This is a genomic window from gamma proteobacterium symbiont of Scutellera amethystina (assembly GCF_059730845.1).
Window position 1 is genome coordinate 2058856 of the sequence record NZ_AP035935.1, and the last position, 457738, is coordinate 2516593.

438 protein-coding genes, 3 tRNA genes, 1 other RNA gene, 7 pseudogenes and 1 other annotated feature (1 of these 450 cut by a window edge) are annotated in these 457738 nt (G+C 58.2%); of the genes and pseudogenes, 237 read left to right on the forward strand and 212 right to left on the reverse strand.

The window, feature by feature from the left end:
- Positions 1-129: 129 nt before the first annotated feature.
- From AC6I79_RS09525 to pqqF, 8 genes are all read left to right on the forward strand, one after another.
- On the forward strand, positions 130-1059 hold the full coding sequence (locus tag AC6I79_RS09525; RefSeq protein ID WP_275028859.1) for an ABC transporter substrate-binding protein: 930 nt from the start codon (positions 130-132) through the stop codon (positions 1057-1059).
- Positions 1060-1142: 83 nt separating this feature from the next.
- Entirely contained in the window at positions 1143-2162 is a 1020-nt protein-coding gene (locus AC6I79_RS09530) for a dipeptidase (protein WP_227746481.1), read from the forward strand.
- A 149-nt stretch (positions 2163-2311) separates the two neighbouring features.
- Positions 2312-2383, forward strand: coding sequence for a pyrroloquinoline quinone precursor peptide PqqA (pqqA, locus tag AC6I79_RS09535; protein WP_010617686.1), 72 nt, complete (start codon positions 2312-2314; stop codon positions 2381-2383).
- A 55-nt stretch (positions 2384-2438) separates the two neighbouring features.
- Positions 2439-3365, forward strand: a complete 927-nt coding sequence (gene pqqB, locus AC6I79_RS09540) for a pyrroloquinoline quinone biosynthesis protein PqqB (RefSeq protein ID WP_021505973.1) — start codon at positions 2439-2441, stop codon at positions 3363-3365.
- Complete coding sequence (gene pqqC / locus AC6I79_RS09545; RefSeq protein ID WP_498027717.1) at positions 3362-4117, forward strand: pyrroloquinoline-quinone synthase PqqC; 756 nt, start codon at positions 3362-3364, stop codon at positions 4115-4117. Before pqqB ends, pqqC begins: the two co-directional genes overlap by 4 nt.
- Before the next feature lie 4 nt (positions 4118-4121).
- Entirely contained in the window at positions 4122-4400 is a 279-nt protein-coding gene (pqqD, locus tag AC6I79_RS09550) for a pyrroloquinoline quinone biosynthesis peptide chaperone PqqD (protein ID WP_498027718.1), read from the forward strand.
- Positions 4387-5529 carry a pyrroloquinoline quinone biosynthesis protein PqqE gene (gene pqqE, locus AC6I79_RS09555; protein ID WP_021505976.1) on the forward strand — a complete coding sequence of 381 codons (1143 nt, stop codon included), beginning with the start codon at positions 4387-4389 and terminating at the stop codon, positions 5527-5529. The genes pqqD and pqqE overlap by 14 nt, the downstream gene beginning before the upstream one ends.
- Complete coding sequence (pqqF, locus tag AC6I79_RS09560) at positions 5529-7850, forward strand: pyrroloquinoline quinone biosynthesis protein PqqF (protein ID WP_159378139.1); 2322 nt, start codon at positions 5529-5531, stop codon at positions 7848-7850. Before pqqE ends, pqqF begins: the two co-directional genes overlap by 1 nt.
- Here the strand turns inward: pqqF and AC6I79_RS09565 are convergent.
- Together AC6I79_RS09565 and AC6I79_RS09570 are read right to left on the reverse strand one after the other, a co-directional pair.
- Entirely contained in the window at positions 7841-8140 is a 300-nt protein-coding gene (locus AC6I79_RS09565; RefSeq protein WP_021505978.1) for a helix-turn-helix domain-containing protein, read from the reverse strand. The two genes, pqqF and AC6I79_RS09565, sit on opposite strands and share 10 nt — an antisense overlap.
- A complete protein-coding gene (locus AC6I79_RS09570; RefSeq protein ID WP_021505979.1) occupies positions 8140-8490 on the reverse strand; it encodes a type II toxin-antitoxin system RelE/ParE family toxin in 351 nt (116 codons plus the stop codon). The genes AC6I79_RS09565 and AC6I79_RS09570 overlap by 1 nt, the downstream gene beginning before the upstream one ends.
- A 209-nt stretch (positions 8491-8699) precedes the next feature.
- Between AC6I79_RS09570 and AC6I79_RS09575 the strand changes: the two genes are divergently transcribed.
- The 7 genes from AC6I79_RS09575 to AC6I79_RS09605 all read left to right on the forward strand — a co-directional run bounded on the left by AC6I79_RS09575 (position 8700) and on the right by AC6I79_RS09605 (position 15253).
- On the forward strand, positions 8700-9050 hold the full coding sequence (locus tag AC6I79_RS09575) for a hypothetical protein (protein ID WP_058758599.1): 351 nt from the start codon (positions 8700-8702) through the stop codon (positions 9048-9050).
- 49 nt (positions 9051-9099) lie between these two features.
- A complete protein-coding gene (locus AC6I79_RS09580) occupies positions 9100-11103 on the forward strand; it encodes a protein-disulfide reductase DsbD family protein (RefSeq protein WP_498027719.1) in 2004 nt (667 codons plus the stop codon).
- Positions 11103-11825 carry a DsbA family protein gene (locus AC6I79_RS09585; protein WP_498027737.1) on the forward strand — a complete coding sequence of 241 codons (723 nt, stop codon included), beginning with the start codon at positions 11103-11105 and terminating at the stop codon, positions 11823-11825. The genes AC6I79_RS09580 and AC6I79_RS09585 overlap by 1 nt, the downstream gene beginning before the upstream one ends.
- Entirely contained in the window at positions 11822-12325 is a 504-nt protein-coding gene (locus AC6I79_RS09590) for a thioredoxin domain-containing protein (RefSeq protein ID WP_058780533.1), read from the forward strand. The genes AC6I79_RS09585 and AC6I79_RS09590 overlap by 4 nt, the downstream gene beginning before the upstream one ends.
- A 261-nt stretch (positions 12326-12586) precedes the next feature.
- The gene (locus tag AC6I79_RS09595; protein WP_498027720.1) at positions 12587-13423 is read left to right on the forward strand and encodes an MBL fold metallo-hydrolase; all 837 of its coding nucleotides are present in this window, start codon (positions 12587-12589) and stop codon (positions 13421-13423) included.
- Between the two features lie 115 nt (positions 13424-13538).
- On the forward strand, positions 13539-13961 hold the full coding sequence (locus AC6I79_RS09600; protein WP_021505986.1) for a DUF2231 domain-containing protein: 423 nt from the start codon (positions 13539-13541) through the stop codon (positions 13959-13961).
- Positions 13958-15253, forward strand: coding sequence for a PQQ-dependent sugar dehydrogenase (locus AC6I79_RS09605; protein WP_058769839.1), 1296 nt, complete (start codon positions 13958-13960; stop codon positions 15251-15253). The genes AC6I79_RS09600 and AC6I79_RS09605 overlap by 4 nt, the downstream gene beginning before the upstream one ends.
- A 528-nt stretch (positions 15254-15781) precedes the next feature.
- On the opposite strand, the gene AC6I79_RS09610 is transcribed toward AC6I79_RS09605, so the two are convergent.
- On the reverse strand, positions 15782-16675 hold the full coding sequence (locus tag AC6I79_RS09610; RefSeq protein WP_346303131.1) for a LysR family transcriptional regulator: 894 nt from the start codon (positions 16673-16675) through the stop codon (positions 15782-15784).
- 102 nt (positions 16676-16777) lie between these two features.
- Between AC6I79_RS09610 and AC6I79_RS09615 the strand changes: the two genes are divergently transcribed.
- On the forward strand, positions 16778-17872 hold the full coding sequence (locus AC6I79_RS09615) for an oxidoreductase (RefSeq protein ID WP_498027721.1): 1095 nt from the start codon (positions 16778-16780) through the stop codon (positions 17870-17872).
- 187 nt (positions 17873-18059) lie between these two features.
- On the opposite strand, the gene AC6I79_RS09620 is transcribed toward AC6I79_RS09615, so the two are convergent.
- Positions 18060-18962 carry a ParB/Srx family N-terminal domain-containing protein gene (locus AC6I79_RS09620; RefSeq protein ID WP_498027722.1) on the reverse strand — a complete coding sequence of 301 codons (903 nt, stop codon included), beginning with the start codon at positions 18960-18962 and terminating at the stop codon, positions 18060-18062.
- Between the two features lie 137 nt (positions 18963-19099).
- Here AC6I79_RS09620 and AC6I79_RS09625 point away from each other — a divergent pair, with 137 nt between their 5' ends.
- The gene (locus tag AC6I79_RS09625) at positions 19100-19732 is read left to right on the forward strand and encodes a DapH/DapD/GlmU-related protein (protein ID WP_127834112.1); all 633 of its coding nucleotides are present in this window, start codon (positions 19100-19102) and stop codon (positions 19730-19732) included.
- Between the two features lie 3 nt (positions 19733-19735).
- On the opposite strand, the gene AC6I79_RS09630 is transcribed toward AC6I79_RS09625, so the two are convergent.
- Both AC6I79_RS09630 and AC6I79_RS09635 read right to left on the reverse strand, forming a co-directional pair.
- Positions 19736-21055 carry an MFS transporter gene (locus AC6I79_RS09630; RefSeq protein ID WP_498027738.1) on the reverse strand — a complete coding sequence of 440 codons (1320 nt, stop codon included), beginning with the start codon at positions 21053-21055 and terminating at the stop codon, positions 19736-19738.
- A 202-nt stretch (positions 21056-21257) separates the two neighbouring features.
- A complete protein-coding gene (locus tag AC6I79_RS09635) occupies positions 21258-22226 on the reverse strand; it encodes a GT-D fold domain-containing glycosyltransferase (RefSeq protein ID WP_104092967.1) in 969 nt (322 codons plus the stop codon).
- Between the two features lie 571 nt (positions 22227-22797).
- On the opposite strand from AC6I79_RS09635, the gene AC6I79_RS09640 reads away from it, so the two are divergent.
- Positions 22798-25158, forward strand: coding sequence for a membrane-bound PQQ-dependent dehydrogenase, glucose/quinate/shikimate family (locus AC6I79_RS09640; protein WP_264443484.1), 2361 nt, complete (start codon positions 22798-22800; stop codon positions 25156-25158).
- A 59-nt stretch (positions 25159-25217) separates the two neighbouring features.
- On the opposite strand, the gene AC6I79_RS09645 is transcribed toward AC6I79_RS09640, so the two are convergent.
- Positions 25218-26684, reverse strand: coding sequence for a catalase (locus AC6I79_RS09645; protein WP_059008879.1), 1467 nt, complete (start codon positions 26682-26684; stop codon positions 25218-25220).
- A 477-nt stretch (positions 26685-27161) separates the two neighbouring features.
- On the opposite strand from AC6I79_RS09645, the gene AC6I79_RS09650 reads away from it, so the two are divergent.
- The 3 genes from AC6I79_RS09650 to AC6I79_RS09660 all read left to right on the forward strand — a co-directional run bounded on the left by AC6I79_RS09650 (position 27162) and on the right by AC6I79_RS09660 (position 30212).
- Positions 27162-28583 (forward strand): carbohydrate porin, encoded by a 1422-nt coding sequence (locus tag AC6I79_RS09650; protein ID WP_498027739.1) that lies wholly within the window; start codon positions 27162-27164, stop codon positions 28581-28583.
- Between the two features lie 166 nt (positions 28584-28749).
- A complete protein-coding gene (locus AC6I79_RS09655) occupies positions 28750-29427 on the forward strand; it encodes a glutamate racemase (RefSeq protein WP_125308629.1) in 678 nt (225 codons plus the stop codon).
- An 80-nt stretch (positions 29428-29507) separates the two neighbouring features.
- On the forward strand, positions 29508-30212 hold the full coding sequence (locus AC6I79_RS09660; protein ID WP_125308632.1) for a pirin family protein: 705 nt from the start codon (positions 29508-29510) through the stop codon (positions 30210-30212).
- A gap of 116 nt (positions 30213-30328) precedes the next feature.
- Here AC6I79_RS09660 and AC6I79_RS09665 read toward each other — a convergent pair whose 3' ends face one another.
- The gene (locus AC6I79_RS09665; protein ID WP_498027723.1) at positions 30329-30787 is read right to left on the reverse strand and encodes an RpiB/LacA/LacB family sugar-phosphate isomerase; all 459 of its coding nucleotides are present in this window, start codon (positions 30785-30787) and stop codon (positions 30329-30331) included.
- A 433-nt stretch (positions 30788-31220) separates the two neighbouring features.
- Between AC6I79_RS09665 and AC6I79_RS09670 the strand changes: the two genes are divergently transcribed.
- From AC6I79_RS09670 to AC6I79_RS09720, 11 genes are all read left to right on the forward strand, one after another.
- Positions 31221-32555, forward strand: coding sequence for an MFS transporter (locus AC6I79_RS09670; protein WP_152390992.1), 1335 nt, complete (start codon positions 31221-31223; stop codon positions 32553-32555).
- 1 nt (position 32556) lies between these two features.
- On the forward strand, positions 32557-34302 hold the full coding sequence (locus tag AC6I79_RS09675; protein ID WP_104186622.1) for a dihydroxyacetone kinase family protein: 1746 nt from the start codon (positions 32557-32559) through the stop codon (positions 34300-34302).
- A 2-nt stretch (positions 34303-34304) separates the two neighbouring features.
- The gene (locus AC6I79_RS09680) at positions 34305-35081 is read left to right on the forward strand and encodes a triose-phosphate isomerase family protein (protein WP_058769827.1); all 777 of its coding nucleotides are present in this window, start codon (positions 34305-34307) and stop codon (positions 35079-35081) included.
- Positions 35078-35896 carry a sugar phosphate isomerase/epimerase family protein gene (locus tag AC6I79_RS09685; protein ID WP_059008866.1) on the forward strand — a complete coding sequence of 273 codons (819 nt, stop codon included), beginning with the start codon at positions 35078-35080 and terminating at the stop codon, positions 35894-35896. Before AC6I79_RS09680 ends, AC6I79_RS09685 begins: the two co-directional genes overlap by 4 nt.
- Positions 35893-36750 (forward strand): phosphogluconate dehydrogenase C-terminal domain-containing protein, encoded by an 858-nt coding sequence (locus AC6I79_RS09690; protein ID WP_021506006.1) that lies wholly within the window; start codon positions 35893-35895, stop codon positions 36748-36750. The genes AC6I79_RS09685 and AC6I79_RS09690 overlap by 4 nt, the downstream gene beginning before the upstream one ends.
- Positions 36751-36858: 108 nt before the next feature.
- On the forward strand, positions 36859-37824 hold the full coding sequence (locus AC6I79_RS09695) for a sugar-binding transcriptional regulator (protein ID WP_021506007.1): 966 nt from the start codon (positions 36859-36861) through the stop codon (positions 37822-37824).
- Positions 37825-37980: 156 nt separating this feature from the next.
- The gene (locus AC6I79_RS09700; protein ID WP_058758581.1) at positions 37981-39084 is read left to right on the forward strand and encodes an ABC transporter ATP-binding protein; all 1104 of its coding nucleotides are present in this window, start codon (positions 37981-37983) and stop codon (positions 39082-39084) included.
- A 27-nt stretch (positions 39085-39111) separates the two neighbouring features.
- A complete protein-coding gene (locus AC6I79_RS09705) occupies positions 39112-40389 on the forward strand; it encodes an ABC transporter substrate-binding protein (RefSeq protein ID WP_104092961.1) in 1278 nt (425 codons plus the stop codon).
- 10 nt (positions 40390-40399) lie between these two features.
- Positions 40400-41311: a carbohydrate ABC transporter permease gene (locus AC6I79_RS09710; RefSeq protein WP_021506010.1), complete on the forward strand. Its 912-nt coding sequence runs from the start codon at positions 40400-40402 to the stop codon at positions 41309-41311.
- The gene (locus AC6I79_RS09715; protein ID WP_059008856.1) at positions 41308-42126 is read left to right on the forward strand and encodes a carbohydrate ABC transporter permease; all 819 of its coding nucleotides are present in this window, start codon (positions 41308-41310) and stop codon (positions 42124-42126) included. Before AC6I79_RS09710 ends, AC6I79_RS09715 begins: the two co-directional genes overlap by 4 nt.
- 12 nt (positions 42127-42138) lie before the next feature.
- Positions 42139-43083 carry a metallophosphoesterase gene (locus tag AC6I79_RS09720; protein WP_498027724.1) on the forward strand — a complete coding sequence of 315 codons (945 nt, stop codon included), beginning with the start codon at positions 42139-42141 and terminating at the stop codon, positions 43081-43083.
- On the opposite strand, the gene AC6I79_RS09725 is transcribed toward AC6I79_RS09720, so the two are convergent.
- Positions 43067-43699, reverse strand: a complete 633-nt coding sequence (locus AC6I79_RS09725; RefSeq protein WP_498027740.1) for an MmcQ/YjbR family DNA-binding protein — start codon at positions 43697-43699, stop codon at positions 43067-43069. The genes AC6I79_RS09720 and AC6I79_RS09725 overlap by 17 nt on opposite strands.
- 264 nt (positions 43700-43963) lie before the next feature.
- On the opposite strand from AC6I79_RS09725, the gene rluF reads away from it, so the two are divergent.
- The 6 genes from rluF (at position 43964) to AC6I79_RS09755 (ending at position 50964) form a co-directional block, all read left to right on the forward strand.
- Positions 43964-44845, forward strand: a complete 882-nt coding sequence (rluF, locus tag AC6I79_RS09730; RefSeq protein ID WP_021506014.1) for a 23S rRNA pseudouridine(2604) synthase RluF — start codon at positions 43964-43966, stop codon at positions 44843-44845.
- A gap of 265 nt (positions 44846-45110) precedes the next feature.
- Positions 45111-46097, forward strand: coding sequence for a sugar ABC transporter substrate-binding protein (locus AC6I79_RS09735; protein ID WP_058774665.1), 987 nt, complete (start codon positions 45111-45113; stop codon positions 46095-46097).
- Positions 46087-47610 (forward strand): sugar ABC transporter ATP-binding protein, encoded by a 1524-nt coding sequence (locus AC6I79_RS09740; protein WP_125308652.1) that lies wholly within the window; start codon positions 46087-46089, stop codon positions 47608-47610. Before AC6I79_RS09735 ends, AC6I79_RS09740 begins: the two co-directional genes overlap by 11 nt.
- On the forward strand, positions 47607-48620 hold the full coding sequence (locus AC6I79_RS09745) for an ABC transporter permease (protein ID WP_125308654.1): 1014 nt from the start codon (positions 47607-47609) through the stop codon (positions 48618-48620). The genes AC6I79_RS09740 and AC6I79_RS09745 overlap by 4 nt, the downstream gene beginning before the upstream one ends.
- A gap of 46 nt (positions 48621-48666) precedes the next feature.
- A complete protein-coding gene (locus tag AC6I79_RS09750) occupies positions 48667-49587 on the forward strand; it encodes an ABC transporter permease (protein ID WP_498027741.1) in 921 nt (306 codons plus the stop codon).
- 12 nt (positions 49588-49599) lie between these two features.
- Positions 49600-50964: an LLM class flavin-dependent oxidoreductase gene (locus AC6I79_RS09755; RefSeq protein WP_104186636.1), complete on the forward strand. Its 1365-nt coding sequence runs from the start codon at positions 49600-49602 to the stop codon at positions 50962-50964.
- Here AC6I79_RS09755 and AC6I79_RS09760 read toward each other — a convergent pair.
- The 4 genes from AC6I79_RS09760 to AC6I79_RS09775 all read right to left on the reverse strand — a co-directional run bounded on the left by AC6I79_RS09760 (position 50961) and on the right by AC6I79_RS09775 (position 54158).
- Positions 50961-52226 (reverse strand): SfnB family sulfur acquisition oxidoreductase, encoded by a 1266-nt coding sequence (locus tag AC6I79_RS09760; RefSeq protein ID WP_058780555.1) that lies wholly within the window; start codon positions 52224-52226, stop codon positions 50961-50963. The two genes, AC6I79_RS09755 and AC6I79_RS09760, sit on opposite strands and share 4 nt — an antisense overlap.
- 150 nt (positions 52227-52376) lie before the next feature.
- A complete protein-coding gene (curA, locus tag AC6I79_RS09765) occupies positions 52377-53402 on the reverse strand; it encodes an NADPH-dependent curcumin/dihydrocurcumin reductase (RefSeq protein WP_058758571.1) in 1026 nt (341 codons plus the stop codon).
- An 83-nt stretch (positions 53403-53485) separates the two neighbouring features.
- Positions 53486-53836, reverse strand: a complete 351-nt coding sequence (locus tag AC6I79_RS09770) for a DUF3147 family protein (protein WP_021506022.1) — start codon at positions 53834-53836, stop codon at positions 53486-53488.
- A 46-nt stretch (positions 53837-53882) separates the two neighbouring features.
- Entirely contained in the window at positions 53883-54158 is a 276-nt protein-coding gene (locus AC6I79_RS09775; protein WP_058769814.1) for a metal/formaldehyde-sensitive transcriptional repressor, read from the reverse strand.
- Positions 54159-54279: 121 nt separating this feature from the next.
- Here AC6I79_RS09775 and AC6I79_RS09780 point away from each other — a divergent pair, with 121 nt between their 5' ends.
- The 5 genes from AC6I79_RS09780 to AC6I79_RS09800 all read left to right on the forward strand — a co-directional run bounded on the left by AC6I79_RS09780 (position 54280) and on the right by AC6I79_RS09800 (position 60905).
- Positions 54280-54462: a DUF1289 domain-containing protein gene (locus tag AC6I79_RS09780; RefSeq protein ID WP_021506023.1), complete on the forward strand. Its 183-nt coding sequence runs from the start codon at positions 54280-54282 to the stop codon at positions 54460-54462.
- Positions 54463-54729: 267 nt separating this feature from the next.
- On the forward strand, positions 54730-55800 hold the full coding sequence (locus tag AC6I79_RS09785; RefSeq protein WP_498027725.1) for an amidohydrolase family protein: 1071 nt from the start codon (positions 54730-54732) through the stop codon (positions 55798-55800).
- Positions 55775-57049: an MFS transporter gene (locus AC6I79_RS09790; RefSeq protein ID WP_498027726.1), complete on the forward strand. Its 1275-nt coding sequence runs from the start codon at positions 55775-55777 to the stop codon at positions 57047-57049. Before AC6I79_RS09785 ends, AC6I79_RS09790 begins: the two co-directional genes overlap by 26 nt.
- Positions 57050-57370: 321 nt before the next feature.
- Entirely contained in the window at positions 57371-58486 is a 1116-nt protein-coding gene (locus AC6I79_RS09795; RefSeq protein ID WP_498027727.1) for a lactonase family protein, read from the forward strand.
- A gap of 322 nt (positions 58487-58808) precedes the next feature.
- A complete protein-coding gene (locus AC6I79_RS09800; RefSeq protein WP_058774673.1) occupies positions 58809-60905 on the forward strand; it encodes an FUSC family protein in 2097 nt (698 codons plus the stop codon).
- On the opposite strand, the gene AC6I79_RS09805 is transcribed toward AC6I79_RS09800, so the two are convergent.
- Both AC6I79_RS09805 and AC6I79_RS09810 read right to left on the reverse strand, forming a co-directional pair.
- Positions 60902-65485 (reverse strand): ATP-dependent helicase, encoded by a 4584-nt coding sequence (locus AC6I79_RS09805; RefSeq protein WP_498027728.1) that lies wholly within the window; start codon positions 65483-65485, stop codon positions 60902-60904. The two genes, AC6I79_RS09800 and AC6I79_RS09805, sit on opposite strands and share 4 nt — an antisense overlap.
- A 127-nt stretch (positions 65486-65612) precedes the next feature.
- On the reverse strand, positions 65613-67040 hold the full coding sequence (locus AC6I79_RS09810; protein WP_498027729.1) for a purine-cytosine permease family protein: 1428 nt from the start codon (positions 67038-67040) through the stop codon (positions 65613-65615).
- 275 nt (positions 67041-67315) lie between these two features.
- Here AC6I79_RS09810 and AC6I79_RS09815 point away from each other — a divergent pair, with 275 nt between their 5' ends.
- Positions 67316-67846: a GNAT family N-acetyltransferase gene (locus AC6I79_RS09815; protein ID WP_498027259.1), complete on the forward strand. Its 531-nt coding sequence runs from the start codon at positions 67316-67318 to the stop codon at positions 67844-67846.
- A gap of 85 nt (positions 67847-67931) precedes the next feature.
- On the opposite strand, the gene AC6I79_RS09820 is transcribed toward AC6I79_RS09815, so the two are convergent.
- Positions 67932-68711 carry an alpha/beta hydrolase gene (locus tag AC6I79_RS09820; protein WP_498027260.1) on the reverse strand — a complete coding sequence of 260 codons (780 nt, stop codon included), beginning with the start codon at positions 68709-68711 and terminating at the stop codon, positions 67932-67934.
- Positions 68712-68939: 228 nt separating this feature from the next.
- Between AC6I79_RS09820 and AC6I79_RS09825 the strand changes: the two genes are divergently transcribed.
- The 3 genes from AC6I79_RS09825 (at position 68940) to AC6I79_RS09835 (ending at position 71377) form a co-directional block, all read left to right on the forward strand.
- Positions 68940-69671, forward strand: coding sequence for a YoaK family protein (locus tag AC6I79_RS09825; protein WP_411671980.1), 732 nt, complete (start codon positions 68940-68942; stop codon positions 69669-69671).
- A gap of 281 nt (positions 69672-69952) precedes the next feature.
- Positions 69953-70468: a phenolic acid decarboxylase gene (locus AC6I79_RS09830; RefSeq protein ID WP_058758650.1), complete on the forward strand. Its 516-nt coding sequence runs from the start codon at positions 69953-69955 to the stop codon at positions 70466-70468.
- 660 nt (positions 70469-71128) lie between these two features.
- Complete coding sequence (locus tag AC6I79_RS09835) at positions 71129-71377, forward strand: YxzC family protein (protein WP_159378161.1); 249 nt, start codon at positions 71129-71131, stop codon at positions 71375-71377.
- Between the two features lie 39 nt (positions 71378-71416).
- Here AC6I79_RS09835 and AC6I79_RS09840 read toward each other — a convergent pair whose 3' ends face one another.
- Positions 71417-71569: a SymE family type I addiction module toxin gene (locus tag AC6I79_RS09840; protein WP_072208518.1), complete on the reverse strand. Its 153-nt coding sequence runs from the start codon at positions 71567-71569 to the stop codon at positions 71417-71419.
- Between the two features lie 17 nt (positions 71570-71586).
- Between AC6I79_RS09840 and AC6I79_RS09845 the strand changes: the two are divergent.
- The 5 genes and pseudogenes from AC6I79_RS09845 to AC6I79_RS09865 all read left to right on the forward strand — a co-directional run.
- Positions 71587-71898, forward strand: a pseudogene (locus AC6I79_RS09845) (SMI1/KNR4 family protein); the annotation flags it as partial.
- 418 nt (positions 71899-72316) lie between these two features.
- Positions 72317-72550: pseudogene (locus AC6I79_RS09850) on the forward strand (ISNCY family transposase); the annotation flags it as partial.
- A gap of 6 nt (positions 72551-72556) precedes the next feature.
- A pseudogene (locus AC6I79_RS09855) lies at positions 72557-73220 on the forward strand (hypothetical protein); the annotation flags it as partial.
- Between the two features lie 10 nt (positions 73221-73230).
- Entirely contained in the window at positions 73231-73746 is a 516-nt protein-coding gene (locus AC6I79_RS09860) for a GNAT family N-acetyltransferase (RefSeq protein WP_159378162.1), read from the forward strand.
- Positions 73747-74043: 297 nt separating this feature from the next.
- Positions 74044-74799: an SDR family oxidoreductase gene (locus AC6I79_RS09865; RefSeq protein ID WP_159378163.1), complete on the forward strand. Its 756-nt coding sequence runs from the start codon at positions 74044-74046 to the stop codon at positions 74797-74799.
- 40 nt (positions 74800-74839) lie between these two features.
- Here the strand turns inward: AC6I79_RS09865 and AC6I79_RS09870 are convergent, their stop codons facing one another.
- Positions 74840-75673 carry a LysR family transcriptional regulator gene (locus AC6I79_RS09870; RefSeq protein ID WP_159378164.1) on the reverse strand — a complete coding sequence of 278 codons (834 nt, stop codon included), beginning with the start codon at positions 75671-75673 and terminating at the stop codon, positions 74840-74842.
- 109 nt (positions 75674-75782) lie between these two features.
- Here AC6I79_RS09870 and AC6I79_RS09875 point away from each other — a divergent pair, with 109 nt between their 5' ends.
- Complete coding sequence (locus tag AC6I79_RS09875; protein ID WP_159378165.1) at positions 75783-76517, forward strand: SDR family oxidoreductase; 735 nt, start codon at positions 75783-75785, stop codon at positions 76515-76517.
- 3 nt (positions 76518-76520) lie between these two features.
- Here AC6I79_RS09875 and yeiL read toward each other — a convergent pair whose 3' ends face one another.
- On the reverse strand, positions 76521-77213 hold the full coding sequence (yeiL, locus tag AC6I79_RS09880; protein ID WP_159378418.1) for a transcriptional regulator YeiL: 693 nt from the start codon (positions 77211-77213) through the stop codon (positions 76521-76523).
- A gap of 136 nt (positions 77214-77349) precedes the next feature.
- On the opposite strand from yeiL, the gene rihB reads away from it, so the two are divergent.
- Both rihB and AC6I79_RS09890 read left to right on the forward strand, forming a co-directional pair.
- Positions 77350-78282, forward strand: a complete 933-nt coding sequence (gene rihB / locus AC6I79_RS09885) for a ribosylpyrimidine nucleosidase (RefSeq protein ID WP_058758552.1) — start codon at positions 77350-77352, stop codon at positions 78280-78282.
- A gap of 83 nt (positions 78283-78365) precedes the next feature.
- The gene (locus tag AC6I79_RS09890; RefSeq protein WP_498027742.1) at positions 78366-79607 is read left to right on the forward strand and encodes a NupC/NupG family nucleoside CNT transporter; all 1242 of its coding nucleotides are present in this window, start codon (positions 78366-78368) and stop codon (positions 79605-79607) included.
- 15 nt (positions 79608-79622) lie between these two features.
- Here the strand turns inward: AC6I79_RS09890 and AC6I79_RS09895 are convergent, their stop codons facing one another.
- The 5 genes from AC6I79_RS09895 to AC6I79_RS09915 all read right to left on the reverse strand — a co-directional run bounded on the left by AC6I79_RS09895 (position 79623) and on the right by AC6I79_RS09915 (position 84903).
- Positions 79623-80486 (reverse strand): DeoR/GlpR family DNA-binding transcription regulator, encoded by an 864-nt coding sequence (locus tag AC6I79_RS09895; protein WP_021506045.1) that lies wholly within the window; start codon positions 80484-80486, stop codon positions 79623-79625.
- A gap of 128 nt (positions 80487-80614) precedes the next feature.
- Complete coding sequence (locus AC6I79_RS09900; RefSeq protein WP_058758551.1) at positions 80615-81562, reverse strand: D-ribose ABC transporter substrate-binding protein; 948 nt, start codon at positions 81560-81562, stop codon at positions 80615-80617.
- Between the two features lie 74 nt (positions 81563-81636).
- Positions 81637-82692 (reverse strand): ABC transporter permease, encoded by a 1056-nt coding sequence (locus AC6I79_RS09905; RefSeq protein WP_058758647.1) that lies wholly within the window; start codon positions 82690-82692, stop codon positions 81637-81639.
- A gap of 22 nt (positions 82693-82714) precedes the next feature.
- Positions 82715-84253 carry a sugar ABC transporter ATP-binding protein gene (locus AC6I79_RS09910; protein ID WP_058780568.1) on the reverse strand — a complete coding sequence of 513 codons (1539 nt, stop codon included), beginning with the start codon at positions 84251-84253 and terminating at the stop codon, positions 82715-82717.
- Complete coding sequence (locus AC6I79_RS09915) at positions 84250-84903, reverse strand: DUF2291 domain-containing protein (RefSeq protein ID WP_498027261.1); 654 nt, start codon at positions 84901-84903, stop codon at positions 84250-84252. The genes AC6I79_RS09910 and AC6I79_RS09915 overlap by 4 nt, the downstream gene beginning before the upstream one ends.
- A 432-nt stretch (positions 84904-85335) precedes the next feature.
- Between AC6I79_RS09915 and AC6I79_RS09920 the strand changes: the two genes are divergently transcribed.
- The 4 genes from AC6I79_RS09920 (at position 85336) to AC6I79_RS09935 (ending at position 90390) form a co-directional block, all read left to right on the forward strand.
- A complete protein-coding gene (locus tag AC6I79_RS09920; protein ID WP_498027262.1) occupies positions 85336-86892 on the forward strand; it encodes an FGGY-family carbohydrate kinase in 1557 nt (518 codons plus the stop codon).
- A gap of 3 nt (positions 86893-86895) precedes the next feature.
- A complete protein-coding gene (locus AC6I79_RS09925) occupies positions 86896-88425 on the forward strand; it encodes a glycerol-3-phosphate dehydrogenase (protein WP_498027263.1) in 1530 nt (509 codons plus the stop codon).
- A gap of 10 nt (positions 88426-88435) precedes the next feature.
- The gene (locus tag AC6I79_RS09930; RefSeq protein WP_058769794.1) at positions 88436-89371 is read left to right on the forward strand and encodes a sugar phosphate isomerase/epimerase family protein; all 936 of its coding nucleotides are present in this window, start codon (positions 88436-88438) and stop codon (positions 89369-89371) included.
- Positions 89372-89433: 62 nt separating this feature from the next.
- Positions 89434-90390, forward strand: coding sequence for a sugar-binding transcriptional regulator (locus tag AC6I79_RS09935; RefSeq protein WP_058780571.1), 957 nt, complete (start codon positions 89434-89436; stop codon positions 90388-90390).
- A 31-nt stretch (positions 90391-90421) separates the two neighbouring features.
- On the opposite strand, the gene AC6I79_RS09940 is transcribed toward AC6I79_RS09935, so the two are convergent.
- The 5 genes from AC6I79_RS09940 to ampC form a co-directional block, all read right to left on the reverse strand.
- Positions 90422-91117 carry a class I SAM-dependent methyltransferase gene (locus AC6I79_RS09940; RefSeq protein WP_236569483.1) on the reverse strand — a complete coding sequence of 232 codons (696 nt, stop codon included), beginning with the start codon at positions 91115-91117 and terminating at the stop codon, positions 90422-90424.
- A 110-nt stretch (positions 91118-91227) separates the two neighbouring features.
- A complete protein-coding gene (locus tag AC6I79_RS09945; RefSeq protein WP_159378169.1) occupies positions 91228-91968 on the reverse strand; it encodes a DeoR/GlpR family DNA-binding transcription regulator in 741 nt (246 codons plus the stop codon).
- A 41-nt stretch (positions 91969-92009) separates the two neighbouring features.
- Entirely contained in the window at positions 92010-93272 is a 1263-nt protein-coding gene (locus AC6I79_RS09950) for a DUF1479 domain-containing protein (RefSeq protein ID WP_498027264.1), read from the reverse strand.
- Between the two features lie 234 nt (positions 93273-93506).
- Positions 93507-93956 (reverse strand): GNAT family N-acetyltransferase, encoded by a 450-nt coding sequence (locus tag AC6I79_RS09955; RefSeq protein ID WP_236569484.1) that lies wholly within the window; start codon positions 93954-93956, stop codon positions 93507-93509.
- Complete coding sequence (gene ampC, locus AC6I79_RS09960) at positions 93953-95083, reverse strand: class C beta-lactamase (RefSeq protein WP_058774688.1); 1131 nt, start codon at positions 95081-95083, stop codon at positions 93953-93955. The genes AC6I79_RS09955 and ampC overlap by 4 nt, the downstream gene beginning before the upstream one ends.
- Before the next feature lie 184 nt (positions 95084-95267).
- Between ampC and AC6I79_RS09965 the strand changes: the two genes are divergently transcribed.
- The 5 genes from AC6I79_RS09965 to AC6I79_RS09985 all read left to right on the forward strand — a co-directional run bounded on the left by AC6I79_RS09965 (position 95268) and on the right by AC6I79_RS09985 (position 100475).
- A complete protein-coding gene (locus AC6I79_RS09965; RefSeq protein ID WP_159378171.1) occupies positions 95268-97022 on the forward strand; it encodes a glycerol-3-phosphate dehydrogenase/oxidase in 1755 nt (584 codons plus the stop codon).
- A complete protein-coding gene (locus AC6I79_RS09970) occupies positions 97006-97845 on the forward strand; it encodes a class I fructose-bisphosphate aldolase (protein ID WP_058758540.1) in 840 nt (279 codons plus the stop codon). The genes AC6I79_RS09965 and AC6I79_RS09970 overlap by 17 nt, the downstream gene beginning before the upstream one ends.
- 58 nt (positions 97846-97903) lie before the next feature.
- Positions 97904-99391, forward strand: coding sequence for an FGGY-family carbohydrate kinase (locus AC6I79_RS09975; RefSeq protein ID WP_498027265.1), 1488 nt, complete (start codon positions 97904-97906; stop codon positions 99389-99391).
- Between the two features lie 95 nt (positions 99392-99486).
- Positions 99487-99969 (forward strand): Xre family toxin-antitoxin system antitoxin, encoded by a 483-nt coding sequence (locus tag AC6I79_RS09980; protein WP_021506062.1) that lies wholly within the window; start codon positions 99487-99489, stop codon positions 99967-99969.
- Complete coding sequence (locus AC6I79_RS09985) at positions 99969-100475, forward strand: RES family NAD+ phosphorylase (protein ID WP_031279110.1); 507 nt, start codon at positions 99969-99971, stop codon at positions 100473-100475. Before AC6I79_RS09980 ends, AC6I79_RS09985 begins: the two co-directional genes overlap by 1 nt.
- 5 nt (positions 100476-100480) lie before the next feature.
- Here the strand turns inward: AC6I79_RS09985 and AC6I79_RS09990 are convergent, their stop codons facing one another.
- On the reverse strand, positions 100481-100708 hold the full coding sequence (locus tag AC6I79_RS09990) for a hypothetical protein (RefSeq protein ID WP_021506064.1): 228 nt from the start codon (positions 100706-100708) through the stop codon (positions 100481-100483).
- A gap of 263 nt (positions 100709-100971) precedes the next feature.
- Between AC6I79_RS09990 and hpxO the strand changes: the two genes are divergently transcribed.
- Entirely contained in the window at positions 100972-102129 is a 1158-nt protein-coding gene (gene hpxO, locus AC6I79_RS09995) for an FAD-dependent urate hydroxylase HpxO (RefSeq protein ID WP_058774691.1), read from the forward strand.
- A gap of 51 nt (positions 102130-102180) precedes the next feature.
- Here the strand turns inward: hpxO and dcp are convergent, their stop codons facing one another.
- Entirely contained in the window at positions 102181-104232 is a 2052-nt protein-coding gene (gene dcp / locus AC6I79_RS10000; protein ID WP_058774692.1) for a peptidyl-dipeptidase Dcp, read from the reverse strand.
- 50 nt (positions 104233-104282) lie between these two features.
- Positions 104283-105641 carry a guanine deaminase gene (gene guaD / locus AC6I79_RS10005; protein ID WP_058774693.1) on the reverse strand — a complete coding sequence of 453 codons (1359 nt, stop codon included), beginning with the start codon at positions 105639-105641 and terminating at the stop codon, positions 104283-104285.
- Positions 105642-106015: 374 nt separating this feature from the next.
- On the opposite strand from guaD, the gene ydfG reads away from it, so the two are divergent.
- Entirely contained in the window at positions 106016-106762 is a 747-nt protein-coding gene (gene ydfG / locus AC6I79_RS10010; RefSeq protein WP_058774694.1) for a bifunctional NADP-dependent 3-hydroxy acid dehydrogenase/3-hydroxypropionate dehydrogenase YdfG, read from the forward strand.
- 45 nt (positions 106763-106807) lie between these two features.
- Here ydfG and AC6I79_RS10015 read toward each other — a convergent pair whose 3' ends face one another.
- Positions 106808-107134: a YnfA family protein gene (locus AC6I79_RS10015; protein ID WP_031279118.1), complete on the reverse strand. Its 327-nt coding sequence runs from the start codon at positions 107132-107134 to the stop codon at positions 106808-106810.
- Positions 107135-107267: 133 nt separating this feature from the next.
- Here AC6I79_RS10015 and AC6I79_RS10020 point away from each other — a divergent pair, with 133 nt between their 5' ends.
- Positions 107268-107603: a DUF1283 family protein gene (locus tag AC6I79_RS10020; RefSeq protein ID WP_058758533.1), complete on the forward strand. Its 336-nt coding sequence runs from the start codon at positions 107268-107270 to the stop codon at positions 107601-107603.
- A gap of 52 nt (positions 107604-107655) precedes the next feature.
- Positions 107656-107952, forward strand: coding sequence for a DUF1161 domain-containing protein (locus tag AC6I79_RS10025; RefSeq protein ID WP_058769782.1), 297 nt, complete (start codon positions 107656-107658; stop codon positions 107950-107952).
- Positions 107953-107983: 31 nt separating this feature from the next.
- On the opposite strand, the gene AC6I79_RS10030 is transcribed toward AC6I79_RS10025, so the two are convergent.
- Together AC6I79_RS10030 and AC6I79_RS10035 are read right to left on the reverse strand one after the other, a co-directional pair.
- Positions 107984-109444, reverse strand: a complete 1461-nt coding sequence (locus AC6I79_RS10030) for an MDR family MFS transporter (RefSeq protein ID WP_058774695.1) — start codon at positions 109442-109444, stop codon at positions 107984-107986.
- 119 nt (positions 109445-109563) lie between these two features.
- Complete coding sequence (locus tag AC6I79_RS10035; RefSeq protein WP_125308735.1) at positions 109564-109809, reverse strand: hypothetical protein; 246 nt, start codon at positions 109807-109809, stop codon at positions 109564-109566.
- A 17-nt stretch (positions 109810-109826) separates the two neighbouring features.
- On the opposite strand from AC6I79_RS10035, the gene AC6I79_RS10040 reads away from it, so the two are divergent.
- Genes AC6I79_RS10040 through osmV form a run of 4 tightly spaced genes read left to right on the forward strand, consistent with a single transcriptional unit; the run spans position 109827 to position 113279 of the window.
- Positions 109827-110543: an ABC transporter permease gene (locus tag AC6I79_RS10040; protein ID WP_021506071.1), complete on the forward strand. Its 717-nt coding sequence runs from the start codon at positions 109827-109829 to the stop codon at positions 110541-110543.
- Between the two features lie 16 nt (positions 110544-110559).
- Positions 110560-111486 carry a glycine betaine ABC transporter substrate-binding protein gene (locus AC6I79_RS10045; RefSeq protein WP_058774696.1) on the forward strand — a complete coding sequence of 309 codons (927 nt, stop codon included), beginning with the start codon at positions 110560-110562 and terminating at the stop codon, positions 111484-111486.
- 9 nt (positions 111487-111495) lie between these two features.
- On the forward strand, positions 111496-112143 hold the full coding sequence (osmW, locus tag AC6I79_RS10050; protein ID WP_021506073.1) for an osmoprotectant ABC transporter permease OsmW: 648 nt from the start codon (positions 111496-111498) through the stop codon (positions 112141-112143).
- Positions 112143-113279 carry an osmoprotectant ABC transporter ATP-binding protein OsmV gene (gene osmV / locus AC6I79_RS10055; protein ID WP_021506074.1) on the forward strand — a complete coding sequence of 379 codons (1137 nt, stop codon included), beginning with the start codon at positions 112143-112145 and terminating at the stop codon, positions 113277-113279. The genes osmW and osmV overlap by 1 nt, the downstream gene beginning before the upstream one ends.
- A gap of 51 nt (positions 113280-113330) precedes the next feature.
- Here the strand turns inward: osmV and AC6I79_RS10060 are convergent, their stop codons facing one another.
- The 4 genes from AC6I79_RS10060 to AC6I79_RS10075 form a co-directional block, all read right to left on the reverse strand.
- Positions 113331-114707 carry a nucleobase:cation symporter-2 family protein gene (locus tag AC6I79_RS10060; RefSeq protein ID WP_104092929.1) on the reverse strand — a complete coding sequence of 459 codons (1377 nt, stop codon included), beginning with the start codon at positions 114705-114707 and terminating at the stop codon, positions 113331-113333.
- A 179-nt stretch (positions 114708-114886) separates the two neighbouring features.
- Positions 114887-115588 carry a dethiobiotin synthase gene (gene bioD, locus AC6I79_RS10065; RefSeq protein ID WP_021506076.1) on the reverse strand — a complete coding sequence of 234 codons (702 nt, stop codon included), beginning with the start codon at positions 115586-115588 and terminating at the stop codon, positions 114887-114889.
- 105 nt (positions 115589-115693) lie between these two features.
- A complete protein-coding gene (gene mlc / locus AC6I79_RS10070; protein WP_021506077.1) occupies positions 115694-116911 on the reverse strand; it encodes a sugar metabolism global transcriptional regulator Mlc in 1218 nt (405 codons plus the stop codon).
- A gap of 135 nt (positions 116912-117046) precedes the next feature.
- Positions 117047-117943, reverse strand: coding sequence for a LysR family transcriptional regulator (locus AC6I79_RS10075; protein WP_127834072.1), 897 nt, complete (start codon positions 117941-117943; stop codon positions 117047-117049).
- Between the two features lie 94 nt (positions 117944-118037).
- Here AC6I79_RS10075 and ynfM point away from each other — a divergent pair, with 94 nt between their 5' ends.
- From ynfM to AC6I79_RS10090, 3 genes are all read left to right on the forward strand, one after another.
- Positions 118038-119294 (forward strand): multidrug efflux MFS transporter YnfM/SxtP(Kp), encoded by a 1257-nt coding sequence (gene ynfM, locus AC6I79_RS10080; protein WP_260641919.1) that lies wholly within the window; start codon positions 118038-118040, stop codon positions 119292-119294.
- A gap of 168 nt (positions 119295-119462) precedes the next feature.
- Positions 119463-119714 (forward strand): hypothetical protein, encoded by a 252-nt coding sequence (locus AC6I79_RS10085; RefSeq protein ID WP_021506080.1) that lies wholly within the window; start codon positions 119463-119465, stop codon positions 119712-119714.
- A gap of 325 nt (positions 119715-120039) precedes the next feature.
- Positions 120040-121224, forward strand: a complete 1185-nt coding sequence (locus AC6I79_RS10090; protein ID WP_498027266.1) for a sugar transporter — start codon at positions 120040-120042, stop codon at positions 121222-121224.
- A 52-nt stretch (positions 121225-121276) separates the two neighbouring features.
- Here the strand turns inward: AC6I79_RS10090 and rhaM are convergent, their stop codons facing one another.
- The 4 genes from rhaM to rhaB are packed head-to-tail and all read right to left on the reverse strand — an operon-like array spanning position 121277 to position 125156.
- Positions 121277-121591, reverse strand: a complete 315-nt coding sequence (gene rhaM, locus AC6I79_RS10095; RefSeq protein WP_159378421.1) for an L-rhamnose mutarotase — start codon at positions 121589-121591, stop codon at positions 121277-121279.
- On the reverse strand, positions 121581-122423 hold the full coding sequence (gene rhaD / locus AC6I79_RS10100) for a rhamnulose-1-phosphate aldolase (protein WP_088515799.1): 843 nt from the start codon (positions 122421-122423) through the stop codon (positions 121581-121583). Before rhaD ends, rhaM begins: the two co-directional genes overlap by 11 nt.
- An 11-nt stretch (positions 122424-122434) precedes the next feature.
- Positions 122435-123691, reverse strand: coding sequence for an L-rhamnose isomerase (locus tag AC6I79_RS10105; protein WP_498027267.1), 1257 nt, complete (start codon positions 123689-123691; stop codon positions 122435-122437).
- Positions 123675-125156, reverse strand: coding sequence for a rhamnulokinase (gene rhaB, locus AC6I79_RS10110; protein WP_127834069.1), 1482 nt, complete (start codon positions 125154-125156; stop codon positions 123675-123677). Before rhaB ends, AC6I79_RS10105 begins: the two co-directional genes overlap by 17 nt.
- A 288-nt stretch (positions 125157-125444) precedes the next feature.
- On the opposite strand from rhaB, the gene rhaS reads away from it, so the two are divergent.
- Both rhaS and rhaR read left to right on the forward strand, forming a co-directional pair.
- Positions 125445-126266 carry an HTH-type transcriptional activator RhaS gene (gene rhaS, locus AC6I79_RS10115; protein ID WP_481658074.1) on the forward strand — a complete coding sequence of 274 codons (822 nt, stop codon included), beginning with the start codon at positions 125445-125447 and terminating at the stop codon, positions 126264-126266.
- 13 nt (positions 126267-126279) lie between these two features.
- Positions 126280-127146 carry an HTH-type transcriptional activator RhaR gene (rhaR, locus tag AC6I79_RS10120; protein WP_058758520.1) on the forward strand — a complete coding sequence of 289 codons (867 nt, stop codon included), beginning with the start codon at positions 126280-126282 and terminating at the stop codon, positions 127144-127146.
- Positions 127147-127187: 41 nt separating this feature from the next.
- On the opposite strand, the gene rhaT is transcribed toward rhaR, so the two are convergent.
- On the reverse strand, positions 127188-128222 hold the full coding sequence (rhaT, locus tag AC6I79_RS10125; protein WP_282954113.1) for an L-rhamnose/proton symporter RhaT: 1035 nt from the start codon (positions 128220-128222) through the stop codon (positions 127188-127190).
- Positions 128223-128589: 367 nt separating this feature from the next.
- Here rhaT and AC6I79_RS10130 point away from each other — a divergent pair, with 367 nt between their 5' ends.
- The 3 genes from AC6I79_RS10130 (at position 128590) to aldA (ending at position 130622) form a co-directional block, all read left to right on the forward strand.
- Entirely contained in the window at positions 128590-128913 is a 324-nt protein-coding gene (locus AC6I79_RS10130) for a hypothetical protein (RefSeq protein WP_058780589.1), read from the forward strand.
- Positions 128914-128927: 14 nt separating this feature from the next.
- Positions 128928-129026, forward strand: coding sequence for a YoaK family small membrane protein (locus AC6I79_RS10135; protein WP_021313714.1), 99 nt, complete (start codon positions 128928-128930; stop codon positions 129024-129026).
- A 159-nt stretch (positions 129027-129185) separates the two neighbouring features.
- A complete protein-coding gene (gene aldA / locus AC6I79_RS10140) occupies positions 129186-130622 on the forward strand; it encodes an aldehyde dehydrogenase (protein WP_215480298.1) in 1437 nt (478 codons plus the stop codon).
- 38 nt (positions 130623-130660) lie between these two features.
- Here aldA and AC6I79_RS10145 read toward each other — a convergent pair whose 3' ends face one another.
- Both AC6I79_RS10145 and AC6I79_RS10150 read right to left on the reverse strand, forming a co-directional pair.
- Positions 130661-131935 (reverse strand): MFS transporter, encoded by a 1275-nt coding sequence (locus tag AC6I79_RS10145; protein ID WP_215785969.1) that lies wholly within the window; start codon positions 131933-131935, stop codon positions 130661-130663.
- Positions 131932-133353, reverse strand: a complete 1422-nt coding sequence (locus AC6I79_RS10150) for a M20 family metallopeptidase (RefSeq protein ID WP_498027268.1) — start codon at positions 133351-133353, stop codon at positions 131932-131934. Before AC6I79_RS10150 ends, AC6I79_RS10145 begins: the two co-directional genes overlap by 4 nt.
- A 147-nt stretch (positions 133354-133500) precedes the next feature.
- Between AC6I79_RS10150 and AC6I79_RS10155 the strand changes: the two genes are divergently transcribed.
- Complete coding sequence (locus AC6I79_RS10155) at positions 133501-134415, forward strand: LysR family transcriptional regulator (RefSeq protein ID WP_262255702.1); 915 nt, start codon at positions 133501-133503, stop codon at positions 134413-134415.
- Here the strand turns inward: AC6I79_RS10155 and AC6I79_RS10160 are convergent.
- Positions 134405-136000, reverse strand: a complete 1596-nt coding sequence (locus AC6I79_RS10160) for an ABC transporter substrate-binding protein (protein WP_498027269.1) — start codon at positions 135998-136000, stop codon at positions 134405-134407. The genes AC6I79_RS10155 and AC6I79_RS10160 overlap by 11 nt on opposite strands.
- A 114-nt stretch (positions 136001-136114) precedes the next feature.
- Between AC6I79_RS10160 and pepT (AC6I79_RS10165) the strand changes: the two genes are divergently transcribed.
- Positions 136115-137341, forward strand: coding sequence for a peptidase T (gene pepT, locus AC6I79_RS10165; protein ID WP_481657652.1), 1227 nt, complete (start codon positions 136115-136117; stop codon positions 137339-137341).
- Positions 137342-137404: 63 nt separating this feature from the next.
- Here the strand turns inward: pepT (AC6I79_RS10165) and AC6I79_RS10170 are convergent, their stop codons facing one another.
- Together AC6I79_RS10170 and AC6I79_RS10175 are read right to left on the reverse strand one after the other, a co-directional pair.
- Positions 137405-138184 carry a transporter substrate-binding domain-containing protein gene (locus AC6I79_RS10170; RefSeq protein ID WP_021506096.1) on the reverse strand — a complete coding sequence of 260 codons (780 nt, stop codon included), beginning with the start codon at positions 138182-138184 and terminating at the stop codon, positions 137405-137407.
- A gap of 13 nt (positions 138185-138197) precedes the next feature.
- Positions 138198-139364, reverse strand: a complete 1167-nt coding sequence (locus AC6I79_RS10175; RefSeq protein ID WP_309787472.1) for a methionine aminotransferase — start codon at positions 139362-139364, stop codon at positions 138198-138200.
- A 125-nt stretch (positions 139365-139489) separates the two neighbouring features.
- Here AC6I79_RS10175 and AC6I79_RS10180 point away from each other — a divergent pair, with 125 nt between their 5' ends.
- A complete protein-coding gene (locus AC6I79_RS10180; protein ID WP_498027270.1) occupies positions 139490-140371 on the forward strand; it encodes a LysR substrate-binding domain-containing protein in 882 nt (293 codons plus the stop codon).
- Here the strand turns inward: AC6I79_RS10180 and AC6I79_RS10185 are convergent.
- Together AC6I79_RS10185 and AC6I79_RS10190 are read right to left on the reverse strand one after the other, a co-directional pair.
- On the reverse strand, positions 140329-142005 hold the full coding sequence (locus AC6I79_RS10185; RefSeq protein ID WP_309787134.1) for a methyl-accepting chemotaxis protein: 1677 nt from the start codon (positions 142003-142005) through the stop codon (positions 140329-140331). The two genes, AC6I79_RS10180 and AC6I79_RS10185, sit on opposite strands and share 43 nt — an antisense overlap.
- Before the next feature lie 212 nt (positions 142006-142217).
- Positions 142218-143741 (reverse strand): carboxylesterase/lipase family protein, encoded by a 1524-nt coding sequence (locus tag AC6I79_RS10190; RefSeq protein ID WP_104092915.1) that lies wholly within the window; start codon positions 143739-143741, stop codon positions 142218-142220.
- A 191-nt stretch (positions 143742-143932) separates the two neighbouring features.
- Between AC6I79_RS10190 and AC6I79_RS10195 the strand changes: the two genes are divergently transcribed.
- A complete protein-coding gene (locus AC6I79_RS10195) occupies positions 143933-144367 on the forward strand; it encodes a DoxX family protein (RefSeq protein WP_058769762.1) in 435 nt (144 codons plus the stop codon).
- Between the two features lie 68 nt (positions 144368-144435).
- Here AC6I79_RS10195 and hglS read toward each other — a convergent pair whose 3' ends face one another.
- Both hglS and AC6I79_RS10205 read right to left on the reverse strand, forming a co-directional pair.
- On the reverse strand, positions 144436-145776 hold the full coding sequence (hglS, locus tag AC6I79_RS10200) for a 2-oxoadipate dioxygenase/decarboxylase HglS (protein WP_021506102.1): 1341 nt from the start codon (positions 145774-145776) through the stop codon (positions 144436-144438).
- Positions 145777-145864: 88 nt separating this feature from the next.
- Positions 145865-147199 (reverse strand): MFS transporter, encoded by a 1335-nt coding sequence (locus AC6I79_RS10205; RefSeq protein ID WP_104092913.1) that lies wholly within the window; start codon positions 147197-147199, stop codon positions 145865-145867.
- Positions 147200-147522: 323 nt separating this feature from the next.
- Here AC6I79_RS10205 and AC6I79_RS10210 point away from each other — a divergent pair, with 323 nt between their 5' ends.
- Entirely contained in the window at positions 147523-148443 is a 921-nt protein-coding gene (locus AC6I79_RS10210; protein ID WP_159378190.1) for a LysR substrate-binding domain-containing protein, read from the forward strand.
- Here the strand turns inward: AC6I79_RS10210 and smrA are convergent.
- A complete protein-coding gene (gene smrA / locus AC6I79_RS10215; protein ID WP_159378191.1) occupies positions 148440-149006 on the reverse strand; it encodes a DNA endonuclease SmrA in 567 nt (188 codons plus the stop codon). The genes AC6I79_RS10210 and smrA overlap by 4 nt on opposite strands.
- Before the next feature lie 297 nt (positions 149007-149303).
- Here smrA and fnr point away from each other — a divergent pair, with 297 nt between their 5' ends.
- Both fnr and uspE read left to right on the forward strand, forming a co-directional pair.
- Complete coding sequence (gene fnr, locus AC6I79_RS10220) at positions 149304-150056, forward strand: fumarate/nitrate reduction transcriptional regulator Fnr (RefSeq protein WP_031279133.1); 753 nt, start codon at positions 149304-149306, stop codon at positions 150054-150056.
- A 119-nt stretch (positions 150057-150175) separates the two neighbouring features.
- Positions 150176-151132: a universal stress protein UspE gene (uspE, locus tag AC6I79_RS10225; protein WP_058758505.1), complete on the forward strand. Its 957-nt coding sequence runs from the start codon at positions 150176-150178 to the stop codon at positions 151130-151132.
- A 76-nt stretch (positions 151133-151208) separates the two neighbouring features.
- Here uspE and pntB read toward each other — a convergent pair whose 3' ends face one another.
- The gene (pntB, locus tag AC6I79_RS10230) at positions 151209-152597 is read right to left on the reverse strand and encodes a Re/Si-specific NAD(P)(+) transhydrogenase subunit beta (protein WP_058774715.1); all 1389 of its coding nucleotides are present in this window, start codon (positions 152595-152597) and stop codon (positions 151209-151211) included.
- Between the two features lie 11 nt (positions 152598-152608).
- A complete protein-coding gene (gene pntA, locus AC6I79_RS10235; protein WP_159378192.1) occupies positions 152609-154141 on the reverse strand; it encodes a Re/Si-specific NAD(P)(+) transhydrogenase subunit alpha in 1533 nt (510 codons plus the stop codon).
- A gap of 538 nt (positions 154142-154679) precedes the next feature.
- On the opposite strand from pntA, the gene ydgH reads away from it, so the two are divergent.
- Both ydgH and AC6I79_RS10245 read left to right on the forward strand, forming a co-directional pair.
- Positions 154680-155636, forward strand: a complete 957-nt coding sequence (ydgH, locus tag AC6I79_RS10240) for a DUF1471 family protein YdgH (RefSeq protein ID WP_021506110.1) — start codon at positions 154680-154682, stop codon at positions 155634-155636.
- 206 nt (positions 155637-155842) lie between these two features.
- Entirely contained in the window at positions 155843-157234 is a 1392-nt protein-coding gene (locus tag AC6I79_RS10245) for a basic amino acid/polyamine antiporter (RefSeq protein WP_159378193.1), read from the forward strand.
- Here AC6I79_RS10245 and AC6I79_RS10250 read toward each other — a convergent pair whose 3' ends face one another.
- The gene (locus AC6I79_RS10250) at positions 157235-157648 is read right to left on the reverse strand and encodes a hypothetical protein (RefSeq protein ID WP_021506112.1); all 414 of its coding nucleotides are present in this window, start codon (positions 157646-157648) and stop codon (positions 157235-157237) included.
- Between the two features lie 175 nt (positions 157649-157823).
- Here AC6I79_RS10250 and rstA point away from each other — a divergent pair, with 175 nt between their 5' ends.
- The 6 genes from rstA to AC6I79_RS10280 all read left to right on the forward strand — a co-directional run bounded on the left by rstA (position 157824) and on the right by AC6I79_RS10280 (position 163121).
- Entirely contained in the window at positions 157824-158546 is a 723-nt protein-coding gene (rstA, locus tag AC6I79_RS10255; protein ID WP_021506113.1) for a two-component system response regulator RstA, read from the forward strand.
- Entirely contained in the window at positions 158546-159856 is a 1311-nt protein-coding gene (gene rstB, locus AC6I79_RS10260; RefSeq protein ID WP_021506114.1) for a two-component system sensor histidine kinase RstB, read from the forward strand. Before rstA ends, rstB begins: the two co-directional genes overlap by 1 nt.
- A gap of 12 nt (positions 159857-159868) precedes the next feature.
- Positions 159869-161356, forward strand: a complete 1488-nt coding sequence (locus AC6I79_RS10265; protein ID WP_159378194.1) for a carboxypeptidase M32 — start codon at positions 159869-159871, stop codon at positions 161354-161356.
- Between the two features lie 203 nt (positions 161357-161559).
- The gene (gene asr, locus AC6I79_RS10270; protein ID WP_071813568.1) at positions 161560-162036 is read left to right on the forward strand and encodes an acid resistance repetitive basic protein Asr; all 477 of its coding nucleotides are present in this window, start codon (positions 161560-161562) and stop codon (positions 162034-162036) included.
- A gap of 81 nt (positions 162037-162117) precedes the next feature.
- Positions 162118-162198, forward strand: a complete 81-nt coding sequence (ydgU, locus tag AC6I79_RS10275; protein ID WP_021506117.1) for a small membrane protein YdgU — start codon at positions 162118-162120, stop codon at positions 162196-162198.
- A 116-nt stretch (positions 162199-162314) separates the two neighbouring features.
- Positions 162315-163121, forward strand: coding sequence for a trypsin-like serine peptidase (locus tag AC6I79_RS10280; RefSeq protein WP_021506118.1), 807 nt, complete (start codon positions 162315-162317; stop codon positions 163119-163121).
- A 1-nt stretch (position 163122) separates the two neighbouring features.
- Here the strand turns inward: AC6I79_RS10280 and hrpA are convergent, their stop codons facing one another.
- Positions 163123-167019: an ATP-dependent RNA helicase HrpA gene (gene hrpA / locus AC6I79_RS10285; RefSeq protein WP_159378195.1), complete on the reverse strand. Its 3897-nt coding sequence runs from the start codon at positions 167017-167019 to the stop codon at positions 163123-163125.
- Positions 167020-167273: 254 nt separating this feature from the next.
- Here hrpA and azoR point away from each other — a divergent pair, with 254 nt between their 5' ends.
- A complete protein-coding gene (gene azoR, locus AC6I79_RS10290) occupies positions 167274-167873 on the forward strand; it encodes an FMN-dependent NADH-azoreductase (protein ID WP_058769755.1) in 600 nt (199 codons plus the stop codon).
- Positions 167874-167951: 78 nt separating this feature from the next.
- Here the strand turns inward: azoR and AC6I79_RS10295 are convergent, their stop codons facing one another.
- Genes AC6I79_RS10295 through AC6I79_RS10305 form a run of 3 tightly spaced genes read right to left on the reverse strand, consistent with a single transcriptional unit; the run spans position 167952 to position 171087 of the window.
- Complete coding sequence (locus tag AC6I79_RS10295) at positions 167952-168272, reverse strand: YdbL family probable chaperone protein (RefSeq protein WP_021506121.1); 321 nt, start codon at positions 168270-168272, stop codon at positions 167952-167954.
- A gap of 11 nt (positions 168273-168283) precedes the next feature.
- On the reverse strand, positions 168284-168472 hold the full coding sequence (locus AC6I79_RS10300) for a YnbE family lipoprotein (RefSeq protein ID WP_010618431.1): 189 nt from the start codon (positions 168470-168472) through the stop codon (positions 168284-168286).
- Complete coding sequence (locus AC6I79_RS10305) at positions 168469-171087, reverse strand: YdbH family protein (protein ID WP_159378196.1); 2619 nt, start codon at positions 171085-171087, stop codon at positions 168469-168471. Before AC6I79_RS10305 ends, AC6I79_RS10300 begins: the two co-directional genes overlap by 4 nt.
- Before the next feature lie 165 nt (positions 171088-171252).
- On the opposite strand from AC6I79_RS10305, the gene AC6I79_RS10310 reads away from it, so the two are divergent.
- Positions 171253-172245: a 2-hydroxyacid dehydrogenase gene (locus AC6I79_RS10310; protein ID WP_159378197.1), complete on the forward strand. Its 993-nt coding sequence runs from the start codon at positions 171253-171255 to the stop codon at positions 172243-172245.
- Positions 172246-172260: 15 nt separating this feature from the next.
- Here the strand turns inward: AC6I79_RS10310 and AC6I79_RS10315 are convergent, their stop codons facing one another.
- Positions 172261-172533: a putative hemolysin gene (locus AC6I79_RS10315; RefSeq protein WP_021506124.1), complete on the reverse strand. Its 273-nt coding sequence runs from the start codon at positions 172531-172533 to the stop codon at positions 172261-172263.
- Positions 172534-172722: 189 nt separating this feature from the next.
- Here AC6I79_RS10315 and AC6I79_RS10320 point away from each other — a divergent pair, with 189 nt between their 5' ends.
- Positions 172723-173379 carry an MgtC/SapB family protein gene (locus tag AC6I79_RS10320; RefSeq protein ID WP_021506125.1) on the forward strand — a complete coding sequence of 219 codons (657 nt, stop codon included), beginning with the start codon at positions 172723-172725 and terminating at the stop codon, positions 173377-173379.
- A 78-nt stretch (positions 173380-173457) separates the two neighbouring features.
- On the opposite strand, the gene AC6I79_RS10325 is transcribed toward AC6I79_RS10320, so the two are convergent.
- Both AC6I79_RS10325 and iraP read right to left on the reverse strand, forming a co-directional pair.
- Positions 173458-173658 carry a DUF2767 family protein gene (locus tag AC6I79_RS10325; RefSeq protein WP_010618426.1) on the reverse strand — a complete coding sequence of 67 codons (201 nt, stop codon included), beginning with the start codon at positions 173656-173658 and terminating at the stop codon, positions 173458-173460.
- A gap of 146 nt (positions 173659-173804) precedes the next feature.
- Positions 173805-174170 carry an anti-adapter protein IraP gene (gene iraP / locus AC6I79_RS10330; RefSeq protein ID WP_058774721.1) on the reverse strand — a complete coding sequence of 122 codons (366 nt, stop codon included), beginning with the start codon at positions 174168-174170 and terminating at the stop codon, positions 173805-173807.
- Between the two features lie 325 nt (positions 174171-174495).
- On the opposite strand from iraP, the gene ttcA reads away from it, so the two are divergent.
- Entirely contained in the window at positions 174496-175431 is a 936-nt protein-coding gene (gene ttcA / locus AC6I79_RS10335; protein ID WP_021506126.1) for a tRNA 2-thiocytidine(32) synthetase TtcA, read from the forward strand.
- Positions 175432-175484: 53 nt separating this feature from the next.
- Here the strand turns inward: ttcA and AC6I79_RS10340 are convergent, their stop codons facing one another.
- The 3 genes from AC6I79_RS10340 to AC6I79_RS10350 all read right to left on the reverse strand — a co-directional run bounded on the left by AC6I79_RS10340 (position 175485) and on the right by AC6I79_RS10350 (position 178670).
- Positions 175485-175631 carry a hypothetical protein gene (locus AC6I79_RS10340; RefSeq protein WP_021506127.1) on the reverse strand — a complete coding sequence of 49 codons (147 nt, stop codon included), beginning with the start codon at positions 175629-175631 and terminating at the stop codon, positions 175485-175487.
- Between the two features lie 307 nt (positions 175632-175938).
- Positions 175939-176922: a zinc transporter ZntB gene (zntB, locus tag AC6I79_RS10345; protein WP_021506128.1), complete on the reverse strand. Its 984-nt coding sequence runs from the start codon at positions 176920-176922 to the stop codon at positions 175939-175941.
- Between the two features lie 128 nt (positions 176923-177050).
- Positions 177051-178670: a peptide ABC transporter substrate-binding protein gene (locus tag AC6I79_RS10350; RefSeq protein ID WP_125308790.1), complete on the reverse strand. Its 1620-nt coding sequence runs from the start codon at positions 178668-178670 to the stop codon at positions 177051-177053.
- A gap of 188 nt (positions 178671-178858) precedes the next feature.
- Between AC6I79_RS10350 and mpaA the strand changes: the two genes are divergently transcribed.
- On the forward strand, positions 178859-179572 hold the full coding sequence (gene mpaA, locus AC6I79_RS10355) for a murein tripeptide amidase MpaA (protein WP_159378199.1): 714 nt from the start codon (positions 178859-178861) through the stop codon (positions 179570-179572).
- Here mpaA and ycjG read toward each other — a convergent pair.
- Positions 179541-180527 carry an L-Ala-D/L-Glu epimerase gene (gene ycjG, locus AC6I79_RS10360; RefSeq protein ID WP_159378200.1) on the reverse strand — a complete coding sequence of 329 codons (987 nt, stop codon included), beginning with the start codon at positions 180525-180527 and terminating at the stop codon, positions 179541-179543. The two genes, mpaA and ycjG, sit on opposite strands and share 32 nt — an antisense overlap.
- Before the next feature lie 151 nt (positions 180528-180678).
- Between ycjG and tpx the strand changes: the two genes are divergently transcribed.
- Positions 180679-181182, forward strand: a complete 504-nt coding sequence (gene tpx, locus AC6I79_RS10365; RefSeq protein ID WP_058780606.1) for a thiol peroxidase — start codon at positions 180679-180681, stop codon at positions 181180-181182.
- A gap of 58 nt (positions 181183-181240) precedes the next feature.
- Here the strand turns inward: tpx and tyrR are convergent, their stop codons facing one another.
- The 7 genes from tyrR to pspA form a co-directional block, all read right to left on the reverse strand.
- The gene (tyrR, locus tag AC6I79_RS10370; protein WP_021506133.1) at positions 181241-182806 is read right to left on the reverse strand and encodes a transcriptional regulator TyrR; all 1566 of its coding nucleotides are present in this window, start codon (positions 182804-182806) and stop codon (positions 181241-181243) included.
- A gap of 213 nt (positions 182807-183019) precedes the next feature.
- On the reverse strand, positions 183020-184093 hold the full coding sequence (locus AC6I79_RS10375) for a YcjF family protein (RefSeq protein WP_159378201.1): 1074 nt from the start codon (positions 184091-184093) through the stop codon (positions 183020-183022).
- The gene (locus AC6I79_RS10380) at positions 184090-185487 is read right to left on the reverse strand and encodes a YcjX family GTP-binding protein (RefSeq protein WP_058780608.1); all 1398 of its coding nucleotides are present in this window, start codon (positions 185485-185487) and stop codon (positions 184090-184092) included. The genes AC6I79_RS10375 and AC6I79_RS10380 overlap by 4 nt, the downstream gene beginning before the upstream one ends.
- Positions 185468-185716 carry a phage shock protein PspD gene (gene pspD, locus AC6I79_RS10385; RefSeq protein ID WP_058769747.1) on the reverse strand — a complete coding sequence of 83 codons (249 nt, stop codon included), beginning with the start codon at positions 185714-185716 and terminating at the stop codon, positions 185468-185470. The genes AC6I79_RS10380 and pspD overlap by 20 nt, the downstream gene beginning before the upstream one ends.
- Positions 185717-185764: 48 nt before the next feature.
- Positions 185765-186112 (reverse strand): envelope stress response membrane protein PspC, encoded by a 348-nt coding sequence (pspC, locus tag AC6I79_RS10390; protein WP_058758492.1) that lies wholly within the window; start codon positions 186110-186112, stop codon positions 185765-185767.
- Positions 186109-186333, reverse strand: a complete 225-nt coding sequence (gene pspB, locus AC6I79_RS10395; RefSeq protein WP_152391036.1) for an envelope stress response membrane protein PspB — start codon at positions 186331-186333, stop codon at positions 186109-186111. Before pspB ends, pspC begins: the two co-directional genes overlap by 4 nt.
- Positions 186334-186390: 57 nt before the next feature.
- Positions 186391-187056: a phage shock protein PspA gene (pspA, locus tag AC6I79_RS10400; RefSeq protein ID WP_058758491.1), complete on the reverse strand. Its 666-nt coding sequence runs from the start codon at positions 187054-187056 to the stop codon at positions 186391-186393.
- A 156-nt stretch (positions 187057-187212) separates the two neighbouring features.
- On the opposite strand from pspA, the gene pspF reads away from it, so the two are divergent.
- Entirely contained in the window at positions 187213-188208 is a 996-nt protein-coding gene (gene pspF / locus AC6I79_RS10405) for a phage shock protein operon transcriptional activator (protein WP_021506140.1), read from the forward strand.
- Positions 188209-188327: 119 nt separating this feature from the next.
- Positions 188328-190013: a 2-isopropylmalate synthase gene (gene leuA / locus AC6I79_RS10410; RefSeq protein WP_159378202.1), complete on the forward strand. Its 1686-nt coding sequence runs from the start codon at positions 188328-188330 to the stop codon at positions 190011-190013.
- Here leuA and AC6I79_RS10415 read toward each other — a convergent pair.
- Complete coding sequence (locus tag AC6I79_RS10415) at positions 189964-190746, reverse strand: AraC family transcriptional regulator (RefSeq protein ID WP_159378203.1); 783 nt, start codon at positions 190744-190746, stop codon at positions 189964-189966. The two genes, leuA and AC6I79_RS10415, sit on opposite strands and share 50 nt — an antisense overlap.
- Positions 190747-191610: an NAD(P)-dependent oxidoreductase gene (locus tag AC6I79_RS10420; protein WP_021506143.1), complete on the reverse strand. Its 864-nt coding sequence runs from the start codon at positions 191608-191610 to the stop codon at positions 190747-190749. It lies immediately after the preceding gene.
- A gap of 215 nt (positions 191611-191825) precedes the next feature.
- On the opposite strand from AC6I79_RS10420, the gene pqqU reads away from it, so the two are divergent.
- The gene (pqqU, locus tag AC6I79_RS10425; RefSeq protein WP_201449173.1) at positions 191826-193949 is read left to right on the forward strand and encodes a TonB-dependent receptor PqqU; all 2124 of its coding nucleotides are present in this window, start codon (positions 191826-191828) and stop codon (positions 193947-193949) included.
- Positions 193950-193984: 35 nt separating this feature from the next.
- Here the strand turns inward: pqqU and AC6I79_RS10430 are convergent, their stop codons facing one another.
- Entirely contained in the window at positions 193985-194464 is a 480-nt protein-coding gene (locus tag AC6I79_RS10430) for a DM13 domain-containing protein (protein WP_021506145.1), read from the reverse strand.
- A 415-nt stretch (positions 194465-194879) separates the two neighbouring features.
- Between AC6I79_RS10430 and AC6I79_RS10435 the strand changes: the two genes are divergently transcribed.
- Positions 194880-195890, forward strand: coding sequence for a hypothetical protein (locus tag AC6I79_RS10435; protein WP_059008728.1), 1011 nt, complete (start codon positions 194880-194882; stop codon positions 195888-195890).
- Complete coding sequence (locus AC6I79_RS10440; RefSeq protein WP_059008726.1) at positions 195891-196289, forward strand: hypothetical protein; 399 nt, start codon at positions 195891-195893, stop codon at positions 196287-196289.
- A 146-nt stretch (positions 196290-196435) separates the two neighbouring features.
- On the opposite strand, the pseudogene AC6I79_RS10445 reads toward AC6I79_RS10440, so the two are convergent.
- A pseudogene (locus AC6I79_RS10445) lies at positions 196436-196654 on the reverse strand (isochorismatase family protein); the annotation flags it as partial.
- A gap of 416 nt (positions 196655-197070) precedes the next feature.
- Positions 197071-197481, reverse strand: coding sequence for a putative periplasmic lipoprotein (locus tag AC6I79_RS10450; RefSeq protein WP_059008725.1), 411 nt, complete (start codon positions 197479-197481; stop codon positions 197071-197073).
- A gap of 302 nt (positions 197482-197783) precedes the next feature.
- Between AC6I79_RS10450 and AC6I79_RS10455 the strand changes: the two genes are divergently transcribed.
- Together AC6I79_RS10455 and AC6I79_RS10460 are read left to right on the forward strand one after the other, a co-directional pair.
- On the forward strand, positions 197784-198035 hold the full coding sequence (locus tag AC6I79_RS10455) for a hypothetical protein (RefSeq protein WP_230201011.1): 252 nt from the start codon (positions 197784-197786) through the stop codon (positions 198033-198035).
- Between the two features lies 1 nt (position 198036).
- Positions 198037-198441, forward strand: coding sequence for a hypothetical protein (locus AC6I79_RS10460; protein ID WP_159378205.1), 405 nt, complete (start codon positions 198037-198039; stop codon positions 198439-198441).
- A 119-nt stretch (positions 198442-198560) separates the two neighbouring features.
- Here the strand turns inward: AC6I79_RS10460 and AC6I79_RS10465 are convergent, their stop codons facing one another.
- The 3 genes from AC6I79_RS10465 to AC6I79_RS10475 form a co-directional block, all read right to left on the reverse strand.
- Entirely contained in the window at positions 198561-199115 is a 555-nt protein-coding gene (locus AC6I79_RS10465) for an isochorismatase family protein (protein ID WP_058758482.1), read from the reverse strand.
- 16 nt (positions 199116-199131) lie between these two features.
- On the reverse strand, positions 199132-199557 hold the full coding sequence (locus tag AC6I79_RS10470) for a MarR family winged helix-turn-helix transcriptional regulator (RefSeq protein ID WP_021506146.1): 426 nt from the start codon (positions 199555-199557) through the stop codon (positions 199132-199134).
- A gap of 97 nt (positions 199558-199654) precedes the next feature.
- Positions 199655-200200: a helix-turn-helix domain-containing protein gene (locus AC6I79_RS10475; RefSeq protein WP_159378206.1), complete on the reverse strand. Its 546-nt coding sequence runs from the start codon at positions 200198-200200 to the stop codon at positions 199655-199657.
- Positions 200201-200297: 97 nt separating this feature from the next.
- Here AC6I79_RS10475 and AC6I79_RS10480 point away from each other — a divergent pair, with 97 nt between their 5' ends.
- The 4 genes from AC6I79_RS10480 (at position 200298) to AC6I79_RS10495 (ending at position 208290) form a co-directional block, all read left to right on the forward strand.
- The gene (locus tag AC6I79_RS10480; RefSeq protein WP_159378207.1) at positions 200298-201476 is read left to right on the forward strand and encodes a benzoate/H(+) symporter BenE family transporter; all 1179 of its coding nucleotides are present in this window, start codon (positions 200298-200300) and stop codon (positions 201474-201476) included.
- 153 nt (positions 201477-201629) lie between these two features.
- Positions 201630-202946 carry an SrfA family protein gene (locus AC6I79_RS10485; RefSeq protein WP_325923672.1) on the forward strand — a complete coding sequence of 439 codons (1317 nt, stop codon included), beginning with the start codon at positions 201630-201632 and terminating at the stop codon, positions 202944-202946.
- A gap of 2 nt (positions 202947-202948) precedes the next feature.
- Positions 202949-205921 (forward strand): virulence factor SrfB, encoded by a 2973-nt coding sequence (locus AC6I79_RS10490; protein WP_278427012.1) that lies wholly within the window; start codon positions 202949-202951, stop codon positions 205919-205921.
- The gene (locus AC6I79_RS10495) at positions 205918-208290 is read left to right on the forward strand and encodes a virulence factor SrfC family protein (RefSeq protein ID WP_159378210.1); all 2373 of its coding nucleotides are present in this window, start codon (positions 205918-205920) and stop codon (positions 208288-208290) included. The genes AC6I79_RS10490 and AC6I79_RS10495 overlap by 4 nt, the downstream gene beginning before the upstream one ends.
- Here AC6I79_RS10495 and AC6I79_RS10500 read toward each other — a convergent pair whose 3' ends face one another.
- From AC6I79_RS10500 to AC6I79_RS10510, 3 genes are all read right to left on the reverse strand, one after another.
- A complete protein-coding gene (locus AC6I79_RS10500; protein WP_159378211.1) occupies positions 208291-208560 on the reverse strand; it encodes a barstar family protein in 270 nt (89 codons plus the stop codon).
- 2 nt (positions 208561-208562) lie between these two features.
- A complete protein-coding gene (locus tag AC6I79_RS10505) occupies positions 208563-208997 on the reverse strand; it encodes a ribonuclease domain-containing protein (RefSeq protein ID WP_021506153.1) in 435 nt (144 codons plus the stop codon).
- Positions 208998-209084: 87 nt separating this feature from the next.
- Positions 209085-209435 carry a helix-turn-helix domain-containing protein gene (locus tag AC6I79_RS10510; protein ID WP_021506154.1) on the reverse strand — a complete coding sequence of 117 codons (351 nt, stop codon included), beginning with the start codon at positions 209433-209435 and terminating at the stop codon, positions 209085-209087.
- A 292-nt stretch (positions 209436-209727) separates the two neighbouring features.
- Between AC6I79_RS10510 and AC6I79_RS10515 the strand changes: the two genes are divergently transcribed.
- Positions 209728-210882 carry an efflux RND transporter periplasmic adaptor subunit gene (locus AC6I79_RS10515; RefSeq protein ID WP_031279145.1) on the forward strand — a complete coding sequence of 385 codons (1155 nt, stop codon included), beginning with the start codon at positions 209728-209730 and terminating at the stop codon, positions 210880-210882.
- An 18-nt stretch (positions 210883-210900) separates the two neighbouring features.
- Entirely contained in the window at positions 210901-214056 is a 3156-nt protein-coding gene (oqxB, locus tag AC6I79_RS10520) for a multidrug efflux RND transporter permease subunit OqxB (RefSeq protein WP_058758475.1), read from the forward strand.
- Positions 214057-214247: 191 nt separating this feature from the next.
- Here oqxB and AC6I79_RS10525 read toward each other — a convergent pair whose 3' ends face one another.
- Positions 214248-214733, reverse strand: coding sequence for an RrF2 family transcriptional regulator (locus AC6I79_RS10525; RefSeq protein WP_262263864.1), 486 nt, complete (start codon positions 214731-214733; stop codon positions 214248-214250).
- A gap of 338 nt (positions 214734-215071) precedes the next feature.
- Here AC6I79_RS10525 and AC6I79_RS10530 point away from each other — a divergent pair, with 338 nt between their 5' ends.
- Positions 215072-215467, forward strand: a complete 396-nt coding sequence (locus AC6I79_RS10530) for a hypothetical protein (protein WP_394520834.1) — start codon at positions 215072-215074, stop codon at positions 215465-215467.
- Positions 215468-215513: 46 nt separating this feature from the next.
- On the opposite strand, the gene AC6I79_RS10535 is transcribed toward AC6I79_RS10530, so the two are convergent.
- Positions 215514-216701: an MFS transporter gene (locus AC6I79_RS10535; protein WP_459745407.1), complete on the reverse strand. Its 1188-nt coding sequence runs from the start codon at positions 216699-216701 to the stop codon at positions 215514-215516.
- Between the two features lie 210 nt (positions 216702-216911).
- Here AC6I79_RS10535 and tus point away from each other — a divergent pair, with 210 nt between their 5' ends.
- On the forward strand, positions 216912-217838 hold the full coding sequence (gene tus, locus AC6I79_RS10540) for a DNA replication terminus site-binding protein (RefSeq protein WP_498027271.1): 927 nt from the start codon (positions 216912-216914) through the stop codon (positions 217836-217838).
- 48 nt (positions 217839-217886) lie between these two features.
- Here the strand turns inward: tus and fumC are convergent, their stop codons facing one another.
- Positions 217887-219284: a class II fumarate hydratase gene (fumC, locus tag AC6I79_RS10545; protein WP_058758471.1), complete on the reverse strand. Its 1398-nt coding sequence runs from the start codon at positions 219282-219284 to the stop codon at positions 217887-217889.
- 197 nt (positions 219285-219481) lie between these two features.
- Here fumC and manA point away from each other — a divergent pair, with 197 nt between their 5' ends.
- The 7 genes from manA to AC6I79_RS10580 all read left to right on the forward strand — a co-directional run bounded on the left by manA (position 219482) and on the right by AC6I79_RS10580 (position 226359).
- Positions 219482-220657 (forward strand): mannose-6-phosphate isomerase, encoded by a 1176-nt coding sequence (gene manA / locus AC6I79_RS10550; RefSeq protein ID WP_498027272.1) that lies wholly within the window; start codon positions 219482-219484, stop codon positions 220655-220657.
- 129 nt (positions 220658-220786) lie between these two features.
- Positions 220787-222286: a YdgA family protein gene (locus tag AC6I79_RS10555; RefSeq protein WP_498027273.1), complete on the forward strand. Its 1500-nt coding sequence runs from the start codon at positions 220787-220789 to the stop codon at positions 222284-222286.
- 133 nt (positions 222287-222419) lie between these two features.
- The gene (locus AC6I79_RS10560) at positions 222420-222983 is read left to right on the forward strand and encodes a fasciclin domain-containing protein (RefSeq protein ID WP_031279149.1); all 564 of its coding nucleotides are present in this window, start codon (positions 222420-222422) and stop codon (positions 222981-222983) included.
- A gap of 43 nt (positions 222984-223026) precedes the next feature.
- Positions 223027-223581, forward strand: a complete 555-nt coding sequence (locus tag AC6I79_RS10565; RefSeq protein ID WP_058780621.1) for a sigma-70 family RNA polymerase sigma factor — start codon at positions 223027-223029, stop codon at positions 223579-223581.
- Positions 223578-224225: an anti-sigma factor gene (locus AC6I79_RS10570; protein WP_498027274.1), complete on the forward strand. Its 648-nt coding sequence runs from the start codon at positions 223578-223580 to the stop codon at positions 224223-224225. Before AC6I79_RS10565 ends, AC6I79_RS10570 begins: the two co-directional genes overlap by 4 nt.
- Before the next feature lie 392 nt (positions 224226-224617).
- The gene (locus AC6I79_RS10575; protein ID WP_498027275.1) at positions 224618-226060 is read left to right on the forward strand and encodes a methyl-accepting chemotaxis protein; all 1443 of its coding nucleotides are present in this window, start codon (positions 224618-224620) and stop codon (positions 226058-226060) included.
- 62 nt (positions 226061-226122) lie between these two features.
- On the forward strand, positions 226123-226359 hold the full coding sequence (locus AC6I79_RS10580) for a hypothetical protein (RefSeq protein ID WP_058769724.1): 237 nt from the start codon (positions 226123-226125) through the stop codon (positions 226357-226359).
- A gap of 73 nt (positions 226360-226432) precedes the next feature.
- Here AC6I79_RS10580 and AC6I79_RS10585 read toward each other — a convergent pair whose 3' ends face one another.
- Positions 226433-227758: a glycosyltransferase gene (locus AC6I79_RS10585; RefSeq protein ID WP_498027276.1), complete on the reverse strand. Its 1326-nt coding sequence runs from the start codon at positions 227756-227758 to the stop codon at positions 226433-226435.
- Positions 227759-228034: 276 nt separating this feature from the next.
- Complete coding sequence (malI, locus tag AC6I79_RS10590) at positions 228035-229060, reverse strand: Mal regulon transcriptional regulator MalI (protein WP_498027277.1); 1026 nt, start codon at positions 229058-229060, stop codon at positions 228035-228037.
- 177 nt (positions 229061-229237) lie between these two features.
- Here malI and malX point away from each other — a divergent pair, with 177 nt between their 5' ends.
- The 3 genes from malX to add all read left to right on the forward strand — a co-directional run bounded on the left by malX (position 229238) and on the right by add (position 233119).
- Complete coding sequence (gene malX / locus AC6I79_RS10595; protein WP_031279154.1) at positions 229238-230824, forward strand: maltose/glucose-specific PTS transporter subunit IIBC; 1587 nt, start codon at positions 229238-229240, stop codon at positions 230822-230824.
- A gap of 2 nt (positions 230825-230826) precedes the next feature.
- Complete coding sequence (locus tag AC6I79_RS10600) at positions 230827-232002, forward strand: MalY/PatB family protein (RefSeq protein WP_275025007.1); 1176 nt, start codon at positions 230827-230829, stop codon at positions 232000-232002.
- A gap of 118 nt (positions 232003-232120) precedes the next feature.
- A complete protein-coding gene (gene add / locus AC6I79_RS10605) occupies positions 232121-233119 on the forward strand; it encodes an adenosine deaminase (protein ID WP_132462733.1) in 999 nt (332 codons plus the stop codon).
- Between the two features lie 62 nt (positions 233120-233181).
- Here the strand turns inward: add and AC6I79_RS10610 are convergent, their stop codons facing one another.
- The 5 genes from AC6I79_RS10610 to AC6I79_RS10630 form a co-directional block, all read right to left on the reverse strand.
- Positions 233182-234222 (reverse strand): oxidoreductase, encoded by a 1041-nt coding sequence (locus AC6I79_RS10610; protein WP_498027278.1) that lies wholly within the window; start codon positions 234220-234222, stop codon positions 233182-233184.
- Positions 234223-234299: 77 nt separating this feature from the next.
- Entirely contained in the window at positions 234300-235217 is a 918-nt protein-coding gene (gene araC / locus AC6I79_RS10615) for an arabinose operon transcriptional regulator AraC (protein WP_021506176.1), read from the reverse strand.
- A gap of 57 nt (positions 235218-235274) precedes the next feature.
- Positions 235275-236261, reverse strand: coding sequence for an L-arabinose ABC transporter permease AraH (gene araH / locus AC6I79_RS10620; RefSeq protein ID WP_021506177.1), 987 nt, complete (start codon positions 236259-236261; stop codon positions 235275-235277).
- Positions 236262-236278: 17 nt separating this feature from the next.
- Positions 236279-237799, reverse strand: a complete 1521-nt coding sequence (gene araG, locus AC6I79_RS10625; protein WP_021506178.1) for an L-arabinose ABC transporter ATP-binding protein AraG — start codon at positions 237797-237799, stop codon at positions 236279-236281.
- A 174-nt stretch (positions 237800-237973) separates the two neighbouring features.
- Positions 237974-238957: an arabinose ABC transporter substrate-binding protein gene (locus tag AC6I79_RS10630; RefSeq protein WP_021506179.1), complete on the reverse strand. Its 984-nt coding sequence runs from the start codon at positions 238955-238957 to the stop codon at positions 237974-237976.
- A 366-nt stretch (positions 238958-239323) separates the two neighbouring features.
- Here AC6I79_RS10630 and AC6I79_RS10635 point away from each other — a divergent pair, with 366 nt between their 5' ends.
- The gene (locus AC6I79_RS10635) at positions 239324-241009 is read left to right on the forward strand and encodes a ribulokinase (protein ID WP_238560936.1); all 1686 of its coding nucleotides are present in this window, start codon (positions 239324-239326) and stop codon (positions 241007-241009) included.
- Positions 241010-241020: 11 nt separating this feature from the next.
- The gene (araA, locus tag AC6I79_RS10640) at positions 241021-242511 is read left to right on the forward strand and encodes an L-arabinose isomerase (RefSeq protein ID WP_021506181.1); all 1491 of its coding nucleotides are present in this window, start codon (positions 241021-241023) and stop codon (positions 242509-242511) included.
- A 498-nt stretch (positions 242512-243009) separates the two neighbouring features.
- Here the strand turns inward: araA and yjfF are convergent, their stop codons facing one another.
- The 4 genes from yjfF to ytfQ are packed head-to-tail and all read right to left on the reverse strand — an operon-like array spanning position 243010 to position 247533.
- Complete coding sequence (gene yjfF / locus AC6I79_RS10645) at positions 243010-243996, reverse strand: galactofuranose ABC transporter, permease protein YjfF (RefSeq protein WP_021506182.1); 987 nt, start codon at positions 243994-243996, stop codon at positions 243010-243012.
- Positions 243993-245009 (reverse strand): galactofuranose ABC transporter, ATP-binding protein YtfT, encoded by a 1017-nt coding sequence (gene ytfT, locus AC6I79_RS10650; RefSeq protein WP_498027279.1) that lies wholly within the window; start codon positions 245007-245009, stop codon positions 243993-243995. Before ytfT ends, yjfF begins: the two co-directional genes overlap by 4 nt.
- Positions 245002-246522 (reverse strand): sugar ABC transporter ATP-binding protein, encoded by a 1521-nt coding sequence (locus AC6I79_RS10655; protein WP_021506184.1) that lies wholly within the window; start codon positions 246520-246522, stop codon positions 245002-245004. The genes ytfT and AC6I79_RS10655 overlap by 8 nt, the downstream gene beginning before the upstream one ends.
- A 54-nt stretch (positions 246523-246576) precedes the next feature.
- Positions 246577-247533 carry a galactofuranose ABC transporter, galactofuranose-binding protein YtfQ gene (gene ytfQ, locus AC6I79_RS10660; protein ID WP_021506185.1) on the reverse strand — a complete coding sequence of 319 codons (957 nt, stop codon included), beginning with the start codon at positions 247531-247533 and terminating at the stop codon, positions 246577-246579.
- A 675-nt stretch (positions 247534-248208) separates the two neighbouring features.
- Between ytfQ and ydgT the strand changes: the two genes are divergently transcribed.
- From ydgT to nth, 9 genes are all read left to right on the forward strand, one after another.
- Complete coding sequence (gene ydgT, locus AC6I79_RS10665) at positions 248209-248424, forward strand: transcription modulator YdgT (protein WP_010618950.1); 216 nt, start codon at positions 248209-248211, stop codon at positions 248422-248424.
- A 108-nt stretch (positions 248425-248532) separates the two neighbouring features.
- Entirely contained in the window at positions 248533-248976 is a 444-nt protein-coding gene (locus AC6I79_RS10670) for a DUF2569 domain-containing protein (protein WP_498027280.1), read from the forward strand.
- A gap of 123 nt (positions 248977-249099) precedes the next feature.
- Positions 249100-249681 (forward strand): electron transport complex subunit RsxA, encoded by a 582-nt coding sequence (gene rsxA, locus AC6I79_RS10675; protein WP_021506188.1) that lies wholly within the window; start codon positions 249100-249102, stop codon positions 249679-249681.
- Between the two features lies 1 nt (position 249682).
- Positions 249683-250261, forward strand: coding sequence for an electron transport complex subunit RsxB (gene rsxB / locus AC6I79_RS10680; RefSeq protein ID WP_021506189.1), 579 nt, complete (start codon positions 249683-249685; stop codon positions 250259-250261).
- Complete coding sequence (rsxC, locus tag AC6I79_RS10685) at positions 250254-252668, forward strand: electron transport complex subunit RsxC (protein ID WP_498027281.1); 2415 nt, start codon at positions 250254-250256, stop codon at positions 252666-252668. Before rsxB ends, rsxC begins: the two co-directional genes overlap by 8 nt.
- A complete protein-coding gene (gene rsxD / locus AC6I79_RS10690) occupies positions 252669-253727 on the forward strand; it encodes an electron transport complex subunit RsxD (RefSeq protein WP_152391059.1) in 1059 nt (352 codons plus the stop codon).
- Between the two features lie 2 nt (positions 253728-253729).
- Positions 253730-254362, forward strand: coding sequence for an electron transport complex subunit RsxG (gene rsxG / locus AC6I79_RS10695; protein ID WP_031279157.1), 633 nt, complete (start codon positions 253730-253732; stop codon positions 254360-254362).
- Complete coding sequence (locus tag AC6I79_RS10700) at positions 254359-255060, forward strand: electron transport complex subunit E (RefSeq protein ID WP_152391060.1); 702 nt, start codon at positions 254359-254361, stop codon at positions 255058-255060. Before rsxG ends, AC6I79_RS10700 begins: the two co-directional genes overlap by 4 nt.
- Complete coding sequence (gene nth / locus AC6I79_RS10705; RefSeq protein ID WP_159378222.1) at positions 255057-255689, forward strand: endonuclease III; 633 nt, start codon at positions 255057-255059, stop codon at positions 255687-255689. The genes AC6I79_RS10700 and nth overlap by 4 nt, the downstream gene beginning before the upstream one ends.
- Before the next feature lie 45 nt (positions 255690-255734).
- On the opposite strand, the gene AC6I79_RS10710 is transcribed toward nth, so the two are convergent.
- A complete protein-coding gene (locus AC6I79_RS10710; RefSeq protein WP_058776277.1) occupies positions 255735-256421 on the reverse strand; it encodes a CTP synthase C-terminal region-related (seleno)protein in 687 nt (228 codons plus the stop codon).
- 664 nt (positions 256422-257085) lie between these two features.
- On the opposite strand from AC6I79_RS10710, the gene dtpA reads away from it, so the two are divergent.
- The 3 genes from dtpA (at position 257086) to gstA (ending at position 260300) form a co-directional block, all read left to right on the forward strand.
- On the forward strand, positions 257086-258591 hold the full coding sequence (dtpA, locus tag AC6I79_RS10715) for a dipeptide/tripeptide permease DtpA (protein WP_058757699.1): 1506 nt from the start codon (positions 257086-257088) through the stop codon (positions 258589-258591).
- A gap of 121 nt (positions 258592-258712) precedes the next feature.
- A complete protein-coding gene (locus tag AC6I79_RS10720; protein ID WP_348878838.1) occupies positions 258713-259621 on the forward strand; it encodes a LysR family transcriptional regulator in 909 nt (302 codons plus the stop codon).
- A 73-nt stretch (positions 259622-259694) separates the two neighbouring features.
- Positions 259695-260300, forward strand: a complete 606-nt coding sequence (gene gstA, locus AC6I79_RS10725; RefSeq protein ID WP_031279159.1) for a glutathione transferase GstA — start codon at positions 259695-259697, stop codon at positions 260298-260300.
- A 43-nt stretch (positions 260301-260343) separates the two neighbouring features.
- Here gstA and pdxY read toward each other — a convergent pair whose 3' ends face one another.
- The 5 genes from pdxY to anmK form a co-directional block, all read right to left on the reverse strand.
- The gene (pdxY, locus tag AC6I79_RS10730) at positions 260344-261204 is read right to left on the reverse strand and encodes a pyridoxal kinase PdxY (protein WP_498027282.1); all 861 of its coding nucleotides are present in this window, start codon (positions 261202-261204) and stop codon (positions 260344-260346) included.
- Between the two features lie 53 nt (positions 261205-261257).
- Positions 261258-262532: a tyrosine--tRNA ligase gene (gene tyrS, locus AC6I79_RS10735; protein ID WP_059011053.1), complete on the reverse strand. Its 1275-nt coding sequence runs from the start codon at positions 262530-262532 to the stop codon at positions 261258-261260.
- Positions 262533-262671: 139 nt separating this feature from the next.
- Positions 262672-263328: a pyridoxamine 5'-phosphate oxidase gene (gene pdxH / locus AC6I79_RS10740; RefSeq protein ID WP_021506201.1), complete on the reverse strand. Its 657-nt coding sequence runs from the start codon at positions 263326-263328 to the stop codon at positions 262672-262674.
- Between the two features lie 20 nt (positions 263329-263348).
- Entirely contained in the window at positions 263349-263678 is a 330-nt protein-coding gene (locus AC6I79_RS10745; protein WP_021506202.1) for an MliC family protein, read from the reverse strand.
- A gap of 9 nt (positions 263679-263687) precedes the next feature.
- Positions 263688-264809: an anhydro-N-acetylmuramic acid kinase gene (gene anmK / locus AC6I79_RS10750; RefSeq protein WP_127834029.1), complete on the reverse strand. Its 1122-nt coding sequence runs from the start codon at positions 264807-264809 to the stop codon at positions 263688-263690.
- A 285-nt stretch (positions 264810-265094) separates the two neighbouring features.
- Between anmK and slyB the strand changes: the two genes are divergently transcribed.
- Complete coding sequence (slyB, locus tag AC6I79_RS10755; protein WP_021506204.1) at positions 265095-265562, forward strand: outer membrane lipoprotein SlyB; 468 nt, start codon at positions 265095-265097, stop codon at positions 265560-265562.
- 41 nt (positions 265563-265603) lie between these two features.
- Here slyB and slyA read toward each other — a convergent pair whose 3' ends face one another.
- Positions 265604-266041 carry a transcriptional regulator SlyA gene (gene slyA / locus AC6I79_RS10760; RefSeq protein ID WP_010618966.1) on the reverse strand — a complete coding sequence of 146 codons (438 nt, stop codon included), beginning with the start codon at positions 266039-266041 and terminating at the stop codon, positions 265604-265606.
- Positions 266042-266191: 150 nt separating this feature from the next.
- Between slyA and AC6I79_RS10765 the strand changes: the two genes are divergently transcribed.
- The 3 genes from AC6I79_RS10765 to AC6I79_RS10775 are packed head-to-tail and all read left to right on the forward strand — an operon-like array spanning position 266192 to position 269300.
- Positions 266192-266428, forward strand: coding sequence for a DUF1656 domain-containing protein (locus AC6I79_RS10765; RefSeq protein ID WP_021506205.1), 237 nt, complete (start codon positions 266192-266194; stop codon positions 266426-266428).
- Between the two features lie 6 nt (positions 266429-266434).
- A complete protein-coding gene (locus AC6I79_RS10770; RefSeq protein ID WP_498027283.1) occupies positions 266435-267292 on the forward strand; it encodes an efflux RND transporter periplasmic adaptor subunit in 858 nt (285 codons plus the stop codon).
- Between the two features lie 7 nt (positions 267293-267299).
- Positions 267300-269300 carry an FUSC family protein gene (locus AC6I79_RS10775; protein ID WP_498027284.1) on the forward strand — a complete coding sequence of 667 codons (2001 nt, stop codon included), beginning with the start codon at positions 267300-267302 and terminating at the stop codon, positions 269298-269300.
- Here the strand turns inward: AC6I79_RS10775 and AC6I79_RS10780 are convergent, their stop codons facing one another.
- The 4 genes from AC6I79_RS10780 to AC6I79_RS10795 all read right to left on the reverse strand — a co-directional run bounded on the left by AC6I79_RS10780 (position 269301) and on the right by AC6I79_RS10795 (position 271698).
- Positions 269301-269768, reverse strand: a complete 468-nt coding sequence (locus tag AC6I79_RS10780) for a hypothetical protein (protein ID WP_021506208.1) — start codon at positions 269766-269768, stop codon at positions 269301-269303.
- A 128-nt stretch (positions 269769-269896) separates the two neighbouring features.
- Positions 269897-270415 carry a superoxide dismutase family protein gene (gene sodC / locus AC6I79_RS10785; protein WP_159378224.1) on the reverse strand — a complete coding sequence of 173 codons (519 nt, stop codon included), beginning with the start codon at positions 270413-270415 and terminating at the stop codon, positions 269897-269899.
- Positions 270416-270496: 81 nt separating this feature from the next.
- Positions 270497-271393 (reverse strand): aldo/keto reductase, encoded by an 897-nt coding sequence (locus AC6I79_RS10790; protein ID WP_498027285.1) that lies wholly within the window; start codon positions 271391-271393, stop codon positions 270497-270499.
- A gap of 65 nt (positions 271394-271458) precedes the next feature.
- Positions 271459-271698 (reverse strand): DUF1289 domain-containing protein, encoded by a 240-nt coding sequence (locus AC6I79_RS10795; RefSeq protein WP_159378226.1) that lies wholly within the window; start codon positions 271696-271698, stop codon positions 271459-271461.
- Positions 271699-271918: 220 nt separating this feature from the next.
- Between AC6I79_RS10795 and eptA the strand changes: the two genes are divergently transcribed.
- The 5 genes from eptA (at position 271919) to rnt (ending at position 276625) form a co-directional block, all read left to right on the forward strand.
- Positions 271919-273556: a phosphoethanolamine transferase EptA gene (gene eptA / locus AC6I79_RS10800; RefSeq protein ID WP_159378227.1), complete on the forward strand. Its 1638-nt coding sequence runs from the start codon at positions 271919-271921 to the stop codon at positions 273554-273556.
- A 39-nt stretch (positions 273557-273595) separates the two neighbouring features.
- Positions 273596-274192 (forward strand): TetR/AcrR family transcriptional regulator, encoded by a 597-nt coding sequence (locus AC6I79_RS10805; RefSeq protein WP_031279165.1) that lies wholly within the window; start codon positions 273596-273598, stop codon positions 274190-274192.
- A gap of 49 nt (positions 274193-274241) precedes the next feature.
- Positions 274242-275339 carry an alkene reductase gene (locus tag AC6I79_RS10810; protein ID WP_058776267.1) on the forward strand — a complete coding sequence of 366 codons (1098 nt, stop codon included), beginning with the start codon at positions 274242-274244 and terminating at the stop codon, positions 275337-275339.
- Between the two features lie 101 nt (positions 275340-275440).
- Positions 275441-275848 carry a lactoylglutathione lyase gene (gloA, locus tag AC6I79_RS10815; RefSeq protein ID WP_021314698.1) on the forward strand — a complete coding sequence of 136 codons (408 nt, stop codon included), beginning with the start codon at positions 275441-275443 and terminating at the stop codon, positions 275846-275848.
- A gap of 108 nt (positions 275849-275956) precedes the next feature.
- The gene (gene rnt / locus AC6I79_RS10820) at positions 275957-276625 is read left to right on the forward strand and encodes a ribonuclease T (RefSeq protein WP_021506216.1); all 669 of its coding nucleotides are present in this window, start codon (positions 275957-275959) and stop codon (positions 276623-276625) included.
- Positions 276626-276678: 53 nt separating this feature from the next.
- On the opposite strand, the gene AC6I79_RS10825 is transcribed toward rnt, so the two are convergent.
- Positions 276679-277011, reverse strand: a complete 333-nt coding sequence (locus AC6I79_RS10825) for a Grx4 family monothiol glutaredoxin (protein WP_021506217.1) — start codon at positions 277009-277011, stop codon at positions 276679-276681.
- 366 nt (positions 277012-277377) lie between these two features.
- On the opposite strand from AC6I79_RS10825, the gene AC6I79_RS10830 reads away from it, so the two are divergent.
- The gene (locus tag AC6I79_RS10830) at positions 277378-278169 is read left to right on the forward strand and encodes a C40 family peptidase (protein ID WP_159378228.1); all 792 of its coding nucleotides are present in this window, start codon (positions 277378-277380) and stop codon (positions 278167-278169) included.
- Positions 278170-278225: 56 nt separating this feature from the next.
- Here the strand turns inward: AC6I79_RS10830 and cydH are convergent, their stop codons facing one another.
- Entirely contained in the window at positions 278226-278315 is a 90-nt protein-coding gene (cydH, locus tag AC6I79_RS10835) for a cytochrome bd-I oxidase subunit CydH (RefSeq protein ID WP_021506219.1), read from the reverse strand.
- A gap of 273 nt (positions 278316-278588) precedes the next feature.
- On the opposite strand from cydH, the gene purR reads away from it, so the two are divergent.
- Positions 278589-279614, forward strand: a complete 1026-nt coding sequence (purR, locus tag AC6I79_RS10840; protein WP_159378229.1) for an HTH-type transcriptional repressor PurR — start codon at positions 278589-278591, stop codon at positions 279612-279614.
- Here the strand turns inward: purR and punR are convergent.
- Positions 279611-280522, reverse strand: coding sequence for a DNA-binding transcriptional activator PunR (gene punR, locus AC6I79_RS10845; protein WP_021506221.1), 912 nt, complete (start codon positions 280520-280522; stop codon positions 279611-279613). The two genes, purR and punR, sit on opposite strands and share 4 nt — an antisense overlap.
- 109 nt (positions 280523-280631) lie before the next feature.
- Here punR and punC point away from each other — a divergent pair, with 109 nt between their 5' ends.
- Both punC and cfa read left to right on the forward strand, forming a co-directional pair.
- Complete coding sequence (gene punC / locus AC6I79_RS10850) at positions 280632-281834, forward strand: purine nucleoside transporter PunC (RefSeq protein ID WP_159378230.1); 1203 nt, start codon at positions 280632-280634, stop codon at positions 281832-281834.
- Between the two features lie 310 nt (positions 281835-282144).
- Entirely contained in the window at positions 282145-283293 is a 1149-nt protein-coding gene (gene cfa / locus AC6I79_RS10855) for a cyclopropane fatty acyl phospholipid synthase (RefSeq protein WP_021506223.1), read from the forward strand.
- Positions 283294-283341: 48 nt separating this feature from the next.
- Here cfa and AC6I79_RS10860 read toward each other — a convergent pair whose 3' ends face one another.
- On the reverse strand, positions 283342-283995 hold the full coding sequence (locus AC6I79_RS10860; protein WP_127833971.1) for a riboflavin synthase subunit alpha: 654 nt from the start codon (positions 283993-283995) through the stop codon (positions 283342-283344).
- A gap of 198 nt (positions 283996-284193) precedes the next feature.
- On the opposite strand from AC6I79_RS10860, the gene AC6I79_RS10865 reads away from it, so the two are divergent.
- From AC6I79_RS10865 to AC6I79_RS10890, 6 genes are all read left to right on the forward strand, one after another.
- Complete coding sequence (locus AC6I79_RS10865) at positions 284194-285567, forward strand: MATE family efflux transporter (RefSeq protein WP_058769700.1); 1374 nt, start codon at positions 284194-284196, stop codon at positions 285565-285567.
- A 153-nt stretch (positions 285568-285720) separates the two neighbouring features.
- A tRNA-Val gene (locus AC6I79_RS10870) sits at positions 285721-285797 on the forward strand.
- Positions 285798-285800: 3 nt separating this feature from the next.
- Positions 285801-285877, forward strand: a tRNA-Val gene (locus tag AC6I79_RS10875).
- Between the two features lie 12 nt (positions 285878-285889).
- Positions 285890-285966: transfer RNA gene (locus tag AC6I79_RS10880), tRNA-Val, on the forward strand.
- 344 nt (positions 285967-286310) lie between these two features.
- Positions 286311-287723: a pyruvate kinase PykF gene (gene pykF / locus AC6I79_RS10885; protein WP_021506226.1), complete on the forward strand. Its 1413-nt coding sequence runs from the start codon at positions 286311-286313 to the stop codon at positions 287721-287723.
- A 305-nt stretch (positions 287724-288028) separates the two neighbouring features.
- Positions 288029-288265 carry a major outer membrane lipoprotein gene (locus AC6I79_RS10890; protein WP_007374746.1) on the forward strand — a complete coding sequence of 79 codons (237 nt, stop codon included), beginning with the start codon at positions 288029-288031 and terminating at the stop codon, positions 288263-288265.
- 75 nt (positions 288266-288340) lie between these two features.
- Here AC6I79_RS10890 and AC6I79_RS10895 read toward each other — a convergent pair whose 3' ends face one another.
- From AC6I79_RS10895 to sufA, 7 genes are all read right to left on the reverse strand, one after another.
- Entirely contained in the window at positions 288341-289378 is a 1038-nt protein-coding gene (locus AC6I79_RS10895) for a L,D-transpeptidase family protein (RefSeq protein WP_498027286.1), read from the reverse strand.
- A gap of 62 nt (positions 289379-289440) precedes the next feature.
- Positions 289441-289857 (reverse strand): cysteine desulfuration protein SufE, encoded by a 417-nt coding sequence (gene sufE, locus AC6I79_RS10900; protein WP_159378232.1) that lies wholly within the window; start codon positions 289855-289857, stop codon positions 289441-289443.
- Between the two features lie 20 nt (positions 289858-289877).
- Positions 289878-291101 (reverse strand): cysteine desulfurase SufS, encoded by a 1224-nt coding sequence (sufS, locus tag AC6I79_RS10905; protein WP_021506229.1) that lies wholly within the window; start codon positions 291099-291101, stop codon positions 289878-289880.
- Positions 291098-292375 (reverse strand): Fe-S cluster assembly protein SufD, encoded by a 1278-nt coding sequence (sufD, locus tag AC6I79_RS10910; protein WP_059012320.1) that lies wholly within the window; start codon positions 292373-292375, stop codon positions 291098-291100. Before sufD ends, sufS begins: the two co-directional genes overlap by 4 nt.
- Positions 292350-293096, reverse strand: coding sequence for a Fe-S cluster assembly ATPase SufC (gene sufC, locus AC6I79_RS10915; RefSeq protein WP_136548587.1), 747 nt, complete (start codon positions 293094-293096; stop codon positions 292350-292352). Before sufC ends, sufD begins: the two co-directional genes overlap by 26 nt.
- Before the next feature lie 39 nt (positions 293097-293135).
- Positions 293136-294629: a Fe-S cluster assembly protein SufB gene (gene sufB, locus AC6I79_RS10920; protein WP_021506232.1), complete on the reverse strand. Its 1494-nt coding sequence runs from the start codon at positions 294627-294629 to the stop codon at positions 293136-293138.
- Between the two features lie 7 nt (positions 294630-294636).
- Positions 294637-295011, reverse strand: coding sequence for a Fe-S cluster assembly scaffold SufA (gene sufA / locus AC6I79_RS10925; RefSeq protein WP_010616252.1), 375 nt, complete (start codon positions 295009-295011; stop codon positions 294637-294639).
- 390 nt (positions 295012-295401) lie between these two features.
- Between sufA and AC6I79_RS10930 the strand changes: the two genes are divergently transcribed.
- Positions 295402-295806 (forward strand): hypothetical protein, encoded by a 405-nt coding sequence (locus AC6I79_RS10930; protein ID WP_021506233.1) that lies wholly within the window; start codon positions 295402-295404, stop codon positions 295804-295806.
- A gap of 30 nt (positions 295807-295836) precedes the next feature.
- Here the strand turns inward: AC6I79_RS10930 and ydiJ are convergent, their stop codons facing one another.
- Positions 295837-298890 (reverse strand): D-2-hydroxyglutarate dehydrogenase YdiJ, encoded by a 3054-nt coding sequence (gene ydiJ / locus AC6I79_RS10935; protein ID WP_159378233.1) that lies wholly within the window; start codon positions 298888-298890, stop codon positions 295837-295839.
- A 204-nt stretch (positions 298891-299094) separates the two neighbouring features.
- Here ydiJ and ydiK point away from each other — a divergent pair, with 204 nt between their 5' ends.
- A complete protein-coding gene (gene ydiK / locus AC6I79_RS10940) occupies positions 299095-300207 on the forward strand; it encodes an AI-2E family transporter YdiK (protein ID WP_021506235.1) in 1113 nt (370 codons plus the stop codon).
- Between the two features lie 330 nt (positions 300208-300537).
- Positions 300538-300645: antisense sRNA RprA (gene rprA, locus AC6I79_RS10945), an RNA gene on the forward strand.
- Positions 300646-300785: 140 nt separating this feature from the next.
- On the opposite strand, the gene ppsA is transcribed toward rprA, so the two are convergent.
- On the reverse strand, positions 300786-303173 hold the full coding sequence (ppsA, locus tag AC6I79_RS10950; RefSeq protein ID WP_031279179.1) for a phosphoenolpyruvate synthase: 2388 nt from the start codon (positions 303171-303173) through the stop codon (positions 300786-300788).
- Positions 303174-303621: 448 nt separating this feature from the next.
- On the opposite strand from ppsA, the gene ppsR reads away from it, so the two are divergent.
- Both ppsR and AC6I79_RS10960 read left to right on the forward strand, forming a co-directional pair.
- Entirely contained in the window at positions 303622-304449 is an 828-nt protein-coding gene (gene ppsR, locus AC6I79_RS10955) for a posphoenolpyruvate synthetase regulatory kinase/phosphorylase PpsR (RefSeq protein ID WP_021506237.1), read from the forward strand.
- A gap of 150 nt (positions 304450-304599) precedes the next feature.
- Positions 304600-305646, forward strand: coding sequence for a 3-deoxy-7-phosphoheptulonate synthase (locus AC6I79_RS10960; protein ID WP_021506238.1), 1047 nt, complete (start codon positions 304600-304602; stop codon positions 305644-305646).
- A 6-nt stretch (positions 305647-305652) separates the two neighbouring features.
- Here the strand turns inward: AC6I79_RS10960 and AC6I79_RS10965 are convergent, their stop codons facing one another.
- The 15 genes from AC6I79_RS10965 to AC6I79_RS11035 all read right to left on the reverse strand — a co-directional run bounded on the left by AC6I79_RS10965 (position 305653) and on the right by AC6I79_RS11035 (position 319531).
- A complete protein-coding gene (locus tag AC6I79_RS10965; RefSeq protein WP_125309700.1) occupies positions 305653-307092 on the reverse strand; it encodes a protein adenylyltransferase SelO in 1440 nt (479 codons plus the stop codon).
- 97 nt (positions 307093-307189) lie between these two features.
- On the reverse strand, positions 307190-307933 hold the full coding sequence (locus AC6I79_RS10970) for an EAL domain-containing protein (protein ID WP_021506240.1): 744 nt from the start codon (positions 307931-307933) through the stop codon (positions 307190-307192).
- Positions 307934-308249: 316 nt separating this feature from the next.
- A complete protein-coding gene (locus AC6I79_RS10975) occupies positions 308250-308708 on the reverse strand; it encodes an NlpC/P60 family protein (protein ID WP_021506241.1) in 459 nt (152 codons plus the stop codon).
- A 64-nt stretch (positions 308709-308772) separates the two neighbouring features.
- Positions 308773-309516 (reverse strand): vitamin B12 ABC transporter ATP-binding protein BtuD, encoded by a 744-nt coding sequence (btuD, locus tag AC6I79_RS10980; protein WP_413230769.1) that lies wholly within the window; start codon positions 309514-309516, stop codon positions 308773-308775.
- 2 nt (positions 309517-309518) lie between these two features.
- Complete coding sequence (locus AC6I79_RS10985; RefSeq protein WP_021506243.1) at positions 309519-310064, reverse strand: glutathione peroxidase; 546 nt, start codon at positions 310062-310064, stop codon at positions 309519-309521.
- Between the two features lie 39 nt (positions 310065-310103).
- On the reverse strand, positions 310104-311087 hold the full coding sequence (gene btuC / locus AC6I79_RS10990) for a vitamin B12 ABC transporter permease BtuC (RefSeq protein ID WP_021506244.1): 984 nt from the start codon (positions 311085-311087) through the stop codon (positions 310104-310106).
- A 133-nt stretch (positions 311088-311220) separates the two neighbouring features.
- Entirely contained in the window at positions 311221-311523 is a 303-nt protein-coding gene (gene ihfA, locus AC6I79_RS10995; RefSeq protein WP_021506246.1) for an integration host factor subunit alpha, read from the reverse strand.
- 4 nt (positions 311524-311527) lie between these two features.
- The gene (pheT, locus tag AC6I79_RS11000; RefSeq protein WP_159378235.1) at positions 311528-313915 is read right to left on the reverse strand and encodes a phenylalanine--tRNA ligase subunit beta; all 2388 of its coding nucleotides are present in this window, start codon (positions 313913-313915) and stop codon (positions 311528-311530) included.
- Between the two features lie 14 nt (positions 313916-313929).
- On the reverse strand, positions 313930-314913 hold the full coding sequence (gene pheS, locus AC6I79_RS11005; RefSeq protein WP_498027287.1) for a phenylalanine--tRNA ligase subunit alpha: 984 nt from the start codon (positions 314911-314913) through the stop codon (positions 313930-313932).
- Between the two features lie 71 nt (positions 314914-314984).
- Positions 314985-315110 (reverse strand) — a sequence feature (Phe leader region).
- Positions 315061-315105 (reverse strand): pheST operon leader peptide PheM, encoded by a 45-nt coding sequence (gene pheM, locus AC6I79_RS11010; RefSeq protein WP_121626058.1) that lies wholly within the window; start codon positions 315103-315105, stop codon positions 315061-315063. It overlaps the preceding feature by 45 nt.
- A gap of 115 nt (positions 315111-315225) precedes the next feature.
- Positions 315226-315582 (reverse strand): 50S ribosomal protein L20, encoded by a 357-nt coding sequence (gene rplT, locus AC6I79_RS11015; RefSeq protein ID WP_010616241.1) that lies wholly within the window; start codon positions 315580-315582, stop codon positions 315226-315228.
- A 168-nt stretch (positions 315583-315750) separates the two neighbouring features.
- Positions 315751-315948, reverse strand: a complete 198-nt coding sequence (rpmI, locus tag AC6I79_RS11020; RefSeq protein ID WP_006118955.1) for a 50S ribosomal protein L35 — start codon at positions 315946-315948, stop codon at positions 315751-315753.
- A 99-nt stretch (positions 315949-316047) separates the two neighbouring features.
- A complete protein-coding gene (infC, locus tag AC6I79_RS11025; protein WP_058757673.1) occupies positions 316048-316590 on the reverse strand; it encodes a translation initiation factor IF-3 in 543 nt (180 codons plus the stop codon).
- Positions 316591-316594: 4 nt separating this feature from the next.
- Complete coding sequence (gene thrS / locus AC6I79_RS11030; protein WP_021506250.1) at positions 316595-318523, reverse strand: threonine--tRNA ligase; 1929 nt, start codon at positions 318521-318523, stop codon at positions 316595-316597.
- Between the two features lie 246 nt (positions 318524-318769).
- Complete coding sequence (locus tag AC6I79_RS11035; protein ID WP_260641362.1) at positions 318770-319531, reverse strand: DUF481 domain-containing protein; 762 nt, start codon at positions 319529-319531, stop codon at positions 318770-318772.
- Positions 319532-319863: 332 nt separating this feature from the next.
- On the opposite strand from AC6I79_RS11035, the gene ghoS reads away from it, so the two are divergent.
- Together ghoS and AC6I79_RS11045 are read left to right on the forward strand one after the other, a co-directional pair.
- A complete protein-coding gene (ghoS, locus tag AC6I79_RS11040) occupies positions 319864-320154 on the forward strand; it encodes a type V toxin-antitoxin system endoribonuclease antitoxin GhoS (RefSeq protein WP_058757672.1) in 291 nt (96 codons plus the stop codon).
- Positions 320155-320244: 90 nt separating this feature from the next.
- Entirely contained in the window at positions 320245-321138 is an 894-nt protein-coding gene (locus AC6I79_RS11045; protein ID WP_498027288.1) for a fructosamine kinase family protein, read from the forward strand.
- Between the two features lie 4 nt (positions 321139-321142).
- On the opposite strand, the gene AC6I79_RS11050 is transcribed toward AC6I79_RS11045, so the two are convergent.
- Positions 321143-321679: a YniB family protein gene (locus AC6I79_RS11050; RefSeq protein ID WP_021506254.1), complete on the reverse strand. Its 537-nt coding sequence runs from the start codon at positions 321677-321679 to the stop codon at positions 321143-321145.
- Between the two features lie 144 nt (positions 321680-321823).
- Here AC6I79_RS11050 and hxpB point away from each other — a divergent pair, with 144 nt between their 5' ends.
- The 4 genes from hxpB to AC6I79_RS11070 all read left to right on the forward strand — a co-directional run bounded on the left by hxpB (position 321824) and on the right by AC6I79_RS11070 (position 325442).
- Positions 321824-322492 carry a hexitol phosphatase HxpB gene (gene hxpB / locus AC6I79_RS11055; RefSeq protein ID WP_498027289.1) on the forward strand — a complete coding sequence of 223 codons (669 nt, stop codon included), beginning with the start codon at positions 321824-321826 and terminating at the stop codon, positions 322490-322492.
- A gap of 201 nt (positions 322493-322693) precedes the next feature.
- Positions 322694-323281 carry a metal-dependent hydrolase gene (locus AC6I79_RS11060; protein WP_498027290.1) on the forward strand — a complete coding sequence of 196 codons (588 nt, stop codon included), beginning with the start codon at positions 322694-322696 and terminating at the stop codon, positions 323279-323281.
- Positions 323282-323467: 186 nt separating this feature from the next.
- Positions 323468-324859: an L-cystine transporter gene (locus AC6I79_RS11065; RefSeq protein WP_021506257.1), complete on the forward strand. Its 1392-nt coding sequence runs from the start codon at positions 323468-323470 to the stop codon at positions 324857-324859.
- 196 nt (positions 324860-325055) lie between these two features.
- Entirely contained in the window at positions 325056-325442 is a 387-nt protein-coding gene (locus AC6I79_RS11070; RefSeq protein ID WP_031279187.1) for a DUF6515 family protein, read from the forward strand.
- A 54-nt stretch (positions 325443-325496) separates the two neighbouring features.
- On the opposite strand, the gene osmE is transcribed toward AC6I79_RS11070, so the two are convergent.
- Positions 325497-325832 (reverse strand): osmotically-inducible lipoprotein OsmE, encoded by a 336-nt coding sequence (osmE, locus tag AC6I79_RS11075; RefSeq protein WP_021506259.1) that lies wholly within the window; start codon positions 325830-325832, stop codon positions 325497-325499.
- A 192-nt stretch (positions 325833-326024) separates the two neighbouring features.
- Between osmE and AC6I79_RS11080 the strand changes: the two genes are divergently transcribed.
- The 3 genes from AC6I79_RS11080 (at position 326025) to cho (ending at position 329133) form a co-directional block, all read left to right on the forward strand.
- Positions 326025-327215, forward strand: coding sequence for a multidrug effflux MFS transporter (locus tag AC6I79_RS11080; protein ID WP_058785642.1), 1191 nt, complete (start codon positions 326025-326027; stop codon positions 327213-327215).
- Between the two features lie 117 nt (positions 327216-327332).
- Entirely contained in the window at positions 327333-328160 is an 828-nt protein-coding gene (gene nadE, locus AC6I79_RS11085) for an NAD(+) synthase (protein ID WP_021506261.1), read from the forward strand.
- 112 nt (positions 328161-328272) lie between these two features.
- Positions 328273-329133 carry an excinuclease Cho gene (cho, locus tag AC6I79_RS11090; protein WP_058757668.1) on the forward strand — a complete coding sequence of 287 codons (861 nt, stop codon included), beginning with the start codon at positions 328273-328275 and terminating at the stop codon, positions 329131-329133.
- A gap of 78 nt (positions 329134-329211) precedes the next feature.
- On the opposite strand, the gene spy is transcribed toward cho, so the two are convergent.
- The 6 genes from spy to AC6I79_RS11120 form a co-directional block, all read right to left on the reverse strand.
- Positions 329212-329706, reverse strand: a complete 495-nt coding sequence (gene spy, locus AC6I79_RS11095; RefSeq protein WP_021506263.1) for an ATP-independent periplasmic protein-refolding chaperone Spy — start codon at positions 329704-329706, stop codon at positions 329212-329214.
- A 334-nt stretch (positions 329707-330040) separates the two neighbouring features.
- A complete protein-coding gene (gene astE, locus AC6I79_RS11100; protein ID WP_058757667.1) occupies positions 330041-331036 on the reverse strand; it encodes a succinylglutamate desuccinylase in 996 nt (331 codons plus the stop codon).
- Between the two features lie 45 nt (positions 331037-331081).
- Positions 331082-332410 carry an N-succinylarginine dihydrolase gene (gene astB / locus AC6I79_RS11105; protein ID WP_159378241.1) on the reverse strand — a complete coding sequence of 443 codons (1329 nt, stop codon included), beginning with the start codon at positions 332408-332410 and terminating at the stop codon, positions 331082-331084.
- Complete coding sequence (astD, locus tag AC6I79_RS11110) at positions 332407-333876, reverse strand: succinylglutamate-semialdehyde dehydrogenase (RefSeq protein WP_058769682.1); 1470 nt, start codon at positions 333874-333876, stop codon at positions 332407-332409. The genes astB and astD overlap by 4 nt, the downstream gene beginning before the upstream one ends.
- Positions 333873-334904, reverse strand: coding sequence for an arginine N-succinyltransferase (astA, locus tag AC6I79_RS11115; protein ID WP_021506267.1), 1032 nt, complete (start codon positions 334902-334904; stop codon positions 333873-333875). The genes astD and astA overlap by 4 nt, the downstream gene beginning before the upstream one ends.
- Positions 334901-336121, reverse strand: coding sequence for an aspartate aminotransferase family protein (locus AC6I79_RS11120; protein ID WP_159378243.1), 1221 nt, complete (start codon positions 336119-336121; stop codon positions 334901-334903). The genes astA and AC6I79_RS11120 overlap by 4 nt, the downstream gene beginning before the upstream one ends.
- A gap of 870 nt (positions 336122-336991) precedes the next feature.
- Here AC6I79_RS11120 and AC6I79_RS11125 point away from each other — a divergent pair.
- Positions 336992-338080, forward strand: a complete 1089-nt coding sequence (locus tag AC6I79_RS11125; RefSeq protein WP_159378244.1) for a porin — start codon at positions 336992-336994, stop codon at positions 338078-338080.
- 93 nt (positions 338081-338173) lie between these two features.
- Here AC6I79_RS11125 and AC6I79_RS11130 read toward each other — a convergent pair whose 3' ends face one another.
- The 16 genes from AC6I79_RS11130 to otsB all read right to left on the reverse strand — a co-directional run bounded on the left by AC6I79_RS11130 (position 338174) and on the right by otsB (position 357210).
- Positions 338174-339613 (reverse strand): YchO/YchP family invasin, encoded by a 1440-nt coding sequence (locus tag AC6I79_RS11130; protein WP_141495522.1) that lies wholly within the window; start codon positions 339611-339613, stop codon positions 338174-338176.
- 226 nt (positions 339614-339839) lie between these two features.
- Entirely contained in the window at positions 339840-340481 is a 642-nt protein-coding gene (cheZ, locus tag AC6I79_RS11135; RefSeq protein ID WP_058757663.1) for a protein phosphatase CheZ, read from the reverse strand.
- 9 nt (positions 340482-340490) lie between these two features.
- On the reverse strand, positions 340491-340880 hold the full coding sequence (gene cheY, locus AC6I79_RS11140) for a chemotaxis response regulator CheY (RefSeq protein ID WP_021506272.1): 390 nt from the start codon (positions 340878-340880) through the stop codon (positions 340491-340493).
- A 39-nt stretch (positions 340881-340919) separates the two neighbouring features.
- Complete coding sequence (locus tag AC6I79_RS11145) at positions 340920-341969, reverse strand: protein-glutamate methylesterase/protein-glutamine glutaminase (RefSeq protein WP_021506273.1); 1050 nt, start codon at positions 341967-341969, stop codon at positions 340920-340922.
- Positions 341966-342841, reverse strand: coding sequence for a protein-glutamate O-methyltransferase CheR (gene cheR / locus AC6I79_RS11150; protein WP_031279190.1), 876 nt, complete (start codon positions 342839-342841; stop codon positions 341966-341968). The genes AC6I79_RS11145 and cheR overlap by 4 nt, the downstream gene beginning before the upstream one ends.
- A 104-nt stretch (positions 342842-342945) precedes the next feature.
- On the reverse strand, positions 342946-344625 hold the full coding sequence (locus AC6I79_RS11155; protein WP_159378245.1) for a methyl-accepting chemotaxis protein: 1680 nt from the start codon (positions 344623-344625) through the stop codon (positions 342946-342948).
- Between the two features lie 153 nt (positions 344626-344778).
- Positions 344779-346440, reverse strand: a complete 1662-nt coding sequence (locus AC6I79_RS11160) for a methyl-accepting chemotaxis protein (RefSeq protein ID WP_058757660.1) — start codon at positions 346438-346440, stop codon at positions 344779-344781.
- 173 nt (positions 346441-346613) lie between these two features.
- Entirely contained in the window at positions 346614-348287 is a 1674-nt protein-coding gene (locus tag AC6I79_RS11165; RefSeq protein ID WP_127833954.1) for a methyl-accepting chemotaxis protein, read from the reverse strand.
- A gap of 173 nt (positions 348288-348460) precedes the next feature.
- Positions 348461-348958, reverse strand: coding sequence for a chemotaxis protein CheW (gene cheW / locus AC6I79_RS11170; RefSeq protein WP_021506278.1), 498 nt, complete (start codon positions 348956-348958; stop codon positions 348461-348463).
- A gap of 22 nt (positions 348959-348980) precedes the next feature.
- The gene (gene cheA, locus AC6I79_RS11175) at positions 348981-350972 is read right to left on the reverse strand and encodes a chemotaxis protein CheA (protein WP_181444757.1); all 1992 of its coding nucleotides are present in this window, start codon (positions 350970-350972) and stop codon (positions 348981-348983) included.
- Between the two features lie 10 nt (positions 350973-350982).
- Positions 350983-352014, reverse strand: a complete 1032-nt coding sequence (gene motB / locus AC6I79_RS11180) for a flagellar motor protein MotB (RefSeq protein WP_021506280.1) — start codon at positions 352012-352014, stop codon at positions 350983-350985.
- Positions 352011-352898, reverse strand: coding sequence for a flagellar motor stator protein MotA (motA, locus tag AC6I79_RS11185; protein WP_021506281.1), 888 nt, complete (start codon positions 352896-352898; stop codon positions 352011-352013). The genes motB and motA overlap by 4 nt, the downstream gene beginning before the upstream one ends.
- 133 nt (positions 352899-353031) lie before the next feature.
- Positions 353032-353610 carry a flagellar transcriptional regulator FlhC gene (gene flhC / locus AC6I79_RS11190; protein WP_021506282.1) on the reverse strand — a complete coding sequence of 193 codons (579 nt, stop codon included), beginning with the start codon at positions 353608-353610 and terminating at the stop codon, positions 353032-353034.
- Positions 353610-353960, reverse strand: coding sequence for a flagellar transcriptional regulator FlhD (gene flhD / locus AC6I79_RS11195; protein ID WP_058769677.1), 351 nt, complete (start codon positions 353958-353960; stop codon positions 353610-353612). The genes flhC and flhD overlap by 1 nt, the downstream gene beginning before the upstream one ends.
- A 1028-nt stretch (positions 353961-354988) precedes the next feature.
- A complete protein-coding gene (gene otsA, locus AC6I79_RS11200) occupies positions 354989-356425 on the reverse strand; it encodes an alpha,alpha-trehalose-phosphate synthase (RefSeq protein WP_058785634.1) in 1437 nt (478 codons plus the stop codon).
- Positions 356422-357210 carry a trehalose-phosphatase gene (gene otsB, locus AC6I79_RS11205; protein ID WP_021506285.1) on the reverse strand — a complete coding sequence of 263 codons (789 nt, stop codon included), beginning with the start codon at positions 357208-357210 and terminating at the stop codon, positions 356422-356424. Before otsB ends, otsA begins: the two co-directional genes overlap by 4 nt.
- A gap of 358 nt (positions 357211-357568) precedes the next feature.
- On the opposite strand from otsB, the gene umuD reads away from it, so the two are divergent.
- Positions 357569-358000, forward strand: coding sequence for a translesion error-prone DNA polymerase V autoproteolytic subunit (gene umuD, locus AC6I79_RS11210; protein WP_021506286.1), 432 nt, complete (start codon positions 357569-357571; stop codon positions 357998-358000).
- On the opposite strand, the gene AC6I79_RS11215 is transcribed toward umuD, so the two are convergent.
- On the reverse strand, positions 357997-358902 hold the full coding sequence (locus AC6I79_RS11215) for a LysR family transcriptional regulator (RefSeq protein WP_159378246.1): 906 nt from the start codon (positions 358900-358902) through the stop codon (positions 357997-357999). The genes umuD and AC6I79_RS11215 overlap by 4 nt on opposite strands.
- A gap of 132 nt (positions 358903-359034) precedes the next feature.
- On the opposite strand from AC6I79_RS11215, the gene AC6I79_RS11220 reads away from it, so the two are divergent.
- A complete protein-coding gene (locus AC6I79_RS11220; RefSeq protein WP_236569487.1) occupies positions 359035-359811 on the forward strand; it encodes a DeoR/GlpR family DNA-binding transcription regulator in 777 nt (258 codons plus the stop codon).
- 105 nt (positions 359812-359916) lie between these two features.
- Here AC6I79_RS11220 and AC6I79_RS11225 read toward each other — a convergent pair whose 3' ends face one another.
- A complete protein-coding gene (locus tag AC6I79_RS11225) occupies positions 359917-360570 on the reverse strand; it encodes a cupin domain-containing protein (protein WP_498027291.1) in 654 nt (217 codons plus the stop codon).
- Between the two features lie 374 nt (positions 360571-360944).
- Between AC6I79_RS11225 and AC6I79_RS11230 the strand changes: the two genes are divergently transcribed.
- The 3 genes from AC6I79_RS11230 to blaOXA all read left to right on the forward strand — a co-directional run bounded on the left by AC6I79_RS11230 (position 360945) and on the right by blaOXA (position 362760).
- A complete protein-coding gene (locus tag AC6I79_RS11230) occupies positions 360945-361235 on the forward strand; it encodes a hypothetical protein (protein WP_031279201.1) in 291 nt (96 codons plus the stop codon).
- Positions 361236-361626: 391 nt separating this feature from the next.
- Complete coding sequence (locus AC6I79_RS11235; RefSeq protein WP_159378247.1) at positions 361627-361938, forward strand: hypothetical protein; 312 nt, start codon at positions 361627-361629, stop codon at positions 361936-361938.
- Between the two features lie 18 nt (positions 361939-361956).
- Entirely contained in the window at positions 361957-362760 is an 804-nt protein-coding gene (gene blaOXA, locus AC6I79_RS11240; RefSeq protein ID WP_058782087.1) for a class D beta-lactamase, read from the forward strand.
- 130 nt (positions 362761-362890) lie between these two features.
- On the opposite strand, the pseudogene AC6I79_RS11245 reads toward blaOXA, so the two are convergent.
- A pseudogene (locus AC6I79_RS11245) lies at positions 362891-362989 on the reverse strand (LysR family transcriptional regulator); the annotation flags it as partial.
- Between AC6I79_RS11245 and AC6I79_RS11250 the strand changes: the two are divergent.
- Positions 362975-363070: pseudogene (locus AC6I79_RS11250) on the forward strand (glutathione transferase GstA); the annotation flags it as partial. The pseudogenes AC6I79_RS11245 and AC6I79_RS11250 overlap by 15 nt on opposite strands.
- Before the next feature lie 176 nt (positions 363071-363246).
- Entirely contained in the window at positions 363247-363723 is a 477-nt protein-coding gene (locus AC6I79_RS11255; protein WP_159378426.1) for a glutathione peroxidase, read from the forward strand.
- Positions 363724-363810: 87 nt separating this feature from the next.
- On the opposite strand, the gene AC6I79_RS11260 is transcribed toward AC6I79_RS11255, so the two are convergent.
- Positions 363811-364341, reverse strand: coding sequence for a GNAT family N-acetyltransferase (locus tag AC6I79_RS11260; RefSeq protein WP_136547191.1), 531 nt, complete (start codon positions 364339-364341; stop codon positions 363811-363813).
- Positions 364342-364533: 192 nt separating this feature from the next.
- Positions 364534-364860 carry a winged helix-turn-helix transcriptional regulator gene (locus AC6I79_RS11265; RefSeq protein ID WP_150361716.1) on the reverse strand — a complete coding sequence of 109 codons (327 nt, stop codon included), beginning with the start codon at positions 364858-364860 and terminating at the stop codon, positions 364534-364536.
- 205 nt (positions 364861-365065) lie between these two features.
- On the opposite strand from AC6I79_RS11265, the gene AC6I79_RS11270 reads away from it, so the two are divergent.
- Positions 365066-365845: an SDR family oxidoreductase gene (locus AC6I79_RS11270; RefSeq protein WP_058757650.1), complete on the forward strand. Its 780-nt coding sequence runs from the start codon at positions 365066-365068 to the stop codon at positions 365843-365845.
- A gap of 265 nt (positions 365846-366110) precedes the next feature.
- Here the strand turns inward: AC6I79_RS11270 and AC6I79_RS11275 are convergent, their stop codons facing one another.
- Positions 366111-366713: a helix-turn-helix domain-containing protein gene (locus AC6I79_RS11275; RefSeq protein ID WP_159378248.1), complete on the reverse strand. Its 603-nt coding sequence runs from the start codon at positions 366711-366713 to the stop codon at positions 366111-366113.
- Between the two features lie 43 nt (positions 366714-366756).
- On the opposite strand from AC6I79_RS11275, the gene AC6I79_RS11280 reads away from it, so the two are divergent.
- Both AC6I79_RS11280 and AC6I79_RS11285 read left to right on the forward strand, forming a co-directional pair.
- Complete coding sequence (locus AC6I79_RS11280; protein WP_159378427.1) at positions 366757-367443, forward strand: B3/B4 domain-containing protein; 687 nt, start codon at positions 366757-366759, stop codon at positions 367441-367443.
- Between the two features lie 29 nt (positions 367444-367472).
- The gene (locus tag AC6I79_RS11285) at positions 367473-368366 is read left to right on the forward strand and encodes a dihydrodipicolinate synthase family protein (RefSeq protein WP_150361703.1); all 894 of its coding nucleotides are present in this window, start codon (positions 367473-367475) and stop codon (positions 368364-368366) included.
- Between the two features lie 141 nt (positions 368367-368507).
- On the opposite strand, the gene AC6I79_RS11290 is transcribed toward AC6I79_RS11285, so the two are convergent.
- A complete protein-coding gene (locus tag AC6I79_RS11290) occupies positions 368508-369227 on the reverse strand; it encodes a type 1 glutamine amidotransferase (RefSeq protein ID WP_088515888.1) in 720 nt (239 codons plus the stop codon).
- Between the two features lie 118 nt (positions 369228-369345).
- Here AC6I79_RS11290 and AC6I79_RS11295 point away from each other — a divergent pair, with 118 nt between their 5' ends.
- Positions 369346-370119: an AraC family transcriptional regulator gene (locus AC6I79_RS11295; RefSeq protein ID WP_058769667.1), complete on the forward strand. Its 774-nt coding sequence runs from the start codon at positions 369346-369348 to the stop codon at positions 370117-370119.
- A gap of 288 nt (positions 370120-370407) precedes the next feature.
- Here the strand turns inward: AC6I79_RS11295 and AC6I79_RS11300 are convergent, their stop codons facing one another.
- Positions 370408-371769, reverse strand: coding sequence for an esterase-like activity of phytase family protein (locus tag AC6I79_RS11300; protein ID WP_159378249.1), 1362 nt, complete (start codon positions 371767-371769; stop codon positions 370408-370410).
- A 287-nt stretch (positions 371770-372056) separates the two neighbouring features.
- Here AC6I79_RS11300 and AC6I79_RS11305 point away from each other — a divergent pair, with 287 nt between their 5' ends.
- The 6 genes from AC6I79_RS11305 to AC6I79_RS11330 all read left to right on the forward strand — a co-directional run bounded on the left by AC6I79_RS11305 (position 372057) and on the right by AC6I79_RS11330 (position 375192).
- The gene (locus AC6I79_RS11305) at positions 372057-372638 is read left to right on the forward strand and encodes a response regulator transcription factor (RefSeq protein ID WP_159378250.1); all 582 of its coding nucleotides are present in this window, start codon (positions 372057-372059) and stop codon (positions 372636-372638) included.
- Between the two features lie 228 nt (positions 372639-372866).
- Positions 372867-373379, forward strand: a complete 513-nt coding sequence (locus AC6I79_RS11310) for a GNAT family N-acetyltransferase (RefSeq protein ID WP_021506315.1) — start codon at positions 372867-372869, stop codon at positions 373377-373379.
- Positions 373380-373655: 276 nt separating this feature from the next.
- Positions 373656-373823 carry a con-10 family general stress protein gene (locus AC6I79_RS11315; RefSeq protein WP_021506316.1) on the forward strand — a complete coding sequence of 56 codons (168 nt, stop codon included), beginning with the start codon at positions 373656-373658 and terminating at the stop codon, positions 373821-373823.
- Between the two features lie 186 nt (positions 373824-374009).
- Complete coding sequence (locus AC6I79_RS11320) at positions 374010-374207, forward strand: hypothetical protein (RefSeq protein WP_031279223.1); 198 nt, start codon at positions 374010-374012, stop codon at positions 374205-374207.
- Entirely contained in the window at positions 374207-374992 is a 786-nt protein-coding gene (locus AC6I79_RS11325) for a hypothetical protein (RefSeq protein ID WP_058776510.1), read from the forward strand. Before AC6I79_RS11320 ends, AC6I79_RS11325 begins: the two co-directional genes overlap by 1 nt.
- Positions 374993-375069: 77 nt before the next feature.
- The gene (locus AC6I79_RS11330) at positions 375070-375192 is read left to right on the forward strand and encodes a hypothetical protein (protein ID WP_255412066.1); all 123 of its coding nucleotides are present in this window, start codon (positions 375070-375072) and stop codon (positions 375190-375192) included.
- 47 nt (positions 375193-375239) lie between these two features.
- Here the strand turns inward: AC6I79_RS11330 and AC6I79_RS11335 are convergent, their stop codons facing one another.
- Positions 375240-377591 (reverse strand): phosphoketolase family protein, encoded by a 2352-nt coding sequence (locus tag AC6I79_RS11335; RefSeq protein ID WP_159378251.1) that lies wholly within the window; start codon positions 377589-377591, stop codon positions 375240-375242.
- 282 nt (positions 377592-377873) lie between these two features.
- On the opposite strand from AC6I79_RS11335, the gene AC6I79_RS11340 reads away from it, so the two are divergent.
- Both AC6I79_RS11340 and AC6I79_RS11345 read left to right on the forward strand, forming a co-directional pair.
- The gene (locus AC6I79_RS11340; RefSeq protein WP_021506321.1) at positions 377874-378173 is read left to right on the forward strand and encodes a hypothetical protein; all 300 of its coding nucleotides are present in this window, start codon (positions 377874-377876) and stop codon (positions 378171-378173) included.
- 193 nt (positions 378174-378366) lie between these two features.
- Positions 378367-378567 carry a hypothetical protein gene (locus tag AC6I79_RS11345; protein ID WP_058769662.1) on the forward strand — a complete coding sequence of 67 codons (201 nt, stop codon included), beginning with the start codon at positions 378367-378369 and terminating at the stop codon, positions 378565-378567.
- A 31-nt stretch (positions 378568-378598) separates the two neighbouring features.
- Here the strand turns inward: AC6I79_RS11345 and AC6I79_RS11350 are convergent, their stop codons facing one another.
- From AC6I79_RS11350 to AC6I79_RS11375, 6 genes are all read right to left on the reverse strand, one after another.
- Complete coding sequence (locus AC6I79_RS11350) at positions 378599-378865, reverse strand: biofilm development regulator YmgB/AriR family protein (protein WP_021506323.1); 267 nt, start codon at positions 378863-378865, stop codon at positions 378599-378601.
- 53 nt (positions 378866-378918) lie between these two features.
- Complete coding sequence (locus AC6I79_RS11355) at positions 378919-379209, reverse strand: hypothetical protein (protein ID WP_058769661.1); 291 nt, start codon at positions 379207-379209, stop codon at positions 378919-378921.
- Between the two features lie 164 nt (positions 379210-379373).
- The gene (ycgZ, locus tag AC6I79_RS11360; protein ID WP_021506325.1) at positions 379374-379619 is read right to left on the reverse strand and encodes a regulatory protein YcgZ; all 246 of its coding nucleotides are present in this window, start codon (positions 379617-379619) and stop codon (positions 379374-379376) included.
- A 473-nt stretch (positions 379620-380092) separates the two neighbouring features.
- Complete coding sequence (locus AC6I79_RS11365) at positions 380093-380278, reverse strand: con-10 family general stress protein (RefSeq protein ID WP_071813571.1); 186 nt, start codon at positions 380276-380278, stop codon at positions 380093-380095.
- A gap of 275 nt (positions 380279-380553) precedes the next feature.
- Positions 380554-381015: a DUF421 domain-containing protein gene (locus tag AC6I79_RS11370; RefSeq protein ID WP_021506327.1), complete on the reverse strand. Its 462-nt coding sequence runs from the start codon at positions 381013-381015 to the stop codon at positions 380554-380556.
- A gap of 12 nt (positions 381016-381027) precedes the next feature.
- Positions 381028-381534: a hypothetical protein gene (locus AC6I79_RS11375; protein WP_021506328.1), complete on the reverse strand. Its 507-nt coding sequence runs from the start codon at positions 381532-381534 to the stop codon at positions 381028-381030.
- Positions 381535-381766: 232 nt separating this feature from the next.
- On the opposite strand from AC6I79_RS11375, the gene AC6I79_RS11380 reads away from it, so the two are divergent.
- The 10 genes from AC6I79_RS11380 to dcuR all read left to right on the forward strand — a co-directional run bounded on the left by AC6I79_RS11380 (position 381767) and on the right by dcuR (position 390462).
- A complete protein-coding gene (locus AC6I79_RS11380; protein WP_058769659.1) occupies positions 381767-382258 on the forward strand; it encodes a nicotinamide-nucleotide amidohydrolase family protein in 492 nt (163 codons plus the stop codon).
- A gap of 317 nt (positions 382259-382575) precedes the next feature.
- Positions 382576-382743, forward strand: coding sequence for a con-10 family general stress protein (locus AC6I79_RS11385; RefSeq protein WP_021506330.1), 168 nt, complete (start codon positions 382576-382578; stop codon positions 382741-382743).
- 157 nt (positions 382744-382900) lie between these two features.
- Positions 382901-383374 (forward strand): YciE/YciF ferroxidase family protein, encoded by a 474-nt coding sequence (locus AC6I79_RS11390; protein WP_021506331.1) that lies wholly within the window; start codon positions 382901-382903, stop codon positions 383372-383374.
- 27 nt (positions 383375-383401) lie between these two features.
- Entirely contained in the window at positions 383402-383917 is a 516-nt protein-coding gene (locus AC6I79_RS11395; RefSeq protein ID WP_021506332.1) for a ferritin-like domain-containing protein, read from the forward strand.
- Positions 383918-383953: 36 nt separating this feature from the next.
- A complete protein-coding gene (locus AC6I79_RS11400; RefSeq protein ID WP_058757631.1) occupies positions 383954-384823 on the forward strand; it encodes a manganese catalase family protein in 870 nt (289 codons plus the stop codon).
- A 225-nt stretch (positions 384824-385048) separates the two neighbouring features.
- On the forward strand, positions 385049-386317 hold the full coding sequence (umuC, locus tag AC6I79_RS11405) for a translesion error-prone DNA polymerase V subunit UmuC (protein WP_159378428.1): 1269 nt from the start codon (positions 385049-385051) through the stop codon (positions 386315-386317).
- 388 nt (positions 386318-386705) lie between these two features.
- Positions 386706-387131: a hypothetical protein gene (locus tag AC6I79_RS11410; protein ID WP_223815622.1), complete on the forward strand. Its 426-nt coding sequence runs from the start codon at positions 386706-386708 to the stop codon at positions 387129-387131.
- 333 nt (positions 387132-387464) lie between these two features.
- The gene (gene msrA, locus AC6I79_RS11415) at positions 387465-388001 is read left to right on the forward strand and encodes a peptide-methionine (S)-S-oxide reductase MsrA (RefSeq protein WP_059010355.1); all 537 of its coding nucleotides are present in this window, start codon (positions 387465-387467) and stop codon (positions 387999-388001) included.
- Between the two features lie 114 nt (positions 388002-388115).
- On the forward strand, positions 388116-389750 hold the full coding sequence (locus AC6I79_RS11420) for a sensor histidine kinase (protein ID WP_058769658.1): 1635 nt from the start codon (positions 388116-388118) through the stop codon (positions 389748-389750).
- Positions 389743-390462 (forward strand): two-component system response regulator DcuR, encoded by a 720-nt coding sequence (gene dcuR / locus AC6I79_RS11425; RefSeq protein ID WP_021506339.1) that lies wholly within the window; start codon positions 389743-389745, stop codon positions 390460-390462. The genes AC6I79_RS11420 and dcuR overlap by 8 nt, the downstream gene beginning before the upstream one ends.
- Here dcuR and AC6I79_RS11430 read toward each other — a convergent pair.
- Both AC6I79_RS11430 and AC6I79_RS11435 read right to left on the reverse strand, forming a co-directional pair.
- Positions 390456-391421: an FAD:protein FMN transferase gene (locus AC6I79_RS11430; RefSeq protein ID WP_498027292.1), complete on the reverse strand. Its 966-nt coding sequence runs from the start codon at positions 391419-391421 to the stop codon at positions 390456-390458. The genes dcuR and AC6I79_RS11430 overlap by 7 nt on opposite strands.
- A gap of 50 nt (positions 391422-391471) precedes the next feature.
- Positions 391472-394252 (reverse strand): flavocytochrome c, encoded by a 2781-nt coding sequence (locus AC6I79_RS11435; protein WP_498027293.1) that lies wholly within the window; start codon positions 394250-394252, stop codon positions 391472-391474.
- Positions 394253-394856: 604 nt separating this feature from the next.
- On the opposite strand from AC6I79_RS11435, the gene AC6I79_RS11440 reads away from it, so the two are divergent.
- Positions 394857-396368 carry an anion permease gene (locus tag AC6I79_RS11440; RefSeq protein WP_058769656.1) on the forward strand — a complete coding sequence of 504 codons (1512 nt, stop codon included), beginning with the start codon at positions 394857-394859 and terminating at the stop codon, positions 396366-396368.
- Between the two features lie 164 nt (positions 396369-396532).
- A complete protein-coding gene (gene fumA / locus AC6I79_RS11445; RefSeq protein ID WP_058769655.1) occupies positions 396533-398176 on the forward strand; it encodes a class I fumarate hydratase FumA in 1644 nt (547 codons plus the stop codon).
- A 71-nt stretch (positions 398177-398247) separates the two neighbouring features.
- Here the strand turns inward: fumA and AC6I79_RS11450 are convergent, their stop codons facing one another.
- Positions 398248-398412 (reverse strand): hypothetical protein, encoded by a 165-nt coding sequence (locus tag AC6I79_RS11450; protein WP_021506344.1) that lies wholly within the window; start codon positions 398410-398412, stop codon positions 398248-398250.
- 167 nt (positions 398413-398579) lie between these two features.
- Positions 398580-400100, reverse strand: a complete 1521-nt coding sequence (gene exaC, locus AC6I79_RS11455) for an acetaldehyde dehydrogenase ExaC (RefSeq protein ID WP_278707953.1) — start codon at positions 400098-400100, stop codon at positions 398580-398582.
- Positions 400101-400372: 272 nt separating this feature from the next.
- On the opposite strand from exaC, the gene AC6I79_RS11460 reads away from it, so the two are divergent.
- Positions 400373-400936 (forward strand): class I SAM-dependent methyltransferase, encoded by a 564-nt coding sequence (locus AC6I79_RS11460; protein WP_058776501.1) that lies wholly within the window; start codon positions 400373-400375, stop codon positions 400934-400936.
- On the opposite strand, the gene AC6I79_RS11465 is transcribed toward AC6I79_RS11460, so the two are convergent.
- On the reverse strand, positions 400924-401637 hold the full coding sequence (locus tag AC6I79_RS11465; protein WP_058769654.1) for a glutamine amidotransferase: 714 nt from the start codon (positions 401635-401637) through the stop codon (positions 400924-400926). The two genes, AC6I79_RS11460 and AC6I79_RS11465, sit on opposite strands and share 13 nt — an antisense overlap.
- A 186-nt stretch (positions 401638-401823) precedes the next feature.
- On the opposite strand from AC6I79_RS11465, the gene AC6I79_RS11470 reads away from it, so the two are divergent.
- Together AC6I79_RS11470 and AC6I79_RS11475 are read left to right on the forward strand one after the other, a co-directional pair.
- A complete protein-coding gene (locus AC6I79_RS11470; RefSeq protein WP_125309416.1) occupies positions 401824-402708 on the forward strand; it encodes a DMT family transporter in 885 nt (294 codons plus the stop codon).
- Between the two features lie 46 nt (positions 402709-402754).
- A complete protein-coding gene (locus tag AC6I79_RS11475; protein ID WP_498027294.1) occupies positions 402755-404116 on the forward strand; it encodes a CoA transferase in 1362 nt (453 codons plus the stop codon).
- Positions 404117-404120: 4 nt separating this feature from the next.
- On the opposite strand, the gene AC6I79_RS11480 is transcribed toward AC6I79_RS11475, so the two are convergent.
- From AC6I79_RS11480 to ghrA, 3 genes are read right to left on the reverse strand one after another with little or no spacing between them, the layout of a single operon-like run.
- Positions 404121-404678 carry a TorD/DmsD family molecular chaperone gene (locus AC6I79_RS11480; protein WP_498027295.1) on the reverse strand — a complete coding sequence of 186 codons (558 nt, stop codon included), beginning with the start codon at positions 404676-404678 and terminating at the stop codon, positions 404121-404123.
- 27 nt (positions 404679-404705) lie between these two features.
- A complete protein-coding gene (locus AC6I79_RS11485; RefSeq protein WP_021506351.1) occupies positions 404706-405443 on the reverse strand; it encodes a phosphatase in 738 nt (245 codons plus the stop codon).
- A 19-nt stretch (positions 405444-405462) separates the two neighbouring features.
- Complete coding sequence (gene ghrA, locus AC6I79_RS11490) at positions 405463-406401, reverse strand: glyoxylate/hydroxypyruvate reductase GhrA (RefSeq protein ID WP_498027296.1); 939 nt, start codon at positions 406399-406401, stop codon at positions 405463-405465.
- A gap of 206 nt (positions 406402-406607) precedes the next feature.
- On the opposite strand from ghrA, the gene treA reads away from it, so the two are divergent.
- A complete protein-coding gene (treA, locus tag AC6I79_RS11495; protein ID WP_166709976.1) occupies positions 406608-408284 on the forward strand; it encodes an alpha,alpha-trehalase TreA in 1677 nt (558 codons plus the stop codon).
- Positions 408285-408529: 245 nt separating this feature from the next.
- Positions 408530-410626, forward strand: coding sequence for a TonB-dependent siderophore receptor (locus AC6I79_RS11500; RefSeq protein ID WP_260641334.1), 2097 nt, complete (start codon positions 408530-408532; stop codon positions 410624-410626).
- Between the two features lie 62 nt (positions 410627-410688).
- On the opposite strand, the gene AC6I79_RS11505 is transcribed toward AC6I79_RS11500, so the two are convergent.
- Entirely contained in the window at positions 410689-410937 is a 249-nt protein-coding gene (locus tag AC6I79_RS11505) for a GlsB/YeaQ/YmgE family stress response membrane protein (RefSeq protein WP_021506355.1), read from the reverse strand.
- 184 nt (positions 410938-411121) lie between these two features.
- Here AC6I79_RS11505 and AC6I79_RS11510 point away from each other — a divergent pair, with 184 nt between their 5' ends.
- Together AC6I79_RS11510 and AC6I79_RS11515 are read left to right on the forward strand one after the other, a co-directional pair.
- Positions 411122-411856 carry a flagellar brake protein gene (locus tag AC6I79_RS11510; protein WP_058757616.1) on the forward strand — a complete coding sequence of 245 codons (735 nt, stop codon included), beginning with the start codon at positions 411122-411124 and terminating at the stop codon, positions 411854-411856.
- 89 nt (positions 411857-411945) lie between these two features.
- Complete coding sequence (locus AC6I79_RS11515; protein ID WP_088517699.1) at positions 411946-413073, forward strand: mechanosensitive ion channel family protein; 1128 nt, start codon at positions 411946-411948, stop codon at positions 413071-413073.
- Between the two features lie 15 nt (positions 413074-413088).
- On the opposite strand, the gene emtA is transcribed toward AC6I79_RS11515, so the two are convergent.
- Positions 413089-413718: a membrane-bound lytic murein transglycosylase EmtA gene (emtA, locus tag AC6I79_RS11520; protein WP_072208977.1), complete on the reverse strand. Its 630-nt coding sequence runs from the start codon at positions 413716-413718 to the stop codon at positions 413089-413091.
- A gap of 163 nt (positions 413719-413881) precedes the next feature.
- Here emtA and ldcA point away from each other — a divergent pair, with 163 nt between their 5' ends.
- Complete coding sequence (gene ldcA / locus AC6I79_RS11525) at positions 413882-414805, forward strand: muramoyltetrapeptide carboxypeptidase (protein ID WP_260641333.1); 924 nt, start codon at positions 413882-413884, stop codon at positions 414803-414805.
- Between the two features lie 23 nt (positions 414806-414828).
- Complete coding sequence (locus AC6I79_RS11530) at positions 414829-415491, forward strand: MBL fold metallo-hydrolase (RefSeq protein ID WP_260641332.1); 663 nt, start codon at positions 414829-414831, stop codon at positions 415489-415491.
- On the opposite strand, the gene AC6I79_RS11535 is transcribed toward AC6I79_RS11530, so the two are convergent.
- Entirely contained in the window at positions 415492-415905 is a 414-nt protein-coding gene (locus AC6I79_RS11535) for a GNAT family N-acetyltransferase (RefSeq protein WP_058757613.1), read from the reverse strand. It abuts the gene before it with no gap.
- Between the two features lie 21 nt (positions 415906-415926).
- Positions 415927-416310: a hypothetical protein gene (locus tag AC6I79_RS11540; RefSeq protein ID WP_260641331.1), complete on the reverse strand. Its 384-nt coding sequence runs from the start codon at positions 416308-416310 to the stop codon at positions 415927-415929.
- Between the two features lie 218 nt (positions 416311-416528).
- On the opposite strand from AC6I79_RS11540, the gene AC6I79_RS11545 reads away from it, so the two are divergent.
- Positions 416529-416885 (forward strand): DUF4186 domain-containing protein, encoded by a 357-nt coding sequence (locus AC6I79_RS11545; protein ID WP_010617204.1) that lies wholly within the window; start codon positions 416529-416531, stop codon positions 416883-416885.
- Between the two features lie 18 nt (positions 416886-416903).
- Here AC6I79_RS11545 and AC6I79_RS11550 read toward each other — a convergent pair whose 3' ends face one another.
- Positions 416904-417083, reverse strand: coding sequence for a hypothetical protein (locus AC6I79_RS11550; RefSeq protein WP_031279245.1), 180 nt, complete (start codon positions 417081-417083; stop codon positions 416904-416906).
- 203 nt (positions 417084-417286) lie between these two features.
- Between AC6I79_RS11550 and AC6I79_RS11555 the strand changes: the two genes are divergently transcribed.
- Positions 417287-417616: a hypothetical protein gene (locus AC6I79_RS11555; protein ID WP_021506365.1), complete on the forward strand. Its 330-nt coding sequence runs from the start codon at positions 417287-417289 to the stop codon at positions 417614-417616.
- Positions 417617-417677: 61 nt separating this feature from the next.
- Positions 417678-418226: a hypothetical protein gene (locus AC6I79_RS11560; protein WP_058757703.1), complete on the forward strand. Its 549-nt coding sequence runs from the start codon at positions 417678-417680 to the stop codon at positions 418224-418226.
- A gap of 24 nt (positions 418227-418250) precedes the next feature.
- Here AC6I79_RS11560 and AC6I79_RS11565 read toward each other — a convergent pair whose 3' ends face one another.
- Positions 418251-418457, reverse strand: a complete 207-nt coding sequence (locus tag AC6I79_RS11565) for a DUF2767 family protein (RefSeq protein ID WP_021506367.1) — start codon at positions 418455-418457, stop codon at positions 418251-418253.
- A gap of 180 nt (positions 418458-418637) precedes the next feature.
- On the opposite strand from AC6I79_RS11565, the gene AC6I79_RS11570 reads away from it, so the two are divergent.
- A complete protein-coding gene (locus AC6I79_RS11570) occupies positions 418638-418886 on the forward strand; it encodes a CsbD family protein (RefSeq protein WP_498027297.1) in 249 nt (82 codons plus the stop codon).
- 332 nt (positions 418887-419218) lie between these two features.
- Here AC6I79_RS11570 and AC6I79_RS11575 read toward each other — a convergent pair whose 3' ends face one another.
- Positions 419219-419416, reverse strand: a complete 198-nt coding sequence (locus AC6I79_RS11575) for a DUF6404 family protein (RefSeq protein ID WP_021506369.1) — start codon at positions 419414-419416, stop codon at positions 419219-419221.
- 268 nt (positions 419417-419684) lie between these two features.
- Here AC6I79_RS11575 and AC6I79_RS11580 point away from each other — a divergent pair, with 268 nt between their 5' ends.
- From AC6I79_RS11580 to AC6I79_RS11590, 3 genes are all read left to right on the forward strand, one after another.
- Positions 419685-419867, forward strand: a complete 183-nt coding sequence (locus AC6I79_RS11580) for a type II toxin-antitoxin system HicA family toxin (RefSeq protein WP_058757609.1) — start codon at positions 419685-419687, stop codon at positions 419865-419867.
- Positions 419868-419906: 39 nt separating this feature from the next.
- A complete protein-coding gene (locus tag AC6I79_RS11585) occupies positions 419907-420299 on the forward strand; it encodes a type II toxin-antitoxin system HicB family antitoxin (protein WP_022548759.1) in 393 nt (130 codons plus the stop codon).
- An 84-nt stretch (positions 420300-420383) separates the two neighbouring features.
- Complete coding sequence (locus tag AC6I79_RS11590; protein WP_021506372.1) at positions 420384-421640, forward strand: mechanosensitive ion channel family protein; 1257 nt, start codon at positions 420384-420386, stop codon at positions 421638-421640.
- Positions 421641-421761: 121 nt separating this feature from the next.
- Here AC6I79_RS11590 and icd read toward each other — a convergent pair whose 3' ends face one another.
- Positions 421762-423012, reverse strand: a complete 1251-nt coding sequence (icd, locus tag AC6I79_RS11595) for an NADP-dependent isocitrate dehydrogenase (RefSeq protein WP_010617214.1) — start codon at positions 423010-423012, stop codon at positions 421762-421764.
- Positions 423013-423113: 101 nt separating this feature from the next.
- Between icd and rluE the strand changes: the two genes are divergently transcribed.
- The 8 genes from rluE (at position 423114) to AC6I79_RS11635 (ending at position 431030) form a co-directional block, all read left to right on the forward strand.
- On the forward strand, positions 423114-423782 hold the full coding sequence (rluE, locus tag AC6I79_RS11600; protein ID WP_072208614.1) for a 23S rRNA pseudouridine(2457) synthase RluE: 669 nt from the start codon (positions 423114-423116) through the stop codon (positions 423780-423782).
- Between the two features lie 44 nt (positions 423783-423826).
- Entirely contained in the window at positions 423827-424300 is a 474-nt protein-coding gene (locus AC6I79_RS11605; RefSeq protein ID WP_498027298.1) for an NUDIX domain-containing protein, read from the forward strand.
- 41 nt (positions 424301-424341) lie between these two features.
- Complete coding sequence (gene mnmA / locus AC6I79_RS11610) at positions 424342-425454, forward strand: tRNA 2-thiouridine(34) synthase MnmA (RefSeq protein ID WP_159378258.1); 1113 nt, start codon at positions 424342-424344, stop codon at positions 425452-425454.
- A 34-nt stretch (positions 425455-425488) separates the two neighbouring features.
- Complete coding sequence (hflD, locus tag AC6I79_RS11615) at positions 425489-426130, forward strand: high frequency lysogenization protein HflD (protein ID WP_159378259.1); 642 nt, start codon at positions 425489-425491, stop codon at positions 426128-426130.
- 44 nt (positions 426131-426174) lie between these two features.
- The gene (gene purB, locus AC6I79_RS11620; RefSeq protein WP_088517708.1) at positions 426175-427545 is read left to right on the forward strand and encodes an adenylosuccinate lyase; all 1371 of its coding nucleotides are present in this window, start codon (positions 426175-426177) and stop codon (positions 427543-427545) included.
- A 173-nt stretch (positions 427546-427718) separates the two neighbouring features.
- On the forward strand, positions 427719-428387 hold the full coding sequence (gene phoP / locus AC6I79_RS11625; protein ID WP_010617222.1) for a two-component system response regulator PhoP: 669 nt from the start codon (positions 427719-427721) through the stop codon (positions 428385-428387).
- A gap of 3 nt (positions 428388-428390) precedes the next feature.
- Positions 428391-429851: a two-component system sensor histidine kinase PhoQ gene (phoQ, locus tag AC6I79_RS11630; RefSeq protein WP_021506378.1), complete on the forward strand. Its 1461-nt coding sequence runs from the start codon at positions 428391-428393 to the stop codon at positions 429849-429851.
- A gap of 57 nt (positions 429852-429908) precedes the next feature.
- Positions 429909-431030 carry a ribosomal protein uL16 3-hydroxylase gene (locus AC6I79_RS11635; protein ID WP_498027299.1) on the forward strand — a complete coding sequence of 374 codons (1122 nt, stop codon included), beginning with the start codon at positions 429909-429911 and terminating at the stop codon, positions 431028-431030.
- A gap of 225 nt (positions 431031-431255) precedes the next feature.
- Here AC6I79_RS11635 and pepT (AC6I79_RS11640) read toward each other — a convergent pair whose 3' ends face one another.
- Positions 431256-432482, reverse strand: coding sequence for a peptidase T (pepT, locus tag AC6I79_RS11640; RefSeq protein ID WP_021506380.1), 1227 nt, complete (start codon positions 432480-432482; stop codon positions 431256-431258).
- A 300-nt stretch (positions 432483-432782) separates the two neighbouring features.
- Between pepT (AC6I79_RS11640) and potA the strand changes: the two genes are divergently transcribed.
- Genes potA through potD form a run of 4 tightly spaced genes read left to right on the forward strand, consistent with a single transcriptional unit; the run spans position 432783 to position 436566 of the window.
- On the forward strand, positions 432783-433898 hold the full coding sequence (gene potA, locus AC6I79_RS11645) for a spermidine/putrescine ABC transporter ATP-binding protein PotA (RefSeq protein ID WP_159378261.1): 1116 nt from the start codon (positions 432783-432785) through the stop codon (positions 433896-433898).
- On the forward strand, positions 433891-434742 hold the full coding sequence (potB, locus tag AC6I79_RS11650) for a spermidine/putrescine ABC transporter permease PotB (protein WP_153010212.1): 852 nt from the start codon (positions 433891-433893) through the stop codon (positions 434740-434742). The genes potA and potB overlap by 8 nt, the downstream gene beginning before the upstream one ends.
- The gene (gene potC, locus AC6I79_RS11655) at positions 434739-435512 is read left to right on the forward strand and encodes a spermidine/putrescine ABC transporter permease PotC (RefSeq protein ID WP_159378262.1); all 774 of its coding nucleotides are present in this window, start codon (positions 434739-434741) and stop codon (positions 435510-435512) included. The genes potB and potC overlap by 4 nt, the downstream gene beginning before the upstream one ends.
- Positions 435513-435522: 10 nt before the next feature.
- Positions 435523-436566 carry a spermidine/putrescine ABC transporter substrate-binding protein PotD gene (gene potD / locus AC6I79_RS11660; protein ID WP_159378263.1) on the forward strand — a complete coding sequence of 348 codons (1044 nt, stop codon included), beginning with the start codon at positions 435523-435525 and terminating at the stop codon, positions 436564-436566.
- A gap of 161 nt (positions 436567-436727) precedes the next feature.
- On the opposite strand, the gene cobB is transcribed toward potD, so the two are convergent.
- From cobB to lolC, 4 genes are all read right to left on the reverse strand, one after another.
- Positions 436728-437561 carry a Sir2 family NAD+-dependent deacetylase gene (gene cobB, locus AC6I79_RS11665; RefSeq protein ID WP_159378264.1) on the reverse strand — a complete coding sequence of 278 codons (834 nt, stop codon included), beginning with the start codon at positions 437559-437561 and terminating at the stop codon, positions 436728-436730.
- Between the two features lie 147 nt (positions 437562-437708).
- On the reverse strand, positions 437709-438953 hold the full coding sequence (gene lolE / locus AC6I79_RS11670) for a lipoprotein-releasing ABC transporter permease subunit LolE (protein ID WP_059010426.1): 1245 nt from the start codon (positions 438951-438953) through the stop codon (positions 437709-437711).
- Positions 438953-439654, reverse strand: a complete 702-nt coding sequence (lolD, locus tag AC6I79_RS11675) for a lipoprotein-releasing ABC transporter ATP-binding protein LolD (RefSeq protein ID WP_021506386.1) — start codon at positions 439652-439654, stop codon at positions 438953-438955. Before lolD ends, lolE begins: the two co-directional genes overlap by 1 nt.
- Complete coding sequence (gene lolC / locus AC6I79_RS11680; protein ID WP_021506387.1) at positions 439647-440846, reverse strand: lipoprotein-releasing ABC transporter permease subunit LolC; 1200 nt, start codon at positions 440844-440846, stop codon at positions 439647-439649. The genes lolD and lolC overlap by 8 nt, the downstream gene beginning before the upstream one ends.
- 248 nt (positions 440847-441094) lie before the next feature.
- Between lolC and AC6I79_RS11685 the strand changes: the two genes are divergently transcribed.
- The 4 genes and pseudogenes from AC6I79_RS11685 (at position 441095) to AC6I79_RS11700 (ending at position 446162) form a co-directional block, all read left to right on the forward strand.
- Entirely contained in the window at positions 441095-441304 is a 210-nt protein-coding gene (locus tag AC6I79_RS11685; RefSeq protein WP_021506388.1) for a hypothetical protein, read from the forward strand.
- A 186-nt stretch (positions 441305-441490) separates the two neighbouring features.
- Positions 441491-444934, forward strand: coding sequence for a transcription-repair coupling factor (mfd, locus tag AC6I79_RS11690; RefSeq protein WP_021506389.1), 3444 nt, complete (start codon positions 441491-441493; stop codon positions 444932-444934).
- 102 nt (positions 444935-445036) lie between these two features.
- Positions 445037-445737: pseudogene (locus AC6I79_RS11695) on the forward strand (hypothetical protein).
- Positions 445734-446162 (forward strand): hypothetical protein, encoded by a 429-nt coding sequence (locus AC6I79_RS11700; RefSeq protein ID WP_498027300.1) that lies wholly within the window; start codon positions 445734-445736, stop codon positions 446160-446162. The pseudogene AC6I79_RS11695 and the gene AC6I79_RS11700 overlap by 4 nt, the downstream one beginning before the upstream one ends.
- Positions 446163-446340: 178 nt before the next feature.
- Here the strand turns inward: AC6I79_RS11700 and AC6I79_RS11705 are convergent, their stop codons facing one another.
- The 13 genes from AC6I79_RS11705 to mltG all read right to left on the reverse strand — a co-directional run.
- Positions 446341-446883: a glycine zipper 2TM domain-containing protein gene (locus tag AC6I79_RS11705; RefSeq protein WP_031279257.1), complete on the reverse strand. Its 543-nt coding sequence runs from the start codon at positions 446881-446883 to the stop codon at positions 446341-446343.
- A 294-nt stretch (positions 446884-447177) separates the two neighbouring features.
- Positions 447178-448482 (reverse strand): NAD(P)/FAD-dependent oxidoreductase, encoded by a 1305-nt coding sequence (locus AC6I79_RS11710; RefSeq protein ID WP_498027301.1) that lies wholly within the window; start codon positions 448480-448482, stop codon positions 447178-447180.
- A 211-nt stretch (positions 448483-448693) separates the two neighbouring features.
- Positions 448694-449236, reverse strand: coding sequence for an alpha/beta hydrolase YcfP (gene ycfP / locus AC6I79_RS11715; protein ID WP_021506392.1), 543 nt, complete (start codon positions 449234-449236; stop codon positions 448694-448696).
- 39 nt (positions 449237-449275) lie between these two features.
- A complete protein-coding gene (gene nagZ, locus AC6I79_RS11720; protein ID WP_498027302.1) occupies positions 449276-450319 on the reverse strand; it encodes a beta-N-acetylhexosaminidase in 1044 nt (347 codons plus the stop codon).
- Between the two features lie 15 nt (positions 450320-450334).
- Positions 450335-451150: a thiamine kinase gene (gene thiK, locus AC6I79_RS11725; protein ID WP_498027303.1), complete on the reverse strand. Its 816-nt coding sequence runs from the start codon at positions 451148-451150 to the stop codon at positions 450335-450337.
- Positions 451137-451733, reverse strand: coding sequence for a penicillin-binding protein activator LpoB (gene lpoB / locus AC6I79_RS11730; protein WP_498027304.1), 597 nt, complete (start codon positions 451731-451733; stop codon positions 451137-451139). The genes thiK and lpoB overlap by 14 nt, the downstream gene beginning before the upstream one ends.
- Positions 451734-451743: 10 nt before the next feature.
- Positions 451744-452109 carry a YcfL family putative periplasmic lipoprotein gene (locus tag AC6I79_RS11735; RefSeq protein ID WP_021506396.1) on the reverse strand — a complete coding sequence of 122 codons (366 nt, stop codon included), beginning with the start codon at positions 452107-452109 and terminating at the stop codon, positions 451744-451746.
- Positions 452110-452127: 18 nt separating this feature from the next.
- Positions 452128-452478 carry a purine nucleoside phosphoramidase gene (gene hinT, locus AC6I79_RS11740; protein WP_021506397.1) on the reverse strand — a complete coding sequence of 117 codons (351 nt, stop codon included), beginning with the start codon at positions 452476-452478 and terminating at the stop codon, positions 452128-452130.
- Between the two features lie 333 nt (positions 452479-452811).
- The gene (ptsG, locus tag AC6I79_RS11745) at positions 452812-454245 is read right to left on the reverse strand and encodes a PTS glucose transporter subunit IIBC (protein WP_021506398.1); all 1434 of its coding nucleotides are present in this window, start codon (positions 454243-454245) and stop codon (positions 452812-452814) included.
- Between the two features lie 286 nt (positions 454246-454531).
- Positions 454532-455323, reverse strand: a complete 792-nt coding sequence (locus AC6I79_RS11750; RefSeq protein ID WP_021506399.1) for a metal-dependent hydrolase — start codon at positions 455321-455323, stop codon at positions 454532-454534.
- Positions 455324-455340: 17 nt separating this feature from the next.
- Positions 455341-456330 carry a DNA polymerase III subunit delta' gene (gene holB / locus AC6I79_RS11755; protein ID WP_159378270.1) on the reverse strand — a complete coding sequence of 330 codons (990 nt, stop codon included), beginning with the start codon at positions 456328-456330 and terminating at the stop codon, positions 455341-455343.
- Positions 456327-456962 (reverse strand): dTMP kinase, encoded by a 636-nt coding sequence (tmk, locus tag AC6I79_RS11760; protein ID WP_159378271.1) that lies wholly within the window; start codon positions 456960-456962, stop codon positions 456327-456329. The genes holB and tmk overlap by 4 nt, the downstream gene beginning before the upstream one ends.
- Positions 456952-457738: the 3' portion of an endolytic transglycosylase MltG gene (gene mltG, locus AC6I79_RS11765; RefSeq protein ID WP_159378272.1), read on the reverse strand. Its footprint extends 233 nt past the window's final position; the window shows 787 of its 1020 coding nt (coding positions 234-1020); its start codon lies beyond the right edge, outside the window; the stop codon is at positions 456952-456954. The genes tmk and mltG overlap by 11 nt, the downstream gene beginning before the upstream one ends.

Sequence of the window (457738 nt, forward strand, 5' to 3'; positions counted from 1 at the left end):
CGGGCTTTTTTTTGCGCCATCGTCAGCCGCGCATCGTTATGTTCCTTCCGGCAATCCTCATGCGAAATCGGCATCGGTCATTTGTTACGCGCAGGGTAGTCTGAGCTTTTCATCTGCAGAGAAATGATAATGAAAAGAGTGACTTTAACGATGCTGTTACTGGCCAGCGGCAGCGTCGCGGCGCACGGCGTTACCCTGCGCATTGCCGATCAAAAGGGCAACATGCGCGCCGAGCTGGAAGCAGCGCAGCAGCTCAACGATCTCTCCTACCGTATCGAATGGGCGGAATTTCCGGCCGCCGCTCCGCTGGCCGAAGCCCTGAATGCCGGGGCAGTTGATGCCGGAATTATTGGTGATGCGCCGCTGCTGTTCTCGCTGGCCGCGGGTTCGCAGGTTAAAGCGGTGGCCGTCAGCAAATCCACCCCGGCCGGGCTGGCGGTGCTGGTTGCGCCGGACTCACCCATCAAAACGCCGCGGGATCTGCACGCTAAACGCATCGCCACCGGGCGCGGGTCGATCGGTCATTTTATCGCGCTGAAAGCGCTGGAAAGTGCCGGGCTGAGTGATAAAGCCGTCAGCTGGCGCTTTCTCACGCCTGCCGATGCGCGCATTGCGCTGGCGAGTGGTTCCGTCGATGCGTGGGCAACCTGGGATCCTTACACTGCGCTGGCGGAAGTGACGCATACCGGCCGCGTGCTGATCAACGGCGTGGGGCTCTCCAGCGGCAACAGCTTCCTCGCCGCCACCGATGCGGCACTGAGTGACGCCAGTAAACGTGCGGCGCTGCAGGATTATATTAACCGGCTGGCGGCCGCTGACCGCTGGGCCAATCGCCACGTTGAGGCGTATTCCGCCAGGCTGGCGAAGATCATCGGCTTTCCTCAGGAGGCTGCTGGCAAATCTTTTGCCCGACGTCAGTCACACTGGCAGAGCATTGACGACCACACCGTACAACAGCAGCAGGAAACCGCCGACTTTTATCAAAAGTACGGCCTGATTGCTCAGCCACTCGATGTCAAGCCGACCTTTTATCGCGGTCTGCAGGTGGCACAGCAGTAACCCTTTGTGCGCCGGTATTTGGCGAACAGGCGGGATGCGCGTAGCATGGCGGCATCAAATCCGTGGCGGATAACCCAATGTTAATCAAAACCTTTGATGGTCATAATGACCTGTTGCTCAACCTGTGGTTGCATCATCGCGACGATCCGGCCGCTGCCTTCTTTACCGGTATCGAAAAAGGACACCTCGATTTTCCGCGCATGCAGCAGGGCGGCTTTGCCGGTGGATTGTTTGCGCTGTTTGTGCCGCCGCAGCGCTACGTCAGCGAAAAGGCGCCGCAGCTGGCCAGTGAAGCCTGGCAGCCGCTGGAGATCCTGTGGCAGCAGCTGGAGATTCTGAAAACGCTGGTTGCCCGTTCTGACGGCCGGGCGCGCCTCTGCCTCAGCACCGCCGATATCGCCGCCTGCCGGCGCGATGGCATACTGGCAATGGTGGCGCACATTGAGGGCGCGGACGGTTTTGACGGCGACGGCGCCGATCTTGCCGCCTTCTGGCAGGCGGGCGTGCGTAGCATCGGTCCGTTCTGGAATCTGGAAAATCGCTTTGGCGCTGGCGTCACCGGCGCATTTCCCGGTTCGCCGGATAGCGGTCCGGGGCTGACTGCCGACGGCGAGCGGCTGATCGCGCTGGCGAATCAGCAGCGCATGATGATCGACGTGTCGCACATGAATGAAAAAGCGTTCTGGGACACGGCCCGGCTCTCATCCGCGCCGCTGGTCGCCAGCCACTCGAATGCGCACGCGCTGTGCGCGCAGCCGCGCAACCTTACCGACGACCAACTGCGGGCGATTCGCGATAGCGGTGGCGTGGTCGGCATTAATTTCGGCAACGCCTTTCTGCGCGCCGACGGTAAGCGCGACGATGATGGCGGCTTGATCGAAATTGTTAAACACTGTGAGCATCTGATGACTATTATGGGAAGCGATCACGTCGCGCTGGGGTCGGATTTTGACGGCATCAGCGTGCCCGCAGAGCTTAAAGATGTCACCGGTTTGCCGCGGCTCTATGCGCTGATGCGCAGTCTCAACTATGATCAGGCATTGCTGGAACAACTTGCCTGGGGCAACTGGCAGCGGGTATTGCACCAAATCTGGCAGGCGTAAGTGTATTTCCTTACGCAATCAGGGTTGATCTGCTCGCTACATTGGCGCAACATCGCCCCGCGTTATCCATTGCTGGCGGAAGCTTTGTTTCTGTCGCAATGTTTTTAGCAGAGCCTGCTCTGCGTTTTAAGACTATGAGGAAGAATATTATGTGGAAAAAACCTGAGTTTGTTGACCTGCGTCTGGGCCTGGAAGTAACGCTGTACATCTCCAACCGCTAAGACGTCCTGCCCGCCGTTCGTGCGGGCATTTTCTTTTCCTGCTTCGGTCCTTCACATGTTTATTAAAGTCCTCGGTTCGGCGGCTGGCGGTGGCTTTCCGCAGTGGAACTGTAACTGCGCCAACTGCAGCGGGCTGCGTAACGGCACGCTCCAGGCGCAGGCGCGCACCCAATCCTCAATCATTGTCAGCGATAACGGTACCGACTGGGTGCTGTGCAACGCTTCGCCGGACATCAGCCAGCAAATCGCCCGGACACCGGAACTGGTGAAACACGGCGTGCTGCGCGGAACGGCGATTGGCAGCATTATTTTGACCGACAGCCAGATCGATCACACCACCGGTCTGCTGAGCCTGCGTGAGGGCTGCCCGCATCAGGTATGGTGCACGCCGGAAGTGCATGCCGACCTCACCAGCGGTTTCCCGATTTTTACCATGCTGCAGCACTGGAACGGCGGCCTGCAGCATCGTGCGCTTACGCCGCTTGAGCCGTTTCGCGTTGACGTCTGCGCCAGTCTGCAATTCACCGCCATTCCGATTCTCAGCAATGCGCCACCGTATTCGCCGTATCGCGATCGCCCGCTGCCGGGACATAACGTGGCGCTGTTTATCGAAAACACTGCCAGCGGGCAGACGCTGCTGTATGCGCCAGGCCTCGGCGAACCGGATGCGGTGATTATGCCGTGGCTGCAAAAAGCCGACTGCCTGCTGATCGACGGCACCGTGTGGCAGGATGATGAGCTGCTGACCACCGGCGTCGGCAAAAATACCGGCAAAGCCATGGGCCATCTGGCGCTGGCGGAAGAGCAGGGGCTGATGGCGCTGCTGGCCGCGCTGCCGGCCAGACGCAAAATTCTGATTCACATTAACAATACCAATCCGATTCTCAACGAGCATTCGCCGCAGCGCCAGTTCCTGACGCAGCAGGGCATTGAAGTGAGCTGGGACGGCATGGCGATCCATTTGCAGGAGTCCGCATCGTGATCATTACCGAGGCGTTGTCACCCGAAGCCTTTGAACAGGCGCTGCGTGCCAAAGGCGCGTATTACCATATTCATCATCCTTACCATATCGCGATGCACAACGGTACCGCGACGCGCGAGCAGATTCAGGGCTGGGTGGCGAACCGTTTTTACTATCAGACCAATATTCCGATGAAAGATGCGGCGATCATGGCCAACTGTCCGGATCCGGCAACGCGCCGTAAATGGGTACAGCGTATCCTCGATCACGACGGTCGTAACGGTGAGGAAGGCGGCATTGAAGCCTGGCTGCAGCTGGGGGAAGCGGTTGGTCTCGATCGCAAAGTCTTGCTGTCAGAGAAGCTGGTGTTGCCGGGCGTACGGTTTGCCGTTGATGCCTATCTCAACTTTGCGCGTCGCGCCAACTGGCAGGAAGCGGCGTGCAGCTCACTCACCGAGCTGTTTGCCCCGCAGATTCATCAGTCGCGCCTCGATAGCTGGCCGCAGCACTATCCGTGGATCAAAGAGGAAGGCTATTTCTACTTCCGCAGCCGCCTGAGCCAGGCGAACCGCGATGTGGAACACGGCCTGGCGCTGGCGCTGGAAGTCTTTACCAGCGCTGAGCAGCAGAACCGTATGCTGGAGATCCTGCAGTTTAAACTCGACATTCTCTGGACCATGCTGGATGCCATGACCATGGCATACGCACTGCAGCGTCCGCCGTACCACACGGTGACCGATCAGGTCGCCTGGCACAGTACAAGACTGGTGTAATCACATGAAAGAGACTCTGATTCCGGCGTTTCGCCGCGGCTATCGTCTGCAGTGGGAAGCCGCGCAGGACAGCCACGTGGTGCTTTACCCGGAAGGGATGGCGAAGCTGAATGAAACCGCTGCCGCCATTCTGGAACTGGTGACTGGCAAGCAGGATGTGGCGGTCATTATCGCCACGCTCAATGCGCGTTTTCCGGAGGCGGGCGGCGTCGATGATGACGTCAAAGACTTCCTGCAATCGGCCATTGAACAGAAGTGGATCCAGTGTCGTGAACCCGAATAAACCTGGCGTGAATGCGCCGCTGTGGCTGCTGGCGGAGCTGACTTATCGCTGCCCGCTGCAGTGTCCTTACTGCTCGAACCCGCTGGATTTTTCGCAGCAGGAACAAGAGCTGAGCACCGAACAGTGGATCGAGGTCTTCCGTCAGGCTCGCGCCATGGGCAGCGTGCAGCTGGGCTTTTCCGGTGGTGAACCGCTGACGCGCAAAGATCTGCCGGAGCTGATTCGCGCCGCGCGCGATCTGGGTTTTTACACCAACCTGATCACCTCCGGCATTGGCCTGACGGAGAAAAAGCTCGATGCCTTCGCCGACGCCGGGCTGGATCACATCCAGATCAGTTTCCAGGCGAGTGATGAAACGCTGAACGCCGCACTGGCCGGTTCGCAGAAGGCGTTTCAGCAGAAGCTGGCGATGGCAAAAGCGGTGAAAAAGCACGGCTACCCGATGGTGCTGAACTTCGTGCTGCATCGTCATAACATCGACCAGATCGATAAAATCATCGATCTGTGTATTGAACTGGAGGCGGATGATGTCGAACTGGCCACCTGTCAGTTCTACGGCTGGGCGCATCTTAACCGTCAGGGATTACTGCCAACGCGCGAGCAGATTGCCCGCGCCGAAGCGGTGGTTGCGCGCTACCGTGAGCGCATGGGCAGCAGCGGTAATCTCACCAATCTGCTGTTCGTCACGCCGGATTACTACGAAGAGCGGCCAAAACCCTGTATGGGCGGCTGGGGATCGATATTTCTCAGCGTGACGCCGGAAGGTACGGCGTTACCCTGTCACAGCGCGCGCCAGCTGCCGGTGCAGTTCCCCTCAGTGCTGGAGCAGAGCCTGGAGGATATCTGGTACAACTCGTTTGGCTTCAATCGCTATCGCGGCTTCGACTGGATGCCGGAACCGTGCCGCTCATGCGATGAGAAAGAGAAAGATTTCGGCGGTTGCCGCTGCCAGGCATACATGCTGACCGGCAATGCCGACAACACCGACCCGGTTTGCAGCAAGTCGCCGCATCACGGAAAAATTCTTGAGGCACGCCGCGAAGCCAGCTGCAGCGATATCAAAATCGCCCAGCTGCAGTTCCGCAACCGCAGCAACTCTGAGCTGATTTTCAAACAGCGGGTCACCTGATGTGCGAACGCAGCCTGACGCTGGCTAACGGTCTGCGCTGTCATCTGTCGCACCAGCCCGACGCGCGGGAAAGCGCAGCGCTGGTGCGCGTCGGCGCGGGCAGCCTGCACGAACCCGATCGCTGGCCCGGCCTGGCGCATCTGCTGGAACATCTGCTGTTTTGCGGCAGCGCTGGCTTTACCGGCGATGAGCGCCTGATGCCGTGGCTGCAGCAACAGGGTGGTCAGGTGAATGCCACCACGCAACTCAGCCGCAGTGCCTGGTTCTTCCAGCTGCCGGCGCAGGCGCTGGCGGCGGGCGTGGCAAGGCTGGCAGATATGCTGGCTGCGCCACTGCTAACCGGTACGGCGATTACGCAGGAAGCGGCGGTCATTGAGGCAGAATATCAACTGCTGCGGCATCATGCCGAAACGCTGAGTGAAGCAGCGCTGCTCGACGCGGCCGGTGGCGCACTGCGCCGCTTTCGCGTCGGGAGTGCAGCGTGTTTTGGTGACAACGTAACGGAACTGCAGCAGGCGCTGAGGCTGTTTCATCAGCAGCATTTTGTCGCCGCCAACCAGCAGCTGTGGCTGAGCGGACCGCAATCGCTGGATGAATTACAGCAGCTGGCCGAGGCGTTTGCTGTTCGCCAGTCAGGCGGTGCGGCGCACTCCTTATTGCCAGCCATTTCCGCGCCGGAGCCAGTTGAAACGCTCATCCAGCTTGCCGATGAAGAGTCATTCTGGCTAAGCCTGTTTATCAACGGCGAAGAAAGCGCTTTGCGTGACAACGTCACATTGCTGGAGGCTTTCTGGCAGGATGAAGCCCCTGGCAGCCTGATGGCGCAGCTGCGCAGCGAGCAACTGTGCGCATCGCTGCAGTGTGAATGGCTGTGGCAGAGCGCCGATCATAGCTGGCTGGCGTTGCGCTTCAGTGCGCCAGCGCTGTCAGCGTCGGCGGCAAGACGCATTGAACAGCTCTTCTGGCAGCATCTGCGTGCGGTGCGCGCCGCCACGCCAGCGCAACATCGCCACTATTTGCAACTGGCACAGCAGGATTTCGCTGCGCTGTCGCCGCTGACGCAGCTGCGCGGACGGGCGCTGGGATCGGCGCCATCAGCTGACGTTCCCGCAGATTTCACCGGTTTTATCGCCGCACTGCCACAGGCCTCGTGTACGCGGCTGCTGACGCAGCGACAGCTGTCCGCCGCGCCTTATACCACGCAGGGATTCTGTCTGCAGCGCGCGCCATGGCCACAGACTGCGGCTGGCCCGGTCACGCCGGTTAACTGGTCATTTTATCCGTGCGCTGACGCCCTGCATTTGCCGGAACTCCCGGCAAATTGCGCGCCGTTACTGCGCGCAAATCCGGTGCAGCCGCGGGAAACGCTGCTGGTGCGCCCGGCGTTTTATCACACCCTGAGTGACGAGGCGGCGTTAAGCTGGCAGCAGCAACTGCGCCCACGGCTGGCCGCACTGCGCCATGCCGGTGGCAGCGGACGCTGGCAACAGCAGCAGGGCGTCTGGCAACTGGTGATTGATCTGCCTGACAATGCAAAGCCCGCGCTGCAACAGCTGCCTGGCGTGCTGGCGGCGCTGAATGCGCCGGTGCAGCCGCAACCGCACCGTGCTGCACAAAGTATTGTGATTCGTCAGTTGCTGGAAGCACTACCGCAGCAGCTGCTGGCCCCGGCTGCGCATCCTGCATGGCAGGCCGCCTGGTGCGGCCACAGCGAAAGCGTCAGTCAGCACGCCGCGCACGGGCTGAGCGAGGTGGTTCAGACGCAGCCTGCGCCGGCGTGCGCGGCGGCGCTGCAGCACGGCGTCAGCGCGCTGCGCTGTGCGGCGAACGATCAGGCCTTGTTGCTGTTTATTCCGCTGCCCGCTGCCGATGATGCCAGCCTCGCGGCGCTGCGTGCGCTGGCGCTGATGTTTGAACCACGCTTCTTTCAGCGCCTGCGGGTTGAGCAACAGATTGGCTACGTGGTGTCAGCGCGCTACCAGCGCGTGGCGGATGTGGATGGACTGCAGCTGGCGCTGCAATCCCCGTCCATTGGCTGGCGCACGCTGCTGCAGCACTGCAAAACGTTTTTGCGCGACATGGTGAGTGAACTCGCCGCCATCAACGATGAAACGCTGCAGGGCTGGCAGGCAACGCTGCTGGCGCAGTGCCAGCCACACCAGAACGCCGACGCCGCCAGTGAGGCACTGCGAAAACAGCAGGGACTGCCGGTGCTTACGCCAGAAGCGGTCGCTGCACTCACGTTACCCCAGCTGCAGCGGCTGCATCAGCGCCTGCTGCGCGAACGCCGCCGCTGGCGTTTACTGATTAATCACAGCTGAAAAGCAAAATGTTTGCCGTTTGGCAGTTTAACATCAATACGAAGTTCCCCACCAAGCGCGGCGACGTAGCGTTTTAGCGTTGACAGGCGCGGATCGTTTTCCGGATTTTCCATCTTTGCCAGCGTTGGTTGTGATACACCGATGGTGCGCGCCAGTTCAGTTTGCGAAAGGTTTAGCTCTTCACGCAATTGGCTCAGGGCTATTTCCTGACGCAGCTTTTCCACCTTTTCAGCGATGCGCTGCTGACTTTCAGGTGATTGTTTTGCCAGTAGTTGCTTGTAGGTCCCCATTATCCCTCCATATGCACTAAATGCTTGCGGTATTCCGCTTCAGCCAGGCGAATCATTGTGCGGTAAAATTGTTTCTGCTGACAGCCAGCCTTATTTCCTGCGCAAAGTACAATCGCACGGCGCACCGGATCGAAGGCGAAAAAGGCTCTGACAGGCATGCCTGCATGTTGTACACGCAGTTCTTTTAGATTGGGAAACTGACACCCCTTCAAGGTATCAACGTAGGGACGACCTAGTTTTGGTCCCATCTCCGCCAGGATTTGCATCACTGCTAACATGTCCTCACGTAAACCTTCATTTTGCGCAAGAAACCAGTCATCAAAAACATCCGTTGTTAATATTTCCCACATAGCGCTTTCCCATAGCTTTTTTGCTATAAATGAGTTTATAGCCTTTAGGCTATGACCACAAGGGCGGAGAGGTTAATCAACGTGAATAATTTCTCCCTCTCTGCAGTCAGCCTGCTCCCGCTGGCATAAAGACAAAAGTTTACACAGCAGGGGTTGGTGTTTCTGCTGCTTTTGCATAAACTGGCGGCACTTTTCTCTGAGGCTGTGGCATGACGATATCGCCCCAACGCGCAAAATGGATTCTGGCACTGGTTTGTCTGGTGCTGGCATTTTGTCTCGTCCAGCGCAGCTTCAATCTCCCGACTCAGCCTGTCGTTAGCATTACTGCTCACAGCGCCGCCGTTGATGACGGTGCCAGCAGTGATAAACCCTGTGCGCTGGGCGCTAAGTCACTCAGCGGCAGCGCGCCGCTGCTCGATACCGCGCTGCCATTCCTCGTACTGCTGCTGGCGTTGATCGCCACGCTCTTCCAGACCTCGTCTGCCACTGTCTGGCGGCGTGAACCGCTGTTTGTGCCGCTGCGACGGCGCCATCTCACGCTCTGCGTCTTCCGGGAATAACACTACGCGATACACCGCGTAAACCCTGTTATTCACCGGAGAAACGATTATGACATTCCTGATCAGGAGCCTGCTGCTCCTCGTGGCGAGCTGCGCGCTGAGCGTGCAAGCCGCCGATACCGGCTGGCTGCGCAATGCGCAAAACAGCCACGCCGAAGTGCGCCTGCGCGCCGCGCCGCAGGGCGATCACCTGCAACTGCTGCTGGATATTCGCCTGCAGCCGGGCTGGAAAACCTACTGGCGCTCGCCGGGCGAAGGCGGCGTCGCGCCGGAAATCCGCTGGCAAACGCCGGATGTCAACGCCCGCTGGTCGTGGCCAGTGCCAGCGCGCTTTGACGTCAGCGGCCTCACCACGCAGGGCTACAAAGGCAACGTTACGCTGCCCATCGTGCTCGATTCTGCCCCGCAGGGCACGCTGGCCGGCACGCTGACGCTGTCCACCTGTAGCGACGTCTGCATCCTGACGGATTTTCCGTTCCAGCTCGATCTCTCGCAGCCCGCCAGTCCGGATTTTGCACGTGATTTCGCCCAGGCGATGGGGAAGATCCCGGCTGACAGCGGGCTGACCGATCAGCTTGATGCCAGCTTCGTTGATGGCACGCTGCAAATCCGGGCGCAGCGTCAGCAGGGCTGGCAGCAGCCGGAACTGTTCTTTGATTATCCGCAGGGCAGCATGCTGGCGGCGCCGCAAATCAGCGTGCAGGGCGAGATGCTGACCGCCCGCGTGGCAGTAACCGATGAATGGGGCGAGGCCGCGCCGGACCTGCGCGGTAAAGCGCTGTCGCTGGTTATCGCTGACGCCGGTATCGCTCAGCAAAGCCAGCTGACCCTTGGTCATCAGCCGCTGTTTTCTCCCTCTGCCGGAAACGCCACGCTGTGGTCGGTAGTGCTGCTGGCGCTGCTCGGCGGGCTGATTCTCAACCTGATGCCCTGCGTGCTGCCGGTGCTGGCGATCAAACTGAGCAGTCTGGTGCAGCAGCAGGGACAGACGCAACGCCAGACGCGTCAGCAGTTTCTCGCGTCCAGCGCCGGCATTCTGTTCTCTTTCCTGCTGCTGGCGCTGCTGATGACCGTGCTACGGCTCAGCGGTCAGGCGCTGGGCTGGGGCATTCAGTTTCAGAGCAGCGGCTTTCTGCTGGTGATGGTGTTGGTGATGTTCCTGTTCAGCGCCAGTCTGTTCGATCTGCTGCATTTCCGCCTGCCTTCCGGCCTGACTACCCGGCTGGCGACGCATGGCGGTGCCGGTGTGGCAGGGCATTTTGGCCAGGGGGCCTTTGCCACGCTGCTGGCGACACCGTGCAGCGCACCGTTTCTTGGCACCGCCGTCGCCTATGCGCTGACCGCGCCGCTGCCGCAGCTGTGGCTGCTGTTTGTCGCGCTCGGCGTCGGCATGAGTCTGCCGTGGCTGCTGGTTGCGGCGCTGCCGGGCATGGCGCGCTGCCTGCCGCGTCCGGGGCGCTGGATGCTACATCTGCGCACGCTGCTGGGGCTGCTGATGCTGCTGGCAACGCTGTGGCTGGTGACGCTGCTGATTCCCCACTGGGGCAGCACCGTCGCCATTCTGCTGGCGGCCATCCTGCTGCTGGCGCTGACGGGCTGGCTAATCGCACGCCGCGCGCTGCCGCAGGCAGGTCTGGTGTTCATTACCGTGACGCTGGCGGGCGCGCTGTTACTGCTGACGCGCCTCTCCCCGGAAGAAGAATCGCTGGTGTGGCAACCGCTGACCGAAGCCGCCATCAATCAGGCGCTGGAGCAGGATAAGCGCGTCTTTGTCGATGTCACCGCTGACTGGTGCATCACCTGCAAAGTGAATAAATCGCGGGTGCTGAATCAGCCTGACGTGCGTGCCGCCCTCGGCGCAGAGGATGTGGTGCTGCTGCGCGGTGACTGGACACAACCGGATCCGGCCATCGGCGAGTTCCTGCGCCGCCGCGATCGCGTAGCGATCCCCTTTAACCAGATTTATGGCCCGGCACTGCCGCACGGCCAGATTTTATCGCCGTTATTAAGTCGTGATGCGGTGATTTCAACACTCTCTGAGGCAAAAAAATGATGAAAAAATCCCTGTTACTTTCGCTGATGTTACTGGCAGCACCCGCCCTGGCCGCCGCGCCATTTACCCCTGAGCAGGAGGCGCGCATCAAACAGCTGATTCGCGAAACCCTGGTGCAAAATCCGGCGATTCTGGCAGAAGCCGCCGACGCATTTGATAAAGAAGCCGCGCGCCAGCAGCAAAACGTGGTTGCGCAGATGGTAGAGAAAAACCGCGCGGCGCTGTTTAACGATGCCGGCTCACCGCGCATCGGTGCCAAAAAACCGGCACTGACGCTGGTCTATTTCACCGACTACAACTGCGTCTTTTGCAAAAAGTTTGAGGCGGATATCGAAAAACTGCTGCACAACTATCCGCAGGTGGCGGTGGTGCTGAAGCCGCTGCCGTACCGCGCTGAAAGCTCGCTCAGTTCGGCGCGTCTGGCGCTGACGGTGTGGGAGCAGCAGCCGAATAACTTTCTTAAGCTGCATGAACGGCTGATGGCAAAGAAAGGCAACCATGATGAAGCCAGCATCGCCGCCGCGCTCGACAAAAGTGGCATCAACTTATCGGCGCCGAGCACCGCCAGCCTCGACACCATCAACCTCAACCTGACGCTGGCGCAGCAGCTGGGTGTGCAGGGTACGCCCGCCACGCTGGTGGGCAATCAGCTGATCAGCGGGGCAGTGCCTTATGCACAGCTGGAAGCCGCGGTGAAAGGTGCGCTGCAGGCTCAGCCATGAGCCGGGTAACGCGCTGGCTGCGTGAAGGCGTGCTATTGGTGCTGATGGCAGCGGCGCTGCTGCTGGCCATGGACTGGCTGCGTGCACCGCAACTGCCCGCGGATGTGGCCCGGCAGCCGCTCAGCGCGCTGCAGGGCGAGGTGAACCTGGCGACGCTGAGCCAGCAGCGGCCGGTGCTGGTTTACGTCTGGGCCAGCTGGTGTGGCGTGTGCAAACTCACCACACCGACGGTGGCCGCGCTCAGTCAGCACGGCACGCAGGTGGTCAGTGTGGCTCTGCGATCCGGCAGCGATGCGCGCGTTGCCACCTGGCTGGATAAAAAAGGAGTACGGGGATTCGCCGTCAATGATGAAAGCGGGGCGCTGGGACAGCGCTGGCAAATCAGCGCCACGCCGACGTTCATCGTGCTGCATCAGGGCAAGGTGGTCAGCACCAGCAGCGGCTGGACCAGCAGCTGGGGGCTGAAGCTGCGCCTGTGGTGGGCGGCACGCGCTGCCTGATTAATCATTAACGGTTAACCGACCGCGATAAATAACCGTAGCGTGAATAACCTTGCGCTGCGGTTATTTTTTTTGCTCATTAAAAATCCGCATTCAATATTTCAATGCATTGAAATTAAATGAGTAATAAATAAAGCGATAAATGAATGACTCTGGATTATTTGCAATTGTCATCATCATGGCACATATATGTTAAATCACTTTTTTATTTATTCATTTAATAACGGCGCGCTCGCGCCATTTTATTTTTGGGGGAGAACAATGCGAATTCATCACCTCAACTGTGGCTGCATGTGCCCGCTCGGTGGCGCGTTATTCGATGGTTTCAGCAAAGGTCCGTTTGCTGAACTGGTGTGCCACTGCTTATTGCTGGAAACTGACCGTCACGGTTTAATCCTCGTGGATACCGGTCTGGGCACGCAGGATATGCGCCATCCTGACCGCCGCCTGTCGGGCTTTTTCCGCGCGCTGAATAATATTCGCTATAACGAGCAGCTCAGCGCGCTGGCACAGATTCAGCTGCTGGGTTTTCGCCCGGAAGAGGTGCGCCACATTATTCTGACCCACCTCGATTTTGACCACGCCGGCGGCATCAGTGATTTTCCGGCCGCCCGCATTCATCTGCTGCAGCGTGAACTGGATACCGTAACCCTGGCGGGCGATAGCAGCTGGCTGGCGCGTCAGCGGTTTCGCCCGCAGCAGTGGACTGCGCACGATGGCTGGCGCGGTTACGCCAGCGGTGGCGAGCGCTGGTATGGCTTTGATGCGGTGAAGGCGGTCGACGATCTCAGCGATGAGATTCTGCTGGTGCCGCTGCCGGGACATACGCTGGGCCATGCGGGCGTGGCGATTCGTCACCAGGGCGGCTGGCTGCTGCATGGCGGCGACGCCTGGTTTTATCGCGGTGAAATGTACCACAGCCAGCGCCACTGTACGCCAGGCCTGCGCGCCTATCAGCGCCTGATGTGCAGTGACCGCGCCGCCTGGCACAGCAATCAGCAGCGGCTGCGTGAGCTGTCACTGCAGCACGCGCAAGAGGTGCAACTGTTCTGCAGCCACGACGCGCAGGAACTGAACCAGTTCCGTCGGCACGGTTAACTTTTTGTGCGGGCTGTGCGCATGACTCTTTATCTTTACTAATATTTCTCAGGCGTGCGAAGCGATGCCTGGCCGGATCGCTCTCGCCTGGAAAAACTGTGATAGGGAGAGTGCGATGTACCATACCTCGGGACGCTCGGTTGTTGGCGTGACGCTGTTTACCCTGCTTGAGCCGTTGCCGCTGGGCTTTTTCTTTGCTGCCTGGCTGTTTGATATTATCTATCTGCAAACCTTCATCGTCATGTGGACCAAAGCCGCCAGCTGGCTGATAGCCATCGGGCTGGTGCTGGCAATTGTGCCGCGACTAATCAGCCTGATTCATTTATTCCGTGGCGCACCTGCCGCAGAGAAAACTCATTTCTGGCTGTCGCTGCTGGCGATCGTGCTGGCCATCGTGAACGCATTCATTCACAGCCGCGATGCCTATGCGGTGGTGCCGATGGGCGTAACGCTCTCCACCCTGGTGGTGGTGGTGTTGCTGATAGCGAATCTGCAGCTGGCGCTGCGCGAGCGTCGTTTACAGGGAGGTCGCCCATGAAATTTCGTGTAATGAGTGCGCTGGGGATTGCGGTACTGCTGAGCGCCTGCGACAGCGGATCGGACCTCGATCCGCAACGGCAAATCGGCCCTGATCCGCAGCTGCCGCAGGCTAAAAACTTCTTTATGCCGCCGATGCAGGTGCCGGAAGGCACCGCGTGGAAAGAGGGCGAGACACCAAAAGTGGCCGACGGCCTGAAGATTGAGAAAATCCCGGCCAGTCTGATGCACCCGCGTCAGCTGTATGTGCTGCCTAATGGCGACGTTCTGGTGGCAGAAGCCAACGGGGTGAAAAACCCGGTCACGGCACCGAAAGAATTGATCATGAGCCTGGTGCAGAAATCTTCCGGCAAAGGTGGCCCGGGCGGCAACCGCATCACGCTGCTGCGCAACGTTGACGGCAAGTGGGAACAGCACCGGTTTATCGAAAACCTTAATGCGCCGTTTGGCATGCAGCTGATTGGCAATACGCTGTATGTGGCTAACGCCGACAGCCTGGTGAAATTCCCTTACCAGACCGGCGAAACCGAAATCCGTACGCCGCCGGAAGAGGTGACGTCGCTGCCGGGCGGTGAGCTGAATCACCACTGGACCAAAGCGCTGCTCGCCAGTCCGGACGGCAGCAAACTGTACGTCGGTGTCGGCTCCAACAGTAACATCACCGAGAACGGCATCGGCGCAGAGTATGGCCGCGCGGCGGTGTGGGAAGTGGACGCCGCAACCGGTGCCAGCCGCATTTATGCCAGCGGCATCCGCAATCCTACCGGTCTGCAGTGGGAGCCGCAAAGCGGCAAGCTGTGGGCCATCGCCAACGAGCGTGACGAAATCGGGTCGGATCTGGTGCCGGATTACCTGACCTCCGTGCAGGACAAAGGTTTCTACGGCTGGCCGTACAGCTACTTTGGTCAGCACGTCGACGAGCGCGCGCAACCGCAGCGGCCGGATCTGGTCGCGAAAGCCATCAAACCGGACTATGCGCTGAGCTCACACGTGGCACCGCTCGGCCTGCTGTTCTATGGCGCGGATAATATGCCGCAGTACCGCGGCGGCGCGTTCATCAGTGAACACGGCAGCTGGAACCGCACGCCGCTCAACGGCTATAAAGTGATTTGGGTGAAATTTGAAAACGGCAAACCGGTCGGGCAACCGCAGACGGTGGTGTCAGGATTCCTCACCGACGATCAGAAGCAGGTACGCGGTTTGCCGGTAGGGCTGGCGACGGATAATCAGGGCGGGGTGTTGATTGCCGACGATGCCGGCAACGCGATCTGGCGTATCAGCGCCGCTCAGTAGCGGTAATCGCAGGCAATAAAAAAGGATTTGGCCAGGTCGCCAAATCCTTTTTTTATGTTCGTCACCCGGCTGGTAACCGCGCTCGGAACGGGGTGCTCAGCACTCCTCACAAAAGGAATGATAAAATGTGCAGCGAAAGATTTCAAGTTTCGCTAAAATACTGTATGGTTATACAGGTGTTGAGCGCGGCGGATGCTTATTGTTTTCTGATGACTCCAGGGGCGCGGATAGTCAAACCCCGGCAGGTTTCAGGTGGTGCTGGCCTGTGGCTTTCACAATGAGTGCCGCTCAGCGCTCCTCACAGATGTGCTTAGGCGGTCGGCGGGTAGAGTCAGGGCCCCGAAAGCTGAACAGCGCGCTCCTGTCAGAGGAGAAGGAAAGTGATGGAACTTGTTCGATTACTCCTGGACCTGGTCCGGGTGATCCTGCAAATCATCGTTGCCCTTTTGCAACTGACCGGTCAGGCGCACTGACCGGAACTTGAAACAAGGCGGAGCTCACCCCTCCGCCTTTTTTCGTACGCCCGCGTCACGCGCCGGGCCGGCTTTGCTGTTGCATCGCCTGTCTGAGCGCCGCAACAAATACGCTGACGCGCGCCGGCAGGTGGCGCGTGGTGGGAAACAGCGCCCACACGCCCAGCATCTGCGGCTGCGCGTCCTCCAGCTCCAGCGCCACCAGTTCGCCGGATGCCAGCTCTTCCCGCACATCCCACTCAGAAAGCTGCGCGATGCCGCTGCCGGCCACGCACAGCGCACGCACCCCTTCGACATCGCTGCCGCTGAAGCGCCCGTCAACGCTCAGGCTGGAGAGATGACCGTCCACCATAAAACTCCACTGCACCACATTCGACAGGCGCAGACAGTGGTGTTGATGCAGATCCGCCAGATGACGCGGCGTGCCGAAGCGTTGCAGATAGCCCGGAGCCGCACACAGCCGGCGCGGGTTGTCGGCCAGACGGTGAGCCACCAGGCGGGAATCGCGCAGCGGGGCGATGCGAATCGCGACATCAAAGCCCAGCCCGACAATGTCCGTGACATCGTCGCTGAGCTGAAACTCAACGCGCAGCCCGGGGTTTTGCTCCATCAGTGACGGCAGCAGCGGAATGATGGTGCGGCGGCCAAACCCCGTAGGCGCGGTGATGCGCAGCTGGCCGGTGGCCCCCTGTTTATCGGGCGCGAACAGGTTGCGTGCGCTCTGTTCGGTCTCGGCCAGCGTTCTGGCATAGGGAAGAAACTCTTCGCCTTCATCGGTAAGGGCAATGGCGCGCGTGGTGCGATGCAGCAGCCGTACGCCGAGATCCTCCTCCAGTGAGGCCAGCCGGCGCGACACGGTCATAGTAGTGGTGCCGAGCCGCCGCGCCGCCTGCGTCAGGCTGCGGGTTTGCGACACCATCAGAAAAACATCAATATCCCGGGAGTTCATTGTAACGGTTTCCGTTAAGCAGACGTATCATAATCGGCAATTTTTGCCACAATGGCGACTCACTATAATGGCTCCTGATGATAATTTATTTCAGAGCGCCGAATGACCGACAAACACCTGTTTCAGAGCAGTACGCTTAACCACCTCGATTTAACCAATCGCCTGATGGTGGCACCGATGACGCGCATCTCCGCCAGTGTGGATGGAGTCCCGGGCGAGCGTATGCAGCAGTACTACACGCGTTTCGCCCGCGGTGGCTTTGGCGCAGTAATCACCGAAGGTCTCTACATCGATGAAGCCTGGTCACAGACTTACGCTTTTCAGGCCGGGCTGGTCAATCGCCAGCAGATCGCCGGCTGGCGGGCCATCACCAACAGCGTGCACCAGCACGGCAGCAAAATCATTGCACAGCTGATGCACGCCGGTGCGATATCGCAGGGCAATATTTACCGGCGCGATACGCTGGCGCCTTCGGCGATCCCGCCACGTGGCGAACAACTGCGGTTTTATCATGGTCACGGCGCTTATCCGTTGCCGCGCGCCATGAGTGATGCGCAAATTGAGCAGGTGATTGACGCCTTTGCTGACAGCGCGGCGCGCGCCATTGAGGCAGCCGGTTTTGACGGCATTGAAATTCACGCGGCCAACGGTTATCTGCTCGATCAGTTCTTTACCGATTACACCAACCAGCGCAGCGACCGCTGGGGCGGCGATATTATCGCAAGACTGACGCTGACGCGGGAGGTGATTGCCGCGGTGCGACAGCGCATCGGTGCCAACGTCACGCTGGGCGTGCGGATTTCTCAGGGGAAAGTGAATGATTTTACGCATAAATGGCAGGAGGGCGCTGCCGGAGCGCGCCAGGTGTTTGCGCTGCTGGCCGACTCAGGTATCGATTATCTGCACCTGACCGAGCATGATGCGTTGCAGCCAGCGTTCGCGGACGCGGCAGAGTCGCTGCTGCAGCTGGCGCGCCAGGCTGCGCCACAGTTGCCGGTGGTGATCAACGGATCGCTGTCAGATGCCGAACGCGCCGGCATGGCGTTGTATCAGGGCGCAGATTATGTGGCGCTGGGCAAAAGCGCGCTGGCCAACCCGGACTGGCCACTGCGCGTTCGCCACGGCCAGCCGCTGCGCGCCTTCGATCAAAACCTGCTGGCACCGTCCGCGGATGTTAAAAACAGCGAGCTGGTATAACCGCCGTTTTCGGTCGCCATCCATGGCGACCCTGCCACAACGGTGAAAGACGCATGCCCGTGCACCAGCGACAATGGTATGGGTTTTTTGTCGGGTGCGTATTGCTGCGCACCAGCCGCAATAGTGTGTAATTTTGTAGGGTGCGCATTGATGCGCACCTGGATAAACCCAACACTACCCAGCCCGCTTAACGTTTAAACGCCCAGCTCAGCTTACCGTTATCGGCGCTTAACTTGTGCAGCGCCTTCTGGTTCACCGCGTCTCTGGCACCGAGCGCCTTTGCCGTCAGCGGACCGCTATCACTCTGCGCAATCACCGTATCCTTCGGCACGCTCACCATCTTCTCCGCCACCTTTTTCACCGCTGTGGCGTAGCCGTCGCGGTCGCGCAGGTTGAACGCTTTCAGCGGCAGTTCCCGGCTCAGCCACTGTCCCCAGAAGAACTCCAGGAACGGCGGCGGATTGTCTGGCTTATCGAAGCCGATATCGCGCACAAAGTAGATCAGCGAACGATACTCATCATCCTGCATATGCTGGCGACCCAGCTCCTGCGGCAGCGCTTCGGGGGCGATTTTACCGTTTGGCGTCTCCAGCCACACCAGATGTGCCGCCGCCATTTTCTGCCAGAAAGCAGCCTGGCTTTTCAGCGGGCGGAAATCATCGGTAATGCGCACCTGCACTGGCGTTGACAGGCCGGCCATGTCAGCAAAGTTGCTGAACGTGTGGTGGCCATCAGTCAGGTACAGTTGATTATCCGGGCCGATCACCGCGGTTTTCATCGGGCCGGGTTCGCTGCCGACCGGCGCCTTACAGCTGAAACTGGCCGGATCGCGCAGGGTGGAGCGCGGCGTGAAACTTTTCACCCCTTTTTGTCCCATGCTTTCGCAATAGTCATCGAACAGCTTTTCCGGATCGGCCTGATAACGATGCTGCTTGTAATCCAGCTGGCGATAACCAATGGCGGCCTGGGTGGGATGCAGCTGCGCCAGTTCGACCTGCACAATTTCTCCGGCTTTGATGTCGGGCGGCAGGGCGGCAAAGGCGGGGACGGTACTGAATAGCAAGGCTAATAACGGCAGGGACGCTTTCATTCCATTTTCTCCTGAAGATCTCCCGGTGGAGCAACACGATAGCATTCCTGTCATCTTCCCGCTCTAGTGTTGTGGCTCGCGGTTGCGTTGAGGCAACCACTTATCCAGACATCTGACCACAACGGAGCACCTGCTTTATGATTTCTGCCACACAGCATCCCGCTAAACTGCAACACACCGCGATCGATCCCAGCGTCCGTCTGCGCGACACGCAGATTGGCCAGCAGTGTGAAATTCTGGCGCACAGTTATCTGGAATACAGCGAACTGGGTGATTTTTCCTACCTTGGGGAACATTGCTGCGTGGCGGATGCACAGATTGGCCGCTTCACGGCCATCGCCAATCAGGTGCGTATCGGGGCACCGAATCATCCGATGGACCGCGCCTCACAGCATCGCTTCACCTACTGCCCGGAGTATTACGACAGCCGCGCGCAGCGCGATGCCGGTTTCTTCGCCGGACGCCGTGCCGATCGGGTTATCATTGGTCACGATGTGTGGATCGGTCACGGCGTGATTGTCCTGCCTGGCGTGACGGTCGGTGACGGCGCCGTGCTGGCGGCCGGGGCGGTGGTGAGTAAAGATGTGCCGCCTTACACTATCGTCGGAGGTGTGCCGGCGAAACCGATTCGCGCCCGTTTCAGCGCCGACATCGCGGCGCAGCTGCAGGCGATTGCCTGGTGGAACTGGCCGCTGGAGAAGCTGATGGCGCACCTGGCGGATTTTCAGTCGCCGGATATCGCCGCCTTCTGCCAGCGGCACGGGCGATAACGCTTACAAAGCCTGCTGCGCGGCGGCTGGCGGCGCATCGGGTTGCAGGCGTTTCTCCGGCTGCAGCAGCGTCATGGCCAGCATGCTGCCAAAGGCGATACAGGCGGTGACGGTAAACATGGCGTTATAACCGTAGTACTGCGCCAGCCAGCCGCACAGCATCGGTGAAATGATCGACGCGAGGTTGGCGATGGCCAGCGTCATGCCGCTGAAGGTACCAACCGATGCCTTTGGCGTCACGTCAATCACGACCGACCAGTAGACGTTATTCACCAGCGCATTGAGCGCGTTGCCAAGCGTCATCAGCGCGATAATGCCGGCAGCAGATCCGACCCAGGGAATAGCCATAAAGCAGCAGGCGGTGGCGCACAGCGTCACGGCCGCAAACAGGTTGCGCGCCAGCCGCAGATTGTTAAAGCGTGCCAGCAGGCGATCGGCGATGCGTCCGCCCAGCAGCACCGTCAGGCAGGCACCGCTCCAGGGGATCATCGCCACATACCACAGCGAGTGCAGGTCATAGTGAAAATTATCCTGCAGATATTTCGGCAGCCAGGTCACCAGGGTAAAGGTGATGTAGAGGAAACTGAAATAGCCCAGCGCGTTGCACACCAGCGTGCGGCTGGTGAAGAAGCGCCACCACGGCAGCGCGCCTTCGTCCTGCGGCTGCTGGCGTTGCCCGGCAATGATCAGCTGACGCTCGACGGCATTGGCACGCGGATGCTGCTGTGGCGTATCAGTAAAGTGGCGGGCAAACAGCAGCATCGCCAGCAGTGAAAACGCGCCGAGCAGCATAAACATCATGCGCCAGTCGTTGGTGAGCAGCAGCAGTCCGACGGCAATCGGTGCGGTCAGCAGCGAGCCCACCTGGGTGCTCAGCAGGCCAATTCCCAGCGCGAAACCGCGTTCGTTATCCGGCGCCCAGTGGGCGATGGTTTTGTTCATCAACGCGTAGGCCGGCCCTTCGCTGAAGCCAAACAGCACGCGCAGTGCAGCAAACCCCATGATCGCCGAGCCGCCAAACAGCGCCATACCCAGCTCTCCGGCCCAGGCGGTGGCGATCTCCAGCAGCGACCACAGAATGCCGGCCATCAGCCAGACCTTTTTGGTGCCCAGCCGATCGGCAAGGAAGCCGCCGCACAGCGACCCGAACAGATAGCCAAAGCCAAAGTAGCCCAGCACGGCACCGAGCTGCACTTTACTGAAGTGAAATTCCTGCGAGATGGCGTTGGCGGCGAACGACAGCGCACCGCGGTCGATGTAGTTAATCAGTGCGATGAGAAACAGCAGCGAGAAAATGGTGTAGCGGGTTGAGGACGCTTTCATCATGCGACTCCTGAAAATGAACACAGGAATCATTAAGCAAAGGTAATGCCAGATTGCTAAGGCTGCTAACTAATTAGTGTCCGCCATGGCATAAGTGCCCTCGCCGCCGCAGTCGAAACCATCGCGCTGGCTAATAAATACTCGCTATCTGAGCGTGCTGCACCAAACCGATCGCCGGCACGATCGGTTACGGTGCGCTGCATCACACTATCGGCTGCGTGACCACTGCGGCACTGCGCAGTGGCTCCTGACCTAAGCCAACGTGCAGCAGAATCTGGCTGCGGTAATGCGCATCCGCTTCCTGCTGTTCGTCACTCTGTAATAAACCAACCTCATTCACATTTTTCCCCGCGACCTGCACCTTAGTGCGTGCCGCGCTGCGCATCCACTCATACTCAATATCGATATGGCCGGTATCAATGCAGCGAATGCCGTGCTGACTGAGGTCGTAAGCCAGCACGGTTGCCGTCGGTCCAAGGGAGATCAATACCATGTCGAAATCGCGCGCGTGCGCCAGCACATTACTGTATAGCTCGTTATAAACCGAAAACGCGTTACGGTTGAGGGTGGTAATGCGCCGGATCTGCCGTGCGCCATCCAGCAGATCGTTACCGAGACCAAGGCGCGTGCCGCTACCCTCAACAATCAGAATTTTTTTATCGTGAAACAGCTGTTTAAATTTGGCAAAAATACGTGCCGCCGGCTGTTTATCTTTATAATCATGATAAGGTCGCGTTACCGACGTATTACCATAGCGATAGCCTTTCTTTAATAAATGCTCATAGTGGCGAAAGAAAAACGCTTTATGAAAAAACCAGAAAAGCGCTGAGCCAAAACGCATATTCCCGGTGCCGCGAAAGGCATCAGGCATACACAGCAGACAGCGATTATCGCTCTGCGTGCCACGGCGCATGATCTCTTTCAGGCGAATGGAAAGGCGTTCATCAAAAGACTGAAAGCCAATATTCTTAAATAGCGTCATTTCCAGTTCCCCATCCCCATAGCGGCACACTGAGAGCCGGTCATCGCTGAGCAGCAGATCGATGGTCTGTTCTGCTGACAGGACCTGGTATTGCCGGGCGTGCGCATTGGCCACGGGAAATTTAATGGCAGCGTGTGTGAGTTTAAATGGAAAACGTAATTTGCGATAAAAAGCGTCTGCGCTGATCATAATAACCTTCTTTTTATAAGCGGCTTTGCCGCAGAGCAGTCAGATAATATATATCACCGATTAATTTGGCAGACAGGCTAAGGAAACTCTCAAAATAATAAATACGCTATTTCATTTATCAATGTCACCGCGCCGGAAAGACGCTATTTTTAGGGCAAAGCGCAGCGTTGCCTGCTTTTTTACCATCAGCTGCTGACATGACCAGGACAAATCGCATTTGTACGCCACTAATCAATTAAATAATTTCACCAGAAATACGTGCAACGACAAATTGCAGGCTACCCGGCAGCACGCCTGTCGCGCCCTTAGTCATATCGCACGCTGCGTTATCAAAAAATGCGGATTTTCCTGATGATTGATTAATTTCCTCCAACAAAATTGAAACGTGATTTCACTCACACTACGAGCGAAGCGGGGCGCAGCATTAAGAAGCAGAGCTACATTGATAAGCGGCACTAACGACACGCCGCCAGGCAGATTTTTAACTAACGGTTACGTAAGTTAAGATTTTGTTGAGTTTATGTGTCTTTAGTTTGGGGTGGTTAATAATGATGAGCGTTGAGGGATTCGCATGATAAACAAACTGACCAGTCTCGTGCTGGCGATTCTGGGTGTTGCGCTGCTCTATATGGGCGGCAAGCTGCTGATGATGGGCGGCAGCGCATTTTACGCATTGATGGCGGTGGGATTACTGATCACCGCCATTTTACTGTTCCGCAATCAGCGCAGCGCGTTAAGCCTGTATGCGGTGCTGATGTGGATTACGCTGGCATGGATGATCTGGGAAGTCGGCTTCGACAAGTGGCAGTGGATCCCGCGCGGCGATCTATTTGGCGTGATCGGCCTGTGGCTGGCGATGCCGTGGGTGGTCAAACCGCTGTATCAGGGACAGCGTCGCTTCCACGGCCTGCTCGGCAGCACGGTGGCCATCATGATTGTGCTGGTAATTGGATTATGCTTTTACGATCCGTTGCCGCAGGCCGGCACCATCACCAATGCGCGTGAACAAAACAGCGAGCAGGGCGCGAGCGCTGACTGGACCGCCTACGGCGGCACCGCCGACGGCCTGCGTTTCTCCGCCCTGAATCAGATCACCAAAGAGAACGTGCGCAATCTCGAAGTGGCCTGGACCTATCACACCGGCGATCTGCGTCAGGATAACGACGCCACCGAATACACCTTCGAAGCCACGCCGCTGAAAGCCAACGGCATGCTCTATTTCTGTACGCCGCACAATGAGGTCCACGCGCTCGATCCGCAGAGTGGTGCGGTGAAGTGGAAATACACGCCGGCGAAAGATCGTTCTTATCTGCAGCAGCATCAGACCTGCCGTGGCGTCAGCTATTACGCGGGCGCACCGGTTGCCGCACAGGACACGGCGGCGACGGCGGCGATGTGCCGCAAGCGCATCTTTAACGCCACCACCGATGCCCGGCTGATTGCGCTGGATGCCGACAGCGGCAAACCGTGCGCCGATTTTGGCAACAACGGAGTGGTGGATCTGCATGCCAATATGGGTGAGGTTCGTCCACACGCGCTGATGCAGACCGCCGCGCCGCTGGTCGCGGGCAATCTGGTGATTGTCGGCGGCTCAGTTATGGATAACGGCTTCAACAGCGGTAACCCCTCTGGCGTAATTCGCGCCTATGATGTGCAAAGTGGTCGTCTGGTGTGGAACTTTGATCCGGCTAATCCGCAAAATACCGCGCCGATAGCTGCTGGCCAGACCTATCCGCAGGATACGCCGGTGGCCTGGGGTACGCTGAGCGCTGACCTGAAAAACGGCCTGGTGTATGTGCCGTTTGGCAACGCCTCGCCGGATGAACTGGGCATCGAGCGCGATGCCAATAGCAATACAGAGAAATTCCGTGATGCGTTAGTGGCGCTCGATCTGCAGACCGGTGCGTTCAAATGGCGCTATCAGAGCTCCCATCACGATCTGTGGGACCGCGATAACCCGTCACAGCCGTCGCTGGTCGATATCGATTATCAGGGCCAGAAACAGCCGGTGGTGATCCTGCCGACCAAAACCGGCAACCTGTTTGTGCTCAATCGCCTGACCGGCCAGCCGGTTTATCCGGTTAACGACGTGAAGGTTTCGACGGAAGGCGGCGTGCCGGGCGAGAAATTCGCCGCCACCCAGCCGGTATCCAGTCTGAACTTTATTCCGCAGCCGCTGACTGAGAAGTCAATGTGGGGCATCACACCGTTTGATCAAATGGCCTGCCGTATGGATTTCCGTAGCCTGCGCTATGACGGCAATCCGTGGACGCCAGCCACAGAAGGCGGCTCGCTGGTGTTCCCGGGCAATATCGGGGTGTTTAACTGGGGATCGGTGGCGGTTGATCCGCAACGTCAGATGCTGATTGCCGCACCGGTGCGCCTCGCCTACAAATACAACCTGATCAAGCGTACGCCCGCCACGGCGACGGAGCGCCTGTTCACCAAAGATGGCCAGCCTTACTGGAACGAAAACTTCCACGGTGATTACGCCATCCACATCCAGCAGCTGGCCTCCGGTCTCGGCATTCCGTGCATTGCACCGCCGTGGGGCCGCATGGTCGGCGTGGATTTGAAAACCGGTAAAACTGAATGGCTGCGTCGCGTTGGCACCACGAAAAACCTGAAAACCAGCTTCCTGCCGGGCCGCTTCCCGATTGGCTTCCCGATGGGCATGGTGGCGCACGGCGGGCCACTGCTGACGGCCGGCGATCTGGTGTTCCACGGTGCGACCGCAGATAACTTCATTCGCGCCTATGACAGCACCACCGGCGAACTGCTGTGGCAGCAGGAGCTTAGCGCCGGCGCGCAGGCGACACCATCCACTTACATGGGCAGCGACGGTAAGCAGTACGTGGTGATTGCCGCAGGCGGTCACGGTTCGCTCGGCACCAAAGCCGGCGACAGCGTGGTGGCGTTCCGTCTGAAATAATCCTGTCGATGCAAAAAAGGCGCCCGCGGGCGCCTTTTTTATATTTATAAATCAGCGCATTAACGCTTGGCGCGCTCGGTTTGTACCCGCTGGGCAATGCGATCGCCAATCGTCTGGTCGATGTTGCGCCAGTACTCAAACGCGCGCGACAGCACCGGCTCCTCCACGCCGTTGAGCAGATGACCGCTGACGTTATTCACCAGACGATCACGTGCCGCCTCATCCAGCACTTTATTGACCAGCGTATTGGCCTGGCCAAAGTCATCATCATCCTGACGCAGCGTGTAGGGTGCGCGCACCATGTTGCCGTGCGCTTCCCAGGTGGAATCCGTCGGGTAGCGCTCGCCGTCCGCCACCGGACCGCCTTTCGAGTTCGGCGCATAAACCGGATCGCTGACCGGATTGATGCGCATCGCGCCATCCTTGCTGTAGCTGTGCACCGGTGCCTGCGGGGCGTTAACCGGAATCTGCTTGTAGTTAACGCCAAGACGGGCGCGGTGGGCATCGGCATAGGCAAACACCCTGCCAATCAGCATCTTATCCGGGCTCAGCCCGATGCCGGGCACCAGGTTGTTTGGTTCAAACGCCGCCTGTTCAATCTGCGCATGGTTGTCGGTCGGGTTGCGGTTGAGCATCAGTTTGCCGACTTTAATCAGCGGATAATCGCTGTGTGGCCAGACCTTAGTCAGATCAAACGGGTTGAAGCGGTAGGTTTCCGCCTCGGCAAACGGCATGATTTGCATGTACAGCGTCCAGCTGGGGAAATCACCATTTTTGATGGCGGTAAACAGATCGCGCGTATGGTAATCGCCGTCCTGGCCGGCCAGCAGATCGGCGTTATCCTGCGTCAGGAACTCCACACCCTGATCGGTTTTGAAGTGGTATTTAACCCAGAATTTTTCCCCGGCGGCGTTAACCCACATATAGGTGTGGCTCGAGTAACCGTTCATGTGGCGCCAGCTTTTCGGGATGCCGCGATCGCCCATCAGCCAGGTCACCTGGTGCGCCGACTCTGGCGACAGCGTCCAGAAATCCCACTGCATATCGTTATCACGCAGATTGTTGTCGGCACGGCGCTTCTGCGAGCGGATAAAGTGCTGGAACTTCATCGGGTCACGGATAAAGAACACCGGCGTGTTATTGCCCACCATGTCGTAGTTGCCTTCGCTGGTGTAAAACTTGATCGCGAAGCCGCGCGGATCGCGCCAGGTGTCCGGGCTGCCACGCTCGCCGGCCACGGTGGAGAAGCGCATTACCACATCGGTTTTGGTGCCGGGCTGAAAAACCGCCGCTTTGGTGTAACGGCTGACATCTTCTGTCACCTGAAAATAGCCAAACGCACCGCTGCCTTTGGCGTGCGGTTGACGCTCTGGAATACGTTCGCGGTTGAAGTTAGCCATCTGCTCAATCAGGTAGTGATCGTGCAGCATCAGCGGGCCGTCAGGACCGACGGACAAAGAATGTTCGTCGCTGGCTACCGGAATGCCAGCATCCGTGGTGGTCGGCTTGCGATCGTCATTGCTCATAATATCTCCAGCTTTTGTAAGGATAATCCAACCACTAAGCGTAGCAGCGAGGCGCAGGCTTGCCCGAATAATTGCGCCGTCTCATCTGGTTGCCGCATTAAGCGATGCGGCACAGCTCGCAAATTTGCTTTTTATTTCTGCTGCAGGCTAAGCAGATTTTCCGTGCCGGTAAAAGCGCCATTCTGCGAATGGGATCGGAAAAGAAAAATTAATTCACCAGTCTTTTAAGACAGGTCGCAAAGGATTTTTCCATTTAAGTAAAAACAGACCTCGAATTAATCAATCATTTTATAACTTCATGTAAAATATCACTTTTTAATTTAATGATATTGATCAAAAAGAACCACAATCCGCTTATTTATGCTCTCGCTGCGTCAAAGGCAATCCCGTTGTAATTAATGAATGGACATAATAAGAGAGATAAATATGGTGATGCATAAGGCTAAAACCGCGCGCCTGGCGCTGGCTATCGCGGGGATGATGGTGGGTGGCAGTGCAGCGGCACAGTCATTAACGCTGGAGCAGCGTCTGGCCCAGCTGGAAGAGAAAATCGCGCGCGATGAGCAGCAGCAAAAGGAGGCGAGCGCCGGAACAACCAACACGTTCCGCTTTTCCGGCTACGCCCGTTCCGGCCTGCTGGTTAATGATAAAGGGCGCGGCGGACGTGCCGGACCTGCTATTTCGCCTGCCAGTTCGATCGGCGGCGATGCGCATATTGGCCGGTTAGGTAATGAAAAAGATCACTACATCGAGCTGGGCTTTCATAACCAAACCCGGTTCAGTAATGGTTCGTGGGCCAATTTCAAAGCGCTGCTGGCAGATGGCTCATCCAGTCCGGACCCGTGGGTGCAGAATAACGACAATAATCTGAATATCCGCCAGGTGTATGTCGAAATGGGGGATCTGCCCAGCTTTGGGGGCGCCGCGCAACATGCCTCGCTGTGGGCAGGTAAACGCTTTGACGGCGACAATTTTGATCTGCACTTCACTGATACCGATATCGTCTTTCTTGGCGGCACCGGCGGCGGCATCAGCAACCTGCAATGGAACGAGCAATGGCGCAGCGATTTCTCCATTTATGGCCGCAGTTTTGGCGACCTGGGCAGCAGCCGCTACGACGATAACAACGTGCAAAACCTGCTGCTGACCTCGAACCAGTTTTACGGTAACTGGCAGTGGATGCTGACCGGCATGAGCGCAAACGGCAACGACGAGCTGAAAGGGCGCGCATCGACCACCGGCAGCTATGCGCTGCGCAGTGACGATACGGCAAAGCACGGCGTGTTTACCATGCTGGCCTGGCACGATAAAAACCGCTTCTACGGACTGGCACCGGGCAGCAGCACTCACGCCATTCAGTGGGGGAAAGGGCTGGGCGCAGAAACCCGGCAGATCGGTGGCGACGGCGACTTAACGCGCAACGCCAGCGCGCTGCGACTGGCCACCTTTGGCGTGATGCCACTGAGCGATCGCTGGTCAGTCGCCCCGTCGCTGCTGGCGCAGCACAGCGAGGATCGCTACCGCAAAGGCGATCGCTATGACTGGGCAACCATCAACCTGCGCGCCTCCCAGGCGATTACGGAAAACTTTGCGCTGCAATATGAGGCATCGTGGCTGTATATGGACCTCAAACCCAATGGCCGCAGCTATCAGGATGGCGGCAGCATCGCGACGTACAACGCGGTGAAGGGCGATGTGTATAAGCTGACCTTTGCGCCAACGTTTAAAGTCGGCAACATCAACGACATGCTGATGCGACCGGAGATTCGCCTGTTCGCGACCTGGATGAACTGGTCTAAAGCGCTGGACAACTATGCGCTGAACGATGATTTCGGCAGCGCGGGCTTTACCGCTGGCGGTAGCTGGAACTTTGGCGTACAGGCAGAAGTGTGGTTCTGAGATCGCACTTCGCGCTGACCGGCTGAAGGAAGGTTGCACGGTGCGAGGCGTTGAAACGGCCTCGCACCGCATCCGGCGAAGCCTGCCAGCCAGCGGTAAAGCTGCATTCCGTCACCGATTGCGGCTATAGTGCAACGTACTGAACCTGAAGCGATAAGGAATCGTTGTGACCATTGCCTGCCTGCATACCGCCGCCAGTAATATTGCTATTTTTGATGACGCCGCGCAGTCGCTCGGCATTCCGCCTCAGCAAATCAGCCATCTGGTGATGCCACATCTGCTGGCAGAAGCAGAACTCAGCGGTGGCATGACGCTGGCCCAGCAGCAGCGTCTGGAGCAGCTGTTACTCAGCCTGACGCCGTGGTTCGACGCGATACTGATTACCTGCTCTACCTTAGGTGCCGCCGCGGACAGCCTGCGCGATCCACAACAGCGCTGTGCGGTTTATCGCACTGACCGTATGCTGGCGGACGAAGTGCATCGCCGTGGCACACCCGCGCTGGTGCTGTGTGCCGCGGAGTCTACGCTGCACAGTACGCGCCAGCTGTTTTGCCCGGAGAGTCTGGCACCTGACCAGCGTCCGCAAGTCAAGCTTATCCCTGATGCCTGGGCCGCATTCAAAGCTGGCCGGCTGGACGACTATTACACGCTGATCGCCGATGCCGTCGCTCAGGGACAGCAGCAGGGCGCGGTTCAGGTGGCGTTAGCGCAGGTGTCAATGGCCGGCGCCGCGTCGCGTTTTCCTGTGCCACAGCGGCCACTTACCAGCCCGCACCTGGCGCTCAGCTTCGTACTGCAGCAGGCTAAAGGCGCGAACGAAGGTCATTCAAAACCACTGATTTAAGCCAACAAAAAGCCCTACTGTTACGCAATTTTGCAGCCTTTATGATGGTCATCAGAACCTGATTTTTGAGGAAGCCACTGATGAACGTGATTAAAGCGCAGCGTGACCAGCTGTTTGAATACGGTCCCTTTACCATTCGCCGGCAGCGGCCGGGAGAGCCACTGGGCACGCTGGCGATTGTCGACCAGATGACGCTGAAGCCCGGCGCGGTAGTACCGATGCGCCGCCATCAGGATGATGAGATTTTCAGCTATGTCTGGCGCGGCTCGGTGCAGTACCGGCGCGAGGAGGGAGAGACTCTCGCCCTCAACGGCAAACGCGCACTGCTGGTGAACGCGGGCAGTGGGGTACGTCATGAAGAGTCAGCACCGCTGATTGAAAGCGAAATGCTGCAGGCATACATCCGCCCGGCATCCGGCGGCGGTGAAGGGCAGGTACAGAGCGTATACCGGGCAGAAGGGACGGCGCTTAACCAGTGGACGATGCTGGCCGGTCCGCAGCACAGCGCGGCACCTTTGACGCTGCGTCAGGCCGTTTACATCTATGACGTCAGGCTGGATCGTGGCGCACAGATCGAGGTGCCGCATTTGCCGGGTTATGCCAGCTGGGTCACGGTGCTGGAGGGCATTGCACGCACCGGGGATGTGCGGCTGCAAAAAGGCGATGCGGTGAGCGATAGCGCTGCCTTGCCGGCTATCCACGGTGAACGCGACGCCCTGCTGGTCGCCTTTCTGGTGCAGCAGGATGCGCCTGCGGTGCTGAGCGGTACGCTAAGCGGCAGTTAAAACACCGGCTATGACACGGCTGGCACGCACCAAAGTGGCCAGTCGTGTCAGCGTACCGCTGGCGATGTCACGCACTCAGGCGCTGCCGGCTCTGCAACTCAGCACCCGATAACCTCTTATTTCGCGTGTGACACCTGTTCGTAGTAACCGATCTTCTCCACTTTGGCGGACGAACCGCCCCCTTCAAACTCGGATGCCAGCCAGGCGTTAACGATGTTTTTCGCCAGCTCCGGCCCAATTACGCGTGAGCCCATGGTCATGATCTGGGCATTATTACTTTTGCGCGCGCGCTCGGCGGAGAAGGTGTCATGACACTGCGCGGCGCGCACGCCTTCCACTTTATTGGCAACAATCGCGACGCCAATGCCGGTGCCACACAGCAAAATGCCGCGCTCAAACTGCTTTTGCTGCACCGCCGTAGCGAGGGCAAACGCCACGTCCGGATACATCGGGCGGTCATTTTGCGCGTCGTTACTGTAATCAGTTACCTGATAATCCTGCTCTTCCAGCATCTTTTTAATGATGTTTTTCAAATCGATAGCCGCATCATCGGCACCAATAGCGATAGTTTTCATCACGTCTCTCCAGTGATACAGGGTCTGACACCTGCACATATGTTCGTCAGGTGATTAGATGTTCACTGATAGCCTGCCACAAAATCAAACATATGTTCAATACATGTTCATATGATTTAGCGATCGGCCACTCAAAATCTCGCGCGCCCCCTGATGTAACGATCGCGCAGCGCCGCTCTGCTGCGAAAAATCCTGAAAATGTCGCTGAAATCAAATCTCATGCGCACTGTCACACTTTCGCCAACTGCGCTTGAGGAATGAGCAAATATCCGTGTAGTGTTCATTTGTTCGCATGACCCTATCCATGTACAAGAAGACCCATTGAGGACTCGAACATGTGTCATTTGCTTCTTACCTCGCATTTTGTCTGTCGCCAGCGCCGGTTTTGCGCCTGGCCAACACCGTCTCACTGCGCACGTTTCGGAGGTGCGTTATGAATCACTCTGCTGTCAGCGCGGTTGAGCAGACCGCAATCCGCAAAATCTCCTGGCGCCTGGTACCGTTTGTGGCGCTGATGTTCTTTATCAACTTCCTCGATCGCACCGCCATTTCCTTTGCCGGCCCAAACGGCATGACGCAGGACCTCGGCCTCAGTGCGCTGCAGTTTGGTCTCGCCTCCGGCATCTTCTTTATTGGTTACATCCTGCTGGAAGTGCCCAGCAACCTGGCGCTGCATAAGTTCGGCGCGCGGCGCTGGCTGGCGCGCATCATGATCAGCTGGGGCATCGTCTCGCTGCTGTTTACCTGGGTCAGCAGTGTCGAAGGGCTGTACACGCTGCGCCTGCTGCTGGGGATTGCCGAGGCCGGTTTCTTCCCGGGCGCCATCCTTTATCTCAGCCTGTGGGTGCCGGCGCGCCACCGCAGCAAAATTCTCTCGCTGTTCTACCTGGCACAACCGCTGACGGTGGTATTTGGCGCACCGCTGGCTGCCTCGCTGATTGAGCAGCACGGCCTGTTTGGCCTGGAGGGCTGGCGCGTAATGTTTATGGGCGTGTCGCTGCCAGCAATCCTCATCGGTGTTGTGGCGCTGTTCTGGCTGGTGGACTCGCCGCGTCAGGCGAAGTGGCTGAATGACGACGAGAAAAACTGGCTGATAGCCGAACTGGAAGCGGAACATCAGCACAAGCAGGGCCAGCACCCGCACAGCGTGCGTTCGGTGATGGGCAACAGCCGCGTGTGGATGCTGTGCCTGATCTACTTCGGCTTTATTTACGGCCTGTACGCGCTGGCGTTCTTCCTGCCGACCATTATCGCCGGCTTCCAGCAGCAGTTTGGCACCACCTTCAACGTGATGCAGAAAGGGCTGATCACCGGCGTGCCGTACCTGATCGCCGCCGTCGTGATGTTTTTCTGGTCGCGGGATGCCGCGCGGCGCGGCTGTAAAACCTGGCACATCGCGATTCCTGCGGTCGCGGGCGGCCTCAGCGTACCGCTGGCGCTCTACATGGATTCACCGTTTACCACCATCCTGGTGATCGCCGTAACGGCCAGCGCCATCTTCGCCGCATTGCCCAATTTCTGGACGCTGCCAACGCAGTTCCTGACCGGCGCATCGGCAGCGGCGGCGATTGCGCTGATTAACACCCTGGGCAACGTGGCGGGTTTTTCCGCCGGTTACATCACCGGCGCACTGCATGATGCCACTCACAGTTATGTGTTACCGATGTTCGTGGTCGGCGGTTTTATGCTGCTCTCCGCTGTATTGATGCTGTTCCTCAATCGCCGTCGCGCGCAGCCTCTGCCAGCTTCATTTGTACAGGAGCAATAACATGACGTACCTGTTTAACCAGCCATCCGCGTTTGCCGCGGAACTGATCGAAGGCTTTGTGGCCGCCAATGCCGATAAAGTACGCCAGGTGAGCGGTGGCGTGGTGCGCAGCACGCGCAGCCAGCCGGATACCGTGGCGGTGATTGTCGGTGGCGGTTCCGGTCACTATCCCGCCTTTGCCGGATTGGTCGGCCAGGGCCTGGCGCACGGGGCGGCAATGGGCAACCTGTTCGCTTCGCCGTCGGCGCAGCAAATCTATAACGTCGCGCGCGCGGCGCATAACGGCGCGGGTGTGCTGTTGCTGTTTGGTAACTATGCCGGTGACGTGCTGCATTTTGGTCAGGCGTGCGAGCGGTTGCGCGCTGAAGGTATTGCCTGTGAGGTGCTGGCGGTAACGGATGATGTGTCCAGCGCCAGCCACGATGAGCGTCTGAAGCGACGCGGCGTCGCCGGCGATCTGTGTGTGTTTAAAGTGGCTGCGGCCGCGGCAGAAGCGGGTGACGATCTGGCTACGGTGCTGAAAAAAGCGCAACACGCCAACGATCGCACCCGCACCTTCGGTGTGGCCTTTTCCGGCTGTACGCTGCCGGGCGCTTCACATCCGCTGTTTGAGGTAGAGAAAGGGCGCATGGCGCTCGGGCTGGGCATCCACGGTGAGCCGGGCATTAGCGAAACGGCGGTGCCGCGCGCCGACGAGCTGGCAGAAATCTTTGTCGACCGGCTGCTGAGTGAGCGGCCAGCGGATGTGGCGCAGGTGGCGGGACAGCGCGTGGCGGTAATCCTCAACGGTCTCGGTTCAGTCAAGTATGAAGAGCTGTTTGTGGTGTATCGCCGCATCGCCCAGTTGCTGTCGGCGGCGCAGTTGCAGGTGGTGGAGCCGGATGTCGGCGAATTCGTCACCAGTTTTAACATGGCAGGCGTCTCGCTGACGCTGATGTGGCTCGATGATGAACTGGAAACGCTGTGGCGCGCGCCGGCCAATACGCCAGCCTACCGCAAAGGCAGCGTCCTGATTGCCGAACCGCTCAGCGCCGCCGAGTGCGAAGAGATCCGTGAAGAGACGTTACCGCAGGCCAGCACCGCATCACAACACAGCGCCCGGCGCGTTCTTGAACTGCTGGAAGCAGTGGCGGTGATGATTCAGCGTCATGCCGGCCAGCTGGGCGACATTGATGCGGTAGCGGGCGACGGCGATCACGGCATTGGTATGGAGCGCGGCGTACTCGGCGCGGTAGAAAAGGCGCGTGAGGTGGCCGCGCGTGGCGCCGGCGCTGGCAGTCTGCTGTGTCGCGCCGCCGATGCCTGGGCGGATAAAGCGGGCGGCACGTCCGGAGCACTGTGGGGCGTGGCACTGACCGCGCTCGGCACCGCACTGGGCGACAGCGCGGCAGCGGATGCAACACGCGTCGCTGCCGGCGTCCGGGATGCCAAAGAGGGCATTATGCACTTCGGCAAAGCGCGCGTCGGTGATAAAACCATGGTTGACGTGCTGGTTCCGTTTAGCGACACGCTGAGCGCTGCGGTCGCGCAGGGCGCATCACTCACCGAAGCCTGGTTACGTGCGGCAGCGGTGGCGGAGCAGGCCGCGCAGGCCACCGCACAGCTGGTACCGAAAGTGGGGCGTGCGCGGCCGCTGGCAGAAAAAAGCGTTGGCACGCCGGACGCCGGTGCGGTTTCACTGGCGATGATCGTCAACACCGTTGGCAATCTGTTAAAAGAACACAGTGCATCTGAACAGGGAGCGTAATTATGGCTCAGCCTAAAATCTGGCTTGGCGTCAGCCTGAAAATGTATTTCGGCTATCAGCAAACGCTGGCGTGGTGTCGCGAGGTTGCGACGCTGGCGCAGCATCCGGCAGTGCAGCGCGGTGATGTCGGGCTGTTTGTGCTGCCCGCTTATCCGGCCATCCCGGCGGTAACGGAGATCTTTGCCGGCACGCCGGTGCGCGTCGGCGCGCAGGACGTGTGTCAGGCGGAAAACGGCGCCTGGACCGGTGAGGTCAGCGCCAGCATGCTGCAGGAGCTGGGGTGCTCACTGGCGGAGATCGGTCACGCCGAACGCCGTCGCCATTTTCATGAAGATAAAACGCAGATTGCCGCCAAAGTGGCGATGGCGCTGCGTTATCGCCTGACCCCGGTGCTGTGCATCGGTGAACCGCAGCAGGGCACGCCTGAGCAGGCGATTGCGCTGTGTCAGCAGCAGCTGCAGGAGGCGCTGGCGGAGGCCGCGCAACACGCGCTCAGCGGTGAGGTGTTGTTTGCTTACGAACCGCAGTGGGCCATTGGCGCACCGCATCCGGCGCCGGACAGCTACATCCGCGCGGTGTGCAGCGGGCTACAGCAGCTGACGACGCCCGACGGCATCACGCTGCGGGTGATTTACGGCGGCAGCGCCGGGCCGGGTCTGATTCAGCGCCTCGGCGGCGACGTCAACGGCCTGTTCCTCGGCCGCTTTGCCCACGATCCGCAGGCGCTGGCGCAGATCGTGCAGGAAGCCAGTAAGCTGGCTGAGGAGCTGCCGTCATGAGCCGCATTGGACTCAGTACCTATGCGTTTTTCTGGCGTATGTCGCCCCAGGTGCCACAGCCGCTCACGCTGGCGCAGATGCTGCAGCAGACTGCCGATCTCGACGTGTCAGTATTCCAGATCTGCGACTACCCGGCGATTGAGCAGTGGTCAGATGAACAGCTGCTGGCGCTGCGTCAGCAGGCGGATGCGCTTGGCATCACGCTGGAGCTGGGCACGCGTGGTCTCGGCAGCGCGCATCTGCGCCGCTATCTGCATATCGCCGCTATTCTCGACGCGCGCGTGGTGCGCTCAATGTTCAACACCGCCGATCACCGGCCATCGCTGGATGAAGCGGCCAATCTGATTGCTGCCGTGCTGCCGGATTTTGCCCGCCAGCAGGTGCGGCTGTGCCTGGAAACTTACGAGCAGGTCAGCAGCGCGGCGATGATGTCGGTGATCAACCGCTTTCTCTCGCCGTGGCTGTGCGTCTGTCTCGATCCGGCCAACTGCGTCGCCGGACTGGAACTGCAGGAGCAGGTGATCGCCAATACCGCTGCGCGCGTCGGCAATCTGCACATCAAAGATTTCGCCTTTACCCGCCGTGCCGGCTGGGTCGGTTTTACCCTGGCCGGCTGTCCGATGGGCGAAGGGAAGCTGGATTATGACCGGCTGATCGCCAGCGTGCGGCCAGCCGATCGCGACATCAACCAAATCATCGAACACTGGTTGCCGTGGCAGGACGATGCCGCGCAGACCTGCGCGCGGGAAGCCGAATGGACCCGCCGCGCCGTTGAATTCCTACGCAGTAAACAAGATCAGGAGTCGTTAACATGAGCAAGGCATTGAAAACCATCACCGTGATCGGCGCAGGCGGCAAAATGGGCATGCGTATTTCCGCTAATTTGCAGCACAGCGCTTATCAGGTGTTTTACTGCGAGAATTCACCGCAGGCGCAGCAGCAGGTGATTGCACAGGGACGCGAGCTGTCGGATGCCGCGTCGGTGGTGCCGCTGAGTGACGTGGTGATCCTCGCCGTGCCGGATATCGTACTGGGCAAAGTCTCGCAAAGCGTGGTGCCACAGATGCAAAGCGGTGCGGTGCTGCTGACGCTCGATCCGGCCGCGGCCTACGCCAACCTGATCGCCCAGCGTGACGGCATTGAATACGCGGTCGCGCACCCGTGCCATCCGTCGGTATTTCTGGCCCGCTACACCAAAGAGGAGCACGCCGATGCGTTTGGTGGCGTTGCTGCCGTCCAGCACGTCGCGGCAGCCTGGGAAAGCGGCAGCGCTGAACAGAAGGCAGAGCTGAGTAAGGTGATTAGCGTGATGTACGGCCCGGTTGATCAGGTGCACTGGGTCACGGTGACGCAGCTGGCGTATCTGGAACCGACGCTGGTCGAAACCGTCGCCTGCATGGTCGGTGCCTTCATGAAAGAGGCGCTGGATGAAACGGTGAAACACAGCGGCGTCCCGGAAGAGGCAGCGAAGGCCATGCTGTACGGCCATATTCAGATTGCGCTGGCGGTGGCTTTCCGCGCCACCAACCCGTTCTCGGACGCCTGCATGATCGCCATGGAGTATGGCCGCGAGAAGATCATCAAGCCGGACTGGAAACAGATCTTCGATCAGCAAGAGCTGGATAAGGTTATTGCCCGCATGCTGAAAATTGACGCCATTCAGCGTTAAGCGTGACAGCAGCGGCGACTCGCGGCGTTGCTGGCTGGCGAAGCGAGTCGCATCAATGATATAACTCCCTGCTGAGCACTCCGCACGACGATACAAGACAGGTAACGGATGGAAAAAAACACGCTTTCTCAGGACTCCGAGCTGCTGACGGAAATTGCCGTCGCCTACTATCAGGACGAAATCACCCAGGAGGAGATTGCGCGTAAGTTTGGGATTTCCCGTATCAAGGTGGGGCGACTGCTGAAACGCGCGCGTGAAGAGGGCATCGTCGAGATCAATGTGCGCTACCATCCGGTGTTCAGTACGCGGCTGGAACAGCAGTTGCAGACGCGCTTTCCTCATCTGCAGCGCGCGCTGATTGCCCTCGATTCGCCAGACAGCGACGAGCAGCGGCGTCAGGTGGCGGCGCTGGTGTCGGCGCATCTCGCGCAGTCGCTGAAAGACAACGCCATTGTCGCCGTGGGCCAGGGGCGCAACGTGGCGGCCGTCGCCGATTATCCCGGTCAGGTGCCGACGCGCAACTGCCTGTTTATCAGCGGCATCGGCGGCACCCATCGTCCGGGGGATGCCATCAACGCGGACCACATCAGCCGCCGGCTGGCCAAAAAGTTTGGCGGCATCAGCGAAACCCTGTACGCCCCGGCTTACGTCGAAAACCGGGCGCTGCGCGACGCTTTCATGCAAAACGGCACCATCAAAGAGACGCTCGACCGCGCGCGCAAAGCGGATGTGGCACTGGTGGGCATCGGAGACATGAACGAAAACAGCTATATGGTGAAGCTCGGCTGGTTCACACCGCATGAGATCATTGATGCCAGCGTCAATCAGGGCGTGACCGGTGATGTGGCCGGCTATGATTTTTTCAACGCCCAGGGCCAGCACGTGGATACGGTGATGAACGACCGGGTAATTGGCCTGAGTATCGACGAGCTGCGTAAAATTCCCTGCGTGATTGCCATTGCCGCTGAAAACACCAAAGCCATGGCGATCCTCGGCGCGCTGCGTACCGGCGCTATCGACATCATTGCCACCACGGCGCAGAACATCCGCACCATTCTGAGCATGTCGCAGTAACGCATAAACGCCTGCCCGGCGCGGCCTGCGGGCGTGCCGGGTGAGGGGGATGCTGCGCCAGGTCGCCGTCCATCACCCAACCGTCACGTCAGCGCCATAAATCTTTCATCCGCCTCAGCTAGCTTACCGCCATTCTGATTTCAGGACTGCGGATGCATGAGCCATCTCTCGCTGCAACACATCACCAAAACCTGGGGCGATAAAATCGCGCTGCAGGATATCAGCTTCGACGTGGCGCAAGGCAGTTTCGTCGCACTGCTGGGGCCTTCCGGCTGCGGTAAATCGACGCTGTTGCGCACACTCGCCGGGCTGGAAACGGCCGACAGCGGCCGCATTTATTTCAATCACACCGACGTCACGCCTCTGCCACCGGCGCAGCGCAAGCTGTCGATGGTGTTTCAGTCTTACGCGCTGTTTCCTCACCTGAGCGTGCGGGAAAATCTGCTGTTTGGCCTGAAGGCGCGCGGTGAAGATAAGCAACAGTTTGCCGCCCGGCTGGCGCAGGTCAGCGCACTGCTTGAACTGGAACCGCTGCTGGCGCGCCTGCCTTCACAGCTCTCCGGCGGGCAGCAGCAGCGCGTGGCGCTGGGCAGGGCGGTGATCGCCAACAATACGCTGTGCCTGATGGATGAGCCATTATCCAACCTGGATGCCAAACTGCGTCAGAGCATGCGGCGCGAAATCCGCGCGCTGCAAAAGCAGCTCGGGCTGACCATGTTATACGTCACCCACGATCAGACCGAAGCGATGAGCATGGCCGATCACATCATTCTGCTCAACGATGGCCGCATTGAGCAGCACGGCACGCCAGACCAGCTCTACAACCAGCCGGCGAGCTGTTTTGCCGCGCAGTTTATTGGCGCACCGCCAATGAATATCCTGCCACTGCACAGCAAAGGCGCGCATCACTACCTCAGCCATCTCAGCACACCGCTGCTGAGCTATGCCGGCGAAACGGCGCTGAGTCTGGGCCTGCGCGCGGAGGATATCCAGCTGGTCGCCCCGCAGCAGGCCGCGCTGAGTGCGCGGGTAGTGAGCTACGAATACATGGGCGCGGATACGCTGCTGGTATGTCGGTTGCCCGGCATCACGGAATCACTGACCGTCAAAGTGCCCGGCCTGCAGCGCTTCACGGATGACAGCCTGGTCGGCCTGCAGTGGTCCACCAGCCGGCAATACCTGTTTTCCACCACCAGCGGCCAGCGCTGTGTCGCTGCTGAACACCCGATGTTGCTCGCTGAGAAAAAATACGCTGTTTAACCGTTGTCGTTTATTCAAGGGAAAATCATGTCTGCGATCCGTTTCTCGCCTCTGGCTTGTGTCGTTATGCTGTGTGCCTCCGCGTCGGTGTTTGCTGCTGAGCCGGTGAAGTTACAGATGTACTATCCGATTGCGGTCGGCGGTAAAGTCAGCCACACCGTGGAAGCCCTGGTGGCGGATTTTGAAAAACAGCACCCTGAGATCAGCATTCAGCCGGTCTACACCGGCGATTACGCCACCACCGTGACCAAAGCGCTGACGGCGTTTCGCGGCGGTAACGCACCGCAACTGGCGGTGATGGGCGATATTGAAGCCTGGTCGCTGATGGATGCCGGTGCCATCGTCGCCGCCAGCGATTTAGCCACGGGTGAAGAGGGCAAACAGTGGATCGACAGCTTCTATCCGGCCTTTTTGCGTCGCATTGAGGGCAAAGTGTGGGGCGTGCCTTTTCAGCGCTCAACCGTGGTGATGTACTGGAACAAACAGGCATTTGAGAAAGCCGGCCTCGATCCGAATACACCGCCCGCCACCTGGCAGCAGGTGGTGGCATTCAGCAAAAAACTGACGCTGAAACAGGCCAGCGGCGTCAGCCAGTGGGGCATTGAGATCCCTTCCACGCCGAACGGCTACTGGAATTTCCAGGGGCTGGCTGCCACCAATGGCGGACGGCTGGATAACGGCAAGGGAAACGCCGTGTATTTCAACACGCCGGGCAACGTGGAAACCCTGCAGTGGCTGACCGACCTCGGCCAGAAAGAGGAAGTCTCGCCGAAAGGCGCAATCGCCTGGGGCACCACGCCGCAGGACTTTATCAGTGGTAAAACGGCCATGATGGTCACCACCACCGGCAACCTGACCAACGTGCACGACAACGCGACCTTCCCGTTTGGCGTCGCCATGCTGCCGGAGAAAACCCAGCGCGGCAGCCCGACCGGTGGCGGCAACCTGTACGTGTTCAAAAGCGCCTCACCGGCGCAGCAGCAGGCGGCGATGCGCTTCATCCGCTGGGTCACCGCACCGGAACAGGCCGCGCGCTGGAGTATCGCGACCGGCTATGTCGCCACCTCGCCGGCAGCGTGGGACACGGCGGCAATGAAAGCCTATGTGCAGCAGGTGCCTCAGGCACTGGTGGCGCGTGAGCAGCTGAAGTATGCCCAGCCGGAACTCTCGACCTACAACAGCGTGCAGATTCAGGACGCGCTCAATCACGCCATTGAAGCGGCGGTAACGCAGAGCAAAACCCCGGCCCAGGCGCTGGCCGATGCGCAGAAACAGGCTGACCGCCTGCTGAAAAACTATCAGTGACGGCCGCGTGATGAGCTCATTCTCTGGCAGCGCCGCCACGCTGCGCCCGCGCGGGTGGTCACTGCAGCTCAGCGGCTATTTGCTGCTGCTGCCCGCGCTCAGCTTCCTGCTGCTGTTTACCCATTACCCGGCACTGGCCACGCTGTGGCAGAGCCTGTTCAGCGCCGCGCGCGCTTCGCATCCGGCCCATTTTGTCGGGCTGGATAACTATCGCGCGCTGCTGGATGACGACATCTTTATGCAGTCGCTGTGGAATAACCTGCTGTATGCGCTGATCACCATTCCGCTGGCGGTGACGCTGGCGCTGCTGATGGCGCTGGCGGTCAATCGTCGGCTGCGCGGCAACGCGCTGGTGCGTGCGGCCTTCTTCATTCCGTCGCTGCTGCCGATGATCGCCATCGCCAATCTGTGGCTGTTTTTCTACACGCCACAGCTTGGCATCCTGAATAGCCTGCTGGCATGGTTTTCGCTACCGGCGGTCAACTGGCTCGGCGAGCCGGATACCACGCTGTACTGCCTGATGGCGGTTTCGGTATGGCGCGAGGCGGGCTTTTTCATGATCTTTTATCTCGCCGCGCTGCAGCAGATCGATCCGCGCCTCAGCGAAGCCGCCGCCATTGAAGGCGCATCGCGCGGTTACTTTTTCCGTCGCGTGCAGTGGCCGCTGCTGCTGCCAACCACGTTGTTTGTGCTGATCAACGCCTCGATGAACGCCTTCCGCATTGTCGATCAGGTGATTGCCATGACCAATGGCGGCCCAAACAACAGCAGTAGCCTGCTGCTGTTTTATATCTATCGTACTGCGTTCAGTTTCTGGGACATGCCAGCCGCGTCGGCCATGACGGTAGTGCTGCTGGTGATCCTCGGATCGATTGCGTTGATCAAATTTCATCTGCTGGATAAGCGAGCCCATTATCAATGAAAGCTGCATCCTCTCCGGGCGGTTTTGCGCTCAACCTGCTGATTTGGCTGGCCGCGCTGTTGTGGAGCTTGCCGATGCTGGTGGCGCTGTGGATTGCCATTCATCCGGCCGCCGGACAGGGGCACTTTTCGCTGCTGGCGCCGCTGACGCTGGCGAACTTCATCAATGCCTGGCACGCGGCACCGTTTGCCCGCTACTTCCTCAATACCACGCTGCTGGTGCTGATGATTGTGGTGGTCCAGCTGGTGCTGGCCACGCTGGCCGCTTATGCCCTGGTGCGGTTCCGCCTGAAATTTTCCGGTTTCCTCTTCGCGCTGATTCTGCTGCAGCTGATGATTAGCCCGGATGTGCTGATTCTGAATAATTACCGCACCATCAGCGCGCTCGGGCTGCGCGATACCCTGACCGGCATTGCGCTGCCGTACTTTGCCTCGGCGTTCGCAATCTTTCTGCTGCGGCAGACATTCAAAAGCATTCCGCTGGTGCTGGAAGAGGCGGCAACCGTTGAGGGGGCCAGCCGGTTTTACATTCTGCGCCACATCTACATTCCGCTGGCAAAGCCAATCTATGTGGCGTTCGCGCTGGTCTCGATCAGCTTCCACTGGAACGATTTTCTCTGGCCGCTGGTGATCACCGACTCGGTTCAGGTGCGTCCGTTAACCGTCGGGCTGCAGCTGTTTTCTGCGCCGGAGCAGGGCGTGCAGTGGGCGCTGATTGGGGCAGCAACGCTGATGACCACCTTGCCGTTGCTGCTGCTGTTTTTGCTGTTCCAGCGGCAGTTTATTCAGTCATTCATGCGTGCCGGTATTCGCTAAGGAGAGCCAGAGATGGGATATGCCCATGCGCTAACCGCAGCGCAACGCCAGCGGCTGGGTGATGTCGCTGAGCTGTATCAGTTACCGGATTTACGCGCGGCACCGCTCGACGGCACGCTGCGCTTCGGGCTGCTGGCCGATCCGCAATATGCTGACGTTGAGGCGGATGTCGCGGCGAATCTCTACTATCGTCATGCGCTGCATAAGCTGCCGCAGGCAATAACCGCGCTCAATCAGCAGCCGCTGGATTTTGTCGTTACGCTCGGCGATCTGGTGGATCGCCACTGGGACAGCTATGCCACGCTGCTGCCGCTCTACGATCGGCTACTCCATCCGCATGCCGTGGTGCTGGGGAATCACGACGCCCAGACCATCGCGCAGCACCTCGATGACGCGCTGCCGCTGCCAAAAAGTTACTATGCCTTTCAGCTGCCGGGCTGGCGCTTTATTGTCTACGACGGCAACGATATCAGCCTGTACTGCAATCAACACAACGGCGACGATCGCCAGCGCGCGGCCGCACTGCTGGCTGATTTACAGGCGCGCCAGCAACCGCAGGCGCAGCCGTGGAATGGCGCGGTCGGTGCGACGCAGCTGGCATGGCTGGAAACGCAGCTTATCGAGGCCCGCGCCTGCGGCCAGCAGGTGGTGGTGTTCGGCCATTATCCGCTGGCACCGGGCTACAGCCACAGTCTGCTCAACGGTGCGCAGCTGGCAGAACTGTTCTGCCGCTATGGCGTGCGCTCCTGTTTTGCCGGCCACGATCACCGTGGCGGCTATCATCGCCGCGCGGATACCGTGTTTATAACCCTGCAGGGGATGCTGGATGGCCCGTCGCGCGTGCCCTTTGCGGTGGTGGAACTGACGGGCGAGACGTTGCGGCTGCGGGGATGGGGCGGCGAAATCAGCCGCGAAGAGGTATACGATGCCGCGCCGATGTCTAGCCGGCCAGGTTAAAACTGTTGTCAATGCGCAACAAAACCTCGGCCGTCGGGACTGAACCATCCAGACACACGGTGACCCAATGCTTTTTGTTCATATGGTAGCCCGGGAAATAAACCTCGCCATCGACCAGCGAAGCGATGGCCTGCGGCGAGACTTTAATATTGACGATTTCAAACAGGCTATCATCCGGTCGGCCCAGCTTGCTGCTGTGAATCTTCAACAGCGCGCCGAACCACTTTTGATTATCTTTGCGGCGAAAGATGGCGTTTTCAGGAAAGCGCGGCCATAAGAACTCCAGCTCAGTCTGATACTGCTGTTTCAGGTGCTGAACGATCGCATCGGCCTGCGCTGTTTTGAAATGCTTTTGCGGAAAACATTTTTCTGCGATATCCAGCAAGATAGCGTCATGTTCTTCACGAACCTGCCCCACAAAGGCACCGGTGGCAGAAGTAATACGATGAAGAATGTAATCTTCTCCTGTGACTTTATCGATAATGGTGGCGGCAATGTCACCCTGAGTAGTGATGTTTACCTGCAGGGTGAACTGTTTATTCATCACATCACAACGGTAGCCGTAAACCTGCCCATCCTTGCGGAAACCGTAAGCCAGCAGCTTTTTCACATTCATTTCCCGGCTGACGAAAAGATGATTTACGTTGTACATTTTCATGCCTGGTTAACGGTGAGATGTTCACAATACCCGGAGTTTGCTCAGGGGCGTGCGGGCTATTTTAACCGACAGGATGGATTTTTATGTGCCATAAATCGCTATGACACCCGGCACCGCTTTTTCGCCATATCACACCGCAAAGAACAACCGCCACCGGACGCTTAACCCAGCCTTACGCAACGCGCGCACATGCTGTATAGTCCGTTTTTTTTCGGAGGAACCATGCTGCCCAACTCATCCACGCGCCTGAATAAATACATCAGCGAGAGCGGAATCTGCTCGCGCCGTGACGCCGATCGTTACATCGAACAAGGCAACGTTTTCATTAACGGCAAACGCGCCAGCGTCGGTGCGCAGGTGTTCGCCGGGGATGAGGTCAAAGTCAACGGGCGGCTGATTGAACCGCGCAACGAAGACGATCTGGTATTAATCGCCCTCAACAAGCCGGTGGGCATTGTCACTACCATGGAAGAGGGCGAGCGTGACAACATTGGTGACTTCGTCAACCACAGCAAGCGCGTGTTCCCGATTGGCCGGCTGGATAAAGACTCGCAGGGGCTGATTTTCCTCACCAATCACGGCGATCTGGTGAATAAAATCCTGCGCGCCGGTAACAATCACGAAAAAGAGTACGTGGTCACGGTAGATAAGCCGATCACCGACGAGTTTATTGCTGGTATGGCGGCGGGCGTACCGATGCTCGGCACAGTGACGAAAAAATGCAAAGTGAAGCGGGAGTCGACCTTTGTATTTCGTATTATCCTGGTGCAGGGACTGAACCGGCAGATTCGCCGCATGGCCAAACACTTTGGCTATGAAGTGACGAAACTGGAGCGCACGCGCATCATGAACGTGAGCCTGAAAGGTATCCCGCTCGGTGAGTGGCGCGATCTGACGGACGATGAACTGATCGACCTGTTTAAGCTGATTGAGGATTCGTCGTCAGAAGATCAAAAAACGCAGCAGGCACAGGCGAAGAAAAAAGCGGCGACGCCCGCCGCGAAAAAACCGGCCGTCAGCGCACCGAAACAGAGTGACAAAGCGGGTCAGGGCGCTAACCGCAAGCGTTTTACCCAGCCGGGACGCAAGAAAAAAGGGCGTTAAAATCACACCCGCGGCGCCCGCGACCATCACGTATCTTTAGCGCCGCACGCCTTCATTCCAGCCACGTTTTTATTATTTATAACCGGGCGTCAGAATATCTGCGCCCGGTCATGCTTTTTCACGCAATCAATATGCAAATCCGCTGCATATCCAAAGGAGAAAATGGCATTAGGGATAAATAGTGACTGTGATAATTTTCAGCTATACGCCGAATAGCAGGCGTCACTCACCTTATTTAGCTGAACCTTTTCCAGGGATATAAACAATGCATAAACACCGCCTGGCCGGACTATTACTGGCCTCTGCATCGCTGCTCGCCGGCTTGTCGCTGCACGCTCGCGCCGCTGATGCATCCATTCCCTCACTGGCCGGTAAACGTATCGGTATTACCGTGGCCGGTACCGATCACTACTGGGATCTGAAAGCCTATCAGGGACAAATTGATGAAGTAAAGCGGCTGGGTGGCACGCCTATCGCGCTGGATGGCGGACGCAAAGAGTCACAGCAGATCGCGCAAATTCAAACGCTGATTGCACAAAAACCGGATGCCATTATTGAAACGCTGGGCACCGCCTCAGTGCTGGAACCCTGGCTGAAAAAAATTCGCGACGCCGGCATTCCCTTATTTACCGTGGATACCGCCAGCCCATCAAGTATTAACGTCACGACCTCCGATAACTTTTATATTGGCGAGCAGCTGGCATTAAAACTGGTCAATGATCTGCGCGGCGAAGGCAATATTCTGGTGTTTAATGGTTTTTATGGCGTGCCGGTGGTGGCGATGCGCTATGACCAGTTAAAAGCCGTGCTGAAATGGTATCCGAAAATTAAAATCATTCAGCCCGAACTGCGCGACGTCATTCCCAATACCGTGCAGGATGCCTATGCGCAGATTAGTCAGCTACTTAACAAGTATCCGCAAGGGTCAGTACAGGCTATCTGGGCGGCATGGGACGTACCGCAGATTGGTGCCACTCAGGCGGTTGATGCTGCCGGTCGCAGTGAAATCAAAACTTACGCCGTGGACGGCAGCCCGGACGTGGTCTCGCTGGTGAAAGATCCGAAATCCAGCGCGGCGGCGGTGGTGGCGCAGCAACCCTATCTGATCGGACAGACTGCGGTACAAAATGTGGCGAAATACCTTGCCGGCGATCGTTCACTTCCGCCTGCCACCTATGTTCCGGCCATTCTGGTCACCAAAGAGAATGCGGCGCAGGCGCAGCAAACGCTGGGCCAGAGCGATGATAAATAAGACAGTGCGACTGCAACTGCGCCAGATCAGTAAAGCCTTTGACGGCATTCCCGCGCTGCAAGCGGTATCGCTTGATGTCCACGCCGGCGAAGTGCATGGGCTGATTGGGCATAACGGAGCCGGAAAATCGACGCTGATCAAAGTGCTGGGCGGCATCCACGCTGCCGATGAGGGCAGCGTGACGCTGGAAGGCCGGCTACTGGTGTTGACCAGTCCGGCTCAGGCACAACAGCAGGGCATCGCCATTGTTCATCAGGAGCGGCTATTGCCCGGCACGCTGACGGTGGCGGAAGCGCTGCTGCTCGGTAATGAGCCACGGATTGGCAGCACACCGTTTATCGATCGCCGGCGTATGCGGCAGCAGGCGCGGCAGCTACTGCAACAGCACTTCGATCTGCAGATCGATCCCGATGCGCTGATCGCCGGGTTAAGTGTGGCGGAACAGCAACTGGTGCAGATCTGTCGCGTATTACAGCGCGCGCCGCGCGTGGTGGTACTGGATGAACCGACCGCCGCGCTGGCGCGCCACGAGGTGCAGGCGCTGTTTCGCGTTATTGAACGTATGCGTCAGCAGGGGATCGCACTGATCTACGTTTCTCACTATCTCGATGAAATCCAGGCGCTGTGCCAGCGGGTTACGGTGCTGCGCGATGGTAAAGACGTCGCGCATTTTACCGGCGACGCCCTTTCTCCGCAGGCGCTGATTAATGCCATGATCGGTGAGACGCAGCAGGCGATTGCACCGCGCGGTCTACCACCTGACGGCGAGCCGGTGCTGACCGTAGACGCCCTGAGCGCGCCGGGTCGCTTTCACAATGTTTGTTTCAGCGCACGACGTGGCGAGATCGTTGGCATTACCGGCCTGCTGGGCTCCGGAGGGAAGGCGTTAATCAGCGCACTGTTTGGTCTGGAACGTGGCGTGAGCGGGACGCTGCGCGTAGGTGAGACGCACGGCGTACCGGCTTCGCCACATGCCGCGGTGAAACGTGGCATCGCGCTGGTGCCGGAAGATCGCCGCGCCAACGGCATCGCGCTCGATGTGAGCCTGCGCGACAACATCACCCTGACGACCGTGCAGCGCCTGCTGCGCTGGGGCGGCGTCTCCGCAACCGCCGAGACCGTGCTAGTGGCGGACAACATCCGCCAGCTGGTGATCCGCACACCGGGCCAGTTGGCACCGCTGCGTCAGCTGTCCGGCGGAAATCAGCAAAAAGCGGTGCTGGCGAAATGGCTCAACACCCACGCCACGCTCTATCTGCTGGATGAGCCCACGGTTGGCGTCGACATTGCCGCCAAGGCCGCCATTTATCAAACCCTGCAGCAGCTGGCGGCCGCCGGGGCGGTGATTATCCTGTTTTCCACCGATCTGCTGGAACTGCAAACGCTCGCCGACCGCATTATTGTGCTGGCGCGCGGCGAGCAGGTCGCCACGCTGTCCGCCCGGCACACCAGTCATCAGGAGATTCTGTCCCTGGCTTCCGGCACGGGCGCATTGACGGAGCAAATCCTATGAGTGAACTGAGCCAACCGGCGGTGGTGACGGCGGCAGGCAAACCGCAGGGGCAGCCGTGGCTGCAGCACGTCGCGCTGCTGATTATTGTACTGGTGCTGGCGGTATTTGCCTGGCTGTCGCCTATTTTCCTCAGCGTGATCAACCTCGGTAACGTATTGCAGCAAACGGCGGTGGTGGGAACGCTGGCGCTGGGTCTGACGCTGGTGCTAAGCGGTGGCGGTGTTCAGGGGATTAGCGGCGGCATTGATTTATCCATTGCCGCTAATATGGGGTTGTGTGCCGCGGTATTCGCGTCGCAGATCGCTGAGCAACACTCTGTCACTTATGCGCTGCTGCTCACGCTGCTCACCGGCATCGCCGTGGGGATATTCAATGCCCTGGCGATTGTCTGGCTTGGTATTTTGCCCCTGCTGGCGACGCTGACCAGCATGAACATCGCCATGGGACTGGAGATGGTGCTGAGCGGAAACGCGTCGATTTCCGCCAGCAGCGCGCTGCAAAACCTGCTGATAGCCAGCGGACCGCTGGGCGTTTCCTGGCTCGGCTGGGGATTTCTGCTGCTGGCGTTGAGTGCACTCGGGCTCAGTCGTTTCACCGCGTTTGGCCTGCGCCTGCAGGCGGTGGGTAGCCATCCGCAGGCCGCCAACGCGGCGGGCATTAGCGTGGCGCGCTATCAAAGTCTGAGTTATGTGCTGTGCGGCTTCAGCGCTGCACTGGCAGCCATTGCCTCGGTGGCGCTGCTCAGCGGCAGTTCGCCGGGCGCTAACGACAATCTGCTGATGGTGATTGCCGCCGCGCTGCTCGGCGTGGTGTTTTCGCGTCGCCTGGTGCCGACCCTGGGCGGTGCACTGATCAGCGCTCTGTTTCTGAGTCTGATAGCCAACGGCTTTCAGTTGGTTAACGTCTCAAGTTACTGGATTAACGGCGTCGAGGGTGTGCTCATCCTGCTGGTTGTGGCGCTGACCGCGCTACTGCGGCGCCGTCAGGCGGGGAGGGCATCTCATGTCTGAACTGAGCCTGAGCGGTAAAAAAGTGCCGGGGCTGTTGCGCAGCCTGATGGTGCTGACCTTTGTTGCGCTGCTGCTGTTTTTCATCATCGCCGCGCCCGCGTTTGCCACTGTCGCCAACATTCGTAGCGTGCTGCTGAATAATGTCGCACCGCTGGCGATTGTGGCGCTGGCCATGACGCTGGTCACGCGTATCGGCGCGATCGATCTGTCCGTCGGTACGGCGATTGATGTCGCCTGCCTGGTGCTGGTGACGCTGGTACTGCATCAGGTCGCGCTGCCGCTGGCGCTGTTGGGTGCGCTGACTGCGGCACTGCTGGTAGGCGTGTTCAACGCTTTTCTGGTGACACAACTCGGCGTTGAGCCGTTTCTCGCCACGCTTGGCACTCTGTTTATTGGTCAGAGCGTACAGCAACTGTCGTCCAACGGTGGGCAGCCGGTCTATCTGCTAAGCCAGACGCTGCCGGCGGGTTTTACCGCTATTGGTCACGGCACGCTACTTGGCGTTCCACTATCGCTCTGGCTGTTGCTGGGCGTGGTGCTGGTGCTGTATCAACTGTTGCACCGCAGCGCCAGCGGTCGCGCACTGCGCATGATGGGTGAACAGCTCAGCGTAGCGCATCATTCTGGCGTGGCGGTCAAACGTCTCACCGCGCTGGCATTCATATTCAGTGCACTGGTCGCCGGTATCGTCGGGTTAATTCTCGCCGCCAATGTCAAAGCCTGGGTACCGTTATCGGGCAATGCCTATCTGCTGAATGCCATCGGTGCCAGCTTTATTGGCGCGACCTTCACGCCTTCGCGCCGCCCGAATGTGCCGGGTACGCTGCTGGGTGTCGTGCTGCTGAGTTTCATCGCCAACGGACTGTTGCTGGTCGGCTGGAACTTTTACTGGCAGCAGGTGGCAACCGGCGCACTGATCTTTGTGGTACTGACCGTGGGTGCGCTGCGTGCGCGTCGCCCTGTCTGAGGAGAGTAACGGATGCCTTCACCGTTTTTGCTGTTTGCGTTCATGATGAATGTCCCTGGTCATCTCTCTGCCGGATTGTGGCGACATCCCCAGGATCAGGCGCACCGCTATACCGAGCTGGATTACTGGACGACCCTCGCGCGGCAGCTTGATACCGCAGGTTTTGATGCGCTGTTTATTGCTGATGCGCTGGGACAACTGGATGTGTGGCAGGGCAAGCCGGACGCGGCGTTGCGCCTGGCCGCTCAGATGCCGGTGAACGATCCGCTGCTGCTGGTCTCAGCCATGGCAGCCGTCACGCAGCACCTCGGTTTCGGTATTACGGTCTCTGCCACGTACGAACATCCTTATTTGCTGGCGCGCAAGTTCACGACGCTTGATCATCTCACCCGCGGGCGTATCGCCTGGAACGTGGTGACTTCCATGCTTGATTCCGCGGCGCGCAATCTGGGTTTGACCCGGCAGCTGCCGCATGATGAGCGTTACGATCGCGCACAGGAGTTTCTGGATGTGACCGCGAAGCTGTGGGAAGGCTCATGGGAGGAAGATGCGGTTAGCCGCGATAAAGCCAACAGCCTGTATAGCGATCCGCAAAAAGTGCACGCTATTCAGCATTATGGTCGCTGGTATCAGGTGCCGGATGCACATCTCAGTGAGCCCAGCCCACAGCGCACCCCGGTGCTGTTTCAGGCTGGCACTTCGGCACGCGGTGCGCAGTTTGCTGCCCGTAACGCAGAAGTCATTTTCCTCGGTGGCGTCACCGCGCAGGCGATTGCCAGCGATATTCAGCGCATTCGTCAGCTGGCCGTGGCAGAAGGGCGCGATCCGGCGTCGCTGCGTTTTGTCACAGCCATCACGGTGATCACGGCCGAAGATGATGCCGCCGCCCGGGCCAAACTTGAGGATTATCAGCAATACATCAGTGAAGAGGCTGCGCTGGCGCTCTTCTCGGCGTGGACCGGTATCGACTGGTCGCAGGAGGATCCGGACATGCCGCTGGCCTTTCGCGCAACCGACGCCTGCCGTTCGGCGCTGGCCAGCCTGACGCGAATTGACGATCAAAAACGCTGGACGCTGCGTGAGGCAGCACGCTACATCGGTATCGGTGGTCTGCATCCGTTGCTGGTGGGCGGCGGCGAAACCATTGCCGATCGGCTGGATCAGTTTGCGGCAGAATCGGGCGTGGACGGCTTTAATCTGGGCTGGGCTATTAGCCCGGGCAGCTTCAACGATTTCATTGCCTGGGTCATGCCGGTGCTGCGCCAGCGCGGGCGGGTGCGTCCTCAGCCAGCACAGCCGTTAACCTTGCGTGAACGTCTCACGGGTCAGCCGCGCCTGGCAGCTGACCATCCGGCAACGCGCTTCCGCCGCCCTTAGCTCCACGCATGGCGCGGCGGCGGCGTGCCGTTGAGATAATAATTACCCACGTGGTAATACTTCCAGCGCACCGGATCGTGCAGCGTATGGGTGCGCGCGTTGCGCCAGTGGCGGTCCAGATTAAACTCCTGCAGCGTGGCGCGGGTGCCAGCCAGCTCAAACAGTTTGTTACCGGCAAGCAGAGCGATCTCCGTCGTCAGCACTTTGGCCTCGGCGGTGGCCACGGTCGCGCGTGCCACGCTGGTCTCATCGGGCTGCGTCAGCGCGGCGTCAATCGCTGCACCGGCCTGCCACAGCAGCGCTTCGGCAGCGTGCAGGCGGATTTTCAAATCACCGACTGCCGCCAGCGTGAAGTGGTCATCGGCAGCGCGCGCCTGGCCACTGTCAATCCACGGCCGCGAGCGTTCGCGAACAAATTGCAGGGTGTCTTCAATGGTGCCGCGCGCAATACCGACATCCACCGCCGCCTGAATGATCTGTGAAATCGGCCCGGCAGCGGTTGGCCGCTCAAACGCCTGCCAGGTTGGAATAACGCGCGACAGCGGGGCGCGGACATTCTCCAGCAGTACGGTACCGGAGGCCGTCGTGCGCTGACCAAAGGCCGACCAGTTATTAATGACGCTGATGCCTGGCGTGTCGCGATCGAGCACAATCAGATGCGCCCGGTCCTGCTCGTCCAGCGCCACGGCATGGATTCGATGCGCCAGCAGCGCGCCAGTGGCATAAAATTTTTCCCCGTTAATCACCACCTCATCACCGTCACGCCGAAAGCGCGTCTGAAAATCGGCGACCGTGCGGCCATGCTTCTCCGAAAAGGCGTTACCCCAGCGCAGCCCGGCCAGTACCTCGCTCAGCAGTACCTGTTTTTGTGCTTCGCTACCGTCTTCCAGCAGATGGGCCACACCGGCCAGATGGTTTTGCGGCAGCTGACCGAGCGCCGGATCGGCAGCTGAAATGATGGCGATCACCCTGGCCACGGTGGTCCACGACACGCCCGCTCCGCCCCAGGCTTTGGGGATGGCCATTGCCCACAGGCCGCTTTGCGAGAACGCATCCAGCTCTTTGAGGGGCAGAATGCCCTCACGATCGCGCAGTGCCGCCTCGCGCGCGAAGCTGGCCGCCAACTGATGGGCTACGGCGATAGCTTCCGCATCGTCGCGAATGATATGCGCGGCGCCAGCCGGTAATGGCACCGGTGCTTCCGTCTGTTGCGTATTGACTTTACGCGGCAGCGCCGCGGAGTCGGCTAAGGTCAGCGACATAATGACTTCTCCGGTAGAAGAGGATAGAGGAGGGCATCATCGCATGCGCACGTGGAGGGCTTATATCTCAATAGCGGTTAAGCAAAGCGCAAAAAAGCCTTAGTGCTCGCACACTAAGGCCGGATTTACAGTCGGGGAGAGAACCGCTGGCTACGCCACTTTCACCACGGTTTTGCCGAAGTTTTTGCCTTTCAGCATGTCAATAAACGCCTGCGGCGCATGCTCCAGCCCTTCTACCATGTGTTCGCGGTACAACACTTTTTGTTGCTCGACCAGCGGCGTCATCGCCTGCAGGAATTCCGGATAGCGATCGCCATAATCCTGGAAGATGATGAAGCCCTGCATACGGATGCGGCGTTTCAGAATCCCGCCCATGATCAGCGGCGTGCGATCGGGGCCGGGTGGCAGTTCGCGACTGCTGTAGCCCGACACCAGGCCACACACCGGCACGCGCGCGGCGGTGTTGAGCAGCGGGAAGACGGCATCGAATACTTTGCCGCCGACGTTTTCAAAATAGATGTCGATACCGTCCGGGCAGGCGGCCGCCAGCTGTTCCGCGAAATCGTCACGATGATGATCGATACAGGCGGAAAAACCGAGGGTGTCAATCGCGTAGCGGCACTTCTCCTCACCGCCGGCCACGCCGACGACGCGGCAGCCATTCAGCTTACCGAGCTGACCGACCGTGGCACCCACCGGTCCGGTGGCGGCGGCGACAACCAGCGTTTCACCGGCTTTGGGCTGACCGATATCCATCAGGCCCATGTAGGCGGTAAAGCCCGGCATACCCAGAATGCCCAGCGCCCAGGATGGATGGGGCAGATGACCGATTTTAGTCACGCCAGTGCCATCGGACAGGGCATAGCTCTGCCAGCCGCTGGCCGCCAGTACCCAGTCGCCGGCGCTGAAGTCCGGATGCTGCGATTCCGCCACCTGGCATACGGTGCCGCCGACCATCGGCTGGTCGAGTTGCGCCGGCGGCGCGTAGGATTTGCTGTCATCCATGCGGCCACGCATATACGGGTCGAGCGACAGATAGTGGGTGCGCAGCAGCATCTGTCCCGCCTGCACCTGCGGCAGCGGTTGTTCGACAAAGCGGAAGTTCTCTTTCACCGGCTCGCCGTCCGGGCGTGACGCCAGCAGCCAGGCGTGATTGAGTGAAGCGTGTTGAGTCATAGCATTTCCTTGTTTCTGCGCGGGTAAAACAGCAAGTGTAGCCAATGACCGGGCAGGGAATGGATGATTGATGCGGCTTGCGCCTACATCAGAATGATACCAAACCGCTTCAGCAACAGCGCCCAGAGGGCGAACAGCACCACGGTAATCACGCAGGAGAGTAACAACGTGAGCCAGAAGCCGGCGCGCTGGTAAAAAAACGGAAACAGGATAAACATCGGCAGTGTCGGCACCACATACCAGAACGTATACCATGCGTGAGCGGCAATCTTTTCCTGCGTTTGTCCTTCTATTTTCATCCAGATAAGCACCAGCAAGGTGACCAGCGGTAAAGCGGCGAGCAGGCCGCCTAGACGATCGCTGCGTTTCGCGGCTTCTGAGATCAGTACCACCATAAAGGCGGTTAACGCGTATTTTGAGATTAGCCAGAGCATCGTTGTTCCCGATAATTATCATTAAGCCGACTGCGTGCCTGAGGTTCTATTTCAGGTAAGAACGAATGACCGCGACGATCTCTTCCAGATCCTCACTTCGCGCCTGCGGCGTAGCCTCTGCGTTCATCAAATGTTCGCGTATATGGCCTTCAAGCAATTCGCTCATCAGGCCATTAATAGCGCCGCGCACTGCCGCGACCTGCTGCAGTACCTTGAGGCACTCTTCACCCGATTCGACGGCGGTTTCCAGCGACGCCGCCTGACCTTTTATACGTCGAATGCGGGTGAGCAAGCTTTTCTGATTTCTCAGGGTATGGGCCATTACTGCCTCCGGTTGATCATGTTCTATACTGGGGTATAGTATATAACTCACTTTACGGCGCTTTCGGGCCGCCTGCAACTGATTACCCCGACATTGACATCCAAATCCCAGGAGGCTGGATATGGCCGCAAAATCGCCGTGCATCGATCTCTGTGTGTTTGATACGAAAACCGGCTGGTGCGAAGGATGCGGACGCACCCGTGGGGAAACCCAAAGCTGGCGCAAGCTTTCGCCTTACCATCGCAAAGCGACAGAGCGGGCGCTTCCGGCGCGCCTGAAAGCGCTTAAAACCCGAGAGGCGTAGTCTTGTTCGTCAGGTCGAGGCGACACACATTGAGGTTGACGCTGCTGCCAAAGATTGAAACCTGACGGTGTAGCAGGACATTTGTGATTAACATCTTACTTACATCATTAACATCCCTTTTTTGCTGGCTATCAGTTATGCGGTGAATCTATAGTCAATTTACTATGTAAAACTGTGTTTTACCTGGTGCAACTCATGACTTTGGCGATGAGGCACGCCAGCAGCGTTTCAGACCTGATTTAAATCAGGCAGTTAAGAGGGGATACTATGGAGATCGTTAACGCACCGCATCTGCCAGTCAGAGAGCACTGGCTGGCACTGCATCATGAACCCGCTTTGATGCCCGACCTGCCGATGGTCGATGCGCATCATCACTTATGGGACCGCCAGTCAGGGCGTTATCTGGCGCCTGAATTCAGCCACGATATCGAAACGTCCGGCCACCGGATACTCTCCACTGTCTACATTCAGTGCCGTTCAATGCTGCGCCGCAACGGACCGGAGGCCTTCAAACCCGTCGGTGAGGTGGAGTTTGCCAGCGGCGTCGCGGCAATGTTTAACAGCGGCCATTACGGCGCGGCGGCAGGCTGTGAAGCGATTGTCGGCGGTGCCAGCCTGTTGGCTGGCGATGACCTGCTGCCGGTGATTGAAAGCATGACGGAACGTTCAGGGGGACGGTTACGCGGGATGCGTAATCCGCTGGCCTGGCACGATGACCCGCGCGTGGTATCCAGTCCCGCGACGCCGCCCGCCGGTCTGGCGGCCAGTGCCGCATTCCGGCGCGGTGCCGCATGCCTGGCCCGCAAGGGACTGTCGCTGGATGTCTGGGTTTATCACACCCAACTCGATGAAATCGCTGAGCTGGCACGGGCGCTACCCGATCTGCACATTATTGTGGACCATTGCGGCGGGCCGATCGGTAGCGGGCCGTATGCCGACAAACGGGATGCCACCTTCCAGGAATGGAAAAAGGCCATCATTGCGCTGGCGGCGTTGCCAAACGTGAGCATCAAAATCAGCGGTTTCGGCATGACCGTCATGGGCTACTCCTTCGCCCAGCATGCCATGCCACCGGACTCCCTGACGCTTTCGCAGGCCTGGCGGCCGCAGTTTGAAACCCTGGTTGACGCATTTGGCGTCGGGCGCTGTATGTTTGCCAGCAACTTCCCGGTCGACAAAGGGATGTTCAGCTACGGCGTATTCTGGAATGCCTGTAAAAGGCTGGCTGAGCACGCTTCGCTCGCTGAAAGAGAACAGCTGTTCTGGCGCACCGCGGCTGCATGCTATCGCTTATCCTCCCTGGAGAATATGGATGAATATCAAATCAAGACTGCATGAAGCGCCTCCCCTGGCGCAGGATGAGTCCGTTGCAGCGATCTCGTATACATCGGCAGAAAAAAGGACGCTGGCGCTGGGCGGGTTAGGGTGGACGTTTGAAAGCTATGACTCGTTTTTGCTCTCGCTGTTACTACCGGTACTGGGCGTGGTATTTGATGTCAGCAAAACGGAACTTGGCGTGTTTATCAGCACCACGGCAGGCGGGCAGATTATTGGTGGCATTCTGTTTGGGCTGGTTGCCGATAAGATCGGACGCGTCAGAACGGCCTTTATCTGTATCGCCATCTATTCACTTTTCTCCGGACTGCTGGCGTTCTCTCACAATCCTCAGGCGTTTGCTGCGCTGCGATTCTGCGGTGCGCTGGGTATGGGCGGCATGTGGACGTCAGGAGCGGCACTGATCGCCGAAACATGGCGTCCGGAGCGTCGTGCACGTGGTGGCGCGCTGATGCAGATGGGGTTACCGGTGGGGGCGATTCTGGCGATTGGCCTGACGGCGCTGGTGACGGCCCTGACCGGCGGGCTGGAAAACGGCGTCTGGCGCTACCTTTTCATGATTGGCGCACTGCCGGTGTTTATCATGATGGTCATTGCTTATATCACGCCTGAATCACCTGTCTGGCTGGCGCGCCAGCAGGAACGCGCTCACCGCCAGAGCAAAACAGCAGGTACCGGCAAAATCAACCTTAAAGGATTGCTGCTGGCATTTACCTTTATCTTTTTCATTCAGTACCTGTTCTGGGGCGTATTCACCTGGACGCCAACCTATCTTCGTGAAGTTAAGCATCTCGATTTTCTTCACAGCCTGAAATTTGTGCTGGCACTGCAAACCGGTGCCATTGCTGGCTTCCTGGTGTTCTCACTGCTGGCCGATAAGTGGGGGCGCAGGCCGATGTTTCTGCTCTACCTGTTTATCGGTGCGGTGGCGGTCGGCATGTATCTGGCGACCACTCAGCCGCTGATTCTGATGGTCGCCATCTTCATGGCAGGGTTTGGCGTAAACGGAATTTTTGCCGGCTCCGGTCCTTTTCTCGCCGAGATCATTGGCGACACGCAGTCACGCGGCTTTTTAATGGGGCTGGCGTATAACGGCGGGCGCCTGGGCGGCTTTATCGCACCGCTGCTGATTGGCTTTGTGGCCAGCGTTGGAGGATTCACCGCCGGGCTGGCCACCACGGTGATCGCCTTTCTTGCCGCGATGGTGGTGGTCTGGTTAGCGCCAGAAACCAAAGGCGTGAAGTTGCAGTAAGCTTTGCACCTGTCGCGCAATCGGCAGGTTAAAACCTGTGACACGGCTGAACACCTGACGCGCTGTCAGGTGTTCAGCCAGTTGTGTGGTATACCCACCGTAGCCAGAATCATCACCGCAAAATCCTGCACCACATCGCGGCCACGCCAGGTGAGCGCGCGCACAAACCCGGACAAAACATCAGGTTCGCCGGCGCGCTAATTGCCTGATTAGCCTGGCTTGCTGGAGAAGTGCCCAGGTGAGGTCGGGCAAACTCACATAACAGGCGCATGCTTTACTGCGTATAACCGGGTCTGATTACCCCTCATCAAGGAGAACACCATGATAAACAGCCTGCGCACCGTTACGCTGCTGGCGGCAATGACGGTGAGCGCGCCACTGCTGGCGCAGACCTTTGTGTACGTATCCGCCGCCGACGACGGCACCATCGCGCGCTATACGCTGGACGCACGCAGCGGCGCTTTGCAGCTGCTTGGCCACACTGAGGCCGGGGGCAAAGTGATGCCGATGGCGCTCAGTGCGGATCACAAAACGCTGTATGCGGCGATTCGCAGTAAACCGCTGCAGCTGGCGAGCTGGCAGATTGACTCGCAGAGCGGCGAGCTGAACCACCGGCAAACCGTGCCGGCTGCGGCCAGTTACCCCTACATCAGCACTGACCGTCAGGGACGCTTTCTGCTGGGGGCCTCTTATGATGGCGACGTGGTGCAGGTTTACCGCCTGACGGCCAGCGGCACCATCGCTACGCCGCCGGTCGGCAGCTATAAAACCGGTCATGCGGCGCATTCGGTGATTGTCGATGCCAGCGGTCGGCACGCTTATGTGGGTAATCTTGGCACCGATCGCGTGCTGCAGCTCCGGCTGGGCGCAAACGGCACGTTGAGCGCCCTCGGCAAAGGGGAGGTAGCAACCGCCGCCGATAACGGTCCGCGCCATTCTGTGTTGTCGCCGGATAATCGCTATCTGTACAACATTGGTGAAATGGGCGGCATCATTACCCATTTCCGGCGCGAAGCCAGCGGCGAGCTGGTGAAAGTGGCGGAAACGCCTAACGCGGTGGCGGCGCAGTATCATCTGCAACATGGCCGTGAACGGCCGCCGGGTTACAGCGACAGCACGCCGCGCATCTGGTCAGCGGATATCCAGCTGACGCCGGACGGGCGTTTTCTGTATGTCAGCGAGCGCACCAGCAGTACCGTGAGCGGTTACCGTGTTAACCAGCAGGATGGCAAACTGACGCTGATCGGCAGCTGGCCGGTGGAGAAACAGCCGCGCGGCATGGCGATCAGCCCCGATGGTCGCTGGCTGGTGGTGAGCGGTGAGAAGAGTGCGGTTATTGGCAGCTACGCGATTGAGGCGCGCAGCGGGGCGTTGCAGCGGGTGGGCGAGGCGCCAGCCGGCCGGGACGCGAACTGGGTGACCATCGTCAGCCATTAAAATGATCGGGCGCAGGAAACTGCGCCTTATTGCGCGAAATTATTTTATGGATAGCATCGTCTGGCAGCAAAGTGTGATCTGCGACACATTTCTGCCGCTGAAGGCAGATTGCTGCTTTCTGCGGCAGTGACAGCGCAGATATCACGCCGGCGACCCGCCGATCGCTGCGTTCGATTAGTTTCCTTAAAGCATTCTGTGCCTGATGTCAGGCGCGTATGAACACGGTTTTCGATTACGAAACAATTTGTCGTAGTTATCGGGATGAGCGTCCGCCAGATTCTGGCAGGATACGCCGCACTTAGCGCCTTCTGGTCTCCGTGACATGCAGTGGTTTTCGAAAAACGCCGTTTTTTTTGCTGTAAAAACCTGTCTGGCCGCCTTTCTGGCATTGTATCTGGCTCTTGAACTGAATGTTGATCGTCCCGCCTGGGCGCTGACCACGGTGTTTGTGGCATCGCAGCTTTATTCGGCATCCACCATCTCCAAATCGCTGTTCCGCCTGCTTGGCACGCTGCTCGGTGGCGTCTTTATCTTTTTTATCTTTCCGCTCACCGTAGCGCATCCGCTGCTGTTCAGCCTGTGTATCTCACTGTGGGTGAGCCTGTGTCTCTATCTGTCGCTGCACGACCGCACGCCGAAAAGCTATGTCTTTATGCTGGCGGGCTACAGCGCCGCGATTATGGGTTTCCCGGAAGTGACGACGCCGCTCGGTATCACCAGCACCGTGCTGTCGCGCATTGAGGAAATTACTTTAGGCATTGTGTGTAGCAGCCTGGTGCACGCGCTGTTGTTTCCGGTCTCGATGCGCAGTCTGCTGGAGCAGAGCGTCAGCCAGTGGTATCTCAACGGGCGCAAGCTGTGCCGCGATTTACTCTCTGGCATTTCCGCAGACCGATCGCCAGAACGCGACGAAATCCTGACCCGCATGGCCACTAATCCGCAGCAGGTCGAGATCCTGATTACCCATTGCGTGTACGAGGGCGACGCGGCCCGGCGGCTGATTCGCCTGGTCAGCACGCAGTATCAGCATCTTTCATATTTAATCCCCACGCTGACGGCGATTGAGATGCGGCTGCAGCGGCTGGCGGCGCGCCAGATTGCCTTTCCTGCCTGGGTTGAGCAGACCCTGCAGCAGTTCCTGCTGTGGCTGAATGACGGCGAAGCGGTGGGCGATGTCATTGGCATTCAGCTGGAACTGAGCCTTTGTCAGGATCGGCTGAATGCAGCGTGGCGCAACGGCGAATTGTCTACCGAACACTGTCTGCTGTTTACCGGCCTGCTGGAGCGGCTGGTGGATTTTGTGCGTATCGCCGGGGCTTACCAGAGCGTGGGCGGGCTGGTCAGCGATCTGTCAGGCGACACCACGCTGGCGCGCGGTAAACGCACGCATCGCTTTTTCGACAAAGGGCTGATTCGGCTGTCGGCGCTGACGGCATTTTGCGCCACCTTTGGCTCCTGTTTGTTGTGGATGGCGACCGGCTGGCGCGACGGGGCATCAGCGCCAGTGATGGCCGCGATTCTCAGCTCCTTCTTCGCCAGCCTCGATACGCCGCTGACCTCAATGAAGCTGTTTATTCGTGGGGTGATCGTGGCGATTTTTATCAGCGTGATTTATGTCGCGCTGCTGCTGCCGCAGGCAACCTCGTTCGAGGCGCTGATTCTCTGCCTGGCACCGGGTTTGCTACTGCTCGGACTGATGATTGCGCGACCGGCCAGCAACATGATCGGTCTGAGCGTGGCGATTCAGATCCCCGGCTTTATCGGGCTCGGACATCATCTGAAACCCGATCTGGTGCTGCTGGTGAATAACGCGATTGCTTCAATGGCCGGCGTGCTGTTTGCGGTGATCCTGACCGCGCTGATGCGCAACAAGCGGCCATCGTGGACCGCGCGCCGTGCCGTGCGTCACGGCCTGCGTGAATTGCTGCGCTTTATCAAGGAGATTGAGCGCAACGGCTCATCGCTGCTGGGACGCCAGCGTTTTATTGGCCTGATGCTGGATAAGGTCAACGTGGTGCTGCCACGCCTGCACCTTGATCCGCAGTCCGATATGGCGCCGGCAGGAATGCTGCTGACCGAGGTGTGGCTGGGGGTTAATAGCTTTGACTACTACGCGCGCCATCAGGCGCTGCTGAGCCGTTATCAGCTGGACAGCGGGCAGATGTTTCACGAGCTGGGACTGTTTCTTAAGCGCAGGCTGAAGTCGCTGCAGACGCCGCCGCATGAGGATTTGCAGGAGGAGCTCGATGTGCTGCTGATGCAGCTGGAACAGCTGGCGCAGCGTGACGAGGCGCTGCTGCTGCCGCTGTTTCATCTGTTCAGCATCCGGTTATACCTGTTTCCGCAACTTAGCTGGCCGGTGGCCACGCCGCGTCAGGCCGAACGCCTGCAGCAGCATCGTTACCGCCTGCAGGCTTAGCCATACCAGCTGTAACCTTTCGGCACGCGGGAAAAGCCGATGGCTTTCAGGGCCGGTAGCAGTGATGACTGGCTGGCCGGCTGATCGTCCACCCGTTCGAGAATGAAGCTGTGGGTCTTCTCCCGGCGTAAGGCCTGGCCCAGCGCCACGATCGCGGCCTGGCGTTGCTCCTCACTAATGTCGCCAAAAGTTAACAGCTCTTTACCACCCGGCGGCAGCCACAGCATAACGCGCCCATTGCCAATCACCACCAGTGCGCCGCTGCGGCGGGTAGGCCGCACGCCACCGACGCTGAGCGGCCACGCCAGCTGCACGCCAAAGGGATTGGCGGGATCCAGCACCGTCAGCGCCACCGGCGGATGTGTGGCCTGCGCGCTGCCGAGCTGGCGCAGCCGGTCGATGGCCGGATTTTCAGCAAACTGCGCGCCGCCCATGCCGGCAACAAAGCGGCCGCGCAGCAGCCGTCCGGCATCCTCCATACCGCGCAAGAGCGGCTGCAACGCCGGAAAGCCGCCGGGAATCTGCTCTGCCACGGCGGCACCGCGCGTGATCACGCCAAAGCGGTCGAGCATATTTTCAGTCAGCGCCAGGGCGCGTTCGGTATCGGCCAGCGGCTGCCGCACTATCAGCGACCAGCGTCCGGCCATGCTGTTGAGCGAGGGCTGCGCAGCTGCACTGCGGCTGGCCGCGAAACTGGCCCGACTGTGGCGACTGCGCGCAGGACGGGCCGGGCGTGGACGCGGCGTGTGGCTGGTGGTGCTGAGCTGGCGCAGCGCGGCCCAGGTATCCATGGTCAGATAGCCGCGCCATACCAGTTCCCACATCGCGGCAAAGACTTCGCCGGGATCGACAGATTGTTCAGGCTGCGCCATCACGCGCGGCAGCAGCTCGCGGGCGAACCAGCCGCCGCCGTCCTGTAACTGCGCCACAATCGCGTGCTGCAAAGGTGACAATGTCACATTATTACCCTCATCAGGCACCGGTAACGTTTCACTGGCAAACTCGCTCAGGTGCAGGGAGACCAGTCCCTCCTGTGCGCCAGGTGCCCGCTGGCCACTCCAGATGACTTCACCGGAAGAGAGCAGCTCATCCAGCATCGCTGGCTGATAATCACGCACCCGCGCCGGCAAAATCTGGCTTTCCCACAGCGAAACCGGCAGCGCCACGCCAGCCAGCTGTTCGATCACCCGCACCACGCCGTTGATACCGGCAAAGGCGCCCTGTGCCGCGGATGCTGCGACGTCGCTCAGTAATCCCTGACGCTCAAGCAGAAAAGCCACGTACGCTGGCGCTTCGACCGGTCGGGTGGCCTCACGCGCCGCCTGCAGCGATCGCACGCGCAAACGACGAAATACGCTTTCCGCTACCCACTGCGTTGACGCATCGACCGCAGGCGAGAGGAAATCGCCTTTCAGTACGCGTTGCTGCTGACGCAGCTCCACCAGCGTGTCGTCGACCACAGCGCGGCCCAGACCAAAGCGGGCGGCGATTTGCAGACTGGTGGCGACAGCGTGGGTGCGCAGATAGCGATTAAGTAAGTCATGCAGTGGACGAGCCACCGGCGCGAGCAGCCCGGCGGGCAGATCAGCTGGCAGCGCCGTGCCCAGTGCGTCGCGCAGCCGCACGCCATCTTCGGCGACAGCCCAGCGCGCCTCTGCCGCAATCGTAACCTGAATGATGCGTTGCGCCTGTTGCAGCGCGGTTAGCAGCGGCATCAGCGCCGCCTCGCCGTTGTAGCGCGCCGTGATTTCCGGCACAGTGAGCGGCCCCAGCTCGCGCAGCAGATCAACCACGGCTTCCTGAGTGCTGGCCTGATAATCGGGGACGGTGCGCTGAAGCTCCTGCTCAACGCGGGCCACCACCTCGGGTGCCAGCAGCTCGTGCATCTCAACCTGGCCCAGCAGATCGCTCAGCAGCGTGCTGTCGAGCGCCAGCATTGAGGCGCGCCGCTCCGCCTGCGGCGCATCGCTGGCATACATGAATTCGGCGACATAGCCAAACAGCAGCGGTGCAGCAAACGGCGAGGGCGTATCGGTGGTAACTTCAGTCAGCTTAACCTCGCCCTGTTGTATCCGCGCCATCAGCTGATGCAGCGCCGGCAGGTCATACACGTCCTGCAGACATTCCCGCGCGGTTTCGATCAAAATCGGGAAATCGTCGAACTGCCGCGCCACTTCCAGTAGTTGCCCGGCGCGTAGCCGCTGCTGCCACAGCGGAGAACGTTTACCGGGATTGCGGCGCGGCAGCAGCAGGGCGCGCGCGGCGCATTCGCGGAAGCGGGCGGCAAACAGCGCAGAATGTCCCACCGCAGCCGTCACCTGTCGCTGGAGTTCGTCCGGCGCAAACAAAAACAGTTCAGCGCCTGGCACCCGGCCTTCGCTGTCAGGGAAGCGCGCGACAATCCCATCATCGCTGGCGACCACGGCCGGATCGAGGCCCATCTGGCGGCCAATGCGCTCAGCGATGGCCAGCGCCCATGGTGCATGCACACGCTGACCATAAGGGGAATGCAAAATCACGCGCCAGTCGCCGGTTTCATCGCGACAGCGCTCAATCAGCAAATTGCGATCGTCAGGCACCAGGCCTGTGGCGGCAATCTGTTCGTCGATGAGCGCACGAATGTTATGTCGGGCATTGGCGTCAAGGTTGTCGCTGCCGGGCAACACCCCGCTGGCGGCATGTCGCAAATAGCGGCCAATGGCTTCGCCGAGTGTCGCCGAGCGCCCGAGACTGTCGCCGTGCCAGAAGGGCAGGCGCGCCGAGCGACCGGGTGCCGGCACCACCACCACCTGATCGTGCGTAATTTGCTGGATGCGCCACGAGGTGGCGCCAAGCGTGATGATGTCGTTAATCCGCGACTCATACACCATCTCCTCATCCAGTTCGCCGACCCGGCGCGCACCGGACTGTTCTTCGCCCTCCGGCAGCATCACGCTGAACATGCCGCGGTCCGGAATGGTGCCTCCGCTGGTGACGGCCAGATGCTGCGCGCCCGGGCGACCGCTTAAGGTTTGCTGTTGTCGATCCCAGATAATGCGCGGGCGCAGGTTAGCAAACTCGTCCGAAGGGTAGCGGCCAGACAGCATATCCAGCACCGCATCGAAGGCGTTACGCGGTAACGTTTTAAACGGATCGGCACGGCGCACCTGTTGATACCACGCCTCGACTGACAGGGTGTCCATGGCCGCCGCCGCCACCGTATGCTGGGCGAGAATATCGAGCGGATTGTGTGGCAAAGCGATAGCATCCAGTTCGCCTGCCAGCATCGCGTCCACCGTCACGGCCGCATCAACCAGATCGCGGCGCGTGCGCGGCCAGATAATGCCTTTCGGCGTACCGCCGACCTGGTGACCGGCCCGGCCAATACGCTGTAGCGCGCTGGCCACCGAAGGCGGTGCCCCGACCTGAATCACCAGATCGATATCACCCATGTCAATTCCCAGTTCAAGACTGGATGTCGCCACCACGCAGCGCAGTTCGCCGGCTTTCAGGGCGTTCTCAATCTCCAGCCGCTGCTCTTTCGACACCGAGCCATGATGCGAACGGGCAATATACTCTTCAGCAGGCGTGGCGCGTTTTTCGGTTCCGCCGCTAAAAGAGCCATAGGCGAGGGCGGGCTCCGTTACGCCATGCTCTGGCGCGGCGCGGCGCGCATACAGTTCGTTGAGGCGTGCGGTGAGTTTCTCCGCCAGCCCACGCGAATTGGTAAACACCAAAGTCGCGCGATGGCGCAATACCTCATCCAGGATGCCGGCTTCAATATGCGGCCAGATGGAACCGGCGGCGAGGCTGCTCTCCTGCGCGGCGCGCGCATCGGGACGCTGCTGGATATCCGTCATGTCCTCTACCGGCACAGTAATTGTCAGCTGCAGCGGCCGCTGCGCCGGCGGGTTGACGATGCGCGTAGCGCCCGCGCCACCGAGAAAAGCTGCCACCGCTTCTGGCGGTCGCACAGTGGCCGACAGGCCAATGCGCTGAGCAGGCTGCGCCAGCAATACATCGAGCCGTTCCAGGCTGAGCGCCAGGTGGGCGCCGCGTTTACTTCCGGCCACCGCGTGCACTTCGTCAATAATCACGGTTGAGATGCCGCGCAGCGTTTCGCGGGCTTTTGACGTCAGCAGCAGGAAAAGCGATTCCGGGGTAGTAATCAGGATGTCCGGCGGCCGGCGCTGCAGCTTTGCCCGTTCGGCGCTGAGCGTGTCGCCGGAGCGCATGCCGACCTCCAGCGTGATTTCCGCCTCACCCAGTTCCGCGCGCTGAGCGGCAACGCCCGCCAGCGGTAGCGCCAGGTTACGCTGCACGTCAGCCGCAAGCGCTTTAACCGGTGAAATATACAGAATGCGCGTCTTATGACTGCGCGCTACGGGTTCGTCACGGCTGCGCTCGCGAAACAGCGCGTCGATCGCATGCAGAAATGCCGCCAGCGTTTTGCCGGAGCCGGTCGGGGCAATCACCAGGCAGTGTTGTCCGCTGGCGATGGCGCGCCAGGCTTCCTGTTGTACGGGGGTCGCCGCCGGAAAAGTGCGGCGAAACCACTGTTGCGTGGCCGGGGTGAACAGTGAAAGCGCTGAGGCTGGCATCCATGACTCCTGCATTCTCGAAAGGGCGATCAGCAGTGTAGCGTGCCGCAGCGTTTACGGCATTATCAGGATATTGCCGATGAGGGCGGCGCGAAAACACGCGCCGCAGCATTAGTATGTGACAACGTCACTGAGGATAAACCGAGTCGGCCAGTTTCCCGCGTCGATCAAAGCGACGTGCGGCCAGCCACAGCAGCGCGGTAACAAACCAGCCGATGATCCATGACACATCGTTGCCGGCAAAAATCCACGTCAGGGAACCATGATGCAGCGGGTTATCAATGAACGGCAGCTGTACCAGCACCCCGAGGAAGTAGATGATTATGCCGGCCCAGTTCCAGCGACCATAGCGGCCATCCGGTTGCGACAGCGCGGGCACATCGACTTTCCCTTTGGTAATCAGATAAAAATCCGTCAGGCTGATGGCGCTCCACGGCACAAAAAAGGCCAGCAGGAACAGCAGGAAGTGGGTAAATGATTTGAGAAACGCCGGTTCGCTGAGCAGCGCAATGATGCAGGAGAGCGTCACCATCAGCACCACAAACAGGATACGTCCGCCACGGCTGATCGCGGTTTGCTGGCGAAAACCGGAGACAATGGTGGTCAGCGACATAAAGCTGCCGTAGGCATTGAGCGTGGTGAAGGTGATTTTGCCAAAGCAGATGGCGAAGTAGATAACCATCGCCATGGTGGCGCTGCTGCCCAGCCCGACGATGTAGCCCACTTCATTACCGGAGAACGCTTTACCCGCAATTGCAGCCACAATGACGCCCAGCGTCATGGATGCCTGCGTGCCCAGCACGGTGCCAAAAAACACCGAACTGAACAGCTTTTTCGCGGAGACATCCACCGGCAGATAGCGCGAGTAGTCCGACACATAAGGGCAAAACGCAATCTGCCATGACGAGGAGAGCGATACCGCCAGCAGAAAACTGGCAACGCTGAAGTGCTGATTTTGCCAGACGGTCGCCAAATCGTGGCTGGAGAATAGGGTGATGAACAGGTAAACAAAGGCCAGCACGCCGATGACGCTAGCCACTTTGCCGAGTTTATGAATCACCCGATAGCCGAGCACCGCAATCACAATGATGATGGCGCTGAAGATGATCATGCCGGCTGCATTGCTGACGTTGACCAGCTTCGCCAGCGCCTGGCCGGCCAGTACCGTGCCGCTGGCCGAGAACCCCACATACATAATGCACACCAGCACCAGCGGGATCACCGCGCCAAACACGCCAAACTGCATACGGCTGGTGATCATCTGCGGCAGGCCAAGTCGCGGGCCCTGAATCGCGTGCAGCGACATGATGGCCGCGCCGACGATCTGTCCCACCAGTAGACCGACAATCGACCACACAACATCGCCACCCAGCACCACCGCCAGCGCACCGGTAACAATGGCGGTAATCTGCAAATTGCCACCAAACCACAACGTGAACTGGCTGAACGGATGCCCGTGACGCTCGCTGAGCGGGATGTAATCAATGGAACGTGTTTCTGACAGGCGCTGTTTCTCTGCACCTGAATAATCTGCGGCAGGTATCTGAGCGGACATAGTTTCCTCGCTGGAACGGCTAAAGGTGGTTAGTCATTGATTTTTCTTGTTAGTCAGTGGTAAATGTCACGAAACATACATGTATATACATGTAGCGATATTGTCACGAGGTTGATGAGGTTACAAGCTGACCGGTCATTGGAAATTGTGATGACGCTGGCAATGTTGTCCGTTAATGTCAGGAGCCTGGCCGGTAACGGACGCGCACAAAGGCGATGATGCGCTAACTACATAGCCACTACTGGTGGCGAACAGGACAACCCGGGGAGAGAGTTATGCAGGCAGTGATTGAAACAGAACGCTTACGACTGGAACCTTTTGCGCTAAACCACCTCGCCGGCTTGCGCGCGATGGATGATGACCCGGAAATCATGCGGTATATCAATGAGGGCCAGGTGAAGAGCCAGGACGAGACGCTGGCGACCATTGAGCGCGTGCAGCAACGCTGGCAGCGCTATGGTTTTTCCTGGTGGGCGCTACGCGAGAAGAGCAGCGATGACATCGTCGGAGCGGCTTGTCTGCAGCATCTGGCCCATCAGGAACAGGCGCCGCTGGAAATTGGCTGGCGACTGTTGCGCAGCAGTCAGGGGAAAGGGTATGCCACCGAAGCCGCCACGGCAATTGTGCAGTTTGCTACCGGGCAGATTGGCGTGGATTATCTGGTGGCGGTGGCACATCCGGAAAACCTTGCATCCCATCGGGTGATGCAGCGGCTGGGTATGCGCTATCGCGGTATCGAGCAGCATTACGACCAGCCCTGTGTGGTTTATGAACTGGATATCAAGAGTCCTGCAGAGCATTCGTGAGGCAGGGCGCGCACCTCTGGTAGCGGCGCGATTTATCACGCAATAAATTGCGCCGCTACCAAACATGCACCCGGTAAGGGTGCGCTCAATACCCTGGTACGTGAGCGGCTTTCATGATCAGATTTGCCACCGCCTGCGGCTGGGAAATCAGCGACACATGGCTGGCCTTGAGTTCGATGGTCTGCGCATGCATGCGTTTCGCCATAAAGCGCTGCAGATCCGGATTGATAGTGTGATCCTCCGTCGACACCGCATACCAGTTCGGTTTGCTATGCCAGGCCGCCACGCTGGTTTTCGCCTGGGTAATGGCTTTACCCATCGGTTGCTGAACGGCGTAATAAGCCCGCGCTTCGCTTTCCGGCAGATCGCCGGCAAAGTCGTGGATAAACGCCTGTTCACTGAGCGCCCCGAAACCGTCGTCACGCCACTTCAGGCCAGCGGCAACCGGTGCTGCAGGGAACTTTTTGGTGAGCGCCGGATAATCTTCACCGGCCTCCGGCGCGCGCGCTGCGATGTACACCAGCCCCTTCACTTCAGGTTCATCGCCCGCCTGGCTGATAACCATGCCGCCATAAGAGTGCGCAACCAGAATCACCGGTCCGTTCTGCTGTGCCAGCGCGCGTTTCACCGCCGCCACGTCATCATTCAGCGACGTCGTGGGGTTTTGTACCGCGGTGACGTGCAGACCTTTCGCCTGCAACAGTGGGATGACTTTGCCCCAGCTGGATCCATCAGCGTACAGGCCATGGACCAGCACAATATTTTTTACTTCCTGCGGCGCGGCAGCGCTGTCGGCATGCGCCAGTCCGGCACTCAGGGCAGAGATTACCAGCGCCGTCAGCGCCGTGATTTTGCGTAATGTCATGATCGGTCCTCATAATTAATCGGGGTTCATGCACCACTGTAAGCGCCGGGGACCAACAATCCGCTGACGTGGAAATGACAAAAAAATGACAGCGACACAATGTGGCAGCGGAGGATTTAAAAGTAATAAAAGCAGAGGATTAGCCGTGAGTCGGAGCATAGCCGCTATGCTTGATAAGGATGAGACCCGACCAACCCGAGAATCTCTCAAAGGAGTGCTGAATAGATTATGCTGTTGCGCAAGAAGAAAATCCGCTCTCACAGCGAAGACCGCCTGCTGGCGTTAACGCTGGCCACCACGGCCGGTATCCTCAACGCCATGGCGTTTGGCGCATTTGGTTTTTTCCCTTCCCATATGACCGGCAATACCTCGCAAATTTCGGCAGAGGTGAATGGTTCTGACCTGCACGATCTGCTGTTTCTGGCCGTGCTGATTTTTGCTTTTGTCTGCGGTGCCATGCTGGCGCGTTTGACGGTAGCTTACGGCCTGAAGCGGAATCTGCGCACCATTTACTGTCTGGTGCTGCTGGCCGAGGGTATTTTCCTGCTGCTGACCTCCCTGGTAGAAATTCTGTGGTATTCCGAACGAAACAACGGCGAAATTCTGGTTACGCTGAGTTTGCTGATGGGCATCCATAATTCAACCTCGACCCAGCTTTCCTCCGGTCGCGTTCGCTCCACGCACGTGACCGGCACACTGACCGACGCCGGCATCGCGTTAGGCTCCTGGCTGCGCGCATCCTTCAGTCAAAGCGAGGCCGCCGATCGCGATGGCCACCGAACCGTGCTTTTTACTCATCTGGTTACGATCTTCTCATTTCTGTCCGGCTGCGTTATCGGTTATCTGCTGTTCAGGCACCTTGGATTTGAAGCGATGGCGGGGTTGGGCATTGTGCTGGCGCTGATCGCCGTCGGTGGCATCGCCAGAACCCTGCATTTAACCGGCATGCGATTTTGGTAACACCGACGGAAAGTTTTCCGATTTGAAGCAGATGGAGTAAGTGCACATGAATACTAATTTTTGCTGGTATTCATGTGCACTTGACATAAAGCCAGGCTAAATCAAGGGATGACAGGGAGTCCGGCAGAAGAAAAAGAGCAGGGGACGGGCGCTGTCAAGCCGGCTGCACGCTCAGGAAGCGGATTTTTTTGTTAATTTGCCGTCTGGTTTTCTCACAGGCGCTATAACTTACTATTCCTGCTTCAACAAACTGCTGATGAGGTAAAATAATGGATAACACCATGATAACGGATGAATTTTCCAAAGATTTGTCTGCGTTTGTCGGGACGCATTTCGTTTATACCTATGATAATGGCTGGAAATATGAGTGGTACGCGCGCAACGCGACGACCTGTGATTATCGTATCCATCAGGGATTAGTTGGTGGCCGTTGGGTGACCAATCAAAGCATGAATGCGGTGCAGTTTGCACCGGGCATTTATAAAGTCGACTGGCACGAGCCGACCGGCACCTGCGTCAGTCTGCTGTTTGATATCAACCGCAAGGTGATTCACGGCACCATCTTTTTCCCGCAGTGGATTGCCGGCGAAGGACAGCATCCGGAAAAAACCATCTGCTATCAGAATGAATTTATCGAAGATATGCATCGTTTCCGTGATGAAGGGCCAGCGTATCCGTACGTGGTGATTCCTGAGTTTGCCAAAGTGACCTACATGAAGAATGAAGGTCCGGATAATGATGCCGTAATCAACATGCCGCCGGGACAAATGCCGGAAGATTATTTTAAAGATAAATGAGGGTGGCAATCCGCTGACGGCGCCGGGTTCGGTTGCCATGAATGGCGACCCTGCGATTGTGCAGTGCGGAGTGGCATTGCAGGGTGCGCATTGATGCGCACTTGGATGACATCGCGATATTCAGCAAACAGACCGATCGCGCTACATGAAATCTGACAAAAGCGCTGAGGGATAACCGGGAAGTTTTCACGTAGCGTTGTCATGCTGGATGAGCTAAAAACATGGAAAGCCACCGGGCGAAGCTAACCGGGCAGTCAGCTTTAGGGTGCGCATTGATGCGCACCAGGATATCGCCATGGTGTCGCGTGATTCGTTGTCATTGTGGATGAGCGAAAGAGATAGCTGAAGCTAACCGGGCAGTCTGTTGTAGGGTGCGCATTGATGCGCACCAGGATATCGCCGTGGTGTCCATCAAACAGACCGGTGGGATAAGTTTTCACATAGTGTCGCCGTGGTGGAATGCGTTGTGGGCCTGGTAAGAGGCGTGAAGGGCGAAACTGAAGGATTGAGATACCTGATCAGACACCTTATTTAACATAAATGGTATGAGACGTTGGATCATTCAGGCAATGTGAGAAGTGTTGCGCCTTAGCCTGTTACTGATGAAAAAAATCATCATATTTTTGATGCTGATAGTAACTACCAAGGGAGGAGATAATTATGAATATTCTTCCAAACAGGGAAATGCTTAAGGAAGTAATACAGCAGCTTAATGCAGGTGTTATAAGTCGTTCACAGGTATCTGAATGGGCTTTTTCAATCATAGATGATGAGGAAATCAGAGTGAAAGACCAAATTGTTTGGAAAACTCTGGAATGTTTAGGTGCAGTAGATATTCCTTCGACAGACCGTGACTACCTCTATGGGACAGATGATTTTATAGACTGGTTAAAATCACTGGATGAATAGCTAATAAATCCCGGCCATCGAGCCGGGATTTTTACATTATCACTCAGCCGCCAGCCGGATGATCATCTGCCCCGGTGTGGTGATCACCTCGACCTTCTGCCCGGTATCAAATCCCAGCTCAGCCATCCAGTGGCCGCGCAGGGTGATGGACGGTGACGGCCGATGCTTCAGGTGGTCGCGGATATATCCCACGGTATAACGTCTAAGGTTTTTTAAAGGAGTATGTTGGCGGCGAAATTGGTGGCGAGGAAATATATAGTATCTATGGCATAAATTTTAAGGATATCTGTGGTGGAGATATTGTTTATCAGAATCTAACTGATGTGAAAAATGCTAAGGCAAAAGAAAAACAACTAGTTGTGAGTGAAACTGATTTTGGTGAAATATTCTATTTTGACTACTCGCAACTTAAAGATGGAGAGTGTCCAATATTTCAGAGGTTACCCTCTGAAAATTCACTGCATTATGCGAACAACTTCTATGAGTTTTTGTGTAAGCGAATTGAAGCTCACCTGAATTAGTTTCTAAAATTTTACTTTCCCTCCTATAGCTGGCGAGATTTTTTGTACTGATTTCCTTCGGCGGCAGACAACATATGTTTTTGGATAACCATCATAATAGGGGTGTTTAGCTTGCCTTTAAGCTACATCTGACTGATCAAAATGATGGTCTTAAGCCTTAATGCTGAAGAGCTGAGTAAGGGAAGATTCACTGTTACACGAACTATTTTGACCCAACAAATACAATCCCGACCATCGAGCCGGTAATGTTAAGAGTATCAGTCAATAATCATTAGTGCCGCTGTGGGGATAAGAGGCGTAAAGGGCGAAACTGAAGGATTGCGATACCTGACGGGATACCATATTTAACATAATATACATTATGCGCCATTTGATTGAGAATCCAATTTGATAATGTCACTTTTTAGCTAGTTCACAATATCAGCCGCGCCAGCGCCGGGATTGCCTTGGCGAGCTTATCCAGATCGACGGCTCACACCATGACTGGTTCGAAGGCCGCGCACCAAAATGCTGCATGCTGGTTTATGTTGATGACGCGACCGGTCGTCTGATGCACCTACGTTTCTGTCAGAGTGAGTCGGCCTTTGATTACATGATGGCCACCCACGACTACCTCGATAAACACGGCAAGCCGGTGGCGTTTTACAGTGACAATACACGTTATCGCGAATCTGGACCGCTGGCACTGGCGAACTGCCGCCATGGATTGCGCGGTAATCGCCAGCTTGTTCCTGGCCTTGCTGAAGTTGCTCTGGGCATCATTCGCGATAAATATGCCGACTTTGGTCCGACGCTCGCCCGCGAGAAGCTGGCCGAACTCCATGACGTTGTGTTGGCTAAAGAGACCGTGCGTCAGCTGATGGTATGAGCCGGACTCTGGATCCCCCGAAAAATGCATGCACTGAGGATCCTGCAGCCGCGGTATCGTCGTGCCTGCGTTGGTGGGCTGATACATTGAGGATAAAGATGACAGCCGCCGCATGATGGGTAAATATCTGGATACCAGGCAGTACCCGGATGGTCGCGTTGAACTCAGGAGTCACGGCACGATGCTTCCCTACTCTGCCTACGACCGGCTGTCTGAAGTTGGTCAGGGTGCGATCGTTGACAACAAACGGCTTGGCCGTGCGCTGGCCGTGGCTAAACTGGTGCAGGACAAACGTGATAACACGCGCTCGCAGGGCCTTCCGGCCGGTCACGGACCAAGCCGCAGGAGGGAGAAGAAAGTTCCAGCTAAAAAGCGGCAACGGGCGGTTAATGAAGATGACCTTCGTGAGGCTATTGAAGTCCTCCCCTCATTTATTGATAGATTAACTCCTTGAGTATGAAAATATGATCAAAACTACAAATCTAATAATCAACAAAGTTTCACACAGGCATGCAGATGCATTATTTCGTATATATGGAGATGTAGAGAATAATGCTTACAACCCATCACCACCATTTCCCAGTATTGAATATTCACAGTCTGTGCTGAACACATGGATAGAGCACTGGAGGGTTAAAGGCATTGGGAATCATGCAATTAGCAAAATCTCAAATGAAGATTGCATTATTGGCTTTGGCGGTTTTTCTTTTAAAAAATTCAGAGGGAAAGAAGTGGTTAGCTTAGGTTACAAATTCACCCCCGACGTTTGGGGGAATGGATATGCAACTGAATTTGTTAATGGAATAATTGAACACACTACATTACCCGGGAATGTTATCGAGGTTATAGCCAGAACTCATCCTGAGAACATTGCATCAATTAGAGTTTTAGAAAAAGCAGGATTCATATATTTGGAAATCTATGATGATAACGATGGCATGGGGCTGAGCGCAGTCTTTAGCAGGAAAGGTTGGCAGTGAAAATGTCACACCTGCACCTTCGCATGAATCAGACACGCCGCCACAGGCTACAGGAACAGGACGACAGGATAGACATCCCTCCCCGGCTCGCTATATAGTAAGCGCGCATCTCACTTCTGACTTGCCGTAGGCGTTACCGTCATCCAACGCGCCCTGAACCGGAATGGGCCTCTGCGCAGAGGAAAACCGGAACAGCGCCACGGCATCGTTCACGCTTTCTACGCATCCTGTTTATCGGGATCGCTAGCAGTGCATCACCGCACGTGGCCTTTCATTCTCTGACTGACAAGGCACATTATGAAACTGACCAATAACACCCTGCTCATCACCGGCGCAACCAGCGGTATTGGCCGCCGGCTGGCCGAGGTTTTTCACGATCGCGGAAACCGCGTCATTATCACTGGCAGACGTCAGGCGCTGCTCGATGAGATCACCGCCCAGCGCCCGGCAATTACCGGTTTTGCTCTGGACATTAATGACGCCACCGCCCTCGCCCGCTGTTCCGCGGCAATTCACACGCAGTTCCCGCATATCAACGTGCTGATCGCCAACGCCGGTATCTCGCAGCCGGAAACGGTGACGGCAGACGAATGGACCAGTGATATTGCTGAGCAGATCGTGATGACCAACATTCTCGGTGTGATTCGCGTCACCGCAGCTTTTTTGCCGCTGCTGCGCCGTCAGCCGCAGGCCACGCTGATGGCAACCAGTTCCGCGCTGGCCTTCCTGCCGCTGGCCAGTTTTCCCACCTACTGCGCCAGCAAAGCCTTTCTGCATTCCTGGCTGGTTTCGCTGCGTCATCAGCTGCGTAATACCCCGGTCGAGGTGCTGGAAATGCTGCCGCCGTATTTACAGACGGCGCTGACCGGTGATCACCAGCTCAGCGATCCCCGCGCCATGCCGCTGGAAGACTATATCGCGCAGATTCTGCAGATGCTGGAAAATGGCCCGGTCGCGCGCGGCGAACTGCTGCTGGAGCGTGACCATGCGCGGCGCTGGGCCGAACGCGACGGCAATTTTGACGCCATATTTGACATGATGAACCCGCGCTAATCCGCTTTGATCCGGTGCGCCCTGCAGCGCACCGGATCTATCACGAAGTACGCAAAGGCGCGCCGTGGCTGAAGTGCGCCAGCAGCCGTTCTACCGCCGGATTGGCCTGCGCCTGAACCGCATAGCAAATGCCGACACGCCGCATCAGCGGCTGACCGGGTAAAGCGCGCCAGGCCAGGCGATGCCGCGCGGCAACCAGCGGCGCCGGCGCAATGGTGACGCCAAAGCCGGCTTCCGCCAGATCCAGCGCCAGCGCGTAGCTGCCGGCGTTGGCCGCGGCCGCACCCGCACCGTAAAACGGCAGCAGCCGCTGATGCGACTCATCAGTCGGCACCATCACCCACGGCAGCGGATGTAACTGTTCATGGGTCAGCGTTTCCAGCTGACTTAGCGCGTGACTGGCGGGATACGCCAGCACGTAGTGCTCTTCAAATAGCGGCATAAACAGCTCGTCTTCGCAGCGCAGGCTTTCACACGCCAGCCGGATATCGCCCACGCAGCCGGGCTCGACGCTAAGCAGCACCGTGGGAAAATCTTGCCGGATGGCCGTCAGCAGTTGCGCCAGCTGGGCGGGGGCGACATCCCCTTCAACGCCAATCTTCAGCGGCAGGCAATCCGACGGCTGCCGAAAGCGTGTCACCAGCGCCTGCATATCGCTGAGCATCTTGCGCGCCTGCGGATAAAGGACGCGAGCGTCCTCCGTGACCTCCACGCCGCGCGGCCTGCGGATAAAAAGCGTGGTGGCCAGCTCCTCTTCCAGCAGTTTGATCGTGGCCGAGAGCGCGGGCTGCGTCAGATTGAGTAACTGTGCGGCGCGCGTGATGTTGCGCTCCTCAAACACGCAGATAAAAGCTTTTAGCTGTCGCTTATCCATAGAAAATCATTATATCGGCGAAAGAAATAAACCATTTTTCACCAATTTCTGCGCGATTTAAAGTGCACGCCTCAGCTTCGCCATTAATTTTATCTATGAGGAAGTCATTATGACCCAGAATGTTAAACCTTTAATCGTCATCACCGGTGCCAGCTCCGGTATCGGTCTTGCCACGGCAAAGCTGCTTTCAGCGCGTGGACATGCCCTGCTGCTGCTGGCTCGCCGTATCGATCGTATGACGGCACTGAATCTGCCCAACGCCCTGTGCCGCGCGGTTGATGTGACCGATCGCCACGCATTTACCACCGCAGTGCATGATGCTGAGCAGCAGTTTGGCCCGGTCGATGCGCTGATTAACAATGCGGGCGTGATGCTGCTCGGCGCGATTGAACAACAGGATGCCGGCGAATGGGATAAGATGTTCGACGTCAACGTGAAAGGCCTGCTCAATGGCGTGCAGGCGGTCACCGCAGGCATGATTGACCGTAAAAGTGGCACGATCATTAATATCAGCTCAGTGGCCGGACGGAAGACGTTTCCTAATCACGCAGTGTATGTTGGCACTAAATTCGCTGTGCATGGCATGTCAGAGAACCTGCGCGAAGAGCTGTCGCCGCACAATGTACGCGTGATCGTTATCGCACCCGGCGCTGTTGAAACCGAGCTGTTGAGTCACACCACCAGCGAAGCAATTAAGGAAGGTTATCACGCGTGGAAAGCCGAAATGGGCGGCAAGGTGCTCAGCGCAGACGACGTGGCCAGCGCCATCGATTACGCCTATTCACAGCCGCAGTCGGTCTGCGTGCGGGAAATCGTGCTGGCGGCCACCCGCCAGGGCGCATAAACCTCAGTGACCCGGCAGCGCTGCGCCGGGTTCCATCTCTTCGGCTAAGGCCGTTAGCGCCGCGCGGTTACCGATCGCATACCCCCCCTGCTGCTTACGCAGCACCCCTTCTGCGCTGAACTGCGCAAACACATACAGCAGGTGGCGATAGGTCACGCCAAGGTACTCCGCCACCTGCGTATGTTTCTCTTTATACACACCGTCATGCTGAGTCAGCAGGATAAAGGCCGCCAGCCGGTTAACCAGCGGAAACGCCTGATTGCGCGTTGAGGTGACAATATTGCGGAAATTCTTTTTCACCAGGCCAAGGCAGGCGTGGCGCAGGAACTGCGCATCATTTAATAATAGCGTGCGGCAGGTTTTCACCGGCAGCGCCAGGCACCAGCAGGCTTCAATCGCCTGCACCGCGCGTGAAGTATGCGTTTCATCCAGGACTTCAATCTCGCCAATAAAACAGGGCGCATTAAAGAAATCCACCAGCGAAATACGGCCATTAGCCAGCGTGACATACAGTTTGGTGCGACCGCGCGCCAGATAAAACATATACGCCGGCAGAGCCCCCTCGCGCACAATATAGTCCCCGGCAAGAATATGAAATAAATGTGTGTGCGGGATCACATCGGCTGAAAATTTATCGCAATAGCCGGACGCCATTATTAACTGCTGCTTTAGCGCGTCATTATTTATTTCTTTCATCATTCGATGTCCACTATGAGATTTCTCATACTCTGGCGTGTCACGCCGCTGCTAAGGTGAAGGCCTCTACCCTACCGCACCGGAAAATTTCTGCAATGAAATTAAGGTGATAAATAAAGAAGCTGAGGAATAAACCATGACAGCACGTAAAATTATTCTGGACTGTGATCCCGGTCATGATGATGCCATCGCCATCATGCTGGCCGCGAAACATCCTTCGATAGAACTGCTCGGCATCAGTATCGTGGCGGGCAATCAAATTCTGGACAAAACGCTGGTTAACGGCCTGAACGTTTGCCAGACGCTGAATATTGACACGCCAGTTTATGCCGGCATGCCGCAGCCGATTATGCGCCAGCAGATCGTCGCCGATAATATTCACGGCGAAACCGGTCTTGACGGCCCGGTGTTCGGCCCGCTGACGCGTAAAGCGGAAACAAAGCACGCGGTAAACTTTATTATCGATACGCTGATGAACAGCGACGGGGATATCACGCTGGTGCCGGTCGGCCCGCTCACTAATATTGCGGTAGCGATGCGCATGCAGCCGAAAATCATTCCTAAAATCCGTGAAATTGTGCTGATGGGCGGCGCTTACGGCACCGGTAATTTTACCCCGTCGGCGGAGTTTAATATTTTTGCCGACCCGGAAGCCGCGCGCGTGGTATTTACCGCCGGCGCCCCGCTGGTGATGATGGGCCTCGACTTAACGCACCAGACGGTGTGCACGCCGGACATCATTACCCGCATGGAAAAGGCTGGCGGCCCGGCCGGAAAGCTGTTCAGCGACATGATGAATTTTACGCTGAAAACCCAGCACGATAATTACGGTCTGGCGGGCGGCCCGGTGCATGACGCCACCTGTGTCGCCTATCTGATCAATCCGGATGCCTTCAACGTTCAGCCGATGTTTGTCGAAATCGATGTCAACAGCGGTCCCTGCTATGGCCGCACGGTGTGTGATGCGCTGGGCGTGCTGGGGAAACCGGCAAACACCAAAGTGGGCATCACGCTGGATACCGCCTGGTTCTGGGATTTAGTCGAAGACTGCGTGCGCAGGTACCGCTAATCCTTTAACCCCACAATATGGGCAGAAAGTGGTCGCCCATACCGCTATGCAACCTCACCAGGCTGACATCAGGAAATATCATGATGGATATAATGAGAAGTGTTCTGGGTATGGTGGTATTACTGGCGATCGCGTTTCTGCTGTCAGTAAATAAAAAGCACATCAGTCTGCGCACCACCGGTGCCGCGTTACTGATTCAGATTGCCCTCGGCGGCGCGATCCTCTATTTGCCGCCGGGCAAATGGCTGGCGGAAAAAGTCGCCAGCGGCGTGCATCAGGCGCTGGCTTACAGTGATGCGGGCAGCGCGTTTCTATTTGGCGCGCTGGCCGGACCGCAAATGGACAAGGTGTTTAACGGCGCCGGCTTTGTGTTTGCTTTTCACGTTCTGCCGGCCATCATCTTTATCACCGCGCTGGTTAGCGTGCTCTACTACATTGGCGTGATGGGCGCCATCATTCGCCTGCTCGGCGGCATCTTTCAGCGCGCGCTTAACATCAGTAAGATCGAATCCTTCGTGGCGGTCACCACCATTTTCCTCGGCCAGAATGAGATCCCGGCCATCGTCAAACCCTTCGTCAACCGTCTCAATCGCAACGAACTGTTCACCGCCATCTGCAGCGGCATGGCTTCGATAGCCGGTTCCACAATGCTCGGCTATGCCGGGCTGGGGGTACCAATTGAATATCTGCTGGCCGCCTCGCTGATGGCTATTCCCGGCGGCATTCTGTTCGCCCGGCTGCTCAGTCCGGCAACGGAAGCGTCGCAGGTGACTTTTACCCACCTGTCGTTTAGCGACACGCCGGCACGCAGCCTGATTGAAGCCGCCGCCAGCGGAGCGATTACCGGGATGAAAATAGCCGCTGGTCTGGCGACGGTGGTGATGGCGTTTGTCGGTATTATCGCGATGCTCAACGGCATACTCGGCGGCTGGTTTGGTCACGGCGACATCAGCCTGCAGGGAATACTCGGCTTCGCGCTGGCCCCGCTGGCGTGGCTGATGGGCGTGGCGTGGCACGATGCGGCGCTGGCGGGCAGCCTGATAGGTCAGAAACTGGTGGTGAACGAGTTTGTCGCCTACATCAGCTTTTCACCTTATCTGCATCAGGCGGGCGCGCTCGACGGCAAAACCATCGCCATCGTCTCGTTCGCCCTGTGCGGCTTTGCTAACTTTGGTTCGATTGGCGTGGTGGTCGGCGCCTTTTCTGCCGTCGCACCAGAGCGCACCCCGGAAATCGCGCGGCTGGGCCTGCGCGCGCTGATCGCCGCAACACTCTCCAATCTGATGAGCGCCACCATTGCCGGCTTCTTCATCGGCCTTGGCTAAGGCGCAAACCGGGCATTACGCCTCTGTGCGTCCCTGCCCGGTTTTCATCGGTGCCACCACCACATTCACCCCCAGCTCCTGCAGGCGACGCAGCACTGGCACCGGCGTGCCCTGATTAACGATCACTACATCAAACTCGCTCAGGTGGGCAAAGCGATGCAGTGCGCGCCGCTCAAACTTGGTGTTATCCATCATCAGGATGCGCTTCTGCGCCGCCTCGAACATCGCGCGCTTGGTTTCCACCGTCTCGGCCGACTGGTGAAACACCGCATCATCAATAATCGCCGACATGCTGACAAAAAACACATCGGCGCGCAGGCTGGCAATTTCGTCTCGCGTCATGCGCCCCATAAAGGCGTTACACCAGTGATGAAACTGGCCGCCGAGACCCATCAGGGTGATATCGCGACCGTTGCGTAATTCATTCATTAACGTCAGCGAGTTGGTGATCACCGTGAGCGGCGCTTTGGCCGGCAGCAGCCGCGCCATCTGCAGCACGGTAGTAGAATCATCCAGAAACAGCGCCTGGCCGGGTTCAAGGTAGCCAGCGGCCACTTCGGCAATTGCCTGCTTCTCTTCCAGCTGGCGCGTGGCACGGTAGAGATCGCTGGATTCCACCAGGCTGGTTGGTGTGGCAGAGACCACGCCGCGTGATTTATGCAGCAGCCCGCGCTCGACCATCTCATCAATATCGCGATGGGCGGTCATCAGGCTGATCCCGAAGCGCTCAGTAATATCTTCAATACGCACCGCGCCTTCGGCCATCACGGCTTCGGCTATGAGCTGGCGTCGTGCCAGCTGACGCGCCTGACGGCTGTCGCCCGGTAAGGTTTCATTCAGGAAGTGACCAGCGGAAGTCTCTTGCGGGTTATGCGCCATGTTTCGTCCGGAAAGTGAAGCGGAAATGCAGTTTCGGCTTTGATTACAGCGCGTAAACGTTTCTTTTGCAAATCAGGCGCGCAGCAGCTAACCGATGACGGCCAAAATGCCGCCATCGGTAATCTGACTTACTGCTTCAGGACAAACGGCGAAACGAAATCACCGGCGTTGTCTTTGGTGATCAGGATACAGTCAAACAGCTGCTTCTCCTGTGCTACACCGGTTTTGCCGGTTTTGAGGAAGGTGTCCGCCTGCTCTACCGCCTTCTGTGCGAACTGCGCTACCGGCTGCATCACGGTATAGGCCAGCGTACCGGCTTTAACCGCGTCGACCGCATCCGGTGAACCGTCAAACCCACCCACTTTCACCTGACTGAGTTTGCCGGCTTCCTTCAGGGCGGCGATAGCACCCAGCGCCATCTCATCGTTACCGCTGATCACCCCTTTGATGTTCGGATTAGCCTGCAGCAGCGACTGCATTTTGTTAAAGCCCTGGGTGCGATCCCAGTTCGCCACTTCCTGGCCGACTTTCTTCAGCGTCGGGTACTGAGACAGCACGGTATCGAAACCGTTGGCGCGCGTGGCGGCGTTGTTATCCGACGGCGGTCCCACCAGCTCGACATAGCTGGCGCTGTCACCCACCTGCTTCACCCACTCCATCGCGCCTACTGCCGCGCCCTGCGCGTTATTCGACACCAGCTGCGCTTTAGCCAGCCCGCTCTGGTTCAGTTCGGCATTGATCACGAACACCGGAATATTGGCGGCGATGGCTTTCTTTACCGAGCCAATCGAGCCGTCGGCGTTAGCCGGATCGAGAATGATCGCCTTCGATTTATTGGTGATCGCCGTATCAATCAGCTGGCTTTCGGTGTTGGTATCCCCTTTGTGCGCGCTGACTTTGGCACTGTAGCCCAGCTTCTCCGCCGCCTTCTGCGCGACCTGGCCCTCAGTCAGCCAGTATGGGTTGGAGGGATCGTTGACGATGATGGTCATCAGGCCGTTGTTGGCCCAGCTGGGTAAGGCAAAGGTGGAGATGGCCATCGCGGCGGCGGCGATAAACAGACGTTTAGTGAACATAGGTGCTCCGTTATTATTAGGGTACAGGTTTGTTTTACGGTTACTCGCGCGCCAGCCTGCCAGCGCGCGCAGGGTTAGCGACCGCGCCGGCCGTATTGCAGGGTGTTGAGCAATACCGCCAGCACAATCACGGCGCCAGTGAACACCGTCTGCCAGTAGGCAGAAACGCCGATAATCACCAAGCCATCAGAGAGAAAGCCAATCACGAACGCGCCCAGCAGCGTGCCGCGCACGTTACCGCGTCCTCCGGTCAGCGCCGCTCCGCCAATCACCACCGCAGCAATGGCGGTCAGCTCGTAGGTGGTGCCTGCTGTCGGACCGGCGGAGGTCAGCTGCGAAGAGAGCACCAGCCCGGCCATCGCCGCGCAGATACCCGACAGCACGTAGACGCTGATTTTGATGCGTTTTACCGGCACGCCGGAGAGATCGGCGGCGCGCTCGTTACCGCCCGAGGCATACAGCCAGCGGCCAAACGCCGAGCGACTCAATAGGAAACCGCAGGCCAGCGCCACTGCGCCGAGCACCAGCACGCCGACCGGGATGTTGAACAGGCGGTTAAAACCGAGCCAGTCGAAACCGGTATTGCCCAGCGCTTCGCTGCCGGAGAGTTTGTTGTAGGTCAGACCGTTGGTGATCAGCAGCGCGATACCGCGCGCCACATACATGGTGCCGAGCGTGGCGACAAACGCCGGGACGCGAAAAATCGCTATCAGCACGCCGTTGACCAGCCCCACCAGCGCGCCCAGCACCAGCGTCAGAATCGCCACCGCCCACACCGGCAGATAGAGCACCACGCCCAGCGCTTCAAGGTTGATGCCCTGCATCATAAAGCCGGCCATCACGCCAGCCAGTCCCAGCGTCGAGCCGACTGACAAATCAATCCCGCCGTTGAGGATCACCAGCAGCATGCCGATCGCCGGCAAACCGAAGATCGCCACATGCGATGCCATGGTGAGGAAATTCGCGCCGGTAAAGTAGTTGGGCGATAGCAGGGAGAAAGTGGCGATAATCACCAGCAGTGCAATAAAAGCACGCCCTTCCAGCAGCAGCCGCGCCAGATTGAGGCGCTTGCCGCTGGCCGGTTTCGCCACCCGCGGTGCGCTATCCAGCGTTTGGGTTCTGTCAGTCATACCGTTTGCTCCGTTTTTCATGTCATGCCACCAGAGACTCGCCCGAAGCGGCCATAATGCGTTCTTTGCTCACGCTGGCGTCGAAGATGGCCGAGATGCGCCCTTTGCTCATCACCACGATGCGGTGCGCGATACTCAGGCACTCGCCCACTTCTGAGGTGGTGTAAACCACCGCCAGCCCTTTGCTGGCATTCTCCGCCAGCAGACGAAACACTTCGGCTTTGGCACCGATATCGATGCCGCGGCTCGGTTCATCCAGCAGAATCACTTTGGGTCGGGTGGCGAGCATTTTGCCGATCACCACCTTTTGCTGATTGCCGCCGGACAGGGAACCGATGGCCGCCTCACCGCCGGCAGTCTTGACCGTCACGTTACGAATGCTGTCACTGATCAGCTGTTTCTCCCGTCGCGTTGACAGCACCAGCCCGCGCACAAACTCGCTGATGCTGGCCAGCGACAGGTTTTCGCCCACCGTCATGGTCTGCACCAGCCCGTCGCGCTGACGATCCTCCGGGACCAGCGCCAGCCCCATTTTGATGCGCTGCGACAGCGACAGCGCGGAGATCTCGGTATCCTGCAGCAGAATGTGCCCGCTGCTCTGCTTCAGCCGTCCGGCGAGACACTCCAGCAGCTCGGTGCGCCCCGCGCCCATCAGGCCATAAATGCAGACAATCTCGCCGGCCTGCACCGTCAGCGATAGCTGATCCACCAGCCGGATACCGGTTTTGCTTTTCACGGTTAACGCCTGCACCGTCAGCGCGTCACCGCCGAAGGCATAGCCGCCGGGCGGTGAACCGAGGTCGAAGTGCTCTCCCACCATGTTGCGCACGATCCATTCAAGGTCGATCTCGTCGCGCCGGGCGTAGGCGGTCATCACGCCGTCACGCAGCACCACTGCGCGATCGGTGATCTCCAGTGCTTCCTCCAGATGGTGTGAGATATACACAATCGCCACGCCCTGACTGGTCAGATCGCGGATGACCTGAAACAGCACCGCCACTTCCGCCGCGCTGAGCGCCGAGGTCGGTTCATCCATGATCAGGATTTGTGAATTCACCGACAGCGCGCGGGCGATCTCCACAATCTGCTGCTGCCCGAGACGCAGGTTCTCCACCGGCGTCAGCGGATCAATATCCTCCTCCAGCGCCGCCATCAGATGGCGGGTCAGCCGCGCCTCTTCGGCGTAATCCACCCCGCCGGGCCGCATGATTTCCCGCCCCATAAAAATGTTGTCGCGCACGTTCATGTTGGGCGCGAGATTCAGCTCCTGATGAATAATCGAGATACCACAGTCGCGCGCCTCGGTGGCCGAACGGAACACCTTTGCTTCGCCGTTTAACAGAATTTCCCCGGATGTTGGCGTAATCACGCCAGAAAGAATTTTCATCAGCGTCGATTTACCGGCGCCGTTTTCACCGAACAGCGTGGTGACTTCGCCGCGGCGGATTTCAAAATTGACGCCTTTCAGCGCATGGGTGGAGCCATACACTTTGCTGACGTTGCGCGCCTGCAGAATCACTTCTCCTTTCAGCAGCGCCGGGTTGACGTTGAACGGTTTCATTGCACCTCCACGCGCACCGGCGTAATCAGCCAGTTGGTCGGACTGAGCAGACGGAACACGCCGACCACCTGCAAGGTTTTGCCCGGCAGCGCGTCGCGGTCCAGTTTCTCCAGCACCGCCGCTTTCATGGCGCGGTTAATCGCCGCCCCGGCGTTCTGGTATTCGATCTGATTAGTAAAATCACCAAACTGAATTTTGCCGCTGGCATCACGCAGATCGGTGCCGGTAATCGCCGGGCCGGTTTGCAACCGCAGCTGCGTGCCCGCCGGCAGACCGGCGACCTGTAACGGGAAAACACCCATCTGCCCCGGCTGCACCACGCCCTGCAGTTTGACCGGCAGCACCGGCAGCGGCGAGCCGACACCGTATCTGGCCACCGCCTGCTGCCGATCGCTGTTCAGTGCGGCCGCCAGCGTGGCGGCATCCACCGCGCGCGCTTCAACATCCTGCTGGATGCCGGGAAAGGTTTTTTGCCCGTAGCTGTCTGCGGAGAAGCCCTGCTGACGCGCGTCGTCTGCCGAACCGATGCGCACTACTTTGGTATCCAGCGCCATGGCGGCTACCAGCGCCACGATCACCACGCCGCTGAGCGTGTAGCGCCGCCGACGTTTGCGTGCCAGCTGCTGCGTTAAGATTGAGACCTCGGACATAACGTGACCTCTCAGGATGCACAGCGACGATGTTCATCGTCGTGCAATGTTATAAATGTGATAACTTGTGTGATGAGAATTGTGCTGTTGTGACTAAATTGTCAACAGGTGGCGCGCAATTTTTCGCACAGCGCGATCTGGATCGCTTATTTGCCTGTAATCACCCCCAATCCGTTTAAAAACCCCTTTAATACAATCATTAAAAACCTTTCACAGTGTTTAATCACATCCGCAACCCCCGCTGATTTTGTGATCGGACTCGCCATCCGGAGTGAAATTTATTCTTTTTTGAGAAAAATAATACATCAGATATGTTATCTCCATGAGAAGTGGTGTAAGACAGTATTTAGCAAAATCATCACAGCTCATTAACAAGGCTGCGGATAAACCAAACAGGGGTTCCCGCACCGGGAGCAGCGAACGGAGGTGTATGTGGAGAGTGGCGATATCATTCTGGGTCTGGATTCCGGCACCTCGGTGGTTAAAGCGGTGGCGTTTGATCTGGAAGGTAACCAGCTGGCGTGCGCGTCGGCGCGCAATCGCTATTACCGCAGCGCAGGCGGTGCCGCCCAGCAGTCAATGACGCAAACCTGGCAGGATGCGGTCAGTGCGATTCACAAGCTCGGCGATCGGGTGGAGAATCTGGCGGCACGCGTGGTGGCCGTGGCGGTGACCGCCCAGGGCGACGGCAGCTGGCTGGTCGGTGCTGATAATCAGCCGGTGGACGATGCGTGGATCTGGCTGGATGCCCGCGCCGCCGCCACGGTGGAAAAACTCAATCAGGAGCCGCTGGCCGCCGCACGCTTTCAGGCCACCGGTACCGGTCTTAACACCTGCCAGCAGGGTGCGCAGCTGGCGCACATGGACCAGCACTATCCCGAACTGCTGGCGCGCGCCGAAGTGGCATTGCACTGTAAGGACTGGCTCTATCTCAATCTGACCGGTGTGCGCGCCACCGATCCGTCTGAAGCCAGCTTTACCTTTGGCAACTATCGCCACCAGCGCTACGACGATACGGTGATTGACGCGCTGGGGCTTAACCACCGGCGCCACCTGCTGCCGGAGATTATCGACGGTACGCAAATCACCCATGGCCTCACCGCTGACGCCGCCCGGCAAACCGGCCTGCTGGCTGGCACGCCGGTGTGTCTCGGCTATGTCGATATGGCGATGACCGCACTCGGTGCGGGGGTGCACACCGGTGAAGCCAATACCGCCTGTTCGATTGTCGGCTCAACCGGCGTGCATCTGCGCAGCGTCACTATTGACGAGGTATGGCTCAACCCGGCGCAAACCGGCTACGTGATCCCGCTGCCGTGGCCAGGTTATGTCACTCAGGTGCAAACCAACATGGCTTCCACGCTCAATCTCGACTGGCTGCTGAACGTGGCCAGCGATCTGCTGAGCAGCTTTGGCTGTGAAACCGATCATGCGCGGCTGGTGCAGCAGATCGATCGCTGGCTCAACGACGCGCAGCCGGGCACCCTGCTGTTCCATCCTTACATTTCGCTGGCCGGTGAGCGCGGACCGTTTGTTAACGCCGACGCGCGCGCCAGTTTCACCGGCCTCAACTACCAGCACAACTTTGGCGACCTGGTGCGCGGCGTGATTGAAGGCATCGGCATGGCAGCTCGCGACTGTTATCAGGCGATGGGCGCCACGCTGCCGGGAGAAATTCGCCTTACCGGCGGTGCGGTGCGATCGCAGCCGCTCAGGCAAATCCTTGCCGCCTGCACCGGCGCGCCGGTGCGCATCAGCCAGCGCGAGGAAGCCGGCGCAGCGGGTGCGGCCATGATGGCAGCGGTGGCGATTGGCGCGTATCCGGACATGGCGCAGTGCGTTGAACGCTGGGTGCGCCCGCTGCTGGACGACGCCGAAGCGCCATCGCCTGCGCTGATGCAGCGCTACCAGCAGCTGTTCCCTCAATATCAGCAGATCCGCCGCGATCTTCCTGCCGCCTGGCAGGCATTAAACAGTTTTAAGGAGTAACGCATGAGTGACAACACGTTGGATCTGTTTGTGATCGGCGGTGGCATTAACGGTGCCGGTATCGCGCGCGATGCCGCCGGGCGCGGGCTGTCGGTGATGATGTGTGAAAAGGACGATCTTGCCGCAGGCACCTCCTCGCGCTCCGGTAAACTGGTGCACGGCGGCCTGCGCTATCTGGAGTACTACGAATTCCGCCTGGTGCGCGAGGCGCTGATTGAACGCGAGGTGCTGCTGAACGCGGCGCCGCACATTATCTGGCCGATGCGCTTTGTGCTGCCGCACAGCCCGTCCGATCGTCCGGCGTGGCTGGTGCGGCTGGGGCTGTTCCTGTATGACCACCTTGGCGGACGCAAAAAACTGCCGGGCACGCGCGTGCTCGATCTGACGCGCGATCCTGAAGGCGCACCGCTGCTGGACAGCTACCAGAAAGGCTTTGAGTACTCCGATTGCTGGGTGGACGATGCCCGGCTGGTGACACTCAATGCGCTGGATGCCGCCGAGCGCGGCGCCACCATTCTGCCGCGCACCCGCTGCGTGGCAGCACAGCGTCTGCCGGGCAAATGGCAGATTACCCTGCAGGATCAGGCCAGCGGCGCGCAGCGCACGGTGTTCGCCCGTGCGCTGGTGAATGCCGCCGGGCCGTGGGTGCTGGATATCGTCAATCAGGTTAGCCACACGCAAAGCCAGCGCAGCGTGCGGCTGGTGAAAGGCTCGCACCTCATCGTGCCGAAATTCTGGGAGGGCCAGCAGGCCTATCTGGTGCAAAACACCGACAAGCGGGTGATTTTTATCAATCCTTATGAGGGTGATAAAGCGTTAATCGGCACCACCGACATTCCCTGGCAGGGCAAAGCGGAAGATGTCAGTGCGGATGATAGTGAGCAGCAGTACCTGATCGACGTGGTGAATTGCTACTTCAAGGTTAAGCTGCGCGCCAGCGATGTGATTACCCGCTTCTCCGGCGTACGGCCGCTGTTTGACGACGGTAAAGGCAATCCCTCGGCGGTGACGCGGGATTATGTGTTCGACCTCGATAATCAACAGGATGCCCCGCTGCTGCACGTGTTCGGCGGCAAAATTACCACGTTCCGCAAGCTGGCCGAGCATGCGCTGCAGCAGCTGGCGCCGTTTTTCCCCAACATGGGCGCGGACTGGACGCGCAGCGCCACGCTGCCGGGCGGCGAGATCGCCAATGCCGATTTTGACAGCTTCCTGGAGGAGATCAAAACGCGCTGGCCGTGGCTGCCGCAGCCGCTGCGCAAGCACTATGCGCGACTGTACGGTGCGCGTATGAGCACGCTGCTGGGCACCGCCAGTTCGCTGAGCGATCTCGGTGAGCATTTTGGCGGCCAGCTGTACGAGGCCGAGGTGCGTTATCTGGTGCAGTACGAATGGGCGCAGCAGCCGGAAGACATTCTCTGGCGTCGCACCAAACATCAGCTGCACCTCAGCGCTGCACAGCGCACCGCGTTCAGCCAGTGGTTCGAACAGACTTTCCACCCTGCCGCGCCGCTGCGCGCCCACGCTGGCTGAGAGGTGCCGCATGCCATTAACGCTTTCGCTGAATACCAATCCGCTGGTGAACCGCTTCGCCGATCCCGGCGATTTAATTCACACCGTGGCTCAGCAGATCCGCATCCGCGATCTGCAGCTGACGCATGAGTTTATCAATCCCGGCTGGCCTGCTGCCACGCTCACCCACATGACGCGCCGCATGCAGCAGGCGCTGCGTGCCACCGGCGTGCGCGTCACCTCCGGCATGACCGGCCCGTATGGCCGCCTCAACCATTTTGGTCATCCGGATGCGGCGGTACGTCGCTACTACATTGACTGGTTCAAGACCTTTGCCGACATCACCGCGGAACTGGGCGGCGTCGCGGTGGGCTCGCAGTTTGCCATCTTCACTCAACGGGATTTTAACGATGCGGCGCGGCGTGAAGCGCTGATTGCCATCGCCATTGACTGCTGGGCGGAAGTGGCGGAACACGCCAAAGCGGCCGGTCTGCATTACCTTTTCTGGGAACCAATGAGCGTCGGGCGCGAATTTGGCGAAACCATTCCCGCCTGTATGGCGCTGCAACAGCGGCTGAGCGCGGCACAGTTTGCCCTGCCGATGTGGATGATGGCGGATATCGATCATGGCGATGTCACCTCTGACGATCCGCGTGACTACGATCCTTACGCGTGGGCTGAAGCGGTGCCGCGCTTTTCGCCCATCATCCATATAAAGCAGAGCATGATGGATAAAGGCGGGCACAGGCCCTTTACATTGCAGTACAATGCCGGCGGTCGCATTCAGCCGCAGCCGCTGCTTGAGGCGCTGGCGCGCGGCGGCGCGCAGGATAACGAGATTTGCCTCGAGCTAAGCTTCAAAGAGCGCGAACCCACCGACAGCAATGTGGTGGCGGAGATTGCCGAAAGCGTGGCGTTCTGGGCCGACCATATTGATACCGGGGTGCAGGATTTGCATCTCGCGTGAGCATGCCGTGCTGAGGGCTTTCGTCAGCCCGCAGCCCCCCTCAACCAGACAGGGACAACCCGATGAAATCCGCACCGACTTCCGCTGAACGCGATGACTCTCTGGCCCTGCGGGCGGCCTGGCTGCACTATGTTGGCGGCCTGACGCAGGCTGAAGTAGCCAAACGGCTCGGCCTGCCGTCGGTGAAAACCCATCGGCTGATTGCGCGCATGGTGGCCGAAGGCGCGGTGAAAGTCACCATCGACGGCGCGATTGTCGCCTGCGTGACGCTGGAAGAGCAGTTGCGCAGCCGCTACGGCCTGAACTTTTGTCAGGTGGCACCCGATCTCGGTGAAGAAGGCCTGCCGGTGCGCGCGCTGGGCATGGCCGGTGCCGACTATTTGCGTAATCTGCTGGCCTCCACGCCGGCGATCACGCTGGGTCTCGGCCACGGCCGGACGCTGTCGGCAGCAATTCACCAGCTGGCACGTATCGACGCGCCGCACCTGCGCTTTGTCTCCCTGCTCGGCTGTCTGACGCGCAACTACGCGCTCAATCCGCATGACGTGATGCATCGCATCGCCGAAAAAACCGGTGCGCAGGCCTACATGATGCCGGTACCGTTTTTTGCCAACACCGAAGAGGATCGCGATGTGCTGCTGGCGCAGCGTGGCGTCAGCGAAGTGTTTAGCATGGCCGCGCACAGTGAAGTGAAGCTGGTGGGCATTGGCACCGTGGAACCGGCCGCCCAACTGGTGGAAGCCGGGATGATCGATGCAGCCGAGATCCGCGCCCTGTCGGAAGCCGGCGCGGTGGGCGAACTGCTGGGGCACTTTTTTGCTGCCGACGGGCAGATGATTCACAACTCGCTGACGGCACGCACGCTGTCGGTACCGCTGGATCTGGCGCAGCGCGCAGAGATCGTGGCGCTGACCGGCGGACCGAGTAAAGTGGCGGCGATCCGCGCGGTGCTGGCCAGCGGACTCGTCACCGGTTTGATCACCGACGAGCTGACGGCGCAGGCGCTGCTATCTTATTGAATCGTCAGCTCACTCAACCTTATTAAGCGGTTTAGCGCTTGCGCGCCGTCCAGCCATGTATCAGCAGCGACTGAAAGAAGCGCTGCGGCGGCGTGAACCCGGCCTGCGCCATCAGCGCTTCGGTCTGGGCAGCAGGCAGTAACAGCAGCCGCTGCGTCAGCATCTGCTTCATCTCATCCAGATTTTGCGCCCTGCCGCTGGCGCTCTCATGCATGGTTTTCCAGAACAGCAGTTGTTCATCAAAGCCGGTATCCTGCACATCGCCGACAATTTCTGCCGTCACTAAGCGTCCGCCCGGTTTGAGCTGCTGCTGCATCTGCTGATAAATACCCGCCCGCTGCGGATGCTGGATAAAATGCGTCACCAGCAGGCAAAGCACCACATCGTAATCGGCGGTAACCGGCACGTCGTTAAGGTAGCCCTGATGCAGCTGGCAGCGCGCCCGTATCCCGGCGGCGGTGAGTTTTTCTGTGCAGACCGCCAGCATGTCCGGTGAGGGATCGACACCGGTAAACTGCCATTCCGGGTGCTGCTGCGCCAGCCGGATAATTTCGCTGCCGGTCCCGACGCCCACACACAGCACCCGCGCCTGCGGCGGCGCGTTGTCCAGCACCAGTGAAATCAGCAGATGCAGATTATCGGCGATTGGCTGATGTTTGCCGTTATACGCGTCGTACTGCCGCGCAAACTCTTCGTTGAAGATATCGTTGGTATTTTGCGTCATCATTGTCCCGATCGGTTGTCATCATGTAACTTTATTTATTACATGAATAGTGCGTCGATGCAATCAATGGCTGATAACGCTAAGCCTGAGGGAGAGATTGAACGCAATAAAGGTTAAACCAGACTGAGCTGCAGCGACTGCGCACGCAGCTGCTGCTGCCAGCCTGCGGCGAGCTCCGCGTCGGTGATCACCTGCTTAAACGGCTGTAGCGGCGCCAGCGCATAGGGATGAATCTGACCAAATTTGGAGGAGTCGGTGAGCGCGACGGTGTGCGTCGGTTTTTCCATGATGGCGTTCACCACATCGCAGCGCAGCATGTCGCGGCTGGTGAAACCGGTCGCCTCATCCCAGCCGTCAATGCCAATAAACGCCTTATGGAAGTTGAGGTGCTGAATGCACAGCCGCGTTAACGGCCCGACTACCGACTCACTGCTTTTCTGAAACAGCCCGCCGAGAATAATCACATCGCCGCCCTGCTCACGCAGCAGTCCGGCGATGTAATGGCTGACGGTGATGATGGTGATGTCCTGCCGATGGCTGAGCTCTCGCGCCAGCAGCGCATTGGTGCTGCCGCCTTCAATAAACACCGTTTCGCCGGGGTTAACCAGCCCGGCGGCGTACTCCGCCAGGCGTTTTTTCACCGCAAAACGGGTTTGCATGCGCGCGCCTATGTCATCACTTTCCGGTGCCACGGCGGAACCGTGCACGCGGCGCAGAAAGCCACCCTTCTCCAGCAGGTTCAGATCCTGACGCACCGTCACCTCCGAAACGCCAGTGGTTTGCGCCAGTTCATTGACGCTGACGCTGCCGCGCTCGCTGACCAGTTGAATAATGTGCTGATGACGTGCGTTCATAGAGCCTGCTGTAAAAAAGTTTTTGCCCAGCTTAGCAGAAATCACGCTAATCCCAGACTGCGCCGGCCGTTTTCATTCAGATCCTGCGGCGTAAAACGGCCGCGCCAGCTGGCTTCGTAATCCTCTTTGGGGAAATCGCCCGGCGAGACACCGGTCGCCAGCGCCTGCGACACCTGCTGCGCATAGTCGGCGTTTTTATCGCACATCGGCGCGGCGGGAATGTACATCACGTTGCCCCAGCCCTGCTGATTTTCTACCGGCGCCACCGCATGAATCACGTCGCAGTGCCACCACACCGAATCACCCGCCTGCAGCGCCGGGATCGAACACAGGCCGGCAATTAATTCCGGATGCCAGCGCTCTGATACCGGCAGCACTTTGCCCGGCGCCACGCCGCACAGTTCCTCTTCCGGCACATCCTTCAGTAACGGACGCAGCAGCAGATAAGCCATGGCTTCCGGCACCGGCACCACGTGCAGCAGTCCCTGACCAGGCTGCATGTCGGAGAGCGCGGTCCAGCCCTGGAACGTGCGGAACACCGAACATTTGGTGGTGGTGCCAGACTGATACTCCTGCACGGCCGTGCGGTGCGCCGCGTCCCACGGATCATACTGATCGAACTGGTTAGAAAAGATCTTGCTGAACACCTGCTGATAGGCCGGCAACAGCCAGCGCTCCAGCGCGCCGGAGTCGGTGTGCGCGCCCAGCCCTTTTGAGGTGGTGCCCGGCAGCCGGCGACGGATGCGATCCGGATAGATGATGCTCACGTCTGGATCAAACCAGCGCGTACCGGCGGATTCGAATTTCCACAGGCGATTGAGGAACGCCTGGGTTTGCGCCATGGCCTCGCTCTGGCGGGCCGACATCTGCGCATCGCTCCAGTAAATGGGATAGATCTCCGGCCGCGAGGCGTCGAGGTTGCCAAAGAAGTTGTCACCCGGTCCCTGATAGACACGGTCGAAATCATTGTCGTCGAGGTAGTTGAGCATGTCAGCATCCCACGCCAGCGCCTGCTCACGGCTGAAGGTTTGCTTCACCACCACGCAGCCACGGCGGCGGATGTGATCTTTGGTCTGTTCGCTGATGCGACCGGCGGCCAGATCCGCGAAGCTGACCTGCGGCCAAGCCGTTCCGTACTGCTTCTCTTCGGCGCGCGCGGCCGCGATTTCACTGACAATCTTACTTCTGACCTGCTCAAACAGGCCTTCGACATCGCCAATCTGTACTCTGAGCGCCTGCTTCATCAGGCGCACATGCTGTTTAAAATCGTCGGGTTGTTGTTCTGAGGTAAAAGTGGTGTTCATCTCGCACTCCGTCAGTTTACGCTTTAGTTTCATTCGAAACACATTACATATTCATTCATAACATCGAGCGAACAAAAAGACAGCACGCAGGCAAAAAATAGCGAGCATGGTCACAGTTATTTATCTGAGAGATTTTCGTTTGAAAGGGTTCAGGGAGCAAAACGGTGGGATGAATAACGCAAGCGCGCCATGATCAGGCACGCAGGGGCCGCCCTCCATGGCAGCCCGGGAAAATTATGGCTGATCGAATAAATGACGGTACTGCACAAAGTCGGTTTGTTGCGCCAGCCGATCATACAGCGCCCGCGCCTTGCTATTAGACGCCTGCGTCAGCCAGTAAACGCGCGAACAGCCGAGCTTCTCCGCCTGTTCATAGACCGCCAGAATCAGCGCCTTGCCGGCGCCCAGACCGCGCGCGGCTTCGCTGACGTAGAGGTCCTGCAAATAGCAGTAGTCGCCCTGAGTCCAGGTTGAGCGATGGGTAAGAAAATGCACCAGCCCGACCATCGCGCCGTCCTGCTCGGCCACCAGACAGTGCATGGGTTCCGCGCGGGACAGCAAGCGGCGGAAGCTCTCGCCGGTGGTGTTGTCGTCAATGGTGGTCTGATAAAAGCGCTGATAGCCCTGCCACAGCGCCAGCCACGGCATAAAATCTTCGGCGCGCAGCGCTCTGATGGTGATCATTCGCCCTTCCCGATGTTGCTGATGATTTTTTCCGCAGCCACCACCCGATCGTCATTCGGGAACCACTTATTTGCCAGCATAATCAGCGCAACCCGCTGCGACGGAATAAAGACGGCATAGGTGGCGAATCCGTTGGTGGAGCCGGTTTTGTTGTACCACGCCTGCTGCGGCGCAGCCTGCGGCGGCGTAATCAGCGTGGCTTTCATGCCCTTCATGATGCGCGCGCCGCTGTTGCCGTCCACCAGCTGCTGCGTGGTCACCGGCAACGGGTAATACTCCCACATCATCGCCTGGGTAAAAGCGGCCTCGGTGTGGTAATAGCCCTGATGCGTCGCGGCCACCGCCTGTTGCCATGCGGGCGCGACCGGCTGTTGCTGCAGCTGAATGGCCAGCCAGCGAATCAGATCGGCAGAGGTGGATTTCAGGCCATAGGATTCCGCATCCAGCGGGCCTGGCGTGACCCGCACCGGGCGATCCTGCTTGTTATAACCCTGGGCGTAGCGCCCCATCTGTGATGCAGGCACCTGCACATAGCTGTGCGTCATGCCCATCGCCGGCAGCAGCTGCTTTTCCATCGCGCTGATGAATGGCTGATGCAGACTTTTAGCCGCAATCATGCCAAGCATACCGATACCGAGGTTGGAATAAACGCGCACCGTGCCCGGCTGGGCCTCTGGCTGCCACTGTTTGTACCAGCGCATCAGCTCGCGGGTATTGGTTACGTCATCCGGTACGAACAGCGGCGTGCCGCTGGTGTGCGTCGCCAGATTCAGCAGCGAGACGCGATCAAAAGCGCTGCCTTTCAGTTCCGGCAGCCACTGGCTGGCCGCGTCGCTGAATTTCAGTTTATTCTGCTGCGCCGCATAGCTGGCTAAGGTGGCGGTAAACGTTTTACTCAGCGAGCCGATTTCAAACAGCGTCTGCTCGTTGATCGGCTGTCCGCTCTCTTTCGATGCCACGCCGTAGTTATAAAATTCGGTTTTGCCGTCGTGCAGAATCGCCACCGCCATTCCGGGAATCTGATACTGCTGCATCAGCGGTTTGATGATGCTGTCTGGTGATGTCGTTGCCAGCGCACTGCCGCTGACCAGCAGCGCGAGTGCGCTTAATCGGGCCCATGAAAACATGAAAATTCCTTTTCCTGCAGGTTAACCATGATGTCTGACCGGCAGTATATCGTTACCCCTGCCAGGCTTCCCGACAATTCTCATTGGTAGTGAACAAAATCACATCCTTTATGACCTGATTTGCCGTTTGCTGCGCCCGCTCCTATACCTTTGACAAGTAAGCGTTCATCGCAAGGAGCTGACAATGGAACAGGTTTTGACCCGCGGACAACGGCTTAGCCGCCTGCGCGCGCGCAGTTCGCTGCCGGTGCTGATCGTCGGCGGCGGCATCAACGGCATCAGTACTTTTCGTGAGCTGGCATTACAGGGCATTCCTGCGGTGCTGGTGGAGAAAGGTGACTGGTGCCAGGCGGCCAGCGGCGCGCTGTCGCGCATGATTCACGGCGGCCTGCGCTATCTGGAGACCGGCGAGTTTGGCCTGGTGAAGGAGTCGGTGATGGAGCGCGATCGCCTGCTGAAAAACGCCGCGCACTATGTGTTTCCGCTGCGTACCACCGTACCGATCGATAATCTCGGCGGTGGACTGGTTAACGCCACGCGACGTTTCCTGCGCCTGAGCGATAAGCCCACCCGGCGCGGCGCGCTGCTGATCAAAACCGGCCTGAGCCTGTACGACCTCTACACGCGACAGTATGGCGCTATGCCGCGCCACCAGCTGAGTAACGAAGCCGCCACGCGCGATCGCTGGCCTGGCTTCGCGCCCTGGGTGAAATACAGCGCCAGCTACTACGATGCGTGGATCAGCGCGCCGGAGCGACTCGGGTTTGAGCTGATTGAAGATGCGGAACGCGCCTGCCCGGAGGCGCTGGCGCTCAATTATCTGCGGGTGGTCAGCGCTAGCGACGAGACGGTGCTGCTGGAAGATACGCTGAGCGGTGAGCGCTTTAGCCTGCAGCCGCACGTGCTGGTCAATGCCGGCGGCGCGTGGATCGACCAGCTGAATCAGCAGCTGGCCGTGCATTCACAACCCACCAGACTGATAGGCGGCACCAAAGGATCGCACCTGATCCTCGATCATCCCCAGCTGTTACAGATGCTGGACGGTGAAATGGTCTATTTCGAAAACCAGGAAGGCCGGGTGTGCATCATGTTTCCCTGGTTTGGCAAAGTGCTGGTGGGCTCCACCGATATCCGCGTTGATGACCCTGATAGCGTGGTATGCGAAGCCGAAGAGCAGGCTTACATTCTTGAGTCGCTGCGCTTTGTATTTCCTGACATCGTGGTGCCAGCATCCGCGGTGGTTTATACCTTCTGCGGTGTGCGCCCGCTGCCGGCCAGCGAGGCTAAAGTAAATGGTCAGATTTCGCGTAACCATTCGCTGGTGCTGCTGCCGCCTGACCACGCGCGTGCCTGGAGCACGCTGTGTCTGGTCGGCGGTAAATGGACTACCTTCCGCCGCTTCGGGGAGGAGGCCGCCGACCGCGTGTTGCGCCTGCTGGGAGGAAAGCGTCGCGTCTCCAGCAGCGACCTGCCGATTGGCGGCGGCCGGGATTTTCCGGCGCCGTCCGCCCAGCCCGCCTGGCTCAGTGCGCTGGCGCAGCAATATGACCTTCCGCTGGCACGCGTGACGCAACTGGCGAAACGCTACGGCAGCCGGGCCCTGCCGCTGCTGCAGCAGATTCAGCAGCACGGCGAACAGCCGCTGCAGCATCATGCCGGTTACAGCGCCACCGAACTGCGCTATCTGATTGAGCATGAACAGGTGTGCCAGCTGGAAGACGTGCTGGTGCGCCGCACGTCGCTGGCTATCTGCGGTGAATTAACGCCGCCGCTCATGCAGGAAATTTCGCAGCTGCTGGCCGACTCGCTCGGCTGGCAGGACAGTCAGCGCGCTGAACATTTGCAGCACACCGCAATCAGCCTGGCGCAGCGCCATGGGCTGCGCGCGCTCGCATCCGCGTTTTCACAGGAGGAAGTTCAGGATGTCACTCACCCCTAAAGTTCGCCTCAACCGGTTATTTCACCACGGCAAGTGCCTGGATGTGGCGATCGATCACGGCATCGCCAACGAGCCCGATTTTCTGCTGGGGCTGGAAGATATTGAAAGCGTGATGCGCAACCTGATTGCCGCACAGCCGGATGCGATCCAGGTCAATTATGGTCAGGCCGATCTGCTGCAGTGCGTTGCCGGGCGCAAACCGGCGCTGGTGATGCGCACCGACGTCGGCAATGCCTATAACGCGGCGCGCCATCGCGAGATGTGGGCGGTGCTGCACAATCCGGAGGCACCGATTCTTGCCGCGCTGCAGATGGATGCCGCCGCGGTGGTGGTCAATCTCTACCAGATCCCGGATGAACCGGGCATTTTTCGCATGTGCGTGGAGAACATTGGCCGCCTGCGCCAGGCCTGCGATCGCTATGCCATGCCGCTGATGGTGGAGCCGCTGGTGATGGCCCCCGCCGGCCAGGGCGCGGCGTACGGCTCGCTCGGTGACGTCAGACAAATCGTGCCGCTGGTGCGGCTGGCGCGGGAGCTGGGCGCCGACATCATTAAAGCCGACCCCACGGATAACGTAGAGGATTTCCATCGTGTGGTGGAGGCGGCGCGCTGTCCGACGCTGGTGCGCGGCGGCGGCAAAGGGGAACTGGGCGCGGTGCTGGCGAAAAGCGCCGCGCTGATGGCGCAGGGTGCCAGCGGCATGGTGTATGGCCGCAACGTTTATCAACATGATAATCCGTCACGCGTGGTCAGCGCGCTGATGGCGATTATTCATCAGGGTGTCAGCGGCGCGGATGCGCTGGACATCTACCAGCAGGGTTAAGCGTGACCTGCACCGGCGCTTAAGCGGTGCGCCGTCTTCGCCTGAAACGGAGTCGGATATGAGCCAGATTCTCGGCATCGATGCCGGAAACACCATGATTAAAGCGGTACTGTTTGACCTGAGCGGCCGCGTGCTGTCGGTAGCGGAGTGCGCCGGCGAAACGCATCAGCCGCAGGAAGGCTATGCTGAACGGCCAGTTGAAGATATCTGGCGCGGCGTCAGCAACGCGGTGAGTCGCTGCCTGCAGCAAGCCGGCACGCGTGGCAGCGAAGTGATTGCCGTCGGGGCCGCCGGTCACGGCAACGGGTTGTATGCGCTGGATCGTCAGCAGCGCCCACTGTTTGGTATCCAGTCGATTGATCATCGCGCCAGCGCCACGGTACAGGCGCTGGAATCCAGCGGTGCGGCGCAACAGATTTACGCGCTGTCATTGCAGAAACCGTGGCCCGCCGCCACGCCAGTGCTGATCAGCTGGATACGTCAGCATCAGCCGGAACGCTGGGCGCAGATCGGCCATCTGCTGTGTGCCAAAGATGTCATCGCCCATTTTATGTGCGGCAACGTCAGCGCGGACTATTCGGATGCCGCCGGTGCCGGGCTGATTGATTATCGCCAGCGCAGCTACAGTGGTGAATTGCTGGCGCTTTACGGCATCGAAGAGGCGCTCGCCCTGCTGCCACCGCTGCGTGAATCCTGCGAGGTCACCGGCGTGGTGTCGGCCCGGGCGGCACAGCTCACCGGTTTGCCGGCCGGCATCCCGGTGGTGGCCGGCATGTTTGACGTGGTTGCCAGTGCGGTCGGCTCTGGCGTAGTGAACTGCGGTGAGGCCTCCATTGTCGCCGGTACCTGGAGCATCAATCAGGTGGTGGTCGACAAACCTGACTATCTGCGCCCGGTGTTTATGAATTCGATCATCGAACGCGACCGCTACATGGCGATCGAGGCTAGCGCCACTTCTGCCGCCAATCTTGACTGGTTCCTGCGTGAATTTGATGATGGCCGCGCCGGCCAGGGCGCGGCGCGCAGCAGCGACAACGTGGCACAGGTCAGGCCTGACGCGCAGCTGCCGCTGTATCACCCTTACCTCTATTCAGGGCGGAAAGCCGAACCCGCCAAAGCTGGCTTTTACGGCCTCGGCGGCTGGCATACGCGCGCTGACATGCTGTTTGCCCTGTTTGAAGGCGTGACCTTTGCCCACCGGGCACACATTGACCGGCTGCGCGCGGCCGGCATTACGGTCAATCAGGCCACGCTCTCCGGCGGCGCGACGCGCAGCAGTGTCTGGCCGCAAATGTTTGCCGATGTGCTGGGGATGCCGATTCGCGTCGCAACCTGCCACGAAACCGGGGCGCTGGGCGCGGCCCTGTGTGCGGGCGTGGGCGTGGGTCAGTGGCCGAATCTGGCTGCCGCCGTGCAGCAGGCGGTCACCCTTGCGCCAGAGGCGCTGCAGCCCCGCGCGGCGCGCTTCGCGTTCAATGACACACGCTACCGGCTATTTAAAAAACTTGAGCTGGCGATGAGCGACATCTGGCGCACCGCCAGTTAATGGCGGTGCGGCGTGAACAAACCATGACACCGGTGGGCAAATGCTGTACACTTGATGCATAAAAATGTTCACATGAACATTATCAGGAGGTTGTGATGTCCACCGCATCGGCTTTTAATCCCACCAGCGGATCGCGCATCTTTGATCCGTCGCTGATTCAGCACGCCCGCCCCTCTTTTATGGATCAGATGGGGCTGCCGCGTAACCGGCTTAAGGCGCATAAGTTGATCACCGACGGCATGGATGTCGGCATTGTCGAACGCGCCGCCACAATTCTGAAAGCGACGCCGATCGACATCGCGCAAATGGTCTCGATTGACCGCAACACCTACCGGCGCCGCGAGAAGTCCGGATCGCAGCTCTCGGTCGAACAGGGCGCACGCATCTATCAGGTGTTTGAAGTGCTGGATGCGGTGATTCAGCTGTTCGCTGGCGATCCGGAAGTGGCGATGCACTGGATGTATCAGCCTGCGCTGGCGCTCGACAACGCGCAGCCGATTAACATGCTCAGTACGCCCGCTGGCTGCGATGCGGTGCTGACGCTGATTGGCCGCCTGGAGCACGGAGTGATTGTCTGATGACACGACGGAAGGATCCGGCCGCACCCGTCAGGGTGTTCTATCGAATTGTCAAAGCGGAGTACGCCAGCCAGGCGTTTAACGGTGCTGGCGCAGAAAAATGGGGTGGCCGCTGGAATCCGCCCGGGATGAAAGCGGTTTACCTCAGCAGCTCTAAAGCGCTGGCGACGCTGGAACTGGTGGTGCACGCCGGGAAAACGCTGCTGGAGCAAAGCCGCTTTGTGGTGTTTACCGTGGCGGTACCGGAGTCCGACATCATCGCCCTCGACAGCAGTAAACTGCCGGCCGGCTGGGAAAAATATCAGCAGCAGGAGGAGACGCAGGCCATCGGCGCGGCGTTTCTCGATCCGCACAACGGCTTTCCCCTGCTGATGACGGTGCCCAGCATCCTCACCGGCGAAGATAATGCGCTGTTTAACCCCGATCACCCGGGCGCGGCCGCGCTGATTGCCACAGCGACCTCCGCTCCCTTCGCCATCGATCGCCGCATCAAAGACGATCCGTAAACGCTCTAGCGGCACTGGCTGGCACAGTTTTGTACGCAAATCTGCGCCAGCGAGCCACAGCCGCCGCCGTTGTCATTCTTGCACTGTGATTGCTGCACGTAACAGTTCTGCTGACAGGAAGAGACATCACACTTCGCTGCTACCGGCGTGAGCTGCGGCAAATCCCCTTTTCTCTCCGGCTGCCACGGCGTTTGGGCCGCTGCGCTCAGGCTGCCCAGCAGCCATAACATCATTATCCATTTCATCATTCAGTCCTCGCAGGATGGATGTAGAGAGTATGAACGCTGGCCGGATGATTGCCAGCGTGAAACCTTTGGTTCACCTTCCGCCTGATGATGCCCTGTTAAGGTGCAGCATCTGCGCCCATTGCCGAAGCAGCGTCTGACCCAACCGGAATATAAATCATTATTTTCAATACTTTAACTCGCCATCACCCTGACCCCGCAAGATGGTACAAAAGTTGCATGGCTTAGGGTGCACAGTAAAGGAGACGGTAATGAAAGCGATTGTGATTGGAGCGGGTATCGGCGGCATGAGCGCGGCGCTGGCGCTGGAAAAAGCGGGTTTCAGCACCGCAGTGTATGAAGCGGTGAAAGAGATGAAACCGGTCGGCGCGGCTATCTCTATCTGGCCTAACGGCGTGAAGTGCCTCAATGCGCTGGGTCTCAAGGCACAGCTGCGCGCGCTCGGCGGCAATATGGCGTTTATGGCTTACAACGATGGCCACAGCGGCAGCACCCTGACCCGCTTCAGTTTGTCACCGCTGGTGCAGCAGGTCGGCGAGTATCCTTATCCGGTCGCACGCGCAGAGTTACAGGCGCTGCTGATCGACAGCTACGGCCGCGAACGCATCCGCTTTGGCAAACGCGTTGTGCGGGTGGAGCAGCATGCCAGCGGCGTGACCGCCTGGTTTGATGACGGCAGCCAGGCTGAAGGGGATTTTATGGTGGCCGCCGACGGCACCCACTCGGTGATTCGCCATCACGTGCTGGGCGAACACGTCGAGCGCCGCTACGCAGGCTACGTTAACTGGAATGGCCTGGTCACCATCGATGAGAGCATCGCGCCCGCCGATCAGTGGACCACGTTTGTCGGCGAGGGCAAGCGCGTCTCGCTGATGCCGGTGAGCGGTAACCGCTTCTACTTTTTCTTTGATGTCCCGCTGCCGAAAGGGCTGGCGCAGGATCGCGCAACGGTGAAAGACGATCTGCGCGGCTATTTTGCCGGCTGGGCCGAACCGGTCCAGCGGCTGATCGCCAGCATTGACGCACAAACCACCAATCGCGTGGAGATTCATGATATCGAACCCTTCAGCCGCTTTGTCAGAGGACGTGTGGCGCTGCTGGGGGATGCGGCACACAGCACCACGCCGGATATCGGTCAGGGCGGCTGTGCGGCCATGGAAGATGCGGTGGTACTGGCGCAAACCCTGACCGCCCACTCGCTGGGCATTGAGGACGGGCTGCTGCGCTATGAAGCGCGGCGCGTGGCGCGCACCCGTGATTTGGTGCTGAAAGCGCGCAAGCGTTGTGATGTCACCCACGCCAAAGATGCGGCGGTCACCGCGGAATGGTATGCCGGACTGAAAGAGGAAACCGGCGAGCGCGTGCTGGCCGGCATGTGTGACACCATTGAAGGCGGTCCGCTGGGATAAGCGTGCAGGCCAGCCAGCTGCACCGCTGGCTGGCCCTTCGGTTACGGCGCGTTATGCCTCGTCGAGGCCGCGGTGTTTCAGCATCGGCCCGATGTCCGGCGCTTTACCGCGCCAGGCCAGCCAAAGATGCTGCAGATCGCTGCTGTTACCGCGCGACAGAATCTGCTCACGGAAGCGCTGACCATTTTCGCGTGTCAGACCGCCCCGCTCGACAAACGCCTGATAACCATCGTCGGCCAGCATCTGCGTCCAGATATAGGCGTAATACCCGGCCGCATAGCCGCCACCCCAGATATGACGGAAGTAGCTGGAGCGATAGCGCGGCGGCACGGCACTCAGGGCAATATTCTCCGCCGCCAGCGCCTGCTGCTCAAAATGGCTGACATCCTGCGGATTATCGTGCGGTGACAGCGAGTGCCACTGCAAATCAAGCAGTGCCGCCGCCAGCAGTTCGGTCATGTCATAGCCTTTGTTGAATTTCGCGGCGCGCACCATTTTGTCGCGCAGCGCGGCGGGCATCGCTTCACCGGTCTGATAATGGCGCGCATAGTGGGCAAACACCTGATCCTGACTGGCCCAGTGTTCGTTGATTTGCGACGGAAACTCGACAAAATCACGCGGCGTGGCGGTGCCGGACAGGCTGGCATAGCGCTGGGTGGCGAACAGGCCGTGCAGCGTGTGGCCAAACTCATGGAACAGCGTGATCACCTCATCCCAGCTGAGCAGTGCCGGCTGACCGGGCTGCGGCTTGCTGTAATTGCAGACGTTGTAAATCACCGGCCGGCTTTCCAGCAGCGTCGACTGGTCGACGAAATTGCCCATCCATGCGCCACCGCTCTTGTTATCCCGCGTGAAGAAATCGGTGTAGAACAGCGCTAACGGTGCACCGTCGGCATCGAAAATCTCATAAACGTTGACGTCCGGATGGTAGACCGGCAGATCGTGGCGCTGTTCAAAGCGAATGCCATACAGCTGGCTGGCACACCAGAACACGCCCTTTTCCAGTACAGTGTTGATCTCAAAATAGGGGCGGATTTGCCCTTCGTCCAGCGCGTATTGCGCGGTGCGTACCTGTTCCGCGTAGTAATTCCAGTCCCAGGCGCGCAGCGGGAAGCTGTGGTTTTGGTCGGCGATCAGCTGCTGAATATCCGCCGCTTCACGCCCGGCGCGCGCCGTCGCGGCGGGCACGATGTTGCGCATAAAGGACTGGGCAGCTTCCGGCGTTTTCGCCATCTGATCCTGCAGACTCCATGCTGCAAAGCTGTCAAAGCCCAGCAGACTGGCCTGCTGCGCACGCAGTTGCGCCATGCGCGACACGATGGCGCGCGTGTCGTTGTCGTCACCCTGCTCGCTGCGCGTCAGCGCCTGCTGAAACAGCGCTTCGCGCGTGGCGCGCACCGTCAGCGACTGCAGTACCGGCTGCTGGGTGGTATTTTGCAGAGGGATTAGCCATGCGTCGTGCAGCCCGCGCGCCTCAGCGGCGTCCTTCGCCTGTGCCAGCGCCGCCGGCGACAGGCCGTCCAGCGCCGCCGCGCTGCTGACGGTATAAGCGGCGGCGTTAGTTGCCGCCAGCAGCCGGTTACCGAAACGCGTTCCCAGACTGGCCAGCTCCTGATTACAGGCGCGCAGTTGCGCTTTATCGCGCTCACTCAGACTGGCGCCGGCCAGCTGAAAGCGCTGCCAGGTGACTTCCACCAGACGCATCGCTTCGGCATCCGGGCACTGCGAACCGCGCTGCTGATACACGCTGTCGAGCCGCGCAAACAGCGCCGGGTTAAGGTAGATTTCGTCATTGAGCGCCGTCAGCTGCGGGGTGATCAGCTCGTCAACCTGCTGGAGCCGCTCGCTGGTATTGGCTGAGGTCATCGCGGCAAAAACGGGGTACACCCGGTTTAGCAGGCTACCGCTGCGCTCCAGCGCTTCATAGGTATTGGCAAAGGTTGCCGGCTCGGGGTTGCTGGCGATGGCCGCCACTTCCTGGCGCTTTTCGGCAATTCCGGCTTCCAGCGCCGGCAGGAAATGCGCTTCGTCGATCAGATCAAACGGCGGTGTCTGGTACGGCAACGGGCTGACGTTAAAAAACGGATTGGCACGTGAAGTCATTATCGCTCCTGATAATCAGCAACGCCGCAGCCACCTGCGGCGGGATGCTTTTATCCTGGCAGTTTCGTCGCCTGGCAACAACCTTGCGCGTGCGTATGGCTTTCCCGCTGCCACACGCACTTACCGTTGACCCAGGTTTGCGCGATGTTACGGTCATCACCCAGCGTCATCAGGACAAACAAACGCTGATGGATATCGTCGCTGTTGGCCATGCGCAGCTGCTGCAGCGGAGAGACGGCAGGATCGATCACCACAAAATCCGCCTCTTTACCGGGGTTGAAGTTGCCGATTTTGTCATCAAGATCCAGCGCATGGGCGCCGCCCAGCGTGGCGTGGTAAATCGCTTCTGCGGCACTGAGTTTGTACTGCTGCAGCTGCCCCACCTTATAGGCCTCACCCAGCGTCTGCAGCATATTGAAGGTGGTGCCGGCGCCGACATCGGTGCCCATGCCCATGCGCACGCGCTGCTGCCAGCGGCGTTTAAGATTGAACAGCCCGCTGCCGAGGAACAGGTTGGAGGTAGGACAGAAGGCCATCGCCGAGTCGGTGTCGTGCAGGCACTGCCATTCGCGATCCTCCAGATGCAGGCAGTGGGCAAATACGCTGCGTTTGCCGGTGAGCTGATGCTGGTGGTACACATCAAGATAGCCGTCATGGGCGGGAAACAGCGTTTTTACCCAGGCGATCTCCTGCTGATTTTCGCTGAGATGGGTATGCAGCCAGGTATCGGGAAACTCGTTTTTCAGCTGCTGCACTTTCTCCAGCAACTGCGGCGATGAGGTCGGCGCAAAGCGCGGCGTCAGCGCATAACCGAGACGCCCGCGCTGGTGCCAGCGCTGAATCAGCTCACGCGTCTGCTGATAACTTTGCGCCGGCGTTTCGGTCAGTTCCGGCGGTGCGTGACGATCCATCATTACCTTGCCGGCGATCAGCCGCATCTCCAGCTGTTCGGCGGCGCTGAACAGCGCGTCTACCGATTGCGGATGCACCGTACCAAACACCAGCGCAGTCGTGGTGCCGTTGGCCAGCAGCTGTTGCAGGAAAAACGCTGACATGCGCGCCGCGTGCGCCGCACAGTGGTACTGGCTCTCGACCGGAAAAGTGTACTGATTGAGCCACTCCAGCAGCTGTTCACCGAACGCGCCGATCATTTCGGTCTGCGGATAGTGAATATGGGTATCCACAAACCCCGGCAGGATCAGCTTGCCGCGCAGATCGATCACCTGCGTTGATTCCAGGTATTGATGTGCCGGCTGCCAGCGCTCCAGACTCACCACTTTGCCGTCGCGCAGCGTCAGCAGACCATCTTCAATATAGCGCGCCCGGTCGGCGAGGCCATCGGGCTGGTCGGCCAGCGCGGGGAAATCAAAAAAACTGGCGCGCAGACGGGTTACAACAGAGTCAGACATGACGCTTCCTTCAGGGGTGTAATGCAGGTTTCAGATAGATATAGCAAAGATATTGCAAACCGCATGCCAGGCAAGCCCACCCAACAATCACTTTAAATTCAGATAAATACCCAATTTCAGCGCGATTATCGTCGCAAAAATTGCAGGCAATCGTATGCGTAACCGATTGCCTGTTCGTGGTTTTACCCTTGCGCATTGCGCTGGCGTTTTACGCCGGGAAAAGGTGCCTGATCGGGCACGCTCATGGTGCAGGGCTGCACCGCAACCGTGCAGGAAAGATTCTGCAACACGCCGCTCACGCTTTTCATGAGCGCCGCTGCGGGGTTAATGCTAAGGTGTGGCAGAGAACCTGAAATCGTATAAGGAACAGTGAGATGATTATTTTTGTTACCGGTGCGACCGCCGGTTTTGGTCAAAGTATCACCCGCCGCTTCATTGCTACAGGTCACAAAGTGATCGCCAGCGGACGCCGTGCTGAGCGTTTGCAGGAATTAAAACAGGAACTGGGCGACAACCTGTACACCGTGCAGCTGGATGTGCGTAACCGCGCGGCTATCGAAGAAGCCATCGCCGCCCTGCCCGCCGAATGGCGTGATATCGATGTGCTGGTTAATAATGCCGGGCTGGCGCTGGGCGTCGAACCGGCGCATAAAGCCAGCGTTGAAGACTGGGAAAATATGATCGACACCAACAACAAAGGGCTGGTGTATATGACGCGCGCCGTGCTGCCTGCCATGGTAGAGCGCAACGTCGGTCACATCGTCAACATTGGCTCGATAGCCGGCAGCTGGCCGTACGCCGGCGGCAACGTGTACGGGGCAACCAAGGCGTTTGTGCGCCAGTTCAGCCTCAACCTGCGCACCGACCTGCACGGCACCGCGCTGCGCGTCACCGATATCGAGCCTGGCCTGGTGGGCGGCACCGAGTTTTCGAACGTGCGCTTCAAAGGTGACGATGGCCGCGCCGATGCGGTGTACGAAGGCACCACCGCGCTGACGGCGGAAGACGTGACGGAAGCGGTCTATTGGGTGACCACGCTGCCGAAGCACGTCAACATCAATACGCTGGAAATCATGCCGGTGACGCAAACCACCGCCGGATTGAAAGTGTTTAAAGAATAAGCAAGCTGCGCGTGGCGGCCCGTCGGGTCGCCCTGCGCGGCCGGTTCAGGCCTTGCCCCAGCCGATAACGATAATCAGCATGCCGCTGAACGCCACCAGCGCACCCACCCAATCCCACGCACTCAGTTTGACGCCATCGACCAGCCGCAGCCAGATCAGCGCCGTTAACACATACACGCCGCCATAAGCCGCATATACCCGGCCGCTGGCTGCCGGATGCAGGGTCAGCAGCCAGACAAACAGCGCCAGGCTGGCTGCGGCCGGTAACAATAGCCAGGCGCTCATGCCGCGCTTCAGCCACAGCCACGGCAGAAAACAGCCGGTGATCTCGGCAATCGCAGTGATAAAAAACAGCAGCGCGGTTTTCACCAGCATACAAAGTCTCTCTGATCGTTAAACAAACCGCTCACCGCTGGTGAGCAAAGAAGCAGCGATGATATACTGGCAGACAGTGTTGTGACAGCCGCCCTGCGCGCTGTGCTGGAGTTAACGAAAGGAAATGACGATGAAAAAACTGTTTTCCGCCCTGCTCGCTACCACGCTGACCGCCAGCGTGATGCTGACTGCGCCGCTGGCTGTCGCTAAGACGGATCGCCTGATTATTGAAGATGGCAACAACGCGGCCAGCAACGAGGCGGCGCGTCAGAGCAAAGAGCAGTGGAACGATACGCGCAACCTGCGTAACAAGGTGAATACCCGCGTGGAGAAAGAGTTCGACAAGGCAGACCGGGCCTTTGATACCCGCGACGCGTGCGAAAAAAGCTACAACGTTAATGCGTACTGGGAACCGAACACCCTGCGCTGCCTCGATCGCCGCACCGGCCGTCCGCTGGCGCCGTAATGCGCGCCAGCTGCTATAGTTTTCACGGGAATGACGCAACAAGGAGTGAGTGATGAAAAAACGTAATGCAGTTGTGTTGCTAATGGCGCTGGCGTTACCGCTGGCGGTGCAGGCGTCCTGCGAAAGCGTGCGCGCCGACATCAGCAAAAAGATCATCAACAATGGCGTGGCGGAATCGGATTTTACGCTGGATATCGTGCCGAACGATCAGGTTGATCAGGCAGGCGGTCAGGTCGTTGGCCACTGTGAAAACGACACGCAGAAAATCGTTTACAAGAAAAACGGTCGCGATGCGGATAGCAGCGTGCCGGACAGCGCGGGCAGCTCGCAGGATGCTCCCGCACAGTAATCCCTTCGGGCGGCTGGTCGGCCGCCCTGCTTTATTCCGCTTCCGGCCGCTGACGCGGCATCAGCCACGCAATCCACAACGTCAGCAGCGCAATCAGCAATGCCACCACAAATACCCAGTGCAGCGAACTGGCAATCTGTCCGGTCCAGAAGTGTAACTGCTCCTGCGGCAGCGCCTGACGGCTCTCCGGTGCCATAATTTTCTGCATCGGATCGCTGGCCTGCGGCAGCCGCAACGACAGGTTGAGATTGAGCACCGCGCCCATTATCGCGGTGCCGATGGCTGAACCCAGCATTCGGCTGAACATGATCGAGGCGGTGCAGATGCCGCGAATTTCATAGTGCGCATGATTTTGTACCGACACCAGAAAGGTGGTGCTGGTCATGCCCATCCCGGTGCCAATAACAAACGCCGTCAGCCCGGCCTGCATGATGCTGCTGTCGGCGCGCAGCAGCAGTAGCAGCGCGCTGCCGGCAATCAGTAAAAACGCGCCGAGCTGCGCGGTAAAGCGATACGAGGTGATCAGCATCAGGCGCCCGCTGAGCGTACTGGCCAGCGGCCAGCCAATTGACATCATCGCCAGCGCGCTGCCCGCCTGCAGCGGCGTGCCGCCAGTAATGCCCTGAATCCACGTCGGCAGAAACGCGCTGATGCCCATCATGGTGGCCCCGATAATCAGGTTCCCGGCATTGCCGGCCACAATCAGGCGGCTGCGCCACAGCGCCAGCGGAAACAGCGGCGCATCGGCGCGCTGCTCGTGATGTTTCAGCCGCCAGCCGGCCAGCAGCGCCAGCGCCAGAAACGGCACCAGCCAGAACCCCAGCGCTTCCGCCTGTAGCAGCGCCACCAGCAGTGCGGTGACGCTGATCATCAACCAGCAGCTGCCGGTCAGATTCAGCGTTGCGCCCTGATGCTGTTCGCGCGCCGGCAGAAAACGCGCCAGCAGCAGCATTGAGAGCAGACCAATCGGCACGTTTACCCAGAAAATCACCGACCAGTTAAAGTGCTGAACCAGCCAGGCGCCGCTGAGCGGACCGATGACGGCCGCGACACCCCAGACGCTGGAGAGCCAGCCCTGCACGCTGGCGCGCTCGCGCGGCGAATAAATGTCCGCCACGATGGTGGTGGTCAGCGGCATAATCGCCCCGGCACCCAGTCCCTGAAAGGCACGAAACACAATCAGCCACGTCATACTATGGGCAAAACCGCATAGCACCGAGCCCAGCAAAAACAGCGTTACGCCGATGAAAAATAATCGTTTGCGGCCCCAGATATCCGCCAGTCTGCCATACAACGGGACGCTCACCGCCTGCGTCAGCAGATAAATAGAAAACACCCAGCCAAACTGCGCGAAACCGCCAAGATCGGCAATGATGGTTGGCATGGCCGTGGCCACAATGGTGACCTCAATGGCAGCCATAAACATCGCCAGCATGCAGGCAATCAGAATCCAGTGGCGATGTTCCGTTTGTATTTGTGCGCTTTCAGTCATACGTCTCCCTTTTTCTTACAAGGCTAGTCGAAATTTCGCCGACTCAGTTTCCTCTGTGTGCGCCTGCTTGTGACAATGTCACCTATCTTGATGAAATTTTTTTATTGTAGAGCGACACCTTATTTCATGCGGGTTTCGCTTAGTTTTACCGCTTTTGTATCTACCTGATTTTGCCGTGAAAACTGGCAATGATCATCAAGCGTTGCTATAGCTCTAAAGGCAGTTTCTGGTTTTTCACTGTGAAAAAGCCGGGAAACAGTCATTTTAACTGCAATTTGACAGCGTGCTGGATTTTCGTCTGTGTATTGCACCGCATAACGCCGGTACGCTGAAAATAACGTCATAAAATCAATCGATTTTTTCAATCAGGGAGACGCACGCTATGCACAATGCATCGCTCGCCCGACGTGCCGGGCTGGCACTGCTCGCCATCGTGGTGGTGATAGCCCTGCTGGTGTGGGGATTAGGGCTGGATACGCTGCGCGACCGCAAGGTGGATTTACTCTACCTTGGGCAGCAACACCTGTACTTAGTGTTCTGGTCGATGTTATGCGCTTTACTGGTTGGCATCCCGAGCGGGATTTTGCTCAGCCGTCCCTTCGCCCGTCGCTGGGCTGAATATGTGATGCAAATCTTCAACGTCGGTAACACGCTGCCACCGCTGGCTGTGCTGGCGCTGGCGATGGTGATTGTCGGCATTGGCGATCGCCCGGCGCTGATCGCCTTGTTCCTCGCCTCGCTGCTGCCGATTGTGCGCAACACCTATGCCGGTCTGAGCGCGGTGCCGCCGTCGCTGATTGAAGCCGCCAACGGTATCGGCATGACCAAACTGCAGCGGCTGCGCCGGGTTGAACTGCCGAATGCGCTGCCGGTGATCCTCGCCGGGGTACGCATCGCGACCGCGATTAACGTCGGCACCGCGCCGCTGGCCTTTTTAATTGGTGCCAGCAGCTACGGCGAGCTGATTTTCCCCGGTATTTATCTCAACGACTTCCCGACGCTGATCCTCGGCGCAGTGGCCACCGCCCTGTTTGCCCTGATCCTCGACATGCTGCTGGCAGCATTGGGACGCGTCCTCAGCCCGCACTCTGCGGCTTAACCCGGAGCATGTAATTATGGCCACTGCTAATCTGCTGGCGCGCTGGGTCAAACGCACCGCGCTGGTCCTGACCGCCACCTTAACCCTCAGTCACAGCGCGCTCGCCGCCACGCCCATCGTGATGGCGACCAAAAGTTTTACCGAGCAACATATCCTGTCTGCCATGACGGTGATGTGGCTGCAAAAGAAAGGTTTTCAGGTCATCCCGAAAACCAACATCGCCACCACCATCGGGCGTAACGCGATGATCAACAAGCAGATTGATATGACGTGGGAATATACCGGCACCTCGCTGATTATTTTCAACCATATCAACAAGCCGATGTCGTCCGAAGAGGCGTACAAAACCGTTAAACAGCTGGACGCGAAGCTGGGACTGGTTTGGCTCAATCCTGCCCCGATGAACAACACCTACGCGTTTGCCATGCAGCGCCAGCGCGCTGACGCCGAAGGCATCAGCACCATGTCGCAGCTGGTGGCGAAGCTGGAACAGGTACGCAACACCGATCCGGATCACAACTGGAAACTCGGTCTCGATCTGGAATTTGCCGGCCGCTCGGATGGTCTGAAACCGCTGCAGAAAGCTTACAACATGCCGCTGGATCGCCCGCAGATACGTCAGATGGACCCCGGCCTGGTGTATAACGCGGTGCGCGACGGCTTTGTTGACGCCGGACTGATTTACACCACCGATGGCCGGGTAAAAGGCTTTGATTTGAAAGTACTGGAGGATGATAAGCACTTCTTCCCAAGTTACAACGTCACGCCGGTAGTGCGTCAGGATGTGCTGGAAAGCCATCCTGGCCTTGAGGCCGCGCTGAATGCGCTGTCGCCGCTGATCACCGATGAAGCCATCACCGAGATGAACAAGCGTGTCGATATCGATCACCAGTCGCCGCAGCAGGTGGCGCGTGATTTCCTCAAATCCAAAAACATGCTGTAAGGAGGCGCAATGGATACCCTGCATTACATCATGGATAACTGGAACACGCTGCTGGCGCTGACCTGGCAGCACACCTGGCTGGTGCTGGTGGCGGTGGGTTTTGCCATCCTCGTCGGCGTGCCGCTGGGCATTCTGATTGTCCGCTTCAAATGGCTGGCAACACCGGTGCTGGGCATCGCCACCATCGTGCTGACCATCCCGACCATTGCGCTGTTTGGCCTGATGATTCCGCTGTTTTCACTGATCGGTCAGGGGATTGGTGCCCTGCCGGCGATTACCGCGGTGTTTCTCTATTCACTGCTGCCGATTGTGCGTAATACCCATACCGCGCTGGAAAATCTGCCGCCCGGGCTGCGCGAAGCCGGTCGCGGTATCGGCATGACCTTCTGGCAGCGCCTGCGCTGGGTGGAAATTCCGATGGCGCTGCCGGTGATTTTTGGCGGTATCCGTACCGCCGTGGTGATGAACGTCGGCGTGATGGCGATTGCGGCGGTGATCGGTGCCGGCGGCCTGGGCCTGCAACTGCTGGACGGCATCAGCGGCAGCGATGTGCGTATGCTGATAGCCGGCGCACTGATGATCTGTTTACTGGCGATTATTCTTGACTGGCTGCTGCACCGTCTGCAGTCGGCGCTGACTCCTAAGGGGATTCGATAATGATAAAACTGGAAAACCTGACGAAAACCTTTACGCAAAAAAACGGCACCACGTTCAATGCCGTTGACAACGTCAGCCTGGAAGTGCCTGCCGGGGAGATGTGTGTGCTGCTGGGCCCGTCCGGCTGCGGCAAAACCACCACGCTGAAGATGATTAACCGTCTGATCCCTGCCAGCAGCGGGCGGATTTTAATTAATGGCGAAGACACCAGCGGCCAGGATACCGTCACGCTGCGCCGTAACATCGGCTATGTGATTCAGCAGATTGGTCTGTTCCCGAACATGACCATTGAAGAGAACATTACCGTGGTGCCGCGCATGCTGGGCTGGGACAAAAAACGCTGTCGGGAACGGGCGACAGAGCTGATGAGCATGGTGGCGCTTGACCCGACGAAGTTTCTGCATCGCTACCCGCGTGAGATGTCGGGCGGCCAGCAGCAGCGCATCGGCGTGATCCGCGCGCTGGCGGCGGATCCACCGGTACTGCTGATGGATGAACCGTTCGGTGCCGTCGACCCGATCAACCGCGAGGTGATTCAGAACGAGTTCCTCGATATGCAGCGCCAGCTGAAGAAAACCGTGATGCTGGTGAGCCATGATATTGATGAGGCGCTGAAGCTCGGTGACCGCATCGCGGTGTTTGGCCAGGGCAAAATCGTGCAGTGTGCCAGCCCGGACGAACTGCTGGCGCAGCCGGCCAACGAATTTGTCGGCTCGTTCGTCGGTCAGGACCGAACGCTGAAACGCCTGCTGCTGGTGCAGGCGGGCGACGTCACCGATCAGCAGCCGACCATCACCGTGCAGCGCAGTACCCCGCTGCAGGAGGCGTTCGCGACCATGGACGACAACGACATGCGTTCGGTCACGGTGGTCGACGAAGATGGCAAACCGCTGGGCTTTGTCAAACGTCGTGAAGCGCGCGGCGCCACCGGCCGCTGCGAGGAGATGCTGCACACCTTTAAGGTCACCGGCAAAGCGGAGGAGAACCTGCGCGTGGTGCTGTCGAAGCTGTATGAACACAACACGGTATGGATGCCGATTGTTGACGAGGAAGGTCGCTACAGCGGCGAAATTTCGCAGGATTACATCGCGGATTACCTCAGCTCCGGCCGCACGCGCCGTCGTCTTAACCCGTAACCCCGACCGAACCGCGCCACGGAGGGCGCGATTCTGAAGGTAAACTGTGCGTCAGTTGCTCTCTTCGACCGCGCCGACCGCCGCAACCGTTTTAGCTTCATTCGGCAGCACCACGTTCAGCAGCATAGCGAGAATTCCACCGGTGGTGACTGCATGACCAAACAGGTTGCTGACCAGCGGCGGGAACTGTTTCAGCACGTCCGGAACCGCTTCCACCCCGAGGCCGATGCCAAACGACACCGCCACAATCAGCATCTCACGCCGCCCCAGTGGGGCCTGCGTCATCACGCGAATACCGGCGGCGACCACGCTGCCAAACATCACCAGCGTTGCCCCGCCCAGCACCGGCGGCGGAATCTGCTGTAGCAGGTTGCCGACCAGCGGGAAGATGCCCAGCAGCACCAGCATCAGGCCAATCACCATCCCCACGTAGCGACTGGCGACGCCGGTCATCTGAATCACCCCGTTGTTCTGCGCAAAGGTGGTATTGGGAAATGCCGAGAACAATGCCGCCAGCAGACAGCTGAGGCCATCGGCCAGAATCCCGCCCTGCAGCCGGCGCTGAAACCCGTCGCCTTCCAGCGGCTGGCGTGAAATCAGACAGTTGGCGGTCAGGTCGCCCACCGCCTCAATCACGCAGATCACCGAGACCAGCGCGATTGGCACAAACAGCGTCCAGCTAAAATCAAAGCCAAAATGCAGCAGCGAAGGCAGCACCAGCCAGTGCGTCTCCGCCATCGGCTTCAGCGGCAGATGACCGCTCAGCGCCGCCGCGATGCAGCCCGCACCAATGCCGGCGACCACCGCCACCAGCCGCGCCCAGCGCGAGTGGGAACGGTTAAGCACGATAATCACCAGCAGGGTCAGCGCCCCCAGCGCCAGATTACCCGGCGCACCAAAATCGCGGGCGTTATGCCCGCCCGCCCAGTCGGTGATACTGACTTTTATCAGGCTGATACCAATCAGGGTGATCACCGTACCGGTCACCACCGGGGTCAGTACTTTACGCAGTGGTGTGATGCAGCGGCTAATCAGCATCGGGATCAGCGCCGCCATCAGGTTGCAGCCAAAAATCATGGCGAGGATCGCCTGCGGTGAACCGCCCTGCGCTTTCACCGTCATCCCCGCAGAGAGAATGACGCCGAGAAAGGCGAAGCTGGTGCCCTGCAGACAGATCATGCCTGCGCCAATGCCGCAGAAACGGCGCGCCTGCAGAAAGGTACCGAGTCCGGAAACCAGCAGCGACATGCTGATGAGATACGGAATCCAGGCCTGTAACCCCAGCACGGAACCGATAATCAGCGGCGGCGTGATGATACCGACCACGCTGGCCAGCACGTGCTGCAGGGCGGCAAAGAACGCCGGTGCAGGACCGATGCGGGCATCCAGCCCGTACAACAAACCTTTATCTTCTTCTGGGTGCGACATAGCAGGGCTCCGGCAAACGATTTATCAGTTTGCCTGATGCATGAAACGCGCCAGGGCGACAACGGACAGGAAAAATTCAGGACAGATGATTGAATATAAACAGGTTTATTGCATAAAAAAAAGCAGCCGCTCCTGAAACTCCGGATTCAGCTGCGTGCGATATGCCGCATTTTGTTTCATCAGGCGGCGGGCTTTGCACTCTCGCTGTGCAGCGCATCACCCCCGAGTAACGTAATATCCAGATAACCACTCAAATCACGCTGTTCGGCGCGCGGCAGATAAGGCAATTCACCCAACAGCGGCGCGTTCAGCTTATCGCGCAGAACATCAATGATTTCAGCATAGTGCGCCAGACCGGGATTGATACGATTGGCGACCCAGCCCGCCAGCGTCAGGCCATCGGCGGCAATCGCTTCGGCGGTCAGTAAAGCGTGGCTAATGCAACCCTCTTTAATGCCCACCACCAGCACCACCGGCAGTTGCGCCTGCTGCACCCACTGCGACAGCGGCCGTAAGTCGTTCATCAGGCTGCGCCAGCCGCCCGTGCCTTCCACCACCACGCGTGCAGCGCGATCCTGTAAGCCAGCCAGCCCGCGATTGAGTAACGGATAATCGATGCGCTGCGCCGGGCTGGTGCTGATTTCATCCTCTTCCAGCGTCACGGGATTGACGTCGCTGTAGTTCAGCGTGAGGCCGGATGCCTGCTGCAGCAGTACGGCATCTTTATTACGGAGCCCTTCCGGCGTGTGCTGCGCGCTTTTGGCAACCGGCTTGTAGCCAGCGGCACACAGATTCGCTTTGGCAAAGCACTGTAACAGTGCGCGGGAAACCACGGTCTTACCCACCGCGGTGTCGGTACCGGTGACAAAAATCGTTTTCACCTTTCTCCTCCTTCATTAAAGCGATGTGTAACCTGCAAAGGAGGCAGTTTAAGGATTTGTCCCAGGCGAGAGCTTGCGTTAGCGCAAACTTAAGGCGGGCTGGCGTTAGCCCTGCAACAGTTTTATCAGTAAATGGCCGCTATAGAGCGCGTCTTTGATCAGCGCCGCGCCGCCCAGCGTGCCGGGATCGTTAAAAGCCGCAGGCGTGAGCTGAATAGCGTGACTGTACGCCGGCAGGGCCTGCTGGCGAATGGTGCTGCTGACTGCCGGGAACAGCACGTCCGCCGCCTGGTTAAGCGGTGAACCGATAAGAATTTGTTGAGGATTAAAGATGTTGACCATCATCGCCAGCATGCGCCCGATATGATGACCGACGCCGGCAATAACGTCCCGCGCCAGCCGGTCGCCCTGCTGCGCAGCGGCACACAGCGAGGCCAGCGTCAGCGGCTGCTGGTGCAGCTGGCTGTCCGGCTGCGACGATAAACGCTGTGCCGCCAGCTGCAGCAGGCTGCCGGTGCTGGCCACCGTTTCCAGACAGCCATGGTTGCCGCAGTAACACTGCTGGCCGTAAGGATCGATCTGCGTATGACCGATCTCCACCAGCGCGCGTCCGCTTTTGTGCAGCAGCTGACCACCGCTGATCACCCCGGCGCCCACCGTTTCGTCAATGACAATCTGAATCACGTCCTGCGCACCCCGTGAAGCACCAAACAGCGCCTCTGCCAGCGTCCATGCGGAGATATCGTGCTGGACAAATACCGGCAGCCCGGTGCGCTGCGCCAGGGTTTCGCCCAGCGGCATATCCTGTACGTCATAGCCCGGCATACGGTGCACCACGCCGGAGGCGGCGTTGATCAGTCCCGGCAGGGTAATGGCGATAGCGGTGAGACGTTCAAGTTTTTGCTGATGGCGAATGAAAAAGGCGTTGACCAGCTCCTGCAGCGTCTGCAGCAGCGGCGTGTCGGCGCTGGCGGGCAGCGGCAGGCGATCTTCCTGTAGCGCGCGGCTGCTGAGATCGCGCAGCGTCAGGGTGATGAACCCCGGCTGAAGGCGAACAGCCAGATAGTGCCAGGCCAGGGTATCGAGGATCAACCCTATCGCCGGCCGTCCGCGACTGCCCGGCTCCTGAAACTCGGTCTCCTGCACCAGATGCGCATCCAGCATTTCGCGCACAATTTTGGTGATGCTGGCCGGGGCCAGCTGAGCACGTTTCGACAGCTCAATCCGCGAAATCGGACCGTAATGGTCAATCAGACGATACACTGCACCGGCATTGGTCTGTTTTATTTGGTCAATATGGCCAGGCTGACTGTCCAGATTCACGCCCTGCTCCCGGATATTTTCGCGCTTCTAAATAAACAGCAGCTATGGTGATGCAGATTGGCGCGCAGCGTCAAATATTTGATTAGAAATGTGATTTATCGCACACAAAGAACGCGGTTTTCTGTACCCGCGGGTTCATTCCTCGGCATTGTGCAGCAGCAGCGCCATCATATTGCTCATCTGCGCACTCGGCTGGCGCAATGCTGACCACACCAGCCACACCTCAGAAATGGCATCGCTTTCCTGTAGCGGAATCCAGGCGACTTCCGCCAGTCGCGCGCGGGCAAACGAGGCGGGTAAAATCGACACGCCAAGGCCGGTTGCCACCAGGCCGAGTATCGTCATGGCTTCACCCACTTCCTGTGTAATGTAAGGTTTGATTTGGTAGCGATGCAGCAGCGCCAGAATTTCACCGTACAGGGCCGTGCCGCCCTGCGCATCAAAGAAAACAAAAGGTTCGCTGGCTAACGCCCGGATGCTAATTGACGTGGCCTGTGCCAGCGGATGCGCGTGGTGCACCACCGCGCACAGCGGTTCACGCAGCAACAGGCGGTGCTGAAGATCCTCCGGCAGCGGCGTATTGCGCATGACGCCCAGATCGAGTCGTCCCTCGTGCAGCGGCGCCAGCTGCTGCCGCGTGTTGTACTCCTGCATCTGAATATGCACCTCCGGCCAGCTCTGCCGATAGTGATACAGCGCATCCGACACCAGTCCGGTAAACGGCGCCGAGGAGGTAAAGCCGATGCGCAGCTCTCCCTGCTGACCGTGATGAATGCGCGCCGCGCGCCCGGCCGCCTGTTCCACCTGCAATAAAACCGCGCGCGCATCCTGTAAAAACGACTGGCCGGCCGGCGTGAGCTGTACGCTGCGATTAGTGCGGGTGAACAGCTGCGCGTCCAGCGCCTGTTCCAGCTGCAGAATCTGCTGACTGAGCGGCGGCTGAGAAATGTGCAGCCGCTGTGCGGCGCGGCCAAAGTGCAACTCTTCCGCAACGGCAATAAAGTAGCGCAGATGGCGCAGCTCAATCATCATATCTTAAACGTCTCATTTGAGATTATTAATATATTGTACAACCTATTTAGCCTTTCCTACAGTATTCAGACATTTGCTGAATTGAGGATGTACTGTGAGTCGCTCTTCCCAGGCTGTGACGCTTGATGAGGACAGCTTGTCCACGAAGCCTGTTACCGCCGATACCGCTACTGAATGGATTGAACGTGGATCGCCGCAGTTTATGCGCGTGACGCTGGCGCTGTTCTCTGCCGGTCTTGCCACTTTCGCCCTGCTCTATTGCGTACAACCGATTCTGCCGGTGCTGTCACAGCAGTTTGGCGTGACGCCTGCCGAAAGCAGTATTTCGCTGTCGCTCTCCACCGGGCTGATGGCGCTGGGCCTGCTGTTCACCGGCCCGCTGTCAGATGCGATTGGGCGTAAATCGGTGATGGTGACCGCGCTGATGCTGGCGGCGATTTGTACGCTGATCTCCGCCACCATGAGCAGCTGGCAGGGGATTCTGCTGATGCGCGCGCTGACCGGTCTGTCGCTCAGTGGCGTCGCGGCGGTGGGCATGACTTACCTGAGCGAAGAGATGCACCCGCGGGTCATCGCCTTCTCCATGGGGCTGTACATCAGCGGTAACTCGATTGGCGGCATGAGCGGTCGTTTACTCTCCGGTGTGCTGACCGACTTTTTCTCATGGCGTATTGCCATTGGCGTCATTGGCTGCTGCGCGCTGGCTGGCGCGCTGATGTTCTGGAAAATTCTGCCCGCGTCGCGCCATTTTCGCCCTGCGTCGCTGCGGCCACGCAGTCTGCTGATCAACTTCCGCCTGCACTGGCGCGACAAAGGGTTGCCGCTGCTGTTTGCCGAAGGCTTTCTGCTGATGGGCGCGTTTGTCACGCTGTTTAACTACATTGGCTACCGTTTACTGAGCGCGCCGTGGTCACTGAGCCAGGCGGTGGTCGGGCTGCTGTCTGTGGTGTATCTCACCGGTTCGTGGAGTTCGCCGAAAGCTGGCGCGATGACCAGCCGCTTTGGTCGCGGTCCGGTGATGACGGGCGCCACGGCGATCATGCTGGCCGGTCTGCTGCTGACCGCCTTTAATTCGCTGTGGCTGATTCTGCCGGGCATGATGTTGTTCACTGCCGGCTTCTTTGCCGCCCATTCGGTGGCCAGCGGCTGGATTGGACCGCGCGCGCGCCGGGCGAAAGGCCAGGCATCATCACTTTACCTGTTCAGCTACTACGTGGGCTCCAGCGTGGCCGGCACCCTCGGCGGCGTGTTCTGGCACCGCTACGGCTGGCCGGGCGTAACCCTGTTTATCAGCGCCCTGCTGGTGCTGGCACTGCTGGTTGGCCTGCGTTTACAGGACCGCAAACTGTAATACCCTTCATCGTTAGCGCGGGACCTCAGCGTCCCGCCTGCTCCGCTGGATTCGAATAATCAGGCATTCGCGCCGTACCACTTAAAACAAAATAGCAATTCATCGCTATAATTCGTTCTATTCCAATAATACATAGACTTATTTTTTACACAGCAATGAGGTAGTCAGATGGAGCTTTACTATTATGTCGATAAGCATGCCGGTTATAACGACAATCATGTGGTGCATGCGAAGGGCTGTCCGTTCCTGCCTTCCGACGGCGGTCGCCGTTTTCTGGGGACTTTTTACACGCCCGGTGCCGCAATCCAGCAGGCGCGTAAATTTTACGCCACTGCGTTGGGCTGCGAACACTGCTGCCCGGTGGGCGTAAAAAAAAATCCGACCCACAACTTTAGCGTGGCACTAAAGCATATGGCGTGACTCTGATAATCCTGGTCTGAACCACACCCGTCCGCACGATACCCGCCCTCAGCACGGCTAAGCGATTTTTCTATTACAGAAACACCTGACTTAGCCTGTGCTGGTACGGCAGACTCGCGGGCCGGCAGCACGCAGCCGCAACAACTCTCCATAACCGCAGGCTATTTACCACGCTCAGCGCGATAAGAAATATTCAGTGATAAAACCCGGGTTAACGGTTTTCATCGGCTGACTAATGCTCCACAATAGCGGAAATTTGTGATCGAGGTCACTTTACCGGGTGCGTTCCTGCCCCCTCACTCGTCGTTTAGCCGATTTGAATTCAATGCAATCAACAACCGTTTCCCGTAAAACAGCCTGGCTGCGCGTGGTGCTGCTGGCTATCGCTGCTTTTGTCTTCAATACCACCGAATTTGTGCCGGTTGGCCTGCTTTCGGACATCGCCAGCAGCTTTGCAATGAAAACCGCTGATGTCGGTATCATGCTGACCATCTATGCCTGGGTCGTGGCGCTGTTATCGCTGCCGTTAATGCTGCTGACGCGCAACGTCGAGCGCCGCCTGCTGCTGGCCATCCTGTTTATTCTGTTTGTTGCCAGCCACCTGTTATCGGCTGTGGCGTGGGATTTCACGTCGCTGGTGCTGTCGCGCATTGGCATTGCGCTGGCGCACGCGGTGTTCTGGTCGATCACCGCCTCGCTGGCGATTCGCGTTGCGCCGGCCGGCAAGAAAACCCAGGCGTTGAGTATGCTGGCCACGGGCACGGCGCTGGCGATGGTGCTGGGCGTACCGATTGGTCGTATTGTGGGTCAGTATCTGGGCTGGCGTACCACCTTTGGTATGATCGGCCTGTCAGCGCTGGTACTGCTGATTATGCAGGTGCGGATACTACCGCGCCTGCCGAGTGAGCACACCGGTTCACTCAGCAGCGTGCCGATGCTGTTTCGCCGCCCGGCGCTGGTGGCGATGTACATTCTGGTCACCGTCGTGGTGACCGCGCACTACACCGCTTACAGCTATATCGAGCCGTTTATGCAGGTAGTGGCCAGTGCCGATGAGAACTTCACCACCCTGTTACTGCTGCTGTTCGGCTCAGCCGGCATTCTGGGCAGCATTCTGTTCAGCACGCTGGGCAATAAATTCCCGTCCGCGCTGCTGATCGCCGCCATTGCGCTGATTACCCTGTGTATGGGTCTGCTGGTGTTTGCTGCGGTACGTCCGGCAGCGATTACCGTGCTGTGTATTATCTGGGGAATGGCAATGATGATGATCGGCCTGGCGATGCAGGTGCGCGTGCTATCGCTGGCACCGGACGCCACCGACGTCGCCATGTCGCTGTTTTCCGGTATTTATAACATCGGCATCGGCGCAGGCGCGCTACTCGGTAACCAGGTCAGTCTGCATCTGCAGATGGCAGACGTGGGCAACGTGGGCGCAATCATTGGCCTGGCGGGACTGTTCTGGTGCATCGCCATTTTCCGCCGTTATCCGCAGCTGCGCTCCAACGGCTAGTGCGTTTGGCAGTTAGCGGCGCCCCTGGCGGCGCCGCTACTGACATGGACGGCTAAGGCAGGAAAAACATCTGCTGTAATGCTTTGCTCACCGGGCTGTTGTCGGGATTTGATGGCATCAGATCACGCATCGACGCCCACCAGCGCTGACACACCTCAGTTTGCGCCACGGCCTGCCAGCGCGCTTCGGATTCAACCTCGACGCTGGCAAACAGCAGGTTGCGTTCAGCATCCAGCCAGATCGCGTAGTTGTGCGCGCCATGCGCTTTCAGCGTCCGTTCCAGCTCCGGCCAGATTGGCGTGTGACGGCGCTGATACTCTGCATGGCAGTGCGCATAGACTTGCATGACGAACGCTTTACGCAACATCACTGCGCTCCGCCTGCAGCGCCGCCGGCCACGGCTTCACGTTAAAGCGCTCGCCCAGCGCAATCAGCTGTTCAGTGGTGATGCTCTGACGAATGCCGCCCATCGACAGCGCCATGACCACCACCTGCGATGACTTCTCAGCGGTATCAATCAGACCAAAGGTTTCGTCGAGCGTCGGTCCGGCGCCAAAGATTCCGTGGAAAGGCCACATCACCAGGCTATGGCTGGCCATCGCTTCTGCCGTCGCCTGACCAATGCCATCGGTACCCGGTACCATCCAGGGCAAAATGCCGACGCCATCGGGGAACACCACCAGGCACTCGGTGCTGCCCTCCCACAGCAGGCGGGTAAAGCGCGCCGCATCCAGATCCACCACATAGCTGAGCGCCATGAAGTGGGTGGCGTGACAGTGCATAATCACCCGGTCCGCGCCGTGGCTCAGTGCCTTGCGTACGCTGTGTGACTGAAAGTGCGCCGCCAGCTCGGACGTTGGCAGCCCTCCGTTGCTGAGCCCCCAGTGAATTTTGTACGACAGCCCTTTGTCATCCACCTGCAGCAGCACCAGACTGTCTGCCGGATCGAGCTGCACGTTGCGAAAGAACTTACCGGAGCCGGTCACCAGGAACCAGTCGTTGGCCAGCGCGGGCGCCGGCTTGCTCAGCTCAATACAGCGCGGTGCCGGATAAAAATCGCTGGCATACGCGCTGACCTCTTCCGGCAACAGACGCAGACTGACGTTGCCGCCGTTACGTTCATCCCAGCCTTTCAGCCACATGTCACTGGTGGCTTTAACCATGTCGCGCACAAACCACGCGGAGAGAATTGTTTGCATGAATCGATTCCTTAACGTTGACGCAGCACGTGTTGTTCGTAGTGACGGACTTCGCTCAGCCATCTGGCATCGGCTGGCACATCGTGGCGCAGGCACCACGCTTCCCATACCGCCTGCCACGGCAGCGACTTTTGCTCTTCAAGCAGCGCCAGCCGGGCGGTGAAATCCCCATCACGCTCCCGCTGACGCAGCTGTTCGCCCGGCTCCAGCAGCGCCCGCAACAGGGCTTTTTGGGTATTGCGCGTGCCGATCACCCAGGCAGCAATGCGGTTGATCGAGGCATCGAAGAAGTCGAGACCGATGTGCACCCTGTCGAACAACTTTTGACGGGCGATCTCACTGGCAATCGCCTGGGTTTCATCATCCAGCAGCACCACGTGATCGCTGTCCCAGCGGACCGGACGGCTGACGTGCAACAGCAGGCGCGGCACAAACAGCATAGCGCTGGAGATTTTGTCGGAGATCACTTCGGTAGGATGGAAGTGGCCGGCATCCAGCGTCAGCGCGGTCTGGCGGCTGGTGGCGTAACCGAGGCAGAACTCACTGGAACCCACGGTGTAACTCTCCGCGCCAATGCCAAACAGTTTGCTTTCCACCGCATCAATGTGGTGCTGCGGATTCAGCGGTTCACGGATGATCTCATCCAGCGCACTGGCGAGACGCTGGCGCGGCGCGAGGCGATCGACGGTGAGATCTTTCATCCCGTCCGGCACCCAGATATTCATGACTGACGGCGTGCCCAGCTGCTCGCCAAACCAGGCGGAAATACGGCGGCTGGCGGTGCAGTGGTCGATCCAGAACTGGCGAATGCCCGGATCGGCATGCGACAGCGTAAACCCGTCTGCGCTGAGCGCATGAGAAAAACAGGTTGGGTTAAAATCCAGCCCCAGCTGCCTGCTTTTCGCCCACTCCAGCCAGTTGCTGAAGTGCTGCGGCTCAATCGCATCACGTTCTACCGGGCGGTCGCTTTCAAGGTAGATGGCATGCAGGTTGAGGCGTTTGGCGCCGGGAATCAGCGACATCGCTTTGTCGAGATCGGCACGCAGTTCAACCGCGTTGCGCGCCCGCCCCGGATAGTTGCCGGTCGCCTGAATGCCGCCGGTGAGCGCCCCCTGCGGATTCTCAAACCCACGTACATCGTCGCCCTGCCAGCAGTGCATCGACACCGGAATGGTATCCAGTTGTGCCATCACCTGTTCCACATCTACCCCAATGGCGGCGTAGCGTTGTCTGGCCAGTTCAAAGGCCTGTTCAATCAGCTTTGTCATATGCAAGTTCCTTAGCAGGTAGGCTCAGCGCCGCAAAGCGAGCCTGATGGGCCGCAAAGACGCTGTGATTCAGCGGGATAAATTTTTCTAACGGGAAGTTGTGGCGAATGCAGCGGCGTAAATCGGCCACGTCGCGCAACTCACCCAGCGCGATCAGCTGGCAGCCGATGTTGCCCAGCGTCGAGGCTTCAACCGGGCCGGCAAACACCGGCAGCTGGCAGGCATCGGCGCACAGCTGGTTAAGCAGCGGATTCTGGCAGCCACCACCGACGATATGTAACTGACGCAGCGCAGTGCCGCGCAGGTGGCTAAGCTCCTGCAGCGTCTGCGAATAGAGCAGCGCCAGGCTGTCAAAGATGGTGCGCGCCAGCGCCGCCGGGCTGTGCGGCACTGGCATCGCCTGTTCGGCGCAGGCGTTCTGGATCTCCTGCACCATACTGGCCGGATTAATGAAGCGGTGATGATTAGGATGAATCAGGGCGCGGCAGGCCGGTTCCCGCGCGGCGTTGGCGATCAGCGCAGTGAGATCGCTGATGTGCAGTTCGCTGCACACCCGCTGCAACAGCCACAGGCCCATGATGTTTTTCAGCACCCGATAGCCTTCCGCACCGCCCTCATTGGTCAGATTAGCCTGCAGCGCCGCCTCGCTGACACAGGGCTGCAGGCTTTCGATGCCGATCAGCGACCAGGTGCCGGAGCTGAGATAGGCAGCATCGTCCTGCTCCAGCGGCGTGGCCAGCACCGCGCTGGCGGTATCATGGGTGGCGACGGCGATCACCGGAATGCGCTGGTCGTTTGCGTTGCGCCAGTAACCGACGGTATTGCCCGGTGCACGCGGCGTGCCGAACCAGCTGGCGTCTGCGCCCGCCCAGGCCAGCAGCTCGCGATCCCATTCGCCGCTGTGGATGTTGAGCAGCTGGGTGGTGGTGGCGTTGGTGTATTCCCAGTTGAGTTCACCGGTCAGGCGATAGTGCAGATAATCCGGAATCATCAACGCGTGCTTCACCTGCGCCTGCCAGTCCGGCTGCTGCAGATGCAGCGCGCGCAGCTGATACAGCGTGTTGAACGGCAGAAACTGAATGCCGGTGCGCTGATAGAGCGCCGGTTTCCCGAGTTCACGCATCGCCTGGGCCATCAGGCCGTCGGTGCGTTTATCACGGTAGCTGACCGCTTCGCCTACCCGCTCGCCGTGCGCGTCCAGCAGCACCAGGTCCACGCCCCAGGTATCAATGCCGAGGCTGTCCGGCACAATGCCCTCCTCATCCAGCTGCTGCAACCCGGCGCGGATCTCCTGTTCCAGCCGGTCCAAATCCCAGCAGTCATAATCGCCGCGCTGCACGCGCGGGTTGGCGAAACGCCGCACTTCGCGCAGGCTGAGCTGCTGACGGTCAGCCTGCCAGCTGGCCAGCATGACGCGGCCACTGGATGCGCCTAAATCGATGGCAACAATATTACGCAGACTCATGGCGATACTCCCTGTGAAGACATGGCGACAGAGTAGAAATCCTGCGCCGCAGGCACCTTCCCGCTAGTGCCAGCGGGTCATCACCGCTGGCAGGTTTGCAAAGGTGTTCGTGAGTGAGCTCACAGAACCGCATAACGGCAGAGTTGTGAGCCTTGCCGCAATTCCATCAATCACTTAGGCGATCTTGAATAATTGGCGATTTTCCTGCGCTGCCCGGTGCAAAATTCAAGGTAAGGTGGCAGGCGGCTGCGTAGACTCGGTTACGGTTTTGTTAACTGAGGGCGCATGATGACGGTATTACACAGTGCTGATTTCTTTCCGGCCGGCGATTACACGATAGCCATTGAACCGCGTGTGCCGCAGTCGGCGTTTCCGGAGCATCACCATGATTTTCATGAAATTGTGCTGGTGGAACAGGGCTCGGGTATCCACGTATTCAATGGTCAGCCGCAGGCGCTCAGCGCCGGCTGCGTCTGTTTTGTGCGCGATCACGATCGCCATCTGTACGAGCAAACCGACAATCTGTGCCTGACGAATGTGCTGTATCGCAGTCCGGCAGCGTTCCGCTTTCTGTCCGGCCTGCAGGCGCTGCTGCCGCGCGAACAGGACGGCCAGTATGTTTCACACTGGCGGATCAACCATAAAGTGATGGCGCAGGCGCTGCAGCTGGTGACGCAGATGAAGCAGCCGGCCAGCTGGTCGCTGGAACGTCAGGCGCAGCAGGAACAACACTTTTTGCAGCTGCTGGTGCTGCTGCGCGAGGCGGCGCACAACGATCAGGCGCAGGACCAGGATGCCCGCCTGCACCGCTTGCTGGACTGGCTGAATGCGCACTACAGTGAGGAGATTGCGTGGGAATCGCTGGCCGATCGCTTCTGTTTGTCGCTGCGTACCCTGCATCGCCAGATGAAGCAGCAGACCGGCAGCACGCCGCAGCGCTATCTTAATCGGCTGCGTTTATTGCAGGCGCGGCACCTGTTGCGCCACAGCGAGATGCGCATCACGGACATCGCCTATCAGTGTGGGTTTGGTGACAGTAATCACTTCTCCACCCTGTTCCGGCGGGAATTTGGCTGCGCGCCGCGCATGGCGCGCCAGCAGATGGGGTAACCGGAGGGCTGACATGCCGCTGTTACTGACGCGCGAGGATTACTTCCCGGCCAGCAATTTGCCTATTGCCGTGGCAGAACGCATGCCGCAACCCTCTTTCCCACCGCACCGGCATGAGTTCAGCGAGATTGTGATTGTCTGGCGCGGTAATGGCCTGCATATCCTCAACGATCGGCCGTGGCTGATCACCTGCGGCGACGTGTTTTACATCCGCGACAGTGATTGCCACAGCTTTGATAGCGTCAACGACCTGGCGCTAGACAATATTCTCTACTGCCGCGATCGCTTCAGCCTGGCGCTCGACTGGCAGCAGCTGCTGCCGCCACAGGATGAAGAGACACCCGCCAGCTGGCGCCTGACCACGCGCGGCATGGCACTGGCGCGCGGCGTCATCAGCCAGCTGGAGCGCGAAAGTCGCAAAAGCGATTCGCTATCGATTCAGCTGTCGGAAGCGCTGTTTTTGCAGCTGGCACTGATATTGCGCCGTCACGGCTACGCCGCCGATCGGCCGTGGGTGCTGCCGGAGGGCGAACAGCTCGATCTGCTAATGTCGGCGCTGCTCGGCGATATCAGCCGCCCCTTCGATCTGCCCCATTTCTGCCAGCAAAATCAGCTCAGCGAACGGTCGCTGAAACAGCTGTTCCGTCAGCAAACCGGCATGACCATCGGCCACTACCTGCGTCAGCTGCAGCTGTGTCAGGCAAAATATCTGTTGCGCACGCAGGCATGTCTGATTAGCGAAGTGGCGGCGCGCTGCGGGTTTGATGACAGCAACTACTTTTCCGTGGTGTTTACGCGAGAAACCGGGTTAACGCCCAGTGCATGGCGTCAGCGTTTTTTGTCGCCGCGCGAACCGATGGCAGACAAAGAAAAAGCCTGACGCGCGCAGAGACGCGTCAGGCGGTGTGATGTTAAGCGCGGTCAGGCGGCCATACCGAGACCGACAATGTTTGCCGCGATAATGATCACCACGCAGCCAATCGACAACACGCTCACCGGTCGACGCCCCACCGATTTCCACTCCTTCAGCACCAGTCCTACCAGGCCGCCGCACAGCACGTACAGGCTCATGTGCAGCATCCAGCTTACGAAGTCGTACTGCGAAGGAATTTTTGCGTGGCCCCAGGCATAGAAGAAGAACTGCAGATACCACATGGTCCCCCCCAGCACGGCGAAGGCGATATTGGCGATCAGCAGCGGTTTTGCCACGGAAAAATCGCGGCGCAGCGAAAGCTCCGGCTTCACCGCCAGGCGGATAAAGCAGTACGCGAGGTTGATCAGCGCGCCACCGCCCATAATCACCACGTAACTCGGCAATGCCACATACAACGGATTGATGCCCAGACTGGCAGCGGCTTCATGCATCGGCTTCGCCGCATCCATGGCAAATGACATGCCGGCAGAGAAGATGCCGCACAGCACCGCCAGCACCAGGCCTTTCTTCAGGTTAAAATCTTCGGCGTTGATCCCCAGCGCCCGCTCCTTTAGCAGTCCGGCACGTGACACAATCGCCACACCCAGCAGCGCAACCAGCACGCCCAGCAGCGTCATCCGGCCACCGGCGGAGCTGAACAGTTCAACGAATCGGCCCTGCAACAGCGGCGTCATCAGCGTCCCCACCACCAGCGTAATGCCAATGGCGATACCAATCCCCATCGACATCCCCAGATAGCGCATGGTGAGGCCATAGTTGATGTTGCCGATGCCCCACATGGCACCGAACAGAAACACCGGCAGCAGCTGCGACAAACTGAAACTGCTGTAGTACGCCCAGAAGTTCGGTAACAGCGCGGCACTGACTGCCCAGGGCAGAATCAGCCACGACATCACGCCGCCGACCGACCACATGGTTTCCCATGACCACTTTTTAACCTGTTTAAACGGAGCATAAAAACAGGCGGCGCTGGCGGCACCCACCAGATGCCAGAAGATACCTGCAAGAATGGCACTGTTCATTGTTATTCCTTCGTAAGGTTGAGGCCAGACGGAAACACCTGCGGTTTCCGATTAGTGGCAGTCTATGGCGCACTGCGTGGACTCAGCCTTTGGATGGTTGCCGTTAAGCCAGGCTGACTGGCAAAATCGGGGGGGTATGCAACATAAGGATCACAAATTCGCATTTGCTGCCGTTATGCCGGATGAGTTCTTTAAGTTGCTTATTATTCGGCATATTTTTGATTTATGTTGTGTTGATCGGCACAGTTTTTCCTCAGTTGCCAGCGCGGCGCTTAACATGGCACTCACACAAAGCTGCGCGAAGCACTTCCCCCGACGGGGTTAAATCCGTATAACGTGGGAAAAATCATCGGAACCAGGGATTGAGATGAAGAGCAAACGGTTAACGCTGGTGCTGTCGCAGGCGGTGAGCCGCGTGATGCTGGATGACATCCGCGCCATCGTGCCGCCCGAGGCGCTGAATGTGTTCATTAATGGCTTAGATACTACTCACTACGCCACGCTGGACTGCGTGCAGAGCGAAGAGAACTGCGCGCTGCTGGCGTCAGCCATTGTGGTGTGGCGTCAGCTCGGCCATGTGCATCAGATTCAGTATCAGAAAGGCGAACATCTGCGTCAGGTCGATGACGCGACACAATTTCAGCTATTCAGTATGATGAAAACCCACCGCGCGCTAATCCAGCTCGCTTAACGCTCAGGATGCATATGAAAATCGGTCTGCTGTTCCCCATCGCCATTATTGTTGCCGGTGTCAGTTTTCTGGTCTGGTTTATTGCCAGCGGCGCCATGATGCCCGGTTCCTGAAACGGTCCACTGACGCAGAATGCTGCGTCGGTCGCGTGATTCTTGCCGCTATTGCCAGCGCCCTGCCGGTGCTGGCAGTGATAAAAAGGTCGCCAGCGTTCATCTGCTTCACTCTTCCTTCACATCAGTTTAACAAAACCGAGCGTGGAGCCCCTGCACATGACCCTTCATCATCAACACTACATTAATGGCGCGTTTGTCGAGGCGCATAACGATAGCTGGATTGAAGTGATTAACCCGGCGACGGAGACCCTGCTGTCACGCGTGCCCCAGGGCAGCAAACAGCAGGCGGCGGCAGCCATTGCCGCCGCAGAAGCCGCTCAGCCCGGCTGGGAAGCGTTACCGGCGGTGACGCGCGGCGGCTGGCTGCACCGCATCGCCACGGCAATTCGCCAGCGCGAGCCTGAGCTGAGCGCCACCCTCGTCGCGGAGGGCGGCAAAACCCAGGCGCTGGCGCAAACCGAAGTGCTGTTTACCGCTGACTACCTCGACTACATGGCGGAATGGGCGCGACGCTACGAAGGGGAAATCGTCAACAGCGATCGCCCAAACGAAAACATCTTTGTGTTTAAGAAAGCGATTGGTGTGACCACCGGTATTCTGCCGTGGAATTTTCCCTTCTTCCTGATTGCGCGCAAAGCGGCACCGGCGCTGATCACCGGCAACACTATCGTGCTGAAGCCGAGTGAGATCACCCCGAACAACGCCGCCCTGTTCGCCGCCATTATCGACGACATCGGCCTGCCGCCCGGGGTAATTAACATCGTTTACGGCTATGGCCCGGAGGTGGGACAGGAACTGGCCGCCAATCCTAAAGTCGGGTTAGTGAGCCTGACCGGCAGCGTCAACGCCGGCATCGCCACCATGGCCGCCGCGGCGCCGAATGTGACAAAAGTGTCGCTGGAGTTGGGCGGTAAAGCACCGGCAATTGTCATGGACGACGCCGACCTCGATCTGGCCGTCAGGGCTATCGTCAGTTCGCGCATTATTAACAGCGGTCAGGTGTGTAACTGCGCCGAGCGCGTGTATGTGCAAGACGGCATTTACGATCGCTTTATCAGCGCCCTGACCGGGGCGATGCAGCAGGTGAAATTTGGCGATCCGGCGCAGCAGGCCGATGTGGATATGGGGCCGCTGATTAGCGCAGCCGCGTGCGACCGCGTCGGGCAAAAGGTCGCCAGCGCCGTTGCGCAGGGCGGCAAGGTGGTGCTGGGCGGCAAACGCGCCGGTGAACGCGGCTTTTATTTTGAACCGACCATCATCACCGGGGTACGTCAGGAGATGGCGATCATGCGTGAGGAAATCTTTGGCCCGGTGCTGCCGGTGATGCGCTTTAACACGCTGGATGAAGCCATCGCGCTGGCTAACGACTGCGACTATGGCCTGACCTCATCGCTGTATACCCGCGATCTGAACACCGCGATGATCGCGCTGCGCCGGCTGAAATTCGGGGAAACCTACATTAATCGCGAAAATTTTGAAGCGATGCAGGGATTCCATGCCGGCTGGCGCAAATCCGGCATCGGCGGTGCCGATGGCCGCCACGGGCTGGAGGAGTATCTGCAAACGCACGTCGCCTATCTGCAGTTTGCCTGATGCGTAAACACCGGTGCGCAGCGCGCACCGGTTGCCACTTAGCGTATCCGTTTCTGACTGCGCAGCAGCGCTACCCCGCTAAAGAGCGACATCGCCATCAGGTAGTAGCCCGGCGCCAGACTGGTGCCGGTGGCACTGATCAGCAGCGTGCAAATCAGCGGTGCAAAACCGCCAAACACCGTAACCGCAATGTTATAGCTGATGGCCATGCCGCTGGCGCGCGTACCAATCGGGAACAGATCCGCCATCACCGAGGGTACGGTAGAAAAATAGATCGATTTCAGCAGCGCCATCCAGCATACCAGCACAATCAGCGTGGTCGGCGTAGTGTGATTGACCACCAGCCGAAAGGCCGGATAGATGGTGACCATCAGCAGTATGAGCGATCCCCACATCAGCGGCAGGCGGCCAATGCGCTCCGCCCACAATCCCATCAGCGGCGTCACTACCGTCAGAATCACCCCGGCCAGCAGCGTGGCAGTAAAGGCCACCGAGCCCGGCAGATGCAGGTTTTTGGTTGCGTAGGTCGGCACGTAGTTGAGCATGTAGTTGACCGCCGTGGAGATCACCATCAGGCCAATCGCCAGCAGCATCAGCGCTTTTTGCCGGCCAAACAGCCGTTTCAGCGGGGCCGCTTCCGGCGTCTGTGCGGCAAAGCTGGCGGGCTCATGCACGTGGCGGCGGATATACAGCCCGAGCGGGCCAATCAGCAGGCCGAAGGCAAACGGAATACGCCAGCCCCATGCCTGAATCTGGCCTTCGCTCAGGATCTGCGTCAGACCGAGACCAAACGCCGAGGCCATCAGCGTGCTGGCGCCCTGGGTGGCGAACTGCCAGCTGGCGATAAAGGCTTTGCGCTCGGGAAAATGCTCGACCAGAAACGCCGTAGAGCTGCCAAATTCGCCACCGGCAGAGAAGCCCTGCACCAGGCGCGCCAGCAGGATCAGCAGCGGTGCGAGCAGGCCGATGCTGTCGTAGCCCGGCATAAAAGTAATGATGGCTCCGCCAAGCATCATCAGATTGATGGAGAGCAGCAGCGCTTTTTTACGCCCGTGGCGATCGGCATAGTTGCCCAGCACCACCGCGCCCAGCGGGCGAATCAGAAAGGAGACGCCGAAACTGCCAAAGGTCAGCAGCAGCGAGACCGACGCATCGCTGGTGGGAAAGAAGGCGTGGGCGATATAGCTGGCGAAGAAGCCATATACCGCAATGTCGAACCACTCCAGCGCATTACCGATGCAGGTCGCAAACAGCGTTTTATGCAGGTTAGGCTTCACACCGCTCAGCGGCGCGCTATGGCTGAGGCTGCTCATGCGCCACCTCCGGCATAGGCGCGGTGTTGCGCCAGCCATTCCGTGCCCTGCTCGCCCAGCTCCCACAGCAGCTGCGTCATGATCTGCAGCCCTTCGCGGGCAATCGATTTCAGCATGTGCTCATTCACGCCATGCTGACCGCAGGCGGGATACGAATGCGGCACCCACAGCGTTGGCAGGCCCAGAATCTCCGCGAACACCTCATTCGGCAGCGATCCACCCAGGTTGGGCAGCAGCGCCGGTTTTTTGCCGCTGGTTGCCGCCATGCTATTCAGCACCCAGTGCACCAGCGGATCGTCTGGATCGAGACGCGTGGCGGGTGAACCGCGCAAAAATTCAACCTCAACATCATGGAAGCCGTGCTGCGCCAGATGCGCGCTGACGTGCTGCGCCAGCCGCTGCCAGTCGGTACCGACCACAAAACGCAGCTGGCACACCGCCGTCGCGCTGCCGGGAATGGCATTCATCGGGCGCGCCGGGTTACCGGTGAGAAACGACAGCACTTCCAGCGTGTTCCAGCCGTACAGGCGTTCGGCAGGCGTCAGGCCTGGCTCGCCCCAGTTGGTGTCAATCGCGGGATCGCCTGGCATGCCACCCACCTCGATATCGCTGAGAATGGCGCGCACCTGCGGCGTTAACGAATCAGGCCGCAGCGCCTTAACCTGCAGCACGCCCTGCGCGTCCACCAGCGTGGCGATGGCGCTGGCCAGCCGGGTGCCGGGATTGCTCAGCAGTCCGCCCCAGTTGCCGGAGTGATAAGCATTGTCACGCGCGTTGATGGTCAGACGGAAATTTACCGCACCGCGCGAACCGAGGAACAGCGTCGGCCGCACGGCGTTGAGCCGCGGACCGTCTGAGGCAATGAACAGGTCAGCCTGCAACAGTTCCGCCTGCTGCTGACACAGCTGCGCCAGCCCCGGCGAGCTGATCTCTTCGCCCATCTCAAACAGCCATTTGCAGTTAAAGCCGAGACGGCCGCCGCGCGCCTGGTACACCTGCTCCAGCGCCGCAAGATTGACGCAGTGCTGACCTTTGTTGTCGGCGCTGCCGCGCCCGTACCAGCGATCGCCCTCTTCGGTCAGCTGCCACGGCGACAGCCCGCTGCGCCAGTTTTCGTCATCGCCGAATACTACATCACCGTGCCCGTAGCTCAGCAAGGTCGGTAAGGCGGGATCTTCCATGCGCATCGCCACGAGGAATGGCCGGCCGGCGGCGTGCGGGTTATCGATGAGCTGTAGCGTGAAGCCCAGCGCCTGCAGTTGCGGCGCAATCTCCTGCTGCAAATAGTCCTGCAGCGCCGCATCGCGATCGTCGCGCTGGCTCTCGGTGCGCCATGCCACGCGGCGCGCCAGGATACGTTGAAATTCCCCGCTGTCGAAATATGCGGTGGCCTGCTGAACCGCCTGTTGTGCTGTCATGTTTGCCCTGCCTGTTATAGGTCTGCTGTTTTTTCATCTTTGCGGAAAGGCAGCTTTGCCACAATTATCAATTTATCGAGTAAGATTTGCCTTTAAAGCAAAGCTGCGTTGCCCGATTTCGAGGCAGGCACAGACGGAGGCCATGGCATGTTAAGCACGGAAATGCGTTATTTTCTCGCGGTAGCCGATTGCGGTTCGCTCAGCGCGGCCAGCGCCCAGCTGTTTGTGGCGGTCTCTGCCATCAGCCGCCAGATTCAGCGGCTGGAGCAGCAGCTGGGCGTGACGCTGTTTGCGCGTCATGCGCGCGGCATGGTGCTGACCGAGGCCGGCGAGATTTTTGCCCATCACGTGCGCAAAAATCTGCTGGATATGGAGTATGCGCTGGCGGAGATCAAAGGCCTGAAGGCGGTGCGGCGCACGCTGATTCGTGTCGCCTGTACCGACGGGCTGGCGTTTACCCTGCTGCCCCGGCTGATTGCCGCCTTTCGCCACGATCATCCCGGCGTGCTGTTTGACGTTCGGGTGGCGAGCGCACAGGGCGTGGCTGAACTGTTGCGCAGCGGCGAGTGCGACGTGGCATTGCAGTTCAGCCTGCACGCGGAACGTGCCGTTGAGGTGGTGGGCTCATGGCCGGCGCCGGTGCTGCTGGTGATGCATGACAGCCATCCGCTGGCGGGCGTGCCGCAGGTGGCGCTGGCCGATCTCAGCCACTATCCGCTGGCGCTGCCGCAGCAAAACACCACGGTACGCCAGCTGTTTGAGCTGGCCAGCCACATGAGTGGCCATCTGATCGAACCGGTACTGACCTGCGACAACTTCTCCACCCTGTTCCATTTTTTACTGCGCACGCCGCTGGCGGTGACCATTTGCAGCAGTTTTACCCTGGCGGAGGAAGCGCAGCAGCAGGGTCTGGTGATGCGCGCGGTCAATATCGATCAGCTAAGCCAGCGTACGCTGCAGTTGCAGACGCAGTCAGGGCGACCCCGCAGCGCCGCCCTGACTCTGTTTCTGACCTTTCTGCAACAGCAGCTCAGCGCGCTGTCCGCTGCGATTAAGGCGTGATATCCACCGGATAGAAGATATGCTTGCCGAACGGATCCACCTGGTAGCCGCTGACCGATTTACGCACCGGCTCAAAAATCGTTGAGTGCGCAATCATTACCGCCGGCATCTGGTCATGCATCATCTGCTGCGCCTCACGGTATAACGCCACGCGCTTGTCGTGATTTTGCTCGGCGCGCGCCTCGGTGATGATTTTCTCAAACGGCGCATAGCACCATTTGGACGAGTTGGAGCCGCCGTTCGCCGAGGTGCAGCTGTACAATGGCCCGAAGAAGTTATCCGGATCGCCGGTGGCGGTGGTCCAGCCCATCAGCGCCGCCTGATGCTCGCCGCCCTTGACGCGCTTCAGGTATTCGCCCCACTCATAGCTGACGATGTTGGCTTTGATGCCCACTTTTGCCCAGTCGGCCTGAATCATCTCAGCCATGCGGCGGGCGTTGGGGTTATACGGCCGCTGGACCGGCATCGCCCACAGCGAAATTTCGGTGCCCGGCTGAATGCCGGCCTGCTGCAGCAGCGCTTTGGCCTGTTGCGGATCGTAGGCGTAATCCTGCAGATCTTTATCAGCACTCCACACATCCGGCGGCAGAATATTTTTCGCCACCGTGCCGGTACCTTTGAAGATGGCATCAATGATCGCCTGCTTATTGATGGCCATCGCCAGCGCCTGGCGCACTTTCACTTTGTCCAGCGGGGCTTTGGTGGTGTTGAACGACAGGAAACCGGTGTTGAGGCCAGATTTCTGTTCCAGCGTGATGTTCGGGTTGTGGCGCATGTTGTCGAGATCGGCCGGATTAGGGAACGGCATTACCTGGCACTCGTTTTTCTCCAGTTTGGCATAGCGCACCGAGGCGTCCGGGGTGATGGAAAACACCAGACGATCGATTTTGGCCTTGCCCTGCCAGTACTGCGGGAAGGCTTTGTAGAGAATGCGGGAATCTTTTTGATACTGCACCAGCTCAAACGGTCCGGTGCCAATCGGCTGCATGTCCACTTTTTCTGGCGTACCGGCTTTCAGCATCTGGTCGGCATATTCCGCCGAGTGAATCGAGGCGAAATACCACGCCAGATCGGCGAGAAACGGCGCTTCGGCATGGGCCAGCGTAATCCGCACTGTCAGATCATCCACCTTATCGATACGGGTGATCAGTTTTGCCAGCTCGAGGCTTTCAAAGTTGGCATAGTTACCGCCCGAAACGGTGTGATACGGGTTTTTCGTATCCAGCTGGCGCATAAACGAGAAGATCACGTCGTCGGCGTTGAGATCGCGCGACGGCGTAAAAAGTTTATTGCTCTGGAACTTAACCCCTTTGCGCAGATGGAAGGTATAGACCTTGCCGTCCGGGCTGATCTCCCAGCGCTCCGCCAGGCTGGGCACCAGCTCGGTGGTGCCCGGTTTGAAATCCACCAGGCGGTTAAAAATCGGCACGGCGCTGGCGTCCACGCTGGTACCGGAGGTGTAGAGCTGCGGGTTGAAGTTCTCCGGCGAGCCTTCAGAACAGTAAACCAGCGTCTTCGCCGAGACGCCGCCTGCAACCGCTAACCCCAGTGCGCTAAGCGCCAGTTTTCCCATCATCTTTTTCATCGTCTTCTCGCTTTTTATTGACTTCCATGAGCCAGCATCGGTATTTATTTCATAAATAACATGATTTAGCCGTCTGGCGTATCTCCAGTGGCGCAAAGCTAATAAGGAATTGTGATGACAGACCAACTTGCCCGTCAGCTGACCCAGCGTTTTTACCGTTATCTGGCGGTCTCCAGCCAGAGCGATGCCAAATCCAGCACGCTGCCCAGTACGCCATCGCAACACGCCATGGCGGAACTGCTGGCGCAGGAGCTGCGCGATCTCGGTCTGCAGGATGTGGTGATTGATCAGCATGCCACAGTGACCGCCGTGAAACCGGGCAACCGGCCTGGCGCGCCGCGCGTAGGCTTTATCACCCATATTGATACCGTGGATGTCGGGCTATCGCCGGATATCCATCCGCAAACCCTGCGCTTTGAGGGCGCGGATCTGTGTCTGAATGCGCAGCAGGACATCTGGCTGCGGGTGGCTGAGCATCCGGAAATCCTGCCGTATCTCGGTCAGGAGATTGTGTTCAGCGACGGCACCAGCGTGCTGGGGGCCGACAACAAAGCGGCAGTCAGCGTGGTGATGACGCTGGTGGAGAACCTGCGTGGCGAGCACGGTGATGTGGTGGTGGCGTTTGTGCCGGACGAAGAGATCGGCCTGCGCGGCGCCAAAGCGCTGGACCTGGAGACGCGCTTTAACGTCGATTTCGCCTGGACCATCGACTGCTGCGAGCTGGGCGAAGTGGTGTATGAATGCTTCAACGGCGCCTCCGCTGAAATTACCTTCACCGGCGTGCCGGCGCATCCCATGTCGGGCAAAGGCGTGCTGGTGAATCCGCTGCTGATGGCGCACGACTTCATCGCCCGCTTCGACCGGCTTGCCACGCCCGAGCATACCGCCGGGCGCGAAGGCTATATCTGGTTCAATGATATGCAGGCCAATGCCAGCCTGGCGGTATTGAAAGCGTCGATTCGCGATTTCGATTTAAAGGGGTTTGATGCGAAGAAGCAGCAGCTGGTGGAAGTCGCCGATCAGATCGCCGCGCACTATCCCACTGGTCACGTCGCGCTGAAGATCAATGATATCTATAGCAACATCAGTAACGCGATTGGTGAGGACCGGCGGGCAATCGATCTGATTTTTGCTGCGCTGCAGCAGGTGGGCGTGGAACCTAAAGTGATTCCGATGCGCGGCGGCACCGATGGGTCTGCGCTGTCGGCCAAAGGGTTACTGACGCCGAATTTCTTCACCGGCGCGCACAATTTCCATTCGCGCTTTGAATTCCTGCCGATCCCGTCATTTGTGAAGTCGTATCAGGTGGCGGAAGCGCTGTGTTATCTGGCGGCCCGATAAGCGCGGTTGCAGAGAAACGTTGAGACAGCCTGACCGGCAACTGCCGATCAGGCTGACACCCGCTTACTTGCTGACGCTGACGTCAATGCCCGGGAAGAATTTCGCCGCCAGTTTAGTCACGGTGCCGTCGGCCTGGACTTTGGCGATGGCCGCATCCAGTTCCCCTTTCAGCTTGCTATCGCCTTTGCGCAGACCGAAACCAATGCCGGAACCGAGAATGGTGTCGTCTTCCACCGGCTTACCGGCGAAGGCGAAACCTTTGCCCTGCGGCTTATCAAGGAAACCAGACTGACCGGCGGCGGACATCACCAGCGTACCGTCAAGACGGCCAGCAACCATGTCGTTGTACACCTGGTTCTGATCCTGATACGACGTCACCGTCACGCCCTGGGATTCCCAGTGCTTTTTAGCGTAGGTTTCCTGGATTGAGCCCTGCAGCACGCCAATATTTTTACCTTTCAGCGACGCCGCCGTCGGCTCGAGTTTCTCGCCCTGCTTCACAATCAGCATGGTAGGAATACGGTAGATCGGGTTGGTGAAATCGATACTTTTCGCCCGCGCCTCGGTAATGTTCATCGCCGAGTTAATCGCATCGAATTTTTTCGCCTGCAGCGCCGGGATCAGCGCATCAAAGCTGCTCTCAACCCATTTGCAGTCAAAATGGCCGACCTGGCAGATGGCTTTGCCCAGTTCGATGTCAAAACCCTCCAGCTCGCCCTGCGCGTTGCGGCTTTCAAACGGTGGATATTGTGATTCCAGACCGTAGCGCAGGCTCTCCTGCGCCAGCGCCTGCACGGAGGTGATCATGCCCAGTGCGATAAACAGTGCGTTCAGTTTTTTCATTATTTTCCCCTAATTACCCTTTAACCCGGCACAGCGCCTGCGCGCCGGCTTCGAGCGTTGCGTCGTCTTTAGCAAAAGAAAGGCGGATTAATTTATTGTCAGTGCCATCCATATAAAACGCCGACAGCGGAATGGTAGCCACACCGTGATCGACGATGAGACGTTTTACCATTTCACTGTCGCTTTCGTCACTGAAATGTCCGTAGCTGGCCAACATAAAGAACGAACCGGCGCTCGGTAACAGCCTGAACGGTGAATCCTGCAGCAGCGTCTGCAGCCGATCGCGCTTCGCCTGATAAAACGACGACAGCTGCAGATAGTTTTGCGGGTTCTGCAGATACTGCGCGAAGCCAACCTGCATCGGCGTATCGGCGGCGTACATCATGAACTGATGCACCTTGACGATCTCCGCCATCAGCGCAGCAGGCGCCAGCGCATAGCCGACGCGCCAGCCGGTGACGTGGAAGGTTTTACCGAAGGAGGACACCACCACGCTACGCTGTGCCAGTTCCGCGTGCGTGGCCATGCCGCAGTGCGTCTGGCCGTCAAACACGATGTGTTCGTAGACTTCATCAGACAACACCACGATGTCGGTATTACGCGTCAGGGCCGCCAGCTGGTCGAGATCGGCGGCATTCAGCACCTGTCCGCTCGGGTTATGTGGCGTATTGATGATGATCATGCGCGTACGCGGCGTGATCGCGGCACGCAGTTCGTCCCAGTCAATCGCAAAATCCGGCACCTGCAGCTTGAGGCCGATCGGCGTCGCGCCCTGTAACCGCACCACCGGCGCGTAGCTGTCAAAGGCCGGCTCAAAGAAGATCACTTCATCTCCCGGGTGCACCAGCGCCGAAATCGCCATGTAGATGCCCTGACTGGCACTGCCGGTGATCAGGACTTCGCTGGCGGCATCGTACTGCTGGCCATACAGGCGGTACACCTTCTCCGCCAGCGCTTCACGCAGCGCCGGTAAACCGGTCATGGCGGCGTACTGATTATGGCCGTCGCGCATCGCCTGGCTGACCAGCTCAACCAGCTGCGGGTCACACGGGAAATTGGGCGCGCCCTGGGACAGATTAACGGCCTGATGCTGTGCGGACAGCTGGCCGATCACGCTAAAAATGGTGGTGCCGACGTCCGGCTGTTTGGAGGAGAGCTTCACGCTGCTGTTCAGGGTCATCATTGCTCCACAGGTTGCATAACCACGTATCGGAAGTAGATTTCTATTCAACGGCGCGACGCTTGAGTCGACAAGCGAATTGTTGTCATAATAGCCATGATAAAAAATCATAGCTCGAGGCCGTTATGTCCCGCTCTGCTCTGCCGCTCAACGCCATTCATGCCTTTCTGGTCACCGCCCGTCATCTCAACCTGACGCGCGCCGCCAGCGAACTGTGCATCACTCAGGGCGCGGTGAGCCGCAAAATTGCGGCGCTGGAGAGCTGGCTGGGATTTGCCCTGTTTGAACGCCACGCGCGCGGTCTGCATCTCACCGATCAGGGTGCGGCGCTGCTGCCGGAGCTGCAGCAGGGGTTCAATCTGCTGGTCAATGCCACTGAGAAAGCCAGCCGCAGCAACGCCTCGATTCGGCTGAAAGCCCCGACCTGCGCCATGCGCTGGCTGGTGCCGCGCCTGGTGGCGCTGGAGCAGCAGCGGCCAGACATTCACGTGGCGCTCACCACCACGCTTGATCACGCGTCGCAGCTGGAAAACTTTGATGCGGCGATTGTATTCGGCACGCCGCCTGCCGGTGCCATTCCGCTGTTTGCCGAGCGCCTGACGCCGGTGCTGGCCAGCAGCGTGCCGGCGCCGCGCCATGTCAGCGAACTGGCCAAATTCACCTTCCTGCATCCGACCGGCGATACGCGCGACTGGCAGCTGTGGCTGTCCGGCCAGGCGGAGCAGCTGTCGATGGCGCGCAATCAGCACTTCGCCACCATGGATTTGGCGATCAGCGCGGCGATTCAGGGATTTGGCGTGACGGTGGCGGATATTACGCTGGTGGAGAATGATTTGGCGAATGGGCGGTTAATCGCCCCGTTTGCCGCGAGTGTGGCAACCGGGGCGAGCTACAGCCTGTTACGGCGGGCGGAAAAAGATGCGCCACCGTTTTTGCCGCAGCTGGTGGCGTGGTTGTGTCAGCCTCAGAATGAAACCCACTCTTCACTGCTGGCGGGTTTACCCTGAGCGCCTGCGGCGGCAGATAACACCGGCCGGCGCAGCGCAGGCGCAGCAGTGGATGCCACAGCCTGTGTGCGCGGCGCGCTGTCGGACAGACGGAACTTCGCCACCGACGCCTGCAGCTCTTCGGTCTGACGCTCCAGCGCGCTGGCCGCCGCCGACACCTGCTCCACCAGCGATGCGTTCTGCTGGGTGACGCTGTCCATTTCGGTGACGGCGGTGCCGACCTGCGAAATCCCTTTGCTCTGCTCTTCCGACGCGGCAGCGATGTGCTTCATGATCTCATTCACATCCTGCACCGACTTCAGAATGTCATGCATGGTGCTGCCGGCGCTGCTGACCAGCTCCGAGCCCTTTTCAACGCGTGACACGGAATCTTCAATCAGCGTGGCGATCTCTTTTGCGGCGCCGGCGCTGCGTTGCGCCAGGTTGCGCACTTCGCTGGCCACCACGGCAAAGCCGCGCCCCTGCTCACCGGCACGCGCCGCTTCGACTGCCGCGTTGAGCGCCAGGATGTTGGTCTGGAAGGCGATGCCGTTGATCACGCTGGTGATTTCGGCAATCTTTTTCGAACTGCCGGAAATGCCCTGCATGGTGGTCACCACTTCGCCAACCAGACGGCCGCCCTGCTGCGCGGTGCCGGTGGCGGTCTCCGCCAGCGCGCTGGCCTGACGCGCGTTGTCGGCGTTGAACTTCACCGTGGCAGTCAGTTGCTCCATGCTGGCTGCGGTCTGTTCCAGCGCGGCCGCCTGCTCTTCGGTGCGCGATGAAAGATCGTTATTGCCGGCTGAAATTTCTGCCGCGCCGCGGTAGATGTTCTCCGTGCCGCTGCGGATGGCGCTGACTGCTTCACGCAGGCTGTCCTGCATCGCCCGCAGCAGTGGCACCAGTTTGCCGACGCAGTTGCGGCCAAATTCTTCCACCGGCTGGCTGAGATCGCCCTGCGCAATAACGGTAAAATGGTTACGAATGCGATCCAGTGGTTTCACCAGCATCGTCACCAGGTAACGGTCAGTGAACAGCAGAATCAATAAGCCGAACACCACCGCCGACACAATAATCACTTTGGTCATGCTGGTAAGCGTGTCCACGGTCACGCGGGTCTCATCCAGCTTGCTGCTGGCGGCCTGATTAAACGCTTCTGCGCTGGCACCAAACGCCCGGCTCAGCGGCGGCGTGACATTGTTGGCCTGCGCGCGCCATGCATCCAGTGAAGCCTGCTGCGCCAGCGCCACCTGTGGTGCGATACCCTCATCCAGCAGTTTCTGCCAGCTGCTGATCACATTGTTCACCGTCTCGCTGTCCATCGGACCCGGCGCCATGGCTTTGAACTGGGTTAACTGCTGTTTCATGTTATCCAGTGCCTGCTGCACCGGCGCGAACGCTTCCGCGGTCGGCGCGTTACCGGCGGTGCGGCCTTCCATTACCCGCGACAGACGCGTGACCACGCGGAAATATTGATCGTTGCCTTTGCTGAGCGCCGTCATCTGGTTTACCAGCTGACGATCAATCTCGTTACCCTCGCCAAGCGCATTCAGCGAGTGGACGCTGAAGAGCCCTACGCCACACCATAACAGGCAGAAAAGCCCGAGAATGGTCAGCATAACGGCGCGAATCGTGAAGTTTTTTAACATACCCATACATAATCCCCTGGTGTGAACGCTGGCAGCCCGGATAAAACAGGGCTTAGGGTATTTATCGGCAGCGAACCGGGAAAAGATAAATGTTTTGTAAGCTAATTAATTGCAGGATGGGGTGCCGCGCGGGGCGGCTGAGCGGTCGTAAAATCAGGCAGATAGCGGCCAATTTGCCTTAAAAAAACATTGATGTTTTTACATGATTAGCAGGCTTATTAAAGTTTAACGTGGCTGCGCATCATCAGGCGAAACAGACGCAGACGGCCGCGCATAAATCGCGCCTTCAGCACCGATTCCGCTTTACCGTCGTGGCCAAAAGCGAGAGTCAAATCTTCACCTGGCCGCCATACCGGCCAGTCAGGCTCCCCGTCGAGCCGCAGCCGATGGCTGAACTCACTGGCATCCCGCGCAAAGGCCACCCACCAGGCGCTGACGCGGCCGGCAAAGGCGATATCGCTGGCGCTGTAATGCCAGTCACCCGGCGGCGGCAGCGTCGCGAGCGTATTAAAGACATAAGGAATTTCGTTGCCGTGCCAGGTGCCGTGCGGGTAGAGATGACGCGCGTTTTCTGACACATAATCAAACCAGTAACGCCACGCAGGCATGCCGATGCTGTGCTGCGACTGCGCCACCAGCAGCGGCATGACGGTAAACGCCATGTCGCGCGCCACCGCGCGTCCCAGCAGGCTGTCATCATGGATATCGTACAGCCACTTCAGCAGGCGATAACTCAGGCGACTTTTGCTGCGCAGCTGCTGTAACACGCTGCGGGCATCCACGCCGAAGTAGTCCAGCACGCTGGCTTCATCGCTGTTGCTGCCAATCATCAACGGCACGCGATGCTGTTTACCCGCCATAAAGGTGTCGAGCATCGGTCTGGGTAGCACCGCATCGCCGCTGATGGCCACCGGCCCCAGCGCCAGCGGTCGCTCCAGCGGCCAGAAACTATCGGCCGGCAGTGCGCGCAACTGTTCCGCACTGGCATCCGCGGCCAGATTGAAATGCGCTGCCACCTGCAGGCCGGTTTGCTGCGCCTGCTTATGCGGCACGTCCGGCAGGCTGTAGGCACTTTGCACGATGCCCTTATGAAACAGCCCTTCGGCCAGCGGCGAGCAGCACAGCGACAATACGCTGCGCGCGCCGGACGATTCGCCAAACAGCGTGACGTTATGGCGATCGCCGCCAAACGCCGGGATGTTGCGCTGAATCCACTGCAGCGCGGCAATTTGATCCAGCAGCGCAAAATTATTGACCACCTTGCCCGGTGGATACTGGGCGTCGAGCGCCGGATGCGCGAAAAAGCCGAAATGGCCAAGGCGGTAATTGAGTGTCACCACCACCACGCCCTGCGCTGCCAGCGCTTTGCCGCGATAGGGATCAAGGCTGCCGGCGCCGATGCTGAAGCCGCCGCCGTGCAGCCATACCATCACCGGTAACGGCGTAACGGGTTCGACATCGGGCGTCCAGACATTCAGATAGAGGCAATCTTCGCTGAAGCGGCCCGGATCGCCGCCGCCGGCCGCCACGCAGTAGTCACGATTTTGCCAGCTGGCATCGCCCCACGCGGTGGCATCGCGCAGCGTTTGCCACGGTGCCACCGGCTGCGGCGGACGCCAGCGCAATGCGCCAACCGGCGGCGCTGCATAAGGTATTCCTTTAAAGGTAAACAGTTCATCATCCATCAGGCCTCTGAGTTCACCTTCTGCCGTCATGATCCTCAGACGTCGTTCATTTTTCATTGCGGGTTCCTGGTAAAGCCTGATTCCATTATTTGCAGGCCTCAGTGGAATGTCTATGTTCTGCAGGCATTTGCAGATTAAGCCGAATAAGCGACCGATTCATTGAACAACTTCATCAAATTTTTTGGTTAACTGCAGCGGTGCATTCTGTTTTATGGTTGCAAGTTAACCTGGCGTGACGGAGAGACGTGATGTTTGCTGGCATCAATCAGCTGTTCACCCGGATGAGCGATCACCCGGATTTCGGTAAATTGCTGTTACGCTTAACCTTCGGCGGGCTGTTGCTGTTTCATGGCGAGTTTAAGGCGATTCATGGCGTCGGCTGGATCGCCCATCTGCTCAGCGTCAAAGGCATGCCAGGTTTCATCGCTTACGGTGCTTACATCGGGGAAATTGTGGCACCCATCATGGTCATCGTTGGCCTGCTGACGCGCCCGGCGGCCTTTATCATTGCCGTTAACATGGTAGTCGCAACGCTGCTGGTGAAAATGGGCGCACTCTGGCATCGCACCGATGTCGGCGCCTGGTCGCTGGAAACGGAAGCGCTTTACCTGCTGGGCGCGCTGGCCATCCTGTTCCTGGGTGCCGGAAAATACACGCTGGTGCGCGACGCACGCCTGCAATAATCATTAGAAAGAAAACCAGCCGGCCTGTAAAAGTGAACCTGTCACTTTTCAGGCCGCTTTTTTACGCCCTACTCCTGCACGCCGCAGCGTGCCAGACTGCGCTGTTGCGTCTGCTGATACAGCACCATCTCATCCTGCACGGCGGCACCGAGCGCGGCTTCAAAATCAGCACGACTGGCATTGCCGGCGCTGCGGGCCTGAGTCTGGTTGCCCAGATTAGACTGGAAGATGCCGGCCGCGCTCACCGGCAGAAAATCTTCGTAGACAATCGGTTCCGCCTGTAAACGGCCGGCGGCCAGCAGCTGCGCCACGGTTTCCCCGGCGCGCGGCGGCTGATGCTCACCCTGCGGCGTCAGACGGTAACGGAACCACGCCAGCTCCTGCTCGCGCAGCGTCTGTTCATCATCAGGAAAATCACGAAACACCGCGCTGAGGTGCTGCTGATGCTGCTGGTTATCGCTGCCGGTACCGGCCTGCGCCAGCAGCCGGTCGTACAGCGCGCGGCCTTTAGGCGTGAGCGCCGCGCCGCGCTGCTCGATTTCACCGAAGCGCGCGGTATGGGTGCCCGGCGTGCCATCATTAAAATGCACCGCCTCTTCCAGCGCTTTGAAGCTGGTCTGGCGCAGCAGAATCGGCACCGCGCGCGGCGGCGGCCCTTCAATCAGGATTTTCGGTTCGATGCCGCGCGAAGGCATCAGCGCCTGCACGCGATCGATGTCCAGCGTGCGTGGCGTCAGGTGATTGATGTGGCAGCCGCGGAAGCACACGACGTCGGCAATCAGGCGATGCTGCTGGCTCAGCGCGCGGTAGGTGGCGCTGTCCACCGTGGTGTGCGCATGCCAGCGAAAGGTTTCCAGCGCCTCCTGAACGAAGCGGGCGGCATCGGCAGCATTGAGACCGCCCTGCTGCTGATGCTGCGCGATCAGTGCCCGGCAGCCTGGCGTGAAGATGTCGCGCGCCGCCAGGATAGCCGCGGCTTTGTCGCGCAGTGCGGCATCGTCGATCAGCTCCAGCCGCAGCAGCGAGGTGAAAACGCGGAAGGGATTGCGCCGCAGCGCGCTGTCGCTGACCGGGCGAAAGGCAGTAGAGTGCACCGGCACGCCCGCCTGTGACAGATCGTAATAGCCCACCGGCTCCATCCCCATCACGGCAAACATCTGCCGCAGCGTGCTGAGCTCTGCGGCAGTGCCAACGCGAATGGCACCGTGACGCTCCACGCCGAGCCGGCTCAGCTCATCGGCGGCGGCCAGACGGTTTTTCAGCGCCGGCTGCGCTTCTAAGGTGCGTTCGTTAACGGCGGTAACCAGCTGCGTCAGGGTGCCATATTGCGGCACCTCCTGCTGGTACATGGCCGACATGGCCTGAGAAAACAGCGTGCGGATGGCATCGCGGGTGAGAAAGTTATCCATGGTCATCACCTTGGGCTAAAGGGTTGCTGCTACTGTAGATCAACCCTTTAGCGGCGGGTAACATTTTCGCGGAACTGTGATCGCCCTGTCACTCGGTGGCGCGCGGCCGGTCACCAAAGCGGCATTTCAGTACCAGCATCAGCGTGGTCAGCGCCGCCGGCAGCGCCAGCAGCAGAAAGATCTGGCTAAACGACCAGCCGAGGGACAGCAGCTCAGCGCCAACGAAGGCGCTGATGATCGCGCCGATGCGGCCGACGCCGTGCATCCAGCTGGAGCCGGTCGCGCGGGCATGGGTGGGATAGTAACTGGCCGAGAGTGCATTCATGCCGGTGTTGGCACCGTTAAAACAGAAGCCGCTGCAGAAGGCGATGGCGCTCATCAACCCGACCTGCGCCGGGGAAAACCCGAGCGCCACGATGGCGATGCCGCCGCAAAAGTAAATGATGGCCAGCGCCAGATTGGCGTTGATGCGGTCCATCAGCCAGCCGGCAAACAGTGAGCCAACGGTGCCGCCCGCCTGATACATGGCAGTGACAATAGCCGCTTCCGTGACAGACATGCCCAGCGTGTTAATCAGCGATGGCAGCCAGCTGCCGATCAGGTAGACCAGAAACAGCCCCATAAAGTAGCCGCCCCACAGCATCAGGCTGCCAAACAGATAGCGGGGTGAGACGACGGTGGCCACTGCACCGTGGCGCGCGGCCAGCGGTTCACTGCTTTGAAAATGGCTGTCAGGCCGGACGCTGCCCGGCAGCATGCGCGCCAGAATAGCGTGAATGCGCGCAGCGGGCGCGCGCTGGCTGATGAGAAAGCGCACCGACTCCGGCAGGCCGCGCAGCAGAAACGGCAGCACCAGCAGCGGCAGCACGCCGCCCATTAGCATCACGGAATGCCAGTCATAACGCGGCAGCAGCCACGAGGCGGCAAAACCGCCGGAGGCCGCGCCAAAGGTGAAGCCGCAGAACACCACGGTGATAATAAACGAGCGACGCCGCTCGGGCGCGTATTCGGCCACCAGCGTGCCGACGTTGGGCATCGCCGCTCCCAGCCCCAGACCGGTGAGGAAGCGGAACAGCATCATCTGTTCGATGTTTTGCGCCATGGCGGTCGCCAGCGTCCAGAGGCCAAAAAACAGCACGCTGAGCAGAATCATCACGCGGCGGCCGTAGCGATCGGCCAGCGGTCCAGCCACCATGGCACCCAGCGCCAGGCCAATCAGCGCCGCGCTGATCACCATCCCCAACTGATGATTGGTCACGCCCCAGCTGGCTTTCAGCGTCGGTGCGATAAAGCCCATCAGCGCGATATCCATGCCATCCAGCGCCACCACGACAAAACACAGCGCAATTAAACGCTTCTGCCAGCTGCTTAACGCGCTCTGGTTGATGAGCTGGCGGACGTCAATGGCTTCAGCGCTGGTCACGGTACCACTCCTGCAGGATTATCACGAATAGGTCATCAGTTTTGGTAAAAAAAACGGCGCTTATGATAGCGCATCGTTAACAATAACGGGCAGGATTTTTAAGTGAAATTGAGAATTATTCAAAATTTTACCCGCTAACCTACTGATAACGCTGAATGCAGAAACGCGCCCGGACGCCCGGTTATTTATAAAGCCAACCAATACAGCCACTTACTAAAACCTCTCACGCTGACCGTTTTTGTTAATATAATTTTGCAGGTAAGTTAACAGAATCTCGGTCAGCCACTTGCCGCTGACCGCTCTGACTCATTACGCTGGCGTTTATGGACAAAAATCATCTCTTTAATCAGCGCATTCGTCTGCGCCATTTACACACCTTTGTGGCAGTCGCGCAACAGGGCACGCTGGGCCGCGCGGCGGAAACCCTCAATCTGAGTCAGCCGGCGCTGTCTAAGACGCTGAATGAGCTGGAGGAACTGGCGGGCGCCCGTCTGTTTGAGCGCGGTCGTCTCGGTGCTCAGCTGACGACGCTGGGAGAACAGTTTCTGACCCACGCGGTGAAAGTACTGGATGCGCTTAACCACGCCGGACAAAGTTTCAACTCGCCGGTTTCCGGACGCCCGATCGTGATCCGCCTTGGCGCCCTCACCACCGCCGCCATGGGGATGCTGCCGCAGATCCTGGATCGCTTCCATGAACAGCAGCCGAACACCACGGTACAGGTGGCCACGCTGCACAATAATGTGCTGCTGGCTGGCCTGCGCGCCGGCGAGTTTGATATTGGCATTGGCCGTATGGCAGACAGCGAAATGATGACCGGCCTGACCTACGAATTGCTGTTTCTCGAATCGCTCAAGCTGGTGGTGCGACCGGAGCACCCGCTCTTAAGTGACAATGTCACACTTTCCCGCGCCATGCAGTGGCCGGTGGTGATTTCGCCTGAAGGCACCGCGCCGCGGCGTATTGCCCAGCACATGCTGGATGAACAAGGCTGCTCGCTGCCGGGCAACTGTGTCGAAACCTCTTCCACCTCGCTGGCCCGCCAGCTGGCGCTGCGTTATGACTATGTGTGGTTTGTGCCATCCGGTGCGGTGAAGGAAGATTTAAGTCACAATGCGCTCAGCGCACTGCCAATCGCATCGCCCGGTCCCGGCGAACCGGTGGGCATTATTACCCGTAGCGGCCACTCGCTCTCGCTAAGCGCGGAAGTGCTGATGGCCACCATCCGCAAATTTCACAATTAACGGCTGCGTTTGGCGTGGCGTTCGCGATTGTCGAGGCGCGCGCGATCGGTTTTGCGCAGCCCGACATAAACTGCACCGCTGCCGCCGTGCTGCGGTTGCGCGCTGCAGAAGGTCTGAACGTCGTCAAATTGCCGCAGCCAGCGTGCCACGTAGCTGCGGACAATATTGGCGTGCGCTTCATCATCCCGCCCTTTGCCATGAATAATCAGCAGATTGCGCAGGCCCTGTTTACGCGCTTCCAGCATAAAGCTGAACAGCGATTGCCGGCAGGTCTCCACCGGCTGGCGTAACAGATTAAGACTGGCGTCCAGCGTATATTTGCCCAGCCGCAGCTTATCGAGCACGCCCTGCTGAATGCCATCGGCTTTATATTCCAGCGGCGTGTCGCGCGGGATAATCTCAAGGAAGCCGCGCGTCAGGAAGTTTTCCGGTGCGTCGACATGCGGCTGCTGGCGCGGCGCTTTAGTAGACGGCGCGCGCAGCCACTGGGTGTTGGCGCAATCTTTTAACGGGGTTACATCACCCATGGCATCGCGGAAAAGGTCTTCATCATCAAGGTTCATGGTGTTTTCCTCACGCCTGGTGGTGAATCGGGCGCAACATGCCACCCGAAAGCAAAATAGTAGCAAAGGTTATCGGCTATCACATCCGTCACTTTCTGCGCAGGATCAGGTTGTGTCCGGATGTAAATATGGAAAGAAAACGTTCCAGATCAAAAACTGGCTGGTAATTTGCAGGCATCAAAGCCGCGAATACCCAGCATTTGTGCGGTTTTGATCATTATTACTGCTCGGATGAGTTCACATGACAAAGAAAAATGTTAAAATTGACGACAGTCAATAATCATCGAGCGTACCTATATGATCCCGGAAAAACGCAGCATTCGACGTATTCAGTCTGGCGGTTGTGCCATCCACTGTCAGGATTGCAGTATCAGCCAGTTGTGTATTCCCTTCACGCTGAACGAACATGAACTGGATCAGCTGGACAATATTATTGAACGCAAAAAGCCGATTCAGAAAGGCCAGACGCTGTTCAAAGCCGGTGATGAACTGAAATCCCTTTATGCTATCCGCTCCGGCACCATTAAAAGTTACACCATTACCGAACAGGGTGATGAACAGATCACCGGTTTCCATCTGGCGGGCGATCTGGTGGGCTTTGACGCCATCGTCAGCGCGCATCATCCGAGCTTCGCTCAGGCGCTGGAAACGGCCATGGTGTGTGAAATCCCGTTTGAAACCCTCGACGATCTGTCCGGTAAAATGCCGGCGCTGCGTCAGCAGATGATGCGTCTGATGAGCGGCGAGATCAAAGGCGATCAGGATATGATCCTGCTGTTATCGAAGAAGAACGCGGAAGAGCGTCTGGCGGCGTTTATCTGGAACCTGTCGCGTCGCTTCGGCCAGCGCGGTTTCTCACAGCGTGAATTCCGTCTCACCATGACGCGCGGCGACATCGGTAACTATCTGGGACTCACCGTCGAAACCATCAGCCGTCTGCTGGGACGTTTCCAGAAAAGCGGCATGCTGGCGGTGAAAGGCAAATATATCACCATCGAAAACCATGCGCTGCTGGCTGAACTGGCCGGCCAGACCGATCAGGCAGCGTAACCGCCTGCCGGGTCGATAAATGTTATTTTATTGATCCGGCAACAACTTTTCCGCTTCTGCCCTGCGCCATCTTAGGCTATCTTTAATCCAACTTCGCTTTGGTTTGAGGAGAGTGCCTTATGTCCCGGTATCAGCATATTCTGGTGGCGATTGATGCTCAGCAGGACGACCAGCCGGCGCTGCGGCGTGCGGTGTATCTCAATCAACGTATCGGCGGGAAAATCAAAGCCTTCCTGCCTATCTACGACTTCTCCTACGAAATGACCACCCTGCTGTCGCCCGACGAGCGCGTCAACATGCGCAAAGGGGTGATTAGCCAGCGTACCGAATGGATCCGCGAACAGGCGCAGGCCTATCTGGAAGCCGGCGTGGATATCGAGATCAAAGTGGTGTGGCATAACCGGCCGTACGAAGCCATCATTCAGGAAGTGCTGGCGCATCAGCATGATTTGGTCCTGAAGATGGCGCACCAGCACGATCGTCTGGAAGCAGTGATTTTCACCCCCACCGACTGGCACCTGCTGCGTAAGTGCCCGTGCCCGGTATGGATGGTCAAAGACCAGCCGTGGCCGGAAGGCGGCAAAGCGGTGGTGGCGGTAAATCTTGCCAGCGAGGAACCGCATCATGATGAGCTTAATCAAAAACTGATCCGCGAGACCACACGACTGGCCGAAATGGTGAATCACACCGAGGTGCATCTGGTGGGCGCCTATCCCGTCACGCCGATTAACATTGCCATCGAACTGCCGGATTTTGATCCCAGCGTCTATAACGATGCGATTCGCGGCCAGCATCTGGTGGCGATGAAAGCACTGCGCCAGAAATTTTCCATCGGCGAGGAGTTTACCCACGTAGCGAAGGGCCTGCCGGAAGAAGTCATCCCGGATATCGCGTCGCATCTCGACGCCGGGATTGTGGTGCTGGGCACCATCGGTCGTACCGGTCTGTCAGCTGCGTTTCTCGGCAATACCGCTGAACAGGTGATCGATCACCTGCGCTGTGATTTGCTGGCGATTAAGCCGGATGATTTCAAATCGCCGATTGACCTCGACGATGAGGAAGATGAAGAGGATTAAATAACACAGGGCGGCCATCCTGTGCCGCCCCGGTTTGAGCTTGTCAGGGCGGTGACATCACCGCCCTTTTCGTTTCCTACAGCGCGCGCAGAATGCCTTCGACGCTGGCTTTGGCATCGCCAAACAGCATTTGGGTGTTCTCTTTAAAGAACAGCGGGTTCTGCACCCCGGCATAGCCGGTGTTCATCGAGCGTTTGAACACGATGACGTTTTGCGCTTTCCACACTTCCAGCACCGGCATACCGGCAATCGGGCTGCGCGGATCGTCCTGGGCCGCCGGGTTGACGGTGTCGTTGGCGCCGATAACCAGCACGGTGTCGGTATCGCTGAAATCATCGTTGATCTCATCCATCTCCAGCACCACATCGTACGGCACTTTGGCTTCCGCCAGCAGCACGTTCATGTGCCCCGGCAAACGACCGGCTACCGGGTGAATACCGAAACGCACCTTAATACCGCGCGCGCGCAGCTTCTCGGTGATCTCTGCCACCGGATACTGCGCCTGGGCGACCGCCATACCGTAGCCCGGCGTGATGATCACTGAGGTCGAGTTTTTCAGCAGTTCTGCCGTCTCTTCCGCGCTGATTTCACGGTGTTCACCCGCTTCTTCGCCCGCGTCTGCACCGCTCACGTCAGTGCCGAACCCGCCGGCAATCACGCTGATAAAGGAACGGTTCATCGCTTTACACATAATGTACGACAGGATGGCACCGGAAGAGCCCACCAGCGCACCGGTGACGATCAGCAGGTCGTTGCTCAGCATAAAGCCTGCCGCCGCCGCCGCCCAGCCCGAGTAAGAGTTGAGCATCGAGACCACCACCGGCATATCCGCACCGCCAATCGACGCCACCAGATGCCAGCCGAACACCAGCGCAATCACCGTCATAAGGAGCAGCGCAACGCCCTGTGCGGCGGTGCTGTCGGTACGCACAAACCACAGCATCAGCAGGAATGAGACCACCAGCGCCGCCAGATTCATTTTATGGCGATGCGGCAGCATCAGCGCTTTTGAGGAGATCTTGCCGCGCAGTTTGCCAAACGCCACCACCGAACCGGTGAAGGTCACCGCGCCGATAAAGATGCCGAGGAACACTTCGGTCAGATGGATATTTTCCATCACCGCTGACAGTCCTGGCGCGTGGTCAAGGTAGCTGTTGAACCCGACCAGCACCGCCGCCAGACCGACAAAGCTGTGCAAAATCGCCACCAGCTCCGGCATTTCGGTCATTTCGACTTTCTTCGCCAGACGCACGCCAATCGCACCGCCGATCACCATCGCCAGCAGAATCCACGCCACGTTGCTGCTGTGCGGACCAAAAATGGTGGCGAGCAGCGCCAGCGCCATGCCGCTGATACCAAAGATATTGCCCTGCTTTGAGGTCTCATGCTTCGAGAGCCCGGCCAGGCTGAAAATAAACAGAATTGCGGCAACAATGTATGCTGCAGTCACTAATCCGCCAGACATGTTGTTACCCCTTAATTCTTACGAAACATTTTCAGCATGCGCTGGGTGACGGTGAAACCACCGAAGATATTGATGCTGGCAATCAGGACGGCGATAAACGCCAGGAAGGTGACCCAGCCGCCATGGCCCATCTGCAGCACCGCGCCCACCACAATAATGCCGGAGATGGCGTTGGTGACGGACATTAACGGCGTATGCAGCGCGTGACTGACGTTCCACACCACGTAATACCCGACGACGCAGGCAAGCGCGAACACGGTAAAGTGCGACAGGAATTCCGCCGGCGCGACGTTGGCCAGGCAGCCGAACAGCACTACCGCGAGCGCCAGCAGCAGATACTTGCGCCACGGCGCAGCGGGCTTCTCTGCCGCTTTCACCTGCGGCTGTGCGGCAGGTTTTGCGGCCTGTGGCGCAGCAGAAACCTGAATTGGTGGCGCAGGCCAGGTCACTTCTCCGTCACGAATCACTGTGACGCCGCGCACCACGACATCGTCAAAATCAACCACGATCTCGCCGTTTTTCTCTTTACACAGCAGCTTCAGCAGGTTCACCAGGTTGGTGCCGTACAGCTGCGAGGACTGCGTTGGCAGCCGGCTCGGCAGATCGGTGTAGCCGATGATTTTGACGCCGTTGTCGCTCAGCGTGACGCGATCGGCGACGGTCAGATCGCAGTTACCGCCGGTGGCTGCCGCGAGATCAACAATCACGCTGCCCGGCTTCATGCTGGCCACCATCTCTGCGGTGATCAGCTTCGGTGCCGGTTTGCCCGGGATTAGCGCGGTGGTGACGATAATGTCCACTTCCTGCGCCTGCGCCGCGAACAGCGCCATCTCCGCCTTGATAAAGGCCTCGGACATCACTTTGGCGTAACCGTCGCCGCTGCCCGCTTCCTCTTCAAAGTCGAGTTCAAGGAACTCGGCGCCCATACTCTGCACCTGCTCTTTCACTTCCGGACGGGTGTCGAAGGCGCGCACGATGGCACCGAGACTGCCCGCCGCGCCAATCGCCGCCAGCCCGGCCACGCCAGCCCCGATGACCATCACTTTTGCCGGTGGCACTTTACCGGCGGCGGTGATTTGCCCGGTGAAGAAGCGGCCAAACTCATGGGCTGCTTCGACAATGGCACGGTAACCGGCGATGTTCGCCATCGAGCTGAGCGCATCCAGCGACTGCGCGCGCGAAATACGCGGTACGGAATCCATCGCCATTACGGTGATGTTGCGTGCGGCTAATTTCTCCAGCAGTGCCGGGTTCTGCGCTGGCCAGATAAAGCTCACCAGCGTGCTGCCCGCGCGCGTCAGTGCAATCTCGCTGTCGTCTGGCGCGTTCACCTTCAGCACGATGTCGGACTGCCAGACATCCTGCGGATGACTGATGCTGGCACCGGCGGCGATAAAACTGTCATCATCAAAGCTGGCGCGTAAACCGGCGCCCTGCTCAACGGTGACGCTGAATCCCAGCTTGATGAGCTGCTCAACGCTCTTTGGCGTCGCTGCGACGCGGAACTCATTGGCTAACCGCTCTTTGGGTATCCCAATTAACATACTGTTTCCTTTCCATGATTAAAGGATGAGGTTCTGTAAGGGGCACATGCTTAAAAGCCGAAACGCTGTTTCAGCTTTTTATGAGCGAAATGCACTATGTAACAAAGTCTTTATAACCTACTGAAAATGCGCAGGACGATCTAGCGCCATAACGCACACTTATGACATTCACACAGATATTCAGATGCCAGCGATGAATACCGTGGGATGCGACCAGGTTTGCGGCATTATGGAAAATAATCTGCTGTGCCTAATCGTGTCATGACGAATTAACTGTTTTTAAAAACCTATATTTAACAATGCTTTAACTATTATGGTACTAAGCGATACCGGTTAAAGCGGTAAGCTGACCAAAAAAAAGCCATAACAGCGAAAGATGACAGGCCGATGAATAAAATGCTGGGATTGTCAATGTTATGCGCATAAATTGGCTGAGACAGGCCGATTATTACATGCAATAATCAGCGGCTAATCTGTTATACATCAAGAGTCCAGCACGTTTTCGTACTCAATTTGCGTAAGGCGAAGGATCATTTTTATGAAGCTGAAGAACACCATTCTGGCGTCGACCCTGTTATCACTGCTGGCAGCCAATGCGTTTGCTGCCAAAGAGTTAACGCCAGAACAAGCGGCCGCGTTAAAACCATTCGAACGCATCAATATTAGCGGCCGTTTTAATGCAATTGGCGATGCAACAGACGCCGTGTCTAAAGCCGCCGACGCCAAAGGCGCGGACTCTTTCTACGTGCAGGGCATCAACGACAGCAACGGTAACGGTGGCAACTGGCGCGTTACCGCCGATCTGTACAAAGCCAATGCAGCGAAAGTTGAACAAAGCACGCAATACCGGATGTTCAACGGCGTGAAAGAGCTGCCGAAGGCGGAAGCATATCGCCTTGAGCCGTTTGACACCGTCTCCGTCAGCGGCTTCTTCTCCAGCCAGCCGGACGTGAACGAAGCCATCGCCAAAGCGGCGAAAAACAAAGGCGCGGCCTCCTTCTTTATTGTGCGTCAGGTGGATGCTAACAACGGTGGCAACCAGTACGTGACCGCCTACGTGTATAAAGCCGATGCCAAAGCGCGCGTGGTGCAGGATACGTCTGACTCCATTCCGGCTGATTCAGAAGCCGGTAAAGCAGCCCTGGCTGCGGGCGGCGCAGCGGCGAAGAAAGTGGCGATCCCTGGCGTTGCTTCCTCAGATACGCCAAGCACCAGCGTGGGTCGTTTCTTTGAAACCCAAAGCTCTACCGGTCAGCGTTATACGGTGACGCAGCCGGATGGCCGCAGCGTGCAGGAAGTCAATGCGATCACGGCCGCACAGATGCAGCCGTTTGACACCATCTCCTTCTCCGATCACTTCGGCACGCCAACCGAGATCTCAGAAGCCGTGGGCAAACGCGCCATCGCCAAAGGCGCGAAGTATTATCACATTACGCGCCAGTGGCAGAACCAGAGCGGCGGCAACCTGACCGTCACCGCTGACCTGTTTAAATAATCCCCGCGCAGGGCGGCGCCCGTCGCCCTGCCGTTTGCATAATCCGTGTGCAAATCTGCATAGTCTTGCATTGCCTTCACCGTTCGCTCTCCGTAAAATCTGCCGCCTGTTTTCAGGGTATTCCGTTTTAAACGGGACTGATTGCCACGTTACACTCTGGCTGAACAACTACTACCCAGCACACTCTGCTGCTCAGGAATGGCGTTTTGGATAAAAAATTAGGTCTTAGCGCGCTCACTGCGCTGGTGCTCAGCTCGATGCTCGGCGCGGGCGTCTTTAGCCTGCCACAAAATATGGCGGCGGTTGCCGGTCCGGCCGCGCTGCTGATCGGCTGGCTGATCACCGGTGTCGGTATCCTCTTTCTGTCGCTGGCGATGTTGCTGCTGACGCGTTTGCGCCCGGAACTGGATGGCGGCATCTTCACCTACGCGCGCGCCGGCTTCGGCGAGCTGACCGGCTTCTGCTCGGCATGGGGTTACTGGCTGTGCGCGGTGATTGCCAACGTCTCGTATCTGGTAATTGTGTTTTCAGCGCTGAGCTTCTTTACCGATACGCCGGATCGCATCGTGTTTGGCGATGGCAACACCTGGCAGGCGATGCTTGGCGCTTCCGTGCTGCTGTGGCTGGTGCACTGGCTGGTGCTGCGCGGCGTACAGACGGCGGCCAGCATCAACCTGCTGGCGACGCTGGGCAAACTGGTGCCGCTGCTGCTGTTCGTGGTGCTGGCGCTGCTGGCGTTTAATTACGATCGCTTCCGTTTTGACTTTGACGGCGCAGCGCTCGGCCAGCCGCTGTGGCAGCAGGTCAAACAGACCATGCTGATTACCCTGTGGGTATTTATTGGCGTGGAAGGCGCGGTGGTAGTCTCTGCCCGCGCGCGCCACAAGAAAGATGTCGGGCGCGCCACGCTGCTGGCGGTGCTGGCCGCGCTGCTGGTCTATCTGCTGGTGACGTTGCTGTCGCTTGGCGTGGTGCCGCGTGCGGAACTGGCGCAGATGCGCAATCCGTCGATGGCCGGTCTGATGGAACGCCTGCTGGGTCATTGGGGCGATGCGGTGATTGCGGTTGGCCTGATTATCTCGGTGTGCGGCGCCTATCTCAGCTGGACCATTATGGCGGCAGAAGTCCCGTTCCTCGCCGCGCAGCAGGGCGCGTTTCCGCGCAGCATTGCCCGGCAGAACCGCCATAACGCGCCGGCGGCGTCGCTGTGGCTGACTAACGGCAGCGTGCAGGTGTGCCTGATTCTGATTGCGGTTACCGGCGCGGATTACAATACGCTGCTGACTATCGCCTCAGAAATGATCCTCGTGCCCTATCTGCTGGTCGGTCTGTATCTGGTCAAAGTGGTACGCGGTCAGCACAAACCGCTGGCCCTGTTGACCGGTCTCGGTGCCAGCGCCTATGGGTTATGGCTGCTGTACGCCTCGGGGCCGCTGCATCTGCTGTTGTCGGTGGTGCTTTACGCGCCGGGTCTGCTGCTGTTCCTGTATGCACGACGCGGTGGCCGCGGCGACCAACCGCTGTTTGCGCTGGAGCGCATCGCCATCATGCTGTTAATTGCCGCCTCACTGCCCGCGCTGTGGCAGCTGACGCGCTAATCAGTGCGGTTGTAAAGGAATGGAAACGCACAGCAGATCGTTCTGCTGTGTCAGATTGAGCGGCTTGCGGTATTCCAGATGGATGGCGTCAAGCTGCTCAGCGGACAGCGGATAAGGCAGCTGAATATCGAAGCGGCTGATGTGCTGCTGTTCGGCCAGGGTAATCAGGCGGGCAATGTTAATTTCGTCGCTGACCTGGGTTGAAATGATTTGTAATGCTAATTCTTTCAGATGGTCGTCGCTGGCCTGTAAACTGTGCCCGGACTTGCGCGTCACCATGCCAAAAATTGGCATCACGCCGTAAATGGCATCGACAAAGCTCCAGCGTTTTTTGCAGGAAGCGGAAAGGAAGTCACTGTAGTTGAAGCAGATGCGGTCACTGTATCCGGCTGAAGCCAGCTCTTTATCAGACACCCTCGCACTCCTCCTGTTTTCAGTACGATTCCGAACCTTGCGCCAGAACGCGCCGGTAATAATGGCACATTTCACGGTGTACATACCAGTAAGACAAGGATAATTCGTGCGGTAGCGTAGAGCTCAGGACCAGGAAAAGCTATGCTGCTGACATTCTCAGCCATGACAGAGCATTATGAACAAAATTGTCTATGTGGAAGATGAGCCGGAAGTCGGCGAACTGATTGCGGCTTATCTTGGCCGCCACGATATTGAGGTGCTGGTTGAGACGCGCGGCGATCGCGCGGAAGCGACCATTCTTGCCGCCGATCCGGATCTGGTATTACTGGATATCATGCTGCCGGGCAAAGATGGCATGACGCTGTGCCGCGATTTGCGTGCCCACTGGCAGGGGCCGATTGTGCTGCTGACCTCGCTCGACAGCGACATGAACCACATTCTGGCGCTGGAGATGGGCGCCAATGACTATATTCTGAAAACCACGCCGCCGGCGGTGCTGCTGGCGCGTCTGCGCCTGCATCTGCGCCAGGCGCACGTGGCCAAACCGGAAGCCGCACCTGCCGTGCAGAGCTCGCAAAAGGTGCTGCGGTTCGGTTCGCTCACCATTGATGCGCTCAACCGCCAGGTGATCCTGTTCGACGAACCGATCACCCTTTCGACCGCCGATTTTGATCTGCTGTGGGAGCTGGCGAGCCACGCCGGAGAAATTCTCGACCGTGACGCGTTGCTGAAAACCCTGCGCGGCGTGAGCTATGACGGCATGGATCGCAGCATCGACGTCGCCATTTCACGCCTGCGCAAGAAACTGTACGACAGCGCCACCGAGCCGTTCCGCATCAAAACCATCCGTAACAAAGGCTATCTGTTCGCGCCGCAGGCCTGGGATACCCGCTCCTGATGAGAAAGCTCTTCATTCAGTTCTATCTGCTGCTGTTCGTCTGCTTCCTGGTGATGACGCTGCTGGTGGGTCTGGTGTACAAATTCACCGCCGAGCGCGCCGGACGCCAGTCGATGAACGACCTGATGGCCAGCTCGCTGTTTCTGATGCGCAGCGAACTGCGTGAGATCCCGCCGCGCGACTGGAATAAAACCATCCGCAACCTCGATCTCGATTTATCCTTTGAGCTGCACATCGAACCGATGAGCAAATATCAGCTGGACGAAGCCGACATGAAGCGGCTGCGCGCCGGTGAGATCGTCGCCCTTGACGATCAGTACACCTTCCTGCAGCACATCCCGCGCAGCCACTATGTGCTGTCGGTCGGACCGATTCCTTACCTGTTTTATCTGCACCAGATGCGCATCCTTGATATCGCCCTGCTGGCGTTTATTGGCATGTCGCTGGCGCTGCCGGTGTTCATCTGGCTGCGGCCTCACTGGCAGGAGATGCAGCGGCTGGAGAAAGCGGCTCAGCGCTTTGGTCGCGGCGAGCTTGACGTGCGCACCCATTTTGAAAACACCTCCAGCCTGCACAGCCTTGGCGTGGCGTTCAACCAGATGGCGGACAACATCAATACGCTGGTGGCGAGTAAAAAACAGCTGATTGATGGTATCGCGCACGAGCTGCGCACGCCGCTGGTCCGGTTGCGATACCGGCTGGAGATGAGTGAAAACCTCAGCGCGGCAGAATCCGCGGCGCTGAACCGTGACGTCGGCCAGCTGGAGAGCCTGATTGAGGAGCTGCTGACCTATGCGCGCCTCGACCGGCCGCGCGTTGACCTCAATCTGCAATCTTTCGATCTGGCCCAGTGGCTGCGCGTGCACATCGCTGACGTGCAGACCATGAATCCGCAGACGCACATTACGCTGGATATTCCGCAGCTGGAAAACATTGGCGCGGCAGATACGCGCCTGATGGAGCGGGTGCTGGATAACCTCGTGAATAACGCCCTGCGCTATGCGCAGCAGCGGCTGCGTGTCAGCCTGTGGTTTGACGGCGCCATCGGCAATCTGCAGGTTGAAGATGATGGTCCGGGCATTCCGCCGGATGAACGCCAGCGGGTATTCGAGCCTTTTGTACGGCTCGATCCCAGCCGCGATCGCGCCACCGGTGGCTGCGGCCTCGGTCTGGCGATTGTGCACTCTATTGCGCAGGCGCTGCAGGGCCAGGTCTCGATTGAGAGCAGTCCGCTGGGCGGCGCCTGCGTGCGCTTCTGCTGGCCAGTTGATCTCCCCTTGCGCGACGTGACGCCGCGCTTACCTTCATAAGGAGCTTGTTACATGACCGCAGCTTATCAGGAACTTAGCCGCACCTTTCAGCGCCTGGCGCGTTTTGGCCATCTGGGCGCGATTGCCGGCGTGGATATGCAAACCACCATGCCGCCGGGCGGCAGCCAGGCGCGTGGAGAAGCGATGGCGGAGCTGAGCGTATTTATGCACGAGCTGCTGACCGACAAGCGCCTCGGCGGGCTGTTTGACGCCGCCGCGCAGGAGTCGCTGAACGATGTGGAGCAGGCCAATCTGGGCGAAATGCAGCGCGCGTGGCGCCAGGCAACGCTGCTGCCGGCCTCGCTGGTGGAAGCCAAATCGCTGGCCGGCTCGCGCTGTGAACACGCATGGCGCAGTCAGCGTCCGGCCAATGACTGGCAGGGCTTCAGCGCTAACCTGAAAGAAGTGGTGAAGCTGAGCCGCGAAGAGGCACAGCTGCGCGCCGATGCGCTCGGCGTATCACGCTACGATGCGCTGCTGGATGTGTTTGAGCCAGGCATGACCAGCGCGCAGCTCGACAGCACTTTTGGCGATCTGAAAAGCTGGCTGCCGGATCTGCTGCAAAAAGCGGTAGCCCGCCAGCAGGCAACGCCGATTGCCCAGCCGGTCGGCCCCTTCGCCATTGAATCGCAGAAACAGCTCGGCCTGAGCGTGATGGCTACGTTAGGGTTTGATTTTAATCACGGCCGGCTGGACGTGAGCGCCCACCCGTTCTGCGGCGGCGTACCGGAAGATGTGCGTATCACCACACGCTACAACGAAAACGATTTTCTCAGCGCGCTGATGGGCGTGATCCACGAAACCGGCCATGCGCGCTATGAGCAGAATCTGCCACAGCAGTGGCGCGGACAGCCGGTGGCGCTGGCGCGCTCGACCGCGATGCATGAATCGCAGAGCCTGTTTATGGAGATGCAGCTGGGGCGCAGTCACGCCTTCCTGCAGCATATTCATCCCCAGGTGGTGGCGCTGATGGGCGACCAGCCGGCGCTGGAACGCAACAACTTTATTCGTCTGACCCAGCGCGTGAAGCCGGGCTTTATTCGCGTCGATGCCGATGAGCTGAGCTATCCGGCCCATGTGATTTTACGTTACGAAATCGAGCGGGCGCTGATTGAAGGCGACATTGAAGTCGAAGATATTCCGGCGCTGTGGGATGAAAAAATGCAGCAATCGCTGGGTATCGATACGCGCGGCAACTACCGCGACGGCTGTATGCAGGATATTCACTGGACCGACGGCGCCTTCGGCTACTTCCCGACCTACACGCTGGGCGCGATGTACGCTGCTCAGCTGTTCCAGGCGGTAAAACGCGCCATTCCGCAGGTGGACGAATTGATTCAGCAGGGTGAACTGCAACCGGTGTTTGACTGGCTGCAGCAGAACATCTGGCAGCACGGCAGCCGCTTCCCGACGCAGCAGTTGCTGATCAATGCCACTGGCGAAGCGCTCAATCCGCACTATTTCCGTCAGCATCTGGAACAGCGTTATCTCTCTGCCTGATTCGTGCGGCGGCCTGCCCGGCCGCCGTTTTTTCCTCGGAGAGTGGTCCGCAACTATCCCCGCCCTGACCGGTTTTCCTGCTTTGTACAATCCGTTACACGCCGATACCATTCCCTCACTGAAGGCACGAATTGTTTTACATATAGTGCATTCACCGGCCCCGCAGTGGGCTACACATGAAAAAATAGTTCGAGGGTTTTGCAATGAAAAAATTATTTGCGCTGGTGATCGCCGCTGCTATGGGTCTGTCTTCTGTAGCCTTCGCTGCTGAGACAACAACTGCTGCTCCTGCTGCTGCTGCAACTACCGCTGCACCGGCTAAGCACAAAGCTGTTCACCACAAAAAAGCCGCTGCTCAGAAAGCGCAGGCTGCCAAAAAGCACAAGAAAGTAGAGAAGAAAGCACCAGCGGCTCAGAAAGCGCAGGCGGCTAAAAAGCACCACAAGAAAGCCACCAAACCAGCTGCTCAGAAAGCCCAGGCCGCTAAAAAGCACCACAAGAAAGCCACCAAGCCAGCTGCTCAGAAAGCCCAGGCTGCTAAAAAACACCACAAAGCCACCAAGCCAGCTGCACAGAAAGCTCAGGCGGCTAAAAAGCACCACAAAAAAGTAACCAAACCTGCTGCTCAGAAAGCTCAGGCTGCTAAAAAGCACCACAAAGCGAAAAAAGCTGCTAAATAAGGTTGCCTTGCGCGCCAACACCGCATTAATGATTGAAAACACCCGGTTCTGCCGGGTGTTTATTTACTGGAGTAGCGAAAAATGGTGCGTCGCTATCGCTTCGAAATTATCCTGATTGTCATGATTCTGTGCGGCATTATTGCGGCCAGCTTTTTTATCTAGTCGTTGTAGCGTGCTGATTACTCCAATATTTCTCCCTTTTTTACCGCTCACCGACTATAGTTATCGCTCAAGCGTGATGACCATAACCTCTATTTATTCTCGCCATTGAGAGAACTATGCGCCTGGCTATCCTGTTATTTGTAGGTCTTTTTAGCTTTAACCTCACAGCACATGCCGATGATGAAGACGGCCCCAGCCCGGAAGAGATTAAGACCCTGTTCTTCGGCAAAGATCATCGTAAAGCCATTACCGACGTCAGTGCGGCGCCGTGGGATGCCATTGGTCAGTTAGAGACGGAAAGCGGCAATCTGTGCAGTGCCACGTTGATTTCGGCCCATCTGGCGCTGACGGCCGGACACTGCTTACTGACGCCCCCGGGCAAATTCGACAAGCCGGTCGCGCTGCGCTTTATGGCGGGTGCCAAAGGCTGGCGCTACGAAATTCATGATATTGACGCGCGCGTAGAGCCTTCGCTGGCGCGGCGTCTGCAGGCGGATGGTGAAGGCTGGATCGTGCCGCCAGACGCGGCACCTTACGATTACGGCCTGGTGATTCTGCACAATCCGCCGTCCGGTATCGTGCCGATTCCGCTGTTTGACGGTTCACGCAGCGATTTAACCGCCGCGCTGAAAACCACCGACCGCAAAGTGACACAGGCCGGTTATCCCGCTGACCATCTGGATACGCTCTACTCGCACAGCGATTGCCTGATCACCGGCTGGGCGCAGCGTGCCGTGCTGTCGCACCAGTGCGACACCCTGCCCGGCGACAGCGGTTCACCGCTGCTGCTGAAGCGCGACGGCGAGTGGCAGCTGATTGCGGTACAGAGCTCGGCGCCGGCACCGGCCGATCGCTATCGCGCCGATAACCGCGCCATTGCCGTCACATCCTTTAAAGACAAGCTGGAAGCGCTGGCGCAATAAGTCAGCCCAGCTGCTCCATCGCCTGCAGGATACGTTTGTCGGAGATGGGATACGGCGTGCCCAGCTGCTGCGCAAAATAACTGATGCGCAGCTCCTCCAGCATCCAGCGAATCGCCTGTACCTCTTCATCGTCCTGACGCTGCGGCGGCAGCTTGTTACGCCAGCTTTGCCACGCCTGCTCCACCGCCTGCACTTTCAGCATCCGCGCCCGATCGCTGTGTGGATCGACCGGCAGCTTCTCCAGCCGGCGCTCAATACCGTGCAGATAGCGCAGTGTGTCGCCCAGCCGCTGATAGCCGTTGCCGGTGACAAAACCGCGATACACCAGGCCGCTCAGCTGCGTTTTGATATCCGCCAGCGCCAGTGCCAGCGTCATGTCCACCCGCCCCTTGAGGAACTTGTTGATGTTGAACACGCTGGTGAGAATCTGCTCGACCTGGCTGGCGATGGTCACCACCGTGTCGTTGAGTTCGGCGCGTACTTTATCGCGCAGCTGCTCGAAATTTTCCTGCTGCCACGCCGGCCCACCGGCGTCCGCCATCAGCTTATCCACGCCGCAGGCGATACAGTCATCAATCAGCTCCAGCACTTTGCCGTACGGATTAAAATAGAGTCCGAGCTTGGCTTTGTTTGGCAGCTTCTCGTGCAGATACTTGATCGGCGAAGGGATGTTCAGCAGCAATAACCGCCGCTGGCCGCGCCACATCATCTTCTGCTGCTCGCGTTCACTGTCAAACAAGCGAATCGCGACGCTGTCTTTTTCATCCACCAGCGCCGGCCAGGCTTTGACCTGATAGTTGCCGCGCTTCTGCTCGTAGCTTTGCGGCAGATCGCCGAAGCTCCACAGATGCAGCCCGCGCTGTTCCAGCCCGTCATCCGCCACCTTGGACAGCGTTTCCTGCACCTTGCCTTTCAGCACCTGCTTCAGCTGATGCAGGTCTTTGCCTTCCTGCAGCTTCCGGTTGTGCTCATCCACCACGCGGAAGGTCATTTTCAGGTGATCGGGCACCTGATCCCACTGCCAGGCGTCGCGCTCAATGGTGACGCCAGACATGCGGCGGAACTCACGCTCCAGCGCATCCAGCAGCGGCTGCTCCAGCGCCGTCACGCGGCCAAGGAAGGCTTCGGCGTAGTTGGGTGCCGGTACAAAGTTGCGTCGCACCGGCTTGGGCAGCGACTTAATCAGCGCGATGATCAGCTCGCGGCGCACGCCGGGGATCTGCCACTCGAAGCCGGCTTCGTCGACCTGGTTGAGCAGCGGCAGCGGGATGTGCACCGTCACACCATCCGCATCGGCCCCCGGTTCGAACTGGTAGCTGAGCTTCAGTTTCAGGTTGCCCTGATACCAGAAGTTCGGGTAATCCAGCTGGCTGACCTTCTCCGCGCCGTCTTTGATCAGCATCTGCTTATCAAAGCTCAGCAGATCCGGATTGTCCTTACTGGCCTGTTTCCACCAGCTGTCAAAGTGCCGTGCTGAGACCACCTCGCTGCCAATGCGGCGATCGTAAAACGCAAACAGCGTCTCGTCATCGACTAAAATGTCGCGCCGCCGCGATTTGTGCTCAAGATCCTCGATTTCACTGCGCAGTTTCAGGTTGTTGCGGAAGAAAGCGTGACGCGTCTGCCAGTCGCCCTCCACCAGCGCATGGCGAATAAACAACTCCCGGCTGAGCTGCGGATCGATGCGGCTGTAATTGACCTTACGCGCCTGCACAATCGGCAGCCCGTACAGCGTAACTTTCTCGGTGGCCATGACTGCGCCCTGCGCTTTCTCCCAGTGCGGTTCACTGTAGCTGCGCTTCAGCAGATGCTGGGCCAGCGGTTCGATCCACTCCGGATCGATGCGCGCCGCAACGCGGCCCCACAGGCGGCTGGTTTCCACCAGTTCCGCCACCACGGTCCATTTAGGCGGCTTCTTAAACAGCCCGGAACCGGGGAAAATAGCGAAACGCGCGTTGCGTGCGCCGGTAAACTCCTGCTTTTCCGCATCTTTCTGACCGATGTGTGACAGTAAACCGGTGAGCAGCGCGCAGTGTACTTCACGGTACGGTGCCGGCTCGCTGTTGAGCGGCATGCCCAGTTCCCGCACCACCTGACGCAGCTGGGTGTAGATGTCCTGCCATTCGCGCACGCGCAGGTAATTGAGATAATCGCTTTTACACTGGCGGCGGAACTGATTGCCGGACAGCGCTTTCTGCTGTTCCTGCAGGTAGTTCCACAGATTAACGAAAGCGAGAAAGTCTGACTCTTTGTCGGCAAAACGCCGGTGTTTCTCGTCAGATGCCTGCTGTTTCTCCACCGGACGCTCGCGCGGATCCTGAATCGACAGCGCAGCGGCAATAATCATCACTTCGCGCACGCAGCCAAATTTCTGCGCTTCCAGCACCATGCGCGCCAGCCGCGGATCGACCGGCAGCTGCGCCAGGCTGCGGCCGGACGGCGTCAGTTTGTACGCACCTTCCTCGCTCAGGGTAATCGCGCCGAGCTCCTCCAGCAGGCGCACGCCGTCCTGAATATTGCGCTTATCCGGCGCTTCGACGAACGGGAATGCGGCGATGTCGCCCAGTCCAAGCGCCGTCATCTGCAAAATCACCGACGCCAGGTTGGTACGCAGAATTTCCGGGTCGGTAAACGCCGGGCGGCTGAGGAAATCATCCTCCGAATAGAGGCGGATACAGATCCCTTCCGACACGCGGCCGCAGCGCCCTTTGCGCTGGTTAGCCGACGCCTGCGAGATCGGCTCGATCGGCAGACGCTGAACTTTGGTGCGGTAGCTGTAACGGCTGATGCGCGCGGTGCCCGGATCGATGACATATTTAATGCCCGGCACGGTGAGCGAGGTCTCAGCGACGTTGGTCGCCAGCACAATGCGGCGGCCGCTGTGGGCCTGGAACACCCGGTTCTGTTCGGCGTTGGACAGGCGCGCATAGAGCGGCAGAATCTCGGTGTGCGGTAAATCGCGCTTCATCAGCGCATCGGCGGTATCGCGAATTTCGCGCTCACCGCTCATGAAGATCAGGATATCGCCGCGCCCTTCGCTGCTCAGTTCGTCAACCGCATCGAAAATTGCCTGCAGCTGATCGCGTTCGGTGTCTTCGGCATCTTCTACCACCGGACGATAACGTACATCGACCGGATACGTGCGGCCCGAAACCTCGATCACCGGGGCATTATTGAAGTGGCGCGAGAAGCGCTGCGGATCGATGGTCGCTGAGGTAATGATCACTTTCAGATCGGGACGACGCGGCAGCAGTTCGCGCAGGTAACCCAGCAGGAAATCGATGTTCAGACTGCGTTCGTGCGCTTCATCGATGATGATGGTGTCATACTGCAGCAGCAGACGATCCTGCTGAATTTCCGCCAGCAGAATACCGTCGGTCATCAGTTTGACCTGAGTGGTTTCGCTGACCTGATCGTTAAACCGCACCTTGTAACCGACGGTGCCGCCGGGTGTGGTTTCCAGCTCTTCGGCAATGCGGTTCGCCACGGTGCGTGCCGCCAGACGACGCGGCTGCGTATGCCCAATCAGCCCTTTCACACCGCGCCCGAGCGCCAGACAGATCTTTGGCAGCTGGGTGGTTTTACCTGAGCCGGTCTCACCGGCGACAATCACTACCTGATGATCGCGAATCGCGTCGGCGATGTCCTGCTGCTTCTGGCTGACCGGCAGATTGTCCGGAAACGTAATGCGCGGCGTCGCGGCGGCGCGCTGCGCCACGCGCTGTTCTGCCGCGGCAAACACCGGCTCCAGCTCAGCCATAATTTCCTGCTGTGCAGCGGAGTTTTTCACCTTTGCCGCACCGTGCAAACGACGCTGCAGCGCTTTGCGGTCGCGCAGCATCAGGTTATCGAGCCGCGACCAGAGTGGGGCCAGAGGTGACGTAACGGATGATGACATAGTGATGAATTACCTGTTGTTGCAGTGAGCCGGCACTTGCGGCTCGGCGCCGGGCAGAATTTTCCGGCGGATTCAATCGATTAATGCCCGCCATCTTAGCACAGATTGGAACATCTCATCTGACCGGACGTGCCACCTTATTCAATAATTTCGAACATAGGCCTCGAAATATTGCGCTTTTACCTGCCGGACGAACTCCGTAGAGTGTAACGCATTGAGCGGTAAGCCAACCGCGTAACGTACAGGAAAATACCATGAGCAAAGTTTTAGTTCTGAAATCAAGCATCCTTGCCGGTTACTCACAGTCTAACCAGCTGGCAGACTTCTACGCTGATGAAGCCCGCGCCAAAGGCGACGACGTGACGGTACGCGATCTGGCTGCCCAGCCGATTCCGGTACTGGACGGTGAACTGGTTGGCGCCCTGCGTCCTTCAGACGCGCCGCTGTCGCCACGTCAGCAGGACGCGCTGGCCCTGTCCGATGAACTGATTGCTGAACTGCAGGCGCACGATACCGTGGTTATCGCCGCCCCGATGTACAACTTCAACATTCCTACTCAGCTGAAAAACTACTTTGACCTGATTGCCCGTGCCGGCGTCACCTTCCGCTACACCGAAGCAGGCCCGGAAGGTCTGGTGAAAGGCAAACGTGCGGTGATCCTCTCCAGCCGTGGCGGCATTCACAAAGACACCCCGACTGATCTGCTGACCCCGTACGTGAAACTGTTCCTCGGCTTCATCGGCATCACCGACGTTGACTTCGTGTTCGCCGAAGGCATTGCCTACGGTCCGGAAGTGGCAACCAAAGCCGCCAGCGATGCCAAAGACGCCATCAAACAGATTGTTGCTGCGTAATCATCATTAAAACAATGCTATCTGTCTTGCCGGGCCTGAGTGCCCGGCTTTTTTATGCATGCACTGCCGTGGAAGCAGCTATTTCTGCACCCACTGGCCATTAATCCCGCGCACATATTCGCCGCTGCCGGCACGGTTAACCAGCTTCTCGCCGGCGATGCGCGCCACCTCGGCGGTGGTGAGATTGTTCTGCTGCGCCACGCGCTGATACTGCTGGCTGCGGCCGTCATTGATGCGCTTAACCAGTGCCAGCGTCTCGTCATCCTGCTGACGAGCGGCGATGTAACCGCTCAGCGTTTCGCCCACACGCCCCTGCTGGCGCGCCTGATCCAGCGTCAGCGCCCAGGCCGACGGCACCAGCAAAAACGCCAGCAACAGCGCTATCCCCTTGCGTTTCATCGGGCCTCTCCTCAAAACAGTCCGCTCTGATTCTTCAGCAGCGCTTCGACGTCTTTATCCACCTTGATGTGGATTTCATGTTCGATTTTTACGTTCATGTTGATGGTGATTGGCTCTTTGGGTGCGGCGACTTCGATGCGCGGCACACAGCCCAGCAGCGGCAGTCCCGCTGTCAGCACCAGTAATGCCCTCAGGCTCATGGTTTCGGGTCCTTGTTGGATGGCAGGGTGGCGTTTTGCTCCACCCAGGATTGCAAATTATCGCCAAAGCGCAGGCTGCGCCACAGCTGGAACAGGTTTTCCTGATGCCGGTAATTAAGATTGACGGACTGGCGGCGGTTACTGAACTGGCTGGTGCCTTTCACCTCGCTTTGCAGAATCAGATTACCGAAGTTATCCAGATCCAGCGTCGCCCACGAACGGGCAATCTCCATGTAGCGCAGCCAGTCCATCGCCGCCCCGGCGGCCACGTTATTGCTGACAATCGCATCCGCCATGTCTTTATCCATGCGGAACGTCAGCGGGCCGCTGTTGGCGATCCAGCCCTTTTCAATCAGCCAGTGCGGATTGTTCACCCACAGCGGCAATTCGCCATTCACTTTACCTGACATGGCAAACTGCTTCGGTTTGAGCGCCGTCACCAGCCGGCTGAGATCAATGTCACGCAGCGAAATCCGCGCCGGCTGATGCTGCGGTAAACGCAATGCTGGCATGCTGACGTGCCCGCCGAGCAGATCGAGATTAACGTTGCTGAGCGTAAGCGGCTGGCGCTCCTGCCACGGATAGTGGCCCTGCAGATCCGCGGTAATGTTCTGCAGCGCAAACTGGTTTTTCACTTCGGCGATGCGCAGCGACACCGGCCCGCGGCGCCCCAGCTGCCACTGATGATCTTTCAGGCGGAACGGCAGGGTAAAATCGATGCCGTTGATTTCGCTGTCCGGCATCCACACGCTGCCCTGTTTCACCGCCCAGAACCCGCCCGCCTCAAACCCCTGGCCGCTGGCGGCGGAAAAGGCCATCTGCGCGCGCAGCTCGCCAGACTGGATACGCATCTTCAGATCGCTGCTCAGCAGCGGCTGAAATACGCTGAGCGACTGTGCCGGCCACCAGGCTTCGCCGCGCAGCCGCTCGCCGTCCCAGCGGCCATGCACGCGCAGCGGTCCGATGTCTTCAGCGGTGAGCTGACCACGCCACAGAAAATGTCCTGGATCGCGCCCTTTGGCATCGAAACGCAGTTCGGACGGCGGCAGCCAGCCACCGTAGCTGAAGCGCGTCTGGCCGGAACGCAGCGCAAACCCGCCGTTAAACGCCGGCTGTGCCACATCGCGCTGCCAGCGCACCGGCGCGGTCAGCGTCAGGCGCGGCTTATCCACCTGCACCATGCCGTACGCCAGCTGATCAAACCCGGTGTTCAGCGTATCGAGGCTGATCAGGGTGTCCTGCCAGCTGCCGGTGCCCTTCACATCCCATTTGGCGCTAAGCGGCGCCATCACGCCTTCGCCCCAGTAACGCCAGTTCCAGCGTCCGCTGTCTGGCCAGAAGTCGCTGGCGCGCCCGTCGAGGTGCAGCCTGAAGCGGCCGAAACTGGGGTCGTGCGCGTTGAGAATCGCCTGTAACCGACCGTTGATGCCGCGCGAGGCCACGCTGACGCCGGCCAGCGGCCAGCGCGCTTCATCCACTTCCAGCGTTGAGAGTAAGCGTCCGCGCAGGCGCAGCAGTGCGCCCGGCTGCAGGCTGAGCTGCGGATCGCTGAGCATGCCATGTAATTGTCCGGGGATGGTGCCGTACAGCTGCAGGTCGGCAAACTTGCTTTCGCCGGTTAACTGGAACGGCAGTGCGCTGTCAGTCAGGCTCAGCTTGCCCGGCCCAACGCTCAGTACCAGGTTGCCTTTCCCGCCGCGTCCGGCGGTCAGTAAATTGAAGCGGCCGCGGATCTGCGTCTGTTCCAGCCCCTGCTGCCAGTCATCCAGCGTCAGCGCCACGCCGCCCGACAGCGGCTGCGACCCGAACGGCCAGCGCCAGTGACCGGCAGTGATGCGGATTTGCTGCGCATCGACCTGCCACGGCAGCTGCAACAACGGTTGGGGTTCCTGTTGCTGGCGCACCACCAGTTCGCCCTGCTGCTGCTGCCAGTTGAGCGTCAGCGCCAGCGGCTGTGGCCACTGCGTCAGGTTAAGCGCACCGCTGAGCTCACCCGCCACCGGCAGGCCATCGGCAAAAGTCGGCAGCGTCAGATTGCCATGCAGTTCGACCGGTTGCGGCAGTAAAGGATGGCTGAGCTGCAGCTGATCAATGTGCAGCTGCTGCCCCTGCAGGCGCGCGGCGACGCGCAGGTTGTCGCCCTGATAACGCAGCTGCTGAAGGTCTTTGTCTAAAGTCAGATCGAAGCGGCCGGCATATTGCTGCCATGGCAAAATACTGAGCTGTTGCAGATGGATATCCGCGCCGGGCAGCATCTGCTGCCACTCTGCGAGGCTGCGCGGCGCATCGCGCGTGGCACTGTGCGGCAGCGCCTGCAGACAATCGCTGTTGAGCGCCACCTCGCGCGCATCAAGCTGCCAGCGCTGTTGCGTCCGGCCAAGCCCCACGTCGGCGACCTGCGCCAGCAGGCAGTCACCGGCCAGATAGCGCACATCAGGAAATACCAGCCGGCCCTGCTGCCAGTGCGGCGCGCCGTGTAGCTCAACGCGGGTATTTTCCGGCAGCCAGATACCTGCCAGCCGCGGCAGCCAGTGCGTCAGCGTCAGCAGCAATCCCAGCAGCAGCAGTATCAGCGCCAGTAGCGCAGCAAGTAGTCGACGGAGGCCCCGCGTCATGGCTGTTAACGTTCCTGTTCTTTACCCAATCCTGACAGAGATGATGGCATGTTACGCCCGGCAAATGAAGGCGTTACCGCTTTAGTCTGGCTGAAGAACAGCAAAATGACGCGGAAAACGTTATCCTGATGTGATACCGACGTAACATTTTTCAGGAGCGAAACAATGAAAGTTGCGGTTTACAGCACCAAGCATTACGACCAGAAATACCTCGAGCACGTTAACGAAGGCTACGGATTTGAGCTGCAGTTTTTTGACTTCCTGCTGAGCGAAACCACAGCGAAAAACGCCGCCGGCTGTGATGCGGTCTGTATCTTCGTTAACGATGACGGGAGCAAAGCGGTGCTGGAGGAGCTGGCGGCGCTGGGCGTGAAATATATCGCGCTGCGCTGTGCCGGATTCAATAACGTCGACCTCGACGCCGCAGCCGCGCTGGGACTGCAGGTGGTACGCGTGCCCGCCTATTCGCCGGAAGCGGTGGCGGAACACGCGATAGGTCTGATGATGACGCTCAACCGCCGCATTCACCGCGCTTACCAGCGCACGCGCGATGCCAACTTCTCGCTGGACGGCCTGACCGGTTTCAACATGCATAATAAAACCGCTGGCGTGGTCGGCACCGGCAAGATTGGTGTGGCGACGATGCGCATCCTGAAAGGTTTTGGCATGCGTCTGCTGGCGTACGATCCGTACCCAAGTGACGCCGCGCTGGCGCTCGGGGCGGAATATGTTGATTTGAAAACGCTACTGGCGGAGTCCGATGTCATCACCCTGCACTGTCCGCTGACGCCGGAAAACCACCATCTGCTCAACGCGCAGGCGTTCAGCCAGATGAAAGATGGCGTGATGATTATCAATACCAGCCGCGGTGGGCTGATTGATTCACAGGCGGCGATTGAAGCGCTGAAACAGCAGAAAATCGGCTCGCTCGGCATGGACGTATATGAGAACGAACGCGACCTGTTTTTTGAAGACAAGTCGAATGACGTGATTCAGGACGACGTGTTCCGCCGCCTGTCGGCCTGCCACAACGTGCTGTTTACCGGCCATCAGGCCTTTCTCACCGCCGAAGCGCTGACGGCGATTTCAGAAACCACGCTCAGCAATTTACAGCAGCTGGCGCGCGGGGAAACCTGTTCGAATCAGGTTAAGGCGTAAGGTTCTGCGCCTGCGTTAGCGGGCGCAGGCACCGCCGATCAGCGCCTGTTCGTCGCAGCGACGACCGTTAGCCAGCTGACACATCCCGATGCGTGAACCGTCTAACTGACGCGAGAACGCCAGCGTGCCGCCTGCGCTGTTGCAGTTGGCTTCTGCCATGGACGACATCACGACGTGCGGCTGCACGTGCGCGGCGGTGGCCTGTTGCGGCGGTTCATTGTCGCTGTTGCTGCTGCAGGCAGAGAGTAACAGCGCTGCGCCGGCCAGCAGTAAAGTTGCGGCTTTCATCGGTCGGGCTCCGGGAGTGTGAGCGGAAAAGTCGCACCAGCATATGTCAGCAGCGGTGCGCGATCGATAGGCGACACAGCTTTTTACAAAATTTAATATCGTCGTTGGCAAGCAGAATTATCCTGATTGCAGCGTTTTGCCTCTTTTCTCTGCCTGTTCATACGAAACAACAATCAATAAGGAGGAAGGATGTTAGCCGACATGCTCATCCGCATCGCGTTAGCCGGAATACTGGGCGGACTGATTGGCCTGGAGCGCCAGATGCGCGCTAAAGAAGCGGGCCTGCGTACCCACATTCTGGTCGGCATTGGCAGCGCCATGTTCATGCTGGTGTCAAAATATGGCTTTGCCGATATGCTGACTAACGACCATGTGGCGCTGGATCCCAGCCGTATTGCGGCGCAGGTGGTCAGCGGCATGGGCTTCCTTGGCGCTGGCACCATCATCATACAAAAGCAGATTGTGAAAGGCCTGACGACCGCCGCCGGCCTGTGGGTGACCGCCGCGATTGGCCTGGTGATCGGTAGCGGCATGTATGAAATCGGTATTTACGGCACGGTGCTGGCGCTGGTGGTGCTGGAAACGTTCCGCCGTATCAGCCACTGGCTGATTGGCCGCCATCACACCCTCATCGTCCATCTCAAAGCCAAAAGCGTACCGCTGGTGTTGCTGGTACTGCAGCGCGAAAATTTGCGCTATGGCCACATCGCTGTAGTCAATCGTAACGAAGAGAGCGGCCTGTGCGAGCTGAGCGTTGAGGTGACATTGTCACGCAGATTTCCTATGCACAGCATTTATGACAAAGTGATGGAAATCAAAGGTGTGCAGTCGCTGGAAATGGTTTGACTGCGCTGGCGCTTGCGAGTTAATCGCTGCGGTGGATGTAAGATAAAAAAGCCCGGCGCTGCAGGCCGGGCGGCTGGGTTAGCAGGGTTTGAGTTGTCCAATCGCCATTTCAACGGCGCGATTGGGCGCGCCGGTTAATTCCCGATAGCGCAGTTGCAGGTTACGCAACTCGCTGGCCAGCACCTCTTTTTCGGTAGCGGCACCGCGCTGCGCCAGTTCCAGATAGCATTGCCCCACCAGCCGGCACGCCTCCTCAAACACCATATCGTAAGTTTGCATTGTTCCTCTCCTCACCTTTAAAAACTAAAAAAAGCGCTGAATCCATCCTGTCAGCGCAGTGAGAAGAAATCTTTACCCAGATCAATAAATATTCAGTTACCGCTGGCAAAATGTGCGCAATGGTAGCCGACTGCGGCGCTGCGCGATTAGGACGGATCCTTTTTGTCGTCATCGCTGGCGCTGCTCACACCAGTAATACCTTCCAGCGCCTGCTGGTTGATGACATCATCGGCGCTGTCAACCGCACGCGAAATCGTCAACAGATCCTGAAACTCGCTCAGCAGAATAGCGGCGTCCGACTTCAGCATATCGTCAGCCTCGGTTGACTCAATTACCATGTTGATGGCTTTGTTGGCGCTTTCAATAACTTCAGTGACACCGCCTTTCTTACTGACGGCCAGTACCAGCGCACCGATCAGCAGCGACTGGGCCTCAACGCGCGCAGTCAACTGCTTGGTGGTGGCATCAATTTGTGAAATCTTCGCCAGCATGCTTAACACAACATTTTTCATCGCTTATTCCTCCCTGGGGAAGCAGGCAGTGTACCGCTTGCAAAATCCGCGACAAACTAAAAATTGTGAATAGCGCAACAGGTCTCTGACCGCGATCGCGCGGCGCACAGAGCGCATCACCGGCAAACCCATAAATCGTGCTGGAATTTGGCGCTGTAATCCGTACCATACGCCACAGACTTTTCCTGCTGACTGCGGTCAGCCGGCACCCATAAAGGCCAGCGCAGCGACCCGCAGCGTGCGCGGACACGGTTAATGCAGGCCTGGCGAGGGCCGCATCAACGCGACATCCGCAGCTGACCAGCGATCACCGAGACCGAAATTCATGTCTGAACATCAAGAAGTTAATAAAAAAGAGCAGTACAACCTGAACAAACTGCAGAAGCGCCTGCGCCGTAACGTCGGTGAAGCGATTGCGGATTTCAACATGATTGAGGAAGGCGATCGCATCATGGTGTGCCTGTCCGGCGGTAAAGACAGCTACACCATGCTGGAAATTCTGCGTAACCTGCAGCAGAGCGCGCCGGTCAACTTTTCGCTGGTGGCGGTGAATCTTGACCAGAAACAGCCGGGATTCCCGGCACACGTGCTGCCGGCTTATCTCGACACGCTGGGCGTGGAGTATCAGATCGTCAACGAAGACACTTACTCAATCGTTAAAGAAAAAATTCCGGAAGGCAAAACCACCTGCTCGCTCTGTTCGCGCCTGCGTCGCGGTATTCTTTATCGCACCGCCACTGAACTGGGCTGCACTAAGATTGCCTTAGGTCACCACCGCGATGACATCCTGCAGACGCTGTTCCTCAACATGTTTTACGGCGGCAAGATGAAAGGCATGCCGCCAAAACTGATGAGCGACGACGGTAAACATATCGTGATTCGCCCGCTGGCCTACTGCCGCGAAAAAGATATCGTACGGTTTGCCGAAGCGCGCCAGTACCCTATCATTCCGTGCAACCTGTGTGGTTCACAGCCGAACCTGCAGCGCCAGGTGGTTGCCGATATGCTGCGTGACTGGGACAAGCGCTATCCGGGCCGCATTGAAACCATGTTCAGCGCCATGCAGAACATCGTGCCCTCGCATATGGCTGATATTAATCTGTTTGATTTCAAAGGCATTAAGCATGGTGATGCGGTGGTTGACGGCGGGGACATTGGTTTTGATCGCGAATCGCTGCCAGCGCAGCCCGTCGGCTGGCAGGCTGACGAGGACGATCAGCCGGACCTGAGCGCTCGCCTCGACGTGCTGGAAATTAAATAACGCGGTGACTTTGCAGCATAAAGGCGCGTCGCTCCGGCAACGCGCCTTTTTTATTAGCGGTGCGGCGGAGGATCGCTAATCGGCGGAAATTCAGGATCGTGCGGCGGCTCAGGCTCGGGAATGGGCTGCGGTTGCGGCACGGGTTCGGGAATCGGTGGCGGATCGGTCGGGATAGGTTCGCTGGCGTGAATCATGCGCATGCCGTTCTCCTGTTCGCTGAATGTCTGTTAAGCATAGGAAAGGATGCGGCAGCAAGCCAAACGGCAAAAAAAAGCCGGCGGATAAGCCGGCGTCGTACGAATCAAATGTGCTATGCAGTAATTCAAAAAAAGGAAGTAAGACAATATGGAGCGCAACGCCCATCGCTTGACGTTGCATTCACCTGCGGGAGAGAGTTTGCCCCGGTTGGGCTATGCGCTTATTGATGTCGATCAGGTTTTTTCCGCTTTTCTCCCCTGCACCGCCACAATTACCCGTTCATGACCTGCAGATAACCCCCTGATAACATCACAGCCAGTTGCGGCGTTTCAGCCACAGCGCGACCCCCAGCACCATCACCAGTAACAACCCGCAGAACATGGTAAAGCCGTGCGGCCAGCTGCCACCGGGAATGCCACCGAGATTGACGCCAAACAGCCCGGTGAGAAACGTGGCAGGCAGGAAAATCATCGCCATCAGCGACATGGTGTAAGTGCGCCGGTTCATGGATTCCGCCAGCAGCGAGGCCACTTCATCCGCCAGAATACCGGTACGCGCCACGCCCGCATTGAGGTCATCCAGCCCGCGCCCCAGCCGATCCGCGACATCCTGCATACGGCGGCGATCGTCATCGCTCATCCACGGCAGTTTCTCGCTTGCCAGCCGCGCATAGACATCACGCTGCGGCGCCATATAGCGGCGCATTACAATCAGCTGTTTACGCAGCAGCGCCAGCTCACCGCGCGCCGGGACCTGCTGATCCATTAGCGCATCTTCCAGCGCGATAATTTTATCGTGCATCTCTTCAATGAATTCGCTGGCGTGATCGGTGAGCGCATCGCAGACGTCCACCAGCCAGCTGCCGCCGTCCACCGGGCCGTTGCCGTTTTGCAGATCGGTCAGCACTTCATCGATGGCATACACTTTGCGACGGCGGGTAGAAACAATCAGCTTGTCATTGATAAATACCCGCATCGCCACCAGCTGGTCCGGGCGCGAATCGGCATTATGATTCACGCTGCGCAGCACGATCATAAAGCCGTCACCGAGACGCGTCACGCGCGGTCGCATGCTGTCACCGGCCAGCGCATCCCGCACCGCATCAGGAATAAGCGGCGTGTGCTGCAACCAGTCGGCGCTTTGCCGCTGGGTATAGTTCAGGTGTAGCCAGCAGTGACGCTCGCAGTTGATGACATCTTTATCTTCAATGGCGATAACGCCACCCTTGCCGTCGAACTGGCAGGCGACAATCGCATCCGACACCTGCAGCGCTTTTCCTTCAATGACGTTCACGTACTCGCCTCACTAGCAAAAACAATACGATACAGTCTAGCGCGGCGCGGGACAGTTGCAATTACCAGGGTGTGAGTAAAAATGACAGCGCAACCGGATCGTTCACCGCCCTCCGTGGCGGTTCAGCGTCAGTGTTTTTCAATCCACAATTCCCGGCTGTAGGCAACGTCTTCCGGATTAGTGATGGGATAGCCCTTAACCCATGGCTTGATCAGCCGCCCGTTGGTGTACTGGTAGATCGGCGCAATCGGCGCCTGGTCAGCGATGATCTGCTCGGCTTTGTTGTAATCGGCATTGCGCGCCGCCACGCTGGTTTCATTGCTGGCTTTACTCAACACCGCGTCATATTCAGCGTTACTGAAGCGGGAAATATTGCCGCTGTGGCTGGCGGTCAGCAGGCTGAGGAAGGTCGACGGCTCATTGTAATCGCCCACCCACGAAGCGCGAATCACATCGAAATTACCGCTGTTGCGGCTGTCGATATAGGTTTTCCACTCCTGGTTCTGCAATGTCACGTCAACGCCGAGATTCTTTTTCCACATCGAGGCCACCGCAATCGCAATCTTCTGGTGGCTTTCAGAAGTGTTATACAGCAGCGTCAGGTGCAGCGGTTTAGCCGGGCCATAACCGGCGGCGGTCAGCAGTGCTTTGGCCTGCGCGTTCAGCTCCTGCTGGCTGTGCTGCTGCAGATAGCTCTGCTGCGGCGTGAAGCCGGCGGTGACGTCCGGTGTGAAGTGCCAGGCCGGTTTCTCGCCGGTGCCCAGCACTTTTTCCGCGATGATGCGGCGGTCAATGCTCCATGACAGCGCCTTACGCACCCGCACATCCGCCGTCGGCCCTTTCTGGGTATTAAACGCGTAGTAGTAGGTGCCAAGCTGATCCGGCGTATACACCTGCCCCGGCAGCTCTTTTTTCAGCAGGCCGTACATATTTTTCGGGAAGGATTCCGTGATATCGATATCCCCGGCGCGGTAACGCTTGGTGGCGCTGGATTCTTCATTGATGGGAATAAAGGTCACTTTGGTCAGCACCGAATGGGCGTTATCCCAGTAGTGCGGGTTGCGCACCAGCACAATCTTTTCGTTAACCACACGCTCCTGCAATTGATAAGCGCCATTGCCCACCAGTTTACCCGGCGCAGTCCAGCCATCGCCGTTTTGCGCGATGACCTTTTGCGGCACCGGGAACATGGCCACGTTAGCCACCATGCTGGGGAACCACGGTAGCGGACGTGACAATGTCACCTTCAGATGCGTCTCATCGGTCGCCACCACGCCCAGCTTGTCCGGGCTCATCTGCCCTTTGGTGATGGCTTCAGCATTCTCAATGCCGCTCAGCGCAGCAAACCAGGCAAAAGGCGAACTGTTTTTAGGATCGACCAGACGTTGCCAGCTATAGACAAAATCCTGTGCGGTCACCGGCTGGCCATTAGACCAGCGTGCGTCTTTGCGCAGCGTAAACAGCCAGGTTTTGTTGTCATTGCTGCTCCAGCTCTGCGCAACGCCCGGCACGATTTTGCCCTGCGCGTCCTGGTTAGTCAGCCCTTCAAACAGATCGCGTAGCACCTGAATCTCCGGCAGACCGACCGCTTTGAGCGGATCAAGCGAGGCCGGTTCATCTTTGATATGGCGCACGATTTCCTGGCTGCTGGCCAGTTGCGCCCCGGCAGGCACACTGGCGGCATAGGCGGATGAGAGAGCGCTGCTGATGATGAGCGCGGCCAGCGTGGTGCGGAAAGTTAGTTTCATCACGACTCCTTGACCCGAAAAAAGGGCGACGGCCAAACCAATGCGTCGCCAGCAACTTTTCGCACTTTATCGCAAATCGCTGATTGATAAATAGCTATTTCCCCATCTGCTATTTACCGTTATGTTGAGGCTGGATGGCAGCTCACAATTTTTGCGGCTGAACGCGATGCATGACAGAGAGGAAAGTTATGTCGACACACCACCCGCGCCCGCTGCGCGGTAAGCTGGACGCCGTCTGGCAACAGTATGGACATTCGGTGCTGGGTGCGCCGCTGCTGTGGTTTCCGGCACCGGCGGCCGACGAGGACAGCGGACTGATTATCGCCGGCACCCACGGCGATGAAAACGCGGCGGTGGCCACGCTCTCTGCCGCCATGCGCACGCTGCCGGACACGCTGCGGCGTCATCATGTGATTCTTGCGGTCAATCCGGATGGCTGCCAGCTCGGGCTGCGCGCCAATGTCAACGGTGTTGATCTCAACCGCAACTTCCCAGCCGCCAACTGGCAAGCGGGCGATACCGTCTATCGCTGGAACAGCGTGGCCGACGCGCGCGATGTGCTGCTCTCAACCGGAAACGCACCAGCGTCAGAGCCGGAAACCGCCGCACTGTGCCAGCTGATTCATCGTATCCAGCCGCGCTGGGTCGTCTCCTGGCACGAACCGCTGGCCTGTATTGACGATCCACACCATAGCCCGCTGGCCAGCTGGCTGGCGGAACAAACCGGTCTGCCGGTGGTGAGCAGCGTCGGCTACGCCACGCCGGGCTCGTTTGGCAGCTGGTGCGCCGATCTCAGTCTGCCCTGCATCACCGCCGAAATGCCCGCTATCTCGGTGGACGAAGCCACCGAGGTGTATCTCGATGCGATGATCAACCTGCTGCGCTGGCAGCCGTCGTCTTAAGCACGCCGTGCGAGAAGTGCAGCGACGGTTCCACATCGGCCGCCAGCCACGTCGGACCGTCGAGGTCAGCAAACATGGCCTGCGGCGTTAACGGTAACGCGGCGCGAATGGCGCGTGAGGTACACAACATACAGCCCAGCATGATGGCAAATCCCTGCGCGCGCGCGGCCGTGGCCAGCGCCAGCGCTTCGGTCAGCCCACCGGTTTTATCCAGTTTGATATTCACCATGTCGTAGCGCCCGTGCAGGGCTGCCAGGCTGTCGCGCGTGTGGCAGCTCTCATCCGCACAGATCGGTAGCGGATGGATAAAATGGGCCAGCGCCGCATCCTGCGCGGCAGGCAGCGGCTGCTCCAGCATCGCCACCTGCAAATCCGCCAGCAGCTGGCAACGCGCCGCCAGCCCTTCTGCCTGCCAGGACTCATTGGCATCGACGATCAGCGTGGCGTCCGGCACCGCACTGCGGATCGCCACCAGCCGTTCGCTGATCAGATGGTTATCCAGCTTAATTTTCAGCAGGCGCGCGCCGTGCTGCCACAGCGCCAGCGCGCTGCTGGCCATCGCTTCTGGCGTATCGATGCTGACGGTATGCGCCGTAACGATCTCCTGTGCCGGCACCGCCTCACACAGCGCCGCCAGGCTGGTGCGCTGCTGCTGGCGCTCCAGATCCCACAGCGCGCAATCAATCGCGTTGCGCGCGGCACCGGCCGGCAACGCCTGTTGCAGCGCTGCCCGCGTCATGCCGTTTTGTAACGCACCGAGCTGTGAAGCAATCTGCTGCAGCACCGAAGCCTCACTTTCGCCATAGCGCGCATAGGGCGTGGCCTCGCCAATCCCTTTGAGGCCATCCTGCTCAATCTCCACCACCACCACGTGCGCCTCGGTGCGGCTGCCGCGCGAAATCACAAACGGTGAGTGCAGCGGCCAGGCTTCCGGATAACTTTTCACTGTTCTCATACTGACTCCTCAAATCCATGACGTCATAACGTGCTGGTGCAGCTCCACGTTGAATTAGGCTCGTAAACCCTTAAAATTTATGTCATAAACAAACGCTATACCTGTTCTGGTGGGGTTAACGCCAGATATTTCATCGTTAAAAGGAAATTGTATGTCGCAGAATGTTCACTTTCAGGGCAATCCGGTGCCGGTTGCCGGCCACTTCCCGCAGGCTGGCGAGCAGGCAAAACCGTTCAACCTGGTAGCGAAAGATCTCAGTGATGTGTCCCTTTCTCAGTATGCAGGCAAACGCAAAGTTCTGAACATTTTCCCAAGCATTGATACCGGCGTGTGCGCCGCGTCGGTGCGCAAATTCAACGAGCGTTCTGGCGAAGCTGACAACACCGTGGTGCTGTGCATCTCTGCCGATCTGCCGTTTGCGCAGTCGCGCTTCTGCGGCGCCGAGAACGTCAACAACGTAGTGACGCTGTCTACGCTGCGCGGTGCAGAATTTATTGAAAATTACGGCGTCGCCATCGCCGATGGCCCGCTGAAAGGCCTGACTGCCCGCGCGGTGGTGGTGCTGGATGAGAACGATAAGGTGCTGTACAGCGAGCTGGTGAATGAAATCACCGAAGAGCCGAACTATGAAGCGGCACTGGCAGCGCTGAAGTAAGGCTATTGCTGATAAAAAAGCCGTCTGTCACAGACGGCTTGTTGATGCAGAACGCGGATTATTCGCCTTCGCTGCGTTTCTGACCGAGGCCATATTCGCGCAGCTTGTTGGCAATCGCGGTGTGTGACACCCCAAGGCGTTTCGCCAGTTTACGCGTGCTGGGATACGACAGATAGAGACGAGTCAGTACTGAACGCTCAAAACGGCTGGTGATTTCATCCAGCGACCCTTCCATTGCCTCTTCGCCCAGCGACACATCCAGCGCCTGCTCCGGCAGCACGATATCCTGCGGACGCAGTTCATAACCTTCCAGCTGCGTGAGCGCGCGATACAGCGCATTTTTCAACTGGCGCACGTTGCCCGGCCAGTTATAGCGCGTCAGGAACGGCGTCAGCTGCGGTGACAAACGCGGGCGCGGCAGCCCCTGCTCATCCGCAAAGCGCGCCACAAACATTTCGGTGAGCGGCAGAATATCCAGCGGACGTTCGCGCAGCGGCGGCAGATTCAGCGTCAGCACATTCAGACGATAGAACAGGTCTTCGCGGAACTCACCGCGCTGCACCAGCTCAATCAGATTCTTTTGCGTGGCGCAGATCACGCGCACATCCACATGCACTTCATGATCCTCGCCGACGCGGCGGAAGGTGCCATCGTTCAGGAAGCGCAGCAGTTTGGTCTGCATGCGCGGCGACATCTCGCCGATTTCATCCAGCAGCACCGAGCCGCCGTTCGCCTGCTCAAAGAAGCCCTTCTTCCCTTCCAGCGCGTTGGGATATGCGCCCGCCGCGTGACCAAACAGCTCGCTCTCTGCAACGTCATCCGGGATCGAGCCGCAGTTGAGCGCCAGGAACGGTTTTTTGCCGCGAGCGCTGCGCAGGTGGCAGGCGCGCGCCAGCATATCTTTACCGGTGCCGGTGTCGCCGACAATCAGCAGCGGCGCATCGTGCATCGCCAGCTTGCGCGCCTGGTCGATCACCTGACGCATTTTCGGCGTCACCGCCACGATGTGATCGAATTCGGAGTCATCGGTGACGCTGAGGTTCTGCAACTGCCGCCCCATGCGCGCGGTGGATTTCAGGGTGATCATCGCGCCTACCGGCTGGTCGTTCTGCTCATCTTCCTGCGCCAGATAGATCGGACGCGCTTCCATGAGGAAATCACGCCCCTGGATCACCACATGCTGCGCCTGCGCATCAACACGTTCACTCTCCAGCCAGCGCTGGAAATTAAAGCCGGCAATCAGCGTGCCGGCGTTCTGGTTACGGATCTTCTGTTCGTCGAGGTTAAACAGGTTTTGCGCCGCCGGATTCGCCAGTTCGACTTTACCTTTCAGGTCGAGGGAGAACACCGGCTCGGGCATCGCCACCAGTAGCGCGCTCAGCGCGCGGTGCTCGCGCTCAGATGGCATAAAGGACACCGTGCGGACATCTGTCACGCCCGGTGTACGGCGAATCTCCGCCATCAGGTTACTGAATGCGTCAAATTCCAGCGCAGAAAAGTTGAGGTAGATGCGGCCCAGCGAGGCAATTTCAATGCCGCGCAGGTCAATATTACGGGCAACCAGCAGGTCGAGTAGCTCGCGCGCCAGACCGATACGGTCCTGGCAGAAAACTTCCAAACGCATTGCGATGAGCCTTAGTCAGGTTTTGATTTTAGAGATAATACGCTAACTTGCAGCGCCTCAGAAGGGTTCTGTCATGAAAAGTTGACACTCTGAGGCAGGTGACGAAGAGAAGTGTAGCGGAACAACCAACAATAATCCCGCCAGAAATCACTCTGAGCACAGATAATTTTACCTTTCACGCCATCGGCAGCGTGAAAGGCAGACAAGGTGAGATTATTTAGCAGCCTGACCTGCTTTATCACCACTTTTGGCCAGCGATTCTTTAAGCTGTCCCACCAGTTCACGGCGGAAATCGCCGAGCCGCGGTTTGTCCTCCGCCAGCCACGGCAGCGGACGGCATAATTCCATGGCTTTGATCCCCAGCCGGGCGGTGAGCAGCCCGGCACCGATGCCCTGCGCCGCACGCGCCGAGAGACGGGCGGCGATATCCTGCGACATCCAGTCCATACCGACTTCGCGCACCAGCTCTGACGCCCCGGCAAACGCCATATTCAGTAATACCAGCCGGAACAGCCGGATGCGACTGAAGTAGCCAAGTTCAATGCCGTAGATGGCCGCGATGCGGTTCACCAGCCGCAGGTTGCGCCAGGCGATAAACGCCATATCCACCAGCGCCAGCGGGCTGACGGCAATCATCAGCGTCGATTCTGCCGCGTGGCGGCTGATTTCGCGCCGCGCCTGACGGTCCAGCACCGGCTGCACCAGCTGGGCATACAGCGTGACAATTTCGCGGTCGTTATGGGTTTCGTGCAGTGCCGCGTGCCAGCGCTGCAGTGCCGGATGCGCCTGATCCAGCTGCGCCTGACGCGACAGCTTTTCGCAGAACGCCCGGCCTTTGCCAATGCCGTGGCTGGCCAGCAGTTCACGGCCCACGTCCCGCTCTTCCGCCCGCTGACGCAGACGATGCAGCCGACGCCATTCGCCAATCAGCGCGCCCGCGCCGGCGGCGACAATCAGCCCACCGGCCACGCCGCTGCCCAGTGCAAACCAGTCGCGCGTCAGCCAGGCATCGTGCAGCCACTGGGCGCCCTGCGCCACCACGCTAATGCCAAAGATACCCAGCCCGACGCCCACCATTTTGCGCCACAGGCTGCGCTTCGGCCGCAGCGCGGCTTCCACCACTTTCTCGCCGGCGCCCTCTTCCAGCGGCTCCGCGTCAGGCGTCACCAGAAACCCCTGTTGCGCGTCGCTGCTAAAAGTGTGCGCCGCGCGCAGGGTCGGCTCCGCGGGCTCCTGCAACGGACGGGCAAAATCTATCCGTGGTTTGAGTGGCGTTTCATCGCTCATCGCAATTTATCTCCCAGTAAAAATTCCAGCGCAGCATCCATGCGGATATGCGGCAACGGCCGGTCGACATCCAGCTGCTGCGGCCGGAACTGTTCAAACTGAAACCCCTGCTGCTGCCAGAAGCTGTTGCCCGGCAGGCGCGGCGGTACTTCGCCCGGGTAAAAGGTCAGCGGCTCACCGTCGGCAAGGCGATGACCGCGCAGCGCCGGTAATTTTTCTCCGCGATGATCCACCAGCCCGCTCTCGGTCGCCTGCACCGACGCCAGCCCCAGACAATCCATGCTGATGCCTTCAAACGCGGCGTTCTGCCACGCGTCCTGTACCAGCTGCTGCAGCAGCGACACCATATTGGCATGCTGATCGGCGGTAATGTGATCGGCCTTGGTGGCGGCAAACAGCAACTTATCGATGACCGGCGAGAACAGACGGCGGAACAGCGTGCGCTGGCCATAGTGAAAACTTTGCATCAGCTGGGTCAGCGCCAGCCGCATATCATTGAACGCCTGCGGTCCACTGTTGAGCGGCTGCAGGCAATCGACCAGCACGATCTGGCGATCGAAGCGCAGGAAGTGATTTTTATAAAACCCTTTCACCACATGCTGACAATAGTAGTGAAAACGCTGCTGCAGCATGGCGAAATTGCTGCCGGCCGGTGCCTGCAGCAGCTTGCCGGCCTGCTGTTCATCGACGTTGGGCCACGGGAAAAACTGCAGTGCCGGCGCGCCAGCCATGTCACCCGGCAACACAAAACGTCCCGGCTGGATGAAGTGCAATCCTTCGGTTTTGCACTGATGCAGGTAGTCGGTCCAGGCCGCGGCGATCTCCGCCAGGCGGTTTTCATCGGCGGGCGCGAACGGGTCGAGATCGGCGCTCAGGCTGTGCCAGCGCGCGGCCCACTGCTGACGATCGCCCTGCAGCAGGCCGACCATCTGGCGTGACCAGCTGAGATAATCCTGCGCCAGCATCGGCAGATCGAGCAGCCACTCGCCGGGATAATCGACAATTTCGAGGTAAAGGGTGGCGGTATCTTTGAAATGACGCAGCAGAGACTGATCCGGCCGGTAGCGCAGCGCCAGGCGCATCTCGCTGACGCCGCGCGTCGGGGTTGGCCACATCGGCGGTGTGCCGTACAGCTGGGCCAGCCCTTCGTCATAGGTAAAGCGCGGCGTGCCCAGCTCACGCTGGGGTACGCGCTTCACGCCCAGCAGCCGCTCTTCGCGTACCACGGAAAACAGCGGCAGACGCGCGCCGCTGTGGACATTGAGCAGCTGGTTAACCAGCGAGGTAATAAACGCGGTTTTACCGCTGCGGCTCAGGCCTGTGACGGCGAGGCGCAGATGGCGATCCACGCCGCGGTTCATCAGCCCCATCAACTCATTTTGCAGTCTTTTCATCGCTCTCCCTGATGAAACGTGCCGACAGGCGGTTAAACGCCTTACTCAGCAACGGTTCCAGGGCGGCCGCCAGCAACAGGCGCAGCGGACGGCGCGCCACCGATTTCACTGCCCAGCCGGCCAGGCCGCCGGGCGCATAAGTTACTGCACTGATGATGATGAATTTTCCCGCCGACTTCAACGCAGGCGTTGCGCGGCGGCGCAGAGCAGTAAAACGTTGCGTATGCATAGCGCCTCTCTTAGAGCAGCGGACCCGCTGACGGGCCCGCGACAGGGATTAAATCTGGCGGAAACGGCTGCGTACGCTGAAGGTTTCTGAGGTCACGTAACGCTCAATATCGCGTACGTTACGCTCATCGGCGGTGAGCGTGTTCTCCAGCTCATCCAGCAGTTCGCGCGCTGTTGGTGTGCGCTCAGAGGGTGCGTCCAGCGGTTTTTCATCCAGCACGTAGCCAAGGATAAAATAGGCGGTCACGGTGATCATAAACAGACCGAAAAACAGTGACAGCACCACAATCACACGCAGCAGCCGCACCGGAATATCCAGGTACTCGGCCAGCCCGGCACACACGCCGCGCACTTTGCCCTGCTGCGGAATACGCCACAGTTTGCGTCCGTTCATCATGGCTGCCTCCAGTTCGGGTGTTCGGCATCGAGGATCGCTTCCAGCGCCTCGACCCGGTCACGCATGCGGCGCGCTTCCTGCGTCAGCTGCTGCAGGCGCTGCAGGTCACCGGGCGAAAGCGCCCCGCCGTTGCGTTTGTTGCTGTAGTGCAGCCATAACCAGATCGGTGCCACAAACAGCACGAAGATCGTTAACGGTATGGCCAGAAATAGTGCGCTCATTGACTCTCCTTTTTCAGTACACCCGGCAATCCGGGCCCATTAGCAGGCCCGGGGCGATCACTCGCTGCGGTTCATTTTGGCTTTCAGCGCAGCCAGCTGCTGGCTGATTTCGTCATCGGCTTTCAGATCGGCAAACTGCTGGTCCAGCGTTTTGCTTTTACCGAAGCGCTGGCTTTCCGCTTCTGCTTCCATGTGATCGATGCGACGTTCAAACGACTCGAAGCGTGCCATCGCCTCATCCAGCTTGCCGCTGTCGAGCTGACGACGCACATCGCGTGACGATGAAGCCGCCTGGTGACGCAGCGTCAGGGCCTGCTGGCGGGCGCGGGTTTCGCTGAGTTTTTTCTCCAGCTCGCCAATCTCGCCTTTCATGCGATCCAGCGTCTCTTCAACATGGCTGGCTTCCTGCTGCAGCGCAGCGATCAGGTCGGTCAGCTTCTGTTTCTCAATCAGCGCCGAACGGGCTAAATCTTCTTTCTCTTTACTCAGCGCCAGCTCAGCTTTTTCCTGCCATTCGGCCTGCTGAATTTCGGCCTGCTCAATACGGCGCAGCAGCTGTTTCTTTTCTGCCAGCGCGCGGGCCGAGGTGGAACGTACTTCCACCAGCGTATCTTCCATTTCCTGAATCATCAGGCGTACCAGTTTCTGCGGATCTTCGGCACGCTCCAGCAGCGAGTTGATGTTAGCGTTCACGATATCGGCGAAACGAGAAAAAATACCCATAATGATGTTCCTCTGGTTGTCATGTCTTTACGCCCATAACTAATACAAGATGCGTGCCAGTTTTTAATGTGCTGATTTTACTGGGTTTGACTGTTTTACACGCGCGGCGCAATCCGTTAAAGTAGTGAAATTAATTAATCAGTGGTGAATTTCATCATGGCAAACGGTAAAGACAATCTGCTGGGCGAGTCGAATAACTTTTTAGAGGTGCTGGAACAGGTATCGAAACTGGCACCGCTGGAGAAACCTGTGCTGGTGACTGGCGAACGCGGTACCGGTAAAGAGCTGATTGCCAGCCGCCTGCACTACCTCTCCGACCGCTGGCAGGGGCCGTTTATTTCGCTCAACTGCGCCGCGCTGAATGAAAACCTGCTGGATTCCGAGCTGTTCGGCCATGAAGCCGGAGCCTTTACCGGTGCCCAGAAGCGCCACCTTGGCCGCTTTGAGCGCGCCGATGGTGGCACGCTGTTTCTGGATGAGCTTGCCACTGCGCCGATGCTGGTGCAGGAGAAACTGCTGCGCGTGATTGAGTATGGCCAGCTGGAACGCGTTGGCGGCAATCAGTCGCTGCAGGTTAACGTGCGGCTGGTGTGCGCTACCAATGAGGATCTGCCCGCGCTGGCCGCCGCCGGCCGTTTTCGCGCCGACCTGCTCGATCGCCTGGCGTTCGATGTCGTCCAGCTGCCGCCGCTGCGCGAGCGCCGCAGCGATATTCTGGTGATGGCCGAGCATTTTGCCATTCAGATGTGCCGCGAGCTGGGCCTGGCGCTGTTTCCCGGCTTTAGCGAGCGCGCTCAGCTCACCCTGTTGCAGCACAGCTGGCCGGGCAACGTGCGTGAACTGAAAAACGTGGTGGAGCGCTCGGTGTACCGTCATCACAGCACCGAACAGGCGCTCGACACCATCATCATCAATCCGTTTGCGCCACGCAGCGCTCCTGCGGTAACAGAGCCAGCAGCAGAACAGCGTGAAAACGCCCTGCCGGCGCTGCCGCTGGATTTACGCCAGTGGCAAAACCAGCAGGAGCGCGCACTGGTCGAAGCCAGTCTGCAACAGGCGCGATACAACCAGCGCCGCGCCGCTGAACTGTTGCGCGTCACTTATCATCAGCTGCGCGCGATGATGAAAAAACACGGGATCGAAGCACAGTAGGGTTTAACTGACGGGTATCGCTGCGGCAGCTGTCAGTTTTGCACGCCAGGTTGTCAACTATGCGTGAGCCGCGTCCGGCAGGTTACTGCAGACTACAGGCAGACCTCAAGGAGACCCCCATGCTGACTCAACCTGCTGAAAAATATCGCCCGTGGCCTGTCATCAATCTGGCGGATCGCCAGTGGCCGTCACGCCAGATCACCCGCACGCCGCGCTGGCTCTCAACCGATTTGCGTGATGGCAATCAGGCGCTGGCCACGCCGATGGACAGCGCGCGCAAATTAGCATTCTGGCAACTGCTGCTGCGCTGCGGCTTTAAAGAGATTGAAGTGGCGTTTCCCGCCGCCTCGCAAACCGATTTTGACTTTGTGCGCCTGCTGATTGAACAGCAGCACATCCCTCACGACGTCACTATTCAGGTATTAACTCAGGCGCGCGGCGATTTAATCGATCGCACCTTTGCAGCGCTGCGTGATGCGCCGCAGGCGATTATCCATCTGTATAACGCCACCGCACCGCTGTTCCGTGAACGCGTATTTCGTCAGAGCAAAGCTGAGATCGTCGAGCTGGCCTGCGCCGCCGCGCGGCAAATCCGCGCACGCTGTGCGGCGCAGCCCGCCACGCGCTGGACCTTTCAGTACTCGCCGGAAACTTTCTGCTTTACCGAGCCGGAATTCGCGCTGGAAATCTGTGAAGCGGTCGCCGCCATCTGGCAGCCGGGACCGCAGCGGCCGATGATCATCAACCTGCCCGCCACGGTGGAAGTCAACACGCCCAACGTGTATGCCGACCAGATCGAGTATTTCTGTCGCCACTTCAGCCAGCGCTCGCAGGTGGCCATCAGCGTCCATCCACATAACGATCGCGGCACCGGCATCGCCTGCGCCGAGCTGGCGCTGCTGGCCGGGGCCGATCGCGTTGAAGGCTGTCTGTTTGGTAACGGCGAGCGCACCGGCAACGTCGATCTGGTGACGCTGGCGCTGAATCTCTATACCCAGGGCGTGACGCCTGAGCTGGACTTTAGCGATATGCGCGAGGTGCTGGAAGTGGTGACGCGCTGTAACCAGCTGCCGGTGCATCCACGCCATCCTTACGCCGGCGAACTGGTGTTTACCGCCTTCTCCGGCTCGCATCAGGATGCCATTCGCAAAGGCTTTGCCGAACGCAGCGCGCGTAATGAAGTGGTATGGCAAATGCCCTACCTGCCACTCGATCCGCTGGACATCGGCTGCAGCTATGAAGCGGTTATCCGCGTGAATAGCCAGTCCGGTAAAGGCGGTGCCGCCTGGCTGCTGGAACAAAATCACGGCCTGCAACTGCCGCGCGGCCTGCAGCAGGATTTCAGCCGCTGCGTGCAACAGCAGACCGATGCTCACGGCCAGGAGATGACGCACCACGCGCTGTGGCAGCTGTTTTGTCAGCAGTACGGCCTGCAACAGCCACGGTGTCGCCTGCTGCAGGCGGAGAGCCATAGCGATGATCAGGGCGAGACGCGGATTAAAGCGCGCCTGCAGCAGGGTCCGCAGCAGCTAACCCTGGAAGGGCGCGGCAACGGTCTGCTGTCAGCGGCGGTGGCCGCGCTGCGTCAGCGCTACGATCTGGCCGTAACCATTGAGGATTACCATGAACACACGCTGGGCAAACGCAGCGACAGCCGTTCGGTGTGCTATATCAGCTGCATCACGCCCCATGGCGAGCGTGCGTGGGGCGTGGGTATTGATAATGACGTAACGCGCGCTTCGCTGCAGGCGTTGCTTAACGCGGCGGGCGCTTTTCTGCCGCCAGAAAGTAGTTCGCTGGCGTAACGCCCAGCACGCGACGAAACATGGCGCTAAAGGCGCTCGGGCTGTCATAACCGAGATCGAGCGCCACGGCCAGCACCGTATCGCCCTGCGCCAGCCGGGTCAGCGCCACGCTCAGCCGGGCACGCCGCAGCCAGTCGCTAAACTGCAAACCGGTTTCGCGACTGAAATGGCGCGCCAGCGTGCGTTCCGCCACACACAGCTGCGCTGCCGCGCGCGCCAGCGTCCAGCTCTCGCCCGGCGCCTGCTGAATCTGCTGGCACAGCGCCAGCAGCCGGTCGCTGTGTGGCAGTGGCAGGCCAAACGGCAGCACGTCCATCACGCGAATTTCATCGAGAATTAGCTCGTAAATGCGCTCGGCGCGACTGCCAGACGCGTAATGCTCCGGCAGCGTGAGCGCGCTGACAATCAGCTCCCGCAGCAGCGGCGATATCTGCACCACCTGACAGCTGGCGGGCAGATCGGCGCGCGCCAGCGGATCGACAAACAGCGTGCGCGCCGCCACGCTGCCAACGATGTGCAGCGCATGACGCGTGCCGGCCGGCAGCCACACGCCGCGGCTGGGCGGCACAATCCAGCTGCCGTGTTGTGTTTCCACTTTCACCACGCCGCTCAGGGTATGGATCAGCTGCGCGCAGTGGTGATAGTGCCACGGCTCCGCATCGCCGTGCGCGTAATCGTGCGCATACGGCACCAGCGGACGCTGAGAGAAGTCAAAGTCGAGCCGCTGACTCATTTAGCGTTTCAGGTACTGATAAACCGCCGCCAGATCCTGCTCGCCATAACCGGCATCGACCGCCTGCTGCCAGACATCGACGATGTTTTCCAGCGCCGGCAGAGAAGCGTCGCCGGCTGCGTCCAGCGCCAGCCGCGCATCCTTCAGCGCCCAGATCAAATGCATCTGCGGCGTAAAGTCGCCGCTGGCAATCATGCCGAGTTTCATTTTGGCGTACGGCGCTGCCAGCGGACCGCCTTCCAGCACCTGCCAGAGATCGTCGGTAGTGAAACCGAATTGCTCTGCCAGCCGGGTGCTTTCGGCAAGACTCTGCATCAGGCCAATCAGCCAGCTATTCACCACCAGCTTCATGCGCGAGCTGGCACCGGCGGCACCCAGCCACTGCGTCCCTTTACCAATCGCGGCGAACACCTGCTCCGCCGCCTGGGCGCGCTGCCGGTCGCCGCTGGCCATCACCAGAATCTGCGCGTTTTCAGCCGGCGCTTTGGTACCGGAGACCGGCGCATCAATAAACACCACGTCCGGCCGTGCGGCCGCCAGCTCGGCGATCAGCGCGTCGGTCGCTTCAACGCCGATGGTGCCCATCTGCGCCACGGTAGCCCCCTGCTGCATTGAGTTCTGCACCTGGCTTAGCGTGGCGCGCGTGGTAGCGCCGTCCGCCAGCATGGCAATCACCACGTCTGCGCCTTCCACAGCCTGCGCGGCGCTGTCGCTCAGCGTCAGGCCTGCGGCCACCAGATCTTCACCTTTGGCACGCGTGCGGTTCCAGCCGCGCACGATAAAGCCTTTCTTCAACAGATTGGCGGCAAATGCGTGTCCCATCGCGCCTAATCCCAGTACCGCCACTACAGGTTGCTGACTCATGTTTTCTCCTTCTTCTTACCGCAGGCAAAACGATCACACTGACAGAAATTGGGGCTGACAGCCAGGCCAGAGGTGCGGTGAAAGGACATTTTTCATGCCACACTTAACAGGGTTCCGCCCTACTATTAACGCTTTTCAAACCCGCGTTAAAACGATTAACATACGCGCGATAAATGTCCCGATTGGTTCATTTCACGTCTTTTACGGTTATTAAAATGAAAATTGCTCTTTTGCGACAGGCGCCGTTGCTGATGCTGCCTGCACTCCTGCCGCTGCCGCTCCTGGCGGCGGACAATGCCAGCAATACCCTGGTGGTGAGCGCCGCGCCCGCGGCCAGTGGACTTTCTGAGCTGGATACTCCGGCGGCGGTCAGCGTTGTCAGCGGCGACGATATGCGCCACGCCGCACCACGCGTTAACCTGTCTGAAAACCTCACCAGCGTGCCCGGTCTGCAAATCCAGAATCGCCAAAATTATGCACAGGATCTGCAGATTTCAGTGCGCGGCTTTGGTTCGCGTTCCACCTTCGGCCTGCGCGGCATTCGCCTCTACGTTGACGGCATTCCGGCCAGCATGCCGGATGGCCAGGGGCAAACCTCGAATATCGATATCGGTTCCATCGATCGCGTGGAAGTGCTGCGCGGTCCGTTCTCCGCGCTGTACGGCAACGCATCGGGCGGCGTGATCAATGTGGAAACCCAGCGCGGCCAGCAGCCGACCACGCTGGAAGCCAGCAGCTGGTACGGCAGCTACGGCAGCTGGCGCAACAGCGTGAAAGCGAGCGGTGCCACCGGTGATGGCAGCCACGCCGGTGATGTTAACTATACGGTGTCGGCTTCGCGCTTCACCACGCACGGCTATCGCGACCACAGCGCCGCGCAGAAAAACCTCGGCAATGCCAGGCTTGGCGTGCGCATTGACGATGTCAGCACCCTGACACTGCTGTTCAACAGCGTTCACGTCGAGGCGCAGGATCCGGGCGGCCTGACGCCGGATCAGTGGCATGATAATCCGCTCCAGGTGGCCAGCAACGTCACGCTGTACAACGCGCGCAAAACCGTTGATCAGACCCAGGCCGGTCTGCATTACCAGCGCCAGATGAGCGACCACGACGATCTCAGCGTGATGCTCTATGCCGGTGAGCGTGAAACCACTCAGTATCAGTCCATCCCGATGGCGACCCAGCTGAAAGCCGGCTATCCCGGTGGTGTCATTTCACTGGCGCGCCACTATCAGGGCATCGATACGCGCTGGACGCACCGCGCGACGCTGTTGACGCTGCCGGTGACCCTGACCGGCGGCCTCGACTATGAAACCATGAGCGAGAAGCGCAAAGGCTATCAGAACTTCACCCGCAGTGACGGCGCCACCGACTACGGCGTGCAGGGTGATCTGCGCCGCAACGAGCGCAACCTGATGTGGAACCTCGATCCCTATCTGCAGACCGCGTGGCAGCTGAGCGATCGCTGGTCGCTGGACGCCGGCGTGCGCTTCAGCACGGTCAATTTCGATGCTAACGACTATTACGTGACCGCCAGCGATCCGGATGACAGCGGTAATCGCCGCTATCATCGCTGGCTGCCTGCGGCTTCGCTCAAATACGCGATTGATGATGGCTGGAATGCCTATGTTTCCGCCGGTCGCGGCTTTGAAACGCCGACGCTCAATGAACTCTCCTACCGCGCGGCGGATCAGGCCGGGCTCAATCTCAACCTGCAGCCCGCCACCAGCAATACCGTGGAGCTCGGCAGCAAAAAACGCCTCGGCAACGGCCTGCTGACCGCTGCGCTGTTTCAGACCGATACCAAAAACGAGATCGTGTCAGACAGCAGTTACGAAGGCCGCACCAGCTACAAAAATGCTGGTGAGACGCGCCGCCGTGGCCTGGAACTCGGGCTCGATCAGCAGTTTGGCTATGACTGGCACCTGAAAGCCGCGTGGACGCTGCTCGACGCGCGCTACCGCAGTAACGCCTGCGGCAGCGACAGCTGTGACGGCAAGCGCATCCCCGGTATTGCGCGCAATATGGCCTACGCCGGACTGGCCTACGCGCCGGAGCAAGGCTGGTATGCTGGCGGCGACCTGCGCTACCTGAGCGACATTGCGGCCAACGACCAGAATGATGTCAAAGCGCCGGCGTATACGGTGGTGGGACTGAACAGCGGCTATAAATGGCTGGTGCAGAACTGGACGCTGGATCTGTTTGGTCGCGTGGATAATCTGCTCGATCGCCACTATATCGGCTCAGTCATCGTTAATGAGAGCAATGGCCGGTATTACGAACCCGCACCGGGGCGTAATTACAGCGTCGGCCTGACGCTGAGCTACGCTTTCCAGTAATCTAAAGCGGGCACCGGCGCACGTCGGTGCCTTATTCAGGTGCGATAACGTGCTGAACCGACAAATTTCGAAAATTGCTCACTCCAGATTTGCACGGCGCAATATTCCTGCGGATCGATGCCTTCCGGCAGTGATTTAATAAAATCACCAAAGTTATTTAAATCGCCAATTAACGCCGACTGATGCTTTATTTGCAGAAATGAATGCTGATCAAACGCCTGAGTTTTGGTGAGGTAAATTTTATAGTGTGGCCCGGGGGCAATTTCCCCCTCAAAAGCGATGACGTTTTCATTGAGATAGACCTTGCCGCTGGCCCAGTACAGCGCATCACTGCCCGGCTGATGGCGATCAAACTCGCCGCTATATAGCGCCTGCTGTTTCGCCAGATCAACCTCCTTTTGCGTGGCATTCACTTCCGCGGTAATTAACGGTGACAACACCAGACCTAAGGTAATACCGGTGCCCAGAAAAAACAGGCTGGCGATGAGATAAAGCACGTTTAATTTTTTTAGCATCCCTACCTCCCTGCAGCAGAATATCGCTGTATTTCTCTACCCGATCCTGCTGCTCTCTGGTGTTAATAAAACGTAAAGTCAGGCTAAATATTGGTTATCGTGTTGCTGTGCATACTGTGACAGTAACCAGCGCTGTTACAACCAACTCTCAACGGCGGCAGGGAAAGCGAGGCGCAGCAGAATAACCAGTGGCAGCGAGCGGCAAAGATAAGGGCCGGCAGTACCAGCCCTGGAGGGAAAAGATCAGTTCAGCAGCGCGAGGATTTCGTCAGTGGTACCGGTTTCGCGTTTACGCATCTGAGCACTCACACCTCATTTGTTAGCCAACACATTTTGCGCCGCGCAATAGAATTACTTATATTGTTTGCTGCAGTCAGGCGTGCAGGATGTTAGCCAGGTAAGGGAGAAAGGATTCATGACACGTAACATCGCCCCGGGATATTGTGTTGTCGAACGCGCTGGATCACTGGAGCACCAGGCCAGAGAATTGTTTCGCGACACCCGTGCTCCAGCAGTTACCATGTTTATGCAGTTGAACGCTGACACGCCCTGGTTAAGGCCGGGGCAGATATTAATCGTCGCCGATCCTGAAACTCAGGCTCCTCTTACGCTGCATGCCTTAACAGCATTCAGACAGGCTAAGCACAGAATCAACAATGCATTAATTGGCGTCAGTGTTAATGAAGCGGATTTTATGCAAAAACATTATGGCACCATTGCTGCATTAACGAGTGCTGGCAATCAGATTTTTGGTATCACAGGGGATGCCGGAGCAAAATATTTCAGTGCAATAGAGCAGACGTTGATAAAAATAGAGGCCAGTTATCAGAATCAGTTTCGCGCGCAGGGAACCCTCATTAGCCAGCAGTTCTTTGTTGAGCGTAATCAATTGCTGAATCAATTAAAAGAACTAGTCAATAAGCCTGTACTCAAAAACCTCTCCCGCTATACCATTAAATTCCAGCAGTACGAAAATATGAAACGAGCGCTAAATCTTTCAAGCCGCTCAATAGTACATGAGTGGTCGACTGTGGGTTTGGGAGGCATACCAGGCTATTCAACCTATGTCGGCAATGCCGCCAAAGCGGCACGTTTTCTAAAGATGGGCGGCTATGTGGGTATTGCGTTTTCTTTTGCCGGGGCGACGAATGATGTTATGAAGGCCTGTACGGTTGGACGTGAGGGTGAGTGCAGTAGATCTGCGTTTAGGGAATATTCGAAATTTGGACTTTCAACCGCTGCGGGTATTGGCGCTGGCGCTGCAGGATCGGCGATTGGCCTGGGTTTTTGCACGGCTATCGGGATAGCCACGGCAGGAGTGGGAGGCGTTGCCTGCGCAGCGGTCGGTTCAGTTGCTGCTGGTTATGCAGCCGGGGAGTTTATGAACTGGGGTGTCGACGCGTTTTATAATCATATGGGCTTATAAATGACAATAAAATTTCTTGGCATATTTATCATTGGGCTATGTTTAGCCAGCTTCTTATTATCCATACTGATTTATGCTTATAACAGAAAGAAATATTACACGCTTTTGGAAGACTTCCAAAAAAGACACGTATTCCCGGCCCCCTATTCGTTTCATTGTCTCGTGGGTTTTTTTGGCGCTGCGCCAATGTCATATTTCTTTATGGGCATTATGAAAAAAAAGAAAGTTTTTTTCCTTAACCGCGATAGTAGCGCCTATGATTTTTTTGATGATAACAAGGGCAAATCTATCGGCTGGATATCTGCGCTTTATTACGCACATATCACCAGTTTCATCTGTGGTGTATTGATAGCCCTCCTGGGTGCTGCACTTGAGTTAAAAGCGAGATTTTTTCCATAACAGGACCGATTTCTGATTCAGACCTGATGCAGCATTCCCGTAACAGAGAATGCTTAACAGCAGGATGACATCCGCCAGAAGACGGTTGGCTGCGGCAGGAAAATATTGAGAACAGGGCCGGCAGTACCAGCCCTGGAGGGAAAAGATCAGTTCAGCAGCGCGAGGATGTCTTCAGTGGTGCCGGTTTCGCCGAGGCGCGGGAAGATGCGCTCAATGCTGTTGTGGTGGGTTTCAGCGTTCAGGCAGCTCATCGCATCAGTCGCCAGCGTAACGTTGTAGCCCAGCTCGTACGCCTGACGCGCCGTGGATTCCACGCCGATACTGGTGGCAATCCCGCACACGTCCACCTGAGTTAGTCCACGTTGATGTCGCCCGGCTGCGGTGTCATTTCGGGACCAACATACCCGGCAGTTGTTCGCGCGAAACGCCTGCGTCAACTGTATGGCAAGTGCAACCATTTCACCCAGGTCCTCCGCTAATTGCGGTGTCTGCTTGTTGATTCATGAGAAACATATCCATCCGAATAGGAGACTTATCCAATAAGGAATTGTCTACTTTCTGAACCGGGCTAGTTCGTTCAGCTTTTTAAGTCATCAAGACACTAAAGCCCTGTTGCAATTAGTTATTTAATGAGAAAAATTTTTCCTGGATGCGGATTTTTAGTGCATAAAGTGCATAAGAGTAGCCGGTGCCATGTTTGTCAATAATCAGATGTGCAGGGACGAAAACAAATAGGGCACCCGAAGAAGTGACCCATTTGTTTTATTTGATGTATCTAACTTTAGTTTTTAGATACTACATCGCCGACGCATTTTACAGTCGACCAGCAGTTATGAGCCCAATCAACTCCTCCAGATTTACATACGGCATTGACAACTGCATCGCCACCCATAATGGCAGCTTTATAACGCATATTCTCCAGTGCTTCAGAACCGGTCGCGACATCTGGTCCAGTGGTGGTTGCGAAAATATTTCCGCTCATCTCGGTCACCATTGTTGAACTACCGGCACGACGAGCGCAACTCATCCCCATAACCTCACCAAGAATTCTGGCTTTTGGATAAGGATTGTTGGAGTAACCTTCCATATTGGCAAACTTTACCCTTGCATCCCTCGGCATATCCTCTATGTCATTAGAGGCGCAGCCTACAAGCAATGCCGCAAATATCAAAATCGCCAATCCACTCTTCATTCACCATCCTCAGATAATTATTGTGTAGGGAATCTTATAACTGAGTTTGAAAAACGTGAAGTAGATATGCATATAACTATGACCTCACTCAATCGTTAAACGTTTGTTTTTATGATTAAGTGCCAGGAAAGGGATTGCTTTACTAACGTGTTGCCTAAAAGATAGGCGCTTTGCCACACAACCAGATCAGCACGAATGCAAGAGGCCCGTTTATACGGCCCTGGCGAGCGAATTCGGCATGGCCTTTGCTAACTGAATCAGGAACCAAAGAGAGTTTCTGATATCTCATCCGCCCTCTTGCAATGGATGTCTTACCTGAAAAATTTTGTATCAGCTTCTCTGCCTTTAAAGAATATAGTAAATTCGCCAGCGGTACATTTGCTGGTATGACTGGAGGGTCGCTGGGTGCATCTGCTGGTATCGGTATTTGTTTTGCTGTAGGCATAGCCACTGCAGGAGCCGGAGGGGTTGCTTGCGCCGCTGTAGGTTCATTAGTGGCTGGGACTGCTGCCAGCTCAGCAAGTGATTATCTTATGGATCTATGGTTGAAATAGCATGAACACGACTCTTTCTTATGTTGCTCTCGGATGCGCGATCATCCCTTTCTTTATAACTACGCTACAGTTTATTATTTATTTAATTAACAAACGCAAATATAACACTTTGTTATCGCAATACCTCGACAGCGCATTCGAATTACCCCCACTGTATAGATTCTACGGCTCCATGGGTTTTTTTGGCTCTTTTGGCATGTCCTACTTCTTCTCCAGGCTTAAAAAAGGCCAGAAAATTATTTTTCAACCCAAAGAGCAGGCGGCTATTTCCACCTTTCTTAATGCTATCGATGCAAACGTAACAAAGTGGCTTGACGCTTATTATTACCTGTCAATATTTTCATTACTTTTATATGCGGTTTTTGTAGTAATGAGCCTGATAAAAATAGTTACTATGCAACTTTAAAGCCCAGATCATGGGCTGTTTCTTTCACTAAATTAATTATTCATCATCCAGCATCGCCAGACAGCCTTCAGCGAGCGGCAAAGACAAGGGCCGGCAGCACCAGCCCTGGAGGGAAAAGATCAGTTCAGCAGCGCGAGGATTTCGTCAGTGGTACCGGTTTCGCCGAGGCGCGGGAAGATGCGCTCAATGCTGTTGTGGTGGGTTTCGGCGTTCAGGCAGCTCATCGCATCGGTCGCCAGCGTAACGTTGTAGCCCAGCTCGTACGCCTGACGCGCCGTGGATTCCACGCCAATACTGGTGGCAATGCCGCACACCACCACCTGCGTTACGCCACGCTGCTGCAGCTGCTGGTGCAGATCGGTATTGTGGAACGCGCCCCAGGTTTTTTTCGTTACGCTGATATCGCCCGGCTGCGGTGTCATTTCCGGCACCAGCACCGCCCAGTCTGCCGGCAGAGCAGCATCGTGGCGCGGCTGCTGATTGCGGCCCGGCGCGCCGCCCGCCACGTTCACCAGCACCACCGGCAGCTGTTTCGCGCGAAACGCCTGCGTCAGCTGCGTGGCGCGTGCAATCACTTCATCCGGATGGCGCGGCGTAACCGGCAGGCGGACGATGCCGTGCTGCAGGTCGATGACAATCAGGGCGGTTTGGGCATCTAACGTGGTGACAGCCATGGTGAGTCCTCTCAAATTAGTGGTCAGCGAGTCGTTGCAGTAAGGGAATGGCGGCCAGTAGCGTTTGCTGCTCCTGTGGGCTGAGCAGGCTGCTGATACTGTGCAGCAGCCAGTCGTCACGCTGGGCGCGATTGCTGGCGATGAGCTGCAGGCAGGCAGCGGTAGGCTGATAACGGGTTTTGCGGCCATCCTGCGCATCGGCCACGCCCTGTACCAACCCCAGCGTCTGCAGGCTGGCGACCGTGGCACTCATCGACTGGCTGCGCACCCCTTCGCGCGCGGCCAGCTCGGTCACCGTCATTGCGCCGTCGCGCACCAGATACCCCAGCACGGAAACCTGCGGCCAGGTGAGATCGCCCGGCGGGGCCGATTCACGCAGGCGGCGCATCAGTTTGCCATTAATGCTGCGTAACGCGGCAGCGGCGCTAATCAGCTCGCTCATCGCCCTTCTCCTTTACTGATGAGACCGCAGTATATAAATACGAAGGTAAACTGTGTAGTTTGCCTTCGTATCAATTTGTAATTGTGCATCCCGCCGCTCAGCTGCGCTGCAAATAGTGTATCAGGCTATGAAAGCGCAACGGGCTGGCCAGCGGATTGCGGTAGCTGTGCGGCTGATCGGCGGCGAACTGGCTGGCCTCGCCGGCCTGCAGGCGACGCCAGCTGCCCGCCATGCCCAGCAACAGCTCACCTTCCATCACCACCACCTGCTCAATCACCCCGCTTTCGTGCGCTGACGAATCGCTTTGCGCGCCCGCTGCCAGCGTCACTTCCAGCAGATCGAAGCGCAAACGCGCGTCATACGGCAGCAGCGGCTTCACCTGCATTTGTGCATTGGGCTGGCTGAAGGTCGCCACGTCGCCCGACGGCTGCGCCCCGCTCTGCACAAAAAAGGAGAACGGCACATTAAAGCCGGTGGCGATTTTCCATAGCGTGGCGATCGTTGGACTCGACTCGCCGCGCTCAATCTGACCGAGCATGGCTTTACTCACGCCGGTGCGCGCCGCCGCCAGCGTCAGGCTCCAGCCATTAGCCTGACGCAGCTGCTTCAGCGCCTGGCTGAGATGTTGATGCAGATTTTCCATGAATTCTCCTGAAAAGCGGGCGCGCAGTGTACCACTTGTGCGCGCCATACCGTGCGTGCCACAATGTGCGTTATAACGCACAACAGGATGTGATTCCATGACCACTGCAACTGTTCGTCCGGCTTTTTCCTTTCCAATGTTGATTTCCGGCCTGATCGCCGTGCTGGTCGGCTACAGCAGCACCGCGGCGCTGATCTTTCAGGCGGCGCAGGCTGCAGGCGCCTCACCGGCGCAGATTGGCGGCTGGCTGTCGATGCTGGGCGTGGGCATGGGACTGGCGTCACTCGGCCTGTCGCTGTGGACGCGGATGCCGGTGCTCGCCGCCTGGTCGACGCCAGGTGCCGCGCTGCTGGCCACCAGCGTGCACGGCCTGATGCTGAATGAAGTGGTCGGGGTGTTTGTCGCGACCAATCTGCTGATTGTGCTGAGCGGCGTGACCGGCCTGTTTGCCCGGCTGATGAACCACATTCCCCAGTCGCTGGCGGCCGCGATGCTGGCGGGGATTCTGCTGCGATTTGGCATCGGCACCTTCAGCGGCTTACCGGATCATTTTGCCCTGTGCGGCAGCATGTGTCTGGTATGGCTGCTGGGCCGCCGCTGGCTGCCGCGTTATGCCATTCTGCTGGCGCTGGTGACGGGCGTGCTGGTGGCGCTGGGTCAGCGCGCCATCCACTTTCCGCCTCATGCGCTAACGCTGAGCGTGCCGGAATTTATCATGCCGCACTTTAATCCTGCCGCGCTGATTGGCGTCGGCTTGCCCTACTTCCTGGTGACCATGGCGTCGCAGAATGCGCCCGGTATTGCCACGCTGCAGGCGCATGGTTACCGGCCGCCGGTCTCCGCGCTCACCGGCTGGACCGGCCTGATCGCGCTACTGCTGTCGCCGTTCGGTGGCTTTTCGGTGTGTATTGCGGCGATCACCGCCGCGATCTGCATGGGCGATGATGTCGATCCGGACCCGGCGCGCCGCTGGGTGGCTTCCGCGCTGGCGGGCGTGTTCTATCTGCTGACCGGCTTTACCGGCGCGCTGATCGCCGTGATGCTCAGCGCCTTGCCGCCGGTGCTGATCGCTACGCTGGCCGGTCTGGCACTGCTGGCCACGCTGGCGGGCAGCCTGCAGCGCGCGCTGGCGGAACCCGCGCAGCGCGACAGCGCCATCGTGGCATTTCTGATCACCGCCAGCGGCATCTCCCTGCTCGGCGTCGGCTCGGCGTTCTGGGGCCTGATCGGGGGCGTCCTCACCCATTTGCTGCTCAGCCCGCGCCGGAACGGTTAACATTTCACCACCCCGCGTACCGTGGGGGGAATAACGCCCTGTTTTCCCCCCTTTTTCCCCCGTTTGATTGCGGCGCATTTGGCTTAAGATCACTACCATCGCCCATCACACCCGATGTTTGGCTTCAGATAACCACCGATAAGGGCCCAACGAGTGGCAAAAACTTTTCTGCGCAGCGGTAATCTCGACGCGTTACTGGCACTGGGGGAGAACGGCCAGCCGGTCTGGGCTTCTGCCCTGCAAATTCGCGAAACGTTACGTTTGCGCCGCCAGACGACACTGGCCAACTGCCTCGCGATCCCGCAGGCCAACGAGCGCGGTGACCGCCTTGACTGGTACGCGCCATTCAGCGGCAAAGTGAAATCCTGGCTGGCGGCCAGCGATCGCGAAAAGCGTCAGGCGCTGGATCAGCTCACCCTTAATCAGCAGGATTTGCAGGCGCTCAGCCTGCGCGCCCGGGATGCCGACAATCCGGCGATGCGCCTGTTTGGGGCACTGCTGGCGAAGACGCTGCAGTTTCCCGATCAGCAATACGTCTATCTGGTGGATGGCAAGCCGGTGATCACCTTCTGGGGCTTTGTCGACCCGCAGGCGCGCACGCGTGATGATGCGCTGGCCTGCCTGCGCGACAGCCTTGATGAAGAACTGCCGCCGCTGGTGGTGCCCGCGCCCGAGCCAGAAAGGGCTGCCGCGCCTGAACCGGTTGCGGCCCCCGTTGTGGCGGAGCCCGAGCCGGAACGGCTGGCGGAACCAGAACCACAGCCTGAACCTGCACCGCTGAGCGTTGTCGCCGACGCGCCCGCGCGGAAGAAATCCGCACTGCGCCCGCTGCTGCTGGTGCTGCCTCTGGCCGCTGCCGCCGCAGCGGGCGTGGCCTTCTGGTTACACGACGCGCCGGTCCAGCCGGCAGAAACCGAAACCGCGCCTGTGGTCAGCGCCGCGCCCGCGCTGGCCCCGGCGATACTGGCGAAAGCACAGACGCTGGCCGCCACGCTGCCGCACAGCAGTGCGACAGTGACGCCTGCGCCGGCACCGGCTGCCCCACCGGCACCGCCGGAGGTCGTAGCGGAACATACCGAACCGGCCAAAGCGGACGATCTGGTGATGACGCCCGATGACGCGCGCCTCGGCTCGGTGAAATTTATCAATGGTACCTGGCGCGTGACGCTGCGTCAGACCAATCTGCCGACCGGCAAGCCGCCGAGCCTGCGCTATCAGATCCGCAACGGTAAAGGCAGCGCAGTGATTACCCAGGGCGACAATATTCGCTGTAAAGCTGATGTCACCGCCGCCATGACCAGCGCCGGCACCATGGTAGTGCGCAGCCGCTATACTGCCAGCTGCAGCGATAAATCACGCTATCGCATGCCGGAGCTGGTGTGCAAAGCCGGTGATGGCATTGCCAGCTGTACGGCGCAGTATGGCGCCGATCAGGTGTTCCCGTTGACGATTAAGCGTGAGAGTAAGTAACCATGTTGGCTCCCCTGATTGATGACAAACAGAAAATCACGCTGATCGAAGACAGCGGTGTGCAGTTTCTTGATTTTGGTCTGCGCCTGCCAGCGCTGCAGGCGCGGCGGCAGTTTGTGCGCCAGACCGCCAACGGCCCGCTGCTGCGTCTCAACGTTGATGGCAACAGCGGCAAATTTCTGCTCTATCCGCAGGATGGCGGCGCGGCTGAAGTGGTGCGTCCGGAAACCGATATCGCGCTGGCCGATTCCCTGACGCTGCTGGCCGGGCAGTGGCTGCCGCTGCCGGTACTGCGCTGCTCCAGCGGCCGTCGTTTCATCGGTGGCCCGGATAACTGGGCGCGTCTGCGTCTCGCGCCGCTCAGCCAGCCCGACGCGGCGGGCAATACCCATCGCATCACCCTCGCCTTTGATACGCGCCTGGTGGCCGACGCGGACGGCGGCGAGCAGCTGGGTTTAAGCAAAGCCGATGCGCAGAACGGCGTCAGCTTTGCGCTGGCGTGGCACAACTATGAGCTGGGCGAGTTCCTCGATCTCACCTGGGTTGACGGCTGGCTGCGCGAGACGTTCAGCCAGCAGGTGTATGCGCTGGAATCACGCCGCGAGCAGGAAGTGAACCAGGCGCTGCGCGAATTTGAATATCAGGCGCACTATCTCAACGTGCTGGAACTGCTGGGCGAACAGCTCGATCTGGCAGAAATCACTATCCAGGCGGCCTCACCGCAAACGCCGGCGGTCAACGTGGATATCATTCTCGACGTCGGCAACTCGCATACCTGCGGCATTCTGGTGGAAGATCACCCCGAAGAGAGCAACGGCCTGCGCCAGACCTATGAGCTGCAGCTGCGCGATCTGTCGCAGCCGCACCAGGTCTACAACGAGCTGTTCGACAGCCGACTGGAGTTTGCCGAGACGCACTTTGGCAAAGCCAACTTCTCGCTGGAGAGCGGCCGCGAAAACGCGTTTATGTGGCCCTCACTGACCCGCGTCGGTCGCGAAGCCAGCCGCCTGGCGCTGCAGCGCGCCGGCACTGAGGGCAGCACCGGCCTCTCCAGCCCGCGCCGCTACTTATGGGACGAAGCGCGTTATCAGCCCGGCTGGCGCTTCAACGCCAGCGGCGGCAGCGACGAGCCGCAGGCCACCGCGCTGCCGTTTACCCTGTTGCTCAACGATGAGGGGCAGCCGCTGTATGCCCTGCCGGAAGATGACCGCCTGCCGGTGTTTTCTGCCAGCTACAGCCGCAGCTCGCTGATGACCTTTATGCTGTGTGAGTTGCTGGCGCAGGCCATGATGCAGATGAACAGCGTGGCCCAGCGCCAGCGTATGCCGCAAAGCCAGGCGCCGCGCCAGCTGCGTCATGTGATCCTGACGCTGCCGTCGGCCATGCCGAAGCCGGAACGGGAAATTTTCCGTCGCCGCATGCAGGAAGCCATCGCGCTGGTGTGGAAAGCCGAAGGCTGGCATCCGGCCGACGCCGCGTTTGACGCCGCCAGCCAGGCACACAGCCTGCGGCCGGTGCCGGATGTGCAGATGGAGTGGGATGAAGCCACCTGCGGTCAGATGGTGTGGCTGTTCAACGAAACCCAGGTGAACTTTGCCGGCCGGGCGGAAGATTTCTTCAGCAGCATGGCGCGCCCGGATCGCCCGCGCGAAGCGGATGAGCTGCCGGGCAAAAGCCTGCGCATCGCCTCGATTGATATCGGCGGCGGCACCACCGATCTCGCCATCACCCAGTATCGTCTGGATGATGGTCAGGGCAACAACGTGAAAATCACCCCGCGTCTGCTGTTCCGGGAAGGGTTTAAAGTGGCCGGCGATGACATTCTGCTGGACGTGATTCAGCTGTGGATCCTGCCCGCGCTACAGCAGAGTCTGCAAAAAGCCGGCCTGGCGCTGGCGGAACCGCTGATGAACAAGCTGTTTGGACACGACAGCCGCATGGACGGTCAGGCCACGCTGCGCCAGCAGGTCACCCTGCAGCTGTTTATTCCGCTGGCGCAGGCGGTGCTGGAGCGCTATGAAAACTGGAATCCGCTCGACAGCCACAGCGAAATTAACGCGCTGTTTGGCGAGCTGGTGCCGCAGAAGCCAGCCAGCAGCGTGCTGGCGTTTGTCAACGGAGAGATTCAGCGCACGCTCGGCGGCGATAGCCGTTTCGATCTGCTTGACGTGCCGCTGGTGGTGAGCATGGCGCAGTTGCATGCTGAGTTCCTGCAGCACCGGATGGCGATCATCCCGGCGCTGCGCGCCATGTGCGAAGTGGTTTCCCTCTATCAGTGCGATGTGCTGCTGCTGACCGGTCGCCCGTCGCGCTTCCCCGGCATTCAGGCGCTGGTGCGTCATTTGCAGCCGCTGCCGGGTAGCCGCATTTTATCGCTGGAGGGGTATCACACCAGCGACTGGTATCCGTTCAACAAACAGGGACGCATTGATAACCCGAAATCCACCGCGGCGGTCGGTGCCATGCTGTGTCTGCTGGCACTCGATCTGCGTCTCAGCAGCTTCTGGTTCCGCGCCGGCGATTTTGAACCCTACTCGACCATTCGCTATCTTGGCGTGCTGGATGAAAACGCCACGCTGAGCGATGACAATCTGTGCTACAGCGAGATTGATCTCGACAGCCACAGCTTCGCGCTGGACCGTAAAAGCAGCTTCCGCATTCGCGGTAACGTCTGCCTCGGTTTCCGTCAGCTGGAGAACGACCGCTGGCCGGCGACACCGCTCTACAGCCTGAGCATTACCGATCCGCAGCTGGCGCGCCAGGTAGCGGGCGAAAGCGTGCTGCGCATCAGGCTGGCGGTACAACCGGGCCCGGATAACCTCGGCCCGGAGCGGCTGGTACTGAGCGAGGCGCGCATGGACGATGGCACGCGCGTGCCGCTGGAGCAACTGAGTCTGAAACTGAATACGCTGTCGGCCACCGGCAACGCCAATGCGCAATACTGGATCGACAGCGGGAGCGTGTGTAAACGATGAGAACTGCCAAAAAAGCCACGCCGGCGACACCTGCTAAACGCCTGGGTCTGCTGCAGGAGACGGTTGACGGCGCGCTGAACTGGGTGGAGAGCCACCAGGCGCACTCGCCGCGTCTGGCGCTGGAAGCCGATACGCTGCGGCTCCAGCTGCGGCGCGCCCGCGTTGAAAGCCACGCGCTGGCGCGACAGCTGGCGCGGCCGGTCACCCTGGCGCTGTTTGGTCAGTCGCAGGCGGGTAAAGCCTGGCTGCTGAGTGAAATGGTCGGCGACGCGCAGGGCCAGCTGATCGCCCGTCTCGGCGACAAAACCCTGAACTATTTTCAGCACATCAATCCCGGCAATCTCGATTTTGCCATCGCCACCCGTTTCAGCCATCAGCGTGAAGCGCAGTCTGGTGCGTGGCCGCTGGAGATGACGCTGCTGAGCGAAGCCGAGCTGATTCGTCTGATGCTGGCCGGCGCCAGCGCGGGCACCCAGCCGGACAGCGCGGCGATTGATGCCGCGCTGCAGCGCCTGCAGCGCCATCGCCAGAGCGAGATGCAGCCCGGCCTCGATAGCGACGCGCTGGTGACGCTGTGGGCGTGGCATCGCCGCCAGCCCGACCACGCCGAGGTGCTGGACCGCCATTTCTGGCCGCAGGCGATTGAGCTGGCACCGTGGCTCAACGTGGACGACCGCGTGCAGCTGTTTGCGCTGCTGTGGCCGCAGCGTCCGGCGCTGAATGAAACCCTGCGCAGCCTGCTGCATCTGCGCCATCAGCTGCGGCACGCGCCGCGCGTGCTGGCGCCGCTCAGCCTGCTGGTGGATGACGCCTCGCTGCCCGCTGAAAAGCTCATCGGCCATGACGCCGACCTGAACGAATTGATTGAAGTGTGTCCGGTTGTCGCCAACCGCGTGGGCAAACCGCAGTCGGTGCCGCTCGGCTGGCTGGCGCTGCTGACGCTGGAAATCACCCTGCCGCTCAGTTCGACGCCGCGTCAGGCGCTGTATGATGAAGCCGATATGCTGGAACTGCCCGCGCCGGGCACGCCCGCCGACCGCGATCAGCAGGATGAGCGCGCAAGGCTGCAGGCGCGTGATGCGCTGCGCGCCAGTCTGCTGGAGCAGAAACGTGCCCTGCTGCCGGGCTTCTATGCCGCCCGTCAGGGCATCGATTTAATGCTGATTTGTACCGCCGCCAGCCAGCGTCAGGATGCGGATCTCGCCGCCAGCGCGCTGCGCGAGTGGCAACTGCAACAGAGCGCGACGGCCAGCGCAGACAAGCCGCGCCTGATTTGGGCGATTACGCCGCACGATGCGCGCTATCAGCAGTCGCAAATCAACGTCGATGAAGCGGTACAGCGGCAGATTGGTCAGCCTGGCCAGAGCTGGGGTTCCATGCTGGCGCGCGATCGCGCCGGCGTCGACCGCATGAGCAGTTGGCTGCAGGATGAGATGCAGCCGGAGGCACGGCGCGACCGGCTGGCGCTACAGCTCAGCACGCTGCAGCAGAAACTGGTGGAGCGTCTGCAGCCGTGGACCGAAGCCAGCGCCACGCCGGAACAGGCCGCGCGGAAACAGGCCATCGCCGATACGCTGCTGAAGTGTTTACAGCATCGCACCGGCCTGCATGGCGAGCTGCTTGAGCGTCTGCAGCCGTCGCGCGAAGCGGTGCGCCAGCTGTGGCTGAGTCAGAGCCACGGCAGCACGCCGTCCACCGGCGGCCAGCCAGCCGCGGTGGAGCAGAGCTATTTTGGTATTGGTTTTGAGTTTGATCTGTTTAACGATGAGCCGGTAACCACCGCCGAACCGCGCAGCAGCAGCGGCCAGCGCGATCAGCAGTTTCCCCAGCAGGTGTTCGCGCTGTGGCTGGCGCACCTGCGTCAGCTGCCGGAGAGCCAGAGCCTGCTGGCGCTGCTCAACGTTGATAAGCCGACGCTGGAACTGCTGGTGGAGGAGCTCATCACCGCCAGCTTCCGTCTGCAGGTGCTGAGCAAACTGCAAAGCGCGCTAAACGAAACGGAGACGCAGGCCAGTGCCCATGAAGCGCGCACCGATCGCCAGGTGTCGCGTGCCATGACGGTGCTGGGTGACTTTGTCGCCTGGCTCGGCTTCCTGCAGCGGGATGAACGTGAACGGCCACAGAGTCGCGTCAATCGCGGCAGCCCGATTTTCGCCCGCCCGCCGGCGCCCAGCGTCAGCTTTTCGTCAGGCCAGCGTCTGACGCGGCTGTCTGCCGCGCCGGCTAACCACACCGCCTATTACATTTATGACTGGCTGGTGGGGTTAAATTCGCTGATCGTCGAAAATAACGGCTACACCGGCGGCGGCGATTTGCCGGCCAGCGCACGCCAGACGCTGGCGATTATGCTGCTGCCGCTGCACGCGTAGTCAGTGGCTAATCAGGCGCAGCTCGCCCGCCAGCTGCTGCGCCGCCTCTTCCAGCAGCGCCAGCACCGGGGCAAACTCCGCACTGGCGCTGACCTCGGCGACATGCTGCAAATGCAGCGTTGCCGGCAGCGCCATGCCGCCGGTTAGCCAGTCCCACAGCGCATCCAGATTGTAGCCAAAACGTTCACCGCAGCCGCTCTGATCGACCAGCGCCTGATAAAAGGCCTGGCGCGTGCCCAGCGTGCGAAAATCAAAATGGAGTGTCAGCATAGTCAGGGTACCGGCGTGAAGCTTCGATAGTGATCAGTGGTGAGAAAGATCAGCCCATCAGAAGAGTAAAGCAGACGATCGGCATCGCGGTGGCCGCAGTCATAATTGACGTCCGCCTCATACCACTGGCGCCCCGCCTGCATCGGCAGCCGCCGTTCGCGGTTACTGAAGCGATCGCCACCAATCGCGCGCCCTGGCAACACCTCACACAGGTTACCCTGCGCCGGGTTCCAGCCCTGACGACGTGCCGCGCTTTTGGTGAGATAAAAATCAGGCAAACGGTGATGCTGCTGCAGCCAGCGCGCCACGCGATGTGCATCGGTCAGTTGTGCAATATCCGTCTGTTTTTCTGGCGCAGTACCGCTCAGATGGGGCTTCAGCCCGATCCAGCAAACCACCAGCGCAAACAGTAATCCAATCCAGAGTTTTTTCGACATAGTGACATCCTGAAAGGCAGGACGCCGATAATAGCAGGTTTCAGGCGGGGAAAAACGCGGGCCAGCATGGCTGGCCCTGGCGGAGGTTTACTGCTGCATCGCGCTCGGGGTGTGCGCGGCGTGACGACGCCATGCGCCCGGTGCCACGCCATACTGGCGCTTGAAGCTGCGGTTAAACGACTGCTGTGAATCGAAGCCCAGCGAAATGGCCACGTTGAGGATCGGTTCGTTGGTGGTGGTCAGGCGGTCGGCCGATTTTTTCAGCTTCTTGGCCCGGATGTACTCACCCAGCGGATAGCCGGTGTGCTCTTTGAACATACGCTGCAGGTGCCACTTCGAATAGCCGGCGCGCCCCGCTACGGTGTCCAGATCCAGACGTGCTTCAATGTTGTTATCAATCCAGTCGATCAGATCGTGAATAAAAGCGTCGCTCATCATCCCATTCTCTCCCGTCGCCATGGCGAACAGTATCAGTATCAGTTGCAATTACACTTTAAGGGTGACTGACTATCGCACTTAATGCAAGTTTTATTATTGCATTAAATGCCGCACTCGCCGTAGGGGCTTTCGCTACCTGTTACGAATTGATCAAAACCGCACATAAAGTGTATCAGATATTCTTGCAGATGCAGTTCGCCCAAGCCTACACTCCTGTGGTTTTAATGCAATCTTAAAAGTTGCAGATTTTTCGTACGTCTCCTTTCTTTTTCACCAACGCGGAATAACAACAATGCATCTGCAAACATATGGGGTTCGTCGGGCCGTAAGCCTGTCAGGAGTGATGTTGCTGGGAAGCCTGCTGGCCGGTTGTGATCGCGGTGTGGCGCAAAATGCGCCGCCGCCTCCGCCCGAAGTGAGTGTCGCGCAGGTGGTGCAACAAAAAGTCAGCCAGTGGGATAGCTTCAATGGCCGCATTGAAGCGGTGCAGAGCGTGCAGCTGCGTCCGCGCGTCTCGGGCTACATCGATCAGGTTAACTATCGCGAAGGCGATGAGGTGAAGAAAGGTCAGGTGCTGTTTACCATTGATGACCGCACCTACCGCGCCACGCTGGAGCAGGCGCAGGCCGAACTGGCCAGCGCGCGTAGCCAGGCGGCGCTGGCCCGCAGCGAGTCGGCCCGTACCGACAAGCTGATCGGCACCCAGGTGGTGTCGCGCGAAGAGTGGGAACAGCGGCGTTCGACCGCCAGTCAGGCGCAGGCCAGCGTGCTGGCCGCCCAGGCGGCAGTCGATATGGCGCAGCTGAACCTCGACTTTACCCGCGTCACCGCGCCGATTGATGGACGCGCCAGCCGGGCGATGATCACCACCGGTAACCTGGTGACCGCCGGCGACAGCGCCAGCGTTCTCACCACGCTGGTGTCGCAGGACCGCATGTACGTCTACTTTGACGTCGACGAAGCGATCTATCTGCAGTACCAGGCGATGGCGCGTCAGGGCCAGAACCGCGGTTCGCTGCCGGTAGAGATTGCGCTGACCGGCGAACAGGGCTATCCGCATCGCGGCACCGTCGATTTTCTCGATAACCAGCTGACCGCCAGCACCGGCACCATTCGCATGCGCGCCACGCTCGACAATCAGCAGCGTCAGTTTACCCCAGGCCTGTTTGCCCGCGTGCGGCTGCCGGGCAGCGCAGAATTCAACGCGCTGCTGGTCGACGACCGCGCGGTACTGACCGACCAGGATCGTAAATACGTTTACGTGGTTGATGCGCAAGGCAAAGCCGAACGCCGCGATGTTCAGCTGGGCGATCTGGCTAACGGCCTGCGTATTGTGCAGCAGGGTCTGAAGCCAGGCGACAAAGTGATTGTCAACGGTCTGCAGAAAGTGTTCATGCCCGGTATGCCGGTAAAAGCGCAGCCGGTGGCCATGCGCTCCGCTCAATAATAATCGAGACTGCCCGTTATGGATTTCTCCCGCTTTTTTATCGACCGACCGATTTTCGCCGCGGTGCTGTCGATTTTGATATTTACCACCGGACTGATCGCCATTCCGCTGTTGCCGATCAGTGAATACCCCAACGTGGTGCCACCCAGCGTGCAGGTGCGCGCAGAATATCCCGGTGCCAACCCCAAAGTGATTGCTGATTCGGTGGCAACGCCGCTGGAAGAAGCGATCAACGGGGTGGAAAACATGATGTACATGAAGTCGGTGGCCGGCTCAGATGGCGTGCTGGTTACCACCGTGACCTTCCGCCCGGGCACCGATCCCGATCAGGCGCAGGTCCAGGTGCAAAACCGCGTGGCGCAGGCTGAAGCGCGTCTGCCGGAAGAGGTGCGTCAGCTCGGCCTGACCACCCAGAAGCAGTCACCTACCCTGACGCTGGTGGTGCATCTGTTCTCGCCCCACGGCAAGTACGATTCACTCTATCTGCGTAACTACGCCACGCTGAAGGTGAAAGATGAGCTGGCGCGCCTGCCGGGCGTCGGCCAGATTCAGATCTTCGGTGCCGGTGACTACGCGATGCGCGTCTGGCTCGACCCGAACAAAGTGGCGGCGCGCGGCATGACCGCCGGCGACGTGGTCAGCGCCATGCAGGAGCAGAACGTGCAGGTTTCTGCCGGGCAGCTGGGCGCAGAGCCGACGAAGAAAGAGAGCGATTTCCTGCTGTCGATCAACACTCAGGGGCGGCTGGAAGATGAGGCGCAGTTTGGCAACATCATCCTGAAAACCGCCGATGACGGCACGCTGGTGCGCCTGCGTGACGTGGCGCGCATCGAGATGGGCTCCGGCAGCTATGCCCTGCGTTCGCAGCTGAACAACAAGGATGCGGTTGGTATCGGTATCTTCCAGTCGCCGGGCGCAAACGCCATCGACCTGTCGAATGCGGTACGCGCCAAGATGGCTGAGCTGGCAACGCGCTTCCCGGATGACGTGCAGTGGGCCGCGCCTTATGACCCGACGGTGTTCGTGCGTGACTCGATCCGCGCCGTGGTCCAGACGCTGTTCGAAGCCATCGTGCTGGTGGTGCTGGTGGTGATTCTGTTCCTGCAGACGTGGCGCGCCTCGATCATCCCGCTGCTGGCCGTGCCGGTGTCGGTGGTCGGTACCTTCAGCGTGCTCTACCTGCTGGGCTTTTCGCTCAATACCCTGAGCCTGTTCGGGCTGGTGCTGGCGATTGGGATCGTGGTCGATGACGCCATCGTGGTGGTGGAGAACGTCGAGCGTAACATTGAGCAGGGCTTAACACCGGTGGCGGCAGCTCACCAGGCGATGCGCGAGGTCTCCGGGCCGATTATCGCCATCGCGCTGGTGCTGTGTGCGGTATTTGTGCCGATGGCCTTCCTCTCCGGCGTAACCGGTCAGTTCTATAAGCAGTTTGCCGTGACCATTGCCATTTCGACGGTGATTTCGGCGATTAACTCGCTGACGCTCTCTCCGGCGCTGGCGGCGAAACTGCTGAAGGCGCACGGTGCGCCGAAGGACCTGCCGACGCGCCTGATCGATCGCCTGCTGGGCTGGGTGTTCCGGCCGTTTAACCGCTTCTTCCAGCGCAGCTCAGACGGCTATGAATCGATGGTCGGCAAAACCCTGCGCCGGCGCGGTGCGGTGTTTGGCGTGTACGTGCTGCTGCTGGCCGGTGCCGGCTTCATGTTCCATACCGTGCCAGGCGGCTTTATTCCGACGCAGGATAAGCTGTACCTGATTGGTGGCGTGAAGATGCCGGAAGGCTCATCGCTGGCACGTACCGATGAAGTGATTCGCAAGATGAGCGAAATCGGCATGAACACCGAAGGCGTGGCCTACTCCGTCGCCTTCCCCGGCCTGAATGCGCTGCAGTTCACCAATACGCCCAATACCGGCACGGTGTTCTTCGGTCTCAAGCCGTTCAGCGAGCGCAGCCGCACTGCGGCGGAAATCAACGCTGAGATCAACGCGAAAATTTCCAAAATCCAGCAGGGCTTCGGTTTCTCCATCATGCCACCGCCGATCCTCGGTCTGGGCCAGGGATCGGGCTATTCGCTGTATGTGCAGGACCGCGCGGGCCTGGGCTATGGCGCACTGCAAACCGCGATTAATACCCTGTCCGGTGCGGTGATGCAGACGCCAGGCATGATGTTCCCGATCTCCTCCTATCAGGCCAACGTGCCGCAGCTGGATGTGCAGGTCGATCGCGACAAAGCCAAAGCACAGGGCGTATCGCTGACCGATCTGTTCACGACGCTGCAGGTGTATCTGGGTTCGTCTTACGTCAACGACTTCAACAAGTTTGGTCGTACCTGGCGCGTGATGGCGCAGGCCGACGGGGATTTCCGCGACAGCGTGCAGGATATCGCGAACCTGCGCACCCGTAACGATCGCGGTGAGATGGTGCCGATTGGCAGCATGGTGAACATCACCACCACCTACGGTCCGGACCCGGTGATTCGCTATAACGGCTATCCGGCGGCCGACCTGATTGGCGATGCCGATCCGCGCGTGCTCTCTTCTGCGCAGGCGATGGAGAAACTCGAGGCGATGTCCAGCCAGGTGCTGCCGAACGGCATGAATATCGAATGGACCGACCTGAGTTATCAGCAGGCAACCCAGGGCAACACCGCGTTTATCGTGTTCCCGGTGGCGGTGCTGCTGGCGTTCCTGGTACTGGCGGCGCTGTATGAGAGCTGGACGCTGCCGCTGGCGGTGATCCTGATCGTACCGGTGACGATGCTGTCCGCACTGGTCGGCGTGTGGCTGACCGGCGGAGATAACAACGTGTTTGTCCAGGTCGGTCTGGTGGTGCTGATGGGGCTGGCATGTAAGAACGCCATCCTGATCGTCGAGTTCGCCCGTGAACTGGAGATGCAGGGCAAAGGGATTGTGGAGTCGGCGCTGGAAGCCTGTCGCCTGCGTCTGCGCCCTATCGTTATGACCTCCATCGCCTTTATCGCCGGCACCGTGCCGCTGATTCTGGGCGAAGGTGCGGGCGCCGAAGTGCGCGGCGTAACCGGTATCACCGTGTTCTCGGGCATGCTGGGGGTTACGCTGTTTGGCCTGTTCCTGACGCCAGTGTTCTACGTGACGCTGCGTAAGCTGGTGACACGCAAACAGCAGCCAGCGGTGGAAACGCAGACGGTGTAAACGCTAAGGAGTAAAACCCATCCGGGCCATCGTGCCCGGATTTTTTTGCCTGCCGCGGCATGACGATGTTACACAGCAACAGCGCGCCTCTGCGCCAGAGCACAGCAGCGGGATTTCACAGGGTTTACAGGGGTAGATTGCGCGTACAGAAGCGGAATGGAAAGGTGCGCATCAGCGATGCGCACGGGAGGTTAGCGGTCTTTTTTGCAGAGATCGGCGATTTCGAGGTCAGGCAGCGGTTCGCAGTTGCTGGTATCGTGCTTTTTCAGCTCGTTAAGGGCATCGGCGACGGTGCGGGTTTCCAGCACTTTAAGCGACGCCTCTTCCGCTTGCTCCGCGATCGATTTGAAGTACCAGCACAGGTTGGCGCTGACCAGGCAGCGCGGTGCGACATCGGGGCGCGACGCCCACAGTTTTTTGTCTTCAATCACTGAGGTGTAGATATCGCGCAGCGTGATCTCAGCGGCCGGACGACCCAGATGGATCGAGCCGGTACGGCCAAGCGTCGAGACAATGATGCCATCGCGCGTTAACGGAACCATGAGTTTCCGAATGAAACTGGGGTTCGCTTCAAGACCGTACGCCAGAATGGCACTGGTCGAGCGTTTACCCAATTGCTCCGCCATCGCTACGCTCAAAACCATCTGCAAAGCTGTCGGGAAGCGGTAATCAAGCATTTCTGTTTCCTGAGTTGCGGCCTATCTTCTTGTTTTCATACCGCGGCAGTGAATAATCAATGAGCAATAAATATAACAAACACTGTTGCTTTTTAGAATACCGAAAATGCTTTCCACTCGTGACTAACCTGCGCTATTACCCGCCTTGATATCGACTTAACTTATTGAATTGAAATAAAAAGATTCCAATAGCACATGCCGCTGACCGCTTTAGCACTCTGAGCCTTGCGCAACAATATGCGCGACGTGTCACTTTTTTGCCCCTACCGCTGTAGCTGCAGGCTGGCAAAGGACGTTGTGACAAAGGGACGATTATTTCTGCACGCGTGGTGCGCCATGTGCGCAACCCACTCTCAGACAAGCCATTGTTTCTGTCTAAGAAACAAAAACACACCGGCGAAGGAGGCGGCGTCAGGGTCGATAAACCGTCTTCTGAAAGGAATAATATTGATCCGGGTCAGGATTCCCTTGCTATTTTTTGCACAAAATGCGCGCCGTTACTATTTTCGAGGCGCGAAATAATGTCTGTATTATCTCCGGTCGTCGGCGCATTATTGCTGACCGTTCTCCCGCTGACGGTGGGCATCATCACGGCGGCAACCAGCTGCCTGAACGCGCCAACCTTATGGCAATGCGTGCGGATGGCACCGCTGCCTTTCGTTGTCTCGGCTGGCTGCACTCTGCTGTTAAGTGCGTTGTGTTGCCTGCTGCAATATCTTACGGATCGCCATTAAAGCGCAGCAGCGGCCATCCCTGCCCCGTTATCCATAAGTGACTATTTTAATCTGCGGATTCCGGAGCGCCTGCCGGCAATTTCCGCTTCAGCACCACCACCAAAAGCACGTTGATCAGCGCCAGCGCACATAACAGCCACAGCGTAGCCTGCGCACCGGAATGCTGGAAAATATAGCCGCCAATCAGCGGCGTGAGCGCCTGACCAATCAGCGCGGGTCGCGCCATGCGGCCAACCACAATGGCGTACTCTTCCGGTTTTACCATCGCCAGCGGCAGCGTACCGCGCACGATAGCCCGCAAGCCATTTCCTGCACCGTACAGCACCATACTCAGCAGCGCCCACGCGGGATAACAGGCCAGCAGCAGTAATCCCAGCGCCACCAGTCCGACCGAGAAGAAAGTGGTCCAGATGGGATGGCCGCGTTTGAACGTCATATCGACAATGCGCGACGCCACCTGGCACGGCCCCAGCAGCGTGCTGATCGCCAGCGCGGCGCTCAGCGAATGCCCGCTCGCCTGCAGCAGGGTAATCAACTGCACCGATATCGCCGTCATGATCACCGACGCGAGGGTAAAGATGCTGCACAGCAGCCAGAACAGCGTGGGGGCCAGCGAATTCTGTGCGGTATGCTGTTGCGTGGCTTTTGGTATGGATGGCGTGCGCGGCGCCGGCAGCGCATACAGGTAAGCCGGCAGCACCGCCAGACACAGCAGCGCGGCGATGGCCAGACAGGCACCGCGCCACTCCAGCCAGTGGATCAGCAGCGCGATGCCGGGCCACACCAGTGAGGTACAGAATCCTGAGATCAGCGTAATACCGGTAATCGCGCCACGCGCCTGGCCGCCATATAAGGTGCCCAGCGTGGCGAACAGCGCGTCATACAGCCCCATCGCCATACCCGCGCCGATAATCAGCCAGGCAAACAGAAACAGCGGCAAACTGTGACTCAGCGCCATGATCACCAGCCCGAGCGCCATCACCGCCCCGCTCGCCGCCAGCAGCCGGCGACCCTGTGCGCGGGCAATCAGCCGGCCGCACAGCGGTGCCAGCAGGCCGGAGACCAGAATGCCGAGCGAAAGTGCGCCATACACCCACTGCTGCGACCAGCCGGTTTCCGCGATGATCGGGTTAGCCATCACGGCCATCAAGTAAAATGATCCGCCCCACGACAGGATCTGCACGGCGCCGAGCGTAACGATAGCGGGCGCGCCCGGTTTTGGCTGATACTCCACAGCTAATATCCGTTAACAGGTAAATCACGGTTATAACATGTTCATCCGACAGGAAAAATGCCCGCGCGCCCTGTCGAGCCGAATTCCACGCCGGGGTTTCAGCGATTGGATGGATAAACCTTATTTCAGTATGTTGTAACTAGTATGCCTGCTTGCTCGCCGCATCATTCAGTGCCACCCTTTGGTATGTTGTAACTATGGAGAACCGCGATGGCTCGCTATGATTTAGTGGCTGATTTACACGAATGCGTGAATACGCTGGAGCGCGAACTCACTGCGCTGCGGGCGTCGGTTGAACAGCAGCCGCTGTTGCTGGCGCGCGTATTCAGCCTGCCGGAGATTGAGAAAGGCAAAGAGCATGATGAAATCAACCGCATCGCGGTGACCCAGCATCTCGGTAAACGCGCGCGCGAAATGGCCCTCGCCCACTACTGTCGCCTGTTTATGCAGCATCAGTCGGAAAAACTCAGCACCAAAGCGGCGGTGCGTCTGCCTGGCGCCCTCTGCATTGAGGCGGATGAGGCGGCCAGCCAGCGACTGGAGCAGCAGGTCACGACCATCAACACCCTCAAGCAGCGGCTGGAGCAATTGATCACCGTCGACTCCGGCCTGCCGAGCGAGGCGCGTTTTGAGTTTGTGCACCAGCATCTGCGTGGGCTGATCACCCTCAACGCCTACCGCAGCGTCACGCTAATGCAGGCGCCGGATACGCTGCGTTTTGGCTGGGCGAATAAAAACATCATCAAAAAGGTGACGCGCGAGGCCATCGTCGGGCAGCTGGAGCGCAGCCTGAAGGCTAACCGCGCGCAGGCGCCGTGGACGCGCGAACAGTGGGCTGAGAAAGTGCAGCAGGAGCTGGAGCGGGTGCGGTCATTGCCGGACGGCGCGCAGCTGAAGATCAAGCGGCCGGTCAAAGTGCAACCTATCGCGCGGCTGTGGCGCGCCAGCGAGAAAAAACAGCTGCAGCTGGCCTGCCCTTCGCCGCTGCTGGTGTTGTGCCGCGATCGAACGCAGGTGCCGACGCTGGGTGAACTGCTGGATTACGATGCTGAAAACATCGCGCACCGTTACAAGCCGCTGGCGCAGCCGCTGCATCTGATCATCCCGCGGCTGCATTTATGGAGTGACCGTCTGTAAGGCAAAAAAACAGCGCGACAGGTCGCGCTGTAGTGTCCGGCAGTAAAGCTATTGCTTCATGCTGCCAACCATCTCTTCCGGCCGCACCCATTCGTCAAACTGCGCTTCGGTCAGGTAGCCGAGCTTCAGCGCCGAAGCCTTCAGCGTCAGCCCCTGTTTGTGCGCCTGCTTGGCAATTTCCGCCGCTTTGTCATAGCCGATATGGGTATTCAGCGCGGTAACCAGCATCAGCGACTCGTTGAGCAGCTGATCGATGCGCTCGCGGTTGGGCTCAATGCCCACCGCGCAATGGTGATTGAAGCTGTCCATGCCGTCGGCCAGCAGCCGTACCGACTGCAGAAAGTTGTGGATCACCATGGGCCGGTAGACGTTGAGTTCGAAGTTACCGGATGCACCGCCCATGTTCACCGCCACGTCATTGCCCATCACCTGACAGCACAGCATGGTCAGCGCTTCACACTGGGTAGGGTTGACTTTGCCTGGCATGATCGAGCTGCCGGGCTCATTTTCCGGAATGCTGATTTCACCGATGCCGCAGCGCGGACCGGACGACAGCCAGCGCACGTCGTTAGCGATTTTCATCAGCGAGGCGGCCAGGCCTTTCAGCGCGCCGTGCGCATGCACCAGCGCGTCGCAGGTCGCCAGCGCTTCAAACTTGTTGGGCGCGGTGACAAAAGGTTGCTGCGTCAGGTCGGCCAGCGCTTTCGCCACGCGCACCGCATATTCCGGATGGGTATTCAGGCCGGTACCGACCGCGGTGCCGCCCAGCGCGAGCTCGGCGACGTGCGGAATACTGTGTTCGATGTGCTTCAGATTGTGCTCCAGCATGGCAACCCAGCCGGAAATCTCCTGGCCGAGCGTCAGCGGTGTGGCGTCCTGCAGGTGGGTACGACCAATTTTAACGATGTCTTTAAACGCGGCCGACTTCTCGCTCAGGGTATTTTTCAGCACCTCGATTTGCGGGATCAGCTGTTCGCGCAGCGCAATCACCGCAGCAACGTGCATCGCCGTCGGGAACACATCGTTGGAGCTCTGGCTCTTGTTAACATCATCATTCGGATGCACTTTGCGCGACATGCCGCGCTCGCCGCCCAGCAGTTCGCTGGCGCGGTTCGCCAGCACTTCATTCATGTTCATGTTGGTCTGGGTGCCGGAGCCGGTCTGCCAGATGGCCAGCGGGAACTCGTCGCTGTGCTGGTCGGCCAGCACCTCGTCAGCGGCGTCGATAATCGCCCCGGCCCGTTCAGCCGGCAGCAGCCCCAGATCGCGGTTAACCTGGGCGGCGGCGCGCTTGGTCAGCGCCAGCGCATGCACCAGCGCCACGGGCATCTTCTCGGTGGAGATACGGAAGTGCTCCAGCGAACGCTGCGTTTGTGCGCCCCACAACTTATCTGCCGGAACTTCGATCGGACCCATTGAATCTTTTTCAATGCGGTTGGCTGCCATGACTACGTCTCCTTAGCTCAGATTTTGAGGTTTCCGCCTAAGTCGTCTTCCCGCGACGCCTTAGAGCGAGCAAGATTGTCACATACAAGAAATTAACATTATGCGAGCCCATCGCGTTTATTGCACTTGTTCGTGTATTTTCTATGGCACTTTCTGCTTTAATACGCTTATTTACTTACCGTTATTAAGGGTAAACGATGCAAAAATTGAACAATTCGCTGCAAAATTATGCATGGGGCAGTAAAACCGCGCTGACCGAACTCTACGGCATCGAAAACCCGCAGGGATTGCCGATGGCGGAATTATGGATGGGCGCGCACCCCAAAAGCCCCTCTACCGTTGAAGTGAATGGCATCACCCGTTCGCTGCGTGACGTGATCAATGACGATCAGGTCGCGACGCTGGGGGCTGCGGTAGCGCAGCGTTTCGGTGAGCTGCCGTTTCTGTTTAAAGTGCTGTGCGCCGATCAGCCGTTATCGATTCAGGTGCATCCCAGTAAAACTGCCGCAGAAGCCGGTTTCGCGCGTGAAAACGCGGCGGGCATTCCGCTCAGCGCCGCCGAGCGCAACTATAAAGATGCTAACCACAAGCCCGAACTGGTGTATGCCCTGACGCCGTTCCAGGCGATGAACGGCTTTCGCGAACTGCCTGAGATTGTCTCGCTGCTGGAGCCGGTCGCGGGCGCGCATCCGCAGATCGCCCATTTCCTCGAAAACGCCAGCGAAGCCGCGCTGGCTAAACTGTTCGCTACCCTGCTGTCGCTGAAAGACGAAAGCAAAACCCGCGCGCTCGGCGTGCTAAAATCCGCGCTGAACGCGCGCGAAGGCGAACCGTGGCAGACCATCAAAACCATCGCCAGCGACTATCCGGACGATAATGGCCTGTTCTCACCGCTGCTGCTGAATGTCATCATCCTGCAACCGGGTGAGGCGATGTTCCTGTTCGCCGAAACGCCGCATGCCTATCTGAAAGGCGTGGCGCTGGAAGTGATGGCCAATTCGGATAACGTGCTGCGCGCCGGCCTGACGCCAAAATTCATTGATATTCCGGAACTGCTGGCCAACCTGAAGTTCGAGGCCAAACCGGCGGCAACGCTGCTCACGCAGCCGCAGACGCAGGGCGACAGCCTCAACTTCCCAATTCCGGTAGAGGATTTTGCCTTCGCCATCCATACGCTTTCGGCCACGCCGCAAACGCTGGCACAGCACAGTGCCGCCCTGCTGTTCTGCATCGAAGGCCAGGCGGTGATTGAAAAGGCCGGGCAGCAGCTGGTACTGCAACCGGGCGAATCCTGCTTTGTCGCAGCCAGCGAGTCGCCGGTGAGCGCGGCGGGGACCGGGCGTCTGGCGCGGGTGTACAACGCGCTGACGTGAGGCGGCTGACGCCTGCAGCATTAACTGCTATTATTTCAAACTATTAATTAAAAAACGCCTGCGGGCGTTTTTCTTCACCCGTCGCGCGGCCCAACGGTATGCGCACGCAAGGATAAGGACGACTCAGCGATGAAAAAGACCAACGTTGCCGTAGGTGTGATTGTGGCGCTCGGCGTAATCTGGACTGGCGCAGCGTGGTTTACCGGTAAACAGCTGGAAAGCCACATGGATGAGATGCTGCAAAATGCCAACAGCCAGATCAACGCGTACGCGCCGAATAGCCGTCTGACGCTCAGCTATCAGGATTACCAGCGTGGCGTATTCAGCAGCAAAACCAAACTGGTAATTCAGGCCAGTTCGCAGACCGAAGACAATCCGCTGCTGAAGCCGGGTCAAAGCATCGTGCTCAACGAAACCATCGACCACGGTCCTTTCCCGTTTGCTCAGCTGAAACGCGGCAACCTGATCCCCAGCATGGCCTCGGTGCACACCGAACTGGAAAACACCGATGCGGTGAAGAAACTGTTTGAACTGACTCAGGGCAAATCGCTGGTTAATGCCGATACCCGCGTTGGTTACAGCGGCGCGACCGATACCGCGCTGCACCTGCTGCCGGTGGATTACAGCAATGCGCAGACCGGTGATCGCCTCGCCACCAACGGCGGCACGCTCAACGTCAGCGCGGACAGCAAAGGCGACAAAGTGAGTCTGCAGGGCGACTTCTCCAGCATCGCCGTCACCAGCAAAAACCAGCTGCAGCAGCCGGTGCTGTTTACCCTTAATGGTCTGAAGCTGGGCGGTGACACCCACCTGAGTCCGGAAGGCGTGCGCGTCGGCGACCAGACCATCACGCTGGATAAGCTCGATGCCAGCATTAACGGTCAGGAAGGCCTGACGCTGGAGAAGCTGGACGGGAAGTCCTCGTTCGACAACAAAGACGGTAAGATTGGCGGCCAGATTGATTATCAGGTTGATAGCATCAGCCTGCAGAAACAGCCGTTCGGCGAAGCTAAACTGGCGATGAAATTTGCGCAGTTTGATGCTCAGGCGGTGAAAACCTTCTCTGACCAGTACAATGCGCAGATGCAGGATCTGCTGAACCAGCCTGGCGTGGTGGACGATCCTATCCGCTACCAGGCCAGCGTGCAGACCATTCTGAGAAATAACCTGCCGACCCTGCTGAAAGGTTCACCGACCGTGAGCGTGGCACCGCTGAGCTGGAAAAATGACAAAGGCGAGAGCACGTTCAACCTTAACGTCGGTTTTAACGATCCGGCGACCGTCACCGGTGAACCGCAGAGTCTGGGTGCCGCCGTGGATCGCGTGCTGAAAACGCTCGACGGCAAGCTGAGCATCAATATGCCGATGGCGACCGAAGTGATGCGTCACGTCGGGCTGGCGGAAGGTTATCAGGGTGATGACGCGCAGAAGCTGGCCGATCAGCAGGTGAAAGGCCTGGCGGCGATGGGCCAGATGTTCCGCCTGACGCAGCAGCAGGACGATAACATCACTACCAGCCTGCAATACGCTAACGGTCAGGTCACCATGAATGGCGACAAAATGACGCTGGAGCAGTTCCTGTCGCGCTACATGTTAGGCGCGCCAACCAGCGAAGGCATGCCAGAGTAATCCCCGCGGCAGCCCGCTCCGGGCTGCCGTTTTCCCCCGGCAAAAAAATTTCACCCTTTTCTGCATCCGTTCAGCCGCACCGTACGTATATCCCTTTGTGAGCACCCTTCTGCTCCTTCAATGAGGATATATGATGAAAAAGTTAATCAGTTATGCCGTCCTGTCTGCCGCCCTGCTTGGCGCGAACGCTGCGATGGCGGCCATGCACGCCGATTCGGTGATGGTAGGCGGCGCGGCAATGTATCCACAAAAAAACATTATTGAAAACGCCCTGAACTCGAAGGACCACACTACGCTGGTCGCCGCCGTTAAAGCCGCGGGTCTGGTCGATACCTTACAGGGCAAAGGCCCGTTTACGGTGTTTGCGCCGACTAACGCCGCCTTTGCCAAACTGCCTGCCGGCACCGTTGATGCACTTCTCAAACCGGAAAACAAAGCCAAACTCACCAGCGTGCTGACCTACCATGTGGTCGCCGGTAAATATGATATGAAAGCGCTGGAGCAAAAAATTAAACAGGGTGGCGGTAAAGCCGAATTGAAAACGGTGAATGGTCAGCCGCTGTGGATTATGAGCAACGGGCCACACAATATTCAGCTGAAAGATGGTCAGGGTAATGTGGCAAATATCAGCACTTATGATGTAAACCAGAAAAATGGCGTCATTGACGTTATTGATACCGTCTTAATGCCTGAATAACTGTCTATACTCGGTAAGGTTAAACAAACCGGCCAGGAGTATTATGGACGCCTCTCAGGCTGAGCAACAAATAGCCTTAATACAGGCGGTCGCGAAGAGCGACCGCCTGGCTTTTGAACAGCTGTACCGGCTGACTTCCCCGCATCTGTTTGCGGTAGCGCTGCGCATGTTACGCCAGCGGGCGTGGGCGGAAGAGATTCTGCATGAATGCTACATCACGGTCTGGCACAACGCCGCGTCATTTAATAGCGCGCTCAGTTCTCCCCTGACCTGGATGACGCACATTGTACGCAACCGCTGTATTGACTGGCTGCGCAGCGGCTATGCCAGACAATTCCATGCCGATGAAGCCTGGCTCGACGATTTAAGCAGCACGCCGGGTGACGTCAGTCTGGATGAGCAGCACGATCGCGAGGTTGCCCGCCTGCACCATTGTCTGCAGCATTTGAGCAGTGAACAGCGCCAGTCGATCGCGCTGGCCTATTATCAGGGCTTATCACATAGCGACATTGCCGGGTGGCTGCAGCAGCCGGTCGGCTCGGTTAAAAGCTGGATTCGACGTGGCCTGGACCATCTGCGGGAGTGTGTAGGACGATGAGTGACAAAGTGCAGCGGGATGACGCCCTGGCGGCGGAGTACGCCCTCGGCACGTTGCGCGGCAGCGCGCGATTGCGCTTTCAGCGCAGACTGCAGGCCGAGCCGGCGCTGGCGGCGCAGGTCGCCCGCTGGCAGACGCTGCTGGCGGGTCTCGACCAGGTTCAGCCGCCCGTCACGCCGCCGGAAACGCTATGGAAAAAAATTGCCCTTTCCCTGCCGCCCGACAAGCGCGTCGCGCCCGCACGCCGGACGCTGCCGTGGCTGGCTGCCGCCTGCGTCGCGCTGGGCTTCGCGCTGACGACTTACTGGCTACGCGAGCCGGTGATGACACCGCTGGCGGTGCTGACCGATGCGCAACACAGTCAGCAATGGGTGGTGAGCGCCAGCCGCCGGCAGGACGTGATCAGTCTGGCGCCGCTGCAGGTCAGCGCGGTCAGGGCGGATCAGAGTCTGGAACTGTGGCTGATTCCGCCTGGCCGGGCGCCCGTTTCACTCGGTCTGGTCACCGGAAGTGCGCCGCAGCAGTATCCGATTGAGAAACAGCAGTCGCTGGTTAAGGCGACGCTGGCGATCAGTCTCGAGCCGCACGGCGGTTCCCCAACCGGACGTCCAACGGGCCCGGTGCTTTACAGTGTGAATTTATAATCGGTGATGGTCACGGGTGAAATTAGCGTTAACACGGCAGCGTTTATTATTTGTTGACGCCCAGCGTGTTGCAGGCGGAGTGCTGTTAATCATTGCGGCGTGACTTAAGCTAAATTAACGGGCACTGAACGCTCAATTTCAGCAAACGGCAAAATCAATGAAAGTTTATTTATCCGCCGGCGAGCTTTACTGCCGCGGCCAGGCGAAATAACCCTCTTGTAAATTAATCTGGCATATCTTTGGGAAAGAAATATTTTATCGACGATTCATTTTCTTTTTCAGAATTCCCTGCCATGCTTAAAACGCTAAACCATAGTACGCGATATTATCGCGAACAATAAATAATAACGCTCGACACCATTGTGTCTTAAACGACACCGGGGAAACTCACCATGCAATTTCTTAAAAACTTCACCATTCGCCGGGTTGTGCAGTGCATCCTGGTCGCGGCGCTGCTGATTGTGGCGCTGGCCGGGATCTATGGCAGCACGGTGCTGCGCGACATGCATCAGCGCGAACTGCATAACGCCACCCTGACCAGCCAGCTGCTGTTTCTCAATCGCGCCAGTTTAGTGATGGCATCGGGAACCACGGCGGCAAAAGCGTCCGTAGCGACCGATGCCCCGGCCGATAGCGACTGGGCGCCGCTGCGTACCGCCCTCACCGCATCGCCGGCTGACTTTGCGGTGCCTGCGGCTGAGCGCCTGCAGTTCCTGCAGCGCGACATCGCAGCGAATAACCATGCCGACCAGTCCGATCGCCAGCGTCTGCAAATGGCCTTTGGCATTGCTGCACTGCTGATGCTGGCGCTGCTGCTGTTCTGTGACCGTTTTCTGGTCACGCATCTGGTACGGCCGCTGGGGGCGCTGCGGGAACATTTCCGCGGCATTGCCGCCGGGGATCTTACGCGGGAACCGCAGGATTTTGGCCGCAACTGCGTGGGTCAGCTGATTCCGCTGGTGCAGCTGATGCAGCAGAGCCTGCTGACCACCGTGCGCGCAGTGCGTGACACCACCGAGGTGCTGCGCAAGGAGTCAGCGGATATTGCCGGCGGCAATGTCGATCTGTCCGATCGCACTACCCGCCAGGCCGCCGCGCTCGAGCAGACCTCGGCCAGCATGGAGCAGCTCAGCGCCACCGTAGAGAAAAATGCCCACAGCGCCGGCGAAGCGCGCGAGCTGGCTGAGGATGCGGCGCGCACCACGCGCGACGGCGAAGCGCTGGTGAAAAGCGTGTCAGCGATGATGGCCGATATCGCCGCCGAAGCCGATAAAATCCGTCAGTTCACCGCCACGGTTAACAGCATCGCATTTCAGACCAATATTCTGGCACTGAACGCGGCTGTTGAAGCCGCCCGCGCCGGCGAGCAGGGACGCGGCTTTGCCGTGGTGGCAGCTGAAGTGCGCACGCTGGCACAACGCAGCGCCAGCGCCGCGAAGGAGATCGAAGGGCTGATTAATGGCACCGTGACGCGTGTTGGCGAGGGAGCGCAGACCGCGCAGCGCGCCGGCGCCATCATGGACAGCGCCACGCAAAGCGTTTCCGCCGTCACCTCGCTGATTGGCCAGATTGCGCTGGCGTCAGACGAACAGAGCAAAGGCATTGCCCAGGTTACGCTGGCCGTGACCGATCTGGATCGCGTTACCCAGCAGAATGCCGCCCTGGTGAAAGAGATTGCCACCTCGGCCGGCAGCCTGAATGGCCGTACCGGAACGCTGGCTGCGGTGATCAGTCATTTTAACTTTTATGACAGCCCGCCGCCCGGGGCTCAATCCGGGTTAACAACCTCCGGCACCGGCACCGCTGCTGTTGCGGCCAGCCTTGCCAGCCTCTGACCGACGCTGCGTGCAGCACATAACAACACCGCCAGGGAAAGGCCACAATAAGAGAAAAATTTATGAGTCATCAATTATTGCAGCACCTTGTACCGGTTCAAACCGATGTCCGCGACTTGCGTATTGCCGCAGGCATGACACAATTGCTTGCCGCGGAGCGCTTCGACCTCAGCCTGCGCGTCTGGCAGATGAAGGAGTCCACCGCAAAACCCTCCCCGCTCAGTCAGGGAGAATATGAGTTTTTGCTGCTGCTGGCGGGCAAACATCCCTTTCTTGATCTGACGACGAAAGCACGTTAACTCATCTGGCGCTGGCCGTCAGGCCAGCGCCGCTCTGCCCCCAGGGTTGATGAGAAGCGGCTAAACCGGCCGGTCATATATCCACTCGCTTTGGTGCGTTCACGCCTGAGGCCCGATCGGCCTCGCCAGCTAACTGATAAAAAGCGTCCAGGCTGGCGCGAAAGCGCGCCGGATCGTGCTGGTCTTTAATTCTTTGCAGCGCCCGCGCCGAGCGGGTGCTGATCGCCTCGCGCTGCGCCATTATCTGCGTGATGATCTGTTTGAGCTGCGCAATAATTCTGTCTCTGATCGCCAGTTTCTCCTGCGCTGAACCGATAGCGATTTCAAACATATCATTCAGCGGACAATCAATAAGCCAGCCGGCCGAAGCCGGGTTTATTTCTGGTAGTGCGCGCACATTGGTGGTAATGACCGGACAGCCGCATGCCTGCATTTCCAGCACTGAAAAGCCGTAGGTATCCTGCCAGGTCGGTAATAATCCGACATCGGTCTGTTCGAGCATTTTCATCAGCCGATCATTTTGCAGAAATGTTTCATGCCTGAAGATTGCCTGCTGATTAATCAGGTCTTCAATCCGCTGATGAAATTGCGCGTCATCCTGCTGCGCGCCGTGCGCGATATTATAGCGATGCTTCAGGTTGCCCGTTAAATTCACCTGCACGCTGTCGGGATGAATGATGCCTTCTGCCAGCAACTCGCTAAAGGCCAGCACCACTTCCGCCCCACCTTTACGATAAAACTCATTGCCGACAAAGCTGAACGTCAGCTTCGCCTGATTCACCGGCCTGACCCGATCACAGATAATTGCCTGTGGCGGATGCAGCGTATGCAGTTTGGGCAAAATGACTGCAGCCTGCTGCGGAAACGCCTGTAACAGCTTGATTTGAATATTTTTCGTCGCGTCGGAAATAGCCAGCAGCGCCGTACACTGCGGTGCCGCGATCAGTTTGAGTTGTTTCTGCAATTGTGGATTATGCAGTTTGGCCATGCCCGGCACCGGCAGCACGCGCGGAATTTCGGTTTCAAATGTCGCCATCCAGCGCTTTTTTGTGCAGGCCACTTCATTAAAGAGATGGATGATTTGTGCATCGTCCGGCACCGAGAACGGTAGCGGCGCGAAAATAAACAACTTATTGGCTTTGCGGATTTTCTGCCTGACGGCGTTACGATAAAACCAGATATTTTTATATTTAAGATTGAGATAATGGTGTGAATCGTTGACGATGATATTTCTCTTTTCCGGATAACCTTTCCCATTTACGATTATTTTCATACGTGCCCCGGCACAGGAAAAATAAGCATAGCTGGCAGTATATTCCTCGCCAGTCACAAATCCAGCGATCAAGTAAACCCGCGCTAAACAATAAGAAAATACACATTTTGTGACAGGTAATAACATCAGCCAGCCTGAATAAAATTCAGGCGCAGCCGGTAAAGAAGATTAATCAATACAAAATTCGCGTAATTTATAAAAATGGCTAACGCGTTGATTTTTATTTAACGCTGGCCATATTATGACAATTTCGTGTCAGGATTTGATGCCGAAGTTTAATCTTTATTTTCTGCTGGCCCGCAATGCATAAGCAGAACGATGATCACAGGCCGGCTGACAATCGGTAAGCAGCAGTGACAGAAACGCGGCAAGGGATGACCTGACGCCGGACGGGCGACAGGCTTAGCGGCCCTGCACCAGCTGCGGTGGCACGATTAACGTCTGCACATTGGCCTGTGGCTGCGCCAGGCGCTGTAATATGCGTTCTGCCGCGCGCCGCCCGACGATGCGCGCTTCACTGCTGACAAACGTCAACGCCGGATCGTTCAGCTCAGGTTGCGGATCGTCATTAAAGCCGACCAGCGCCAGCTGCTGGGTGTAGTAACTGTCCACCGCGTCTTCCCCGAGGGTGCGGCCGCTGCGCAGCGCGCCGAAATAGCAGCCGAGCGTGGTGCTGGCATTGTGGGCCAGAATAGCGGTAATACGCGGATGCTGATGCAGCAGCGCCTGCGTCAGCGCAGAGACGCTCTGCTGGCGATCGTCACATTCGATAATCCAGTCCGGGCGAAACGGCAAACCGTACTGCAGCAGCGTGGCGCAATAGCCGCCGATACGTTCGGCGCGCGTCAGTGAGGACCCCAGACCGCCGACCCAGGCAATGCGCTGATGTCCCTGTTTGATCAGATACTCGGTGGCCATCCGCGCCGCCTGGCTGTTATCCGGACGCAGCGAATCGACTTTTTCCAGACTGCTGGCGCGCGCGGCGCAGATCAGCGCAATATTTTGCTCCTGCGCCTGCAGCCGCAGCGATTCCGCCTGCGCCACCGCACCGCCCAGCACAATGCCATCGGCACCCTGCGCCGCCAGCGAATCAAAACAGCGCTGCAGATGCTGGCCGTGCTGGCCGCTTTGCGTCAGCACCAGCACTTTGCCCTGCTGCTCCAGCACCTCGCTCAGTCCCGCCGTCATTGCCGCATAAAAGGGCTGGCTGAGATCGCGCACGATCAGGCCAATCACCCCGCTCTCACCGCCGCGCAGCATGGAGGCTGAGCGGTTACGCACATAGCCGAGTTGCTCAATCGCCTGATTCACCCGCGCGGCGGTGGCGGGTGAAATACGCCCTTTGCCGGACAGCACCAGCGATACCGTGCTGACCGATACGCCAGCGGCCTGCGCGACATCATGGATGGTGATTTTTTGCTGGGACATAGTGTGACGCTATTCGTTGCCGGAAAATTCAAAGAGGTAAAACGTTACACTGATTCACATAAAAATAAAGCCTGATGCTCGTCACGCTTTGTGATTATCACCACAAAAAGCCGTGATAAAACGTTTTATCATCCCCCACCACTTTACCCGCTTGTTACTTTTTAGCCAGGAGAGACTATGCCTCACAGCCAACCCAAAATGTCGCTCTGGGAATTTTTCCAGAGCCTGGGGAAAACCTTCATGCTACCCGTGGCGCTGCTGTCGTTTTGCGGCATCATGCTGGGCATCGGCAGTTCACTCAGCAGCCATGATGTACTGACGTTGATCCCGCTGCTCGACCAGCCGTTCCTGCAATACCTGTTTATCTGGATGGCGAAAATCGGCTCCTTTGCCTTTAGCTATTTGCCGGTGATGTTTGCCATCGCCATCCCGCTGGGCATGGCGCGGGAAAACAAAGGCGTGGCGGCATTTGCCGGCTTCGTCGGCTTTGCGGTGCTCAATCTCAGCGTTAACTTCTGGCTGAACATCAACGGGATTCTGCCGACTACCGATGCGGCGGTGCTGAAAGCCAATAACGTGCAGAACATTCTCGGCATTCAGTCCATCGACACCGGTATTCTCGGCGCGGTGATTGTCGGCATTGTGGTGTTCTGGCTGCACGAGCGTTTCCACAATATTCGCCTGCCGGATGCGCTGGCATTCTTCGGCGGCACGCGCTTTGTGCCGATTATCACCACCGTGGTGATGGGCCTGCTGGGGCTGGTGGTACCGCTGATCTGGCCATTCTTTGCGCGCGCGATCACCGGTCTTGGCTGGATGATCAACAGCGCAGGCGAATTCGGCCCGATGATCTTCGGCACCGGTGAACGTCTGCTGCTGCCGTTTGGCCTGCAGCATATTCTGGTGGCGATTATTCGCTTCACCGATGCCGGTGGCACCATGGAGGTGTGTGGTCACAGCGTCAGCGGCGCGCTGACGATCTTCCAGGCGCAGCTGGCGTGTCCGGAAACTCACGGCTTCGCGGAAAGCGCTACCCGCTTCCTGTCGCAGGGTAAAATGCCGGCATTCCTTGGCGGCCTGCCGGGGGCAGCGCTGGCGATTTACCACTGCGCGCGCCCGGAAAACCGTCACAAAATTAAAGGCCTGCTGATTTCGGGCGTGGTTGCCTGCGTGGTTGGCGGCACTACTGAACCGATCGAGTTCCTGTTCCTGTTTGTCGCACCGGTACTGTATCTGATCCACGCGCTGCTGACCGGTCTCGGCTTCACCGTGATGGCAATGCTTGGCGTGACCATCGGTAATACCGACGGTAACGTGATCGACTTCTTCGTGTTTGGCGTGCTGCACGGCCTTTCTACCAAATGGTACTGGGTGCCGGTGATTGCTGCCGTGTGGTTTGTGGGTTACTACGCCATCTTCCGTTTCGCCATCACCCGCTTCAACATCAAAACACCAGGCCGCGAAGCAGAAACCAGCCGCGTTGAGCAGCAGGTCAGCCGCGCCGGCGTGGGCAAATCCGGCTACAACACGCCAGCGATTCTCGCGGCGCTGGGTGGCGTTGACAACATCACCTCGCTGGATAACTGCCTGACGCGCCTGCGCCTGTCGGTGGCCGACATGAGCAAGGTCGACGATGCCGCGCTGAAAGCCAACGGCGCCATCGGCGTGGTGCACCTGAACCAGACCAATCTGCAGGTAGTCATTGGCCCGCAGGTGCAGTCGGTTAAAGATGAAATGGCCCATCTGATGAGCGCGACGGTGTAAACATGCAGGCGTTTAATTTTGATCGGGTGGTGGATCGCCACGGCAGCTGGTGCACGCAGTGGGACTTTGTCGCCGACCGCTTCGGCGTGCCAGATCTGCTGCCTTTCACTATCTCGGACATGGATTTCGCCACGGCTCCCTGCATCATTGACGCGTTGCAGCAGCGGCTGAATCACGGCGTGCTGGGCTACAGCCGCTGGCAGCACGAGGATTTCCTCTCCGCCCTGCAGCACTGGATGCGCAGCCGCTTTGCCAGCGAGATCGCGGCAGAGTCGCTGGTGTATGGCCCGTCGGTGATTTATATGGTGGCGCAGCTGCTGCGCCACTGGACGCAGGCGGAGGATGAAGTGCTGATTCATACGCCCGCCTATGATGCTTTTTACCAGACAATCATCGGTAATCAGCGCAGGGTGCTGGAACTGCCGTTGCAGCGCACTGGCGACACATGGCGCTGTGATATGGCTCAGCTGGAAACCCTGCTGGCGCGGCCGCGCTGTAAAGTGATGCTGCTGTGTAGCCCGCACAATCCGACCGGCAAAGTGTGGCAGCGCGCAGAGCTGCAGCAGATGGCGGCACTGTGCGAACGGCATGGCGTGAGCGTGATCAGCGACGAAATCCATATGGATATGGTGCTGAGCGCGGCGCGCCACACGCCGTGGTGCGAGGTGGCACAAGGCCGCTGGGCGCTGTTTACCTCGGCCTCGAAGAGCTTCAATATTCCGGCGCTGACCGGCGCCTGGGGTATTATCCCGGACGCGGACGACCGCCGGGCGTGGTTTCACGCGCTGAAGCAGCAGGACGGGCTGTCGTCACCGGCAGTGATGGCGCTGGCTGCCACCATTGCCGCCTACCGTCACGGCGCACCCTGGCTCGACGCGCTGCGCGATTATCTGCGTGCCAATATGCAGCACATTGCGCAACGGCTCAACGCGGCGTTTGCCGGGCTTAACTGGCAACCGCCGCAGGCCACTTATCTTGCATGGATTGACACCGCGCCGCTGGCGATTGATGACGTCGCGCTGCAGCAGCGGCTGATCCAGCAGCATAAGGTGGCGATTATGCCAGGCAGCACTTACGGCAGCGCCAGCCGCAGCTATCTGCGTCTCAACGCTGGCTGCCCGCGCAGCAAGCTGGATGACGGGCTGGACCGGCTGATTGCCGCACTGCAATCGTTCTGAACCACAGCGGATGCTGATTAATTCAGCATCCGCTGCCCGCTTTGCGCAAATCACTGGCGCGGTTGCGCAAGATGTTTTTATAATGGTCTGCACTTTACGTTAATTCAGCGAGTGCGACATGATTGATGCGAAACTTCCCCTCACCGACCTTCACCGCCACCTCGATGGCAATATCCGCGCCCAGACCATCCTTGATTTAGGTCGTCAGTTCAATCTTGCGCTGCCCGCCGATACGCTGGATACGCTGCGTCCGCACGTGCAGGTGACCGCCAACCAGCCGGACCTGGTGAGCTTCCTGCAGAAGCTTGACTGGGGCGTCAAAGTGCTGGGCGATCTCGACGCCTGCCGCCGCATTGCGCTGGAAAACGTCGCTGACGCCGCGCAGGCCGGTATCCATTATGCTGAGCTGCGCTTCTCACCGGGCTACATGGCGATGAACCATCACCTGCCGATTGCTGGCGTGGTGGAAGCGGTGATTGATGGCGTGCGCGCGGGCGTGCAGCAGTACGGCGTTGATGTGAAGCTGATTGGCATCATGAGCCGCACCTTCGGCGAAGAAGCCTGCCTGCGCGAGCTGGAAGGTCTGCTGGCACACCGCGACGGCATCACCGCGGTCGATCTGGCCGGTGACGAACTGGGCTTCCCGGGCAGCGAATTCCTTAGCCACTTTAACCGCGCCCGCGATGCCGGATTCCGCATCACCGTGCATGCCGGTGAAGCCGCCGGACCGGAGAGCATCTGGCAGGCGATCCGCGAGCTGGGCGCTGAGCGCATCGGTCACGGTGTCAAAGCGATTGAAGACCGCGCGCTGATGGATTTCCTCGCCGAACAGCGCATTGGCATTGAATCCTGCCTGACGTCGAACATTCAGACCAGCACCGTGGCCTCGCTGGCCAGCCATCCGCTGAAGGCGTTCCTGCAGCACGGCATTCTGGCAACCATCAACACTGACGATCCGGCAGTACAGGGCATTGAGCTGGCGCATGAATATGAGGTCGCTGCGCCACAGGCGGGCCTGAGCGCCGCCGAGATTCGCCAGGCACAAGAGAACGGCATCGCTATCGCCTTTTTAACCGAGGCGGAGAAAGCCGCGCTGCGCCAGCGCGTTGCAGCCTGAGCCATAATAAAGGAGCGCAGATTGCGCTCCTTGTTGATCGGCTGGCGATAACGCCGTCCGGTTTACTTCAGGGACAGTGTCTGGCGTTTCTCCGCCGACTGCAGGCCAAGCTCAATCAGCTCCATCACCTGAATCGCCTCTTCCGCCGTAACCGGGTTGGCACCGTTACCGGCAATGGCGTCGCGGATCGCCGCATAATAGGCCGGATAGTTCCCCGGCAGCGTCAGCAGCTCTTTCTCCACCATCACGTCGCCCTCGGCCAGCGTCAGCGTGCCGTTGCGCATGTCGTAGCCCCACTCTTCACGCGGCGGACGTTCACCGGCTTTCAGACGGTCCTCCTGCGGATCGAGCCCGTACTTAACGTAGCTGCCGCGCGTGCCGTGCACCACAAAACGCGCCGATTCCGCGGCCACCAGCATGCTGGCGTGCAGCACCACGCGCCGGGTGGGATAAGTCAGCACCGCATGGAAGTAATCGGTGGTTTGCGCGCCCGGACGCAGTTCAGCCATGTCGACGTTGATCGCCACCGGCGGTCCAAACAGCTGCAACGCCTGGTCCAGCACGTGCGGTCCAAGATCGAACCAAATCCCGCTGCCCGGGCCTTTCATTTCGCGCCAGCGCTGACGCACTTCCGGACGGAAACGGTCAAAGTGCGACTCCAGATAGCGCACCTCGCCCAGCGTGCCGTCGTTCAGCAGCGTTTTCAGCGTCAGGAAATCGCTGTCCCAGCGGCGGTTATGGAACACTGACAACAGCAGCCCTTTGGCTTTGGCCAGCTGGTCGAGCTCGCGCGCCTGTGACAGTGTCACGGTAAACGGTTTGTCGACCACCACATGCTTGCCGGCATTGAGTGCCGCTTTGGCGAGCGGGAAGTGGGTGTCGTTAGGGGTAGGAATTACAATCAGGTGCAGCGTCGGGTCATCCAGCAGCGCCTGGGGATCGACCACCACCTGCACCGACGGCCAGTCAGCGTGCACTTTACTGGCATCGCTGCTGGAGATCGCCGCCAGCTCAACGTCTGGCGTACCGGCGATCAGCGGCGCATGGAAGGTTTTGCTGGCAAATCCGTAGCCGATCAGGCCGACACGTAGTTTATCGCTCATTCTCATTCCTCTTGTTCGTGACCTGACTGATTTAAGACGAATCAGTCAGTAAGAACAAGGTGGAATCACCTGAAAGCTCAGGAGATCGCACTCCGTGCCGGTTGCCAGCTCTCCTGAGCCACCAGCGCGTCGTGCGCATCCTGACTGCGGCGGCGGAAATCGCTCGGACTGACACCCACCCGCTTGCGGAACACGCGTGAGAAGTAGAGCTGGTCGTCGTAGCCGACCTCGCGCCCCACCGAGGCGATGGGTTCCTGAGTGGTTTGCAGCAGCAGCTTGGCGCGGATCACCCGCTGGTCTTCACGCCAGCGCAGCAAATTAATGCCCATCTGCTCGCGGAACAGGTGGGCCAGACGCGACGGCGACAGACAGACGTGGCGCGCCACTTCCTCGATTTTCACCTCGCTGGCGAGATGATTGGTGACGTACTGGCAGGCTTCAATCACGCGCGGGTCGCGAATTTGCTGATGGCTGCGCGGATCCTCTTCCACCGCACGCAGCAGCAGGCGTTCCAGCAGATTCATCGCCAGCTCTTCGGCAAAGCGACGTCCGGAGTTGTGCGTCTGTTCGATGCTGGCAAACAGACGGTCAAACTCGGCGCGCAGCGCATCCGGCAGCCGCAGCCGGCCAACGCCCTGGTTCTGATCCTGCCACTGCAGCCAGTCGGTCCAGTAGGCGCGCGGACGGAAATAGACCCAGCGATGATGCCAGCACGGACTGTCCGGCGCGCGGCCATAATAGTGCGGCGTTTTTGGCTGAAACAGCAGCAGGTCGCCTGGCTCGCAGTCAAACGCTGACGCCCCGTCAAACACCCGTCCCTGACCTTTGATGGTCAGATTGAGGATGTAACCTTTCATACCGTGCGGGCGATCGATAAAAAAATCGAGCTGATCGCCGGCGTTGATCGGCGTCAGTCCGGCCACCAGCCAGGCGTTAAACGGATAGCCCGGCAGTAAAGGATTTTGCTGTTCACTCGGCGCTTCGCGGTGGTACATGAGGATCTCCCGGTTCGCTTGACGTTGGGGCGCAGCGTTGCGGCTGCGCCCGCGGGATCAGGCGGTTCTGCTTTTTTGTTTGTAACGGTCAAAGATCACCGCCGCTAACAGTATCAAACCGCGCACCACATACTGTGAGAATGGCGAGATATTCAATAAATTCATCGCATTCTCGACGGTACCCAGAATCAACACCCCGGCGACCACGTAGGAGATCTTGCCGATACCGCCCTTCAGCGACACGCCGCCCAGCACGCAGGCGGAGATAACGATCAGCTCATAGCCGAGCGAGGTCATCGGCTGACCGCTGGTCATGCGCGAAGCCAGGATAATGCCGGCGGCTGCTGATACCAGCCCGGAAAGGATAAAGATGATGATGCGCGTGCGCACCACCGGCACACCGGCCAGCCGCGCCGCTTCCTCGTTGCCACCAATCGCCAGCGTGTTGCGGCCAAAGGTGGTTTTGTTCAGCAGGAAACCGAACACGATCATGGTGGCGATGGTCAGCCAGATCGGTGCCGGCACGCCCAGCCAGTTGGCGTAGCCGAGGGTGAAAAAGCGCTCATCCTCAATCCCCACCGCTTTACCGTCGGAGAAGATATAGGCCAGGCCGCGCACAATCTGCATGGTCGCCAGCGTGGTGATCAGCGCGTTAATTTTGAGACGTGCAATCACGAAGCCGTTAACGAAGCCGGTGGCCATACCGAGCAGCAGGCCGGCGGCGACGCCGATCCACAGGCTTTCGGTCATATTGATCACCACGGCGGTGACGACGCCAGCGCAGGCAATCACCGACGCCACCGACAGGTCGAAATCGCCGGAGGCGAGGCAGAACAGCATGCCGCACGCCACCATGCCGGACATCGACATCGCCAGGCCCAGCCCTTTCATGTTGATAAAGGTGCCAAAATTAGGCACGAAGATGGCGCAGACGATAAACAGCAGCGCAAACACCACCAGCATGCCGAAGTTGTCCCAGATGCGCCCGAGCTGCAGGCCACTGCGCTGCACCGGTGGCGTATTGGACGTGGTAGATGAAGCCATTTTTACTCTCCTTTACCTCAGGCCACGGCGGCCGCTTGAGTGGTTTTCGGCATGGCCAGGCTCAGCGTCAGCTGCTCCGTGGCGGCGTCGTGGGGCAGTTCACCGGCAATCTCACCTTCGCGCATCACCACGATGCGGTCGGCCAGTCCCATCACTTCGGGCAGATCGCTGGAGGCAAACAGCACCGCGATCCCTTTGTTCGCCAGCTGATAAATCAGGTTATAGATTTCATGTTTGGCGCCGACATCAATGCCGCGCGTCGGTTCGTCGAGCAGGATCACGTTCATCTCCTCCGACAACCAGCGGCCCAGAATTGCCTTCTGCTGGTTGCCACCGGACAGATTCATGATCAGCTGATGCGCACCCGGCGTTTTGATGTTCAGCGAGCGAATGTGGTGGTCCGCGTTTTTCGCTTCCCAGCCCGGCTTGATCAGACAGCCGGCACTCAGGTTGTGGCGGCGCGCGCTGATATTGATGTTCTCGCGCACCGAGTGCACCGGAATGATACCTTCGGCTTTGCGATCTTCCGGGCACAGCATGATACCGGCGCGGATGGCATCAATCGGTTCGCGGATGTTGAGCTGCTTACCGTCCAGCGTGACCGTGCCTGCGCGCAGCCGGGTGGCACCAAACAGCCCTTTCATCAGTTCGCTGCGGCCGGCACCGACCAGTCCAAACAGACCGACAATTTCTCCGGCGCGCACCGTCAGCGATATCGGCATCCGCACGCCTTTCGCTTCCACCTGGTCCAGCTGCAGACGCACGGGACCCAGCTCACGTGGCGCGTAGCCATAGATATCTCCGAGGTTGCGTCCGACCATCGCCTCCACCAGATCGTCATGGTGGGTATTGGCCATATCCGTGAAGGTGCGCACGTAGCGCCCATCCTTAAACACGGTGATGGCATCGCTCAGCGCGAAAATTTCTTCCATGCGATGCGACACATACAGCACCACCCGGCCCTGCTCGCGCAGCTGGCGAATCACGCGGAACAGATGCTCAATTTCGCGCGCCGACAGCGAACTGGTCGGCTCATCAAAAGCGATGATGCGCGCGTTGCGCGCCAGCGCTTTAGCGATTTCGACCATCTGCCACTGGCCGAGCGACAGGTATTTCAGCGGCATGTCGGGGTCGATATCCATGCCAAGATTTTTCAGCTGCAGACCGGCTTCGTAGCGCAGCAGCTTGCGATTAACCAGCCCGCGCTTGTGCGGCAGCTGGCCAAGATAGATGTTCTCCGCCACGCTCATTTCCGGTACCAGATGCAGCTCCTGGTAAATGATCGCTACACCGGCATCCAGCGCATCAACGGTATTGCTGAAGCTTTTCGCTGTGCCTTTGATGCGGATTTCGCCGCCGCTGGGCTGATAGCTGCCGCTGAGGATTTTCAGCAGCGTGGATTTGCCCGCGCCGTTTTCTCCCATCAGCGCGTGCACTTCACCGGCGCGGCACTGAAAAGAGATATCCTGCAGCGCTTTCACGCCAGGGAAGGTTTTGCTGATGCCATGAAATGACAGAAATGCTGGATCCGTGTTCATGGGAACTCCTGAGCCTCTATGTTTCGCACCGTAGCGGCGTTGGCTGCGCACATTTACCCCGGTCACTGACCTCAGTAAGCTCCCGGGGATAAACGTGTTTGCCGCCTTGCTACAGCACGAACTATGCCGGCTGCCTGTTAATTAACATCACATTGAGGACGGCTTAAAACCGACTTACATCAGCCCTTTCTTCGCCAGCTCGGTTTTGAAATTGTCGCGGGTGATCAGCACCACGTCGGTCACTTCGGTGAATTTCGCTGGCTCCTGTCCTTTGGTCACCCAGTTGTAGAGCATTTCGCTGCTCTTATAGCCGTGCACGTCCGGGCTCGGCAGCAGGGAACCGTAGAAGCCGGTTGGCGCGCCTTTTGACAGCTCGCTTACCGCGTCCACGCCGTTGATACCGATGCCGATCACGTCCGGTGCCTTGAAGCCCTGGCCTTCGGTGGCGCGCACGCCGCCCAGCACGGTGTTGTCGTTCATGCCGACAATCAGCCAGTGCTTCACTTCCGGATGCTGCACCAGCAGCGAGTTACCGGCGTCAAACGCGCCCGGGATATCGTTAGATTTGGTCGGCACCTGATAAATCTGCTTCTCCGGGAAGCCGGCGGCTTTCAGCGCGGCCATTGAGCCACCGGTGCGGCGGCGTGCGGTATCCAGTTCGTTAGCAGTAATCGCCATCACGGCGGTTTGCTTCACATCCCAGCCGCGTTTCTGCATCTCTTTGTACAGCTCCTGGCCCTGACGCTCGCCGATTTTGGTCGCCGCCATCATCACCAGCGGTACGGTATCCATTGGCTTGCCTTTGGCGGTGACAAACTGGTCATCCACGGCAATCACTTTCAGGTCATAGCTGCGTGCTTTGGCGACGATGGCCGAGCCCAGCTTGGGATCCGGGGTACAGATGACAAAGCCTTTGGCGCCGCTCGCCGCCAGGCTATCGATAGCGTTCAGGGTTTTTTCACCGTCCGGCACGGCAATTTTGATCACTTCAAAGCCGAGATCTTTGCCGGCCTTATCGGCGAATTTCCACTCGGTCTGGAACCAGGGTTCCTCCGGCTGTTTGACGAGAAAACCGAGCTTCATGGTCTCGGCGATAGCGGATTGTGACATAAGCGCGGCGAGGCCTGCGGCCGCCAGTGCTTTAGTGAATTTATGCATGATGCTCTCCGGCACAATGGTGTTTTATCGCTGTTATCAACGAATCGGTGTAAACGCTACCAATCAGATTTCACGTTCGGGTACAGCGCAAAATCAGCGCGTTAGCTCAAAGGTTGTACAAAGGCTGTGCAAACGCTGGGCTAGTTGTAGCGGGAAAAGCGCGGAAAAATGTAGAGCGGTATCACATCCCAAAACGATGACTAAATCCTCCATATATTCAGCAAAATTAACCGGACATTAACTTTTGCTGTCGATCACACAACCCCGCCGATGACAGAAAAGTGCATATTCTCAGCCGCTGATGACTAACCGCCGCCCGCGCCCCATTCCAGGATAGAGCGAGACAACTCACACAGGAGAATCCCGATGAGCGCGGGTGCCATAACAATTGGGCTGGATTTCGGCAGTGACTCGGTACGGGCGCTGGCCGTGGAGTGCCACAGCGGTAAAGAGCTGGAAAAGGCGGTGGTCAACTATCCGCGCTGGGCAAAGGGTGAATTCTGCGATGCACACGCAAACCGCTTTCGTCATCATCCTCAGGATTATATTGATGCGCTGGAACAAGCCATCGTCAGCGTGGTGCAGGCGTTAAGTCCGGCGCAGCGCGCCGCGGTGGTGGGTATTGGCGTCGATTCTACCGGCTCGACGCCGGCCCCCATCGATCGCGACGGCAACGTCCTCGCGCTGCGTCCGGAATTCGTCAGCAATCCCAACGCCATGTTTGTGCTGTGGAAAGATCATACCGCCATAGAAGAAGCCGAAGAGATCAACCGCCTGTGCCGCAGCGGCCAGTTCACCGACTATACCCGCTACATCGGCGGCGTTTACTCCTCCGAATGGTTCTGGGCCAAAATCTTGCACGTATCGCGTGCCGATGCCGCGGTGCGTGAGGCGGCGGTTTCGTGGGTAGAGCTGTGCGACTGGGTGCCTGCGCTGCTGAGCGGTACCACCGCACCGGCCGATCTGCGGCGCGGACGCTGTGCCGCCGGGCACAAATCATTGTGGCATCCGGAGTGGCAGGGTTTACCGCCGGCGGCGTTCTTTCGCGCGCTCGATCCCATGCTGGTGGAACAGCTCGATTCGCCGCTGTTCAGCGATACTTTTACCGCCGATGTGCCGGTCGGCACGCTGTCGGGCGAATGGGCGCAGCGTCTTGGCCTGTCAGAACAGGTGATGCTGTCCGGTGGCGCCTTTGACTGCCACATGGGCGCGGTTGGCGCGGGCGCACAGCCGTACACGCTGGTGAAAGTCATCGGCACCTCGACCTGCGACATCCTGATCGCCGACAGCGAACAGGTGGGCGATCGCGCGATCAAAGGCATCTGCGGTCAGGTCGACGGCAGCGTAATGCCGGGCGCCATCGGCTGTGAAGCCGGACAATCGGCGTTCGGCGACATCTACGCCTGGTTCAGTCGCCTGCTCGGCTGGCCTTTGCAGCAGGCGGCGCAGCGCCATCCTGAATTACAGCCGCAGCTGGCCGCGCTGCAGCAGGATTTGATCCGCCAGCTGACCGACGCCTGGGCGGCAAATCCGCAACTCGATCACCTGCCGGTGGTGCTGGACTGGTTTAACGGTCGCCGCACGCCGGACGCCAACCAGCGCCTGAAAGGCGTGATTACCGACCTCAACCTCGGCACCGATGCGCCGGCGCTGTTCGGTGGCCTGATTGCCGCCACCGCCTTCGGCGCTCGCGCCATCATGGAGTGCTTCGAACAGCAGCAGATTCCGGTGCAGAACATCCTGACGCTCGGCGGCATTGCGCGCAAATCCCCTGCCATCATGCAGGCCTGCTGCGATGTGATGAACCGGCCGCTGGACATTGTCGCTTCCGATGAGTGCTGCGCGCTGGGCGCGGCGATTTTTGCCGCCGTTGCCGCCGGCGTTTACCCCGATGTGCCGGCGGCGCAGCAGGTGATGGCCAGTCCGATTGCCGTCACCCTGCAGCCGGACAGCGCGCGCGTAGCGACTTATCAGCAGCTTTATCAACGTTATCAACACTGGTGCCAGGCGGCTGAACCGCAGTACGCCGCGCGCGCCGCATCCGCTAAGTAAAGGAGCGATGAATGGAACAGAAAGTCTGGTTTGTGATTGGTACACAGCATCTCTACGGAGCGGAAACCCTGCGCCAGGTTGAGCAGCATGCGCGCCAGGTGATGGACGGCCTGAACCAGGCCGGTACGCTGCCGGTGCCGCTTGAGCTGAAGCCGCTGGTGAAATCACCGGATGAAGCGCTGGCGCTGTGCCGCGAGGCCAATCACGACAGCCAGTGCGTCGGTATCATTACCTGGCTGCATACCTTTTCGCCGGCAAAAATGTGGATTGGCGGACTGAGTATTTTGCATAAGCCGCTGCTGCAGTTTCACACCCAGTTCAATGCGGAAATTCCGTGGGACAGCATGGACATGGACTTCATGAACCTGAACCAGACCGCGCACGGCGGCCGTGAGTTCGGCTTCATTGGCGCGCGCATGGGTCTGCAGCACAGCGTGGTGACCGGTCACTGGCAGGATAAAACCAGCCAGCAGCGTATTGCGCGCTGGATCAATGCCGCCCTGGCGAAGCAGGCCAGCCAGCAGCTGAAAGTGGCGCGCTTCGGTGACAATATGCGCGAAGTGGCGGTCACCGAAGGCGATAAAGTGGCAGCGCAGATTCAGTTTGGCTATGCGGTTAACGGCTGGGGCGTCGGCGATCTGGTTGAGGTGGTGAACAGCGTCAGCGACGGTGATGTCAACGCGCTGGTCGACGAATATGAGAGCCAGTATCTGTTCAGCGCGGCGGCGTCTGTAAACGGCGACAAGCGGCAAAATGTGCTGGATGCCGCACGCATTGAGCTGGGCCTGAAGCGCTTCCTCGATAGCGAAGGCTGTAAAGCCTTTACCACCAATTTCCAGACGCTGCACGGTATGACCCAGCTGCCCGGTCTGGCAGTTCAGCGCCTGATGGCTCAGGGCTACGGTTTCGCCGGTGAAGGCGACTGGAAAACCGCCGCGCTGCTGCACATCCTGAAAGTGCAGGCCGGCACGCGCGCCGGTGGCACCTCATTTATGGAGGATTACACCTACCACTTCGCGCCGGGCAACGAGCTGGTACTGGGCTCGCACATGCTGGAAGTGTGCCCGTCGATCGCCAAAGAGGAGAAGCCGCTGATTGATGTGCAGTTCCTCGGCATTGGCGGTAAAGCCGATCCGGCACGTCTGATTTTCTCGACGCCGGCGGGTCGCGCGGTGAACGCCAGCGTCATCGACATGGGCGACCGCTTCCGTCTGCTGGTCAACGTGGTCGATACCATTGAACAGCCGCAGGCGCTGCCGAAGCTGCCGGTGGCACGTGCGCTGTGGCGCGCGCAGCCGTCGCTGGCCACCGCTTCTGAAGCGTGGATCCTGGCGGGCGGCGCACACCATACGGTGTTCAGCCAGGCGCTGGATGTTGAGGATATGTACCTGTACGGCGAACTGCACGGCATTGAAGTGCTGGTGATTGATGACGAGACGCGCCTGCCGGCCTTTAAAGATGCGCTGCGCTGGAACGACGCGTACTACCGCCTGAAACGTTAATTGCCTGAGATGTTGAAGTAAGCCGCGAGTGGATCGCGGCTTTTTTTTGGCTTAAAACGTGCGCGCCAGTCAACAAAGGCAGGCGTTACGTAAAGCCGGCGTGAATACCTCCCTGTCGCCCCGGTCGCCGCATCCCTGCGGCGTACGCTTTACTCCACTGCCCGCATTTATTTCCTTCATATCCGTGTGCTGCGAGTGGTCAGATTTAAACGCCGCGCAGCGCATTAATGACAGCGATGAACAACTTAACTGTCCCATCAATACCAGCCCGAATAGCAAAGCGTCCGCGCCAGGGATGGCGCGGCCGATCGGCATGGATGCGGGGTTTCTTTGCGATCGGGCTGGCCTTGATGGGGCTGGGCACCCGATTAACAGCAACCCCACTAAGCATCCACGACTCTGAGCGCTAAAACTGCAAACCCCACCTAACATCCACGAATCTGAGCATAAAAAAAGGTGCGCCAGTTTGCGCACCTCTTAACACACATGCGATCACGACTAAGACGTTAAACGCTTAACCGGCGCGTTCTGCTGGCGGTCCCACATCACCGTCAGCAGACGCTGCAGCGCAATAAAGGCAAACAGCAGAATACCGATGGCGATTTTGGTCCACCACGAACTCAGCGTGCCGTCGAAGTTAATCCATGTCTGAATCAACCCCTGAATCAGCACCCCGAACAGCGTGCCCAGCACCGTACCGACGCCCCCCGACAGCAGCGTACCGCCAATCACCACCGAAGCAATGGCATCCAGCTCGACGCCCAGCCCGGCCAGCGCGTAGCCGGCCGAGGTGTAAATGGAAAATACGATGCCTGCCAGCGTCGCCAGCGTGGTCGACAGCATATAAATCTTAATCGTGGTGGCGCGCGTCGACACGCCCATCAGCTGAGCCGACGTCAGATTGCCGCCAATGGCGTACACCTGATTACCGAAGCGCGTACGGTGCGCCAGCAGAATGCCCCCCGCCACCACCACCAGCATAATCACCGCCAGCAGGCTGAGACGTCCGCCGCCGGGAATTTTCCACGCCAGGCTCGACAACGTGGTATACAGCGGATGATCGATAGGAATCGAGTTCTCCGACACCAGATAGCTGCAGCCGCGCAGGAAAAACATCCCGGCGAGCGTGATGATAAAGGCCGGGATTTTTAATGCATCAATCAGCCAGCCCATCATGGCACCAAACAGCGCGCCTGCCGCCAGAATCAGCGCAAAGGCCAGCAGCGGATCGACATGGTAGTCGCCGATGATGCGCGCCAGGAACACGCCGGTGAAAGCGATCACCGCGCCAACGGACAGATCGATGCCGCCGGACAAAATCACAAACGTCATGCCGACGGCGATGATGCCGAGAAACGCATTATCAGTGAGGATGTTGCAAATCACCCGCGTTGAGGCAAAGCCGGGAAACTGGCTGAGGCAGAACAGGTAACCCGCGACAAACACCAGCAGGGTAATCATTAACGGTAAATGACGCTTGATCATGGTTTACGTCTCCCCTTCAGCATGGCGATAAAGCGCGGCGACTGCAGCAGCAGTACGCACATCACCACCACCGCTTTCACCACCTGGTTCAGCTCCGGCGGAAAACCTGACAGCAGTATTCCGGTATTCATTGACTGGATAATCAGCGCGCCAACCAGCGACAGCACCAGGTTAAAACGCCCGCCCATCAGCGAGGCGCCACCAATCACCACCGCCAGAATGGCGTCCAGCTCCAGCCACAACCCGGCATTATTGGCATCGGCACCGCGAATATCGGCGGCGACAATCAGCCCGGCTACCGCCGCGCACACGCCGCTGATGGCATAGGTGGACATCACCACCAGCCAGCCGGTCACCCCGGCATTGCGCGCCGCGCGCAGGTTGATACCTACCGCTTCGATGAACAGGCCAAGCGCGGTTTTGCGCGTCAGCAGACACACCGCCACGGCCACCAGCAGGGTAATCCACACCGGTACCGGCAGCAGCCACAGCGAACCGCTGCCAAACCACGCGAGGCTGTCACTGTTAAAGGTGATGATCTGTCCCTGGGTGATCAGCTGCGCGATGCCGCGCCCGGCCACCATCAGGATCAGCGTGGCAACAAACGGCTGAATCTTCAGCAGCGCCACCAGCACGCCGTTCCACAGGCCGCATAGCAGCCCGGTTCCGAGCGTGGCCAGGATAATAAAACTCAGGCTGTGCCCCGCCACCGTCAGCGTCGCCGCCGTCGCGCCGGCAATCGCCATTACCGCGCCCACCGACAGATCGATCCCGCCGGTGGCAATCACCAGCGTCATACCAATCGCCAGCAGCGCCACCGGTGCGGCGCGGTTGAGAATGTCAATCGGGCTGCCGAATAACCGCCCGTCCTGAATGTGAATAGCAAAAAAGTTATTCGCCACCAGGCTGTCGATCAGCAGCACCAGAATCAGCGCGACGATCTGCGGCATGCCCGGCGGCAGCTTCGGCTTCCGCCGTTCCGGTTTTTCGTGTGTCATAGGCGATTCAAGCATGTTGTGCTCCTCCGTCCGCGATGGCGTTGACGATCGACGCCACCGACAGCTGTTCCAGCGGAATTTCGGCGACCTGCTTCAGATCGCGCATGATCAGCACGCGATCGGCATAGCCCACCAGTTCTTCCAGTTCAGAGGAGATGACCAGCAGCGCCAGTCCGTCGGCGCACAGGGATTCTATCAGCCGAATGATCTCGGCGTGGGCGCCCACGTCGATACCGCGCGTCGGCTCATCCAGAATCAGAAACTGTGGTTTAGTCACCAGCCAGCGTGACAGCAGCACCTTCTGCTGGTTGCCACCCGACAGCAGCTCCACCGGCTGGTCGGCGTGCGGCGTGCGAATACCCAGACTCTTGATAAAACGCTCGGCTATCGCCTGCTGCTCACGACGTTTGATCGGCCGCAGCCAGCCACGCTGCGCCTGCAGCGCCAGAATGATGTTTTCCCGCACCGAGGCCGCGCCGATGATGCCGTCAGTTTTACGATCTTCCGGGCAGAAGCCCATGCCGAGACGCGAGGCTTTGGCCGGCGTGCGGATGTGCTGCACTTTGCCTTTGATGGTGGCGGTACCGCGATCGGCGCGGCGGATGCCAAACAGCACCTCGGCGGTCTCGGTGCGCCCGGAGCCGAGCAGCCCGGCCAGCCCCACCACTTCGCCCGGCCGTACCTGCAGGCTAAACGGTTCAATGGTGCCTTTCTTACCGTAATCCTCAAACGACACCACCGGCTGATTGCTGCGTAACGTACTGCCCTGGCGCTGCAGTGCGGTTTCCAGCAGCTCTCGCCCCAGCATCAGCTTAATCAGCTCAATCTGCGGCAGCGAGGCGGTGTCCCGCGTGGCGATAAACTGGCCGTTGCGCAGTACGGTAATCCGGTCGGTAATGCGGTACACCTGGTCGAGAAAGTGGGTGACGAAAATCAGGCTCATGCCTTTGGCTTTCAGCTGCGCCATCAGGGTAAACAGCATCTCCACTTCACTGGCATCGAGGCTGGCAGTTGGTTCATCCAGAATCAGTACCTGCGCGGAGAGATCGACTGCGCGGCAGATCGCAATGATCTGCTGCATCGCCACCGAGTAGTGGCCGAGCGGACGCGTCACATCCAGCGCGAAGCCGTAGTTGCGCATCAGCGCATCGGCGTCGCGCACCATGCGCTTGCGATCGATCATGCCGAAGCGGCGCGGCTCGCGGCCAATGTAGAGGTTATCCGCCACCGACATATTCGGCAGCAGATTCACTTCCTGATAAACGGTGCCAATGCCCATCTGCTGCGCATCGGCGGTACTGTGCGGCGCAATCACCGCGCCGTTGAGGGTAATGGTGCCGGCATCCCGCGTGTAGACGCCGGTCAGCACTTTAATCAGGGTCGATTTCCCCGCGCCGTTCTCACCCAGCAGCGCCATAATTTCGCCCTTGCGGATACTGAACGACACGTTATCCAGCGCTTTGACGCCGGGAAAGCCTTTGCTGATGCCGTTGAGGCTCAGCAGGGGTGTTTCATCGTAGCTGCTCATCAGATTCTGCCTCGCTTACGTCATAAAAACCGCCCCGAAGGGCGGTTGCGGGGATCAGTAACCCATGCCTTTTTTCTTATCCAGCTCCGCCTGAGCGTCAGCCGGTAAGAACAGTTTTGATTCGGTTTTGATAATCTTCGGCGGCAGCGTGCCGTCTTTTTTGAATTTCTCCAGCGCGTCAAAAGCCGGGCCGGCCATGTCTGGCGTCAGCTCAACGTTGGCGTTGGCCTCGCCGGCCAGCATCGCTTTATAGATATCCGGCACGCCATCAATCGAACCGGTGAGAATATCTTTGCCCGGTTTCAGGCCGGCTTCTTTAATTGCCTGGATGGCGCCGATCGCCATGTCATCGTTATGCGCATACACCATGCAGATGTTTTTGCCGTTGTTCTCGGCTTTGATGAAGCTCTCCATCACCTCTTTACCCTTACTGCGGGTAAAGTCACCGGACTGCGAGCGAATCACTTTAATGTTGTTGTGGCCGGCGATAGCTTCGGCAAAGCCTTTCTTACGGTCGATCGCCACGCTGGCACCGACGGTACCCTGCAGTTCCACCACGTTACACTGCTTGTCACCGACGGTTTTCACCAGCCAGTCACCAATCAGTTTGCCTTCCAGCACGTTGTCGGCCGTCACCACCGCCATGTACAGCGATTTATCTTTCACCACGATGGCGCGGTCCAGCAGGAACACCGGAATTTTGGCGTCTTTGGCCTCTTCCAGCACCGGTTCCCAGCCAGTCTGTACCACTGGCGCGATAAAGATGGCATCAACGCCCTGAGCGATAAACGAGCGCACCGCTTTGATCTGGTTCTCCTGCTTCTGCTGACCATCGGCAATTTTCAGGGTGATACCGCGCTTTTGCGCTTCACTTTTTGCCACGTTGGTTTCGGCCGAACGCCAGCCGGATTCAGAACCGACCTGCGAGAAGCCCACCGTCATGTCGGCAGCCAGAACCGATGTGCTGAGTGCGGCGCTGACCATGGTGGTCAAGAGTAAACGTTTCCACATAATTTTCATTCCTCTGAAGGGAGTGTGCTGTAGGGGTACAAACGCGCTTCAAGCCTGGCGCAATTGCGCTAAAACAAGCGCGACACACCTCACAAAACAGAATGAATTAAAGGGGTTACGCGTATCAGCGTGTCAGACAGCTGACTCAGCTTATGGACAAAACGCCTGAACTTTATGTCAGCGGAGGTTAAATAACTGTAATAAACAGAAGCGGTTATGACCGCAGGCACTGGAAACGATTACAACGGACACGTAAAGAATGGTTATTCATGCGCGCGGCAGGCAATGTTCTGTTTTGTGATAATTCGCACACTTGCGATTTGACGTTTCATCACAGCTGCACCCTTGTGCGTCACCGGTTACAGATAAATCGCTTTTTCGCGCCTGCTGCGTTTCAAAATAAGCGTAACAAAAGTGCGAAAAATAGCGTCTGGAATACCGCTTAAGGAACCTGTTAAATTTTCTCACCAGCCCCCGGTTAACGGGGCCGAAAACGCGCCTGATACGCAGAAAAATGCGCGTTAAAAAAGATAAAAGCGTAAAAAAGTCCCTTTTGATGAGCGAATTAGCGCACGTTGTCTGAATTTTGAATTTTTTTAACCGCGGTGTCTGGACTCTGGCCGCGTGCTCCCTATACTTGAGCACTTCCCCCGTTCTCTATCTTTTATGGCAATCATGACTGCGCTCGATTACCTGCTGAAATTTCGTAAAGTGAATAATCTTGAGAGTCTGGAAAAACTCTACGACCACCTCAATTACTCGCTCACCGATGATAACGAAATCATCAATATGTACCGCGCCGCCGATCACCGCCGTGCTGAACTCGCCTCAGGTGGCCGTCTGTATGACCTCGGCTGTGTGCCGAAATCCGTCTGGCGCTACGTGGTGTAAAGCGCGCTTATCTCTGTTTTTGCCCCTGGTGCGCTGTCCGAATCGGGCGTGACCCGTTTGGACATGGTACGCTCTGCCTCGTCTTTTTTGCTTATCAGGATGAATAACATGTCCGAATCGGTAAACCCGCCGCGTATTGCCGGCTGGCTGCTGCTGCCGCTGGCCTGGCTGATTATGACGATGCTGACCAGCGCGCTGGTGGTGGCGCTCTATCTGCGGCCGCTGTTTGACACGGAACTGCGCACCACGCTGTTTTCTCACGCCAGTATTTTAATGACGCAGTGGCTGGTGTCTTTACTCACCGCCGCCGCGGTGTGGCTGTACAGCATCTGGGTGTGCTGGATCTTTTGTCAGCGCTCGCGCCGTCTGCCGCGTCACTACATCATCTGGCTGCTGATGACGGTGCTGCTGGCGCTGAAAACCTTTGCCTTCACGCCGGTGGCCGATGGTAAAGCGATCCAGACGCTGCTGCTGGCCCTGCTCTCGGCGGCGGTCTTTGTGCCCTACTTCAAACGCTCACAGCGGGTCAAACAGACCTTTATTCAGCCCTGATGACGCTCTTTTCGTCAGGAATTTAATTCTGAGTGCTCTCAGCCAGCGCACGAATCGCGCAAAGGTTGAGATGCACCTCTCAATTCCGGATAATAAACGCCTTTCGGCTTCCCAGGTTAAAAAATGACCGATTACTTACTGCTCTTTATTGGCACAGTGCTGGTGAACAACTTCGTGTTGGTCAAATTCCTCGGCCTTTGCCCTTTTATGGGCGTGTCAAAAAAACTGGAAACGGCCATTGGCATGGGACTTGCCACCACGTTCGTCATTACGCTGGCGTCGATTTGCGCCTGGCTGGTGAATCACCTGATTCTGCTGCCGCTTGATCTGGTGTACCTGCGTACCATGGCCTATATCCTGGTGATTGCGGTAGTGGTGCAGTTCACCGAAATGGTGGTGCGTAAAACCAGCCCGTCGCTGTATCGCCTGCTCGGTATCTTTTTGCCGCTGATCACCACCAACTGCGCTGTACTGGGCGTGCCGCTGCTGAGCGTCAACCTCAACCACACGTTCCTGCAGGCGGCGCTGTACGGCTTCAGTGCGTCACTCGGCTTTTCGCTGGTGATGGTGCTGTTCGCTGGCATGCGTGAACGTCTGGTGCTGGCCAACGTGCCGGCACCGTTCAAAGGAAGTTCCATTGCCCTGATCACCGCTGGCCTGATGGCACTGGCGTTCATGGGCTTTACCGGTCTGGTGAAATTCTGATATGACCGCGATTTGGATTGCTATAGCTGTACTGGCGGCGCTGGCGCTGGTGTTTGGTGCCCTGCTGGGCTACGCCTCGCGCCGTTTTGAAGTAGAAGAAGACCCGATTGTCGAGCAGATCGATGCGATTCTGCCGCAGAGCCAGTGCGGCCAGTGTGGCTATCCCGGCTGCCGTCCGTACGCCGATGCGGTGGGCAATAACGGTGAGGCCATTAACAAATGTGCGCCGGGCGGCGAACAGACCATGCTTAAGCTGGCCGAGCTGCTTAACGTTGAACCGCAGCCGCTGGATGGCGGCGCGGAAGTGCTGACGCCGGTGCGCACCGTGGCGTGGATTGACGAAGCCAACTGCATTGGCTGCACCAAATGTATTCAGGCCTGCCCGGTTGACGCCATCGTCGGTGCCACGCGCGCCATGCACACCGTGCTGAGCGATGTCTGCACCGGCTGCGACCTGTGCGTCGCGCCCTGCCCGACCGACTGCATTGAGATGCGTCCGGTTGCCACCACCACGGCCAACTGGAAGTGGGATCTTGACACCATACCTGTACGGGTGATCCCGGTAGAACATCATGCTTAATCTGTTATCACTGCTGCGCAAAGACAAGCTGTGGGATTTCGCAGGCGGCATTCACCCGCCGGAAATGAAAACTCAGTCCAGCGGCACGCCGCTCAGCCAGCTCCCGCTGCCTGAGCAGTTCATCATTCCGTTAAAACAGCATATTGGCCACGAAGGCGAAATCTGTGTCGCGCCGGGCGATAAGGTGCTGCGCGGCCAGCCGCTGACCTTTGGCAGCGGCCGGATGCTACCGGTGCACGCGCCCACTTCCGGCACCATTGAAGCCATCGCGCCACACATGACCGCGCACCCTTCCGGCCTGTCCGAGCTATGCGTTTTCCTGCGCGCCGATGGCGAAGACCGCTGGATGCCGCTTGATCCGCAGCCGGACTATCGCGCGCTGGGTCGGGACGCGGTAGTGAAACGCATCCACGATGCCGGTATTGCGGGCCTCGGCGGCGCAGGCTTCCCGACCGCCACCAAACTGCGCGGCGGACTGCGCGGCGTCAACACGCTGATCATCAACGCCGCCGAGTGCGAACCTTACATCACGGCGGACGACCGCCTGATGCAGGATTGTGCGGCGGAAGTGCTGGAAGGCTGCCGCATCCTCGCCTGGGTGCTGCAGGCGGAGCGCGTGCTGATTGGCATTGAAGACAATAAGCCGGAGGCAATTGCCGCGCTGAAACAGGCGCTGGCCGGTGACCGTGAGCTGCAGCTGCGGGTGATCCCAACCAAGTACCCTTCCGGCGGTGCCAAACAGCTGACCAAAATTCTCACCGGGCGGGAAGTGCCGCACGGCGGACGCTCCACCGACATTGGCGTGCTGATGCAGAACGTCGGCACCGCCTGGGCGGTGAAGCGCGCCATTGTCGATGGCGAACCGATTACGGAACGCGTGGTGACGCTGACTGGCGAGGCCATTGCCCGGCCGCGTAACGTCTGGGGCCGTCTCGGTACCCCGGTAAGCCATCTGCTGCAACAGGTCGGTTTCACGCCAGGCGCACGCCAGATGGTGATCATGGGCGGGCCGCTGATGGGCTTTACCCTGCCGTCCCTCAACGTGCCGGTGGTGAAGATCACCAACTGTATTCTGGCACCGTCGGCCAGCGAGATGGGGCAACCGCAGGAAGAACAGTCCTGCATCCGCTGCAGCGCCTGCGCTGACGCCTGCCCGGCAAAACTGCTGCCGCAGCAGCTGTACTGGTACAGCCAGGGTGGCGATCATGATAAAGCGCGCGCCCATCACATTGATGACTGCATTGAGTGCGGTGCCTGTGCGTATGTCTGTCCCAGCAATATTCCGCTGGTGCAGTATTACCGCCAGGAAAAAGCCGAACTGCGCGCCATCGATCTGGAGGCCAAACGCACCGCCGAAGCCAAAGCACGCTTTGAAGCGCGTCAGGCACGCCTTGAGCGGGAAAAACTGGCGCGGGAGGCGCGCCACGAGCAGGCCAAACAGCGAGTTGCGCGCAGCGACAAAGCAGAGCTCGAAGCAGCAACCGGGCGCGTGAAAGCGCGTCCGGCGAAGACGCCGGAGCAGGAAGCGGCAGAACGCGAAGCGCGCCATGCCCGGTCGCTGGCGCAGCAGGCTGAGAAGCAGGCTGAAACCGAACCGCTAAGCCGCCAGGCCATTGACCCGCGCAAGGCCGCCGTGGAAGCCGCCATTGCGCGTGCCAAAGCGAAAAAAGTAGCCGCGCCGGCACAGCCAGCCGCTGACACCACGACCGCAGAAAGCGATCCGCGCAAAGCGGCGGTTGAAGCCGCTATTGCGCGCGCCAAAGCGAAGAAAGCTGCCGCAGCGCAGACGCCGGCCGATGCTGAGCCGGCAGCCGAAGCGCCAGCAGCTGAAGTCGATCCGCGCAAAGCCGCAGTCGAAGCCGCTATTGCGCGCGCCAAAGCGAAGAAAGCGGCGGCGGCGCAGACGCCGGCCGACGCTGAGCCGGCAGCGGAAACGCCAGCGGCTGAGGTCGATCCGCGCAAAGCCGCAGTCGAAGCGGCTATTGCGCGTGCCAAAGCGAAGAAAGCTGCGGCCGCGCAGACGCCGGCCGACGCTGAGCCGGCAGCGGAAACGCCCGCAGCTGAGGTCGATCCGCGCAAAGCCGCAGTCGAAGCTGCTATCGCCCGTGCCAAAGCGAAGAAAGCCGCGGCCGCGCAGACGTCGGCCGACGCTGAGCCAGCAGCGGAAACACCCGCAGCTGAGGTCGATCCGCGCAAAGCCGCAGTCGAAGCCGCTATCGCCCGTGCCAAAGCGAAGAAAGCCGCGGCCGCAGCGCAGCAGACAGCCGACGCGCCCGCCGCATCCCCTGAAGTGGAGGCTGCTGCCTCTCCTGACTCCGCCGACCCACGCAAAGCGGCGATTGCCGCAGCGGTCGCCCGTGCCAAAGCGCGTAAAGCGCAGCAGCAGCCTTCGACGACTGAGGACTAAATGGCTTTTCGTATTGCAAGTTCGCCTTATACCCATAACCGCCGCAGCACCGGCAACATCATGCTGCTGGTGGTACTGGCCGCGCTGCCCGGCATGGCGGCACAGTGGTATTTCTTCGGCATCGGTTTCCTGATTCAGGTGCTGCTGGCAGTCGCTACCGCATGGATCACCGAGGGCGTGATTCTGCGCCTGCGTCACGCGCCGGTAGTGCCGACGCTGGCAGATAACTCTGCCCTGCTGACGGCGCTGCTGCTGGGCATCAGCCTGCCGCCGCTGGCGCCGTGGTGGCTGGTGGTGCTAGGTACCGTATTTGCTGTGGTTATCGCCAAGCAACTGTACGGCGGCCTCGGCCAGAATCCGTTCAATCCGGCCATGGTCGGTTATGTGGTACTGCTGATCTCCTTCCCGGTGCAGATGACCAGCTGGCTGCCGCCGGATGTCCTGCAGGCGATCAAACCTGGCCTGATGGACTCACTCAGTATGATTTTTACCGGCCACACGCTGGCCGGTGACACCATGCAGCAGTTGCAGCTGGGAGTGGATGGCGTGAGCCAGGCCACGCCGCTCGATACCTTTAAAACCGGCCTGCGCGCCGGACACAGCGCCGAACAGCTGGTGGCCCAGCCGATTTACGGCGGCGTACTGGCCGGCCTCGGCTGGCAGTGGGTCAATCTCGGCTATCTGCTCGGCGGCATGCTGCTGCTGGCGAAGAACGCCATTCGCTGGCATATCCCGTTCAGCTTTCTGCTGTCGCTGGCGCTGTGCGCCACGCTCGGCTGGCTGTTCGCGCCGCAGTCGCTGAACTCACCGCTGGTGCATCTGTTCTCCGGGGCGACCATGCTCGGTGCGTTCTTTATTGCCACCGATCCGGTCACCGCGTCCACCACCAACCGTGGCCGGCTGATTTACGGTGCGCTGATTGGCCTGCTGGTGTGGCTGATTCGCAGCTTCGGTGGCTATCCGGATGGCGTCGCCTTCGCGGTGCTGCTCGCCAACATCTGCGTGCCGCTGATTGACTACTACACGCAGCCACGCGTGTATGGACATCGCAGGGATTGATGATGATCGAAACCATTCGTAAAAACGCGTTCACGCTGGGCATGTTTGCCGTGATCACCACCGGCGTGACGGCGGTGGTCAACTATGTCACCAAACCGACGGTCGATCACCAGACTGCGCTGCAGCAGAAAAACCTGCTCGACCAGGTGGTGCCCACCGATTTGTACGACAACAATATTCAGCAGGAGTGTTTGCTGGTGACCGATGCCCGCGCGCTCGGCAACGACAAACCGCATCATCTGTATGTGGCGCGCAAAGGGGATCAACCGGTGGCCGCCGCACTTGAGACCACCGCCCCTGACGGCTATTCTGGCGCGATACAGATGCTGGTCGGCGCCGATTTTCACGGCAAAGTGCTGGGCGTACGCGTAATTGAACATCATGAGACGCCGGGTCTGGGTGATAAAATCGAGCTGCGAATTTCCGACTGGATCAACAGTTTTAACGGCAAAGTGGTGCACGGTGCCGACGATAAAGCCTTTGCCGTGAAAAAAGACGGTGGCGAATTTGACCAGTTTACCGGCGCGACCATCACGCCGCGCGCGGTGGTCAACGCCACCAAACGCACGGCGCTGCTGATTGAAACGCTGCCAGCGAAGCTCGCTTCGCTGCCTGAATGTGGAGATGCACCATGAGTGAAGCGAAAAATTTACTGATTGGCGGACTGTGGAAGAATAACTCGGCGCTGGTGCAGCTACTGGGGCTCTGTCCGCTGCTGGCGGTGACCTCAACCGCCACTAACGCGCTGGGCCTTGGACTGGCAACCACGCTGGTACTGACCATCACCAACAGTGCGATTTCCGCTTCGCGCCGCTGGGTGCCGGGCGAAATTCGTATTCCGATCTACGTGATGATCATCGCTTCCGTGGTGAGCTGCGTGCAGATGCTGATCAACGCCTATGCCTATGGCCTGTATCAGTCGCTGGGCATTTTTATCCCGCTGATCGTCACCAACTGTATTGTGGTAGGACGTGCGGAAGCGGTGGCGTCGAAAAGCAGCATTCCGCTGGCTGCGCTGGATGGCTTTGCCATCGGCATGGGCGCCACCTGCGCCATGGTGACGCTGGGTTCGATACGTGAACTGATCGGCAACGGCACGCTGTTTAACGGCGCTGACCAGCTGCTGGGGCCGTGGGCCAAAGCACTGCGTATCGAAGTGGTGCACTTTGATTCGCCAATGCTGCTGGCGATGCTGCCGCCGGGTGCGTTTATCGGCCTCGGTATGCTGCTGGCCGGCAAATACCTGATCGATCAGAAAATGAAGCAGCGCGCCGCACGTCAGCTGGACGCTGCTGCTGCCGCGCCGCAGGGCGAAACCGGGAAGGCTGTGTGAATAAGGATAAACGCCTGCAGATCCTCACGCGACTGCGTGACGCTAATCCCCATCCGACCACCGAACTGAATTTCAGCTCACCGTTTGAGCTGCTGATCGCTGTGCTGCTGTCGGCACAGGCAACCGATGTCAGCGTCAATAAAGCCACCGCCCGACTCTATCCGGTGGCCAATACGCCAGCGGCAATGCTGGCGCTCGGCGTGGAAGGCGTTAAAGAGTACATCAAGACCATTGGCCTGTTTAACAGCAAAGCGGAAAACGTCATCAAAACCTGCCGCATTCTGCTGGGGCAGCACGGTGGTGTGGTGCCGGAAGACCGCGCGGCACTGGAAGCCCTGCCCGGCGTCGGGCGTAAAACCGCCAACGTGGTGCTCAATACCGCCTTTGGCTGGCCCACCATTGCCGTGGATACCCACATTTTCCGCGTCAGCAATCGCACCCGCTTTGCGCCGGGTAAAAACGTTGAGGAAGTGGAGCAGAAGCTGCTCAAAGTGGTGCCGGCCGACTTTAAGGTTGACTGCCATCACTGGCTGATTCTGCACGGTCGCTACACCTGCGTGGCGCGTAAACCGCGCTGCGGCTCCTGCCTGATTGAAGATTTGTGTGAGTTCACGGAAAAGACCGACTGATCGGTAACGGCGCGACGCTGCGCGCCGTAGATCGCTTATTAACCGTTATCGCGCCGCCTGCAGCCACGCCACGACCAGCGGCGACAGCCGGTTTTGTAACGCGGCGCGTTCAGACTGGAACAGTGTGGCGACAAAGAACGGATGATCGGTCAGCTCTACCCCGCGCACATCCCCCTGAAGATCCCATGAGGTAATACGCAGATTGCGCGTGACCAGCGCCTCGCTGAACTCAGCGTTAACGCCAAAGTTGCAGTGATAGCCTTCGTTACTCTGCAGCGCGCCGTAGGCCTGAGCTATACGCGAACCCGGCTCAAACGTGACCTCACCGCGCTGCTCGACCAGCGAACAGGCCAGTGGCGCAATCACCCAGCGCGCGTCAGGGTCGGTCTCGGCATGGCCAGCATCCTCCCAGCCCAGCACGTTGCGCGCATACTCCACTACCGCATACTGAAAGCCGGCGCACGAGCCTAAAAAGGGTTTACCGCTTTCGCGCGCCCAGCGAATGACGTCGAACACGCCGGCATCATTCAGGAAGGGACTGCCAGGCACCACCCAGACGGCATCATAGTCGTGCAGACGCGGCAGATCGATTTCCGGCGTCGCGATCCAGTCGGCGGTTACGTTAAGTGAGAGAGAGGTTGCGGCAAGCTGAACAGCGGGAGGAATAGCCTGGTGCGCGACGGCACTGGCACGGTAATCGCCCACGAGAGCGACACGAACGGACTGCTTCATGATGAGTTCCTTGCAGGGAAAAAACGAGGTTACAGCAATTTTTTCAGGCTGTCTAAGGGCTGGCGATCGGCTATCGATCCTCCCCCTGCCTGGCGCAACAGGTCGCTGCCACCGGGGGCGTTGCAGAGCTTATACAATGAAAGCCGCGATTAAGTGGTGAAATTGTCGGCAAACGGGAGAGCGGCAATCGTTTTCTTTTTTTACATTTCTAATTAATTGATAATTTTGTGCGCAGGATCAACAAATTAGCCTGCGGCGAACCGTCAGCTGCGTATTGTGCTCAACAATCAGACAATTGCGCTTACTTCTTCGGCAAAAATCAGGGGAATCATCCAGCTTAATGGGCTGGATAATATTATGTCCTGCCCGGAGCAGGAAAAGCAGTTTATCTCAGGAAAATCCATCAACCGATCTGCAACAAGAACAATTATCCTGCTATAATGTCACGCAGTGATATTTAACACTGATTTACAAGTTATTATCCTGGTTATAACCCTGCCTGTAACAAGTATTTCAGCGTGCAGAAAATGCTTGCCCTGTTGGCCTGATTCAGCCAAATTAGGCGCCGTTTTTCCTTTCTAATAACAATGTTGCGCGGGATTACCCAGCCCGACGCAGACTTAATTCCTGTTGTAAAACAGGCGATGTATAAACTGAGGTATACGTGTCAACTGCAAACAAACACACTGATGAGGCGGTAAGCCTTAACGCCTTCCGTCAGCCGAAAGCGTTCTATTTGATCTTCTCCATCGAACTGTGGGAGCGTTTTGGCTACTACGGTCTGCAAGCCATCATGGCGGTCTATCTGGTGAAACAGCTGGGGATGTCCGAAGCGGACTCCATCACCCTGTTCACCTCGTTCAGCGCACTGGTTTACGGCCTGGTGGCCATTGGCGGCTGGCTGGGCGACAAAGTGCTCGGCACCAAACGCGTGATTATTCTCGGCGTCATTGTGCTGGCGCTGGGCTATGCGATGATTGCCTTCTCCGGTCATGACACCACCATGGTGTATGTCGGCATGGCGACCATTGCCGTGGGTAGCGGGCTGTTCAAGGCTAACCCTTCTTCACTGCTGTCGACCTGCTACGAGAAAGACGATCCGCGCATCGACGGTGCTTTCACCATGTTCTACATGTCGATCAACATCGGTTCGCTGTTCTCCATGATGCTGACTCCGTGGCTGGCGGCCAAATATGGCTGGGGCGCGGCGTTTTCGCTGTCGGTGGTCGGCCTGGTGATCACCCTGCTGAACTTCCTGTTCTGCCAGCGCCTGGTGAAGAATTACGGCTCCAAACCAGACTTTGCGCCGCTGCAGGTCGGTAAGCTGCTGATGACCCTTGTCGGCGTGGTTGCGCTGATCGCACTGGCCACCTGGTTGCTGCATCATCAGAGCATTGCCCGCATGACGCTGGGCGTGATCGCGATCGGTATCGTGCTGGTGTTTGCCAAAGAAGCCTTTGCGCTGCACGGTGCGGCACGCCGCAAAATGATCGTTGCATTCCTGCTGATGGTCGAAGCCATTGTGTTCTTCGTGCTGTACATGCAGATGCCAACCTCGCTGAACTTCTTCGCCATCCGTAACGTCGAGCACGCGATTCTCGGTATCACCTTTGAGCCGGAACAGTTCCAGGCGCTCAATCCGTTCTGGATCATGGTGGCCAGCCCGATTCTGGCGGCAGTCTATAACAAGCTTGGCGATAAGCTGCCGATGCCGCACAAGTTTGCCATTGGCATGGTGCTGTGCTCTGCAGCGTTCCTGGTGCTGCCGTTTGGCGCGAAATTCGCGAACCAGGCGGGTATCGTTTCGGTGAACTGGCTGATTCTGAGCTATGCGCTGCAGAGTATCGGTGAGCTGATGATCTCCGGTCTCGGCCTGGCGATGGTGGCGCAGCTGGTGCCACAGCGTCTGATGGGCTTCATTATGGGCTCCTGGTTCCTCACCACCGCTGGCGCCGCGATGATTGCCGGTAAGGTAGCGAACCTGATGGCGGTGCCGGAAAACGTCACCGATCCACACGCCTCACTGGCCGTGTATAGCCAGGTGTTCCAGCAGATTGGTATCGCCACTGGCGTAATCGCGCTGCTGATGCTGATTACCGCCCCGCTGCTCAACCGCATGACGCAGGATGACGCGCAGGCAGAACTGAAGCGCGCCAGCGCTAACCAGTAATCGTTTCTGAGCCGGGCTAAGCCCGGCTTTTTTTATCCCCCTTCACAACCCCCGCTTTCCGCTGTAGTTTAAGCAACACGCTTTTTATGCTCGCCTTGCAGGCTGAGATCGGGAATGGCTCATGGACAGATTTGACGAGCTGCAGGTGTTTGTTGCGGTGATTCAGCAGGGCAGCCTGGCTGGCGCGGCGCGCGTATTGCAGCGTTCGCCGCCGGTCATTACCCGCACGCTGAATGCGCTGGAAGCACGTTTCGGCACCACCCTGATTGAACGCACCACGCGCCAGCTGGCGCCCACCGAGAGCGGCTGGCAGCTGTTTGAGCAGGCGCAGCGCTTGCTTAACGATTACCAGAGCGCGCTCGACAGCGCCCACCACAGCGGACTGCACGGCCTGCTGCGCATCACCGCCCCGGTGATGTGTGGCCGTCGCCACGTGATGCCGCTGGTTAATGCCTTTCTGCAACAGCATCCGGAAATGCAAATCGAACTGATCCTTAGCGACAGCTATCAGGACCTGATTGAAAACGGGCTGGATATTGCGGTGCGCATTGGCGAGTTGCAGGATTCGTCGATGGTGGCGCGCAACGTCGGCAGCGTACGATCGATGCTGGTCGCCAGCCCGGACTACCTTCGCCAGGCCGGAATCCCGGCCCATCCGGCTGAGCTCAGCATGCATGCGCTGGTGGCAGGCGTACGCCATACCCGTGAGTGGCGCTTCGCGCACGACCTGCGTGTGCGCATCACCCCACGCCTGCGCGTCAATGATATCGCCAGCCAGCTGGATGCATTGTGCAGTGGCCAGGGCATTGGCCGTCTGTTGTCTTATCAGGTGATAGATGAACTGCAGGCTGGCACGCTGATCCGCCTGCTGAGCGAGTGGGAGCCGGCACCGCTGCCGGTGCATCTGGTGGCGCAGCGGGTGAAAAACATGGCGCCCAAGGTACGCTGTTTCTGGGATTTCGCGCTCACGGCACTGCCGCCGCGACTGCAGGCGGCCGCTGAATTTCCCGCGCCCGCCCGCAATTCCTGATCGCTGTCACTGGTAAAAATTTCTGGCAGTTTTATGCTGCTGTCATCACAACAACTCATCAGGAGAGGCCATGATGAAACTCTATTGTAAGCCCGGTGCCTGTTCGCTCTCGCCGCATATCGTTGCGCGCGAATGCGGGCTGGATTTTACGCAGGTCAATGTCGATCTGCAGAAGAAAGTCACCGAGCGCGGAGAAGATTACTGGCAGATAAACCCCAAAGGACAGGTTCCCGCGCTGCAGTTTGATGACGGCAGCATACTGACGGAAGGCGTGGCGATTGTGCAGTATCTGGCGGATCTCAAGCCGGATCGCAACCTGCTGGCACCGACCGGCAGCCTGACGCGCTATCACACGCTGGAGTGGCTGAGCTACATCAGCAGCGAATTGCACAAAACCTTTTCCCCGCTGTTCCGTCCGGATACGCCGGAAGAGTACAAAGCTATAGTGCGTGCACAGCTGGAGCAGAAATTTCAGCGCGTTAACGATGCGCTGCAGGATAAACAGTGGCTGATGGGGTTACGCTTCACCGTCGCCGATGTCTATCTGTTTGTGGTTACGCGCTGGGCAAAAGCCATCAAACTGAATCTCGAAGGTTTGAGCGCGCTGGAGGCATGGTTTGCGCGGGTGGCCGCGCGGCCGGCGGTTCAGGCCGCACTGAAGGCTGAAGGTCTGGTCTGATGCCACAGGCCGGCGTGCTGGCCGGCCTGTTGATTAGCAGCGATTATAGCTGTTCTGCCGCAAAGTGCTGCGTGGGTTGCGCAATCGCATCCTGCGCCGCCACCAGTTGCAGTTCATACTCGCCCATCTCGTGGGTTTTCAGCATCACTTCATATACTGCCGCCGTCACATGTTCCAGCGCATCCTGCAGCGATTTGCCGTGCAGCAGGTCAACCAGCAACAGGCCACTGGTCAGATCGCCAACCCCCACCGGCTGACGCACACCAAAATCCACCAGCGGACGGCTGATGTGCCAGCACTGATCGGCGGTGACCAGCAGCATTTCGAAGCGATCGCTACGGCGTCCGGCGCGCGCCAGGTGTTTCACCAGCACCACGCGCGGCCCCTGCGCAATCAATGCGCGAGCGGCTACCACCGCCTGCTCCACGTTTGCAACCGTCTGGCCACTGAGCATCTCCAGCTCCAGCAGGTTCGGCACGATAAGATCGCTGGCCGGCATCGCCTGCTTGCAGTGAAACTCCGCTACGCCGGGCGCAACGATGCAGCCTTTTTCCGGATGGCCCATCACCGGGTCACAGAAATACCAGGCGTCAGGATTCGCCGCCTTCACCATACGCACGATTTCCAGGATCTGTTCGCCCTGCTCCGCCGAGCCGAGATAGCCGCTCAGCACCGCATCGCAGGTTTTCAGACGATCGATGGCGGCGATCCCGCTGACGATATCGGTCAGATGGGTGGCGGGCATCACGGTGCCGGTCCAGTGACCATACTGGGTGTGATTGGAAAACTGCACGGTGTTTAACGGCCAGACGTTGGCGCCCATGCGTCGCATCGGGAATTCGGCCGCGCTGTTACCGGCGTGGCCATAAACCACGTGAGACTGGATTGCGAGGATATTTTTCATTATTGCCCTGTACTGCTTGCCATAAAAAAGGGCCGGAGACCGGCCCTTGCACCTTACTGCCAGCTAATCAGGCAGTAGTGTTTTTTGCCGCGACGCAGCAGCGTGTAACGACCAAACAGTTTGTCGCTGTCGCTGAAACGATACTCGGCATCAGACTGTTTCTCACCGTTGACAGATACCGCGTTGGAGCCAATCATGGTGCGCGCCTGGCCGCGTGACGGCACCAGTTCCGCCGCCACCAGCGCCTGTTGCAGATCGTCGTCCGCCTTCAGGCTAATGGTCGGCATGCCATCCTGAGCCAGCTGCTCAAAGTCCGCTTCGGTCATGTCGCTCAGACTGCCGGAGAACAGGCTGTCGGTGATGCGCTTCGCCGCGCTCAGCCCGCTTTCGCCGTGCACCAGACGCGTCACCTGCTCAGCCAGCACATACTGCGCGCGCGGCGCTTTGCCACTGGTTTTGTCTTCTTCTTCCAGCGCATTGATCTCCTCAATGCTCATGAAGGTGAAGAACTTCAGGAAGCGATAGACGTCCGCGTCGGCGGTGTTAATCCAGAACTGGTAGAACTTGTACGGACTGGTTTTCTTCGCATCCAGCCATACCGCGCCACCTTCGGTTTTACCAAATTTGGTACCGTCCGACTTGGTGATCAGTGGCACCGTCAGTCCCCACGCCTGCTGCTGATGCAGACGACGCGTCAGATCGATGCCGGAGGTGATGTTCCCCCACTGGTCGGAGCCGCCAATCTGCAGCACCACGTCGTAGCGCTTGTTCAGTTCGGCAAAGTCGTAACCCTGCAGCAGGTTGTAGGAAAACTCGGTGTAGGAGATGCCCTGATCTTCACGGTTCAGGCGCATTTTCACCGCTTCACGGTTGATCATCTGGTTGACCGAGAAGTGCTTACCGATATCGCGCAGGAAGGTCAGCACGTTCATGCCGCCAAACCAGTCATAGTTGTTGGCCGCGATGGCGCTGTTGTCGCCGCAGTCAAAATCGAGGAAAGGCGCAACCTGTTTGCGGATCTTCTCTACCCACTCGTTAACGGTTTCCGTGGTATTGAGTTTACGTTCGGCCGCTTTAAAGCTGGGATCGCCGATCAGGCCGGTGGCACCGCCGACCAGGGCCACCGGCTTGTGGCCAGCATCCTGGAAACGTTTCAGGCACAGCAGCGGCACCAGATGGCCCAAGTGCAAGCTATCAGCGGTGGGATCAAAGCCGCAATAGAGTGCAATTGGCCCTTGCGCCAGCCGCTCTGCTAACGCTTCCTCGTCCGTTACCTGGGCTACTAAGCCTCTCTCTTGCAATTGTTGTATCAGGTTACTGCTGGTCATCACTGACTCCAAATTGATCAGACTGCACCTATGCTGGTACACAGCTGTCCGCTGACGTGCGGATACGAAAAAAATGAGGGCTATAGCATAAAGCGCTGACGAGCCGTGCGCCAGCGCTGAAAGGGGATAAAACGCAGTTTTACGGTGCTAAACGGTCGATTGTCCAGCCGCTGCCATCACGCTGATAAAGGAAGCGGTCATGCAGGCGATGTTCGCCGCCCTGCCAGAACTCCATGGTGTGGAATCTGACACGGAATCCGCCCCAGAAACTCGGCAGCGGCACTTCCCCCTGCTGAAACTTCTGCTTGAGCTCAAGGAATTTGCCCTCGAGCACGCCGCGCGCGGAAATCCGGCTCGACTGTTTCGATACCCAGGCGCCAATCTGGCTGTCTCGCGGACGGCTGTGGAAGTACTTCAGCACTTCCAGCGGCGACAATTTCTCCACTTCGCCCAGCACCATCACCTGACGCTCAAGGAAGTGCCAGGGGAAATGCAGGGAAATGCGCGGATTGTCCGCCAGCTGCAGCGCTTTACGGCTGCCGAGGTTGGTGTAAAACACCATGCCCTGCTCATCGTAGTGTTTAAGCAGGACGATGCGCTGATAGGGCTGGCCGCTGCTGTCCACCGTCGCCACCGTCATAGCGGTGGGATCGGGCAGCTGCGCGGCGCACGCCTGCTGCAGCCACTGCTCAAACAGCGCCAGAGGAGTATCTGGCAAATCTTTGCGCCGCAGCCCGCCACGCGTGTACTCCCGACGCAGGTGGGCAATGTGTTGCAAGCTGTCACTGTCGCTCATGCTGGTATCCCGGTTCTCTCTTACTGTGCGGAGGCATCCGCGTTCTGCAGTTCACAATCATTAATCACGATTTTATCGTTGCGTTCAACAAAAGCGCCATTGCCTTTTGACCAGAAAACGTAGGTGCCATCGCTGTAACGCGCGCCGGAGGCAGACACCGTCTGGGTCAGCGTGAGTGGTTTGCCGTCCAGAATAAAGCTTACCTGCTGCTTCGCGTTGTCCAGAGTGACCGTCAGCGGCAGCGTGCCACACTGGTAATGTAACGTCTCTGGCGCGGGTGCGGGTTTATGCCAGATACCACAGCCGCTGAGTAAGGTCAGGGTGCCGGCCAGCACGATCATCTTTTTCATGTTTGCTCCTTAACGTATTGCGTGGGAATTGGCGGGATAGATGGCGCCCAGCACGCTCATTTCGCGCGCGCCGGTTACCGCCGGCAGATTGCCCGGCAGCCCGGACAGGGTGCGGAACGCCAGCCAGGCAAAGGCCAGCGCCTCCATATCATCACCGCTGATACCGGCCTGATCGGTGGTGCCCACTTCAGTGCCAGACAAATGCGCGGCCAGCCGCGCCATCAGCAGCGGATTGCGACTGCCGCCGCCGCACACCAGCAGACGATCGCAGCCATCGTTGAGCTGTACCTGATGGGCGATAGTCAGCGCGGTCAGCTCGCACAGCGTTGCCTGCACATCCTGCGGGGCCAGCGCCGGGAAGCGCTGCAGCTGCTGTTCCACCCAGCCCAGGTTAAAGTATTCCCGACCGGTGCTTTTGGGTGGCGGCAGCGCAAACCACGGATCGCCGAGCATCTGCTCCAGCAGCGCGGGCACGACTTGGCCACTGCGCGCCCAGCCGGCATCTTTATCAAACGGCAGGCCTTTGTGGCGCCAGATCCACGCATCCATCAGCATATTACCTGGTCCGGTATCAAAGCCACGCACCGGCTGACCGGGTATCAGCAGCGACAGATTGGCGATGCCGCCAATATTCAGCACCATGCGCCGTTCAACGCTGTCCATCAGCAACGCCTGGTGAAAAGCCGGTACCAGCGGCGCGCCCTGGCCGCCCAGCGCCATGTCGCGGCGGCGAAAATCGCCCACCACCGTGACGCCGGTCGCGGCAGCGATCTGGTTATTGTCGCCAATTTGCAGCGTATTCGGTGCCGCCGACTGCGGCTCGTGCCACACCGTCTGGCCGTGGCAGCCAATCGCCATGATATCGCTGGCCTCCAGCGCCTGCTGCTGCATCAGCGTCAGTACGGCTTCCGCAAACAGCTGGCCGAGCCGGGTATCAAGCTGACCGAGCTGCGACAGCGTCAGCGTCTGTCCCTGACAAATTTCCAGCACCTGCTGACGCAGCGCCAGCGGGATGGGATGGCAGTAGCTGGCCTGTTGCGCCACCATATGCTGGTCGATCGCGGCCAGCACGACGTCTACGCCGTCCAGGCTGGTGCCGGACATCACGCCGATATAGCGTCCTGATTTCATAGCGCTTCCTTACCCGTTTGCGGGCCTGCAATGCATCTGTGTTTAGCCTGGCAAATTACCGGGGCTAATTCTATGATAAATTTCCGCTTTTCAACTGCGCTGCGACACGCATTCCGGCAGCAAACTATTTTCATCCGGCAATTGAATTTTTGTTGATGGGCGGTGGTCTATGCTTCGGCCCAGCCGCATATTGTTCGGACATCGCGTCAATTGACCATTTTCTGACTTATACTGTTGCAGTACAGGACGAGAATATGGCGTTTTTTTGCATTAAGGAGCTTTCTCATGATTAAGCGTTTCGTAGCCGTAGCCCTGGCGGGTATCACGCTGGCTGGCTGTGTTAATAACGATACCCTTTCCGGCGATGTTTACAGCGCCAGCGAAGCCAAGCAGGTTCAAAGCGTCTCATACGGTACGCTGGTATCCGTGCGTCCGGTAAAAATTCAGGGCGGCGATGACAGTAATGTGATCGGTGCCATTGGCGGTGCGGTGCTGGGTGGTTTCCTCGGTAACACCATCGGCGGCGGCGCGGGGCGCAGTCTGGCAACGGCCGGCGGTGCGGTACTGGGCGGCGTAGCCGGTCAGGGCGTGCAGGGTGCGCTCAACAAATCTGACGGCGTAGAGCTGGAGATCCGTAAGGATGACGGCAATACCATTATGGTGGTGCAGAAACAGTCCGCCAGTCGTTACTCGGTCGGCCAGCGCGTGGTGATGGCCTCCAACGGCAGCCAGGTCACCGTCTCTCCGCGCTAAGCGCACAGATAAAAAAAACCGACGCCAGTGCGTCGGTTTTTTTATTTCTCGCGGTTCTGCAACTCGAGAATGTTTTTTTCCAGCCGGGCAATCAGCGTCACCATCTGATTGATCTCTTCGAGGCTGATGCCGGAGAGGATGTCGTCACGCGTCGCGTCTATCACGTTTTCGACCTGCTCAATGATCGGTTCAGCCTGACGGGTCAGCTTGATGCGCTTGGCGCGGCGATCGTTAGCGCAGGTGGCGCGGGTGATGAGCCCCTTCTCTTCCAGCTGATCCAGCGTACGCACCAGCGACGGCTGCTCAATACCGATGGCTTTCGCCAGCTGAATCTGCGACTGCTCTGGCGGGAGTTGATGAATATTGTGCAACGTCACCCAGTGGGTTTGTGTCAACTCAAGCGGCTTCAGACGCTGGTCGATCAACGCGCGCCAGATGCGCACCAGGCGAGACAGATCTGTTCCAAGCGGCGTATCCATTTCATCTCCTTATAATTAGCTTGCTAGCTATCAAGCCAGATTTTACACTATTCTGCGAGTTTACAGGACAAATTACAAATCCCGGGCCAGACGGCACGCCCGCTGTCTACACTTGATTTAACCGTGCCCGGGTAAAAAGGATGATGCCACGTGTCAATCTTCGCGCTCACCGCGACGGCGCCGCTGACCGATCTGGTATTCGGTGCCTCACTGTTCTTCCCGCCGCTGTTCAAAGCGGTGCTGCTGGGCTTCTTTTTCTGGCTGCTGATTCATCCGCTGCTGCGCGGCTGGATCTACTCCGGCGATGTCTGGCACCCCACCTTAATGGATCTCTCACTGTTTGTTCTGTGCGTGAGCGGCGCACTGTGGATACTGAGCCTCGGATAAATCACCATGAAATTCAACCCCTTTAAGTACTTTTCTACCCTTGTGGTGTTTGCCCTGGCGCTGCTCGCAGGCTGGTGGATGTGGAACTACTACATGCAGGCCCCGTGGACGCGCGATGGCAAAGTGCGCGCTGAACTGGTGGACGTGACGCCCGAGGTCTCCGGCCGTATCAGCACGCTGGCCGTGCGCGACAATCAGTTCGTGCATAAAGGCGAGGTGCTGCTGACGCTGGATCCGGTGCCGTGGCAGATTGCGCTGACCAATGCGCAGGCCCAGCTGGCGAAGGCGCAGGCCGACCTCGCCAAAGCGCAGCATGAGGCGGATCGCCGTGCCAGCCTGCCGCGTAACGTGATCTCCGCTGAAGATATGGACGCGGCGCGCCTCAACGCGAATGCGGCGGCCGCCACAGCGAAAGCCGCACAGGCGATGCTCGATCAGGCGCGCTGGAACCTGCAGCAAACCACGGTGACGGCACCGACCGACGGCTGGGTCAGTAACCTGACGCTGCGTGCCGGCAATTACGCGACCGCCGGTACGCCACTGTTCGCGCTGGTCGACAGCCACTCTTACTATGTGATGGGCTATTTCGAAGAGACCAAACTGCGCCATATCCAGCCCGGCTCGGCGGCGCAAATCGTGCTGTATAGCAACGGCGCACGACTGCAGGGCCAGGTGGAGAGTATCGGGCGGGCCATTTACGACCAAAGCATCGCCAGCGACGGCGGTCTGGTGCCTGATATCAAACCCAATGTGCCCTGGGTCAGGCTGGCGCAGCGCGTTCCGGTGCGTATCCGGCTAAACGCGGTACCGGATAATGTGCCGCTGGTGGCCGGTACCACCTGCACCATCTCTGTCGCGCACTGAGGCCGGTATGAATCTGCAGTGGCTGGCCTGGCACAATCTGCCGTGGATAAAGGCAACCGGCGGCGAGTGGCGCTATGCGTTACGTAACGCAATCGCGATGTGTCTGGCGCTCACCCTGGCGTATGCGCTGCAGCTGGATCAGCCTTACTGGGCCATGACGTCCGCCGCGGTGGTGAGTTTTCCCACCGTTGGCGGCGCCATCAGCAAAAGCCTGGGACGCATCGTCGGCAGCCTGCTCGGTGCCAGCGCCGCGCTGCTGATTGCCGGCCATACGCTCAACGAACCGTGGCTGTTTGCCTTTTTCATGGCCGGCTGGCTGGCGCTCTGCACCTGGGTCGCCAGCCATTTTCAAAACAATGTAGCCTACGCCTTTTCACTGGCCGGTTACACCGCCGCGATTATCGCCTTCAGCAGCGTTAACGTTAGCGACGTCAGCCAGCTGTGGGACATCCCCCAGGCGCGCGTGTGCGAAGTGATCGTCGGGATTCTCTGTGCCGGGCTGATGATGATGATCCTGCCCAGCACCTCGGACGGCAGCGCACTGATGCTATCGCTGCGCCAGATGCACACCCGCCTGCTTGACCACGCGGTGCTGCTGTTGCAGCAGAGCAGCACAGAAAATGTGCGCACCGCCCACGAAACGGTGATCAGCCAGATCCTTACCATGAATTTGCTGCGCATTCAGGCCTTCTGGAGCCACTATCGCTTCCGCCGGCAAAATAACGTGCTTAATTACGTGCTGCATCAGCAGCTGCGCCTGACCAGCGTGCTCTCCAGCCTGCGGCGCATGCTGCTTAACTGGCCCGACGCGCCGCCGGCGCTGTACAGCGCAATGCAACAGCTGCTGCACGAACTGGCGCAGCCGCAGTGTGATAAATACCGTCTGGCGCAGATTCTGCGCAGCATCACACCGGACGTGCACGGTGATTTCCGCCAGCGTGCTTTTGTCCAGCGGCTGCGCTACTTCTGCTGGGTGTGGCTGAATGTGGAGCGCTGGATTCGCCTGATTGAGCGCGCCGACGCTGACACCCGTTTCCAGCCACCGTACGCGCCGGCACTGGCACGTGCCAGCGACAGTGCCGAAGCTGGCTGGAGTGCGCTGCGCACCTTTAGCGTGATCATGCTGGGCTGCGCGTTCTGGATCGGTACCCAGTGGGACGCTGGCGCCGCCGCGCTGACGCTTACCGCTATTGCCTGCGTGCTCTACTCGTCATCGCCTTCGCCCGGCGGCAGCGTGTCGCTGCTGCTGAAAACGCTGCTGTGGCTGTCGCTGTTCAGCTTTGTGCTGCAGTTTGGTCTGATGGTGCAAATCAGCGCGCTGTGGCAGTTTTTGCTGCTGCTGTTCCCGCTGCTGCTGACGCTGCAACTGTTTAAGCTGCAACAGAAGCAACGCGCCGCGCTGTGGGGCCAGTTTATTGTGTTTATGGGATCGTTTATCGCGGTAAGTAATCCGCCAGACTGGGATTTCCAGAGCTTCCTTAACGATAACCTGGCAAAAGTGTGTGGCGTCCTGCTGGCGTGGCTGGCGTTTCAGGTGTTACAGCCGGGTTCTGATGCGCGCCGCAGCCGGCGCCATATCCGGGCGCTGCGCCACGCTTTTCTCGATCAGCTACGTCGCCAGCCGCGCCTGAGTGAAAGCCGGTTTGAATCGCAGATTTATCATCACATCAGCCAGCTGAGCCACAGCCGTGATGAGCAGGCGCGCCTGTGGCTGCTGCGCTGGGGCGTGGTGCTGCTGAACTGTTCGCACATTGTCTGGCAGCTGCGCGCCTGGCAACCCCGCTCACCGGCGCTGGCGCAGCTGCGCGACAGCAGTCTGCAGGATTTGCAGCGCATCATGAGTTTGCGCGGTGTGCGTCACGACTCGCTGCAGACCGCGCTGGATACGCTGCAGCAGGCCATTGATCAGCTTCAGGGGCAGCCGGAGAGCGACGCGAATACCCTGGCGGGTATGTTGTGGCGCCTGCGCTGTTCGCTGGCGCAGCTGCGTCAGGCGGTGCCGGATTGATCATTCACAGTACTGGGTAAACTGCCGATCAAAGTCATCGTGCAGCTGTTGCAGGGTCTTCTGCCCTTCAAAACGGGTTTTATCCTGCTCGGACATCGGTTCGATCACCAGCGCTTTCTCGTCCGACGAGTAGATAAAGCGCCGCGCCAGCGTGCTGCCGGTAAAACTGGTGCCCTGAATGCCGCCGCACACCACGGTGATGCTGTGACGGCGGATTTCGGTATGGGTGAAATTGGTTTCGGTGGCGCTGCGCAGGACGTTCTGACAGCCTTTGGCTTGCAGCCGCTGCAGGGTATGCTGCGTCAGCCATTCGCGGCCGCGGGCAATATTTTCACAACTGGCGCGCAGCGGATTGGTATCTATATCTCGCTGCAGCTGACGGCTGGCCTCCAGTCGCAGCTGGGTATCATTCGGGCGATCGCAGCCCACCAGCGCTAAACACAACAGCAAAATCCCACGCGTTTTCATGCCTGCCCCTGAGCGGTTCCGTTCCTGAATCAACATCATAGGATGGAATGTTGCCGCTGAGTAGCAGGAAAATGGGTCAGAATTTTTCTGCGCGGCGGCGGCGGGTCAGGCCCGTCGCCGCCCGGTGGTCAGATCACGCCGCAGGCCAGACGTGCCCCGCCACCGCCAAGCGGTTGCGGATGGTCAGCATGGTTGTCGCCGCCGACGTGCACCATCAATGCTTTGCCTTTGATCTCGCTCAGGGATTTCAGACGGGGCGCCACCACGGGATAGCTGGCTTTGCCGTCGTCGGTGACATACAGCGCGGGCAAATCGCCGAGGTGGCCTTCAGCGTATGGACCGAGGTGCTTGCCGCTGTTGTGCGGATCGAGGTGACCGCCCGCCGCGCCGGCCGCCACGGTTTTGCCGGCGGATTCGCCGGGCTCACAGCTGCCTTTAGCGTGGACGTGAAAGCCGTGAATGCCGGGTTTCAGCCCGCTCAGCGCCGGCGCGAACTGCAGGCCATACGGGGTTTCGCTGATGGTCACCTTACCGATCGACTCACCGATACCCTGCGCCGTCACCTGATGCAGCGTCACGTCTTCTGACGCCGCGTGTGCACCGGCAGCAAACACCAGCGTCAGCACGGCCATAATGGTTTTTTTCATAACGTCTCCTTACGGTTCAGATTCCTTCTAAGCCTGGACCGCTTTTGCCCAGGCTGCCGTAGTTTGACGCAGATTTACGCTTCAGGGCACATCGTAGCCGAGCGCCGCCTTGCGAATACGGAACCACTGCTGGCGATCCAGCGTCAGTTCACAGGCTTTCACCGCGTCGCTCACACGCGCGGTTTTACCGGAACCGATAATCGGCAGCGGACGACTGGGCAGTTTCATTACCCAGGCATAAACCACCTGCTCGATATTGCTGGCACCGATCTCCTGACGCACCTGTTCCAGCTCATCGCGCAGCGGCTGGTAGTGCGGATCGTTAAACAGGCGGCCGCCACCGAGGCACGACCACGCCATTGGGCGCATACGCGTCTGCTGACACTGGTCGAGCGTGCCGTCGAGCAGCGCCGACTGCTCCAGCGGTGAGATTTCCAGCTGATTGGTGACCAGGCTAAACGGCAGACGGGATTGCAGCAGCGTGAACTGCGCAGCGGTAAAGTTGGAGACGCCAAAATAACGCACCTTGCCACTCTGATGCAGCTGCAGGAAGGCGTCGGCGATTTCATCCGCATCCATTAACGGATCCGGACGGTGAATCAACAGCAGATCGAGATAATCGGTGGCAAAGTGGCGCAGGGAATTTTCCGCACTGTGCAGGATGTGGCTGGCTTCGGTGATGTAGTGACCGATTTTATGTTCCGGTTTCGCGCGGGTGGCAATGCCGCACTTGGTGACGATTTGCAGTTGCTGACGCAGCTGCGGTGCCAGGCGCAGCGCTTCGCCGAACGCGGCTTCACAGCGATAGTCGCCATAGATGTCGGCGTGGTCAACGGTGGTGATGCCCAATGCCAGATGATGCTCAATGAACTGCACCAGTTGCTGTGGCGTCATGCCCCACTCCATCAGCCGCCAGTAACCGGCGATCAGCGGCGAAAAAGCGGGTCCCTGCGGGGCAATAGATTGCGGTTGTAACATGGTTAAACTCCCTTCTGCGCAATAGCGAAAGCGCGAGTATAACCAAATGCGTACGCCGCGTTTTCTTAAAACAGCTCCGGTTGCTGTGGATCAGGATTTTCATCCACTTTTTTCTGACGCTGCAGGCGCAACAGGCGCTGACGACACAGGCGCAGCACCTCGCGTTTTTGCGCATCGCTGAATTTCATCCAGTTGAAGCGCTCCTCCCGGCTGCGCAGACAGCCACGGCAATAGCCGCGCGCATCGCTCTGGCAGATACCACGACAGGGGCTCGGAACCGGAAAAAACTCTAATTGCTCAGCCACATCACCTCCGCAATGAACCTATCCACTCTTATTGATAACAGCTTAGTGACATAGTGCAAGGCATAAACCGTTATTACTGGTACTGTACACGGCGACAACCACGCCAGCTTCCGTGACCGTGGCGATAGTCAGGGAATCAATCAGGTAAGGAGACGCGGTTAAGGTTTTCCTCATCTTCAATTCATACGATTGTCATATTCCGTTATTCCGATGAGTCTCCATGAAACTGATCTCTAAGTTACAGTGTCACGACAACAGTTTTAATTTACTGGCCGCGTTGTTCTTTGCTTTTGTCCTCAATGCCCTGTTTTTACTGCGCGCGTGGGAAATTATTCCCTACACCCGCGTGCATGATTATCTGTTCGCCGCCAGCATGCCGGTGGTGCTGGTCGCGGCGTTTTATCTGCTCTTTTCGCTGCTGGCCTGGCCGTGGATACGCAAACCGCTGCTGATTGTGCTTATTCTCGCCAGCGCCGCCGCCAACTACTTTATGCACAGCTTTGGTACGGTCATCGACACCAACATGATCGAAAACGTGTTTGAGTCGAATGCGCAGGAAACCGGCGCGCTGATGAGCCGCAACTATGTCATCTGGATGCTGCTGATGGGCATTCTTCCGATCGCGCTGGTGTGCAGCGTCCGCATCAGCAATCGCCAGCGCTGGTGGTGGAACCTGCTGCAGCGCCTCGCCAGTGCGCTCGGTGCCGTACTGGTGATTCTGCTGATGGCTGTGCTGTTCTACAAAGACTATGCTTCGCTAATCCGCAATAACAAAGGCCTGGTGAAGATGATCACCCCAGCCAATATTGTCAGTGGCACCGGCCATTATGTCGATCAGCGCTATCTGCAGGGCAGCCAGGCGCTGGTGAAGATTGGCGAAGATGCGAAGAAAGGGCCGCTAATCACCGCCGAGCCGAAAAAGACGCTGGTGGTGCTGGTGGTGGGCGAAACTGCGCGCGCGGAGAATTTCTCCCTCGGCGGCTATGCGCGCGACACCAACCCACAGCTGAAAAAGCAGCAGGTGATTTATTATCCCAACGCCAGCTCCTGCGGCACGGAAACCGCCATTTCGGTGCCGTGCATGTTCTCGAATATGCCGCGCGAGCATTATGACGCGAACCTCGCCCATCATCAGGAAGGCGTACTGGATGTGCTGGCCCATGCCGGAATCAGCGTGCTGTGGCGCGAAAACGACGGCGGCTGCAAAGGTGCCTGCGACCGCGTGCCGCATACCGATATGACGCAGTGGCAGCTGCCACAGTACTGCCACGATGGCTTCTGCCTCGATGACGTCCTGCTGCATCGCTTTGATAACTATGTCGACAGCCTGCACAATGACGGCATCATCGTACTGCACCAGATGGGCAGCCACGGTCCGGCTTACTTTAAGCGCTATCCGGCCGCGTTCCAGCGCTTTACGCCCACCTGCGACAGCAATCAGATACAGGATTGCGACCACCAGGCGCTGGTTAACACCTACGATAACTCGCTGCTGTATACCGACGATATGCTGAGTCGCACCATCGATAAGCTGAAGGGCCTGAGCGATCGCTTTAACGTGGCGCTGGTGTACCTGTCCGACCATGGCGAATCGCTGGGCGAACACGGCATGTACCTGCACGGTGCGCCGTACCTGTTTGCGCCGTCGCAGCAGACGCACATCCCGCTGCTGCTGTGGATGTCGCCGGGCTACGCCGCGGCGTATCACATTGATCAGGCCTGTCTGCGCCAGCAGGCGGCAGAGACAGCGGTGTCGCAGGATAATCTGTTCCACACGGTGCTCGGCCTGTTCAACATCCAGACGCAGCAGTATCAGCCGCAGCTGGATATGATCAAATCGTGCCAGAATCGCGCCTGAGGATTGCATTAGACCGACTGGTCTAATACTCTGCCTGCCATGAATAAGACAGTGCAACGCAACGAAACCCGTGAACATCTGCTCGCCACCGGCGAGCAGGTCTGCCTGCAGCGCGGTTTCACCGGCATGGGATTGAGCGAAATGCTGGCGCTGGCGGAAGTGCCGAAAGGCTCGTTTTATCACTACTTCCGCTCAAAAGAAGCGTTCGGTGTGGCGCTGCTCGAGCGCTATTTCGTCAACTATCAGCAGCAGGTTGAACAGCAGCTGACCCAGCCCGGCGTTACTGCACGCGAACGCTTACTGCAGCATTTTCGCTACGCAGAACGGCTGTTTATTGAGCAGGGTCACATCGTCGGCTGTCTGGGCGTTAAGCTTTCCGGCGAAGTGTGCGATCTGTCAGAGCCGATGCGCGATGCGCTGCAGCGCGGTGCCACGGCCATTACGGCGGCTTACGCACGCTGTCTGACGGAGGTCGCAGCCGAACAGCCGCTGCCCTATGGGCAAAGCCCGCAGCAGCTGGCGCAACGCTGTTATCTGCTGTGGCTGGGTGCCAGCCTGCAGAGCAAGATTTCACGTGAGCCCGGGCCGATTAGCCTGGCGCTCGACACCATCGAACAGTGGCTTAATCACCGCTGATTTTTAAAAACGGCAATTTCTAGACGACCGGTCTATTACAGGAGTCATCATGGCGAGTAAACAGCTGTTCACCCCGCTGAAAGTGGGCGCGATTACCGTACCTAACCGTGTATTTATGGCGCCGCTGACGCGTCTGCGCAGCATTGAACCGGGCGATATTCCTACCCCGCTGATGGCGGAGTATTATCAGCAGCGCGCCAGCGCGGGTCTGATCATTACCGAAGCCACCCAGGTTTCGTTCCAGGCGAAAGGCTACGCCGGTGCGCCGGGTTTACACACCGCAGAGCAAATTGCTGCGTGGAAAATGATTAACGAAGGCATTCACGCCGCGCACGGTCACAGCGCCGTTCAGCTGTGGCACACCGGCCGCATCTCGCATAATAGCGTGCAGCCGGATGGCAAAGCGCCGGTCGCACCGTCCGCGATCGCCGCTGGCACCCGCACCTCGCTGCGCGCCGCCGACGGCAGCGTATACCGCGAAGATACCTCCATGCCGCGTGAACTGAGCGTGGCAGAAATTCAGCAGATCGTTAAAGACTTCGGTCAGGCGGCAGCCAATGCGCGCGACGCCGATTTTGATCTGCTGGAACTGCACTCTGCGCACGGCTATCTGATGCATCAGTTCCTCGCACCGGGTTCTAACCAGCGTACCGATGAATACGGCGGTTCGATTGAGAAGCGCGGCCGTTTCGCGCTGGAAGTGGTCGATGCGGCAATTGCTAACTGGTCAGCCGATCGCATCGGTATCCGTATCTCGCCAATCGGCGCCTTCCAGAATCTGGAAAACGGTCCGGATGAAGAAGAAGCGGCACTGTGGTACATCAGCGAACTGGGCAAGCGCGGCCTCGCCTACCTGCACCTGTCTGAGCCAGACTGGGCGGGCGGTAAGCCTTACACCGATGAGTTCCGCCAGAAAGTGCGCGCCGCCTTCCCGGGCGTGATTATCGGTGCCGGTGCCTACACCGTGGAAAAAGCGGACGATCTGATTGCGCGTGGCCTGATTGACGCGGTGGCCTTTGGCCGTGACTTCATCGCCAACCCGGATCTGGTGGCGCGCCTGCAGCAGGATGCACCGCTTAACCCGCAGCGTCCGGAGAGCTTCTACGGCGGCGGCGCGGAAGGTTACACCGACTACCCGACACTGTAAGTCAAACTCGGCCGCAGCGGATGTGCGGCCGCGTGCTTTCTTCAGGGCATTCCCTCGCTATACTAAGCGGGTTCCCTGATGACTTTTGAAAAGAGGATGTTATGCGTTTACTTCACACTATGTTACGCGTTGGCGATCTGCAGCGCTCCATCGATTTTTACACCCGCGTGCTGGGCATGCGCGTGCTGCGTCAGAGCGAAAACACCGAATACAAATACACCCTGGCTTTCGTGGGTTACACCGAAGAGAGCGAAGGTGCGGTCATTGAGCTGACCTACAACTGGGGCGTGGATAAATACGACCTCGGCAATGCCTACGGCCACATCGCGCTGGGCGTGGATGATGTCGCGGCGACCTGCGACCGCATCCGTCAGGCGGGCGGTAACGTCACGCGTGAAGCCGGCCCGGTCAAAGGCGGCAGCACCATCATCGCTTTCGTGGAAGATCCGGACGGCTACAAAATCGAGCTGATCGAAAACAAACACGCCGGTCACGGCCTCGGCAACTAATGCCGTTAGTCAGCCTGCTAATTTGCGGGCTGACTTCCCTCTCCTGCTGCACCCTGCGCCGATTTTTGCCATAATGCGCGCTGCCCCATTTCCTGCAATGAGATCCTGATGTCTGAATCGAACGCCTTAAACGCTCTCCATCAACGTTTCCGTGGTTTTTATCCTGTGGTGATTGACGTTGAAACCGCCGGTTTTAATGCGCAAACCGATGCGCTGCTGGAAATCGCCGCCACCACGTTAAAAATGGATGAGGATGGCTGGCTGCACCGCGATGAAACCCTGCATTTCCACGTGGAGCCGTTCGAAGGGGCGATTCTCAATCCTGAAGCGCTGGCGTTTACCGGCATCGACCCCAGCAATCCGCTGCGCGGTGCGGTGAGTGAATATGAGGCGCTGCATGCCATATTCAAAATGGTACGCAAAGGCACCAAAGACAGCGGCTGTAACCGGGCGATTATTGTGGCGCACAACGCCACCTTTGATCATAATTTTCTGATGGCGGCGGCAGAGCGCACCGGCATGAAGCGTAACCCGTTCCACCCGTTCGCCACCTTTGACACCGCCGCGCTGAGCGGGCTGGTGCTGGGACAAACGGTACTGGCGAAGGCCTGTAAAGCGGCGGGGATAGATTTTGACAGCACTCAGGCGCACTCGGCACTGTACGATACCGAACAGACCGCCACGCTGTTTTGCGAACTGGTGAATCGCTGGAAACGCCTCGGCGGCTGGCCGCTGGCGGTGAGTGAAGAGCCGGCCGAAGACGATGCCTCGGCCTGAGGCCCGTCAGACCGCAGCCAAAAAAAAGGCCGACACTGCTGTCGGCCTTTTTCTTATTCTGCTTCTTTGTGCTTCTCAGCGGTCTCTTTGATCAGCGGTTGCAGTTCGCCGCGCTGGAACATCTCAACGATGATGTCACAGCCGCCGACCAGCTCGCCATCCACCCACAGCTGCGGGAAAGTTGGCCAGTTGGCGTATTTCGGTAACTCAGCGCGGATATCCGGATTTTGCAGAATGTCTACGTACGCAAAGCGCTCACCACAGGCAGACAGCGCCTGTACCGCCTGTGCAGAGAAACCGCAGCTTGGCAGTTTCGGCGAACCTTTCATGTACAGCAGGATCGGATTTTCTGCGATCTGGCGCTGAATTTTTTCAACAGTACTCATTTTTGCCTTCCTTAATCCTTCACTTCGTGTTTGTTTATTGTAGCGACTTCGCCCCGCGACTGAAAACGGGATTTTGCCTTAGCCGGCGCATATCGCCATGTTTGTTAAGTTCGCGCGCCACGAATAACATTTTCGTATCATTAATAAGCATTAATCAATTAATAATTAGCAATAATTCCGCTGGGTTAAACAGCTGAAATCGCTCATTTTTGCCCCACTTTCAGTACCGTGACAGATTAATGGAAAAAGACCTTACCTTTTGCAAAAAAAGTGGATTAGAATTGCCCCGGTGCTGATCGTCGATCAGATTTTTCTAACTTTACCGCGGTCTGGCTTCCTGCCGACGGCTTAACCTGTAACCGGACTATGCGTTTACTGATTACGCTTTTCATACTGGCTTTTGCCCAACTGTTCTTTAATGTGGCTGCGGCTTCTCCGCATGCGCCGGTTAATGCCAGTTTGCAGAAAGCGGAGAAAAAGAACGCGCGTGAAGATGAGCGTCGCAAACGACGCCCGGTGAAAACCACCAGTAAAAAGTCACGTCTGACGTCGGTGCAAAAGTTCAAACTTAAAAAACAGCAGAAAAGCGAAACGGCACTTCAGCACACCACGCAGCGCAAATCCTCACTTAAGCTCAGTGCGAAAAAATATGGTCATCAGCGGCTGGCGAAAAAACCGCGTGACGTTGCCGTTGATGATGAAGTGCAGCAGCTGAGCGGCATTAAAATGAGCAAAGCCCACCGCCTGCGCTATCAAAAAGCACGTGAAACCGCGATGACGAAACTGATGGGGCAGCTGGGTAAACCGTATCAGTGGGGAGGCACCTCACCGCACACCGGTTTCGACTGCAGTGGTTTAGTGTGGTACGCCTACAAAGACCTGGTGAAGTTTAAATTTCCCCGTACCGCTAATGAGATGTATCACCTGCGCGACGCTGCGCCGATCAAGCGCGAGATGCTGGAGAAAGGCGATCTGGTGTTCTTCCGCATCAACAACCGCGGCACCGCCGACCATGTCGGGGTTTATCTGGGCAATGGCAAATTCATTCAGTCTCCGCGCACCGGTAAGGACATTCAGATTAGCGCGCTGGGCGAGGATTACTGGCAGAAGCATTACGTTGGCGCGCGCCGTATGATGACGCCGAAAACCGTGCGCTAACCTCAGCGTTGCGCAACAAAAAAGCCGGTGGCTGTTCAGCAGCACCGGCTTTTTTATTAATGCAGAATGGCGGTAAAGCTAAAGGCAATAATCATCAGCAGAGCAGCGGCGGTGGTGGTCAATGCCAGTTTCAAATCGGTACTCATCACAACTCCTTAGTCACACAGTTTGCATGGTTAAATAATTTTCGCACAGTGATGGGCAAAAATCTCGTGTTATCCGCCCCGGCTTGCTAGAATCGCCGCCTTTCGTTGCGCAACAGATTTAGCGCATGCTGCATTGACAGCCTGCTGAAGGATGTTTCCCTGCCCGATTAAGCAGATTAGCCCTGATATTCAGGGCGCAAAACCATTAGCAGACGCAAACGTTTAACAATATACTTATCAGTAAGTTGCGATAAGCCCAGGAGTACCATTTTCATGGCAACCATTAAAGATGTGGCGAAACGCGCCGGGGTCTCAACAACCACGGTTTCGCATGTCATCAACAAAACGCGTTTTGTCGCGGAAGAGACGCGTAACGCCGTATGGGAAGCGATTAAAGCGCTGCATTACTCACCGAGCGCGGTGGCCCGCAGCCTGAAGGTGAATCACACCAAGACGCTGGGCCTGCTGGCGACCTCCAGCGAAGCGCCCTACTTCGCCGAAATTATTGAAGCCGTGGAGAATCACTGCTTTGAGCGTGGTTACACGCTGATTCTCGGCAACGCGCATAACGATCTGCAAAAACAGCGTGCCTATTTGTCAATGATGGCGCAAAAGCGCGTCGATGGCCTGCTGGTCATGTGCTCCGAATATCCCGACGATCTTCTGCAGATGCTGGAAGAGAACCGCAATATCCCGATGGTGGTCATGGACTGGGGCGAATCGCGCGGGGACTTTACCGATACCGTGCAGGACAATGCGTTCCACGGCGGTTACCTCGCCGGACGATACCTGATTGAGCGCGGCCATCGCGATATCGGTGCTATCCCCGGCCAGATGGAGCGCAACACCGGTGGCGGTCGTCATGCGGGTTTTCTGAAGGCGATGCAGGAAGCGGGCATCAGCGTCCGTCCCGAGTGGATTGTACAGGGTGACTTCGAACCGGAGTCAGGTTATCAGGCTATGCAGCAGATCCTTAACCAGAAACAGCGCCCGACGGCGGTGTTCTGCGGCGGCGATATCATGGCGATGGGCGCGATTTGCGCGGCCGACGAGATGGGACTGCGCGTGCCGCAGGACATTTCGGTAATTGGCTATGACAATGTGCGCAACGCGCGCTACTTCACCCCGGCGCTGACAACCGTGCACCAGCCGAAAGCACAGCTGGGGGAAAAGGCACTGGAGATGCTGCTGGACCGCATCACCAGCAAACGCGAAGAGCCGCAGACCATTGAAGTGCAGCCCACGCTGATTGAGCGCCGCTCCGTGGCCGATGGCCCGTTCCGCGATTACCGCCGTTAAGCCACCTTCTCGCTGAGCCACTCGTGGTTCAGCGTCTCCGCATCGCCCAGATATTCCAGTAACCACGCCAGCGCCGGTGACGCGCGCTGCTCAGACCAGCTGACGCAACACGGGCTGTCCGGAAATGGCTGCGGTAACGCCAGCTCCACCAGCGCGCCGCTGTCCAGCAGCGGGCGCGCCAGGTGGCCCGGCACCATGCCCACGCACAATCCGGCCTGCAGGCAATCCAGCCCGGTTTCCCACTCCGGCACCACCAGCCGCCGCTGGTTATCCAGCGTCCACGTCATGCGGCGCGGCAGCGCGCGCGACGTATCTTCCAGCACCAGCGACGGCCAGGCGCGCAGGGTTTCGTCGTCCAGCTGCGGACTGTGGGCCAGCGCATGCTGCGGACTCACCACGCAGCGCCAGTTGAGCGCGCCCATATCCTGAAAGGCGAAGCGGCCGCCGACCGGAATGGCCTGGGTGGCGCCAATCGCCACATCGACACGACCATCAGCCAGCGCGTCCCACACGCCGTTAAATACTTCGTAGCTGATGATCAGCTCCATATCGGGGAAATGGCGGTAAAAATCCTTTACCAGCTGGCGGGTGCGCTGCGGTTTGACGATGCAATCTACCGCGATACTGAGCTGACCGCGCCAGCCATTAGCCAGCTGCTGACACTGGCGGCGCGTGGCCATCATTTTTTTGATAACAGAACGCCCTTCACGCACAAAATGCTCGCCTGCTGCCGTCAGCACCACTTCGCGATGCTGCCGCTCAAACAGCGGTACCGCCAGCCAGCCTTCCAGCTGGCGCACGGTATAGCTGATGGCAGAGGGCACGCGGTGCAGCTCCTGCGCCGCCGCGCTAAAACTGCCGGTGCGCGCTACCGCGTCCACCACCTCAAGTGCATATTCCGACCACATAGTTTTCCCATCAAAAATTTTAACAGCACCCTGCAAATATTAGCGTTTCACAAAGCCCGCTGCACCCTTTTACACTCCCCGCCGTTCAACCTGCCGAATGAGAAAAACCATGCTGTCATCCAAAGGATTTCTGCCTTACCTTGCCGTGCTGAGCATGCTCGGCTTTCTGGCCACCGATATGTATTTACCCGCCTTCGGCGCCATGCAGCGCGACTTTGCTTCCGCACCGGGCACCATCAGCGCCAGCCTGAGCCTGTTTCTGGGCGGCTTTGCCTGTGCGCAGGTGCTGTGGGGCGTGCTGTCGGACCGCTTCGGCCGTAAACCCATTCTGCTGGCGGGCCTGAGCCTGTTTGCGCTGAGCTGTCTTGCCATGCTGTGGGTGACTAACGTCTGGCTGATGCTGGCGCTGCGTTTTGTGCAGGCGGTAGGCGTGTGCGCCGCAGCGGTGAGCTGGCAGGCGCTGGTGGTTGATCGCTATCCGCAGGCCAAAGCCAACAAAGTATTTGCCACGATTATGCCGCTGGTGGCGCTGTCACCGGCGCTGGCACCGCTGCTGGGTGCCTGGCTGATGGCCCATTTTCACTGGCGCGCCATCTTCCTCGCGCTCACGCTGGTGACGCTGGTGCTGCTGTTCGGCACGCTGAAACTGGCCAGCGCGCCGCGTGCGCGCCACGAAAGCACGCCGCAGCCCAGCTGGCTGACGCTGCTGGCGACGCGTATTTACAGCGGTAACGTAGTGATTTATGCCGCCTGTTCCGCCAGTTTCTTCGCCTGGCTGACCGGCTCGCCGTTTATCCTCGCCGCCGCGGGTCTGAGCCCGGCGGACATTGGCCTGAGCTATATTCCGCAGACCATCGCCTTCCTGCTGGGCGGGTTTGGCTGTCGCGCACTGCTGAACCGTTTTCAGGGTGCGCAGCTGCTGCCGTGGTTGCTGATGATTTACAGCCTGAGCATTCTGGGCCTGTTTGCGGTGGCGCTGATGACCACGCCGCCGCTGGTGGCTCTGCTGCTGCCGTTCTGCGGCATGGCGCTGGCCAATGGCGCGATTTACCCGATTGTGGTGTCCAGCGCCCTCGCCCCGTTCCCTCAGGCCACCGGCAAAGCGGCCGGCCTGCAGAATCTGCTGCAGCTGGGCTTATGCTTCCTCGCCAGCCTGATTGTTTCCGCCGGTCTGCAGCAGGCGCTGTTACATACCACGCTGGTCATGGTGGCCACGGTGATCCTCGCCTGGGCCGGTTTCCTGTGGCAGCGTAGCGCCAGCGCACAAAGTGATATTGCTCACGCTTCCCGTCCCTGCGAAGATAATTTCTAAGGCAACGATTATCGTTAGCAAACTAACGATAAGCCATTGAATACTGACCTCCGTGAGCATATACTCAGTGGGTCAGCATTTCTGCAACAAATCAATAACATAATGAGCGTATTTTTTAGCGACACTGTCGCTGGGATGGCGTCTGCACGATATTCACCTCCGGAGTTGTGGCAGACATTTCTATTCAGATTCATACCTCTGTAATACGTCGGCTATCTGGCGCACGGATTTTCCGTGAGTTCTCTCACAGGCCTGAGGAATTTGACTATTCTTTTTCTCAGGTTCAAATCGGAAAGGTGATGGAGAAGCTATGAGTTCATCGTGTATAGAAGAAGTGAGCCTTGAAGAAAACCAATGGTTTCGTATCGCCCATGAATTACTGGAGCGGGCGGACATTCACATCAACGGCACACGCCCCTGGGATATTCAGGTCAGACATGCGGATTTTTTCAAACGGGTCCTGCAGGAGGGATCGCTGGGCCTCGGTGAAAGCTACATGGACGGCTGGTGGGAGTGTGAACGTCTGGATATGTTCTTCCACCGCGTGCTGAAACATCATCTGGATAAGCAGTTACCGCACCATTTTAAAGATACGCTGCGCATTGCTGCGGCGCGCCTCACCAATCTGCAGTCAAAGAAACGCGCCTGGATTGTTGGTAAAGAGCACTACGATCTTGGCAACGACCTGTTTTCATTGATGCTCGATCCATTTATGCAGTACTCCTGCGGCTACTGGAAAAGCGCGGAAACGCTGGAGCAGGCACAGCAGGACAAGCTGGATATGATCTGCCGCAAGCTGCAGCTTGAGCCGGGCATGACGCTACTGGATATCGGCTGCGGCTGGGGCGGACTGGCGGAATTCGCCGCGCGTCATTACGGGGTGAAAGTGCATGGCGTGACTATCTCTGCCGAGCAGCAGAAAATGGCGCAGCAGCGCTGTGCCGGTCTGGATGTGACCATTCTGCTGCAGGATTACCGTGATTTGAACCAGCAGTTTGACCGCATCGTATCGGTGGGCATGTTCGAACACGTCGGGCCGAAAAACTATGCCACCTACTTCGATGTGGTTGATCGTAACCTGAAACCGGAAGGCCTGTTTTTGCTGCACACCATTGGGGCGATCAGAACCGACATGAACGTCGACCCGTGGATCGATAAATACATTTTCCCCAACGGCTGTTTACCGTCGGTACGGCAGATCGCCGATGCCAGCGAATCCCACTTCATCATGGAAGACTGGCACAACTTCGGCGCGGATTATGACACCACGCTGATGGCCTGGTACGAGCGATTCCAGGCGGCATGGCCGCAGCTGGCGGAGAAGTATGGCGAGCGTTTCGAACGGATGTTCAGCTATTACCTCAACGCCTGCGCCGGTGCGTTTCGCGCGCGGGATATTCAGCTGTGGCAGGTAGTTTTCAGCCGCGGCGCCGAAGGCGGTTTGCGCGTGGCGCGTTAATTTCCGAGCCAGGATAAAAGGCGCTTACCGCGCCTTTTTTATTCGCGATTACTCCGCGTCCGGCAGCGTTTGTGCCGCCAGCGCGGCCGCGGCATCACGCTGCGCCAGCACACGTTCGACGGTGTCGACAATCGCCTGGGTATGCGGATCGATTTCGATATTGACCCGGTGCCCCAGCTTCTTCGCGCCCAGCGTGGTGCGCTCCAGCGTTTCCGGGATCAGGTGCACGCAGAACTTACTTTTGGTGACATCACCGACTGTCAGGCTGATACCATCGATGCCGACGAATCCTTTATGCAGAATATATTTGATCTGCTCAGCGTCCTGTAATTTAAACCACACTTCGCGGTTATTCTCTGACTGGATAATTTTACAGATTTCGGCGGTGGTCATAATATGGCCGGACATCAGGTGTCCGCCAATTTCATCGCTGAATTTCGCGGCGCGCTCAATATTCACGATGTCACCAACCTGTAATTCACCGAGGTTGGTGATGCGCAGCGTCTCTTTGATGAGATCGAAGCTGACGCGATCGCCGTCAATGGCGGTCACCGTCAGGCAGCACCCGTTGTGCGCTACCGAGGCGCCCAGCGCCAGGCCGGGCAGCAGCTCAGCAGGCAAGCGCACGGTGTGGGTGCGGAACAACTCTTTTTCTTCAATGGCGACAATTTCTGCCGTGCCCTGCACAATTCCGGTAAACATAATTTCAGCCTCTGCGAAGTTTGTGGCAGTTTATCACAGCTTGCGCCGCAAGGTTTAATTTGCCGGCGCGCAAACTTTACACAAATGGCGCAATCAAATGCGATCAATGTTTGGCGGAAGTGCGGGCTACCGCTACACTAGGTCGCGCATTCTTTGGGGATTCCGCCCCGCTCTCTTCTTAAATTACGCAGGTGATACGTGCAGAAGTATTTAACAGAAGCGCGTCAATTGCTGGCCCTCGCGATCCCGGTCATCCTTGCTCAGGTGGCACAGACCGCGATGGGATTTGTGGATACCATTATGGCCGGTGCGGTGAGCGCCACGGATATGGCCGCCGTTGCTGTCGGCACCTCTATCTGGCTTCCCGCCATTTTGTTTGGTCATGGTCTGCTGCTGGCATTGACGCCAACCGTTGCGCAACTCAACGGATCCGGGCGACGCGAACGCATCGCAGAACAGGTGCGCCAGGGTTACTGGCTGGCGGCGGGCGTGGCGCTGCTGATTATGGTGGTGCTGTGGAACGCCGGCTACCTGATTCACACCATGCATGACATTGATCCTCAGCTGGCGGCCAAAGCAGAAGGTTATCTGCACGCGCTGCTGTGGGGCGCACCGGGCTACCTGTTTTTCCAGGTGGCACGTAATCAGTGTGAAGGGCTGTCGAAGACCAAGCCGGCGATGCTGCTGGGTTTCCTCGGCCTGCTGACCAACATTCCACTGAACTATGTGTTTATTTACGGCCATTTCGGTATGCCTGCGCTGGGCGGCGTGGGCTGTGGCGTCGCCACCGCGTCGGTTTACTGGGTGATGTATCTGGTGATGCGCTTCTGGCTGAAGCGCATGCCGGCCATGCGCGATATCCGCATGCATAGCCGCTGGTCGCCACCGTCGCGCGCCATTCTGACGCGCCTGTTCACGCTGGGATTACCGGTCGCGCTGGCGCTGTTCTTCGAGGTCACGCTGTTTGCCGTGGTGGCGCTGCTGGTATCGCCGCTCGGCATTGTGAAAGTCGCTGGTCATCAGATCGCGCTCAACTTTAGCTCGCTGATGTTTGTGCTGCCGCTGTCGCTCGGCGTCGCCACTACCATTCGCGTCGGCTACCGTCTGGGCCAGGGCTCGGCCGAACAGGCCCGCATCGCCGCGTGGACCGGTCAGGGCGTGGGTATCACCATGGCGGCGATCACCGCGCTGTTTACCGTGACCTTCCGCCACGATATTGCCGCGCTCTATACCGCTAACCCGGAAGTGATTACCCTGGCGGCACAGCTGATGCTGCTGGCGGCCATCTACCAGTTCTCGGATTCGATTCAGGTGATCGGCAGCGGTATCCTGCGCGGCTATAAGGATACGCGCTCGATCTTCTTTATTACCCTGATCGCCTACTGGGTGCTGGGGCTGCCGGTGGGTTACGTGCTGGCGCTGACCGATTGGGTGGTGGCACCGCTGGGGCCGGCCGGTTTCTGGTGCGGATTTATCGTCGGTCTGACGTCGGCAGCGGTGATGATGATCTGGCGCATCCGCCGTCTGCAGCGTTTACCGGCGCAGGTGATCCTGGCACGCGCCGCGCGCTAAGTGGCTGAGCGGGCGTTTATTTGGCCCGCAATGGCGAAAAAAACGACGCATAGCACAGTTGCTGGTCAGTCGTCAGGAAAAATCACTTTTCCGCTTGCCAGCATCACGGCCTGCCGTTAATATTCGTCCCCGCTGTCGCCCTGACAGCGTGTTGCGCTCTTAGCTCAGTTGGTTAGAGCACCACCTTGACATGGTGGGGGTCGATGGTTCGAGTCCATTAGAGCGCACCAAGTGCGTCCGTAGCTCAGTTGGTTAGAGCACCACCTTGACATGGTGGGGGTCGGTGGTTCGAGTCCACTCGGACGCACCAGATTTCTGAAATGCGCTCTTAGCTCAGTTGGTTAGAGCACCACCTTGACATGGTGGGGGTCGATGGTTCGAGTCCATTAGAGCGCACCACTTTTGCTGTTATCTCCCTTGCGCAACTCGCCTTTCCTTGATCTGAGTCGGTTTTCTCCCTCTGCTTTTATATTGGTTTTCGCATACTTAGCGACTATACTATGCCGCGTTGTTCCACCTGAAAGGTTTCAGCGCTAACGTGCCTATGCCAGCCACTTACATCATTTGCGCAACGCCGTCGCTACGGTCTCTCCGCCCGGCGCATAACTTCTCTGCACGCTTAGCCGTCGTCACCTATTCTTACTTCTGTGTCAAACGTACCAACACCAAACAGATTTTTACTTCGGTGCCAGGCGCATCGAACCCCGACCTTTATCATCCATCACAACTTACAGAAATCTGACATGAAAAAGACCAAGATCGTTTGTACTATCGGTCCGAAAACCGAATCCGAAGAGATGCTGACTCAACTGCTGGAAGCGGGCATGAACGTCATGCGCCTGAACTTCTCTCACGGGGATTATGCCGAACATGGTCAGCGCATCACCAACATGCGTGCCGTCATGGAAAAAACCGGTCGCCAGGCCGCGATTCTGCTGGACACCAAAGGTCCGGAAATCCGTACTATGAAACTGGACGGTGGCAACGATGTGTCCCTGAAAGCTGGCCAGACCTTCACCTTCACCACCGATCAGTCAGTGATTGGTAACAGCGAGCGCGTTGCCGTTACTTACGCCGGTTTCACCGAAGACCTGAAAATTGGTAACACCGTGCTGGTCGACGATGGTCTGATCGGCATGGAAGTCACCGAAGTCACGGAAAACACCGTGGTGTGTAAAGTGCTGAACAATGGCGACCTTGGCGAAAACAAAGGCGTCAACCTGCCGGGCGTGTCCATTCAGCTGCCGGCGCTGGCGGAAAAAGACAAGCGTGATCTGATCTTCGGCTGCGAGCAAGGCGTGGATTTCGTTGCGGCTTCCTTCATCCGTAAACGTTCTGACGTGCTTGAAATCCGTGAGCACCTGAAAGCCCACGGCGGTGAGCACATTCAGATCATCTCCAAGATCGAAAACCAGGAAGGCCTGAACAACTTCGACGAGATCCTGGAAGCCTCTGACGGCATCATGGTCGCGCGTGGTGACCTCGGTGTGGAAATCCCGGTTGAAGAAGTGATCTTCGCGCAGAAGATGATGATCAAGAAGTGTAATAAAGCGCGCAAAGTGGTAATCACCGCGACGCAGATGCTGGATTCCATGATCAAGAACCCGCGCCCTACCCGTGCTGAAGCCGGCGACGTGGCCAACGCCATCCTCGACGGCACCGACGCGGTGATGCTGTCCGGTGAGAGCGCCAAGGGTAAATACCCGCTGGAGTCGGTCACCATCATGGCGACCATCTGCGAGCGTACCGATCGCGTGATGAAATCGCGCATTGATTCCCTGCAGGATTCGCGCAAGCTGCGTATCACTGAAGCAGTGTGCCGTGGCGCCGTTGAGACCGCTGAGAAACTGGAAGCGCCGGTGATTGTGGTGGCGACCGAAGGCGGTAAGTCAGCTAAATCCGTGCGTAAATACTTCCCGGATGCCACCATTCTGGCCCTGACCACTAACCAGACCACTGCGCGTCAGCTGATCCTCAGCAAAGGGATTGAAACGCGTCTGGTGAGCGAAATCGCCTCGACCGATGATTTCTACCGCATCGGCAAAGAGATGGCGCTGCAGAGCGGCTACGCGCAGAAAGGCGATGTCGTGGTGATGGTTTCGGGTGCGCTGGTACCGAGCGGAACCACCAACACCGCGTCGGTGCACGTACTCTGATCGAGCCGGTGATGTTTATTTAAAAGAGCGCCTTTCGGGGCGCTTTTTTTATTCCGCGCCTAAGACAGAAAGCGGAAAATTCCAATCGATAATAACTATTCAATATCCCGCAGAATTAAGGTTAATCCGATTAAATCTCTCTGTTTTCGCTAAATATTTTCATCATGTTCTGCGAAACGCTGCTTCTTTGAGCGAACGATCAAATTTAAGCATGTTCTCATCAAAAATTTATTCTCAACTTAAAAAGCTTTGTGTAATACTTGTAACGCTACATGGAGATTAACTCAATCTAGAGGGTATAAATAATGAATCGTACTAAACTGGTACTGGGCGCGGTAATCCTGGGTTCAACTCTGCTGGCTGGTTGCTCAAGCAACGCTAAAATCGACCAGCTGTCTTCAGACGTTCAGACTCTGAACGCTAAAGTTGACCAGCTGAGCAACGACGTGAACGCAATCCGTTCTGACGTTCAGGCTGCTAAAGACGACGCAGCTCGCGCTAACCAGCGTCTGGACAACCAGGCTCACTCTTACCGTAAGTAAGAGTTCTGGTTTGAAAAATGGTGCCCTTGTGGCACCATTTTTTTTGTCCGGATTCTGCCGTCCGCTGGCCCTGAATCACGGTGTCGCAGCGGCTTCGCCCTGCGCCTGACTGATGGTGGCTTGCGCACCGCCTGTTGCCCCCTGCTGCGTCTGCAGCACTGCCGGCAGCGGCGTCGCCTCATTCACCGGTTCCCCACTGCTCACCAGCACCGGCATGCCTGAACGACGTTCAATCGCCGCCTTTATCAGCGCACTGTCGCTCTTCGCACTCTTTATAAAGGCTTTCAGCGGCGCGCTCAGCGCAATTGGCATGGTCTGCGGATCGTCCTGTTCATTACGCGACAGCGGCTGGTGTACCTCGATGTAGCGTTTGCCGTCGGGTTCGATGGCATATTTGATTGGCTGGTTAATCACCTGTACGCGTGTACCCTGCGGCACGCTATTGAACAGCGCTTCGATATCGTCCGGCCGCAAACGAATACAGCCGGAGCTGACGCGCATCCCGATGCCGAAGTCGGCGTTGGTGCCGTGAATCAGATACTGGCCGCTGCCGCGCGCCAGACGCAGCGCAAACAGCCCCATCGGGTTATCCGGCCCGGCAGGCACCATCGCGGGCAGCGTGATGCCCTCTTTGGCGTAGCGTTTGCGGATATTGACGGTGGGCGTCCAGGTGGGGTTAGGGATTTTCTGGCTGATAATCGTCACCATAGCCGGCGTGGCGGCACCCAACTGGCCGATGCCGATCGGATAAACCACGACGCGATTTTCCCCTTTGGGATAGTAGTAGAGGCGCAGTTCGGCCAGGTTGATCACGATGCCTTCGCGCGGCGCATCCGGCAACAGCATCTGCAGCGGCACGGTAAGCTGCGTTCCGGCTTTTGGCAGCCAGGGGTCGACGCCCGGGTTGGCTTCCAGCATGCCAAGCATGCCTATCTTATAACGCGTGGCAATGCTCTCCAGCGGCCGTTTGTCATCCGGGACGGTGGTCAGGGTGTTTTCGCCAATCAAACGGCTATCAGCGGCTGGCAGGGGGTATTCCGTAGCAAACGCAGGTGCAGACAGTCCGAAACAGGACAACAGCAATGCACCGGCTAAACGAAGCGCAGGTTTCATGCAATTTTCTCTTTGTCGGATGGAACAGACCCCGGTCATGGCCGGGGTCTGGAGAGTGTAACTTAGCTGAGAGACTGTGCGTTATGCCGGATCGCGCGAATCATCGCTTCCAGCCCCTGCGAACGCGAAGGGGTGAGGTGTTGCGTCAGGGCCAGTTCGCCAAACCAGTGGGCGACATCCAGTGCCAGAATCTCTGGCGCTTTCAGACTCTGATACAGGCTAAATACCACGGCAATCAAGCCCTTAACGATGGCGGCATCGCTGTCACCTTCAAAAGCAATGGTGCCGTCTGCCTGTGGGGTCATGCGAATCCATACCTGACTCTGACAGCCGGAAATGACGTACTGCGGCTGATGCAAGCTTTCAGAGGATTCTGGTAATTTTGCCCCGAGTTCAATGATGTAGAGGTACTTCTCTTCCCAGTTGGCGCAACGATTGAAGTTGCGCACCAGTTTCTCTTTTTCTGGCAGGTTTGCCATGCATAACTCCTGAAATCTGCTCAACCGCCCAGCAGACGATGAATGCGCGTCAGGCCAGCCGCCAGGCGATCGGCTTCCTCTTCGCTGTTGTAGAGCGCGAAGGAGGCGCGACACATCGCGGGCACCGCATAATGACGCATCAGCGGCATGGCACAGTGGTGGCCGGTGCGGATGGCAATGCCGTACTGGTCGAGGAAGCTGCCAACGTCAAACGCGTGGTGCTTACCGAGGTTAAACGCCACCACGCCGCTGCGCTCGGCCGGGCCGTAAATAACCAGGTCCGGCACCGACGCCAGCTTGTCCAGCGCATAACGCATCAGCTGGCTCTCGCGCTGATGGATCGTCTCCAGACCGAGTTCGCTGATCCACGTCAGCGCCGCGCCGAGACCAATGATGCCGCCGGTGTTCGGCGTGCCGGCCTCAAAGCGCCATGGTGCGCCATTCCAGGTGGTGCCAGTGGGCAGCATGACCTGATCGATCATCGAACCGCCGCCTTCCCACGGTGGCATGATCTCCTGCAGCGCCTTACGCGCGTACAGCACGCCAATCCCGGTCGGCCCATAGATTTTATGGCCGGAGAACACGTAGAAATCGCAGCCGATATCCTGCACGTCAACCGGGTGGTGCATCACAGCCTGAGCGCCGTCTACCAGCGTCACCACGCCCGCGGCTTTCGCCTGCGCCACGATGGCTTTCACCGGGTTAACCGTGCCGAGCACATTGGAAACGTGCGTCACGGCCAGCAGGCGCGTACGGCTGTCGATCAGCCCCGCCAGCTGTTCCAGCGCCAGCTCGCCGTTGTCGTTAAGTGGCAGCACACGGATTTCCGCACCGGTACGCTGGGCCACCATCTGCCACGGCACGATATTGGCGTGGTGCTCCATCTCAGTGACGATCAGGTTATCGCCCGGCTGCAGCTGACTGCCGCCCCAGCTGTTGGCCACCAGATTGATGCCTTCGGTGGTGCCTTTCACGAAGATAATCTCTTCCGGCGCGGCAGCATGCAGAAAACGCGCCGCCTGGGCGCGCACGTTTTCCATATCGCTGGTCGCCTGCGCGCTCAGCGAGTGAATGCCACGGTGCACGGCCGCATAGCCGTGCTGATAGAAGTGACTTTCCGCGTTGATCACCGCGAGCGGGCGCTGTGCGCTGGCCGCGCTGTCAAGGTAGGCCAGCGGATGTCCGTTGACCTCACGACTCAGAATCGGAAACTCCGCTCTGACTCGTTCGAGATCGAAACTCATGACTCAACTCCCGGGAAACGGTCGGTAATACGTTGCAGTACCACCTGACGCAGCGCGTCATCTTCCAGCGCTTCCGTCAGTTCAGCGGCGAAAGCATGGATGATCATCTGCTGCGCCGCGTCTTCGGCGATGCCGCGCGAGCGCAGATAGAACATCTGCTCGTCGTCGATGCGACCGATGGTCGCGCCATGGCTGCACTTGACGTCATCGGCGTAGATTTCCAGCTGCGGCTTGGTGTCCACTTCCGCCAGGCGACCGAGCAACAGGTTGTTGTTGGTCATCTGGCCGTCAGTTTTCAGCGCGTGCTGTGCCACTTTGATGTGGCCGTTAAACACCGAGCGCCCTTTGTCACGCGAAATGGTTTTGTGCAGCTGGCGACTCAGGCAGTGGCCTTTGTTGTGCTCCAGATAGCTGCGCGTATCCGCCACTTCGCTGCCAACCGGCAGCACCAGGCTGTTCAGCGACAGCTGGGTGTTCTCACCGTTCAGCTGCACGCTGGTGTTGTGACGCGACAAACCGGCACCCAGCAGGAAGCTGGTGCTGCTCACCTGCGCGTCACGGCCAATCACGATGTCGTTGTGCGCAAAGTGGTAGCTGCTGCTCTCTTCAAACGCCAGCTTGGTATGCTTCAGCTGCGCATTGTCGCCCACCGCAAAGGTAAAGCGCGCGCCAGTGAAGTGGGCGCTGCCATTCAGCGTCACGTAATGCTCGATCACCTGCGCTTCCGCACCGGACTCCAGCTCCAGATGGTGACGATGATGCACCGTGTTGAGCGCATCCGCCTGGCCGCTGGTAATGTGCAGCAGATAGAGCGGCTGCGCCGCAGCTTTGCCGCGCGGCAGACGAATCGAGGTCACCTCTTCCGCCAGACTTTCCGTCAGGTGCAGGAACACCTCCGGCTGTACCGCAGCCGGTAACGGACGTCGCTCAGCGGCACGGCTGTGCTGCACGTCAAACAGACCGGTGTCACGCGCGCTCAGCTCAGGCTGGAAGCGACCGTCGACGAACACCAGGCAAATCGCGTCCAGCGGCAGCGCCAGCGCAGCCACCTGCTCAGCGCTCACGCCTGGCGCTTCCGCCTGCACGAACTGCTGTGCCAGCAGGCTGTCCAGCGCGGTGTATTTCCAGTTTTCATGCTTGCGCGTCGGCAGGCCGACACGCATCAGCTGCTGCCAGTGCTGCTGTGCCTGCAGCGAACGCTGTTCGCCGCGTGACTCAAACAGGTGATGCCACTGCTGCAGCGCGTTATCACTCCTGGTCGGTAAGCCAGCCATAGCCTTGCTCCTCCAGCTGTTTCACCAGCGTAAAGTCGCCAGACTTCACGATTTTGCCCTGATACAGCACGTGCACGTGATCTGGCTTGATGTAATCCAGGATGCGCTGGTAGTGCGTTACGATGATGAATGAGCGCTTGCCGTCGCGCAGGCTGTTCACGCCTTCTGCAACAATTTTCAGCGCATCGATATCCAGACCGGAGTCGGTTTCATCGAGGATGCACAGCTCAGGCTCCAGCGCCGCCATCTGCAGGATGTCATTACGCTTCTTCTCACCGCCGGAGAAACCGACGTTGACGGAACGGGTCAGCAGATCTTCCGGCATCTTCAGCAGCTTGATCTTGTCTTCGATGAAGTCCTGGAAGTCGAAACGGTCCAGCTCTTCCTGCTCACGGTATTTACGCACCGCATTGACTGAGGTCTGCAGGAAAAACTGGTTGCTGACGCCCGGGATCTCGACCGGGTACTGAAACGCCATGAAGATGCCCTCACCGGCACGCTCTTCCGGCTCCAGCTCCAGCAGGTCTTTGCCTTTAAAGGTCACGGAACCGCCGGTGATTTCATAATCTTCACGACCGGCCAGCGTGGCAGACAGGGTGCTCTTGCCGGAACCGTTCGGGCCCATGATGGCATGCACTTCGCCCGGCTTAACATCGAGGTTCAGACCGCGCAAAATCTCTTTGTCTTCAACGCTAACCTGTAAATCTTTAATGCTTAACATACTCTTTCCTTCACATTGCTTCCGGCAACGCGTGTGGCATCAGCCGACACTGTGCTCAAGGCTGATCGCTAACAGTTTTTGCGCTTCCACGGCGAATTCCAGTGGCAGCTCGGAGAAAACGTCTTTACAGAAGCCGTTGACGATCATCGAGATCGCATCTTCTTCGCTAATGCCGCGCTGCAGGCAGTAGAACATCTGATCTTCACCGATACGCGACGTCGTGGCTTCGTGCTCAAGCTGCGCGCTGTTGTTGCGCGTTTCCACATACGGGAAGGTGTGCGCACCGCAGTCTGGCCCAATCAGCATCGAGTCACACTGGGTGAAGTTACGCGCGTTAGTCGCAGTCGGCATGATTTTCACCAGGCCGCGGTAGGTGTTCTGGCTCTTACCGGCCGAGATACCTTTCGAGATGATGGTCGATTTGGTGTTTTTACCAATGTGAATCATCTTGGTACCGGTATCGGCCTGCTGGCGACCGCTGGTCAGCGCGACGGAGTAGAATTCGCCCACTGAGTAATCACCGCGCAGGATGCAGCTCGGGTATTTCCAGGTGATGGCTGAGCCGGTCTCGGACTGCGTCCACGACATCTTGCTGTGCTCGCCTTCACACAGCGCACGCTTGGTCACGAAGTTGAGGATACCGCCCTCGCCTTCACCGCCCGGGAACCAGTTCTGCACCGTGGAGTATTTCACTTCGGCGTTTTTGTGAATGATCACTTCGACGACCGCTGCGTGCAGCTGGTAGGTGTCGCGCACCGGTGCTGAACAGCCTTCGATGTAGCTGACGTAGCTGTCTTCATCAGCAATCAGAATGGTACGTTCGAACTGGCCGGTTTTCGCCGCGTTGATGCGGAAGTAGGTCGACAGTTCCATTGGGCAACGCACGCCTTTCGGGATGTAGACGAAGGTACCGTCGGACGCCACCGCCGAGTTGAGCGCAGCAAAGAAGTTATCGTTGTGCGGCACCACGGTGCCAAGATACTTCTGTACCAGCTCCGGATGATCGTGGATCGCTTCTCCGAAGGAGCAGAAAATAATGCCCTGCTCAGCCAGCTTGTCACGATAAGTGGTCGACACGGACACCGAGTCGAAAATGGCGTCCACCGCCACTTCTCTGCCTTCACGCACCGGCACGCCCAACTGGTTAAACGCGTCTTCCACTTCTTTGGTCAGGTAATCGCTGGAGGCGACGCTGCCGGACGTCTGGGTGGCACCCGGTTCAGAGGCACAGCTGTCATCGCAATTGCCGCAGGACGGCGCGGAATAATAGCTGTAATCCTGATAATCGAGTTTATCGTAGTGCGCTTTCAGCCAGTGTGGCTCTTCCATCTCCAGCCAGGCGCGAAACGCCTTGAGACGGAACTCCAGCATCCACTCGGGTTCGTTACGTTTGGCCGAAATGGCACGCACCACATCTTCATTGATGCCGTGTGCCAGTTCGTCGGTTTGCAGCTGGGTGAAGAAGCCTTCTTTATAGTTCAGGCTGCCTTCCCAGGTTTGTACATCGTCAGATGCTTCGCTGTGTCGTGACATATTTCACTTACTCGACGCCAAAGCTTTCACCGCACCCGCAGGCGTGCTGAGCTTTAGGGTTGTTGAATTTAAAAATCTGGTTCAGGCCTTCGCGGACATAATCCAGCTCGGTACCGTCAACAAACGGCATCGCCTGAAGCGGCACAAACAGTTTTGCGCCATATTGCTCGAACTGCAGGTCGTCATCGGCAGGCGCTTTCACCAGATCCATAACGTACCCAAAACCGGCACAGCCGGACTGTTTCACACCCAGTTTCAGGCCCTTAACTTCCGGGTCCTGTTCCACCAGGCTGAGAATCTGTTTCGCTGCCGACTCGGTCAGCGTGAGCCCTTTCCAGACGAATTCGTCAGGTGAAAAAGACGCTGCATTTACTGATGACATAGTGCTACCTCGTAAGTCTGGGCCTTTTCAGGCTATCCCCCTATGGTAGTGATATCAGATATCACTTCAACCTCTTGTTTTGCAGGGATAATCATCTCGTGCTGTTTTTTACTGCTGCTTTATTAAGCATAGTCCCTTCCCACCAGCTTGTGCGCGCCATTCCCGCGCGCGCCGTCAAAACGTAACCTGTTCATAAGCCGTAAATTTTCCAGTTCGCTTTATACGTTTATGCTCTGATTGATAGGTTACGCCTTTGCTGAATGTAAAGAGATTGTTATTGCCGATTTTTGTAACAGGCAAAGGAAATCAATAAAATTTCACGGCGGGAATTGCATTCCTGGCGCGGTTTAATATGATAATGATTATCATTAACCTACTTTGGGTGGCGACATGACGCTTTCCGTCTCAGCCTGGTTACAACACAAAATCGACGAATATAAGTTTTCGGTCCGTGATATCACCGTCGACTTCTATCTGGCTCAGGCAAAGCTCAACCGCACCGATTGTTCCATTGAACAACTGCGTCGTTTTAACGATACCTGTCTCGACATGGCCGAAATCTGCCAGCTGAACGGCGACGATCACAGCTACCTGCACGCGATGGGCAAGCTGCACCACCGCTTAGTACAGGAGATGGGCAATGCCGATCGCGATCGCCTGTTCCGTATTCAGGCTTACCAGCTGGCACGCCTGTCGCTGACCCGTTTGTGCCATCAACTGGCGCTCAGCGGCGACTGGGACCAGGCGACCCGCCTGCAAAGTGATTTCGTCCGCCACGCAGGCTGGATATTCTAATCCAGCTTTGTGACGGCTCCTACAATTTGTTTACATCAATTCCAGCAAAGCCTGTAGCGGATGGCGCATACCGTTGCCCTCGGCGCGTTTCACCTGGCTGCGGCAGGAGAAGCCGGTCGCCAGACAGCGCTGACGCGGCAGCTTCTGCAGTTGCGGATGCCATGACAGTTCATAAATGCCCAGCGAGTTCGCCAGATTTTTACTCTCGTGGCCATAAGTACCGGCCATGCCACAGCAGCCCACGTTGATGTTCTCCAGCTTCGCGCCAAAACGGGCAAAAATAGCCTGCCACTGATTGGGCGTTGACGGCAGCGCCGTGACCTCGGTGCAGTGGGCAAACAGATACCAGGCTTCGCCGCTGGCGATCTGCACCTCGCGCCCGGCCAGCACGCCATGCAGCCACTCATGCACCAGCTGCACACTGAACGTGCCGCGCTGCTCACCCAGCACCTGCTGATATTCGTCGCGATAGCACAATACCGTGGCCGGATCGACACCGACCATCGGCACCCCGAGCTGCGCCACCCGGTTGAGGAATTCAGCGGTTTTGCCGGCGGTGCGGGCAAAGCGCTGCAGAAAACCTTTCACGTGCTGCGCTTTCCCGTTAGGTGAGAACGGCAGCAGCACCGGCCGGTAGCCGAGTTTTTCAATCAGCCGGATGAAATCGGTCACCAGCTGCGCTTCGTAATAGCTGGTAAACGGATCCTGCACCACCAGCACGTGCTGTTCGCGCTGGGCCGCATCCATCGCCTCCAGTTGCTCCAGCGTGACCCGCATCGCCGGGTGGCCGCTCAGCTGCTGCTTCAGGCTGGGCGAGGAGAGCAGCGGCAGATCGACCATGCCGATGTGGCGCTGGCTGAGGTCGCGCATCCACGGCTGTTTCAGGAAGAAGTTGAACACCCGCGGTGCTTTCGCCATCAGCGGCGCATAGCTTTCAACCGACGCCACCAGATGGTCGCTGACCGGGCGCAGATAGCGGGTGTGATAAAGCTGCAGGAAGCGCGATCGGAAGTTCGGCACATCGATTTTAATCGGGCACTGGGTCGAGCAGGCTTTACACGCCAGGCAGCCGGACATCGCCTCCTTCACTTCATGCGAGAAGTCATATTCGCCCTGCTTCGCATGCCACGAATTGCGCGTGCGCTGAATCAGACTGCGCAGGCTGGCGCCCTGTGCTGGCAAAGCCTGCTCCAGCTTAAGCGGGTCAACGCCCTGCTCCGCCAGCAGGCGCAGCCACTCACGCGTTAGCGTGGCGCGTCCTTTTGGCGAATGGATACGGTTGCGGGTGATTTTCATCGACGGGCACATCGGGCTGCGCACGTCAAAGTTAAAGCACAGTCCGTTGCCGTTACACTCCATCGCGCCGCGCCAGTCATTGCGTACCGTCAGCGGAATCTGGCGATCCCAGCTGCCGCGCGTGGCGGCATCGACCTGCATCATGGGTTCGTCGTTACCCAGCGGCGTACAGATTTTGCCGGGGTTAAGACGATTATCCGGATCGAACGCCGCTTTGATGCGGCGCAGCTCGTTGAACAGCGTTTCGCCAAAGAACGCCGGACTGTACTGGGCGCGGAAGCCTTTGCCGTGCTCACCCCACAGCAGACCGCCGTAGCGCGCGGTAAGCGCCACCACTTCGTCCGAGATCTGCTTCATCAGCATCTCCTGCTGCGGATCGCACATGTCCAGCGCCGGACGCACGTGCAGCACGCCGGCATCCACGTGACCAAACATGCCGTAGCTCAGGCCGTGGCTGTCGAGCAGCGCACGAAAATCCACAATGTAATCCGCCAGATGCTCCGGCGGCACGGCGGTGTCCTCCACGAACGGAATCGGTTTGGCGCGCCCTTTGGCGTTGCCAAGCAGACCTACCGCTTTTTTACGCATGTTATAGATGCGCTCAATGCCCGCCAGATCGTCACACAGCTGATAGCCCATCACGCCGCCCTGCTGCTGCGCCATCAGCTCATCCAGCCGCGCGCACAGCGTCGTCACCTGCTGCGCAATCAGCGCCGCATCGTCGCCGGCAAACTCGACAATATTCAGGCCAAGCATCTCTTTACCTGGCACATCGGTGATCAGCTCGCTGACCGAGTGCCAGACGATATCCTCGCGCGCCAGGTTCAGCACTTTCGAATCCACCGTCTCCACCGACAGGGCCTGCGCCTCAACCATAAAAGGCGCATTGCGCAGTGCGGAATCGAACGAATCGTACTTAATGTTCACCAGCCGGCGCACTTTGGGAATGGGTGTGATATCCAGCCGGGCTTCGGTGATAAAGGCCAGCGTGCCTTCGGCGCCGCACAACAGGCGCGTCAGGTCGAAAGTTTGCAAATCATCACTGAACACATGACGCAGGTCATAACCGGTGAGGAAGCGGTTCAGTTTGGGGAATTTTGCCAGAATCAGTTCACGCTGCTCGCGGCAGCGGTTAAGCACTGCTTTATAGATGCGCCCTTCAGCGGTCGGCGTCGTGGCCAGCTGTTCCGCCAGCGCGGTCGGCATGGCGCGCGTATCAAGAATTTCGCCGCCCAGCAGCACGGCACGCAGGCCTTCGACGTGATCGGAGGTTTTGCCATACACCAGCGATCCCTGACCGGAGGCATCGGTATTGATCATGCCGCCCAGCGTGGCGCGGTTACTGGTCGACAGCTCCGGAGAGAAGAAAAAGCCGTACGGCCTGAGCCAGGCGTTGAGCTGGTCCTTCACCACGCCGGCTTCAACCCGCACCCAGCCCTGTTCGGTGTTGATCTCAAGGATGCGGTTCATGTAGCGCGACATGTCGACCACAATGCCCTGATTGAGTGACTGCCCGTTAGTGCCGGTACCGCCGCCGCGCGGGGTAAACACCAGGCTGTTGAAACGCGGCTCACCGGCCAGTCGGGCGATCAGCGCCACGTCCGCCGTTGAACGCGGAAACAGCGCCGCATCGGGCAGGAGCTGATAGATGCTGTTATCGGTGGAGAGCGTGAGGCGGTCGGCATAGCTGGTCGCGGTGTCGCCGGTAAAACCTTGTTCTTTCAGCGACTGCAGGAATGTCAGCACCAGTTGAACGAGGCCTGGCGCCTGAGAAATCTGTGGGATCATTATTTCGTGACCGGGATGTTGTAAACGTTTGCGTGGTTAATTTTTTTCAGCTCTTGGTTGTATCACATTTTTTTGCCGCCCGCTGTTTTTTCAGGAAAACGGCCGCGTCGCGCTGCTTTTTCTGTTTAATTTTCAGGAAATAGATCATCATTGTGAAGGCGCCGTGGAGCGCCCTCCTGAAGGATTACTGAGGTCTGTGTTGTGATGAAAAGCCTGCAACGCGGTGTGGATCTACCGCAAATGTTGTTCTCGCTGATGTTTATTTTGCTGATGATCATTGCCTGTCTGTGGGTGGTGCAGCCGTTCATTCTCGGCTTCGCCTGGGCCAGCATGGTGGTGATTGCCACCTGGCCGCTGATGATTCGTCTGCAGCAACTGCTATGGGGTCGCCGTTCGCTGGCGGTGATTGCCATGACGATTCTGCTATTGCTGCTGTTTATTATTCCTATCGCGCTGCTGGTCAGCAGCCTGATTGATAACAGCGCGCCGGTCATCGCCTGGGCGACCCAGCGCCATCTGGTGCTGCCGGATCTCGCCTGGCTGCGCGATATTCCCTATGCCGGACGCAAACTCTATTCCAGCTACCATAAACTGATCGACGGCGGCGGCGCGGCGATCATGAGCCAGGTTCAGCCTTATATTGGCCGCACCACCGGCTTCTTTGTCGCCCAGGCCGGACACTTTGGCCGTTTCATGCTGCACCTTGCCCTGATGCTGCTGTTCAGCGTGCTGCTGTACTGGCGCGGTGAGCAGGTCGGTCTCGGCATCCGTCACTTTGCCTACCGCATGGGCGGACGGCGCGGTGACGCCGCCGTGCTGCTGGCCGGTCAGGCGATCCGTGCCGTGGCGCTCGGCGTGGTGGTGACTGCGCTGGTGCAGGGCGTGCTGGGCGGCATCGGTCTGGCGATTTCCGGCATTCCGTATGCCACGCTGCTGACCGTATTAATGATTCTTACCTGCCTGGTGCAGCTTGGACCGTTGATTGTGCTAGTGCCGGCAATTATCTGGCTCTACTGGAGCGGCGACACCACCTGGGGCACGGTGCTGCTGGTGTGGAGCTGCGTGGTCGGCACGCTGGATAACGTGCTGCGTCCGATGCTGATTCGCATGGGCGCCGATTTACCGATGATTCTGATACTTTCCGGCGTCATCGGCGGGCTGATCGCCTTCGGTATGATTGGACTGTTTATCGGTCCAGTCGTACTGGCGGTCTCTTACCGGCTGGTTTCGGTGTGGATGCATGAAGCGCCGGCGCCGGATGACGATCCGGAAACGGCCATCGAAGCACTGGCCGAACACGAAGAGCCGCAGCCGTAACGCGCTTCCGGCGCATAACCGGGCCCCAGGCCCGGTTTGCTTATCCGCTTTTCCTTCTCCGCACCCAACGTGATTTGCATTAGTCAGCCGTGGTTAACACTCATTAATCCGTACCACTTAATTTCGCGGCACAATAATTTTTTCCATTAGTGATTTTTAAGAAAAAACGCACTTTTCAGCGTTTAAGCCCGATCGCACCGATAAAATGATTATTTTTCGCACTGATTCCTGTGCCGGATGGGTCATAAAACGTAATGAAAGATTATCAGCTTTAAACTAATAAGAGGATTCTTAAAGACGCCAGCGGCGGCGGTGAATAACATGTTCACTATGTTTTAAATCAAGCCACTGATTTTTAAACAACCTTTTTCCCCTGAGTAAAGTGAAGAATTGCTGTGTGTAGTCTTTGCCCATCCCCTGTGATGGGCTTTTTTTTGCCTGCAATTCAGCGATAAACAGAGCGGCCCGGCGGCGAACGCCGTCAGCGCTGGGTTTATGGCAATCTTATGTTGTGAAAAGTGGGATGGGATAAGGGACAGGTGCCCGACGGTTGCCGGGCACCAGGCAGGTGTAACAGATTACGCTTTGGCCGCGTCCAGCTCAGCCAGGCTCAGCCAGGTTTCCACCACGGTATCCGGGTTGAGCGACAGGCTGTCGATGCCCTGCTCCATCAGCCAGGCAGCAAAGTCCTGATGATCGGAAGGCCCCTGGCCGCAGATGCCGACGTATTTGCCCTGCTTCTTCGCCGCCTGAATCGACATCGACAGCAGCGCCTTCACCGCATCGTTACGCTCATCAAACAGCGCCGACACCACGCCGGAGTCGCGATCCAGCCCCAGCGCCAGCTGCGTCATGTCGTTGGAGCCGATAGAGAAGCCGTCAAAGTGCTGCAGGAACTGCTCTGCCAGCAGCGCGTTGGACGGGATCTCGCACATCATGATCACCTTCAGTCCATTCTCGCCGCGTTTCAGGCCCTGCTTCGCCAGCTCGGCCACCACGGCCTCGGCCTGATCGACGGTGCGTACAAACGGCACCATGATCTCAACGTTGGTCAGCCCCATCTCGTTGCGTACGCGCTTCACGGCTTCACACTCCAGCGCAAAGCAGTCGCGGAAGCTGTCCGCCACGTAGCGTCCGGCGCCGCGGAAGCCCAGCATCGGGTTTTCCTCTTCCGGCTCGTAACGCTCGCCGCCGACCAGGTTGGCATACTCGTTGGTTTTGAAATCCGACAACCGCACAATCACCCGCTTCGGCGCAAATGCCGCCCCCAGCGTGGCGATGCCTTCGGTCAGGCGCGCGATGTAGAACTCCACCGGATCGTCAAAGCCTTTCATCATCTGACCAATCTGCGCCTGCAGTTCCGGTGTCTGCTGATCAAACTCCAGCAGGGCTTTCGGGTGCACGCCAATCATGCGGTTGATGATGAACTCCAGCCGCGCCAGCCCAACGCCTTCATTTGGCAGGCAGGCAAAGTCAAACGCGCGATCCGGGTTACCGACGTTCATCATAATTTTCAGCGGCAGATCCGGCATGGTATCAACCTGCGAGCTGGTGACTTCAAAGTCCAGCAGATCGTTATACACATAGCCGGTATCGCCTTCGGCACATGACACCGTGACCTTATGACCGTCCTTCAGGTGCTCAGTGGCGTCACCACAGCCCACCACCGCGGGAATGCCCAGCTCGCGTGCAATGATTGCCGCGTGACAGGTCCGGCCGCCACGGTTGGTGACGATCGCCGACGCCTTCTTCATGATCGGTTCCCAGTCCGGGTCGGTCATGTCGGTGACCAGCACATCGCCTTTCTCGATGCGGTGCATCTCGCTGATGTCGTGAATCACCTTCACTTCACCCGCACCGATGCGATGGCCGATGGCTCGGCCTTCCACCAGCACGCTGCCTTTGCCCTGCAGGCTGTAGCGTTCCATCACCTGTCCGTTGGAACGCACCGTTTCCGGCCGCGCCTGCACGATGAACAGTTTACCGGTGTGGCCATCTTTGGCCCACTCAATATCCATCGGACGCTTATAGTGCTGCTCAATCAGCACCGCCTGGCGCGCCAGCGCCTGCACTTCGTCATCGGTCAGGCTAAAGCGGTCTCGCTGTTCCTGTTCCACGTCCTCAATGCGCACCTGTTCGCCGTGCTCCTGCGAATCGGCATACACCATGCGGATCTTCTTCGAGCCCAGGGTCCGGCGCACAATCGCCGGGCGATTAGCAGCCAGCGTCGGTTTGTGCACGTAAAACTCATCCGGGTTGACCGCGCCCTGCACCACCATTTCGCCAAGACCGAACGCCGAGGTGATGAACACCACCTGGTCGAAGCCGGATTCGGTATCAATGGTGAACATCACGCCGGAGGAGGCGAGATCGGAACGTACCATGCGCTGCACACCGGCTGAGAGCGCCACGCCACGGTGGTCGTAGCCCTGGTGCACGCGGTATGAAATGGCGCGATCGTTAAACAACGAGGCGAATACGTGCTTCACGGCCACCAGCACCGCGTCGAAGCCCTGCACGTTAAGGAAAGTTTCCTGCTGGCCGGCAAACGAGGCATCGGGCATATCCTCGGCGGTGGCCGAAGAGCGCACCGCAAAGGAGGCTTCGGCGTCATCAGCAGAAAGTTGTTCATAGGCGCTGCGGATCGCCGCTTCCAGCTCTGGCTGGAAAGGCGTATCCACCACCCATTGACGAATCTGTTTGCCGGCCTGCGCCAGCGCTGCAACATCATCAATATCCGTGTTGTCCAGCAATGCATAAATACGCTGGTTCAGTCCGCTTTGGTCGAGAAACTGATTAAAAGCGTAAGATGTCGTCGCGTAGCCGTTTGGCACGGATACCCCGAGCGACGACAAATTGGTAATCATTTCTCCCAGGGAAGCATTCTTGCCCCCTACCCGATCAACATCATGCATGCCAAGCTGGTTGTACCAGAGCACTAGCGACTGTTGGTCTTGATTGGACATTGAGATTATCCTTTTAAATGATTGGAGCACATGGAACATTTTGCTATTCGCCAAATCAGCCTGGCACAATCAATTAATAAAGACTAAGTGTTGAATCGTTAAAGCAGAAAATCAGCGTTAAAATCGGATTACTCCCCGAAAAGCGCCTTGTTGCGCAACGCAGCTATTTTTTGCCAACCTATTGGCAATGCGTTATTTTTCACTTTTTCATGAGGTTAGGCGCGTTTTTTGTTGCGCAACGCTTGCCGTTTTTATTTTGCGCCCGCGCGGGCAAAAGCGAGAAATTAGCGCTGAACAACCCGGTATTTCATCTATGATGGGTAATCAGCGCAGCGTAAAAATAGATTATTCGCCGGCCAGATATGGATATTTCATTTTACCCTTAGTGAAAATGAAATATTTTAGGCGATAATGTTACGCAAAAGTAAACAAAAGCATGAGGTCAACCATGAGCACTGAACGCAGCGTATTCTATATCTCTGACGGCACCGCCATCACCGCGGAAGTGCTGGGCCACGCGGTGCTGTCACAGTTTCCGGTGAATACCAACAGCGTGACGCTGCCGTTCGTGGAGAATGTGCAGCGCGCCCAGGCGGTGAAAGCCCAGATCAATGCGCTCTACCAGCAGAGCGGCGTGCGCCCGTTGGTGTTTTTCTCGATTGTCACACCGGAGGTGCGCGACATCATTCTGGAGAGCGAAGGTTTCTGCCAGGACATCGTGCAGGCGCTGGTGGCACCGCTGCAGAGTGAACTGGGCGTGGCCTCGATGCCGGTGGCGCACCGCACCCACGGCCTGACCGCCAGTAACTTAGGCAAGTACGATGCCCGCATCGCCGCGATTGATTACACCCTGGCGCACGATGACGGTATTTCGCTGCGCGGGCTGGAAGATGCGCAGGTAATTTTGCTGGGGGTATCGCGCTGCGGCAAAACGCCGACCAGCCTGTATCTGGCGATGCAGTTTGGTGTACGCGCGGCTAACTATCCGTTCATCGCTGATGACATGGATAACCTAAAGCTGCCGCCTGCGCTGCGCGCCCATCAGCACAAGCTGTTTGGCCTGACCATCGATCCGGAACGGCTGGCGGCGATTCGTCAGGAGCGCGCTGAAAATACCCGTTATGCGTCGATGCGTCAGTGCCGGCTGGAGGTCGGTGAAGTGGAGGCGCTGTTCCGCACCCATCAGATTCGCTATCTCAACAGCACCAATTACTCTGTCGAAGAGATCGCCACCAAAATCCTCGACATCATGGGCCTGCGCCGCAGCATGTACTGACCTCACCTGCCAGGTTGTAAAGCCTGGCTGCCGTCAGTAATGAATAGCCTTTTGATTTAGCTGGTTGAATTCACGGGCTAATGGTTTATTGTGATCATCATCACTTCCCGGTATTTCACCGCTGCGAAGAACAGATTTTTGAGAATCCCAATGAACAAAACTGATGAACTGCGCACCGCGCGCATCGGCACGCTGCTGACGCCGGCCGCGCTGGCGCAACAACACCCCATTTCGGCGGCGATTGCCGCTAACGTTACCGCCGCGCGTCAGCGCATCGCGCGCATCCTGACCGGTGAAGATCCACGCCTGCTGGTGATTATCGGCCCCTGCTCGCTGCACGACCCAAAGGCCGCGCTGGAGTACGCAGAGCGTCTCAATCTGCTGCGTGAACAGCACAAGGACCGGCTGGAAATTGTGATGCGTGCCTACTTTGAGAAGCCGCGCACCGTAGTCGGCTGGAAAGGTCTGATTTCCGATCCGGATCTCGATGGCAGCTTCGACGTCAACCGCGGCATCGCTATCGCGCGCCAGCTGCTGCTGGATATCAACGCCATCGGCATGCCAACCGCCACGGAATTTCTCGATATGGTGATCGGCCAGTTTATTGCCGACCTGATCAGCTGGGGCGCGATTGGCGCGCGCACCACCGAGAGCCAGATTCACCGTGAAATGGCCTCGGCGCTCTCCTGCCCGGTGGGCTTCAAGAATGGCACCGACGGCAACGTGCAGATCGCGGTTGATGCGATTCGCGCCGCGCGCGTCAGCCATATGTTCCTGTCACCTGACAAAACCGGGCAGATGACGATTTATCAGACCAGCGGCAATCCGCACGGTCACGTGATCCTGCGCGGCGGGCGTCAGCCAAACTACCACGCTGAAGATGTCGCCGCTGCGGCCGCCAACCTGCGCGACTTCAACCTGCCGGAACAGCTGGTGATCGACTTCAGCCACGGCAACTGCCTGAAGCAGCATCGCCGCCAGCGCGATGTGGCGCAGGACGTGGCGGCGCAGATCCGTGCCGGTTCGCGGGCAGTGGCGGGAGTGATGATTGAGAGTTTCCTGCAGGAGGGGAATCAGAAAGTGGTGAGCGGCCAGCCGCTGACCTACGGCCAGTCGATTACCGATCCGTGCCTCGGCTGGGATGACAGCGCGGAGGTGCTGGCGCTGCTGGCGGCTGCCGTGGACAGCCGCTTCTGATGCCTGCTAGCTGGAGCAGCTTACCTCCAGCGTTTTTCCCCACTCCGGCGGCCGCTGGCGCAGTTCCGGGCTGATAGCCGCCTCGTTAAACGGCTGCTGCAGCGCCAGATGTAATCTGGCCAGCGCCGCCGTTTCCCCCTGCTCAACCTCATCGATCACCTGCTGGGCCAGATAGTTGCGCAACACCAGCGCCGGGTTAGCCGCTTTCATGACTGCCTGACGCTGCGCATCGCTGACGCCATCCTGCAGCAGGCGCTGGCGATAGCCGTGATACCAGCGGTCGAAGGCGTCACGGTCGATAAACTCATCGCGCAGCGGTGAACGCGTCTCTGCCTGCTGCGTCTCGCTCAGCAGACGGAACGTCAGGGTGTAATCGCTGTGCTCTGCGGTCATCAGCGCCAGCAGGTCAGTGAGAATAGCGTTATCCCCCGCATCGGCGGTCAGCAGCCCGAGTTTCGCGCGCATTTTCTCGCCCCACACCCGCATCAGCTCGCTCTCGTAATGGCTGAGCGCTTGTTTCAACTGTTCAGTGCTCAGCAAACCGGACAGCGCATGCGCCAGGCGGTTAAGATTCCACAAGCCGATCATCGGCTGGTTGCTGAAGGCGTAGCGCCCCTGATAATCGCTGTGATTACAGATGAAATCCGCATCGTAGTCATCGAGGAAACCGTAAGGCCCGTAATCGAGCGTCAGGCCGAGGATCGACATATTATCGGTATTCATCACGCCATGCGCGAAGCCGACGCTCTGCCACTGGGCAATCAGGCTGGCGGTGCGTTTGACGATATCGGTAAACCACAACAGGTAGCGATCGGCCTCCTGCTCCAGCTGCGGCCAGTGATGATGAATCGCGTAGTCCGCCAGCTGGCGCACTTTCTCCGGCTCGCCGCCGTAATAGAAATGCTCGAAGTGACCAAAGCGCAGATGGCTGTCGGCGATGCGCATCAGCATCGCGCCGCGCTCGCGGGTTTCACGCTGGACCGGTTCGTTGCCAATGGCCAGCGCCAGCGCGCGCGTGGTCGGGATGCCTAGATGGTGCAGCGCTTCCGAGGCGAGAAACTCGCGCACGCTGGAGCGGATCACCGCGCGGCCATCGCCCATGCGTGAATAGGGGGTCAGGCCCGCGCCTTTCAGATGCCAGTCAAGTTTGCGGCCGTCGGCCAGTTGCTGCTCGCCAAGCAGCAGACCGCGTCCGTCGCCCAGCTGGCCAGCCCACACGCCAAACTGGTGCCCGCTGTAGACCTGCGCCAGCGGCGACATCCCAGGAAGTAACGCTGCGCCATACCACACGCCGTGGCCTTTGCCAGCAAACAGCGCGGCATCCAGGCCCATCTCCTGCGCCAGCGGGGCATTGTGATAACACAGCCGCCCGCCAGCAAGCGGCGTCGGGTCCAGCGCGGTGTAGAATCCCGGCAACGTCTGCTGCCAGCTATTAATAAATTGCATCGACACTCCGGAAGGTGCGCAACGGTGCGCCACCCGCATTGCGTTTAAAGATAAAGCGTAGTCTACCGTCGGGGTGACGGAGAAGACAGATGAAAGGTTACTGCTGTGAAGGCGTGGTGAGCGTGACGTGCGGATAGATGAGATCGCTTAACCGTTCCGCTTTAACCACCGGGAACAGACTGCCCTGCAGCTGTGCGCCGCTCAGGGAACTGACTTTCTCCAGCAGGGCATTATCGTCAACGCCACAAATAATTATTTGCGGGGCGTAAGCGGAAAAATTATCGATAACAGTCTGAATAAATGGCGTAAATGAGGCACGTTTCGCCAGCGCATGAATAAACGCTTTGTCCATTTTTAACACGCTAAACAGATTTTCGTATACTGCCGTAGCCGGGGCTTTTCCTGCCCCAAATTGAGAAAGCGATAAGCGAAATTCCTGTTGCAGGCGTGCTAACAGCGGCTGCTTTTTACCAGCCGATAATTGCGGAAACGTTTCACTGATATCCAAAACAATAAAGGGAAGTTGTTTAAATTTCCTTAAGAGAAACTCACTGGCCAATAGCGTCGTGGCCATAGATTCATCAATACGAACCAGCGCGATAATTTGATGTAACTCAAAAAAGTCACGGTACTTTTCCAGCAGCACTAACTGGCTCTGCAGCAAACGTAATTGCTGGGCATCGTCAAGCTGCGGCAACAGCAAGTCCTGCGGCAGCGTAATCGGCGCACTGTCGTGAACAAACTGGGTGACCAGCTCAACCGCAGTCAGCTGGCCCGCCAGAGAATAGGCAGGATAAAACCAGGTTTCCGACTGATAGTCGGCAGATAAATGGACTTTCATTTTTTACAGCCAGATGCAGTGGCAATTGGCGCATCGTATATCAATGAAAACGGTCAGGCAATAGGACCAAACGTTAGAAGAGACGCCGTTTTCTGTCTAATTACCGACTTTTCTGCATCAAATAATACTTAAGCCAAATGATCCAGGTTAATGTCCATACTGATTAAATTCACTGACGTCTATTTTTAGTCGCAAACCCGATTGCGGTAAAGTGCCATTTTAAATGAGAGTTATATCTGGCGGAAAAAAACAAATAAATCAGTTCAAAACCCATCTGTTTATTACGCCTTTTTTTAACACTAATGGGTTAAGCGGATTAGATGCGACGTGCCTGCCAGAATACTTTGCGCCAGTAAACATTATCCAGCGAGGAGCGGATCACGCCCTGGCTGGTAGAGGCGTGAATGAAGGTATTGTCGGTGTCATAGATGCCGACGTGAAGGCCATTTTCGCCGCTGCCGGTTTTGAAAAATACCAGGTCGCCGGGCAGCAGATCGCTTTTATCGATGCGCGTGCCAATATCGGTCTGATCAATCGTTGAGCGCGGCAGCTGCAGGTCAAAGCGGTCACGAAAGGTCAGGTAGACAAAGCCAGAGCAATCCACGCCACCGCGGCTTAACCCGCCATAGCGATAAGGCGTACCGCGCCAGCGGCTGAGCTGATCGTTAAGTTGCGCAATCACGGTGATGGAGTCAGACAGACGGCCATTGGGCGGCGGCGCATGATGGCTACAGCCCGCCAGCAGCAGCACGAGGAGAAACAGGGTCAGCCGCATCAGAATAGTCCTTAAAAACGTCGTCCGGCTGACACTGTAGCGACAAAGCGGCGCGGCGCGCAAGTCAGGGAAGATAAAGCAGCGGCCCCTGTGGCGTCTCCAGCTGCACGAATTCGGCCTGATAAAGCGGTTCCAGTCGCTCGGCGGTCAGCACCTCGCGCGCCCTGCCCTGACTGACTACGCGGCCCTGATGCATCAGCCAGACGCGATCGGCATGGCGCAGACTGTGGTTGAGATCGTGTCCGCTGGCCACAATGCCGATGCCGGCCTCGCTGAGCTGCAACAGCAGCTTATCCACCGCGCGCTGCTGTGCGATGTCGAGCGCGGTGAGCGGCTCATCCAGAATCAGTAACGCACCGCGCGGATTAATTGCCGGATGGATCTGCAGCACCACCGCCGCCAGGCGCACCCGCTGCCACTCACCGCCGGAGAGCTGCGCCAGCGGACGCGTCAGCTTATCCTGCAAGCCAAGCTGCTGCAGCAGGTCAGTGAGCGTCGCCTGCGCGTAGTCGCCACCCGGCGGGCTGTGCAGCCGCAGATAGTGCCACACCGGCAGCGCCGCAGGTGCCGGCTGCTGCTGCGGGAGCCAGGCACGCTGCTGCGCCAGTGCGGCCCCCGACCAGCTTCGCAGCGGCTGGCCGGCCAGCGTCAGCTGCCCTTCGGCGTCGAGCAGGCCAGCGAGCGCGGTCAGCAGCGTGCTCTTGCCGGCGCCGTTAGGGCCGACCACGTGCACGCGCTCACCGCGGCGGAGCGTCAGCTCCCCCGCGCTCAGCCGTCCGGGCACGCGCAGGTCGTGGCACTGCAGCAGCATTACGCCGCCAGCGCCTGCTCAATGCGCTTCAGAATGATCGGATCGTCCGGCGTCATGTCCGGCGAGAAGCGCGCGATCACCTCACCCTGTTTATTGATAAGGAATTTTTCGAAATTCCACAGGATATCACCCGGTGCTTTCGGCGCGCGGCCTTTGCTCTCCATGCGCTCAAGGAAACCGCTGCCTGCCGGGCGTTCGGCTTCCGGCTGCGCGGCGACCAGCTGACGGTACAGCGGATGACGCTGCTCGCCGTTAACATCCGTTTTGTCGAACAGCGGGAAGGTTACGCCGTAAGTGGTGCTGCAGAAGGTTTTGATCTCTTCATTGCTGCCCGGTTCCTGCTCGAGAAACTGATTGCAGGGGAAGCCCAGCACGCTGAAATCTTTGTCCTGCCAGGCCTTCTGCAGCGACTCCAGCTGTTCATACTGCGGCGTCAGGCCGCATTTTGATGCTACGTTAACCACCAGCAGCACCTTGCCCTGATACTGTGCCAGCGTGGTTTTTTCACCGTCCAGCGTAACCAGTTCTGTCTGATAAAGGCTCATCGTCGATTCCCGTTGTTGATTGCACTGTGCCAGCCGCAGCTAGCGCGAAGACTTCACTAATAACATGATAAACAGTGGCGCGCCGAGCGTGGCAGTGACCACCCCAATTGGCAGCTCGGCCGAGGTGAGCACCAGCCGTGCCAGAATGTCCGCCGCCAGCAGTACCGCCGCACCGGCCAGCGCCGCGGCCGGCAGCAGGTAGCGATGATCGCTCAGGCCGCTGAGGCGCAGCAGATGGGGGATAACCAGTCCGACAAATCCAATCGCACCGGCCATCGCCACGCTGACGCCCACCAGCCAGCCCATCGCCAGCACCAGCAGATTGCGCCACAGCAGCAGTGGCAGGCCGAGCTGCCGCGCCGACACCTCCCCCAGCGCCAGCAGATTAAGCGTCCGGGCGCTGGCCAGCAGCGCCAGCGTCACCGGCAGCAGCGCCAGCATCATCCAGCCGTAGCGCCAGTCGATGCCGCTAAATCCCCCCATCATCCAGTACATCAGCTGGCGCAGATCGAGGCTGGTGCTAAAGTACACCGCCCACGTCATGATGGCGCTACAGATAATGCCGAGCGCCACGCCGGTCAGCAGCAGACGGCTGGCCGACAGCTGGCGATGGGCAAAATGCAGCAGGATCAGCGTGATCAGCAGCGCGCCCGCCATCGCTGCCAGTGCCAGGCTCCACAGTGCGCCGTTACCCAGTAGCACCGCCAGTACCAGGCCGATGCCGGCGCCGTTCGATACGCCCAGCAGCCCGGGCTCCGCCAGCGGATTGTTGAACAGCGCCTGCATCACCACACCGCAGACTGCCAGCGCCGCGCCCACCAGCAGCACCGCCAGGGTGCGCGGCAGGCGCAGCTGCCAGACGAACAGATCGCCGCTGGCAGAAAACCATTGCAGCGGAGAAATCCAGCTGTCGCCCGTGCAAAGACTGAGCACCAGCAGCAGCAGCACTGCGGCAGTAAGCGCGCCGAGCCAGCGCCGGCTGCGACGGTCGGCCTGTTGGGCCAGCTGATCCAGCAGAGTCATAAGTAAGATTGGCTGAGAAAACAGAGATTTGATTGTAGAGAGATTACGCTAAAAAGAAAGCCGCGCCTGCAGCGTGCTGCCGGGATTGCGCGCATAAAAAAGGCCGCTGAGCGGCCTTTTTGTCATACTGAAATCAGTCAGCATCCTTGGGTGACGCGTTCTCCACGCGACTTTTCAACTTCTGCCCCGGACGGAATGTCACCACGCGGCGGGCGGTGATTGGAATATCTTCCCCCGTCTTCGGGTTACGGCCCGGACGCTGGTTTTTGTCACGCAGATCAAAATTACCAAATCCGGACAGTTTTACCTGTTCTCCGTTTTCCAACGCGCGGCGAACTTCTTCGAAAAAAAGCTCTACCAACTCTTTGGCATCGCGTTTGCTCAACCCGAGTTTTTCAAACAGGTACTCTGACATTTCAGCTTTTGTAAGCGCCATAGGTTCAATCCCTCAAGGTTGCCTGGAATCGCTCTTTTAATGCTGCAACGCATTTGGCAACGGTCGCAGCAATCTCCTCTTCTTCGAGTGTCCGGCTGGTATCCTGCAAAATCAGGCTAATCGCGAGGCTCTTTTCACCCTCGTTTACGCCCTTACCACGGTACACGTCAAACAAGTTTACGCCAACTACCTGATTTACGCCAACTTTCTTACACTCCGCGATGATATCTGCTGCGGGCACATTTTCAGCCACTACCACAGCGATGTCACGGCGGTTTGCCGGGAAGCGTGAGATCTCGCGCGCGTCAGGCAGGACGCGGTCTGCGACCTTATTCCAAAGCAGTTCAAACACTAAGGTGCGGCCGTTAAGATCCAGCTTACGTTCCAGCTCCGGATGAACCACCCCGATAAATCCGATTCGTTCGCCGGCTAAATAAATGCCTGCACTCTGTCCCGGATGCAGCGCCGGATTGGCTTCTGCACGGAACGAAATCGCGTCGGGTTTACCGGTCAAATCCAGCAGCGACTCTAAATCGCCTTTCAAATCATAGAAGTCAACCGTCTGGCGCGCCAGATCCCAGTGCTCTTCGTAGCGGTTACCGCTCAGCACGCCCGCTAGCATAAGATCCTGACGGATGCCGAGATCGGCCTGCGTATCAGGCACAAAGCGTAAACCGCTCTCAAACAGGCGCACGCGGCTCTGCTGACGGTTCTGGTTATACACCACGGCGCCGAGCAGACCGGTCCACAGCGACAGGCGCATTGCCGACATATCGCTGGAAATCGGGCTGGGCAGAATCAGCGCTTCTTCACCCGGATGCAGCAGCTGCTGCACTTTCGGATCGACAAAGCTGTAGGTAATCGCTTCCTGATAGCCTTTATCCACCAGCAGGTTTTTGGCACGCTTCAGCGACAGATCGGCTTCACGGTGCTGAGTCATCAGCAGGCTGGCTTTCACCGGCACATCCGGAATGTTGTTGTAGCCGTATACGCGCGCCACTTCTTCGACCAGGTCTTCTTCGATGGCCATATCGAAGCGCCAGCTCGGGGCGACGGCTTGCCATTCGCCGTTGCCGACGGTGACGTCACAGCCGAGACGGGTCAGGATATCGGTCACCTGCTCATCCGCAATGACGTGGCCAATCAGGCGGTCCAGCTTCTCACGGCGCAGCGTAATGGTGGCGCGCGCCGGCAGTTTGCTGGCATCGGTCTGATCGATAACCGGGCCGGCTTCGCCGCCGCAAATCGCCAGCAGCAGCTGAGTGGCGCGCTCCAGCGCCTTATGCTGCAGCGCCGGATCGACACCGCGCTCGTAGCGGTGGGAAGCATCGGTATGCAGACCATGACGACGCGCACGACCGGTGATCGCCAGCGGATCGAAGAACGCGCACTCAAACAATACATTCTGCGTCGCTTCGTTGACGCCGGAGTGCTCACCGCCGAAGATGCCACCCATCGCCAGCGCTTTGTGGTGATCCGCAATCACCAGCGTATCACTGTGGAGGGTCGCTTCGCTGCCGTCGAGCAGCGTCAGGGTTTCCCCCTCTTTCGCCATGCGCACCACGATACCGCCGTCAATGCGGTCGAGATCGAAGGCGTGCATCGGCTGACCGAGCTCCAGCAGCACGTAGTTAGTGATATCCACCACCGGATCGATCGAACGGATACCGCAGCGGCGCAGTTTTTCGCGCATCCACAGCGGCGTTTCAGCTTTCACGTTTACGCCTTTTACCACGCGGCCCAGGTAACGTGGGCAGGCATCGGTGGCGTCAACGCGAATCGGGAAGGTGTCGCTAATGGTGGCTTTAACCGGCTCGATGACCGGCGCCTGCAGCGGCAGGCCATTAATCACCGCCACGTCACGCGCGATACCGATGATGCCCAGACAGTCGGCACGGTTCGGCGTCACGCTGATTTCGATGGTGTTGTCATCCAGCTGCAGGTACTGGCGAATATCGGTGCCCACCGGCGCATCGGCTGGCAGCTCGATAATACCGTTGTGATCGTCAGAAATCCCCAGCTCGGAGAACGAGCACAGCATGCCTTCTGATGGCTCACCGCGCAGTTTTGCCGCTTTGATTTTGAAATCACCCGGCAGTACCGCACCAACGGTCGCCACCGCCACTTTCAGCCCCTGACGGCAGTTTGGCGCGCCGCAGACGATATCCAGCAGGCGATCGCCACCGACGTTGATTTTGGTGACGCGCAGTTTGTCGGCGTTCGGGTGCTGGCCGCACTCCACCACTTCACCCACCACGACGCCATGAAACGCGCCTGCCACCGGGTCGACGCCGTCGACTTCCAGACCGGCCATGGTGATTTGCTCAGACAGCGCGGCGCTGTCCAGGGCTGGATTTACCCATTCGCGTAACCAGAGTTCACTGAATTTCATTGGATAACCTGCCCTTATTTAAATTGTTTGAGGAAACGTAAATCGTTTTCGAAGAAGGCGCGCAGATCGGTCACACCGTAGCGCAGCATGGTCAGACGCTCCATGCCCATCCCGAAGGCGAAGCCGGAGTAGATTTCCGGATCGATGCCCACGTTGCGCAGTACGTTCGGATGCACCATGCCGCAGCCCAGCACTTCCAGCCATTTGCCGTTTTTACCCATCACGTCCACTTCCGCTGACGGTTCGGTGAACGGGAAATAGGACGGGCGGAAGCGAATCTGCAGGTTCTCTTCGAAGAAGTTGTTCAGGAAATCATGCAGCGTGCCTTTCAGATTGGTGAAGCTGATGTCTTTATCGACAATCAGACCTTCCATCTGATGGAACATCGGGGTGTGCGTCTGATCGTAATCGTTACGGTAAACGCGGCCCGGCGCGATGATCCGAATCGGCGGCTGCTGATTTTTCATGGTGCGGATCTGCACGCCGGAGGTCTGGGTGCGCAGCAGGCGCGTGGCATCGAACCAGAAGGTGTCGTGATCGGCGCGCGCCGGGTGATGCCCCGGAATATTCAGCGCATCAAAGTTGTGATAATCGTCTTCAATTTCCGGACCGGTCGCCACCGCGAAACCCAACTCGCCGAAAAAGGTTTCGATACGATCGATGGTGCGGGTCACCGGATGCAGACCGCCGTTCTCGATACGGCGTCCCGGCAGCGACACGTCGATAGTCTCAGCCGCCAGGCGGGCATTCAGCGCCGCGCTTTCCAGCTTATCTTTACGCGCGTTGAGACGGTCCTGTACCTGCTGTTTGGCGTCGTTGATGACCGCACCGGCCGCCGGGCGCTCTTCCGCAGGCAGTTCACGCAGGGTGGTCATTTGCAGCGTCAGGTGCCCTTTTTTACCCAGAAATTCGACGCGCACGGCGTCCAGGGCGGCGATATCCGACGCCTCGTCGATGGCGGCCGTGGCACGGGCCACCAGGTCTGCGAGTTGGGACATGATTTCCTCTTCTTCCAGCCGGGCTGGTCAGTTCTCGTTGGGATCGTGCGATCCGATTAAGTGTCGCCGGAAACAAAAAAGCCTCCACGAGGGAGGCTTTCAGCGCGATTTTTCGTTTCTTTTCTTATGCGCAAAAGCCCCTGACGATCAGGCGCTAAAGTAAAAAAAGAAACGGAAAATAGCAGCGTGCATGCTTGCGTTACCTTGTCTTGATAGAAACCGCACTATTGAAATGCCCTGCGGCTAAAATGTCAATCATTTGCGTGGGTTGCAGGCAATAAAAAAGGGAGCAAGCTCCCTTTTTTACCTGACTTACGCCAGAGCTGATTTTGCTTTTTCAACCAGTGCAGTGAATGCCACTTTGTCGAATACAGCGATGTCAGCGAGGATTTTACGGTCGATTTCAATGGACGCTTTTTTCAGGCCATTGATGAAACGGCTGTAAGAGATACCGTTCTGACGCGCCGCAGCGTTGATACGTGCGATCCACAGCTGACGGAACTGACGCTTACGCTGACGACGGTCGCGGTAAGCATACTGACCAGCTTTGATAACAGCCTGGAAGGCAACGCGGTAAACACGTGAACGTGCACCATAGTAGCCTTTAGCTTGTTTTAAGATTTTCTTGTGACGTGCGCGAGCAATTACACCACGTTTTACGCGAGCCATGTGAGCTCTCCTATATCATATTCTGTGATTTCCCCATCATCTCTCGTGCCGCAGTGGCGTTGGCTGCCTTCATTCATCCCAGTCACTTACTGATGTAAGCTCCAGGATTCATTCCGTTGCCGCCTGACTGCAACCCGAAATCTATCGGGGAATTAAAAAAGGGTTAACTTATGCGTACGGCAGGCAGGCAACAACCAGACCCAGATCGCCTTTAGACACCATGCCTTTTGGACGCAGGTGACGTTTACGCTTGGTAGACTTTTTAGTCAGAATATGACGCAGGTTTGCGTGCTTACGCTTGAAGCCGCCAGAAGCGGTCTTCTTGAAGCGCTTTGCGGCGCCACGTACAGTTTTAATCTTTGGCATTTTTACAAATATCCACTTCGCATTGTTAATAAAATGAACCAGACAGGCGAATAAAAATCCGCGCAGCGCGAACGCTACGCGGCATTATTACTTGAAAGCCTACTGTTTCTTCTTAGGTGCGAGCACCATAATCATCTGGCGGCCTTCGATCTTCGTCGGGAAGGATTCGACCACTGCCAGTTCATTCAGATCTTCTTTCACGCGGTTAAGCACTTCCATACCGATCTGTTGGTGCGCCATCTCACGACCACGGAAACGCAGCGTGATTTTGGCTTTATCGCCCTCTTCCAGAAAACGAATCAGGCTGCGGAGTTTTACCTGATAGTCGCCTTCATCGGTACCAGGACGGAATTTGATTTCCTTGACCTGGATAACTTTTTGCTTCTTCTTCTGTTCCTTAGAAGATTTGCTCTTTTCATAAAGGAACTTGCCGTAATCCATAATGCGGCAAACCGGCGGTTCGGCGTTCGGGCTAATTTCAACTAAATCTACGCCAGCTTCTTCTGCTTTCTCAATCGCTTCGCGCAGTGAGACAATGCCAAGTTGCTCGCCGTCTACGCCAGTTAAGCGCACTTCGGTGGCACGGATTTCGCCGTTGATACGGTTCGGACGCGTCGGTTGTACTCGTTTTCCGCCTTTAATAACCTTATTCCTCTAATTGGTGAAGATGTCGGCTGCGAATCTCTTGTTGCAGCTTCTCAACAAACACATCTACGTCCATGCTCCCGAGGTCTTTACCACGGCGGGTGCGCACGGCAACCTTGCCTGCTTCCACCTCTTTCTCACCGCAGACCAGCATGTAAGGGACGCGACGTAATGTGTGCTCGCGGATTTTAAAGCCTATCTTCTCGTTTCTCAAGTCTGCTTTGACACGAATGCCAGCATTCTGCAATTTCTTTGTCAATTCACTGACATATTCTGCCTGGCCGTCGGTGATATTCATCACCACTGCCTGTACCGGCGCCAGCCAGCTCGGGAAGAAACCAGCGAATTCTTCGGTCAGAATCCCGATGAAGCGCTCCATCGAACCCAGAATCGCACGGTGAATCATCACTGGCGTCTGACGATCGTTGGTTTCGCCCACGTAGGTGGCGTCCAGACGTTTCGGCAGGGAGAAGTCTAGCTGAACGGTGCCGCACTGCCAGGCGCGGTCGAGACAATCGTGCAGCGTAAACTCAATTTTCGGGCCGTAGAAGGCGCCTTCACCCGGCTGATATTCGAACGGAATGTTGTTCTCTTTCAGCGCTTCGGCGAGGTCCACTTCGGCACGATCCCACATCTCATCGCTGCCAATGCGCTTCTCTGGGCGCGTCGACAGTTTCACCACGATTTTTTCAAAACCGAAGGTGCTGTACATGTCATAGACCATGCGGATGCAGCTGTTCACTTCATCACGCACCTGATCTTCAGTACAGAAGATGTGGGCATCATCCTGGGTAAAGCCGCGCACGCGCATCAGACCGTGCAGCGCACCTGACGGTTCGTTACGGTGACAGCTACCGAACTCCGCCATACGCAGCGGCAGGTCGCGGTACGATTTCAGACCCTGGTTAAAGATCTGCACGTGACCCGGACAGTTCATCGGTTTGATGCAGTATTCACGGTTCTCGGAAGAGGTGGTGAACATCGCTTCTTTGTAGTTGTCCCAGTGCCCGGTTTTTTCCCACAGCACGCGGTCCATCATGAACGGACCTTTCACTTCCTGGTAGTCGTACTCTTTCAGCTTGGTGCGCACAAACACTTCCAGCTCGCGGAAGATGGTCCAGCCGTCGTTGTGCCAGAACACCATGCCCGGTGCTTCTTCCTGCATGTGGTAGAGATCGAGCTGCTTACCGATTTTACGGTGATCGCGCTTCGCGGCCTCTTCCAGACGCTGCAGATACGCCGCCAGCTGTTTCTTATCTGCCCAGGCCGTACCGTAAATACGCTGCAGCATTTTGTTGTCGCTGTTGCCGCGCCAGTAGGCTCCGGAGATTTTCTGCAGTTTAAAATGATGGCAGAAACGCATATTCGGCACGTGCGGACCGCGGCACATGTCGATGTATTCTTCATGGTGATACAGGCCAGGACGATCGTCATGGCTGATGTTTTCGTCGAGAATAGTGGTTTTGTAGCTCTCGCCCCGCGCGGCAAACACGTCACGCGCTTCCTGCCAGCTCACCTTCTTCTTCACAACGTCGTAATTGGTCTCAGCCAGCTGGTGCATGCGCTTTTCCAGCAGCTCAAGATCTTCCTGGGTCAGCGTATGGTCGAGATCGACATCATAATAGAAGCCGTTATCGATAACCGGACCGATGGCCATTTTGGTATTCGGCCACAGCTGTTTGATCGCATGCCCTAACAGGTGCGCACAGGAGTGACGAATAATTTCCAGACCGGCTTCATCTTTCGCGGTGATGATAGCGACCTGCGCATCGCTGGTGATCGGATCAACCGCATCCACCAGTTCGCCATTGACGCGACCGGCAATGCAGGCTTTCGCCAGACCCGGACCGATATCCAGCGCAATGTCCATCACGCTGACCGGACGGTCAAATACGCGCTGGCTGCCATCAGGAAGAGTAATTACTGGCATTTCATATCCTTAATTGCAGTGGTAAGCCACACGAAAGCCTACATGCAACACTGAGTTTTGTTTGGTTAACCTGGCGCGATGTCAGACCCACACTGTCGGAATGACGCCAGGCGCGTAAAGCGGCAACGATGATAACAGCTTTCCGCAGTGAGCAAAACCCGCGAAGAAATGCGCTAAGCCAAAGAGAGATCAAAAAAAACCGCCGCGCGGCACAGGCCGGGCGACGGTGTAACAATGCGCTCTGGTTTACATCGCGTAAGAGAGCTGGACCGTGGTTTTGGTGTCGGTACGGTCTGGCGCAGAGGCTGGCGGATTGTTATTCCAGGTAACGTTGTAGCCCAGTTTCAGTGCGAAGTGGTCGTTGATCGCCACCTGCAGTGCGGTTTCGGAGTTCAGCGTGGTGTCTTCACCAAAGCTGCTCAGCACCGACACACCCTGGATGAATTTGGTGGTGTCAGTCAGCTGCCACTGATAGCTCAGCGCGCCGTAGCCCAGTGCTTTGGTTTCGTGGCCGCCATCGTGGAAGTCATCGTAACGTACACCCGGACCGAATTCAGCACGCAGCGAGTGCACCGGACCGTTGAGGATCTGACGACCATAACCGGCGGTCAGGACATCGCGTGAATCATAACCGTTCAGGCGGTCGCTCAGCCAGCTCGCCTGACCGAACAGGTAGTCAGCGCTGTTGAGGTTGTAACGGCTACGGCCACCGATGTTATAGGTTTCCGACGAGCGCTCATCGTTGGATGAGGTATTCGCGGCGTTACCCCACAGGCTGTACGCCGTTGAGGTCTGATACCAGGTCATGCTGGTTGACGCGGTCAGCGATGAGCTGGTGGTGTTACCGGTCTGTGCCAGGTAACCGGCTGACGCGGTGCCTTCAAACGGTTTTTTTGCCGTAGAAGGGTCATCCATTGAGGTGAAGACAGCGTTATCTGCAAAGGCCTGGTGACAAAATGCTCCGGCGGAGAGCAACAAAACAGCGGACAGCTTATTGAAGGCTTTCATTAAAAGGTAACCCGTACGACAGTTGAAAAAGAGATGAGTCTGGAGAATTTTCCCGGGCAATCAATGCAATTTACGGTAAGTTTTGTAAAAAAGTATGAAAGCACCAGAATCGCCAGGTTTTGCGCTGGCACCGCTTGTGGATTGGGAATCTTCCCATTTCCGGCGCGCATTATAGGCGGCAAATAACCAAATAACAGCTTAAATGCTACAAGAATTTTCTGCCGACCCTGACAGGACTTTACGCTGTGCGCCGCCGGGCGATTGTGCAGAATTCGCTCTATCGCAGGCGCTGGTCTACGCTGAAATCTGTTCGATAACAATGAGGTGAAAAGATGAGCGATCATGATCTCAAGCGTTACGTTGTCACCTTCCGTTATCAGGAAAGGGGTCTTGGCGATCTGCAGGCGCTGAATAGCGCGATGGTTAACGGTGGTTACAGCACCACGTTACACGATGCGGACGGCCATCCGCACGAGCTGGGCACCAACAGCTTTGGCATTGTGAGTGCGCTGGAGGAGCAGGCGCTGGCGGAACACGCCGCCGGGCTGGCGGCAGTGGCACTCGATCAGCAGCCGGACGCTGATGTCACCACGCTGGAAGCGTTTCTTAAAGCGCAAGCCTGACGCAATCCGCAATTTGCGCATTGCCGCTGGAGTTGTGCAAGTTTTGCGCGTTACAATCGACCTTACGCAGCGAATAAAGAGGATTACCCGATGTGGTCAGCCATTAGTCGTCTGTTAAGCGAGTACGCCGGCGATGCCGAAATCACCGAACGTCATGAGTTGCCCGGTGGCGATATTCATCCGGCGTGGCGCCTGCGCTACGGTGAGCTGGAGGTGTTCGTCAAATGCAACACGCGCGACATGCTGACGCTGTTCAGCTGGGAAGCCGACCAGCTTGATCTGCTGGCGCGTACCCACACGGTGCGCGTGCCGAAGGTCTACGGCGTCGGTAACGATCGTGACACCAGCTTTCTGCTACTGGAATACATTCCCCCGCAGCCACTCAACGCCCAAAGCGCATTCCAGCTCGGCCAGCAGCTGGCCCATCTGCACCAGTGGAGCGAGCAACCGCAGTTTGGTCTCGACTTCGACAACAACATTACCACCACGCCGCAACCCAACAGCTGGTTACGCAAATGGTCGGTGTTTTTCGCCGAACAGCGCATCGGCTGGCAGCTGCAGCTGGCGGCGGAGAAAGGCGTGCACTACGGCGACATGGAATTGATTGTGGATTGCGTGCAGCGCAGCCTCGCTAATCACCATCCGCAACCGTCGTTACTGCATGGCGATCTGTGGCCGGCTAACTGCGCCGGCAGCGCCAGCGGTCCATGGCTCTTTGATCCCGCCTGCTACTGGGGCGATCGCGAATGCGACCTGGCGATGCTCAGCTATTATGCCGATCTGCCGCGGCAGATTTACGAAGGGTATCACGCCGTCTGGCCGCTGCCGGAAGGCTTCTCGCAGCGCCAGCCGGTGTATCAGCTCTACTATCTGCTGAACCGCGCCAACGTGTTTGGCGGCAACTGGGCCGGCGAAGCGCAGTTCGCGATCGGCCAGTTGCTGGATGAGGATGCGCTGGGTCAGCGTCAGGCCAGACCGGCCTGACGCCTTACAGCATGCCGAGCAGTTTCAACACGAAGTAACCGGCCACGGCGATGATCACCGGCAGAATGTACAGCGGAAAAATCTGCAGCAAAATGGTGTGGCGCGGCACATGGATTTTCTCTTCCAGCTGCGCCCGCGTGCGCCCTTCGCTACCCTTCGCCTGTTCCAGAATCATCTGGTCTTCAATGCCTTCTTTGATATGGCGCGCCTGACGCCACATGCGTGCGCCCGAGGCCTGCAAAGCGATGCCCACGAATATCAGGATATAGATCAGCCAGAAGCCAATATTGGCCCCGCCGTTGAATTCCGGCACCGGCGAATTGTTCCAGAACACATTGAGAAACGGCGTGTTGAACTTAATCATATCCACCATCACATGCACGAAGTCAAGCATCACGGCGTCAATGCCGGGCTGCTTTTCGCTGTGTTTAAACATGAAGCCTAAGATGGAGATAAGGGTGGATAACAGCGCCGGAATAAAAATCACCCAGCCAGCCACTCGCTTGAGGATGGCGATGCGGCCAGCCTGTTGATACGTCATGGTGTCTTCCCTTCACAAACAGTAGTTTTGCCCTAAGTCTACCTGCACTACAGCAAATTTTCCTGAAAAATGCGTAACCTGCCGTAAGTCGGTTTTCGTCGCCGCCCATGTTAAGGTAGGGCAAACTGTCAATGGAGCTGTTGTATGACCTATCGTCGCCCTGTGCTGGCCGCTATTTTTGATATGGATGGCTTACTGATTGATTCTGAACCGCTATGGGATCGCGCCGAGCTGGAGGTGTTTGCCAGCCTGAATGTGGATATTAGCCGCCGCCACGAGTTGCCGGATACGCTTGGCCTGCGCATCGATCAAACCGTACGCATGTGGTACGAAGCGCTGCCGTGGAACGGACCGGATCAGGCCGAAGTCACTCAGCGCATTATTGCCCGCGCGCTGGCGCTGGTCGAAGAAACGCGGCCGTTGTTGCCCGGCGTAGAGCAGGCGCTGCAGCTGTGTCAGCAACAGGGCCTGGCGATTGCGCTGGCCTCGGCGTCTCCGCTGGCGATGCTGGAACGCGTGCTGGAGATGTTCAACCTGCGTCACTACTTTAGCGCCCTCGCCTCGGCTGAAGCGCTGCCTTACAGCAAACCGCATCCGCAGGTGTATCTGGATGCTGCGGCAAAGCTCAGGATTGATCCGCTCAACTGCGTAGCGCTGGAAGACTCGTTCAACGGCATGATCGCCAGTAAAGCCGCGCGCATGCGCTCGATTGTGGTGCCCGCTGCCGACCATCGCCACGACGCGCGCTGGGCGCTGGCTAATGTACAGCTGGAGAGCCTGGCACAGCTGCAGGCGGAACATCTGTTTAACTGAGCGGTGGTCCACGCGCGATAACCGGTCTGCTGTGTCGCATTATCAATAAGCGAAAAAGTAAGCCAGACCGTTCATTTCCCGCGCTTTTTTCAGGCGCGGGCAGCGAAAAAAATTCACTCTTCGTTACAGCGTCACCGTTCTCATTTACTGGATAAATCCCTATACTGGATGCATCGACAGTTTTTGCAGCCAGGTTTCATCATGACGGCCGAAGGCCACATCATTTTTGCCATCGCCAGTGCCATTTTTGCCAAACGCGCCGAACTGACGCCCGTGATGGCCAGTGCCGACTGGTGGCATCTGGTGCCGGCTGCGCTGCTGACCTGCCTGCTGCCGGATATCGATCACCCTAAATCGGTGCTGGGCCAGCGGCTAAAGTGGCTGTCGCAGCCGATAGCCCGCGCTTTTGGCCATCGCGGCTTTACCCATAGCCTGCTGGCGGTGGCGGTCAGCCTTTGGTTGTTTCAGATTAACGTGCCGGCCGACTGGTTCCTGCCAGCGGATGTCCTGCAGGGCATGACGCTCGGCTATCTGAGCCACATTGTCGCCGATATGCTGACGCCCGCCGGCGTGCCGCTGCTGTGGCCGTGCCGCTGGCGCTTTCGCCTGCCTATCCTCAACAGCCAGCAAGGCAACCAGCTGGAGCGCGCGCTGTGCCTCGCACTCGTGGGTTATGCGCTGTGGTTCCCGCCCGGCATGCCGTCGTTTGGCGCTAACGGCTGGCCGGAGCAGCTGTTCAATAATCTGCAGAACGGCATTGCCCGGCTGGTGAACGGCAGTACGCGCTGAAGTGTTTTTCCTTCTGCCAGCGATTGCTTAAATAATCGCCTTAAATTCCATTTAGTTATAACCAAGACGATTTAGATATATTGTTCCCGCAGGACCAACTGGTACCATGCCGCGACAGTTACAGAGGATCCCTCTGCTATTTTCGGTTACGCGGCGCGATCGCGTGGCGACCTTCAGGAGTTAACAATGAATATTCCTCTGATCATCAATATCGTGGCATTTGTCGCGCTGCTGATTGCGTTAAACCGCGTCGGCAACCAGAGCTGGAGCCTGTCGAAGCGCGTGCTGACCGGCCTGGTGCTGGGGGTGATCTTTGGCCTGGCACTGCAGGCCATTTATGGCGAAAACAGCCCGGTGGTGAAAGAGTCGATTGGCTGGTTCAACATCGTCGGCAACGGCTATGTTCAGCTGCTGCAGATGATTGTCATGCCACTGGTATTTGCCTCAATCCTCAGTGCCGTGGCGCGGCTGCATAACGCCTCGTCGCTGGGCAAAATCAGCGTGCTGACCATCGGCGTGCTGCTGTTTACCACCGCCATTTCCGCACTGGTGGGCGTGCTGGTGACCGGCCTGTTCCACCTCAGCGCGGAAGGACTGGTACAGGGCGCGCAGGAAACCGCGCGTCTGAGCGCCATCCAGAGCAACTACGTTGGTAAAGTCGCGGATCTCAGTACGCCGCAGCTGCTGCTCTCCTTTATCCCGAAAAACCCGTTTGCCGATCTGGCCGGTGCCAATCCAACGTCGATCATCAGCGTAGTGATTTTCGCTGCTTTCCTCGGCGTGGCGGCGCTGCAGTTGCTGAAAGATGACAAAGCCAAAGGCGAGCGCGTGCTGGTGGCGATTGATACCCTGCAATCCTGGGTGATGAAGCTGGTCCGTCTGATCATGAAGCTGACACCGTACGGCGTGCTGGCGCTGATGACCAAAGTGGTTGCCGGTTCCAACCTGCAGGACATCATCAAGCTGGGCGGTTTTGTTGTGGCCTCGTATCTCGGCCTCGCGATTATGTTTGGCGTTCACGCGCTGCTGCTGTCAATCAACGGTATCAACCCGCTGCGCTTCTTCCGTAAAGTCTGGCCGGTGATTACCTTTGCCTTCACCAGCCGTTCCAGCGCCGCCAGTATTCCGCTGAACGTGGAGACACAGACGCGTCGTCTGGGCGTACCGGAATCCATCGCCAGCTTCTCGGCCTCATTTGGCGCGACCATCGGCCAGAACGGCTGTGCCGGCCTCTATCCCACCATGCTGGCGGTGATGGTAGCGCCTACCGTGGGTATCAACCCGTTTGACCCGGTATGGATCGCCACGCTGGTCGGTATTGTCACGCTGAGCTCAGCCGGTGTGGCGGGCGTCGGTGGCGGCGCGACCTTTGCCGCGCTGATTGTCCTGCCGGCGATGGGACTGCCGGTCACGCTGGTGGCATTGCTGATCTCCATCGAACCGCTGATTGATATGGGCCGTACCGCGCTCAACGTTAACGGCTCGATGACCGCCGGTTCACTGACCAGCCGCTGGCTGGGTATGACCGACAAAAAAGTGCTGGAGAGCGACGAACACGCGGAACTGGCGCACCGCTAATTAACCCGTTTTCCCGTAACGGCAGGCCGCAAAGCCTGCCGTTTTTTTTGCCGTTTTCTGCACTTTTTTCCGCAATCATGGCACTAACGTCAGGAAAGCGTTAAGCGTGGTAAACGAAGGCAAAATCGACGGTTTTTTGCTTGAGTTTGCGCGCTGAAAGGCGAATGCTGCGGGAAGTTACCGCAGGAGAACCCCCATGAGAAACGTTATCGCCTCAATGCTGGCGTTAACCCTGATAGCGCCAACCGTAAGTTTTGCTCATCCGTATGGCTGGGGTCCGGGACCCGGCCCGCACTGGGGTGGTCCGGGACCCCGCTGGGGCCATCCCGGACCGCTGCGTTTTCTGCCGGAGGCCGCGACTGCCGTGCTGATTGGCGGACTGACCTACTACCTGCTGAACGGTAGCTACTACCAGCGGCAGGGCGACACCTACGTGGTGGTCCAGCCACCGGATGGCCCACCGGCCAGCGCCATGCGCGTTCTGGATTACAATGGCAAACGCTATTACGTGCAGGATGGTCACTACTATCAGCGCGAGATCAGCGGCAGCTACATTGAGGTGCCGCGGCCGTATGGGCTGTAAGCGCACAAAGAAAAACGGCCCGTCTGAGACGGGCCGTTTGTTATTCTGCTGCCGTTACTGCGCGGCTTGCGGATCGGTATCGTAATCCTTACAGCTCTGGAAGCCGTAGTTCATGACGCGGCCGGTGTCGTTATAGCTCACAAAGTAAGTCTGCTGTTTGCCATCACGCTCACCAATCACGTAGGTCTGGCAGGTACCCCGTGCGTGAACCATGGTGATCTCGGTTGACGCCGGTCCGGCAATCTGGCGCACCTGTTCACGCGTCATGCCTTTTTTCACATCCTTCACCACAGGCTTAGTCACGTAGCTTTCCGCACGATCGTAAGTTGTACAACCAGACAGGGCTGCCAGCGTCATAGCGGCAGCGATACATCCCAGCACTTTATTCATCTTGTTGTTCCTCATACTTTGTCCATGTCCCACTAAGCCTGGAACATAATTCCAGATTTATCAACTCAATGGCGGTGCTTTCGGTCAGTTCTGAAGCGTCAGGATTACGTAAAGATGCTGTGTTGCCGTGACCGGCTCCGTATAATCGCGGCGCAAGATACATCTTAAAGCCAAAAATAACACAGAGGATCAATGACACCTGCACACCCTAACCGGCTGGTTTATGCCATCACGCTCGGCCTGCTCGCCGCGCTCGGGCCGCTTTGTATCGATCTCTATCTGCCTGCCCTGCCTGAACTGGCGCGCGACCTCGGTAGCGAAACCGCTACTGCCCAGCTAAGTCTGACCGCCGGTCTGCTGGGGCTGGGCGCCGGACAGCTGCTGTTTGGTCCGATGAGCGATAAGTTTGGCCGTATTCGTCCGCTGCTGCTGTCGCTGGCGCTGCTGTTCATCGCCTCAATTGGCTGTGCGCTGGCGAAGGATATTCACGCTCTGCTGGTGGCACGCCTGTTTGAAGGGCTGGCCGGTGCCGGCGGCGCGGTGCTGTCGCGTGCCATTGCCCGCGATATGTATAGCGGCCATGAGCTGACGCGCTTTTTTGCCCTGCTGATGCTGGTGAATGGCCTGGCGCCGATTGGTGCGCCGGTGCTGGGCGGTGCGCTGATGACGGTGCTGAACTGGCGCGGCATCTTTGTAGTGCTGGGCGCGATTGCCGTGCTGCTGATTCTGCTGGCGCGCTGGAAGCTGCGCGAAACCCTGCCGGCCGAACGCCGTAGCCAGGGATCGATCTTCTCCGCCTGGGCGGCGCTCGGCCAGGTCATCACCCACCGGCCGTTTATGGGCTTCTGCCTGACGCAGGGCTTCATGATGTCCGGCATGTTTGCTTATATCGGCGCCTCGCCGTTTGTACTGCAGCAGATTTACGGCCTGTCACCGCAGGCGTTCAGCTTGTGCTTTGCGGCGAACGGCATTGGCCTGGTGATTGCTTCCCAGACCAGCGCCCGGCTCTGTCCGCTGTGGGGCGAATATCGCGTGCTGAAGGGCGGCCTGACGCTGGCGTTTGTCGCCTCCAGCTGCCTGCTGCTGGCCGGCGTGAGCGGCGCGCCGCTGCCGCTGGTGCTGGTGGCGCTGTTCTTCACCATCGCCAGTAACGGTGTGATCGCCACCACCGCGTCATCGCTGGCGATGCAGAGCCAGGGCCACCGCGCCGGCAGTGCCTCGGCGGTAATCGGCGTTGCGATGTTCTCGCTCGGCGCGCTCAGCGTACCGATCACCGGCCTCGGCGGCACCTCGGTAATCAGCATGACCGCCACCATCTTTGGCTGCTTTATGCTGGCCATTGTGATGTTCATGCTGCTGGCGCAGAAACCAAAAAGCGCCTGAATTGCCAACAGAAACACCGGACAACAAGCCGTTCGGCTTGTTGTTTTTCTGCGGAGGCGTTAGCTTTAGCACATGATTCGCATTGTGCCGTCAGGCTACCGACTTGAGGAGAGGTTCATGTCACTGCAGCAGGAAATCATTCAGGCCCTGGGTGTTAAACCGGTTATCGACCCGCAGCAGGAGATCCGCGTCAGCGTCGATTTTCTGAAGTCCTATCTGAAAGCCCATCCGTTTATCAAAACCCTGGTGCTCGGCATCAGCGGCGGTCAGGACTCAACGCTGACCGGCAAGCTGGCGCAGACTGCTATCACTGAACTGCGTGAAGAGACCGGCGATCACGACTACAGCTTTATCGCCGTGCGCCTGCCGTATGGCGTGCAGGCTGACGAGCAGGATTGTCAGGATGCGCTGGCATTCATCCAGCCGGATCGCACGCTGGTGGTTAACATCAAAGAAGCGGTACTGGCCAGCGAGCGCGCGCTGCAGGAGGCGGGCATTGCCCTGTCGGATTTTGTGCGCGGTAACGAGAAAGCGCGCGAACGCATGAAAGCCCAGTACAGCATTGCCGGCATGACCAAAGGCGTCGTGGTCGGCACCGATCACGCCGCAGAAGCAGTGACCGGCTTCTTTACCAAGTACGGCGACGGCGGCAGCGACATCAACCCGATTTTCAGACTCAACAAAGGCCAGGGCAAACAGCTGCTGAAAGCGCTCGGCTGCCCGGAACACCTCTATCTCAAACACCCCACCGCCGATCTGGAGGACGATCGTCCCGGTCTGCAGGATGAAGTGGCGCTGGGCGTGACCTATCAGCAGATTGATGATTTCCTCGAAGGCAAAACCATCGACGCCGACGCGGCGAAAATCATTGAAGGCTGGTATACAAAAACCGAGCATAAACGTCGTCCGCCGATCACCGTGTTCGACGATTTCTGGAAGAAGTAATCCCCTGCGGCTTCCCGCTCCCCCGGCGGGAAGCCTGCCTTTTCACGTCCCCGCTGGCGAGAAAAAGCGCACGCTGATATACTGTATGCACAACCAGTAAGCGGAGCGTTCTTTGGTCAGACGAGCAAACCGCCATCGCCTCGAATTTGATGCGGCGGCTATCTATCAATATCCCGAACATCTGCGTCAGTGGCTGGAAGGCTTGCCTAATCAGCCGGGCGTTTACACCTTCCACGGTGATAACGACAACCTGCCGCTGTACATCGGCAAGAGTATCAACCTGCGCAGCCGGGTGATGGCCCATTTTCGCACGGCGGATGAAGCCAGCATGCTGCGCCAGGCGCGACGCGTCAGCTGGATCCCTACCGCCGGGGACGTGGGCGCACAGCTGCTCGAAGCGCAGATGATCAAAACGCAGCAGCCGCTGTTCAATAAGCGCCTGCGCAAAAACCGCCAGCTGTGCTCGCTGCAGCTGGGCGACGGCGCACCGCAGGTGGTGTACGCGCGCGATCTCGATTTCTCCTCTTCGCCTGACCTGTACGGGTTATTCCGCAGCCGCTTTGCCGCGTTAGAGAAGCTAAAAAGCCTTGCCGATGAGCTGCGCCTGTGTCACGGCCTGCTGGGATTAGAGCGCCTGCAACCGGGGCGCGGCTGTTTCCGCGCGGCGCTTAAACGCTGTGCCGGTGCCTGCTGCGGGGCGGAACCGCTGGCGGCGCATCAGCAGCGCCTGCTGGCAGGGCTGGAGCAGCTGCGCGTGGTATGCTGGCCGTGGCAGGGCCCGGTGGGTATGGTGGAGCGCGGGACGGAGATGACGCAGATTCACGTCATCGATCACTGGTTCTGGCTGGGATCGGTCAGCAGTGAGCAGGAAGCGCGTCAGCTGCAGCGTGCGCGTCACGGCTTCGACCATGACGGCTACAAAATTCTCTGCCGGCCGCTGCTGTCCGGCGTTTATCCGCTGATTGAGCTGTAACGCAAAACCGCCGACGCTGCCCAAAGCACAGTGTGCCATGGACAACGTCGGCGGTCTCAAACCGGTGAGCTAAACGGCTTATTCGCCATCAGCCGGCGGTGGCGGCATTTTACCGTCATGCGGGCCTTTTTCTGTCAGACGTTTCTCAAAGTTGGCGTTGTACTGCTTCTTCTGGTCTGGCGTCAGCACGTTATAGATCTTGTTCTGGGTTTCCAGCATCTTCAGCGCATGCTCTTTCGCATTGGCGCTCATTTTGTCTGCCTGCGCTTCTGCTTTGGCACGGTCAAAGGTGTCGGATGCGATGATGCTGTGGTTAGCACGACGCTCTTCCAGCGATGGACGCTTCATGTCTTTATGGCTGTCACGCAGGATGTCGCGAATCTGGGTTTTCTGCGCGTCAGTCAGGTTGAGGTCTTTGAACATCATGTCCATGCCGTGGTGGCGCATCGGCTTGTGCATCGGTTTTTCACTGCCCGCTGGCGGCGGCGTCAGGTTGTCAGCCGCAGCATGGACGATATTGGCGGCGCCGAAAGCCATTGCGGTAGCCAGAAACAGGGAGGTCAGTTTACGCATAATATTGTCCTTACTTTTCAGTTTAATGACGACAGCCTGTGTCGCGTCTTCGGAAACAAGCATACGACGCTGAACGTCAACTACTCAGAGGCTGAGTAAAGCCCTGCAAGCATAAAAGACAGATATCGGGCAATCATGGAGAGATTGCGAAGAAATGCGTGAGGAATTGCAAAAGAGTATGACGATCAAGGGGAAAGCGCAGGAATTAAAGAGGAGTGTAATGGCTTTGTCGGTTTTGCGGAAGGGAAAATGTCGTTAATTTGGGCACGTTCTCTGCTCACCCGTGACCTCTCCCGTCACAGGGAGAGGAGGGACTGCCGGGTAAAGCTTTCGATTACAACTCCAGCGCCTGGGTCTGCTCACTCTCCTCTACCAGCATCAGCCCGGCGCGCAGGCCCGGTGCCACGTTGGGATTGGGGAACAGCACATATTCACGCGCCTGCTGCACGTAATAGCGCCGCTCACCCTCTTCTGCCAGCAGCGTGCCCTGCGGGAAAGCCGTGAAGTTGAGGGTTTCCGGGCCCATATGCAGAACAAACTGCTCGCCGTGCCGGGTGATTTGCTGCGCCACGCGGTAATGACGCGGCGTCTCGCGCACCGGCGGCAGCGCCTCACCGTACAGCAGCGCTGCCAGCGCACGCTGCACGCCGCTGAACTGAGTGAGATCGTTCTCGCCAAACGGCAGCGCCTTTCCCAGCTCCAGCGTACAGCTGGCTGCCGCGTAGTGTTCACAGCTGAAGTGGGTAAAAGTGCCGCCCGGCGCACGGTGGAACACCAGCGCTTCCAGTTCGGCCGCTGCCAGCCAGTGTAAAAAATCCGCAGGCCACGGCTGGCTGTTGAGCGGCATCACGCCAAAGCGCGTATGCCACGAACCGCGAATCGCGGTGTGCAAATCGAGATGCCAGCGAATTTCGTGATCGAGGCACTCGCACCAGAAGTTCTCCAGCGCCTGCTCCAGCTGGAGCGCGCGCTGCGCCTCCGGTACGTCGGCCACCTGTTGCCAGCGTCCACCGAACAGCCGGTTAATATCATAATGCTGGTAGCGTTTGCCGCTGCGCAGCGCTGCCGGATTGCCGAGTATCACCAGCAGGCGCACGGCCAGCGGTTTTTCCCCCTGCAGCAGCGGCGTCAGCAACAGATTGAGGATCTCCACCGGGGCGGTCTCGTTGCCGTGAATCCCGGCGGAGAGAACCAGCGCCTGCTGCGTGGGCGTATGCGGTGTCAGGGATAGTATGCCCTCATCATGCCACTGCCAGTGCAGGTGGGCGTTACTGCCCTGCCGCTGCGCGGGCGGCCTGCCTGACAGGGTTTGCTGTAAAAAGTCCTGCATGTTCACTCCTTTCTGACACAGGGGGCAACATATTTGCCCCCGGCGTTAACGCTGAAACGCGTAGACACTGCCTAAGTCTAGCAGCTGTGTCAGCTCGTCCAGCGCGCTTCGCCCTTCGCTCAGCAACTGCGGATCGGCCAGGTCGGCCTGCGTCAGGCGGTCGCGATAGTGACGATCCACCCAGTCATTCAGACGCGTAAACAGGCGATCGTTCATCAGCACCGCCGGATTGACGGCCTGACGCTCCGCCTCGGTTAACACCACGCGCAGACGCAGACAGGCCGGTCCGCCGCCGTTGCACATGCTCTCACGCAGATCAAACACCTGCAGCGCGCGAATCGGGCCGCCGCTCTCCACCAGCTCGCTCAGGTAGCGCCACACGCCGGGATGCTGGCGCGACTCTTCCGGCAGCACCAGCCGCATGCCGCTGTCCGGATGCTGCAGCAGCTGGCTGTTAAACAGATAGGTGTTCACCGCATCGGCCACTGACACGCGATCGCGCGGTACCACAACCGGCTGGAAGCCCGGCACCTGATCCGCCAGCTGTTGCAGCAGCTGGGGCTGGTCGACAAACGCCTCTTCGTGGCAGAAAAACACCTGCTGATTGCTGACGGCGATTACATCATTGTGGAACACCCCCTGATCGATCACCGCCGGATTTTGCTGCGCAAACAGCGTGCGCGCGTCATCCAGCTGATGCAGTCTCGCCACCGCCGCGCTGGCTTCACGCGTCTGGCGCGCCGGATAGCGCGCCGGTGCGCTGCCCTGCTGCTGGCCGTCGCGACCGTAGACAAACAGCTGCACCCCGGGCGCGCCATAGTCAGCGCCGAAGCGGTTATGGTTGGCTGCGCCTTCGTCACCAAACAGCGCCACCTGCGGCAGCGCGTCGTGTACGCTGAAGTGGCGGCCATCGCGGAAGATGGCGCGCAGCAGATCGGCGGTTTCCGGCGCTTCAATCGCCCGGTGGAACTTATTGTTGAGGTTAGCAACGGTAAAATGCACTTTGCCGTCGGCGCTGTCGGCCGATGGCGAAACCGTGGCCGCATTGGCCACCCACATCGCCGACGCCGAACTGGCCGCTGACAGCAGCTGCGGTGCCTGCCGGGCTGCTTTGGCCAGCACCTGCGCATCGCTGCCGCTGAATCCCAGCTGGCGCAGCAGCGGCAGATTAGGCCGCTCGTGCGGAGGGATAACACCCTGCACATAGCCCATGTCGGCCAGCGCCTTCATTTTCAGCAGCCCCTGTTTGGCCGCCAGCCGCGGATTGGAGGGCTGCAGCTGATTGCGCGTGGAGGCTTCGTTGCCAAACGACAGGCCAGCGTAGTGGTGCGTCAGGCCGACCAGACCATCAAAGTTTGCTTCAAACGCCTTCATGATGTCGCTCCTGAAGCAGCAAAATCGAGCCCTGGCGACAGGCTGCCCGGCAGCGCTAAGCTGCTGCTCTCCAGCGAGGCCATCGGCCAGGCGCAGTAATCCGCCGCGTACCAGGCGCTGGCACGGTGATTACCGGAGGCGCCCACGCCGCCAAACGGTGCCGAACTGGCGGCGCCGGTCAGCGGTTTATTCCAGTTCACGATGCCGGCGCGCGCTTCCAGCAGCAGCTGATCAAACTGGTCACGCTGCGGTGACACCAGCCCGCACGACAATCCGTAGCGCGTGTCGTTGGCGAGGCGAATCGCCTGCGCGTAATGATCGTAGCGGATGACCTGCAGCAGCGGTCCGAACACCTCTTCGTCAGGCAGTCCGGCGACGCCGGTCATGTCGATGATGCCGGGCGTGATAATCGCGCTGTCGCGATCCGGCCAGTGCATCGCCAGCAGCACCTTGCCACCCAGCTCAACCCGCTGCTGCCAGGCGGCGAAGATCTGCCCGGCGGCGGCGGGCGAAATCACGCTGCCCATAAACGGCTGCGGTTCGGCATCCCACGCTGCCGGTTTGAGGCGCGCACTCACCTCGACCAGGCGCTGCAGGAAGGCATCGCCTGCCGCACCGCGTTTCACCAGCAAACGACGCGCGCAGGTGCAGCGCTGGCCGGCGGTAATGAACGCCGACTGAATGGCGATATGCACCGCGCCATCGATGTCGGCCGGATCTTCCACAATCAGCGCATTGTTGCCGCCCATCTCCAGCGCCAGCATTTTCTCCGGCTGTCCGGCGAACTGGCGATGCAGGTGATAGCCAGTGGCCGCGCTACCGGTAAACAGCAGGCCGTCAATCTGCTCCGCCTGCGCCAGCGCCTGGCCGGTATCACGTCCGCCCTGTAACAGCGCCAGCGTACCCGCCGGCAGGCCCGCTTCCTGCCACAGCTGCACGGTTTTCTCTGCGGTGGCGGGGGTCAGTTCGCTCGGTTTAAACAACACGCAGTTGCCCGCCAGCAGCGCCGGCACGATATGTCCGTTCGGCAGATGGCCGGGGAAGTTATACGGGCCGAATACCGCCAGCACGCCGTGCGGCCGGTGGCGCAGTGAACTCTCACCCTCCGCCTGCTCGCCGGTGCGGGTGTGATAAGCCTTAATCGAAATGGCCACTTTATTGATCATCGCCTGCACTTCGGTCAGCGTTTCCCAGCGCGGTTTGCCGGTCTCACGTGCGATGATTGCCGCCAGCTCGGTTTTATCCCGCTCCAGCAGACGGGCAAAATCCTCTACCCGCGCCTGGCGGGCAGCAAACGGCAGGCGTGCCCATGCCGGGAACGCCGCGCGTGCCGCCTCACAGGCCGCCGCCACCTGCGCGGCAGAAGCAGCGTTGCCCTGCCATAAGATCTCGCCGCTCACCGGATTGTGTTTACTCAGCGTCTCCGCGCTGCCCGGCTGCCATTCACCGTTGATAAAATGCGTCATGCGTTATTCTCCTCGCGACCCAGGGTAACCACCCGCAGCGAATCGCCATAGTCGCAGCGCAGCGCGGTGCGCTGCTGCTGATTAATCAGAACCTGACCGGATGCGACATCGACCGGCAGCAGCGCCACGCGGAACTGCTGATAGTCGCAGTTCGCCACCAGGCACAGCGGCCAGTGCGCCTCAGCTTCGCCTTCGCTGGCGGTCAGCACTTTGCTCTTGCGGATGGCGCGGATGCGGTCGATCTCACACTCCAGCGTCGGGCCGCCGTCAAAGATGTCGATATAGTTGAGATAGCGGAAACCCTCGGCTTCCAGCACCGCGCGCGCCGGCGCGGTTTTCGGGTGGACTTCGCCAATCACCTGCTGTGCCGCTTCCGACAGATAGTGGATATACAGCGGATGCTTGGGCATCAGTTCTGCGATAAAGGCTTTTTGCCCGGTGCCGCTGAGAAAATCGGCCTGACGAAACTCCATGGAGAAGAAACGGCTGCCCACGCTGTCCCAGAACGGCGAATGTCCCTGCTCGTCGCTGACGCCGCGCATCTCCGCGACCACGTGCTTCATGAAGCGCTCGCGGAAATTCGCCATAAACAGAAAGCGCGACTTGGACAGCAGATGGCCGTTTTTACCGTCGCGATAGTCAGGATCAAGGAACAGCGTGCACAGTTCGCTGCTGCCGGTGTGATCGTTACTCAGCGACAGCGTCGGCAAACTGGCGTAAACGTTCAGCTCTTTCGAGGCGTGCACCTGGGTACCGACGCGGAAGTTGTACCAGGGATCCTGCAAACCCACCGCCACTTCAATGGCGCAGATGCCAACCGCGCGATTGTCACTGCTGTCCGCCAGCACAAATACGTAGCCCTGTTCAGCGCGCGGCAGCGCGTCCTGCCAGGTTTGCAGCGAGCGCTCAATGCGCGCCTTCAGCGTCTCGCTGTCAGCGGGCAGCGAGGTCAGACCGCCGCCGGTTTTCCCCGCCAGCGCCAGCAGCTGCGGCAGATCGTCACGTTCGACGGGGCGAATCACCATCATGATGTGGCTCCTTTGAGCACGCGTGCGCAGGCGCGTTCGAAGCGCGCCAGCCCTTCTTTTACTTCACGCTCGCTGATGTTCAGCGCCGGGGCAAAGCGCACCACGCTGGCACCGGCGATCAGTACCATCACGCCCTCTTCCGCCGCCGTCAGGTTGAACTGTTTGGCTTTACCGGCAAAATCGTCATTCAGCACCGCGCCAATCAGCAGGCCCAGGCCGCGAATCTCTTTAAACACCGGCAGCCGCTGGTTGATCTCCTGCAGCGCCGTGACAAACCACTGGTGCCGCTCGGCAACGCCAGCCATAAACTCAGGCTGATTGATCAGCTCCATCACTTTACCGGCCACCGCACCGGCCAGCGGGTTGCCGCCGTAGGTGGTGCCGTGCGTGCCGACGCCCATCACCTGCGCCAGATCTTCACGCGTCAGCATCGCACCGATGGGGAAGCCGCCGCCCAGCGCCTTGGCGGTGCTCAGCACATCCGGCGTGACGCCGTAATGCATATAGGCATACAGCGAGCCGGTACGGCCGACGCCGCTCTGCACTTCATCAAAAATCAGCAGCGCCTGGTGGCGGTCGCACAGTTCGCGCAGTCCGCACAGGAACGCCGGATCGGCCGGTAATACACCGCCCTCGCCCTGAATCGGCTCGACGATGACCGCGCAGGTCTGGTCATTAATTAAGGCCGCCGCCGAGGCCAGATCGTTAAAGGTGGCATGCTGAATGGCTGGCGGTAACGGGGCGAAATCGCGCGAATAGGCGGGCTGTCCGCCGGCTGAAACGGTGAACAGGGTGCGGCCGTGGAAGGCATTGGTGAAGGCGACGATACCGTTTTTTTCGGCACCGAAACGGTCGTGCGCCACTTTACGCGCCAGCTTCAGCGCGGCCTCATTGGCTTCCGCCCCGGAGTTACAGAAGAACACGCGGTCGGCAAAGGTGGCATCAATCAGCTGCTTCGCCAGGCGCAGAATCGGTTCGTTGGTGTAGCCGTTGCCGGTGTGCCACAGTTTACCGGCCTGCTCGGTCAGTGCCTGCTGCAGCGCGGGATGGGCATGGCCAAGCGCGTTCACCGCGATGCCACCGGCAAAATCGATGTACTCTTTGCCCTGCTGATCCCACAGCGTAGAACCTTCGGCACGCACCGGCACAAAAGCCGCAGGGGCATAAACCGGCATCATCCATTGATCGAAATCGTGACGTGAAACCTGCAGTGACATAGCCATTTCTCCTGCCTCACTTCGGGTGAAGCTTTTGTTTTAAAATTGTTAAAAGTTGCTGAGTTGCAGCTCGACTATAGAGTGCAGTTAACGTGCCAGCCAGAGGAAAAAATGCATAAATCAGGTTCAGCAACGAAATATCAATGGCTTACACCCTTTCGCTATGCACATTTAATGCATAAAAAGTGAATAACCATCCGATGACAGCGGCACCGCAGTAATTTGTTTAGCGGATTTATGCATTCGCAAAATGAAATATTGCTTTTGTGATCGCACAGCAGATATTTCGCCAAAATGAGGCGTCTGTTGCGCCATTTTGGGGCGCACTGCGCTTAGCGGGTGCAAGTGACAGCCCGGTTCAGGCATCGGCGTGGTGCATGTCGGCCGCTTATTAGTAACAACTGATTAACTTATTTTGGCTACCCTGTGCCAGGCTGGCCGGTAATTAAACGTATTAAAGATCGGGATATTATTTAGCCTGAAATAAACCGACACAGCGCGTCATTGCGGATAATTTACGGGGTGACTATCAGCCTGCTTTGATTCATAAGCATTGAACTTTAAGGCATAGGCTTGTGCTATTTAAGGCAATAAATCGCTATTTTTATCAAGTCATACCCTTCTTAGTTTAATCATTATTTATCAATAAGATAAATATTAATCGTCGATTAAACGCTCACTTAATCATGATAAGTAAAAGCGATTCCCATTTCCGAATAATGGAATTGGCGTATGAAAATCGCACAAATAGCCAATAAGAAATTATTTGTTACAACTATTGCACTACTGATCTTTATCCTTTTGTGTCATTTTCTTGTCACCCCACCAGGGGCTTAAAAAATCAAAAAATAACACAGGGTAAAAATATAAATGATGAAGCGCACTTTACTGGCAGCAGTCATGCCATTGCTGCTGGGATTTTCTGTAGCTCAGGCCGCTGAAATCTATAATAAGGATGGTAACAAGCTGGATCTGGTCGGCAAAATTAACGTGTCGCACCTGTTCTCCGATGACACCACCAATGATGGTGATACCTCATCGTATGTCCGTATCGGTTTTAAGGGCGAAACCAAAATTACCGATCAACTGACCGGCTACGGTTTCTGGCAATCGCAGTTCAGCCTGCGTAACACGGAAGGTGCCGATGCGCAGGCCGGTAACAAAACCCGTCTCGGCTATGCGGGTCTGAAGTTCGCGCAGTTTGGTTCGATCGACTATGGCCGTAACTATGGTCTGATTTATGACGTGCTGGGCTATACCGATATGCTGCCTTTCTTCGGCGGTGATTCCGGTTATGTCGATGCTTTCCTGTCCGGTCGCTCCACCGGCGTGCTGACCTGGCGTAACAAAGATTTCTTCGGTCTGGTTAAAGGCTGGAACGTCGCAGCGCAGTACGAAGGGAAAAACGAGCGCAGCGACAGCGCGGCAACGCCAAACCTGGCGGTACGTCGCTCTAACGGTGATGGTTTCGCCCTTTCCACCTCGTATGACACTGACTTTGGCCTGAGCGCGGTTGCCGCCTATGCCAGCCTCAATCGCGTCAGTGCGCAAAACCTTGCCACCTACGGCAGAGGTGAGAAAGCCGAACACTGGGAAACCGGGGTGAAATATGATGCTAACCAGCTCTATCTGGCGACCATCTACGGCGAATCCCACAACGCTACGCCAATCGGTAACAGCGGGTTCGCCAACAAAGCGGTGAACTTTGAAGCCGTGGCGCAGTATCAGTTCCTGAACGGTTTCCGTCCGTCGCTGGGCTACGTGAGCTCAAAGGGCAAAAATATTGAAAACGTCGGCGACGCCTGGCTGTTCAAATACACGTCCGTGGGTGCCACCTACTACTTCAACAAGAACATGTCGGTCTACAGCGAATACCGCATCAACCTGCTGAAAGATGACAACGCGCTGCGCCTGAAAACCGACGATATTACCGCGGTAGGTCTGGTGTACCAGTTCTGATGATGATTTACCCTCATGGCATCCCGGCAAGTGTCGGCTGAGGATGCAGCAAAGGGCAGCTCCGGCTGTCCTTTTTCTCTGGTGCCGCGCTGATTATGGTGCCAGCAGGTCGAAGCGGTTTTCGCCCCCCTGCTCCAGCATCACCGGCGGCTGCACCTGCAGCGTAATCCAGTTGGAAGTCACGCGATTTTGCTTGCTGTCCTCCAGCGTCACAGACAGGCGATAACTGTTGTTCGCCTCAGGCGACGCATCCCACGCCGGCATAATGATGCTCCAGCCCTGTGGATCGTTGGGATCGGCTCCCGGCGTCAGGCTCAGCGCCTGCGTATCGCCCTGCCAGCTGACTTTACTGATTGGATGTGCACTGCGGATCTGCAGTTTCAGCGGCAAACTCTCGCCCGCATTGAGCTGCCACGGCGGCGTGGCGAGGAATACCGACAGGGTTTTACGCTGGCGGAACTCCAGCACCGGCGTATTGCTGCGCGTGACCAAATCATAGCGACTACCGCGCAGCGAACGCGCGGCGGCGACGTTATCCGGATTGAGCTGCTGACTGAGCGCCACGCCAAAGCGGTAGTTGAGACGTAAGCCGAGCTGATCCTGGCTCTCGCCTTCATTACTGGTTTTGTGGCTGGCCGATACGGTGACCAGCGGCACTGGCGTGTAGGAGACGCCCAGCGTCAGCGCTGAAGGATTGTGGTAGCTGTTGCCGGAATTAAACAGATCGACATTGTTGCCGAGATACTGCTGCCAGCTGACCGACACGCCCAGCTGGCGGTAAAACGGCAGATAGCCCTGAGTGGTGACATCATACCCGCGCGCCAGCCGCTGCTGCTGGAACGGGTTGCGATTGCGCCAGCCGGACAGCGGCGTGTAGTAGTTGGCGGATAAGCGCAGGTAGTCGCTCCAGGCCTCGGTGCCCAGCGAAGCGCGCTGCAAGCCGCTGTCGAACAGCCGATCAACGAAGCCGTTATAGCCCAGCAGCCAGCTGCCGGCCACCCAGCGCTGTCCCAGCCCGGCATTGCCCACCAGCCCGTCATCGGTCTGGTGCACGCCCAGCTGGCTGAACGTGAGGTAATTGTAGCGATCGGCCCATGGCGTCAGCAGCGAAGCCCCGCTGCCGCTGAAGTTACCTTCCATATCGACGTTGAGATCGATCTGTGCCTGGCCATAAGGCGACAGCAGCGACTGCCCTTCATCCGCCACCCGGGTAGCAACCTCATCACGAAAATGGTTAAACGCCCAGATACCGGCCTGCTGGCCAAGCGTGGTGTCGCTGTCGCTGTTCTGGCTGGCCTCGCCGATGCTTTTGGCAATGCCCGCCAGCTTTTTACTGAACGCCGACGTATCGTCCTGATAGCCCAGCGCCGGTAATCCATCAGCGATTTTCTGGAAACGTGCCGGATCGGCAAACGGTGTTGCGGAGACGTCGCTGTTACCGGTGAAGGCCTGCGCAGGCGCAACGGCCGCCAGTACAGGGGCCCCTAAAGTTACAGCAGCGAAAATTTTGCGGGTCAGAACCAATGGCAGCATAGCAAAAGAGTAGTCGTTTCAGTTTAGAATTTGAAGTAGCTCACAAAACTGTACGAGGTTACCTTAACATATCCTTGCGCCAACGTAGGACTTGTCTTGCTATGTTTCAGATTTTACGCCACCTAAGGGCATACAGGGCGATCAGACGGGAAAGCGCGTCGTGCGTTCCCCTCTCCCGGGCGGGAGAGGGTTCGGGTTCGGATGCGGGTTCAACACCCGATCAGCATTAAAAACCTAAACTGTCCAGCAGGTCGTCAACCTGGTCCTGGCTGGATACCACACCTGGCGCGTTAGCATGGATCTGCGGACCGTTCAGCAGGCTGTTGCCCTCTTTACGTGCCGCCGCATTGGCTTCCGGCATGTTCTCCAGCAGTACCATCAGCAGCTGACGTTCAATCTCCTGGATCACATCCATCATGCGCTTGATTACCTGACCGGTCAGGTCCTGGAAATCCTGCGCCATCATGATTTCCAGCAGCTGCTTGTTGGTGTACGCCGTGTGAGACGGAACGTCGTCAAGGAACTGGCGCGTATCCGAAACCAACTCGCGTGCATCCGCCAGCTCGATCGGGTTTTCAAACCAGGCATCCCAGCGGCCTTTCAGCTGGGTGGCGCCGGCTTCCATCTGGTCCTGGTGTGGCTGCGCCGCTTCCACACAGTTCAGCGCACGTTCCGCTGCCTGTGCGGTCATCTGCACCACATAATCCAGACGGTCACGTGCGTCCGGAATCGCTTCTGCCGCTTCGGCAATGGCCTGATCCAGCCCCAGTTCGCGCAGGCTGTCACGCAGCATACGTGTCAGAGAGCCAATCCGGGCAATAATCTCGTGTGCCGAAGCTTCTTCAGTTGGTTTCGGAAGGTCGCTCATCACATCTCCTTACATACCCAGTTTTTCGAAGATTTTGCCCAACTTCTCTTCCAGCGTGGCGGCGGTAAAAGGCTTCACCACGTAACCGCTGGCACCGGCCTGCGCGGCGGCGATGATGTTCTCTTTCTTGGCTTCGGCAGTAACCATCAGCACCGGCAGTTTGCCCAGCGTGGCGTCGGCACGAATGGTCTGCAGCAGTTCCAGACCGTCCATGTTCGGCATGTTCCAGTCAGAGATAACGAAATCGAAGCCGCCTGCACGCAGTTTGGTCAGGGCGTCGACGCCATCCTCGGCCTCTTCCACGTTATTGAATCCCAGCTCTTTAAGCAGGTTACGGACGATACGACGCATCGTGTTGAAGTCGTCCACTACCAAAAAGCGCATGTTTTTATCAGCCATATCTACTCCTGTGTTGTCTTGTCCGGCAGGACCGGCTCGTTAAATTCGCAATGCCTGTCCGGCGCTAATTTTGGCCAGCATATGCTGGCTGATGTGGCCCAGATCGACCACTTCACTGGTGCCGCCCATCGCTATCGCTTCGCGCGGCATACCAAATACCACACAGCTGGCTTCATCCTGGGCGATGGTCCACGCGCCGGCGCGGTGCATTTCCAGCATCCCGGCCGCACCGTCGTTGCCCATGCCGGTCAGAATGACCCCCACTGCATTTCGCCCGGCGTTGACCGCAACCGAGCGGAACAGGACGTCCACCGACGGTTTATGGCGGTTCACCGGCGGTCCGTCGTTCAGTTTCACCACGTAGTTGGCACCGCTGCGCGCCAGCTCCATGTGCATCGCGCCCGGCGCAATATAGGCGTGACCGGGCAAAATTCGCTCGCCGTCTTCCGCCTCTTTTACGGTGATCTGGCACAGCTTATTCAGCCGCTCGGCAAACGAGCGGGTAAAACCGGGCGGCATGTGCTGCGTAATCAGCAGCGCCGGACTGGTTGCCGGCAGCGGCTGCAGCACATGGCGAATCGCCTCGGTGCCGCCGGTTGAAGAGCCGATAGCAATCAGCTTTTCACTGCTTAGCAGCGGTCCCGCTTTCAGCATCACCGGCTGCGGCGTGGCGGCACGCGCATGCAGTTTGGCGCGCGCGGCGGCGCGAATCTTGTCGGCGATCATCTGGCTGTAGGCCAGCATGCCTTCACGGATGCCGAGCTGCGGCTTGGTGACGAAATCCACCGCGCCTAACTCCAGCGCACGCAGCGTCACTTCCGATCCTTTACCGGTCAGCGACGAAACCATCACCACCGGCATCGGCCGCAGGCGCATCAGTTTTTCGAGGAAGTCGAGGCCATCCATACGCGGCATTTCGACATCCAGCGTCAGCACCTGCGGGTTGTACTGTTTGATCAAATCCCGCGCTACCAGCGGGTCCGGCGCCGTCGCGACCATCTCCATATCGGGATGGCTGTTGATGATCTCCGTCATCAACTGGCGCATCAGCGCGGAATCATCCACGCACATCACGGTGATTTTGCTCATCGTCTTTCCTTGGTCAGTCCATAGACAGTCTGTCCACGCAGCCAGAACTCTTTACTGATCTGACTGAAGTTTTCCGAATGCCCGGCAAACAGCAGACCGCCCGGCTTCAGCAGGGGGACAAAACGGCGCAGAATTTGTTCCTGCGTCTCTTTATCGAAATAGATCATCACGTTACGACAGAAAATCGCGTCGAACGGCCCCGGCAATGCCCAGTCGTGCGCCAGTAAATTGAGCTGCGCATAGTTCACCATGTTGGCCAGCTCGCTGCGCACGCGCACCATGCCGGCGTGTGGGCCGGTGCCGCGCAGGAAGAAGCGCTGCAGCTGCGACTGCGATAAGGTGCGCAGCTCCTCCTGGCGATAAACGCCCGCTACCGCTTTCTCCAGCACCTGGGTATCAATATCACTGGCGTGGACGGAAAATTTCCCCGGTCCGGTGCCCAGCGTTTCTGCCAGCGTCATGGCAATCGAGTACGGCTCTTCACCGGTTGAAGCGGCGGTGCTCCACACGCTGTAGTTGCCGCTGCGTTTGCGCGCATGCTCTGCCAGAATCGGGAAGTGGTGCGCCTCACGGAAAAATGAGGTCAGGTTGGTGGTCAGTGCGTTAATAAACGCCTGCCACTCGGCACTGTTCGGGTCCTGCTCCAGCAGCGCCAGATAGCGACCAAAATCATCAATATTCAGCATGCGCAGCCGACGTACCAGACGGTTGTACACCATCTCGCGTTTGTGGTCGGCCAGCACGATGCCCGCGCGCTGATAGATCAGCTGGCTGATACGACGAAAATGTGTATCGGAAAGCGGCAGGCGCTGCACCATTTGTGAGAGCAGCGTCGTGGCTTCATTTTGATCCAATAACGTCGATTTCTTCATTTCGGGTCACCCGGCAACAAACTGATTAAATTGTGATACTGCGGTTGCTACTGTGCTGCCAGTGCACACCATTCACACGGGCCGCCCTGCGGCGGCCACAAGGGTTAAAAGGTTTCCCAGTTATCGTCAGCGCCACGAGCTCCTGCCGCTGGCGCCAGCACCTGCGGTGCAGACGGACGCGCAATTTTTGGCGCTGTAGTTACGTTAACGGCCTGGGCGACAAATTCTTTACCAATATTGAACACCGCCACCGACTGTTTCAGTCGGCTGGCCTGATCTTCCAGCGCCGCCGCCGCCGTCGCGGACTCTTCCACCAGCGCCGCGTTCTGCTGGGTGACGCGGTCCATCTCGTTCACCGCCAGGCCAACCTGGTCGATGCCGCGGCTCTGCTCATCGGAAGCCGAGGCGATTTCGCCCATGATGTCGGTCACGCGGGTCACCGCGTTGACGATCTCGCTCATGGTTTCGCCCGCGCTCTCTACCAGCACCGAACCGGTATTGACGCGGCTGACCGAATCTTCAATCAGGCCTTTGATCTCCTTCGCCGCCTGCGCGCTGCGCTGGGCCAGACTGCGCACCTCGCCCGCGACCACGGCGAAACCACGCCCCTGCTCACCGGCGCGTGCCGCTTCCACCGCGGCGTTCAGCGCGAGGATATTGGTCTGGAAGGCGATACCGTCAATCACGCTGGTGATATCGGCAATCTTCTTCGAGCTGCCGGCGATGTCCTTCATGGTACTGACCACGCCATCGACCACTTTGCCGCCCTGCTGCGCCGTTTCGGACGCGTTCAGCGCCAGCTGCGACGCCTGACGGGCGTTTTCCGCGTTTTGCTTCACGGTGGCGGTCAGCTGCTCCATGCTGGCCGCGGTCTGCTCCAGCGATGCGGCCTGCTGTTCGGTACGCGAAGAGAGATCGTTGTTGCCCATGGCGATTTCGCTGGCGCCGGTGTAGATGGCGTCCGAGCCGTCGCGCACGATACGTACGGTGCGCGCCAGCTCCTGCTGCATGTGCTGCAGCGAACTGAGCAGGTCGCCCATTTCGTTGCGCACGCTGAGATCGACCGGCTGCGTCAGATCGCCGCGCGCAATATGGCGGATGTGCTCAATGCTCTGCTGCAGCGGACGGATCAGCGCCGTACGCATACCGCTCCACACCAGCGCAATCACCAGCAGCGTCACCAGCAGCGTACCGACCACCAGCATAATCGCGTGTTGGTAAGCGCTCTCGTTGGCGTCAATGCCCTGTTTTGCCAGCACAATGTTGTAGGCGAGCCAGGCGTTGTAATCCTTTTCAAATTTGTCCTGAAAACCCTGCGTTGGCTGATCGACAAAGCCTTTAAAGTTACCGGTACTGAGAAAATCAATCAGCTCGGCCAGCGCCCCGCGAAACGCGTTGTAGTTGGCCTGCAGCGTCAGCACGTTCTCCGCGCTTTTGCCCTTTTCCGACAGGTTAGCGTTGAACTCGGCAAAGCTCTGATCGGCGGTTTTCAGCTCCGTATTGGCCAGCGCCACCAGATCTTTTACCGTGGCACCGGAGCCGGCCTGCTGACTGTCCAGCAGATAGCGGATACCGGCACGGTTCAGCGTGTTACGCGCCTGTACCAGCGAAACCCATGAGGTGCCCATCGCCCGCTGCAGGGTGCTAAGACGTTGGTTGTACGCAAAATTATCTTTATCGGCTTTCACCGTTGAAAAAAACATTCCTCCGGAAAACAGCTGCAGTAAGGCAAATAACGCCAGCACGCACAGCAGGCCGGATACCACTCGAACACGACTAAACATAAACACCTCATTAATTGGCGGATCGCTGGTGTTATCGGCGCGCAGGCGCGGATCTTTATGTGAGGTGAAAGGGGTAAGACCAGCAGCAAACCGGTGAAGGGCCAGCCATGCGACCCTCTCCCGCGGCGGGAGAGGGGACGATTCAGGCAATGATTAAAACGTTTCCCAGTTTCCTTCACTCACCGGGGCCGTAGCGGCTTTACGCACCGCCGGCGGTGTCGTGGTCAGCGAAGGACGCACAGGGGCCGCTGCCGACGCGCGCGGAATGCGGAACACCGACACCGACTGGCTCAGGCGGCTGGCCTGCTCCTCCAGCGAGGCCGCGGCGGCGGCCGACTCTTCTACCAGCGAGGCGTTCTGCTGCGTGACGCGGTCCATCTCGGTCACCGCCTGGCCCACCTGGTCGATGCCACGGCTCTGCTCATCCGAGGCCGAAGCGATTTCGCCCATGATGTCAGTCACGCGCGTCACCGCACCGACGATATCCTGCATGGTGTCACCCGCGGTGCCGACCAGCTGCGAACCGGCGTTAACCCGGCTGACCGAATCGTCAATCAGTCCTTTGATCTCCTTCGCCGCCTGCGCGCTGCGCTGCGCCAGGTTACGCACCTCGCCCGCTACCACGGCAAAACCACGGCCCTGCTCACCGGCGCGCGCGGCTTCGACCGCCGCGTTAAGCGCGAGGATATTGGTCTGGAAGGCAATGCCGTCGATCACGCTGGTGATATCCGCGATCTTCTTCGAACTGCCGGCGATGTCATGCATGGTGCGCACCACGCCCTCAACCACGTCACCACCTTTGCGTGCGGTCTCCGAAGCGCTGAGCGCCAGCTGCGAGGCCTGCCGGGCGTTCTCGGCGTTCTGCTTCACCGTGGCGGTGAGCTGCTCCATGCTGGCCGCGGTCTGCTCCAGCGACGCCGCCTGCTGCTCGGTACGCGCCGAGAGATCGTTGTTGCCGGCGGAGATTTCGCTGGCGCCGGTAAAGATGGCGTCCGAGCCGTCGCGTACGTTGCCGACGGTGTGCACCAGCGACTGCTGCATCTCATGCAGACTGCTGGCCAGCTGGCTCATTTCGTTACGCCCTTCAACGGTGATGGTCTGCGTCAGATCGCCTGCGGCGATATGGCGAATGTGACCGAGCAACTGATGCAGCGGCTGAATCAGCACCGTGCGCAGGCCAAACCAGCAGGCGACAATTACCGCGATCACCATCACGGCGACGATCGCCAGCAGCCACATCATGGTGTGGAAGGCACGCTGGTTCTGCGCCACGCCCTCAGCGGCTAAAGCACTCTGCGCGCTGCGCCACTCTTCATAGGTGGCTTTCATTTTGACCTGTTTGGCTTCAATGTTCTGATCAAACATGCCCTGCAGATCGTTGGCTTTCAGCCGGGCCAGCATCGCCTTCAGGCCGTTATTGAACGCGGCATAATCCGCTTCCAGCCGGTCGCGCAGCGCATCAGACAGTCCTGGCGTCGCTGGCAAATCGTAATAACGCTGATAGTAACCGGCCGCGGTGTCGAGCTGCTTCTCCGTCTGCGCGATCAGGGCGTTAAGCTGGCCGCCGTTGGTCTGTGACGCCATGCTGCCCTGCATGCGCAGCATAGCGCGGTTGAGCACGGTACGGGTTTGATTGAGTTCAATCCAGGCATCGGACATGGCAGCGACGTTATTACTTGACGTTTGTGCCACAGCAAACGCCTCTTTATCTTTTTGTAATGCCGACCAGAACAGCCCGCCGGACAGTAATTGCATAGCACCGAACACCAGCAGGACGGCGATCAGGCTGGTGACGACGTTGATTCGTTTTAACATGGTGTCTCCAAAAAGGGGGGTTACGCCCTGTTTATCGACCGCTGCGCTGAATATTTGAGAGGGTTTACCGGACTTTACGAGGGATAATGCTGAATAAAAGCTTTTTTACAGCGTTTTATAAGTAAAGAAAGCAGGCGATGAGGGAGCGGCGCGTTGTCCGCTCCCGTTTCAGCTTAGAACGTTTCCCAGTTGGCGTCGCTGACCGGCGCGGTCAGCGCTTTGCGTGGCGCACTGGCCTGCGGGGGGGCGATCTGCGGATGGCGCACGCCCGTGCTGCTGGCAGGCTGAGCGCCACGTGGAATGCGGAACACCGCCACCGACTGGCTGAGACGGCTGGCCTGCTCCTCCAGCGAGGCCGCCGCCGCCGCCGACTCTTCCACCAGCGAGGCGTTTTGCTGCGTGACGCGGTCCATCTCGGTCACCGCCTGGCCGACCTGATCGATACCGCGACTCTGCTCGTCTGACGCCGAGGCGATCTCGCCCATGATGTCGGTGACGCGCGTCACCGCATTGACGATTTCGCCCATGGTATCGCCCGCCGTGCCGACCAGCTGTGAGCCGCTGTCAACGCGACGCACCGAGTCTTCAATCAGCCCTTTGATCTCCTTCGCCGCCTGCGCGCTGCGCTGGGCAAGGTTGCGCACTTCACCGGCCACCACCGCGAAGCCGCGGCCCTGCTCTCCGGCGCGCGCCGCTTCGACTGCGGCGTTGAGCGCGAGGATATTGGTCTGGAAAGCGATACCGTCAATCACGCTGGTAATGTCGGCAATCTTCTTCGAACTGCCGGCAATATCGTGCATGGTGCGCACCACCCCTTCCACCACTTCTCCGCCTTTCTGCGCGGTTTCCGATGCGCTGAGCGCCAGCTGCGAGGCCTGCCGCGCGTTCTCGGCGTTCTGCTTCACCGTGGCGGTGAGCTGCTCCATGCTGGCCGCAGTCTGCTCCAGCGACGCCGCCTGCTGTTCGGTACGCGCCGAGAGATCGTTATTGCCGGCGGAGATTTCGCTGGCGCCGGTAAAAATAGCGTCCGAGCCGTCGCGCACGTTGCTGACGGTGCGCACCAGCGCCTGCTGCATCTCCTGCAGCTTGCTCGCCAGCTGGCTCATTTCATTACGTCCTTCGACGGTGATGGTCTGGGTTAAATCGCCCTGCGCAATGTGTTCAATATGCTGGATGCTGTCGTTGAGCGGCTTAATCAGCACCTTACGCAGGCCGAACCAGCACAGCACGATCACGCCCACCACCAGCGCCAGTACCAGCCCCAGCAGCCACATCATGTGCTCGTAAGCGGCGCTGTTCGCTGCCACGCCGGCCGCCGTCAGACGATCCTGATCGGCGCGCCACTGGGTGTAGTTTTCCAGAAAGGCACTTTGCGTCGGGGCCACCGGTACTTTGCCGGCTGCGGCGGTATCGTTGTGCTGCAGTACCTGCTGCATCTCAGCCAGTGCGCTGGCGTAAGCTTTATAGGTCTGTTCCAGCTGCTGATTGAGCTGCAGGTTCTGGCCCGGCGTGTCCGGCGTGTTTTTAAACAGGGTGAATTTGTCCTGCGCCGTCTGCTGGAACGTCCTGCTCTGCCCGAACAGCGTACTGATGTCAGCTTCGGTGCCGGTCAGTTTACTGGTGGCAATACGCAGCTGGATGCGCGTCAGGATCACGCGGCTTTGGTTAAGGCTCATGTAAGCATCATTGATGGCGGCAATGTTTTTGCTCGCCAGCTGAGAGGTATTGAAACTTTTTTTGTCGTCACTCAGCGCTTTAAAAAACAGCGAGCCGGAAGCCAGCTGCAGTACGCCAAACACCAACAATACCAGCAACAGGCTGGTCACAACGCGGATTTTCGTAAACATAGTTTGCCCTGGGGAAATGAAGAAAAATCGTGCAATACAGTTATCGACCTGGCGGCGGGAATATTGAGCGAGGGCAGGAAATATTTGTGGGCTTTGCTATTGATTTATAACGGTTTAATAAAGGATGTAATAGTCACGGGCCGCATCAGCGACCCGTGACTCTCTGCGAACGATTATGCGCTACGCAGCGTATCCACCAGCGCCATCTCTTCACTGCTCAGCAGTTTTTCGATGTCGACCAGAATCAGCATACGCTCGCCCAGCGCACCGAGACCGGTGAGGTACTCAGTCGACATGGTGACGGCAAATTCCGGTGCCGGACGGATCTGATCCTGCGTCAGCGACAGCACGTCAGACACGCCATCCACCACGATGCCGACCACGCGATGCTCAAGATTCAGCACGATCACCACGGTGTTTTCGTTGTACTCCACGTCCGGCTGCGAGAACTTCACGCGCAGGTCGATAATCGGCACAATCACGCCACGCAGGTTAGTCACGCCCTTGATGAACTCCGGCGTGTTAGCGATACGCGTTACCTGATCGTAACCACGAATCTCCTGCACTTTAAGGATATCGATGCCGTACTCTTCGTCACCGAGGGTGAAAACCAGGAACTCCTGGCCGACGGTTTCGCCGGCGATTTTCGTCACGGTTGCCATGTCAGTCATTTTTTTACCCTTTCGTTATCTGTTACGCTGCGGCACCGGCCACACGCTTCTCACGGTTCAATGATTGCAGTGCCGATACGTCGACAATCAGCGCAACGCTGCCATCGCCGAGGATGGTGGCGGCGGAAATGCCCGGCACTTTGCGGTAGTTGCTTTCCAGGTTCTTCACCACCACCTGATGCTGACCAATCAGCTGATCGACCAGCAGCGCATAGCGACGTCCTGCGCTCTGCAGGATCACCACGATGCCCTGCGTGGCGTCGGTTTTGGCGTTCTGCACGTCAAACACGTTCCACAGCTCAACCAGCGGCAGGTACTCGCCGCGCACTTCCAGTACGCGCTCGCCACCGGCCAGCGGTTTCAGCTCTTCAGCCGTGGGCTGCAGTGACTCCATCACCGCGTTCAGCGGCAGGATGAACACTTCGTCTGCCACGCGCACCGACATCCCGTCGAGGATCGCCAGCGTCAGCGGCAGCAGAATGCGAATGGTGGTGCCTTTGCCCTGCTTCGAGGAGATTTCGACGTGACCGCCCATCTCCTGGATATTACGTTTCACCACGTCCATGCCGACGCCGCGGCCTGATACGTCGGTCACCTGTTCGGCGGTCGAGAAGCCTGGCGCGAAGATCAACATGCCGACTTCTTCATCGCTCATGCTGTCGCTGACCGGCAGGCCGGACGAGAGCGCTTTCGCCAGGATACGTTCACGGTTGAGGCCGGCACCGTCATCGATCACTTCGATGCAGATGTTGCCGCCCTGGTGTTCCGCGGACAGCGTCAGATTGCCGACCGCCGTTTTGCTGGCGGCCAGCCGTTTTTCCGGGGTTTCGATGCCGTGGTCGAGGCTGTTACGCACCAGGTGCGTTAACGGATCGATGATGCGTTCAATCAGGCTCTTATCCAGTTCGGTTGAGCTGCCGAGCAGCGTCAGTTCAACCTCTTTGCCCAGCTTGCTGGCCAGATCGCGCACCAGACGCGGGAAGCGGCTGAACACGTACTCCATCGGCATCATACGAATCGACATCACCGATTCCTGCAGGTCGCGGGCGTTACGCTCCAGCTGACCCATGCTGTTGAGCAGGTCACCATGTGCCACCGGATCCAGCGCACCGGAGCGCTGCGCCAGCATTGACTGGGTAATCACCAGCTCGCCGACCAGGTTGATCAGCTGGTCAACTTTTTCCACCGCCACGCGAATACTGCTGGATTCGCTGCTTTTGGCAGGCGCGGCGGCACGTTTGCTTTCACGCTTCACCGCCGGGGTAATGTCGGTGACGGTCGCCGTTTGCTGCACCGGCGCTTCGGCTTCGGCCTCTGCGACTGGCGCGGCGGCAACGGCGGCGGGTGCGGCGTCCTGCGGGAACTGAATCTGCGCTTCATCAATCACGAAACACAGCACCGCCACGATATCGTCTTTGCCGACACCGTCGATGGTGGCTTCCAGCGAGCTGGCACCTTTCACCACATCGGTCAGGGTGCCGAGGTTGCCCAGCTCTTCCAGCAGCAGATCCGGCTCTTTCTCTTTCAGATTGATCAGCTGCAGGCGCAGGCCGCTGCTGGCGGGCGCGGCAGGTGCTGCCACGTCGGCGAGCGCCACCACCGGTGCGGCGGCTTGCGGGGCTATTCCTTTGGCTTCCAGCGCCAGCTGGCGCAGGGCTTCACAGATGTAGTTAAAGCTTTCTGCGTTTGGCTCCTGCGCGGTTTTATAGGCATCGAGCTGTTCCTGCATAATATCTTTGGTTTCCAAAAACAGGTTGATGATGTCGGTGCTGAGCTGCATTTCGCCACGGCGCGCACCATCCAGAATGTTTTCCAGGATGTGGGTGGTTTCCTGTAAAACCGTAAAGCCAAACGTACCGGCTCCGCCCTTAATGGAGTGGGCGGCGCGGAAGATGGCATTCAACTGCTCGGAATCGGGCTCCTGGGGATCCAGTCCCAACAGGTGTTGCTCCATATCCGCTAACAGCTCATCGGCTTCATCAAAAAACGTCTGGTAAAAATCGCTGATGTCCATGCTCACGGGATCACCTCGGCTGTGAGGGTTGGTCTGGTGTCACCGCGCTGGCGGCGGGCGGTGCCGCTGCCGGCGGATTCGCCGCGGCTGCCGGTGTGGCCGGTGCTGCGGTAGAACCCGTGGGGGCAGTTGGCGCCGCCGGACCAGCCGGTGCGGTAATGCTAGGTAAAATCTGCGCCGGGTCACTCACCTGAACGGCATCGCTCTCGGCATTCTCTTTTTCAATCGCCGCTTCGGTGTCATGGTTCAACACCAGCAGGCTGATACGACGGTTCACCGCGTCGTTGGCGCCGCGGTTTTTCAGTTTCATGGTGTCGGCCATGCCGACCACGCGCAGCATTTTGCCGCCGTCCAGTCCGCCCGCCACCAGCTCACGGCGTGAGGCATTGGCACGATCCGCCGACAGTTCCCAGTTGCTGTAGCCGCGATCGCCGCTGGCGTACTGGAAGTCATCGGTATGACCGGACAAACTGATTTTGTTAGGAATATCATTCAGCAGCGGCGCTATGGCGCGCAGGATATCGCGCATGTACGGCTCCACTTCCGCGCTGCCGGTTTTAAACATCGGGCGGTTCTGGCTATCGATAATCTGAATGCGCAGCCCCTCTTCCACCATGTTGATGATCAGATGCGGACGCAGCGCTTTCAGGCGTGGATCGGCCTCAATCAGCTGGTCGAGTTTTTCACGCAGCCGGTTCAGGCGAATGTCATCCAGCTGGCGCTTTTGCGCATCCATATCGACCTGTTTTTGTACTTCGCCTTTCTTCTGCGTCGGATCATCGCCGCCGCCGGGAATCGGACTTTCGCTGTCGCTGCTACGCTGACCGCCGGTCAGGGCGACCTTGAGCGGCGTTTTAAAATATTCGGCAATCTGCACCAGCTCCTGCGGATTGGCGATCGAGATCAGCCACATCACCATGAAGAACGCCATCATCGCCGTCATAAAGTCGGCATAGGCAATCTTCCATGAGCCATGGCTGCCTTCATGCTTTTTATGTTTGCGCCGTTTGACCAGCACAATCGGGCGATTACCGTGCTTCATGAAGGCGTATCCGAAGTCTGCTTAGCCGGGTTTTTCGCGTTACGCACGTGCTCTTCCAGCTCGGTAAAGGACGGACGCTCGGTGGAATACAGGGTTTTACGACCAAACTCGACGGCGATCTGCGGCGCATAACCGTTCAGGCTGGAGAGCAGCGTGACTTTGACGCACTGCATCATCTTGGTGGTTTCCGCGCACTTCTGGCGCAGCACGGATGCCAGCGGCGAAATGAAGCCGTAAGCCAGCAGAATACCGAGGAAGGTTCCCACCATGGCGTGCGCAATCAGTGCGCCCAGTTCTGCCGCCGGGCGGTCCGCGGAGGCCAGCGCGTGCACCACGCCCATTACCGCGGCGACGATACCAAACGCCGGCAGGCCATCACCGACTGCCGCTAAGCTTTGTGCTGGTACTTCGCACTCGTGTTCATAGGTTTCGATCTCTTCATCCATCAGGGCTTCGATCTCGAAAGCATTCATATTTCCGCTCACCATCAGACGTAAATAGTCGGTAATAAAATCCACTAAAGGTTTATCGGACAAAATACGCGGATAGTTAGCGAAAATTTCGCTCTGGCTGGGATCTTCAATATCGCGTTCCAGCGACAGCATGCCCTGCTGACGTGATTTCGCCATCAGGCGATACAGCAGTGCCATTAAATCCATGTATACGGCTTTGTTATATTTTGAGCCGCGCATTAACAAGGGCAGCGCTTTTAGCGTCTTTTTAATCGATTTGCCGTTGTTGCCCACCAGAAACGCACCAATGCCGGCGCCGCCAATAATCAGCAACTCCGACGGCTGGTAAAGCGCGCCCAGATGGCCGCCTACCATCATGTAACCGCCCAGCACGGAACCGAGGACTACGATATAACCCACAATAATCAGCACAAAAACATCCTTACGTCCGTAACGTGTTGGTGGAAGTTAAGCCAGAGAGCCGCAGGTGTTATTCACAGGGTGTGGGCAAAAAAAAAGCAGCGGTATTAACCGCTGCTGGATGCTTTCCACGATGCGAACAAACTTAAACGGCGCGTTTAACCTGTTCATCCAGCAGTTGTGGAAAGGTATCGGCAGAATCTGCAGAAAGTTTACGTCTTTTTACGGCACGTGATGGCGGCTGGCACAGGCTGCAAACAAAGCTGCCCGGAGGCTGATGCGCGTGGTTGATGAAGCTTCCGCCACAGCATTTACAGTCAGACAATTCCAGCATGCCACTTTCAACAAATCGCACCAGGGTCCAGGCGCGGGTCAGCGCCAACAGCGGGCCCTCGTCCGATTGCGGACACTGCTCAAGATACAGGCGATACGCTTTGATAACCGCCTCTACGCCACTGCTCAGCCGGGTTTTCAGCAGAAACTGCCAGGCGTTGCAGAACATCGACGCATGAATATTTTGTTCCCATGTCATGAACCAGTCGGTAGAGAATGGCAGCATGCCTTTCGGTGGTGGTGCACCACGCAGCTCTTTGTACAGTTTAATCAGGCGACCGCGGCTCAGCTGGGTTTCACTTTCCAGCATCTGCAGTCGTGCGCCCAATGTAATCAGCTCCATTGCCAGCTGAATATCACGCGCTTCCTGAACGATACTTTTTTCGGTCATTATACCGCCCTCTTTTTAGCAGAGGCATCGTCTTTCGATGCGCTGCGCAATAAACGGCTGGATAATAAAATACCGGTGTGGATTTGCTGCAAATCATCCACACGTGATTCCTGCGTTAAACGGTTAATAAGATTGTGATCGGTAAAGCGGAACTGGCAAACCAGTTGATTGGTTTCCGCTAATTTTACCATCTCAGGTAAAGTCAATTGCTGCAATGCATCCGCCATTGGCTCATCGATACCTAAACGAAACATTGCTGAAGCTTTTTCCTGGTTTATCAAACGCTGTGCAAGCAATAAATATGACAGATTGATGTCATATATGTGTTTTAGTAATTCTGATGTACCCATTTTTTTCCATCCTGATAGACGCGACATATATACGGCCACAGAATTAAGTGTTCTATGGTTCGGGTTGCTGGTTGGTAAATCTAAAGATGGCAAAAAATAATCAGGCATAAGCCAACGCGTACTGAACTGTTTCACTTCCCACCGGGATATTGATCAGTAGTAGTCAAAACTCCAGGCCAATCTTTTCTTGAGTTGTAACCATCTTCCGTGACGTCTGCTTACAGTTTTTTAAGACTAATCCGAAAACAAGGCAAATCTATATCGTCTGATTTCGACATACAACGTGATTGGTATGAAATTTTAGATAAAGTGTGATATGCGTCACACTTTTAAGGCAAATTTTTCAAGTGAAGCTTCAGTAATGCTTTTCTGTTGTTCTTTTTTTGAGCGATTTTGAAACGTTTCGCTAATATTTCACAGGAAAAGTCTGAATTTTGAAGTGTGTCGCAGATCGTCACTATGGGTCGATCTTTTATCTGCTACGTTGGCTTTAGGCAAAGACAAGACCCCGAAATAAACCAAAAAGGCAGCATAAAACACCAAAAATGGCTGTAATTATTCGCTTTTAAATTAATCACTTACAGGGAATATTGCCACGCAGGACTAATGGCGCTGTGCTAGCGAAGCGTGAAGAGTGGATGCAGCGCGCTTGTGGTGTGTAAAGAGTTTGTAGGGAGGGTTTAGCGAGTCACAAGGGATGTAACAGCACGTTACATTAGCGATATGAATGAATTGACTAACTAACACACTGATGTATTAGAACTATCGGCCTGGCCAGCCAAATCTTTAGGGTCGGAAGGAAAAATTCAGCGTTTCAGTGATTAACTGGCTTAATTTTAACCAATTCGTGCGTTTTTTGGTGCCGGGTCAGCGGGTTAGCGCTTAACAAAATGAAATCGATTTCATCCGGTGAGGATTTCGCGTGAAAACGCTACGCAGCACGGTCCTGCCTGCGTCATCTGACGGATACCTCTCCCGCGTATGGGAGAGGCATTGCCTGAGGGAAAAATCGCGCCTTGCGGGGCTAATTACGCCAGCTTCTGAAACGTCGCGACCTTGTTATCGCTACCGTGGCTGGCGCTGCGTGCCGGCAGCGTGTTCAGATCTTTCAGGAAGCTTTCCCGCCAGTGCGAAATGTCCTGCTTACGCAGTACGGCCATCATGTCGTTATAGCGCGAGATACGCTCGGTGCGCGGCATGGTCAGCGCGCGGTCCAGCGCCGCCGCCACATCATCACGATCGTACGGGTTAACGATCAGCGCAGAAGTCAGCTCGTTGGCCGCTCCGGCAAAGCGCGACAGCACCAGCACGCCCGGATCGTCCGGATCCTGCGCCGCGACATACTCTTTCGCCACCAGGTTCATGCCGTCACGCAGCGGCGTAACCAGCCCCACGTCGGTCAGGCGGAAAATCTTCATCAGCAGACGGCGGTCAAAATGCTGGTTGAGATAATAGAGCGGCGTCCAGCCCAGCGTGCCGTATTTACCGTTAATGCGCCCCGCTTCCGTCTCCAGCTGGTGACGAATATCCTGATAAGCCTGCACGTCGCCGCGCGAGGTCGGCGCAATCTGTGAGTAGCGGATTTTGCCGCGGTGCTGCGGGAAGTTTTCCAGCAGTGCCTCATAGGCAAGGAAACGCTCCGGCAAGCCTTTGGAATAGTCGAGACGCTCACAGGCGATAATGTTCTGCAAATCGCCCAGCTCACGCTTCATCGCGGCCATCTTCGGTGGCAGCGGCCCTTCCGCCATCTCTTTAATGCTGTCCGGCTCGATACCGATAGGGTAAACCTCGGTCATAAAGGTATTGCCAAAGGCGCGATGCTTCTTCTCGCCTTTATTCTGCAGCTGCGTTAGCTGGCTCAGGCTGTCGAGAAACGCCACGCGATCGGATTCTGTCTGGAAACCCAGCAGATCGTATTCACACAGCATTTCCAGCAGTTCCTGATGCGGCGGCAGCGCATTGAAAATTTCCGGCGTCGGGAACGGGATATGCAGAAAGAATCCGATTCGGTTATTAATGCCCTGTTTACGCAGTTCAGCGGCAAACGGCAGCAGGTGGTAATCGTGGATCCACAGGATATCGTCCGGCTTGATCAGCGGTTTCAGCCGCTGCGCCAGCAGGGTATTCACGCGGCAGTAGCCTTCCCAGGCTTCACGCTGATACTGCACCAGATCGAGGCGATAGTGGAACGCGGGCCAGATCACCGTATTCGAAAACTGGCAGTAGTACTGATCGTAATCGTTTTGATTGAGGGGGAATGAGGCATAGGTAATGCCGTCTTGTTCGATCTGGGTAAGTTCCTCATCTTCTTCACCGGAAAACTCACTGATCTCTCCGTTCCAGCCAAACCACAATCCTCCGGTGGTCTGCAGCGCATCCAGAATGCCGACGGCGAGACCGCCTGCGTTGGTTTTGCTTCCATCAGGAATAGCGATACGGTTAGATACGACGACTAAACGACTCATAACCTAAACTCCTTACCGACGTTGTCATGTTCTAGTTGTAATAATAGTTGTTCCAGCCAGTGCCAGACCGCTGCCACATCGGGCAGACGATAGCGCGCCTGGCTTGGACCTTCACCGACCTTGACCGAGATGCCGTGCATGGCATTGACTGCAAGAAAGCCTTTCTCATCGGTCAGATCGTCGCCCACAAATACCGGAATGCGACCGGTAAATGGCGCTTCCTGCATAAATTCGCGTACCGCAGCACCTTTATCGATGCCCTGCGGTTTCAGTTCCACCACACATTTACCTGGCTGCAGCGCCAGCGCCGGAAAGCGGGTTACCGCCTCTTCGGCCAGCTGCATGATGGCGTTTTCATACTCTGGCGCGTTGCGGTAGTGCAGCGCAAAGGCCATGCCTTTTACTTCCAGCAGCGTACCGGGCCACTGGTCAAGGGTCTGCTGCAGTTCAACCTGCAGCGTTTGCGCCACCTCATCGGGCAGCGACTGACGATGCAGATGTCCGCTGGCATCGCGGCGCTCAGCGCCGTGCACGCCCGCAGCCGGGGCTTCCAGCGGCGCGACCAGCTCATCCAGCTGGCTGATCGGACGGCCGGAAACCAGCGCCAGCGCGCCGTGACTTAAATTAGAAATTTGTTGCAGATGCTGGCGCACCGATGCGGGGATGGAAACCGACTCGGGCTGCGACTGAAGCGCGGCCAGCGTGCCGTCAACATCAAAAAAGAAGGCGTAAAGTCCGCCACTTAGCGACGGCAGGGTGCTGTTCTCATTAACCGCAGGGGTCACGTCTCCTCCTGTATCTGAACGTAAACGGGCAGTCTGTTCGCAGGCAGGCAGGAAGTGAGGAGGTTTTTCCGTAAAAACGGGAATCGAAAGGGTAACGCTCCAGAACTAAACGAAATTTTCATCAACACTGCAACCGCACTACGAACATCGGCAACATTAAGTGTAGACAACAATTGAAGTTTCGCCAGACGGGCGCACAGAGTGCTTAGCGAAGAGTGCACTTTTCAGCGGTTTGCGCGGCAAAAAACTGAATTCTGCTGTTTTTCATACGCTTCGCTTTTTTTACCGCGGGCAGACTTGATCATAGCAAAAATCGCCTGATACTGTATATAAAAACAGTATCTATGGAATGTTCGCTATGACGCGTTTCTTTTTGCCACAGCTTTCACCGCCTTCGCGCTCCCGTCCGCTATTCCTTGACGCGGTGCACGGCGGTTTCCCCTCGCCCGCTCAGGACTACATCGAACGCCAGATTGATCTCAATGAGCTGCTGGTGACCCGCCCGAGCGCCACCTATTTTGTGCGCGTCGAAGGCGACTCGATGCGCGATGCCAATATCCGCGAAGGCGATCTGCTGGTGGTCGACAGCTCACTCAATGCCCGGCACGACGACATCGTGATCGCCGCCATCAACGGCGAGTTCACCGTCAAGCGGCTGCAGACGCATCCCTGCGTACAGCTGATGCCGATGAATCCGCGCTATCAGCCCATCCGGCTGCGTGAAGAGGAGGAGTTAGAAATTTTTGGCGTAGTGACGTTTATTATTTACGCCGCACGCGTCCAGCGTTAGCGCATTGTTTCGGCGCGGATCATCTCAATCAGCCGGCGTAAACCTGGGTGCAGCTGGCGACGGTCGGGGTAATACATCACCAGCGGTTCGTCTTCGCTGCACCAGTCCGTCAGCACGCGCACCAGCTGCCCGCTCGCCAGCTGCGCCTGTACGTAGCGCTCCGGGCAGTAGCCGAGACCGTAACCGCCGGCGACCGCATCAATAATCATGTCGCTCTCATTGAGCGTCAGCGTGCCCGGCACATCGACCTCATACGCCACCTTGCCCTGCGCCAGCGGCCACTTATACAGCGTGCCATTGCCAAGGCGCATGCGAATACAGCGATGGTTGCGCAGATCGTCCGGATGCTGCAGCGTCGGCGCGTCGCGCAGGTAATCGGGTGACGCCACCACGATCCAGCGCAGTTTGGGCGTCAGCGGCATGGCGATCATGTCTTTCGGTACGCTGGCGCCGTAGCGAATCCCGGCGTCATAGCCGCTGCCGATGATATCCACCAGATTGTTATCCACCGTAATTTCCAGGCTGAGCTCCGGATAGGTCGCCATAAAGCGCGCCAGGATCGGCCGAAACAGCAGCTGCCCGGCATCACGCGGGATGTTCAGCCGCAGGCGGCCGCTGGGTGATTCGCGGTACAGGTGCAGATCGTTCAGCGCCAGCTCAATCTGCGCAAAGCCGGTTTCCAGATGGCGCAAAAAAGCGGCACCGGCGTCCGTCGGCACCACCGCCCGGCTGGTGCGGTTGAGCAGGCGCACGCCAAGACGCGCTTCAAGACTGCGCAACGTGTGGCTGATGGCCGACGTGGTGACCCCGAGTTCCAGCGCGGCGAGGCGGAAACTCTTGCGCCGGCAAATCAGCAGAAAAACATTCAGATCGGCCAGTTCATTACGTTGCAGGGCGGGCATTTTCGTGTCTCCTGACTCATTGCCTCGTTGAATCTGATTCAACTTCAGATGAGCTATCATAGCGAAGCTGCCGTACCGGACGCTATGCGTGCGTGGCATGGCAGGCAAAACGTCACTTTTAACCCCGAGCTCATGATGCTGCCCGAAGACCGAAAAGACGCTATTTATCGCTACCTGTTTGCGAAACGATCGGCCACCATTCACGAACTGGCCACGCTGATGGCGGTGTCGGCGATGACCATCCGCCGCGATATTAAATTCCTGCAGGACGCCGGCCTGGTGGTCGGCATACACGGCGGCGCCAGGCTGCCTGCCGTGGTTCATCAGGCATTGCCGTATGTGGATAAGGCACAGCTGAACGTGCACGCCAAACAAAGCCTTGGCCGTTATGCCGCATCGCTGGTACAGGATGGCCAGGTGGTCTACCTCGATGCCGGTACCACCAGCTATGAAATTGCGCGTGCGTTAGGCGATCAGGCAAGTCTCACCGTGCTGACTAACGACTTTACGATTGCCGCCTGGCTGATGCGTCACAGCCACATCACGCTATTTCATACGGGTGGCAAAATCGATAAACGGCATATTGCCAGCGTGGGTGCCATGGCGGCGACCGCCCTTGCCGCGTTCAATATTGATCTGGCCTTCCTCAGCGCCAGCGCGTGGGATGTCACGCACGGCCTCTCGACACCCGACGAAGACACCTTGCTGGTGAATCAGGCGGTGCTGGCCGCCTCAGCGCAGCGTTATCTGGTGGCTGACAGCAGCAAATATGGTCGTTACAGCGTGTATTCCGTATGTAAGCTGCAGCAGCTGGACGGTGTGATCACCGATGACGATTGCCCCTGTGCTGCCGTTGAAGAGATGAAACAGCGTGGTATTCGTCTGCACCGGGTAAATCGCCGTGGCTGAGCGGCTCTCTGCGCATCCCGGTAAAGGCCATTAATTAAAAAGGAGGCGCGAACGCCTCCGGTGGCTACAGGGAAATCACATCGACTATTTATTATGGGGCACGGTTTACGGCGTAGGGGCGACTTTAGGATTGGAGCTGAACCAGCCACGGCGATCCTGCCAGTTGCCATATTCATCAACAATCGCCCCTTTACTGTTGGCCATCAGGAAATGATAGCTCTCCAGTTCTTTCAGCGACAGCGTTTCGCCCTGATGCTGAATGACGACATTGTGGCTTTGCACCGGACCAAAACTTTTCGGCGTCGGCGGAATATCCGCTGATGCGGCGCCAATTTCTGAGAAGTTATATACCCAGCCATCGAGAACGCGCCATGATTCATGTTTTGCCGGACGTGCCGGCGGCGCGCTAATCGGCATGTGTCGATGCTCCGGAATCATCTGGTTCGGCAGCAGATACATGGTCATAGCGTAATAACCGTAATCCAGATTATTGACCCAGGTGATGCTGGCCAGGCCAACATGCTGATAATCGCCCAGCCCGAAATCATTGACCCACAGCTGCTGGCGCATGGCCGGCGTCAGCGTATGACCATAAGAGGCGAGCAGTTGCGCTATTGCATCTTTCGCCACCTCTTTCTGGAAGACGCCATTTTTATAGAAATCTTTATTGGTATAAACGTGATGCGGCTGAGTCGCAACGGATGCGGTGGCATTGAGCGCCAGTAAGGCCGCAGCGAACGCCAGAGCAGGTTTTGTCATAATTCACCTCCTGTTTATGACAGCCATGTTGATGCAAATAAAAATTTCACCGGCCGGTAAAACGCAAGGGTGGCCAGCGCGGAGAACAGAGTTGCAGATGGCGATGCGGAGGGGAAATGCATTTAGAGAATCGGATCTATCTAATTATCAGATACGGCTGTGCTTTTTTGTGATTATTAACAAATAATCACAGGCTATTCTGCCCGGTAAAGCATCCAGCTGCTGACGGGCGCAATTTATCTGCTGCTAAAGAAATTCTTAAAATGTTGGTTGCGCTCGCAATTGTGACAGGCGCTCGGCCAATTGTGTTTGACCTGCTTTTCACATCAATGCACACTGGCGGGCGTGAAAAACGGCAGATGAAGAGCCAAGAGATGTTGCAGAATTATAGTCAGCGCGTCCATTTCTATTACTGCATTCTGGTTGCGTTAAAACTCTATGTGAACAGCAAGAAGTCCGGCGGCGTACGCGGGAAAAATAACTTTTTGCTGAAGTGGTTACGCAACGCGCAAAACAACACCATCTTTCATCCTGATATCACCAGTGAAATTGAATGGCTGCGCGGCAAAATTATCAGCGCCGGACCGGATGCCGATTTAGAACCGATGCTGCAATACGTTTACGAGACAGCAAAACGCGCCGAAACGCTGCGTCTCGGGCCGTAATCGCACGGGCTGCGCATTGCATTACCCCTGTCTGCAGGCAAAAAAAAGGGGGCAACGCGCCCCCAACCACTACAAAAATTTCATCCCTGACGCCCTGGTGCGGATTCCCTTCCGGCTGGCGCTAATTCTCTTCGCACTGGCTACGCGTTACAGGGTTAGCACCAGCACGCTGATCAATAACCAGCAGCCCGCGCAAAATGCGCCCGCCGCCACCCAGGTTAACGCCCGGGTATTTAAATGACAGACATCGCGTTGCCAACGTTTAACCGGCTGCATAACCACTCCTGAAAATACATTCTCATTATGCCTGGCAGAGGATTGCCGTGAACTGCGGATAAGCTTGTCACGTATTAATATCCCTGACCATCGGATGTGCTTACCGGTTATGTAGGTGCAGGACTACAACCCATTAATTATCGCTTATATCGCCGTCGAGGCGAAAAATACCGCAGGTATGCAGATCGCAATAGCGTCGTTTTCGCGCTTTTTGTCATCCGGAAATGCGGTTGCGCATCGTTTAGTTTTCCTAAAAAACAGGCGCAGATTAAATCGTTTTTATTTACCCCTGCTCAGGGTTATTAATAAGCACACCGGACGCGATAATTTGCAGATGATAAAGGGATGTGGCGTGAACAGTCTCTTTATGCACAGCCTGACCGCGTTCAGTGCCATTTCTCAGGTTGTAAATTACGTTAGCATTTAACTTTGGATTCAATCATCAATGAAAACCCGTCTGGCCGTAATGGCCTCTGTTGCTGCGATATTATTTTCACAGCAGGCATTTGCCAAAAACCTGTGCACCCTGATTGTTGACGCTGAATCAGGCAAAGTCCTGCTGGAGAGTGGCAACGACTGCAGTGGAGAAGTCACACCCGCATCCACTTTTAAAATAGCCATCAGCCTGATGGGATTTGATGCCGGCGTGCTGAAAAATGAAAAGGAACCCGCCTGGGATTACCAACAAGGATACCCGGACTGGGGCGGTAAAAACTGGATGAATAAAATCGATCCCACGGCGTGGCTAAAATATTCGGTCTTCTGGTATTCACAGCAGGTTGTAAAAAAAATCGGGCAACATCGCTTTGAAGACTATGTAAAGGCGTTTGCTTATGGAAACGAAGATGTTTCCGCCGTTGACGTCAGCGCCCCCGGTCAGAATGGGGTGTGGGTTATGTCATCCCTGCAGATCTCACCTGTTCAGCAGATTGGCTTTTTAAGGAAAGTCGTTAATCGTGAGTTGCGCGTAAACAAGCATGCCTATGACATGACAGATAATATTACCCGCTACGACGTCAGCGTTAAGGGCTGGACGGTGCACGGCAAAACAGGAACCGGCTCACCGGGGAAAAATAATCAATACGATCCGCACCATGCCTATGGCTGGTATGTCGGCTGGGCGACCAAAGGCAGGAAAAAAATTGTTTTTGCCAAACTGATTCAGGATGAACAGGTGTTAACGCCGAATGCTGGCCTGAGAGCACGTGACGAAGTGTTGAAGCAGATGTCGGCGGTCATTGCGCCCTGATGGCATAACACATGGATACCACGGATTTTTATTAACCTCCCGGTTTTCATGCGGCTGACAGATTGCGGCGAGGCCCTTCATTATGAAACTGACGGTTAGCCAGCAAATAAAATGACCTCCAGAGCGCCGCTTATCTTTCTTTACGCAGCGTCGTCAGCAGTGACTGCGCGGCAACAGAAGACTGACCGGATGGCGAACACACCAGTCCAAACTGACGGTGAATCGCTGGCCTGCGCTACTGGCGTATATGGCACGGATCAATGCGCGCCCTGCTGTGCAGGCGGCGTTGCTGGCAGAGGCGTCTGAGTGAGACTGGCAGACAGAGTTTTGTGCCGGCGATCAGGCTCTGTCTGCAAGGTTAGATGTCAGTGTTATTGTGACAACGGCGCGCAGAAAGTTATGCTGTGCGCGCCAGGCTAGGAAGCCCGCTATTGGGCCCGCGTGGCAACATCAACATCGAACCTGTGCTGTTTTGAGGACACTGACATGCCCCCTTTTTATCAGTTTTCGGCCACCAGCCTGACCGGTCAACCTATCTCTATGGCCGACTACGCTGGCAAGGTGGTTCTGGTGGTGAATACCGCCAGTCATTGCGGCTTCACGCCCCAGTACGCCGGCCTTGAAGCGCTCTATCAGAAATATGCCGCGCAGGGTCTGGTGGTGCTTGGCTATCCCTGCAATCAATTCGGTAAGCAGGAACCGGGAAACGCTGATGACATCTCACAAACCTGTCATGTTAATTACGGGGTGAGCTTCCCGATGTTCGATAAAGTTGAGGTTAACGGCAGCGCAGCGCACCCGCTATTTCGCTATCTGAAAGCGGAACTACCCGGCGTGCTGGGCGGACGGATTAAGTGGAATTTCACCAAGTTTCTCATCGGACGCGACGGCCAGCCGCTGAAACGCTTTGCACCGATCACGTCCCCGGAGAAAATAGAAGCCGCGATACTCGCTGCACTTTAAGGTGGAGCGTTACCGGATTCGCAGCATTAATTTTAGAGCACAGCGGAAATTGATGTTATCCGGCGGGAGACAGTGTGCCCCGCATATTTATTTTTTATTCCATTTGTCCTGAGTCAAGGTGAAAAGCAAGCTTGGGGGCGCACTTTTCACATCATGAATTTCTCGTAAGTACTGCAATCCTGCCCTGGTTAGAACTTTTTGCGAGGCCAGATGATTTGCCCGTACTACAGCAGATATTTCAGCCAACTTTATTTCACCAAAACCATAGTCGACCGTATACTTAGCAAACTCTGTCGCCAGCCCTTTTCCCCATGCCTCTGTAGAGAAGCGATATCCAAGGTTATTGATTGATAAATCGGCATAGCTCCTGATGCTGAGTCCGCCAAAACCAATGACTCTCCCCGGATTGTCCGTCAGCGCAATAGCCCAATTACCGAAACCGTACGTTTCCCAGTGCTGAAGCCAGCGAGCCAACACCTGACGTGCATAATCAATATCGGGATACGGACCTGCGGGGTTGAAGGTATTTGTAGCAGGGTCGCCATAAATTCTGAAAAGATCATCAGCGTCAGATTCAATTACCGTTCGTAGATGAAGTCGTGTCGTATCTGCCTGCAAAGAAACCTCCTGAACTTACCGTTTATAAACCACGTTTTCTTACTATTTTATCGCGGGGCAATCCCGGGTTCATAACAGGGACGTTAAATTTAATTTTATGAAATTCTCAGTCACTACGAATAAAAGCACCCTTTACACCTTAAACACCAGCCTGAACAGGTTAAATTTGATCAGGATCAGCGTCCTGGCCGGTTAAGTCGGGCGCCTTTCCGCCCATTTCAGCATGGCATCAAGAGCAGGACAAAGTGCCTGTCCCCATTCAGTGAGTCGATATTCCACTTTCGGTGGCACCTGAGGATACACCATCCGCGACACTATACCGTCGGCTTCCAGCTGTCTCAGTTGTTGCGCCAGCATCTTCTGCGAAATACCGGGAATTAATTTTTCAAAATCTGAATAGCGCTGTACTTTGCCGTCGAACAGATGAAAAAGGATGATTAATTTCCAGCGCCCTTCCAGCAGTTGAATAACCTGCGCCACTCCGCTTGCGGCTGATTCCGGACTGTATAACTTACTCATCATTCAGTAACTCACTTTTTTGTGCGTACTTGTCAATTTAACAGTCTATGTGGAATATGACCGTACTGTAAACAAAGGGAGTACAGGTCTATGCCATTTACATTACTGCTCGCTATTTATGACGACTTCGCGCTCAGCAAGGGTGGCGATATTGCCAGCATTACTGATTATTGTACTGCCACATCAACAGACCGGAGATTCTCCAATGCCATGTGATCTCGATTTCCACGGTAAACGCATATTGGTCACTGCGGGTACCAAAGGTGTGGGTAAAGCGGTAGTTGGGCTATTCAAACAGCTGGGTGCAACAGTATTAACAACCGCACGCCACGCATCCGCAGAATGTAGAGCAGACGCTTTCGTAACGGCAGACCTGACCACGGTTAAAGGGTGTAACTCAGTCGCGGAAGCCGTTCAGACACATCTGGGAGGCGTCGACATCATTGTTCATGTGGCTGGCGGTTCTACTGCACCCGGTGGTGGCTTTGCAGCATTGGGTGAAGAGGAGTGGCAACAGGAGCTCAATCTTAATCTGTTGCCCGCGGTACGTTTAGATCGTGCGCTGTTGCCTGCCATGCTGCAGCAGGGGGGCGGAGTGATCATCCATGTCACTTCTATCCAGCGAGAACTGCCCTTACCAGAATCAACCACGGGTTATGCAGCAGCGAAAGCGGCGCTGTCAGCCTACAGTAAAAGCCTGTCGAAAGAGGTTGCGTCGCAGGGGGTTCGGGTGGTTCGCGTGGCACCCGGCTGGATCGAAACCGAAGCTTCCGTGGCCATGGCGGAACGGCTGGCGCAGCAGGCAGGAACAGATTACGAAGGCGGTAAGCAGATCATCATGAAGGCACTTGGCGGTATTCCGCTGGGACGCCCTTCTCAACCCATTGAGGTAGCAAATCTCATTGTCTTCCTCGCATCATCTTATGCTGCCGCGATCACCGGTACTGAATTTGTCATCGATGGCGGCACTATTCCAACGGTGTAGTCAGATATCCTCATCGATCCATTCTGGTAGCGATCCGGATATTTTATACACCTTAATAAGGCGCCAGCGGCTATTAGATCAAGCCATGTGCGATATCGACCTGGCCGCTATGTGATATTCCCCGGCTCTTTGTCGCTAATATCCGCTCCTCGCTCATGGCGAATACACAGTCCGCCTGGTGGCAGAAACGGACATGAATAGCGAAAACCAAGGATGATTATTTGCGCACAAATCAGGGCTTCTTTGGCCGTCCATTGAAAAACGTTTATGACGCTTTTTCATTTACCGTCATGATAAAGTTCAGCGTGTTTTCTCCCTGGTTTGCGTAGAAATGTGGAACATCGGTTTTGGCTGTAACGGAGGATCCCGCCGTTACCTGAAATACGCTCTCTTTCACGCCAAGCGTGAGGGTTCCGGATTTTACGTGCAGTAGCTCCAGCGTGCCTGAGCTATGCCCGGGTGATTCAAACTTTTCGCCTGGCCGCATTTCCCACAGCCACAGCTCAAGCATATCGGGTCCACCTGAGCCGGCCAGCAGCCTGGCGCTTCCCCCTTTGTCACCTGTCCAGAGTTCGGGGATGTCCGTATCAGCGATGATGTGCACATCAGGCCTGGCGCTGACATCAACAAAATCCGCCACGGACACGCCCATGGCAGCAGCAAGCCGGCATAGCAGCGCAATGCTGGGATTAGCCTTGCACCCTTCTATCTCAACCAGCATCCCCTTACTGACACTGGCTTTGCGGGATAACTCATCGAGAGAAATTTTTCTTTGTTTACGAAACTGCTTAATCCGCAGGGATACGGCTTCGTTAACCGTGTTGACATCTGCACCGGCAAAGGTCACTAAATTGACTTTTTTGGTCATTGGTCGCTATTATGGAATAAAATGGTCATTACAGGATTATCGCGTGTTAATCGTTTCCCCGTCAATTTCCCCTGAAATCTACCAAATTGCCCCTGGCTTTCGGGCGCTCAGTATCAGCGTGCAGGCAGCGCCTGTCGTGAATCCGCACGTCGGGGTAACGGCACTGAAGGCGGCCTGTGAAGCGGTGCTGTCAGATTCCCCCGCCTGGGCTGAATCCCATCTGGCCGCATGGGCGGATGTGTTTCAGAAATTTGGTGCCAAACCCAAACGCACGCCCTGTTCTGCTGAGGCGCTACGCAAACGCGTGCTTCGCGATGGCACCCTGCCCGCGCTCGATCCGGTCGTTGATCTTTATAACGCTGTCAGTCTGCGTTATGCCGTGCCCGTAGGGGGAGAAAATATTGCCGCGTACCGGGGTGCACCTCGCCTGACGGTGGCAACAGGCACGGAACCCTTTGATACCATGAAAGAAGGGGTTATGGCGGTGGAATATCCTGTGCCTGGCGAAGTCGTCTGGTGTGATGATGCCGGCGTAACCTGCCGTCGCTGGAACTGGCGGCAGGGAATCAGGACTCGCTTAAGCGTTGAAGCGCAACACATGTGGTTTATTCTGGAAAGTCTGCCGCAGATGCCGCCCGATCAGCTGCATGAAGCCGGAAAGATGCTGACCGACGGCCTTGAAGAAATGATGCCCGGACGGCAGTGTAACGTCACCCTCATCGGCGAGTAACACCTTTAACTCAGTTCTGGAGACTCTGCATGTTCACCGGCTTGTCTGCTTTCCCGTTAACGCCTGTCACCGCGCGTGGTGTCGATGAACAGGGATTCACGAAGATCCTGGCTCGCCTGACGGCAGCCCGTGTCGATTCTTTGGGGGTTCTGGGTTCAACCGGCAGCTATGCTTACCTGAGCAGGGAACAGCGCAAACGCAGCGCAACGCTGGCCCGTCAGGTTGCCGGGGAGATTCCCGTGATGGTTTGCGTGGGTGCTATCAGTACCGATGCCGTACTGCATCTGGCTGAAGATGCGCAGTCCGCAGGCGCTGCTGCGCTGCTGCTGCCGGCGATGAGTTACCAGCCGCTGCGTAATGAAGAGGTGTATGCCCTCTTTGAGACGGTTACCCGACATGCTTCAGTACCGGTTTGTGTTTATGACAACCCCGGCACCACGCATTTCCGCTTTACCGACGAACTGCTCGGGCAGCTGTCGTCACTGAAAGGGATTCGCTCAATTAAAATTCCGGGAGTACCGGATACCCCCATCGCTGCAGCTGAACGCGTCGCTGCATTACGACAACATCTTCGTCCTGGCGTGACCCTGGGTATTAGTGGTGACGCCAGTGCCGGGCTGGGGCTGAATGCCGGTTGTGAAGTCTGGTATTCCGTTTGTGGCGGTATCTTCCCGGAAACCGCCAAACAAATTACGCAGGCCGCAGCCATTAACGACGCTGAACACGTTACTGCCCTAACTCACCGCCTGAAACCTTTATGGGATTTGTTCCGTAAGCATGGCGGAAGTATCCGCGTGATTGCAGCGGCAGCAGGCATACTGGGGCTGACCGATGCCGACTGTCTGCCTCGTCCCCTGTTACCCTTATCGGCCGCAGAGGTGGCAGAAGTAGCAGCAGTGATAGCCGCTCTGGACCTGAAGTAACGCTCCGGCGGAATCGATCCTGCGCCAGGCCGTTGATAGAAACTAGGGTTTGAAGGGTGCACAAAAGGTCATGGTGCCTGCATGTATCAGCTTCTGATAAAGAATGCCCGGAGATAAACATCACCGGGCATAAAGCGGTGTTTACGCTGATTTGTAACGCGCTTCGAGCTTATCCATGAAGCCAAAAAGTACCTGATTCATTTCGCTGTAATCGTGCGCACGAAGTTCTTCTGGCGTATGAACAAAGCGATACTCTGCGGCTCGGCTCAGGTCTTGTTGCGAATGAGCGATTAGCCGTTCTACAACATCCAGCGTCAGTTCCATGTGGCACTGAAAACCAAAGACGCGATCTGAATAGGAAACGATCTGGCGGGGACAGCCTTCGCTGTAGGCGATGATTTTTGCATCCGCGGTCAGGCCCGGCATGTCGTTATGCCAGTGACCGACCTCAAGCGACTTCGCAAAGTGAGAAAACAACGCATCCTCGCGAGCCTCTTCAGTTAGCGTGATCGGGAACTTACCAATCTCTTTTTCAGGGCTGTGAGCAAACGGCGCGCCCAGCGCCTCACCGATCAGCTGTGAGCCAAGGCAGATACCGATAACGGCTTTACCGGTTTTAACAGCAGCAGCAATCAGCGCCTGCTCGCCTTTCGCATCGAAGTGCGGACACTCTCTCTGGGTCGTGGACGGGTCCTGCGGACCGCCCATCACGATCAGGAAATCAATACCTTCGGCGTCCACGGGTAGCTCATCGCCTGCGTATACACGCGAGTAAGTCACATTATGACCTTGATTTCTGGCCCATGTTTCATAAGCCCCTGGCGCTTCAAAACTTTCATGTACGATAAAGTGTACCCGCATGAGGATAGGCTCCTGTTATACCTGTGATAATCTGACTGATAAACGACACACTCATCCAGTGAGTTGGTACACCGGATGGTTTCGAGGCAGCATCATAGTTGCAGGACCCTAATCTGAAATGCCAGGTAGTATAGATAAAGCGCCAAGACATGAAGCATCCACTGGCTGGTCCGGCACAGCGATTAGCTATCAGCGAGGAGAAACCGATCCTCCTCATCATCACCTTGAAGGGCAACTCCTCTATGCAACCAGAGGCGTGATGCTGGTCGAAACGGAAAACAATCGCTGGGTTATCCCCCCTCAGCGTGCATTGTGGCTACCGCCTCTGCAGATACATAGTTACAATCTGCTGTCTCACACAGATCTCAGGGCCGTCTATTTCAGTGGCAGCCTTATCGCGGAATGTACAAATTTTGCGAAGAGTGACCAGGTGCATGTCATTACGGCTACGCCACTGGTGAAAGAACTGATAACCGGTCTGTTCAGTGATAACTACAACAGACCGAGCCAGCGGAAAATGGCTCTGTTGCTTCTGGAAATACTCAGCGAAGCGCCTTCTCTTACTGCGGAACTTCCAATGCCACGTGATGAGCGATTATTCTCTGCGGCCAGAGAACTTGTGGTAAATCATCGCTGGGAAATACCACTGAGCGATCTGGCTTTTATCGCGTCAATGTCTGAACGTACCTTTTCGCGATTGTTTATTAAGGATACGGGTTTTAGTTTCAGAACCTGGAAGCAAAGAGCAAGAATTTATGCTTCGTTAGATCTCCTTGCTAATAACATCCCTATCAAACAGGTCGCTTATAAGCTCGGTTTTTCATGTCCTGCTGCCTATACCGCTGCTTTTCGCTCCATCCTGAATGCAACGCCGCGCGATTATTTGCCTTAATCTATGAATCAATGCCTGCCTCTCACTCCAGACAGACATTTTCCTGTGAGTCAGTCTGCCTTATCCCAGGAACTGACGCTGCCGTTTCAGGCCATTTAATGGCTGTACGCTGTATCAGGGTAAATTTATCAGGCGATATCTCTTAATCACCTGAGCAATAGCCACCCTGAGTTTCCACATCCTGTTAAACACGAGGCCGCGATGACCTCCCCGATGACACAACGGGGGGTCATTCAGCCTTTAGCATTTTCGGGCTGGCACCGGTGTCCAGCGCGAGCACAGCAGCCTCTAGGGTTTCAGCGGTTCCGCCAGCGTTATGATAAACAACTCACTGTCCGAGCTGGCTTTATCCAGCGGCTTCACGCTGATGGTGGTGGCAACCGGCTTATCATCTACCGTCAGCCTGCCCTGGTCGTTGACCCAATAATCCTTGCGCTTCTTACCTTCCACCGGATTTTGCAGCACCATTTTCACGCCGAAGTCATTGTCATTGATGACCGCCAGCGTGTTACTGTCGATCAGCGCCAGCCCTTCGGCCTTCTCCTGCTGCCAGCCGAGTTGACGCAGATCCACCACCCGCGTTTTCGTTGCCAGCACGATGCCGCGCTGCGCCAGCGTTTTTGCGTCGTCAAACTCCGGGTAGTCACCAGCCTTTTCGAATGTGGCCAGATCGGTGGCCTGACTGAGATCCACCTTATAGATAAGGTTACGCATCGCGTCGTCTTTGTCGCTGCCCTGCTCAATCAGCAGGATGTGCTGATTATCTATCGCCACGATATCGCCAATTTTCGCGTCGCTGTTTTTACTGTACGCCTCGCTGTCGATAGGGTAACCATACATCGCGGTTTTCCCGGTGGCCGGATCGAAGCTCACCAGGCGGGTAAAGCGTGCCTGCTTTTTACTTTTCCCGTTGATATCCAGCGTACTCTGCACCGCGGCGATGATGCGTCCATCCGGCATGCGCGTGATCCCTTCAAAGCCACGATTTGGCTGACGCCATTTAAGAACGTTCGGCAGACCACCCGCGATCGATTTTTCCCCTTCCATGGCCTGCGGCCCGTGAATCGCCAGGATCCTGCCCTGCTTATCAACGTTAATCAGGAACGGACCATACTCATCGCACAGCCAGTATCCGCCCTTCCCGTCCAGCGTAATGCCTTCCGTATCCAGACCCCGGTTATCGCCATGCAGCACGTTCAATTTATCGCTTAGCGCGATCTCATTGGTTGACCCGATGACGCCATTCTGCAGCGGCAAGCCGTTAATATTGCCCTTTGCGTCGTGCAGCGGTCGGGCGTCCGTCGCCTGCGCTTTGCCGTTCTTCACCTGGATATTCATCAGCAGCGGCGCGAAGTCCGGCGTGACGAAAATTTTCGACTCCTGTTTACCCATGTCAGGCGAGTCGGCGTTCGGTCCGCGATCGGTGACGGTCACAAAGTTGAGCGTATCTCCCTGCCTGCCGGTAAACAGCAAACCGGAACCGATGCCCACCGGCAAACCCTCCGGAAACGCGCTGGCGAACGCACCGCTGTAGCTGACGCGCGTCCCCTGAGGAAAAGTGACGCTATAGTGTTCGGTTTGCGGCTGCGCCGCCAGCGTGGATAACGAGAGGGTACAACCGAGAATCAAAGGAAGCGTTTTTCTTTTCATATTATTCATGTCCATACAGGGGAGCTGACACCCTAAAGACTAAAAATGACAGGAAAATGAAATTGCAGAGCAACAGTGGCGGCTGACATCATCCCGGGCGATCTCCCCGGTTCGCAACCGCACCGGTTTTGCTTCATTCATCAAAAACCGGCTTGCCTGTTGTCCCCGTGCCGCTCAGCACTGCCAGACATTTCTCAGCCTTTTCCTACAACCTGACGCAGGCCGTCTGATATCGGCTCAGCGCGGTTTCCGTTCAAATGGGTTAACCGCGAGCACAGGAGGAAACAATGCTGAACATCTTCACTATGGATAGCGACCGCTGGATTACGGAAGGTCTGCGCCTCTACTTTTCCGGGCAGATGATAAGCTGCCTGACGCTCACCTCGCCGGATGACCCGATCCCCACCGGACACGGGCGCAACGTGGTGATCAGCGAGCTGCATTTTGCCAGTAAAAACCTGGAAGAGACGTTGCGCAGCCTGCTGCTGATGCAGCTCAAAACACCGGGCGTCGAACTGGTGATTCTCACCGACATCAGCGATGAAGCCGTGCTGAATTACGTGGCCCGCTACCTGAAGAAAGCGCTGATCCTGAGTAAAAAATGCCCGCTGGCGACGCTGGTCAGTGCTGTGCTGACGCCAGAAAACGTTGCCGCCGTCGCCGTACCGCACGGCAACGCCGATGTGCTGACCGAGCGCGAGTTCACGCTGCTGCGCTGGCTGGCGGGTCCGCGCCGCATGACGGAGATCGGGCATGCGCTGCACCTCAGCAATAAGACCATCAGCCACTACAAGAACACCATCTCACGCAAGCTGGGCTGTAAAAACCACATGGATTTTTACCATCGCCTCACCAGCTACGGCTTTTGATTCGCGCCTCCCGCCTCAATTCAGGATGTTCAGCCCGCTGGACATCCTGCGCCTGCCTCCTTTCCTGTTAAAAAATCAAGACATTCAGCCAACATCCTTACCGCAAAAGGGATGACACCCGGTTTGATTCGCGCATAATGACGGGTCACCTGTACGGGCAGGATGCCCGCTGACACCCCCACTCTGCCGTAACGCAGGATAAAACATAAAAACTGAAGGAAGACTGGCATGGAATTCACCATACGCAACGCGCAGCCTGATGATGCCGAACTGCTGCATCAGCTGGGGCGCATGACCTACAGCGCCCACTTCAAACATATGTGGGTCTCCGAAGCCGAGCTGGATGAATTCATCGACAAAGAGTACGGCCTGGCCGAACTGCGCAGCAGCCTGGTGGCCCCCAACGAAAGCTGGCTGATTGCCGAAACCAACAAACCCATCGGCTTTGCCAAAGTGACCTGGAATACGCCGGTACCGGACTCCGGCATGAGCGGTGCCCAGCTGAATAAGCTCTACCTCAATCCGCAGGAAACCGGTAAAAACTATGGCCGGCGCATGTTCGAAAGCATTATCCACGCCGCGCGCGATAAGCAGGAAGGCTATCTGTGGCTGGAAGTGATGGGCGAGAACGTGCGCGCACGCAAATTTTATGAAGCCTTTGGCATGCAGCACATCAAAGACATTCCTTTTATTACTGCTTCGCAGCAGAGCATCCTGCAGATTTTAGGCATGGTTATTTAGCGTGGCTCACGGCGCCGGGTCAGCTGTCTGGCCCGGCCGGTTGGGTGCACTGGAGTGTTTCATTTTATTACTTCACCGCCGCAAAAAGTTTAAATAAGCGCAGCGCCAGCGCAGAATTATTGTTATTTCAACAAACTAAGATAAAAAATAAAAAAGCCCTTTTTTATGCGCCGTCACGCTTGCAGAAATAGCACCAGCGATTAGTATTAAATACGCAACACGCACATGACAGCGCAACAACGTCATGTTATTTATTACTCATGAAGAGGATATATTATGACTCAGCATCGAGGCGGTTCAGGTAATTTCGCAGAAGATAAACAGAAAGCATCAGAAGCCGGTAAAAAAGGCGGACAGCACAGCGGCGGCAACTTTAAAAACGACCGCGAAAAAGCGTCCGAAGCCGGTAAAAAAGGCGGTCAGAGCAGCAATCGCGGCTCGTGATTAGCCGGCCAGCACAGGATGAGGCGGCCATGGCGCAGGGAGCGCGCCGTTACCCCCCGGATTATTGTCTTACCCTGCGCTGACTTTCCTCACGTTTAACAGATAACTCTGAAACCGCCTGAATCTGGCAGAAAACGTCATATGATCAATTAACTATTTATTGCCTTACAGGAACAGCCTGACGTGATATTGCGCTATTTTACCTCTCTTTTTTCCAGTCCGGAATCATTACTGCAGGTGATGAGCCGCCAGGATATTCGTGAATCCATTCAGGAAGGTGACCGGATTATTATTGACGAAGACGGTAACGCTTCGGTTAATCCCCTCAGTCCGCAGGTACAGCAGGACTTCGCCGATCATATTAAGCGCTTAAAGGATATCTGATGGGAACCGCGATATTTATGGTGCTGATGGTCTGCGGCTACTGGTACACCAGTCGCGATATGTCCAGCCGCCTGAAAATAAAACGCTCCTTTGGCTGGGACGTCTATTTTCTCATTGCGCTGTACGGCTGCATTTTTGTCGTTCAGGGCGTGGTCGCCACCGGCCTGGTCTGGCTGCTACTGCTGGCGGCATCGGCCATCAATAACAGCCTGGCGCTGTCTGCCGATCTCCATGCGCGCTGGCACGTCGATTTCATGACATGGAGTTTTCTCGGCATTCAGGCACCGGTGGTGATCATGCTGGCGTTTGCCGTGCTGTTTTGTGTGTATCGTTCCAATTCCGGCAGCGCGCGGCTGACCGCCGGCAGTCGCAAAGAGCTATATCAGCGCCTGTCGCGCTCTAACGGTATTGAACAACTGCTGCTGCACTGCATGGAAGAAGGCGAACTGGCATGGGTCACGCTGAAATCGCGCCGTATCTACATCGGCATGATTCACGCTGCCACCTTTGAATATCCCAGCACCGCCAATATCGTGCTTATTCCGATGCTCAGCGGCTATCGCGATTCGCGCACGCTGAATCTGGCGATTGAGCATAACTACAGCCGCTGGTATCACCAGCACGAGATTAGCTTTGTCTCCAAACCCAAAAGCGCGCTGGAGTTCCGTAAGGTGCTGATGGTCGACCAGATTGAAAGCCTGTCGCTGTTCGATCCGGCCAGCGCCAGCGCACTGGCTATGGGGAAACATCAGCACACAGAGAAGCGGCAGAATGTTCCGGGCTGAGCCGCGCAGCCACCCTTTCATCCGCGCAGCTGGCAACGGTGGCGCGGGTTCACATGGTAACCGTTAAGGAGTATACAATGACCGATCGTCCCGTTCACGGCGACCAGCCGGATTACGATCCGCGTAAAAACAGCCCCGACCAGAAGCCGAAAGATGACGAAACCAGCGCGCCTGAATCCGGGGATAAACAGGCCGAATAAACCATAAACCGCCTTCTCAGGCGGTTTTTTTTCGCGCCCGGGTCGGGTTAGCCCGGCCACAGCCAGTTACGTACTTCCGGCACGTCTTCACCGTATTCGCGCACGTAGCGGTGGTGCTCCGCGATGCGCTGCTGCAGGTCGTCGAGCAATTCAGGATGGCGATCGGCCAGGCCCGGCACATGCAAAATCGCCGCCTGCGCCAGATGATAGCGGTCCAGCTCGTTGAGCACCGTCATATCAAACGGCGTGGTGGTGGTGCCCTCTTCGTTGAAGCCGTGCACGTGGAAATTGGCGTGATTGCTGCGCTGATAGGTCAGACGATGAATCAGGCTGGGATAGCCATGAAAGGCGAAAATTACCGGTTTGTCGCGGGTAAACAGCGCATCGAAATCCTCTTCCGACTTGCCGTGCGGGTGCTGCTGCTGCGTCTGCAGCGCCAGCAGATCCACCACGTTGACTACGCGAATGCGCAGCGTGGGCAGATAGTTTCGCAGCAGATCCACCGCCGCCAGCGTCTCCATGGTGGGCACATCGCCGGCGCAGGCCATCACCACGTCCGGCTCGCCGTCATCGCTCGCCCAGCGCCATTCGCCCATACCCGCCTCACAGTGGGCAATGGCGCTGTCGATGTCCAGCCACTGCGGTGACGGCTGCTTGCCAGCGACAATCACGTTGATGCGATCCCAGGTGCGCAGACAGTGATCGCCCACCCACAGCAGGGTGTTCGCGTCTGGCGGCAGATAAATGCGCACGATATCCGCCTTTTTGTTCGCCACGTGATCGATAAAACCGGGATCCTGATGGCTGTAACCGTTGTGATCCTGGCGCCAGACATGTGAAGACAACAGATAGTTGAGCGAGGAGATCGGCTGACGCCAGCCCAGCTTGCGCGTCACCTTCAGCCATTTGGCGTGCTGATTGAACATCGAATCGATGATATGAATAAAGGCTTCATAGCAGTTAAACAGCCCGTGTCGTCCGGTGAGCAGATAGCCCTCCAGCCAGCCCTGACACTGGTGCTCGCTGAGAATTTCCATCACCCGGCCGTCACGCGCCAGCTGCTCATCATACGGTTCGATGTCCGCCATCCAGCTGCGGCTGGTGACGTCAAAGACCGGCGTCAGGCGATTCGAGGCGGTCTCATCTGGTCCGAACAGCCGGAAGTTATCGGCATTGCGCTGAAAAATCGCGCTGAGGTAGTGGCCGAACTGTTTAGTGGCTTCGCCGCGCTGGCTGCCCGGCGCGCCGGTGTCGAGCGCAAACTCGCGGATGTCCGGCGTGTTGAGCGTGCGTCGCAGCCGGCCGCCGTTGGCATAGGGCGAGGCGCTCATGCGTTTATCCCCCTGCGGCGCCAGCGCACGCAGTTCCGGCCTGAGCTTACCCGCCTCGTCAAACAGATCGTCCGGCTGATAGCTGCGCAGCCACTGCTCTAACACCTGCCGATGCGACGCGTCTTCGCGACACGCCGCCACCGGCACCTGATGCGCACGCCAGAAATCTTCCACTTTTTTACCGTCCACCTCTTTCGGGCCGGTCCAGCCCTTCGGGCTGCGCAGTACAATCATCGGCCAGCGCGGGATCGCCTGCTCTGTCTGCCCGCTGCGCGCCTGCTGCTGATAAGCGGCAATCTTATCAAACGCGTTATCCAGCGCTGCCGCCATCTGCTGGTGCATGTCGGCCGGCTCGTGCCCGCAGACAAACAGCGGCTCATAATTGTAACCGCTGAACAGCTGCTGCAGATCGTCATCACTGCTGCGCCCCAGCAGCGTCGGGTTGGCAATTTTGTAGCCGTTCAGATGCAGAATGGGTAGCACCGCACCATCACGCTGCGGATTGAGGAATTTGATGCCGTGCCAGCTGGCGGCAAGCGGCCCGGTTTCGGCTTCGCCGTCACCAATCACGCAGGGTACGACCAGCTGCGGATGATCGAAAACCGCGCCAAACGCATGCGACAGCGAATAGCCCAGCTCGCCGCCTTCATTAATCGAGCCCGGCGTTTCTGGTGCCGCATGGCTGGGAATGCCGCCGGGAAACGAAAACTGCTTAAACAGCCGCTGCATACCGGCGGCATCTTCACTGACGTGCGGATAGATTTCGCTGTAGCTGCCTTCGAGCCAGCTGTTCGCCACCATCCCCGGCCCGCCGTGCCCCGGGCCGCAGACGTACAGCAGATCCACCTCGCGCTGGCGGATGATGCGGTTGAGGTGCGCATAGATAAAGTTCAGGCCGGGCGTGGTGCCCCAGTGGCCGAGCAGACGTGGCTTGATATGCCCGGGCTGCAGTGGTTCGCGTAACAGCGGGTTGGACATCAGGTAGATTTGCCCGACGGACAGATAATTGGCGGCGCGCCAGTAGCGATCGATCAGCGCCAGTTCATCGGCGGCACTCGGATTGGTCATGCCCTCTTCTCCTTTGGTTAGCCATCAGTTAACCCTAATAGAGGATAGGCGATGCTGCGAGCCAGACGGTATTTCTGCACTGTTGCTATTAACCGCTACGCTTATTCAATCTTTCACGAAAATATAAGCGCAGCGGTAAAAGCTGTACATGTAAATATTTTTTCCATTTTGTGCACTATTTAATGGGTCGTGCCCCGCAAAACTGGCGCTTTTTCACTTTTGGTCTATTGTGCCTTCTACAGGTAATACCAGTAGAAAATAGAAAAATAAAAGGATCCTAAAATGGACTATAAAATGTTCGCTAACCGACTGCAGCAGTGGCCGCAGTTACATTTTACGGCGATTGAACTGCAGCAACGCGAGATGGCCTGCGAGATCTACGCCACGGCGGCTGAGCACCAGACCATGAGCCAGCTGTTTATTTGTCGCGTCAGTGATGAAAAAAATGCGCAGGAATTAATCAGGCAGTATCGCAGCTGGCTGCATAAATTTAATCTCGGTCGCAGCAGGCGCGATAATTCCCGCCCGCCGCGCAGCGTGTCGGTGAATGTTCCGGGCGCAATAAGCGCAGCGCTAAAATAGAGTTATCGGCATGCTTAACCATTTTTTAGTTGCATGAATCTGCTACAGCAGCGTATTACTATTCGCGCAGCGTGATAACACCTGGCAATGTGTCTGACTAATAACCTGTGCCATTTTCACTGACAGCAGAAAAAGGTGTTGGGTTGTTATCACCTGTGTAACACTGTACGGATATACAAGTCCCGGAGGTGACGTGAAACAAGTTAACCGTCCTGCACCGGATCTGTATGCGCTGATAGGCATCGCGGTGACGGAATTTATCAGGGAAGGTAGCGTATTCAGGATACATGACGTGACGCAGGTGCTGCATACGATGAAAGCAGAAGCGCGTGATGAGGATTTCCGGCATCGCTGCGATGCCGCAATAAGGCTACTGGCAGATCTTATGCACTGAACCGATCCCCGCCTGCGCGGGGACCACTACCTCAGGCGTCGTCTGGCGTATAACCCACCACAATTTCCAGCGTTCTGCGCAGCACACTTGCCTGCGCTTCGTCCTGTGTCGCTTCCAGCGCCATAATCAGACATAGAATGATGGATTTGTTACTGACGCGGCCTTCGCTGGCCAGCACGCTACGAATGACATCATTCAGTACCGCGGCCTCTTCACTCAATGCCACTCCGGCATCGCGAAAATGCGCCGCCAGTTCCGTGTCCGGCAGCGCAGAATAGAGAGAGTGATTCTCCGACATCGTTCTTTTCCCGTACTGTGAGCAATACAGTCAGATTATAATTTAACTGTCAGTCAGTGCTTGCGGCTGCCGCCACCCTGACCGTTGTGGCCAAACAGCGGATGCACATTATCGCGATCCGATTGTTCGCCACGCCGCTTTTGTCCAGCCGTCATGCTCGACCGGACTTCATCGATTGCCGTGCGAATCGCAGCCGCCTGCGCATCATCGCTGGCCTGCTGCTGCATAATGTGGAGCTCATCAAGCAACGCCTGGGTGGTGACCGGCCCGGAGCGCTGCAGCAGCGTTAACGCCGCTTCGCCGATGATCTCATCAATAAGAGTCTGGTGTTCGCTTCTGTTCATAACATAATAAATCTCTGCATGCTGCCTGCCCCGACCGGGAACGCGACAGAAAAACAGCGCCGCTATCCTGCGGCGCGATACAGCCCGTCACAAGTCATACATGCAGTGATACGTTATCAGAATGGCGTTTTCGTGTGTACAACCTGGACGCTTTCGCTTCGCTCTCAGCTCTCGCGTTCAAATAGCAGGCCAATCAGCTGGTGATAATGGTGCTCTTCTTCCGTGGTAGAAGCGAGCTCCAGACGACGCAGCAGCTTAGTACACAGCGATTTACGGTTCAGATTACGGCCTTCACGCAGGATTTCGACCACGACCTGGCCCAGCGTCTCCTGCTGCGAAGGCAGCGTGGCTTTGCTAAAATAGTTGGCAATCGCCTCGACTGAGTTCGGAGTGTATCCGTTCTGGCGCATAAGTGACTCCCGTTAACATTAAATTGTCAGAAAAATGTTCTGGCTAAGTTGTACAAGTTTTTCAAAATCTGTACAAGAGGATAAACAAGAGAATGGGGTTTTTTTGTTGCAAAAAGTGCTACCGAAAAGTTATTAACCCATGCATAAATTGAAATTTTTTAACATCGCCAACGCCCGATCAGGTCCACATTAATAATGAGTCGATAACGTATCGCTTCGTTATCAGTGCCACCTAATCTGCCTGTTACTTATTTCCTCTCGCGCTAACAATCGTTATTGGTGGTTGCAGCCGCTGCGCTTATCAGATATTACCGCACGTCATTTTTTCGTTCCCTGCAGCACGGCAGCTGGTGATATAAAATGCGTGCGGCGCAATGGACCACTCCCTGAATTGCGCCGCTGCGTTACCGATTAAGCCGCCTCAGGGTAGCTTAACTGATTACGCTGACTGCATTTATATTAAAGAAGGCGGTTTAAGCTTCCGCCGCTGCGGTTTTGCCGCGACGACTTACTTTTCCACCGCGTCTGCCCGCTTCTACTGCCCTTTCAGGACAGTTTTTAAAATTCCCGCTGCTGACGCTGCCGCCTTTTTTACCCGCTTCGCGAGCACGCTCGGTATTTTCTGCAAAATTACCTGCACCACCACGTCGTTGTGTCATATGTCACCCCATTGATAAAAATAATTAAGTAGTTAAACGACAGAATATCTCCACACAGGAACAATATGGATGGGATTGGAGATAAAACAACATTTAATATGCATATTTGCGCTGACAAAAAGCCATGCGCAAATGGTTATTTTCACCGCTGCGCTTATAGCGGGTTGCTTGTAAAGATTTTTTTTCAAACTTGTACAAAATAATTTTAGTGGTATAAAATCAATTAATTAACAAAAGTGTGATCTTTATCACAAACAAGTATTGAGAGATTGTTGCTATTTTTCAGTTTTATCTGAATTTTCCGGGATGATGGAAATATGACCGCTCACTTCCAGCACCGCGTATTTAATTTGATCGATGCGTTCCAGCCCCTGACCTGAACGCGCGGCCTCGAGGATATCTTCCCGACTGATGCCCGACATTTTTAGCCGCTGCGTTAATATCCGGCCATGCTCCACCAAAATCAGCGGTCCTCCCTCCGCCATTTGTTCGAATAGCGGAAAGCGCGCTTTGAGTTTGCCCAGCACAATATCAATAGTGATTAAGGTGATGATGGTGAGGCTGGCACCGGTAACGGAAAAGTCATCACCCAGCAATGCCTGCTGTGTGGCTTCGCTAATAATCAGCAGCAGAATCAAATCGAATGAGGTCATTTGCAGCAGTGTGCGTCGACCGGCAATTTTAAATACCACCATTAACAACAGATAAATGGCGGCTGCGCGTAATACCGTTTCCATAACGCTCTCCTTTTATGGGTAAATCCACTGCGATACCTTTACCGGTACCTGATGATTGACGTGCACGCTCAGCGCAACCCGTCCCGCCGCCTGCGGCTGAATCCCCAGCCAGATCACATGACCTTCTGCCGCCTCGCTGGCGTAAGTAAGCTGCAGCGTGTTATCCCGCGTGATGGCCTGCTGTGGCTGTGGCTGTAGCGTCTGGATCTGCAAATCGTCTAACGCGCCGCTGCCTAGCGTGACGGTGAAATGCTCGCCGCTCTGCGGTGCCACGCGAATCCGCAGGTTCATATTGCTGTCGATGCGACCAAAACGTTCATAGCGAATGCTGACGGAACCATCAGCCGACTGCGCCTGCCCGTCGCTTAATATGCCTTTGGAAAACAACCCGCAGGCACCCAGGATCACAATCACCATTAGCACGTATTCACCGATACGCTGTATAACGCTCTCCCTGCGTTGCCAGCGCATATCCTCCTGCACCGGATAATCACGGCTGGCTAACTCATCTTTCTTCATGGTGTTATTCCTCTTGCAGTTAATTAGCTGACATCATGTCGCTCCGGTTATTCCCTCTTCGTTCTGAATTTTAAGCTTAGCGGTAAACGCCGGGAGCTTCGGTAACAGTTTAATTCGGCTGAGCAGCGGTGCAGAAATTACGCCTATAATTCGGATGCACGCCGCTGGCAATGCATATGAGCAGCGGCAGAGACGGCGTTTATTAATTTCACTCTGACAAGGGATACAGAATATGGATGAAGAACTGGTTAATTTAGCGACCGAAGTGGGTAATAAATTACTGGCCGCCGGCCTGAGCGTCACCACCGCCGAATCCTGCACCTCTGGCTGGGTCGGTTCCGCGCTGGCGGCCGCCAGCGACAGTAGCCGCTTTTACAGCAGTGGCTTTATTACTTACACCAATCAGGCGAAGCAGCGCGTGCTGGGCGTCAGCGCAGAGACGCTGGCGCGTGATACCGCCGTCAGTGAAGCCGCGGTACGGGAGATGGCCTGCGGCGCGAAAAAGCTCTCCGGGGATACGCTGGCTATTGCCGTCAGTGGCTATGCCGGCCCGGACGGCGGTGAGGACGGCACGCCAGCCGGCACCGTGTGGTTTGCATGGTGTCTGGCAGATGGCAGCGTGCACACCAGCCGGCAGTGGTTTTCAGGTGAAGGTGAAGAAGTGGTGCGCAAAGCAACCCTTTTTAGTCTGGCGGAATTGAACCGTCTGCTCGACGCTATTTAGCGCCGCTTCGCCGTTCAATGATTAAACGTAAATAAATAAGCCGGGCGGATAAAATTCCCACCGGAGGAAAATGTGTTGAGCATAAATAATCATCAGGCGGGTTAAAAGCGAGACCGTAATATGGACCGGCTCGCTAAAAATAGCGTGGTTATTTTACACCACAATCTCCAGCCTTCTCATTAATATAGCGTTAGCGAGGCGTGAAAAATATAACCGTCGCGCTTGTCAGTGAGGCAGCCTGCATTAGTATTAAGTGTGCAAAACATGCATGGCGGCAGATGCGTCATGTTATTTATTACTCATCACGAGGTAATAGTATGACAGAGCATAGAGGCGGTTCAGGTAATTTCGCAGAAGACAAAGAGAAAGCATCTGAAGCGGGTAAAAAAGGCGGACAAAACAGCGGCGGTAATTTCAAAAACGACCGTGAGAAAGCGTCCGAAGCCGGCAAAAAAGGCGGACAGAATAGCCATCGCGATTCCTGATGCGCTGTAACGCAGAGTAAGGAATGTCTCGGAGCAGGGAATGCTCCGTCATCAACAGGATGACAGGGATTTATTGCTTCGTTTCATTCCCTCTCTTAATCGCGTTATCACTTAATGGCTTCAGCCTCCCGTTAATCACCGATTCGGAGAATATTCCATGAAAGTTAAATCGCTACTCGATCTTTTTATTCACGATCTTTCGGACGTTTACAGCGCGGAGAAACAGATCACCCGTGCGTTACCCAAACTGGTCCGGGCAGCCTCCGATGAAAGTTTAAAAAACGCTTTTCAGCAACATCTGGAAGAGACCCAGGGACAAATTGAGCGCCTCGATCAGGTCGTAGAGAGCCACGATGAGCTGCGTATCATGCGTATGAAGTGCCATGCGCTGGAAGGCCTGGTAGAAGAAGCGCAGGAGCTGATTGAATCCACCGAAGCCGGCCCGGTGCGCGATGCTGGCCTGATCGGCGCGGCGCAGAAGGTTGAGCACTATGAAATCGCCACCTACGGCACGCTGGTGGCCATGGCGAAAAAGCTGGAGCTCAACCAGGCCGCAGAGCTGCTGGCCGCCACATTAGCCGAAGAAAAATCCACCGATGAAAAACTCACGGATATCGCGGAAAAGCAGTAACGCGACTGCCGTACAACGGAGGTATATATGACGACCACATCCGCACTTTCGCATTATCACGACTGGCTGCGCGACGCTCATGCCATGGAAAAACAGGCCGAAACCATGCTCGAACAGATGGCAAAACGCCTGGAAAACTACCCGCAGCTGCGTGCACGTATTGAGCAGCACATCGAAGAAACCCGCCAGCAGCAGTCTTTGCTGGAATCCATTCTCGACCGTCACGGCATTTCCCACTCCAGCGTGAAAGACGTCATGGGGAAAATGGCCGCCATGGGCCAGGCCTTTGGCGGTACCTTCGCGGAAGACGAAGTGGTGAAAGGCGCTATCAGCGGCTACGTGTTCGAGAATGCCGAGATTGGCAGCTACACCAGCCTGATTAGCGCCGCCACGCGTGCCGGGGATCAGGAGAGCGTGGCCATTCTCAAACAGATCTGTGAACAGGAGATCGCGATGGCGGACTGGATGTTAACGCACATGCCTGAACTGACCGATCAGTTCCTGCTGCGCAGCGAAGACCCGGACGCGAAAGCGAAACGCTGATTTTCTCTTTTCGTAAGAGACTTTTTGAGGTGAGCTATGTTTCGACACGTTAAGAAACTGCAGTACACGGTGCGCGTCAGTGCGCCGAACCCGGGCCTGGCCAATCTGCTGTTAGAGCAGTTTGGCGGTCCGCAGGGCGAACTGGCTGCGGCCATGCGCTATTTTACCCAGGGCCTCGGCGATGAGGATTTAGGACGCCGCGACCTGCTGATGGATATCGCTACCGAGGAGCTCAGCCATCTTGAGATTATCGGCTCGCTGGTTGGCATGCTCAATAAAGGCGCCAAAGGCAAGCTGGCCGAAGGCACTGAAGAGGAAGGCGAACTGTATCGCTCAATCACGGGTGCCGGTAACGATAGCCATCTGACTTCGATTCTTTATGGCGGTGGTCCGCCGCTGACCAACTCCGGCGGCGTGCCATGGACCGCGGCTTACGTGGATACTATCGGGGAAGTGACGGCCGATCTGCGTTCAAATATCGCCGCCGAAGCGCGCGCCAAAATCATCTATGAACGCCTGATCAACGTCACTGACGATGTCGGCGTTAAGGATGCGTTAGGCTTCCTGATGACGCGTGAAGCCGCGCACCAGCTTTCGTTTGAGAAAGCGCTGTACTCCATTCGCGACAACTTCCCACCGGGCAAGCTGCCGCCAATTGAGCAGTATGCGCACAACTACTACAACATGTCAGAAGGTGATGACGTGCGTGGTAGCTGGAACTCCGATGACAACTTCGATTATGTGGCCGATCCGCAACCGGCGGTGGATGGCGGCGATGGTCTGCCTTCTGTGACGCTGTCGCCGGATGAGCAGCGCGACATTGACGCGCTGGCCGCACGCACCGCGTCCGATCCGCTGATCGATCCGATCACCGGGGCGGAAGCAGGCAGCAAGAAGGCGCCCTGACGTTCAGTCAGACCAGGCAGTGACACGTTTTTTTCTCGCGCAGTAACTGGCCCCTGGCCCACGGCGTTTCCCTGACGGGAACGCCGTTTTTTTCGTCCGGCTGTCTGTAACCACCCTGTTCTTTTCCCCACCAGCAACCTGGCCGGACAGATCGATTTCTGCTTCTCATTTTTCCTGCATCTGACCTATACTGTTTTTATATACAGTATTTTCAGGGTACCGATGATGTATGCATTGGTCGACGTAAACTCTTTCTACGCCAGCTGCGAAACCGTGTTTCGCCCGGATCTGCGCGGCAGGCCGCTCGTGGTGCTGTCAAACAACGATGGCTGCATTATCTCGCTGAGCCGCGAAGCGAAGGCGCTCGGCATCAAAATGGGTGCGCCGTGGTTCAAGCATCGCGACGAGCTGATGCGCCATCAGGTGGTGGTGTTTTCATCCAACTATGCGCTGTACGGCGATATGTCGGCGCGCGTGATGGAGACGCTCGACCGGCTGGCGCCGCGCGTGGATGTCTACTCGATTGACGAGGCCTTTCTTGATGTCAGCGGAATTGAAGGCTACACCTCGCTGACGCGCTTTGGACAGCAGGTACGTGACTGCCTGTGGAAAGAGACGCACCTGAAAGTGGGCGTCGGCATCGCGCCAACGAAAACCCTCGCCAAGCTGGCTAACTGGGCGGCCAAACGCTGGACCAAAGCCGAAAACGTCATGGACCTCTCTGATCCGGCGCGCCAGCGCGGCCTGATGCAGCGGGTGGGCGTAGAGGAAGTGTGGGGCGTCGGCCGCCGTTTATCGAACAAGCTGAACCTGATGGGCATTCAAACCGCTCTGCAACTGGCGGAGACGCCCACTGCGCTGATTCGCAAGCATTTCGGCGTGGTGCTGGAGCGCACCGTGCGCGAGCTGCGCGGCGAACCGTGCCTGGCATTTGAAGAGGTGATTCCGCACCGGCAAAATATCCTCTGCTCGCGCTCGTTTGGCGATCGCATTACCGACTATCAGGATATGCGTGAAGCCATCGCCAGCTATGCAGCGCGCGCGGCGGAGAAACTGCGCAGCGAGCGCCAGTATTGCCGCTACATCGGCACCTTTATCCGCACCAGCCCGCACGATCCGCATCAGCCCTACTATGCCAACGCCGCCAGCCAGACGCTGATTACCCCTACCGCCGACAGCCGCGACATCATTCAGGCCACGCTCAACTGCCTGGATCGCATCTGGATCCCCGGCAAGCGCTACCTGAAAGGCGGCGTAATGCTGGGCGACTTTTTCAGCGACGGGGTGGCGCAGCTTGATCTGTTTGCTGACTATCAGCCGCGCCGTAACAGCGATCAGCTGATGGCGCTGATGGATAAGATCAACGCCCACCAGCGCGGTGCCTTGTGGTTTGCCGGTCAGGGCATTCAGAAACCCTGGGCGATGAAACGCGACATGCTGTCTCCGGCTTACACCACGCGTATTAGTGACGTGCCGCGCGTGAAGGCAAAGTGACTTAATCTCTCTCCCGCGGCGACCCTGAACCTGTCACGCTACTCGGAATAATCGCAAGGCGGCGGGAGAGAAAATTGATAATTCACACCAATCGATACGCGATTAATGATGAAATTAATTTACAGATAATTGATCAATATCGGGTGCTGACGAATACAGCACTTAATGCTTAAACTTCACTGCCCTAAATGGCCGACGCTATTTTAAAATCAATGAAAATTTATTGCCGGCGCATCACAACAAAAACAAATCCATATCAAAAGGTTAGCCATAATTAAAATTGCCGCATCAGCAAAATGAGATAAAGCGCACCATTATAATATTGCGCAACCATTAAGGCCGTGATATTTAAATCTGGACTTTACAATAAACTTACAAAGAGGGAAAAATGAAAATTAACCTTATGGGTTTGATGGTGATGCTCGTTATCCTGTTAAGTGGATGTTCGTCGACGGGGGGTGAGGATAAATACAGCGCGACCTACGTTCAGTCACACATTAAAGAAGGGAAAACCACCAAGGCGGAAGTGCAGCAGCTTTATGGTGTCCCGGATGATAATCAAAAATCCTCTCAGGGCACCACCTGGATTTACGAGAAAAATGCGGATTACAGCAGCGCCTCTTCGCTGCTGGGCTACATCCCGGGAGCGGGAGCCGTATCCGGCGCGTTAGGTATGGCAAACTCAGCAAGTGAAGTATCCTCTACGGCAGGCAAAATGGCAGATAAACGTAGTGGAAATACCGAAATACACGGTAATAGACTCTATATCACTTTTAATAATAGCGATATTGTAGATTACTGGAGTATCCGTTAATCCGCACCGACAGAAAGCCATTTACCTGATGCGGCTCAGCTGAGCCGCATTATTCTATTTAAACAAGAATATTATCTGCTTCGTATCATCCGGGCTATTACGCGCAAAATAAACCACGACATCTCACCGCTGAATAACGTTTTATCGCGCAGGTAAAAGCGCCGCTGGCAGATCGGCTGGCGTTTCCCGTGCGGCGCAAATCGTCTGCGCGCAATGGCACGGCGCTACGGGCTAAGCCGCGCCAGGTTGCGCCAGAAATGTTAACAGAAAGCGGCTTGAATTCAGCGTGCTGAACCCCCACTCTAACGCTTTCGCCCTGACAGGAGTAAAACAATGGCAACCGAATATGCGATTATCGCGGGTGGCTGTTTCTGGTGCACCGAAGCAGTATTTAAAGATGTGATTGGCGTCGAGTCAGTCGAAAGTGGTTACACCGGCGGTGAACGTCCTAATCCCACCTACGAGCAGGTGTGCAGCGGCGCGACCGGCCACGCCGAAGCGATTCGCGTAGGCTTCGATCCGGAGAAGGTGAGCTACGGCGATCTGCTGGACATCAGCTTTGCCACCCACGATCCCACACAGCTGAACCGTCAGGGTAATGATGTCGGCACCCAGTACCGTTCGGCAATTTTCCCGGCTAACGCGGAGCAGGAAGCCGAAGCGATTGCGGCAATTGCCCGCGCGCAGGAAGATCACAGCGAGCCGGTGGTGACCACTATCGAGCCGCTGAAAGCCTGGTATCCGGCAGAAGATTATCATCAGGATTACTGGGATGGCGCGGGTCAGCGCAACGGTTACTGCCTGGCGGTGATCCCGCCGAAGCTGCAGAAACTGCGTAAAAGCTTCGCGAACCGGGTGAAACAGGCCTAACCCGCCCGCACTCCCCCACGGAAGGTCGTCATCGCTGACGGCCTTCCTGCATTTAGCGCGACCCGCTGCGGATTATCCGTCATAATAGCCCCCCGTTTTCCGCAGAGCACGACCATGATCTCACCACAGCAAGCCACGCCGGTGCGCAGGCGACCGATGAAGCTCAACACCCTGGTAACGCTGATGCTCAGCGCGGTGATTGTGCTGGTGCTGCTGAGCGTACACATGTTTTATTTCTTCCAGATTGGCGCCGCGACGCGCAGCCAGCTGGAGGATAAAGCCATGGCGGTGGCGCGCACGCTGGCGAAATCACCTGAAATTCAGCAGGCGCTGCGCCTGCCGCCCGACCGGGCCGCTATCCAGCCCATCGCCAAAGCGGTGGAAGAGAGCAACCATCTGCTGTTTATCAGCATCACCAACATGGATGGCATCCGCTACTCGCACCGTAATCCGGAGCTGGTGGGCAAACACTTTATCGGCCCGGACATCGAACCGGCGCTGCGCGGCAACGAGAATGTCTCCGTGAATCAGGGCTCGCTGGCCAAATCGCTGCGCGTGTTTACCCCGGTGTATGACGCCCAGCAGCGGCAGATTGGCGTGGTGGCTATCGGCATCTCGCTGGAGGCGGTCACCGACCAGATCAACCAGAGTCGCTGGAGCATTCTGTGGACCATTCTGATCGGCACTTTTGCCGGCGCGGTTGGCACCTTCATTCTGGTGCGCGTGCTGAAGCGTATCCTGTTCGGCCTCGAGCCATACGAAATTTCCACCCTGTTTGAGCAGCGCCAGGCGATCCTCAACTCCGTCAAGGAAGGCGTGGTGGCGATGGACGATCAGGGCGAGGTGACGCTGGTCAATCAGGCGGCGCGCCAGCTGCTGAGCGATAAAATGGGCAGCAGCGTGGTGAGTACCGCGCGCATTTATGATGCCTCGGTGATCGACCAGCATCTGCAGGAAGTGCTCAACGGCGGTCGCGCACGGCGCGATGAGGAGCTCAACGTCAATGGCCGACTGCTGCTGAGCAACACCGTGCCGGTGCGCAGTCAGGGACGCATTATCGGCGCGGTCTGCACCTTCAGGGACAAGACCGAAATCAGCCAGCTGATGCAGCGTCTGACCGGCATGGTAAACTATGTTGATGCCCTGCGTGAGCGCTCGCACGAGTTCATGAATAAGCTGCATGTGATCCTCGGCCTGCTGCACATGAAAAATTATGCGCAGGTAGAAGCCTATATTCTGAAGACCGCTAATAACTATCAGACGGAAATCGGCTTCCTGCTGGAGAAGATCAAATCACCGGTGATTGCCGGTTTTCTGCTCAGCAAAATTAACCGCGCCTCTGATTGCGGCCATCGTCTGACCATCAGCGATGCCAGTTACCTGCCGGACAGCGGCAACGAGCAGCAGATGGCGGCGCTGATCACCGTGGTCGGCAACCTGGTGGAGAATGCGCTGGATGCGATGAGTGAGCAGACCGAGGGCGAAATCCACGTCATGCTGCACTATCAGAACGGCTGGCTGACCTGTGAAGTGAGCGATGACGGACCGGGTATTGCGCCGCAGCATCTGGCAACCGTGTTTGACAAGGGCTTCTCAACCAAAGGCGAGGATCGCGGGGTCGGCCTGTTCCTGCTGAAACAGCAGACGGAGCACCTCGGCGGCAGCGTCAGCGTGGAGTCCGAGCCCGGCGTGTTCACCCAATTTTTAGTCCAACTTCCGTGGGATGGAGGAACCAAACCGCATGATTAACGTGTTAGTGGTCGACGATGACGCCATGGTGGCCGAGCTGAACCGCAGCTTTATCGGCCAGGTACCGGGCTTTCACTGCGTGGGTACCGCCGCGACGCTGCAGCAGGCGCGCGAGTTCCTGTTCAATAGCGAAACGCCGATCGACCTGGTGCTGCTGGATATCTATATGCAGCAGGAGAACGGGCTCGATCTGCTGCCGGAGCTGCGCCAGGCGCAGAGTTCAGTGGAAGTGATCATCATTTCGTCAGCGGCCGACGCGGAGAATATCAAAACCTCGCTGCACTACGGCGTGGTCGACTACCTGATCAAACCGTTCCAGTTCCCGCGTTTTGAAGAGGCGCTGACCGGCTGGCGGCAGAAAAAATCGCTGATGGACAACCAGCACTACTACCAGCAGTCGGACCTCGATCTGCTGATGCACGGCAGCCCGGCCACCCAGCACGACAACAAACGGCTGCCGAAAGGCTTAACGCCGCAGACGCTGCGCACGCTGTGTCAGTGGATTGACGCCCACCCCGGCCATGAGTTTTCTACCGACGAGCTGGCGGCCGAAGTGAACATTTCACGCGTTTCGTGTCGCAAGTACCTGATCTGGCTGGCGCAGATTAATATCCTGTTCACCAGCATTCACTACGGTGCCACCGGCCGCCCGGTGTATCGCTATCGCCTGCAGCCGGAGTACCATTCGCTGCTGCAGCAGTACTGTCAGTGACGCAGCTGCCAGCTGAAATCCAGCTGGCTGAAGCGGAAATGGCGCGCCGGCGAGCAGATAATCTGCCGATTGCGGGTGACAAACACAGCGTCGATATCAGGCTGGCCGGCGAGATACGCCAGCCCCTGCTCTACGCCCATGCCGTACAGCAGCGTGGTATAGATATCGCCATCCAGCGAGCGATCGGCAATCACCGTCACGCTCAATAACTCATTGTCCAGCGGATAGCCGGTGTGCGGATCAAAGATGTGATGCCAGCAGCGGCCGTCGCGTTCAAAGTAGCGCTCATAAATCCCGGACGTCACCACCGATTTGCCCTGCACCTGCAGCGTACCCAGCAGCTCATCGTCCCGGCCAAACGGTTTTTTGAGCCCGATGCCCCAGCCCTGCGGCTGATGCGGCGGGCTGCCGAGCGTCTGCACATTGCCACCGAGATTAATCAGCGCCTGCGCAACACCCTGCTGACGCAGAAATGCCTGCACCACATCGGCGATGTAGCCTTTCGCGATGGCGCCCAGATCGATCTCCATGCCCGGCAGCGGCAGAAACACCGAGTGCTGTTCGGCATCGAGTACCACCTGATGCGGATCGGTGAGGCGCAGCAGCGCCTCAATCTCCGCTGCGGGCGGCACTTCTCGTCCCTGAAAACCAATCTTCCAGCGTTTCACCACCGGACCGATGGTGAAGTTAAACGCGCTGTCCGGCAGGATGCTCACCGCGTGCGCCACACTAATCAGCGCAAACACCGGCGCGCTCACCACCACCGGATGGCGTCCGGCGGCGTGATTAATGGCCATCACTTCGGATTCGGCGCGGTTGACGGTAAACAGGTTTTCCTGCTGTTTGATCAGGCGAAAGACCTGGCTGGCCAGCGTGGGATTGTCTTCGAACAGTTTGAGCAGAATGGGCGAACCCATGAGGACGGCAGAATAGGAATGGACGCCAGCGTCGCTTGTCATTGTGGCCCCGCAAGAGAACGATGCCCGCAGGGCGCGGGCATCGTGATAGCTTAGTTACCTAACGCCAGTTTAGCGGCATTACGACCCGCTTTGATACCAAAGATAATGATATCGGCGACGGCGTTACCGCCGATGCGGTTCGCACCGTGGATGCCGCCGACCACTTCACCCGCCGCCCAGGCACCAGGAATCACCTGTTTCTGCGCGTCAAGCACCGCAGTCTCAGTGTTGATGGTCACGCCGCCCATGGTGTGGTGCACGCCCGGTGCGATACGAATCGCGAAGAACGGACCCTGATTGAGCGGATGACGCAGCGCGGTGGCACGGCCAAAGTCTTCGTCTTTCTGGTTAAGCACAAACTCATTGTAACGGCCCAGCGTGCTTTGCAGCGTTTCCTGATCCATGTTGAGTTTCACCGCCAGCTCGTGAGGCGTTGGCGCGCTAATCACAAAGCCTTTGGCGATGTATTCGTCCGCCGCTTTGTTGTTGGCACGTACCTGCTCATCGAACACAATCCACGCGCTTTTTTCCGGCAGCGCGATAATCTCGGCAGAAACTTTGTCACGGGTTTCCATTTCATTGTAGAAACGCTTACCGGCCTGGCTGACCAGAATCGCCCCGCCGCCGCGCATCGCTTCGGAAATCAGGTACGAGGTGGTCTGCTCAACGGTTGGGTGAATCTGGATTTCGCCCATGTCGACAGTCTCGGCGCCAATTTTCTGCAGCATGGCGATACCGCTGCCGGTGGCGCCTTTGTGGTTGGTGGTGACGAAACCATCCAGCTCCGGACGGTATTTCACCACCATCTCGCGGTTGGCGCTGAAGCCACCGGTGGCCACAATCACGCTTTTCGCATTCAGGATGCGGCTGTCGTTGTACTCATCGACCACTTTCACGCCGGTCACCGCACCGTTTTCAAACAGGATCTCGGCCACTGAGGTTTCCAGCAGCACTTCGATGTTGCGCTGGTTAACATTTTTCACCAGGCCGCTAATCAGGAAGCCGCCCACCGCCGAGCGATCTTCCGGACGGTGCGTACGGTCAATGCTCATGCCGCCGGTGATGGTGATATCGCTCAGCTCAATGTCTTTCGCCGCCAGCCACTCAATGGCTTCTGGCGCACGCTCAACGAACTCACGCAGCAGCACCGGGTTGTTTTTGAATTTGCCGCCTTTCAGCGTTTCCTCGTAGAACAGCTCTTTGCTGTCTTCGATGCCTTTCAGTTTCTGATAACGGGTTTCCGCCGCGTTCATCCCCACCGACGCTTTGATGGTGTTACCGCCAATGGTGGGCATCTTCTCAATGATCACCACGCGCGCGCCGTCATCGTGCGCCTGAATCGCCGCCGCCAGACCGGCCCCGCCGGTACCCACCACCACCACATCGTAATTGACCGGCGCATTCGGGTTACCGCCCTCTTCAATCACATACTCTTTGCTGGAGGTGGTGAGCGCGCGCGATACCGCTTTCTTCAGCGCCTCACTCTGCGTGGTAGCGCCGGTAATGGCATCGACGTGCGGGCTGTTCGCCACCAGAATACGTTCACGCAGGCTTTCAAAGGTGCTGGTGAAATCGACGTCGAGGTTAGGATCCGGCACCAGCGAAATGTCGGTAATACGGTCGGTGTCGAGCGTTACGTTGATTTTCAGCTTCAGCGCTTCGGCTTCCACTTTCGCCTGGTAAACGCCGGCTTTGTACTTACGATGGCCATCGCTGACGTCACGGATCATCGCATCCACCAGCGAGAAGCGCCACAGCGGTTCCGGAATGTTCAGCGCTTCGCGTTTGGTGCTGTCGATGTACAGATCCATGTGCTCATTTTTGATGATGCGATCGGCCCAGTCTGGATAGGCAATACAGGCTTTACCAATCGCCACCAGATCGAAGCCCGAGGCCAGCGCCAGTTCGGCATCCTCTTTGTTCACCACGCCGCCAACGCCAATCACCGGCACTTTCGCCAGCGTCGCCGAGCGCTGTTCAATGTATTTGCTGATTAACGGCGTCGGATCCTGGGTGTCGACAATCGACGGACGCAGCAGCTGGCCGACGGAGAAGTGCACGTAATCCAGCCCGCGCGCCGCCAGTTTTTCCAGCAGGTACAGCGTGTCGTCCCAGCGGATACCGGGCACTTCCAGCTCTTCCGGCGAGAAGCGATAGCCGATGATGAAATCCGCTGCGGCGAAGCGCTCCGCCATTTTGTGGGTGATTTCCAGCACTTCCAGCGGGAAGCGCGCGCGGTTGTCGCGGCTGCCGCCCCATTTGTCGTCGCGCTGGTTAGAGTTCGGCGAGTAGAACTGCTGAATCAGGTAGGTGTTAGCGCCGTGGATCTCCACGCCGTCGAAGCCGGCTTTGATGGCGCGGTTCACCGCATCACCAAACTTAGTGATCATCACCTCCACTTCTTCCGCCGTCAGCGCCTGCGGGGTGCTGGCACCTTCACGCGGCGCGGCGATAGCGCTGGGCGCGACCGGGGTTTTCCCGCCGATCAGCGCCGGCTCAACCATGCGGCCGCCGTGGTAAATCTGCAGAATGGCTTTGGAACCCTGGGACTTGATGGCGTGCGCAATTCTGGCCAGGCCGGGAATTTTGTTGTCGCTGTCGATGCCGATAGCGCCCGGGAACGCCGGACCGCGGTTATCGATAAAGGCGCACTCGACGATCACGGTGCCGATGCTGCCGGCACGCACGCGATAATACTCAACGAGATCGCTGGTCACGCCGCCGTCGTAATAGCCGGTACAGGTGGTCATCGGGGCCATCACCAGGCGGTTTTTCAGCACCGCCCCTTTCGGTAAGGTCAGCGGATTAAGAATCGGGGTGAGCGTATTCATGATGAGCAACTCCAGAATTAAGAAATCGTGTATTCAATTCTTTGGCAGTTCGGAGGTCTTTATAATTAATTTAAGTGGTCCGACTTCATGGTATAAATATACCATTTTATTTAGTTACATAACCCAGAATGTTAGTTATATAAGTTTTACGCGTGAAAATACTTTTATTGCTCATTGCTGAAATCCGCGCTCCGCTAAGTTTTAACCAATACTTGACAAAAATCAACTTTTTCCTTACATTTAAAACAAATGACGTAATATCAAAGAGATAAAAAGCGACCTTCGCCCAATTATGGCGGTATTTTTGCCGTTCCGTTCACTTTTAACACATATTTTACACCTGTTGGTTCATTTATTACGGCGCAAAACGTTAAAACAAAAAACCCGCTAATAATTTTATTGATCCAGATCAAAATAGATATTTTAATTAATCGCATCATAGCGTCATTCAATTGATAATTCGCGAAGCAAAATTGCAATAACGAAGATTCATGTAAAAGACACTTTAAAACGTCCCGGTTGATCTGCTACAAGCGTTTCGTAACTAAAAAAATCAACCCGACCGGGCCGTCAATCGCATTCCCATAACTTGCAGACCAAAACTATGAATACACAAACAACCCAGAGTGAACCCCTAAAGGCGCCACCTGCCGCACCGGGGAAAAAGAACCGGCTAGTCATGTTGTGCCTGCCGATCGTGGTTGCCGTGCTGTTGCTGCTGGTGCCCACCCCTGCCGGGCTGGAGCCGTACGCGTGGCACTTCTTCGCCATCTTCGTCGGGGTGATTGTCGGCCTGATCTTCGAACCGCTGCCGGGCGCGGTCATCGGCCTGACCGGTGTGGTGATCATCGCGCTGTTCAGCCAGTACGTGCTGTTCAGCCCGGCAGAACTGGCCGATCCGAAGTTCAAAACGGCCGGACAGGCGTTTAAATGGGCGGTGAGCGGCTTCGGCAACTCCACCGTGTGGCTGATTTTCGGCGCCTTCATGTTTGCCGCTGGCTACGATAAAACCCAGTTCGGTCGCCGCCTGGCGCTGATTCTGGTGAAATATCTCGGCCGTCGCAGCCTGACGCTCGGCTATGCCATCACCTTTGCCGACCTGCTGCTGGCACCGTTTACGCCGTCCAACACCGCGCGCAGCGGCGGGACGATCTATCCCATCATTGCCAACCTGCCGCCGCTGTACGGTTCTAAACCTAACGACCCAAGCGCACGCAAAATTGGTTCTTACCTGATGTGGGTTGCTATCACCGCCGCCTGTATCACCAGCTCAATGTTCCTCTCCGCGCTGGCCCCTAACCTGCTGGCGCTGGCGCTGGTAAAAAGCGTGGTTGGCTTTGATATCTCGTGGGGCATGTGGTTCCTCGCCTTCCTGCCGCTGGGGATCCTGCTGATTCTCACCATGCCGCTGCTGGCTTACTGGCTCTATCCACCAGAAGTGAAAGTGAATGACGAAGTGCCACGCTGGGCTAAAGCCGAGCTGGAGAAACTGGGTCCGCTGTCGCGCAATGAAATTCTGCTGCTGGTGTTCGTGGTCGCTGCGCTGATGATGTGGATCTTCGCCACTGCGTGGATTGAACCGGCGATGGCCGCCCTGCTGGTTATCGTGCTGATGCTGTGGACCGGCGTGCTGAACTGGAACGACATCACCAGCAATAAAGCCGCCTGGAACACCTTTGCCTGGTTTGCCACGCTGGTCGCGCTGGCTGATGGTCTGGCGCGCGTGGGCTTCATCGCCTGGCTGGGTAAAGAAGGGGCGCTGCTGCTGCACGGCTACGACCCGCAGGTTTCAGCGGTGGTACTGCTGGTCGCCTTCTACCTGCTGCACTATCTGTTCGCCAGCACCACGGCGCACACCACCGCCCTGCTGCCTGCCATGCTGACCATCGCCGCGTCGATTCCAGGCATCAACATGCCGGTGTTCTGCCTGATGATGTGTACCTCACTGGGTGTGATGGGCATTATCACCCCGTACGGCACAGGCCCAAGCCCGATTTACTACGGTAGCGGCTACCTGCCAACCAAAGACTACTGGCGTCTCGGTACCATCTTTGGTGCCCTGTTCCTGGTGGCGCTGATGGTCATTGCCTACCCGTGGATGGTGATGATGTTCTGATGATGTTGCTTTGATGTTAAAAACGCAGCCGCGTAATAACGTTAAAGTGGTATGATACTCGCCAGTCAGCTCTTGCCGCGGACTGGCGAGAGAAAATCGAATAACAGATCGCCTAATTTGTCGCCCGTCATGCTGGCGGGCAACACGAAGCTAAGTGAGCCAACATGTCGAACAAACCCTTCTACTACCAGAATCCCTTTCCTCTCGCCAAAGATGATACCGAGTACTATCTGCTGAGCCGCGACCATGTTTCGGTGGCCAACTTTGACGGTGAAGAAGTCCTGAAAGTCGACCCGAAAGCGCTGACGCTGCTGGCGCAGCAGGCGTTCCACGATGCCTCTTTCATGCTGCGCGCGTCACATCAGCAGCAGGTGGCGTCGATTCTGGCGGACGATGAAGCCAGCCAGAACGACAAATACGTGGCGCTGCAGTTCCTGCGTAACTCAGAAATCGCCGCCAAGGGCGTGCTGCCGACCTGCCAGGACACCGGCACCGCCATCATCATGGGTAAAAAAGGCCAGCGCGTCTGGACCGGCGGCGGCGATGAAGCCGCGCTGTCTCAGGGCGTTTACAACACCTTTATCGAAGATAACCTGCGCTACTCGCAGAACGCGCCGCTCGATATGTACAAAGAGGTCAACACCGGCACCAACCTGCCGGCGCAGATCGATCTCTACAGCGTTGACGGCGACGAATACAAATTCCTGTGCATCGCCAAAGGTGGCGGTTCTGCTAACAAAACTTATCTGTATCAGGAAACCAAAGCGCTGATCACACCAGCGAAGCTGAAAAACTACCTGATCGATAAAATGATGTCGCTCGGCACGGCGGCCTGTCCGCCGTACCACATTGCGTTTGTCATCGGCGGCACTTCCGCTGAGAGCACGCTGAAAACCGTCAAGCTGGCGTCAACCCACTATTACGATTCGCTGCCGACCGAAGGCAACGAACACGGTCAGGCGTTTCGTGACGTGCAGCTGGAACAGGAACTGCTGGAAGCCTCGCAGAAACTCGGCCTCGGCGCGCAGTTTGGCGGTAAATATTTTGCTCACGATATCCGCGTGGTGCGTCTGCCGCGTCACGGCGCATCCTGCCCGGTGGGCATGGGCGTTTCCTGCTCGGCTGACCGCAACATCAAAGCCAAAATTAACCGCGAAGGCATCTGGATCGAGAAGCTGGAAGACAACCCAGGCCGCTATATCCCGGAAGCGCTGCGTCAGCAGGGCGAAGGCGAAGTGGTCAGCGTCGATCTCAATCGCCCGATGAGCGAGATCCTTGCCCAGCTCTCCGCTTACCCGGTGGCGACGCGTCTGTCGCTGAACGGCACCATCATCGTGGCGCGTGATATTGCGCACGCCAAACTGAAAGAGCGCATCGACAACGGCGAAGGTCTGCCGCAGTACATCAAAGATCACCCGGTGTACTATGCGGGCCCGGCGAAAACGCCGGAAGGTTACGCGTCCGGTTCACTCGGTCCGACCACCGCCGGCCGCATGGACTCCTACGTCGATCTGCTGCAGGCTAACGGCGGCAGCATGGTGATGCTGGCCAAAGGTAACCGCAGCCAGCAGGTCACGGATGCCTGCCATAAACACGGCGGCTTCTATCTGGGCAGTATTGGCGGCCCGGCGGCGGTGCTGGCGCAGCAGAGCATTAAGAGTCTGGAGTGCGTGGAGTATGCCGAACTGGGCATGGAAGCGATCTGGAAAATTGAAGTGGAGAACTTCCCGGCGTTCATCCTGGTGGATGACAAAGGCAACGACTTCTTCCAGCAGATCCACAACCAGTGTGCTGCCTGCGTGAAATAAGCCGGCCTGCAATAAAAAAATCCGCGGCGTAAAAGCTGCGGATTTTTTTTGTCTGCCAGCCCCTGCTGCGCTCACACACCGCGCAGCTGCACGTCCAGCAACAGATCGGCATCGTCGTCGTTCTGGCCAATCACGTAGATTGCCTGGCGGCCCGGCAGATTTACGGTAATGATATTCTCTTCGACCGCATCCAGCACTTCGTCGTGCTGCTCCTGAAAGTGGTACAGGGTGTTCATCTTCTCTCCTTAAAAACGGTGCGTTACTGTATAAACTCACGCCTCTTAATATCGACAAGACGCGTCTTAATAACAGGGGGAATAATCTGTTTTTTCTGTCAGCACTGTGACAGGGCTGTGTGACGTTGCCATGAAGGCGGCAGCGGCGCGCACCGCTGCCGGTTAAATCAGAAAAAGCCGAGAGGCTGCGTACTGTAGCTGACCAGCAAATTTTTGGTCTGCTGATAGTGATCGAGCATCATTTTGTGGGTTTCACGGCCAATACCGGATTTTTTATAGCCGCCGAACGCGGCGTGCGCCGGATAGAGGTGATAGCAGTTGGTCCAGACGCGACCGGCTTTGATCGCGCGACCTACGCGGTAAGCACGGTTGATATCGCGCGTCCACACGCCCGCACCGAGGCCGTAAATCGAATCGTTGGCGATGGCAACCGCTTCTGCTTCGTCTTTGAAGGTCAGCACGCCGACCACCGGTCCGAAAATCTCCTCCTGGAAGACGCGCATGCTGTTATCGCCTTTCAGCAGCGTCGGCTGAATGTAATAACCGCTGGCAAACGCCTCACCGATTTTCTCCACCCCGCCGCCGTGCAGCACCTGCGCGCCCTCCTGCTGCGCAATCTCCAGGTAAGAGAGAATTTTGTCGAACTGCTGCTGCGACGCCTGCGCGCCGATCATGGTCTCAGTGTCGAGCGGATCGCCACGCTTAATGGTCTGGATGCGCTTCATCACCGCCGCCATAAACGGCTCAAAAATCGACTCCTGCACCAGCGCGCGTGACGGACAGGTACAGACTTCGCCCTGATTAAGGAAGCCCAGCACCACGCCTTCGGCCGCTTTTTCGATGAAGCTCTCCTCCGCCTGCATGATGTCTTCGAAGAAAATGTTGGGAGACTTGCCGCCCAGCTCGACGGTGGACGGGATCAGGCTTTTTGCCGCCAGCTCAAGAATGTGGCCGCCAGTGGCGGTCGATCCGGTAAAGGCGATTTTGGCGATACCCGGATGCGAAGCCAGCGCCTCGCCGGCCTCTTTGCCGTAGCCGTGCACCACGTTAATCACGCCCGGCGGCACCAGGTCTTTAATCAGCTCCATCAACAGGGTAATGGAGAGCGGCGTCTGTTCGGCGGGCTTCAGCACCACGCAGTTACCGGCACCGAGCGCCGGCGCCAGTTTCCACGCCGCCATCAGCAGCGGGAAGTTCCACGGGATAATTTGTCCGACAACCCCAAGCGGCTCGTGAAAGTGGTAGGCAGCGGTGAACTCGTCAATCTCTGCCGCGGTGCCTTCCTGGGCGCGCACGCAGCCGGCAAAGTAGCGGAAGTGGTCAACCGCCAGCGGCAAATCAGCCGCCAGGGTTTCACGCACCGGCTTACCGTTATCCCAGGTTTCATTGACCGCGATGGCTTCCAGATTGGCTTCCAGCCGGTCGGCAATTTTCAGCAGCAGCAGCGAACGCGCCTGCGGCGAGGTTTTGCCCCATGCGTCCGCAGCGGCCTGTGCGGCGGCGATGGCGTTGTCGATATCCTGTTTATCCGAGCGCGGGAATTCGCCGATGGTCGAGCCGTTGATCGGCGTGGTGTTAACAAAATAGTTACCGTTTACCGGCGGAACAAATTCGCCGTTGATGAAGTTGCCATAACGCGATTGCAGGTGGATGAGAGAACCGGTTTCTCCCGGAGCAGCGTAACGCATGGTGTTTCTCCTTGCGGGACAGAGTGGCGATTAACAACATTTAAACTTGTTATTAACATTGAGCGAACAATGCCAGCCTGTCAGATCGCTCAGCGGGAAACTGTGACCGCATCGAAGGAAAAGAGGGCATTAAGAAACTGCCCTGCCGTCACGCCATAACCTGCGCCTGTCGCAGACAGATAATTCCGAGTTTGGCCATAAGCGTGATGAAAAGCGGAACATGTGCGAATTGTGCGGTCAATATGAAGCAGACCCGTGAACAGGAGAACAAGATGCTGGCTTCAGCCCTGATGGTAATGCGCGCCAAAGCGAACTTCGTTCAGCAATTTATCCGCAATCCGCGCAAAATGGGCAGCATCACGCCCTCTTCAGCCGCCCTGTGTCGCGCCATGTGTGAAACGGTCAACTGGGAGCACAGCCTGCGCATTGCCGAGCTGGGCGCCGGCGACGGCGTGCTGACCCGCCATCTGCTGGCACATATGGCACCGCAGGCGCAGCTGGATGTGTTTGAAATCAGTCCCGAGCTGGTAAAAGGGTTACGCCGCTGGAACGATGCGCGCATGCAGGTGCGCGCCTGCTCCGCAGAGTATTTGTCCGGCGAGTACGACGTGATTTTTTCCGGCCTGCCGCTGCTGTCACTGCCGCCCGCAACGCGCGACGCCATTCTTAGCGCGGTGCATGAAGGACTGGGGCCGCGTGGCGTCTTTATCCAGTTTCAATACACCTCGCTGACGCAGCCCAGCCTGTCACGCTACTTCACCTGGCAACGCCAGCGGGTGCTGAAAAATATGCCACCCGCCTGGGTTTATCGCTGCACGCGGCATTACGCGCCCTGAGCCTGCGCCTGCGGGCGCGTTTGCTGCCAGAAACGCTGCAGCAGCTCGCGCGCCCAGTCTTCGCCTGACAGCTGCGCGCCATCATCGCTGACGCCGGAAGGCAGACAGGCGGTCATGATGTTATGGTCGAACTCCGGATGGAACTGCACCGACAGCGCCTGCGGCGAATAGCGCAGGATCTGACAACCATCCAGCGCTGAACGCGCCAGCACCTGTGCCTGCGGCGGCGGTACCAGCACCGACTGGCGGTGCGACAACCACGCCGGGAAGGCCTCCGGCAACTGTGCCAGCCACGGATCGCGGTGCGGGGTGCGCGTCAGGGTTTTCAGCCCGCGCTCCCAGCCGTTCGGGTTATCGCCCACTTTACCGCCCAGCGCATAGGCCATCAGCTGATGGCCATAGCAAACGCCGAGCAGCGGCAGTTGCGCGTCGATGGCTGCACGAATCCAGGCGGCGGTGCGCTCGCTCCAGTCGGCGTGATCGGTCACCATCGCCCACGAACCGCTGAAAATCGCGCCGCTGATGCCAGAGAAAGCCGGCAACTCTTCCCCGAGATGCGGCCGCACAATGACATAATCATCCGGCTGTAGCGCCAGGGCTGCAATAAACCACTGTGGTTGTTCACCAATTTTTGCCACCACCTGCGGCGGCGGCGTTTCGAGTTGAATCAGAGCAAGGGGTAAGGTGCGGATCTGTGTCATGCCGAATACGGTCCTCAAATGATCGTGTTTCGGACATCCACTCTGACAGTAAATTTGCCCCCTGTCCTGGATTTTTCGGCATAAGCTAATGCCATTACGAAAAAAAGCGTCGCCCGCGTGCGCTAACCGATCGCCTTCGTGCCATCATTAGACGGTGACAACATCGATAAAACAAAGGACAGCAGCGTGGCGGTGCGGCATTTTTTTCTGGTTCTGATGGTAGTTTGCATCTGGGCCTTCAATAACGTGGCGGTGAAGTGGGGATTGCTGGAGCTTCCGCCGCTGTTTCTCACCTGGATGCGCTTTGTGGTGGTGGCTATCGTGCTGGTGCCGTTTTGCCGCATCACGCGCGCCCAGCTGCCGTGGCTGCTGACGCTGGCGTTTACTTTTGGCTTCATGCACTTTTCGCTGCTGTTTGTCGGCATGCGCTATACCGATGCCGGCACCGGCGCCATTGTGGTCCAGCTGGGCACACCGATTGCCATGCTGCTGGCGATGGTGGTGCTGAAGGAGAAACTGCGGCTGGTGCAGCTGTGCGGTATCGCCATCTCGCTGGCCGGGGTGGTGGTGCTCTCCGGCAGCCCGACAATTCCGGCGTGGTGGGTGCTGTGTATTCTGCTGTGCAGCGCCACTGGCTGGGCGGTGAGCAACATGATTGTGAAAAAGTCACCGCCGATTAAACCGCTGACGCTCACCGGCTGGATCTCTTTCCTTGCGGTGCCGATTGTCGGCGCGGCCTCGTGGCTGACCGAATCGCAGCAGTTTACCGCGCTGAGCCACGCCGGCTGGCGCGGCTGGTTTGGCATCCTGTACAGCGCCCTCGCCTCATCGATTGTCGCCTACACGCTGTGGTACGCGCTGCTGAAAAAATATAACGTCAACCTGATCATGCCCTACTCGCTGCTGACGCCGGTGCTGGCGGTACTGATGGGCGTGCTGGTGCTGGGCGACAGCATGAACAGCTTCAAAATTCTGGGTGCGTCGCTGGTGGTGCTGGGGACGGCGATTGCGGTGATTAACCTGCGTAACCTGCGCATGCATGCCCGCTTTCCGCGCCTGCGCCGCCGCTGATCCACTCTGCTATGCTTGAAGCTCGCGTGTTTTCCGGAGGTTTAGCATGGATTCTCAACGCGCTGCCGCATTGTGGCAGCAACTGTGGCAGGGATTGCGGGGTGCGGAACACGCGCCGACGATCCACTTTCTTCAGACCGACAGCTTCCCCTCGGCTTTTGCCGTTAGCGAACTCGCCGCCACCAGTATCGGCCTCGCCAGCCAGGCGCTGAGCGATCTGCTGGAGCGTCCGGCCCCGGTCAGCGTCAACGTCCGGCTGGCCTCGCGCTGGTTTCAGCACAGCCTGACGCCGTTAAACCGTCCGCCAGCCGCCCAGTGGGACGCGCTGGCCGGTGACTATCCGTGCGAGGATGGCTGGATCCGCCTGCACACCAACGCACCGCATCATCGCGCCGCCATGGCACGCGTGCTGGGCGAGCACGCCGATCGGTCATCGCTGGCGGCGGGGGTGGCACGCTGGCAGGGACACGCGCTGGAGCAGGCCGTGGTCGACGCCGGCGGCTGTGCCGCCTGGATGCGCAGCGCACAGCAGTGGCAGCAGCACGCGCAGGGGCTGGCGGTAAGCGAAGAAGCGCTGATTGCCCAACGGGCAACCGGCGAAGCGCCCACGCCGGGCTGGGCGCTGCTGCCGGCGCGACCGCTGCTGGGCGTGCGGGTGCTGGATCTGACGCGCATCATTGCCGGACCGGTAGCGACCCGCTTTCTGGCCAGCCTTGGCGCGCAGGTGCTGCGTATCGATCCGCCCGGCTGGCGTGAACCGACGCTGGAAGAGGAGATCAACTGCGGCAAACGCTGCGCGCAGCTGGATATCAAAACCCGCGCCGGGCGCGATCGGCTGATTACGCTGCTACAGCATGCGGATGTGCTGGTGCACGGCTACCGCGCGGACGCACTGGAAAAGCTGGGGCTGGATGCGGAGAGCCGTCAGCGGCTGGCGCCGGGGCTGGTGGATGTCAGCCTCAACGCCTGGGGCTGGCACGGGCCGTGGCGCAACCGGCGCGGTTTTGACAGCCTGGTGCAGATGGCCTGCGGCATCGCCGAACAGGGTATGCGCTGGCAGGCAGGCGTTAAACCGACGCCGCTGCCGGTGCAGGCGCTGGATCACGCCACCGGCTATATGATGGCGGCCGCGGTGCTGGAAGGATTACGCCAGCGCCGAATTAACGGCACCGGCTGGCAGGCGCGTTTGTCGCTGGCGCGTACCGCGCTGCTGCTTCAGCAGCACGGCGCAGCGCCACAAGGCGAACAGCGCGGCATTACGCCGCAGCCGCACGATGCGCTGAGCGCGCTGGAGATCAATCGCTGGGGGATTGGCGAGCGCCTGCGCGCCGCGGCTTATCTGCCCGGTACGCCGATGCTGTGCGCGGCACCGGCGCAGCTGCCCGGCAGCAGCCATCCCTGCTGGTGACGACTCAGGCGTCGTCGCCCTCTTCACGCAGTTCGTCATACATCGCCTGAATCGCCTCACGGCTCAGCGCCGCCAGCGTGCGATAAAACGCGGTGGTGGCGTGGGCTTCCACTTTACCGAGGAAGGCGCCGCACCACGGCAGCAGGTAGTCATCGAACAGCGCCAGCTGGGCCGCCGCCTCATCTTCCGCAGACTGATCTTCCAGCCAGGAGGCCGCCAGCAGCAGCACGCCAAAGTGATCGGCCGGCGACTCGCTCAGTGGCATACCGCGTGAGGTTAAAAACGCCCGCACCTCGGCTTCCTGCGGTCCGTTCGGCCACAGTGAGGCGTACGGCGGTACGCTGCAGTCGCTGCCGACGAACAGCGCGTTGTAATCCGCCGCCAGCGCCTGCGGATCGCTATTCTGCTGCAGCCGGGTCAGCAGTTCATCCTGCTCCAGCGGCCACTGTTCTTTCAGTTTGCCTTCACGCAGCAGGGTGAACAGCGGCACCAGCAGCGGGTCCTGCGGCTGGCGATTAAACAGCGAGCCGATGACGCGGCAGAGAATGGAAAACTCATTCATGCAACAGAATTCCTTGAGGCAAAAAAGTTAAAAGTCGGCAAATTCCGCAATGTGTTTGCCGGTGCGCTGTTCGAGAAAGTCGAGCAGGCGACGCGGCGTGACATTTAACACGCGATCCTGCGGAAAATCCACTTCGCGCGTAATACGCAGGCAGTGTTCGAAATCGCCGAGGGTAAAGGCGGTGTGCGAATCGGAGCCAAACGCCAGCCGGCCACCGGCGTCACGCACCGCTTCCGCAATCGCGCGGCAGTTAGGTTCACTGCCCGGACGCGAATGGGTGAAGGACGAGTTGTTGATCTCCAGCGCCACATCGTAGTGCGCGGCGGCTTCCGCGATGGCGCGAATATCCACCGGGAATTTTGGGTTGCCCGGATGACTGATGATGTGCACCAGTCCGCTGGCCATGGTGGCGATCATCGCTTCGGTGTGGTGAGCCTTGTCGCGCGGCGCGTAGACCGGTTCATGGAAGCCGGCGACGATCAAGTCCAGCGCATCCAGCATCGGCCCGCTGCAATCAATCTCACCCTGCTGATTTTTGATGTTGGCTTCAATGCCGCGCAGCACGCCGACGCCATCAATCACGCGCGGCCAGATGCGCATATTCACAAAATGCCAGTAGTGCGGCGCATCGGCCATGTCCGGACCGTGATCGGTAATGGCGAACAGCTTCAGGCCGTTCTGTTTCGCCTGAGCGACGTAATCGTGCAGCGTGCTGTACGCATGGGTGCTGGCCACGGTGTGCATATGTAAATCGACGGGATACATCCTCTTCTCCTCTGCTGAATTAATAGCCACGCTGGCGATCGACCAGACCGCGCGGCTGTTGGCCCTGCTCCAGTGCCGTGATGGCACCGGCGATATAGTCCATCGCCTCATGCGGCAAGGTGGTGGCGGCATTATGCGGGGTAATCATGACACACGGATGAGACCACAGCGGACTCGCGGCCGGCAGCGGTTCCACCTGGAATACGTCCAGCGCGGCGGCGGCCAGCTGACCGCTCTCCAGCGCCGCCAGCAGATCGGCCTCCACCACGTGCGCACCGCGCGCGAGATTGAGGAAACAGGCACCGCGCGGTAGCGCGCTAAGAAACGCGCTATCGATCAGGTTGCTGGTTTCCGGCGTGGCGGGCAGCAAATCAATTAATACCTGACTGTCAGTGAGAAAATCCGCCAGCTGGTCGCGGCCGTGAAAGGTGGTGACACCGGCAATCTGCTTCGGCGAGCGGCTCCAGCAGCGCAGCGGAAAGCCCCACTGGCGCAGGCTCTCCAGCACGCTGCGGCCAAGCACGCCTGCCCCCAGCACGCCAATGGTAAAAGTAGCACGTTCGCGGTCCGGCAGCGGCTGCCATAGCGCCTGTCGCTGCTGCTGGTGATAGTCGGCGAAGCGGCGGAACCAGCCCAGCACGCACCAGTTCGCATACTCCTGCATCTGGCGTGCCATGCCGGTGTCTTCCAGCCGGTAGAGCGGCACCGCATCAGCCAGCATCTCAGGGTGCGTGCGCAGCTGCCGCAAAATTTCGTCTACGCCGGCCCCCATGGCGAATACGCCACGCAGCGCCCGTCCCGCCAGCATCTCCACCGGCGGCGATCGCACAATGGCGTAGTCGGCGGGCGCACTGTCGCCCGGCTGCCACTGGCGGATGCGCACCGCCGGCAGGCGCTGGCGCATGCCGTCCAGCCACGGCTGCGGATTCAGTGACGGGTGATACCAGATGATCTCCATACTGCTCTCCTTTTTTTCTTTCAGCCTCAGTCAAATAGCGGCGCAGGGCAAGTAAAAACCCGCGCGGCACCGCAATTTTCCGGCGATTAATCGCGAAGGCTTCACATTTCCGCCGCTGCAAAAGGCTAAGCGGCGCGTTAACGTCTAAAGTTGTTCGGGTGGTCAATGCGTTAGCGCACCACCTTTTCGGACAAGGAGAAAAACCGATGATAAAAAATGTAGTGTTTACGCCTGCGCGTCTTACCCTGTTGCTCAGCGCGGCGCTGCTGAGCGCGTCTGCTGTGCACGCTGAGGATAACAGCCGCATGCTCAGCGCCCAGCCGCAGCCGCCAGATGTGCGACTCGGCCCACTATTCAGTGCTGTGCAGCAGGCCAGATTTTATCCGGACCAGAAAACCTTTGCCGATGCGGTCCCCAAATATGACCCGGCGTCGATTCTCGCCGACTGGCAGATGCAGAAAAATCAGCGTAATTTCGATCTCAGGCGCTTCGTGGACACCAACTTCACCCTGCCCAAAGCGCAGGATAAATACGTGCCGCCCGCCGGCCAGAGCCTGCGCGCGCACATCAATGGCCTGTGGCCGGTGCTGACGCGCAGCACGCCAACGGCCAGCCAGTACGATTCGCTGCTGCCACTGCCGAAACCGTACGTGGTGCCAGGCGGACGTTTCCGCGAAGTCTATTACTGGGACAGCTACTTCACCATGCTCGGGCTGGCAGAGAGCGGCCACTGGGATCGGGTGCAGGATATGGTGGACAACTTCGCCAGCGAGCTGGACAAGTACGGCCACATCCCCAACGGCAACCGCAGCTACTATCTCAGCCGCTCGCAGCCGCCGTTCTTCAGCCTGATGGTGGATTTGCTGGCCAGCCACAAGGGAGATGATGTCTACCGCCAGTATCTGCCACAGCTGCAAAAAGAGTATGACTACTGGATGGCGGACAGCGACAAGGTGGCTGCCGGCCAGGCGAGCAAGCGCGTGGTGAAGCTCAGCGACGGCACCCTGCTCAATCGCTACTGGGATGACCGTGACGTGCCGCGCACCGAATCCTGGCTGGACGATGTCAACACCGCGAAAAAAGCGCCTGAGCGCAATAAACAGCAGGTGTATCGCGATCTGCGCGCGGGCGCCGCCTCGGGCTGGGACTTCAGCTCACGCTGGTTCACCGATGCGCACAATCTGGCCTCGATTCGCACCACCCAGCTGGCCCCGGTGGACCTCAACAGCCTGCTGTTCCACCTGGAGCAGACGCTGGCGAAAGCCGCGAAGCTGGCAAAACAGAATGATAAAGCGCAGCAGTTTGCGGCGGATGCAGAGAAGCGCCAGGCGGCGATCAATCGTTACCTGTGGGATGACAAACAGGGCTGGTATGCCGACTACGATTTCCAGAAAAAGCAGGTGCACAACCAGCTCACCGCCGCCACGCTGTTCCCGCTGTATATGCAGCTGGCGGGCGACAAGCAGGCGGAACGCACCGCCGCCGCAGTGGAAAAACAGCTGCTGAAACCGGGCGGGCTGGTCACCACGACGGTAAACAACGGCCAGCAGTGGGATGCGCCTAACGGCTGGGCCCCGCTGCAGTGGGTAGCGGTCGAAGGTCTGGAGCACTACAAGCAGAACCAGCTGGCACAGCAGATCGGTCAGCGCTTCCTGCAAAATGTGCAGCAGACTTACGATCGCGAGCACAAGCTGGTCGAGAAGTATGTGGTCGACGGTGCCCAGCTGGGCGGTGGTGGTGGCGGCGAGTATCCGCTGCAGGACGGTTTTGGCTGGACCAACGGCGTAACGCTGAAGCTGCTGGATAAGTATTGTCCGAAAGATAAAACCTGTAATAGCACACGCGACATCCCCTCAATGCCGACGCTAAACGCGGCGAAATAACCCTGACTTCAGGTGCGCCGCCGTGCGCACCTGCTTCTCAGGCCCGATGCCACAGCCAGGTGATGACCACGCCCGGTGCTGCGGCATCCCCCCTGCGCATCACACTTTTCCATTACTTATCTTTTACATCTTGAAACACCCCTTACTAAAAGATAATAATTCTCAATCTTAAAATGACTCTTTTTCTCATCGTTAACCGCCGCGCTGGTGTGGTGCGGCTTTTGTTCTCAGCCAAAGGAATCATTATGACCGCGCTGTTCCCCCTCAACCGTGGCCGGCTGCTGTGCGCGCTGGCGCTGGCGTTTCCGGCACTCGGCGTAGCCGAACCCTCTCTGGTGGTCACCGCACAGCCGCAGGAGAGCGCCACCTCGCCCACGGCGGACTATCTCGCCACCCGCAGCGGCGCCACGAAAAGCGATCGTCCACTCCTCACCACGCCGCAGTCCATTTCCGTGGTGACGCGTCAGCAGATTGACGATCAGGGCGCGCAGGATCTGAACCAGGCGCTGGGCTATACCCCGGGGGTTTTCACCAACTTTGGTGGCGCGGCCACGCGTTACGACACCATTTCGCTGCGCGGTTTCCACGGCGGTGACGTCGACAACACCTTCCTTGACGGTCTGCGCGTGATGAGCGACGGCGGCAGCTTCAACATCCTGCAGGTGGATAACTGGTTCCTTGACCGCATTGACGTAATTAAAGGCCCCTCTTCTGCCCTTTATGGCCAGACGGTGCCGGGCGGGCTGGTGAACATGGTCACGAAGCGGCCGCAGTTTGCTTCACAGGGCCATTTACGCTTCGCCACCGGCAGCAATGCCAGTAACAGCGCCGCCTTTGATTACACCGACGCGATTAACGATCAATGGGCGTACCGCCTGACCGGCATCACTCGCAACAGCGATACCCAGTACGACCACACGCGCGAAGAGAAATACGCGCTGTCACCCCAGCTGCTGTGGCAGCCGGATGAAGACACCAGCCTGCTGCTGCGTGCTTATCTGCAAAAAGATCCCTCAGGCGGCTATCACGGCTCGGTGCCGGCGGAAGGCACGCTTTACAGCCACAATGGCCGCTGGCTGAGCGACGGTTTTTATGAGGGCGACAGCGCGCTGGATCAGTTCAAACGTCATGAGCAGATTTACGGCTACGACTTCTCGCACCGTTTCGATGAAGTATGGTCGGTGCACAGCACCGGCAGCTACAGCCATTCCAGCGTGGCGCTCGACCAGGTGTACCAGATTGGCTGGAACAGCGACAATCCGGACCTGCTCAATCGCTACTACTCCGGTGAGCGCTCTTCGCTCAGCGCGTGGGCGACCGATAACCAGCTGCAGGCGGAGTTTGCCAGCGGTGCGCTGCAGCATCGCGTCACGCTTGGCGCGGAGTATCACCGCTACAAAAATGATCTGAGCGACGCCAGCGGCGCTGCCTCACCGCTGAATGCCTGGAGCGGCGAGGCCATCGGCAGCCAGCCGGATTACCTCTGGACAGCGCAGACGCGCCGCTACTATCAGAGCGGCCTCTATCTGCAGGATGAGATGGCGTGGCAGCGCTGGCATCTGGATTTGTCTGGTCGCTATGACCGTATCGTGTCAGAGAATGGCAATAGTCGTCGTCAGGACGATCACGTCAGCGGCCGCGCCGCGCTGCTGTACGCTTTTGATAATGGCGTGTCGCCGTACGTCAGCTGGAGCCAGGCGATTACCCCGGCTTCGCTGACCGATCCCGACGGGAATCAGCTGAAACCGACCACCTCAGAACAGTATGAAGCCGGAGTGAAATACCAGCCGAACGGCACGCGCGATCTCTACAGCGTAGCCCTGTACGATCTGACGCAGAACGATGTGGCCAACCGTAACGTGCAGGACGGCACCTACACCCCGTCCGGTAAAGTGCATGCACAGGGTATTGAACTGGAGGCGCGCAGCCAGCTGACAGAACGGTTCAGCACCATTGCCGGTTATACGCTCAACCATCTGCGCTTTAAGGATTCCGTGGACGGCAACGATGGCCATACGCCGTACGTCACGCCAAATAGCATGGCGTCGCTGTGGGGGCATTATCAGTTTGATTACGGCCTGAGCGCGGGTGCCGGGGTACGCTACATTGGCCGCCAGTGGGCCGATAACGAAAACACCACCCGTTTGCCGTCGGTGACCCTGTTTGACGCCTCACTGCGCGCCGATCTGGGCGCGTGGCAGTCGAATCTGAAAGGTGCCTGGCTGCAGCTGAATGCCCGCAATCTGACGGATAAAAAGTATCTGGCAGCCTGCTACGGCACCGGTTACTGCTATCGCGGCGCGGAGCGGACGCTGACCGCCACAATCGGCTACGATTTCTGACGACATAAAAAAATCCGCAGCCCCGGACGGGACTGCGGATCTTGTTGAATCGTGATTTGGCGTCAGCTGCGGACTTTACGGTAGATCCACAGCACCACAATGGCACCGATCACCGCGACCACAAAGCTGCCAAAGTTGAAGCCGTCAACCCGGCCAAAGCCGAACAGGGTACTGATCCAGCCGCCCACCACCGCACCGACAATCCCGAGTACCACGGTCAAAATAAATCCGCCGCCATCTTTACCTGGCATGATCCATTTAGCGATAATCCCGGCAATCAGACCAAAAATAATCCATGAAAGAATACCCATTTGCTGCTCCTTACGTTATGAATCAAGGTGTTCATCGCGCTAAGTATAGCCGGGAATTTTTTCTCTGCTACATCAACATCATGATGAATTCGTTCACGCCGGCTAAAGCTTTTACCGCCCCGGTCGATAACCGACGAAGAGCAGTGGCACTCGTAAAATAGCAATCGGACAGGTGGAGCAGGACGTGAAAGACGCCGATAAAGAACAATATCTCAAGCGCGGTACGCTGGCGGTGTTGAACGTGATGAAGGATTTGTTGCGTTATCAAACCCTGCTGATGGTCAATTTCTCCCGTGGTCAGTTCATCAGCCGGCTGCTGGCCGCGGATGAAGATCGGGTGATTTTTGATCTCGGCAGCAACGCGCTGGACAATGATTTGGCACTGCAGGGTGGCGAAGTGAATATTGCGGCCGAAACCCACGGTGCCAAAGTGGAGTTTGGGCTGCAGGGATTAACCCGCATCGATTATGACGGCCTGCCCGCCTTTGCCGCCGCGCTGCCCGACCTGGTGTGGCAGATTCAGCGCCGGGAATTCTTTCGCGTCAACGCGCCGCTCGAACCAGTATTTTATTGCCACAGCCAGTGGCCGGACGGCAGCACCGCGCGCTTTCGCCTGCAGGATCTGTCGCTCGGCGGCGTCGGCGTGCTGCTGGATGAGGCGCTGCCGGAAGGTCTTAACCGTGGCGATACCTTCAAAAAGCTGCGCGTTGAGCTGGGCGAGTATGGCCAGTTCGAAGTGACCGCACAGCTGCTGCATATCGGCGAGCGCAGCACCGTGACCAGCAAGAACGAAACCCGCATCACGCCGCGACTCAGCTTCCGTTTTACCGCCATCGAACCGGTGCAGGAGCGTCAGCTGCAGCAGGTGATTTTTGCGCTGGAACGGCTGGCGCGCGACAAGGCCAATCGCTTCCAGTAAACCGCCGGCGTCCCGCGCGACGCCAGCGTAGTCTATGCTTTCTCCTTGCACATTCTTTTCACCGGCTCCCAGCAAGGAGATTCTCCCCAATGGAAAACTGGCTTTCTGCCCATCGTTTACAACTTATCTTTCTCAATCAAAACTTCTGGATTAATAGCGCCATCATCGTGTTCGGCACGCTGATTGTTTACTGGCTGCTGCGCACCGTCATCCGCTTTGTCTCTAACCGTATCGCCCACTATAGCGAACAGCGCCACGTGCGTTTCACCGGCATTCTGGTGGAGATTCTGCGCAGCACCAGTCAGCTGCTGCTGCTGATCTTCTCGCTGCTGATCACGCTGAAATTTGTCGATCTGCCGGACAGCTGGAGCGTCGCCATCGCCCACGGCTGGTTCCTGGCGCTGATTCTGCAGCTCACGCTGTGGATTGACGGCGGCATTCGCCTTTGGCTGCACTCCTTGCTGCGCGATCCGCTGCACGTGCGTAATCCGGTCACCACGGTGATCCTCGGCATTCTGCTGCGCGTCGTGGTGTGGGTGATGATGCTGCTGGCGATCCTCTCCAATATGGGGATCAATATCACCGCGCTGGTGGCCAGCCTCGGCGTCGGCGGTATCGCCATCGCGCTGGCGATTCAGACGGTGCTGAGCGATGTGTTCGCTTCGCTGGCGATTGGCTTCGATAAGCCCTTTGAGCACGGCGACTTTATTGTGTTCGGCGACATCGCTGGCTCCATTGAGCACATTGGCCTGAAAACCACCCGGCTGCGCAGTCTCGGCGGCGAACAGATTGTCTGCTCCAACACCATTCTGCTGCAGCAAACCATCCACAACTACAAACGCATGCAGCAGCGGCGCATCGTGTTTAAGTTCGGGATTAATTACGGCACGCCGGCGGAGAAAGTGCGGCAGATTGGCGGCATGGTGCAACGCATCATTGAAGGCGTGCCGGACACGCGTTTTGATCGCGCCCATTTCCTGTCGTTTGACGAATCGCAGCTGACGTTTGAAGTGGTCTATTTCGTGCTGAGCGCCGATTACAACAAATACATGGACATTCAGCAGGAGATTAACCTGCAACTGATGGCGCAGCTGGAGCAGAAACAGATTCGTTTCGCCTTCCCGATGCGCCGCGTGGAGTTCACCGGCGGCGTGCTGCCGCGCATTAACCTCAGCGATGCCTCAAATGAGGCTGCGGCAGAGCGCGCACAGCACTGAGTCCCGCCAGCGGCATTAGCCGATGGTGCGATAGGCGGTGGTGACTTTCCACAGGTAGCGCGGCGCCTGGGCGGCCGGATGCTTGTTCTGCACGTGCTGGTAGAACTCATCCGGCGTCATGGCGTTGATCATTGCAATGGCGCGATCGCGGTCGCGCGAGAAGGTACGCAGCAGCGCGCCGGCACCGTTGGCATAGGAAACAATGGTGGCATAGCGCAGCGTCAGCGGATCGCGAATGCCCGCCAGCGCGGAATCCTGCAGAATCCGGATATAGGCCGCGCCGATATCAATATTTTTCGCCGGGTCGCGCAGTTCGGAGTTACTCGGCTGGCCGTGGCGTCCCTGTGCGCGATACACCTCGCGCCCGGCGGTGGCGGCTTTGATTTGCATAAGCCCGACTGCGTTAGAACGGCTTACCACGGTTGGGTTGCCCCCGGATTCGACACTAATAATGGCGCTGATCAGCTTCTCATCAACGCCATAATGACTGGCGGCATCTTCGGTAAACAGTGACCATGCATCATTCACTTTCGACGGCGGCGCCTGGGTTAATGGCGTATTCTTCTCCGGCGTCACCGGTTTTTCCGGCTCGCTGGCACAGCCAGCCAGCAGCAAAGCAGACAGCATAAGTAGTCGAATTTTCACTGATTTTCGGTTCCGCTATAAGATTGGCGCAAGCTATCATAACCATGACGGTAAAAGGTAAAATTACCGTTTATCCTAAATACGTAAAAAACCTTGTGCTACCGTGACTTCGGTAACGCATTTCGTCATCATCGGCAGGCCAACAGACAGCAGGATGGAAGTTATGCTCGCCCCTCGTTCAATACGCCTCATCGCCCCTTCCGGTTATTGCCACAATCAGGACGCCGCCTGGCGCGCGGTACAGCGCCTGCAGGCGGAGGGCCATCAGTTGCAAAATACGGAAGCCATTACGCGCCGCTGGCAGCGTTTCGCTGGAGATGACGCGCAGCGCCTGCAGGATGTGAATGCGCTGGCGTCGCTGGCCTCGCTGCCGGATATCGTACTGGCAGTGCGCGGCGGCTATGGTGCCTCACGCCTGCTCGATCACCTCGACTATGTGGCGCTGCAGCGTCGCCTGCTTAATCAGCCTGTCGCGCTGTGCGGCCACAGTGATTTCACCGCTATTCAGCTGGCGCTGCTGGCGCAAACCGGGCTGATCACCTTCAGCGGACCGATGCTGGCCAGCAATTTTGGCGCGGAGGCTTTATCTGAATTTACCGTCAGCCACTTTTGGCAGGCGCTAACATCTCCTACAGTCAATCTGGCGTGGCACAGCGCCAGTCCGGATCGCGGCCGCTGGCAGGGCACGCTGTGGGGCGGCAATCTGGCGATGATCTGCTCCCTGATTGGCACGCCGTGGCTGCCGCAGATTGAAGACGGCATTCTGGTGATCGAGGATGTGAATGAGCATCCGTTCCGCATTGAGCGTATGCTGATTCAGCTGCAGCAGAGCGGTATTCTGGCGCGCCAGCGAGCCATTGTCACCGGCAGCTTCACCAGCACCGCCCTGTCCGATTACGACAACGGCTTTGATTTCGTCACGGTGTGGCAGCGGTTGCGTGATGAGTACCAGATTGCGGTAATCAGCGATCTGCCGTTTGGCCATGATGCCGATACCGTGACGCTGCCGCTCGGCGCCAGCGCCACGCTTGAGATTGACCAGGGCGCCGCGCGGTTAGCCTTTACCGGCCATCCGACGTTGCGCTGACGTGTTGCCGCAGGAGACCGCTATTGAAGCCGCTGTACGAAGACTTGTGGATCTCCACGCCGGAATTTCCCGCCGAAGAGACGGCAAATGATTTAATGATGCACGGGTTTATGCTGCGCCATCCGCGCGGCAACCTGTTGATTGGCCGCGTTGAGCAGCTGCTGGATCATGAAGTGCTCGCGGACGCGGGCGGCGTGATTCGCCACTATTTTACCCACTGGCACGAAGCCGCGCCGGGCGCGCGGGCCATTCAGCAGCGCTTCAATAGTGCGCTGTATTGCCACAGCCGATCGCTCGGCCCGGTGAGCCTGGTGATTGAGCCGGACGAAACCTTCATGCATCAGGACGTGCACTTTGGCGACTTTCACCTGCTGCCCACGCCGGGCCATACGCCGGGCAGCTGCAGCTACCTGTACCATTCACCGCTCGGCCAGACCTACCTGTTTGTCGGCGACACCCTGACGCGGGATTACCATCGCTGGATCAGCGTGCTGGTGCCGGACAGTAATCCTGCGGAGCTGCAGCAGTCGCTGGAGCTGTACCGCTCGCTGCGTCCGGATGTGGTGCTGATGAGCACCACGCGCGGACATCTCTCCTGGGCGAAGGTCGATTTACAGAGCTGGCTGGCCGCGATTGATGAAGCGGAACAGTCGCCGCTGGATCTGCGCCAGCAGCCACTGCTGTGATTACAGCGTCTTGCTCAGATAGTGACGCTGATGTTCGCGCGGATAGTGATCAAGGCTAAAACGTAGCGTATAGCCAAGCTTTTCATAAAACGGCCGCGCCTGAAAGCTGGCGGTATCCACCTGCGCGTAACGGCAGCCGCGTGCGCGGGCTTCCTGTTCGGCAGCCTGAATCAGCTGGCTGCCGGCGCCCTGCCCGCGTAACCCATCGCTGACCCACAGCATATCAATGCGTAACCAGTTGCCATAGGTTGAGCCCGTCAGCCCCGCCAGCTTTTTCCCGGCGCCGTCTTTAATGAACACACCGATGGCTTTCATCTCATTGATGTCAATAAAGCGGCTGTTGAAGGCGTTCAGGCCGAGGCGCATTTCATCCAGATCCTGATGCGTGACGCTATCCGTAACGCTTAATTGCATGGTCGGCTCCTTGTGGCGGCATTATGACGAGGGGTGCTGGCGGTCGTCGTAGCGCTCCAGCGACAGAATATCAGCATCGCGTTTTTCCGTGCGGTTGCAGGGCAACAGCTTATCGCTGTCGGCGTAGACGAAAAAGGTTTCGCCGCTGTTTTTATTCACGATCAGCTGATCGCCATTGCGGAAACGGGTAATGGCGACCTTATCGCCGTCCTGCAGACGCGTGCGCTGCTGCCCGGCGGCAATCTGGAAATGCCGGGTTGGCCACATTAGCGTGCTTAGCCCGTAAGCGGCACGCGATACCGTCATGGTGGGGCGGCCCGGGCAGGTGATCTGGAATTCGCTTTCGCTCCACGCGGGGGCAATCTGGCAGGCCATCAGGAGCGTGGCAAGGGTTATCGCCTTCATGGGTGTTCTCCACTGAGGTTAGATCATGATTTTACAGGAATTTAATTGACCAGAGGGTAACATACAACCGCCGCCGGTGCGGTAATCTGCGACCGCAGGTCAGCCACTGCGGGCAGTAAGAACGCCTCCACATCGCTGATTTTGTGAGGTTTTATGCGATCGGGATATCTTTGTAACGAGTTAAGTAAAATGCGCTAAGATCGCGTCAGGAGGATGTTATGCGAGATGAACAGGCATTATTCGCGCGGCTGGCGCAATCGCCGTTTCGCCGCCGCTTCCATTTAGGCGCGAAAGAGCGACAGTACTGTATTGAGAAAGGCCCGGCGGTGATCGACCAACACGCGGCCGATTTTATCCAGCAAAGACTGGCCGCAGCCGAACCAAAGAATGATGGCAAACAGACGCCAATGCGCGGCCATCCGGTATTTATCGCCCAGCACGCCACGGCAACCTGCTGCCGCGGCTGTCTGGCAAAATGGCATGGCATTGCTGCGCATCAGCCGTTAACGGCAGAGCAGCAGCAATATATGGTGCGGGTGATTCACCGCTGGCTGGTGGGTGAAATAAATGGTTAAGACCGGGATGGGATGGAGCTACTCTGCCGCGACCTGCGCGGCCACCAGCATCAGCGCCAGTCCGGCATCGTCTGGATCGAAACGCTGCATAACTTCATGGATCGCCGTCACGCAGTTCATCACCTGCTGTTTTTTGTCGGCGTCTAACTTATCAATCGCGTGCTGAAGAATCATTAAACTGGCTTCTTCTTCTCTCATGGATTTACCCTTGTTTTGCTTACCTGGTGCGCAACGCTGGCAAGAATAACGTTTATCTGCTAGCAAAGTCACCCCTTTACATGCTTACCGCTTAACGATTAAACAAATGGCAAATGGGCAGTGGCGTCAGACATGCTATGATCGGATCAGTGGCGCGCATCGTCAGGCCAGCATAAATCAGGGAATGCACCAGGAACAGGACCATGTTAAGACTCAGTTTTCTACTCACACTTATCCTGCTGGCTGGCTGCAGCTCCACGCCGAAAGGCGTCGATTGCCCCGGCGAGGTCGCAACGCTCTATGGTCAGTCGCTGGGCCACACCGAAGGGCGCATCTTCGATTTGGTGAATTCGTTTTCGGTGGCGCGCGATGGCGTAACGCTGAGCAGCGGCGCACTGCACTCCACCGACCGTTTCCGCTATGTCCCTTCTGCCGTGACGCCGGAAGGCTTTTATGCACAGCGGCTGAGCGACAAGCAGTTCCGCCTGATCAACCCGGCGCGTAACACCATGATTACCTGGACGTGTCCATAAGCCGTGCGTGGCGCGCGCAGATGGTTTATTGTCAGCGTTTGTCATGCTGCGGACCTGCATTATGGAAAAGAGTCTGGACAATAACGGTTATATCGATTTCCCCTTTCCGGCCACCCGAGACGCGGATGGCTCGGTCAACCCGTGCGGTTTTGACCTGACGCTGGAAACCGATCGCATTGATGAGATCGCCGCTGGTAAACATTCTGAGAATTTGCGTCGTCTGCTGGAAGAGGTCAATCTGCAGGATGGCCTGTTTATGACGCTGGCCTGTGACTGGCAGCAGCGCGCAGATGGCGTGTGCGGCTTTCTCGATGTGGCGTTCCGCCCCACGCTGGACTGTAGCAGCGAAGAGACACAGAGCCTCGATCAGTTCTTTGAGATGTATCTGCGCCGCCAGGAGCAGCAGCACAGCATGCCGCGTGACGCGCTGGTCAACTATGCGCGCGCGGTGCTGGACTGGAGCTGGTCGCCGCTGCAGCAGCGCCATCGCCGCTATGAGAAGGTCACCATTCGCTATTACTGCCAGCAGGCGGACGATGCCGAATGGTGTTTTGATCATCTGCGCCACTTCCTGGTGAGCTGGTACCCGGCGTATCGCGACCAGCAGTGAGGGCGTGCGCGTGACGCCCTGTGCCTACGGTCGTACCAGACGAATCGCGTGCTCCAGCATACGCTGTTCATCGCGTTCGTCGTGGGCGCGATCGTGGCGCGTACGCTGCAGCAAACGGGCAATCTCCTCCCGTCTGGTTTCATGACCGCACTCGGAAAGGACAATCACCGCATCGCCAATCACCCGGCAAACTTCATCGTAATCGTCTTCATTCAGGATATCGCGTTTCATTTCTCCTCCGTTCAGTGAGCGCTGCGTGAGGTTCGTGCAGCTTAACGTGGTCCTTACCAGGTATGGACAGCAATGCCGATTCCTGCAAACCACTGTTACATCCTGAAAAGCCACCAGGTTGCTGGTCTGCACTTCTCTGTCTACGCTGAAAGAGACATTCACCACTCTCAGGGAGTCAATATGACCGATAAAGCGGAAGCAAAATTGAATGAAGCGGCGGGTGCCGTACAGGAAAAATTTGGCGAGTTCACCGGTTCACGCCGCCATCAGGCACGCGGTGCCGCGCGACGCTATCCGGCGCAGGCCAGTTATGCGGTGCAGGATGCAGCAGACTGCGTGGTGAGATCGGTACGCGACAACCCGGCTACCGGGCTGGCCGTTGCCGCCAGCATCGGCGTGATTGTTGGCTTCATGCTGGGCCGTAAATAATCCCCGGCGATCGGGGCCCCTGCGGCCCCGATACTCAATGCCGCTGCGGCACGCCGTCCCGTCGTTCCTGAATATGTTCATCCGGCGTCTCGGCGACATCTGCCGTACTGCTGTGCCCGGCAAGGTGGCGCCCATGCTGCCCCGCTATCACCACAGGCCCTACCGGTAATTGTGCACTGGCCGCCAGTGATAGCAGCAATAAAAACCATCCCGTCAGTAACGTTCTTCCCATCCTGCCCGCCTTACACGCTGATTAGTGAGCGCTCAGCTTGCCGGATGGCATGCAAATTAGCGTCAGCGCGACGCAAAGCTATGTCGGCAGTTGTGAATAATCAGGCCTGTGCGCGCCGCGCTTTATAACGCGCCACCATGGTCATTAATGCCTGATAAATCAAACCGGCATACAGGCTCATGACAATCATCATGCCCGGCGTTTTGCCCTGTGCCTGCCAGGATACAAACCACATGAAAATGCCCCACAGCAGGGAAAAAATCAGCCAGCCTTTTACAAACTTGATCACACCTTGCATAGCACCTCCGGATTGATGAAGGCTGAAGATAGCGGTTCAGCCCGCAAATGGCACGCGCGCCGGTGCCGGGATGTTAACTATTTCAAAGTTTTACGCAAACCACTATCGCAGCGGGAAAAAGCCGTGGAAAACAGCACGCAGAACGCAGCATCAATGGGTGCCTGTCGCGGCCGTCCCGGTTAGTTTGGCCATGACCCGCCGATGTGATGGCAGAGACCGCCTTGCATCAGTGTGTATTGTGTGTATAATTTCACCTACAGGAAGTCCGATGAAGAGCGCGACGCTGATTAAACTGCTGCAAAAGAATGGCTGGAAGCTGGAGCGCATACGCGGCAGTCATCATCAGTTCTCGCACCCGGATTTTGCTCATCTGATCACCGTGCCGCATCCGCAGAAGGATATGAAGACAGGCACGCTGATGCAGATTCTGAAAGACGCCAGGCTGGATTGATCCATGCTGGTTTTATTCCGCTTGCTCAGAGGTGACATGATGCTGTTTCCCGCTTTGGTAGAGATTGACGCTGACGGCTCGGCCAGTGGTTATTTCCCGGATGTCACCGGCTGTTATTTTGCCGGTGATACGCCCGAGCAAACGCTGCAGGATGCGCAATCTGCGCTGCATGCCCACTTTGAACTGATGGCGGAGAAAGGCTTATTGATTCCGGAGCCGGCGCAGCACTGGCAGCAGGAATTTAGCCAGCCCGGCGTGTGGATCTACGTTGATATTGATGTCACCCGCTATCTGGGCAAATCCGAGCGCATCAATATCACTATGCCGCATCTGCTGATTGAGAAGATCGATAAGATGGTCAGTAATAACGCGCGCTACAGCAGCCGCAGCCATTTTCTTGCCGAGGCGGCACGCAAAGCGCTGGTCTCGTAGCAACACTTTTGCGCACGCGTCGCTTATCGTCCGTGGCCGCTTTATGTTTGAATTCCCGCCTCAACCGGCCGGCATGTGGTTAAAATGAATTACTTACGCGACATACAAACGTTTATTGAAGGCAACACGGTGCTCTCCGCCACCTTCAGCCTGCTGCTGTTACTGGTTGCCGGCATGGTCACCCATCTGATCTGCAAGTTCTTCGTGGTAAAAGTGGTGCGCCGCGTGTTCTTTAGCACGCATAAAAACCAGGTGCCGCTGGATAAAGACGTCCGGCTCTCAGAAAAGCTGTCGAATTTTATTCCGGTGATCACCGTCTATTACCTGCTGCAGTTTATGCCGGACCTGCCCGAGCATCTGCTGATCGCGGTGAAAACCATCTGCGGCATTCTGTTTTTTGTATATCTGTCGCTGTTCTTTAACGAAGTGCTGGAGATCGTTAATAACTCCTATTCGCGTAAGTCGAAGCGTAAGAACCACTCGATAAAAGGCTATATCCAGATCGGTAAGATCCTGGTGCACATCATTTCCGCCATCATGATTCTGGCTATCATGTCGAACAAATCGCCGGTGATTATCATCTCCAGTCTGGGTGCGGTCGCGGCGGTATTGATGTTAGTGTTTCAGCACACCCTGCTGTCGCTGGTGGCCAATATTCAGGTGTCATCGAACGATGTGCTGCAGCTCGGCGACTGGATTGAAATGCCGGATAACGGCATCAGCGGTGAAGTGATTGATATCGCTCTGCATACCATTACCATCCGCAACTGGGACAATACGCTGTCGCGGATCCCGACCAAAAATTTCCTGACCGAAACCTACACCAACTGGCAGGCGATGTTCTCCTCCGGCGCGCGGCGTATCATGCGCAGCTTTCATCTCGACCAGACCTCGATTCGCTTTCTCGATCAGCAAATGGTGCAGCAGATGAGCCAGATTCGCGGCGTCAGTGAGCAGCTTTCAATCCTGATGGATGGCCGCGATAGCAGCGTGGTCGGTGACCGCTGGTTTGCCGAAAACGGCATCACCAACCTCACGGTGTTCCGTCACTATCTCACCGCCTGGCTGGCGCAGCGCGACGATATTAAAAAAGATATGTATATCGTGGTGCGCGCGATGAAACCCTCACCGGAGGGATTGCCGGTAGAGGTTTATTGCTTTACCTCCTCGGTGCTGTGGGTTGATTACGAGAATTCCCAGTCGGCGATATTTGAATTCATCTACGCCATCGTCGGTCAGTTTTCGCTGCGGATTTACCAGCATCCGGCCGGCAATGATTTCTGGCGTTTGTCGCAGGCGCGCGATAGCCAGATCGGTCAGTTACAGCCTCCGGCGGAATAAAGCCACGCATCGCACGGTCGTCATGCATGGCAAACCGGCGGTGACAGAAGTCCTTCCCGCTGCCAGCATAAAAAAAGGGAGCCCTGCGGCTCCCTTTCATGTTGCATTTGCTCAGGGCAAATTACATGTTCGCGATGATCGCGTCACCAAACTCAGAACATTTCAGCAGCTTAGCGCCGTCCATCAGACGCTCAAAGTCGTAGGTCACGGTTTTGGCAGCGATTGCGCCTTCCATGCCTTTAACAATCAGGTCAGCCGCTTCGAACCACTCCAGATGACGCAGCATCATTTCTGCAGACAGGATCACGGAACCTGGGTTCACTTTATCCTGGCCCGCATACTTCGGTGCAGTACCGTGGGTCGCTTCGAACAGTGCGCACTCGTCACCGATGTTGGCGCCCGGTGCGATACCAATACCGCCTACCTGTGCCGCCAGGGCATCAGAAATGTAGTCACCGTTCAGGTTCATACAAGCGATAACGTCATACTCGGCTGGACGCAGCAGGATCTGCTGCAGGAAGGCATCGGCGATCACATCTTTAACGATGATCTCTTTACCGGTGTTCGGGTTTTTGAACTTCATCCACGGACCGCCATCGATCAGCTCGCCGCCGAACTCTTCTTTCACCAGCTGGTAGCCCCAGTCTTTGAAAGAGCCTTCGGTGAACTTCATGATGTTGCCTTTGTGCACCAGCGTCAGGGAATCACGGTCATTGGTGATGGTGTATTCAACCGCGGCACGCACCAGACGTTTCGTGCCCTCTTCTGAACACGGCTTCACGCCAATACCACACTGCTGCGGGAAGCGAATTTTCTTCACGCCCATCTCTTCACGCAGGAATTTGATCACTTTGTCCGCTTCCGGCGTACCGGCTTTCCACTCGATACCGGCATAGATATCTTCGGAGTTTTCGCGGAAGATCACCATGTCGGTATCTTCAGGACGTTTAACCGGGCTTGGCGTGCCTTTGTAGTAACGTACCGGACGCAGACACACGTACAGGTCCAGTTCCTGGCGCAGTGCCACGTTCAGGGAACGAATACCGCCACCTACCGGGGTAGTCAGTGGGCCTTTAATGGCTACGCGGTACTCTTTGATTAAATCGAGGGTTTCCTGCGGCAGCCAGACATCCTGGCCATAGAGTTCAACGGATTTTTCGCCGGTGTAAATTTCCATCCAGGAAATTTTTCGCTCGCCGTTGTAGGCTTTCTTCACAGCGGCATCAACCACTTTCAGCATCACCGGGGAAACGTCAACCCCAATACCGTCACCTTCAATGTAGGGGATGATCGGGTTATTCGGGACATTCAGTTTGCCCTGATCCAGGGTGATTTTTTGACCTTCCGCCGGAACAACTACTTTGCTTTCCATTAACCTCTCCTTCGAGCGATTTTTTGTTAATGATTTGTAAGATGCGCGTCAATACTACTTGAATATTTCCGCCACGCCAATCACCGCAGTTTCGCGCTATAATGCGCCGATTGTTACCAACTGCAAAGCCCATGCGAAAAACTTCTCAACGAATTCACCAGCATAAGCGCCCTGCTGCCCCGGCGCGCCAGCCCGCGCGGCGTGACACGCGGCCAAAAGGTCCGCGTCGCGTCATACTCTTTAACAAACCTTTCGATGTTCTGCCGCAGTTCAGCGATGAGGCTGGCCGCCGCACGCTGAAAGATTTTGTGCCGGTGAGCGAGGTGTATGCCGCAGGCCGTCTCGACCGCGACAGCGAAGGGTTGATGATTCTGACCAACGATGGCGCACTGCAGGCGCAGTTGACGCAGCCGGGCAAGCGCACCGGCAAAATCTATTACGTTCAGGTGGAAGGCGTGCCGCAGGAATCAGATTTATCCCGCCTGCGCAGTGGCATCACCCTCAACGATGGTCCAACGTTGCCGGCGGGCGCAGAAGTGGTGCCCGAACCCGCATGGCTGTGGCCGCGCACCCCGCCGATTCGCGAGCGCAAAGCTATCCCCACCTGCTGGCTGAAAATCACGCTGTATGAAGGGCGCAATCGCCAGGTCCGAAGGATGACGGCGCACATTGGCTTTCCAACGTTACGCCTGATCCGTTTTGCCATGGGTGATTACCAGCTGCAGGATTTGGCACCGGGCGAATGGCGCGACATCAGCGACCGGACGTAGGTTATACATTTCGATAACGTCAGGTTAACTATTTGGGAGGAACGATGTTTAAACCTCATGTAACCGTCGCCTGTATGGTGCACGCGCAGGGCAAATTACTGGTGGTGGAAGAGCGCGTTGACGGCCGCGTTACCTTGAATCAGCCGGCCGGCCATCTTGAGGCCGATGAAACGCTGCTGGAAGCCGCGCAACGTGAGCTGTACGAAGAGAGCGGCATCAGCGCGCAGCCCGACTATTTTCTCGGCGTGCAGCAGTGGATCGCCCCGGACCATACACCTTTTGTGCGTTTTCTGTTTGGCCTCGATCTGCCCGCCACCGTGACCACCACGCCACACGACAGCGATATTGACTGCTGCTGGTGGCTGTCGCCCGCGCAGATTCTCAGCGCAGAGACGCTGCGTTCGCCGCTGGTGGCCGAAAGCGTGCGGCTGTGGCAGCAGGGGGCCCGCTATCCGCTGCAGCTGATAGCCCCGTATCAGTGGCCGTTTCATGAGGGTGCGCACAACTCTTCCGCGTGATAGAATGCGCCGCCTGTTTTTATCGTAATCAAGAGTGCGTCATGTCTGACAACAGCCAGAAAAAAGTGATCGTCGGGATGTCCGGCGGCGTCGATTCTTCCGTTTCCGCCTGGTTACTGCAGCAGCAGGGCTATCAGGTTGAAGGCCTGTTCATGAAGAACTGGGAGGAAGACGATGGCGAGGAGTATTGCACCGCCGCTGACGATCTGGCTGACGCACAGGCCGTGTGTGACAAGCTCGGCATCAAACTGCACAAAATCAATTTCGCCGCTGAGTACTGGGACAACGTGTTCGAGCACTTTCTGGAAGAGTACAAGGCCGGACGCACGCCGAACCCGGATATTCTGTGTAACAAAGAGATTAAGTTCAAAGCGTTTCTCGAATTTGCTGCAGACGATCTCGGCGCTGACTACATTGCCACCGGCCACTATGTGCGCCGTGCCGATGTCGATGGCACCAGCCAGCTGCTGCGCGGTCTCGACGGCAACAAAGATCAGAGCTATTTCCTCTACACGCTCAGCCACCAGCAGATTGCACAGAGCCTGTTCCCGGTCGGCGAACTGGAGAAGCCTGAGGTGCGCCGCATTGCCGAACAGCTCGATCTGATTACGGCGAAGAAAAAAGACTCCACCGGTATTTGCTTTATCGGCGAGCGTAAATTCCGCGACTTCCTCGGTCGTTACCTGCCGGCCCAGCCGGGCGTCATCGAAACCGTTGACGGTGAAGTGGTCGGTGAACACCAGGGGCTGATGTATCACACCCTGGGTCAGCGTAAAGGGCTGGGCATCGGCGGACGCAAAGAGAGCAATGACGATCCGTGGTATGTGGTCGACAAAGATGTCGCGCGCAATACGCTGATTGTGGCACAGGGCGGCGATCATCCGCGCCTGATGTCGGTGGGCCTGATAGCACAGCAGCTGCACTGGGTCGATCGCCAGCCAGTAACCACTGCGCTACGCTGCACGGTGAAAACCCGCTATCGTCAGAGCGACATTCCCTGCGAGATCATTCCGCACGGCGACGATCGCATTGAAGTGCGTTTCGATGAGCCGGTCGCGGCCGTCACTCCGGGCCAGTCCGCGGTATTTTACCTCGGTGACGTGTGCCTTGGTGGCGGCATTATTGAACAGCGCCTGCCGCTGACAGAGGCCTGAGTCGGCACTGCCGACGCGTCTACAGGAGTGAAGCGTGGCTAAAAACTATTATGAGATAACGCTGGCGCTGGCCGGCGTTTGCCAGGCAGCCCATCTGGTGCAGCAGCTGGCACACCAGGGGCACTGCAACAACGCGGCGCTGCAGGTGTCGCTGCGCAGCCTGCTGGATTTAAATCCAGGCTCAACGCTGGCGGTGTTTGGCAACGATGAAGCCAACCTGCGCCCCGGGCTGGAAGCGCTGATGGCGGTGCTGAACAGCGGCAGCCGGCAGGGTGCCAGCGCCGACCTGACGCGTTATACCCTGAGCCTGATGGTGCTGGAGCGTAAACTGCACGGTAACAAAACCGCGCTAAACACCCTGGCGCAGCGCATCGGCCAGCTTGATCGTCAGCTGGCGCATTACGAACTGGAATCAGACACCATCACCAGCGCCATGGCCGGCATTTACGTCGATGTGATCAGCCCGCTCGGCCCGCGCATTCAGGTGACCGGCTCACCGCAGGTGCTGCAGAATTCGCAGGTGCAGAGCAAAGTTCGCGCTGCGCTGCTGGCCGGTATCCGCGCGGCGGTGCTGTGGCAGCAGGTCGGCGGCGGTCGTCTGCAGCTGATGTTTGCGCGCCAGCGTCTGCTGCGCGAAGCGAAAACCCTTTTATCCCGGCTGGGTCAGGCGTATTAAGCGCCGCCCTGCCCTATATTGTTAACGATTCAGGAGTTGCACTGATGGAATTATCCTCTCTGACCGCCGTCTCACCTGTCGATGGTCGTTACGGCGATAAAGTCAGCCCGCTGCGTGCGATTTTCAGCGAGTTCGGTTTGCTGAAATTCCGCGTTGAGGTTGAAGTTCGCTGGTTACAGAAACTGGCCGCGACCGCAGAGATCAAGGAAGTTCCTGCATTTGATGCCGACGCAAACGCTTTCCTTGATGCTATTGTCGCCGGTTTCAGCGAAGAAGATGCGGCGCGCATCAAAACCATTGAACGCACCACCAACCATGACGTGAAAGCCGTCGAATACTTTCTGAAAGAGAAAGTAGCCAACGTGCCGGCGCTGCACGCGGTGTCTGAGTTTATCCATTTCGCCTGCACCTCCGAAGATATCAATAACCTGTCACACGCGCTGATGCTGGAAACCGCACGCCGCGACGTGATCGTGCCGTTCTGGAACCAGATCATTACCGCCGTGAAGGGCCTGGCGCAGGAGTATCGCGACATTCCGCTGCTGTCGCGCACCCACGGTCAGCCGGCAACGCCGTCCACCATGGGCAAAGAGATGGCCAACGTGGCCTACCGCATGGAACGCCAGCTGCGTCAGCTGAGCAAGGTGGAAGTGCTGGGCAAAATCAACGGCGCGGTGGGTAACTACAATGCGCATATCGCCGCGTATCCGGAAGTGGACTGGCATCAGCTGAGCGAGCAGTTTGTGACCTCGCTGGGTATCAGCTGGAACCCGTACACCACGCAGATCGAGCCGCATGACTACATCGCCGAGCTGTTTGACTGCATCGCGCGCTTCAATACCATCCTGATTGATTTTGACCGCGACATCTGGGGTTACATCGCCCTGAACCATTTCAAACAGAAAACCATTGCTGGCGAAATTGGCTCTTCAACCATGCCGCACAAGGTTAACCCTATCGACTTCGAAAACTCCGAAGGGAATCTGGGGCTGGCCAATGCGGTGATGCAGCACCTGGCCAGCAAACTGCCGGTTTCACGCTGGCAGCGCGATCTGACCGATTCTACCGTGCTGCGTAACCTCGGCGTCGGCGTCGGCTACGCATTGATCGCCTATCAGGCCACGCTCAAAGGTATCTCCAAGCTGGAAGTGAACCGCGATCGCCTGCTGGACGAGCTGGATCACAACTGGGAAGTCCTGGCAGAGCCGATCCAGACCGTGATGCGCCGCTACGGCATTGAAAAGCCGTACGAGAAGCTGAAAGAGCTGACGCGCGGCAAGCGCGTGGACGCAGCCGGTATGCAGGCGTTTATCGACAGCCTGGAGCTGCCGGAAGCAGAGAAAGTGCGCCTGAAGCAGATGACGCCAGCCAACTACCTCGGCCGCGCGATTCAGATGGTTGATGACCTGAAGTAATTCCTTGCTCTGAAAACTCAGGCTATGGCAAGTTGGTGTTACCTCAGTCACGCACGTCACGTGGTGGCTGAGGTTCCCCTGCCAGTGCATCACAGCGGAGTGTTAATCTGCGGTTTAGCTGGCGTAGCGTATACTTTTCGCCATCATCACTGAGTTGAAGGTAAGGAAATTCTATGCGTGTTCTGGTTGTGGAAGATAATGCCCTGCTGCGCCATCACCTCGCAGTCCAGTTACGTGACATGGGTCATCAGGTGGATGCCGCCGAAGACGCCAAAGAAGCCGACTATTTCCTGCAGGAACACATTCCCGATATCGCGCTGGTCGATCTCGGCCTGCCCGACGAAGACGGCATGTCGCTGATTCGCCGCTGGCGTGGCGATGCCATTCGTCAGCCGATTCTGGTGCTGACCGCGCGCGAAGGCTGGCAGGCGAAAGTTGAAGCGCTGGAAGCGGGTGCCGATGACTACGTGACCAAGCCGTTCCACATTGAAGAGGTCGCCGCCCGCTTACAGGCGCTGATGCGTCGCAACAGCGGACACGCCTCGCAAATTATCTCCATGCCGCCGTTCCAGGTTGACCTGTCGCGCCGCGAGCTTACGGTGAACGACGCGCCGGTCAAGCTGACCGCGTTTGAGTACACCATTGTTGAAACACTGATCCGCAATGCCGGTAAAGTGGTCAGCAAAGACTCGCTGATGCTGCAGCTGTATCCCGATGCGGAACTGCGCGAAAGCCACACCATTGATGTACTGATGGGCCGGCTGCGTAAAAAAATTCTCGCGCTGCACCCGACCGAAGTGATCAACACCGTGCGTGGCCAGGGATACCGCTTTGATCTCTGATTTATGAAGCTGCTCCGCCGTCAGCGCCCTTTCTCCTTGCGCGCGCGTTTCCTGCTGGCGACGGCGGCGATCGTGCTGTTTTTGTCGCTGTCGTATGGCATGGTGGCGGTCATTGGCTATGTCGTCAGCTTTGATAAAAATACCTATCGCGTGATGCGCGGCGAGAGCAATTTGTTTTTCACCCTCGCGCAGTGGAAAGACAACAAGCTCACCATCGCCCAGCCGGAACGCATGACGCTCAATTTCCCGACGCTGGTATTCATCTATGACGAGCGCGGTAAGCTGCTGTGGCAGCAGCGCGACGTGCCGGAAATCCGCAAAAACATTCGCCGCGACTGGCTGATGAAGCCAGACTTTTACGAGATCGATACCAGCAATCGTACCAGTATGGCGGCGATGGGTAACAATCCGCAGGCACAGCAGCGACTGCACGCGCTGGACAGTGACAGCAACGACACCTTCACCCACTCGGTGGCGGTCAACCGCTACGACGCGACCACCAATCTCCCGGCGCTGACCATTGTGGTGGTGGACTCGATCCCGCAGGAGCTGCAGCACTCAGACGTGGTGTGGTCGTGGTTTAGCTATGTGCTGGCGGCCAATCTGCTGCTGGTGATTCCGCTGCTGTGGCTGGCGGCACACTGGAGCCTGCGTCCGATTGGCCACCTGACTTCGCAGGTGCGCGAGCTGGAAACCGGTCACCGGGAAAATCTCGACGACAACCCGCCGCAGGAGCTGCGCAGCCTGGTGCGCAATCTCAATCTGTTGCTCACCAACGAACGGCAGCGCTACACGCGCTATCGCACCACGCTGTCGGATTTGACGCACAGCCTGAAAACGCCGCTGGCGGTGCTGCAAAGTACGCTGCGCTCGCTGCGCGGTGGCAAAGAGCTGACCATCGAACAGGCTGAGCCGGTCATGCTCGAGCAGATCAGCCGCATCTCGCAGCAGATTGGCTATTACCTGCATCGCGCCAGCATGCAGGCGGATCACAACCCGCTACAGCGCGATCTGCATTCGGTCTCGGCCCTGCTGGATAGCCTGTGTTCCGCGCTCAATAAGGTGTATCAGCGCAAGGGCGTTGAGATCACGCTGGATATTTCGCCGGAGCTGACCTTTATCGGCGATCAAAATGACTTTATGGAAGTGTTGGGCAACGTGCTGGATAACGCCTGCAAATACTGCCTCGAATTTATTGAGGTCAGCGCGCGCCAGACGGAAAACGCGCTGCATCTGTTCATTGACGACGACGGCCCCGGCATTCCCGAAAGCAAGCGCGATCTGATTTTTGTGCGCGGCCAGCGTGCCGATACGCTGCGTCCCGGTCAGGGACTGGGACTGGCGGTAGTGCGCGATATTCTCGAGCAGTATGCCGGTCAGGTAATCGCCACGACCAGCCCGCTCGGCGGCGCCCGCATGGAGGTGATTTTTCAGCGGCAGGAAGTTGAACATCACCGTGAGTAGAACCGGGCGCGGGCTGTTATACTTGGCAGCAATTATGGCCCTAACCGGAATCCTCGCATGGACTATCAGCTCGACATCAACTGGCCCGACTTTATTCAGCGCTACTGGCAAAAACGCCCGGTGGTGCTAAAACGGGGTTTCAAAAACTTCATTGATCCGATTTCTCCGGATGAGCTGGCCGGTCTGGCAATGGAAAACGAGGTGGACAGCCGCCTCGTCAGCCACAACAACGGCAAATGGCAGGTCAGCCATGGTCCGTTTGAAAGCTACGATCATTTGGGTGAAAGCAACTGGACGCTGCTGGTACAGGCAGTGAACCACTGGCATGAACCTTCTGCTGCGCTGATGCGCCCGTTCCGCTTTCTGCCCGACTGGCGTATCGACGACCTGATGATCTCGTTCGCTGTGCCCGGCGGCGGCGTTGGCCCGCACTTTGATCAATACGATGTGTTTATTATTCAGGGCACTGGCCGCCGTCGCTGGCGCGTGGGCGAAAAAGTGCCGATGAAACAGCACTGCCCGCATCCGGACCTGCTGCAGGTTGAACCGTTCGACGCCATCATCGATGAAGAGCTGGAACCGGGCGACATCCTGTATATTCCACCGGGTTTTCCGCACGAAGGCTATTCGCTGGAGAACGCGCTCAACTATTCAGTCGGCTTCCGCGCGCCTAACGGACGCGAGCTGATCAGCGGCTTTGCGGATTACATGCTGGCGCATGAGCTGGGCAGCTACCGCTTCAGCGATCCGGATGTGCCAGCGCGCGATTGTCCTTCGCAGATTCTGCCGTCGGAAGTGGAAGGGATCCGCAAAGTGATGCTGGATGTGATTAATCAGCCGGAGCAGTTTAACCAGTGGTTTGGCGAATTTATTTCCCAGTCGCGTCACGAGCTGGATGTGGCTCCGCCGGAACCGCCGTATCAGCCGGATGAGATTTATGACGCGCTGCAGCAGGGTGATGCGCTGACGCGCCTCGGCGGCCTGCGCGTGCTGACGCTGGGCGACGCGGTGTACGTCAACGGTGAGCGCGTTGAGTGCGCGCATCCGTCGGTACTGGCTGCGCTGGCACACAAACACGTATTGACGCTGGAAGATTTCGGCGATGCGCTGGATGACCCTTCGCTGCTGGCTCAGCTGGCGGCACTGGTGAACAGCGGGTACTGGTTTTTTGCTGATTGAGTTGATCAGATCCTCTGCGCCCGTTTCCCTCACCCCGGCCCTCTCCCGCCCGCGGGAGAGGGAGAAAACCGCGCGACGATTGCAGTAAGGCGCAGGCCATAAGATGCGTAAGAAAACATGGGCATAAACAGGAGTTAAGGCAATAAACAAAGCCTTATTCCCGCTCGATCGGTCCCCTCTCCCGTGGCGGGAGAGGGTTAGGGTGAGGGCAAGCCCCTCTCCGCCCTACTTCTTCTCCGCCGCGAGCGCGGCCAGGCGCACAATCACCTCAACCGACTTCGCCATCACATTCAGCGACGCAAACTCATGCTTGCCGTGATAGTTGTAGCCGCCGGTAAACAGATTCGGACACGGCAGTCCTTTCCATGACAGCGCCGATCCGTCCGTGCCGCCGCGAATTGGCTTCACGTTCGGTTCGATACCGCAGTCGCGCATCGCCTGCAGCGCCAGTTCAATGATGTGCGGATGCGGTTCCACCTTCTCCCGCATATTGCGATAGCTGTCGCTGATCTCCACCTTGATGGAGCACTCAGCCTGCAGACCTTTACTGACGCGGCGGCCAATCTCCTGCAGCAGCTGCTTACGCTGTTCGTAGCTGTCGGCATCAAAATCACGAATCAGGTACATCAGCTCGGCGTGCTCTACCGATCCCTTAATAGTGTGCAGGTGGAAAAAGCCTTCGTAGCCGTCGGTAAACTGCGGCTTCTCTTTGGCAGGCAGTTCGGCGTGGAAACGCATCGCCAGGTCCAGCGCGTTCACCATCACGTTTTTCGCACTGCCGGGATGCACATTGTTACCGGTGATTTTGACCAGCGCCGTCGCGGCATTAAAGTTCTCGAACTCAAACTCGCCGAGATCGCTGCCGTCAACCGTATAAGCCCAGTCAGCCGCAAACCCCTCAACGTCGAAGTGCGACGTGCCGCGACCGATCTCTTCATCCGGAGTAAAGGCCACGCGAATGGCGCCGTGCGGCACATCCCCTTTGGCCAGCTCGGCCATCGCCGTCATGATCTCAGCGATACCGGCTTTATCATCAGCGCCCAGCAGCGTTTTACCGTCGGTGGTGATCAGCGTATGCCCGGTCAGCTTGTGCAGCACCGGGAACATCACCGGCGAGAGCACTTCATCCCCGTTGCCCAGCGCGATGTCACCGCCACGATAGTTTTCAATGATCTGCGGATTGACATTTTTCGCGGTGAAATCCGGCGAGGTATCCATGTGGGAAATAAAACCGATCACCGGCGTCGGCCAGTCGACGTTTGCCGGCAGAGTGCCCATCACACAGCAATGATCGCTTAAGGTGACGTCCACAAAACCCAGCGCAATAAGCTCTTCCTGTAACTGACGCGCCAGCGTCCACTGCCCTTCGCTGCTCGGCACCTGCCGCGCCTGAGGTTTTGCCTGGGTTTCTACTGCCACATAACTGAGAAAACGCTCAAGTAATTGATCCATCTGTCATCCCTCTTAAGAACCTGCATTATTATCATGGGGCCTGATTATCGCCATGTTGCGTCAAATCATTATCCTTCAGGTTAGCCCTCTCAGCCCAATCGTGCGCTGAAATTCGCCCTGCCAGCCACCCGTCCGGCTGGCCCGATGAGCATACTCCAGCAATTTGCAGACTTTTCAAGGTTATTCCGTGTCTGAACATGGCAATGGCGCATTTTTCAGGTATTATCGCGCCCTTCATCACGGCAAGCTGTCGCCGGCGGCTATGCTGTAACCTGATTCTCATCAGACTGAGTGACTAAAATGACGCAAACACGCGCGCAGCAGGCGCTGGTTACGCTTTCTGGCATCAGTAAAGCTTTCGATGGCAAAACCATCATCCCGGATTTCGACCTGACCATCGGTCATGGCGAATTTATCACCCTGCTTGGCCCCTCCGGCTGCGGTAAGACCACGATTCTGCGCCTGATCGCCGGGCTGGAAAACGCCGACAGCGGACGTATCCATCTGGATGAGAGCGACATCACTGAAACGCCCGCCGAGCATCGCCATATCAATACCGTGTTTCAGAGTTACGCGCTGTTTCCGCACATGTCGGTGTTTGAAAACGTCGCGTTTGGCCTGCGCATGCAGAAAACCCCGGCGGCAGAGCTGACGCAGCGCGTCAACGAGGCGCTGGCGATGGTGCAGCTGGAAAGCTTTGCCGCGCGCCGGCCGCACCAGCTCTCCGGCGGCCAGCAGCAGCGCGTGGCGATTGCGCGCGCGGTGGTCAACCGGCCCAAAGTGCTGCTGCTTGATGAGTCGCTCTCCGCGCTGGATTACAAACTGCGCCGCCAGATGCAAAACGAGCTGAAAGCGCTGCAGCGCAAGCTGGGCATCACGTTTGTGTTTGTCACGCACGATCAGGAAGAAGCGCTGACCATGTCCGACCGCATCGTGGTGATGCGCGACGGGCGCATTGAGCAGGACGGCACGCCGCGCGAGATCTACGAAGAGCCCGCGAACCTGTTTGTGGCGCGCTTCATTGGCGAAATCAACGTGTTTGATGCGGAAGTGATCGGCAGCGCGCAAGCGCCGCAGGTACGCGCTCGCGTCGAAGGCCGCGAGTGTGATATTCACTGCCCGTTCCCAGTCAAACCTGGCGATCGGCTGCATGTGCTGCTGCGACCGGAAGATTTGCGCGTTGAGGAGATCGATCACGACAGCCGCAGCGAAAACCTGATCGGCTATGTGCGCGAACGCAACTATAAAGGCATGACGCTGGAATCTACCGTCGAACTGGAGAACGGCAAGCTGCTCACCGTCAGCGAGTTCTTTAATGAGGACGATCCGGATTTTGACCACTCGCTGAACCAGAAAATGGCGGTCAGCTGGGTGCCAAACTGGGAGGTGGTGCTGCCGTATGAAACGGATGCGTAATCGTCTGCAGAAAGCCATTGTGGCGCTGATCGTCGGCTGGCTGACGCTGTTCGTGTTGCTGCCGAATCTGATGATCTTCGTCACCAGTTTTCTGACGCGCGACGACGCGCACTTTGTCAGTATGGTGTTCACCCTGAACAACTACGGCCGGCTCCTCGATCCGCTGTATGCCGACGTGCTGCTGCACTCACTCAACATGGCCTGCATCGCCACGCTGTGCTGCCTGCTGCTCGGCTACCCTTTTGCCTGGTGCCTGACCAGACTGCCGGCGCGTCTGCGTCCGCTGATGCTGTTTCTGCTGATTGTGCCGTTCTGGACCAACTCTCTGATCCGCATTTATGGTCTGAAAATTTTTCTCAGCACGCGTGGCTGGCTCAATGAATTTCTGCTGTGGCTCGGCATCATCGACAAGCCGTTTCGCATCATGTTTACCCCGGAAGCGGTGATCCTCGGGCTGATCTATATTCTGCTGCCATTTATGGTGCTGCCGCTCTACTCCAGCCTTGAGAAGCTGGACAAATCCTGCCTGGAAGCGGCGCGCGATCTTGGCGCCAGCAGGCTACAGACTTTCATCCGTATCATTTTGCCGCTGACCCTACCCGGTATCGTTGCCGGCGCGCTACTGGTATTTATCCCGGCGATGGGGTTGTTCTACGTAGCGGATTTAATGGGCGGGGCAAAGAACCTGTTGATCGGTAACGTAATCAAAAGCCAGTTCCTCAATATTCGTGACTGGCCGTTCGGCGCCGCCACCAGCATTGTCATGACGCTGCTGATGGGGCTGATGCTGCTGGTTTACTGGCGCGCAGCGCGTCTGCTGAATCACAAGGCGGCGTTGCAATGATGGCGCGCGGATTACGCCACGGCTTCATGGCCGTGATTTATGCCTGGTTCTACATTCCGATCATCATCCTGATCGTTAACTCCTTCAATGCCTCGCGCTTCGGCATCAACTGGCAGGGCTTCAGCACCCAGTGGTATCGCCTGCTGGTCAATAACGACAGCCTGATTCAGGCGGCGCAGCATTCGCTGATCATGGGCGTGCTGTCGGCCAGCTGCGCGACGCTGATCGGCTCGCTCACCGCCGTGGCGCTGTACCGCTACCGTTTTCGCGGCAAGCCGTTTGTCAGCGGTATGCTATTTGTGGTGATGATGTCGCCGGATATCGTGATGGCGATTTCGCTACTGGTGCTGTTTATGCTGCTGGGGATTTCGCTCGGCTTCTGGTCGCTGCTGTTTTCCCATATCACCTTCTGCCTGCCGTTTGTGGTGATTACCGTCTATTCGCGCCTGAAAGGCTTTGACGTGCGCATGCTGGAGGCGGCAAAAGATCTCGGTGCCAGCGAAGTGACTATTCTGAGTAAGATTTTGCTGCCGCTGGCGCTACCGGCAGTGGCCGCGGGCTGGCTGCTGAGTTTCACCCTGTCGATGGATGATGTGGTGGTGTCGTCATTTGTCACCGGTCCCGGCTTCGAAATTTTGCCGCTGAAAATTTATTCCATGGTGAAAGTGGGCGTGTCGCCGGAGGTGAACGCGCTGGCTACCATTTTGATGCTGCTGTCGCTGCTGCTGGTGGCAGCCAGTCAGCTGTTGCTGCGTGATAAAACCAAATAGAGGATAACCGATGAAAAAGTGGTCTCACTGGCTGGCGGCTGGGGCGCTGGCACTGGGTATGCAAAGCGCTCAGGCGGATGACAACAACACGCTTTACTTCTATAACTGGACCGAATATGTGCCGCCCGGGCTGCTGGAGCAGTTCACCAAAGAGACCGGCATCAAAGTGATTTATTCCACCTATGAATCCAATGAAAGCATGTACGCCAAGCTGAAAACCTGGAAAGCAGGCGCTTACGATCTGGTGGTGCCGTCGACCTACTTCATCGCCAAAATGCGCAACGAGGGCATGCTGCAGAAGATCGACAAGTCACAGCTGAGCAACTTCCGCAACCTCGATCCTGACCTGCTGAACAAGCCGTTTGATCCGAACAACGACTATTCCATTCCCTATATCTGGGGCGCAACGGCGATTGGCGTGAATACCGACGAGGTGGATCCAAAAACCCTGACCCAATGGGCCGATCTGTGGAAACCTCAGTATAAGCAGAGCCTGCTGCTGACCGATGATGCGCGTGAAGTGTTCCAGATGGCGCTGCGCAAGCTCGGCTACTCCGGTAATACGCAGGATCCAAAACAGATTGAAGCCGCCTATGAAGAGCTGAAAAAGCTGATGCCGAACGTGCTGGCGTTCAACTCGGATAATCCCGGTAATCCGTTTATGGAAGGCGAAGTCAACGTCGGCATGATCTGGAATGGCTCCGCCTGGGTGGCGCGCCAGGCTGGCACGCCGCTGCAGATTATCTGGCCGAAAGAGGGCGGGATTTTCTGGATGGATAACCTGGCGATCCCGGCGAATGCGAAAAATAAAGCGGGCGCGCTGAAGCTGATTAACTTCCTGCTGCGCCCGGATGTGGCGGCTAAAGTGGCGGAAACCATCGGTTATCCGACGCCCAACCTGGCGGCAAGAAAGCTGCTGCCGCCCGACGTGGCCAGCGATCCGTCACTCTATCCGCCGGCTGAAGTGATCAAAAACGGCGAGTGGCAGAACGATGTCGGTGCCGCAAGCGTGCAGTACGAAACGCTGTTCCAGAAGCTGAAAGCGGGACGGTGAGGTTCTGAGGTGGGAGGTTGTGCGGCCTGGCCCTCACCCTGCTCTCTCCCAGAGGGAGAGGGTTCATTCGTGCCGGGTTTAGCTGAGTTTCAGTCGGGCGCGTTTTTCCCCTTCTCCCGCCGGGAGAAGGCCGGGATGAGGGGAAACGCGCAGTATGCTGACTATTTATACAAGCCGCGCAAAAAAGTATGCACGAATTCGGGCACCACTTCGCTGGCTAAGCCGTAATGTGCTTCAGCGAATTCGTTACCGACCTGACTGGGGGCCAGATTCAGCTCCACGGTGTGCGCCCCCTGCAGTTTCGCTTCATGTACAAATCCTGCCGCCGGGTAGACGTGGCCTGAGGTACCGATGGCAATGAACAGATCGGCCTGTTCCAGCGCCTGATAAATCTCCTCCATGCCGAGCGGCATTTCACCAAACCACACCACGTGCGGACGCAGCCGCGACGGGAACTGGCAGCAGGTACAGCGATCGTCCGGACAGACGTCCTCCGTCCACGCCAGCACCTGACCGCTGTGCTCACAGCGCACTTTCAGTAACTCACCGTGCATATGCAGCACGCGCTGGCTGCCGGCGCGCTCGTGCAGGTTATCGATATTCTGCGTAACCAGCAGGAAATTATCGCCCAGCACCTGCTCCAGTTCAGCCAGCGCTTTGTGCGCCGCGTTAGGCTGGATTTCTGGCTGCTGCAGCTGACGCCGGCGCGCATTGTAGAACCCCTGCACCAGCGCCGGATCGCGGCGAAAGCCTTCGGGCGTCGCCACATCTTCCACGCGATGCTCTTCCCACAGGCCATCTTCCGCGCGGAAGGTGCGAATGCCGGATTCTGCCGAAATTCCGGCACCGGTCAGCACCACCACGTGCGGCTGCGGATGGGCGGCAAGTTCGACCTGACGATCGCGCTCAAAGATGCGCTGGCGAAAGCGCTGATGCACTTTGCGGCGGTTCTTTTTGTAGCGGGCGAGTCGAAGGCGGCGGCGCGGTTGGCGCATAAAGGCTCCTTAATCTGCGGCGCTGAACGCCGCGCTGCGGGTGTTTTCCGGGTTACTCAGACCCGATAATAGCGGCTGGGTATGACGGCTGCATGCCGCAGACGCTGAAAATGTGCGCAGCCGCGAAGGCGGCTGCGTGTTTTGTCTTTACTGACCGCTCAGCACGCGGGCAGGATCGATGCGGCTGGCGCGCCGCGCCGGATACCAGCTGGCAATCAGGCTCAGGCCAATCGCCGTCGCCAGCACGATGGCCACATCCAGCCAGTGCAGCTCAGACGGCAGAAAGTCGATAAAGTAGATATCGCCCGCCAGCAGCTGATGCCCGGTAAAGTGCTCCACTACGCGCATCACCGGCGTCAGATTGAGCGCCACCAGCACGCCGACCACCACACCGCTGACGCTGCCCAGCAGCCCGGCCAGCAGGCCATACCAGATAAAGATGGCACGAATCAGGCCGTCTTTGGCGCCCAGCGTGCGCAGCACGGCGATATCGCTGCTCTTGTCCTTCACCGCCATCACCAGCGTCGACACGATATTAAAGCAGGCCACGCCAATCACCAGCACCATCGCCAGATACATAATGGCGCGAATCATCTGGATATCACGATACATGTAGCCGTAAGTGCCAATCCAGCTGCGGATGGTGACATAGGAGTGGGTGGCTTCGCCGGCATCGCGCACCAGCTTCTGTGCCTGGAACGGATCGCTCATCTTCAGCGCAATGCCGCTGACGCTGTCGCCCAAATCCAGATATTTTTGCGCATCGGCCAGCGGCACCAGCGCCAGACTGTGATCCAGCATGCCGCTCAGCTGCAGAATACCGCTCACCTGCAGACGAATGCGTTTTGGCTGCAGCAGTTTGTTCTCGCCATCATTATTCGGGATCATGATAGTGATCCAGTCGCCCTGCTTCACGTTGAGCGATTTGGCGATGCCGCCGCCCAGAATGATCTGCTGCCTGCCGGCGCTGAACTGCGACCAGGCATCGCCGCTGACAAAACGCGGCAGCGCGCTGAGGCGCGGCTCCTGCTGCGGATCAACGCCCTTCACCTGCAGCGCCTGCAGCTTCGCACCGCTCTCAATCAATCCGGTAAAGTTAACGTAAGGCGCCGCTGCGGCGATGCCCGGCACCTGTTCGATGGGCGCAATCATCGGCTGCCAGTTGCGAAAGGGCTGGTTAACCGCCTCAATTTCGCCGTGCGGCACCACGGCCAGAATACGGTTGTTGAGCTCCCGCTCGAAACCGTTCATCGCGCTTAGCCCGATGATCAGCACCGCCACGCCAAGCGCAATACCGATGGTCGAGATAATGGAGATCAGCGACACCATGCCGCCGCGCCGCCGGCCGCGGCTGAAGCGCAGCCCGAGCAGCAGGGATAAAGAGGACGCCATCAGATCGCTCCCAGCGTCAGGTGATCGCTCAGCTGGCCGTCGCGCATTTCCATCTGCCGACTCAGGCGCTTCGCCAGGTTGAGGTCATGCGTCACCACCAGAAACGCGGTGCCCTGCTGCACGTTGAGCTCGCCGAGCAGTTCAAAAATGGCGTCAGCGTTGCGCGCATCGAGGTTACCGGTGGGCTCATCGGCCATCACCAGCCGCGGCCGGTTCACCAGCGCCCTGGCAATCGCCACGCGCTGACGTTCACCGCCCGACAGCTCAGAAGGCCGGTGCGCCGCGCGCTTTTCCAGGCCTACCGCCGCAAGCATCTCGCGTGCGCGCGCTTCCGCTTCGGCTTTGCCGGTTTTGCCAATCAACAGCGGCATCGCTACGTTCTCCAGCGCGCTGAAGTCCGGCAGCAAATGGTGAAACTGATAAATGAAGCCGAGTTCCCGGTTGCGCAGCTCTGCTTTGGCCGCCGACGACATGGCGTTGAGCGATTTCCCGTCAAACACCACGTCACCGGAGGTCGGTGCATCCAGCCCGCCCAGCAGGTGCAGTAAGGTACTTTTGCCGGAGCCGGAGCTGCCGACGATGGCCGTCAGTTCGCCCGGCTGCAGGCTAAAAGCCACATTGCGCAGCACATCGGTCTGCACGCTGCCTTCCTGATAGCGTTTGCACAGGTCACGACACTGCAACAAAGGGGTATTACTCATAACGTAAAGCCTCAGCGGGTTGAACGGCGGCAGCGCGCCATGACGGATAGAGGGTAGAGAGCAGCGCCACGGCCATCGAGACCAGCGCAATGGTGATCACCTGCCAGACATTGATATCCACCGGCAGCGCCGCGCCATCAAGGAACAGGCCGATCACCGGCATTAAATTGTTGAGCTGGCTGGCCAGCAGCACGCCCAGCAGCGTACCGAGCAGCGCACCGATAATACCGGCGCTGGCGCCCTGCACCATAAATACCGCGACGATTTGCCGCCGCGTTAAGCCCTGGGTTTGCAGGATCGCCACTTCCGCCTGCTTCTCCATGATCAGCAGACCCAGCGAGGTAATGATATTGAAGGCGGCCACGGCAATGATCAGGCTGAGCAGCAGCCCCATCATGTTTTTCTCCATGCGCACCGCCTGGAACAGGTCGCCCTTGCGTTCGCGCCAGTCTTTCCATGTCAGCCCCTGCGGCAGCGGCTGCTGGCTCAGCGCATCGACATTCAGCGGCTTATCCAGCCACAGGCGCCAGCCGGTAATGTTGCCGAGCGGATAGCGCATCACGCGCGAGGCATCCTGCTGGTTCACCAGAATCTGATAGCCATCGACTTCGCTATTGGCTGCGTAGGTACCGGCAACGGTAAAGATGCGCTGGCTCGGCACGCGCCCCACTGGGGTAAACTGACTGACCGATGGCACCATCAGGCGCAGCTGATCGCCGCGCTTCACGCCCAGCTGCGAGGCCAGCAGTTCACCGAGAATGACCTTATACTGGCCCGGCTGCAGCACGCTCTGCTGGGTGTTGACCAGATAAGGCGTCAGCGGATCCGGTTCGTCAGGATTGATGCCCAGCATCACGCCCACCGACACGTTGCGCGCACTCTGCAACACCACATCGGCGGTGGTCAGCGGTGCGATCCGCGTCACGCCCTGCAGTTTGAGATCCTGCGCGCGCATCTGCTGCGGATTGATGCTGCCGGTGTCGCTGGTCACCAGCGCCTGCGGCATCAGGCCGAGAATGTTGCCTTCCAGCTCGCGCTCAAAGCCGTTCATTACCGACAGCACCGTCACCAGTGCCAGCACGCCGAGCGTGATACCAATAGTCGAGAGCCAGGAGACGAAACGACCGAAACGGTCTGAAGCACGTCCACGCATGTAGCGCAAACCGATGAATAACGCGACTGGTTGATACATGAGATCCGTCTTGGCCGTTGCCCAAAATTAAGTAGAGCGATGATAAAGGAGCCGTCTGCTTTATGAAACCTCTAACCCGCTGAGTCAGTTGCAAAGTTGCGTCAAAATGCGTCCTGCTGCGCGACAATGCACAAAATTACGACAAAATAGTGACGCTATTAGTACGATTATTCGTCAGCAGGTGGGTTAGACTTAGCTTGCAGTACCGGTTTTCGCATCACAGTAAGCGCAGTACGGAGGTTCTTACCATGAGCAGGTTTCCTAAAGGCAGTATCGTTAAACATAAATCTGGCGAGATCAAAGGCGAAGTGGTCAATGTCTTTGAGCAGGGAGACGCGCTAACCGGTTATTATGTGAAGTGGGACGATGGCAACAACAGCTACCATGTCGAGCGCGAGCTGTCATGGGCCAATGTGGATCGTCCACGCATGCACTACACACAGCAATCCAGTAAATAACGTGACGCGGCCACGTCGCCATCAATGACGACCTGGCAACTGGCCATACTGGCGGCCCTTCAGGGTACCGCTGAGGTAAGGTGCGCATTCATGCACCCTGACATAAACTCAGAAAGGAGAGATGATCCTCACGGCGGAATGTGGAATGATGACGCCCTGGAAACTGAGGAGAGAATGTCGGACCTTATGTCGGAACAGCGTCGTTATACCCTGCCTGCTAAAGCAGGCGACCATCGTCAGCTCGGTCAGCTGGTCGGCGCCGCGCAGGCGGTTGAGTGTGCCAGCATCACCGAACGCCACAGCGGTCCGGTGTTAATGATCACCCCGGATATGCAATCGGCCCTGCGGCTGCAGGAGGAGATCAGGCAATTTACCGATCTGCCGGTCACCAATCTTGCTGACTGGGAAACACTGCCCTACGACAGCTTCTCGCCCCATCAGGACATTATTTCCGCCCGTCTTTCTACCCTGTACCAGTTGCCCACCCTGACGCGCGGCATGCTGATTCTGCCGGTCAATACGCTGATGCAGCGCGTTTGCCCGCACAGCTTCCTGCACGGCCATGCGCTGGTGATGCAGCAGGGCCAGAAACTGTCGCGCGATGCCCTGCGCGACCAGCTGGAGCAGGCCGGTTATCGCCATGTCGATCAGGTGATGGAGCATGGCGAGTACGCGACGCGCGGCGCGCTGCTAGACCTGTTCCCGATGGGCAGCGATCAGCCTTACCGCATCGATTTCTTTGATGATGAGATCGATAGTCTGCGCCTGTTTGACGTCGACTCACAGCGCACGCTGGAGGCGGTGAGCGCCATCAACCTGCTGCCGGCGCATGAATTTCCCACCGACAAAGCGGCCATTGAGCTGTTCCGCAGCCGCTGGCGTGAAACCTTCGACGTGCGGCGCGAACCTGAGCACGTCTATCAGCAGGTGAGCAAAGGCACGCTGCCGGCCGGAATTGAGTACTGGCAGCCGCTGTTTTTCGAGCAGGAACTGCCTACCCTGTTTAGCTATCTGCCCGCCAGCACGCTAGTGCTGAACAGCGGCGATCTGCACGCCAGCGCTGAGCGTTTCTGGCAGGATGCTAACGCACGCTATGAAAATCGCCGCATCGATCCTATGCGCCCGCTGCTGGAGCCAGCCACGCTGTGGCTGCGCCCGGATGCGCTGCTCAGCGAGCTGAAAAACTGGCCGCGCATGCAGCTCAGCGCGGAGACGCTGCCGGAGAAAGCCGCGAACAGTAATCTGGGCTATCAGCCATTGCCGGAGCTGACGGTGCAGGCGCAGGCCAAAGCGCCGCTCGATCTGCTGCGCCAGTTCCTCGAGCAGTTTACCGGTCAGGTGATTTTCTCAGTAGAAAGCGAAGGTCGCCGCGAGAGCCTGCAGGAGCTGCTGTCCCGCATCAAACTGCGCCCGCAGCCGATCGATCGCTTCGAGCAGGCTGATGAGCAGCCGTACAGCCTGATGATTGGTGCCAGCGAGCGCGGTTTTATCGACACCCAGCGCCAGCGCGCGCTGATTTGCGAAAGCGATCTGCTGGGTGAGCGCGTCAGCCGCCGCCGTCAGGACAATCGCCGCACCATCAATCCGGACGTACTGATTCGCAACCTGGCCGAGCTGCATCCGGGGCAGCCGGTGGTGCATCTTGAACACGGCGTGGGGCGCTACATCGGCCTGACCACGCTGGAAGCCGGCGGTATCGTGGCTGAGTATCTGATGCTCTCCTATGCCGGCGATGCCAAACTTTACGTCCCGGTGTCATCGCTGCATCTGATCAGCCGTTACGCCGGCGGCGCCGATGAAAATGCGCCGCTGCACAAACTGGGCAGCGATGCCTGGTCACGTGCGCGCCAGAAAGCGGCGGAGAAAGTGCGCGACGTGGCCGCTGAGCTGCTGGATATCTATGCCCAGCGCGCGGCCAAGGCCGGCTTTGCCTTTAAGCACGACCGCGAGCAGTATCAGCTGTTCTGCGAAGGTTTTCCGTTTGAAACCACGCCGGATCAGGCGCAGGCAATTAACGCCGTGCTCAGCGATATGTGCCAGCCGCTGGCCATGGACCGCCTGGTGTGCGGCGATGTTGGCTTTGGTAAAACCGAAGTGGCGATGCGCGCTGCCTTCCTTGCGGTGGAGAACGGCAAACAGGTGGCGGTGCTGGTGCCAACCACCCTGCTGGCGCAGCAGCATTACGACAACTTCCGCGACCGCTTCGCCAACTGGCCGGTGCGCATTGAGATGCTGTCGCGCTTCCGCAGCGCCAAAGAGCAGGCGCAGGTGCTGGAGCAGGCCAGCGAGGGCAAAATTGATATTCTGATCGGCACCCACAAGCTGCTGATGAGCGATCTGAAGTGGCGCGATCTCGGTTTGCTGATCGTCGATGAAGAGCACCGTTTCGGCGTGCGTCACAAAGAGCGCATCAAAGCGATGCGCGCTGACGTCGATATTCTGACGCTCACCGCAACGCCGATTCCGCGTACTCTGAACATGGCGATGAGCGGCATGCGCGATCTGTCGATTATCGCCACGCCACCGGCGCGCCGTCTGGCGGTGAAAACCTTCGTGCGCGAGTATGACAGCCTGGTGGTGCGCGAAGCGATCCTGCGTGAAGTGCTGCGCGGCGGCCAGGTTTACTATCTCTACAACGACGTCGAGAACATCGAGAAAGCGGCACAGCGGCTGGCCGAGCTGGTGCCGGAAGCGCGCATCGCCATCGGCCACGGTCAGATGCGCGAGCGCGATCTGGAACGGGTGATGAACGATTTCCACCACCAGCGTTTCAACGTGCTGGTGTGCACCACCATCATCGAAACCGGGATCGATGTGCCGAGCGCCAATACCATCATCATTGAGCGCGCCGATCATTTCGGTCTGGCGCAGCTGCATCAGCTGCGTGGCCGCGTCGGCCGTTCGCACCATCAGGCTTATGCCTGGCTGCTGACGCCGCACCCGAAAGCGATGACCACCGATGCCCAGAAGCGACTGGAAGCGATTGCCTCGCTGGAGGATCTGGGCGCTGGCTTTGCGCTGGCGACGCACGATCTGGAGATTCGCGGTGCCGGTGAACTGCTGGGTGAAGATCAGAGCGGTCAGATGGAGACCATCGGTTTCACGCTCTACATGGAGCTGCTGGAAAACGCGGTGGATGCACTCAAGGCCGGACGTGAGCCGTCGCTGGAAGATCTCACCAGCAATCAGACCGAGATTGAGCTGCGCATGCCTGCCCTGCTGCCAGATGATTTTATTCCGGACGTCAATACGCGCCTGTCGCTGTATAAACGCATCGCCAGTGCGGCCGATGAACAGGAGCTGGCCGAGCTGAAAATTGAGATGATTGACCGCTTCGGCAAGCTGCCCGACGCCGCGCGCAACCTGCTGGACATCGCCGCGCTGCGCCTGGTGGCGCGTCAGCTGGGGCTGCGTAAAATCGAAGCCAGCGAAAAAGGCGGCTTCTTTGAGTTCGCGCCGCAGAATCAGGTCGATCCCGGCTGGCTGATCGGCTTGCTGCAGAAAGATGCGAAGCAGTGGAAGCTGGATGGCCCGACGCGACTGAAATTCACCCGCGATCTGAGCGAACGCAAAACGCGCATGGAATGGGTGCAGAATTTCGTCGCCGAGCTGGCGAAGAACCGGGTTTAAGGAGCGAGCTCGCAAACTTAGCGGAAACAATTAAATCACCGCTTGATCCTGTGATATCACAAGGATGGCATCACAGGATTTATTCATGGAAGGAGCTCAATGATGAGCAGGCGAGAGGATATTCTTGACGGCAGTAAAGCAGAAAGAAGTGCTTACGGCTTGGTTTACACGAAGTATTGGGCTGGATAGATCTCGGTCACGCCCAGGGCAATGACATCAGACAGTTATGGGCGCAGATGCTGTGCGGCGAAGCGCAGAGCGGCCTGACGTATGACGTTACCTATAAACAATCAATGGCTGGCCTCAAAAGGCGCCTGACTGTGGGAAAATCAATCACCTGGCGACTCAAAAAAGGTCTGTCATATCACCAAAAGCAAAGCATAGCTCTTGCCATGATGATGACGCTGGCGCGCAGGTTTGAAGGGCTTCAGAACTCTTTCCCTTTTAGCTGGGCTACTGACAGCGGTTTCAGTGGCGAAGACCTTGTATCGGATCTCCTGGGTTTTTACCGGGTTGTGGCATGCATGAGCGGCATTTTCAGCTACCTGAAACCAGTGAGTCAGGCGGATGCATTAAGACGCTGGGACCATTATGGAAAAATTGGCTCCTGGAAAAACGAAACCTTTAAGCCACTGCTTTTCCCTGACCCTATTCAATTCCCTAACGCCAAACCTCACTTTGGTCAGTTACCGATCTTCATGCGAAGCGTAACGCCCTATAATCGGTGGACATCAGAAGATGTTGGCATTATAGACCCGGACCGTGGCTTTATCCATTTTGGTAAGGGCATATCAAAACTATGAAAAAATCGCTCAGGATTCTACTTTGCGTTCTAATTGCGTGTGTGGTCGGTATGGCCTATGGCTTGAATTATCTCCGTATGGAGTTTGCAGATAACGCTAATTATACAGAGCACGACACGCTGGATTACGACTTTTATACGCCTGATTTACTCAAAAAGATGCCGCGCATTACTGATAACTATAGCTTTTATTACAGTAACGTATCAGGTCCCAACCCCGCACTGATTTTTCAGCTGAGGTTTATTGGCGCGACCAACGCAGATAAAATTAATGCGTTTATGAAAGAAAAGGGTTTTAAACAAAGCGAAGCGTGCAGTTTTGCAGGTGACTGCTGGACTGGCGTCGATCCGCTTGTCACCGTGTCGATTGAAATTGAGGAACAACCGCGCACAGTTCTCGTTTCGATGGTAGATAAGCGAACCTGATTACCTCATAACATGCCTGCCAACAGATAATAAGCCAGACCGGTGATAGCTGATGAAATTCGTCATGAGGTATAAGCTCCGGATCTCTTTTCTTCACCCTGAATTAAAAAAACCAACGTAAAAAAAGCGCCTTGCGGCGCTTTTTTTGTTACTGCTGCTGTGAAGTAGCTTTGCCCAATCAGGCCTGATTCGAATTCAGGATCAGCTGACCATTACGGTCGAGCGGGATGCGGGTGCCAGGGTCATTCTCCATGCGGATTTTGCCCTGCTGGTCGCCTATTTTATAGGTCACGTCATAACCCAGCATTTTTTCCTGTTTATCGTACACGGTTTTGCAGCGCTGCTCGCTGGTGGTGTATGTGTCACGATCCTGCAGCGCACCCTGTACCTGGTTACCGCCGTAGCCGCCTGCCAGCGCACCGGCTACGGTCGCGATATCCCGGCCGCGGCCACCGCCGAACTGGTGACCAATCACCCCACCGGCCACGGCACCCAGTACGGAACCGGCGATGCGGTTCTCATCCTGCACCGGACGACGGTGCGTGAGGGTAACGTTGCGGCACTCCTGACGCGGCTGCTTGATGCTCTCTTTGATTGGCGTTGCCGAAAGCACCTGAGCATACTGCGGGCCACGATCAAACACATCCATGCTGGCGACGGCGGCCACGCCCAACGCTGCTGCTACGCCGATTCCAATACCCGCTAACATTGATTTATTCACAGGAATGTCCTCCTGAAGTTGTTACCGCGCATTCCTGCCGCAACCCGATCCCGGGTTACCGAGGCATAACCGGCGTGCGCGCCGCGCCGTGTTCGTTGGCATAAGTTTTACAGATGGTCCGAAAATGCAACATCAGATTAATGGAGGAAACGCAGCGGAAAGCCAGCAGGACCAGCTTTTAGGAGAGTTCTGAGCGGCAGTGTCATTGCGCCGTAACCTGGCGCTGATTGAACGGCAATCAGCCGGTTACGGCAGCCGGGCACGCAGCGGGCGGTGGCTGCCGCCCGCCCGCGATTAATGCAGTTTGAGACGCGGACGCAGCACGCGGTTGAGGCTGCCGACCAGCATCATCAGACCGGTCTTGAAGTATCCATGGAGCGCAATCTGGTGCATACGATACAAGGAGATGTAGACAAAACGCGCAATGCGCCCTTCCACCATCATCGAGCCGCGCATCAGATTCCCCATCAGACTGCCGACGGTGCTAAAGCGGGATAGCGACACCAGCGATCCGTGATCTTTATACACGTAGGCTTTGAGCGGCTTGCCTTTGCGCTGGGCGAGAATGTTGTCCAGCGCACGCGACGCCATCTGGTGCGCCGACTGCGCGCGTGGCGGCACGAATCCGCCGCCTGGCAGCGCGCAGGATGCGCAGTCACCGATGGCGTAAATATCGTCGTCCAGCGTGGTCTGCAGTGTCTCTTTGACCACCAGCTGATTAATGCGGTTAGTCTCCAGCCCGCCAATCTCTTTCATGAAGTCTGGCGCTTTAATACCGGCCGCCCACACCATCAGATCGGCTTCGATGAATTCGCCCCCTTTGGTATTCAGACCGTTGGCTGCTGCGCTGGTAACCATGGTTTGCGTCAGTACGCGCACGCCTAGCTTGCTCAGCTCCTGATGCGCCGCTGCGGAGATGCGCGGCGGCAGCGCAGGCAGAATACGCTCGCCGGCTTCCACCAGCGTAACGTTGAGCGCGCTGCTGTCGAGACCTTTATAGCCGTAGCTGTGCAGCTGTTTCACTGCGTTATACAGTTCTGCCGACAGCTCGACGCCGGTCGCACCGCCGCCGACAATGGCGATATTGACTTTCTGCAGCTGCCCTTCGCTGGCAGAGAAGCGCAGGAACAGGTTGAGCATCTCATTATGGAACCGACGCGCCTGATGCGGGTTGTCGAGGAAGATGCAGTGATCTTTCACGCCTGGCGTGCCGAAATCGTTCGAGGTGCTGCCCAGCGCCATTACCAGACGGTCATACGCCAGTTCGCGCTGCGGTACCAGCAGCCCACCCTCCGCGTCGCGGATCTCAGCCAGTTCAATGGTTTTAGTGTCGCGATTAATTTGCGTCAGCGAACCCAGCTGGAACTGGAAACCGTGGTTGCGCGCATGCGCCAGATAGCTGAGCGCATCAATACCTTCATCCATCGAGCCGGTCGCCACTTCATGCAGCAGCGGTTTCCACAGATGGCTGTGGTTACGATCGACCAGGATGATCTCCGCCTTTTGTTTGCGGCCGAGTTTATGGCCGAGCTGCGTTGCCAGCTCCAGCCCTCCGGCACCGCCACCGACGATGACGATTTTTTCCATACTTGTAGTCAATGAAGACCCCTCAAAGTTGTAAACCAAAAGTTAATTAATGGTTATATAAAACCTTAATAAACATAGGGTTGGCGACATTTAATCGCGAGCTGAGGGCAGAATAGCACGGCATAATCATCCGGACATAAGAAAATTGATGTACATCAATCTTTGCACTGCATTATCAGAATGTTACACGTTTTGTGCGCCGCATCACACGGCGCAGCAGCACTCAGGCAAGGGTTTTGAACGCTTTGATGCGTTGGAGATGCGGGGCGATATTTTTGAATTTGTGGCTGGCCTCCTCGTCCCACACGATTTCGTAGTACGGGTGCAATGCGGCCGCACTGCGCTGATTGTCCAGCGCTTCATCGTGACGTGACAAAATGGTCAGGCAGCGGTCGCGGTTCTTTTCACGGAAGTTGCTGACACATTTGGTGGCGATATCAAGATACTCTTCCGGCCGGTCGATCTTGCCTTCCATGTTTTCATCAGGAAACAGGTTGGGATTGAATATCGCCTGGCGCATGCCGCAAAGGAAGCCGATGCGTTCCGCCCAGTAGCCGCCCAGGCCGACGCCACAAATCAACGGATGCGCATCGCTGCCCTGCTGGAGCAGCTTGTCGCACTCTTTCAGCAGAAACTGCATATCGTGTTTCGGATGGCGGGTGCTGTAGCTAATAAGTCTGACGTCCGGGTCAATAAACTGCAGCTGCAGCACCTTTTCATGGTTGCCCGGACTGTTGGAATCAAAACCGTGCAGATAGATGATCATGATTATCCTCAGCGTGGAGTGAGATCCGGGCAGCGGCGATTATCTGCCCGACGCTTTGTGCGCCAGCCAGCGATCCTGCAGGTCACTGAGCTGACGGTGATTTTGCCGCCAGCGCTCGCTGGCCTGCAAACTCTGACGGTCAAAACGTCCCTGATGGTATAACTGCGTGACGCGCGTCGCCTGGATCGGCGTCAAATTATCCAGCACGCTCACCGCGCCAGCACGCTGATTGCACACCAGGATCATATCGCAGCCGGCATTCAGCGACTGCTGAGCCCGTTCCGCATAGCTGCCCATCACCGCCGCGCCCTCCATCGACAGATCGTCTGAGAAGATCACCCCGTTGAAGCCCAGCTCCTGCCGCAGCACCGTTTGCAGCCAGTAAGGCGAACCACTGGCCGGCAGCGGGTCCACTTCAGTATAGATAACATGCGCGGGCATCACCGCATCCAGCAGCTGCTCATCAATCAGCTGCTGGAAGATTGCCATGTCGTGCTGGCGCAGCGTGGCCGCATCGCGCGTGTCGCGCGGCGTCTCTTTGTGCGAATCCGCGCTGACCGCGCCGTGGCCCGGGAAGTGCTTGCCGGTGGTTTTCATGCCGGCTTCGTGCATGCCGTGGATAAACTGGCGCGCCATCTGCAGCGCAATCGCCGGATCGGCGTGGAAAGCGCGATCGCCGATGGCCGCGCTGATGTGGCCGATATCCAGCACCGGCGCAAAGCTGATATCGATATCCATGGCGATCATCTCCGCCGCCATTTGCCAGCCGGCCTGCTGCGCCAGCTCGCCAGCACGCGCCATGTCGTGCATCGCGGCGAACGATTGCATCGCCGGCAGCTGAGTAAAACCGTCGCGGAAGCGCTGCACGCGTCCGCCTTCCTGATCGACCGCCACCAGCAGCCGGTTGCGCGACGCCGCGCGAATCTGGCGCACCAGCTCCGCCAGCTGCGCAACATCATGGAAGTTGCGGGCGAACAGGATCAGTCCGCCTGTCAGCGGATGTTGCAGAATTTCGCGCTCTTCGGCGTCCAGCTCGTAGCCTTCGACGTCCAGCATCAGCGGTCCGGGCGTTGTCATCGTCATGTTTCGGTTCCTGAATTAAAGATCCTGCCAGCTGGCCTGCGCCAGCCGTTGCAATGTTTGGTCATGGCTCTGCTCGGCGCGCAGCTGATACCAGCTGGCCATCAGCAGCTGCAGCCACGGCTGCCAGCGACGGCTTTGACGCCGCAGCGCCGTTGCCGACAGCCGCGCCTCGGCGGCATAGTCGGTTATCCAGTGATCGTGTTCAGCGCCATCCACCGCGCCGACAGCGGCCAGCTCCAGCGCCACGTCGCCATCCGCAGCATATTCCCAGTCAATTAAACGCAGGCCATCCGGCGTGGCAATCAGATTGCCAGAGTGGACGTCCATGTGCAGCGGTGCCAGCCGCAGCGGCGACGGTTCGCCGCGCTGCAGCAACTGGTTTAAGCGCCGCTGCCAGCGCCAGTGTCGCTGCTGACACAGCTGCCAGTAGCGCTGCAGCAGCGGCGCCAGCCGTAAGCGATAACCGGTCAGCGGCTCGTGATGCAGGCGCAGCAGCAGCGTCAGCACCGCTGCGCGTTGCGCGCTGAACTGATCCGGCGACAGTACCTCACCGGGCAGCCAGCGCTGCAGCAGCCACGGCGCCTGCCACGCCAGCGGCTGCGGCGCCAGCGCCGTGGCACGCAGCTGACGCAGGATGCGGTATTCGCGCTGGCGATCGACAAACGGGATGGGCTGTGGCGGCGTCCGGCGCGCCAGCAGATCGCCCTGATCGCTGCGTACCTGCACGCTGTTACCGCTCAGTCCTGGCAGCGCGAAAAAATGACCGGCAGCTTGCGCCGTCGGCCATTGTTGCTGAACCAGATGCTGCAGCCGGGGATCAGGGTTGTGCAACGCCGTTGCCCGACCAGATGATTTCGCCGGTCTGCACCAGCATCAGCTGCATCTGCAGCGCAGGGGCTTTCACATCGCCCTGCGCGTTGCTGTACAGCACATACTGCGCGTTGACGATGCGCGCCAGGCCAATCGCTTTGCTGCGCGAGTTGAGGCTATCCTCTGGCGACAGGCCGAGCGTTTGCTTCGCCTGATTGAGCTGATCGTTTGAGACCAGGCTGAACTTGCCGTTATTGGCCAGCGCGTTCTCAATCGCTGCCGTGGCTTTTTCCGTTTGCAGCGAGCCGTTGGTGCTGTTTTTGATGCGATCCACCAGCAGCACGCTGCCCGGATTGACGCCCGCCGACTGCACCATGTTGGCGACTAACGGCTGGACGCTGGCGTTCCAGTTGATGGTTTTCAGCTTCGGCGGCTGCGGCACAGTTTGCGGCGGCGGCACCGGCTGCGTGGGCGGTTGCTCTGGCTGGGTTGGCGAGGTCGGCTGCGTCGGTTCAACCGGTGCCGGGGTTTGTTGTTTCACCACACAACCGGTGAGCATCAGCGCAAACAGTAGCGCGCCGGAACGTTGTACACTGCGAATCACAGGTTACTCCTCAAAGATAAAGATAGAGACGCACCTTGCTGGCGGTCGGGTTACCCATTTGCGAGGCCACTTCTACGCTGCCGTGCGCCGGTACGGTTTGAGTCTGCGCCGGCTCCTGCGGCTCAATCTCCAGCCCTTTGTCATCGTACCAGTAGAAACGATAGTGCACGGTGACCGGCGTTTCACGCAGATTTTGCAGCACGCTGGCGGCGCGCTGCTGGCCGTCGCGGCTGGTCAGCGCGGGCTCATCGGTGATGATGCCCGCCGACAGTACGGCAGACTCCATCACCAGCGACTGGGAGGTGTTGATCATCGGCTTATCGCTGCTGCAGCCCACCAGGGTCAGCAACAGCAAGCCGCTCAGCCATTGACGCATCACAAGGTCCGCCTGAGGTTAGATGGCCAGCATCGGGCCCAGCGGCTGTCCGCCGACCAGGTGCATATGAATGTGGTAAACCTCCTGCCCACCGTGACGGTTGCAGTTGATGATCAGGCGATAGCCATCCTCGGCGATGCCTTCATCACGGGCAATTTTTGCGGCGGCGGTCACCATGCGGCCCAGCGCCTGCTCATGCGCCGCCTGCACATCGTTGGCGGTCGGAATCAGTACATTGGGGACAATCAGTATATGGGTAGGCGCTTTGGGCGCGATATCGCGGAAGGCGGTGACCAGTTCGTCCTGATAAACCACGTCGGCGGGAATTTCGCGACGAATGATTTTACTGAAAATGGTTTCTTCAGCCATGGTGCAGTTCCTTAAGCCTGAGTTCAGTCAGGCAGTATGCGTGAGGAATTCCGTTTCTTTCAACCTCAGGACCACTTTTCTTCATTAAATGGCTGCCTTTGCATCACTTTTTCACGCTGGCGCGGCACGGCGGGTGGAGTCTGGCGGCGGTAAAATAAAAAACCCCTCGGATGAGGGGTTTTGTCGCACCGAAGTTGCAGTGCGGTGAAGCGACGGCAGAGGAGTAAAGCGTCCCGCGACAGGGATGTCGCGGGCCGAGCCCCAGGGATGGTTTTGGCGTCTTTACGATCTGACGCCGCTTCACCGCACCGGCCCGGCCTGCCGTCATGTTACTTACATACTGCGGATATAATCATCCATCTCGGTTTTCAGGTTATCGGACTTGGTGCCGAAAATCGCCTGCACACCGGAACCGGCCACCACCACACCACGCGCGCCGAGGTTTTTCAGTTCAGCCTGATCCACCTTCGCTACGTCCGCCACGCTGACGCGCAGACGGGTAATACAGGCATCAAGGTTAGTGATGTTCTCTTTGCCACCGAACGCAGTGACCAGCTTGCCCGCCATTTCACTGCCGGTCGCGCTGCTCTGCTCCATCGCCGTGTCTTCACGACCCGGGGTTTTCAGATTCAGTTTTGCGATCAGCACGCGGAACACGGTGTAGTACACCAGACCGTAGATGATACCGACAATCGGGAACAGCCAGATTTTGCTGCTGTTGCCGCTCAGCACGATGAAGTCGATCAGACCGTGTGAGAAGCTGGTGCCATCACGCATGCCCAGCAGAATACAGATTGGGAACGCCAGGCCCGCCAGGATAGCGTGGATCACGTACAGGATCGGTGCCACGAACATGAATGAGAACTCGATCGGCTCGGTGATACCGGTCAGGAACGAGGTCAGCGCAGCGGAGATCATGATACCGCCCACTTTGGCGCGGTTTTCAGGTTTAGCAGAATGCCAGATGGCGATAGCCGCAGCCGGCAGACCGTACATCTTGAACAGGAAGCCGCCAGACAATTTACCGGCAGTCGGGTCACCCGCCATGTAGCGCGGAATGTCACCGTGGAAGACCTGACCAGCCGCGTTGGTGAATTCACCAATCTGCATCTGGAAAGGAACGTTCCAGATGTGATGCAGACCAAAGGGCACCAGCGCACGCTCAACCACACCGTAAATACCGAACGCCACCACCGGGTTCTGATAGGCCGCCCACTGGGAGAAGTCCTGAATCGCGGTACCAATAGGTGGCCAGATGAAGGACAGCACCACACCGGTGAAAATCGCGGTCAGACCGGAAATGATCGGCACAAAGCGCTTACCGGCGAAGAAGCCGAGGTATTCCGGCAGCTTGATACGGTAGAAGCGGTTGAACATGTAGGCCGCAATCGAACCGGCAATAATGCCGCCCAGCACCCCGGTATCGGCGAGGTGTTTGGCTTCGATCTCGGCCGCCGGCAGATGCAGCACCAGCGGCGCGACCACAGCCAGGGTTTTCACCATAATGCCGTAAGCGACCACGGCGGCCAGCGCCGACACGCCGTCGTTATTGGTAAAGCCCAGTGCCACACCAATCGCAAAGATCAGCGGCATGTTAGCAAACACTGATCCACCCGCTTCGGCCATCACGTGGGAAACCACTTCCGGCAGCCAGCTGAAGTTAGCAGAACCAACACCTAACAAAATACCGGCAATCGGCAGAACCGATACCGGCAACATCAGCGATTTACCTACCTTTTGCAGGTTCGCAAATGCGTTCTTGAACATAGAAGCTCCTGAGTATGAGTGCATTTTTTAGCGCAGTGCGCATGGCAAAGGGGGAGGATCCTTAGCCGGGGTGACGCTGAGCGTCTTTTGATTTATTACGAAGGGTAAAATAAATGACGACACGTTACTTTGACGGCTATCACGTTTCACCAAACACAGCGCTGAAATTTCAGTCATTTCTTACTGACTTGCTGCTATAAACAGCAATAAATCACTGCCTGCGCCGCGAAATACGCAGCGCAGATGAGTGATTTCAGATTAATTACAGAGTTTGAAATAAAGCGCGTTAGCCGCCGAGTCGGCTCATCGGCACCTTAAACAGGCGGGAGAAGTTTTCCGTGGTGGCGGCCGCCAGGGTCGCAAGATCGACGCCCTTCACCACGGCCATATACTCAGCCACGTCGCGGGTGAAGGCAGGCTGGTTTTCTTTGCCGCGATGCGGTACCGGGGCCAGATAGGGTGAATCGGTTTCAACCAGAATGCGATCCAGCGGTACATAGCGCGCTGCTTCGCGGATTTGTTCAGCGTTACGGAAGGTCACAATGCCGGAGAAGGAGATGTAGAACCCAAGATCCAGCAGCTGCGCCGCCGTCTCTTTGTCTTCGGTGAAACAGTGCAGCACGCCGCCGCACCGCTCTACCTGCTCTTCACGCAGAATGGCCAGCGTGTCTTCGCGCGCATCGCGGGTGTGCACAATAATTGGCTTATTCAGCGCAATGCCGGTGCGGATGTGCTCACGGAACGAGGCCTGCTGCTGCGCTTTAGTCTCCTGCTGGTAAAAATAATCCAGCCCGGTTTCGCCCAGTGCAATCACCTGCTCTTCCGCCGCCAGACGGCGAAACTCTTCCACGTCATACGGCGTTTCCTGATTGAGCGGATGCACGCCGCAGGCCAGCGCGATGTTGTCACGATCGCCGACCAGCTGTTTGATTTTGTAGTAATCCGGCAGCGTGGTGGCAATCGCCAGCATGAATTTCACATCCCGCGCCGCCGCTTTGGCAATCACGTCATCCAGATCGCGGTGCTGGGTTTCATAATCAAGGCCATCAAGATGGCAGTGCGAATCAACAATAAACATAAATTTCTCTTTTACCCTTAGCCGACCGTCGCGGGAGACAGCAAACGTCCCCAGGCAAGCAGACGGTCGGTCAGAATCAGTTCACGATTAAGCGCCGCCACGTGCAGCAGCTGCTCGCGACACTGCAGCCACTGCTGCACGCTCGCATTCAGCGCGCTGCTGCTGAACTGCTGCGCCAGCTGCGTCACCATGTCCGGGCGATCACCATTACTCAGCCAGTTGCTGGCGCCCTGCTGCACCTTCATCGCATCCACCAGCAGCGAAAGCAGCCAGCCGAGGCGAACCGCCACATCGTCGCTGTTGAGCGCCGGCAACAGCTGCAGAATATCGCCGCTCAGTGCGCTGTTCAGGCTGTCGCACAGCGTTTGCCGTGCCTGCCAGCGGTCCGGCTGTAACAAGGCCAGCGCCGCAGCCGGTGCCCCGTTGCTCAGACGCAGCGCCGCGCGCAGTATCGCTTCAGGCTGCGGCTGCTGTTTCTGCAGCCATTGCAGGCTGTGCGTCTCTTCCGGCGGCGACAGATGCCATGTCATGCAGCGGCTGCGCAGCGTGGCCAGCAGTCGCGACGGCTCGCGCACGCTGAGGAAAAACCAGCAGTTGGCGGGCGGCTCTTCCAGCGTTTTCAGGAGCGCGTTGGCGGCGGCTTCGGTCAGTTGCGTCGCATCCGGCAGCCAGACAATTTTCGCGCCACCCTGCTGGGCAAAATGGTACAGCTTCTCACTGACGTCGCGAACCGCATCAATGCCGAGTGAGGCTTTCCCCTTTTCCGCTTCCAGCCGATACCAGTCCGGATGGGTGTGTGCCTGCATCAGCTGGCAGCCGTGACACTGGCCGCAGCTTTTCAGTCCCTGCAGCTGCTGACACATCAGCCAGCGGCTGACGCCCCACACCAGCGCATCGTCGCCCATGCCGTCGATGGCCTGAATCAGCAGCGCATGATGTGCCTGTCCACTCTGATGGCGGGCAATGATCTGTCGGTACGGCTGGTTCAGCCACGGATACCAGTTCATGCCGCGTGACCTGCCAGCCACTGACGCAGCACAGCTTTAAGTGACGTTGTCACATTCTCAATCGGCTGTGTCGCATCGATGGTTTTGATGGTTGGATCGGCAGCGGCCAGCGCCTGGTAGCGTTCGCGCGTGCGGGTAAAAAAGTTCAGCGACTCCTGCTCAATGCGATCCAGTTCGCCGCGCGCCCGGGCACGCTGCAGGCCAATCTCCGGCGTGACGTCGAGATAGAGCGTCAGGTCGGGACGAAAATCGCCCAGCACCGCATCGCGCAGCGTGGTCATCAGCTGGGTATCGAGCCCGCGACCACCGCCCTGATACGCCTGCGACGAAAGATCGTGACGATCGCCCACCACCCAGGCACCGCGTGCCAGCGCCGGTTTAATGACGTTTTCAACCAGCTGCACCCGCGCGGCATACAGCATCAGCAGCTCGGCTTTATCACTCACCTGTTCGCCATCAATGCCCTGTTTCACCAGCACGCGCAGCTGTTCGGCCAAAGGCGTGCCGCCCGGCTCACGGGTAAAGACCACGTCTTCAATGCCCTGCTCATGCAGGACCGCAACCACCGCCTCACGCGCGGTGGTTTTGCCGGCGCCTTCCAGCCCTTCGATGACGATAAACTTACTTTTCATTTTTTTCCTTCATCGCCAGCCGGTAAACCTGCACGGCTTTATTATGACTGGCCAGATTGGTGGTAAAGGTGTGACCGCCTTTGCCATCCGCGACGAAATAGAGGTAATTGGTCTTCTCCGGATGGGCCGCCGCTTCCAGCGAGGCGCGCCCCGGCATGGCAATCGGTCCCGGCGGCAGGCCGCTGATGGTATAGGTATTGTACGCGGTCGGCATCTCAAGATCCTTGCGCGTCAGCGTACCGGTATAACTGTCGCCCATTCCGTAGATCACCGTGGGATCGGTCTGCAGTTTCATACCGGTGCGCAGGCGATTGATGAACACCGAAGCAACGCGCGCGCGCTCTTCGCTGACGCCGGTCTCTTTTTCGATAATCGACGCCATGGTGACCATCTGCTGCGGTGTTTTATACGGCAGACTGGCCATCCGCCCCTGCCAGATCTCATCCACCAGCTTGTTCATGCGCGTGTGCGCCCGCTCCAGCAGTGCCACATCGCTGGTGTTGGCAGTATACAGATAGGTATCCGGATAGAAACCGCCTTCCAGCTGGCTGACATCAAGCTTAAGCGCGGCCGCAACGCTGGCAAATTCATCATCCGGCAGCGTGTGTTTAAGGTATGGGGCTTTACGCAGCTCAGCCAGCCACTCTTTCAGCCGGGAACCCTCGACAAAGCGCAGCGGAAATTGCGCCTCTTTGCCGCTGGCCAGCAACTGCAGTAGCTGGCGCACCGTCATGCCGGTCTCAAGGCGATACGTCCCGGCTTTGAAGTTAGCCAGA

Coding starts and splice junctions, on each gene's coding strand:
- AC6I79_RS09525 (WP_275028859.1), top strand. CDS start 130: ATGAAAAGAGTGACTTTAACGATGCTGTTACTGGCCAGCGGCAGCGTC.
- pqqB (WP_021505973.1), top strand. CDS start 2,439: ATGTTTATTAAAGTCCTCGGTTCGGCGGCTGGCGGTGGCTTTCCGCAG.
- pqqD (WP_498027718.1), top strand. CDS start 4,122: ATGAAAGAGACTCTGATTCCGGCGTTTCGCCGCGGCTATCGTCTGCAG.
- pqqF (WP_159378139.1), top strand. CDS start 5,529: ATGTGCGAACGCAGCCTGACGCTGGCTAACGGTCTGCGCTGTCATCTG.
- AC6I79_RS09565 (WP_021505978.1), bottom strand. CDS start 8,140: ATGGGGACCTACAAGCAACTACTGGCAAAACAATCACCTGAAAGTCAG.
- AC6I79_RS09570 (WP_021505979.1), bottom strand. CDS start 8,490: ATGTGGGAAATATTAACAACGGATGTTTTTGATGACTGGTTTCTTGCG.
- AC6I79_RS09575 (WP_058758599.1), top strand. CDS start 8,700: ATGACGATATCGCCCCAACGCGCAAAATGGATTCTGGCACTGGTTTGT.
- AC6I79_RS09580 (WP_498027719.1), top strand. CDS start 9,100: ATGACATTCCTGATCAGGAGCCTGCTGCTCCTCGTGGCGAGCTGCGCG.
- AC6I79_RS09585 (WP_498027737.1), top strand. CDS start 11,103: ATGAAAAAATCCCTGTTACTTTCGCTGATGTTACTGGCAGCACCCGCC.
- AC6I79_RS09590 (WP_058780533.1), top strand. CDS start 11,822: ATGAGCCGGGTAACGCGCTGGCTGCGTGAAGGCGTGCTATTGGTGCTG.
- AC6I79_RS09595 (WP_498027720.1), top strand. CDS start 12,587: ATGCGAATTCATCACCTCAACTGTGGCTGCATGTGCCCGCTCGGTGGC.
- AC6I79_RS09600 (WP_021505986.1), top strand. CDS start 13,539: ATGTACCATACCTCGGGACGCTCGGTTGTTGGCGTGACGCTGTTTACC.
- AC6I79_RS09605 (WP_058769839.1), top strand. CDS start 13,958: ATGAAATTTCGTGTAATGAGTGCGCTGGGGATTGCGGTACTGCTGAGC.
- AC6I79_RS09610 (WP_346303131.1), bottom strand. CDS start 16,675: ATGAACTCCCGGGATATTGATGTTTTTCTGATGGTGTCGCAAACCCGC.
- AC6I79_RS09615 (WP_498027721.1), top strand. CDS start 16,778: ATGACCGACAAACACCTGTTTCAGAGCAGTACGCTTAACCACCTCGAT.
- AC6I79_RS09620 (WP_498027722.1), bottom strand. CDS start 18,962: ATGAAAGCGTCCCTGCCGTTATTAGCCTTGCTATTCAGTACCGTCCCC.
- AC6I79_RS09625 (WP_127834112.1), top strand. CDS start 19,100: ATGATTTCTGCCACACAGCATCCCGCTAAACTGCAACACACCGCGATC.
- AC6I79_RS09630 (WP_498027738.1), bottom strand. CDS start 21,055: ATGAAAGCGTCCTCAACCCGCTACACCATTTTCTCGCTGCTGTTTCTC.
- AC6I79_RS09635 (WP_104092967.1), bottom strand. CDS start 22,226: ATGATCAGCGCAGACGCTTTTTATCGCAAATTACGTTTTCCATTTAAA.
- AC6I79_RS09640 (WP_264443484.1), top strand. CDS start 22,798: ATGATAAACAAACTGACCAGTCTCGTGCTGGCGATTCTGGGTGTTGCG.
- AC6I79_RS09645 (WP_059008879.1), bottom strand. CDS start 26,684: ATGAGCAATGACGATCGCAAGCCGACCACCACGGATGCTGGCATTCCG.
- AC6I79_RS09650 (WP_498027739.1), top strand. CDS start 27,162: ATGATGGTGGGTGGCAGTGCAGCGGCACAGTCATTAACGCTGGAGCAG.
- AC6I79_RS09660 (WP_125308632.1), top strand. CDS start 29,508: ATGAACGTGATTAAAGCGCAGCGTGACCAGCTGTTTGAATACGGTCCC.
- AC6I79_RS09665 (WP_498027723.1), bottom strand. CDS start 30,787: ATGAAAACTATCGCTATTGGTGCCGATGATGCGGCTATCGATTTGAAA.
- AC6I79_RS09670 (WP_152390992.1), top strand. CDS start 31,221: ATGAATCACTCTGCTGTCAGCGCGGTTGAGCAGACCGCAATCCGCAAA.
- AC6I79_RS09675 (WP_104186622.1), top strand. CDS start 32,557: ATGACGTACCTGTTTAACCAGCCATCCGCGTTTGCCGCGGAACTGATC.
- AC6I79_RS09680 (WP_058769827.1), top strand. CDS start 34,305: ATGGCTCAGCCTAAAATCTGGCTTGGCGTCAGCCTGAAAATGTATTTC.
- AC6I79_RS09685 (WP_059008866.1), top strand. CDS start 35,078: ATGAGCCGCATTGGACTCAGTACCTATGCGTTTTTCTGGCGTATGTCG.
- AC6I79_RS09690 (WP_021506006.1), top strand. CDS start 35,893: ATGAGCAAGGCATTGAAAACCATCACCGTGATCGGCGCAGGCGGCAAA.
- AC6I79_RS09695 (WP_021506007.1), top strand. CDS start 36,859: ATGGAAAAAAACACGCTTTCTCAGGACTCCGAGCTGCTGACGGAAATT.
- AC6I79_RS09700 (WP_058758581.1), top strand. CDS start 37,981: ATGAGCCATCTCTCGCTGCAACACATCACCAAAACCTGGGGCGATAAA.
- AC6I79_RS09705 (WP_104092961.1), top strand. CDS start 39,112: ATGTCTGCGATCCGTTTCTCGCCTCTGGCTTGTGTCGTTATGCTGTGT.
- AC6I79_RS09710 (WP_021506010.1), top strand. CDS start 40,400: ATGAGCTCATTCTCTGGCAGCGCCGCCACGCTGCGCCCGCGCGGGTGG.
- AC6I79_RS09715 (WP_059008856.1), top strand. CDS start 41,308: ATGAAAGCTGCATCCTCTCCGGGCGGTTTTGCGCTCAACCTGCTGATT.
- AC6I79_RS09720 (WP_498027724.1), top strand. CDS start 42,139: ATGGGATATGCCCATGCGCTAACCGCAGCGCAACGCCAGCGGCTGGGT.
- AC6I79_RS09725 (WP_498027740.1), bottom strand. CDS start 43,699: ATGAATGTGAAAAAGCTGCTGGCTTACGGTTTCCGCAAGGATGGGCAG.
- rluF (WP_021506014.1), top strand. CDS start 43,964: ATGCTGCCCAACTCATCCACGCGCCTGAATAAATACATCAGCGAGAGC.
- AC6I79_RS09735 (WP_058774665.1), top strand. CDS start 45,111: ATGCATAAACACCGCCTGGCCGGACTATTACTGGCCTCTGCATCGCTG.
- AC6I79_RS09740 (WP_125308652.1), top strand. CDS start 46,087: ATGATAAATAAGACAGTGCGACTGCAACTGCGCCAGATCAGTAAAGCC.
- AC6I79_RS09745 (WP_125308654.1), top strand. CDS start 47,607: ATGAGTGAACTGAGCCAACCGGCGGTGGTGACGGCGGCAGGCAAACCG.
- AC6I79_RS09750 (WP_498027741.1), top strand. CDS start 48,667: ATGGTGCTGACCTTTGTTGCGCTGCTGCTGTTTTTCATCATCGCCGCG.
- AC6I79_RS09755 (WP_104186636.1), top strand. CDS start 49,600: ATGCCTTCACCGTTTTTGCTGTTTGCGTTCATGATGAATGTCCCTGGT.
- AC6I79_RS09760 (WP_058780555.1), bottom strand. CDS start 52,226: ATGTCGCTGACCTTAGCCGACTCCGCGGCGCTGCCGCGTAAAGTCAAT.
- curA (WP_058758571.1), bottom strand. CDS start 53,402: ATGACTCAACACGCTTCACTCAATCACGCCTGGCTGCTGGCGTCACGC.
- AC6I79_RS09770 (WP_021506022.1), bottom strand. CDS start 53,836: ATGCTCTGGCTAATCTCAAAATACGCGTTAACCGCCTTTATGGTGGTA.
- AC6I79_RS09775 (WP_058769814.1), bottom strand. CDS start 54,158: ATGGCCCATACCCTGAGAAATCAGAAAAGCTTGCTCACCCGCATTCGA.
- AC6I79_RS09780 (WP_021506023.1), top strand. CDS start 54,280: ATGGCCGCAAAATCGCCGTGCATCGATCTCTGTGTGTTTGATACGAAA.
- AC6I79_RS09785 (WP_498027725.1), top strand. CDS start 54,730: ATGGAGATCGTTAACGCACCGCATCTGCCAGTCAGAGAGCACTGGCTG.
- AC6I79_RS09790 (WP_498027726.1), top strand. CDS start 55,775: ATGAATATCAAATCAAGACTGCATGAAGCGCCTCCCCTGGCGCAGGAT.
- AC6I79_RS09795 (WP_498027727.1), top strand. CDS start 57,371: ATGATAAACAGCCTGCGCACCGTTACGCTGCTGGCGGCAATGACGGTG.
- AC6I79_RS09800 (WP_058774673.1), top strand. CDS start 58,809: ATGCAGTGGTTTTCGAAAAACGCCGTTTTTTTTGCTGTAAAAACCTGT.
- AC6I79_RS09805 (WP_498027728.1), bottom strand. CDS start 65,485: ATGCCAGCCTCAGCGCTTTCACTGTTCACCCCGGCCACGCAACAGTGG.
- AC6I79_RS09810 (WP_498027729.1), bottom strand. CDS start 67,040: ATGTCCGCTCAGATACCTGCCGCAGATTATTCAGGTGCAGAGAAACAG.
- AC6I79_RS09815 (WP_498027259.1), top strand. CDS start 67,316: ATGCAGGCAGTGATTGAAACAGAACGCTTACGACTGGAACCTTTTGCG.
- AC6I79_RS09820 (WP_498027260.1), bottom strand. CDS start 68,711: ATGACATTACGCAAAATCACGGCGCTGACGGCGCTGGTAATCTCTGCC.
- AC6I79_RS09825 (WP_411671980.1), top strand. CDS start 68,940: ATGCTGTTGCGCAAGAAGAAAATCCGCTCTCACAGCGAAGACCGCCTG.
- AC6I79_RS09830 (WP_058758650.1), top strand. CDS start 69,953: ATGATAACGGATGAATTTTCCAAAGATTTGTCTGCGTTTGTCGGGACG.
- AC6I79_RS09835 (WP_159378161.1), top strand. CDS start 71,129: ATGAATATTCTTCCAAACAGGGAAATGCTTAAGGAAGTAATACAGCAG.
- AC6I79_RS09860 (WP_159378162.1), top strand. CDS start 73,231: ATGATCAAAACTACAAATCTAATAATCAACAAAGTTTCACACAGGCAT.
- AC6I79_RS09865 (WP_159378163.1), top strand. CDS start 74,044: ATGAAACTGACCAATAACACCCTGCTCATCACCGGCGCAACCAGCGGT.
- AC6I79_RS09870 (WP_159378164.1), bottom strand. CDS start 75,673: ATGGATAAGCGACAGCTAAAAGCTTTTATCTGCGTGTTTGAGGAGCGC.
- AC6I79_RS09875 (WP_159378165.1), top strand. CDS start 75,783: ATGACCCAGAATGTTAAACCTTTAATCGTCATCACCGGTGCCAGCTCC.
- yeiL (WP_159378418.1), bottom strand. CDS start 77,213: ATGAAAGAAATAAATAATGACGCGCTAAAGCAGCAGTTAATAATGGCG.
- rihB (WP_058758552.1), top strand. CDS start 77,350: ATGACAGCACGTAAAATTATTCTGGACTGTGATCCCGGTCATGATGAT.
- AC6I79_RS09890 (WP_498027742.1), top strand. CDS start 78,366: ATGGATATAATGAGAAGTGTTCTGGGTATGGTGGTATTACTGGCGATC.
- AC6I79_RS09895 (WP_021506045.1), bottom strand. CDS start 80,486: ATGGCGCATAACCCGCAAGAGACTTCCGCTGGTCACTTCCTGAATGAA.
- AC6I79_RS09900 (WP_058758551.1), bottom strand. CDS start 81,562: ATGTTCACTAAACGTCTGTTTATCGCCGCCGCCGCGATGGCCATCTCC.
- AC6I79_RS09905 (WP_058758647.1), bottom strand. CDS start 82,692: ATGACTGACAGAACCCAAACGCTGGATAGCGCACCGCGGGTGGCGAAA.
- AC6I79_RS09910 (WP_058780568.1), bottom strand. CDS start 84,253: ATGAAACCGTTCAACGTCAACCCGGCGCTGCTGAAAGGAGAAGTGATT.
- AC6I79_RS09915 (WP_498027261.1), bottom strand. CDS start 84,903: ATGTCCGAGGTCTCAATCTTAACGCAGCAGCTGGCACGCAAACGTCGG.
- AC6I79_RS09925 (WP_498027263.1), top strand. CDS start 86,896: ATGAGTGACAACACGTTGGATCTGTTTGTGATCGGCGGTGGCATTAAC.
- AC6I79_RS09930 (WP_058769794.1), top strand. CDS start 88,436: ATGCCATTAACGCTTTCGCTGAATACCAATCCGCTGGTGAACCGCTTC.
- AC6I79_RS09935 (WP_058780571.1), top strand. CDS start 89,434: ATGAAATCCGCACCGACTTCCGCTGAACGCGATGACTCTCTGGCCCTG.
- AC6I79_RS09940 (WP_236569483.1), bottom strand. CDS start 91,117: ATGATGACGCAAAATACCAACGATATCTTCAACGAAGAGTTTGCGCGG.
- AC6I79_RS09945 (WP_159378169.1), bottom strand. CDS start 91,968: ATGAACGCACGTCATCAGCACATTATTCAACTGGTCAGCGAGCGCGGC.
- AC6I79_RS09950 (WP_498027264.1), bottom strand. CDS start 93,272: ATGAACACCACTTTTACCTCAGAACAACAACCCGACGATTTTAAACAG.
- AC6I79_RS09955 (WP_236569484.1), bottom strand. CDS start 93,956: ATGATCACCATCAGAGCGCTGCGCGCCGAAGATTTTATGCCGTGGCTG.
- ampC (WP_058774688.1), bottom strand. CDS start 95,083: ATGTTTTCATGGGCCCGATTAAGCGCACTCGCGCTGCTGGTCAGCGGC.
- AC6I79_RS09965 (WP_159378171.1), top strand. CDS start 95,268: ATGGAACAGGTTTTGACCCGCGGACAACGGCTTAGCCGCCTGCGCGCG.
- AC6I79_RS09970 (WP_058758540.1), top strand. CDS start 97,006: ATGTCACTCACCCCTAAAGTTCGCCTCAACCGGTTATTTCACCACGGC.
- AC6I79_RS09975 (WP_498027265.1), top strand. CDS start 97,904: ATGAGCCAGATTCTCGGCATCGATGCCGGAAACACCATGATTAAAGCG.
- AC6I79_RS09980 (WP_021506062.1), top strand. CDS start 99,487: ATGTCCACCGCATCGGCTTTTAATCCCACCAGCGGATCGCGCATCTTT.
- AC6I79_RS09985 (WP_031279110.1), top strand. CDS start 99,969: ATGACACGACGGAAGGATCCGGCCGCACCCGTCAGGGTGTTCTATCGA.
- AC6I79_RS09990 (WP_021506064.1), bottom strand. CDS start 100,708: ATGATGTTATGGCTGCTGGGCAGCCTGAGCGCAGCGGCCCAAACGCCG.
- hpxO (WP_058774691.1), top strand. CDS start 100,972: ATGAAAGCGATTGTGATTGGAGCGGGTATCGGCGGCATGAGCGCGGCG.
- dcp (WP_058774692.1), bottom strand. CDS start 104,232: ATGACTTCACGTGCCAATCCGTTTTTTAACGTCAGCCCGTTGCCGTAC.
- guaD (WP_058774693.1), bottom strand. CDS start 105,641: ATGTCTGACTCTGTTGTAACCCGTCTGCGCGCCAGTTTTTTTGATTTC.
- ydfG (WP_058774694.1), top strand. CDS start 106,016: ATGATTATTTTTGTTACCGGTGCGACCGCCGGTTTTGGTCAAAGTATC.
- AC6I79_RS10020 (WP_058758533.1), top strand. CDS start 107,268: ATGAAAAAACTGTTTTCCGCCCTGCTCGCTACCACGCTGACCGCCAGC.
- AC6I79_RS10025 (WP_058769782.1), top strand. CDS start 107,656: ATGAAAAAACGTAATGCAGTTGTGTTGCTAATGGCGCTGGCGTTACCG.
- AC6I79_RS10030 (WP_058774695.1), bottom strand. CDS start 109,444: ATGACTGAAAGCGCACAAATACAAACGGAACATCGCCACTGGATTCTG.
- AC6I79_RS10040 (WP_021506071.1), top strand. CDS start 109,827: ATGCACAATGCATCGCTCGCCCGACGTGCCGGGCTGGCACTGCTCGCC.
- AC6I79_RS10045 (WP_058774696.1), top strand. CDS start 110,560: ATGGCCACTGCTAATCTGCTGGCGCGCTGGGTCAAACGCACCGCGCTG.
- osmW (WP_021506073.1), top strand. CDS start 111,496: ATGGATACCCTGCATTACATCATGGATAACTGGAACACGCTGCTGGCG.
- osmV (WP_021506074.1), top strand. CDS start 112,143: ATGATAAAACTGGAAAACCTGACGAAAACCTTTACGCAAAAAAACGGC.
- AC6I79_RS10060 (WP_104092929.1), bottom strand. CDS start 114,707: ATGTCGCACCCAGAAGAAGATAAAGGTTTGTTGTACGGGCTGGATGCC.
- AC6I79_RS10075 (WP_127834072.1), bottom strand. CDS start 117,943: ATGATGATTGAGCTGCGCCATCTGCGCTACTTTATTGCCGTTGCGGAA.
- AC6I79_RS10085 (WP_021506080.1), top strand. CDS start 119,463: ATGGAGCTTTACTATTATGTCGATAAGCATGCCGGTTATAACGACAAT.
- AC6I79_RS10090 (WP_498027266.1), top strand. CDS start 120,040: ATGCAATCAACAACCGTTTCCCGTAAAACAGCCTGGCTGCGCGTGGTG.
- rhaM (WP_159378421.1), bottom strand. CDS start 121,591: ATGTTGCGTAAAGCGTTCGTCATGCAAGTCTATGCGCACTGCCATGCA.
- rhaD (WP_088515799.1), bottom strand. CDS start 122,423: ATGCAAACAATTCTCTCCGCGTGGTTTGTGCGCGACATGGTTAAAGCC.
- AC6I79_RS10105 (WP_498027267.1), bottom strand. CDS start 123,691: ATGACAAAGCTGATTGAACAGGCCTTTGAACTGGCCAGACAACGCTAC.
- rhaB (WP_127834069.1), bottom strand. CDS start 125,156: ATGAGTCTGCGTAATATTGTTGCCATCGATTTAGGCGCATCCAGTGGC.
- rhaS (WP_481658074.1), top strand. CDS start 125,445: ATGACGGTATTACACAGTGCTGATTTCTTTCCGGCCGGCGATTACACG.
- rhaR (WP_058758520.1), top strand. CDS start 126,280: ATGCCGCTGTTACTGACGCGCGAGGATTACTTCCCGGCCAGCAATTTG.
- rhaT (WP_282954113.1), bottom strand. CDS start 128,222: ATGAACAGTGCCATTCTTGCAGGTATCTTCTGGCATCTGGTGGGTGCC.
- AC6I79_RS10130 (WP_058780589.1), top strand. CDS start 128,590: ATGAAGAGCAAACGGTTAACGCTGGTGCTGTCGCAGGCGGTGAGCCGC.
- AC6I79_RS10135 (WP_021313714.1), top strand. CDS start 128,928: ATGAAAATCGGTCTGCTGTTCCCCATCGCCATTATTGTTGCCGGTGTC.
- aldA (WP_215480298.1), top strand. CDS start 129,186: ATGACCCTTCATCATCAACACTACATTAATGGCGCGTTTGTCGAGGCG.
- AC6I79_RS10145 (WP_215785969.1), bottom strand. CDS start 131,935: ATGAGCAGCCTCAGCCATAGCGCGCCGCTGAGCGGTGTGAAGCCTAAC.
- AC6I79_RS10150 (WP_498027268.1), bottom strand. CDS start 133,353: ATGACAGCACAACAGGCGGTTCAGCAGGCCACCGCATATTTCGACAGC.
- AC6I79_RS10155 (WP_262255702.1), top strand. CDS start 133,501: ATGTTAAGCACGGAAATGCGTTATTTTCTCGCGGTAGCCGATTGCGGT.
- AC6I79_RS10160 (WP_498027269.1), bottom strand. CDS start 136,000: ATGAAAAAGATGATGGGAAAACTGGCGCTTAGCGCACTGGGGTTAGCG.
- pepT (WP_481657652.1), top strand. CDS start 136,115: ATGACAGACCAACTTGCCCGTCAGCTGACCCAGCGTTTTTACCGTTAT.
- AC6I79_RS10170 (WP_021506096.1), bottom strand. CDS start 138,184: ATGAAAAAACTGAACGCACTGTTTATCGCACTGGGCATGATCACCTCC.
- AC6I79_RS10175 (WP_309787472.1), bottom strand. CDS start 139,364: ATGACCCTGAACAGCAGCGTGAAGCTCTCCTCCAAACAGCCGGACGTC.
- AC6I79_RS10180 (WP_498027270.1), top strand. CDS start 139,490: ATGTCCCGCTCTGCTCTGCCGCTCAACGCCATTCATGCCTTTCTGGTC.
- AC6I79_RS10185 (WP_309787134.1), bottom strand. CDS start 142,005: ATGGGTATGTTAAAAAACTTCACGATTCGCGCCGTTATGCTGACCATT.
- AC6I79_RS10190 (WP_104092915.1), bottom strand. CDS start 143,741: ATGAAAAATGAACGACGTCTGAGGATCATGACGGCAGAAGGTGAACTC.
- AC6I79_RS10195 (WP_058769762.1), top strand. CDS start 143,933: ATGTTTGCTGGCATCAATCAGCTGTTCACCCGGATGAGCGATCACCCG.
- hglS (WP_021506102.1), bottom strand. CDS start 145,776: ATGGATAACTTTCTCACCCGCGATGCCATCCGCACGCTGTTTTCTCAG.
- AC6I79_RS10210 (WP_159378190.1), top strand. CDS start 147,523: ATGGACAAAAATCATCTCTTTAATCAGCGCATTCGTCTGCGCCATTTA.
- smrA (WP_159378191.1), bottom strand. CDS start 149,006: ATGAACCTTGATGATGAAGACCTTTTCCGCGATGCCATGGGTGATGTA.
- fnr (WP_031279133.1), top strand. CDS start 149,304: ATGATCCCGGAAAAACGCAGCATTCGACGTATTCAGTCTGGCGGTTGT.
- uspE (WP_058758505.1), top strand. CDS start 150,176: ATGTCCCGGTATCAGCATATTCTGGTGGCGATTGATGCTCAGCAGGAC.
- pntB (WP_058774715.1), bottom strand. CDS start 152,597: ATGTCTGGCGGATTAGTGACTGCAGCATACATTGTTGCCGCAATTCTG.
- pntA (WP_159378192.1), bottom strand. CDS start 154,141: ATGTTAATTGGGATACCCAAAGAGCGGTTAGCCAATGAGTTCCGCGTC.
- ydgH (WP_021506110.1), top strand. CDS start 154,680: ATGAAGCTGAAGAACACCATTCTGGCGTCGACCCTGTTATCACTGCTG.
- rstA (WP_021506113.1), top strand. CDS start 157,824: ATGAACAAAATTGTCTATGTGGAAGATGAGCCGGAAGTCGGCGAACTG.
- rstB (WP_021506114.1), top strand. CDS start 158,546: ATGAGAAAGCTCTTCATTCAGTTCTATCTGCTGCTGTTCGTCTGCTTC.
- AC6I79_RS10265 (WP_159378194.1), top strand. CDS start 159,869: ATGACCGCAGCTTATCAGGAACTTAGCCGCACCTTTCAGCGCCTGGCG.
- asr (WP_071813568.1), top strand. CDS start 161,560: ATGAAAAAATTATTTGCGCTGGTGATCGCCGCTGCTATGGGTCTGTCT.
- ydgU (WP_021506117.1), top strand. CDS start 162,118: ATGGTGCGTCGCTATCGCTTCGAAATTATCCTGATTGTCATGATTCTG.
- AC6I79_RS10280 (WP_021506118.1), top strand. CDS start 162,315: ATGCGCCTGGCTATCCTGTTATTTGTAGGTCTTTTTAGCTTTAACCTC.
- hrpA (WP_159378195.1), bottom strand. CDS start 167,019: ATGTCATCATCCGTTACGTCACCTCTGGCCCCACTCTGGTCGCGGCTC.
- azoR (WP_058769755.1), top strand. CDS start 167,274: ATGAGCAAAGTTTTAGTTCTGAAATCAAGCATCCTTGCCGGTTACTCA.
- AC6I79_RS10295 (WP_021506121.1), bottom strand. CDS start 168,272: ATGAAACGCAAGGGGATAGCGCTGTTGCTGGCGTTTTTGCTGGTGCCG.
- AC6I79_RS10300 (WP_010618431.1), bottom strand. CDS start 168,472: ATGAGCCTGAGGGCATTACTGGTGCTGACAGCGGGACTGCCGCTGCTG.
- AC6I79_RS10305 (WP_159378196.1), bottom strand. CDS start 171,087: ATGACGCGGGGCCTCCGTCGACTACTTGCTGCGCTACTGGCGCTGATA.
- AC6I79_RS10310 (WP_159378197.1), top strand. CDS start 171,253: ATGAAAGTTGCGGTTTACAGCACCAAGCATTACGACCAGAAATACCTC.
- AC6I79_RS10315 (WP_021506124.1), bottom strand. CDS start 172,533: ATGAAAGCCGCAACTTTACTGCTGGCCGGCGCAGCGCTGTTACTCTCT.
- AC6I79_RS10320 (WP_021506125.1), top strand. CDS start 172,723: ATGTTAGCCGACATGCTCATCCGCATCGCGTTAGCCGGAATACTGGGC.
- AC6I79_RS10325 (WP_010618426.1), bottom strand. CDS start 173,658: ATGCAAACTTACGATATGGTGTTTGAGGAGGCGTGCCGGCTGGTGGGG.
- iraP (WP_058774721.1), bottom strand. CDS start 174,170: ATGAAAAATGTTGTGTTAAGCATGCTGGCGAAGATTTCACAAATTGAT.
- ttcA (WP_021506126.1), top strand. CDS start 174,496: ATGTCTGAACATCAAGAAGTTAATAAAAAAGAGCAGTACAACCTGAAC.
- AC6I79_RS10340 (WP_021506127.1), bottom strand. CDS start 175,631: ATGCGCATGATTCACGCCAGCGAACCTATCCCGACCGATCCGCCACCG.
- AC6I79_RS10350 (WP_125308790.1), bottom strand. CDS start 178,670: ATGAAACTAACTTTCCGCACCACGCTGGCCGCGCTCATCATCAGCAGC.
- mpaA (WP_159378199.1), top strand. CDS start 178,859: ATGTCGACACACCACCCGCGCCCGCTGCGCGGTAAGCTGGACGCCGTC.
- ycjG (WP_159378200.1), bottom strand. CDS start 180,527: ATGAGAACAGTGAAAAGTTATCCGGAAGCCTGGCCGCTGCACTCACCG.
- tpx (WP_058780606.1), top strand. CDS start 180,679: ATGTCGCAGAATGTTCACTTTCAGGGCAATCCGGTGCCGGTTGCCGGC.
- tyrR (WP_021506133.1), bottom strand. CDS start 182,806: ATGCGTTTGGAAGTTTTCTGCCAGGACCGTATCGGTCTGGCGCGCGAG.
- AC6I79_RS10375 (WP_159378201.1), bottom strand. CDS start 184,093: ATGAGCGATGAAACGCCACTCAAACCACGGATAGATTTTGCCCGTCCG.
- AC6I79_RS10380 (WP_058780608.1), bottom strand. CDS start 185,487: ATGAAAAGACTGCAAAATGAGTTGATGGGGCTGATGAACCGCGGCGTG.
- pspD (WP_058769747.1), bottom strand. CDS start 185,716: ATGCATACGCAACGTTTTACTGCTCTGCGCCGCCGCGCAACGCCTGCG.
- pspC (WP_058758492.1), bottom strand. CDS start 186,112: ATGATGAACGGACGCAAACTGTGGCGTATTCCGCAGCAGGGCAAAGTG.
- pspB (WP_152391036.1), bottom strand. CDS start 186,333: ATGAGCGCACTATTTCTGGCCATACCGTTAACGATCTTCGTGCTGTTT.
- pspA (WP_058758491.1), bottom strand. CDS start 187,056: ATGGGTATTTTTTCTCGTTTCGCCGATATCGTGAACGCTAACATCAAC.
- pspF (WP_021506140.1), top strand. CDS start 187,213: ATGGCAAACGGTAAAGACAATCTGCTGGGCGAGTCGAATAACTTTTTA.
- leuA (WP_159378202.1), top strand. CDS start 188,328: ATGCTGACTCAACCTGCTGAAAAATATCGCCCGTGGCCTGTCATCAAT.
- AC6I79_RS10415 (WP_159378203.1), bottom strand. CDS start 190,746: ATGAGTCAGCGGCTCGACTTTGACTTCTCTCAGCGTCCGCTGGTGCCG.
- AC6I79_RS10420 (WP_021506143.1), bottom strand. CDS start 191,610: ATGAGTCAGCAACCTGTAGTGGCGGTACTGGGATTAGGCGCGATGGGA.
- pqqU (WP_201449173.1), top strand. CDS start 191,826: ATGAAAATTGCTCTTTTGCGACAGGCGCCGTTGCTGATGCTGCCTGCA.
- AC6I79_RS10430 (WP_021506145.1), bottom strand. CDS start 194,464: ATGCTAAAAAAATTAAACGTGCTTTATCTCATCGCCAGCCTGTTTTTT.
- AC6I79_RS10435 (WP_059008728.1), top strand. CDS start 194,880: ATGACACGTAACATCGCCCCGGGATATTGTGTTGTCGAACGCGCTGGA.
- AC6I79_RS10440 (WP_059008726.1), top strand. CDS start 195,891: ATGACAATAAAATTTCTTGGCATATTTATCATTGGGCTATGTTTAGCC.
- AC6I79_RS10450 (WP_059008725.1), bottom strand. CDS start 197,481: ATGAAGAGTGGATTGGCGATTTTGATATTTGCGGCATTGCTTGTAGGC.
- AC6I79_RS10455 (WP_230201011.1), top strand. CDS start 197,784: ATGGATGTCTTACCTGAAAAATTTTGTATCAGCTTCTCTGCCTTTAAA.
- AC6I79_RS10460 (WP_159378205.1), top strand. CDS start 198,037: ATGAACACGACTCTTTCTTATGTTGCTCTCGGATGCGCGATCATCCCT.
- AC6I79_RS10465 (WP_058758482.1), bottom strand. CDS start 199,115: ATGGCTGTCACCACGTTAGATGCCCAAACCGCCCTGATTGTCATCGAC.
- AC6I79_RS10470 (WP_021506146.1), bottom strand. CDS start 199,557: ATGAGCGAGCTGATTAGCGCCGCTGCCGCGTTACGCAGCATTAATGGC.
- AC6I79_RS10475 (WP_159378206.1), bottom strand. CDS start 200,200: ATGGAAAATCTGCATCAACATCTCAGCCAGGCGCTGAAGCAGCTGCGT.
- AC6I79_RS10480 (WP_159378207.1), top strand. CDS start 200,298: ATGACCACTGCAACTGTTCGTCCGGCTTTTTCCTTTCCAATGTTGATT.
- AC6I79_RS10490 (WP_278427012.1), top strand. CDS start 202,949: ATGTTGGCTCCCCTGATTGATGACAAACAGAAAATCACGCTGATCGAA.
- AC6I79_RS10495 (WP_159378210.1), top strand. CDS start 205,918: ATGAGAACTGCCAAAAAAGCCACGCCGGCGACACCTGCTAAACGCCTG.
- AC6I79_RS10500 (WP_159378211.1), bottom strand. CDS start 208,560: ATGCTGACACTCCATTTTGATTTTCGCACGCTGGGCACGCGCCAGGCC.
- AC6I79_RS10505 (WP_021506153.1), bottom strand. CDS start 208,997: ATGTCGAAAAAACTCTGGATTGGATTACTGTTTGCGCTGGTGGTTTGC.
- AC6I79_RS10510 (WP_021506154.1), bottom strand. CDS start 209,435: ATGATGAGCGACGCTTTTATTCACGATCTGATCGACTGGATTGATAAC.
- AC6I79_RS10515 (WP_031279145.1), top strand. CDS start 209,728: ATGCATCTGCAAACATATGGGGTTCGTCGGGCCGTAAGCCTGTCAGGA.
- oqxB (WP_058758475.1), top strand. CDS start 210,901: ATGGATTTCTCCCGCTTTTTTATCGACCGACCGATTTTCGCCGCGGTG.
- AC6I79_RS10525 (WP_262263864.1), bottom strand. CDS start 214,733: ATGCTTGATTACCGCTTCCCGACAGCTTTGCAGATGGTTTTGAGCGTA.
- tus (WP_498027271.1), top strand. CDS start 216,912: ATGGCTCGCTATGATTTAGTGGCTGATTTACACGAATGCGTGAATACG.
- fumC (WP_058758471.1), bottom strand. CDS start 219,284: ATGGCAGCCAACCGCATTGAAAAAGATTCAATGGGTCCGATCGAAGTT.
- manA (WP_498027272.1), top strand. CDS start 219,482: ATGCAAAAATTGAACAATTCGCTGCAAAATTATGCATGGGGCAGTAAA.
- AC6I79_RS10555 (WP_498027273.1), top strand. CDS start 220,787: ATGAAAAAGACCAACGTTGCCGTAGGTGTGATTGTGGCGCTCGGCGTA.
- AC6I79_RS10560 (WP_031279149.1), top strand. CDS start 222,420: ATGAAAAAGTTAATCAGTTATGCCGTCCTGTCTGCCGCCCTGCTTGGC.
- AC6I79_RS10565 (WP_058780621.1), top strand. CDS start 223,027: ATGGACGCCTCTCAGGCTGAGCAACAAATAGCCTTAATACAGGCGGTC.
- AC6I79_RS10570 (WP_498027274.1), top strand. CDS start 223,578: ATGAGTGACAAAGTGCAGCGGGATGACGCCCTGGCGGCGGAGTACGCC.
- AC6I79_RS10575 (WP_498027275.1), top strand. CDS start 224,618: ATGCAATTTCTTAAAAACTTCACCATTCGCCGGGTTGTGCAGTGCATC.
- AC6I79_RS10580 (WP_058769724.1), top strand. CDS start 226,123: ATGAGTCATCAATTATTGCAGCACCTTGTACCGGTTCAAACCGATGTC.
- AC6I79_RS10585 (WP_498027276.1), bottom strand. CDS start 227,758: ATGTTATTACCTGTCACAAAATGTGTATTTTCTTATTGTTTAGCGCGG.
- malI (WP_498027277.1), bottom strand. CDS start 229,060: ATGTCCCAGCAAAAAATCACCATCCATGATGTCGCGCAGGCCGCTGGC.
- malX (WP_031279154.1), top strand. CDS start 229,238: ATGCCTCACAGCCAACCCAAAATGTCGCTCTGGGAATTTTTCCAGAGC.
- AC6I79_RS10600 (WP_275025007.1), top strand. CDS start 230,827: ATGCAGGCGTTTAATTTTGATCGGGTGGTGGATCGCCACGGCAGCTGG.
- add (WP_132462733.1), top strand. CDS start 232,121: ATGATTGATGCGAAACTTCCCCTCACCGACCTTCACCGCCACCTCGAT.
- AC6I79_RS10610 (WP_498027278.1), bottom strand. CDS start 234,222: ATGAGCGATAAACTACGTGTCGGCCTGATCGGCTACGGATTTGCCAGC.
- araC (WP_021506176.1), bottom strand. CDS start 235,217: ATGTACCACCGCGAAGCGCCGAGTGAACAGCAAAATCCTTTACTGCCG.
- araH (WP_021506177.1), bottom strand. CDS start 236,261: ATGGCTTCATCTACCACGTCCAATACGCCACCGGTGCAGCGCAGTGGC.
- araG (WP_021506178.1), bottom strand. CDS start 237,799: ATGAACACGGATCCAGCATTTCTGTCATTTCATGGCATCAGCAAAACC.
- AC6I79_RS10630 (WP_021506179.1), bottom strand. CDS start 238,957: ATGCATAAATTCACTAAAGCACTGGCGGCCGCAGGCCTCGCCGCGCTT.
- AC6I79_RS10635 (WP_238560936.1), top strand. CDS start 239,324: ATGAGCGCGGGTGCCATAACAATTGGGCTGGATTTCGGCAGTGACTCG.
- araA (WP_021506181.1), top strand. CDS start 241,021: ATGGAACAGAAAGTCTGGTTTGTGATTGGTACACAGCATCTCTACGGA.
- yjfF (WP_021506182.1), bottom strand. CDS start 243,996: ATGATCAAGCGTCATTTACCGTTAATGATTACCCTGCTGGTGTTTGTC.
- ytfT (WP_498027279.1), bottom strand. CDS start 245,009: ATGCTTGAATCGCCTATGACACACGAAAAACCGGAACGGCGGAAGCCG.
- AC6I79_RS10655 (WP_021506184.1), bottom strand. CDS start 246,522: ATGAGCAGCTACGATGAAACACCCCTGCTGAGCCTCAACGGCATCAGC.
- ytfQ (WP_021506185.1), bottom strand. CDS start 247,533: ATGTGGAAACGTTTACTCTTGACCACCATGGTCAGCGCCGCACTCAGC.
- ydgT (WP_010618950.1), top strand. CDS start 248,209: ATGACTGCGCTCGATTACCTGCTGAAATTTCGTAAAGTGAATAATCTT.
- AC6I79_RS10670 (WP_498027280.1), top strand. CDS start 248,533: ATGTCCGAATCGGTAAACCCGCCGCGTATTGCCGGCTGGCTGCTGCTG.
- rsxA (WP_021506188.1), top strand. CDS start 249,100: ATGACCGATTACTTACTGCTCTTTATTGGCACAGTGCTGGTGAACAAC.
- rsxB (WP_021506189.1), top strand. CDS start 249,683: ATGACCGCGATTTGGATTGCTATAGCTGTACTGGCGGCGCTGGCGCTG.
- rsxC (WP_498027281.1), top strand. CDS start 250,254: ATGCTTAATCTGTTATCACTGCTGCGCAAAGACAAGCTGTGGGATTTC.
- rsxD (WP_152391059.1), top strand. CDS start 252,669: ATGGCTTTTCGTATTGCAAGTTCGCCTTATACCCATAACCGCCGCAGC.
- rsxG (WP_031279157.1), top strand. CDS start 253,730: ATGATCGAAACCATTCGTAAAAACGCGTTCACGCTGGGCATGTTTGCC.
- AC6I79_RS10700 (WP_152391060.1), top strand. CDS start 254,359: ATGAGTGAAGCGAAAAATTTACTGATTGGCGGACTGTGGAAGAATAAC.
- AC6I79_RS10710 (WP_058776277.1), bottom strand. CDS start 256,421: ATGAAGCAGTCCGTTCGTGTCGCTCTCGTGGGCGATTACCGTGCCAGT.
- AC6I79_RS10720 (WP_348878838.1), top strand. CDS start 258,713: ATGGACAGATTTGACGAGCTGCAGGTGTTTGTTGCGGTGATTCAGCAG.
- gstA (WP_031279159.1), top strand. CDS start 259,695: ATGAAACTCTATTGTAAGCCCGGTGCCTGTTCGCTCTCGCCGCATATC.
- pdxY (WP_498027282.1), bottom strand. CDS start 261,204: ATGAAAAATATCCTCGCAATCCAGTCTCACGTGGTTTATGGCCACGCC.
- tyrS (WP_059011053.1), bottom strand. CDS start 262,532: ATGACCAGCAGTAACCTGATACAACAATTGCAAGAGAGAGGCTTAGTA.
- pdxH (WP_021506201.1), bottom strand. CDS start 263,328: ATGAGCGACAGTGACAGCTTGCAACACATTGCCCACCTGCGTCGGGAG.
- AC6I79_RS10745 (WP_021506202.1), bottom strand. CDS start 263,678: ATGAAAAAGATGATCGTGCTGGCCGGCACCCTGACCTTACTCAGCGGC.
- anmK (WP_127834029.1), bottom strand. CDS start 264,809: ATGAAATCAGGACGCTATATCGGCGTGATGTCCGGCACCAGCCTGGAC.
- slyB (WP_021506204.1), top strand. CDS start 265,095: ATGATTAAGCGTTTCGTAGCCGTAGCCCTGGCGGGTATCACGCTGGCT.
- slyA (WP_010618966.1), bottom strand. CDS start 266,041: ATGGATACGCCGCTTGGAACAGATCTGTCTCGCCTGGTGCGCATCTGG.
- AC6I79_RS10770 (WP_498027283.1), top strand. CDS start 266,435: ATGAAATTCAACCCCTTTAAGTACTTTTCTACCCTTGTGGTGTTTGCC.
- AC6I79_RS10775 (WP_498027284.1), top strand. CDS start 267,300: ATGAATCTGCAGTGGCTGGCCTGGCACAATCTGCCGTGGATAAAGGCA.
- AC6I79_RS10780 (WP_021506208.1), bottom strand. CDS start 269,768: ATGAAAACGCGTGGGATTTTGCTGTTGTGTTTAGCGCTGGTGGGCTGC.
- sodC (WP_159378224.1), bottom strand. CDS start 270,415: ATGAAAAAAACCATTATGGCCGTGCTGACGCTGGTGTTTGCTGCCGGT.
- AC6I79_RS10790 (WP_498027285.1), bottom strand. CDS start 271,393: ATGTTACAACCGCAATCTATTGCCCCGCAGGGACCCGCTTTTTCGCCG.
- eptA (WP_159378227.1), top strand. CDS start 271,919: ATGAAACTGATCTCTAAGTTACAGTGTCACGACAACAGTTTTAATTTA.
- AC6I79_RS10805 (WP_031279165.1), top strand. CDS start 273,596: ATGAATAAGACAGTGCAACGCAACGAAACCCGTGAACATCTGCTCGCC.
- AC6I79_RS10810 (WP_058776267.1), top strand. CDS start 274,242: ATGGCGAGTAAACAGCTGTTCACCCCGCTGAAAGTGGGCGCGATTACC.
- gloA (WP_021314698.1), top strand. CDS start 275,441: ATGCGTTTACTTCACACTATGTTACGCGTTGGCGATCTGCAGCGCTCC.
- rnt (WP_021506216.1), top strand. CDS start 275,957: ATGTCTGAATCGAACGCCTTAAACGCTCTCCATCAACGTTTCCGTGGT.
- AC6I79_RS10825 (WP_021506217.1), bottom strand. CDS start 277,011: ATGAGTACTGTTGAAAAAATTCAGCGCCAGATCGCAGAAAATCCGATC.
- AC6I79_RS10830 (WP_159378228.1), top strand. CDS start 277,378: ATGCGTTTACTGATTACGCTTTTCATACTGGCTTTTGCCCAACTGTTC.
- cydH (WP_021506219.1), bottom strand. CDS start 278,315: ATGAGTACCGATTTGAAACTGGCATTGACCACCACCGCCGCTGCTCTG.
- purR (WP_159378229.1), top strand. CDS start 278,589: ATGGCAACCATTAAAGATGTGGCGAAACGCGCCGGGGTCTCAACAACC.
- punR (WP_021506221.1), bottom strand. CDS start 280,522: ATGTGGTCGGAATATGCACTTGAGGTGGTGGACGCGGTAGCGCGCACC.
- punC (WP_159378230.1), top strand. CDS start 280,632: ATGCTGTCATCCAAAGGATTTCTGCCTTACCTTGCCGTGCTGAGCATG.
- cfa (WP_021506223.1), top strand. CDS start 282,145: ATGAGTTCATCGTGTATAGAAGAAGTGAGCCTTGAAGAAAACCAATGG.
- AC6I79_RS10860 (WP_127833971.1), bottom strand. CDS start 283,995: ATGTTTACCGGAATTGTGCAGGGCACGGCAGAAATTGTCGCCATTGAA.
- pykF (WP_021506226.1), top strand. CDS start 286,311: ATGAAAAAGACCAAGATCGTTTGTACTATCGGTCCGAAAACCGAATCC.
- AC6I79_RS10890 (WP_007374746.1), top strand. CDS start 288,029: ATGAATCGTACTAAACTGGTACTGGGCGCGGTAATCCTGGGTTCAACT.
- AC6I79_RS10895 (WP_498027286.1), bottom strand. CDS start 289,378: ATGAAACCTGCGCTTCGTTTAGCCGGTGCATTGCTGTTGTCCTGTTTC.
- sufE (WP_159378232.1), bottom strand. CDS start 289,857: ATGGCAAACCTGCCAGAAAAAGAGAAACTGGTGCGCAACTTCAATCGT.
- sufS (WP_021506229.1), bottom strand. CDS start 291,101: ATGAGTTTCGATCTCGAACGAGTCAGAGCGGAGTTTCCGATTCTGAGT.
- sufD (WP_059012320.1), bottom strand. CDS start 292,375: ATGGCTGGCTTACCGACCAGGAGTGATAACGCGCTGCAGCAGTGGCAT.
- sufC (WP_136548587.1), bottom strand. CDS start 293,096: ATGTTAAGCATTAAAGATTTACAGGTTAGCGTTGAAGACAAAGAGATT.
- sufB (WP_021506232.1), bottom strand. CDS start 294,629: ATGTCACGACACAGCGAAGCATCTGACGATGTACAAACCTGGGAAGGC.
- sufA (WP_010616252.1), bottom strand. CDS start 295,011: ATGTCATCAGTAAATGCAGCGTCTTTTTCACCTGACGAATTCGTCTGG.
- AC6I79_RS10930 (WP_021506233.1), top strand. CDS start 295,402: ATGACGCTTTCCGTCTCAGCCTGGTTACAACACAAAATCGACGAATAT.
- ydiJ (WP_159378233.1), bottom strand. CDS start 298,890: ATGATCCCACAGATTTCTCAGGCGCCAGGCCTCGTTCAACTGGTGCTG.
- ydiK (WP_021506235.1), top strand. CDS start 299,095: ATGAAAAGCCTGCAACGCGGTGTGGATCTACCGCAAATGTTGTTCTCG.
- ppsA (WP_031279179.1), bottom strand. CDS start 303,173: ATGTCCAATCAAGACCAACAGTCGCTAGTGCTCTGGTACAACCAGCTT.
- ppsR (WP_021506237.1), top strand. CDS start 303,622: ATGAGCACTGAACGCAGCGTATTCTATATCTCTGACGGCACCGCCATC.
- AC6I79_RS10960 (WP_021506238.1), top strand. CDS start 304,600: ATGAACAAAACTGATGAACTGCGCACCGCGCGCATCGGCACGCTGCTG.
- AC6I79_RS10965 (WP_125309700.1), bottom strand. CDS start 307,092: ATGCAATTTATTAATAGCTGGCAGCAGACGTTGCCGGGATTCTACACC.
- AC6I79_RS10970 (WP_021506240.1), bottom strand. CDS start 307,933: ATGAAAGTCCATTTATCTGCCGACTATCAGTCGGAAACCTGGTTTTAT.
- AC6I79_RS10975 (WP_021506241.1), bottom strand. CDS start 308,708: ATGCGGCTGACCCTGTTTCTCCTCGTGCTGCTGCTGGCGGGCTGTAGC.
- AC6I79_RS10985 (WP_021506243.1), bottom strand. CDS start 310,064: ATGAGCCTTTATCAGACAGAACTGGTTACGCTGGACGGTGAAAAAACC.
- btuC (WP_021506244.1), bottom strand. CDS start 311,087: ATGACTCTGCTGGATCAGCTGGCCCAACAGGCCGACCGTCGCAGCCGG.
- ihfA (WP_021506246.1), bottom strand. CDS start 311,523: ATGGCGCTTACAAAAGCTGAAATGTCAGAGTACCTGTTTGAAAAACTC.
- pheT (WP_159378235.1), bottom strand. CDS start 313,915: ATGAAATTCAGTGAACTCTGGTTACGCGAATGGGTAAATCCAGCCCTG.
- pheS (WP_498027287.1), bottom strand. CDS start 314,913: ATGTCCCAACTCGCAGACCTGGTGGCCCGTGCCACGGCCGCCATCGAC.
- rplT (WP_010616241.1), bottom strand. CDS start 315,582: ATGGCTCGCGTAAAACGTGGTGTAATTGCTCGCGCACGTCACAAGAAA.
- rpmI (WP_006118955.1), bottom strand. CDS start 315,948: ATGCCAAAGATTAAAACTGTACGTGGCGCCGCAAAGCGCTTCAAGAAG.
- thrS (WP_021506250.1), bottom strand. CDS start 318,523: ATGCCAGTAATTACTCTTCCTGATGGCAGCCAGCGCGTATTTGACCGT.
- AC6I79_RS11035 (WP_260641362.1), bottom strand. CDS start 319,531: ATGAAAGCCTTCAATAAGCTGTCCGCTGTTTTGTTGCTCTCCGCCGGA.
- ghoS (WP_058757672.1), top strand. CDS start 319,864: ATGAGCGATCATGATCTCAAGCGTTACGTTGTCACCTTCCGTTATCAG.
- AC6I79_RS11045 (WP_498027288.1), top strand. CDS start 320,245: ATGTGGTCAGCCATTAGTCGTCTGTTAAGCGAGTACGCCGGCGATGCC.
- AC6I79_RS11050 (WP_021506254.1), bottom strand. CDS start 321,679: ATGACGTATCAACAGGCTGGCCGCATCGCCATCCTCAAGCGAGTGGCT.
- hxpB (WP_498027289.1), top strand. CDS start 321,824: ATGACCTATCGTCGCCCTGTGCTGGCCGCTATTTTTGATATGGATGGC.
- AC6I79_RS11060 (WP_498027290.1), top strand. CDS start 322,694: ATGACGGCCGAAGGCCACATCATTTTTGCCATCGCCAGTGCCATTTTT.
- AC6I79_RS11065 (WP_021506257.1), top strand. CDS start 323,468: ATGAATATTCCTCTGATCATCAATATCGTGGCATTTGTCGCGCTGCTG.
- AC6I79_RS11070 (WP_031279187.1), top strand. CDS start 325,056: ATGAGAAACGTTATCGCCTCAATGCTGGCGTTAACCCTGATAGCGCCA.
- osmE (WP_021506259.1), bottom strand. CDS start 325,832: ATGAATAAAGTGCTGGGATGTATCGCTGCCGCTATGACGCTGGCAGCC.
- AC6I79_RS11080 (WP_058785642.1), top strand. CDS start 326,025: ATGACACCTGCACACCCTAACCGGCTGGTTTATGCCATCACGCTCGGC.
- nadE (WP_021506261.1), top strand. CDS start 327,333: ATGTCACTGCAGCAGGAAATCATTCAGGCCCTGGGTGTTAAACCGGTT.
- spy (WP_021506263.1), bottom strand. CDS start 329,706: ATGCGTAAACTGACCTCCCTGTTTCTGGCTACCGCAATGGCTTTCGGC.
- astE (WP_058757667.1), bottom strand. CDS start 331,036: ATGCAGGACTTTTTACAGCAAACCCTGTCAGGCAGGCCGCCCGCGCAG.
- astB (WP_159378241.1), bottom strand. CDS start 332,410: ATGAAGGCGTTTGAAGCAAACTTTGATGGTCTGGTCGGCCTGACGCAC.
- astD (WP_058769682.1), bottom strand. CDS start 333,876: ATGACGCATTTTATCAACGGTGAATGGCAGCCGGGCAGCGCGGAGACG.
- astA (WP_021506267.1), bottom strand. CDS start 334,904: ATGATGGTGATTCGCCCCGTCGAACGTGACGATCTGCCGCAGCTGCTG.
- AC6I79_RS11120 (WP_159378243.1), bottom strand. CDS start 336,121: ATGTCACTGCAGGTTTCACGTCACGATTTCGATCAATGGATGATGCCG.
- AC6I79_RS11125 (WP_159378244.1), top strand. CDS start 336,992: ATGATGAAGCGCACTTTACTGGCAGCAGTCATGCCATTGCTGCTGGGA.
- AC6I79_RS11130 (WP_141495522.1), bottom strand. CDS start 339,613: ATGCTGCCATTGGTTCTGACCCGCAAAATTTTCGCTGCTGTAACTTTA.
- cheZ (WP_058757663.1), bottom strand. CDS start 340,481: ATGAGCGACCTTCCGAAACCAACTGAAGAAGCTTCGGCACACGAGATT.
- cheY (WP_021506272.1), bottom strand. CDS start 340,880: ATGGCTGATAAAAACATGCGCTTTTTGGTAGTGGACGACTTCAACACG.
- AC6I79_RS11145 (WP_021506273.1), bottom strand. CDS start 341,969: ATGAGCAAAATCACCGTGATGTGCGTGGATGATTCCGCGCTGATGCGC.
- cheR (WP_031279190.1), bottom strand. CDS start 342,841: ATGAAGAAATCGACGTTATTGGATCAAAATGAAGCCACGACGCTGCTC.
- AC6I79_RS11155 (WP_159378245.1), bottom strand. CDS start 344,625: ATGTTTAGTCGTGTTCGAGTGGTATCCGGCCTGCTGTGCGTGCTGGCG.
- AC6I79_RS11160 (WP_058757660.1), bottom strand. CDS start 346,440: ATGTTAAAACGAATCAACGTCGTCACCAGCCTGATCGCCGTCCTGCTG.
- AC6I79_RS11165 (WP_127833954.1), bottom strand. CDS start 348,287: ATGTTTACGAAAATCCGCGTTGTGACCAGCCTGTTGCTGGTATTGTTG.
- cheW (WP_021506278.1), bottom strand. CDS start 348,958: ATGACTGACATGGCAACCGTGACGAAAATCGCCGGCGAAACCGTCGGC.
- cheA (WP_181444757.1), bottom strand. CDS start 350,972: ATGGACATCAGCGATTTTTACCAGACGTTTTTTGATGAAGCCGATGAG.
- motB (WP_021506280.1), bottom strand. CDS start 352,014: ATGAAGCACGGTAATCGCCCGATTGTGCTGGTCAAACGGCGCAAACAT.
- flhC (WP_021506282.1), bottom strand. CDS start 353,610: ATGACCGAAAAAAGTATCGTTCAGGAAGCGCGTGATATTCAGCTGGCA.
- flhD (WP_058769677.1), bottom strand. CDS start 353,960: ATGGGTACATCAGAATTACTAAAACACATATATGACATCAATCTGTCA.
- otsA (WP_058785634.1), bottom strand. CDS start 356,425: ATGAGTCGTTTAGTCGTCGTATCTAACCGTATCGCTATTCCTGATGGA.
- umuD (WP_021506286.1), top strand. CDS start 357,569: ATGACGCGTTTCTTTTTGCCACAGCTTTCACCGCCTTCGCGCTCCCGT.
- AC6I79_RS11215 (WP_159378246.1), bottom strand. CDS start 358,902: ATGCCCGCCCTGCAACGTAATGAACTGGCCGATCTGAATGTTTTTCTG.
- AC6I79_RS11220 (WP_236569487.1), top strand. CDS start 359,035: ATGATGCTGCCCGAAGACCGAAAAGACGCTATTTATCGCTACCTGTTT.
- AC6I79_RS11225 (WP_498027291.1), bottom strand. CDS start 360,570: ATGACAAAACCTGCTCTGGCGTTCGCTGCGGCCTTACTGGCGCTCAAT.
- AC6I79_RS11230 (WP_031279201.1), top strand. CDS start 360,945: ATGTTGCAGAATTATAGTCAGCGCGTCCATTTCTATTACTGCATTCTG.
- blaOXA (WP_058782087.1), top strand. CDS start 361,957: ATGAAAACCCGTCTGGCCGTAATGGCCTCTGTTGCTGCGATATTATTT.
- AC6I79_RS11255 (WP_159378426.1), top strand. CDS start 363,247: ATGCCCCCTTTTTATCAGTTTTCGGCCACCAGCCTGACCGGTCAACCT.
- AC6I79_RS11265 (WP_150361716.1), bottom strand. CDS start 364,860: ATGAGTAAGTTATACAGTCCGGAATCAGCCGCAAGCGGAGTGGCGCAG.
- AC6I79_RS11270 (WP_058757650.1), top strand. CDS start 365,066: ATGCCATGTGATCTCGATTTCCACGGTAAACGCATATTGGTCACTGCG.
- AC6I79_RS11275 (WP_159378248.1), bottom strand. CDS start 366,713: ATGACCAAAAAAGTCAATTTAGTGACCTTTGCCGGTGCAGATGTCAAC.
- AC6I79_RS11285 (WP_150361703.1), top strand. CDS start 367,473: ATGTTCACCGGCTTGTCTGCTTTCCCGTTAACGCCTGTCACCGCGCGT.
- AC6I79_RS11290 (WP_088515888.1), bottom strand. CDS start 369,227: ATGCGGGTACACTTTATCGTACATGAAAGTTTTGAAGCGCCAGGGGCT.
- AC6I79_RS11295 (WP_058769667.1), top strand. CDS start 369,346: ATGCCAGGTAGTATAGATAAAGCGCCAAGACATGAAGCATCCACTGGC.
- AC6I79_RS11300 (WP_159378249.1), bottom strand. CDS start 371,769: ATGAAAAGAAAAACGCTTCCTTTGATTCTCGGTTGTACCCTCTCGTTA.
- AC6I79_RS11305 (WP_159378250.1), top strand. CDS start 372,057: ATGCTGAACATCTTCACTATGGATAGCGACCGCTGGATTACGGAAGGT.
- AC6I79_RS11310 (WP_021506315.1), top strand. CDS start 372,867: ATGGAATTCACCATACGCAACGCGCAGCCTGATGATGCCGAACTGCTG.
- AC6I79_RS11315 (WP_021506316.1), top strand. CDS start 373,656: ATGACTCAGCATCGAGGCGGTTCAGGTAATTTCGCAGAAGATAAACAG.
- AC6I79_RS11325 (WP_058776510.1), top strand. CDS start 374,207: ATGGGAACCGCGATATTTATGGTGCTGATGGTCTGCGGCTACTGGTAC.
- AC6I79_RS11330 (WP_255412066.1), top strand. CDS start 375,070: ATGACCGATCGTCCCGTTCACGGCGACCAGCCGGATTACGATCCGCGT.
- AC6I79_RS11335 (WP_159378251.1), bottom strand. CDS start 377,591: ATGACCAATCCGAGTGCCGCCGATGAACTGGCGCTGATCGATCGCTAC.
- AC6I79_RS11340 (WP_021506321.1), top strand. CDS start 377,874: ATGGACTATAAAATGTTCGCTAACCGACTGCAGCAGTGGCCGCAGTTA.
- AC6I79_RS11350 (WP_021506323.1), bottom strand. CDS start 378,865: ATGTCGGAGAATCACTCTCTCTATTCTGCGCTGCCGGACACGGAACTG.
- AC6I79_RS11355 (WP_058769661.1), bottom strand. CDS start 379,209: ATGAACAGAAGCGAACACCAGACTCTTATTGATGAGATCATCGGCGAA.
- ycgZ (WP_021506325.1), bottom strand. CDS start 379,619: ATGCGCCAGAACGGATACACTCCGAACTCAGTCGAGGCGATTGCCAAC.
- AC6I79_RS11365 (WP_071813571.1), bottom strand. CDS start 380,278: ATGACACAACGACGTGGTGGTGCAGGTAATTTTGCAGAAAATACCGAG.
- AC6I79_RS11370 (WP_021506327.1), bottom strand. CDS start 381,015: ATGGAAACGGTATTACGCGCAGCCGCCATTTATCTGTTGTTAATGGTG.
- AC6I79_RS11375 (WP_021506328.1), bottom strand. CDS start 381,534: ATGAAGAAAGATGAGTTAGCCAGCCGTGATTATCCGGTGCAGGAGGAT.
- AC6I79_RS11380 (WP_058769659.1), top strand. CDS start 381,767: ATGGATGAAGAACTGGTTAATTTAGCGACCGAAGTGGGTAATAAATTA.
- AC6I79_RS11385 (WP_021506330.1), top strand. CDS start 382,576: ATGACAGAGCATAGAGGCGGTTCAGGTAATTTCGCAGAAGACAAAGAG.
- AC6I79_RS11390 (WP_021506331.1), top strand. CDS start 382,901: ATGAAAGTTAAATCGCTACTCGATCTTTTTATTCACGATCTTTCGGAC.
- AC6I79_RS11395 (WP_021506332.1), top strand. CDS start 383,402: ATGACGACCACATCCGCACTTTCGCATTATCACGACTGGCTGCGCGAC.
- AC6I79_RS11400 (WP_058757631.1), top strand. CDS start 383,954: ATGTTTCGACACGTTAAGAAACTGCAGTACACGGTGCGCGTCAGTGCG.
- umuC (WP_159378428.1), top strand. CDS start 385,049: ATGTATGCATTGGTCGACGTAAACTCTTTCTACGCCAGCTGCGAAACC.
- AC6I79_RS11410 (WP_223815622.1), top strand. CDS start 386,706: ATGAAAATTAACCTTATGGGTTTGATGGTGATGCTCGTTATCCTGTTA.
- msrA (WP_059010355.1), top strand. CDS start 387,465: ATGGCAACCGAATATGCGATTATCGCGGGTGGCTGTTTCTGGTGCACC.
- AC6I79_RS11420 (WP_058769658.1), top strand. CDS start 388,116: ATGATCTCACCACAGCAAGCCACGCCGGTGCGCAGGCGACCGATGAAG.
- dcuR (WP_021506339.1), top strand. CDS start 389,743: ATGATTAACGTGTTAGTGGTCGACGATGACGCCATGGTGGCCGAGCTG.
- AC6I79_RS11430 (WP_498027292.1), bottom strand. CDS start 391,421: ATGACAAGCGACGCTGGCGTCCATTCCTATTCTGCCGTCCTCATGGGT.
- AC6I79_RS11435 (WP_498027293.1), bottom strand. CDS start 394,252: ATGAATACGCTCACCCCGATTCTTAATCCGCTGACCTTACCGAAAGGG.
- AC6I79_RS11440 (WP_058769656.1), top strand. CDS start 394,857: ATGAATACACAAACAACCCAGAGTGAACCCCTAAAGGCGCCACCTGCC.
- fumA (WP_058769655.1), top strand. CDS start 396,533: ATGTCGAACAAACCCTTCTACTACCAGAATCCCTTTCCTCTCGCCAAA.
- AC6I79_RS11450 (WP_021506344.1), bottom strand. CDS start 398,412: ATGAACACCCTGTACCACTTTCAGGAGCAGCACGACGAAGTGCTGGAT.
- exaC (WP_278707953.1), bottom strand. CDS start 400,100: ATGCGTTACGCTGCTCCGGGAGAAACCGGTTCTCTCATCCACCTGCAA.
- AC6I79_RS11460 (WP_058776501.1), top strand. CDS start 400,373: ATGCTGGCTTCAGCCCTGATGGTAATGCGCGCCAAAGCGAACTTCGTT.
- AC6I79_RS11465 (WP_058769654.1), bottom strand. CDS start 401,637: ATGACACAGATCCGCACCTTACCCCTTGCTCTGATTCAACTCGAAACG.
- AC6I79_RS11475 (WP_498027294.1), top strand. CDS start 402,755: ATGGATTCTCAACGCGCTGCCGCATTGTGGCAGCAACTGTGGCAGGGA.
- AC6I79_RS11480 (WP_498027295.1), bottom strand. CDS start 404,678: ATGAATGAGTTTTCCATTCTCTGCCGCGTCATCGGCTCGCTGTTTAAT.
- AC6I79_RS11485 (WP_021506351.1), bottom strand. CDS start 405,443: ATGTATCCCGTCGATTTACATATGCACACCGTGGCCAGCACCCATGCG.
- ghrA (WP_498027296.1), bottom strand. CDS start 406,401: ATGGAGATCATCTGGTATCACCCGTCACTGAATCCGCAGCCGTGGCTG.
- treA (WP_166709976.1), top strand. CDS start 406,608: ATGATAAAAAATGTAGTGTTTACGCCTGCGCGTCTTACCCTGTTGCTC.
- AC6I79_RS11500 (WP_260641334.1), top strand. CDS start 408,530: ATGACCGCGCTGTTCCCCCTCAACCGTGGCCGGCTGCTGTGCGCGCTG.
- AC6I79_RS11505 (WP_021506355.1), bottom strand. CDS start 410,937: ATGGGTATTCTTTCATGGATTATTTTTGGTCTGATTGCCGGGATTATC.
- AC6I79_RS11515 (WP_088517699.1), top strand. CDS start 411,946: ATGGAAAACTGGCTTTCTGCCCATCGTTTACAACTTATCTTTCTCAAT.
- ldcA (WP_260641333.1), top strand. CDS start 413,882: ATGCTCGCCCCTCGTTCAATACGCCTCATCGCCCCTTCCGGTTATTGC.
- AC6I79_RS11535 (WP_058757613.1), bottom strand. CDS start 415,905: ATGCAATTAAGCGTTACGGATAGCGTCACGCATCAGGATCTGGATGAA.
- AC6I79_RS11540 (WP_260641331.1), bottom strand. CDS start 416,310: ATGAAGGCGATAACCCTTGCCACGCTCCTGATGGCCTGCCAGATTGCC.
- AC6I79_RS11545 (WP_010617204.1), top strand. CDS start 416,529: ATGCGAGATGAACAGGCATTATTCGCGCGGCTGGCGCAATCGCCGTTT.
- AC6I79_RS11550 (WP_031279245.1), bottom strand. CDS start 417,083: ATGAGAGAAGAAGAAGCCAGTTTAATGATTCTTCAGCACGCGATTGAT.
- AC6I79_RS11555 (WP_021506365.1), top strand. CDS start 417,287: ATGTTAAGACTCAGTTTTCTACTCACACTTATCCTGCTGGCTGGCTGC.
- AC6I79_RS11560 (WP_058757703.1), top strand. CDS start 417,678: ATGGAAAAGAGTCTGGACAATAACGGTTATATCGATTTCCCCTTTCCG.
- AC6I79_RS11565 (WP_021506367.1), bottom strand. CDS start 418,457: ATGAAACGCGATATCCTGAATGAAGACGATTACGATGAAGTTTGCCGG.
- AC6I79_RS11570 (WP_498027297.1), top strand. CDS start 418,638: ATGACCGATAAAGCGGAAGCAAAATTGAATGAAGCGGCGGGTGCCGTA.
- AC6I79_RS11575 (WP_021506369.1), bottom strand. CDS start 419,416: ATGCAAGGTGTGATCAAGTTTGTAAAAGGCTGGCTGATTTTTTCCCTG.
- AC6I79_RS11580 (WP_058757609.1), top strand. CDS start 419,685: ATGAAGAGCGCGACGCTGATTAAACTGCTGCAAAAGAATGGCTGGAAG.
- AC6I79_RS11585 (WP_022548759.1), top strand. CDS start 419,907: ATGCTGTTTCCCGCTTTGGTAGAGATTGACGCTGACGGCTCGGCCAGT.
- AC6I79_RS11590 (WP_021506372.1), top strand. CDS start 420,384: ATGAATTACTTACGCGACATACAAACGTTTATTGAAGGCAACACGGTG.
- icd (WP_010617214.1), bottom strand. CDS start 423,012: ATGGAAAGCAAAGTAGTTGTTCCGGCGGAAGGTCAAAAAATCACCCTG.
- rluE (WP_072208614.1), top strand. CDS start 423,114: ATGCGCCGATTGTTACCAACTGCAAAGCCCATGCGAAAAACTTCTCAA.
- AC6I79_RS11605 (WP_498027298.1), top strand. CDS start 423,827: ATGTTTAAACCTCATGTAACCGTCGCCTGTATGGTGCACGCGCAGGGC.
- mnmA (WP_159378258.1), top strand. CDS start 424,342: ATGTCTGACAACAGCCAGAAAAAAGTGATCGTCGGGATGTCCGGCGGC.
- purB (WP_088517708.1), top strand. CDS start 426,175: ATGGAATTATCCTCTCTGACCGCCGTCTCACCTGTCGATGGTCGTTAC.
- phoP (WP_010617222.1), top strand. CDS start 427,719: ATGCGTGTTCTGGTTGTGGAAGATAATGCCCTGCTGCGCCATCACCTC.
- phoQ (WP_021506378.1), top strand. CDS start 428,391: ATGAAGCTGCTCCGCCGTCAGCGCCCTTTCTCCTTGCGCGCGCGTTTC.
- AC6I79_RS11635 (WP_498027299.1), top strand. CDS start 429,909: ATGGACTATCAGCTCGACATCAACTGGCCCGACTTTATTCAGCGCTAC.
- pepT (WP_021506380.1), bottom strand. CDS start 432,482: ATGGATCAATTACTTGAGCGTTTTCTCAGTTATGTGGCAGTAGAAACC.
- potA (WP_159378261.1), top strand. CDS start 432,783: ATGACGCAAACACGCGCGCAGCAGGCGCTGGTTACGCTTTCTGGCATC.
- potB (WP_153010212.1), top strand. CDS start 433,891: ATGCGTAATCGTCTGCAGAAAGCCATTGTGGCGCTGATCGTCGGCTGG.
- potC (WP_159378262.1), top strand. CDS start 434,739: ATGATGGCGCGCGGATTACGCCACGGCTTCATGGCCGTGATTTATGCC.
- potD (WP_159378263.1), top strand. CDS start 435,523: ATGAAAAAGTGGTCTCACTGGCTGGCGGCTGGGGCGCTGGCACTGGGT.
- cobB (WP_159378264.1), bottom strand. CDS start 437,561: ATGCGCCAACCGCGCCGCCGCCTTCGACTCGCCCGCTACAAAAAGAAC.
- lolE (WP_059010426.1), bottom strand. CDS start 438,953: ATGGCGTCCTCTTTATCCCTGCTGCTCGGGCTGCGCTTCAGCCGCGGC.
- lolD (WP_021506386.1), bottom strand. CDS start 439,654: ATGAGTAATACCCCTTTGTTGCAGTGTCGTGACCTGTGCAAACGCTAT.
- lolC (WP_021506387.1), bottom strand. CDS start 440,846: ATGTATCAACCAGTCGCGTTATTCATCGGTTTGCGCTACATGCGTGGA.
- AC6I79_RS11685 (WP_021506388.1), top strand. CDS start 441,095: ATGAGCAGGTTTCCTAAAGGCAGTATCGTTAAACATAAATCTGGCGAG.
- mfd (WP_021506389.1), top strand. CDS start 441,491: ATGTCGGAACAGCGTCGTTATACCCTGCCTGCTAAAGCAGGCGACCAT.
- AC6I79_RS11700 (WP_498027300.1), top strand. CDS start 445,734: ATGAAAAAATCGCTCAGGATTCTACTTTGCGTTCTAATTGCGTGTGTG.
- ycfP (WP_021506392.1), bottom strand. CDS start 449,236: ATGATCATCTATCTGCACGGTTTTGATTCCAACAGTCCGGGCAACCAT.
- nagZ (WP_498027302.1), bottom strand. CDS start 450,319: ATGACGATGACAACGCCCGGACCGCTGATGCTGGACGTCGAAGGCTAC.
- AC6I79_RS11735 (WP_021506396.1), bottom strand. CDS start 452,109: ATGCGTCAATGGCTGAGCGGCTTGCTGTTGCTGACCCTGGTGGGCTGC.
- hinT (WP_021506397.1), bottom strand. CDS start 452,478: ATGGCTGAAGAAACCATTTTCAGTAAAATCATTCGTCGCGAAATTCCC.
- ptsG (WP_021506398.1), bottom strand. CDS start 454,245: ATGTTCAAGAACGCATTTGCGAACCTGCAAAAGGTAGGTAAATCGCTG.
- AC6I79_RS11750 (WP_021506399.1), bottom strand. CDS start 455,323: ATGTTTATTGTTGATTCGCACTGCCATCTTGATGGCCTTGATTATGAA.
- holB (WP_159378270.1), bottom strand. CDS start 456,330: ATGAACTGGTATCCGTGGCTGAACCAGCCGTACCGACAGATCATTGCC.
- tmk (WP_159378271.1), bottom strand. CDS start 456,962: ATGAAAAGTAAGTTTATCGTCATCGAAGGGCTGGAAGGCGCCGGCAAA.